The organism is Lelliottia sp. JS-SCA-14 (assembly GCF_035593345.1).
GTDB lineage: Bacteria > Pseudomonadota > Gammaproteobacteria > Enterobacterales > Enterobacteriaceae > Enterobacter > Enterobacter wanjuensis.
The window spans coordinates 2,812,231-3,273,603 of record NZ_CP141606.1; the positions used below are offsets into that span (position 1 = coordinate 2,812,231).

Below are 461,373 nucleotides of genomic sequence, written 5' to 3' on the forward strand. Positions count from 1 at the left end.
ATCTTTAAAGGCTTTGCGATACCCCGGCATATCCATCAGGTTCAGGAGCGGCTCAGGCAGTTGGTCTTCCGGCAGCTCTTGCGCTTTGGCGACCAGCGCCAGCAGGGTTTTGCCGTGGAAGCGGATCTCACTCCCGGACAAACCAATACTGTCCAGCTCGCCCATGCTGCCCGGCATGTAGCGCGCCACGGCCCACAGGTGCTCTTCACGCACTACAAAGTTCACCGCCAGATCGCGCTCGCGCGCTTTGCGCAGACGCCAGTCGGCCAGCAGCTGCAGGCAGGCAAGCTGACGGGTGCGCAGCTGCCAGGCGTTGGTGATATCGCGCCAGGCGTCTTTCGGGTCGAGCACTTCCTGACGACGCTGCTGAGTCATGCGACATTCATTCAGCGCCGCGTCCAGCCAGCCGGCCTCTTCGCACGCTTTCATCAGCTGGCCGCAGATTGGCAGGAGATAAAACACGTCGGCGGCGGCGTAGTCGAGCTGGCGTTCGGTCAACGGACGGGCCAGCCAGTCGGTGCGCGATTCGCTCTTATCCAGCGCAATCCCGGTGTACTCTTCCACCATCGCGGCAAAGCCCCAGGAGAGCGGACGACCGGAGAAAGCAGCCAGGATTTGCGTATCAATCAGCGGCTCTGGCATCACGCCAAAGGTGTTCATGAACACTTCCAGATCTTCACTGCCCGCGTGCAGATATTTGGTGACCGCCGTGTCGAGCAGCAGATCGCGCATCGGCGTCCAGTCCGTGATGCCCAGAGGGTCAATCAGCGAGACCTTTTTGCCGTCGTACATCTGGATCAAACCCAACTGAGGATAGTAGGTTCGCGTACGAACAAACTCGGTATCCAGAGCAATGGCGGGAAAGTCGCGGGTGACGTCGCACAGCGTTGCCAGCTCGTCGTTGGTGGTGATCATCTGGTAATTCAAAACGGTTTCTCTCTGGTTTGCGCCCATAAAAAACGCCGGCTAACCGGCGTGTGATGGCGACTCACTCGAAGCTTAGGCTTTATTGTCCACTTTGGCGCGGGCTTCGTCACGTAATTCTCGTCGTAATATCTTCCCGACGTTCGATTTCGGCAGCTCGGTGCGGAACTCCACCAGCTTCGGCACTTTGTAGCCGGTGAGCTGACGGCGGCAGAAGGCGATCAGTTCGTCTTCGCTCAGCGAGGCGTCTTTTTTGACCACAAAGATCTTCACCGCTTCGCCGCTGCTACCGGACGGCACGCCGACGGCGGCCACTTCCTGCACCCCTTCGTGCTGCATCACCACGTCTTCGATTTCGTTTGGATAGACGTTAAAACCGGAGACCAGAATCATGTCTTTCTTGCGATCGACAATGCGCAGGAAACCCTCATCGTCCATCACCGCGATGTCGCCCGTATAGAGCCAGCCATCTTTGATGATTTCATCCGTCGCATCCGGGCGCTGCCAGTAGCCGAGCATCACCTGCGGCCCTTTCACGCACAATTCACCCGGCTCGCCGTGCGGCACTTCGTTGCCTTCGTCGTCGACCAGTTTGGCTTCCGTCGACGGCACCGGCAGACCAATGCTGCCGCTGTGATAATCAATGTCGTGCGGGTTAACGCTGACCAGCGGCGCGCACTCCGTCAGGCCGTAGCCTTCCAGCAGATACTGCCCGGTAAGCTTCACCCAGCGGTCGGCCACCGCCTGCTGAACCGGCATCCCGCCGCCCGCAGAGAGGTGCAGCGTGGAGAAGTCGAGCTGCTGGAACTCTTTGTTATTCAGCAGCGCGTTGAACAGCGTGTTGACGCCGGTCATCGCGGTGAACGGATATTTCGCCAGCTCTTTCACCAGCCCCGGAATATCGCGCGGGTTGGTGATGAGTAAATTCTGTCCGCCCAGCTCAATAAACAGCAGGCAGTTCATGGTCAGGGCAAAGATGTGATAAAGCGGGAGTGCTGTGACGACCAGCTCTTTGCCGCGATGCAGCAGCGGGCCATAGGTCGCATTCACCTGTTCAAGGTTCGCCAGCATGTTGCGGTGGGTCAGCATCGCCCCTTTGGCGACGCCGGTGGTGCCGCCGGTGTACTGCAGGAAGGCCAGATCCTCTGACACCACTTCCGGTTTCACGTACTGCATGCGGTACCCGCTGTGCAGCGCCCGACGGAAGGAGATGGCATCCGGCAGATGATACTTCGGTACCAGACGCTTCACGTATTTGACGACAAAGTTAACCAGCGTGCCTTTGGCCGTCGAAAGCTGATCGCCCATACGGGTCAGGATCACGTGGCGAACCTGAGTCTTATCGACCACTTTTTCGAGGGTATGAGCAAAGTTGGAGACGATCACAATCGCCGCCGCACCGCTGTCGTTCAACTGGTGTTCCAGCTCGCGCGGGGTATAGAGCGGGTTGACGTTCACCACAATCATTCCCGCCCGCAGAATACCGAACAGCGCCACCGGATACTGAAGCAGGTTGGGCATCATCAGCGCGACGCGGTCGCCCTTCTTCAGCCCCAACCCTTCCTGCAAATAGGCCGCAAACGCCCGGCTGCGCTCTTCCAGTTTGCGGAAGGTCATCACTTCGCCCATGTTCACAAACGCAGGCTGATCCGCATAGCGCGAAACCGAGTGCTCAAATAATTCAACCAGGGATTGATAACGGTCAGGATTGATCTCCGCAGGCACATCTGCGGGATAACGGTTAAGCCAAACCTTTTTCAATGCATCACCTCTGAAATGAGTGTTCGTCGTCATCACAACCCCGATAATAAACAGTTCGTTAACATTATATTAACTCAGCGTACCAGTTTATTAATTGTTCGGATTTAAGGTTGCGAAGCGCGTCACTCTTTTTTTTGTGTTTCGTCCGTAAAAAACAGAGACAGCGGCTGAGCCGCTGTCTCTTGTCTAAATATAACAGTAACTTACTCGGTAACGATGGTCTGCACCTGCGCCGGGCCCGGGTTGTACCAGCCCCATCCACCGTAGCCGCCATAGCCGCCATAGCGGTATGGGTGTGGTCCCCACATCCACGGGTCCATTGGCTGCGGTGGCAGCATGACCTGCTGAGTGAGATGCCAGCGTTTGTAGCCGTTCGCCTGCATGGTCATGAATTTATACGGCGTGTTGCCGATTTTGCCCTGCACCGCACCGGTAATCGGCCCGACGACCGTCACCAGTTGACCGCGGAAATCGACCGGGTCGAGGAAACCGTTCACGTCGGCGTAAATGCGCCCACGGGACGGTTCGCCAAGAGTCGGTCGTGCGCCGCTGTCCAGCGGTACCGTCGCGATTTCGAGGCGAGTTTTACCCTGCTGGTTCTGGATATCGACCACTTTACCGCCGAAGCGCGCTTCCTGGCCGACATACAGTTCAGGGGCATTCATCACCCGCACCAGATCCTGCTGCGGCGTTGGACTGCTCCCTTTGATCGCGTCAGGAACGGTGACACATCCGCTTAATGCCACAGCGATAGCGCCCGCTATGAAGAGGCGTACAGCCTTAGTTTGAACCGCCATGATGCGACTCCCTTTTCTCAGTGCTTATTACTGAGATTCACGCCCTGCCCGGAAGTTTCTTCCAGGCCACTTCATTTCGTAAATAAACTGGCTCAGCGTGTTCAACGGCCACGGTTTTTCCCGCCGCCAGCAGCTGACAGGCGATCGGCAGCATGTCTTCGGCGTGCGGAAGTAACACCTGACCCTCAACTAACGTGAGACCGCTGTCTTTTGCCAGATCCGGCCACGCTGGCCAGCCTGTACCGACTGTAGCCCACTCGCCCGTAAGGTGTTTCAACCGTTCAGCAACGGCCTCAGGTTTGAGCACCGACTCGGTCTCTTCTCCGTGCCAGACGCCCTGCTCATCGCGGGTATATTCCGCCCAGTAAACTTCGCCCATGCGGGCGTCGATCGCGGCGAGGACGCGCGTGGCGCCGGTCATGCGCCATGCGCCCTGCGCCATGGTCGCCAGCGTCGAGACGCCGATCATCGGGAGCCCAGCTCCCAGCGCCAGGCCCTGAGCGATACCAATCCCAATGCGCACGCCGGTGAAGCTGCCTGGCCCACGGCCAAACGCCAGCGCGTCGAGTTCAGTTAAGGAGGTGTTGCCCTGGTGAAGGATCTCTTTCACCAGCGGCAGAATACGTTGGGTATGTTCCCGGGGGCACTCTTCAAAATGGGCAAAGAGGGAACCGTTATCCCACAGGGCTGCCGAGCAGGCCTCTGTAGCGGTATCAATAGCCAGAATTCGCATGGGTCTCGCGCTCTCGCAATAGTCAGTCACAAAATGGCGCGCATCTTAGCACACCCCGGCGGAAATTACTCCGCCGTTGGGTTCGCCAGGAAACGCACCGCGCGATTAATGTCCCGCGTACGCGGTGCGGGTGGCAGGCTGGCGAGGAATGTCGCGCCGTACGGGCGCATCACCAGGCGGTTATCGCAGATAACCAGTACGCCGCGGTCGTCCGTATCACGGATGAGACGCCCGACGCCCTGTTTCAGGGTGATGACCGCATCCGGCAACTGGACGTCATCGAAGGGATCGCCCCCGCGCAGACGGCAGTCTTCCATCCGCGCTTTCAGGAGCGGATCGTCAGGCGAGGTAAACGGCAGTTTGTCGATGATGACTAATGATAGCGCATCCCCGCGCACGTCCACCCCTTCCCAGAAGCTGCTGGTCGCTACCAGCAGCGCGTTTCCGGCGGTGACAAACTGCTGAAGCAGCTGGCCTTTGCTGGTTTCGCCCTGCAACAGCACGGGTAAGGTCATGGTGGCACGGAACTGCTCGGCGAGGTCGCGCATCATGGCGTGGGAGGTGCAGAGCATAAAGCAGCGGCCATTGTTGGCCTCGATCATCGGTTTGAGCATCGCCGCCAGCTGTTTCGCCGCGCCCGGCTGGTTCGGCAGGGGTAAATTACGCGGCACGCAGAGCAGCGCCTGGGTTTCGTAATCGAACGGGCTCGGCAGCAGGAGTGAATCCGACTCTTCAATTCCCAGACGTTCGGTGAAGTGGTGCAGATCGTCATTCACTGAAAGTGTGGCGGAAGTAAAGATCCAGCTCCCTGGTTTCTGCGCCATCACCTCTTTGAACTTATCGGCGACGGTCAACGGCGTCAGCGCGAGGGTGAACTGGCGCGCGGTGCATTCGTACCAGTAGCTAAAGCCGGGCTGGTTGATCTCTTTCAGACGTTTCAGGCGTGAGCGGTAGAGCGTGGCGCGCTCAAAGGCGGCGTCGAGCAGTGCGCTGCGTCCGAGCGACAGTTTGGCGACGTCGTAGCAGAGCTCCAGCGCATCATCGAGCAAGAGCAGCGCGCGCTGGATGTTGCTGTCGGCTAACAGCTCGCGCAGGTTTCCGCGATAGCCGGGCTCGCCTAGCTGCATGCGGAAATCCTGCGCGCTTTGCGCCAGGCGGTCGGCACATTTTTGCAGCTGCTGGGTGTCGCGCAGTTCGGTGCGATAGGCGATGGTGAAATCTTTGGCGAGATCCTGAAGCTGGCGACTGGAGAGCGACTGACCAAAATACTGGCTGGCAATGTCTGGTAGCTGATGGGCTTCATCGAAAATCATCACTTCGGCCTCCGGGATCAGTTCGCCGAAGCCGCCGTCTTTGACCACCATATCGGCCAGGAACAAATGGTGGTTTACCACCACCACATCGGCGTCCATCGCCGTTTTACGCGCTTTGACGACGAAACAATCTTTATACAGCGGGCAGTCGCTGCCGAGGCAGTTGTCGTTGGTGCTGGTCACGAGTGGCCACGCCGGGGAATCTTCGGCGACGCTGGCGCAGGTGCTGATATCTCCATCGGTGGTCTGGTTAGCCCAGGCGCGGAGGATAATCACATCGCTTAGGGTGTTGACCGGCAAATCGCCCCCGGCCAGCGCCTGCTGTTCGAGGCGCTCCAGGCAGAGATAGTTCGAGCGCCCTTTCAGGAGCGCCAGTCGGCCTTTGTATTTCAGGGCTTTCGCGACGGTCGGCAGATCGCGGCTGTAGAGCTGATCCTGCAAGGCTTTCGAGCCGGTCGAGATGATCACTTTCTTTTTCGCGCGCAGCGCAGGGGCGAGATAGGCGTAAGTTTTGCCCGTCCCGGTTCCCGCCTCGACCACCAGCGACTGGGTATTTTTGATGGCGCGGGTGACCGCTTCTGCCATGTGTCGTTGCGGCTCGCGCGGTTTAAAACCGGGAATCGCCTGCGCTAACTGACCGTCTGCTGAAAAATCGTCTGCCACGTTGCTCTCTCACTGTATTTTTGCACAGGGATTATGTCAGCCCGCCCTCTCCTGTGCCAGTCGAAATAGACGTTGACGGAACATTATGGCAGTCTTGCGGCCTGAAGCCATTTATGAGGAAAGGTTTATGACAATTGTGCGCATTGATGCCGAAGCCCGCTGGTCTGACGTGGTGATTCACAACCAGACGCTCTATTACACCGGTGTACCGGAAAACCTGGACGCCGATGCGTTCGAGCAAACGGCCAACACGCTGGCGCAAATTGACGCGATTCTGGAAAAACAGGGCAGCGATAAATCCCGCATTCTGGATGCGACCATTTTCCTGGCGAATAAAGACGATTTCGCAGCGATGAATAAAGCCTGGGATGCCTGGGTCGTCGCGGGTCACGCGCCTGTACGCTGTACGGTACAGGCCACGCTGATGAAGCCGCAGTATAAAGTTGAAATCAAGATAATCGCGGCGGTGTAAGACGATTACTCGTCTTCTTCGTCATCCTCGAAACGCGCCACGATCCGATCGCCGGTATGGGTGGCGCGAATTTCCTGGGCGACGGTGGTAATCGCTTCACCGCTGCTCATCCCATTGGACATCAGTTCCTGAATTCGCTCGACCGCTTTTTGCTGCTGTTCGTGACTGAGGGAAGGTAAACCTGCAAACATGATCAACTCCTGCTAAATTATCTGCGCTAATACATTCACGCAGCCCGGTAGTATGCCACACATGAACCCGTTACCCCCTACTGTCATTTCATTACCCTGGCGTCAAGACGCCGCCGAATTCTGGTTTTCGCGCTTAAGCCATCTCCCGTGGGCGATGCTGCTGCACTCGGGGCACGCGGATCATCCCTATAGCCGCTTTGATATTCTGGTCGCCGATCCGCTCACCACGCTTCTGACGCACGGCGACACCACGCGTATTTCCTCAGGCGCTGAACGCGTCTGCGGCGATGATCCGCTGTCACTGCTGGAACAGGAACTGAGCGCCCTGCCTTTCACCGCCACAGCGAGTGCGGATCTGCCCTTCCAGGGCGGCGCGCTGGGGCTGTTTGGCTACGATTTAGGCCGTCGATTCGAAGCTTTGCCCGACCATGCAGAAGAGGATATTTCCCTGCCAGATATGGCCGTGGGGCTATACGACTGGGCGGTGATTGTCGATCACCACAAGAAAACCGTTTCCCTGCTAAGCCACACCGACGCCCACGCGCGGCTGGCATGGTTAGAGGCGCAACAGCCCTTCTCATCCTCTAATTTTACCTTAACTTCCGCCTGGCGATCCAACATGAGCGCCGACGCGTACGCCGATAAATTCCGGCAGGTGCAGGCGTATCTGCACAGCGGGGATTGCTACCAGGTGAATCTCGCCCAGCGTTTTCAGGCGAGTTACACGGGTGACGAGTGGCAGGCGTTTACGCGTCTTAATGCCAGCAACCGTGCGCCGTTCAGCGCTTTTTTGCGTCTGGAACAAGGGGCAGTGCTGAGTTTGTCGCCGGAGCGCTTTATCCATCTTGCAGACGACACTATTCAGACGAGGCCGATCAAAGGCACCCTGCCGCGCCTGGCGGATCCTGAAGCCGATAAGCAGCAGGCGGAGAAACTCGCCGCGTCACCGAAAGATCGCGCCGAGAATCTGATGATTGTCGATCTGATGCGTAACGATATTGGCCGTGTGGCAGAGCCTGGCAGCGTGCGTGTGCCTGAGCTGTTTGTCGTGGAGCCCTTCCCGGCGGTGCATCATCTGGTCAGCACCATTACGGCACGTCTTCCGGCCAACCGTTCGGCCTGCGATCTGCTGCGCGCCGCGTTTCCTGGCGGGTCGATCACCGGCGCACCGAAAGTGCGCGCCATGCAGATTATCGATGAGCTTGAGCCGCATCGCCGTAACGCGTGGTGTGGCAGCATCGGCTATCTGAGCCTGTGCGGCACCATGGATACCAGCATTACCATCCGCACCCTGACGGCCTGCGACGGGCAGCTATACTGCTCGGCGGGCGGCGGGATTGTGGCCGACAGCCAGTGCGCCGCGGAATACCAGGAAACCTTTGATAAAGTGAATCGCATCCTGCATCAACTGGAGAGCTAACGTTTGGATACCCACGATCTGACCCTGGATGATTTTCTGTCGCGCTTTCAGCTGTTGCGCCCGCAGGTGAACCGCGACGCGCTGAACAGCCGCCAGGCGGCGGTGCTGATCCCGGTGGTGCGCCGCGAACAGCCTGGATTGTTACTCACCAAGCGCTCATCGCATCTGCGTAAACACGCCGGTCAGGTGGCGTTTCCCGGCGGCGCGGTGGATGCGTCTGACGCCTCATTGATTGCCGCCGCGCTGCGCGAAGCCCAGGAAGAGGTGGCGATCCCGCCAGAAGCCGTGGAAGTGATTGGCGTACTACCGCCGGTGGACAGCGTGACCGGTTTTCAGGTGACGCCGGTGGTGGGGATTATCCCGCCCAATCTGCACTATCACGCCAGCGAAGATGAAGTAGCGGCGGTGTTCGAAATGCCGCTGGCGGAAGCCCTGCGTCTCAGCCGTTATCATCCGCTGGATATTCAACGTCGTGGACACGATCACCGGGTGTGGTTGTCGTGGTATCAGCATTATTTTGTCTGGGGCATGACGGCGGGCATTATCCGTGAGCTGGCGCTGCAAATCGGCCTGAAACCTTGACTATACTTTACATTCCGATTTTTTCTGCGCCTTTGCGAGTGACGTCGCATCATTAGTAAATCAGGGGTTATTCATTAGTTTAATTCATGTGAATAGTTCAGCCGACCTGGAGGTTCCCTCTTACACTATGCGCAGTTATAACATCGTTACTGGAACCCCGGTAACCCTGTCAGGAGTGAGAAAGTGATTAGTATATTCGACATGTTCAAAGTGGGGATTGGCCCGTCTTCTTCCCACACTGTAGGCCCAATGAAGGCCGGTAAACAGTTCGTCGATGATCTGGTCGAAAAAGGATTACTGGAAAGCACTACCCGCGTGGCCGTTGATGTTTACGGTTCGCTCTCTTTAACGGGTAAGGGCCACCACACCGATATCGCCATTATTATGGGTCTGGCAGGTAACATGCCGGACACAGTGGATATTGACGCCATTCCGGCGTTTATCCGCGACACTGAAACACGCGGTCGTCTGCTACTGGCTAACGGCAAGCACGAAGTGGATTTCCCCCACGACGACGGCATGCGTTTCCGTAGCGACAACCTGTCGCTGCATGAAAACGGCATGCAGATCCACGCCTTCAACGGCGACAAAGTGATCTACAGCAAAACCTACTACTCCATCGGCGGTGGTTTTATCGTCGACGAAGAGCATTTTGGCAAAGATACGGCGGGTGACGTGAACGTCCCTTACCCGTTTAAATCCGCGCAAGAGATGCTGGATTACTGCAAACAGACCGGCCTGTCCCTCTCCGGCATGGTGATGCAGAACGAACTGGCGCTGCACAGCAAAAAAGAGATCGAAGACTATTTTGGCAACGTCTGGCAGACCATGCAGGCCTGTATCGATCGCGGGATCAACACCGAAGGCGTACTGCCTGGCCCGCTGCGCGTTCCGCGTCGTGCCTCTGCCCTGCGCCGTATGCTGGTCACCACCGATAAGTTCTCCAACGACCCGATGAACGTGGTTGACTGGGTGAATATGTTTGCGCTGGCCGTGAACGAAGAAAACGCCGCCGGTGGCCGCGTGGTCACCGCTCCGACCAACGGCGCATGCGGTATCGTTCCTGCGGTGCTGGCCTATTACGATCACTTTATCGAGCCGGTGACCCCGGATATCTACACCCGCTACTTCCTCGCATCCGGTGCGGTGGGCGCATTGTATAAAATGAATGCCTCTATCTCCGGTGCCGAAGTGGGCTGTCAGGGTGAAGTGGGCGTGGCCTGCTCCATGGCGGCAGCGGGTCTGTCTGAACTGCTGGGCGCGAGCCCTGAGCAGGTATGCGTGGCCGCGGAAATCGGCATGGAGCATAACCTCGGTCTGACCTGTGACCCGGTTGCGGGCCAGGTGCAGGTGCCGTGCATCGAGCGTAACGCGATCGCCTCGGTGAAAGCGATCAATGCCTCGCGCATGGCAATGCGCCGCACCAGCGAACCGCGTGTGTCGCTGGATAAGGTCATCGAAACCATGTACGAAACCGGTAAAGACATGAACGCCAAATACCGTGAAACCTCACGCGGCGGTCTGGCCATTAAGGTGCAGTGCGACTAAGCACGCCATTGATTATTCTCTCTCGCCCATCTGCAACGGATGGGCGATATTTATTCGCTTTCTCGTCACCGTAACATTTCCCCACTACACTTTCTGTGTTGCCCTGGCTCCTGTGCTGGCGGCTTATCGAGCCCCCTTTCATGCAGAATGCGCAAAGGATCATTAAAAGTTATCGCCGAAACCGCATTATGGTCTGTGTGCTGGTGGCTTTTATTACGCTCTTTCTGACTCTCGGCATTCGGTTTATTTCACAGCGCAATTTAAATCAGGAACGTATTCACACCTTTGTCAGCCACTCGGTGAATGCGCTGGATAAGATCCTGCTGCCGCTGCAGGCGGGCCGGGAAACCTTGCAAGCCCTGGTCGGCGCGCCCTGCCCTGACGCCCATCTGACGCTGCGTAAACGGGCCGCAACGCTGCAAACCGTGCGTTCTATCGCCCTGATCAAAGACGGTATTCTTTACTGCTCCAGCATATTTGGCGATCGCGATGTTCCCATTCGTCAGGTGCAGCCCGACCTGCCTTCCAGCCAGCCGCAGCTGGTACTGTCGACGGACAAATCGCTGCTCAAAGGCAGCCCGATTTTGATTCAGTGGTATCCGGTTTCCGACAGCGGGGAAGACGGCGTGATGCAGATTGTGAATATCGATCTGATCACCAAAATGATGCTCGAGCCGCAGCGCCCGCTGATCACCGACGTCAGCCTGAACGTCGGGAACAAATTCCTGCGCTACGGGCAGAATGTCACCGACTCGCTGGCGTTCACTCAGGACACCATGATCCTGAGCCAGACCTCAGGCCATTTCCCCTTTACCATCACCGTCAGCGGGCCGGGAGCCAGCGAACTGGCGCTGATGAATCTCCCCTCTCAGCTTCCGCTCGCCGTCTTGCTGAGCCTGCTGCTGGGCTATATCGCCTGGCTTGCCACCGCCAGCCGCATGAGTTTCACCTGGGAAATTAACCTCGGGTTAGCCGCGCGCGAGTTCGAGCTGTTCTGCCAGCCGTTGCTCAACGCCCGGACGCAGAAATGCGTCGGGGTGGAGATCCTGCTGCGCTGGAATAACCCTCGCCAGGGCTGGATTTCGCCGGACGTATTTATCCCCCTGGCGGAGGAACACAATCTGATTGTTCCCCTGACGCGCTACGTGATTATGGAAACCGTCCGCCAGATTGGCTATTTCCCGGCGAACAAGGGATTTCATATCGGGATTAACGTCGCGGCCAGCCACTTCCGCAACGGCGTGTTGCTCCAGGATCTGAACCGCTACTGGTTCAACGCCCGCCCGAAACAGCAGTTAATCATTGAACTCACCGAGCGGGACGCGCTACTGGATGTGGATTATCGCATCGTGCGCGAGCTGCATCGCAAAGAGGTCAAACTGGCGATTGACGATTTCGGCACCGGCAACAGTTCCCTGTCGTGGCTGGAAAAACTGCGTCCGGATGTGCTGAAAATTGATAAGTCTTTCACCACCGCGCTGGGTACCGATGCGGTGAATTCGACAGTGACGGATATCATTATTGCCCTGGGGCAGCGGCTGAATATTGAACTGGTGGCGGAAGGCGTGGAGACACAGGAGCAGGCGCGTTACTTACGCCATCATGGGGTCAATATTTTGCAGGGATTTTTGTATGCGCGGCCAATGCCGCTGAAAGATTTTCCGCAGTGGCTGGCGGAGAGTTCGCCTCCGCCAGCCCCGCGTAACGGGCACGTGATGCCCGCTATGCCGTTACATTAAGCCTGATTACTCTTCTTCGTCGTGGGCGGACTGCTCTTTAACAATACGCACCATGTCTACCCGGTAATCATTCGCCTGCATGATTGTGATCTGCAGCGGCGGGAGTTCAATGATATCGCCGACGCGCGGGATTTGACCGTTCACGGCAATCACTAAACCGGCCACGGTCGCGATATCTTCTTCGTCGTTGATGACGTTATCGAGACCCAGCGTATGCTGCAGGGCGTGCAGGTCGGTGGTGCCTTTGACCAGCCAGCCGTCGCCATCGGCCACGATCTCTGGCGTTTCATCGGCGTCAGGGAACTCACCGGCAATCGCTTCTAGCACGTCCAGCGGGGTCACCAGACCCTGCACCACGCCAAATTCGTTGGTGACGATAACGAAGCTACCGCGGGCACGACGCAGGACGCCAAGCAGGTTGATCGGGTCCAGGGTTTCCGGCACCACAATCGCCGGGGAGGCCGCGGCAATCGCTTCGACGTTCACGCCCTCTTCCAGCGCCACCAGCATCTCTTTGGCGCGCACCACACCGATGATCTCATCCAGCTCACCGCGACACACCGGGAACAGGCTGTGCGGTGAAGAGAGCAACTGCTGGCGAATTTCATCCACCGTCAGGTTGGCATCGACCCAGCTGATTTCACCGCGTGGTGTCATAATGCCGCGCAACGAGCGGGAAGCCAGGGAGAGGACGCCGTTAATCATGTAACGCTCTTCTTCCACAAACGCGCCTTCCGGCACCGGAACCGGGTTACGGTTCGCGGTTTCTGGCTGGACGTTGGTCTGACGACGACCGCCCATCAGACGCAGGATGGCGTCAGCGGTACGGGCGCGCAGCGGCTGATTGGACTGCTGTTTGATGAAGTTACGGCGCGCAATCTGGTTAAACAGCTCGATAATGATCGAGAAGCCAATCGCGGCGTACAGGTAGCCTTTTGGAATATGGAAGCCGAAACCTTCTGCAACGAGGCTCAGACCAATCATCAGCAGGAAGCTCAGACACAGCACCACGACCGTTGGATGTTCGTTCACAAAACGGGTCAGCGGTTTAGACGCCAGCAGCATCACGGCCATCGCAATCACGACAGCGGCCATCATCACCGGCAGGTGGTTCACCATGCCGACGGCAGTAATCACCGCGTCCAGGGAGAAGACGGCGTCGAGCACCACGATCTGCGCAACCACCACCCAGAAACTCGCATAGCCTTTACCGTGTCCATCGTCGTGCTGTCGGTTTTCCAGCCGTTCATGCAACTCGGTTGTCGCTTTGAACAGCAGGAATAGCCCCCCCACCAGCATGATCAAATCACGGCCGGAGAAGGTGAAATCCATCACGGTGAACAGCGGTTTGGTCAGGGTGACCATCCACGAAATAACGGACAGCAGCGCGAGACGCATGATCAGCGCCAGCGAAAGGCCGATTAAACGCGCTTTGTCGCGCTGTTTTGGCGGCAGCTTATCCGCAAGGATGGCGATAAACACCAGGTTGTCGATACCGAGAACAATCTCAAGAACAACCAGCGTGAGTAATCCCACCCAGATTGACGGGTCCATTAAGAATTCCATGACAAGCTCCTGCTAAAGGAATGACTAAACGGCGCCCCGAAAAGCATGGGCGAAATGACGGTAGACGTGTGTAATGAGTGGCGAGGTTCGCCGGCGTGCAAGGCGCAAAATGGCCTGGAAGATGACTGACGTCGGTGACGATCCATACAGTGGGCTGTAGCCCTATACTCCTGGTTATTAAACGGAGGCTAAACATATCAGAGACAATGGCTTTTTAGCAAAGATTTACTTTCCTTTGCAAAGATCTGTTACAGAGTCGATTTTCATTTGAGATAAATCTCGTCTGCGTAGCTAAATTACGGATCTTCATCACATAAATTATTTTTTCACTATCTAAAATAATTCCCGGAAGTCTTCGTTAATTTAACTCTAACCCTTTATCTGAATCGATTCGGTGCGCCGGGGAAGATTCTCAGTACAACTGCCTGTCAGTTGTATTCATGATAATAAAAGGAGGTAGCAAGTGACCATTGCTATTGTAATAGGCACACATGGTTGGGCTGCAGAGCAGTTACTCAAAACCGCAGAGATGCTGTTGGGTGAGCAGGAAAACGTTGGCTGGATCGATTTCGTCCCTGGCGAAAACGCTGAAACGCTGATCGAAAAATACACGGCTCAGCTGGAGAAACTGGATACCCGTAGTGGGGTGCTGTTTCTCGTTGATACATGGGGTGGCAGTCCGTTTAACGCCGCCAGCCGCATTGTCGTCGATAAAGAGCATTATGAAGTTGTCGCGGGCGTCAACATTCCTATGCTGGTCGAAACGCTGATGGCGCGTGACGACAACCCGAGCTTTGACGAACTGGTCGCTCTGGCTGTCGAAACCGGTCGCGAAGGCGTGAAAGCGCTGAAAGCGAAACCGGCAGAGAAACCTGCCCCGGTCGCCGCAGCGGTGAAAGCCGCGGTTCCCACTAAACCGATGGGCGCGAACGATTACATGGTGATCGGGCTGGCGCGTATTGATGACCGTTTAATCCACGGCCAGGTGGCAACACGCTGGACCAAAGAGACCAACGTGAAACGCATTATCGTCGTCAGCGACGAAGTGGCCGCCGATCACGTTCGTAAAACCCTTCTCACCCAGGTTGCTCCTCCGGGCGTTACCGCACATGTCGTGGACGTCGCCAAGATGATCCGCGTGTATAACAACCCGAAATATGCCGGTGAACGCGTCATGCTCCTGTTCACCAACCCGACAGACGTTGAACGCGTGGTGGAAGGCGGCGTGAAAATCACCTCCGTAAACATCGGTGGTATGGCTTTCCGTCAGGGCAAAACGCAGGTAAACAACGCGATTTCCGTCGATGAAAAAGATATCGAAGCCTTCAATAAGCTGAATGCACGCGGTATTGAACTGGAAGCCCGTAAGGTTTCCACGGATCAGAGACTGAAAATGATGGATTTGATCGGCAAGGTTGGGAAATAACCCAGGCGCTGATTTTTCACATAAAGCTTATGTTATAGGAGAAGTACAATGGAGATTACCACTCTTCAGATTGTGCTGGTGTTCATCGTCGCGTGTATTGCGGGTATGGAATCCGTACTTGATGAATTTCAGTTCCACCGCCCACTGGTGGCCTGTACGTTGATTGGCGCCGTTCTCGGCGATATGAAAACCGGTATTATCATCGGTGGTACGCTGGAAATGATCGCCCTGGGCTGGATGAACATCGGCGCGGCCGTTGCGCCTGATGCGGCGCTGGCGTCCATCATTTCTACGGTTCTGGTTATTGCCGGACATCAAAGCATCGGTGCCGGTATCGCACTGGCTATCCCACTGGCAGCAGCAGGCCAGGTTCTGACCATCATCGTTCGTACTATCACCGTGGCCTTCCAGCACGCGGCGGATAAGGCGGCAGATAATGGCAACCTGACGGCGCTCTCGTGGATCCACGTCTCGTCCCTGTTCCTGCAGGCCATGCGTATCGCTATCCCTGCGGTTATCGTTGCCATCTCTGTCGGTACCAGCGAAGTGCAGAGCATGCTGAACGCGATTCCAGAAGTCGTGACCGGCGGTCTGAACATCGCGGGTGGCATGATCGTGGTCGTCGGTTATGCGATGGTCATCAACATGATGCGCGCAGGCTACCTGATGCCGTTCTTCTACCTCGGCTTTGTTACCGCGGCGTTCACTAACTTCAACCTGGTTGCTCTGGGTGTGATTGGTGCGGTGATGGCGATTCTGTACATCCAGCTGAGCCCGAAATATAACCGCGTCGCGGGTGCACCAGCGCAGGCTGCTGGTAACAACGATCTCGATAACGAACTGGACTAGCAGGTGAGCGAAATGGTTGATATGACAAAAACTACCACCGAGAAAAAACTCACTCCGGGTGATATTCGTGGCGTATTCCTGCGTTCGAACCTGTTCCAGGGTTCATGGAACTTCGAACGTATGCAGGCGCTGGGCTTCTGCTTCTCCATGGTACCGGCGATTCGACGCCTGTATCCGGAAAACAACGAAGCACGTCGCCAGGCGATTAAACGTCACCTGGAATTCTTTAACACCCACCCTTACGTTGCGGCTCCGGTTCTCGGCGTAACTCTGGCGATGGAAGAGCAGCGTGCAAACGGCGCAGAGATTGACGATGGTGCCATCAACGGTATCAAAGTCGGTCTGATGGGTCCGCTGGCAGGCGTGGGCGACCCAATCTTCTGGGGTACCGTACGTCCGGTCTTCGCGGCACTCGGCGCGGGTATCGCGATGAGCGGCAGCCTGCTCGGCCCACTGCTGTTCTTCATTCTGTTCAACGCAGTCCGTCTGGCAACCCGTTACTACGGCGTGGCTTACGGCTACCGTAAAGGTGTCGATATCGTTTCTGATATGGGCGGCGGCTTCCTGCAGAAACTGACTGAGGGGGCGTCCATTCTCGGCCTCTTTGTCATGGGGGCTCTGGTGAACAAGTGGACGCACGTGAACATCCCGCTGGTGGTGTCGACCATCACCGGTCAGGATGGACAAACGCGTGTGACCACCGTGCAGACCATCCTCGACCAGCTGATGCCGGGCCTGGTGCCGCTGCTGCTGACCTTTGCCTGTATGTGGCTGCTGCGTAAGAAAGTGAACGCCCTGTGGATCATCGTTGGCTTCTTCGTCATCGGTATCGTGGGTTACGCTATCGGCCTGTTGGGTCTGTAAGTTTTCGCTTTATCTACCGGGGGCTTGCCCCCGGTTTTTTATTCTGGAGGACGAATGACGGTTACGGATATCGTACTGGTTCTGTTTATTGTTGCCCTTCTGGCGTACGCCATTTACGACGAATTCCTGATGCCCCGCCGCCACGGCGAGACACTGCTTTCCATCCCCCTCCTGCGTCGCGGTCGGGTTGATGCTTTTATCTTCGCGGGTCTGCTCGCCATTCTGATTTACAACAATGCCATGAGCCACGGTGCATTATTAACCACATGGTTATTATGTGCGCTGGCATTAATGGCGATTTATCTCTTCTGGATCAGAGCGCCGAAGATCCTCTTCAAACGTCATGGCTTTTTCTTCGCCAATGCGTGGATAGAATATAACCGTATTAAAGAGATGAATTTATCCGAGGACGGCGTGCTGGTCATGCAATTAGAGCAGCGCCGCCTGCTCATCCGGGTGAAGAATATTGATGACCTCGAGAAAATATACAAATTAATGGTTAAAACTCAATGAGTTAAATTTATAGCAACGGCTATATATTGTCTCTTTTCGCGGCGAGCAATATATAGCCACAGCTATATTCCCGCCTGAATTAACTTATATTTATTAACGTTATTCTCACCAATAAATCTAAATGAAAATCGTTATCAACAAGTTAATGGAATAATACCTTCCTGTTGTTGTTTTATATTCTCAAAATATGTTAAGGTTGCGCCCGTCGTTGGGGAGTAGCCGATTTCCCGTCCCAGGGAAATGTACGTGTCAACATACTCGTTGAAAAACGTGGTGCGTACGGATCGCTTTCTGCACAGATTCTGTGCATTGAGGTCAGGCGAGACCATAGATACATCAACTGCTGTTTACTGGGGGCAGTGATGTGTCATATGGATATCCCCGGTCTGGACGCTTTAAATGAATATCTCCGCTACGATCCTTCTCGCTTTCGGCATGTCCATGGACGCTTTCGCGGCCTCAATGGGTAAAGGTGCCACGCTCCACAAACCAAAATTCTCTGAAGCCCTGCGCACCGGTCTTATTTTCGGCGCTATCGAAACCCTCACCCCGCTTATCGGCTGGGGACTTGGCATGCTCGCCAGCCAGTTTGTGCTGGAGTGGAACCACTGGATTGCCTTTATCCTGCTGGCGTTCCTCGGCGGGCGAATGGTGATTGAAGGGTGTCGTGGAAGTACAGCTGAAGACGAAGCGCCGATTCACCGCCACGGTTTCTGGCTGCTGGTGACCACCGCGATTGCCACCAGCCTGGATGCAATGGCCGTCGGCGTCGGTCTGGCGTTCCTGCAGGTGAATATCATCGCCACCGCGCTGGCTATCGGCTGTGCCACGCTGATCATGTCGACGCTGGGAATAATGGTCGGTCGCTTTATCGGCCCGCTGTTAGGTAAGCGAGCCGAAATCCTGGGCGGTATCGTGTTAATCGGGATTGGCGGACAGATCCTCTGGTCGCACTTCTACGGTTAACCCTCGCGCTGCCAGCAGTGAAGACTGAAATCTGTCTGGCAGCGAAACACCTCTTGTTTCCCTAAAGTTTCCCATACTTCCGGTTTTGCCCGCCACGCGAACGGCGTCATCTGGAGCAGTGCCACCGCCTCCTCGCCTGTCAGTGTCATTTCGTAGCCCAATGACTGCTCATGCTTCAACGCAAAACCGGCCAGCTGTTCGGAATGCGGGGCATGCAGACGCACTTCGTCGTAAATCAGCCCTTTCATTTCCATCAGGTGTTTCGGCCCCGGCGTCACGGTGATCACCCACCCGCCCGGTTTGACCACCCGCGCCAGCTCTTCTGCTTTACAGGGGGCGTAAATACGGATAATCGCATCCTGGCTGGCCTCTTCAAACGGCAGACGATGGCTCGAGGCCACACAAAATGTCACCTGCGGATAGCGCTTCGCCGCGGCGCGAATGGCCGATTTAGAGACATCCAGCCCCACCGTTTCGGCGCCTTTGCTTTTCGCCACCTCCGCGAAGGCTGCTGTGTAGTAGCCTTCTCCGCAGCCGATATCCAGAATCGACGTGGCGTTCTCTTCCATCACCGTGGCGAGCCGTTCAGCCACGGCATCACGCAGCGGCTGATAATGACCGGCGTCGAGAAACGCGCGACGCGCCTGCATCATCTCAGCGGAATCTCCCGGATCCCGGGAGCGTTTGTGCTGAACGGGCAGCAAATTCACATAGCCTTCTTTCGCCTTGTCAAACCGGTGCCCCTGCGGACAGGTATAGCTATTGTGTTCGTGCGTCAGCAGCGCGTGGCATAAGGGACAACTGAATGACATGGTAACTCCAGGCAATATCAAAGGGCGAAAGTGTACCGCTATTCGCCCTGGTATAAAACGCCTGGCTTAGCGCATCACGATAAGATGGTTAGAATCAGGTGGCAGGCCGTCGGGTTCGACGTTTTCAATGCGCAAAACATCGCCCATAATCTGGCTGAACACGGGTGCCGACACCGCCCCGCCGTAATAGCTGCCGTTTTGCGGATCGTTGATGACTACCGCGAGGGCAAACATCGGATGGCTGGCCGGCGCCACGCCTGCCGTGTAGGCCACGTATTTATCGACATACTTGCCATCGTCGCCAATCTTTTTCGCGGTGCCGGTTTTGATCGCCACGCGATAATCGCGCACCGCCGCTTTGATGCCCCCGCCGCCCGGCAGCGCGACGCTCTCCATCATATGTTCGACCTGATGGACAATCTCCTCCGGCATCACCTGGTGGCCCATCACCGGCGGATCGATGCGTGTAATCGACAGCGGGCGTTCCAGGCCGTAGCTGCCGATGGTGGCGTAAACGTGCGCCAGCTGCAGCGGTGTAACCATCAAACCGTAGCCAAAGGCAAAGGTCGCGCGGTCGAGCTGACTCCAGAATTTACGCTGCGGCAGCAGGCCGCTGCTCTCCCCCGTCAGCCCAAGTCCGGTGCTTGAGCCAAAACCGAAGCCCTGATAGGTATCCAGCAGGTGCTGAATGGGCATCGCCAGCGACAGGCGCGACACGCCCGTATCGCTCGATTTTTGTAAAATGCCGGTCAGGGAGAGTTCAGGATAATAGCCGACGTCGCGGATCCGGTGACCATCCAGCGTGTACGGATGCGTATCAATGACGCTGTCCGGTTTCACCAGGCCCTGCTGAAGCGCCGTCATCAGTACCAGCGGTTTGACCGTGGAACCGGGCTCGAAGGTGTCGCTGATCGCCCGATTGCGGAAATCGTTTAGCGTCGCCCCTTCGCGGTTGTTCGGGTTGAAGTCCGGGAAACTCGCCATCGAGAGGATTTCCCCGGTCTGGACGTTAATCAACACCGCCGCACCGGATTCGGCTTTGTTCCACGCCACGGCGTTATCCAGCGCATCTTCGGTGATGGTTTGTAGCCGCTCGTCGATACTGAGCTGAATGTTATGCGCCGGAACCGGCGAGACTTCTGTCAGGTTCTCAATGACGTGGCCGTAGCGGTCTTCCCTTACCCGTCGAACGCCCGGTTTGCCGGTTAGCTGGGCGTTAAAGCTCTTTTCAACGCCCTCAATCCCCTGCCCGTCGATGTTGGTAAAGCCGAGCAGATTGGCGGCCACGTGTCCCGCAGGATAAAAGCGGCGCGATTCGTCGCGCAGGTTAATCCCCGGTAAGTTGAGTTTGTCGATCCACTGGGCCTGGGAGGGGTCCACCTGACGGGCCAGGTAGATAAAACGCCCCTGAGGACTGGCATTGATTCGCGCGGCCAGGCTGCTGAGGGAGATATGCAGGGCATTCGCCAGGGCCTGCCAGCGGTCGTCAAAGCCGACGCCCCCTTTGGCGAGGACCGTTTTCGGGTCGGCCCACACGGCCTGAACCGGGACACTCACCGCCAGCGGACGGCCCTCACGATCGGTAATCATCCCGCGCGGGGCATTGATCGCCACTTCGCGCAGAGAACGCATATCTTCCTGTTTAACCAGGTTGTCAGGCTTGATGATTTGTAACCAGGCGACGCGGCCCAGAAGGAACGTCAGGCTGCCTAAAATGGCGATGCAAAGCAGGACAAAACGCGCCGGGGTGAAATTTCCGGCAGGTGGAGTAGTTTTCTTTTTCACCCGAGCTCCAGGTCTGATAAACAACGCCCTGATTTAACGGGAAAAACGTGACTTTTGGTGCGAAAACAATGCTTCTAACCTCGTAGCTTTGCAACAAACTACTAACAGAAGCGAAAGAGGTAACATTTTGAAAGAAAAGGATTAAAAAAGCCCCGCAAAGGCGAGGCTTGATGTCTGAGAGCGAAACGCTTAAGCGTTTCTGAATCAGCAGGGATTCGATCAGATAGCGGTTACGTTAACAGCAGCCGGACCTTTCTGGCCGTCCTGAATTTCGAACTCAACGTTCTGGCCTTCAGCCAGAGTTTTGAAGCCGTTACCCTGGATTGCAGAGAAGTGTACGAACACATCTTTGCTGCCGTCAGCAGGAGTAATGAAGCCAAAACCTTTAGACTCGTTGAACCACTTAACTTGACCTTTAATCTTTGCCATTTGCAAAATTCCTTAGATTGTTTTCTTAGCCCGCAGGCATTGACATAGATAAAACTGAGACATTACTGCATGAGGCACTAATATAAGGTTCGGCAGAGAAGCGGTATTCAACGACAACGTGTTTACTCAGGACTTCTTTACTGAAAATGCCACACATAAACAGAACTGTACCTCGTTTGACCCAAAACGTGTTATTACATACAACGAAAATTATGGCAAGCCATTTTTAAACGTGTCTAGATCCGCCGCACAAACTCTGATGTGACCTTGCGACATTATGCACAACTGCGTGCACGCATGACCGCACGACAACCAGCGCCTACCGTCAGACAGGAGCCTGCAGAGCCCCTGTAATCTAAAGCAATTTTACCTTAGCTCAATCTTTGATATAGATCCAGCCAGCGCGGAATCTTTATTAGATGCAATGATTGAGTTAGAACAATTTGCGAAAAGTTATGCTGAAATCAACGTAAGGGTTTGAGTTTCACAATGAAATTTTCCGGTTATTTATTGTTCGCCTTCATCATATAAGTCTGAAACGCCAGTTTTCAGTTTTGCACCAAAATAATGAAAGTTTTATGACCTTGCTTCAAAAGAAAGCAAGAAAAACGTTTCGATGGAAATACACGGCAAGGGCCAGAATTGTAATAAAGAATATATTCAGCGCAGCGGCGAGAGATCACAGGGATAAATATTGACCAATTTTCAATATTCTAAAGTTGTCATTAATCGGGGCTACATTACTCAGCGCCTGAGTCAGCTCCAGCACCGGCTCATCGAGGGACTCATCGGCCAGCTCAAACACGCCCCAGTGGATCGGAAAGGCGCGCGGCATTCCCATCTGCTGCCAGAGTGCGATGGCGGATTGCGGATCCATATGATGGGCCGACATGAACCAGCGTGGTGCATACGCACCGGCAGGTAGCGCCGCGGCGGTGATCTCCCCCAGCCTTTCGGGGATGGCGAGCAGCTGTGGAGAATACCCCGTATCGCCGCTGAACCAGAAACGTTGCGTTGTCCCTTCGAACACCCACCCGCACCACAGCGAACGATTTCGGTTCCAGAACGTGCGCATACTCCAGTGTTGAGCGGGTACTGCGGTAATCGCGAGCCCCTGAAAGATAGCGCTCTGCCACCAGTCGAGTTCGATAATGCTTTTCGCCCCGCGACGGCGGAACCAGTCGCCGAGGCCCAGCGGTACAAACACCGTGAGATCGGGAAAACGGCGCAGCAGGCGGCGGACAGTGGCGGAATCGAGATGATCGTAATGATTGTGAGAGATGACTAACGCATCGAGCCGCGGGAGCGTCTCAACGGAGATAACCGGTGGGGTTTTGCGTTCCGGCCCCACAAAGGGTAACGGAGAGGCGCGTCGGGAGAAAACCGGATCGGTCAGCAGATATTGCCCGTCTAAGCGCAGCAGCACGCTGGCATGCCCCAGCCACCAGACGCCATCTTCTGAGAGGTCGTTCAGCTCGGCAGGCTGCCACCACTGGCGGACAAAATCGTGATAACCAAGTGAAGGCGGCTTCGGTAATCCGGCCGCTTTACGCTCCTTTCGCCAGCGCTCGACGTCACCCGGCTGATGACTGGTGAAGTCGATATTGCGAAATCCGTCGGGGGTATGATGTTTGAGGGAGGGGTTATACCACGGATTTTTCCAGACCACAGCCTCCTCCCCCTTTTAGCCGTTAGCGTTCAGCGACCAGACGAATGAAATCATCTTCGTCTTCGTTGACCACTTCTGCAGCCGCTTTTGGCGCTTCTTTCTCTTCCGGCTCGTTGGCTTCGCACAGACGGCGAAGCAACGCGTTCTGGCGTTTCTGCTGGTCAAGCAGGGCTTCAAGCAGCTCAATCTGCTCATCGGTGCGAGAGCTGGCGCGATTGACAAAGAACCACAGCGCCAGGCCGATAATCATCACGATCAGAGAGATCGCCAGTGAGGCTACGTTCAGCAGCCCCGAATTCAGTAACTCACCCATTTTACCACCTCAATAAAAACGCCATTTTAGCACTGACGCAGAGGAAGCGTACCATCTGTTATCAAAATGAATACTACCAGGGGATGAATTGATTGATTGCACAAATGCCACTAAAGAACTGTACATCCTGATCGCACATGACATTAATTGTCTGCGTCCATAAAATGACACAGGCAATCAGTACTACAATCAGAATTACCCAGCGAAATTTTTTCACTCCACACTCCGTCTTATGACCTGATTGAACCAGGTTATCACGGTTATCTTAAACAAGGACTAACTGTACCTTCATCAGAAAATTTTCGGAATCATGCACTTGTTTCATAGAGTAAAACTATTAGTCTTAACAGCATTATTAGCAAAAAAATGAGGCTTTCATGCGCATCATTATTCGGACAATTATTGTCCTCGCCATTTTGTGGATTGGTATTTTACTGACGGGATACGGCGTGCTGATGGGAAGCACAGAGAACGCTGCGGGACTGGGTATCCAGTGTAAATATCTCACCGCCCGCGGTATCAGCACCGCGCAATATCTGCACAGCGACAGCGGGATCATCGGAATGTCTAACTGCCCGATTCTGCGTAAAAGCCAGCAGGTCGTCGACAACGGATAACCGACAGAACAGAAAGACAAAAACGCCGCTTCTCAGCGGCGTTTTTTATTGTTGATTTCAGAACGGATAGTCGTTGTAGCCCATCTGTTCAGAAATCTTGCGCGCTGCGGTATGCAGCATAGCGACATACTCGTGCAGACGCTCTTCCGAGAAGCGCAGCGTCGGGAAGGAGATGCTCAGACCGGCGATGACAACGCCAAAACGGTCAAACACCGGTACCCCGATGCAGCGTAACCCTTCTTCCTGCTCCTGATTATCTTCCCCGTAGCCCTGCTCACGCACCTGATCGAGCACCGTCAGCAACTCATCAGTGCTGGTAATGGTCCGCTCGGTGCTGCGTTTATACTCCACGCCTTCGAGGATCTCTTTCACTTCCTCGCGATCGCGCCACGCCAGCAGCACTTTACCGATGGCGGTGCTGTACAGCGGGTTGCGACGACCAATGCGGGAGTACATGCGCAGGTTGTACATGGAGTCGATTTTATGGATGTAGACGATGCTGTCTTCATCCAGCGCGCCCAGGTGGACGGTCTCTTTCGTCAAACGCGACAGCTCGCGCATCTGAATATCGGCGCTGCGAATGAGATCCACGTTTTGCAGCGCGCGAGCCCCGAGTTCGAACAGCTTCAGGGTCAGAGAATATTTCTCAGATTCGCCTTCCTGTGCGACATAGCCCAGGGATTTCATGGTTTGCAGAAAGCGATAAACGGTGCTTTTTGACATCATCACACGCTGCGACAACTCTGTAATACCAATTTCGCGCTCTTCACCCAGCGCCTGTAAGATGCCAAACACCTTCAGCACGGAAGAAACAGAATCTGGCTGCTTATCCAAATCTGCGATTGCCATTTATCACCTCATTGCGAGTGTTTTATAAAAATCAGAACCGGTTTTTATTATAAATTCGTGACCGTCATGCTGCAATCGATCTGCGTTTACTTCGTTACAAATCTGCGACATAAAACCGAAATAACGATGCTAAACTAGCTAGTCTGATAATAATATCTCCCCGAGCGTTTCATTTCCCATGGAAAAACAATCCTCTGATGGCTTGCCATTGCCGCAGCGATACGGCGCAATCGCCACCATAATCATCGGTATTTCAATGGCGGTACTCGACGGCGCCATCGCCAACGTCGCCCTGCCGACTATCGCCAGCGACCTGCACGCCTCTCCGGCCAGCTCCATTTGGGTGGTCAATGCCTACCAGATTGCTATCGTCGTCTCTTTGCTTTCTTTCTCGTTTCTCGGCGATATGTTTGGCTATCGCCGCGTCTATCAGTGCGGGCTGGTTGTCTTTACGGTCACATCTCTTTTCTGTGCGCTGTCTGATTCGCTGCACACCCTGACGTTCGCGCGTATCGCTCAGGGGTTTGGGGGCGCGGCGCTGATGAGCGTGAATACGGCACTGATACGTCTGATCTACCCGCAGCGTCAACTTGGGCGCGGGATGGGGATTAACTCATTTATTGTCGCGGTGTCGTCTGCCGCAGGGCCGACCATCGCGGCGGCCATACTTTCCGTTGCCTCCTGGCAGTGGCTGTTCCTGATTAACGTCCCGCTGGGGATTATCTCCCTGCTGTTTGCCCTGCGCTATCTGCCTGAGAACAGTGCGAAAAGCTCTATGCCGCGCTTCGATTTACCGAGCGCGGTGATGAATGCCCTGACCTTTGGTTTGCTGATCACGGCGCTAAGCGGGTTTGCTCAGGGGCAATCGCTGACGCTGATTGGCGCGGAGATTGTCGCCATGCTGATCATCGGCTTCTTTTTCGTTCGCCGCCAGCTGGCACTCCCCACCCCGCTGTTGCCCGTCGATCTGCTGCGTATTCCACTCTTTTCCCTGTCGATTGGCACATCCATCTGTTCTTTCTGCGCCCAGATGCTGGCCCTGGTCTCCCTGCCCTTCTTCTTGCAGGGCGTGATTGGACGCACTGAAGTCGAAACCGGTTTACTGCTCACCCCGTGGCCGCTGGCTACCATGGTGATGGCGCCCCTTGCCGGGTATCTCATCGAGCGGGTTCACGCGGGATTACTGGGGGCGTTGGGTCTGGTGGTGATGGCGACCGGGCTGTTCGCGCTGGCCATGCTGCCGACAGCCCCGACGGATCTGGATATTATCTGGCGCATGATCCTGTGTGGGGCTGGTTTTGGCCTGTTCCAGTCGCCGAATAATCACACCATCATCACCGCCGCTCCGCGTCATCGCAGCGGTGGCGCCAGCGGAATGCTGGGCACCGCGCGTCTGTTAGGGCAAAGTTCAGGGGCTGCGCTGGTGGCGCTGATGTTTAACGTCGCCGGGCAAAACGGCACGCATGTCGCGCTGTTCACCGCCGGGACGCTTGCCACCCTCGCCGCCGTCATCAGCGGCCTGCGCGTCACGCAGCCTCGCGTCGAGGCATAAAAAAAGCCGGGCGGCATTTCTGCTCAACCCGGCTGCTTTTTCTTACTGCCTGATTACTTGATGTATTCCCCGCTGCGCAGCGCTTCGATACGTTTATCGAGCGGCGGGTGGGTCATAAACAGTTCACTCAGGGATTTTGATTTACCGTTGATGCAAAATGCCATCATGCTGGTTGCTTCCTGCGGCTCGTAGCTGGTTTTCAGACGCTGCAGTGCAGCAATCATCTTCTCGCGACCGACCAGTTTTGCTGAACCCGCATCCGCATGGAACTCACGGTGACGGGAGAACCACATGGTAATGATGCTTGCCAGAATACCAAACACCAGTTCCAGCACCGTGGCGACCGCGAAATAGATCAGCGGGTTGCCGTTGCTCTCTTCCCCGTCATCACGGTTACCGCCCATAAAGCCTGCGGCAATCTGCGCCAGAATACGCGAGATAAAGATAACGAAGGTGTTAACCACACCCTGAATCAGGGTCATGGTCACCATGTCGCCGTTGGCAATGTGGCTGATTTCATGCGCGATGACGGCTTCTGCTTCATCACGGCTCATGTTCTGCAACAGACCGGTACTGACCGCGACCAGCGAGGCATCACGACGCGCACCGGTCGCAAAGGCGTTAATGTCCGGCGCGTGATAAATCGCCACCTGCGGCATAGCGATACCCGCCTGGCGCGATTGTTGAGCCACGGTGTTCATCAGCCACTGTTCCATATCGTTACGTGGCTGCTCAATGACTTCGCCACCGACTGATTTCAACGCCATCCACTTCGACATCAGCAGCGAGATAAACGATCCACCAAAACCGAACAGCAGCGCCATAATCAGCAGGCCTTGAACGCTGCTTGATTGGATCCCTGTCAGGCTTAGCACAAGCCCGAATACCACCATGACCGCAAGGTTGGTGACCAGGAAAAGCGCGATTCGCATCATAATTTTCTTTTAACCTCTGTTTAACAAAACGCACTATGCGATTACCCACATCGTATGGGTATTGTGGCTATTTTCAAGGATTCGAGGGGCGTAAGTCACCAGAAAGACACAACTTTACATTGTTTATGAGCTTGCTGACGGGAGGATGCAGAACTAAAAAAAACAGGCACAATTTCTTGTGCCTGTCGGGGGTGTTATTTCACCGGAGCGGGTTGTGCAGCCGGTTTACTCTTTTCCTGGTTTGCCAGGTCGAGAGCGATATGTACCGTCTCGTCCAGATACGGATCTGGCTCCTGGTAATCCTTCGGCAGATCTTCCAGTTTCTTCAGCAGCGGTTTGCCTTCACGTTTGAAACGATCGTTGATGCGCGCCAGGCGGGTTGCATCGTCTTCTTCGTTCTCTTTCTCACGCTGAGCAAAGTTGAGAGAAACAATATTCCGCTTATCTTTCAGGGCATTAAAACGCGCAATGTCCTTCATGATGTACTGAAATTCCGGATCTTTAGCGATACGGTCGTTATGGGCTTTCAGCAATTCCGGACCGAACTGGGTCATGTCGCCGGATTTCACGAAGGTGGCAGCATTAATGCTGTCCCACGGCAACGCGTTATCCTCGAACTTCTCGCCTGTTTCCGTCTCTTCGGTGCCGGTCGGCATCATGATGTCCGGCGTCACGCCTTTACGCTGCGTACTGCCGCCGTTCACGCGATAGAACTTCTGAATGGTGTACTGGACAGAGCCCAGCGCAGGCCACTCAGGGCGCAGCATCTGATCGTAAATACGGTTCAGGGAGCGGTACTGTTGCACCGTGCCTTTACCGAAGGTCGGTTCACCGACGATCAGCGCACGACCATAGTCCTGCATCGCAGCCGCGAAGATTTCTGATGCGGAGGCGCTAAAGCGATCCACCAGCACCACCAGCGGACCTTTGTAGTAAACCACACCGTCCGTATCGGCATCTTCACGCACTTTGCCGTTGTTATCACGCACCTGAACCACCGGGCCAGACGGGATAAACAGACCCGAAAGCGAAACCGCTTCGGTCAGTGCCCCACCGCCGTTGGTACGCAGATCGATGATCACGCTGCTGACATTCTGCTTTTCAAGCTTCTGTAGCTGCACTTTCACATCGTCTGTCAGGCCGACATAGAAGCCAGGAATATCGAGCACGCCGACTTTTTCTTTGCCGACGGTTTTCACGGACATTTTCACCGCGCGATCTTCCAGACGAATACGCTCACGCGTCAGGGTCACGATACGGGTTTTCGTCCCTTTACCCGCAGGCAAAATCTCAAGGCGAACCTTGCTGCCTTTCGGGCCTTTGATCTGTGCGACGACATCGTCAAGACGCCAGCCGATCACGTCGACCATGCCCTGACCTGTCTGACCGACACCGACGATACGATCGCCGACGCTGATCGCTTTGCTTTTCGACGCAGGGCCGCCTGCCACCATGGAGTTGATGACCGTGTAGTCTTCATCCATTTGCAGCACCGCGCCAATCCCTTCCAGAGACAAGCTCATCTCGGTATTGAACTGTTCGGTGTTACGTGGGGAAAGGTAGTTAGTATGCGGGTCGATTTCGTGAGCAAAGGCGGTCATCGCCAGAGAGAACACGTCTTCACTGTTGGTCTGTGCCAGACGGCGAATCGCTGATTTGTAACGACGGGTCAGCGTTTCGCGAATCTCTTTCTCATCTTTACCGGTGAGTTTAAGGCTCAGCTCATCGAACTTCACTTTGCCGTCCCACAGCGCATTCAGCTCGGCTTCATCTTTCGGCCAGGGGGCTTTGCTGCGGTCGAGATTAAAGTTGTCGTTGCCGGTGAAGTCCATCGGACGTTCCAGCACTTTCAGCGCGTATTGATAGCGTTCAAAACGGCGCTTCTGGGAAAGGTTGTAGAGATCGTAGAACAGATCGAGTTTACCGCTGCGCAGCTCATCGCCGACTTCGGTTTTACGCTTCGCGAACTGTTCAATATCACTGGCCAACAGCACGTTGTGGCTGTAGTCCAGCAGGTTCAGATAGCGATCGAAAATTTTGGCCGAAAAGGCCTGATCGAGATCGAACTGACGATAATGTGAACGGGTGAAGCGCGAGGTGACGCGCTCACTGACCGTCGCGTGCTGAGTCTCTTCCTTTAACAGCGGAATTTGATCGGCACGCGTAATATCGTCCACTGCGAAAGCGTGGCCTGTTATTGCAAACAGGCCAGCCAGCGCGGTGATCCTAAAAAGAGTGTTCATGCCAGGCTTGGCCTCCGTTTCAGAACACCAGGTGTTCTGCGCGTACAATCATTGACATGCCAGACGTCAGCTGTACACGAACGCCATCTTTGGTGATTTCGAGTACGGTGGCATCCATCGCATTGTTACCCGCTTTCACCTTCAGAGCCTGACCGACGCTCAGCGCGTTGATGTCAGAAACCGGAGTGTGGCGTTGTTCTTCGCGAGGCGCACGCTGTGCTTTAGCGGCTGGTTTATCAGCACGCGGTTTGCGATCGCTGTTCTCACTACGACGTGGAGCAGGACGCGGTTTACGCTCACGGCGCGGCGCTTCTTCTTGACCATTTGCTGCAGCAGCTTCGCGTTTTTTCGCCTGCTGCTCAGCACGCTGTGCCTGAACACGCGCTTTGGCTTCTTCAAGCTGCTTACGTGCGTGCTCAACGTGCTGCTCGTCCAGCTCACCGCAAGGGTTGCCGTCGAGATCGACACGGGTCGCGCCCAGCTTGATACCGTAAAGGTAACGCCAGCTTGAAGTATAAAGACGTAAGGCAGAACGCAGTTGGGTTTTGCTGAGACTCATCTCACCCTCAACGCGCGCTACCAGATCCTGAAAAATACCAATTTTCAGGGGACGAGCTTCGCCTTCAGCAGTGAAACACTGTGGGAAACGCTCAGCCAGAAAAGCAATGACTTCTTTACTACTGTTCAACTTAGGTTGATTTTCCATGAAATTTCCTGATTACAACGGACGTTGCCAACTAGCCGCAGGCATGAACAGGCGACATTATAATGACGTCATCCGTAAATGCTACGTTATCCGTTGATTATCCTGCGACGCTCGCAAAGAATTTTTGATAATCGGTCGCGTTTAATACGTTTTCCAGATTAGCGACCAGTTCACGCAGCCCTTGTTCGTCCTCGGCGCTAAAGCGTCCGAAGACCGTGCTGTCGATATCCAGTACGCCAATAATCTGATTTTTTACGGTCAGCGGCAGGACGATTTCGGAGTTACTCGCCGAATCGCACGCAATGTGTCCGTCGAAGGCATGCACATCTTCAACGCGCTGAACCTGATTTTGCGCCACCGCAGTCCCGCACACGCCGCGTCCCACCGGGATCCGCACGCAGGCAAGCTTGCCCTGGAATGGCCCGAGAACCAGCGTATCCCCTTCCAGCAGGTAGAAACCAGCCCAGTTCACATCCGACAGACGCTCAAACAGCAGCGCGCTGGTATTTGCCAGCGTAGCTAAAAAACTGGTCTCACCTGTCATCAATGCCTGGAAATCGCGGTTCAAATCCGCGTAGAATTCTGTTTTGTTCATTAATCAATCACTTGGTTGTCGTACAAAAAATAGAGCATAGCCTATTAAAATAAACATTAAATGCGCTCATTCTCAAGATGAATCCCAAGATGAGTTAATATAACGTTAATTAATCCTTTAATGCGCGACTGATGGCACTCAATACTCCAAGAATTACGCCGGCAAAAAAGATCACTGTCCACTCGGTCAGCGATGCGCTACCTCGTGCACATTATCAGCGTTGTCCGCAGTGCGATACGCTTTTTATGTTGCCGAAGATGAAATCGCATCAGAGCGCGTATTGCCCGCGCTGTGACGCCAAAATTCGCGATGGACGCGACTGGTCATTGACCCGTCTGGCGGCGATGGCCGTCACCATGCTCCTGCTCATGCCCTTTGCCTGGGGCGAACCGCTGCTCAAGTTATATCTGCTGGGGGTGCGCATCGACGCCAACCTGCTGATGGGGATTTGGCAGATGACCCGACAGGGCGATCCGTTGACCGGCGCAATGGTGCTGTTTTGCACCGTCGGCGCGCCAATGGTACTGGTCGCCGCTATCGCCTATCTCTGGTTCGGCAATATTCTGGGCATGAACTTGCGCCCGGTTCTGCTGATGCTGGAGAAGCTCAAGGAGTGGGTGATGCTGGATATCTATCTGGTCGGCATCGGCGTGGCGTCGATTAAGGTGCAGGATTACGCGTTCTTACAGCCCGGCATCGGCCTGTTTGCCTTTGTCGCGCTGGTGTTACTCAGCATCATGACGCTGATCCATCTGAACGTGGAACAGCTCTGGGAGCGCTTTTACCCGCAGCGCCCGGCGACGCGGCCCGACCCGAATCTGCGCGCCTGCCTCGGCTGCCATTTTACCGGCCTGCCGGACGCGCGTGGTCGCTGTCCGCGCTGCCACATTCCGTTACGTTTGCGGCGTAAACAGAGCCTGCAAAAGTGCTGGGCCGCGCTGATTGCCTCGATCGTTTTCCTTCTGCCCGCCAACCTGTTACCGATTTCGATCATTTACGTTAACGGTGCGCGGCAGGAAGACACTATCATGTCAGGTATTGTGTCGCTGGCGAGCAGTAACTTCGCCGTGGCGGGGGTGGTGTTTATAGCCAGTATTCTGGTGCCCTTCACCAAAGTCATCGTCATGTTCACCCTGCTCATCAGCATTCAATTTAAATGTGAGCAAGGGTTACGCACCCGCATCCTGCTCCTGCGGTTTGTCACGTGGATTGGCCGCTGGTCGATGCTGGATCTGTTCGTTATTTCGTTAATGATGTCGCTGATCAATCGCGATCAGTTGCTCGCTTTTACTATGGGACCCGCGGCTTTTTATTTCGGCTCTGCGGTGATATTGACTATTCTTGCAGTGGAATGGCTGGATAGCCGCTTACTTTGGGATGCACATGAGTCAGGAAACGCCCGCTTCGACGACTGAAGCGAGAATTAAAACAAAACGCCGCATTTCGCCATTCTGGTTGCTGCCCGTCATCGCTTTGATGATTGCGGGCTGGCTTATCTGGACGAGCTATCAGGATCGCGGCAATACCATCACCATTGACTTCCAGACGGCGGACGGCATCGTCGCGGGGCGAACCCCCGTGCGCTTCCAGGGCGTCGAAGTGGGAACGGTCGAGGATATCCGGCTCGGCAAGGATCTGAACAAAATTCAGGTTCGCGCCAGTATTAAAGCCGATATGCAGGATGCCCTGCGCAGCGAAACCCAGTTCTGGCTGGTGACGCCGAAAGCCTCTCTGGCAGGCGTTTCCGGGCTGGACGCGCTGGTCGGCGGGAACTATATCGGCATGATGCCCGGGAAAGGCGAACCCCAGGACCATTTCACCGCCCTGGACACCCAGCCAAAATACCGGCTGAACAATGGCGATCTGATGATCCATCTGCATTCGCCGGACTTAGGTTCCCTGAGCAGCGGCTCGGTGGTCTATTTCCGCAAAATCCCGGTCGGTCGCGTCTATGACTACGCGATTAACCCCAACAAACAGGGCGTCACCATTGACGTGCTGATCGAACGCCGCTTCACCGGTCTGGTGAAAAAAGGCAGTCGCTTCTGGAATGTCTCGGGCGTGGATGCCGATGTCAGTTTCAGCGGTGCGAAAGTGAAGCTCGAAAGCCTCGCGGCGCTGGTCAATGGCGCGATCGCCTTCGACTCGCCGGAAAATTCGGACACCGCCGCCGCCGATGATAACTTCGGCCTGTATGCCGATTTGGCCCACAGCCAGCGCGGCGTGATCGTGAAGCTGGCCCTGGCGGATGCCAAAGGACTTAACGCCGGTTCGACGCCATTGATGTACCAGGGTTTGCAGGTCGGGCAGCTCACCAAACTGACGCTGAACCCGGGCGGCTCGGTGACCGGCGAAATGACCGTCGACCCGAGCGTCGTCGATCTTCTGCGTGAAAAAACGCGTATCGAACTGCGTAATCCGAAAATTTCACTGAGTGATGCCAGCATCAGCAGCCTGCTGACGGGCAGCACCTTTGAGCTGATCCCCGGCGAAGGCCAGCCCAGCAGCAACTTTGTTATCGCGCCCGCAGATAAAGCCTTACTGCAAAAACCCGGCGTGATGACCCTGACCCTGACCGCGCCAGAAAGTTACGGTATTGAAGCCGGACAGCCGCTGATTCTGCACGGCGTACAGGTCGGCCAGGTGCTGGAGCGCAAACTGACCGAAAAAGGCGTCACTTTCTCCGTCGCGGTCGATCCGCAATACCGTGACCTGGTGCATGGCGACAGCAAGTTTGTGGTCAACAGCCGGGTCGACGTCAAAGTCGGTCTCGACGGCGTCGAGTTCCTCGGAGCCAGCGCCAGCGAATGGATCAACGGCGGCATTCGTATTCTGCCGGGCCAGAAAGGCGAGATGCGCGACAGCTATCCGCTGTACGCCAACCTGGAAAAAGCGATTGAAAACAGCCTGAGCGATATGCCGACCACCACCCTGACGCTGCGCGCTGACACTCTGCCAGACGTGCAGGCCGGTTCGGTGGTGCTGTACCGCAAATTCGAAGTGGGCGAAGTGATCACCGTGCGTCCGCGCGCCGACGCCTTTGATATCGAACTGCATATCAAACCGGAGTATCGCAATTTACTCACCGCCAACAGCGTCTTCTGGGCCGAAGGCGGCGCGAAAGTGCAGCTTAACGGCAGCGGACTGACCGTGCAGGCCTCTCCCCTTTCCCGCGCGCTGCGTGGGGCGATCAGCTTTGATAACTTAAGCGGTGCAGGCGCGAACCAGCGCAAAGGCGATAAACGCGTGCTCTATCCGTCGGAAACCGCCGCACGCGCGGTCGGCGGCCAGATTACGCTCCACGCCTTCGACGCGGGCAAACTCGCAGAAGGGATGCCGATTCGCTACCTGGGCATTGATATCGGGCAGATCCAGAAGCTGACGCTGATTACTGCCCGCAATGAAGTCCAGGCCACGGCGGTGCTTTATCCGGAATACATGCAGAACTTTGCCCGCACCGGAACGCGCTTCTCGGTGGTAACGCCGCAGATTTCTGCCGCCGGCGTTGAGCATCTCGACACCATCCTGCAGCCGTACATCAACGTCGAACCGGGCAACGGCAACGCGCGCCGCGACTTTGAGCTGCAGGAAGCGACCATCACGGACTCCCGCTATCTCGATGGCCTGAGCATTGTGGTGGAAGTGCCGGAAGCGGGTTCCATGAGTATCGGCACGCCTGTGTTGTTCCGCGGCATTGAGGTCGGTACCGTGACCGGGCTGACGCTGGGTACGCTGTCGGATCGCGTGATGGTAGGGCTTCGGATCAGCGAGCGCTATCAGCATCTGGTGCGTAACAACTCCGTCTTCTGGCTGGCATCGGGGTATTCCCTTGATTTCGGCCTGACCGGCGGCGTGGTGAAAACCGGGACCTTTAACCAATTCATCCGCGGCGGCATCGCCTTTGCGACACCGCCAGGCACGCCGCTCGCCCCGAAAGCGCAGCCGGGCAAACACTTCCTGTTGCTCGAAAGCGAACCGAAAGAGTGGCGTGAATGGGGCACCGCCCTGCCACGTTAATCGAACGCTCCGGTGTCAACGCACCGGAGCCTTTATGCTACACTGCGCCCCTTATCTACTCCCTGTGGTACGCCCGTGGCTCAAAACTCCGTGTTTCTTCCTGACGAATTCCTGGCGCAGATGCGCGAGGCACTTCCCGCTCATCTCTCGATGGATGATTTTATCGCCGCCTGCCAGCGCCCGTTACGCCGCAGCATTCGCGTGAATACGCTCAAAATCAGCGTGGCCGATTTCCTGACGCTGGTGTCGCCCTACCGCTGGCAGCTGACGCCCGTCCCATGGTGTGCGGAAGGTTTCTGGATTGAGCGCGATGACGAAGATGCCCTGCCGCTGGGAAGCACCGCCGAGCACCTGAGCGGGCTGTTTTACATTCAGGAAGCGAGCTCGATGCTGCCCGTTGCCGCACTGTTTGCGGATGACAATCAGCCTGCGCGGGTGATGGACGTCGCCGCCGCGCCCGGCTCGAAAACCACGCAGATCGCCGCGCGGATGGGCAATCAGGGTGCCATTCTGGCCAATGAATTTTCCGCGAGCCGGGTGAAGGTCCTGCATGCCAATATCAGCCGCTGCGGGATCAGCAACGTTGCCCTGACTCACTTCGATGGCCGCGTTTTTGGCGCTGCGGTACCGGAATCCTTCGATGCGATCCTGCTGGATGCCCCGTGCTCGGGCGAAGGCGTGGTGCGTAAAGATCCCGATGCCCTTAAAAACTGGTCCGTAGCCAGCAACCTTGAGATTGCCGCCACCCAGCGTGAGCTCATCGACAGCGCGTTTCACGCCCTGCGTCCGGGCGGAACGCTGATTTACTCCACCTGCACCTTGAACCGCGATGAGAACGAATCCGTCTGTCTGTGGCTGAAAGAGCAATACCCGCAGGCCGTCGAGTTCGTGGCGCTGGACAGGCTGTTCGACGGCGCAAATGAGGCCCTGACGCCGGAGGGGTTCCTCCACGTCTTCCCGCAGATTTTTGACTGCGAAGGCTTCTTTGTCGCGCGCCTGCGTAAAACGGCCGCCATTGACGCTTTACCGACCCCGAAATTTAAAGTCGGCAACTTCCCGTTCGCCCCCCTGAAAGGACGCGAAACCGCGCAGGTCACCGAAGCCGCAAATAAAGTCGGCCTTCACTGGGACGACAATCTGCGCCTGTGGCAGCGCGACAAAGAGATCTGGCTCTTCCCGGTCGTGATCGAGCCTCTCATTGGCAAAGTCCGTTTCTCCCGCATCGGTATGCGCCTGGCGGAAGTGCACAACAAAGGCTATCGCTGGCAGCATGAATCGGTCATTGCCCTGGCGAGGGATGAGAACACCTTTGCCCTGACGCACAAAGAGGCGGAAGAGTGGTATCGCGGCCGCGATGTGTACCCGGAAGCCACACCACCGGCAGACGAAATGATTGTCACCTATCAGGGCTTCCCGCTGGGCCTGGCGAAGAAAGTCGGCTCACGTCTGAAGAACAGCTACCCGCGCGAACTGGTTCGCGATGGTCGCCTGTTTACCGGTAACGATCTCAGCGAATAAAAAACAGCACATTTTCACTGGCGCTTTTGCTCTCCTGCACTACGCTGAAAAATGGGCGATCACACTGGTCGTACCAGATTTTAAGCAAAACTGCGGAGAGCATTATGACGAAAACCAGCGTGCGTATTGGCGCTTTTGAGATCGACGATGCGGAGTTGCGCGGCGATAATCAGGGCGATCGAACGTTAACCATCCCCTGTAAATCCGATCCGGATTTATGTATGCAGCTCGATGCCTGGGACGCTGATACCAGCATTCCGGCGATCCTGGATGGCGAACATTCCGTGCTATACCGTGAACATTACGATCAGAAGTCCGATGCCTGGGTCATGCGCCTTGCCTGATTCCAAAAAGAACCCGCCCGAAGGCGGGTTATTTATGCCCTCAATTTCCCCTGCGATAAATCCTCCCCTACACTAATCATTCGGATCGCCAGATCAGAGGATGAGATGTTCGCACTGGTACTCTTTGTTTGTTATCTGGACGGCGGCTGCGATGACATCGTGATTGATGTCTATAACAGCGAAATGCAGTGTGTTGCCTCCAAAAAAGAGCAGCGCATTCGCCACGGCGGCTGCTACCCGGTTGAGGAGTTTATCGACAGCTTCTGGACCCCGGCTCAGGAATACAGTGACTTTTAGCTACTGGAGTTGCGCGAGGGTGAAGGTGCCTCCAAACACGGCGCCGGTGTCGATGTAATGTAAATTCCCGAAATCAAAACGCGTATTCAGCGGCGTATGCCCGAACCAGAAGTGGTCCGCCCCGGAAATCCCCTCGCCGCGACCGCTCATCAGATGGCTGAGTCTCCCCCGCTCCCACAGCACGCGGCTGCGGCTGACGGGCTTATCCCGTTCATAGCTTTCAGAGGGGTAATCGGCGTGAGCAATCACGTTGAGCCCGTTGGCACAGGTGATTTCAATAATATAGGGTAATTGCCGACAGGCTTCGAGCAGCGCCATCGCATCTAATTTCTGCGGGTTCGTCAGGCGAGAAAACCAAATTCCGCCGTTCATCGTCCAGAGTGCAAAATCATTATTACTGAGCGCATCCAGCGCCATTTGTTCATGATTCCCGCGCACGGCGCGAAACCAATTTTCCTGCATCAGCGCTAAACATTTCACGCTGTCCGGGCCGCGATCGATCAGGTCCCCCACGGAAATAAGCAAATCCTGATAGGGATTAAAATGAAGGCGTTTTAATTCATCCATCAGCCGTTGCCAGCAACCGTGAATGTCGCTCACAACCCAGACGTGACGCCATTGATGACCTTCAAGAATCTGGTACATAGCCCCTCCATGAAGAAGTATAGCTAATACACATTTATCAGGATCTGGCTCGATGATGTTGCTAACTTCAATCATCATTAAACGAAGCAGGAATAAAGGTTTAGCCGCTCTTAAATCGACGCATCCCGCCCCTTAGAATAGATTCAGAATTCTAATGAGGTCACCATCGTGTCGAATACCAGCCTGCAAATTGATGTGCCAGACGCACAGCCTGCCAATATTATCTCCGCTCTGACAAATGGTCAGCTTATCCCTGGGCCTATCTGGAGAAAGCGCGACTATCGAATTAAGTTCTTTCTGCGCTCTTTGCTGTTCTGGTCTTCGACAAATCGCATGCTGAGCGCGCTGGCCCATCGCGCTGATTTCGACCGCCTGCTGGCCGCTCAGGTCACGCTGCCGAGCAAAACCCATCGTCAGTATCTGACGCGCGGTATTAATTCCAACCAGCGCGCCGAGGCAGTTGTTCGCCACTATGAGTGGCTCGATGCCCTGCCGGATACCAGCCTGGCCAATGCCCTTACCCATCCCGTCGCACAGCCGATCGTCCATTTCCAGGCGAAGGATGACGCGCGTTACGCCGTCTATGCCTCGTCCGCCAGCAAAGCAGAGCGCGAAGGTGAAAGCACTCTGTGGCTGCGCGATGAAGAAGAGACACTGCTGGCGAGTGTGACCTTCAGCGTCGTGCCGGAAGGCGATCATTCGGCGCTAGTCATCGGCGGGCTGCAGGGTCCCCGTCGCGGTGTGACGCGCGAAACGATCAAGAAAGCGACCCGCGCCTGCCATGGCCTGTTCCCAAAACGCGTGCTGATGGAGGTGATTTTTAACCTTGCTGCCCACAGCGATATCAAAGCCATTTACGCCGTCAGCGATGAAGGCCACGTCTTCCGCGCCCTGCGCTATCGCCTGAGCAAAGGCCGCCATTTCCACGCCAGCTATGATGAATTCTGGGCCTCTATCGAAGGCCAGAAAATCTCCCGCTTCCGCTGGCAGCTGCCGTTACAGATGGAGCGCAAATCGCTTGAGGAAATCGCCAGTAAAAAACGCGCCGAATACCGCCGCCGTTTTGGCCTGCTGGATGAAATCGCCGAAGGGATTAACGCCCGCTTTTAACCGAGGTGGTGGCGTCCGCCACCACACAAAAATTTAACAAAACCGCCAAAAAGCGCTGGACTTTGGACTGCCAGATTAAGGTAGGATTTGTTTCTTTATCTGTGACTAAGAAGAATTATTGATATCAAGTTGCGTGGTACAACAAAGGTTTTACCCAAAGAGAAATACAGTGAACAAGGAACAACTCGAAATCATCATTCCCAAGTAGGCAGGACAATCAACAGCGACATGTCATGTCCTAACACATCCTCTCTGCTGTACTGCTCTGGAGATAGCCAGTAATAGACTTTCCTCTCGAATATGTCTACAAACTCGGAATCAGGTGGTATGACATGAACAGCTGCAACCCGCCAATATTCTGAGATGGCATCCTCTCTATCCCGTGATATTCCCCCATCTAATATGAAATTTCTCAATTTCGACTACTGCTTGCGAAAGCGCATTGTATGCCTCGGGAATGATAGTTCGGCGATTACTCACAAATCTCCACAAGGATGAAATTATAGGTGCTGAATTAATCAGCGTAAGTAGGATCCCTCTACATTACACACGATTAAACGTAGTTATGTGAAGTGTCATCCGGGATCTGAATCGGTAGTGGCATAAAGCGCTCCACGCCTGCAGGCATAAAAAACGCGCCAACACGGGCGGGAGTATGGAATAAAAAAAACCGACCGTCCAGGAGAGGAAAACGGGGAACAGGCACTAAAAAGACCTATCAGCGGCCTTAAATAGGTGCCCCGCGGGACACACAATGAGAGCACTATTTGGCGGGCCAGATACGAAAAAGCCCCGGCGGGATCAAAGCTTAAAATACAAATGAATCGACGTCATCGTAGTTGCCGATAAGAGCAGATTAATGTAATCAGCGCAGGTATTGCGGCAACAAACCAACCCGAGATCAGTAGCAGATCGAGCGTGTCCTCATCCCCTGATAATGAAAAAATATCCTTAATCACATAAATCCACGACAAAGGGACATTGTAAAACCACACCGCTGATATACCGGCAAACATGATAATGGCTATGAAAAGACTCAGTAGAAATATCAAAAATGTTCTCATGTTACGGTTATCGTTCCATGTGCTTTAAAGCTCGTACAGGGAACTGGCATCATCGTGGTGTTTAGCAATGCTTCCCGCAAATAGTCAAAATCTGACAAGCTGCAAAGCGTTATACACCCTTCACTCAACCCGCGCGGGCCAATCGGATGCAATCTAAAACTAGAGCGTTTAACACCCTCGACAAAAACTGCGTCGTCTATCTGCCAGTCCTCTTTATAAAGAGCGAACCATGTAGAACGGTCTGTGCCGTAGAAATTTTTCAGGCCGAAATCAGTTATTGCACCCAACCGACCACCGCTTTGCCTACTTAAAATAAAGTAGCGACCCGGGGGGATTGGGCCAATTTCCTTTCTGCCAGCCATTGTCACGTTATTGCGCCCAAATAGCTGACCTGAAAATGCGGGAAAGTTTCCCACTCCCGCTACGGTCAATATAGAGGTCGGCAAGCCATTCAGTGCAAACCTGGCAATTATCACGCTGTAACCCTCATGTTCCAGCCGTCTGTAAACTTGATGTTGCCGTCGCAATATTTCCAGGTGATTTTTTCATAACGCAGCTCGACTGATTCAAGATGATTATGTTTTTCCATAGCCTGGTTTTTTACGTTGTGCATGACTGGTGTTACACCAACCACCTTCACCCCTTCGAGGAACATGTTGAAATATTCAACCTCCTGCCCTGCATCGTTAATGCGATACCACTTTATTTCAGCAGACTTGAGCGTTTGGCCTGATGCCACCGCGCGATACAGATAAGGTGAGGAGGAGTCAAACTCCTTTTCTATTGTGAGAGGGGAATGAATACGGGTGCCAGTGAGTTTGCCTGTATTCCCATCAGTTGGAATATGAAGGCCATGGCCGAAGGATAAAACCTCAACACTACCCTCTCGATCCTTCACATCGACAGAACCCTTAATATCCGCGCCACCGTCATCTTTCAGCCACAAATAAGCTGGTATAGCCATGATTTATCTCCTTATAAAAAAAGGAGTATACTCATGCTAGTTTCGAGGCCCAGAACTTTTTGTGCGGAAAGATTTCTCATAATAAAACCCGCACAGAGGCGGGTTTTATTATTTCGGCAACATCCAAAATTAGCCTTAAAAATCAGTCATTCTATTGCATTTTGTAACCACACTTAGAATTTTTAATGTGGTTATCGTGCTTTATCACAGAAAAAGCCTCAACTGATTAATCAACGACATCTTTGCTGGCCACATGGCGGCAATTTGCTCCTCAAGGAGAACAAGTGTTTGTATCAGCGCCGTTTTATCCAGTGCGACTACCTCCTCTTTCATCAACTGCCAGTCTGGTGCGTACACGCGAAGCCAGGCGCCAATGTTAACACGTTGCAAAAAAACACTGGCTTCAGGCGTTGCCGAGGTCAGTGTATTTTAATTGTAACTGTGCCATCGGTTTATCGAATGTTGCGCGATGCCGAAGGCACTATGATCAGCGAGCTGCGCCACACCGTCAGGATCCGGCGAAACGTTCAGTAATACCCCGCCAACTTTTCACGAGATCCGCAGCCTTTCCGGGCGGCTGTATGAAGCAGCCTATGGCAAAGAATTTACCCAAAAACTTTTCGGTCACAAGTCCGAGAAGATGACCAAAAAGTACCTCGATAAGCGCCAGAAAGAGTACGTGATGATTTAAATTTTCCTTGTGAAAAAAATGTTAAGGCCGATTTTGTTGTGATATAAAAGGAAAAGACCGGATATCGAAATTCGAGGAAATTTCGAGGATTTTCGGGGCGGTCTCTGTAATTTACTGATGTGACTTACAAATAAAAAGAGACCGAATACGATTCCTGTATTCGGTCCAGGGAAATGGCTCTTGGGAGAGAGCCGTGCGCTAAAAGTTGGCATTAATGCAGGCTCAAGTCGCCTGACACTTTAAGAATAGATGACGACGCCAGGTTTTCCAGTCCGCAGCAAAAGTGGTCAGAAAATTTCGCGATTGAGCATCCCAAAACAAAAAAACCGCACTGCTTCCTGTCAGAAGCCTGCGGTTTTTTTATTGGAAACCTGAAATTAGCAGAGCTTGTCGGCGCGCTCGATAAACGGAGCGAGGCTCATCTTCTGGTTCGGGTTTGCCGGGTCGTCAATCTGGATAATGCCGATCGGCTGGCCGTTGCTTTTGCCGCTGGCGACCTGCTGCTCGGCAACATCGTTGAGCGGGTATTGCACCAGCGTGCTTGGGTTGATGGCATACAGCGCATGGCCCGGACGACAGGTCAGCATCACTTCTTCGCGGTTAAAGGCCCATTTGTCTTTACCCACTTCGAAACGACTCACGGTGATCACCTGTGGTGCCGCAAACGCGGAACCGGCGCACGCCAGCAAGACGAGAGAAAGAACTGTTTTTTTCATACTTTTTAAACCTTGTCAGAAAGGCTCCCAGGTCGCGAACAGACTGACGATTGCCAGCACCAGCGCCCCCAGAACCACCTCAGCCTGTGTCATCCAGATAAAGAATTGTTGTTCGCGCCCCGATTCAGGACGAAATCGTGGAACCAGAAGATACCGATTCAGCAGCGCAATGACCACCATCATCGCCACCAGCGCACATTTCAACAACAGCAACTGCCCATATTCCGTGCGCCACGGCCAGTTCAGGCCGAGGATCAGCAGCATATTGACCACACCGGTCAGGATCACGCCCGCCACCGCATAGTGCCCGATACGCGAAAAACGCATCATGGTATAGATAGCCGGAACGCGCCAGCGCCCTTTTGCCAGCCGCATGCAAAACACCAGCGGGAGCAACGCGCCGACCCAGGTCGCTGCGCTGAGCAAATGAATCGCGTGATTAACCCGCTGCAGAACGCCCGGAACGCCGTCGCGCATCGCCGCATGACCGACACCCGCGAGTAAAATAAACTGGCCGATGGCGAGCAACAGCAACAGGCGCGCGCTTTTCGCGGGTGCGATCCAGGCCGCACAGGCGGTGAGGAGCGCCAGGACGATTTGCCACAGCCACACGCCACCAAACCGCGTGCTGGCGACCGCCTGCCAGATCTCTGGCTGAACCACGTCACGCCAGCCGTCACCCATCTGCCCGCCCTGCACCGCCAGCATCAGCAGCGCCGTCAGCAGACTGACCAGCGCCGCGATTTTTTGCTGCCGCTGAAAACGGCGGGTCATCAGCCGTTGCAGGGAGAACGGAGCCAGCCACGCGCTGTAAAACGCATTGCCGAAAATCAGCATCAGCGCCGCAAAATGGACGAAGCGCAGGGCGACGTAACTGAACGCCAGCATCTTATTTCACGCTAAAGTGATAGCTGCCTTTGGTTTTGTGACCGTCGACGGAGACCACGTGCCAGTCAACGGCATACGTCCCCGGCGTCAGGGGTTGTTCGAGAGGAACGATGAGCTGGGTGTTGTCATTCTCCGCGCGTTTCACCGCACCAATTTTGACGATTTGCTGCTTATCACCGGTGACGGATACGCCGCTGAATTTCGGTTCGATACCTTCCGAGAAATTGAGCGTCAGCGCCTGCGGCGCAGCAGTGACGGCGGCGTCGGCAGCCGGGTACTGATGTTTAAGATGGGCATGAGCCAGCGCAGCCGGAGCTGTCGCCATAGAAAGCAGAAAGGTCAGTGCGCAGGCCGCGCGGGATGGGGTGAATACCATATCAATCATTCCTTTTTGTTATGTCTATATGACAGAGGATAACTCTGTATAATATCTGAGTCGAGGATGATCCTGCGCAGGCTTGTCAACGCAGGGCAACCGCGGTAAGGTCAGCGCCGCATAATCAGGAGAAGGCAATGAAGATTAATCTGGCGACCATCCCTCAGGATGAAATGGACAAAGTGAATGTCGATCTCGCGGCCGCAGGCGTGGCGTTCAAAGAGCGCTATAACATGCCGGTGATCGCCGAAGTCGTTGAGCGCGAACAGCCCCCTCACCTGCGAGACTGGTTTCGCGAGCGTTTAATTGCGCATCGCCTGAAGTCCGTCACGCTGTCGCGTCTCCCGTACGAACCTAAAGTTAAGTAAACGCGGCTTTTCGTTACACTTCCTTACAGGGTTTGTGGCAGGATAAGAAAACCCTGAAGTATTCAGGGGAATTATCGAATCCCTGAGACGAGTGTATAAGGAAGTCACGATGTCCCAATGGAATATTGCCGCCGCGCAGTATGCTCCCCGGCATAACTGCATTGATGCTCACGTTCAGCATCACCTTCGTTTTATCGACGCTGCTGCCCGCCAGCAGTGCAATCTGCTCGTTTTCCCTGAACTTTCGCTGACCGGCCCTGCCGTCGATGGCGTGACGTTGCCTGAGCCGCCTGACGAACAGACACTGGCTCCGATTGTTGACGCCGCACACACCCTTTCCATCACGGTGATCGCCGGAATGACCCTGGAGACGCACGGCGTGCGGCAGAAAGGACTGGCCCTTTTTTCCCCGAATCACACTCAGGCCATGCGCTACCCGCAGGGCAGCGGCGCATGTCTGATACCCGGCAAACCCCAGCTCACTATCGTGGAGGGGCAAACGGAACTGCCGAGTCTCGATCCTCTCGCCGCGCTATTCACCTGCAGCCAGGCCGTCGGTGAGAGCAGCTGGCGCGACGCCATCAGTCGTCTGCAGCGTTTTTCCCATAAATACGCTATTGCAGTGCTGATGGCGAACTCGCTCGGCCACAGCGCCCTGTGGGATGCGAGCGGGCAATTGATTGTTCGCGCCGACAGCGGCGAGCTGTTATTAACCGGAACATGGGGTAAGCAGGGTTGGCAAGGTGATATCATTCCATTACGCTAATGTTTTTAAGGCCAGGAGTGAGCCATGCTGCGTGTAATCGACACCGAAACCTGTGATCTTCAGGGCGGGATTGTAGAGGTCGCGTCCGTTGACGTGATTGACGGACAGATCGTCAACCCCATGAGCCATTTGGTTCGCCCCGACCGTCCTATCAGCGCGCAGGCGATGGCCATTCACCGCATCACGGAATCGATGGTGGCGGATAAACCCTGGATTGAGGAAGTGATCCCGAACTACTTCGGTAGCCCGTGGTACGTGGCGCATAACGCCAGCTTTGACCGCCGCGTATTGCCGGAGATGCCCGGCGAGTGGATCTGCACCATGAAGCTGGCGCGCCGCGCCTGGCCGGGGATTAAATACAGCAATATGGCGCTGTATAAATCCCGCAAGCTCAGCGTGAAAACGCCGGAAGGGTTACATCATCACCGCGCGTTGTACGATTGCTATATCACGGCGGCGTTACTCATTGATATCATGAATAACACCGGCTGGACGCCGGATGAGATGGCGACCATCACCGGACGCCCCGCCCTGTTAACCACCTTTACCTTTGGTAAATATCGCGGCAAACCGGTCTCCGAAGTGGCCGAGCGCGATCCGGGCTATCTGCGCTGGCTGTACAACAACCTCGACCGCATGAGCCCGGAGCTGCGTCTCACGCTCCGCCATTACCTCGACGACGCCTAATCCGCGGCAACATGGCCTGGCAGCGTCCCCTGCGCCAGGCCAATCAGGAAGGCATACTCCAGCGCCACCCCTTCGTAGGATTTAAAGCGTCCCGATTTCCCACCGTGACCGGAGTCCATATCCGTGCACAGCAGTAGCAGGTTGTCGTCGGTTTTCAGCTCCCGCAGTTTCGCCACCCATTTTGCCGGTTCCCAGTACTGCACCTGAGAATCGTGCAGACCGGTGGTCACCAGCATGTGCGGATAAGCCTTCGCTTCGACGTTATCGTACGGGCTGTATTCTTTCATGTAGCGATAGTAGGTCTCGTCCTGTGGATTGCCCCACTCTTCAAATTCACCGGTGGTTAACGGGATCGACTCGTCGAGCATAGTCGTGACCACATCAACGAACGGTACCTGGGCGACGATGCCTTTAAACAGCTCAGGACGCAGATTGATTACCGTCCCCATCAGCATACCGCCCGCGCTGCCGCCCATGCCAAAACACAGTTTCGGATCGCCGTAGCCCTGAGCAATCAGCTCGTCACACACGTCCAGATAGTCGTTAAAGGTATTTTTCTTTTTCAGGAATTTCCCTTCTTCGTACCAATGCTGGCCCAATTCCCCGCCGCCGCGCACGTGGGCGATGGCGAAGACAAATCCCCGGTCGAGCAGGCTTAGTCGGCTGCTGCTGAAATCGGCGTCCATGCTGGCGCCGTAAGAGCCGTAGCCGTACACCAGCAGCGGGTTTTTACGCTTCTGGAAATGGTCTTTGTGATACACCAGCGACACCGGGACCTCCACGCCATCGCGCGCGGTGATCCACAGGTGTTCGCTGCGGTAATGGCTGGCGTCAAACCCGGCCACTTCGGCCTGCTTGAGCACTTTCCGCTGGCCGGAATTCATATCGAGTTCAAACAGCGTGTCGGGCGTGGTCATCGACGAATATCCGTAGCGCAGCCGGGAGGATTCGGGCTCAGGATTGTAGCCAATCCAGGTCACGTACGCCGGATCGTCAAAGGCAATCCCCACCACTTCGCGCGTTTTACGGTTGATTTGCCGGATGCTGGTCAGCCCTCGCTGACGCTCTTCCACCACCAGCCAGTCGGTAAACAGGGTGAAGCCTTCGAGCATCACCTGTTCACGTGCCGGGATCAGCACTTCCCATTTACGCTCGTCGCGCACTTTGGTTTTATACAGGCCAAAGTTTTTGCCTTCGCGGTTGGAGCGCAGATAGAAGGTATGCTGGAAATGGTCGAGGCTGTACTCGTGGTCTTTACGGCGCGGGAGAAAACAGAGCGGCTGGGCGTCGGGCAGCTCCGCATCAAGCAGCAGCACTTCGGTGGTCGTGGCGCTGGCAAGCGAAATAATCACATAGTGGCGCGAGGTGGTTTTGTGCAGGCTGACGTAAAAGGTGTCGTCCTGTTCTTCGTACACCAGCTCATCGGTACCCGAAGAGGTGCCGACCGTATGTCGCCAGACCTGATAAGGCAGCAGCGTTGAGGCGTGCTTTTTGACGTAATAGACGGTTTCAGAGTCGTTCGCCCAGACAAAATCCGACGAAACGTTATCGAGCATTTCCGGATACCAGTTCCCGGTGTCCAGATTGCGAAAGCGCAGGCCGTACTGGCGGCGTGACAGGTAATCTTCCGCCAGCGCCATGATGGTGTTATCCGGCGAAATACCCATCCCGCCGAGGGTATAGAACTCGCTGTGCGCCGCGCGCTGGTTGGCATCGAGCAGGGTCTCCCAGTCGTCCCATTCGGCACAAAGCACAGACTGGCGCTGATAGATGGCGTATTCGCTGCCCGGCTCGTAGAGATGACGATAGCGGTAGCCGTTTTTGGTCCAGGGCGCCGAGATGTCGCGCTGCGGAACCCGCGCGACCATCTCTTCCAGCAGACGATCCTGGAGCGCCTGCTGCGAGGACATCACCTTGCGGCCGTAATCATTTTCCTGATGAAGGTAATCAAGCACTTCCGGCTGCGAGCGTTCGTCGTCCCGCAGCCAGTAGTAATTATCGATGCGCGTGTCACCGTGAGTGGTGAGCGCTTTGGGAATGCGTCGGGCTTTTGGCAGCATGTCAGTTTTTCTTTTTGGTTTTACACCCTATAAGGGTGGCAAAACGCGCGCACGATGCAAGCGAAACGTGACAGCCGTCAGATAAAATTACCCCTGTAATGCCTGTTTTTGCTGCTTAATATCCTGTTCGATCCCTTCCCGAACATCTTGCGGAATTTTCAGCGCGTCGCCGAGGGCGTTCAGATAGCTGCGCTCCATAAAGTGATCGATATCGATGGCTGCGGCACTCAGGAAATAGAGTTCCAGCGCCTCCTCCTCGTTTTTCACACTCTGCGCCAGACGGTTTGGATCGAGCGGCTGTTCAATCGCCTGCGCCACCAGCGCTCGGCCCTGCGCTTCCACGCCCGCTTCCCGCATCTGCTGCTCGATGGCGGATCGCTCTTTGTCATCGATGTGGCCGTCGCTTTTCGCGGCAAACACTAGGGCCAGGATCAGGCGTTCAGTACGCAGATCCATCGGTGAAATTTGCTCACCAAAGTGCGGTTCATCCTGATGGGCCGTCCGCACTTTCTCTTTGTACTTGTTCCAGAGCACCGTTCCGGCAATAGCCCCACCACCGGCCAGCAGCGCGCCGGTGCCGTATTTGGTCAGCAGTTTGCGCGAGGATTTATTGGCGACCAGCAGGCCCGCCAGCCCGCCGAGCGCACCGGGCACCAGCAGCTTGCTCAGCCCCTCGCCGCCCGATGACGACGCTTTCTGTCCTAACATGGATTGCAGTTGATTCAACCAGCCTGACATGATTTTCCCCACTTAACGGTTCGCAATGGGTACAGCCTATGCGAGGTGATGTCAGGAAATGTCTGTCCGCGCTAAAGAAGCGCAAATTTCCCCCGCCCATCATCACGCTGTCCGTTGAGGGAAGACAGACGCAAACGTTTTCGTTTATACTGCGCGCAACTTTTTCAGGGGGATTTTATGACTCTTTTAGGAACTGCTCTGCGTCCGGCCGCGACGCGCGTCATGCTGTTGGGTTCTGGCGAACTGGGAAAAGAGGTGGCTATCGAGTGCCAGCGCCTGGGGATTGAAGTGATCGCCGTCGATCGCTATGCCGACGCCCCGGCGATGCACGTCGCCCACCGCTCACATGTGATCAATATGCTGGATGGGAACGCCCTTCGCGCTCTGATTGCCGAGGAAAAACCGGACTTTGTGGTACCGGAAATCGAAGCCATCGCCACCGATACGCTGATTGCCCTCGAGCAGGAAGGCCAGCGCGTGGTGCCCTGCGCCCGCGCCGCTAAACTGACCATGAACCGGGAAGGCATTCGTCGTCTGGCCGCCGAGGAGTTAGCGATTCCGACGTCGAGCTACCGCTTTGCCGATGGGAAAGATGAGTTTCTGCAGGCCGTCGAACAGATTGGCTACCCGTGCATCATTAAGCCGGTAATGAGCTCCTCCGGGAAAGGTCAGAGTTTTATCCGTGACGCCTCCGCGCTCGATAAGGCGTGGGATTACGCCCAGCAGGGTGGCCGCGCGGGCGCCGGTCGCGTCATCGTCGAAGGTGTGGTGAAGTTTGATTTTGAAATCACCCTGCTGACAGTCAGCGCCGTGGACGGCGTGCATTTCTGCGATCCGATTGGTCATCGTCAGGAGGATGGCGATTATCGTGAATCCTGGCAGCCGCAGCAGATGAGTGCCCTGGCGCTGGAACGCGCGCAGGAGATGGCCCGCAAAGTGGTGCTGGCGCTCGGCGGTTACGGCCTGTTTGGCGTTGAACTGTTCGTCTGCGGCGATGAGGTGATTTTCAGCGAAGTCTCCCCGCGTCCGCACGACACCGGAATGGTGACGCTGATTTCCCAGGATCTCTCGGAGTTCGCCCTGCACGTGCGCGCGTTCCTCGGTCTGCCGGTTGGCGGCATCCGTCAGTACGGCCCGGCCGCGTCGGCGGTGATCCTGCCGCAGCTGACCAGCCAGAACGTCACCTTTGATAATGTTGAGGCCGCCGTCGGCGCGGGTCTGCAACTGCGTCTGTTTGGTAAACCGGAAATTGACGGCACCCGTCGTCTCGGCGTGGCGTTAGCCACCGGGGATAGCGTGGAAAGTGCGGTTGAGCGCGCGAAAAGTGCAGCGCAGGCCGTCAGTGTGAAGGGATAAAAAAACCGGGCAACAGATGTTTGCCCGGTTAGATTTTGTAGGGCGGGTAAGGCGAAGCCGCCACCCGCCACAGCAAAAAATTACTTCGCGCCTTCCACTGCTTCGCGCGCCAGCTTAGTGATGCGATCCCAGTCGCCCGCTTCCAGCGCATCCGCCGGAACCAGCCAGGAGCCACCGATACACAGGACGCTTTTCAGCGCCAGGTAGTCGCGGTAGTTCGCCGGAGAGATACCGCCCGTCGGGCAGAAACGCACCTGAGAGAACGGGCCCGCAATCGCCTGCAGCGCTTTGGTGCCGCCATTGGCTTCAGCCGGGAAGAATTTGAACTCTTTCAGGCCGTAATCCATACCCAGCATCAGTTCAGACACGGTGCTGATACCTGGGATTAACGGAATCGTGCCTTCGGTTGCGGCTTTCAGCAGCGGCTCGGTCAGGCCCGGGCTGATGGCGAACTGTGCGCCCGCTTCGGTCACTTCAGCCAGCTGCTGAGGGTTGAGCACGGTACCGGCACCGATAATTGCGTCCGGCACTTCTTTGGCGATAGCGCGGATCGCATCCATCGCGCATGCGGTACGCAGCGTCACTTCCAGAACACGAACACCACCTGCAACCAGCGCTTTCGCCATCGGGACGGCGTGCTCCAGTTTGTTCACCACGATAACCGGCACTACCGGGCCAGTTGTCAGGATTGCTTCTGCACTTGTTTTCCAGTTTTTCATCAGTGTTTTTCTCTCGCCAGATCGTTAATTCTTGTCGTCTTAAAACGTAATACAGGTTGCGCCCTGTTCAGCACCGGAGAGCTTCTCGCGCAGTGCACTGAACATTTCGCGCCCTGTTCCCACACGCGACGCGCTCAGGTCAGGAATATGCGGCTTACGGGCGGCCAGTTCGGCTTCATCCACCAGCAGGGTCAGTTCGCCTGTCTGGCCATTCACGCGGATCATATCGCCATCGCGGACTTTCGCCAGTAACCCACCGTCGTAAGCTTCGGGAGTGACGTGGATTGCTGATGGCACTTTACCTGATGCGCCGGAGAGTCGTCCATCGGTGACCAACGCAATTTTGAAACAGCGGTCCAATAATACACCAAGTGGTGGCATAAGTTTATGTAATTCTGGCATGCCGTTCGCTTTTGGTCCCTGGTGACGAACCACTACCACACAGTCTTTGTCCAGCAGGCCAGCTTCGAAGGCAGGCAGCACGTCGTGCTGGCTTTCGAAAATCACCGCTGGCGCTTCCACGATCTGGTTTTCAACCGGCACGGCGGAGGTTTTCATCACCGCGCGACCGAGGTTGCCGCTCAGCACTTTGGTGCCGCCGTGATGGGAGAATGGCTTCGCGAAGGTGGCGATCACCTGCTCGTCGAGGGAATCCTGCGCGCCTTCGCGCCAGTCGAGCTCGCCGTCATTCAGCCACGGCTCCATGGTGTAGCGTTGCAGACCGAAACCGGCCACCGTGTTGACGTCTTCATGCAGCAGGCCGCCTTTCAGCAGCTCGCGGATCAGTACCGGTACGCCGCCCGCCGCCTGGAAGTGGTTGATATCTGCCGGACCGTTCGGGTAGAGACGCGCCATCAGCGGCACGATTTCAGACAGGTCAGAGAAATCATCCCAGTTAATCTGGATCCCCGCCGCACGCGCCATCGCGACCAGGTGCATGGTGTGGTTGGTGGAACCGCCGGTCGCCAGCAGGGCGACGATCCCGTTGACGATCACTTTTTCGTCAACCATTTTACCGAGCGGCATCCACTCGTTGCCGTTGCCGGTCAGACGCGTCACCTGACGCGCAGCCGCTTCGGTCAGGGCCTGACGCAGCGGCGCATCTGGCTGAACAAACGACGAACCAGGGAGCTGCATACCCATGAACTCCACCACCATCTGATTGGTGTTGGCAGTCCCGTAGAACGTACAGGTGCCTGGCGCGTGATATGAGGCGGCTTCCGCTTCCAGCAGCGCGCTGCGATCCACTTTGCCTTCCGCATACAGCTGGCGGATACGCACTTTTTCTTTATTCGGCAGACCGCTCGCCATCGGGCCAGACGGAACAAAAATCGCGGGCAGATGACCGAACGACAGGGCCGCCATTGCCAGGCCCGGGACAATTTTGTCGCACACGCCGAGGTACAGTGCGCCGTCGAACATATTGTGGGACAGGCCCACCGCCGCAGACATAGCGATAATTTCGCGGCTTAGCAGGGAGAGCTCCATCCCGTCCTGGCCTTGGGTTACGCCGTCGCACATGGCTGGCACGCCACCGGCCACCTGCCCGACCGCATTGGCGCTGTGCAGCGCTTTGCGAATAATTTCCGGGTAGTGTTCGTACGGCTGGTGTGCGGAGAGCATGTCGTTGTAGGAGGTGATGATCGCAATATTGTTACGCAGCATGCTTTTCAGCGAGGCTTTATCGTCCGGCTGGCAGGCGGCGAAACCGTGGGCCAGATTCCCGCAGGCGAGCTGTGAACGATGGACCGTGTCGGTTTTTGCCTGCTGGATGCGGGCGAGGTAGGCAGAACGTGTCTCTTTCGAGCGCTCAACAATGCGCTGTGTTACGCGTAACAATACAGGATTCATAGAAGCTCCTCTAATTTATCTGTCCAGGCGCAGGAGTTAACAAGATGAATCGCTTGTCTTAACAAGGCTGAAACGCTTGCAGTCCGTAGCTCGGGGGCAAAATCGCTTCAGCCAGTGTAATAAAAAAAGCTCCACGGGTGAATCCACGCGGAGCTTAAATGATTAAAAATTGTGCCACAATCTGTGTTAGATCATGTTACCGGTAAAATAACCCGTTTGGATTAGCTTCCGTCTTACTCGAACTCGTTCCAGGAACGGCCATCGCGGGTGATCATCGCTACTGACGCGACCGGTCCCCAGGTGCCTGCCTGATACGGTTTTGGCGCATCCTGATCGGCTGCCCAGGCTTCGGTAATGGAGTCGACCCACTTCCACGCCTCTTCCACTTCATCGCGACGCACGAACAGCGCCTGGATCCCACGCATGGTTTCCAGCAGCAGACGCTCGTAAGCATCGGCCAGGTGCGTTTCGTTGAAGGTTTCGGAGTAGCTCAGATCCAGCTTGGTGGTTTGCAGGTTGTGCTTGTGATCCAGGCCCGGCACTTTGTTCAGCACCTGAATATCCACGCCCTCATCAGGCTGCAGACGGATTGTCAGTTTGTTCTGCGGCAGCTCCTGCCAGGACTCTTTGAACAGGTTCAGTTCCGGGTTCTTGAAATAGACCACGACTTCAGAGCATTTGGTCGGCAGACGTTTACCGGTGCGCAGATAGAACGGAACACCCGCCCAGCGCCAGTTGTCGATATCGACGCGGATCGCCACGAAAGTCTCGGTGTTGCTGGACTTGTTCGCGCCCTCTTCTTCCAGATAGCCAGGGACTTTTTTACCCTGCGCGAAACCGGAGGTGTACTGACCGCGGACGGTTTTCTCACGCACGTTCGAGCGATCGATGCGGCGCAGAGACTTCAGCACCTTCACTTTTTCGTCACGAATGTTATCCGCAGAGAGATCGGACGGCGGAGACATGGCGATCATGCAGAGGATTTGCAGCAGGTGGTTCTGGATCATGTCGCGCATCTGACCAGCCTGGTCAAAGTAACCCCAGCGCCCTTCGATGCCCACCTCTTCAGCCACGGTAATTTCCACGTGATCGATGGTGCGGTTGTCCCAGTTGTTCGCAAACAGGGAGTTCGCAAAACGCAGGGCCAGCAGGTTCAGCACCGTCTCTTTACCCAGATAGTGGTCGATACGGTAAACCTGGCACTCTTCGAAGTATTCCCCGACCTGGTCGTTGATTTCACGCGAAGTCGCAAGAGAAGTCCCCAGCGGTTTTTCCATGACTACACGCGCCGGTTTGGCGTTGAGTTTCGCTTCGCCCAGACCTTTGCAGATGGCGCCGAAGGTGCTTGGCGGCATCGCGAAGTAGTTGATGGTCACACGGTTTTGCTGGTCCAGCATCTTGCCCAGACGGCCAAACGACTTGGTATCGTTGACATCCAGGTTGCAGAAATCAAGACGACCGCTCAGCGCATCCCACAAACTTTCATCGATCTTCTCTTTCATGAACGTTTCGAGCGCTTCACGCACCACTTTGGTGTAGGCGTCTTTATCCCAGTCAGCGCGGCCCACGCCCAGGATGCGAGTGTCCGGGTGGATCTGGCCTGCTTTTTCCAGTTGATACAGGGAAGGCAGCAATTTACGGCGTGCAAGATCGCCTTTCGCGCCGAAAATGACCAGGTCACATGCCTGGGCTGTTTGCGTTACCGCCATGTCATTCTCCTCAGTTGGATATCCTGGTGCTTTTGCCAGAATATCGTTGTAATTTTATTACAATGCACTGTACTGCTTTTACGTCATTCCCGAAACCATTAGCGCTTAACCTCGCGTGCGATAACGCGATTTTTGATTGTTTACACGCTTCAGTTACGGGAATCACGACGAATCCGTTGGATCTTTGCGCGGCCGGGCCGTTGCGAAAACCCGACCGCGATCAAGTAATGAAAAAAAACAACAACTTTTCGTGTTGTTCATTACCCTTCGACCAGGTCAGAGGGGTATATTCTTCCTAATTCGAATCACGATTTCATCAATTAATGAAATCGTTTCCACCCATGAGCGTCTTGTCATCATGAACATGCTGGAAAAAATCCAGTTTCAACTGGAACACCTTAGCAAATCCGAGCGTAAAGTGGCGGAAGTTATTCTCGCCTCACCGACTCAGGCCATTCATTCCAGCATCGCCGCTCTGGCGCAGGAGTCGGGGGTCAGCGAGCCTACCGTCAACCGCTTTTGTCGCAGTCTTGAGACGCGCGGTTTTCCTGATTTTAAACTGCATCTGGCCCAAAGTCTGGCAAACGGCACGCCCTATGTAAATCGCAATGTCGATGAAGACGACAGCGTAGAGGCCTATACGGGCAAAATTTTTGAATCGGCGATGGCGACCCTCGACCATGTGCGCCAGTCGCTGGATAAAGCGTCGCTCAATCGCGCCGTGGATCTGCTCACCCAGGCGAAAAAAATCGCCTTCTTCGGGCTGGGCTCTTCCGCTGCCGTGGCCCACGACGCAATGAACAAATTTTTTCGCTTTAATGTCCCGGTGATTTACTCCGATGACATTGTGCTGCAACGCATGAGCTGTATGAATTGTAACGAAGATGACGTGGTGGTGCTGATCTCCCACACCGGGCGGACCAAAAGTCTGGTGGAGCTGGCGCAGCTGGCGCGTGAAAACGATGCCATGGTGATTGCCCTCACCACCGCCGGAACGCCGCTGGCGCGTGAAGCGACGCTGGCCATTACGCTGGATGTGCCGGAAGATACGGACATGTATATGCCGATGGTCTCCCGGCTGGCGCAGTTAACGGTCATCGACGTGCTGGCAACGGGATTTACCCTGCGTCGCGGCGCGAAATTCAGAGATAACTTGAAGCGGGTCAAAGAAGCGCTCAAGGAATCGCGTTTTGATAAAGAATTGCTCATTAAGGGCGATGTACCCTGAATGTTTTTATAAGGTTGTTACTTTTTTCGGTATTCGGTAGTTTCTACACAGCGCCGAATCTATGTTCACGCAACACCAAAGTTGTTTCAGTCAACGGAGTATTACATGTCCAGAAGGCTTCGCAGAACCAAGATCGTTACCACCTTAGGTCCGGCAACTGACCGCGATAATAACCTCGAGAAAATTATCGCCGCGGGCGCCAACGTGGTACGCATGAACTTCTCTCACGGTACGCCAGAAGACCACAAATTACGTGCAGACAAGGTCCGTGAGATCGCGGCAAAACTGGGACGTCACGTGGCTATCCTCGGCGACCTGCAGGGTCCGAAGATTCGCGTTTCGACGTTTAAAGAAGGCAAAGTTTTCCTTAACATCGGCGATAAATTCCTCCTCGACGCCAACCTGGGTAAAGGCGAAGGCGACAAGGAGCGAGTGGGCATCGACTATAAAGGTCTGCCTGCTGACGTGGTGCCGGGCGATATCCTGCTGCTCGACGATGGTCGCGTGCAGCTGAAAGTGATCGAAGTCCAGGGCATGAAAGTGTTCACCGAAGTGACCGTGGGCGGCCCGCTTTCCAACAACAAAGGCATCAACAAACTCGGCGGTGGTCTCTCCGCTGAAGCCCTGACCGAAAAAGACAAAGCCGACATCATCACGGCCGCGCAGATTGGCGTCGACTATTTGGCCGTCTCCTTCCCGCGCTGCGGCGAAGACCTGAACTACGCTCGCCGTCTGGCGCGTGATGCAGGCTGCGACGCCAGCATCGTGGCTAAAGTGGAACGTGCGGAAGCCGTCTGCAGCCAGGAAGCGATGGATGATGTGATCCTGGCGTCTGACGTGGTAATGGTTGCCCGTGGCGACCTGGGCGTTGAAATCGGCGACCCTGAGCTGGTCGGCATCCAGAAAGCGCTGATCCGTCGTGCGCGTCAGCTGAACCGCTCCGTGATCACCGCGACCCAGATGATGGAGTCGATGATCACTAACCCAATGCCAACCCGTGCGGAAGTGATGGACGTCGCCAACGCCGTGCTGGATGGTACCGATGCGGTGATGCTCTCTGCGGAAACGGCAGCGGGTCAGTATCCGGCTGAAACCGTGGCCGCGATGGCGCGCGTGTGCCTGGGCGCTGAGAAGATCCCAAGCATCAACGTCTCCAAACACCGTCTGGACATTCAGTTTGATAACGTGGAAGAAGCGATTTCCATGTCCGCCATGTACGCGGCGAACCACCTGAAAGGCGTGACTGCGATCATCACCATGACCGAATCCGGCCGCACCGCGCTGATGACTTCCCGTATCAGCTCCGGCCTGCCGATCTTCGCCATGTCCCGTCATGAACGCACCCTGAACCTGACGGCCCTGTATCGTGGCGTGACTCCGGTCTTCTTCGACAGCACCAACGACGGTGTTGCCGCAGCGAACGACGCGGTCAATCTGCTGCGCGATAAAGGCTATCTGGTCTCTGGTGATATCGTAATCGTCACCCAGGGCGATGTGATGAGCACCATTGGCTCGACCAACACCACTCGCGTGATGACTGTCGAGTAATACTGTTATATCCTGGACTGCCGGAGATTCTCTCCGTCAGTCCATCTTCCCCCTTTCTTAGTTGCAACCTCTTTCATACTGATATCCGGAAGTGGAAACCCACTCCTCTGGCAATTTTTTATTTTCTTATTCCAGGATATTGCCAATAACTCTCCGCCGATTAAATACATTACACTTCCAACTTGATTGGATAATCACTTCTGATTATTTAGCTGAACAATGAAAAGGACGTCATTGAATGAGCAACGTTATCTATTTAACGCTGACGGGAGAGCATCAGGGACAAATATCTTCTGGCTGTGGCACGGAAAAATCGATCGGCAACCGCTTTCAGTACCGACATGAAAACGAAATCCTTGTTTATCAGCTCTCATCCAGCAGCGTCAGCACCACAGGTGGTGCGCATCACCAGGGGCTGAGTTTCACCAAGCCGGTCGACAAAAGCTCACCGCTTCTGATGGCGGCGATTAATGAAAATGAAAAACTGCGGCTGAGTTTTGATTATTACCGTACCAATCGCTTTGGCCGTCAGGAAAAGTATTTTCATATTGAACTGCGCGGCGCGTCGATTCAGGCTATATCGAGCTCAGTGACGAAGGATATGTTGGATACTGAAAGTATCAGCGTGAGTTATGATTATATTCGCAGTAAACATCTTATTGCGAACACCGAATTTAGCGATCTGGTGTTGCCGGAAAAGTATAATGAAATATTCCCTCCGACTGAACAAAAGCAACCTGAAAAACGGGATATTACCCTGACGCTCGGGGTATTTTTTGACGGGACCGGTAATAACGCCGTCAACACGCAAAACATGCTTGCCGCCTGTACCGCCGCGCACTTTGACCTCTCCGACCCGGACGCCGAGAGCATTCTGGCGCGTACAGCGCAGGAACAGATGGGCGTCTCCGGCACGGGGGCCACCAGCTATACCGGCGGGTACACCAATATTCACTGGTTAAATACCTTGTACAAAACGGATCTGCCCATTGATTCAGGGCAAGCACAGGCAGCCATTTACGTTGAGGGGATCGGCACCGAGGCGGGAAAACCGGACAGCATGATTGGGCTTAGCTTAGGCGTGGCAGATACCGGGGTGATTGCGAAGACGGATCTGGCGGTGAAGCAGATAGCTGAGGCCATAAAAGACGCATTGCGTAAGTTACAGCAGAAAATGCACGGATGCGTTATTGCGGTCACATCTTTCCAGTTCGATATTTTCGGTTTCAGCCGCGGCGCGGCGGCGGCACGCCACTTCGCTAATCGAGTTCAGGCGGAGGACCGCCCTGTTATTAATGCCATTCGTCAGGGTATGAATGATTTTAAATACTCTGGTACTCCGGCAGGAAAAACCCGCTTTATTGGTATTTTTGATACGGTCGCTGCCATCGGCACACCGCAAAACGGTCTCAATCCTCACACGGCGAACACCGGTGACGTCAATATCGTACTGCGTCCCGGTGTGGCGGAGAACGTGTTCCATATCACGGCGCAGCACGAGTGCCGTTTTAACTTCGCCCTGAACAGCGTGCAGCCCGCCTGGCCGGAACTGGCTCTGCCCGGAGCGCACTCTGATATCGGCGGTGGTTATCTGCCCGTGATGCGGGAAAACCTCTATCTGACGCGCCCTGAAGTGGAAACCGTGCCGCTGGATACACCGCTTGCCAGCTCACGCGCTTATCAACATGCTCTGAATCAATTGAAAATACTGGAATCTTCAGCGGTTGCGGCCCCGCTCATCCGTACCAATGACATCACGGCTGATGCCTGGGAGGACACGAAGATGCCTGCTCATCCGAGAGAAGGGATGCAGAAGCGCGCGTTTGCCGCTCTGGCAATGAAAAAGCGCATCGTGAAGAACGACTGGTCGAAGGTGGTGCTGAGGGTAATGCTCGATGCGGCGCAGAATGCGGGGGCTGTGTTTAAACCGATTAAAAAAGAAGACAAAGAGCTAAGTATCACTTCCGATCTTTTACCGTTGTGCTCAAAGGTTATGGCTTTAGGGGCTGCAATACGTTGCGGTTTATCAGCGACTCACCTCGATCCTTCGGAAATTGACCTTTTGGCGAAGGACTATATCCACTGCTCAGCAAACTGGAACAGCATTGTTCTTGATAGCGCAAGAAAACCCTACGGCGGCGCGTCCGTGTCCGAGACCCTAAGTTTTGTTAACCGGCCAGATGAAAACTGGCGGCGCACAACGTACAACATGGACGGTAATAAAAAATGAGACATGGAAAAATATTCACCCTCGTTCTGATGCTGACGACAACAGCCTGTCATTCCAGCATCCCACCCTCTTCGGAAGAAGCAGGAGAAATGCCTTACGGAAAATGGGGTTTCGTTTTTTTCACACCTAAGGAACTGCCCGCTTTCGTCAATTATGTTGGCATTATCGACGAAAACAACATCCTCTATTCATTCAGAAATTTAGACAGTACAGATGAGGATGATGCAAGTGTTTCCTCGTGGGATAAAAGGTACATGCGTTTTGCAATGTTTAACAAAGCACTTCATCCCCCTGTAAACATGCTGTTTTGCTGGGATTCCATTATTGATAAACGCACCTATGAAACGAGAATTACTCTTCCTAAATCGGTGCGTACGCAAATGAGTGTGTCGACAGGGATAGATATATTCGGCGAAAAGGCATGGTACAGCACGATGTTATTTGGTCTGGCTCCTGAGGGTAAGGTCAGAATCTGGCTCCAAAATAGTGGTGGGGGTGACAATCTTCTCGTGCAACCAGAAAAAATAACTACATTGTCTGGAGATAAACTGGATGGCTGTAAAGGTATTAGCCGCCTTGAGATGTCTTATACCATCCCTGATGGATACGACCAAAGCATCAAAAATTTCATCAAAGGCAAAACCTATCCGTACGGAAAATGGTAAGGTGAGATACAGCAGATTAGCGCGTATAAAACCTCTTATACGCGCTTAGCATCTATCGCTTAGGGTACAACTCATTGCGCTTATACGGCTCTGTCTCACCGGGCTTGCGCGTCTTAAGCAGCTTCAGGATCCAGGTGTACTGCTCGAGATGCGGACCCACGAAAATTTCGACCTCTTCGTTCATCCGGCGCGCGATGGTGTTGTCGTCTGCTTCCAGCAGGTCGTCCATCGGCGGGCGCACTTCGATGGTCAGGCGATGGGTTTTGCCGTCGTAAACAGGGAAAAGTGGCACCACGCGTGCGCGACAGACTTTCATCAGACGGCCAATCGCGGGCAGTGTCGCTTTATAGGTGGCAAAGAAATCGACAAATTCGCTGTGCTCGGCCCCGTGATCCTGATCCGGCAGGTAATAGCCCCAGTAGCCTTCACGCACTGACTTGATGAACGGTTTGATCCCGTCGTTACGCGCATGCAGTCGGCCACCGAACCGGCGGCGGACGGTGTTCCAGACGTAGTCGAAGATTTTGTTGCCCTGGTTGTGGAACATGGCCGCCATCTTCTGCCCCTGCGAGGCCATCAGCATGGCCGGAATATCCACACCCCAGCCGTGCGGCACGAGGAAGATCACCTTTTCGTCGTTGCGACGCATCTCCTCAATAATCTCCAGCCCTTTCCAGTCCACGCGATCCTTAATCTTGTCCGGCCCGCGCAGCGCCAGCTCGCCCATCATCGCCATCGCCTGCGGCGCAGTGGTGAACATGGCGTCGATAATCGCTTCCCGCTCGGCGTCGCTTTTTTCCGGGAAACAGTAGAAGAGATTAATTTGCGCGCGACGGCGCGCGCTTTTGCCCACTCGGCCGGCGATCAGGCCGATTTTACCAAGGACCGGATCGCGCACGGAGGCAGGAAGCAGTGCGATGCCCGCAAACGCATAAACGCCCAGCCAGGCGCCCCAGTTGCGCGGATGGCGAAAAGATTTCTCAAACTCGGGAATGAATTCACTATTGTTTTTTTGGGTTTCCATGCGGGTTCCAGGGTCTGGTGAAGCTAAAAATAATCATCAGTTAGTGTAGCGAGGCAGGCTGCATCGCACAAAAGAAAAAGCCGGCGCATCTCTGCACCGGCTTTAAGATAACGAAAGGTTAGTCGAAGCGCAGTTGCGGCATAACCTCTTTGACCTGAGCCAGATAATCGGTGCGATCTTTACCGGTCAGGCCTTCGGTGCGCGGCAGTTTCGCCGTCAGCGGGTTCACGGCCTGCTGGTTGATCCACACTTCATAGTGCAGGTGCGGGCCCGTAGAGCGGCCGGTGTTGCCCGACAGCGCGATACGGTCGCCACGTTTCACTTTCTGACCCGGCTGGACCAGCAGTTTGCGAAGGTGCATGTAGCGGGTGGTGTAGGTGCGACCGTGACGAACGGCGACGTAGTACCCTGCCGCGCCGCTGCGTTTGGCGATAACCACTTCACCGTCACCGACAGAGAGCACTGGCGTGCCCTGCGGCATCGCGAAGTCAACGCCACGGTGCGGCGCCACGCGGCCGGTAACCGGGTTCAGACGACGCGGGTTAAAGTTGGATGAAACGCGGAACTGTTTCGCTGTCGGGAAGCGCAGGAAGCCTTTCGCCAGGCCCGTACCGTTGCGGTCGTAGAACTTACCGTCTTCAGCGCGGATGGCGTAATAGTCTTTTCCTTCGGAGCGCAGACGCACGCCCATCAGCTGGCTCTGCTCGCGCTTGCCGTCCAGCATTTCGCGGGACATCAGGATCGAGAATTCATCGCCCTTTTTCAGTTTGCGGAAGTCCATCTGCCACTGCATGGCCTTGATAACTGAGCTGATTTCACCGCTCGTTAACCCGGCTTCGCGCGCGCTGGCGACAAAGCTACCGCCCACGGTGCCTTTCAGTACATTGTTGACCCAGTCGCCCTGCTGCATTTCGCTGGTCATCTTGAAACCGTTTTCAGTACGATCGTAGGTACGGGTTTCGCGACGCGAGACTTCCCAGGTCAGACGCTGTAAATCGCCATCGCTGGTAAGTGTCCAGGAGAGTTGCTGACCAATTTTCAGGTTACGCAGATCTTTATCGGATGCGGCGAGCTGGCTGATATCACCCATCTCAATACCGTACTGATTGAGCACGCTGCTCAGGGTATCGCCCGTAGAGACTACATACTCGTGGATGCCCGCTTCGTTCGCGGTTTTGTCATCCAGCTCATCCTGAGGAATGGCTTCGTCTTCCTGAGCGGCCTGATCGATAGGCTCACTGGCATCGGGCAGCAAGGAGCGGATTTCGCTCTTTTCCAGTTCGATGGTTTTAATGATGGGGGCTGAATGTGGGTGGTACACATAGGGCCGCCAGACGGCGACCGCTAATGTAAGAACTGTAAGGGACCCCAGCATTACGCGGTGGGGTCGAGGCAGATTATTAAATGCCAGGGCGACAGAGCGGGCTATCTGTTGCACGTGTTCACTTCCTCGTTAATCTCCTTTCAGGCAGCTCGAATACTGGTTCGCCAATTGGCTGAGGAACTGCGAATAACTCGCCTTGCTCAGCTGAATATTGGTTCCAAGCGGGTCCAGGGTCCCCATGCGCACGGACGTTCCCCTGGCCACGGCTTCAACGACCGCTGGCCTGAACTGTGGCTCAGCAAAAACGCATGTCGCTTTTTGCTCAACCAACTGTGTTCTGATTTCATGTAAACGCTGCGCACCAGGCTGAATTTCCGGGTTGACGGTAAAGTGACCCAGCGGGGTCAGGCCGTAGTGTTTTTCGTAGTAGCCATAGGCATCATGAAAAACGAAATACCCTTTTCCTTTCAACGGTGCGAGCTCGTTACCCACCTGCTTATCGGTTGCGGCTAATTGTGCCTCAAAATCCTTCAGGTTGGCGTCTAGTTTGGCTCGACTTTGCGGCATAAGTTCCACTAATTTGTCATGGATTGCAACCGCTGAGAGCCGCGCTATCTCTGGGGAGAGCCAAAGATGCATGTTGTACTCGCCGTGATGGTGATGGTCGTCACCTTTTTCGCCATCGGCGTGATCATGGTCGTGATCGCCATCGTCGTCGTCAGCCCCTTTCATGAGCAGCGGTTTCACGCCGGAAAGCTCGGCGATGGTCACCTGTTTTTGCGGCGGAACTTTGCTTGCGGACTTTTGCATGAAGGCTTCCATCTCTGGACCAATCCAGACCACTAAGTCCGCGTTCTGTAAGCGTTTTACATCGGATGGGCGCAGAGAATAATCATGCTCGGAGGCACCGTCAGGCAGTAAAACCTGGGTTTTTGTCACGCCATCAGCGATGGCCGAAGCGATGAATCCCAGTGGTTTAAGCGAAGCGACAACGGCGGCGTTAACATCTTGTGCTGCTGAACCCCAAAGGCCAGCGGATAATGCTGCGAAAAGAAGCGTATTTTTATGTAACATAATGCAACTTATGATCGTAATGAATGCGTGGAATGTGATATTATAACATTCGTTGACTTCTGCAAGCTTAAATTGACATGACGAATTTAGTTTCTCTCGAAAATATCTCGGTTTCTTTTGGTCAGCGCCGCGTCCTCTCTGACGTATCGCTGGACCTCAAACCCGGCAAAATTTTAACTTTGCTCGGCCCAAACGGCGCGGGCAAATCGACGCTGGTGCGCGTGGTTCTCGGGCTGGTAGCACCTGATTCCGGCGTCATCAAGCGCGACGAAAAGCTGCGAATCGGCTACGTCCCACAAAAAATTCATCTCGACGCCACCCTGCCCTTAACGGTGGGTCGTTTTCTGCGACTGCGTCCTGGCACCCGCAAAGACGATATCCTTCCCGCGCTGAAGCGCGTTCAGGCCGGGCATCTGGTCGAAGCGCCGATGCAGAAACTCTCCGGCGGTGAAACCCAGCGCGTTCTGCTGGCGCGCGCCTTGCTGAGCAAGCCGCAGCTGCTGGTACTCGACGAGCCAACCCAGGGCGTTGACGTCAACGGCCAGGTCGCCCTGTACGACCTGATCGATCAGCTGCGCCGCGAGCTGGACTGCGCCGTTCTGATGGTATCGCACGACTTGCACCTGGTGATGGCGAAGACCGACGAAGTGCTGTGCCTGAATCACCACATCTGCTGCTCCGGCACGCCGGAAGTGGTGTCGATGCATCCTGAATTTATCTCCATGTTTGGCTCTCGCGGGGCTGAACAGTTGGGGATTTATCGCCACAACCATAATCATCGCCATGATTTACAGGGACGGATTGTCCTGCGTCGAGGAAATGGACACTCATGATTGAATTGTTATTACCCGGCTGGTTAGCCGGGGTGATGCTCGCCTGTGCCGCGGGTCCGCTGGGCTCTTTTGTCGTCTGGCGCCGGATGTCCTATTTTGGCGATACTCTGGCCCATGCCTCATTGCTGGGCGTGGCCTTTGGCCTGCTGCTGGATGTGAATCCGTTCTACGCGGTCATCGCCGTGACGCTGCTGCTTGCCGCCGGTCTGGTGTGGCTGGAGAAGCGCCCTCACCTCGCGGTGGATACATTGCTGGGCATTATGGCCCACAGTGCGCTGTCGCTCGGTCTGGTGGTGGTGAGCCTGATGTCGAACATTCGCGTCGATTTAATGGCGTATCTGTTTGGCGACCTGCTGGCGGTGACGCCAGAAGATCTGATCTCTATCGCCATTGGCGTGGCGATCGTGCTCGGGATTTTGCTGTGGCAATGGCGCAATCTGCTGGCGATGACCGTCAGTGCTGATTTGGCCTTTGTGGATGGCGTTAAACTGCAGCGCGTGAAGCTGCTGCTGATGCTGGTGACCGCATTGACGATTGGGGTGGCGATGAAGTTTGTCGGCGCGCTGATTATTACGTCGCTGCTGATTATCCCGGCCGCAACCGCGCGTCGTTTCGCCCGTACGCCGGAGCAGATGGCGGGTGTGGCGGTGATTGTCGGCATCATTGCCGTGACCGGTGGATTAACCTTCTCGGCGTTTTACGACACGCCAGCCGGCCCGTCAGTTGTCCTGTGCGCTGCGCTGATGTTTATCTTCAGTATGATGAAGAAACCCGCGAGCTAACTCTTTTCCCCGGTGGCGCTGCGCGTACCGGGCGACATGTTTCATTGTAGGCCGGATAAGGCGTCAGCCGCCATCCGGCTTTTTTTCGGCTGCGAACTACGGCATTTCCGGTGGCGTAATCCCGAAGTGATTCCACGCGCGAACCGTTGCCATACGCCCACGCGGTGTGCGTTGCAAAAAGCCCTGCTGGATTAGATACGGCTCCAGCACGTCCTCGATGGTTTCACGCTCTTCGCCAATCGCCGCCGCCAGGTTGTCCAGCCCGACCGGCCCGCCAAAGAATTTATCCAGAATCGCCAGCAGCAGCTTGCGGTCCATATAGTCAAACCCTTCGGCATCAACGTTCAGCATATCCAGCGCCTGGGAGGCGATATCCAGCGAGATGGTGCCATCGTGCTTCACTTCCGCGAAGTCACGCACACGGCGCAGCAGACGGTTGGCGATACGCGGTGTGCCGCGCGAGCGCTTAGCCACTTCAAATGCGCCCTCGTCGCTCAGCTCAAGCCCCATGAAGCGGGCGCTGCGACCGACGATGTACTGCAGATCCGCCACCTGATAAAACTCGAGGCGCTGCACGATGCCGAAGCGGTCGCGCAGTGGCGAGGTCAGAGAACCTGCACGGGTGGTGGCACCAATCAGGGTAAACGGCGGCAGATCGATTTTAATCGAGCGCGCCGCCGGGCCTTCACCAATCATGATATCCAGCTGATAATCTTCCATCGCCGGATAGAGCACCTCTTCCACCACCGGCGAAAGACGGTGGATCTCATCGATAAACAGCACGTCGTGCGGCTCGAGGTTGGTCAGCATCGCCGCCAGATCCCCGGCCTTCTCCAGCACCGGGCCCGAGGTGGTACGCAGGTTCACGCCCATCTCATTGGCGACGATGTTCGCCAGCGTGGTTTTACCGAGGCCGGGAGGACCAAAAATCAGCAGATGATCGAGGGCATCTCCGCGAAGTTTCGCCGCCTGGATAAAGATTTCCATCTGTGAGCGAACCTGCGGCTGGCCGATATACTCTTCCAGCAGCTTCGGGCGGATCGCGCGATCCACCACATCTTCTGGAACATTGCTGGCTGCCGAAATCAGGCGGTCTGCTTCAATCATCCTCTACTACCTCACAATGCCGCGCGGAGCGCTTCACGAATCAGGGTTTCACTGCTGGCATCCGGTTTAGCGATTTTGCTCACCATCCGGCTGGCTTCCTGTGGTTTATAGCCCAGCGCCACCAGCGCAGCCACCGCTTCTTGCTCTGCGTCGTCATCCGTCGGACCGTTCGGCGAGGTCAGCACCAGATCGGACGCCGGTGTGAACAGGTCGCCATGAAGACCTTTGAAGCGGTCTTTCATTTCGACAATCAGGCGCTCAGCGGTTTTTTTGCCGATGCCCGGGAGTTTGATAAGCGCAGCGGGATCTTCACGCTCAACGGCATTCACAAACTGCTGCGCCGACATGCCGGACAAAATTGCCAGCGCCAGCTTAGGCCCGACGCCGTTGGTTTTAATCAGCTCGCGGAACAGCATGCGTTCCTGCTTGTTATTGAAGCCATACAGAAGCTGGGCATCTTCACGCACCACGAACTGGGTGAAAACAATCGCCTCTTTACCCGACTCCGGAAGTTCATAGAAACAGGTCATCGGCATATGGACTTCATACCCCACGCCTCCCGCTTCCAGCAGAACTAACGGGGGTTGTTTTTCAATGATGATGCCTCTGAGTCTGCCAATCACATGATGCTCCTGCGTGAGATGCGAAATTAACTTCCGTCATCATAAAAAAAGGCTGGATGTTTATCCAGCCTGATTTGTGATTATCGTAACCGGCCTCGCGCCAGATTGAGCCTCGAATCGCTCATTTGCATGGCGTTTTGGCTCACATGGCAATGGGTTATCGCAATCGCCAGCGCATCGGCGGCATCCGCCTGCGGGTTGGCCGGGAGTTTAAGCAAGGTCCGCACCATGTGCTGGACCTGGACTTTGTCTGCCCCGCCGTTGCCCACCACCGTCTGCTTGACCTGACGCGCCGCGTATTCAAACACCGGCAAATCCTGGTTGACCGCCGCGACAATCGCCACGCCGCGCGCCTGGCCCAGCTTTAACGCCGAGTCGGCATTTTTCGCCATAAAGACCTGCTCAATGGCAAAAAAGTCGGGCTGAAACTGGGTGATGATTTCCGACACGCCTGCGTAAATGAGCTTCAGACGCGACGGTAAATCATCGACTTTGGTGCGAATACAGCCGCTGCCGAGGTAGGTCAGCTGGCGACCCACCTGGCGGATAACGCCGTAACCGGTAATGCGCGAGCCGGGGTCAATCCCGAGAATAATCGACATCACGCGTCTCCGGTTAGAGGTTCAATGACTCTCATTAGAGAGTCGCGGCGACCTCATCAGAGATCTCACCGTTATGATAAACTTCCTGCACGTCATCGCAGTCTTCGAGCATGTCGATCAGACGCAGCAGTTTTGGCGCGGTTTCCGCATCCATATCGGCTTTGGTCGATGGGATCATCGACACTTCAGCGTTGTCTGCTTTGAGACCTGCCGCTTCCAGCGCATCACGCACCGCGCCCATCTCTTCCCAGGCGGTGTAAACGTCAATCGCGCCGTCGTCGAAGGTCACCACGTCTTCAGCGCCCGCTTCCAGCGCCGCTTCCATGATCACATCTTCATCGCCTTTCTCGAAGGAGATCACGCCTTTTTTGCTGAACAGGTAAGCCACGGAACCGTCGGTGCCCAGGTTGCCACCGGTTTTGGTGAACGCATGGCGCACTTCGGCAACGGTACGGTTACGGTTGTCGGACAGACACTCAACCATGACCGCTGTACCGCCAGGACCGTAACCTTCATAAATGATGGTTTCCATGTTCGCGTCGTCATCGCCGCCCACGCCACGTGCAATCGCACGGTTCAGGGTGTCACGCGTCATGTTATTAGACAGTGCTTTATCAATCGCTGCGCGCAGACGTGGGTTAGAACCCGCATCGCCGCCGCCCAGACGGGCTGCCGTCACCAGCTCACGAATGATTTTGGTAAAGATCTTACCGCGTTTGGCATCCTGTGCTGCTTTGCGATGCTTCGTGTTGGCCCACTTACTATGACCTGCCATAAAAAGTTCTCCATTTCCCGTCGCCTTTCAGCCCTCAGGTGCGTTGGCTGCGCCCGCTCGCACCCATCACTTACTGAAGTAAGCTCAGGGTGACTCTCGGTCTTGCCGCCTTCCTGAGAACTGAAATTCTTGGGAAAACTAATTAACGTTAATTACAAATTCTTCAATCGCCTGCCGGTTGCTCCACGACTTGGTTAAGGTGGCCGCTTCGGCCGCCTCAACCCAGCGGTAGGTCAGATGTTCGGTGAACACGATCTGCCGTTCATGGGGAAGCGCAAGACAGAACCACGATTCTTTATTGCGCTTGATTCCCGGAGCATAGCGATGACGTAAATGGCTAAAAATTTCAAACTCCACCGTGCGCTGACAGTCCTTCAGGGTCAGTTGCTCCTGAGCAACATTAATGGTGACCTCTTCATTTACTTCACGCGCGGCGGCCTGCGACGCGGTTTCGCCCTCTTCCAGGCTGCCGGTAACCGACTGCCAGAAATCGGGATCGTCGCGCCGCTGCAACATCAGCACCCGCTTCGTATCTTCTGCATAGATGACCACCAGAACAGAAACGGGAAGCTTATATGACATGCTAGTCGTTCGCCTCTAACTCACCTTTATCTTTCGGCTTAACCTGAATGCCCAACTCAGCCAGAGAGGCCGGGTTAGCAAAGCTTGGCGCTTCGGTCATCAGACACGCAGCGGCGGTGGTTTTCGGGAAGGCAATCACATCACGAATGTTATCCGTGCCGGTCAGCAGCATGGTCAGACGATCCAGACCAAACGCCAGGCCCGCGTGCGGAGGCGTGCCGTATTTCAGGGCATCCAGCAGGAAGCCGAACTTCTCGCGCTGCTCTTGCTCGTTAATGCCCAGAATGCCGAACACGGTCTGCTGCATTTCGCCGCTGTGGATACGCACGGAACCGCCGCCTACTTCATAACCGTTAATCACCATATCGTAGGCGTTCGCAACCGCCTCTTCCGGTGCAGCTTTCAGTTCGCTCGCGGTCATGTCTTTCGGTGCGGTGAACGGGTGGTGCATCGCCGTCAGGCCGCCTTCACCGTCATCTTCAAACATTGGGAAGTCGATCACCCACAGCGGAGCCCATTTGGCTTCGTCAGTCAGGTTCAGGTCTTTACCCAGTTTGAGGCGCAGAGCGCCCAGCGCATCGGCAACCACTTTCTTGTTGTCTGCGCCGAAGAAGATCATGTCGCCGTCCTGTGCGCCGGTGCGCTCAAGGATCGCTTCCACGATGTCTGCGTTCAGGAATTTCGCCACCGGGCTGGTGATGCCTTCGATGCCTTTCGCACGTTCGGTGACTTTAATATAAGCCAGGCCTTTCGCGCCGTAGATTTTGACGAAATTGCCGTAGTCATCAATTTGTTTACGGCTCAGTTGCGCACCGCCTGGTACGCGCAGAGCAGCCACACGACCTTTCGCATCGTTAGCCGGGCCGGAGAAGACCGCAAACTCAACCGCTTTCAGCAGGTCAGCAACGTCCACCAGTTCCATCGGGTTACGCAGGTCTGGTTTGTCAGAGCCGTAACGACGTTCTGCTTCGGCGAAGGTCATGATCGGGAAATCGCCCAGATCCACACCCTTCACGTCCTGCCACAGGCCGCGCACCAGCGCTTCCATGATTTCGCGCACCTGAGGTGCGGTCATGAAGGAGGTCTCGACGTCGATTTGGGTGAATTCAGGCTGACGGTCAGCGCGCAGGTCTTCGTCACGGAAGCATTTCACGATCTGATAGTAGCGGTCGAAACCGGACATCATCAGCAGCTGTTTGAACAACTGAGGAGACTGCGGCAGCGCGTAGAACTTGCCTTTATGCACACGAGACGGGACCAGGTAATCGCGCGCGCCTTCCGGCGTGGCTTTGGTCAGCATCGGGGTTTCGATATCGAGGAAACCGTGGTCGTCCATGAAACGACGCACCAGGCTTGTGATCTTCGCGCGGGTTTTCAGGCGCTGAGCCATTTCCGGGCGACGCAGATCCAGATAGCGATATTTCAGACGCGCTTCTTCGGTGTTGACGTGGTTGGAGTCAAGCGGCAGCGATTCTGAACGGTTGATGATAGTCAGGTCGGACGCCAGCACTTCGATGGCACCCGTCGCCATGTCGGCGTTGATATTTTTTTCGTCACGCGCACGCACGGTGCCGGTGACCTGGATGCAGAACTCATTACGCAGTTCGGAGGCCAGTTTTAACGCGTCCGCACGATCCGGATCGAAGAACACCTGCACGATGCCTTCACGGTCACGCAAATCGATGAAGATAAGGCTACCGAGATCACGACGACGGTTGACCCAACCACACAGGGTCACCTGCTGTCCAACGTGGGACTGACGCAACTGCCCGCAATATTCTGTACGCATGAGATATCCCTTAATTTAGCCGCAGGCTAAATGTCGCCTGAGTTACAGGCTACTATGTCGCAGCTTTCTGTATGTCACAACTGGATGAAAAAAGGCGGCTATTATACTGGAAATTCCGCCGTACGATAAGAGAGAAGCTTGCCAGACGCGCGATTGCTGCGCTCTTATTGCGCATTCTCACAAAAATTAACAAAATTATCCGATCTTACTTACCCTGTATCATCGTAAGGTGTGACGGACGCTAATCTTTTGACTGGAGTAATGATGTTAACACTTGATGCCACCAAAACCGCACTTGTCGTGATCGATTTGCAGGAAGGCATTCTGCCGTTCGCCGGAGGCCCGCATACGGCTTCGGATGTGGTCAGCCGCAGCGCACGTCTTGCGGATAAATGCCGCGCCAGCGGATCGCCGGTGGTCATGGTGCGCGTGGGCTGGTCAGCGGATTTCGCCGAAGCGCTGAAACAGCCGGTGGATGCGCAAGCCCCTGCTGCCGCGCTGCCGGCAAACTGGTGGACCTATCCTGAAACGCTCGGCAAACAGGATAGCGATATCGAAGTCACCAAACGCCAGTGGGGCGCGTTTTACGGCACCGATCTGGAACTCCAGCTGCGCCGTCGTGGGATCGACACCATCATCCTGTGCGGGATTTCCACCAACATCGGCGTGGAATCCACCGCGCGTAACGCCTGGGAGCTGGGCTTTAACCTGGTGATTGCCGAAGACGCGTGCAGCGCCGCCTCGGCGGATCAGCATCAGGGCAGCATGACCCATATCTTCCCGCGTATCGGTCGCGTGCGCAGCACCGACGAGATCCTCAGCGCGCTATGATTTACCTGGGCCTGCCCCAATGGTCGCACCCGAAATGGGTGCGCCTTGGCATTACCAGCCTTGAAGAGTATGCCCGCCATTTTAACTGTGTGGAGGGCAATACCACGCTGTACGCCCTGCCGCGCGCGGAGATCGTCGCGCGCTGGCGTGAGCAGACCACCGATGATTTCCGCTTCTGCTTTAAATTTCCGGCGACCATTTCCCACCAGGCCGCGCTGCGCCAGTGCGGAGATTTAACCGAGGAGTTTTTCGAAAGGATGTCGCCCCTGGCGAACCGCATCGGCCAGTACTGGCTGCAACTCCCTGCAACCTTTGGCCCGCGCGATCTGCCCGCCCTTTGGGCATTTCTCGACGCCCTTCCCCGCGAATTCACCTACGGCGTGGAAGTGCGTCATCCGGAATTTTTCGCCAAAGGCGAAGCGGAACAAGCGCTTAACCGTGGGCTGCATGAACGCGGTGTGAATCGGGTCATTCTGGACAGCCGCCCGGTCCACAGCGCCGTGGCGCATAACGAAGCCATTATCGACGCCCAGCGCAAAAAACCGAAAGTGCCGGTTCACGCCGTGGTGACGGCCAACAATCCGATGGTACGGTTCATCGGCAGCGACAATATGCAGCAAAATCGCGAGATGTTCGCCGTCTGGCTGCAAACGCTGCCGAAGTGGGAGCAAACCACCACCCCTTACCTTTTCCTGCACACGCCGGATATCGCACAGGCACCTGAACTGGTCGATGCTCTGTGGCAAGCCTTGCAGGCTGCGGTTCCGTCCCTTGGCCCTGCCCCCTCCATCCCACAACAATCTTCTCTTTTCTGACGTCAGCCCCTATCATAGAAGTGCCATCTGCCAAAAACAGGGAGTTTGTATGGTCAGCGCACTGTACGCGGTGTTAGGTGCATTACTACTGATTAAGTTTTCGTTTGATGTTGTGCGCCTGAGAATGCAATACCGCGTCTCATACGGTGACGGTGGGTTTTCGGAGTTACAAAGCGCCATCCGTATTCATGGTAATGCGGTGGAATACATTCCCGTTGCGCTGATTTTGCTGCTGCTCATGGAGATGGACGGCGCGGAAACCTGGATGGTTCACGTCTGCGGTCTGCTGTTGATCGCCGGACGACTGATGCACTACTACGGCTTTCACCACCGCTTATTTCGCTGGCGTCGTTCCGGCATGAGCGCGACCTGGTGTTCGCTTTTGCTGATGGTGCTGGCTAACCTGTGGTATATGCCGTGGGAGTTGGTTTTCTCCTTCCATTAGCGCACAATACGCCACTTTATTTTTCCCGGATTTTTACGTTATGTCTGATCGCGACACGCTTTTTTCCGCGCCTATCGCCAGTCTGGGCGACTGGACCTTTGATGAACGGGTAGCCGAAGTCTTCCCGGATATGATCCAGCGCTCTGTTCCAGGTTATTCCAATATTATCTCTATGATCGGCATGCTGGCTGAACGCTTTGTTCAACCCGGCACGCAGGTTTATGACCTGGGTTGTTCACTGGGCGCCGCGACGCTGTCGATTCGCCGTAACGTGCATCACGAAGGCTGCAAGATCATTGCCGTCGATAACTCTCCGGCGATGGTCGAGCGCTGCCGCCGTCATCTGGATGCCTACAAAGCACCGACGCCCGTTGAGGTTATCGAAGGCGATATTCGCGATATCCACATCGAGAACGCCTCGATGGTGGTACTGAATTTTACCCTGCAGTTCCTGGTGCCCGAAGATCGCCAGTTGTTGCTGGACAAAATTTACAAGGGGCTGAACCCCGGCGGCGCGCTGGTGCTGTCAGAGAAATTCAGCTTTGAAGATGCGAAAGTCGGCGAACTGCTGTTCAACATGCATCACGATTTCAAACGTGCCAACGGTTACAGCGAGCTGGAGATCAGCCAGAAGCGCAGCATGCTGGAAAATGTGATGCTCACCGACTCCGTCGAAGCGCATAAAGCGCGCCTGCATAAAGCCGGTTTTGAGCACAGCGAACTCTGGTTCCAGTGTTTTAACTTTGGTTCCCTGGTGGCTCTGAAAGGGGACAACGCATGATCGACTTCAGCAATTTCTATCAGCTTATCGCCAAAAACCACCTCTCCCACTGGCTGGAGACCCTGCCTGCGCAGGTTGCTGCCTGGCAGCGCGACTCCCTGCACGGCCAGTTTAAGCAGTGGAGCAACGCGGTCGAGTTTTTGCCGGAAATGACGCCTTACAAACTGGACCTGCTGCACAGCGTGACGGCGGAAAGTGCCGAGCCACTGAGCGAAGGCCAGCTGCTGCGTCTTGAAAAGCTGATGCGCAACCTGATGCCGTGGCGCAAAGGGCCGTTCTCCCTGTACGGTCTGAACATCAATACCGAATGGCGTTCCGACTGGAAGTGGGATCGCGTTCTGCCGCATCTGTCGGATTTAACCGGTCGCACGATTCTGGACGTCGGCTGCGGGAGCGGGTATCACCTGTGGCGCATGATTGGTGCAGGCGCGCATCTGGCGGTCGGGATCGACCCGATGCAGCTGTTCCTGTGCCAGTTCGAAGCGGTGCGTAAACTGCTGGGTAACGATCAGCGCGCGCACGTTCTGCCGCTGGGCATTGAACAACTCCCTGCCCTGAACGCCTTTGATACGGTCTTCTCGATGGGCGTGCTGTACCATCGCCGCTCCCCGCTGGAGCATCTGTGGCAGCTGAAAGATCAGCTGGTCAGTGGCGGCGAACTGGTGCTGGAAACTTTGGTGATCGAAGGCGACGAAAATGCGGTGCTGGTCCCAGGCGATCGCTACGCGCAGATGCGTAACGTCTATTTCATCCCGTCCGCGCTGGCGCTGAAAAACTGGCTGGCGAAGTGTGGTTTTGTCGATATCCGCATTGTGGATGTGTGCGTGACCTCGACGGAAGAACAGCGTCGCACCGAGTGGCTGACCACCGAGTCGCTGGCCGAATTCCTCGACCCGAACGACAGCAGCAAAACCATCGAAGGCTATCCCGCGCCGATGCGTGCGGTGTTGATTGCGACGAAGCCGTGATTTGCCCGGCGGCGCTTCGCTTGCACGGGCCTACGATTTTGTAGGCCGGGTAAGGCGAAGCCGCCACCCGGCAGTTAGCACGGTTTCTCCAAAATAGTTCAAGTTGCAGCAAGGCGGCAACGCAGCGAATCGCCGGGAGCTGACATGAGTCAGTGACCGGTGTGAGCGAGGCAGCCAACGCAGCTGCGGCTTGAAATATGAAGGAGAAAAAAAGGCCCCTGTTGAAATTGCAGGGGCCTGGTACAAGCAAGCATCATATTGGGCGACATGATGCGCGGTAAAAATCGCTGCTACACGTGAAACTGCTCAATCATTGATTTCATTACCGCAACCGACTCTCCATCTACCCCGTAGCGGGAGTACTCATCCGCTTCGGCATCTGTCGACATTGACAATCCTGTGTTGCGATAGCGCATAGGCGAAGGCGTCCACTTGCCTGCCGAACTGTGAAGCTCTTCTACCCCTGCGTTTAAAAACGTTTCCAGATTGCTGGCGCGGACTCCCGCACCTGCCATTATTATTGGAACACCAGAATGCGCTTTTAGTTCCATAATTAATTGCAGTCCTTTTTCAGCGCTCGACTGCTGGCCGGATGTCAGGATGCGCGCCACGCCCAGTTCTGCCAGATTTTCAAAGGCTTGAATCGGATCTTTACACATATCAAACGCACGATGAAAAGTCACCGCCATCCCTTTTGCCGCCGCCATAATCTGGCGCATACGCGGCATATCGACGTTACCCTCTTCATCGAGCAGGCCGATCACAAGACCCGGGAAGCCCAGTTCGCGAACACATGTCACATCTTCCAGCATGGCGTCAAATTCACCCGCCGAGTAACAAAAGTCTCCGCCGCGCGGGCGAATAATCGGGTGGACGGGAATGGTCACCGCCTCGCGGACAGATTTCAGCACGCCGTATGACGGCGTCAGACCGCCCTCTTTCGGCGCGGCGCACAGTTCAACGCGATCGGCCCCGTTTTGTTGCGCCGTGACAGCACATTCCATGCTGTAACAACAGATCTCCAGTAGCGCCACACTTCCTCCTTAAATCCACGGTAATAAACCATCATGCCACGCCGCTCGACGGCGGACTCAGCGTGAGTTCACACTCTTTTGCGGGTTATGCTTCACTGGCGACGATTTGCTCGATGGTCCAGGGGTGAAATTTCACCGTCACTTTTCCATCGGTCACCGCCAGCGTCGGGTTCGGCAGACGCTCGCGCTCCCCTTTTGGCGAACTGGTTTTCACAAAGATACCGGGTTGGCTAAGGCCGTCGTCCGACAGCAGCGCCAGCGCGCGGGCATTCAGGGTGTCGGGGTCGCCAGGCAGTACGATTTCGATATGCTCCCAACCCTCGATCGGATAGCGCTTTTCGCCCGGCCACGGCAATTCAACCACGTGAAATGTCCAGTGCGCCACGCAGACGGGCTCATGGAGTTTGAACAGGCAAATCGGGCGACCGTTGATGACATTTTCCGACAGCAGTTCGCCGCACTGTTCAAACCCGCGACGCCAGCGCTCCGCCGTTGCGTCCTGATGACAGCGCAGGGAAATGTGATCGGCGTCGAGCGGAGCGATATCCAGCCCCAGCCGGGTGGCAAGTTCTGTGAACGCCTGGGTGAAACGCGGTAAATCTGCGGAAATATCATGCAGTTCGTCAATGGATTGCCAGTTCGTCATCAGCGGTTCTCTTATCCTGTCGCAAAGCCGCTAATTTACTCTGTTGCATGGCTGCAACCAACCGCAGATTTCACGATTTTCCCACTGCATGCTTATGCACTATTTCATCGCCTGTTTTCTGAGCGCTCTTCAGCCTGTGCAATGCTGACGCCAGAGGGCATTTGCAGTATACTCCGGCCCTAAATTCTCAAACTGGTGTGGGTTCAACTCGCCCGCAGCAAAAAAGTAAGGTATCCAGGTGAATATTCAGGCTCTTCTCTCCGAAAAAGTCAGTCAGGCACTGATTGCCGCAGGTGCTCCTGCGGATTGCGAACCGCAGGTTCGTCAGTCAGCAAAAGTACAGTTTGGCGACTATCAGGCTAATGGCGTGATGGCAGTGGCTAAAAAACTGGGCATGCCGCCGCGACAACTCGCTGAGCTGGTGCTGACTCATCTGGATCTCAACGGCATTGCCAGTAAAGTTGAGATTGCAGGCCCGGGCTTTATCAACATTTTCCTCGACCCGGCCTTCCTCGCCGGTCACATCGACGCGGCACTGAAATCTGACCGTCTGGGCGTGTCCCAGCCGCAAGCGCAAACCGTCGTTATCGATTACTCTGCGCCAAACGTGGCGAAAGAGATGCACGTCGGTCACCTGCGCTCCACCATCATCGGTGATGCCGCGGTGCGCACCCTGGAATTCCTCGGCCATAAAGTGATTCGTGCCAACCACGTCGGCGACTGGGGTACACAGTTCGGCATGCTGATTGCGTATCTTGAAAAGCAGCAGCAGGAAAACGCGGGCGAAATGGCGCTGGCCGACCTCGAAGGTTTCTACCGTGAAGCCAAAAAACATTACGACGAAGATGAAGTCTTCGCCGAGCGCGCGCGCAGCTACGTCGTAAAACTGCAGGGTGGCGACGCCTACTTCCGCGAAATGTGGCGCAAGCTGGTCGACATCACCATGTCTCAGAACCAGTTAACCTATGACCGTCTGAACGTTACCCTGACCCGCGACGACGTGATGGGCGAGAGTCTCTACAACCCAATGCTGCCGGGCATCGTGGCCGATCTGAAAGCCAAAAAACTGGCGGTGGAGAGCGAAGGCGCAACGGTGGTGTTCCTTGATGAGTACAAAAACAAGGAAGGCGAACCGATGGGCGTGATCATCCAGAAAAAGGATGGCGGCTATCTCTACACCACCACCGATATCGCCTGCGCGAAATATCGCTACGAAACCCTGCATGCGGACCGCGTGCTGTACTACATCGACTCCCGTCAGCATCAGCACCTGATGCAGGCGTGGACCATCGTACGTAAAGCCGGTTACGTGCCTGATTCCGTGCCGCTGGAACACCACATGTTCGGCATGATGCTGGGTAAAGACGGTAAGCCGTTCAAAACCCGCGCCGGTGGCACCGTGAAACTTTCCGACCTGCTGGATGAAGCGCTGGAACGTGCGCGTCGTCTGGTCGCTGAGAAGAACCCGGATATGCCAGCCGACGAGCTGGAAAAACTGGCGACAGCGGTGGGTATCGGTGCGGTGAAATACGCGGATCTCTCCAAGAACCGTACCACCGACTACATCTTCGACTGGGACAACATGTTGGCCTTCGAAGGCAATACCGCGCCGTACATGCAATATGCCTACACCCGCGTGCTGTCCGTGTTCCGTAAAGCCGACATCGACGAAAGCGCGCTGGCGAATGCGACCGTAGTGATCAACGAAGATCGCGAAGCGCAGCTGGCCGCCCGTCTGCTGCAGTTCGAAGAGACGCTGGCGGTGGTCGCGCGCGAAGGCACGCCGCACGTGATGTGTGCGTACCTGTACGATCTGGCCGGTCTGTTCTCTGGTTTCTACGAGCATTGCCCGATTCTCTCCGCCGAAAGCGAAGAAATTCGCAACAGCCGCCTGAAACTGGCACAGCTGACCGCGAAGACGCTGAAGCTGGGGCTGGATACCCTCGGGATCGAAACCGTAGAACGTATGTAAAAACAAACCCGGCGATGGCTTAATGCCAGTCAGTTAAGCAAAATAATGAGTTTAAATTCATTATTTTGCTTGCCCCAGGACCTTTATGGCATCAGTGGAATTGTTCCGTTCACTTTCGTTCCTCTGCTTCCGGTCCATCTCTCTGCGGTGAACGTGCCAGGGTGGCTCAATCGCCACCACCCTGGCAACCCCGGCTCCCGGCAAAGAAAATCGCCGCTTCGCGGTGCCCTCAGCTTATTCCTTGCGGCTATCGGGTCGGGCGCGATCCTGCATCCATGCAGGTCGCACCCTCTCGGCGCTTCCCTGCGCCTCGACCCGGCCTCCAGGAAACGCTTCGGCGATTTTCAGCCGGACTCACGTTCCCTCAACCTTTTCAGCCGTCTGAATGTGGCACCGGTGTGGGTCCCCGCTGAAATCGGCGAACCGAAGGCCGGATGACAAGGGCTGGACGCCAGGGATGGCGGCCAGAGGCGAAACGAGACAGGAAGTCGAGTCGAGCCGACCGCAGGCAGATGGCCGGGAGGTGAGCGCAGTGCGAAGCACCGATTTCATGGCGGGGCGCGGGGATTGCAAAGGGGGCCGCGTAGCCCCCTTTGCACGTTCACAGGTTGTGACGCGATTATATTCTGCTGAACATAAGGTGAACGGAACAACCTCAGATGCTTCACTGACCAGCATTAGGCGATGGCCGGTTTTTTTGTAAGCGCAGCGCCACCGGGGAAAATGCCTGATGGCGCTTCGCTTATCAGGCCTACAGGTCTCTGCAACTTTCCCGCAAAATGCGCAGTACCGTCTCAGCCCCACTGCGATTCGGGTTGATGCGGATCATGCGCTGGGAAAGCGTGGGGTCGGACTGGCGAAACGTCCCGGAAAGCCGGTAAAACAGCGGCGGAATTTCATATTTCGATTCAGCTCCAACCGGGTAAGGCAGCGCCCCCAGCTGATGGGCACGGGCCAGCACTTTCTCCGCAATCGGCTGATGAAACTCCACCAGCAGCACTTTGGACTGCGCGTTCGCTATCATCGCCTGCTTCACCTGCGGGATCGCCCCGCTTTGCAGTGCCGCCACCACACGATCATTTACCAGCGCTTGCACCGCGTGCATCACGGGCGCGAAAACTAACCCGCGCAGGACCTCCATCGCCTGAACGCCCTGAACCTGGCTGCCACCGGAGTACATGCTTTGGCGCACGCGGCTCACGGCATTTTCGTCACCCACAACCACCCCCACTCCCGCCGGGCCAAAGAGCTTGAAGCTCGAGAAGGTGGACAGGCCAGAGCCGCACTCGCAGCCGATCTTCTCAACCTTCATCACCGCGTAGTTATCGTCCGTCAGCGAGGGAATGCCGTAATGATTCAGGCAGGCGATGACGTCCTCCAGGGAGTAGGCATCGTCCATTTTCTGGCGCGTATGCTGGATCAGCGCCGCCTGCGGGCGGTGTGCCTCAATCGCTTTCGCCACCTCATCAAGCTGATTGAAATCGGCACGAATCAGGCGAAGGCCCATCTGTTCAACAATCACCGCCGTGGTCGGGTAAACCGGCGCATCGTGGATCAACAGCGTCTCCCCCGCTTTGAGCAAAGCCGCGAGGCCGCTTCGAATCGCGCCCGTCCCCGCCCCCTGCACCAGCGCCGCTTTAGGCGCATTAAAAAAATCAGCGATGACGGCTTCGATCCGCTGGGTCATCTGCGGCTGGTTAAGCCCCGGAACCAGACCCAAATCTCCGCCGCTGAGGAAATCGCTTCCCGGAAAATGACGGCAGATAATATCCACCAGCTGAAACTGTTTTTGCTGCGCCTGTTCCATGGTCAGGCTCTGCAAAGGCCAGGTATTCATAGGTTCACTCCATGAAGACCTGCCGCCGAAGCAGCAGGTTTCGCAAGGGATCAGGCCGGAACGAACAGCCCGCACCAGAAGAGAATGTTGAGCACAATCCCGGTGATTAATACCGCCACCACCGGAGACGCCATCTTCTGAACCGGACGACCCAGAGATTCGTTCAGGAAGTAAAGCGCCGCCGCGATGGTAAAGCCGGTGTAACCGGCCATTTTGATGGCTGCAAAGATAGACCCGACCAGCAGCGCCATCTCCATCAGCATGTTCATCGCATTACGGATATTGTCCGACGCGTTACGCACCGACGGGTAACGGCCCAGCCATTTGCCAATCGAGCGCAGGAGCAGCACTTCGGCAGAGATGATCAGCGCCCCCACCACAAAGGCAATCAGCGGATTGGCGATCAAATAACCTGCCGCAAACACAAAGGTAAAGCCCGCAACAGCATAAACGCCGGTCGCCAGCGCCGTAGTGGCAATCATCGGCACGAAGCCCAGACCGCGCATGAATTCTGCCAGCGCCGCCTGATTGATCAGGGTCTGAGATTGCGCCGGATCGAGTCCTGCATGGTAGGCTTTTTCAAGGGTGAAAATGGAGACTTCGGAACCGGCGAAGATCTTCATGCTGGCCACGGCAGCAATCAGCCCGCCGACGATGGCAATATACGGCAGGTTCTTAATGATCCGCGAGGTTCGTTCTTCAAACACTGACAGCCCGGCGTCGTCATGTTCACGCTCCCCGCGGGTACGGTGATCCTGAGTAATCGCGATGCCTAACAGCATCACCATCCCCACGAAAATCTCTATGGATTCCGGGTTCAGGTGCGGGAAGTAGCGCACGATAATCACGCGAGTCATCAGCACCACAAACGCGGCGAAGAGGCTGTTTTTCCAGCCGAACTGATAGAAAATCGCCACCAGCGGGAACAGCGCAAAGGCCGACACCACCGGCGAGCTCAGTTCGCCCAGCGAGCCCAGCACGTCAACCGGAAGCGCCGTCAGCAGATGGTTCACCGGCAGCAGACAGGTGAGGATCAGCACGCCCCAGACTGCGCCGAGCCCAAAAGCCAGCGCGCCGTTAAAGGCCAGCACGCCAATAATGTCCGTCGGCAAGAACAGCAGCCAGGTGTTCAGCAGCCCGGTTTTCAGGGTGAATGAGATGCCCACGGACGCCACAAAACCGATGCTCAGACCGAACGCGATACTCCCCGCTTCGCGGCGGTTCATATTGCCTTCGATGAGCTGCGGCAGGATCGGGCGGATACCGTCGTGGAAGACCGCCGCAGATTTGTGCGCCAGCAGCGCCGTCATCCCGGTGAGGCAAGCCACGACTAAAATTTGAATATAGAAATCCATAGCGCGGCCTCTATTTTAAATGCGCAATCAGCATCGGGATGGCGTGTTCGATATGCTCTACCGACAGGCCAAAGGCGACTTTGCCGTCCGCCACCATTTTGGCGACCTGATCTTCCTTCGCCTTAATGCCGGGTTTGGCGATAGTGCCGCTTTTGTTGTAGCCAATCACCGCAATCGCAATGGATAACGCCGCGCCAGCACCGGTATTACAGGCACCGATGTAGTAGTCGAGCTGGCCGGATTTCACCTTCATCGCGGCTTCCATATCGTTATAAATAAACACCTCAAAGCAGCCAGGCGCGGCGGATTCGATGGTCTTTTTCATCAGTTCGCGCTGTAAGCCAGCAACACCGATCTTTTTCATGGGAGATCCTTATTTAAAGAAGACAGAGGGGTTATCACGTAACATCAAATCAATGTCGGCCTGGGTAAAACCGGCCTCGCGCAACAGAGGCACAAAGGTGGTCAGCAGATAGCCAAAGCCGGGGCCGCCGTTCGCTTTCAGATGCGAGCGTCGGGTGATATCCATGGAGAGCATCACATGCCCGAGCAGGCCGCGGCGAGCAATCTCGACCAGCATCGCCACGCGCTTTTCGTCCGGGTAGTAGTTGTTTTTGCCGATGGTATCGAACTGAACAAAAGCCCCCTGATCGATCATCCGCAGGATGTTGTCGAGGTTGTCTTTCAGGTCGCAGTGCCCGATGACCACGCGGGAGAGATCCACGCCGTGGCTTTTCAGCAGCGCCAGTTGCTCAAGGCCCATGGTGCTGAATGAGGTGTGTGTGGAGATGGGGCGGCCCGTTTCCCGGTGCGCGATTGCCGCGGCGGCAAACACTTTGGCCTCAATCGGGGTGATGACATCCACGCTCGAGCCAATTTCCGCAATGATCCCGGCTTTCAGTTCGGTGCCGTCAATACCGAGGGTGATCTCGTTGATCATCTCTTGTGCCAGGGCCTCTACCGGCGTGGTCGCAACGTGGGCCGGGAAAAAATCATGCTGGTAATAACCGGTGCAGGCGACCACGTTCATCCCCGTATCGCCCATAATATCCAGCATAAACTGCGGGTTACGCCCCATGTAGCGATTGGTCATCTCAATGATGTTGCGCACGCCCTGAGTGTAGAGCGTCTTCATCTCCGCACAAATCAACGCATACTGATCCAGGCGGCAGTCGATGTTGTTTTTGAACGAGGACAAATCGATATGCAGATGTTCGTGGGCATAGGTATAGCCCGACGCATCAAAACGAATCTGTTCAGCCATGATGGCCTCCGTTGTCAGTCATATGTAGCGAAGCGAGGAATGACGTGCCGTTTTGCGGCGCGGCGGCGTGGAAAAAGTCACAGACCGTGGCCCCTACGTCAGAGAGGGTTTTCCTCGCCCCCAGTTGCGCAGGCGCTATGCCCGGCTGCCAGACCAGCAGAGGGACCTTTTCACGCGTGTGTTTGCTGTGGCCGATCGTCGGGTCATTGCCGTGATCGGCCATCACCACCAGACAGTCCCCGAGTTGCATGGCCTCCATCAGGCGCTCAAGATTGCTGTCCACCAGCTGCAAGCGGTCGGCGTAGCGCGCCACGTCCTGGGCGTGTCCGGCGAGATCGGTTTCCTGAATATTGGTGCAGATAAAGGCATCACCCGGCTGGCACACTTCATCGAGCGTGATGTCCAGAATGCGCTGGCTGTCGACCAGATTCTGGTAACTCACGCCGTGCGGGTTGATGGCGATATCCGCCACTTTGCCGACCAGCACGGTTTTGATGCCTGCCTCGTGCAGCTTTTGTGGAACCTGAACGCTGGCATTCACGCCGTAGCCCATGTGCACGACCTGAAAACCGTTGTTATATACACCCGAACGCGGGGCGTTAATCCCGATATAAACGCCCTGTTTTTCTTCCACGGCGTCCAGGATCTGCTGGCTGCTTTCCAGCAGGCCGCCAAAGGCGATCACGCGCCCCACTTGCACCTGGCGGCGAACGATCTCGCCGATGGTGCGGACTTCCTCAAAGGAGATATCCGTGAGATTGGCGCTGATGTTAAACACCTGCCCCAGATCCGCCTCGAGGTTGTCACCAATCGCCACCGCCTGGTTCACCCACAGAAATTGCAGCCCCTCTCCCCGGCGTTCGACCTGCCAGCAATCGGCGATCAGCGCCTGTTCAACCTCATCAATTACCGTGGAAAAAGGCATTCGCAGCGGCGATTTGGGAAGCGTACCGAGGATCTCCTGATGACCCATGAAAGTGTCGCCCCCTTCGTGCTGCAACGCCGCGGTGCCATAAACCGCACTCGCTGATGGCTTCATCACGCCCACGTCCTGCCCAAGCGCATTCATCAGGCCAAGCTTCTCCAGCACGGGTAAACGAAGCCGGGGGAAATGCTGCAAAATGTGCCCGCAGGTGTTGGCCCCGATATCCTGCGGCCTGACCTGCGGCACATCGTCCATTGCCCCGACGCCAAAACTGTCTATCACCACCACCACAAACTTACTCATTGCCACCTCCTGACACCGGGTTGCCGAGACTGTCATACACGGCTTCCAGCACCGGCGCGCCGCGGGAGATCCCGGACACCAGCGCTACATCGCTGCGTGTGACGAAAATTTGCGTGCGAAAACACATCACCACCGGACTGCCGACCGGGAACTCACCGGCCAGCGGAATGTGATAATCAATGCTGCTCTCATCCATGGGCAGCAGGCTGGCGGGAATGCCGGTGTGGCCCTGAAGCGGATAAACCAGCGCGTTCTGCGCATGCCCGCGCCGATAGTACCCGCCGCCGAAGCAGTAGCTGTTGCCCTGAAAATGGTGAGAAACTTCCGTGAGATAGAGCATGGCGATGCGCTCGGGCTGATCGCCGTGCTGGTTCGCCGGAATGGTGCCCGTCAGGGCGTGGCCTGGCTCCGCATGCGTCACGCCAAAACTGGCCAGCAGCGCAAGGGTGCTACAGCTCGAGGCCGATGGCGCATTCAGTTGCTCAAGTTCAACACCCTGGGCGAGCAGACGATCGCGGGCCTTCAGCAGAGTGTGTAAGTTGGGCGTAGGCAGGGTTTGCTGCTGCTCGTCATCCCACAGCAGGCAGGGAAAATGCGTCAGCCCCGCCAGTTTCACCCCGGCAAGCGAGCGGATCACTGGTACCACTTCATCCAGCACCGCGAGCGAAAAACCGGCTTCCTGACCCGGATAAAGCCTGTCCTGTGGGTCGAACACTTTTAGCATGATGGGCTGAACGCGTCCGTTCTCCAGCGCCGCAGCCGAAATCTCCCGCGCCTTTTCCAGTGAGAACACGGTGATCATCTCGACCGGCGCGAGGACGTTTTCCGTTATCTGGCTTTTCGGGATCTGCACCAGATGGCCCACGTGCGAGACTGGCACGTCAGCCTTACGCAGGGTGCGAGCCTCTTTAAAATCCACCGCTACGGTGCCGTGGAAACCGAGTTCAATCAGCTTTTGTGCCAGCCACGGGTTGCGCCCGAGCTGCTTGGTCATCAGATAGAGCGTGATGCCGTGCCGGGCTGCGGTCTCGAGCAGGAGACGGCCATTCTCCATCACCCGATCGACGTCGATAACCCAGGTATCCGGCAGGATGGCTCCCTGCCGCCATAATTCACACGCGGCCTCTATCAGCGCCGGGTTCTGTGCCTTAAGTGCTCCAGTAAACATGCCCTTGCCTCTCGACTCCATGCAGATGATAACAACTTAAATCATCATTTTTTTGAATATTTAATGCGTAGACGCTGGTTCCTGACGCACCGTTTAGCCTTTGCTGGCCATCCACAAACTAAAGAGATTCGCCAGCAGGTAGCCTTCCTCGTTGGGATGGAGCCGGACATCGAACGGCGCGAGCACCGCCTGGTGTACAGACTCGACCTGCGGCCAGATGTCACAGCTTTGCATTTCGTCCAGAATACCCGCGTCCAGCGGACCAATCTCCTCGCCACGGCGGCTGCGCATCAGCGCATTCGCCATATGGGTGATCGCCATCTCGCCCTGCTCGTTGTGCACGGAAATGGCCCATACCGTTTCGAGCTGCGTGACGACACCTGACATGCCGTCACAGATATCCTTATCAATGATCCCCGCCTGACACAGCAGGTTGAGCCTCTCTTCCATCGCCTTACCTCATTTAATCAACACTCAATAACTGGGTTCTTGTTCGCCCACCAGAACGCGCTGCTGATGAGCCAGTAATGCAGATTTGTTCACCACCGTGCGCAGTAGCTGCTGGATGGGGATGTCGTCCACCCGCGTCAACACCACCGCTTCCGAGGCATCTTCAAAACGCGGGTCGCCTTTCAGAGGCTGCGCCACCAGCCCGTGGGTATCGAGTTCGATCTCGTTCGCGACGTTCCAGATCACCGCGTCGATATCTCCTTTGACGATCCGGGCGAGACACTCGTGATACGGCACATCGAGCAGCTCGACGGATTGCCCGGCGAAATACACATCCGTCATGATGCGCTGGTCGGCAGAGCGCGGGTCGAGACCCACCCGTTTGATCTGTTGCGCACCCGCGCGGCAAATCAGCTTGTGCTCGCCCACATAGGTATGGAGGCCGAGTTCCAGGGCCATGTGCACATCCCCTCTGTCGACATAGCTTTGCGCCGCCAGGCGAGAGACCACCGCCAGATCGTAAACGCCGTTGAGCAGGCACTCCACGCGGACATCTGAACCCCGCATGTGGGCGTAGTAAAACGGGATGCCGTCGAACTGCGCTTTCAGCCCGCTGGCCAGCCCTTCATACAGTCGGGTATAGGGCAGCGGCATCGCACAGACGACGTTGCCGATATCGGCGAAATCCAGTAACAGTTTGTGGTCCATGTTGACCAGAAAGCTGCCGTTACGCCCACGGCGTTCCACCGCTACTGCTCCGGCGCTTTCAAGGGTTTTTAACGCCGCCTGGATCAGGCCGACGGAAAACCCGCACTCGCCGGCCAGTTCGTCAATGGTCTTCAGACGGTTCCCGGTTTTTTCGCCGAGTAAATAGCGCGCCAGGCTGTTCTGCGCGACGCCCTCTTTCTTGATAAAGTTACGGCTCATTATTTATCTTCATTTTATTGAATGGTTATATCTTCATTAAAATGAACATAAATGGCAAATGCGGAAGATGGAAAGGGAGAAGATCATCACAAAATGATGTGAGGGCCAGGTTTTGTAGCCCCGGTAAGCGCAGCGCCACCGGGGAAAATGCCTGATGGCGCTTCGCTTATCAGGCCTATAAAAGCACAAAATATAATTAGAAATACTTCCGCAGATATTCCGTCAGGCACAAAATCGCCATCGCCTGGCCGTACGGCATGGAGGTCAGCGGGATCTGGCGATAAAACTCCAGATCGCTGCCCATCCCGGTGCCGAACGAGGTTTGCAGTAACTCCCCTTCCGGCGAGATGTTTTTCACGATGCCGCGAATCGCCTTCTCTGCCACTTCCGCGTATTCCGCGCTGACGTAACGCTTACGCACAGCTTTCAGAATTCCGTAGGCAAAACCGGCCGTTGCCGACGCTTCCAGATACGAATCTGGATCGTCGAGCAGCGTATGCCACAGGCCGCTTTCGTCCTGACAGGTTGCCAGCGCGGCAATCTGCGCGTTCAGCACCTGCACCAGATAGCGGCGCACGGCGTTGTTTTCCGGCAGATCCACCAGCTCGAGGAAATCCGGGATAACGATCGTCAGCCAGCTGTTGCCGCGCGCCCAACGGGCTTTCGCAAAGTTGTGCTGCCCGTCGTAGTTCCAGCCGTGGAACCACAGGCCGGTTTCCCGATCCATCAGATTCTGCACGTGCAGCAGGAACTGATAGACAGCCTCTTCCACGTACTCCGGGCGGTTGAGCAGCTTGCCGATTTTTGCCAGCGGCAGAACCGTCATCATCAGCGTGTCATCCCACATCTGCTGATGATTCTCTTCGGCCAGCGTAATGTGCTGCATCCCACCGTGCGTCGTGCGCGGCATGTCGTTCATCGCCCACTCCGCCCAGCTCTCCAGCCACGGCAGCCAGGTGGCGTTTTTCGTCTCTTCATAGCGACAGGCCAGCGTCAGGAACGGGGCCATGGTGTTGACGTTTTTGGTAGTCGCGCCTTCGGCAAAGCGGTCGGCAAACCAGCCGTCGATGATGTCACGCATCTCGCTCGCGCCGGTCTGGCAGTAATACTGCCAGATACCGTACAACCCGACGCCGTGCGTCCACTCCCATCCCGCCCAGCCTTTGGTGTCGATCACCCGCCCGTCGTCCAGTCGCAGCAAAAATTCGCCGGTTTTATCGTGAATGTTCACCAGATTGTGCGTCACCTTTTCAATCAGTGATTTCAGTTCATCCCTGGCAATAAAGTGCTCAGGCTGACGCAGTAGCGGGCTATGTTTGACAGGCCAAACCTTCATAATCTTAACCTCTGTGATATGTCGAATTCAGTACCGCGCGATCCTTCAGGGAAGGTGCCGCCGGTTTGTTGCGATTCAGGTAACCAATGTTGTTGTTGCCCCACAGGGATTCGTACGGCATCCCGGCCAGCAGTTCGACGGTGGCGCGGGCCTGCGGCGTCGCGGTTTCCGGCATCGCACGGCCAGACTCGCGCATTTTGGCGGTCTCTTCCCGCAGGGTGCTGTGGGTGTGTAAGTTCAGTTTGAAGCGCAGGGAGACCAGGAAGCCGCAGATCAGCACCAGAATGGTGCCCACGCTCAGGATCATCAGAATGGTGTGGCTCACTTCCGCAGGCTGGACTTTCTGCCCGCTGACAAAGCCGGACATCTGCATCACAATCCCGACCAGCATGATGGCACCCGCCTGCGAGGCTTTACGCGTCAGGGTCATGATCCCGGCGAAAATCCCTTCGCGACGTTGACCGGTGATGACTTCATCCACGTCGGCAATGTAGGTGTAGATGTTCCACGGCACATAGTTGATACCGCCGCGCCCCAGGCCGGCAACCGCAGAGATCAGCAGCAACAGAGAGTAAACGTCGCTCAGCCCGGCATAGTAGAGCATCGCGTAGGAGAGCGAGGCCAGCCCAAACAGCACGACGACCATGCGATAAGACGGAGCCGGTCCGAAGCGGATGCAGAGCGGGATCATGGCGATAACGGCGATGAACTGGAAGATCGCCATCGTGCCCAGCAGATTCGAAGCCATCGACGCTTCCTGCATCAGGACGAACACCACGTAGTAGGTAAACACGGCGTTGAACACGTCCTGCGCAATGTAGCCCCCGAGGTACATCCCCAGATGCTGGCGGAAAATCTTCACCCGCAGGGTGGAGCTTAATTCAACGAACAGACGGTTCAGACTCTGACTGAGGTTGAGTTTTTTCTTCTCCTCTTCGGCACGCAGCGCCGCTTCCGACCACTCTTCCCGTGGACGTTCCCAGGTGAAGATCCACACAAACGTGAGCATCATCGCGCACAGCACCGAGAAGACCAGGCTCGCGTAGAAGAACGAGATAGCGTTGTCTTTCCCGAAGTGGGTCAGCAGAATGCCCGGCAGGAAGGAGGCCAGAATCGCTGACATCTGCGCCATGGAGATGCGCGCCCCGGAGAATTTGGTTTTCTGTTTGAAATCGTCGGTCATTTCCGGGACTAAGGTTTCGTACGGCACCAGAATCATGGTGTAGACGATGTCGAAGATCAGATAGGTGACCAGGTAATACCAGAAGCCCATGTCTCCGACCCACATCATCGAGTAGCTAAAGACGCAGGGAATACCGAGCAGGATAAAGAACTTACGGCGGCCAAAGCGTTTGCCGAGCCAGGTGGTGCCGAAGTTATCGGTCAGGAAGCCCATCAGCGGGCTGACGACCGCGTCCAGCACCCTGGCGGCGGCGAAGATAAAGGTCGCCTCAATCGGCGAGAGTCCACAGAAGGTGGTATAAAAATATAACAGCCAGGCCGCCGTCAGCGCGGTGGTCCCTGCCCCAAGGAAATCGCCCGACCCGTAGGCCAGGTAATTTGCGAGTCCAATTTTACGTGTTTTCATTGCCGTCAACCCTTTCAGTGTTGGGAGACTCCCCCTCATCCGGGAGTTTTTACACGGCTACAGTAAAAGCATCGTCATATTGATACCTTTCTGTTTCTGCCACCGCGCAAGGGCAAATGGCAATAATGCAAAGAGATTCCATACGCGTGTCACTGATTTATAAAACAGCGTTTCTTTTGCATCAAAAGGCGGGGTCATTTTTTGCGAGCCAGCCGTCAGTTTCGTCTGACGGCTGGTGAAAAGGCAGGCAATTAGCGGTAGTTGACGATCACTTCGTTACTTTGAACTTTCAGGGCCGGGATCAGACGTCCTCCCCCCGGCACTTCCCAGACAAAGCGCAGCGGCTCTATGGCAGGCACGCCGTTGAAGGCATGCGTGGTGCCGTTTTCGCCATCCAGCTCGGTGCAGCGCGTCTGCGAACAAAGTCGCACAAGCAGCCCGGCAGGCGTCGGGCCGATCAGCTGATAGCGCCAGACCACCAGCGTCATCAAACCGGAGACCGGCTCTGAGGCGGACAGCGGTCGCGACGAGGCCGATACGCCGCGATTACTCAGCGTGATGCCGATACTGCTCGCCTGCCAGGTCCCCTCCCCTGCGGCCTGGGCCATCAGCGGGAAGAGTAAGATCCACAACCAGTGGCGCATCATTTGCCTCCGATGGTCGCCGTCATACGAATATGGCGGTTATCCGACAGTTCCAGATTCGACAGCACCACCAGCTGCGTCAGGCTGCGGCGCAGGAAGCGCGACAGCAGCGGACGCAACGCATGGTTCACCAGCAGCACCGGCGGTGCGCCGAGCATCTCCTGACGGGCCAGCGCCTCTTGCGTCTGGGCCAGCAGACGGTCTGCCAGACCCGGCTCCAGCCCGCCGCCGCCCTGCAACGCCTGCAACAGCAGACGCTCAAGCGGCGTGTCGAGACCAATCACCTGCACTTCGCCGGTACCCGGGAACCACTGCTGGGTGATCGCCCGGCCTAAGGCCACGCGCACCACAGCGGTCAGTTCGTGCGGATCGCTTTGCAGCGGCGCATGTTCCGCCAGGGTTTCCAGAATGGTGCGCATATCGCGGATCGGCACTTTTTCGTCGAGCAGATTTTGCAGCACTTTGTGCAGCGTGGTCAGCGTCACCACGCCCGGCACCAGATCTTCCGTCAGCTTCGGCATCTCCTGGGTGACACGGTCGAGAAGCTGCTGGGCTTCCTGGCGGCCAAACAGCTCCGCCGAGAACTGGCCGATCAGGTGATTGAGGTGCGTCGCAACCACGGTACTGGCTTCCACCACCGTGTAGCCCTGGATCTGCGCCTGCTCTTTCAGGGCGCTCTCAATCCAGATTGCCGCCAGGCCAAAGGCCGGGTCAATCGTCTGTTCGCCCGGCAGCGTGCCCGCCGCGGTGCCAGGGTTAATCGCCAGCCAGCGGCCAGGATAGGCGTCGCCGCTGCCGATCTCCACGCCTTTCATTAATATGCGATAGCGCGCAGGCGGCAGATCCATGTTGTCGCGGATGTGCACCACCGGCGGCAGGAAGCCCATGTCCTGAGCGAATTTTTTACGGATACTGCGGATACGACCCAGCAGCTCGCCGTCCTGCTGGAAATCGACCATCGGGATCAGGCGGTAACCCACTTCCATCCCGAGAGAATCTTCCAGCTGAACGTCATTCCAGGTCGCTTCCACCGCCTGATTGTTTTCCGGCATTTTGACCGGCATCGGTTCTGCCGCCGGTTTGATGTCGCGCCCGCGCAGCCACCAGGCCAGACCCAGTAAGGCTGCGGTAAACAGCAGGAAGACGAAGTTAGGCATGCCCGGCACCATCCCCAGCAGGCCAAGCACTGCCGCGGAGAGCATCAGCACGTTCGGGTTGGTGAACAGCTGGCTGACCATCTGCTGACCGACGTCTTCGTCGGTGCTGACGCGGGTCACGATAACACCCGCCGCGGTCGAGATAACCAGCGCCGGGATCTGGGCGACCAGGCCGTCACCGATGGTCAGCAGCGTATAGCTTTCCGCCGCGTGGCCCATGTCCATCCCGTGCTGGAGAACACCCACCAGCAGGCCGCCGACGATGTTGATCACCATGATCAGGATCCCGGCGATGGCATCCCCGCGAACGAACTTACTCGCACCGTCCATCGAACCGTAGAAGTCCGCTTCCTGGGTCACGTCGGAGCGGCGTTTTTTCGCTTCGTCTTCACCAATCAGACCGGCGTTCAGATCGGCGTCAATCGCCATCTGTTTGCCCGGCATCCCGTCGAGCACGAAACGCGCGCCCACTTCGGCGATACGGCCCGCACCTTTGGTGATAACCATAAAGTTGATGATCACGAGGATGACGAACACCACGATACCGATGGCAAAGTTGCCGCCGACGAGGAAGTGACCGAAGGCCTCAACCACTTTACCCGCCGCCGCGCCGCCCGTATGCCCTTCCATCAGGATGATACGCGTCGAGGCCACGTTCAGCGCCAGACGCAGCAAGGTGGTGAACAGCAGGATGGTCGGGAACGCCGCAAACTCCAGCGTACGCTGGGTGAACATCGCCACCAGCAGCACCATAATCGAGAGCGCAATGTTGAAGGTGAAAAGCAGATCGAGGATAAATGCTGGCAACGGCAGCACCATCATCGACAAAATTAGCAGGATGAGAATCGGCCCGGCAAGGATCTGCCATTGCGTCGATTTAATGTTGCTCGGCAGGCGCAACATTGCCACCAGATTAGCCATCAGTGTCCTTCTTGTTCATAAAATCCAGTGCTTCAGGCACCGGAAGATTTTTAGGTTTACCAGGTCGTTGACCGCCTGCCAAACGCCAGCGTTTCAGCTGCCATACCCATGCCAGCACTTCCGCCACGGCGGCGTAAAGCTGACCTGGAATTTGCTGTCCAATTTCTGCATGACGATACAGGGCACGCGCCAGCGGTGGCGCCTCGAGTACCGGCACGCGGTGTTCTGCACCAATTTCACGGATGCGCAGCGCGATAAGTCCCGCCCCTTTCGCCACCACTTTTGGCGCAGACATTTTGTTTTCGTCGTATTTCAGCGCCACGGAGTAGTGCGTCGGGTTGGTCACGATCACGTCCGCTTTCGGCACATCTTCCATCATGCGACGACGCGCCGCCTGGCGCTGCATCTGGCGAATACGCCCTTTGACGTGCGGGTCGCCTTCGTTCTGTTTGTATTCGTCGCGCAGGTCCTGACGGGACATACGCAGCTTTTTGATGTGGCTGTAGATCTGGAAGAACACGTCAAATCCCACCATCGGGATAATGCTGAGCACCACCAGCACCGCGCACATTCCCACCAGGTCCATGGCGTTGATCATGGCCGTCAGCGGCGATTCACTGATTAGCCGCATCATGTCTGGCCAGTGGAACCAAAGATAAAATCCGGCGGTGCTGCCCATCAGCGTCGATTTGAGGATCGCCTTCAGCAGTTCCGCGCCCGTTTGCGCCGAGAACATCTTCTTAATGCCCGGGAGCGGATTGAGTTTAGAGAATTTGGGCTGCAGCGATTTGCCGCTGAATATCAATCCGCCCAGCATCACAGGCGAGACCAGCGCGACAATCACCACGCCGGAGATCAGCGGCAACAGCGCGATCATGGCGTCTTTGAGCAGCAGAATGATTTGGCTGAGGATCAGATTCTGGTCGTTGACCATACTGTGATCGAAACGCAGGCCAGCCGAGAGCATGCCCGCCAGCCTGCGGGCAAACGACTCCCCTCCCATCCAGATAATGCAAACCCCAATGATTAAAATCAGCAGGGATGTCAGTTCTCGGGATCGGGGGACTTGCCCGTCCTCACGCGCCTTTTCTAGTCGGTGGGGTGAGGGGGCTTCTGTTTTGTCGTCGCTGTCTTCTGACACAGTTCGTACTCTTTGCCCATTTCGTCACGCGTATCATGTCAGAGCCGGGTGGATTCAATGGACGGAAAAGCCTGTAAAACTGGTCGTTTTTATCCTCTTTAAAGTGAAATAACTCGATTCAGATAAACTTTTCGATCTAATTTTAGACCCCAGAGGATCAAATTTGAATTTGCCGAAACAGGAAAAAGCATCCTGATCTTTTATTTTAAAACACTACAAACACCATTTCTCGCCAATCTCAACAAATCAAATGCAACATAAAAAATACAATTTACATCTTAACAATAATATTTAACAGTACATTTAACATCACTAAGATAATGATTATAGAATTGACTCATAATTGTTGGTTTCACTATTTTCGAGAAACCCATTATCATGCAAACAATATCAATTAAGCCACACTTCCGCCTGAGGCAAATATCTTTGTATACTCTCCGAGGAATAATTTTATTTATTGGGATTATTCTCTAAAACAGTGTCTATATGGATTATATTGCTAAGGAACGTCATACCATGAACATCAGGAACAATATCATTTCGGGATCCTTGCTGGCATTAGCCTCAATGAGTGGATTCGCCGCTGAAATGAATGCAGGTACGATTCACTTTACAGGTGAGATAATCGAACCGAGCTGTGTTATCGAAGGCGATGATGGTACAGACAGTACCGTTCCTTTGGGAACCTATCCGACGTCGTTATTTACTGACGTTGGCGTGGAATCTACACTGGTGCCTTTCTCCATTTCACTGAAAGATTGCCCATTAAAAAGCGACGGTCTGCCCTCAGTTCAATTAACGTTCACTGGCACCACTACATTGACGGGGGTAAATAATCTGCTTGATGTAAGCAAAAAAACCACCGCAGGAACGACGGCGGCTTTAGGCGTGGGTGTTGCGGTCAGCCTTGACGGAAAAGATACGAATCTTATCACTATGGACGGTGCTGAAGGTCAGGTTAAAGTGCCACTCACAAATAAGGTGGATGACATTCTTACCACCAATTTCAACGCTCGGTATAGGTCATTCACTAAAACAGTCGAAGCAGGCCCTGCAGATGCTGATATGACCGTAAATATTATTTACCGTTAATATTTATACTTTATCCATTCTTGATATCAATTATTTCCCAGAAAATATTGATGTAAATGGGTGTATGTAAGGAAATCCCAACCTTATAGTGAGCTTGGGATTTCCTTTATTTTAAAAACCGGAACAGGTATTGCCATGCGTATTTCCCCGCTAGCTGTATTGTTAACCCCCGTTATTTTCATCTCACTAAGCCATGCAGCAGGCATTCAGGTTGGGCGCACGCGAATCATCTATGATGCCGGCAAGAAAGAGATCTCACTACCGCTTATCAATAAAGAAAATGCCCTACCCTGGTTGATACAATCCTGGACCGATACGGGCGATGGAAAAACCCGTGGTCCCTTTATTGTCACCCCTCCACTATTTCGCCTTGAGCCACAGAAAGAACAAAGCCTGAGAATAGCGTGGAATGGCACGGCATTGCCCGAAAACAAAGAATCGTTGTTTTACATGAACGTTCGTACCATTCCCGCCACCGCGGCGGAAGACGACGATAAGAACGTTTTACGACTGATCTACAAAACCCGAATCAAGCTCTTCTGGCGCCCTAAGGGGCTGAAAGGCTCGCCGGAGGAGACGTGCCAAAATCTGCGTTTTTCCCGCAGCGGCAATCAATTGACGATCACCAATGACGGCGCCTTCCACAGCACCTTCGACAGTCTGCTGCTGGGCAGCACAAAAATCGTTAAAGCTGACATGGTCAATCCTCAGTCCAGCGTTCAGATCCCGTTACCGGACACGGCTTCCGGTTCGCAGGTGAGCTGGCGATGCATCACGGATTACGGCAATGCTTCCGACAAATACGTTTCCACGCTGGTTCAGGAATAGAACAAAATGGCAAAAGGACTGCATGATGTGTCCCGCCAGCGTTTCTGGCGTCTTAACCCGCTGGTACGTTGTCTGAGTGGTGTTTTACTCGTGACGTCAGTCGGCGCTGAGGCCCGGGAGTACCATTTCGCCGCCTCGTCACTGGAAGGCGATATGCTCTCGCAGCAGGACATCGACCTGTCGCTGTTTTCACACGCCAATACCCAGCTGCCGGGCGTCTATCCCTCCCGAATCATGTTCAACGATCGGCGGGCAGGCGATGCCAGTATCACCTATCTGGGGACCAAAAACGGCGAACTGGCACCACAGCTGACGCCGGATATGCTGCGCAACTGGGGTGTGGATATCGATAAATATCCAAAGCTTGCCGCGCTGGATGCGGTGGTTCCGCTCCCTCACCCGTTAGGGGATTACATCCCGCAGGCTTCGGCCACGCTCGACTTCTCGACCATGACGCTGCATCTCAGCATCCCGCAGGCCGCCGTAGCCGGGAATGGCAGAGACTATATCGCCCCTTCACGCTGGGATGACGGTGTCCCTGTCGCGTTCGCTGATTATTCGTTTTCCGGCTCACAGAACCAGGACAGTGGCCAAAATACAACAACGAATCAGTATCTTAATATGCGAAGCGGCGCCAATCTCGGCGGCTGGCGCGTGCGCAACTACTCCACGTGGAGTAAAACGGACGACGCCAACAGCTGGGACACGGTCAATACCTACGTACAACATGATATCGATGCGATAAAAGCGCAGTTCACGGGCGGCGAGAGCAGCACTCAGGGTGAAGTGTTCGACAGCCTGCAGTATCGCGGCATCAACGTGGCCTCCGATGAAGAGATGCTACCTTACAGCCAGCGCGGTTTCGCGCCGGTGATTCGTGGTATCGCCAGCTCGAATGCCGAAGTGTCGGTGCGCCAGAATGGGTATCTGATCTATCAGCAGAACGTCGCGCCGGGCGCGTTCGAGATTAACGATCTCTACTCCACCACCAACAGCGGCGACCTGGAAGTGACCGTCAAAGAGGCCGACGGGACCGAGCACCACTTCACCCAGCCCTACTCCAGCATCGCGGTGATGCAGCGGCCTGGACACATGAAATATGAGATCACGGCGGCCCGCTATCGCGCGGACAGCGGCAGCGATCAAAACGAACCGCTCTTTGCTCAGGGAAGTCTAATCTATGGTCTGAACAACAGCATGACGCTGTTTGGCGGTCTGACCGCGTCGGATGACTATCAGGCGGTGAACAGCGGCGCGGGTATCGCCCTGGGATCGCTCGGTACCCTGTCAGCGGATGTGACCGCCGCGAAAACGCAGCTCGACAATGGTACCCAGAGCACCGGGCAGTCTTATCGCCTGCTCTACTCTGGTAAAATTGATACCACTGACACTAACTTTACCCTTGCCAGCTATCGCTACTCCACCAGCGGCTACTACAGCTTTGCCGATGCCAATCAGAAATACGATGAGCACGAAGAGGATCTGCTGTTCAATTACAACAAGCGTAACCGCATCCAGGCCAGCGTCAGCCAGAACATCTCCGGCGTCAGTTTTTATCTCAATGGCTATCAGCAGGACTATTGGCATACCTCGCAAAAAGAACGAAGTGTCTCTGCGGGCCTGAACACTGTCGTTGAAGGCATCAGCCTTCATGTGGCGTACACCTACAGCAAAACAGACGAGGATCAGAGTGACCAGATGGTCTCTTTCGGCTTTAGTATGCCGCTAAGCCGCTTCCTGCCGCGCGCCTGGAGCAGCTATAACCTGAGCAACAGCAAACACGGCTATACCCGCCAAAGCCTGGGGCTCAACGGAACACTGCTGGATGACGAGCGCCTGAGCTACTCGCTGCAGCAAAGCCATTCGAATCACGATGGCGACGACACCAGCAGTCTGTACGGCAGCTATCGCTCGCAGTACGCCAATATGAATGCCGGGTATTACTACTCCTCCGATAATTCCCGGCAGTTGAGCTACGGTTTGAGCGGTGCCGTTGTCGCGCACCCGCATGGGGTCACCCTCGCCCAACCGCTGGGCAGCCAGTTCGCTATCGTCAACGCGAACCACGCGTCAGGCGTGCGTTTCCAGAACCAGCGCGGCATTCAGACCGACTGGCAGGGCAATGCGGTGATTCCGTCCCTGAGTCCGTATCAGGAAAACAGCATCCGTGTTGATACCACCAGTCTGCCGGAAGATGTCGATACGACCGAAACGGCGGTCACGGTTATCCCTTCCCGCAATGCCGCGGTCGTCGCGAATTTCGATGCCCATGTCGGCTATCGCGTCCTGATCACGCTCATGCGCCCGGATGGCAAAACGGTACCTTTCGGCGCCATCGTTACCGCTCTCTCGCCGGTCATCAGCGGTATCGTTGATGATAAGGGCACTGTTTATCTGGCAGGGGTTTCTGACACCGTTCAGTTAAGCGTGAAATGGGGAAGTGCAGCGGATCAGCAATGCACCGCCCATGTCTCTCTCGGTGCGGCAGTACAGGCTTCAAATCCGGCGGGAATTCGCTCCGTCAATGCCCTTTGTCAGCAGGAACCACAACATGTTAATTAATTCAATTTCACGTTTTTTTTCAGGAGTGTTGTTCCTGTGCCTCTGCATTCCAGTTTCGGCGCAAGCCGTGACGATTTTGCACAACTGTTTTGTCCCTGTGGATTACCACATCGCATACGACCGTGATCTCACGACGAATGAAAATCTGGCTGGTCACGACGTTGATGTTCCGGGACATCTGGTTGCAGAGAGTACGGTCATGGAGGCTAATTGTACTTGCCCTTCTTCAATGGATGAGACAATTGCGGTCAAGGAATTAACATTGGCAGGAAGCCCGCTTCCGCCTGGAAGCGACGACTATGGTTATCTCACCGATAAGTTTGATATTGACGTTGGGGGGTATGACGATGCGATCAATTCTCCTGACGGATCGGGGTTACACCCGTTAAGCATAAATCAATATCCAACCCCCATCGCTTCGATGTCAAAATTTGCGGACAATAGAATTGTCCCAGAAAACACAAACAGCGTATGCAGCGAAAGCACTCGTCCGGAGAAGTCTCCCCCTGCAAAACGCCAGTTCCGCTGGAACGTCATGAATGCCACGTTTCACATTAAAAAACCGATTCTCGGCAAAGAGATTATTCCCCCTACCCTGGTGGTTCAGAACTATGCCTGCCTCTATTACGATACTGGGAGCTGTGATGCTGCAAGCGCACAACTGGTATCCAACATCTGGCTCAGCGGATCCCTTTCCGCTCCCCTCAGTTGCACAATCAACGAAGGCAGCACCATCGAGGTCGATTTTGGCAATATCGTCAGCAAGCAGTTCAAAGTCAAAGGGGTTATGCCGCAGGGCTATACGCTGAAAAACGTGGACATCTCCTACCACTGCGACGACAACGCCGTCGGGAATGATAACCGCATAAAACTCACGCTCAGCGCCGATCAGGGCGTCGAGGACAGTAGCAATCCGCTGATTGCAAAAATGCTCAACCGGGACGATGTTGGGGTCAGGGTCTTTACGCAAGACGATAAGAACGTACAACTCGACGGCAGCTACGAGTTTCCGGTCACCATGGACGAGCAGGGAAATGGTTCAGTGAAGATCAAAGCGGCGCCCGTGAGCACAACCCGTGCCACGCCGGAACCGGGTAAATTTGAAGGGAACGTGACGGTAAAAATGGACTTGCGATAAAGGCTCCTCAGGCTGCGCACGCAGCCTGAGAAAACCTCGCCGGGATTAGAAGCCGAGACTGTCCAGCAGATCGTCCACCTGATCCTGGCTGGCCACCACGCCCGCCTTGGTGGTGTCGAGCTGCGGGCCATTGAGCAGGCTTTCGTTCTCGCGTTTCGGACGCGCCGCAGGCTCTGGCATATTCTCCAGCAGCACCATCAGCAGCTGACGTTCGATCTCCTGAATCACATCCATCATGCGCTTGATCACCTGACCCGTCAGGTCCTGGAAATCCTGCGCCATCATGATGTCCAGCAGCTGCGCGTTGGTGAAGCTGGTGTGTCCCGGGACATCGCCCAGATATTGACGGGTATCCGTCACTAGCTCACGGGCATCCGCGAGTTCGATTGGATTTTCGAACCACTCGTCCCAGCGTTTGCTCAGGGCTTTCGCCCCCTTTTCCATCTCATCCTGGTGCGGTTGAGAGGCTTCAACGCTGTTCAGCGCGCGCTCTGCCGCCTGAGCGGTCATCTGCACAACATAGTCGAGACGGTCGCGCGCATCGGGGATGGCTTCTGCCGCTTCGGCAATCGCCTGATCTAAGCCCAGCTCGCGCAGGCTGTCGCGCAACATACGCGTCAGGCTGCCGATACGGACAATAATCTCATTGGCCGAATGTTCCTCGACCGGTTTCATAGCAGGTTTTATCATCACCAGCACCTCACATGCCGAGTTTCTCGAAGATTTTGCCGAGTTTCTCTTCCAGAATCGCCGCCGTAAATGGTTTCACCACATACCCGCTTGCGCCCGCCTGCGCTGCCGCAATAATGTTCTCTTTCTTCGCTTCTGCTGTCACCATCAGAACCGGAAGAGCGGACATTTTGCCGTCAGCGCGAATCGTTTTGAGCAGATCCAGACCGTCCATATTTGGCATGTTCCAGTCAGAGATCACAAAATCAAAGCCACCGGCCTGTAATTTGTTGAGGGCGTCAACGCCATCTTCTGCTTCTTCAACGTTATTAAAACCTAGCTCTTTCAGCAGGTTGCGCACGATACGACGCATGGTGGAAAAGTCATCCACAACCAAAAATCTGAGCTCTTTGTCCGCCATAAAAACCTTCTCCTCGTTAAATACGTATTGCCTGTCCGGCACTGATTTTCGCCAGCATCTGCTGGCTTACCTGGCTAAGATCGACCACTTCGCTCACGCCACCCATATTGATGGCCTCGCGCGGCATGCCGAACACCACACAACTTGCTTCATTCTGCGCAATCGTCCAGGCGCCAGCCTGGTGCATCGCGAGCATTCCGGCGGCGCCATCGTTGCCCATCCCCGTCAGGATCACCCCAACGGCGTTGCGCCCCGCATGTTTCGCCACCGAATGAAACAGCACATCCACAGACGGACGGTGCCGGTTAACCGGCGGACCGTCATGAATTTTGATTTGATAGTTAGCGCCACTGCGCGCCAGCTCCATATGCTTGTCGCCCGGTGCGATATAGGCGTGACCCGGCAGAACACGTTCACCGTCTTCCGCCTCTTTCACGCTAATCTGGCATAGCTTATTCAGGCGCTCAGCGAACGAACGGGTAAAGCCTGGCGGCATATGCTGGGTAATAAGAATACCCGGGCTTGAAAGCGGCAATGGCTGGAGTACATGGCGAATTGCCTCTGTTCCTCCGGTTGACGCGCCGATCACCAGCAGTTTTTCCGAACTCAGCAGCGGACCGGCCTTCAGCGTCGCAGGGACGGCCGCAGGGGTGTGCGCCGTCAGTTTGGCGCGCGACGCGGTGCGGATCTTCTCGGCGATCATCTCGCTGTAGGCAAGCATCCCTTCGCGAATGCCCAGCTGCGGTTTGGTGACAAAATCCACCGCTCCCAGCTCCAGCGCGCGCAGGGTAATTTCTGAACCTTTCCCGGTCAGCGAGGAGACCATCACCACCGGCATGGGACGCAGACGCATCAATTTCTCAAGGAAATCAATCCCGTCCATGCGCGGCATTTCGACGTCCAGCGTCAGCACATCGGGGTTAAATTTCTTAATTAAATCCCGCGCGACGAGCGGATCGGGCGCAGTCGCCACCATCTCCATGTCGCTATGGCTATTGATAATTTCAGTCATGATCTGGCGCATCAACGCGGAATCATCGACAGACAACACCCTGATCTTACTCATGCTTTTTCCTTACTCAGCGCATATACCGTCTGGCCGCGCAGAACAAATTCGCGGGCGAGGTTGCTGAAGTTCTCCGAATGCCCGGCAAACAGCAAGCCATCGGGCTTGAGCAGCGGAGCAAAACGGCGCAGGATCTCCTGCTGCGTCGTTTTATCAAAATAAATCATTACGTTACGGCAAAATATCGCGTCGAAAGGACCCGGTACGTTGTACTGTTTATCGAGCAAATTGACCGGAGCGAACTCCACGCAATTCGCCAGCTCCTGACGCACGCGAACCAGCCCTTCATGCGGGCCTGTGCCGCGCATGAAGTAACGCTGCAGCTGCTGCGGCGACAGGGTTTTCAGCTCGTCCTGGCGATAGACGCCGTTGCGCGCTTTCTCCAGCACTTCGGTGTCGATATCGCTGGCGTACACCTTCCAGCGGCCGGGCGCCATGCCCAGCGTATCGGCAAGGGTAATCGCCAGCGAGTAAGGCTCTTCGCCCGTCGACGCCGCCGCGCTCCAGACACGATATTCCCCGCTACGACGGCGGGCATGTTCCGCCAGTACCGGGAAGTGGTGACCTTCGCGGAAAAATGCCGTCAGGTTCGTGGTCAGCGAGTTGATAAAGGCCTGCCACTCGGCGCTGTTAGGGTTAGCCTCCAGCATGCCCAGATAACGACCAAAATCATCAAGCTCCAGGGTGCGTAAGCGCCGGACCAGTCGGTTGTAGACCATGTCTCGCTTATGGTCGGCAAGCACAATCCCTGCACGCTGGTAAATCAACTGACATATCCGACGAAAATGCGCGTCGGACAGCGCGAGGCGCTGGGTCATTTGCTGCAATAATGACGATTGCCCCGAGGGGTTTGGTGAGGTCATAGCGCCTTCTTTATCACTTTCAGGTTACAACTGGCACGGCCTGTGACCGCCCGACTTCTGCTACTTTTTCGACTTGCTCTTTTACGTTAAAAACGGCGACCAGACCCGTCAGATGATCGGCCTGGTTTGCGAGCTGGTCGGTAGCGGCAGCCGCTTCTTCAACAAGAGAAGCGTTCTGTTGCGTTACCTGATCCATCTGCGTCACGGCCAGTGCGACCTGTTCGATGCCGCGACGCTGTTCGTCTGAGGCGGAAGCAATTTCGCCCATAATGTCGTTTACACGCGTCACCGAGGTGACAATTTCCGTCATCGTGTGGGCAGCGGTATCCACCAGCTGAGAACCCTGTTGCACCCGAGAGACGGACTCTTCAATCAATACCTTGATCTCTTTCGCCGCGTTCGCGCTGCGGCTGGCGAGATTGCGCACTTCGCCTGCCACCACCGCAAAACCACGGCCCTGTTCACCGGCACGCGCCGCTTCAACGGCGGCGTTCAATGCCAGAATGTTCGTCTGAAACGCGATACCGTCGATCACGCTAATAATGTCGCCAATTTTCTGCGAGCTGGTGGCGATCTGCTGCATGGTGCTGGCCACATGCGACGCCTGATCCCCGCCCTTTTTCGCTGTTAAAGCCGCCTGTTTCGCCAGGTCCGATGCCTGCCGGGCGTTGTCGGCGTTCTGGCTGACGGTGGCCGTCAGCTCTTCCATACTGGCCGCTGTTTGCGCCAGAGACGCAGCCTGCTGCTCAGTACGGGACGACAAATCGTTGTTCCCCGCCGCGATTTCGGAAATACCGGTGTGCATCGCATAACTGCCCTGTCGCACATCGGTCACCGTTTCGCGAAGCGATCCCTGCATTGCTTTCAGGCTGGCAAAAATGGCTGAAATTTCGTTCTTACCAAATACCGCGACCGGACGCGCCAGATTGCCTTTGGCGATGCTGTCAAAATGGCTGCTGATAATCGCCAGCGGCAGGACGATCATCTTGCGCGACCAGAGCAGCGCCCCGCCGGTGAGAAGCAGCGCCAGGATCACCACGGTGGCGAAAATCACCCCCGACATGTGATAGCTGGTGCGGCTGTCGCTGCTCGCCTCTTCAACGAACTGGTTCATGTCCTGCTGCCAGGCGTTAAAGCTTTTATCGAACGCGGCCTGGGAGTCCTGTACCGGCGCCGTCAGAAAATCTGACAGCTGGTTGTTCTCAAGCCAGGTGGCCTGATGCTCCAGATCGCTATGCCACTGGCTATAGCCCTTTTGCATCTCGGCTTTCAGCGCTTTGGCTTTGTCGCTGAGCGCCTCCTGCGCGCCGAAGGCGTTAAACTGCGCTTCGGCCTGTTTCAGGCTGTCACGCGCGGTGGTCATCAGCGCCTTGATGTCATCAGGCGGATAACTTAATGCCGTTAATGTGCCCGCTTTATTCAGCGCGGTGCTGGCCTGCAAAAGCACCGCGCGGGTTTGCGCGAGCGAGGAGCGCTGCTGATTACTCGTCTCAACTTCCTGTAAGTTCTGATAGCCATCGCGAAAAGCCCAGAAAGACAATCCATTACTGCCAACTTGCAACACACCGCAAAGGATCAGAATCAAAAACAGTGTGGTCGAGATACGAATACGATTTAACATCCACGCTCCCATCAAGCGGTCATTAGCCGCGGTTAAATGTCAGTCAAAATGTTTCCCAGTTTTCTTCTTGTCCGGCGGCCTGCGCGCGGGTGTTGTTCATCCTTGCGGCAGGCGCGGCCCCGGCAGAGATTGCCCGGGACGCCACCGTATTTTGTGGTCCAGAGGTAAGGCGAAACGCCGAGACGGCCATCTTCAGACGGCTCGCCTGGTCTTCCAGCGCAGCGGCCGCGGCCGCGGACTCCTGCACCAGCGCGGCGTTTTGTTGTGTGACACGATCCATTTCTGACACCGCCAGCGCCACCTGGTCGATCCCGCGACTCTGCTCATCGGACGCAGAGGCGATTTCGCCCATGATGTCGGTCACGCGCGTCACCGCGTTGACGATGTCGTTCATGGTTTCACCCGCGCTTTCAACCAGCACGGAGCCGGTATCGACGCGAGCGACAGAATCTTCTATCAGGGATTTGATCTCTTTTGCCGCGTTGGCGCTGCGGCTCGCCAGGTTGCGCACTTCCCCGGCGACGACGGCAAAGCCACGCCCCTGCTCGCCCGCACGCGCCGCTTCAACGGCGGCGTTCAGGGCGAGGATGTTGGTCTGGAAGGCAATCCCGTCGATCACGCTGATGATATCGGCGATTTTTTTCGAGCTTCCGGCGATCTCGTGCATGGTTTTCACCACGCCATCCACCACCTTGCCGCCGCGCTGTGCGGTTTCGGAGGCGCTTTCTGCCAGATGTGCCGCCTGACGGGCGTTATCGGCGTTTTGCTTCACGGTCGCGGTGAGTTCTTCCATGCTGGCGGCTGTCTCTTCCAGGGCAGAGGCCTGCTCTTCGGTACGCGAGGAGAGATCGTTGTTGCCCATGGCGATTTCACTGGTGCCGGTGTAGATCGCATCCGATCCCTGACGCACGTTGGTGACGGTGTCGGTCAGAGAGCGCTGCATGTGATCGACGCTGCCCGCCAGCTCGGTGATTTCGTTACGACCAGAAATCACCAGCGTTTTGGTCAGGTCGCCACTGGCGATTTCACGAATGTGACCGATCACTCGCGCCAGCGGGTTGAGCAGAATGGCGCGAATGCCGTACCACACGGCCACCAGCACAATCACCAGCGCGAGGGCCAGGATCGCCATTTGCCATTTGGCAAAGTGGTAGTCGCTTTTGCTTTCGTTGAAGGCCGCGAGGTACTGCTCGCTGCTGGCGGTAGCGTATTCGCTCAGCGCTTTGCCAAGGGCGTTTTGCATCCCCTGCGTCGGCTGGGCGAAATAGGCGTCCATATTGCCGTTTTCGAGGAACTGGGTCAGTTCAGCCAGTCCGGCAGCATAGGCCGTGTATTTTTCGTCAATGTTTTCGCTCGCCTGCACCATGGAAGGCAGCGGCGTAATCTTTTTGAAGGCGTCGTAGTGTTTCGCGGCGTCGGCCAGGGTCGCGCGCGCATTTTTCAGCAGATCGGTTTTCGCGCTGCTCTGCTGATTGTTCGGGTCCATCATCATGCGGGCGGAAGAGCGGCTCAGGTTGATACGCGTTTGCAGCATCAGATCCCAGGTCGACGTCAGCTCACTCTGCTGGAGACGTAAATCATTGGAAACAGCAAAACTCTGCTGGTTATTTTTTAAGGATGAGAAAAACAGCCCACCGGAAATAAGCTGAAGAAGTGCGAAAATGACCAGCACCATCATCAGCATTGTGACAACGCGGATACGGTTCAACATACAACACCTTCTCTAAGAATTATTAGTGGTGTTATCGGCACAGGCTGCGGGAACTTTACATTTGCGAAAGGGAAAAACGTCGGCTCAGAATGCGACGTCGACGATCAGGGTGTCGGAGTAGGTTCCGGCGGGGGGAGTTGTCTGGCCGGTGAGCACTTTGGCGGTGTAATTATAGGTGCGCAGAAGCCCGTCAGTACTGACCTGTGATGAGGTGGCGCTCGTCCAGCGCTCGGTTCCGCTGCCGCCCCAGCGGTTGCTGGTCGCCTCTTTATAAATGTCATAATTAATATAATTACCGTTGCTTATCATTCGGCGCACGCCATTCGAGGCGTTGGCGCCATTGTTGATGCCGATGGTGTAGGTGCTGCCCTTGGTGCAGGTAACGGAAATGGCCTGCGAGACGGTGGGAAAATTTTGCACCAGCGGCGCGCTGTTAAAGTTGACGTTTGGTGTGGTCATTGCGCTGCAATCGTTGGTGACGTTCATGTTGAGCGTAATGCTGGTGGTGGCGGTGCCGGTTTGCGGCGTGAGGCAAAGTCCGACGGCCCCGACGGAACAGACGTTGTAGTTAATGCTAAAGGTCAACACCACCTGATACGGCCCCGCCGTCACGTTTTGCCCCGCTACCGTGCGGAAATAAAGAGGGATGTTGTACTGCTTGGCCCCCAGCAGGTTGAGCAGCGTGGCGCCGCTCCAGGTATAGGCTTTGGCGATTTGCACTTCGCTGCTGCCGGAACAGCCCGACAGCCCGCACAGCCGGGTGGGAATGACATCGGTGATGGTCGCATTGTCCGTGCGTTTCATGGTCGCGCGGCTGTTAGCTGAGACGGTCGCGGCGGTGTAGTTCAGGGTTACGGAGTCATTGGTGATGAGGTTCAGGATCGCATCGCAGCTCACCACCAGCGTGCCGGTGGTTTCAACTTCGCCCGTGCCGCTCAAGGCAAACGACGTCACGCTGCCGAAATTCGCATTGACGGTGCTGATGTTACACACCGCCCAGCTGCCGCCCGAGAACAACAGCAGCATCAGGGCGATCAGCAGGCGTTTCACGGGGCCTCCCGGCAGGTCAGCGGCCCGAAGGTTTGCAGCTTGTGATCCGGATTCGCGCCGATGGTCAGGGTGGCATAGCAGCGTTTCCCCTCCGGCAGAATCACTTCCAGCGGGTTCACGTCGTTGAGATTCTCCAGCCACGCGATGCCGTCATACCCGACCACCGCCGTGCTGCGCGCCGCGCGTTTCACCTGGCTGCCGACGGGGATCGCCTCCCCTTGCGGATCGTGCAGAATCACGCTCGCCACTCGCTCCTGCTCCATCGGGAAATCCACCAGATAACCGCTGTGACGGCGAATGGCGACGCGGCGTTCCGTCTCTTTGAGCCGCGTATCGGCGGGCAGATTGAGCGTGTTGATGCTGTAGCTCGCCGGGTAGTAGGCCGATACGCCGCTGACCAGCAGATAGCCGTTGTGATTGGTTTTGCCGACCGGCTGGTTTTCGTAGTTGACCGGCACGTCCGGGTGGCCGTCGGTGCTGATCACCACGAAGGCGTCGTTGATTTTATTGGCAGCAAACACTTCGTTGTCCATCAGGACGATCGAGCCCATCGCCTCGCCCCACCAGGTCATCATGTCCTGCTCGCCGTATCCCCCGCCCTGCACTTCGATATTGTTGTTGCGCCAGCCCAGCGTCGCCTGCTGATAGTTTTGCGATCTCGACTGATTCGCCCACGCCATATTCCAGCTCAGTCCGCCGTCGGACGGCATCGAGTGGTTGTAGTTGATGCGCTGGGTGCTGCCGGAATCCGGCGTGTTTTCAAAGGTGACGGCGGCGCTGTCCCGCTCGCCTATCGGAATTTGCAGGGACATCGCCACCGTCCAGTCGCCGCGCTGCTGGTCGCGACTGGCGGCGAGATAAATACTGCTGCTTCCCCACAGATTGCGGCTCCAGGAGAGGTTCAGCAGCTCGGTTTTCTGGCTGTCAAAACTCTCCACGCCAATCCACGCCGCGCCGATATTGCCGTAGTTACCGAGATTAAAAGTGAGCGAATACTGGTCGGTATTGCGGCTCAGGCTGGCGATGGGCTGATCGTGCTCATCATAGATAGTCGGCTGATCGTAGAGCGCCAGGTTGCCGTATCCGCGATCGCGCCGGGAGTGCTGCGTCGCGAGGCTAAAGGCGCTGGTGCTGTACTGATAGCCCCAGTTGATCTGCCCGCCGTCGTCGCCTCTCATTCGGCTGTGGGTGTAAGAGCCGTTGACCACGCCGAGCTGCCCCAGTTTGACCACCGTTCCCGCCCCGCCGAGGGCCAGCTCTTCTGCCGCTTCGCCGTGCCCTTCCAGGCTCAGCCAGTCGGTTAAGCCGTAACGATACGAGCCGCTGCCCGCCGCCGGGCCGTAGTCAAAATTCTTGATGCCGTAGCTGCGACGCAGACTCCCCAGCGTCACCGCCCCATCGCTCAGCCCCTGCTTGAGGAGATCGCTGGTGACATAGAACGGCATGGTGGTGCTGACCTGGCGCCCGAGCGCATCGGTGGTGATCAGTACCGCGTCCCCTGCACCGTTGATGTAGGGCAGATTGGTGAGGGTGAACGGGCCGGGCTGGAGCTGCGTCGAGCCGGAACGATAGCCGTTGATGAACAGATCCACCGACGTCGGCACCGCCGCTTCGCCGGAAAACTCCGGCAGCGGCCAGGTGACCAGGTCCGGACGCAGGGAGAAGTCGCGCCCGTAGCTGATCCCGCCCATGCGTACGCTACTGCTCCAGCTTAACGCATCGCTGATCACATCCCCGGCGGTCCAGGTGGTCGCGTCGTCTTCATTGGTGATCATCACCGTGGTGTCGTAACGGACGTACCCTTCCTGCTGGCCCGAGTCACCGGCAAAGCTTTTGCGCGTATACCCGGTTGAAGAGAGCGACCCGTTTTCATTGAAATAGCGGAACTCGTGCCAGAGCGAGGCCTGGCCGCCGATGTGTTCCGTGTGGTTGGTGTAGAGATCGTAATTGAGCAGCGCGCCCCTGCCATACTGGGGCTTGCTCTGGGCGGTCTGTCCGCCGAAGGGCGTGACCCGGGTCGATACCCAGTCGCGCGGGACGCTCAGCAGCAGGCGCTGGGCGGCACTGTCATACTCCACGCCCACATGCGCCAGCCGGGAGAGATCGACTTCGCCGTTCGGCACCTGTTCCGGCGGCAGACCGGCGCGCAGCAGATCGGCGCTGGAGATAAAAAAAGTCCCGTTGCGCTGCGTGACGGGGACCACCAGGCCGGTGTCGTAGTGGTTGATCACCACCGAGAGCTGGAACACGGCCTCGCTGTTGAGCGCCTGCGCATCCGGCGGGGGCGGTAAACTGTCATCACCGTTTTCGGCCCAGGCGCTGGTCGTCACGCAAAGCAGGATGATCATCGCCGGTTTCAGTGGGCGGGCGCCGACTGCCATTGCGCGTTCCCGGCGTTAATTTGCGCACTCATCTGGCTGGCCTGATGCACGCCTGCCGGCAACGGCCAGCTGCGGGTACTGTCCGGGAGGACATAGCCCAGCAGACCGTCGGCGATGGTCCGCTTGTCGAGCAACACCTGGCTCAGACGGACGTGGACATCGCCCCGATTGCGTACCTGCAGTGCGGGTTTACCGTCCTCCTGCACAATCTTCCAGCTCAGGTTTTGCGGCTCCACCAGGGCGTGATGCGCCCCCTCTTTGATCGTCGGGATGCCCTGGCCGTAGACGAACAGCGGAATGGAGTAGCGCATCTGGATTTTTAGGCCGATTTCGGGACGGGATTTGTCGCCGGGCTGAGGAATTTCGTCGACGATAATGCGGTAGGCTTGCTCGACGCCCATCGGAACGTCGTTCTGCTTGATAAGACGAATCAGCTGCTTGCCGTCTTTGCCAATGGTGACAATCGGCGGGCTGGCGACCACATCCTGCTGAGCGGTGTAGCGCTCGAAACCGTTCTCCTGCTTCCAGCGCATTATGCGCACCTGCATGGTGGTGGCGCTGTTACCCTGATTCTGGATCCACAGCTCGGTGGCTTTGGTATCCGCGGAAAGCCAGGGGTCGATCGGCCACAGCAGAATGGTCGCCGCCGCGTTGGCCCTCCCCGTCATCACGGCCAGGACGGCCCACATCCCCAGTACGCCATAGCGAATAGATGATGCCTTCATTGACCTTCTCCCTTAGATCACCATGACAAGGTCACAGTGAGTTGATCTGAATAGGTGCCGGCCGGGCTAAACCCCGTCAGCAGCGCCACACCAAACAGCGGCAGCGCAATATTGTTGCTATTGGTATAGGTCACCGGCACCGCCTGATTGACCCCGATCTCACTGTTAGCCGCCAGCGAACTGCTGCTGTACAGGCGGTAGGCCACCATTTCCGTGCCGCTGGCCCGCTGCATCCTGCGCACCGAAGAGTAGTGCTGCCCGCCGTCGATACTCATACTCAGGGCGACGTTGGGCGTGCAGGCGATCGACAAGGATCCGTTCGGCACAAAGCTGGTGCTGACCTGCCCGGTCGCAACGCCGGATCGCGTACCGAAGTTAAGCGTCCCGAGCACGCCGCCGGTGCCTGTCGTCACCGAACAGCCCGGCACGATCGTCGCCGACACCTGAAACGACTGCGAGGTGACCGCGCGCGCCGTTCCCACTGCCGCTACCCCGGCGATGAGCACAAATACAAGGCGCAGTTTTCCCTCTGCGATTTTTCGCAGACGTGAGATGACATCGGTCATTTCCGGCGCTGGAACTAGTAGGTCACGCTGACGTTAATGGTGTCCGTATAGGTTCCCGGTACCACGGTGACGCTGTTCCCGCCCCCGGTAATTCGGCCATACAGGGTGTAGCTGTCGACGCCGCCTGCGGTGGAGGCCACCGGGAGCGGTGCGTTGTTGGCGATCACGTTGTTAAATCCGCTGTCGCTAAACAGGCTGTAGGCCACGCCCTGCGCGGTGTTGGCGGTATTCACCAGGTAGCGCGCAGGCGTGCCCGGCGTGCCGACAACGGTACCCGGCGCGGTGGAGTTGGTGTTTCCGGTGATCGCCACCGTATAGCTGGCGGTCGTACACTGGATGGTGAAGGTGTTCCCTCCGCTGGCACCCGCTAACTGGGTGGTGAGGGTGGAGAAAGTGGCGGGATGGGTCCCGAAATCAAGGCTACCGAAATTGATGCCGTTTTGGGTCGGAGAGCCGTTGATCAGACAGCCGTTGGTTAATGTCAACGTGGCACCGATGGTCCCGCTGCTGGTCACCGCCATCGCCTGCTGCGCCGCGAAAACCAGCATGCCGCCCGTACAGATCAGAAGGAGTTTACTTTTCATTTACAGCCCTCCAGAAAGTGTTGCCCTTCGTATTTTATTTATACCACTCAATCTGTTAGCACCACTTAACATTCCCAATCAGCGCTTATTGAGAATTTAGTTTATGGATCGCGGTTCAACCACCAGGGCAATTGGACCTCATACCTTTGCCCTATTGATGTTTTATTCCAATTTAAAACAATAAGTTACATGTTTTGCGATAGGTTTAAACGCCGCTTTGTTGAGGATATATTCACAATAATGTGATTAGCGTCACAATATATCACTCGCCCGTTAGCAACAAAATTAATAAAACTTAAAAATTTGTTGTATCTGCATTCGCTTTACTTCAATTTATGCGATGAATGTATTTGTGCGCTGAAATAAAAAAAAACATATGACTCAGCGCACTGATGACAACTTAGGCGCATAAACAGAGGGTCTTTTTTCGTGGCAAGTGCAAACAAACTCACGCTCTTCATCGTGATTTTCATGCTGGCGGGTATTCTTTCAGGGGCAGTCATTCACGAGTACGCGTCTGCCGACGCTATCGCGACCTGGGCAGACAACATCACACTCCTCACCGATATTTTCCTCCGACTGATCAAAATGGTGATCGCTCCGCTGGTGTTCAGCACACTGACGGTGGGCATTATGAAGCTCGGTGAAACCTCCACCATTGGCCGCGTCGGCGGGAAAGCGATGGTGTGGTTTATCAGCTCGTCGGTGCTATCCATATTGGTCGGTCTGTTTATTGTCACCCTGGAGCAGCCCGGCACGGGCCTGAACCTGACGATCCCGGCGGGCTCTGTCGACACCGGGCTGGCAGTCAGCGGGATGTCGCTGAAGGGGTTCCTGTCGCACACGATTCCGACCAGTATTGTCGGCGCGATGGCGAATAATGAAATTCTGCAGATCGTGGTCTTCTCGATGTTCTTCGGCATCGGCGGCGCGTCGCTGGGCGAGAAGTTCAACGCCCCGCTGGTCGCCGCGCTGGACGTGGTCTCGCATATCATGCTGAAAGTAACCGGCTACGTGATGTACGTTGCGCCGCTGGCGATTTTCGCCGCCATTTCTTCGGTCATCGCCACCCAGGGGCTGGGCATTTTGCTCAACTACGCCTCGTTTATCGGTGGATATTACGTCGCCATTCTGCTGACCTGCCTGGTGCTGCTGGCGGTGGGCTATATGGTGCTGAAAAAAGAGGTCTTCCGCCTGGTCAGCATGCTGAAAGATCCGGTACTGGTGGCCTTTACCACCAGTAGCTCAGAGGCCGCTTACCCGAAAACGCTGGAGCAGCTCACCCGCTTTGGCTGCTCGCGCAATATCGTCTCCTTTGTCCTGCCGATTGGTTACTCCTTCAACCTGGTCGGCTCGATGGTCTATTGCTCCTTTGCGTCGATGTTTATCGCCCAGGCTTACAATATTCATCTGAGCTTTGCCGAGGTGACCGTCCTGATGCTCACCCTCATGCTGGCGTCAAAAGGGATCGCCGGTGTCCCGCGTTCCGCGCTGGTGGTGCTCGCCGCGACTATCCCGAGTTTCAACATTCCGGTTGCGGGGATTTTGCTGCTGATGGGAATCGATCACTTCCTCGATATGGGCCGCTCGGCGATTAACGTGCTGGGCAACGGGATCGCCACCGCGATGCTGGCGCAGAATGAGGGCTTGCTGGAAGAAGAGCCAGAGCTGGTGGAGCAGGAAGCGTAAGGTGTAAAAAAAGCCGGGTGGCGGCTTGCGCTTACCCGGCCTACTCTTTAGTGCCATTGTTGATGCCGGGAAACCCGGCTCAACATCACGCCACGTGGCTTGCCGCGATATCCAGCAGGGCCATCTCGTCGCTGTTCAGCAGTTTTTCGATATTCACCAGAATCAGCATACGGTCACCCAGCGCGCCGAGGCCGGTCAGATATTCGGTCGACAGGGTCACGGCGAATTCCGGAGCCGGACGGATCTGGTCGGAAGCCAGGGACAGCACGTCAGACACGCCATCCACCACGATACCGACGACGCGCTGGCCGAGGTTCAGGACAATCACCACGGTGTTGTCGTTATACTCCACGTCACCCTGGCTGAACTTCACGCGTAGATCGACGATAGGGACGATTACCCCACGCAGGTTGGTCACACCTTTGATAAAGGAAGGTGTGTTGGCAATGCGAGTCACCTGATCGTAGCCGCGAATCTCCTGCACTTTAAGAATATCGATGCCGTACTCTTCATCGCCTAAAGTGAAAACCAGGAATTCCTGCCCTGATGGCTCGCCGGCCAGTTTCGTTACATTACTCATACCGGTCATGTTTTTACCTTCTTAACTAATCAGGCGGCTGTGTACGCCACACGTTGTTCACGATTTAAACCCTGAAGCGCCGACACATCGACGATCAGTGCGACGCTGCCATCGCCAAGGATGGTGGCAGCTGAAATTCCCGGCACTTTGCGGTAGTTGCTTTCGAGGTTTTTCACCACCACCTGGTGCTGACCAATCAGCTGATCGACCAGCAGCGCATAGCGGCGGCCCGCGCTTTGCAGAATAACCACGATGCCCTGAGTCGCTTCGGTTTTGGCTCCGTCGACTTCAAAGACTTTCCACAGTTCCACCAGCGGCAGATACTCGCCACGCACTTCCAGCACGCGCTCACCGCCCGCCAGCGGATGCAGATCTTCATCACGCGGCTGCAGGGATTCCATCACCGCACCCAGTGGCAGGATGAAGACTTCGCCTGCGACCTTCACCGACATCCCGTCAAGGATCGCCAGGGTCAGCGGGAGCAGGATACGGATAGTGGTGCCGGAACCTTGCTTGGACTTGATCTCAACGTGGCCGCCCATCTCCTGGATGTTACGTTTCACCACGTCCATGCCCACGCCACGCCCGGAGACGTCAGTCACCTGCTCTGCCGTCGAGAAGCCAGGCGCGAAGATCAGCATCCCCACTTCTTCATCGGTCATGTTTTCGCTGACGGACATGCCCTGAGACATCGCTTTCGCCAGAATACGCTCGCGGTTCAGACCGGCGCCGTCATCGGTCACTTCGATGCAGATGTTGCCGCCCTGATGTTCTGCAGAGAGCGTCAGGTTGCCGACCGGGGATTTCCCGGCCGCGATGCGGTTTTCCGGAGATTCGATACCGTGGTCGAGGCTGTTACGCACCAGGTGCGTTAACGGGTCGATAATGCGCTCGATCAGGCTCTTATCCAGCTCGGTGGAGCTCCCCACCTGAGTCAGTTCAATCTGTTTGTTCAGCTTGCTCGCCAGATCGCGCACCAGACGCGGGAAGCGGCTGAAGACGTATTCCATCGGCATCATACGGATGGACATCACTGATTCCTGCAGATCGCGGGCGTTACGTTGTAACTGACCCATGCTGGTAATCAGATCGCCGTGGGTGACCGGGTCGAGTTCGTTTGAACGCTGCGCCAGCATTGACTGGGTGATCACCAGTTCACCGACGAGGTTAATCAGCTGATCGACCTTCTCAACCGCCACGCGGATGCTGGTCGATTCGCTGCTGCGGGCCGCCGGTTTTTCACGTTCCGCACGATTTGGCGCAGCCGCGTCATTCGGTACCGCTTTCAGCGCAGGCGTCGGAGCCACCACCGCAGGCATCGCCACTTCTGGCGCGGCCATCACTTCAGCCACTTCGGCAGGCGCTTCAACAGCGGCGGCTTCGGTTTCAAAGCTAATCTGGTCCGCTTCAATCACGAAGCACAGCACCGCGACGATATCATCCTGGCTGATACCACCGTCGATGGTGGCGGCCAGGCTGTCCGGGCCTTTCACGACATTGCTCAGCGTCGCCAGGTTACCCAGCTCGTCTTCCAGCAGATTCACTTCGCTCCCTTTCAGACGAGAGAGCACCACGCGCAGCTTCGCTTCGGCTGCAGGCGGAGTCACCTCGTCGGAGGCCAGGGCATCAACCACGCTCAGTTTTGCCGCGCTGACCGCAGGTGCCGCGACTTCGCCCTTCGCTTCCAGAGCTAACTGGCGCAGAGCGTTGCAGATGTATTCAAAGCTTGCAGCATCTGGCTCTTGCGAGCTTTTATAGGCGTCGAGCTGTTCCTGCATAATATCTTTGGTTTCCAAAAACAGGTTAATAATGTCGGTGTTGAGCTGCATCTCACCGCGACGGGCTTCATCCAGCAGGTTTTCCATTAAATGGGTCGTTTCCTGCAGGATGGTAAATCCAAATGTTCCGGCGCCACCTTTAATGGAATGTGCGGCACGGAAAATGGCATTGAGCTGCTCTGAATCCGGTGCCTCAGGCACTAAATCCAGCAGATGCTGCTCCATGTCTGCCAACAACTCGTCGGCTTCGTCAAAAAACGTCTGGTAAAAATCGCTAATATCCATGCTCACGCTATCACCTCGGATTGGCTGGTGGCGATGTTGGAACGGCAGCCGAAGGCACTGCCCCTGGCTGTTTTAAATCATCCAGTGACTCATTCTGGCTTTCGGCGTTTTCGTGCAGAATGGTCTGCTCCGCCTGCTGATTGAGCACTAAAAGACTGATACGACGGTTGATGGCATCGTCCGGGCCGCGGTCGGTGACGCGCATGGTGGCGGCCATACCGACGACGCGAAGGACTTTGCCCTCATCCAGCCCACCGGCCACCAGCTCGCGACGCGAGGCGTTGGCACGATCGGCAGATAGCTCCCAGTTGCTGTATCCCTTCTCCCCGCTGGCATACGGGAAATCATCCGTGTGACCCGAGAGGCTGATACGGTTTGGGATCCCGTTCAGCACCGGGGCAATACCGCGCAAAATATCGCGCATGTAAGGCTCTACTTCTGCGCTGCCGGTTTTAAACATCGGGCGGTTCTGGCTATCAATAATCTGGATACGTAATCCTTCCTGCACCAGATCGATCTTCAAATGCGGGCGCAGGGCGCGCAGTTTCGGGTCTGCCTCGATGAGCTGATCCAGGTCGCCACGCAGTTTTTTCAACCGCGCCTGCTCCATACGCTTTTTCAACTCGTCGATATTCGGTTCTTTCTTCACTTCACCCTTTTGCTGGGTGACATCGTCACCGCCGCCAGGGATTGGGCTGTCGCTGTTAGCAATACGGTGTCCGCCCGTGACCGCCGTCGCCAGCGGGGTTCTGAAATACTCCGCAATCTGAATCAGCTCTTTCGGACTGGAGATGGAAATCAGCCACATCACCAGGAAAAAGGCCATCATCGCGGTCATGAAGTCGGCGTAAGCGATTTTCCACGAGCCATGGGAACCGTGCCCATGACCTTTGTGCTTGCGCTTTTTGACTATGACGATGGGATGGGACTGGTTTTTCATGCGTCCTCAGTCGTCGTCTGTTGGTTCGGGTTCTTCACGGCACGAACGTGTTCATCAAGCTCGACAAACGATGGACGCTCGCTGGAGTACAGGGTTTTACGCCCAAACTCTACCGCGATTGGCGGTGCGTAGCCGTTCAGGTTTGACAGCAGCGTGATCTTCACGCACTGCATCATCTTGGTGGTTTCCGCGCTCTTCTGACGCAATACCGTTCCCAGCGGCGAGATAAAACCGTAGGCAAGCAGGATCCCGAGGAAGGTCCCCACCATGGCGTGAGCAATCAGCGCGCCGAGCTCTGCAGCCGGACGATCCGCTGAGGCCAGAGCGTGAACCACCCCCATCACCGCCGCCACGATACCGAAGGCGGGCAGTGAATCACCCATGGTCGCCAGCGCGCTCGCCGGGACTTCGGACTCGCTTTCATGCGTTTCGATCTCTTCGTCCATCAGCGCTTCGATTTCGAAGGTGTTCATGTTGCCGCTGATGATCAGTCGCAGATAATCGACGATGAAATCCAGCATGGTCGCGTCGGCGAGAATGCGCGGATAACTCGCAAAAATTTCACTCTCTTTCGGGTTCTCAATATCACGCTCCAGCGAGAACATGCCTTGTTGACGCGACTTCGCCATCAGACGATAGAGCAGCGCCAGCAAATCCATATACATGCTTTTGGTGTATTTCGAACGACGAAACAGTAACGGGAGCGCTTTCAGCGTCCCTTTAATCGATTTACCGTTGTTACCAACGATAAACGCACCTATCCCGGCGCCGCCGATGATAATAAATTCAGCCGGTTGATAGAGTGCTCCCAGTTCCCCACCGGTAATCATATATCCACCGAAAACGGTACCGAGTACGACCAGGTAACCTAATAAGATAAGCACGACATCATCCTTCTGCTAGTGACTATGGCAGGATGTTCAGGTTGAAGACTTAACCGGATCGCAGGGTAAAAAAAAGCAGCGGTAATTGCTTACCGCTGCTGGAATCTTTCCCACACGTTCGGGTTAAACAGCTTGTTCGATCTGTTCATCCAGCAGTTGTGGATTAATATCGGCAGCTTCCGGGGAAAGTTTACGTCTTTTTACCGCACGGGAAGGCGGCTGACACAAACTGCAGGCGAAGCTACCTACGGGCTGGTGAGCGTGGGTGATAAAGTTGCCGTCGCAGCAATTACAGCGCGACAATTGCAGCAATCCACTCTCGACAAAGCGCACCAGAGTCCATGCACGGGTTAGCGCCAGAAGTGGCCCCTCTTCCGGCTGGGGACATTGTTCAAGGTAGAGTTTGTACGCTTTAATAACGGCGTCCACGCCGGTGCACAAACCCGTTTTCAAAAGAAATTGCCAGGCGTTACAAAACATCGATGCGTGGATGTTTTGCTCCCAGGTCATAAACCAATCCGTAGAGAACGGCAGCATGCCTTTCGGCGGCGGGCTACCGCGTAATTCTTTGTACAATTTGATAAGACGACCGCGGCTCAGCTGAGTCTCGCTTTCCAGCATTTGTAAGCGAGCACCCAACGTGATCAGTTCCATAGCTAACTGAATGTCGCGAGCTTCCTGAACAATGCTTTTTTCGCTCATCTTCAAGCCCTTTTCTTACGGGCCACGTCGTCAGGCTGGCTGATTTCGGTGAGAAGGCGGGTTGAAAGCAAAATTCCGGTATGGATCTGTTGCAGATCGTCTACGCGTGAATCCTGAGTCAGACGGGTAATCGTCTGATGACTGTCGAAGCGGAACTGACACACCAGCTGATTGGTTTCCGCCAGTTTGACCATCTGAGGGAGGGTTAATCCGCCAAGCGTTGTTGCCATCTCTTCGCTGATACCCAGACGGAACATGGCGGACGGTTTGTCCTGACTAATCAAACGCTGCGCAAGTAATAAGTATGACAAATTTATGTCATAGACATGTTTAAGCATCTCGGATGTATGCATTTTTCCCATCCAGAATAACCAACTATAATTTTTTATGCGGTAAGACCGCACCCCGTGATGTCGCCGAGAAAACCCCGGTAAAAAAAAAGAAAAGGCGAAAATGCATAGTCGAATTAAGGTTAAACTGGATAAAACGCGCGGTGTTTAAAATGGTGATCCTTGACCATTGCGTCTTATCATTACTTACAAATAACTAAGATTTTTCCTAATTCGAGGCAACTCTACTCGTCCGTTTTCCGACATACAATGCAGCCCCTCCCGAAATTTAAAAAAAATGTGATCCAGATCACAAAAACCACGGTATAAAAACGGAATGAACCATCAGTTTGATTTGTAATTTGAACAAATATTGACCACTTGAACGCCTTTTATATTCTTACCATGCGAATACTCATGCACAGTGACCATCGTTGCGAGAGGACCCTCAACTGTTGTTACACCAGATGCGATCAAGGCATTAACATTTCATCTCAATATTGTATACATTGATTTATTTACTTATAAAAACAATGAATTACAGCTTTAATCAAATAAAATAGTTTCGTCTGGTGATGGTAACTGACTTATTGACGGGGCGTTAAAATGATTCATCCACTCATTATTAAAATGTAGACATTTAACTTAAGGCGTTCTTTTCGGTGGTTAAGCTGCGTTATGCCACTATTCGTTTTATAAGAATAATTAATGAATAATTATGATAAGCGTCACACCATTGTCGTATTGCCCTCTTGCGAAGCGTTGCGAATCGCGCTAATGGTGAAGAATCCTCTGTCTCAGGACATCAAAGGAGTGAGCTATGAGTTACTCGCATATTCTTGTGTGTGTTGCGGTGACACCAGAAAGCCATCAGCTACTGGCGCGTGCCGTCTCTATCGCCCGCCCGCTTAACGCGCGGGTCAGTCTTGTTACCCTTGCTGCCGAGCCCGAAATGTACAACCAGCTGGCCGCGCCAATGCTGGAAGATATTCGTGGTCTGCTGCAGGAAGAGACCCAGCAGTTTTTGCAGGAGCTGGAAGACAAAGCTCAGTACCCTATCGCGCGAACCTTTATCGCGACGGGTGAACTGAGCGAGCACATTCTCGATATCTGTCGCAAGGAGCAGGTCGATCTGGTGATTTGCGGGAACCATAACCAAAGCTTCTTCTCGCGCGCGGCGTGCTCCGCCAAGGCGATTGTCAGCTCAAGTCAGGTGGACGTGCTGCTGGTTCCCCTCGGCAGCTGATGCCACCGAGGGGCGCTACTCAGGCGAGTTTAGGGAAGGTGGCGACCTTTTTTTGCAGGTTGCTCTCCTTACTGCGGGGCGTGAGCCGCTCAAGATCGCGGATAAAATGCTCCTGCCAGTGGTTAATATCGTTTTCCCGGATGACCTTCATCATCTCCGCGTGACGTGAAATGCGTTCCGTCAGCGGCATGGTGAGCGCCCTGTCCAGCGCATTCGCCACGTCATCGCTGTCATAAGGATTGACGATGAGCGCCGACGTCAGTTCGTTGGCCGCTCCCGCGAACTGCGACAACACCAGCACGCCGGGATCTTTCGGGTCCTGCGCGGCAACATACTCTTTTGCCACCAGATTCATCCCGTCACGCAGCGGCGTCACCAGCCCCACTTCCGCATAGCGGAAAACCTTCATCAGAATTTTGCGCTCAAAATGTTGATTCAGATAATAGAGCGGCGTCCAGCCCAGCTGGCCGTAGCGGCCATTAATCCGCCCCGCTTCGGTTTCCAGCTGATGGCGAATGTCCTGATAGGCCTGCACTTCCCCACGGGAGGTCGGTGCAATCTGCGTATAGCGGATTTTCCCGTGGTGCTGCGGGAACTTATCCAGCAGTCGCTCATAGGCCTGGAAGCGCTCCGGCAAGCCTTTGGAGTAATCCAGACGCTCGACGGAGAAGATGTTTTTGACGTTTTTCAGCTCGCTTTTGAGCTGCGCCAGTTTCGGCGGCAGCGGGCCAGAGGCATCGGCGGCGATCTCATCCGGTTCGATGCCGATAGGATAGACCTCGGTTTCGAAGGTTTTCCCCCACGCGGTGTGAGACTTGCTGCGCGTGGTCAGGCGCGTTTTACCGGAGACGCTATCGAGGAACGCCAGACGGTCGTTTTCGGTCTGGAAGCCGAGCAGATCGTAATCGCACAGCCCTTCCAGCAGCTCTTCGTGCGGCGGTAAGGCGTTGAAAATTTCCGGTGTCGGGAACGGGATATGCAGGAAGAAGCCGATCCGGTTGTTCACGCCACGTTTTCTCAGCTCGCTGGCAAACGGCAGCAGGTGATAATCGTGGATCCATAAAATATCGTCTTCCTCGATTAAGGGCAGCAGTTTATCCGCCAGCAGCGCGTTGACGCGCATGTATCCTTCGAAGGATTCGCGCTGGAATTTTACCAGGTCCAGGCGATAGTGAAACGCAGGCCATAGCACCGCGTTGGAAAACTGCGAGTAGTACTCTTCGTAATCCTTCTCGCCAAGATTAAAGGATGCCCACGTGATGTTGCCCCGTGTCACCTTTTTTAGCGGCTGATCCTCATTACCGACATCCCCGCTCCAGCCAAACCAGAGCCCGCCGGCTGCTTTTAAGGCACCCAAAATCCCCACCGCCAGACCACCTGCGCTGGATTTTTTATCGTCCGGTGGCGCAATTCGGTTAGAGACTACGACTAAGCGACCCATCATGTTTTCTCCTGTTGTTATGCGCTATTTTTTCTTCTTGTTGCTGGTTAGCGACTTCAGTGACCCACTGCCAGACGCTGGCGACGTTAGGCAGTCGCCATCCGGCACAGGTTTCCCCCTGTCCGACTTTAATAGAAATCCCTCCAGCCTGATTCACGACGCGAAAACCGCTCTCGTCCGTCAGGTCGTCGCCGATAAACACCGGCGTCCTGCCCGCGAACGGCGCTTCGGCCATAAAGGCACTAATCGCCTCGCCTTTGTTAATGCCCTTAGGTTTGATTTCAACCACACATTTCCCCGGCTGCAGCGCGAGCTGCGGATGCGCGGCCACGACTGAGGTTGCCAGCGCGGTTATCGCCGCCTCGTGCTCTGGCGCCTGTCGATAGTGCAGCGCAAAGGCCATCCCTTTGGCTTCCAGCTCCGTACCCGGCAGATGTTCAAGCGCAGCCGTCAGCTGCGCCGTGAGCGTCTGAATCAGCGAGTCGGGGAGTGAGACGATATGCGCGTTGCCATGGATGTCGCGGCGCTCCGCTCCGTGCACACCGGCAAGCGGAAAGCGGTAAGGCCTGGCGAGCTCATCAAGCTCGGCCATTGAGCGCCCTGATATCAATGCCAGTGCTCCCTGATTGTCTTGCGAGAGCTGGTCCAGCACCCGGAGAATGTCGGCGGGCAACACCACCTGATCAGGGTGTGGTTTGATCTCGGCGAGGGTCCCGTCAAGATCGAAAAAGAGTGCAAATTCTCCGGTCAGTGCAGGCGGTACGGTTAACGAGTCTGCCACCCTTGTCCTCCTTACGGTTTTCGAGATGTCAGACATTTAACATCTCAGTAGCCATGTAAGTATAGACAGTGTGACGCTGCTCGCCATTTAGAACACCGCCTGCAAGCGAAGCTGGCAGGCGGTGGGAAGGTGGGACTAGACTTAAAAGTTGAGCCTGATTTTACCTAAAGGGTACGTTTCGCTTTTTGCTTGTAACGGTCGAAGATCACCGCTGCCAGCAGGATCAGGCCACGTACCACGTACTGCGAGAACGGGGAGATATTCAGCAGGTTCATGGCGTTCTCCACGGTGCCGAGGATCAGGATACCGGCCACCACATATGAGATTTTTCCGATGCCGCCTTTCAGTGAAACCCCACCTAAAACGCAGGCAGAAATCACAATCAGCTCATAGCCAATGGACGTCATCGGCTGGCCGCTGGTCATACGCGAGGCCAGAATAATCCCCGCCGCCGCCGACACCAGCCCGGAGAGCACGAAGATAATAATCTTGGTACGCACCACCGGGACACCGGCCAGACGCGCCGCCTCTTCATTCCCGCCAATCGCCAGCGTGTTGCGGCCAAAGGTGGTTCTGTTGAGCAGGAAGCCGAAAATAATCAGGCAGCCCACCGTCAGCCAGATTGGCGCCGGCAAACCCAGCCAGTTCGCGTAGCCGAGAGTAAAGAAGCGCTCGTCTTCGATACCCACCGCTTTACCGTCAGAGATAATATAGGCCAGACCGCGCACAATCTGCATAGTCGCCAGCGTGGTGATCAGGGCGTTAATTTTCAGACGCGCGATAACAAAGCCGTTCACCAGACCGCTGAGCACGCCGAGCATCAGACCGGCGAACACGCCAATCCACAGGCTTTCGGTCATGTTGATGACCACCGCCGTCGTCACCCCGGCACAGGCGATAACCGACGCGACGGAGAGGTCGAAATCCCCGGACGCCAGACAGAACAGCATTCCGCAGGCGACCATGCCCGACATGGAAATCGCCAGACCCAGCCCTTTCATATTGATAAAACTGGCGAAATTCGGCACGAAAATCGCGCAGCCGATAAACAGGACCGCGAAGACCACCAGCATCCCGTATTGATCCCAGATGCGCCCCAGGTTAAAAGCCGACTTCGGCGCGCGGGAGGTAGTAACAGAAGACATCATTCACTCCTTGCTCAGGCGACAGCCTGGCTGACTTTAGGCATGGCGAGGCTCAACGCCTGTTGTTCATTCGCCTGTTCATGTAACAGCTCACCGGCGATATCCCCTTCGCGCATCACGATGATGCGGTCGGCGACGCCCAGCACTTCGGGCAGATCGCTTGAGGCGAAAAGTACCGCCACGCCGCGTTTTGCCAGCTCATAGATGACGTTATAGATTTCGTGCTTCGCCCCGACATCGATGCCGCGCGTCGGCTCGTCCAGCAAAATGACTTTCATCTCTTCCGACAGCCAGCGGCCAAGAATCGCTTTTTGCTGGTTGCCACCGGAGAGATTCATAATCAGCTGCTCAGGGCCGGGAGTTTTAATATTCAGGGAGCGAATATGGTTATCGGCGTTAATGTTTTCCCAGCGATCGTTAATTAAACACCCGGCACGAAGGAATTTTCGCCGCGCTGAGATGTTGATATTGTCGCGAACGGAATGGACAGGAATAATCCCGTCGGCTTTACGATCTTCCGGGCAGAGCATCATACCAGCGCGAATGGCGTGGGCCGGTTTCTGGATATCCACCGGCTGGCCGTCGATGTACACCTGGCCTGCGGTGATCCGCGTGCCGCCAAACAGCCCTTTCATCAGTTCGCTGCGCCCGGCGCCTACCAGCCCGAACAGGCCGACGATTTCACCGCTGCGCACCGAGAGCGAAATCGGTGTGCGCACGCCCGGCGCTTTCACGCTCTCCAGACGCAGACGTTCGGTGCCGTACTCGCGCTGTTGCCAGTGATAAATATCCCCCAGCTCGCGGCCGACCATCGCCTGCACCAGCTGGTCATGATTTACCTGCTGCATGTCGGTGAAGGTGCGCACGTAGCGCCCGTCTTTGAAGACGGTGATCGCATCGCTCAGGGCGAAAATCTCTTCCATGCGATGAGAGACATACAGAATGATGCGCCCCTCTTTACGCAGCTCGCGGATCACGCGGAACAGGTTGTCGATCTCGCGCGCCGAGAGGGAACTGGTCGGTTCGTCAAAGGCGATAATTTTGGCGTTACGCGCCAGCGCCTTGGCGATTTCCACCATCTGCCACTGGCCGATGGAGAGGTATTTCAGCGGGGTTTGCGGATCGATATCCAGCCCGAGATGCTGGAGCTGCAGCCCGGCTTCGTAGTTGAGCAGCGAACGGTTAACGATCCCGCTTTTGTGAGGCAGTTGCCCCAGATAGATGTTTTCCGCCACCGTCATTTCAGGCACCAGGTGCAGCTCCTGATAAATGATCGCGACCCCGGCATTCAGCGCCGCCGTCGTATCGGCAAACGCCATCTCTTCCCCGCGAATGGCCAGCGTGCCGGTCGTCGGGGCGTAGTTTCCGCTGAGGATTTTTAACAGCGTGGATTTCCCCGCGCCGTTCTCCCCCATCAGGGCGTGGACCTGACCGGGATAGCAGTCAAAACTGATATCGGTCAGCGCGTTCACACCGGGAAAGGTTTTCCCGATGCCGCGAAAAGAGAGAGTCAGGTCAGACTGTTGCATAACGTCTCCGTGATTCCAGTAGTGTACGTCTGGCCCCTCAGCATCGAGGGGCGCAATCACAACAAATTACTTACCGCCCAGCCCTTTTTTCGCCAGTTCCTCTTTAAAGTTGTCGCGGGTGATCAGCACCACGTCGGTGACTTCGGTAAATTTCGGCGGTTCGGCATCTTTGGTGACCCAGTTGTAGAGCATTTCACTGGATTTATAGCCGTGCACGTCCGGGCTTGGCAGAAGCGAGCCGTAGAAACCGGTGGCCTGCGCTTTGGAGAGTTCGCTCACCGCATCCACGCCGTTAATGCCGATCCCGATGACATCCGGGGCTTTAAAGCCCTGACCTTCCGTCGCGCGCACGCCGCCCAGCACGGTGTTGTCGTTCATGCCGACCACCAGCCAGTGTTTCACTTCCGGATGCTGAACCAGCATCGAGTTTGCGGCGTCAAACGCACCTGGGATATCGTTGGATTTGGTTGGGACTTTATAGATCTGTTTTTCCGGGAATCCGGCCGCTTTCAGGGCTTCCATCGAACCCGAGGTGCGACGACGGGCGGTATCCAGCTCGTCCGCGGTGATCGCCATCACGGCGCTCTCTTTCACGTCCCAGCCGCGTTTTTGCATCTCTTTATAGAGTTCCTGGCCCTGACGCTCGCCGATTTTAGTCGCCGCCATCATCACCAGCGGCACGGTGTCCATCGGTTTGCCTTTGGCGTTGACGAACTGATCGTCCACCGCAATCACCTTCATGCCGTAGCCGCGCGCTTTTGCCACGATGGCTGAGCCGAGTTTCGGATCCGGCGTACAAATCACAAAGCCTTTCGCCCCGCTCGCCGCCAGGCTGTCGATGGCGTTTAAGGTTTTCTCGCCGTCGGGCACGGCAATTTTGATGACATCAAACCCGAGATCTTTCCCGGCTTTATCCGCAAATTTCCATTCGGTCTGGAACCAGGGTTCTTCTGGCTGTTTGACCAGGAAACCGAGCTTTAAATTCTCCGCCATAGCGGATTGTGACATAACGGCAGCCAGGCCGATGGCCGCCAGCGTTTTAGTAAATTTGTGCATGGTTAACTCCAGCATGAGCATTCTTTTATGTAGGGTATATTGTCGTGCTTTTTATTTAATCGGACATAAAACAAGGTATTAGCGCTCACCCATGAATAAGTGATAGTGCTGGAGATAGTTTTAGCGGGAAATTAATCATCCATAAGAGAGCCCCATCACACCGCAGAATTACAGTAATTGCGTACATAGATTCAGCGATAAATGACATAAAAAAGGCGGCTATTGTCGGACAAATAGGAGGGGATTAAGCAGAATTATCCATAGAGTCAGCTAACGCGTCCCTGTAACCCAGGCGCCGTAGCGCCCGGTTAAGAATTTACCAGGCGTAGTAAATATGATCCGCGTGATCGCGAACCGCCGTTTCATCATTCAACAAACGCGCTGCCAGGGTCAGGGCAAAATCAAAGGCGTGGCCGAGACCTTTTCCGCTGAGCAGATTCTGGTCCTCTACCACCGGGGCATCGACATACTCGCCGTCTTTTACCGTCTCCCACAGATCGCCGGAGCAGACGTAGCGACGCCCCTTCAGCAGACCGTTTCCGCCCAGTACCCGCGCGGCGGCGGAGCAGATCGGGCAGATTAGTTTTCCGGCCTCGTCGTGGGCTTTTACAAAAGCGATAACGTCCTGACTGGCAGCCAGATTCACGCTCCCCTGCGGCCCGCCCGGCAGCACGATGGCATCGTACAGGGTGGCGGCGCGCTCGGTCAGGGTGCAGTCGGCCACCATCGGAATGTTGTGATAGCTCACCACCGCGCGCGACTCCGCACAGGCCAGGGTTTCCACTTCAATCTGCATGCGGCGCAGGATATCAATGGTGATAATTGCTTCCGCTTCTTCAAATCCTGGTGCCAGTAACACCGCCACTTTTGCCATTTTGATCCTCACAAATAAAATAGATAAAACATTGTTTCATTTTATAGAAAGTCATTGGGCAAACTCGCGGGTGGATCACAGTTCGGTCTTTTTAAGAAATAGCATTGAAATCAAAGGAAATGAAAAGCCGGTCACATTAAGACAATACTGAACGGCTTTATTCTGGTGTTAATCATCCCTCCCCGAAATAAGGACATTATAATGACGACTTCAGGAATGATTCAGAAACTCAACACCCAGATGAACCTCGAGTTCAACGCCTCCAACCTCTATTTGCAGCTGAGCGACTGGTGTTCCGAGCACAGCCTCAACGGTACCGCCACCTTCCTGCGCACCCAGGCGCAAAGCAATATCACCCAGATGATGCGGGTCTTCGAATATATGAAACAAGCCGGGGCCAACCCGATTGTTAAAGCTCGCGTGGTTTCCGAAGAGTCCTGCTCATCGCTGGAAGAGCTGTTCCAGAAAACCCTCGAAGAGTATGAGCAGCGCTGTACCATGCTGAAAACCCTCGCCGGAGAAGCTAAAGCGCTGCACGACGACGACACTCTCGACTTCCTGCGGGATATAGGGAAAGAGCAGCAGCAGGATGGCCTGCTGCTGAAAACCATTCTCGACGAGGTACGCAGTGCCCGACGCGCCGGTCTGTGCATGACCCAGACGGACCAACATCTGCTGAATCTGGTGAACTTTCAGCAGCACTAAAATCGTTTCGTATTACGGGAATTGTTAATTAATAGTTATCAAGTCATTGCTTTAATTGAATTTTAACAAATCAGATCTGGCTCCCAACCCATAACCTTACAAAGTGAAATGATTTAATTCATTTCACTTTGACTGACGAGGGAGCTTCATGATCACCATCGAGTTTATTGTCATTATTCTCTGCCTGCTGGTGGGAACGCGGTTTGGCGGGATGGGCCTTGGGCTGATAAGCGGTATCGGCCTTTTCATTTTAAGCTTTGTGTTTGGATTACAGCCCGGCAAACCGCCGGTGGACGTGATGCTGACGATCCTCGCGGTCATCGGCTGCGCCGCGACGCTGCAAACCGCCGGTGGTCTGAATGTGATGATGCAGTTTGCGGAGCGCTTGCTCAGGAAACACCCGCAGCACATCACCCTCCTCGCGCCGTTCACCACCTGGATGCTGACCTTTCTGTGCGGCACCGGCCACGTGGTTTACACCATGTTTCCGATCATCGCGGATATCGCGCTGAAAAAGGGAATTCGCCCGGAGCGCCCGATGGCGGTGGCCTCCATCGCTTCGCAAATGGCGATTACCGCCTCGCCCGTCTCCGTTGCCGTGGTGTCGCTGGTGTCGATCATTGGCGCTCAGCATGGGGTGGGTCAGGCGTGGGGGATCCTGGAGATTTTGGCCGTCTCGGTTCCCGCCTCACTGTTTGGCGTGATGATTGCCGCCCTCTGGAGTCTGCGCCGCGGGAAAGATCTGGCGGATGACGCCGAGTTTCAGGAAAAACTCACCGACCCGAAACAGCGTGAATTTATCTATGGCAGCACCGAAACCCTGATGAACCAGCGCTTCCCGAAACAGGCCTACTGGTCAACGTGGATTTTCTTCGCCGGGATCGCCGTGGTGGTTCTGCTGGGCGCCCTGCCCGATTTGCGCCCTGCGTTTGAAATCAAAGGCAAAATGACGGCGCTGTCGATGAACCTCGTGATCCAGATGATGATGCTGATCGCCGGTGCGGTGATGCTGATTGCCTGTAAGGTCAACGCCTCCGCCATTTCGAACGGCGCGGTGTTTAAAGCCGGGATGGTGGCTATTTTCTCGGTGTTCGGCGTCGCATGGATGAGCGATACCTTTTTCCAGGCGCACCTCGACGAGCTGAAAATGGCGCTGGAAGGCGTGGTGAAGAGCCATCCGTGGACCTACGCTATCGTGCTGTTCCTGGTCTCCAAACTGGTGAACAGCCAGGCCGCGGCCCTCACCGCTGTGGCACCGATGGGATTGATGCTGGGCATCGAACCGAAAATGCTGATCGCGTTCTTCCCGGCCTCTTACGGTTACTTCGTGCTGCCGACGTATCCCAGCGATCTCGCCTGTATCGGCTTTGACCGCTCGGGTACCACCAAAATCGGCAAATTCATTATCAACCACAGCTTCATTCTGCCAGGCCTTATCGGCGTGAGCTGCGCCTGTGCCGCCAGCTATCTGCTGGTGCAGACCTTCTTTTAATTGCTGACAAAGACGCCCGGCGGCACTACGTTTGCACGGGCCTACGGGGTTTTGTAGGCCGGGTAAGCGAAGCGCCACCCGGCAAAAAACCTGTTTCAAAATTCAAAACATCGGTTTATTTTAATGTGACTCACCCTGCGGTGTGAACTTGAGTTCGATAAGCGCAATGGCTTTTTGAATGGCGCGAAGCGTAACGGGATCCGCTGCAGCAGGATGGCTGGTGAAATCGATGTTTTTCAGTTGGGTGGACATTTTTTCCCGCACTTCGGTCGGGGTGATAACGTCTAACACATCCAGGATTTGTTTGATGACCAACTGGCACGCGACGACGTCAGACACCAGTTCCTGATCGGCGCTCAGATTTTGAGACATAGGAAGCTCCTTCAATAAAGAGCGCTATAGTAGCAAAACCACGGCCCTTTCATCTTCCCTCTCGTCGAACGCAGGCATAAAAAAACCTGCCGAAGCAGGTTTTTTTCATCAGAACATTGCGCCTGGCGGTACGTCTTTGAACGTATTGCAGTAGTTAGCCCACATGCTTTTCAGGATTTTGCGCAGTTTCATTTGATGCTCCGGTAATGTGTTATGCAGGTGTTATTGTCTATCCGCATATAATATGACCAGCGTCACAAAAATCAACGGTTATGTGATACACATCACGGTTACAAAACCAGCAATGCTGCGAGATTGTTATAAAAACACAAGACAAATCCGCAGGTTAGGAACTTATAAGTTCCAGTAAATTTTTATAAAATTTTTTGATATGGCAGGGTAAAAATGAGTGAAAACATCACCGGAAAAGAGAGCCGCGGTTTGTCTCCTGCGGCGCTGCTGGTTGCCGGGGCGTTCTTTATGGAGTTTCTCGACGGCACGGTGATTGCCACCGCGCTGCCCGATATGGCGAAAAGCTTTGGCGTGCAGGCCGTGGATCTGAATATCGGTATCAGCGCGTACCTGATTACCCTGGCTGTGCTGATCCCCGCCAGCGGCTGGATTGCCGACCGCTTTGGTGCGCGCAAAGTCTTCGCCGTGGCGCTGGCGATCTTCACCCTCGCCTCCGTGCTGTGCGGCCTGTCTACCACGGTCGATCAGTTTGTCGCCATGCGCGTGTTGCAGGGAATGGGCGGCGCGCTGATGGTTCCGGTCGGTCGTCTTGCCGTGCTGCGCACGACGCCCAAACATCAGCTGATCACCGCCATCGCCACCCTCACCTGGCCCGCGCTGGTGGCTCCGATCATCGGTCCACCGCTCGGCGGGTTTATCACCAGCTACGCCGACTGGCGCTGGATCTTCTTTATTAATGTGCCGCTCGGGATGCTGGCGATTATTCTGGCGCTGCGCATCATTCCCGACCTGCACGACGATGCGCGCCGTCCCTTTGATACACCCGGTTTTATCGCCACCACCATTGCGATGGTGAGCCTGGTGTATGCCATGGAGTCGATGGGAGCGCAGCATCCGGACGGGCTTCTCACCGTCGGGCTGCTGGCGGTCGGCGTGGTGACGCTCATCTACGCCCTGCGCCATTTTCAGCGCGCCGAATGTCCGATGATTCGCCTCGACGCTCTGCAGGTTCCGACGTTTCGCGTGACGATGTACGGCGGGTCGCTGTTCCGCGCCTCTATCAGCGCCGTGCCTTTCCTGCTGCCGCTGATGTTTCAGGTCGGGTTTGGCATGGACGCGTTCCACTCCGGTCTGCTGGTGTTGGCGGTGTTTGTCGGCAACCTGACGATCAAACCCGCGACCACGCCGCTGATTCGCCGCCTTGGTTTTCGAAAGCTGCTGCTGATCAACGGGGCATTAAACGTCCTGTCGCTGCTGGCCTGCGCAATTATCTCACCGCAAACGCCGGTCTGGCTGATCATGCTGATTCTCTATCTGGGCGGCGTGTTCCGCTCGATTCAGTTTACGGCGGTGAGTACCCTGGCTTTCGCAGACGTGCCGTCGGCACAGATGAGCTACGCCAACACGCTGTTTTCCACGGCCACACAGCTGGCGGTGGGGCTTGGGATCACGCTCGGGGCGATTGGGATTCGTATCGGGGAAAAGCTCGGGAGTGTACTGGGTATCACCGATGTGCCGGGGATCAGCTTCCGCCTGGCCTTTGTCGCCATTGCGCTGATTTGTCTGGCGGGGATGGTGGATACGTTGCGGCTAACGAAGGATGCGGGAAGCGCGGTGTCGAATAAGCGTTAAAAAAGCCAGCTAAGCTGGCTCAGGTGTTGTAGGCCGGGTAAGCGCAGCGCCACCCGTCGGCAATCAGACCACAGATTACCCAACGATACCGCGAACAAAGGCTTCGATCTCTTTGTCCTGACAGTTTTCGAAGAAACACTGCTGGAAGCGCTGGCCAGAAACCGCGGTTTTCACCAGTTCAGGATCGATGGCGCGCAGGGTATCCAGATAGTTCTCTTTGACCACGGCGGCTTTCACCTGGTTCAGGATACCGGCGTTACGCACCTGCGGCTCTTTACGCTCTGGCGGATAACCTTCGCCTTTGCGGCCCGTAAAGGCTTTTTCGAAGATGAAGCGCACGTTCAGCTCTGCGCCCCAGCCGAAGCCTTTGGCGAATGGCAGGGAGAGCGCGTTACCGTTGTTGATCTGCGCAAACAGGAAGGCATCTGCCGGGTCGATACAGTAGCCGCAAATCACGCCCGGATGGATGTTAAGAGACATCAGCGCGCCCTGCCCGGTACCGCAGCCGGTCACCACGAAGTCAACGGCCTTCGCATTCAGCAGGATGCTGGCCATAATACCCAGATGGATATAGGTCAGGTGGTGATCGTTCTCATCACTCATCCCGACGTTATAGACCGGGAACCCCTTCTCATCGACAACGGATTTAAGTTCGTTGAGGATAGTGGCGTTTTTACCGGCCTGGCTGTTTTCCATCATCAGTGCAATTTTCATTCTTCATCTCCTGAATGCGTTGCGGGTTTTGCCGCCAAAGATAGCGAATCCCCCCAACCTTACTATCTAACAAACGCACTTTCAAATTAACTGAAAAAATGTTTTAAAAAACGAAAGGCGCTTCACAATTTCGACTCTTCACGCGGAAATAGCGTGCTTATGCACAAACTTAAGAAATCTCTACTCACGAATCTGGCTGTTAGCTAGACTGCTTTTTAAAAGACTATAAAAATCCTTTGGGGAACAATGGTGAATATGCGCCGCCGGACGCCTCGCATCACATCGCTTTTCTGGATACTTATCCTCGCAGCCCTGGTCTGGGCCCGAGCCGCTTTTGCCCAGTCCGCTGCCGAAACCCACGCCATTCCCGTCTGGATTTATGACGCCGACAGCTTTGAATTCTGGCGCTCGCCTCAAGGCGAGTTACAGGGTTTTTATCCAGAACTGGTGCGCGCCATTAATGAAAAATATGGCACCCTTCTGGAACTCACGCCGGTCAGCGGCCCCGAGATCGGCCAGCGTTTTAACCGCGACATCTACGGCGTGTATGCGGGCGTGCTCAGAACCGAGGCCCGCGCGCGCACTAAAATTCTCTCCTCGCAGCTGTTCAATAATGAAGTGGTGGCCGCCAGCCCGAGCATGTCCGTGAATACGATCGAAGAGCTGGCGAATGCCCGCGTGCTGTTTCGCCAGAACGACGCCACTCTGGAAAGCGTGCAGAAGCGTTATCCGGAGCTGAAATTCCGCTCGCTGCATCTGGTCGCCAGCAGCGAAGAGGCGTTCCGTTTGCTGAGCGAGCACAAGGCGGATTTCTACATCAATGACGCCAGCGAGATGGAAAACACCCAGCGCTATTATCTGATCTCCCGCCCCTTTCCCGAACTGCGTATTCCGGTGGTGCTGGCCTTCAGCCCGGAGCTGAAAGATCTGCGTGAAAAGGTGAATGTGTTTCTCGGCGAGTGGTATCGCAGTGGGAAGATGCACAGGACGCTGGAAGAGAGCAAGCGCCACTACCTCCTCAGCCGGATTTCGATCTCAAAAGAGGAGCGCGCGTGGCTTACGAACAACCGCCTGCAAATCTGGCTGCCGAAAAATGAGAACTTTGCGCCGGTGGTCTGGAAGGACGAGCGCGGCTATCAGGGCACCGCCATCAACATGATCAAGGACATGCGCGACCTGCTGGGCATGGAAGTGGATGTCCATTTTATCGATCACTATGCCGACGCGCTGAGGCAGCAGCGCTGGCCGGTCCGCCTGGTGAATGTCGCGGAAACCACCGATCCCGAGCACGCCGCTGGCCGCATCGGGCCGGATGTGGCGTGGCATAACGTTTACTATAACCGTATCAAGCAGCCTTTCCTGTGGGATGAAGAGAGTATCCGCAGCCAGCGCGTGGGCGTGCTGGAGGGTTCATTCGCGGCCCGCTATCTGCAAAATCGCTTTGGCAGCGACGTGGTGATCGTCACCCGTCACAGCGTAAACGGGCTTATCGACGCGATGGAGAACAATAAAGTCGACTTCATTCTGGGGGATCTGAGCTCGCTGGAATCGACCCTGCGCGGCAACGAACTGTTTCGCGGCGTTCTGAAAGTCGCGGGCGTCACCCGCAGCGAATTCATCGTCGGCCCCTGGGTTCAGCCCGATCATCCGCTGTATCACTTGCTGACTCAGGTTAACCGCCTGTCGAGCTTCCGCACTCAGCTGGAACGTCATGAGGTGCACGAGTTCTTCCCGGCGCTCACCAAAAACACCTTAAAAATTATCAGCGTGATCCTGTTCGTCACCGTGCTTTTTAGCATTGGGATGCTGTTCATGATGCGTCGGCATATAAAAGAGAGCCGCCTGGTGAACCGCAATATTGTGCAGGCCCTGGAGAAGGTGAACCGCGCCCACGACGATGAAACCGGAAGCCATATTCAGCGCGTGGCGAAATATTGCGGAATGATGGCGCGGGAACTGAATCTGTCGCGCAAAATGATGACAGAGATCGAACATTTTGCGTCGCTGCACGACGTCGGCAAAATTGCGGTGCCGGACAGGATCTTGCGCAAGCAAGGCCCGCTGACGGAACATGAGTTCAGCGAGATGAAACTGCACACCACCAAGGGCTATATGATTATTCAGGGCCTGGGGCTCGGCCCGGTGGCGGAAAACATCATTCACTTCCATCATGAGAAATGGGACGGCAGCGGCTATCCCGAAGGGCTGCGCGGAGAAAATATTCCGCTCGAAGCGCGCATTCTGGCGCTGGCAGATGTGTACGACGCCCTGCGGCAAAAGCGCGTCTATAAACCCGGATTCAGCCATGAGCAGGCGTGCGAAGTGATTTTTGAGGGTGCCGGAAAACATTTCGATCCGCAGCTGATCGCCCTGTTCCGCCAGCACCATCTGAAATTCCGCATGATCTTCGACAGTCTCGCCGATTAAATCATGCCGTTGTGAAGAGAAAGGGAAATTCGTCCGGCTATTCCAGGCATTGTCTGGCTTATCAGACAGTAAGATAACCTGTTTACATCAGATCAGGGCGAGATATGAAGAGAGTATTCGTTGCAGGATTAGTACTGCTCCTCGCGGGCTGCACGGTCACCCGCCAGGCGCAGGTGAGCAATGCCGATGCGACTGGCGGCGTGGTCCGGCTGGATTACGGTCAGCCGATTTTCCAGAATGCCCGTTACGATGACTACGTCACCAACGGGACCGCCACGCGCGAGTGTCAGAGCATGGGCTTCGCGACCGCCTCTTTCTACGGCCAGCCGATTAAAACCTGTAGCCTGTTCAGCGGGTCGGTTTGCCTCAACCAGACCGTCACCATTCAGTACAAATGCATGGGCTATGCGATAAATCCTGGCCCTACCCAAACCTACTATTAATAATAGTGCTGCCAGTATTGTTCTGGCAGCTTATTTAATACGAAGCGAAACCATTCTCATTAAAATATAAATAAGCGCCAATGCGTTTTATTCCCATTCGTATTTTTAATAAATAATATACTTATTTTACCTTTTGCAAATAATTAAATAACAAATTATAGTGACGCCCTGACTGACTAATAATAATTTCCCGGAGCTGCGCTATGCTGAAAACTGAAATGATCGATAAGCTCAACGAACAAATGAACCTTGAGCTTTTTTCATCCCTGCTTTATCAACAGATGAGTGCCTGGTGCAGCTACCACAGCTTTGAAGGCGCGGCTGCGTTTCTGCGTCGCCACGCTCAGGAAGAGATGACGCACATGCAGCGTCTGTTCGATTATCTCTCTGACACCGGCAGCCTGCCGCGCATCAACCCGGTTGCGTCTCCGTTTGCCGAGTACGCCTCTCTGGACGAACTGTTCCGCGCCACTTACGAACACGAACAGCTGATCACCCAGAAAATTAACGAACTGACTCACGCGGCGATGGTGGCTCAGGATTATCCGACCTTTAATTTCCTGCAATGGTATGTTGCAGAGCAGCACGAAGAAGAGAAACTGTTTAAATCCGTACTCGATAAATTATCGCTGGCGGGTAAATCAGGCGAAGGTCTGTACTTTATTGATAAAGAGTTGTCGACTCTCGACACACAGAAATAAAGTTTCGGGGAGCCATCTGGCTCCCTTTTTTTATTGGCGACAGATTTTACTTTCGCGCGTTGAAAACCCCCTCTTCCCCCCTTGATAAAATTCCCTCTCGCCGCCTGCTTCAACCCTGTAAAAATTCCATTACACCCCTTGTAACGGGGATTTGACGAGGTTGCGCTTTTGTCTTACTCTGCGCCGCAGATTAGGTTGCGATTAGCGGTTGTGGTAGAGGAAAGCGTGAAGAACAGAACACTGGGAAGTATTTTTATCGTCGCAGGCACGACGATTGGCGCAGGAATGCTGGCGATGCCACTGGCCGCCGCGGGCGTCGGATTTGGCGTGACGCTGGTGCTATTGGGTTGCCTGTGGGCGTTGATGTGTTACACCGCCCTGCTGTTGCTGGAAGTGTATCAGCACGTTCCGGCGGATACGGGCCTCGGCTCGCTGGCCGCGCGCTATCTTGGCCGCTACGGTCAGTGGATCACCGGTTTTAGCATGATGTTCCTGATGTATGCCCTGACGGCGGCGTACATGAGCGGTGCGGGCGAGCTGATTGCGTCGAGCGTCAACGACTGGTTTGGCACGGATATCTCTCCGGCCACCGGCGTTGTCTTCTTTACCCTGATTGGCGGCGGCGTGGTGTGCGTCGGTACATCGCTAGTCGATCTCTTTAACCGTTTTCTGTTTACCGCCAAGATTATTTTCCTGGTGGTGATGCTGGCCCTGCTGGCTCCGCACGTTCACAAAGTGAATCTGCTGACGCTGCCTCTGCAACAGGGTCTGGCGCTTTCCGCAATCCCCGTGATTTTCACCTCCTTCGGCTTTCACGGCAGCGTGCCGAGCATCGTCAGCTATATGAATGGCGATATTCGTAAGCTGCGTCGCGTGTTTATTATCGGCAGTGCGATCCCGCTGATTGCCTATATTTTCTGGCAGCTGGTGACGCTCGGCAGCATTGGCTCTTCGACCTTTATGGGCTTAATGGCCGATCACTCGGGTCTGAACGGATTCCTGCAGGCGTTACGTGAAGTAGTGGCCTCGCCGCACGTAGAGCTGGCGGTGCATCTGTTTGCCGATCTGGCGCTGGCCACCTCCTTCCTCGGCGTGGCGCTGGGGTTGTTCGATTATCTGGCGGATCTGTTCCAGCGTAATCGCTCCGTCGGCGGACGCATTCAGACGGGACTGATCACCTTCCTGCCACCGCTAGCCTTCGCGCTGTTCTATCCGCGCGGATTTGTGATGGCGCTGGGTTACGCGGGCGTGGCGCTGGCGGTGCTGGCGCTGCTGCTCCCTTCTCTGCTGGCATGGAAAAGCCGCCAGCAGCATCCGGATTCGGGTTATCGGGTGTGGGGCGGGAAGCCGTTGTTAGGCCTGGTGTTTGTGTGTGGGATTGGGGTGATTTTGGTGCAGTTTTTGATTGTGGCGGGGGTGTTGCCCGAGGTCGGGTGATCCTGTTTTTGAAGCATTTGAGGTTGTTCCGTTCACTTTATGTTCGACAGAATATAATGGCTGCATAACCTGTGAACGTGAAAAGGGGGCTGCGCGGCCCCCTTTTCAATCCCCGCGCCCCGCCATGAAATCGGTGCTTCGCACTGCGCTCATCTCCCGGCCTGCTGCCCGCGGCCGGCTCGACTCGTGATTACTCGTCCCATCCATGGGACTCGCCCCTACGGGGCCAGCGCAAGCGCTGTTCAAAATTGCTCCCGGCAATTTTGTCCTGTCTCGTTTCGCCTCTGGTCGCCATCCCTGGCGCCCAGACCTTGTCATCCGGCCTCCGGTTCGCCGATTTCTGCGGGGACCCACACCGGTGCCCAATGTAACGTTTCATTCTGACTTTAATTCTGTCGGAAGCGGCTTCGCATTTTGCGAATTTGCTCTGATTTTGGGGCACTGTTTTTTTATACAGAGGAGTATTATTAGGCTTACGCGATGGAGGGGTTCTTCAGAGCGGAAAAATATGAAGCGCGGCGTAAAGGTGCTGGAACACCGTTACACCGCTAACCACAAAAAACTGAAAAGGAGTTATTTATGGCTGCGAATGAGTTTATGCCAGATCCCACTATTGCCCAAACAGATCCTGAGAGATCAGAGGGTAATGATCGTTTTCACGAGGTGACTCGCAAAAAAGACGCCCGTCGTCTGCACGGTAAAACCCTGAATGTCGCCATGGTGCATGCGCGAGCTGACACGCCTCAGTCCAGCACCGCCTGCTGCGAACTTTATTCGCGCATGGGACACAGCTATCTACCTCTTACCGGAGAGTGGCTTTCGAAAGCCGGTTTTATCGACGGGATGCCGGTGAAAATTCGTGTGATGCCGGACTGCATCATCATCACCCCGCAAAACACCCGCGAGTTGTGGGGCTGTCTGGAAGGCATGAGCGTGGTGAGTATAAACAAACAGCGCGTATCGGAGTGGTTAAAAACCTTTCCTGGTGCGCTAAATGATACGGGGAATATTCCGGTGGTGCAGCGGTGAGATAAACCGCCCGGCGGCGCTTCGCTTGCACGGGCCTACAGGGTTTTGTAGGCCGGGTAAGCGCAGCGCCACCCGGCTGGGTTTTAATGCAGGCAGCAGCTCTTAAACTTCTTCCCGCTCCCGCATGGGCACGGATCGTTACGTCCCACTTTGGTCCCGTTGACGATCGGTTTTTGTGACAGCGGCTGCTGCGGATTCGCCAGCCAGTAGTTGTACAAACGAATCGCCGCCGGGCGGATACTGTCCACGCTCGCCTGGTACTCGTCTTCTGTCATCTCTTCGACGAGGTCGACGTTCTCTTCCGTACCGTGCAGGGCAATCACCGCCAGATCCGGCTTCAGCTCTTCCGGTAACGTGGACCAGTCGGTCAGCGCCATGCCGCGCATGTAGCCGTAGCACCACTCTTCCACCACGGTGTAGGTTTTACCGTCGACTTCGTTCTCGCCAAACACCGGCTCAAACTGGTCAGGGTAATCGCTCAGGCGCTCGGCGATATCGTTCATGTGCTTAAAGCAAAGATCGATAAAGCGGTGCATTTCGCGGTCGTTTTTCCAGCGTGGAATGTACTTTTGCCCGCCCCACGCGGCCACCAGCCAGGTGTCGGGTTCGACGACGATCGGACCGGACAACACCGCGGTCAACATGCCGTCGAGTTCGGAAACGTCAATCACCGACGCTTCTTCGTGACCGTAGGACATCAACGTCTCTTCCAGCCACTCCAGTTCGTTTTCAGATAATGGGCCTTCAGTCATTGCTGATACTCCTGAAAAAAAGAAAAGGAGCTTACCACACTTCAGGCTAGTACTCTTTAAATGCCAGTTCCAGGCGGGCAATGAGCGGTTTAAACAGATAGCTCATCAGGGTGCGCTCGCCGGTTTTGATGGTCACGCTGGCGGGCATCCCGGCTTTGATTTTGTAGTCGCCAAGCAAATGCACGCCCTGCGGGCTGACCTGCACTTCTGCCAGATAATAGGGCTGCTGGGTGACTTTATCGATCAGCCTGTCCGCCGAAACCGTTAAAACACGCGCGGGAACCGAAGGCAGCAGCGCATGGTTCAGCGCCGGGAACAGCACATCCACCGTCAGCCCCGGCACCATTTTATCGATAGCATGCACCGGGATTTTGGCGTCGATCTGCAGCGGCTGATTGGCCGAGACAATATCCATCAGATGTTCGCCAGGCTGGATAATGCCCCCGACGGTGCTGACTTTCACGTCCAGCACAATCCCGTCAATCGGCGAGCGAATCTCGGTGTTTTCCAGCTCATGGCGGGTGGAGGCCAGCTCATCCTCCAGCGTCGCGACATCTTTCTGATTCACCGTCAGCTCAGATTCCACCTCGCGGATAAACTGATGCTGCACCTGATACGCTTTGATTTTTAACTCATTCTGCTGGGATTTCAGTTTGGCGATGTTGAGAATATCTTCCGACACGCTGCTGGAAATCTCCGCCGCCTCCCGCTCCAGCACCAGTAGCTGCGCTTTCGGGTAGTAATTTTTTGCGCTCAGCGATCTGAGTGTGCCTAACTCGCGGTTGATCAGGGTGAACTGATGCTCACGGTAGCCTTTAATTTTGTTGAGATTTTCCGTCTGCCCGGCCAGACCGTCGAGCGTCTCCTGGATCATCGACAACTCATCCTGAATGGTTTTCTTGCGCGTCTCGAAGAGCTTTTCCTGCAGGCGACGGACTTCCGTCAGGCGTTTGTTGCCCGCAAAATGCTGCGTCAGCGCGTCGCTAAAAGCGATCGATTCCAGCCCGTCGCGCTCGGCCAGCAGCCGATCTTCGACGGTTTTCGCCGCAATATACTGGGCACTGAGCGCGCTGTAGCGCATATCGAGCTGGATTTTATCCAGCCGCACCAGAACCTGATCCTTTTTAACCGTCTCGCCCTCTTTGATAAAAATATCCGTTACCCGCCCGCCGCTTAAATGCTGGATGGTTTTGCGATTGCTCGACACCGTCACCGTCCCGTCAGCCACCACACCCGCATCCAGCGGGGCCTGAACCGCCCAGAGCAAAAAGCCGCCGACGCCGAGCACAATGACCACAATCCCCCGCAGCAGCGGCGGCCAGATATTGGTATCAACGGTATTATCCTGATTCTTTTTCATCACAATGCCTCGCGTTGCGGTTCACTTTGCGGTGCGGAAGCGGTGGCCACCGGTTTGAGAATGTTGGCCTGGCGCAGATTGGCGATCACCTGTTCGCGGGTACCGAACTCCTGAATGGTCCCTTCGTTGAGCAGCAGGATTTTATTCACCACCCCCAGCAGCGTCGGGCGATGGGAGATGATCACCACCGTCTGGCCCTGGGTTCTGAGGGTGTTGATCGCCTGGATAAGGGCATATTCCCCGGCGTCGTCGAGGCTGGCGTTGGGTTCATCCAGCACCAGAAAAGCCGGATTGTTAAAGACCGCGCGCGCCAGGCCGATGCGCTGGCGCTGGCCGCCGGAGAGCTGATATCCGTGCGCCCCCAGCGGCGTGTCGTACCCTTCCGGCAGGCGTAAAATCATCTCGTGTACTCCGGCAAGCGTGGCCGCAGCGACGATCGGCTGGCTGTCACTCTGCGTAAAGCGGGCAATGTTCTGCGCGATAGTCCCGTCGAACAATTCGACATCCTGTGGCAGGTAGCCGATGGCCGGGCCGAGCAGGGCTTTGTCCCACTGACAAATATCGGCCCCGTCAATGCGCACTTTCCCCGACAGCGGCGCCCAGACGCCCACCAGCAGTTTTGCCAGCGAGGTTTTCCCCGACGCCGACGGGCCGATAATCCCCAGCACTTCCCCCTGCTCCAGCTGGAAGGAGATATTGCGCAGAACCGGCGTCTTTTGGCCCGGAGGCGCGGCAAACACCGCTTCGACGCTGATATTTCCTTTCGGACGGGGCAGCGTCAAAATATCTTTCGGCGTCGGGTAGTCGCTCAGAAGGTGGGACAGCTGACGCCAGGCGTGGCGGAACTGCACAAACTGCTTCCAGTTACCGATCACCTGTTCGACCGGATTCAGCACCCGCCCGAGAATAATCGAGGCGGCGATCATCAGTCCTGGGGTGATCTCCCCGGCGATCACCAGCAGCGCCCCCGCGCCTAGCGCCACGGATTGCAGCAGGATACGCACGAAGCGGCTCAGACTGCTCAGCCCCGCCGTTTTGTCAGCAATTTGGGTCTGGATCACCAGGGATTTGCTGTGCTGTTCCAGCCAGTGATTTTTCAGAGTCGAGAGCATCCCCATCGCTTCAATAGTGTCGGAGTTTTGCAGCTGTTTATTCAGCTTGCTGGTGTTATTGATGGTTAAGGCGTGCGCCTGCTGAATCGGCTTTTTGGTGGTTAATTCGGTCATCAGCGTTAGGGCAAATAAAATCACAATCCCGCCGACGGACAAATATCCCAGCAGCGGATGCACCAGAAAGGCGATGAATAAATAAAAAGGGGTCCAGGGAATATCCAGCAGCGCAAAGATACCGCTCCCGGAAAGAAACTGGCGAACCTGGGCTAAATCCGCAATGGCCTGCGCGGGATTATTATCTCCGGTGGCTATTCGCCGTTTAAAGGTGGCATTAAAAATAAGCTGATTGAGTTTCACATCCAGCCGGTTGCCGAGGCGTGTCATGACGCTGGAGCGGGCGAATTCAATCATCGAAATAACCGTGTACAGACCGACGATTAATAAGGTGAGCATGAGCAAGGTGGTGGTATTTTTGCTGACCAGCACCCTGTCGTAAACCTGCAACATATAGATGGCCGGAGCCAGCATCAGGATATTGATCGTGCTACTAAAAAATAGCAGCATAAGAAATACCGGACGCGTGCCTTTTAAAGCCGTATTCATTTCCGTAGACGGATGCGGGCGCGGCATAAGCTTCTCCTTATTTGAGCGGTGAGCGACGGCCATTCTCATGGCCGTCGCAGCAGGAGGTTATAAAATGAAGTCGGTCACATTGACGGTGCTGGCGGTAACGCCTGCTAACGTAATGACGTTATTATCAATGGTGATGACCGCATCGCCGCCGCTGGCCGCAATCGCCACGCGACTGCCGAAGTTCCCTGCGGTGATACCCAGCAGACTGATATCAATAAGATCCTGACCGCCGCGCGAGTCGCTGTCGAAGCCGGTCACGCGGTCCCGACCGAAACCGGCCGCAAACGCGAACCGGTCGTCGCCCGTCCCGCCGTCGAGGGCATCGTTCCCCGCGCCGCCGGAGAGGATATCGTCGCCAATCCCGCCGGAGAGCACGTCGTCATTCGCGCCCCCGCTCAGGTTGTCATTCCCGTTAGCGCCCACGAGGTTATCGTTCCCGTCGCCGCCGTCGAGAATGTCGTTGCCGATCCCGCCCTGCAACAGGTCATTCCCGCCCAGGCCCGAGAGCCTGTCGTTCCCCGACCCGCCGGTGATGGTGTTAGCCAGCGCATTCCCCGTGCCGGTGAAATTGCCCTGCCCGGTGAAGACCAGCACTTCGACGTTTTCGGCCATCACGTAGCTGGCCAGCGCGGTGCGGACGGTGTCCGTTCCGGCGTTGAGCCCCTCCGTCACCACGTCCCCGGCGTTATCAACGATATAGAGATCGTCGCCAGCGCCACCGGCCATGATGTCCGCGCCCGTCCCACCATCGAGCTCGTCGTTTCCGGCATCGCCGTTGAGGATATCCTGACCGGCACCACCATCCAGGTCGTCATTGCCCGCCCCGCCGTTCAGCAGATCGTCCCCCGCCTGACCGAGTAAGGTGTCATTCCCCCCTTCGCCGTTGATGATGTCGCTCCACGCCGTGCCCACCAGCGTGTTCGCCGCGTTATTCCCCGTCACCATATCGCCGATAGGCTGAGTCGCAGCGGACGTCAGCACCACCGGCGGGTTGCCCTCGTCATCGACGACGGTGACCACCACCTGCAGTGCGCGGCCAATCATCGCCTGACCGGGGGTGTAAGTCGCGGCGGTAGCCCCGGCGATATTTACAAACCCGTTGCCCTGGCTCATTCTCCACTGGTAGCTGAAATTCCCGCCCGTCAGACCGTCGCTGTCGGCAATCCCCGAGACGATCGCCGTCAGCGTGACGCTTTCCGTTGGCGTCGAATCGCTGATCGCCGGTGCGCCGGTGGTGGGCTGATCGCGCACCTGGACGGCACCGGTTTGCGCGGAGACCAGCCGTTCGGCATCGCCCATCCGGTCGGTGAAGCTGGCAATCACCCGCAGCGGCGCGCCCAGAATGCCGCCCGGCACGCGGAAGGTTTCACCACTGGCCTGATCGCGCCATTGCCCGCCCACCAGCGCCTGCCAGGTCAGAACAATCGGAGCATTCGCCGCGATGCCATTCCCGTCCTGCAGATCCGTCAGACTGACGCGCAGCAGATCGCCTACCTCCGGCGTGGAATCGGTGATCGAGAGGTTGCCGGTAGCGGCCTGCGCCGTCACCCACAGCTGCTCGCCGTTGCCGAACTCCAGTTTTTCGATATGCAGCAGGCGGTCTACACCGTCGTTAAACGCCAGCCCGGCCGCAGGCGTGGCGTGATTCACCGTCAGGCTGCCGTCGGCGTTGCGGTTGAAGAGGTAATTACTGCTGAGATCGCGATAGACCGCCACGTCCGTCGCGGTGCCTGCCCCCTCCTGCAAAATTTCACGCACGATAGAGAGCTGATTCGGCTTCAGAGTTCCGGCCAGCATCAGGGATTTCAGCTCGTTCATGCTGTCGGCGCTGGTCAGCCCTGGCATGCCGGAGACCGCAATGCGCACATTCAGCCAGGCGTCGCCGTCGATAATGTCATTCCCGGATTTGCCCGTGATGCGGTCGCTGCCGCCCCCGCCAAGGAGAATGTCGCCGCCGGTATCGGGGTTAAAGACCACCGCATTCGGATCCGCGAGGCGCTGTCCGCCGACAATGCTCTGCAAACCAGCGATCCTGTCGACGCCTTCCTGCGTGAGGTTATTGGACAGCGGTACGCCCTGAACCGGCGCGGTCCCGACCGGCTGTTCCGTGCCGGTTAAGACATCGTCAAACTTCCAGCCTGACAGCCCTTCCACCAGGTCAAAGCGATCGCGCAGGATGAACTCCTGTTGGTTAACGAAGATCGGAATGCCCAGATCCGAGTTGGCAGCGTTGGGGTCGCCTTTATGGATCGCCCAGTCGAAACCGGCCATGCCGTTGTTACGCTGGATACCAGCGCCCTGCACCATGATGTCGTCGCCTGCTTCGCCGTCGTAGTCCGTGTCGTTCCCCTGACCATTCAGGACGTCGTGCCCGACTATGGTGCTGTTGAAGAACAGCTCGGAGTTTTCACCGGTCAGGGAGTCAAACCCGTCGCCGCCCTCCAGCCAGTCGTCGCCTTCGTTACCTAGCAGCGCGTCACCGCCGGAGCCGCCGAGGACGAAGTCATTGTCGCGCCCGGCAAAGACCTCCTGCGCATCTTCGCCCACGACGATAAAATCACTCCCGCTGCCGCCGAAGATCAGATCGTTGCCGTTGCCCGAGAAGATAACGTCGTGGCCTGCATCGCCGTGGAGGAAATCGGCCCCGCCAATCGGCGTGCCGGTGTCGGTGATAATGTCGTTCCCGTCACCGCCGTGAACCACGTCCGCCTCGTCGCCGCCGTCCAGACGGTCATCGCCCGCATCGCCCCACAGGCTGTCGATCCCTTTCCCGCCGATGAGCGTGTCATTCCCCGCCGAGCCACCGAGCACCACGTGCCCGTCACCGGTGTATTTCAGATACGCGCCGTCGGCTGCGCCATCCCCGTCTACATCCGGCCCGGCCGCACGTCGCACCACCAGCGGGAAGAGCAGATCTTTCAGCGCATTCCCCCACTTCGGATCGGCATGGGTTTGCAGGGCTTTATCGACCTCGAAGGTGTAATCCGGGGTCTGGAACAGGTGGGCGGGCAGATGGGAAGATCCCGCATCGCCCAGATCGCTGTTACGCATCACCAGCGCCGAGAAGGAGTTGCCCTCCAGCTCGTTGAGCAGGTTCAGCCCCTGCACGCGGCTCAGGTAGTAGAAGCGGTCGCCGTCCTGCAGCATCTCCATCTGGGTTTCAAACACGAAGTTGAAGGTGGAGCCGAGCATGCCGCCAAACTCATTTTTGCGCTCTGCCAGCCCGCCAATCCAGAAGTCGACCAGGTTCAGCCCGGTCTCTTTGGTGGCCCACGCCCCGGTCCCCATAAAGAAATCCAGCGCATCGGCGCGGGCGGGATCGTCAGCATCGCCAAACAGCAGGAAGTTCACCGCATCGCGCTTGCCTTCGATGGTGGTGGCGTTGCGAATCAGATCGTGCTGACCGTAGGCGGCCATAAAGTTGATGATCGACGCCGGGTTTTTCAGGAACGAGGCGAAGTCGCCCCAGCTGGTGTAGGGCCTGAGTTCGCTGTTGCCGGTTAATTCAAAGAACTGTTCACGGGCCTGATTCAGGGTCGGCATGAGCGTATCGCGCCCACGCGCCAGGTTGAGCGCGCCGAGATCCAGCGGCAGCCCGACCAGATTATTGCGCAGCGCATCGGTGATAAATTCATCGATTTCGTTGCCGACCTGACGGGTCATCCCGCGCACAATCGCCCCTACCGCCTGCTCGGTGGAGATGGTCTGATCGTTGAGCTCGTGGAATGCGACCGGGTTCAGGAAGGCTTCGATAAGCCCGATATCGTCACTCTGCATGTCCTCATCGGTACGCGCGACGGTTTCGGTGAGCATCGAGTGGCCGAAGCGGTACACCACGTGGGCGAACTCGGCGAAAATCGCCGGGTTGATATCCGCGCTGTTAGAGAAGACGAACGGATCGACCGCCGGTTGCACGGCGCGGGCGAACTCTTCAAACACCAGATGCTGGTACTCCATCTCCGTCGCAAAACGCCCCGCCTGGAAGAGATATTCTCCGTTCCATTGCAGGGTGCTGGTGTCGGCCGGGATTTCGGTGATCTGGTGATTCGGCAGCAGCCACTGGTTGATAAGCGTAATGTCATTGCTTTCAAGAATGGTGGTTTTGTACTGCTCGACCAGGCGGTTGTGTTCGCTGTGGAACACGGAATGCACGGCGGTCAGGCCGATATTCTCGTTCCCGCGTCCGTCCCCGGTAATGAAGTGGCGGTCGAGGAGTTCGTCATCGTAGGTTCCGGCGGTTTGCGCGTTGCCGGTTTCCGTATCGTCATCCGCCACCAGGCCCGCTTTTGGCACCGCGGTGTGAGCGATATCGTCGAGGAAGGCGTGGCCGGTGCGGATGGTGTCTGCTGGCAGGACATCCCCGTTGGCTTCCACCAGGCCGTGCGCGGTGACGATCTGCACTTTACCGTTGTCGCTGAGAATCAGGTTGCCGTAGCGGTCCGTCGCCAGCAGCGGAACGTTGAACACATCCTGATCCGTCAGCTTAATCCCCAGCAGGGTTTCAGCCTGATGTTTCACGTCTGCCCAGGTGGCCAGCCCGCCGCCCGCGCCTTCCAGCAGATTTCCGGTTGGCTCCGGTTTACCGTCAACCATCGCATATTCGCGGATAAAAATTTGATGGGAAGGATGGGAGGTATAGGTCTGGTTCTGATCGATAAACGGCGTGGTGATGTTGGTGGTGTTGTGGTTGGCGTCGACCTGAGCGCGGGTGAGCAGCATGAAGTTGGTCGGCGAGCCCTCGACGAATAACGGGTCGTCCGGCATGAGCGGGATAAAGACAATCCCGTTCCCGGCTTTGGGGATCAAATCCAGACCGTGGTCAAAGAACTGGCCGAAGAAGGTCATCCAGCCGTTGAACGCCGGTGACAGGCCGATATCCGGCGATAAATTGGGGATAGATAAACTGCCATTGTCCGACACCGTGCCGCCGCCGGGGGCGTCCGCGAGTCCGTCATGGGCCTCCTGCGCGGCGGGGTTGGAGGCGGTCTGATCCGAGATCAGGTTACTGATGATGCGCGGGTCGGCGTCCACCACCATCTGATTCGGGTTGAGAATCAGATACTTTTGCAGCGCTTGCAGATCGTTTAAATCCAGCGTTACCAGCCTGGGCATCGTTTGATCGGCAGCCCCGTTAAGCTCCTGGCCCGGTAGCAGGTTGTTCCAGGAGCCATCCACCGTACGAAGCCCATAGGGCAACAGCGGGCTGGAGACCAGTTCGCGCAGCAGCTCGCCATTAACCGACCCGTCAGGATTGGTTGCCGCTTCCGATATTTTGATCTGCTGCAGAATAAACGCCAGATCGTGCAGCGTGACGGTAAAATCATATTGCGTAGCCATAATCATTACCTCTGTTTATTAAGCTATCATCATCCGTTTACGCCACGGCGCTGCCGCAACAGATAAAGAATGATCCTCATCAGATAGAATTAATCACCTTAAGGTCGTCGATCGCTGAAGTCCGTTTACGTTTTAAGCACAACAAGCCAGACCCTGAACCAGTAATGCGGGGAGGAATTATCCTGTCAGATTAATTTTCCCAATGGAAAATCGGGAATAAATACCGTGCTTTTATATTCGGCTAATGAATGATTAATAACTCAGTCAGATTGTATTTTCACAAAGGTAATATATTAGTGAGGCTTAACTGTCATTTCAGCTTTAATTTAAGATGACAGTTTTGTTATGGTCATAACTATGGAGGGTGCTTTGTTTCCTCACCTCATACTTTCTGCTGAAACCATTACCCCCCTCTCTAAGCTTTTTTCTGAACACTGACGCGTGCCATCGTTTTATTTATTCTTTCTTATGCCGGGCATTTCAGCTCATATTTTCGCCAGTTACTAAGAAGTAAAATAGCGTGAGATTAATAAGCGTTGAAATGAATAAATGAGGATGAGAAGAGTGGAAACGGGAGAGAGATAAAAACAAAAAAACCACCCGAGGGTGGTTTCACGACACTGCTTATTGCTTTGATTATTCTTGTTTTCCCATGGTACCCGGAACGAGACTTGAACTCGTACAGCCTATGGCCGAGGGATTTTAAATCCCTTGTGTCTACCGATTCCACCATCCGGGCTCGGGAAGAAATTGGAGGCGCGTTCCGGAGTCGAACCGGACTAGACGGATTTGCAATCCGCTACATAACCGCTTTGCTAACGCGCCTTAAATCTTCGTGGTCTTCCGACCTGCACCCGCAAACTGCCGATGCTTAAATTTGGAGCGGGAAACGAGACTCGAACTCGCGACCCCGACCTTGGCAAGGTCGTGCTCTACCAACTGAGCTATTCCCGCATGTCATCAAGTTATTTGTAATCACTTGATTTCATTATCGTCCGGCTGACTGTGCCGCCGTTCGATGCGTTGCATTCTACTTATATGACGATTTGAGTCAACGTTAATTTTGCTTCCCTGGATCGTTTGCTGAAAATTACGCCGAAACGATCACTGATCAAGCAGATCGCCGCGCGAGGCGTTGAGGTATTGCAGCATTGACCACAGGGTCAGCACCGCAGCGACCCACAGCAGGCCGATTCCCGCCCACTCGACCCAGGCGTTCGGACGCCACAGCATCCACACCAGAGACGCCATCTGCGCCGTGGTTTTGACTTTACCAATCCAGGAGACCGCCACGCTGCTGCGTTTACCCAGCTCCGCCATCCACTCGCGCAGGGCGGAGATAATAATTTCTCGGCCAATCATCGTCGCTGCCGGCAGCGTGACCCACCAGGTGTGGTAATGCTCTGCCACTAGCACCATCGCAATGGCGACCATCACTTTATCGGCAACAGGATCGAGGAAAGCACCGAAACGCGTGCTCTGATTCCAGCGACGCGCCAGATAGCCATCAAACCAGTCGGTCACCGCGGCCACAAGGAAGATCAGCGCACATACAAAAGGAGCCCAGGTGAATGGCATGTAAAAAGCCAGCACAAAGAACGGGATAAGTACGACGCGAAAAAGCGTGAGCAACGTAGGGATGTTAAATCGCATAGTGACGGTAACTGTCTGTTGTCAGTAAAATTTAGCTCTATGTTGCTACAGAGCCCTCAATGTTTCAACGAGTAGTAGATCTTTTCTGCCAGCCCTTGCGAAATACCCGGCACTTTTGCAATTTCCTCCACGCTGGCGTTGAGTAATCCTTGCAATCCGCCCATGTATTTCAACAACATTTGCCGACGTTTTGGCCCGACGCCCTCAATGGTCTCAAGGGTACTGGTGTTTTTGACCTTCGCCCGTTTTTTACGGTGCCCGCCAATCGCGTGGTCGTGGGACTCATCGCGAATATGCTGGATCACGTGCAGTGCGGGAGAATCCGGCGGCAAGTTGAACCCTTCCCCTTCCGGCTCAAAAAACAGCGTCTCCAGACCGGCTTTACGATCGGTCCCTTTCGCCACGCCGAGCAGAATCGGATGATGTTTGTCCCACGGCACATCGAGTTCAGCGAAAACCGTTTTCGCCTGACCGAGCTGCCCTTTCCCGCCGTCGATGAGGATCACGTCCGGGATTTTGCTCTCTTCGATGGCTTTACCGTAGCGACGACGCAGCACCTGGTTCATCGCCGCATAGTCATCGCCCGGCGTAATGCCGGTGATATTGTAGCGGCGATACTCCGCGCGCACGGGGCCGTTGGCGTCAAACACCACGCAGGAGGCAACGGTTTGCTCGCCCATGGTGTGGCTGATGTCGAAACACTCCATCCGCTTCACTTCCGGCAGTTTCAGCACCGCCGCCAGCGCCACCAGACGCTGATTAACCGTCGACTGTTGAGAGAGTTTGGTCGTCAGCGCCGTCGCCGCGTTGGTGCGCGCCAGCTTCAGATAACGTGCGCGATCGCCGCGCGGTTTGGTCTGAACGTTGACGCGTCGCCCCGCCAGCTCGGACAGCGAGTCCGCCAGCAGGGTTTTATCATGCAGATTAAAGTCGAGCAGGATCTCCGACGGCAAGGTGCGCATCTGGCTGCCCTGCAAATAGAACTGGCCTACGAAAGTTTCCACCACTTCGCCAAGCTCTGTACCGCCCGGCACTTTCGGGAAGTAGCTGCGGCTGCCCAGCACTTTGCCCTGGCGGATAAACAGCACGTGGACGCAGGCCATGCCGGAATCAAAGGAGACGCCAATCACGTCCAGATCGTCACCGGTATTTGAGACAAACTGTTTTTCCGTGACGCGACGTACCGCCTGAATTTGGTCGCGAATTCGCGCGGCCTCTTCAAACGCCAGCGCCTGGCTGGCTTTTTCCATACGCGCAATCAGCTGGGTTAACACCTGATCGTCTTTTCCGGCGAGGAACAGGCGCACGTAGTCGACCTGCTGGGCGTACTCTTCTTCACTCACCAGCCCCGCGACGCACGGGCCGAGGCAGCGGCCAATCTGATATTGCAGGCACGGACGCGAGCGGTTGCGATAAACGCTGTTCTCACACTGGCGTACCGGGAAGATTTTTTGCAGCAGCGCGAGGGTTTCACGCACGGCATAACCGTTCGGGAACGGGCCGAAGTACTCCCCTTTCGCGTGTTTCGCCCCGCGATGGGTGGCGAGGCGCGGGTGAGTGTCGCTACTGAGGAAAATGAACGGATACGATTTATCGTCGCGCAACAGCACGTTATAGCGCGGCTGATAGAGCTTGATGTAGTTGTGTTCCAGCAGCAGCGCTTCCGTTTCCGTGTGGGTCACGGTGACGTCGATTTGCTGGATCAGTGCCACCAGCGCTTCCGTCTTACGGGAGGCCAGATTGGCGCGGAAATAACTGGAAAGACGCTTTTTCAGGTCTTTGGCTTTGCCAACATAGATAACCGTACCGCCAGCGTCATACATCCGGTAGACGCCTGGCTGGCTGGTGACGGTTTTCAGGAAAGATTTTGAATCGAACACAGCACTCACTGACTGGTTAGGGTCTCTGCATTGCACAGACCATGTCGAATGGCCAGGTGAGTGAGTTCGACATCGCCATGAATGTTCAGTTTACTGAACATACGGTAGCGGTAGCTGTTCACCGTTTTCGGGCTGAGATTCAGCTGCTCAGAAATCTCATTCACCTTTTGGCCTTTGGTGATCATCAGCATAATCTGCAATTCACGCTCAGACAAACTGGCAAATGGCGATCCGGTTTTTTCCGGTTCAATCTGGCTTAACGCCATCTGTTGAGCAATATCCGAGGCGATATAGCGCTGACCGGCGAAAACGGAGCGAATCGCATTGACCACTTCCTGTGGCGCTGCGCCTTTGGTGAGATAACCGGCGGCTCCGGCCTGCATGACTTTTGCGGGCAGCGGGTTTTCCGTGTGGACGGTCAGCATGATGACTTTGGTATCAACGTAGGCGCGCGCAATTTTACGCGTGGCTTCGAGCCCACCAATGCCGGGCATGTTCATGTCCATCAGGACTACGTCGGCTGTGTGAGTACGACACCACTTCACGGCGTCTTCGCCGCAGCAAACTTCACCAGCGACTTTAATACCCTTTATATCTTCAAGTATGCGTCGTATCCCTGCGCGCACGAGTTCGTGGTCATCAACAAGAAGAACGTTGATCAAAGGAAATGTCTCCAGAAATAGGGATAACGCTACTGACTACTAATTTGGCTTATATTAACGGTTTTCATCCCAACTTTAAAACGCTAAAAAGTGCGCCATTCGATTTCCTTCTCGTTTTTGGAAATTAGCCTGTACAGCAAGTGGAAAGGGAATCCCATTTAAAAAGTCGGATCGTCGTTATTTTTAAGCTTCTGTATTCAAAAAGTTACGAAAGACAGCCCAAGTCCTGGCAGAGCGCCGCGCTTATATTTTTGTAACAATAATTAACAAGATACACACCAGCCATAAACAATTAAGGAATGTTAAAACATTATTGCGATTACACTTAATGATAGTTTACCCAAATAAACAAAGTCTAAAAATGTACAAAAAATAACCACTGCTTTTTTTCCTCCGGCTTGTGGTATACTCCGCCGCCATAACTTTCATCGTCGCGCTCAAGCGCCGTTTTGTCCTGAGGAATAACAATGAGCACACCTGAATTCGCCACCGCCGAAAATAACCAAGAACTGGCGCAGGAAGTATCCTGTCTGAAAGCGCTACTGACTCTGATGCTGCAGGCGATGGGCCAGGCCGACGCGGGTCGTGTGATCATTAAGATGGAAAAACAGATCGCCCAAATGGAAGATCAGAGCCAGGCAGATGTATTTGCCGGTACGGTTAAGCAAATTAAACAAGCTTACCGCCAGTAAAAAAAGAAACGGCTGGATGCGATTGCATTCAGCCGTTTTCGTGTCTGGCACGCAGAACAGTAAGAGTGTTGTCAGATGAATCCGGTTGCCGCCGCATAGCAGGCAATCTGCGTCTTATTCGGCGCATTAAATTTCTTCTGCATATTCTTCTGATGGAAGTTCACCGTATTCTCTGAGATCGACAATATAATCGCGATTTCAGCCGACGTTTTCCCCTCTGCCGTCCACTTCAGAATTTCCTTCTCGCGTTTGCTGAATTTCATCTCCGGCGGCATCACCATTTCATGTTCAAATCGCAGCAACGTGGTCAGCGCCATTTGCACTAACATCTGCAGACGCAGCTCTATTTCATCGCTGTCCATCATTTTGCCAAACTGGCTGGTGCGGGAAACGGAGAGAAATCCGAGCGCGTGATTCGGCAACATTAAACATTGCGAAATCCCCTTACGAATGCCGTGGTCGCGCGCGCCATCCCACAAAGGTTGCGCCTCAGCGAATAATGCATCCGTCCAGGGCAGATGACCCTGAATGAAATTCTCCCGCTTTAATACCGGATCAATCGCGAAATAATTCTCTGCCTGATATTGCGACATCCATTCAGCCGGATAGCTGGAATGAACCGTAATTTTTGGACGGGTAAACGGCACCGGATGACGCACACAGAGTGAGTAATAATCGAATTCGAGAGCCTGTGTTTGCTGCTGAAGTTCGTGATAAACCTCGTCGGCCGTTCCCATCTCCTGGAAACGGAGGAAGCAATTCCGCCTCCATGTAAAAAAGTCTGTATCCCTCATACTTACTGAATGAAGCCCCTGAAAAAGATAATCATTATTATGGTGAATATAACCTAACACATAAATCTTATTTATATGTATAAAATATCGCCCCAGGTGAGAATAGCTTTCATTTCCCGCCCTTTGAGTGTTGATATTTAGAATATAACCATCTAAAAAACCGCAGAACTGGAGAATGATTTGCTCCAGAACGTCTTTCTGGAGCAAATCAGCGCAGATAAGATTACTGCGTCAGGAATTTGTCGAGGAACTGACGCGTGCGCGGGTGTTGCGGATGGGTAAACAATTCTTTTGCCGGGCCCTGCTCCACGATGCGCCCCTGGTCCATGAAAATCGCCCGGTCGGCGACGTCACGGGCAAAGCTCATCTCGTGGGTGACGATCACCAGAGTGCGTTTCTCCTGCGCCAGCTGGCGGATGGTGTTCAACACTTCGCCCACCAGCTCCGGATCCAGCGCCGAGGTCGGCTCATCGAAGAGGATCACGTCCGGGCGCATCGCCAGCGCGCGGGCGATCGCCACACGCTGCTGTTGTCCGCCCGACAGACGGCGCGGATAGCTGGTCTCTTTCCCCGAAAGCCCTACCTTCGCCAGCAGCTCCCGCGCGCGGGCGGTCGCTTCCTCTTTCGGCTCACCTTTTACGATGACCGGCCCTTCAATAATGTTCTCCAGCACCGTGCGGTGCGGGAAGAGATTAAAGCTCTGGAAGACAAAACCCACGTGCTGGCGCAGACGGCGGATCAGCCCCTTCTGCTGCCCGATGGACTTCCCGGTATCAATGGTGATATCCCCGACGCGAATGGTTCCGCCCTCGGGCTGCTCGAGCAAATTAATGCTGCGCAGCAGCGTGGTTTTCCCGGAGCCGCTCGGCCCGATAATCGCCACCACTTCGCCCTCTTGCACTTCCAGATCGATGCCGTGCAGCACCGTCTGCCCGTGGAATTTTTTGACCAGGTTTTTGATGTCGATAGCACTCATTTCGGATCTCGCTCCTGGCGGTTAAGCTGATTTTCAAAATAGTTTTGAAGGGCGGAAAGCACCGTCGCCATCACCCAGTAAATCAGCGACGCCGCCAGATACATGGTGAACACTTCCAGCGTGCGCGAGGTGATAAGCTGCGCCTGACGGAACAGTTCCGGCACCTGGATCGTTGCCGCGAGCGACGTGTCTTTTACCAGGCTAATAAAGCTGTTGCTGAGCGGCGGGAGCGCCACCCGTGCCGCCTGCGGCAGAATGGCGCGGCGCAGGGTTTGCCACGGCGTCATGCCGATGCTGGCCGCCGCTTCCCACTGCCCCTTATCGATCGAGGAGATCGCCGCCCGCAGGGTCTCAGAGGTATACGCCGCGGTGTTGAGCGACAGACCAATCATCGCCGCCGGGATCGGATCCAGCTCGATGCCAAACTGCGGCAAACCGTAGTAGATCATAAACAGCTGAGCGATCAGCGGCGTACCACGAAATATCGAGATGTAAAACCGCGCCAGCCAGCGTACCGGCAGGATCGGCGACATGCGCATCAATGCGAGGATAAAGCCCAGCACCAGCCCAAAGAACATCCCGCCCAGGCTGAGCTGCAGCGTAAACACCGCCCCTTTCAGCAGGTACGGCAGGGAATCAATAACCAGTTGAATACTTTCTTGCATTATTATTTTCGACCCGTGATTCAGACGTGAGGATGATAGGCAAACAACGCAGGCGCTCCGCCGGTGTGAACGAACAGAATCGGCCCTTCATCCTTAAAGCGTTTCTGGGTAATGCCGTCGATCAGCCCCGCCATCGCTTTCCCGGTGTAAACCGGATCGAGCAGAATGCCTTCCAGACGCGCCAGCAGTTTGATCGCCTCCTGCCCTTCTTCGTTCGGCGTGCCGTAGCCCGGCGCGAAATAGTCATCCCACAGCAAAATGTCCGACTTCGCCTGCACTTCCAGCTGCTGCGCAACCGCCTGCTGCAAATTCACCACTTTCGGCTTCTGATCCGCGACGCTACGGGAGACGGTGACACCAATCAGCTCCACCTCCGGCATCAGCTGCTCCAGCCCGACCGCCAGCCCGGCGTGCGTTCCGGCGCTGCCGGATGCCACCACCACAGACGAGAGACTCACCGCCCCTTCACACTGCTGAGCGATCTCCAGCGCACTTTCGACGTAGCCCAGCGCACCCAGCGCGTTAGAGCCGCCGACCGGAATCACATACGGACGAAAACCCTGAGCTTCGACGCGCGTCGCCAGCTCTTCCAGCTGCGCCGCCGGATCGGTTAAGGCGTCGCACATTTCAATCTGTACGTTAAAGAGATCCAGCAGCAGGCGGTTGCCGTTGCTGAGATAGTTTTCCGCGCGCGTGCCGATCGGGTTCTCCAGCAGCGCCACGCAGTTCAGGCCGAGCTTCGCGGCCACCGCCGCCGTCTGGCGCACGTGGTTGGACTGGATCGCACCGGCGGTGATCAGCGTATCAGCGCCTTCACGCAGCGCGTCAGCGGCGAGGAACTCCAGCTTGCGCAGCTTGTTCCCGCCCATCGCCATTGGGGTCACGTCGTCACGCTTGATAAAGATATCGCGCCCTAAATAGTCAGAAAAACGCGGTAAATACTCCAGGGGCGTGGGCGCGCCGATAAACTCGAGGCGCGGAAAGCGGGTTAAATTTTGCAGTGACATGGATCCTCCGGTAACGCTGTTTTTGTTTATTATTTTTATTATGCACGCAGTCGCGACAGAAATGAAAAAGGCGCTTTTAAAAGCGCCTTTTTTTCAGGGAAAGACTTACTTGGTGACGTCTGCCCCGAACCACTTCTCGGAGAGCGCCTTGAGGCTGCCGTCTTTTTGCATCTCAGCAATCGCATCGTCGATCGCTTTGACCAGGTCCTGGTTATCCTTGCGGATAGCCACACCGGCTTCCTGACGGGAGAAGGCATCACCGGCCACGGCCAGGGTGTCTTTGGTTTTCTTCACCAGATCCAGCGCCGCCAGACGGTCAACCAGGATGGCATCGATACGGCCTACGCGCAGATCCTGATATTTGGTCGGGTCATCATCATAGGTACGAATATCCACGCCCTGCACGTTCTGGCGCAGCCACTCTTCATAGTTGGTGCCAAGACCCACACCCACTTTTTTGCCTTTCAGATCGGCGGCAGATTTAATCGTGCCTTCGTTGCCCTTCTTCACCAGCGCCTGAATACCGGAGACGGTGTACGGCGTCGAGAAATCATATTTCTTCTTACGCTCGTCAGAGATGGTCACCTGGTTGATGACCACGTCGATACGTTTGGAATCCAGCGAGGCCAGCATTCCGTCCCATTTGGTCGGTTTCAGCGAGGCTTTCACGCCCAGATGTTTTGCCAGCTCTTCAGCAAACTCGACCTCGAAACCGGTCAGCTTGCCGTCATCGCCCTGGAAACTGAATGGCGGATAAGTGCCTTCCAGTCCCACCAGCAGCGTGCCGCGTTCTTTCACTTTATTCAGCAGATTTTCAGCGGCGAAGGTTTTCGCGCTCATCCCTGCGACCAGCGCAACAGCCATGACGCCCATCAGCGCCTGACGACCCAGAAGTGCTAATTTCATAGTGACCCCGATATAGTGGTTTTTGAGTAGTGTAGGGCTTTCGTTTATAACGTCAAACACGAGTCCGCTACATCTTATTCAATTTTAATATATATCAGAAGTTGTTCCGGCGTAGACTTTCTGCTTCATCACACCCGGCATTTGCGCTTTATATTGCGCGTACTTACGCAGGGCGATGCGATAGTTGTTGGTGCTGGTTGCAGGCAACCACGGCTCCAGATTCTCATCCAGATAACCGGTGTCCAGCAGATCGCGGGAGATGTTTTGCTGTGTCAGATGCTGACCCAGGCGACGCAGGCGAACCACATATTCGCGCACGGTGCCATGGCTCATCTCAGTTTGCTCAAACAGGAATTGTTTAAAGCCGATGATGTCGAAGAAATCGCTTTGCTCTTTGCAATGCAGATCGCCACAGAATCGACAGAGTGCCACCCACTCCTGCTGCTCTGCCTGCCACGCGGATTCATCCATCAGGGTGTCGAGACGAGAGATCGCGATCTTATTCACGATTTCGCCGCGACGAACCAGCGTGATACGGTCGAGCAACTTATTGCAGTGGGCGCAATGCGTCTGGCTGTGTTTAAAGTCTTTTAGGTAGCGGCTTAAAGGCCGTCTTTTAGATTGCTGCACCGTCATGATAACTCCTGGTTGTCAATACGTTGTGCGGCACTTTTCGGGCGTTCATCGCCTATAACTTACCCAGTTTGGTCCGTAAGCGTTTGATGGCCTGACTATGCAATTGGCTCACCCGCGACTCCCCGACTTCCAGTACCGCGCCGATCTCCTTCAGATTCAGCTCTTCCTGGTAGTAGAGGGTTAACACCAGTTGCTCACGTTCCGGTAACGCTTCAATCGCTTCCATCACGCGCGAGCGCAAATTACCTTCCAGTAAATGGTGTAACGGGTTTTGTTGCTGATTTTCATCAGTCACCAGCTCGATGCTATCGCCATGCTCTTCACGCCACTCGTCATAAGAGAAGAGCTGGCTGTTATTGGTATCGAGCAACATCTGGCGATAATCTGCCACAGCAATGCCAAGACGTTCCGCCACTTCAGTTTCCGTCGCGTTACGTCCCAGTTCCTGTTCCAGCTGTCCTATTGCATGTGCCACTTCGCGGGCATTGCGGCGAACACTACGTGGCACCCAGTCACGGCTGCGCAGTTCGTCCAGCATCGCACCCCGAATACGCTGTACTGCGTAAGTCGTAAATGCCGTTCCTTGCAGAGCGTCGTACCGGTCCACTGCATTCAGTAACCCGATACCGCCCGCCTGTAGCAGGTCGTCCAGTTCCACACTCGCCGGCAATCGCACCTGGAGGCGCAACGCTTCATGACGCACCAGCGGGACATAACGCTGCCACAGCGAGTGTTTATCCATTACACCATCAGCGGTATAGAGTGAATTCACGATAAACAGCCCTGCGTTAATTGAGTTATCGGCATGATTATCCAATTCTGGAGGGGTTTTAATCGGATGAATAGTGGGTGAAATCGGGGGTTATTTGGGGGGTAATGCGAAAACGGGGGCCGCCCGACTAATAGTCAGGCGACAAAGTGATTGTCCGCGTTAATGTTTTTAGCAGATCATAGCCGTCCCAGTGCAGTGAAAACTCCATGGTTTCACCAAAAGAAACTATTCGATCAACGCCTTTAGGGGCATGGTTAACAATAAACGCCTCAATATTATTTCTTGATACGCCGAATGTCGCAACAGTCTGACATTTTTCCCCGCAGATAGACATAATTTCACTGATGTCATTCACCAGCCACTCATAAAAGAGTCCATTCCCATGATGAGTGTCCAGCATCTCCTGACTTACCGCTTCTGCCTCTACCCGGAAAATATGTCGCGTCCCGGACGGAATATATTTTAACGCCGGGTTTTGGGCTGCCCGCTGGCAATAATCGGCGAGGGTTTTCACCACCGAAACGGCTTCGGGATCAGGCCTGTCTTGCAGGTAAGATTCAAAATGCGCCCAAAACTGCGCGCGCGCCTCGGCTTTTCGTTCTCCCAGCCATACCACCACTTTTGGCGAGGTACACGCCAGCTGATCGGTTAACAGGGTATCGTTAAAAAAGTTTTGGGCGATGCGTTGTTTATTGTCGGCGGCGAGATATTCATCGGCGTGAATAATGGCAATGGAATAGCGATCCGCAAAGGCCACATCGACAGCGCGAGGGGAAAGCGGCGACTGGCGAATTAAGGCAATGGTTTTATCGCCGCCCCAAATTAAACGTGACTGAGATAGTGCTGACAGCGCGTTATTAATTTCGCGCTCATGCCCATATTGCACCAGACAGATCAATTCACGTATCGCAACATGTTGTTGCAGCGCCTGATTAAGGGCCTCGCAAATAATATCGACCTGCACGAACATTTTTGACGGCAGGCGCACAACATTGGCATTTCCGGTGAGTAATCCGGCAAACAGCGAGTAGGCAAAATTGACCGCCACATTCGACGGCGCAATATGAAACGCAACGCCCCGACCCAACAGTCGCTCTTTATACTGGAGTGTCTGTTTCATTTTCTCCAGCGCCGCTTTTCGACACCAGAATGCGAGTGAGATCACATCGCTGTGCGGACGCGCCTGCGGTAGTGCCAGTACTATTTTCGAGAAGCTGTGCAGGAATGCCATGACTTCAGAATCAAAGGGCATACGCGGCTTTGCCTCGGGCATCTGCGCCAGGACCTGCCCGTCACCCACCCGGAAGCGTAATGATTCAAAACTCTGCGGCATAGGTGTCACTGCATCCTCTTATTTCTGCATTTTTCAGTCGGCCAAGAATACGGAAGTACTTTCCTGCCCTGCCGCACGGACAATCATCTTCCCCGAGGATGATCCCCTCATCTTCGGTTAACAGCGAATGCCCTGGATAGGACTCCGGGATCGTCGACAGGACCTGGATAATACCGGGTTGACCCGGCGGGCACGGAGAAAGCGTGCGCGGATCGCGGACGATCACATCGGAGAAAATACTGGCATGGAGATGACCCTGCTCGCACTGCATATAAATGCAGCCGGTCTGTTCCACCATGCCGTAATAGTCAGAGATGTTTTTAATGCCACACACGCTGTGCAGCGCATCGGCAAACTCTGCGGCGGAAACCGCCTGCGACTGGAGTTTTTTCCAGCCGCCGCCGTGGATCAGGATCCCGTTCTCTAAGTTGAGAGACTTGCCGCTGGCCTTTAACGCCTGGTAAAAATGCTGCCAGACCATAAAGGTAAAACCAAACAGCAGAATGGGTTTCCCCTGATGACGCTCCAGGAACGCACTGATGCCTTCCACATCCAGATCCATGGATTCCGTTAACGCCCAGCAGCGCTCCGAGCCGAACATCGAAAATCCGAGGATGCCCGCGCCACGCGCGGAAAACATGTTGCGATCTTTCATCACCGCCGGGGTGTCGAGGATCAGCATCGGCAATCGCCCTGCGCCGGTAAAATGGCTCACGATGCGCACCAGCGTTTTCTGCTGGCGCGCGGCGGTCATTTTATCGAGGAAAATACGCGAAACCTGCTGCCCCGTGGTGCCAGAAGAGGTCATGGTTTTGACCACCTCTTCTTCCGGCACGCTTTGCAGGGACAGGGTTTTGAACAGCGAAACGGGCAGAAACGGCACATCTTCAAGCTGATTCAGCCGGGTCACGTCGCAGCCCAGCCCCTGCAACATATTGCGGTATGGCTCGCAATTCTGCTGATGATGTTCCGTCAGCCTGCGCATGCGCGCCAGCAGATGCTGGCGTTTTTCGTCGCGCTTTAAGGCGTAGGGCCCATGTTCGAGCCAGGCATCAAATTCAGTCACACAATGCCTCCAGCTGACGGTATAAGGTTTTCCCCGCCGGGTTTTTCGGGATCGCCTCGATGCCCGTCACCCTGAATGCGGAGTGGTGCAGTTGGCAGGTTTTCGCCAGATAGCTTTTGACCGCTTCTGCCTGATGCGCATCGGTAATAAACACCTGCACGTTGTCGTCGCGCCCGACCGCCACACACTCGGTGGAAGGGAATGCATTCACCACCAGATGCTCAAGTTCATCCAGCCCGACGCGGTTGCCGAAGACTTTCAGAAAGCGCGTTTTACGCCCGACGATGGTGTAAAGCCCGGCCTCATTACGGCTGGCCATATCCCCGGTCGCCAGACGCCCGCGGCGCTCGTCGCCTTTGGCCAAATCCGCACGACAGGTGGCATACCCGAGCGTGACGTTCTCACCGTAGTAAATCAGCTCCCCGCACTCACCGGCGGCAGTGATTTCCGCACCGGTTTCGTCCTCAAGGGCAAACCGGCCGCCCGGGATCGCCCTTCCCATCACGCCCGGATGATCTGCCGCCAGCTCGGGAGGCAAATAGCCCATCCGCGAGGTGGCTTCTGATGCGCCGTACATAACGAAAAAGCGTAACCCTTTATCAGCCGCCCACGCCGTCAGCTCGCTGTGCAGCTCCGGGCGCAGTTTGCCTCCGGCCTGGGTCAGGGTTTTCAGCGACGGAAGATCCATGCGGGTAAAGCGCAGTTTTTTCAGTATTTCCCAGCTGTAAGGCACGCCGGAGAGCGAGGTGGCGGCGTGCTGTTTCACAAAACGCCAGAACCCCGGCTGCACCGGGCCGCTGTTGGTCAGCAGCAGCGTGGCCCCTTGCGCCAGATGGGTGTTGATAATCGACAGTCCGTAGACGTAGTTCATCGGCAGCCAGGCGAGCGCCCGCTCGTGACGGTCGATGCCAAGATAATCAATAATGCTGCGGGTGTTCGAGAGCAGGTTTTGATAGCTCTGACGCACCAGTTTTGGGCTGCCGGTCGAGCCGGAGGTGGCAATTAGCAAGGCCAGGGAATCATCCATCTCCGGCGCTGGCTGCTGCAGATCCTCAAGCGCATAACCGTCCGCGCCCTGCTGCCAGATAAAGCCAGGACGATAGATCTCTCGCAGCTGTTGCAGGAGTTCAGGGGCGATAGTTTTATCCAGCATCAGCGGGACCGCGCGGGCGTTCAGGCAGGCCAGATAGCCCACCAGCGCGCCGGGGCTGTTATCGCATAAGCAAAAAACCAGCGCGCGGGCTGGCAATGTTTCGGCAAGGGCTGCAACGGACTGCGCCAGCTCGCGATAGGTGAGCGCGGTATCCTGGTCGTCGATCACGGCAACCGCATCGCTGTCGGCAGCAAGCTGCCAGAATGGCGTCATGACAGGTTCTCCAGGATCGTGCCCGCAATCTGCGCCCCGGTCAGGCCGTTTTGCTCAAGCATCCACTGATACTCACCCGCAGGGCCGTAGCCCTGCGGTATGCCAATGGTTAGCAGACGCGGCGCGTGCTGCTGCGTCACCAGAAACTCAGCAACGGCGCTGCCCAGTCCGCCAATGACGCTATGCTCTTCAAGACTCACCATCATTTTGCAGCCGAACTGATTTTTTAACGCTTCCGTATCCAGCGGCTTAATGGTGAACATATCGGTAACGCTGCAGCTGATCCCGCGCTCGGCGAGGATCTCCGCCGCTTTCAGCGAGGCTGAAACCATGCTGCCGGTCGCCACCAGCGCCACGTCAGAGCCTTCGCGGAGCAGGTTGGCTTTGCCAGGGGTGAATGTCTGCGCGTCGCGATAGACGATCGGCGTGCGCATTCCTCCCGTCAGGCGCAGATAGACCGGCCCGGTATGTTCTGCCGCGGCGAGCGTCAGCAGTGCCGTCGCCGTCGCATCCGCAGGCGACAGGATGGTGAGATTGGCTATCGAGCGCAGCGTGGCGATATCTTCAATCCCGTAATGGGTGGTGCCAAACATCCCCATCGCAAACCCGGACGCCAGCCCGACCACTTTAATATTGCCCTGCAGATAGCCCATGTAATGGCGCATCTGCTCGCAGGAACGCAGTGCTGCGAAGTTGGCGAAGGTGGTGGCAAACGGAATGCTGCCCTGGGAGGCAATGCCTGCCGCCACGCCAATCAGATTTTGCTCGGCAATGCCGACGTTGATATAGCGCTCGGGGAAGGTATGGCTGAAACGCTCCATGCCCGAGGTAATCCCCAGATCTGCGGTCAACCCCACGATATCGGGGTTCTGCTGGGCGAGATTCAGAAGCGTCACGCCAAAGGTGCCGCGCGTGCCCATCATCGACCAGGCCCGGACCTCTGCCGGAGAGACGGAGATATTCATACCAGCTCCTCCAGGGCGGCAAGGCGCTGCGCCGCAGAGAGTTTCGCGCGGTGAAACGCGTTGTTATGTTCCATAAAGGAGATCCCTTTCCCTTTCACGGTAGCGGCGATCACCGCTTTCGGTTTGCCGTGGGAAGGTGCAGCGAACGCCTGCTGGAGCGCTGCGATATCATGGCCGTCGCAAGTTTCGACATGCCAGCCGCAGGCCTGCCACAGGGCCGGGAAATTCATTTTGAGGGTTTGTTCGCAGGCGATATCCGACTGGAAGCCGTTCACATCGACAATCGCCGTCAGGTTATCTAACCCGTGGTGCGCGGCAAACATCGCGCTCTCCCAGATGGAGCCTTCATTGCATTCCCCATCACCCAGCACGACGTAGCTGTGCCACGGCTGCTGTTTCAGACGCTGATGCCAGGCGATCCCGCTGGCAAAGCCCACGCCAAGCCCCAGAGAGCCACCGGCGAAATCAATGCCCAGGGCCGGATTCATCGGCGTCAGCGCCGGGAAAAGCGAGCCGCTGTGATCGAAGGTCGCCAGCTGTTCCGCGCTCAACACGCCGTAGTGGTGCAGCGTGGTATAGAGCGCGAGGGCGGCATGCCCCTTGCTCAGTAAAAAGCGGTCGCGCTCCTGGCTCGCCATACTGTCCGCCGAATAACGCATCACTGAGCCATACAGGACGGTGGCGATCTCCACCATCGACAGCGCCGAGCCAAGATGCACGCCGTCCACGGGCGCATTGAACGCGACGTCGATCATCGAGCGGCGGATCTGACGGGCGGCTGCCTGCAGTTCAGCGACGCGACTCATCGTAAACCGCCGTCCACGCGCAGCGTCTGGCCGGTAATGTAGCTCGCCAGATCGGAGACTAAAAACACCGCCGCATCGGCGATGTTGGACGGATTGCCCAGACGGCGCAGATCGGTCTGATTGCGCGTCGCTTCGATAATGGCAGCCGGAAGGGTTTCCAGCATATCCGTATCGGTGATCCCCGGCGCGATGCAGTTCGCGCGGATCCCGGTTTCACCCAGCTCGGTGGCAATGGATTCCGTCAGGGCGATCACCGCCGCCTTGGATGCGCCATACGCCGATTTCCCGGCGTTGCCATCCTGCGCGGCCGTCGAGGCGATATTGACAATACTCCCCTGCTTCTGGCGCGCCATCAGCTTGGAGACGGATTGCGTGAAGTTGAACAGCGAGAAGAAATTGACTTCAAACTGCTGACGCAACGCCTGCTCGGTGGTCATCTGGAACAGGGCGTTGAGGGTAATCCCGGCGTTGTTCACCAGGCCGTGTAGCGGGCGTTTGTCGCTCATCAGCTGTTTGACCGCCAGCTTCATCGCCGCCGAATCGGTGAGATCAAAACAGAGCGGCCAGATTTGCACCCCGTGACGGGCGGCAGTCTGGGCCATATCCGTCAAAAAATCGTCGTCAGCGCTGCGGGCGTGGGCGTAAATATTGGCGCCATTAGACGCAAACGCCTCGACCATCGCCCGACCAATCCCGCGCTTGCAGCCGGTAATAATGACATTTTTATCTTTTAACAGCATAGTCAGCCCCTTAGTGCCCAATCCCGCCGTCGACGCGGATAACCTGACCGGTGACGTAAGCCGCCGCATCAGACGCTAACCAGCAGAGGGTATTTGCCACCTCTTCTGCCAGACCCAGGCGCGGAATAGCGGCCGCCGCCATTTTTTCATCCACCACCGCCTGCGGCAGGTTTTCCGTCATCGCGGTCTGGATCACGCCGGGCGCCACCGCGTTTACGCGGATGCCCTGCGGACCCAGCTCGGCAGACAATGTTTTGGTGGCCGCTATCATCGCCGCCTTGGAGGCGGAATAAGAGAGCTGGCCCACGTTGCCGTCAATACCGGAAATACTGGCGATGTTAATCACGCTGCCGCGCTTATTGCGCAGCATCAGACGGGTCATGTACTGGGTAAACACCATCTGCGAGAAGAAATTAATGGTGAAGGTTTTTTGCAGCTGATCGAGCGTGACCATCGGGAACAGCGCATCGAGCGTCACGCCCGCCACGTTCACCAGGATATCAATCGGCTGTTTCGCTTTTTGAATGGTCATCGCGGCTTGTTTGATCGACGCGTCGTCCAGCAAATCAAAGCTCACCGGCGTAATGGATACGCCGTGCTCTGCGCTCAGGTCACGAATAAAGGTTAAAAAATCCTCATCCTCCTGCTGAACGCAGGCAAACAGGTTCGCACCCTGGCGGGCAAAGGCGACCAGCGTCGCCTTCCCTATTCCCTGCAGGCATCCCGTCACAACGGCAGTTTTCCCGGCCAGTAACATGCTCACCCCTCCTTTATTCAGGCGACTTCAACATCATATTTTTTGAGGATCTCTTTCCCTTTTTCCCAGGAGGAGAAATCAATAATGTCTTCGGTGTCCAGCATGATGTCGAAGGTCTCTTCCAGCGCCGCAATCATGCTCATATGACCGACGGAGTCCCAGGAAGGGGTGTCCTGATATTTGTAGCCAGGCAGGATGTCTTCAGTGATCTCAAAGGTTTCGACAAAAATCGTGTTGTACTTTATTAAATTAGTCATTTCGAATAGCTCCAGACAAAACAATTACTTAAAAACTTTCTTTTGCTCATTTTTGCGCATCACGCGAGCAGGATTCCCGAGGGCCACGGACTCTTCAGCAATATCGCTGAACACCGCACTGCCCATCCCGACGATAACGTCAGCGCCGAGGGTGGTTTTTTCTTTCACCGCCACATTCATGCCGATAAACACGCGCTTGCCCACCAGACAGTGTCCGGCCAGGGTCACGTTGCTGGAGACCACAGAGTGCGGCCCCACGCGGGTATCGTGGCCGACGCTGGCGTGCGGCTGAATCAGGGTGTTTTCCCCAATGTCGACGTCGCAGGAGATAAAGGCGTGGTCGCAGATAATCGCCCCGGCACCAATATGCGTCCCCGGCGGAATAAAGACCGAAGGATGGATCAGCGTCGTCAGGCTGGTTCTGGCGAGCACTTTCTCGGCCAGTTTCTGCCGCGCGGCCGGTTCACCAATCGCAATCACTACTTCCGTGCACTGATGATCCAGCAGGGCAAAACGATGGACCGGCACGCCCGAGACCACGTTTTCGTCAGTGACGTCATCGATAAAAAAGATCTCTTCCCAGCGGGAAGATTGGTTGAGCTGCTGCGCCAGGACTAACACTTCGCGCCCCAGGCCGCCTGCGCCGTAAATACCGAGTTTCATGCCACTTCTCCGTCAACCTGCGCCACCAGCGGCTGATTCGCCGACGCGGCGCTGTACTGGCGAATCATCGCCACCACGCGATCCTGATCGCTTTCGCTCAGATCCGGGAAAATCGGCAGGCAGAGAATTTTCTGCGAGATACCTTCCGCGACAGGCAGGTTTTGCGGGCTGGCGGAAGGCAGATGCCGGTACATGGAAAACGAGCTGATCAGCGGGTAGAAGTAGCGACGCGAGTAGATATTCTCTTCTTTCAGCACGTCATAGAGCTGGTCGCGGCTAAGGGGATAGCTCTCGTTCACCAGAACCGGGTAGTAAGCGTGATTCCACTCCACATTGTCCGGCGCGCTGAAGGACTCAATCCCGTCGATGTCACTCAGCAGTTCACAGTAGCGCTCATAGATGGCGCGACGGGCCGCCAGTGCGCCGTCAATATGCTGGAGCTGCACCAGGCCAAACGCGGCCTGCACTTCGTTCATCTTGGCGTTGATGCCTGGAGCCACCACGGTGGTCTCCCCGGCGAACCCGAAGTTTTTCAGGTAGTCGATGCGCTGCTTCATGCGCGCATCCGGGCAGATAATCGCCCCGCCTTCAAAGGTGTTAAACACCTTGGTGGCGTGGAAGCTCAGAATCGACAGATCGCCGCAGTTCAGCACGCTCTGGCCATCTTTTTTGACGCCGAAGGCGTGGGCCGCATCGTAAATCACCTTTAAGCCCCAGGCATCGGCGATCTTCTGGATGCCGTCCACGTCGCACGGAATGCCGTAGCAGTGAACCGGCAGGATGGCGGACGTAGCCGGGGTAATCAGCTGTTCGATCTTCGCCGGATCGATATTGCAGGTCACCGGATCGATATCTGCAAACACCGGCGTCAGGCCGTTCCACAGCAGCGAGTGGGAGGTGGCGACAAACGAGTACGGCGTAGTGATCACTTCCCCGGTGATGCGCAGCGCCTGCAGTGCCGTCAGCAGTGCGAGCGTGCCGTTGGAGAACAGACACAGGTGCTCCACGCCGAGATATTCCGCCAGCGCTTTTTCCAGCTGCTGGTGAAACTGACCGCCGTTAGTTAAAAACTTGTTTTCCCAGATTTGCTCCAGGTAAGGAATAAACTCCTCGAGCGGCGGAAGCAGCGGGCTCGTGACGTAGACATTGTTTTTCATAACGCACCTTCAAAATAAACCTGTGTTTGCCCTCGCGGACGGCTTACGCCGCCACGAACCGCCCTACTCTTCTACCGTAAAACTCTGTGCCGGTTGCCCGGAGCAGTAAATCTCCCACGCCTTGCGCAGCGCTTTTTCCAGCGGTGCGGCCACGTCAAAGCCATCCTGCTTCAGCGGCATGTTTTTGCGCATGCTCTGGCGCCAGTCGTTCAGCTCCTGAAGACGGTTTTGCCAGCCAACGGCGCGCTCGACGTAATCTTGCGGGGTGGTGGCGACGAACGGCTGCAGACCGTAGATGTGCATGATCTCCACCCCCTGGCGCGACGCGGTGGTCGCCCCGGCAATACTCAGCGTCGGAACGCCCATCCAGACGCCGTGGCTGGTTGTCGTGCCACCGGTATACGGGAAGGAGTCCAGCATCAGATCCACTTCGTGATGCATGCGCAGGTAGGTTTCGAGATCGGTTGTTTTGCGGAAAATCAGCTGCGACTCCAGCACGCCCAGCGCGCAGAGCTTCTTGCGATAACGGGCAATCATCTCGTCATCGTCCATAAAGCCAATCAGCAGCTTCGCGGTCGGGTTACGCGACATGATCTGCGCCCACAAGGCGAAGACCTCATTGTTCAGTTTCTTCGGACGGTTGAAGCTGCCGTAGGTGAAGTAGCCATTGCTGAGCGCCGGCAGCGGGTTAACCTCCGGGCTGAGTTCGCTCGGGGCAAAGAAGCTGCGCAGCGGCATATAGAGCAGTTTTTCAGTGTACTGATCGTCCATTTCGCCAGGCTTACCCAGCCCCGGCGTGGTGATGCGATAGTCCATCTGATCCAGCCCTGACGTTCCCGGATAACCAATCCAGGTCATCTGCACCGGCGCAGGTTTAAAGCCAAAGACCGGCAGACGGGTTCCCGTGGTGTGGCCCGACAGGTCGACCAGAATATCAATCTGATCTTCGGCAATCTGCTTCGCCAGCTCCGCGTCGCTGTACTCCGTCGCCATGCGCCAGATAGCCGATGTGCGGGCATAGTGCTCACTCACCTCATCGGTTTTATCAATGGTGCTGTAGCCGATAAGATCGAAGTGCTCGCGGTTCAGGTTGTCCCAGAACGGCAGGAAGAAATTGCTGACCGGATGGTTACGGAGATCGCCCGAGACAAAGCCAACGCGCAGCTTGCGCTGGGGATCTTTGCTGCCCGCATGGTGAATCGTCACCTGCTGGGACTGGCACATCTCGTTCACCTGGCGGCCATATTTCTGATGGACAGAAAACAGGTCGGCGGGCGACAAACTGACATCATGGCTCAGGACAAACAGCAGGCTGGTGAAGGTGTTTAAATCATCGCCTTTCAGCGACAGAGATTTCTCAAGGAAATAGCGCGCATCGGGTATTTTTTGGTTATCGCTGAGGATAATCCCCATGATGCTCAGGAAATACGGCACGTCCGCCGCCAGACGGATCGCCTGCCGCGCGCATTTCTCGGCAACCGCCATCTCGCGTCGGGAATGGAACAGGCACGCCAGCAGGTTCCAGCAGTTCGCGTTTTGATCGTCAATGCGCAACAAGGCCCGCAGCAGCTTGCGCGCTTCGAGCAGTTCGTCGATTTTAAACAGCGCCGTCGCCAGATCGTAATAGCTATCCCAGTGCATGGAATAGTGTCCCAGCAGGCGGCTACTGATGAGCAGTGACGGTTGCCACTGCTCCATCAGCAGGCTGGAGCGGGCCTGACAGCGCAGCAAATGCACGTTGTCCGGATCGTCTTTGAGTAAATCCGCCACCCGGTCGCGGGCTTGTTTATGCCGCCCCTGCTGGATCAAGGCGTTGACCTCATCGTACAGGCTGTCGTACTGCTCATCGCTGCCGACGGGGGTCTGTTTCAGATCCGGCGTGAGGGAAAATCCGCCGTATTTACGCTCGCAGCTGAACATCAGCAGGCCGATATAGACCTGTTTGATCACCGCCAGATCGTCAGATTTCATGAATTCTTGCAGGGCGTTGCGCCAGGCGGCGATGGAGCCGGTCAACAGCCCTTTATCCCGCAGCGCGCAAAAGCGCGGCCAGTTGGCTGCGCCCTGCCACTGCTGTGCATCCGTCGCAAAACGCCACTCATCAAGGCTGAGCGTGACGGGCTGGCCCCAGTAGTTTTGCAGCGTGATATCGCCCTTACCGGCAAAAGCGGCCTCGGTGACAGGGACGATGGGACGCAAAACGTCGTCGGTCGCCAGGTTATAGGCGCAAGGCACGGCGGAGATCATCAGCCCGCTGATGGCGTTTGACAGCAGATCCTGCAGGGATGAAACCAGCTCAGCGCGATGATCGCGGGTGGTCTCTTCCGGGAAACGGCAGTGGAAAAGCAGCTGCTCGAAGCTCAGGCTTAACGGCCAGACTTCGGACAGCACATCGAGGATCTGCAGCGTGGTTTTATTGTCCGTTCTGAGCGGCGTGCCGTCCTGGCCGATATGCCCGTTGGCCATCACCCCGCTGCCGTTGGTCTGACGCTTGAAGCAGCCCGCCCAGTGCAGATGCTCGATGGATTCGAGGTCTGGCTCCTCGGCAAAAGAGACCGTCGTCGGGTGGATCAGCAGGCTGAAACGCTCGCTCCGGCCGGTGGCAAAATCGAGATACTGCTGGCTGTTGGCGCGCGTGCTGCCGCGGCTGATCAGGCCATGCATCTGCGCCACTTTGGTGCCGTAGAAGCTCGCCGTCTCGCTCTGCGGAACGGCGTCGCCGAGATAGCTCAATCCGGTATCAGCAATAACCTGCTGAAAATCGACAAAGTAGTCGCCCTGATGGCTGTGACTGAGATAGCGCAACGCCAGCGTCAGATCGTTGCTTTTTTCTGCGCGGGTGACCTGATCTTTTAAGCTGCCTTCCGGCAGGGTCATCGCCAGATAGCTGAGCATCCCGCGCGCGGAATCAATTTGCGCGTCGATATCCGCTGCGCTTCCGGCGTGAAAACAGAGCGCATCCTGTAAGGTTTTGCTCTCCTGCGCGCCAGGTAACACCGGCCAGTGAAGGGCAATCACCCCCTGGGATGAAAGGTGTGACTGGCACCAGGAGAGCAGCGCGATTCGCTCGTCGCCGCCCATCAGCGAGAAGAGTCCTCGCAGCACGATGTAGTCGAACTCCCCTAAATCGGAAGCGAGCAGATCCGCGAGCCCGGCATGATGAAGCTCAAGGTTGCCCAGCGAAAATTGCGCAATCTTAGCCTTCCCGAGGGCGATCTCTTCTTCATGGACGTCAACACCGATCGCCACACTCTCTGGCCAGGCCAGCGCGTTCGCCACCAGCCCTTCCCCATCACCACAGCCCAGCTCCAGAATTCGCGCCTGGTCGGGGGTGACGCTCGAAGCATGATAGAGCGAGGCCGCCGCATGAAGAGCGACGGGAGTCTGGCTGATAGCAGAGTAAACGCGTGTCACGATAAGCTTATCCAAATGAGAAAATTAAAACGTTCCTTGCCGGAGCATCACGCGTCAGGCAGATATTTGCTGCACAGCTGTTTTTTGTAATCCTGATAGCGCCCCGCCGCATTTTTACTGGTGGTCACCACCCAGCTAAAAGCGTTATCGGAGTGCTTAATGTCGATCAGTTCCGCCGTCGGCTCGCGGCCAATGTTCATTTGCTCAACGGGCGTTAAGGCATCGACGGAGAATGAGAGCGCAATTTGATCGAGGAACCACTCGGCCTTCTCGCTTGCCAGGTTGACGTCGATAAAGTGGCCGACAGCGGCGAAGTATTTTTTCGAGATCGCGCCGCCGCGGGTATAGACGAATCCGGCCGGGATCTGCTCCCACAGGGGCAGACCGTCGTGGTGCGAGACGATCAGTTCGTTATCCTGGTAGCGCGCTTTCACCTCAGCCCAGGATTTTCTCACCAGGCAGTCGGCATCCAGGACCATGATCGGCCCGTTAATTTTCTCAAGCGCGTGGCTCAGGAAGATAAAGCGGCGGCAGGCGTAGTGCACATTCACGGCCTGGACCGCGGCAAAGTATTCGCTGCTGAGCGACAGATTCAGCCCCGGCAGCGTCTTACCCAGCCCCTGCAGATGCGAAATCATCTCCGCATCGCAGTTATAGATATGGAAATGGACGTTCAGATCGCTGCCGTTAGTCTCATAAATCGAGAGCAGCAGCGCGACGGCGTGCTGATAGTAGTAACCCTTGTCACAGGCCACCATCACCGTGGTTTTACCGTTATCTTCTGGGGCGATAAGCCATTCGTAGCGCGACGCATCGAGCTTCGGCGCGGGTAAACTCAGCGGGCGGAAGTCGATAAATGAATCCGGGAAACCGCCGAGCTTATAGATGCTGCACACCACCATGATCAGCGTCATGCGATCTTCGCCAATCAGGTCGGCATTCGCCGTGAGCTGCTGAACAATCACCAGCGCCTGGTTGTAATCCTCTTCCATCAGACAGATGAGCAGCAGGATTTTCAGCACGCTCGGGATTTCGCTGAGTGTTGAAAGGTTGTTGGTGATCAGGAACAGCACCGAGTCAATTTCGTTGACGCGGAACAGGATCTGAATGGAGGCGACCAGGAAATGGACACTGTTTGAAAGCTGCATCGCCTCAACGACCTGGCTTGTGATCAGCGCGATGGTTTCGGCTGACAGTGGCACTTGCTGCCCGTCCGAGCGGCTATCAAAGGCGCCGTTCGCCAGCGCGACCGCGCTCATCATCAGCTTGATAGCGCGATCCTGATCGGGATCTAACTCGGTTTCCGCCGCGTTCAGCATGCCTTCCAGCGAACGAAGATCGGCGTTGGCGTAGTTGAGGATCTCCACCACGATATGGGCTGGCAGGGCATCGGCTTCAGGCAGATAGATTTCACGGGTGAATACATCCCGATAATATTGGTGCATGGCTCTGGTGCGAGCGTAAGTTGTCATAGTGATGTATTAACCTGTGATAATGCGTTTTTTAACCGATTCTGCAGAGGTTGAAAGGTTATCACTGCGGGGGCAACCATAATGGCGGGAACAAAACCTAAATCAGCGCCTTATTTTCGAGTTTAGAAATGCGCGTCGCTGACGTTATTCATCTTTCAGGGGCAAAAAAAAAGGCTGCTGTTTCCAGCAACCCTTTCTTAAGAATTTTGCGAAATTAACGCAGCAGGGACAGCATCGCCTGAGGAACCTGGTTCGCCTGAGACAGCACAGAAGTACCAGCCTGCTGCAGGATCTGCGAGCGGGACATGTTGGAAACTTCGGTCGCGTAGTCAGCATCCTGGATACGGGACTGTGCCGCAGACAGGTTGTTGATGGAGTTGTTCAGGTTGTTGATGGTAGATTCGAAACGGTTCTGAATCGCACCCATGTTAGAACGTGCGGTATCGATTTTCGCGATAGCGGCGTCAGCAGCAGAGATCACGGTCTGCGCAGAGGAGTTGCCTGCGATAGAGGTGCTCAGGGTGCTGCTCAGGGTACCGGAAGTGGCGTTGATCAGCGCAGAGCTGTCAATTGCGATGGTGTCGTTAGAAGAAACACCTGCGCCAACCTGGATTTTCAGAGCGGTAGAAACAGAGCCGTTCAGCAGGTTTTTGCCGTTGAAGTTCGCGCCGCCAGCGATACGGTCAATTTCAGACAGACGCTGGGTGATTTCCGTGTTGATGGAGTCCAGGTCAGTCGTGCCGTTGGTGTCGTTCGCTGCCTGTACGGCCAGTTCACGGATACGCTGTAAGTTGGTGTTGATCTCGTTCAGGTTACCTTCCGCGGTCTGCACCAGGGAGATACCGTCGTTGGCGTTACGCGCCGCCTGAGTCATGCCTTTAACCTGAGAGGTCATACGGTTAGCAATCGCCTGACCAGCAGCATCGTCTTTAGAGCTGTTGATACGCAGACCAGAAGAAAGACGCTCGATGGCGGTGCCCAGAGAAGACTGAGATTTGTTCAGGTTGTTCTGAGTCGTCAGGGACAACAGGTTGGTATTGATAACTGCCATGATTAAATTCCTTAGTTAGGTTTGCAGGGTCGGTGCCTGTCACTTACGGCGTCTCACACCGTTATTACAGTTATCGACGGCATGAACTAAGACTTTAGATATTTTGTAAAAAAAAGATCGAAGTCCCGCAGACCTAAAAAAGGGCTGCTGTTTCCAGCAACCCCTTTGTTCTTTCTGCGAAATTAACGCAGCAGAGACAGCATCGCCTGAGGAACCTGGTTCGCCTGAGACAGCACTGAAGTACCGGCCTGCTGCAGGATCTGCGAGCGGGACATGTTGGACACTTCGGTCGCGTAGTCAGCATCCTGTACGCGGGACTGTGCTGCAGACAGGTTGTTGATGGAGTTATTCAGGTTATTGATGGTTGATTCGAAACGGTTCTGAATCGCACCCATGTTAGAACGTGCGGTATCGATTTTCGCGATAGCGGCGTCAGCGGCAGAGATGACGGTCTGTGCTGAGGCGTTGTTGCTGATCGCCGTGCTCAGGGTGGAGCTCAGGGTACCGGAAGTGGCGTTGATCAGCGCCGTGCTGTCAATCGCGATGGTGTCGTTAGAAGAAACACCCGCACCTACCTGAATTTTCAGGGAAGTAGACACAGAACCGTTCAGCAGGTTTTTGCCGTTGAAGTTCGCGCCGCCAGCGATACGGTCAATTTCAGACAGACGCTGGGTGATTTCCGTGTTGATGGAGTCCAGGTCGGTTGAGCCGTTGGTGTCGTTCGCGGCCTGTACGGCCAGTTCACGGATACGCTGTAAGTTGGTGTTGATCTCGTTCAGGTTACCTTCCGCGGTCTGCACCAGGGAGATACCGTCGTTGGCGTTACGCGCCGCCTGAGTCATACCTTTAACCTGGGAGGTCATACGGTTAGCAATCGCCTGACCCGCTGCATCGTCTTTAGAGCTGTTGATGCGCAGACCAGAAGACAGACGCTCGATAGCGGTACCCAGAGAAGACTGAGATTTGTTCAGGTTGTTCTGAGTGGTCAGGGACAACAGGTTTGTATTGATAACTGCCATGATTAAATTCCTTCAATTTAGTTTTATAAGTCAGTGCCAGGCACTCGCGGCGTCTCTCACCGTTATTAAGATTATCGACGTATTAAGGGAAGACTTTAGATATTTCGCTAAAAATAATTCGCCCTCTTTGGTTTATTTACTTAATAAAAATTAGATTCACCAAATTTATTAATAAATAATATGCAAAAAAAAGGGCTGCTGTTTCCAGCAACCCTTTTGGATATTTCTGCGAAATTAACGCAGCAGAGAGAGCATCGCCTGAGGAACCTGGTTCGCCTGGGACAGAACAGACGTACCGGCCTGCTGCAGGATCTGCGAGCGGGACATGTTGGAGACTTCGGTCGCGTAGTCAGCGTCCTGTACGCGGGACTGTGCCGCAGACAGGTTGTTGATGGAGTTATTCAGGTTGTTGATGGTTGATTCGAAACGGTTCTGAATCGCACCCATGTTAGAACGTGCGGTATCGATTTTCGCGATAGCGGCGTCAGCTGCGGAAATAACGGTCTGAGCCGTGGAGTTGCCCGCGATAGTGGTGCTCAGGGTGGTGCTCAGAGAACCGGAAGTGGCGTTGATCAGCGCAGTGCTGTCAATCGCGATGGTGTCGTTAGAAGACACACCTGCGCCTACCTGGATTTTCAGGGAAGTAGACACAGAGCCGTTCAGCAGGTTTTTGCCGTTGAAGTTTGCGCCGCCAGCGATACGGTCGATTTCAGACAGACGCTGGGTGATTTCCGTGTTGATGGAGTCCAGGTCAGTTGTGCCGTTGGTGTCGTTCGCGGCCTGTACGGCCAGCTCACGGATACGCTGTAAGTTGGTGTTGATCTCATTCAGGTTACCTTCCGCGGTCTGCACCAGGGAGATACCGTCGTTGGCGTTACGTGCCGCCTGAGTCATACCTTTAACCTGAGAGGTCATACGGTTAGCAATCGCCTGACCCGCTGCATCGTCTTTAGAGCTGTTGATACGCAGACCAGAAGACAGACGCTCAATAGCAGTGCCCAGAGAAGACTGTGATTTGTTCAGGTTGTTCTGAGTGGTCAGGGACAACAGGTTGGTATTAATAACTGCCATGATTGAATTCCTTCAAATAAGTTTTAAAAGTCAGTGCCAGGCACCTGCGGTATCTCTCACCGTTATTAAGGTTATCGACGAATAAGGGAAAGACTTTAGCTATTTCACTAAAAATAGATCCCCCCCATCTTTTTATTTCCCTAATAAAAATTAATTTCACCTAAATTAATAAAAAACCGCAGGCAAAAAAAAAGGGCCGCTGTTTCCAGCAACCCTTTTCGATATTTTTGCGAAATTAACGCAGCAGGGACAGCATCGCCTGAGGAACCTGGTTCGCCTGAGACAGCACAGAAGTACCCGCCTGCTGCAGGATCTGCGAGCGGGACATGTTAGAGACTTCGGTCGCGTAGTCAGCATCCTGGATACGGGACTGAGCCGCAGACAGGTTGTTGATGGAGTTGTTCAGGTTGTTGATGGTGGACTCGAAACGGTTCTGAATCGCACCCATGTTAGAACGTGCGGTATCGATTTTCGCGATAGCGGCGTCAGCAGCAGAGATCACGGTCTGCGCTGAGGAGTTGCCCGCGATAGTGGTGCTCAGGGTGCTGCTCAGGGTACCGGAAGTGGCGTTGATCAGCGCAGAGCTGTCAATTGCGATGGTGTCGTTAGAAGAAACACCTGCGCCAACCTGGATTTTCAGAGCGGTAGATACAGAACCGTTCAGCAGGTTTTTGCCGTTGAAGTTCGCGCCGCCAGCGATACGGTCGATTTCAGACAGACGCTGTGTGATTTCCGTGTTGATGGAGTCCAGGTCAGTCGTGCCGTTGGTGTCGTTCGCGGCCTGTACGGCCAGCTCACGGATACGCTGTAAGTTGGTGTTGATCTCGTTCAGGTTACCTTCCGCGGTCTGCACCAGGGAGATACCGTCGTTGGCGTTACGCGCCGCCTGAGTCATGCCTTTAACCTGAGAGGTCATACGGTTAGCAATCGCCTGACCCGCTGCATCGTCTTTAGAGCTGTTGATACGCAGACCAGAAGACAGACGCTCAATAGCAGTGCCCAGAGAAGACTGTGATTTGTTCAGGTTGTTCTGAGTGGTCAGGGACAGCAGGTTGGTGTTAATAACGGCCATGGTTCGATTCCTTTAATGTAGTGTTATGAGTCGGTACCGGTCACTCACGGCAGCTCTCAGCGTTATTAAGGTTATCGACGAACTGGAGAAAGACTTTAGACCTTTCGCTAAAAATAGATCGCTATCAGGGGCGGACTTCTCTGACAAAAATGAGCGGCAGTGGGGCTGGTGAAAAACGATAAAAAAAGGGCCGCTGTTTCCAGCAACCCTTTGTTAAAGATTCTGCGAAATTAACGCAGCAGGGACAGCATCGCCTGAGGAACCTGGTTCGCCTGAGACAGCACTGAAGTACCCGCCTGCTGCAGGATCTGCGAGCGGGACATGTTGGACACTTCGGTCGCGTAGTCAGCATCCTGGATACGGGACTGGGCCGCAGACAGGTTGTTGATGGAGTTGTTCAGGTTGTTGATGGTGGATTCGAAACGGTTCTGAATCGCACCCATGTTAGAACGTGCGGTATCGATTTTCGCGATAGCGGCGTCAGCAGCAGAGATGACGGTCTGTGCAGAGGAGTTGCCCGCGATGGTGGTGCTCAGGGTGGTGCTCAGAGAACCGGAGGTGGCGTTGATCAGCGCAGAGCTGTCAATTGCGATGGTGTCGTTAGAAGAAACACCTGCGCCAACCTGAATTTTCAGCGCGGTAGATACAGAACCGTTCAGCAGGTTTTTGCCGTTGAAGTTCGCGCCGCCGGCGATACGGTCGATTTCAGACAGACGCTGGGTGATTTCCGTGTTGATGGAGTCCAGGTCAGTCGTGCCGTTGGTGTCGTTCGCAGCCTGCACGGCCAGCTCACGGATACGCTGTAAGTTGGTGTTGATCTCGTTCAGGTTACCTTCCGCGGTCTGCACCAGGGAGATACCGTCGTTGGCGTTACGCGCTGCCTGAGTCATGCCTTTAACCTGAGAGGTCATACGGTTTGCAATCGCCTGACCAGCAGCATCGTCTTTAGAGCTGTTTATGCGCAGACCAGAGGACAGACGCTCGATAGCGGTGCCCAGAGAAGACTGAGATTTGTTCAGGTTGTTCTGAGTGGTCAGGGACAGCAGGTTGGTATTAATAACGGCCATGGTTCGATTCCTTCAATATAGTGTTATGAGTAAGTGCCGGTGACTCACGGCGTCTCTCAGCGTTATGAAGGTTATCGACGGGTCTGAATAAGACTTTAGAACTTAAGTCAGAAAAATTATAACTATTTGTATTTAATGCGTTTTAAATCCTGTAAATGCCTCATCATTCTCTTCAGATGTTAATTCAACAGGTGTACTAAGCTAAATTATTAATCCACGCTTAACTCTCTTGCCCTTCCCTTCTTTATACCTCCAGACCGCAATAGAGGCATATGACCGCATCGTTGCGCGTTATTCCGTCGATAATTTTTTTAACTAAAACGTAAACTATCTCCAGAAGTCGCCGATAAGTATCTGAAACTACCATTGGCTAAAGGAAATGAATTAATGGCAAGTACAATCACTACCTCAGGGGCGACGATAACCAGCATGGGGGTCGGCTCTGGACTGGACCTGAGTTCGCTGTACACGAACCTTGAGACAGCGGAAAAAACGAAGCTCAATACCATTACCACGCAGCAGTCTTCCTTTAATGCGCAGCTGAGTGCCTTTAGTAAACTGCAAAGCGCGATGCAGAACCTGAACACCGCGACTGCGGCTCTGGCCAAGAACGATACCTGGAACGCTGCCACCATTGGTTCGACCAATACCGCGTTCAGCGCCACCACCACGGCAGGTGCGGCAGTGGGTTCGTATTCGGTTCAGGTTAAAGCGCTGGCTAAAGCACAGGTATTGACCACTGACAGCCAGACCAGCTCAACCGCACTGCTGGGCAGCACCACAGGTACCACGCGTACTCTGACAATTTCTCAGCCAGGCATTGATAAGCCGATCAGCGTAACGCTGGAAGACGGTGACACCAGCCTGAGCGGCATCGCTAACGCGATCAACAAAGCGAATGGCGGCGTCAACGCAACGGTCGTTAAAGCCAAAGACGGTGCGTTTACGCTGATGCTGGCATCAAAAACCACCGGCACCGCGAACGACATGACGGTCTCCGTGACCGGCGATGATGCGCTTCAGAACATCATTGGTTTTGATTCATCCACCCACACCGGTGCCATGAATCAGCAAACGGCTTCGCAAAACGCCAAAGTGGTGGTGAACGACATCGAAATCGAGCGTTCAACCAACACCATCAGCGATGCGCTGCCGGGCGTGACCTTAAGCCTGAAGGCAGAAAGCACCAAGAGTGAAAATCTGGATGTTACCCGCTCTACCGATGCCACCAAAAAAGCGGTAAACGACTGGGTCACCTCCTATAACGCCCTGCAGTCCACCATCGCCACGGTCACCAAGTACGTGAAAGTGGATGCCGGCGCCGATCAGTCCACCAGCAATGGTGCGCTGCTGGGTGATAACACCGTGCGTTCCGTACAGTCTCAGCTGCGCAGCCTGCTGACTAACGTACAGGACGGGGCGTTCTCGATTATGGCTCAGCTGGGCGTGACGCAGGATCCAACCGTGGGTGCCGATGGCTCCATGGGCAACCTGAAAGTCGACGACGCCAAACTGACCAAAGTGCTGAGTGAAAGCCCGGATGCCGTACAGGCCTACTTCGTGGGCGACGGTAAAAAGACCGGTCTGGCGACGCAGATGTCCACGGTACTCACCGGGATGCTCAGCACCACAACCGGTAAAGAAGGGATCATCAAGAACGCCACCGACGGGATCAACAGTACGCTGAAGTCTCTGGATCAGCGCTACACCGCGATGGAAGCCAGTATTGATGCCACCATGGCGCGTTATAAAAGTCAGTTCACTAACCTGGACACCATGATGAGCAAGCTGAATAACACCGCCGCTTACCTCACCAAGCAATTTAGTTCTTAGCGGTTAAGGAACGTATATGTATGCACAAAACGGCGCCCGAGCCTATCAGCAGGTCGGGCTGGAGAGCGCGGTTCTGAGCGCAACTCCACATCAGCTTGTGGTCATGCTTTTCGACGGGGCACTTAGTGCCCTGGTTCGCGCCCGGCTTTTCCTCGAAGAGGGGAAAATTGCCGAGAAAGGTGAAGCCTTATCGAAAGCGATCAACATTATCGATAATGGCTTAAAAGCGGGACTGAACATGGAGGTTGATAGCGAGTTGCCTGGCAACCTCGCTGCACTGTACGACTACATGGTTCGACGTCTGTTACACGCTAACCTGCGTAATGACGTCGAGGCCATTGTCGAGATCGAGGGTATATTAAATAACATTGCGGATGCGTGGAAACAGATAGGCCCGACCGTTTCCTCTCTCCAGGATAAATTTTGATGACGAATCCCAGCACCGCTCTTAACGACTGGCAGGCCCTGCACAGCCTTAGCCTGGCGATGTTAAAACTTGCTCATTCCGGCCAGTGGGATGAGCTCATCGCCCACGAAATCTCCTATGTGCAGTTGGTTGAACGCATCTCGCAGAATTCTATACCATCTGCTCATGCGGCCCAGATTGAACAGGCGCGATACCTGTTAGAGATGGTGCTGAAAAATGAGAAAGAGCTAAAAGAGCTGCTGGCTATCCGCATGGATGAGCTGCGTAATCTCATCGACCAAACGACGAAACAACAGTCCATAACTTCGGCCTATGGCAAGCTTTCCGGAAATATTCTTTATCCAGAAAGTCTGACTCGCGATAACCAACTATGATTTCATCATCCATACTCCAGAAGTCAGCCTAACGGCTTCTGGAGCACGGAAGATGAAAAACCCCACTCTGTTACAATGTTTTCACTGGTATTACCCCACTGGCGGCGAGCTGTGGCGGGAAGTGACGGCGCTGGCCCCCAATCTCAACGAAATCGGCATCAACATGATCTGGCTGCCCCCGGCTTACAAAGGGGCATCGGGCGGGTATTCCGTCGGATATGACTCTTACGATCTGTTCGATCTCGGTGAGTTTGATCAAAAAGGGTCTGTCGCCACCAAATACGGCGATAAAGCGCAGCTGCTGGAGGCCATCGACGCCTTAAAAAGCAATGAGATCGCCGTACTGCTCGACGTGGTAGTGAACCACAAAATGGGCGCGGATGAGAAAGAGTCGATTCGCGTGCAGCGAGTGAATGAGCAGGACCGGACGCAGATTGATGATGAGATCATCGAATGCGAAGCCTGGACCCGCTACACCTTCCCCGTCCGGGGCGGGAAATACTCCGAGTTTATCTGGGATTTCAAATGCTTTAGCGGCATCGACCATATTGAAAACCCCAACGAAGTCAGCATTTTCAAAATCGTCAATGATTACAGCGGCGACGGCTGGAACGATCAGGTCGACGACGAGATGGGCAATTTCGATTACCTGATGGGCGAAAACATCGATTTTCGCAATCACGCGGTAACGGAGGAGCTGAAATACTGGGCGCGCTGGGTGATGGAGCAAACCCATTGCGACGGTTTTCGTCTCGATGCGGTGAAGCATATTCCGGCCTGGTTCTATAAAGAGTGGATTGAACACGTGCAGGAAGTGGCACCCAAACCCCTGTTTATTGTGGCGGAATACTGGTCCCACGAAGTTGATAAACTCCAGCAATACATCGAGCAGGTCGAGGGCAAAACCATGCTCTTCGATGCCCCGCTGCAGATGAAATTCCACGAAGCCTCCCGTCAGGGGCGCGACTACGATATGAGTCAGATCTTCACCGGTACGTTGGTGGAGGCGGATCCGTTCCATGCCGTGACGCTGGTCGCCAACCACGACACCCAGCCCTTGCAGGCGCTGGAGGCACCGGTGGAAGCCTGGTTTAAACCGCTGGCCTATGCCCTGATTTTGCTGCGCGAAAACGGCGTGCCGAGCGTGTTCTATCCGGATCTGTTTGGCGCGAGCTATGAAGATACCGGCGGCGACGGGGAAACTTATCCTATCGTGATGCCGGTTATCGAGCAGCTCCACGAGCTGATCCTCGCCCGCCAGCGTTTCGCCCACGGCGTGCAGACGCTGTGGTTCAATCATCCCAACTGTATTGCCTTCAGCCGCAGCGGTACCGATGAAGATCCGGGCTGCGTGGTGGTGATGTCCAACGGGGACGACGGTGAAAAAGTGCTGTGTCTCGGGGAGAATTACGGCAACAAGAGCTGGCGTGATTTTCTCGGCAACCGGGAAGAGAGTGTCACCACCGCCGCCGACGGCGAAGGGACATTCACCTGCAAAGGCGGGAGCGTGAGTATCTGGGTGATGGAGGAAGTGTTGTAGTTTGGGGGAGTGTGCCGGGTGGCGGCTACGCCTTACCCGGCCTACGTTTCGATTTTGTAGGCCGGGTAAGCGCCAGCGCCACCCGGCAAAAAAACCTTACTTCACCGCACTCTCAAGCGGGTTCTTGCTCAGGTAATCCGCGCACTCCACCGTCGGACGGTCGACGCGCTGCAGTTCCATGCCGTCATATTCCAGCGTGTTGCCATCAAGTTCGAGCGGATAGATATCCAGCTTGCGGGTCACGTTGTAATAACTGTCAGACCGCAGCATGATTTTACCCGGCACCGCCACCACGCGCTGCCACTGACGACAATCCAGGGTATCCCCCTGCTCTGTCACCACCAGCGTCGCAATCGCTTCCGGGCTGACCATTTTGCTTTGCGGTCCTTTAGACTGCCAGTAACCCGCCAGATGAGCAGGGACTGGATGCTTGATGACATCCTGATAATTATCGACCTGCACACAACCGGTTAACGCCAGCAGCGCGCCAACCACAATACTTTTTTTCATCATCTTTCCCGCCTGCGAAGAAAAAAATATTGTGGCATTAAAGCGTTAAAGCTTCCAGCGTAAGATAACAATCGTGCAGGGACTACACCTGCATGTTCATCACTTCCTGATAAGCCGTCACCAGCTTATTACGCACCTGAATCCCCATCTGCAGAGAAACCGATGATTTTTGCAAATCGGTCATCACATCGTTCAGCGCCACACCGGGTTCGCCGAGGGTAAACTTCTCTGCCTCCGCGCGCGCAGCGTTTTGCGTGTCGCTGATGCGATCGAGCGCGGCGTGCAGTTGTCCTGCAAAGCTGACCGTCGATTGCGTGTCCGCCGAAACGTCCTGATTACGGGCCGTCATCGCCGTTGCCTGCAGCTGGCTGATCACCCCTTCAATGCCTTGTATTGCCATGACTCTCCCCTGGATGGTTTTTTACGAGGACAAGACTAGCACCTTGTCAATGGGATAATGGCGGTAAATAGCGACAAAAAACCAGGTTATTTGACGAATCGAAAATCCGGATTCATCAAATAATAGCTCGGCCATATATATGGAACTTTTGTCGTGTTTGCCGACCCGGGAGTTAGTTTTGTTTCACTACACGAATAACATCATCCACCACGAGCCACGAGGTGCGCTATGACTGCGACAGCATCTGCAGCACCGCAAAACAAATCGCTTGAGTGGATGAACCGCCTGCGTGCGAACCCTAAAATTCCGTTGATCGTAGCCGGCGCTGCCGCTATTGCGATTCTCGTGGCGATGGTCCTGTGGGCGAAAAGCCCGGACTATCGCACCCTTTATAGCAACCTGTCCGATCAGGACGGCGGGGCTATCGTCACCCAGCTGACCCAGATGAACATCCCTTACCGCTTTGCGGATAACGGTGTGCTGGAAGTGCCTGCGGATAAAGTCCACGAACTGCGCCTGCGCCTCGCCCAGCAAGGTCTGCCGAAAGGCGGCGCGGTTGGGTTTGAGCTACTGGATCAGGAAAAGTTCGGTATCAGCCAGTTTAGCGAGCAGATCAACTACCAGCGTGCGCTGGAAGGCGAACTGGCCCGCACTATCGAAACGCTTGGCCCGGTGAAAACCGCCCGCGTGCATCTGGCGATGCCAAAACCGTCCCTGTTCGTGCGCGAACAAAAATCGCCGACAGCGTCGGTGACCGTGAATCTGGAACCTGGCCGTGCGCTGGACGAAGGCCAGATCAGCGCGATCACCCACCTGGTCTCCAGCGCCGTTGCTGGCCTGCCGCCGGGTAACGTCACCGTGGTGGATCAGAGCGGTCACCTGCTGACTCAGTCCAACACCAGCAGCCGCGATCTGAATGATGCGCAGCTGAAATATGCCACCGACGTGGAAAGCCGCGTCCAGCGTCGTATCGAAGCGATCCTCGGTCCTATCGTGGGTAACGGCAACGTCCACGCTCAGGTCACCGCGCAGATCGACTTTGCGAATAAAGAACAAACCGAAGAGCAGTACAGCCCGAACGGCGATGCGTCTCAGGCAGTTATGCGTTCGCGTCAGCTGAACACCACCGATCAGATCGGCGGCCAGAATCCTGGCGGCGTTCCGGGTGCGCTGTCGAACACCCCTGCCCCGGCTAACACTGCGCCGATTTCCACGCCTCCGGCGAATCAGCAGAACGGCCAGCAGAATGCGGCGCAGACCACCTCGACGGCGGCGGCAAACACCGGTCCACGCAACTCAAGCCGTAACGAGACCACGAACTACGAAGTGGATCGCACCATCCGTCACACCAAGATGAACGTGGGCGACGTGCAGCGTCTCTCCGTTGCCGTGGTGGTGAACTACAAAACGCTGCCGGACGGAAAACCGCTGCCGCTGACCACCGATCAGATGAAGCAGATCGAAGACCTGACCCGTGAAGCGATGGGCTACTCCGAAAAACGCGGTGACACCCTGAACGTGGTCAACTCTCCGTTCACCGTCACTGACGAATCCGGTGGTGAGCTGCCATTCTGGCAACAGCAGTCGTTCATCGACCAGCTGATGTCCGCAGGCCGCTGGTTACTGGTCCTGATTGTTGCCTGGATTATCTGGCGTAAAGCCATCCGTCCACAGCTCAACCGCCGTGCGGAAGTGCTGAAAGCTGAACAAGAAAACATGAGCGTTCGTCAGGAAACTCAGGAAGCCGTTGAAGTTCGCCTGAGCCGTGACGAACAGCTGCAGCAACGCCGCGCCAACCAGCGCATGGGCGCTGAGGTCATGAGCCAGCGTATTCGCGAAATGTCTGATAACGATCCACGCGTCGTCGCGCTGGTGATCCGCCAGTGGATGGGTAACGAAGATGAGTAACCTTAGCGGTAAAGATAAAAGCGTCATCCTGCTGATGACCATCGGTGAAGATCGTGCGGCGGAGGTGTTCAAACACCTCTCCCAGCGCGAAGTTCAGATCCTCAGTGCGGCGATGGCGAACGTGCGTCAGATCTCCAACCAGCAGCTGACGGAAGTGCTGGCCGAGTTTGAGCAGGAAGCGGAACAGTTCGCGGCGCTCAACGTCAACGCCAACGACTACCTGCGTTCGGTCCTGGTCAAAGCCCTGGGCGAAGAGCGTGCTGCCAGCCTGCTGGAAGATATTCTGGAAACACGCGATACCGCCAGCGGCATCGAAACGCTCAACTTTATGGAGCCGCAGAGTGCCGCCGACCTTATTCGCGACGAGCACCCACAGATCATCGCCACCATCCTGGTGCACCTCAAACGCAGCCAGGCGGCAGATATTCTGGCGCTGTTCGACGAACGTCTGCGTCACGATGTGATGCTGCGTATCGCCACCTTCGGCGGCGTCCAGCCGGCGGCGCTGGCGGAGCTGACCGAAGTGCTGAACGGCCTGCTCGACGGCCAGAACCTCAAGCGCAGCAAAATGGGCGGCGTGAGAACCGCAGCCGAAATTATCAACCTGATGAAATCGCAGCAGGAAGAGGCCGTTATGTCGGCGGTGCGCGAATTCGACGGCGAGCTGGCACAGAAAATTATCGACGAGATGTTCCTGTTCGAAAACCTGGTCGAAGTCGACGATCGCAGCGTCCAGCGCCTGCTCCAGGAAGTGGATTCCGAATCCCTGCTTATCGCCCTCAAAGGGGCCGAGCAGCCGCTACGCGAGAAATTCCTGCGCAACATGTCTCAGCGTGCGGCGGATATCCTGCGCGACGACCTTGCCAACCGTGGCCCGGTTCGTCTGTCTCAGGTGGAAAACGAACAGAAAGCGATCCTGCTTATCGTACGTCGTCTGGCCGAAACCGGCGAGATGGTGATTGGCGGCGGAGACGATGCGTATGTCTAAGGAGTTGCCGTGGAAGCGCTGGACTCCTGACGATCTGGCCCCGCCGATGGCGGAGTTTATGCCTGCCCTGCTGCCCTCCTCTTCCAGCGAAGAGAGCGCAGACGAAGATGTCCCGGAGCTGAGCGAAGAAGAGCAGCGCGCGCAGATGCTGGCGCATCTGCAAATGCAGGCGCATGAGCAAGGCTATAACGCGGGCATGAATGAAGGTCGCCAGCTTGGCCACCAGCAGGGTTACGAAGAAGGCAAAGCCCAGGGCCTTGAGAAAGGTCTTGAGGAGTCACGCCAGCAGCAGGCCCCGGTCCATGCGCGGATGCAGCAGCTGGTGAGCGAGTTCCAGAACACGCTCGATGCGCTCGACAGCGTCATCGCCTCACGCCTGATGCAGATGGCGCTCGAAGCGGCACGCCAGGTGATTGGTCATACGCCGGTGGTCGATAACTCGGCGCTAATTAAACAGATTCAGGGCTTGCTGCAACAAGAACCTTTGTTCAGCGGCAAACCGCAGCTGCGCGTCCATCCGGACGATCTGCAGCGCGTCGAAGAGATGCTGGGCGCCACGCTGAGCCTGCACGGCTGGCGTCTGCGCGGCGATCCGTCGCTGCATCACGGCGGGTGTAAAGTCTCCGCTGATGAAGGCGATCTGGACGCCAGCGTCGCCACGCGCTGGCAGGAACTGTGCCGCCTGGCCGCACCGGGAGTTGTCTGATGACCGCCCGTCTGACGCGCTGGCTGAACACGCTCGACAACTTTGAAACGAAGATGGCGCAACTGCCATCTGTTCGTCGTTATGGTCGTCTGACCCGTGCCACCGGGCTGGTGCTGGAAGCCACCGGCTTACAGCTGCCGCTCGGCGCAACCTGCGTGATTGAACGCCAGGACCAGAACGAAACGCGCGAAGTCGAAAGCGAAGTCGTCGGCTTCAACGGCCAGCGCCTGTTTTTGATGCCCCTCGAAGAGGTGGAAGGCATTCTGCCCGGCGCGCGCGTGTACGCGAAAAACAACTCCGGCGACGGGCTGCACAGCGGTAAGCAATTACCGCTCGGTCCGGCGCTGTTAGGCCGTGTCCTCGACGGCGCAGGGAAACCGCTCGACGGACTGCCCGCGCCGGACACCACCGAAACCGGGGCGCTGATCACTCAGCCGTTTAACCCGCTGCAACGTACCGCCATCGAACACGTGCTGGATACGGGCGTACGCCCAATCAACGCCCTGCTGACCGTCGGTCGCGGACAGCGTATGGGTCTGTTCGCCGGTTCCGGTGTCGGTAAATCGGTACTGCTCGGGATGATGGCGCGTTACACCGAGGCCGACGTGATTGTCGTGGGGCTGATCGGGGAACGTGGCCGCGAAGTTAAAGATTTTATCGAGAACATTCTCGGGGCCGATGGCCGCGCGCGTTCGGTGGTAATCGCCGCTCCGGCGGATGTCTCCCCGCTGCTGCGTATGCAGGGTGCCGCCTACGCCACCCGTATTGCTGAAGATTTTCGCGATCGCGGCCAGCACGTGCTGCTGATCATGGACTCCCTGACCCGCTACGCGATGGCTCAGCGTGAAATCGCGCTGGCAATCGGCGAACCCCCGGCGACCAAAGGCTATCCGCCGTCGGTGTTTGCCAAACTGCCTGCGCTGGTTGAACGCGCAGGGAACGGAGTGAGCGGCGGCGGTTCGGTCACCGCGTTTTACACGGTCCTGACCGAAGGCGATGACCAGCAGGACCCGATTGCCGACTCGGCGCGTGCGATCCTCGACGGTCACATCGTGCTTTCCCGTCATCTGGCGGAAGCGGGCCACTATCCGGCGATCGACATTGAAGCCTCAATCAGCCGTGCGATGACCGCGCTGATTAGCGAAAAACATTACGCCCGCGTGCGTAACTTTAAACAACTGCTTTCCAGCTTCCAGCGTAACCGCGATCTGGTGAGCGTCGGGGCCTATGCCAAAGGCAGCGACCCGATGCTTGACAAGGCGATTGCGCTTTGGCCACAGCTGGAGGCGTTCTTGCAACAAGGTATTTTTGAACGTGCCGACTGGGAAGATTCTCTCCAGGCTTTGGATCTGATATTCCCGCAGGTGTAACACAGGTGGAGGGCGAAGATCATGGCGCAACATGGCGCATTAGCGACGCTAAAAGATCTGGCTGAAAAAGAAGTTGATGATGCCGCACTGCAGCTTGGCGCAATGCGACGCGGATATCAGCAGGCTGAAGAACAGTTGACGATGTTAATCGACTATCAGCACGAATATCGCACCAACCTCAATACCGATATGTCACAGGGCATTGGCAGCCAGCGCTGGATTAACTATCAGCAGTTTATTCAGACGCTGGAAAAGGCGATCGAACAGCATCGCCAGCAGCTGACCCAGTGGGACCAGAAAGTCGATAAGGCACTCAATTTCTGGCGAGAAAAGAAGCAGCGACTTCAGGCCTGGACTACGCTTCAGGATCGACAGACCGCCGCGACCCTGCTTGCCGAAAACCGCCTCGATCAGAAGAAAATGGATGAGTTTGCCCAGCGCGCATCAATGAGGAAAACGGAATGATCACACTGCAACAACTGCTGATGACCGACCCTGACCTGTCCGGCGGCACGCAGACGGGTAAAGGCGCCGAGGGCGCACAAGATTTTCTCTCCCTGCTGGCGGGTGCCTTAACGGACACCGCAGGCCAGGGCCAGGGCAAAGACGCCCCGCTGACGCTGGCGTCCCTGAAAGCCGCCACCAGCAAGCTGTCGAAAGAGGCGATCCTGAAGGACGGCGATAGCACCCTTCAGACCAAACTCGCCTCTCTGCTGGCGCGTCAGGATCAGATCGCCGCCGACGGTGCCGCAAAAACGGCACCGCTGGAAGGTCTGGTGGCGGGCATGCTGCCTGCCACCCACGGCGATGCGCTGAAAGCCCTGACCGGCCAGGCGCAAAAAGAAGAAGAGACTAAAACCGACCTGAACGATGAAGAGCTCGCCGGGCTGAGCGCCCTGATGGCGATGCTGCCGCACCAGCAGACGGCGACGGCGGCCATCGCGCCATCAACCACGGCAGGTGAGATCGCAACACAGCCTGCGGGCGTCGCCTCCTCTTCATCACGCAATGCGATGTTGAATGCCGATGTTGCCATCAACAGCAAAGTGCAGGCCAATACCGGGGATGCCGAACGCACTACTTTGTCGGCCAGCGTCCAGCCGTTAACGCCAGTGGCGGAAGCGGTCGCCGCGAAGCATGAAGCGATCAGCGCCGCCTCTTCGACGACATCGAGCGCAACCTTGTCCCCGATTCTGGCGAACAGTATTAGCGCACCGCCCCCTGCCGTTGCGGCACCCGCAGCGGTGATCAGCCAGCCGCTGGGGACGCACGAGTGGCAGCAGGCGATCAGCCAGCACGTCACTTTGTATACCAAACAGGGCCAGCAGAGCGCGGAACTGCATTTACACCCGGAAGAACTGGGACAAGTGCAAATTTCGCTTAAACTTGATGATAACCAGGCCCAGCTGCAGATGGTTTCCGCCCACGGCAGCGTACGTGCTGCGCTGGAAGCGGCGCTGCCGATGCTGCGCACCTCGCTTGCCGAGAACGGCATTCAGCTGGCGCAAAGCACCATCAGCAGTGAAAGCTTCGCAGGCCAACAGCAGCAGTCCTCTCAGCAGCAACAGCAGGCCTCGCGTTCCGGCCAGCAGGGTGGATTTAACGACGAAAGTGAAGAACTGCTGGCAACGCCTGCGGCACTGCAGTCCGCCGCGCGTGGCAACAGCGCCGTAGACATCTTTGCCTAAACGCCAGAGGTAGCGTGATTATCTCCGTCTTTTCCACGCTTTGACCAAAGCAGGACGCGGGATAATCACTGTATTAGCTGTACCGAAACAGGAAGCTCGTATCAGATGACTGACTCCGCTATCACCAAAAAAAGCAAGCGCTCCATTTGGGTGCCGCTGCTGGTGTTAATTACACTCGCCGCATGTGCGACCGCTGGCTATAGTTACTGGCGTTCACAACAAGCGCCGTCAGCCGCTGCCCATGCAGAACCCCCGCCGCCTCCGGCACCGGTCTTTTTCGCACTGGATACCTTCACCGTTAACCTCGGTGATGCGGATCGTGTGCTGTATGTCGGCATTACCCTGCGCCTGAAAGATGACGCAACTCGCACCCGTCTGAGCGAATACCTGCCAGAAGTGCGTAGCCGCCTGTTACTGCTTTTCTCTCGTCAGGACGCCTCCGGGCTTGCCACCGATGACGGGAAGCAAAAGCTGGTCGAGGCCATCAAACAAACGCTGGCAGCGCCACTGGTAGCAGGTCAACCTAAGCAGGAAGTCACTGACGTTCTGTACACAGCTTTCATCCTGCGGTAGAGACATGGGCGATAGTATTCTTTCTCAAGCGGAAATCGATGCGCTGCTCAACGGCGACAGCGAGAAGAGCGATGATCCCGTACCGGGACAGGGTGGCGAATCTGATATTCGCCCCTATGACCCGAATACCCAGCGTCGCGTGGTGCGCGAGCGCCTGCAGGCGCTGGAGATCATCAACGAACGTTTTGCACGTCAGTTCCGTATGGGGCTGTTTAACCTGCTGCGTCGTAGCCCGGACATTACCGTCGGGGCAATCCGCATTCAGCCTTATCATGAGTTTGCCCGCAACCTGCCGGTGCCGACTAACCTTAACCTGATCCACCTGAAACCGCTGCGTGGCACCGGGCTGTTCGTGTTTTCTCCGAGCCTGGTCTTTATCGCCGTGGATAACCTGTTTGGCGGTGACGGTCGCTTCCCGACGAAAGTCGAAGGACGCGAATTTACTCATACTGAACAGCGTGTGATCAACCGCATGCTGAAGCTGGCACTGGAATCTTACAGCGACGCGTGGAAAGCGATTAACCCGCTGGAAGTGGAGTACGTGCGTTCGGAGATGCAGGTGAAATTCACCAACATCACCACCTCGCCAAACGACATCGTCGTCAATACCCCGTTCCACGTGGAAATCGGCAACCTGACCGGCGAGTTTAATATCTGCCTGCCGTTCAGCATGATTGAGCCGCTGCGCGAAGTGCTGGTGAACCCACCGCTGGAAAACTCACGCCATGAGGATCAGAACTGGCGCGAGAATCTGGTGCGTCAGGTGCAGCATTCACAGCTTGAACTGGTGGCGAGTTTTGCGGATATCCCGCTGCGTTTGTCCCAGATCCTGAAATTACAACCCGGCGATGTGCTGCCGATAGAAAAACCGGACCGCATTATTGCCCATGTGGATGGCGTCCCGGTATTGACCAGCCAGTACGGCACCGTTAACGGTCAATACGCGCTACGCGTTGAGCACTTGATCAATCCGATATTGAATTCGCTGAATGAGGAACAGCCCAAATGAGTGACATGAACAATCCGTCCGATGAAAACAGCGGAGCACTGGACGATCTGTGGGCTGATGCGTTAAACGAGCAACAGGCAACCCCGAGCAAAAGCGCGGCGGAAGCGGTGTTTCAGCAGTTAGGCGGCGGTGACGTCAGCGGTACGCTGCAGGATATCGACCTGATTATGGATATCCCGGTAAAACTGACCGTTGAGCTGGGTCGTACCCGGATGACCATCAAAGAGCTGCTGCGCCTGACGCAGGGTTCCGTGGTGGCCCTTGAAGGTCTGGCCGGTGAGCCGCTGGATATCCTGATCAACGGCTATCTGATTGCCCAGGGTGAAGTGGTGGTCGTGGCCGATAAATACGGCGTGCGTATTACCGACATCATTACCCCGTCTGAACGTATGCGTCGTCTGAGCCGCTAAGTATGAAAACCCAGGCAACAGTATCTCAACCCTCTGCGGTGCCCGGCTCGCCGCTGCTCCAGGTGAGCGGTGCGCTGTTCGGTATTATTGCCTTTATTCTGATTGCCGCGTGGCTGGTCAAACGTTTTGGCCTGGCGGGTAAAACCGCCCTCACGCGCGGTCTGAAAGTGAGCGCCAGTACGTCGCTCGGCCCGCGGGAACGCGTGGTGATTGTTGAAGTAGAAGATGCGCGCCTGGTGTTGGGCGTGACTGCAACGCAAATTAATGTGCTGCATAAACTGCCTCCTGCGCCGGAAACCGCGCCAGAGAGTGCAGAGAGTTCAGCGGATTTTCAGTCCGTTATGAAGAGTTTGCTTAAGCGTTCCGGGAGATCCTGATGCGCCGTGTGTTATCCCTTACGCTGGCAGGCCTCTGCCTGTTTGCTCCTGCCGTGCATGCCCAGTTACCCGGTCTGATTTCAACCCCGATGGCGGGCGGCGGCCAGAGCTGGTCTCTGCCGGTTCAGACGCTGGTGTTTATCACCGCCCTGACCTTTATTCCGGCGGTGTTGCTGATGATGACCAGCTTCACCCGCATCATCATCGTCTTTGGTTTGCTGCGAAATGCGCTCGGTACGCCGTCTGCGCCGCCGAACCAGGTGATGCTTGGCTTAGCCCTGTTTCTGACCTTCTTTATTATGTCGCCGGTGATCGACAAGATTTACGCCGACGCCTATCAGCCGTTCAGTGAAGACAAAATCTCGATGCAGGTGGCGCTCGAAAAAGGCGCTCAGCCGCTGCGTGAATTTATGCTGCGTCAGACCCGTGAAGCGGATCTCGCCCTGTTTGCCCGTCTGGCGAATGCCGGCCCGATGCAAGGCCCGGAAGCGGTGCCGATGCGCATTCTGCTGCCTGCGTACGTGACCAGCGAGCTGAAAACCGCGTTCCAGATTGGTTTCACCATTTTTATTCCGTTCCTGATTATCGACCTGGTGATCGCCAGCGTCCTGATGGCGCTCGGGATGATGATGGTGCCCCCCGCCTCCATTGCCCTGCCCTTTAAGATCATGCTCTTTGTGCTGGTCGACGGCTGGCAACTGCTGGTCGGGTCGCTGGCGCAGAGTTTCTACAGTTGAGGCGCGCCCAATGACTCCTGAATCGGTCATGATGATGGGCACGGAGGCGATGAAAATCGCCATCTCCGTCGCCTCTCCTCTTCTGCTGGTGGCTCTGATCACCGGTCTTGTTATCAGTATTTTGCAGGCGGCGACGCAGATTAACGAAATGACCCTGTCGTTCATTCCGAAAATCATCGCTGTGTTTGTCACCATTATCGTTGCCGGGCCGTGGATGCTGAACCTGTTGCTGGACTACATGCGCAACCTGTTTACCAACCTGCCCTACATCATCGGCTGACGGGCTGAATGCTACATTTCACCAGCGATCAGTTCATGGGCTGGCTCGGCCTCTACTTCTGGCCGCTGCTGCGCATCATGGCGCTGATCATGAGCGCGCCCATCTTCAGTGAAAAATCGATCCCCAAACGCGTGAAAATCGGTCTGGGGATGGCGATTACTTTTGTGGTTGCCCCGACGCTCCCGCCCGTTGACGTGCCGATTTTCTCTCCCCAGGCGGTCTGGATGGCGCTGCAGCAGATCCTGATCGGCGTGGCGATTGGCTTTACCATGCAGCTGGCGTTTGCGGCGGTGCGTACCGCCGGTGAACTTATCGGCCTGCAGATGGGGCTCTCTTTCGCCACCTTCATCGATCCGGCGAGCCACCTCAACATGCCGGTGCTGGCGCGTATCATCGATATGCTGGCGATGCTGCTGTTCCTGAGCTTCAACGGTCACCTGTGGCTGATCTCAATGCTGGTGGATACTTTCCACACGCTGCCGATTGGCGGTAACCCGGTCAACAGCAACGCCTTCCTCGCGCTGGTGCGCGCCGCCGGGCTGATTTTCCTCAATGGTCTGATGTTGGCCCTGCCGGTCATCACCCTGCTCCTCACGGTGAACCTGGCGCTGGGACTCCTGAACCGTATGGCGCCGCAGCTGTCGGTATTTGTCATCGGCTTCCCGGTCACCCTGACCGTCGGCCTGATATTGATGGCCCTGTTAATGCCTCTGATCGCCCCCTTCTGCGAACATTTATTTGGCGAATTGTTTACTTTATTGACGGATATTGTTCACGAGCTACCCAGAAATATTAATCCCTGATGTTTATATTGTCTCTGTGAGGATATTCCTAAAATAAAACATGAAAAACATCTACCAGGATATATCTGGTGCGGTTTATTTGTTTTTATGCCCCTCACAATACTCAACATTTACTTTACTTTAAGATGATTCCTGGCAAATTATACGTAACTTTACGGGATAGTGAGTCCGCCTGAAAGTCTTTGTTTTGCTCACAGGTTAATAACCGTTTCCATCCCGTATGGCTGTTTATGAGCTCTCAGGCAGATGGTGAATTATCGTTACGCATTGAGTGAGGGTATGCCATGTCAACGATCATTATGGATTTATGCAGTTACACCCGGCTAGGGCTAACCGGGTACCTGGCAAGCAGAGGGGTTAAAAAGCGAGACATCAACGATGTGCATGATGTTGGTGAACTTGAAGCCGCTTGTGATACTTACAAGCCCGGCGTGGTGTTTATTAATGAGGACTGTTTCATTCACGATCCAGCCAACAGTCAGCACATCAAGCAGATCATTAATCAACATCCTAAAACCCTGTTTATTGTTTTTATGGCGATCGCAAATATCCATTTCGATGAATATCTGTTAGTCCGTAAAAACCTATTAATCAGTTCTAAATCAATTAAGCCCGAGTCGCTGGATGACATTTTGGGTGATTATTTGAATAAAGAGACAAAGAGTGTAGCGGAGTTTAACATACCCACGCTATCATTAAGCCGCACTGAATCAAGTATGCTGCGAATGTGGATGGCCGGACAGGGCACAATTCAAATTTCCGACCAGATGAACATCAAAGCAAAAACGGTTTCGTCACATAAGGGTAATATTAAAAGGAAAATAAAAACGCATAATAAACAGGTCATCTATCATGTTGTTCGTCTGACGGATAATGTGACCAACGGTATTTTTGTCAATATGCGCTAATTCTTAAACTCTTCACACAATATCAATCTCTGGCCTGGCCAGAGATTTTTCGTTTTAACGGCCGGGTAAGTTCGCCCTCACCCGACGCGCCATTATTCAGATTCCGCTTTTTCCACAAAGATCCCGTCAGAATGGCCAATCTCGTTAAAGAACCAGATGCCGAGCGGGTAATCTTCCAGCGACACCAGATACATGATGCCTTCGTTAAACTGTTCCACTGCCAGTACTACGCCTGGGCGGCGCGGTCCGCCGTCCGTCTTGACGGTGACCCGATCGTTGACCTTCATAAAATCCTCCTGTGGTTTTGAGCCAGTGTAGAACAAAACGCAGCAACTGGCAGCGGGTGCACGCGTGAGTGACGCTTTTGTGGGCAGTCTATACTTAACCCTGAAGACGGCGAAATGAGGTACGAGGAATGAAGACCGCGAAAGAGTACAGCGACACCGCGAAACGCGAAGTCAGCGTCGATGTCGATGCCCTGCTGGCCGCGATTAATGAAATCAGCGAAGGCGAAGTGCGCCGCTCGGAGGAAGACCCCACGCGCGTGAGCATCGACGGGCGTGACTATCACACCTACCGCGAGCTGGCCGAGGCGTTTGAGCTGGATATTCATGATTTCAGCATCAGCGAAGTGAACCGTTGAGGCGAAAAAAATCCCGGTCATGGGGATGACCGGGATGAAACTTGCTTATGCAAGAAGCACTTGTAAATTCGTTACACCAGGAAATCTGATGTGGGATTTACCTTATCCCCAATAAAATTGCATGACAAGGATATATTCCTGTCGAAAATGATTTCCATCACAACCTTCAGTTTTAGTTATGAATCGCGGCCCTTGCCGCATGCGGGTCAGCGGGATCGGTTCCGAAAACGGGAGAGCTTATGCTTACCCGGTTTTAGGATTAATCTCAGGCACACAGGCTTCAGGAGACGCTATGTCCTTACTTAAGGAGACACTGCTGATATTTACCGATCTGGACGGTACGCTGCTGGATATCCACACCTACGACTGGCGGCCTGCCGCGCCCTGGCTGGATAAACTGCAGGACCATCAGATCCCGGTCATTTTATGCAGCAGTAAAACGGCGGCGGAGACCCTCGAAATCCAGCAGGATCTGGGGCTGGAAGGGTTGCCCTTTATTGCCGAAAACGGGGCGGTGATCCAGCTGGATGTGCGCTGGGACGATCACCCCAACGCCCCGCGGCTGATCAACGGCACGCCGCACAGTGAAATTCGCAGCCTCATCGATCCCATTCGCGAACGCAGCGGGTATAAATTCACCACTTTTGATGACGTCGACGAACGGGTGATCGGCGAATGGACCGGGCTGAACCGCGAGCGTTCGGCGCTGGCCCGTCTGCACGAAGCCTCAATCACCCTCATCTGGCGCGACAGCGACGAGCGGATGACGCAGTTTGAATCTGAGCTGGAGCAGCTCGGGTTGAAGTTCGTGCAGGGCGCGCGCTTCTGGCACATTCTGGATGCGCGGGGCGGGAAGGATCAGGCGGTTAACTGGCTGATTGATGAGTACCGCAAACGCGAGGGTTTTGTGCCGACGACGATCGGGCTGGGCGACGGCCCCAACGACGCCCCCCTGCTCGATAACGTCGATTACGCCGTGGTGGTGAAAGGCATTAACCGCCACGGCATTCAGCTCCAGGAAGATATACCTGAGCGGGTCTATCACACCACCCAACCGGGACCGGAAGGCTGGCGTGAAGGACTCGATCACTTCTTATCGGCGTCGCGCCACACCACCTGATTTCTCCCCTGCTGTTTCGCCAGGTACAGGCGCGCATCGGCAATGGACTGCAGCTGCTCGAAGTCGGAATTCTCGTTCTCCTCCGTGCTGCTCACGCCCAGCGAGGCGCTGATCCGCGTGGTGGTGCTTTTCCTCACCAGAATCTCTTTGCGGTTGATACAGGCGCGAATGCGCTCCGCCACTTCGGCGGCCTGCCGGGTGGTCGCTCCCGGCAGCACCACGCAGAACTCTTCGCCGCCGACGCGCCCGGCGACATCGCTGCTGCGCAGAGCGCTGGCGATCAGCCCGGCGGTGTGACACAGCACTTTGTCTCCGGCCTGGTGGCCGAAGCGGTCGTTAATGCTTTTGAAATGGTCCAGATCGAGCTGAATCACCGAGAAAGGAATGTTCTGCTCGCGGCACTCTTGCGCCAGGGTTTTGGCCCGATCAAACAGGGCGCCACGGTTGTTGAGCCGCGTCAGCGGGTCGTGCCACGCCTGCCACTGGAGAGAGTTTTGCATGCTGGACATGTTGCTGACCATCCGGCGGATCACCAGCCAGGAGATCAGCAGCATCGCCGTAAAGAGCGCCCACAGCAGCGCCAGCGCGATACTGATACTGCCGAAATCCCCGTTTACCCCTTCCTGCAAGGTATGCACACGCAGCACTACGCCGTCAAAATGGTCGAGTCGCTCCCAGCTGATATAGCGCGAGTTCAGGCGAAGGCCGCCCTGGGTATCGCTTTCGATGGCATGGGCAATCTGCGCCCGCTCGAGTTCGTCAAACTGATTGACCAGCCCGTCTGGCGGCTCGGAAGTGGTGATCAGATTCAGGCGGCTGTCATACAGCTGATACTCTCCGTCCGTGCGGCGATCGACGGCTTCCGTCAGCAACTGCTTCATGGTCGGGAGGGTGAAATCCATCGCCAGCACGCCGTACCAGTAGTGATCCTGATAGACCGGCAGGCTGGCGGTGATCACCCTCTCCTCGCGGTCGTCGGACAGGGGCGCCATAAACCAGCGCACGCCGCGCGAGCGGTTTTGCCGCTCGTTCTGCTGGGTAAACCACGGGCGCGTCACCAGGTCGTAGTAACGGGAGACAATCGTGTAATCAAGAGGCGAAGGATCGGTTGAGAGAAAAAATCCGGCGCGCGAGACATAAGAGACACGCCTCTCCTTGCCGGTGGTCGAGGTGGCAAGACGCAGCAGATAACCCACCTCCAGCGCGGCAGAGAGCTCGTTGCCGATGCGCTGACCGTCGCGCGCCAGCAGCGTGGTGCGCTCCACCGTCGCGTCTGAGACGCCGCTTATCGGCAGCGTGCGCTGCTGATCGACATCCAGCTGCCAGAATGGCTGATTGCGCAGACGGTTAAATTTGGTGACGGCATCCTGCAGCACGCGAAAGCCGAGCGGCGTTTGCAGCGCATCGCCCATGCTGTGGCGAAAAAAGAGCAGTTTATCGATGCTGAACTGGAGCTGCCGGTCGAGAGAGCTGGCCACATTTTTCAGGTGATTTTGCTGGCTGGAGATGTAGGCATCTTCCAGCACTACCACTTCGCGCCAGGTGAGGATCGTTGAAAAGATAAGGACAATCACAAAACAGAGATTAACGATTTTCCCGGGCTGGTGACGTAACCGTTCAAGAAAATGCGTTTTGGCTTTATAGACATCGCGCTGCACAGACACTCCCTGCTGAAAACTTGCATCACCCGCACAAAAGCCACGCCCGGCGGTTCCGATATCTTAAGACAAGCACCGCGCTTGAGGATAGTCAACAAAAACGCCCGGACATGCCGGGCGTTGCGTGATTAAGCCGTTTCTCGCCGTTGTCGTCCGTCACCGGGCAGAAGCTCGTCTTCACGAAACGCTTCCCGCTTGATGCCGTACCCGTCGTACCACCGGCACTCCACCATACCGCTGGAATAGCCGGTGACAATCATCGATGGACCACCGTTTTTCGGCTTAACTTCATCACTGACCACAAAGACCATATCCGCCTCCAGTATCAGGGTGAAACTGTTTCAATCTAGACGAGGAATGGCGTTTTTGCGTAGTCGCCGATGAGGCAATTAGTGCGAAACTCCACGCACTTTTTCGATGCCCTTTACCGCCGCAATGACGATGGCCCCGATGATAAAGCCAATCACCAGGTTAGCGACCATCGGCAGAACCGCCGCGACAATGGCGCCGAATTCCGCGCTGAAATGTTCAATGGCGTGATGCAGAACCGGGATGCCGTGTACCACGATCCCACCGCCGACCAGGAACATCGCCAGGGTGCCGATAATCGAGAGGGATTTCATCAGCCACGGGGCCAGGACCAGCAGACCTTTGCCGACCGCCTGCGCCAGGGCGTTGGATTTTTTCTCCAGCCAGTAGCCCATGTCGTCAAGCTTCACGATCACGCCCACCAGGCCATACACGCCGACGGTGACCAGAATCGCGATCCCCGAGAGCACCAGCACCTGGTTGAGCAGCGGTGATTCCGACACGATCCCAAGCGTAATCGCCACGATTTCCGCCGAGAGGATAAAGTCCGTGCGGATCGCCCCTTTCACCTTATCGCGCTCGAAGGCCATCGGATCTTTGGCGGCCAGCGCTTCTAAGCGTTGCTGCCGCGCCTGCGGGGTCTCTTCGTCCTTGTGCGAGCCGAAGGAGTGCAGCACTTTTTCAACGCCTTCGTAGCAGAGGAACGCGCCGCCAATCATCAGCAGCGGGGTGATCGCCCACGGGATAAAGGCGCTGATCAGCAGCGCCAGCGGCACCAGGATCACTTTGTTGATAAAGGACCCTTTCGCCACGCTCCACACCACCGGCAGCTCGCGGTTGGCGCGAACGCCCGTCACCTGCTGCGCGTTGAGCGACAAGTCATCTCCCAGCACACCGGCCGTCTTCTTGGCGGCTAGTTTTCCCATCACCGAAATGTCATCCAGCAAGGTGGCAATATCGTCGAGCAATGTTAATAAGCTACTTCCTGCCAAAATCTGATCCTTCTTATTTTGATAATTAAGTGAATAGTATGGAGCAAAAAGCGAAACCCTGAAACAGGCACCGCAAGTCAACAAATAATTCACACCATTGGCACAATTAAAGGACTCGCCAGCCCGATAGTTTTCACGTTTACTATGAGCGACCTTTTTAAATCGCTGTGAGGGATTATGCGTTTCCGGCAATTATTACCCCTTATTGGAGCGCTATTTTCGCTCTACATCATCTGGGGTTCGACCTACTTTGTGATTCGTATCGGCGTGGAGAGTTGGCCACCGCTGATGATGGCGGGCGTGCGTTTCTTCTCTGCCGGTGTACTGCTTTTAGCGTTTCTGCTGATGCGCGGGCATAAACTCCCGCCGCTGCGCCCGATGATGAACGCGGCGCTGATCGGCCTGCTGCTGTTGGCCGTCGGTAACGGCGGCGTGACGGTGGCGGAGCATCAGAACGTGCCGTCCGGTATTGCGGCGGTGGTGGTCGCCACTGTGCCGCTGTTTACCCTCTGCTTTAGCCGACTGTTCGGCATCCGCACCCGCAAGCTGGAGTGGATGGGGATCGGCATTGGTCTGGCGGGGATTATTCTACTTAACAGCGGCGGCAACCTGAGCGGTAATCCGTGGGGCGCGGTGCTGATCCTGATTGGCTCCATGAGCTGGGCCTTTGGCTCGGTGTTGGGTTCAAGAGTGGAGTTACCCTCCGGGATGATGGCTGGTGCCATTGAGATGCTGGCGGCGGGCATTGTATTGCTCATCGTCTCGATCCTCACCGGTGAAAAACTCACGACGATGCCGACGCTCTCCGGTTTCCTGGCTGTCGGTTATCTGGCAATTTTTGGCTCGATTATCGCTATCAACTCGTACATGTTCCTGATCCGCAACGTCAGCCCTGCCGTTGCCACCAGCTACGCCTACGTTAACCCGGTGGTGGCCGTGTTGCTGGGCACCACCTTTGCGGGCGAGGTTTTATCGTCGGTTGAATGGTTGGCGCTGGGAGTGATTATTATGGCGGTGGTGCTGGTGACGCTCGGGAAGTATCTGTTCCCGGCAAAACCGGTGGTTACGGCGTGTGAGGTGGAGAAGCGGTAAACGGGTATATTTTTGGTTTTTCTCCAGCCCTTTCCAGGGGCTGGAGAATAGTCCTTTCACTTCAGATTTTCTTCTCTGTCTCTCTGCTTTGAGTGTGTTTCCGGCTCGTCTCATGAAAAACCTGAGCCATAAAATGATATCGACACGCTTCCATATTGAGATGACACATATCCAGATTCCTTTATGTAACAAAGTATTTTTTATTGTGGAATGCCGTTTTAATTATAGGCGTGAGTGAGTATTCTTTTTGTAAAAACAAATAGTAATTAAAAGGAATTTAATTATGGAAGGACGATCCGAAACAGTTCAGCAGCAGGATACTCTAAACCGATATTTGTTATATTTTCCCCGTAGTAAAGGCGTTATCCCCGATGTTCACTCGTTTACGGGGGAAGAGGCATTAAGTAAACCCTACCGTTATACCATCCGCTTCACCAGCCCGGATCAGAACATTGGCATCAATGCCGTTCTTAACCAGATGGCCGAATTTATTCTGCGCGCCCCGAATCCGAAAGCCACCTGGCACGGGCAGACCCACTGGCTGCCGGTGCGCCAGATTAATGGCACGATCACCAAATTCTCTCGCCTGAAGTCGTCAGGTGACGAAGCGCTGTATGAGTGCGAGCTGGAGCATGAGCTGGCGCTGCTGGACAGAAATTATCGCTCAGCTGTGTACATGAATATGACGATTCCGGAGCTCGTCACGAAGCTGATGAAGGACAGCGGTCATTTTGACGGGTACAACATCGATTTTGACCGGTTGAGTCACAGCTACCCGAGTCGGGAAATGATTATTCAGTGGAAAGAAACCGATCTGCAGTTTATCCGCCGGTTGCTGGCGGAAGTGGGGATCTGGTTCCGCTTTGAAAATCACGACAAGGTTCAGGGCGAAACCGTCGTCATTTTTGGGGATTCTGGTAGCCGCTACATTTTCAGCGACAAACAGATACCGTATGTTCGAAATTCCGGTATGACCAGCTATGACGAATACATTACCGATCTGGAAGAACAGCATGGTCTGATCCCTCAAAACGTACTGGTCCGCACGTACAACTACCGTGATCCACAATCGCCACAAACTGATAAAACCATTGAAACGAGTGATATTCCGGAAGGCGTAACGACAGGCCAGGAATACCACTATGCCGATCACTACCTGGCCGACGGCGATTTTTACGGCGAAGAGGCGGAAACAGCCACGTTTTACGCCCGCCTGCGCTATGAGCGCCTGCTGAACGGGCAAACTGTGCTCGGGGCGACAACCAGCGATCCGGCGCTTCAGCCCGGCATTATGTTTAACCCAACCGGCACTATTCCTGACGGGTTTAAGCCCGGATTTTTGATAACGACGATGGCCATTCGCAGCAGCCGTGCGGAACACTACCGCGCTGTGTTGACGGGGATCCCCTACATCAACGGTTACAGCTTCCGCCCTGAACATCTGCCCCGACCGGTGATTGCCGGGACGGTGCCCGCAAGAGTGGCGGCCATCGGTGGAGATAAGGTTTATGCCGGACTCGATGCGAAAGGCCGCTACCGGGTGAAGTTTGATTTTGACCTTGAAGAAAAAAAAGACGGATTTGAAAGCGCATTGATACGTCTCGGCAGACCGTATGCCGGTGACACCTTTGGTTTTCACTTCCCGCTTCTGGATGGGACTGAGGTGGCCGTTGATTTTGAAGGTGGCGATCCTGACCGCCCGTTTATCGCCCACGTCCTGCATGACGGCCGCCGTACGGATTTGGTCACGAACCGTAACGATACCCGCAACGTTATTCGCACGGCTGCTTTTAACAAAATTCGCCTGGAGGACAAGCGCGGAGAGGAGCATATCAAGATCGCCACGGAGTACGGCAAGAGCCAGGTTAGCGCTGGCCACCTTGTTGACTCGGAGGGAAAACAGCGCGGTGAAGGTGTGGAAGCCAGAACCGACAACCATATGGCGCTACGTGCGGCTAAAGGGATACTGCTTACCACGGAAGCACAGCCACGCGCAGCGGGCAAACAGCTGGATATGACGGCCGCCATTGCGCAGCTGGAAAAAGCGCTGTCGCTGGCGATGACCCTGCAACAAAGCGCGCTAACGGCTGGAGCCAGTAATGTGGAAACCGATCAGCAGAATGCCCTCATCCAGACACTAACTAACCTGACCGGTCCGGGCCTGTTGACCTATGCCGATAAAGGGCAGGCACACGTTACGCCGGACAACCTGCAGCTGTCAGCGGGCAAAGATTTGATCGCCACGGCGGGCAGCGATGCCAGCGTGAACATCGTGAAAAAATTCTCGCTGGCCGTAGGGGAAAAACTCTCACTGTTTGCCCGCAAACTCGGCATTCAGATGATTGCCGGTGCGGGGGATATTACAACGCAGGCGCAGCGCGGCGAAATGCACATGCTGTCTCAGCAGGATTTCACGCTGACGAGTACCGCCGGAAAGATGAACGGCAGCGCTAAAGAGGGGATGCAGTTTGTCTGCGGCGGCGGCGGGATACGTATCAGTCCGAACGGGTTGGTCACGATTTTCTCGCCGACGGGCATCGAGCTGAAAGCACCGAACCTGAAATACGACGGACCGGAGAGTGCGTCGGTACAGTCACCGTCCTTTGAGAAGGGGGCATTTAAACTCCGTTACAAGCTGCACGCAGGTGATGATCCGGAGCAAATTCTGGCAAACAAAAAATTCAGGCTGACCAGTTCGTCCGGACAGGTGGTGGAAGGTGTGACCGACAGCAGCGGTCATTCACCGTTGCTCGATGCTGATGATCTCGACAGTTACAAAATGGAGTTGATGGAATGACGGATACGAAGACAAAACCGTATGCCCCTCGCGTGGTATCTGAAGGGGATATTCCGGTACATAAAAGCCTAGGTGAAACTGCCCAGACCTGCAGCGTGGGAGTGCCGCGCCCTATGCCGGGTATCGTGATTCTGGTACATGGTGTGAACGACGTGGGTGAAGCCTATCAGAATCAAGAAAAGGGCATTCTTCAGGGGCTGGGTAAACGGCTTAATCGGCAGGATTTTTACCCCCACGAATGGAAGGACTACAGAGTTACCGATCCTGGTCGCTCACCCATTATCCCTTTTTTCTGGGGATATAAACCCGTTACGCATGACGACTATCGGGCAGATCAGAAGCGTTATCGGGAAGAAGTAGAAAAGATGAAAGATGCGGCTCACCTGCCGTTTGATACGTATCAGGAAGATAACGCCGATAAAAAAGCCGACCTCGGGAATGACGGATTCAGCACGCTGAAGTACCAGAACGATAACTTCGGTAATGCTCTGGAAGCGAATTTTGCCAAAGGCGGTGGCACATTCGCAAACGCGACAACCAACATCCCCGATATGCTTGGGCCGGGCGCTGGCGGCGCAGCTCTGGGAGCTGCGGGGTTTCTATCATTGCACGCTAACGGCGGCGACTTTACACACCCTATTTTTAATAATCCGCACCGGATCTATCAGTTTTTTGCGGCTCAGCGCCTTGCCGATTTGATTATTCAGATTAGGCAGCCACTGGAAACGAAGGATGATGTTATCAATATTGTGGCGCACAGTCAGGGAACGATCATCACCATGCTTGCAAATATGCTTGTGGTGAAAGCCGGTTTGAAGCCGGTGAACTGCACGATCCTGAATCATTCTCCGTATTCACTGGAATCCCGCAGCGCTGAAAATATTCAGCCCGGCCATCACCAGACAGATAAAGCCCGTCAGGATACATTTAAAAATTTCTGCAGTCTGATGGCCGCACAGTACAAAGGTGGTGTGCTGGATGAAGCCGCTCTGAAGGAAATGGAAGGGGCCTGTACGCTGCGTAAACCGTCTGATAATCCGTTGCGAAAAGACGCCAAATTTTGCCGCGATAATAACGGAAAGGTCTATAACTACTTTTGCCCTAATGATGGTGTCGTGTCTTTGACAAACGTTCAGGGTTTTGGCTGGCGAGGCATCCCCAAAACCATCGCTGCCGGTATCTCAAACTTATATCAGCGAGTTTTTTACCAGCATGGTGAGGTCGGGCTGGCACCGACAGGAACAGAGTTTACGCTGCCGCCTCGTATGACGGGGGATGCGGATTACAGCAGTCTCGCGAATACCAATTATCCCACGTCTGCCTCGGGTGTGATCGTGAACGGTGAAGAACTACCGGAGACGTTTATCTTTGAACTCCAGGGACAGAATAATCACCCCGATAATGATCCGAAAACCAGCGATAAGCCTTACACAGCTAACATCGACCCGGACAGCCCGGATGCCTACATTTCGTATTCTGCAAAAGCCCACACAATCAAACTTACCCAGTCGGCAACTTATGCGGTGAACAGTTACCAACGTATCAGCTGGCGGCCCGGCCACGTTCTTACGCCTGAAGAACTAAAAATAGAAAGCATCGACCGGAAAGTGACGGTGATTCGCGGTGTAGTCACAGGATCAAATGCTTTTCCAAACGTCACGCTGACCTGGCTTCGTTCTCGCGAGGAACTGGAAAAAGAGTGGCGGAAAGCTGATCCGGTTGGGTATAGCCAGCACTCTTCTATCGTCGCCAGTGAATTCGCGCCGTCTCATGCGATGGCGTATGACCTGGCAATCGGTCAATGCCGATCGTTTGACTTTAAAGCGGGTAAATTCTGGGAAGACCTGTTGCACCGAGCGGACTGGCGTGATCCGTTGAATAAAAACCCTGATGCCAAGGAATATTACCGATCAGGAAAACTACCTTTAGATGAAACAAAGCGTTATATGAATAAACCCGACGAGGTATTACCAGAAAATGTGGTTAATCAGTATAACCATGCCACTGAATTCAAACCGTCCCGTGATTTGTCTGTAGGGAACCAGGCCATTACTAACCTCCAATGGGATATGCCTAAAGCTAAAAGCGATGCTGCCTTAGCGAAGAGGGATTAAAGATGAAGGGACTTTATTTAGCGCTTGCAGCACTGTTGGTGGCCGTGAATTGTGAGGCAAAGGAGCCGCCAACGCAGGTGGTTTACCGATTTGATGACCATCGCTCTTTGGAACTGAAGGGCTGGGACTGCGACGGTGAACTCTGGTATACGGACACGCAAAAAGGTATCCATAGTCAGGTATGGAGCCAGTTTTATCGGATATTTACCAAGAAATTCATTCATCCTTCCGAACGCTATATGGCAATTTCGTCGTGGGGGGGAGGATTTACAGTTTCAAAAGATTACGGGAAAACCTGGAGCGGGGCTCACTATTCGCCGGGAGAAAATGAGCCAAATGGTGACAACCGACCACCTTACGATGACATCCTCTCTTTTACTGTCGTTGGCGATCAGGGTTTTTTGCAGACCAAACACCGGCTGTATATGTCGTCAAAGCCGTTTGATGACCCGCGTATTCTCCCCGGTGGTCCGGGGATCCATTACGAACTTGAAGATGGGGTAAAGGGAGATATTCAGTCTGGTTCCGCCGGATGGGCCTGGGGATTGATTTATATGACTAGGCAAGGGTTGAAGGGCACTATTCAGGAGCTTCAAACCAGCTGGAAAGATCTCCCAGACAAAACTCCAGAAGTGAAGGGTTACACCGGCTGGGATCATATGCGCTGTGACATGGACTTAGGGAAATAGGCCATGAGAGGACTATGTATAGGTCTGGCAGCCACCAGTATTTTGCTGGTGGCCGGATGCCAGGCGAAGGCGCCACTAACGCAGGTAGTTTATCGGTTTGATGACCATCGATATCTTGAGCTGAAAGGCTGGGACTGTGAAGGTGAACTCTGGTATACGGACACGCAAAAAGGTATCCACTCTCAGCCATTTTTCCAGTTTTACCGGATATTTCCCAAAAAGTTCGAACATCCATCTCAGCGTTATATCGCTATCCCAAACTGGGAGGTGGATGGGTTTATGGTTTCTAAAGACTATGGGCAAACATGGGAAGGAGTTGGTTTTTCTCCTGGCGAAAATGAGCCAAATGGCGATAACAGGCCACCAAGAGAAGATGCAGTGTCTTTCACAGTCGTTAACGATCAAGCTTTTTTGCAGACCAAACACCGGCTGTATATGTCGTCAAAGCCGTTTGATGACCCGCGTATTCTCCCAGGCGGTCCGGGTATTAAATATCGTTTAGATAGTGGTGAGCCTGATGAAATAACTCCAGAGTATCCTGGGTGGGCCTGGGGGCTGATTTATTTTACCAAAGAAGGTCTGGAGGGGAAGGTAGTTCGTCATGAATCAAACTATCAGGATCTCCCAGACAAAACTCCAGAAGTGAAGGGCTACACCGGCTGGGATCACATGCGTTGTGATATGGATGCAGGACGATAAGGAGATAAAAACGATGAAAGGCGTAATTCGACTGAACGATCCACTGGTGAGCGGTGGAAAAGTGATTAAAGCGTCAGGTGCGGACTTTATGGGTAAACCCGTAGCCCTGAAAAACGATCAGGTGACGTGCCCGGAACATAAAGGGACGTTCCCGATCAATGAATGCCATCCGACCTGGACCATGAACGGCCGGGGGGTTGTGGTGGATGGGTGTCACGCTGCGTGCGGTTGCGAAATCAAAAGCACCCTGCCTGTTGCGGGAGCTGCGTGATGAGAGAGTGGTGGTTACAGGGTTATCCCGTACCGAGAAGTATCCGTTAATGCAGGCTCTGGACCAAAAAGGGCTGGCAGCGGACAGGCTGGATGTGGATGCGTCGCTGGGTGAAAAAAGTGCCGGATATCGGTGGCTTACGTTGGCGTTGGCTGCGGATGCGGTGAAATACGCTCAGGGTGAGCAGTTGGTTGCGACCTCAGAAAAAAACAAATTTGGCATAACAGCGCTCTCTTCCCAGAGAACCACTATTCCGAGCAATCTTACCTGGGGAAACTGGCAGAATCCTGTTTTACCTGCATTCATGGCTGGATTGTTTTTTATATTCTCTATACTGTTTTATTATATAACCTTCTCAGAAGGTAATAGCCATCCATCTATCTGGACACTTCTTGCATATGTTATAGTCCCATTAATTGTTTTTATTTCTATCGGTGTTTCTATTCTTATATTAAAAAGCAACGCAGCCTATAGAGATATGAGGTGTTGATATGAATGAAGCAATTGGAGTCATCGTAAGTCACATATCTTATTATGTTACTTGTCGGTTATTCCCCGAACAGACAGGAAATAGCTTCCAATGTGAATACCGCCATGCCATTGGCGGTTTGCGCCAAGCAGCCACCATCCATGTCCATTTTTTCGCAAATCGGTGATCAGCTCATCATAATTCCGATATTCCTGCCCGTTAGCCTTGTGCACGGAATTTAACAAAAACTTCCTTAGTATCACAATGTTATTGGGAATATCGCCTGCGCGCTGGAAGAGAAATACGTCCACATTAAACGGGCCGAATCCCCGTGGTGTCGATCTGCGCGGTTTGACCACCGCCGCAGATCCACTCTTCCAGCCGCTCAATCAGCGCAGCGTCATCAAGCTTTAACCTGCCCCGCAGCGCACACTCCCAGACAATCAGCACCCGCCAACCCTGCGCCATCAGCGTGGTGATATCCCGCTGGTCGCGCGTCACGTTCTTACCGATTTTTTCCAGCCAGAACTCGGTGCGCGTCGCCGGGACTTTAAACAGATAACAGTCGTGATGGTGCCAGAAACAGCCGTGGGTGAAGATGATGCAGCGATAATCGTCGAGGATAAAATCGGGGCGGCCGGCCAGCGCCGCATCCTGCGCGCGAAACGCAAAACCGCTCTGGGTTAGCAGCCCCGCCAGCCGTTTTTCAATCGCGGTGTCACGCGTGCCGATGGCACGCATGTTTTTACTGCGCGTCGCCTTACTGTGCACATCCGTCATTGACGGCCTCGCCCAGACGCAGTTTGACGGCCTGTTTGATCCGCGATTCGAGCAGTTTTGCCACCGCCGCAAAGGCCGGCACCACCACGGAGTTGCCAAACTGGCGATAGGCCTGGGTATCCGACACCGGAATGCGGAAGCGATAGCCCTGCGGCGATTCGAAGCCCATCAGACGCGCGCACTCGCGCGGCGTTAAGCGGCGCGGGCGATGTTGCTGATTGTTCGGGTCGTCGAAATTCACTTCGCCCAGCGCTTTATCCCAGCCTCTGTCGATCAGGATTTCGGCACCGTCTTTGTAATAGCGGGCCGACAGCGTGCGAGTGACGCTGTGCGGATTAGTCGGGTCGACCATGCCAAACCCGAAGCCGTTGCCCTTCGCCTGATGTTTTTTGGCATAGCGGTAAAGGTATTTCCACAGCACCGGCGTGAGGATAAATTTGGCGTCCACCACCGGTTCGAGCAGCTCGGCAATGGAAGGTCGATGCGCGGGATAGAGCGACGGAATACCGCGCAGCGTGAAGTTGCCCTTCAGGTTCAGATCGCGGCGGAAGCCCACCAGCACAATGCGTTCCCGGTGCTGCGGCAGGAAGTGTTTGCCGTCGATAATCTTGGGATCGTCCGCGCCCATGTCCTGCGAATCGGACACGTCATAGCCCAGTTCATCCAGCGTTTGCATGATGATGCGGAAGGTTTTGCCGCCATCGTGGCTTTTGAGGTTTTTGACGTTTTCCAGCACAAAAATTGGCGGTCGACGGGCGTCGATGATCCGCACCACGTCAAAAAACAGCGTGCCCTGCGTATCGCAGGCGAAACCGTGAGCGCGGCCGAGGGCGTTCTTTTTCGACACGCCCGCCAGCGAGAACGGCTGGCACGGGAAGCCCGCGAGCAACACATCATGCTGAGGAATATTTTGTCGGATGTGCTCCGCCGCCTCGTCGTCGCTGACGCCAGGTTTGTGGCTTAGGGTGACGTCGCGGATATCTTCGTTGAAATGATGCGTGTGCGGATCGCAGTACCAGTTGGCTTTGTAGGTGCGCACCGCGTGTTTGTTCCATTCGCTGGTAAACACGCACTGGCCGCCGATGGCCTCAAAACCGTTGCGGATCCCGCCGATACCGGCAAACAGATCGACAAAGCGGAAAGCATAATTGGGATGAATGGCCGGTGGGCGCGGAAGCAGGTTTTGCAGGTAAGTAAATTCCCGCTCGCTCAGGCGGTGCCCTGCCCTGTCGCTGGTAACCAGTCGTTTGAGGATCGCCGGGCTCCAGTGGCTTTCACCTTGCGCATTCAGCTCATTGACCAGGGTTTTCGCATCATAGATGGTCAGCAGTTTGCTCAATAACGCCTGCACCGTGGCCGTGGATTTCTCTGCCAGCAGAAGTGCGGGCGCTATCACTGATCGTTTTTCCTGCATACCTTTAACCGGGCAAAAGAGACTGAGGACAGATTACCATAGTTCCGCTTTACACATCGCGCTGGAATCGGCGCAGCGCCTGCGTATCTATCCCGAGACAATCGCCCTGCAGCTCGGCGCTCAATTTCGCCATAAACTGCACTAAAAAGCTGGCGTTGTGACGGGCCAGCTCGCGGCCCATCCCGGTCTGCATGGTCTCCGGAAGGCGCAGCAGTTTGGTCTGGAAATGGTCGAGGGCAAACTGTTTGTCGTTTAAGTCGCGCGCATCGGCAAAGGGATCGTTGGCATCGAACAGCGCCACACCCAGTGAACCCGATACGGCGAAGACGCGCGCCAGACCGATCGCGCCGAGGGCCTCCAGCCGGTCCGCGTCCTGAACAATTTTGGCCTCAAGAGTCTGCGGCGCGATTCCCGCGCTGAAGCTGTGCGCTTCGATGGCGTGTTCAACCGCAGGAATGCTTGCTTTGGGGAAATCCGGGAAATCGTCCGTGAGGATCTGCCGGGTTTTGCGCGCCGCAAGCTTTGAAGAGTGGCTGCGTTGGGGATGATTTTTAGGCAGGCTGACGATGTCATGGAAATAACAGGCCGTGAGGACCACCAGCGCGTCGACGGCTTGCCCCACCATCATCCGCTGCGCGGTCATCCACACGCGGCGGAAATGTGAAATGTCATGCGCCGCGTCATCGGTTTCGTGATGTTCCGTTAGCCAGGCTTCGAAGCGTTGCGGCCAGTGAGCAAGTTCCATGATCTCTCCTTTACGAAACGCTCACCTTAACAACTTTCCGCAAGCCAATCACTCGTTGTTGTCGCGCGGGCGCGTGTACCAGGCGATAGCGCCCAGAATGCCGCCCACCGAGCCCAGCACCAGGAACCCGAGAAACGCCCCGAGCCACTTCCCGCTGGTCGATCCTAAATCGCCCTCGACGACCATATTCGGCGCGGAGGGAATTTTGCTGACCACCCACAGATAGCGGAGCATCGCCCAGACAAAGTATCCGCAAAATGTGTAAAACGCCCACAGGGCGAGTTTGCCTCCCAGGCCACGCGAGTTGTTCTGTTCCATGTTTAACCTTTACTGCCGCGGTAATGGCGTTACCGCTCTCACATTGCGAGCTCAAAAGTGTGAATAAAGTCACATTTTGGCACTCTTTGCGTCGTCATGCGACGGTAAAGGTCGAGGGATTTATCTTAAGTTGATCGGACGCAAGTAAAAATCAGAATCTCGAAAACACCAAAGGCCGCATCTGCGGCCTTTTTGTTCACAAGCTCAAGGGTTACGGCGCTTCCTGCAACGCCACGCGAATAAACCCGTTATTCTGCTCCAGTAATTCACGCGCCTGCCAGGCGTCCAGACCGGTCATCACCGTTAGCACGGCGGTTTTGCAGTGGTGGTTGCAGCTTTCCAGCGCCGCTTTGGCAACCGTGCGCGTGCAGCCGCCCGCCTCCATCACAATCGCGATCTGCCGTTCGGCCCACTTGATGCTTTTCGCTTCCAGGTCCACGCGCATATTGCTGTAAACCCGACCGGTGCGGACGGCGAGTCCCGTCGCAATCATATTGAGGATCAGTTTTTGCGCCATGCCCGCTTTGGCGTTGTTAAAGCCCGCCACCACATCTGGTCCAGTTTGTGGCGCGATAATCATGCTCGCCAGCTGCGCGGCTTCGCTCTGTTCATCGCTGGTAATGATGGCAACCGGTGAACTCAGGGACCAGGCGTGGCGCATCGCCCCCCAGACCCACGGCGTTTTGCCGCTGACGGAGAGCGCGAGCATCATGTCGTGCTCGCCAAAATTCATGGCCTGCAGATCGGCCACCCCGCGATCGTAATTTCCCGCGCCGTCTCCGGCATCAAGCCCAATGACCGGATGTTTGCCCGGGGCGTACTCCAGCGCCGCATGCAGCGCTGCGCGACCAGACGGCCCGGCGCCGACAATAAACAGCCGTCCGCCGTGGCTCAGAGTGGCCGCGGCGTTATCCACCACGCGGGCGATGACAGGTAAAAAGGGAGTGATGGAGTCGGTAATGCATTTATCATCCTGATGAATCACATTGAGCATGTCCAGGGTCGACAACCTGTCGATATCCGCCGTTTCCGCGTGGCGTCTCTCCGTGACCAAACCGTTCAGCTTAACGCTCATAAACTGCCTCCTTGTTATGAATTCCCCCACACTATAAAGTGTTTTATATGGATGACCTGCGAGGGGGGTCACGAAAAGAGCAGCATTCGTCAGCTTTTACATCGCTTTAAGAAAGCGCCATCATCAGCGATAATTACCCCTTTCTAATTATCCACGGGGTTTCGATGAGCGATTTGCAGCCTTTAGCCACGACGCGCAAGCGCCCGATGAAACTCAACACTCTGGTCACCCTGATGGTGTGCGGCGTGATGGGGTCGGTGTTACTGGTGATTTTTGCGCTCTATTTTGTGCAGGTCACCCGCGCCACGCGCGACGGCGTGAAAGATACCGCCCTGGCGATTGCCCGTACGCTTGCCGATAGCCCCGATGTCAAACGCGGCTTACAGCACTCACCTGAAAACAGCCCTATTCAGTCCGTCGCCGATGCCGTCACCCGCCGCAACGATCTGCTCTTCGCCGTCGTCACCAATATGCAGGGCGTGCGCTACTCTCACCCGAATAACACCCTGCTCGGCAAACGCTTTATCGGGGAAGACATCAGACCGGCGCTGGAAGGGAAGGAAAATGTGGCGGTCAACCACGGCGTACTGGCCGAAGCCTTACGTGTCTTCACTCCGGTTTATAACGATCAGCACCAGCAGATTGGCGTGGTCGCGATTGGGATTTCGCTTAACAAAGTGGATGAACAGATCAGTCGCAGCCGCTGGGGCGCCATCTGGGCGATACTCTTCAGCGCGCTGATGGGCACGCTGGGGACCTGGGGGCTGGTGCATCTTCTGAAGCGGATTTTGTTCGGGCTGGAGCCCTATGAAATCTCCACCCTGTTTGAACAGCGTCAGGCGATGCTGCAATCCCTGAAAGAAGGCGTCATTGCCGTCGACAGCGAGGGGCGCGTCACGATGATTAACCACGCCGCCCGCCAGATCCTCCTCCTGCCTGCGGGCAATACGGACGAGCCGCGGCACATGCCGATGCTCGCCTCTCTGCGCCGCGTCTCGCAGACCGGCAAAGCCTTGCAGGATCAGGAGATCGACTGCAACGGGCGTCTGCTGCTGTGCAACACCTTCCCGGTCAGAAGCCAGAGCGCGGTCATTGGTGCGATCAGCACCTTCCGTGACAAAACTGAAGTGCGGGAATTGATGCAGCGAATGGATGGCATGGTGAGCTATGTCGACGCCCTGCGCACTCACTCCCATGAATTTATGAATAAACTGCATGTGATCCTCGGCCTGCTGCACATGAAGCGCTATGACAAGCTCGAGGAGTATGTCATTCAGACCGCGCAGAATTATCAGACCGATATCGGCGCGATTCAGCATAAAATTAAATCACCGGTGATTGCCGGGTTCCTGCTCGGCAAAATCAACCGCGCCAAGGAAGCCGGTTTTACCCTGACGCTGGCGGAAGAGTGTCTGGTGCCGGACACGCCGAATACCGAGCAGGTGACGGTGCTGATTACCGTCCTCGGCAATCTGATCGAAAACGCGCTGGACGCCATGACCGGCCAGCCCGAGGGCGAAGTCGGCCTGCTGATGCATTATCAGAACGGCTGGCTAAGCTGTGAAATCAGCGACGACGGTCCGGGCATTGCGCCTGAACGACTGGAACATATTTTTACGAAGGGCTTTTCCACCAAAGGTGAAAACCGCGGCGTGGGGCTTTTCCTTGCTCGCCAGCAGCTCGAAAAACTGGGCGGTGAGATTGCCGTCGAATCCGAGCCTGGCGTATTTACTCAATTTTTTGTACAGATCCCCTGGGATAGCGAGAGGAAAATCGCGTGATAAATGTCTTAATTGTCGATGATGATGCCATGGTGGCCGACCTTAACCGTCTGTACGTGAACCGGGTTGAGGGATTTAGCTGCTGCGGCGTGGCCTCTACGCTGAATCAGGCCGAAGCGGTGATTAACAATCCCGCCCAGCCTGTCGACCTGGTGCTGCTCGATGTCTATATGCAGCAGGATAACGGGCTGGATCTGCTGCCTATTATCCGCGCATCCGGTCGCCCGATTGATGTGATCATGATTTCATCGGCGTCGGACGCGACCACCATTCAGACCTCGATGCACTACGGGGTGGTGGATTATTTGATCAAGCCTTTCCAGTTCCCGCGCTTTGAAGAGGCGCTGAACGGCTGGAAGGAGAAGAAGCAGCTGATGGGCGCACATCAATATTATGAGCAGGCGGATGTGGATCGTTTGCTCCACGGCGGCGCGCCGGAGCTGGCGGACAGCAAGCGTCTGCCGAAAGGCTTAACGCCGCAGACCCTGCGCACCATTTGCCAGTGGATTGATGCCCATCCTGACGCGGAGTTTTCGACCGATGACCTGGCGAACGCGGTCAGTATTTCCCGCGTCTCCTGCCGTAAATATCTGATTTGGCTGGCGCAGATCACTATCCTGTTCACCAGCATTCACTACGGGGCTACCGGACGCCCGGTGTATCGCTACCGTTTGCAGCCGGAACAGGTCGGGCTGCTCAGGCAGTATTGCCAGTAAGGCGGTAGCGGTTATCCAGAAGCGTAAAGCGGAAATGCTGCATTGAGGAGACCACCACCTCTTTGCTTTTGGTGACGAAGACCGCTTCGATATCAGGCCGCGCGCGCAGCGCGGCACAGCCCTTCTCCACGCCCATCCCGTAAATCAGCGTGGTCCAGATATCCCCGTCGATGGAGTTCGTCGAGATAATGGTCACACTGTCGAGTTCGTTATCCAGCGGATAGCCGCTGCGCGGGTTGAGAATGTGGTGGTACCGCTTGCCGTCGCGTTCAAAGAAGCGTTCGTAAGTGCCCGAGGTAACGACCGATTTATTCTCCACATTCAGCGTGCCGATCAGTTCGTCAGGCCCGCCGAACGGCGTTTTGATTCCTAAAGACCAGCCCCCTTCCGGCGCGCCCAGCGTCTGAATATTGCCCCCGAGGTTAATCAGCCCGAGAGTTTCGCCCTCTTTACGCAGGTAATCCCGCACCCGATCGGCGATATAGCCTTTGGCGATGGCACCGAGATCGATCTCCATGCCCGGTTGGGTCAGGAACACGCTGCTGGCGGCGTCGTTGAGCACAACTTCCGCCGGATCGGTGATCGCCAGTAGCGCCGCGATCTCATCGGCGGGCGGGACGCTGTCGCCCTGAAAACCAATCTTCCAGCGCTTCACCAGCGGGCCAATCGCCAGGTTGAAGGCGCTGTTCTCGAGCAGGCTCGCAGCTTTGGCGACGCGGATCAGTTCATACACCGGACGACTGACGCTGACCGGGTGTTTTCCGGCGGCGTAGTTGATGTCCATTACCTGCGAGGGCGCGCGGTTGACGGTGAGCAGATCTTCGTACTGTTTGATGAGGCGAAACACCCGCGAGGCGAGCACTTCGTTGTTCGAGAAGAGTTTCAGAAGAATGGGGGAGCCCATCAGGGTGGCGGTGTAGCTGTAGACGCGATGGTCGTCAGACATGGCAAAGCTCCTCGGTTAAATTGCCGGATGGCGCTGCGCTTATCCGGCCTACAAAACCGTGCCCGGCAAGCGCCGGGCATTGATACTACTGTTTTGCGCGCATCGCCGCCTGGTGTCCGGCAAGGGTACCAAAAATAATGATATCTGCCACGGCGTTACCGCCGATACGGTTCCCACCGTGGATGCCGCCGACCACTTCACCCGCCGCGAAGGCGCCTGGAATGATCTGTTTGTCGCTGTTCAGCACGCAGGTGTCGGTGTTGATGGTCACGCCGCCCATGGTGTGGTGTACCCCAGGGGCGATCCGAATTGCGTGGAACGGGCCTTCGTTGATCGGCGCACGCAGCGCGGTGGTGCGACCAAAATCATCGTCGTGCTGTTTTGCCACAAACCCGTTGTAGCGCTCCAGGGTGTCGAGGAAGGTCTGTTTATCCATCCCTAAGGTTTCGGCCAGCGCTTCTGGCGAGCTGGCGCTGGTCACCAGACCTTTGGCGATGTACTCATCCGCCGCTTTGTTTTTCGCGCGAATGTGCTCATCAAACACGATGTAGGCGTATTTCTCCGGCAGGGCGATGATCTGCGCTGAGACTTTGTCGCGGGTCTCCATTTCGTTGAAGAAACGGCTGCCCTTCTGGCTCACCAGGATTGCGCCGCCGCCACGGATGGACTCGGAAATCAGGTACGAAGTGTTCTGCTCCACGGTTGGGTGGATCTGAATTTCACCCATATCCACGGTCGCCGCACCGAGACGTTCCAGCAGCGCGATACCGCCGCCGGTGGCACCTTTGTGGTTAGTGGTCACAAAACCATCCAGATCCGGGCGATATTTGACGACCATGCTGCTGTTGGCGCTGAAACCGCCGGTCGCCATGATCACGCTGCGCGTTGAAACGATCACCGTTTCGTTCTCTTCGGTGGTCAGACGCACCCCGGTCACTTCGCCGTTTTCAAAAATAATGTCGCTGACGGAAGTATCGAGCATCACGTCGATGTTGCGTTTGGTGACGTTACGCACCAGGCCGCTGATGAGATATCCGCCCACCGCAGAGCCATCTTTTGGACGGTGCGTACGTTCGATGCTCATCCCACCGGTGGTGGTGATGCCGTTGAGCATGATCCCGCGAGTCGCCAGCCATTCAATCGCTTCTGGCGCGTTTTCGACAAAGCGACGCAGCAGTTCCGGGTTGTTCTTATTGTGGCCGCCTTTCAGGGATTCCTGGTAGAACAGCTCTTTGCTGTCCTGGATGCCTTGTACGCGCTGGAAGCGGGTTTCTGCCGCGTTCATCCCGGCAGAAGCTTTAATGGTGTTCCCGCCGATGGTTGGCATTTTCTCCACGATCAGGACGCTGGCCCCTTCGTCGTGCGCCTGAATCGCCGCCGCCAGACCTGCGCCTCCGGAACCGACAACCACCACGTCAAACTGTCTGGCAGCGTTCGGGTCCACGCCCTCTTCCGCCGCCAGTACTTTGCTGGATTTGACCATCGCTTTGGATACGGCTTTTTTCACCGCTTCGCTCTGGCTGGTCGCGCCGGTGATGGCGTCCACGTGCGGGGTGTTGGCGTCGAGAATGCGGCTGCGGATCTCTTCGAAGCTTGCGACAAACTCCACGTCCTGCGTCGGGCCGGACGCCAGTTCGATATCGGCGATACGATCGGTTTCAAGGCTGACGTTGATCACCAGCTCGTTGCTGTCGTCCTGGACGGTTTCAGCAAACACGCCCGCTTTGAATTTTGATTCGCCCATGCTCATGTCGCGGATCATCGCTTCCACCAGCGAGAAACGCCACAGCGGTTCAGGGATGTTCAGCGCTTCGCGCTGGGTGCTGTCCATGAACAGCTCCAGGGTTTCGCCGGAGCCGATGCGGTCGGTCCAGTCCGGATAAGCGATCGTCGCGCGGCCCACGGCAATCAGATCGTAACCGTGGTCCAGGGCTTCGTTAACGTCAGAAGCATTCACCACGCCACCCACGCCCATCACCGGAATTTGCGCGAGCGTTTCAGAACGCATGGCGCAATATTTCTCGATGAGTGGGGTTGGATCTTGCGTATCGACGATGGACGGGCGCAGCGTTGCGCCAACGGAGAAGTGCAGGTAGTCCAGACCGCGGGCGGCCAGTTTTTCCAGCAGGTACATGGTGTCGTCGAAACGGATGCCCGGGACTTCCATCTCTTCCGGTGAGAAGCGATAGCCGATAATGAAGGCGTCGTCCGCGTACTGGCGAACCATTTTGTGGGTGATTTCCAGTACTGCCAGCGGGAATTTAGCGCGGTTGTCGCGGCTCCCGCCCCACTCGTCGTCGCGCTGGTTGGAGTTCGGGGAGTAGAACTGCTGAATCAGATAGGTGTTTGCGCCGTGAATTTCGACGCCGTCGAAGCCGGCCTGAATCGCACGGCGAACCGCTTCACCGAACTTGCCGATCATGCCTTCGACTTCTTCAGTGGTTAACGCCACCGGCGTGGCGGCGCCGTCGCGCGGAGCGGCCACAGCGCTTGGGCCGACCGGAATACGACCGCCGATCAGTTTCGGGTCGACCATGCGGCCACCGTGGTAGATCTGCAGCAGCGCTTTTGAGCCTTTGGATTTGATGGCGTCGGCAATTTTTGCCAGCCCGGCAATTTTCTCGTCGTTGTCGATGCCGATGGCACCAGGGAATGCCAGGCCCAGATCGTCGACAAAGCAGCATTCAACGATGATGGTGCCGATGCTGCCGGAGCGGGCGCGGTAGTATTCCACCAGCTCGCTGGTCACCGTACCATCGTAATACCCGGTACAGGTGGTCATCGGTGCCATTAACAGACGGTTTTTGAGTTCGGTACCATTCGGTAATGTGAAAGGACTAAGAATTCGTTCGTTAGTGCTCATAATAGAAACTCCAAACTTTAAAATTGAAATCTGAGAATTCTTTATCGGATTATGTTTCTGGTTAATTTTTTTGCCGATGTCATGGTATTAATATAACGATATTTTTAGTTACGAAAGTTATTACGTTAGTTAAAAAACTATTTAATCCCTTCAATAACATTATTACTACATTGGTGTTATTGATATTAGGGTGTCGTGTTCACAATAATATAAACAACGTTAACTTTTTGATTACTTCCTCGGATAACCCACCCTCGACCTAAGTAGCTATTTTTATTGAATAATTAAATCACTAACCGTTTGCGTATAATATCTGTTAAGTGCAATTAACCAAACAAAATGGATAATATCCACATAACTCAATAGGGTTATTATAAATAGCTTAAAAACTCCTCTGCATTTCTATTTTATTGATCGCGATCAATTCCACTGGCATCGAAAGGCGCAGTATATAAACATCATTAATTTTTAATTTAGCGCTTCGCAAAATGCGTTAAATAGCCTTTTACGAAATAACCACAACGCACCTTTTAAAACTAAAGAAAGTAAATAAATTAAAAAAGTCGCGCTGTGTTTTTTATCACCCGAATTTTTGACAACTTAAGAAGCAATCCTATGAATGATAAAACTGCTGTAACGCCCCCAGTGGCGAGCAAGCCAAAAGACGGAAACAACAAACGTCTGCTGATGATGGCGCTGCCCATTATCGTTGCCGTCCTGCTCCTGTTTGTGCCGGTGCCTGAAGGGTTACCGCCGTATGCCTGGCACTATTTCGCGATCTTTGTCGGCGTGATCGTCGGTTTGATCTTCGAACCGCTGCCGGGTGCCGTCATTGGCCTGACCGGCGTCGTCGCCATCGCCCTGTGCAGCCAGTGGGTGCTGTTCAGCCCGGAACAGCTGGCTGACCCGAAATTCAAGCTGGCCGGTGCCTCCTTTAAATGGGCGGTGAGCGGCTTCGGTAACTCCACCGTGTGGCTGATTTTCGGCGCATTCATGTTCGCTGCGGGCTACGATAAAACCCGCTTTGGCCGCCGTCTGGCGCTGATTCTGGTGAAATATCTCGGCCGTCGCAGCCTGACGCTCGGTTACGCGATCACCTTCGCGGATCTGCTGCTGGCGCCGTTCACCCCATCCAACACGGCGCGCAGCGGCGGGACTATCTACCCGATCATCGCTAACCTGCCGCCGCTGTACGGTTCAAAACCAAACGACCCGAGCTCGCGCAAAATTGGCTCTTACCTGATGTGGGTGGCGATCACCGCGGCCTGTATTACCAGCTCCATGTTCCTCTCTGCGCTGGCCCCTAACCTGCTGGCCCTGGCGCTGGTGAAAAGCATCGTGGGTATCAACATCTCCTGGGGCACCTGGTTCATCGCCTTCCTGCCGGTGGGTGTACTGCTGATTCTGGTGATGCCGCTGCTGGCCTACTGGTTCTACCCGCCAGAAGTCAAAGTCAACGACGAAGTGCCGCTGTGGGCCTGTCGTGAGCTGGAGAAACTGGGCAAACTGTCGCGTAACGAAATCCTGCTGCTGGTCTTCGTCTGCTGTGCGCTGATGATGTGGATTTTCGCCGCCGCGTGGATTGAACCGGCCCTGGCTGCCCTGCTGATTGTTGGCCTGATGCTGTGGACCGGCGTGCTGGAGTGGAACGACATCACCGGCAACAAAGCCGCGTGGAACACCTTTGTCTGGTTCGCTACCTTAGTCGCCCTTGCGGACGGCCTCTCCTCCACCGGCTTCATCGCCTGGCTGGGTAAAGAAGGCGGCCTGCTGATGAGCGGTATCTCGCCGGGTGTGGCGACTATCGTCCTGCTGCTGGCGTTCTACCTGCTGCATTACCTGTTTGCCAGCACCACCGCGCACACCACCGCGCTGCTGCCAGCGATGCTGACCATCGCCGCTACCATCCCAGGTATCAACATGGAAGTGTTCGTCCTGCTGATGGTGACCTCACTGGGTATCATGGGGATCATCACCCCGTACGGCACCGGCCCAAGCCCGATTTACTACGGCAGCGGCTACCTGCCGACCAAAGATTACTGGCGTCTCGGGACTATCTTTGGCGCCATCTTCCTGGCGGCCCTGCTGCTGATTGGTTATCCGTGGATGTCCATGATGTTCTGATTCATAACCGCCGGGGCACACTCTCCGGCGGTTTAATTTTATGGAGTGATACGCAATGTCGAACAAAGCCTTTTACTATCAGAATCCGTTCCCTCTCGCCCATGACGACACCGAATACTACCTGCTGACCAAAGAGCACGTCTCTGTGTCGGAATTCAACGGCCAGGAAATTCTCCAGGTTGCGCCCGAAGCCCTGACGTTACTCGCTCAGCAGGCGTTCCACGACGCGGCCTTTATGCTGCGCCCTTCGCACCAGAAACAGGTTGCGGCGATCCTGAATGATCCGGAAGCCAGCGAGAACGATAAATACGTCGCCCTGCAGTTCCTGCGCAACTCTGAAATCTCGGCCAAAGGCGTGCTGCCGACCTGTCAGGACACTGGTACGGCGATCATCATGGGTAAAAAAGGCCAGCGCGTCTGGACCGGCGGCGGTGACGAAGCAGCCCTGAGCCAGGGCGTGTACAACACCTACATCGAAGATAACCTGCGCTACTCTCAGAACGCCGCGCTGGATATGTATAAAGAGGTGAACACCGGCACCAACCTGCCGGCGCAGATCGACCTCTACAGCGTGGACGGGGATGAGTACAAGTTCCTGTGCATGGCGAAAGGCGGCGGTTCCGCGAACAAAACCTATCTCTATCAGGAAACCAAAGCGCTGATCACCCCGGCCAAACTGAAAAATTACCTGGTCGAGAAGATGCGCTCTCTGGGGACAGCGGCCTGCCCTCCTTACCATATCGCCTTTGTGATTGGCGGGACTTCCGCGGAAAGCACGCTGAAAACCGTGAAACTGGCTTCGACTCGCTACTACGACGGCCTGCCGACGGAAGGTAACGAGCACGGTCAGGCGTTCCGCGATGTTCAGCTGGAACAGGAGCTGCTGCTGGAAGCGCAGAACTTAGGCTTAGGCGCGCAGTTCGGCGGGAAATACTTCGCCCACGATATCCGCGTGATCCGCCTCCCGCGCCACGGCGCCTCCTGCCCTGTCGGCATGGGCGTCTCCTGCTCGGCTGACCGTAACATCAAAGCGAAAATCAACCGCGACGGGATCTGGATTGAGAAACTGGAACACAATCCGGGCCAGTACATTCCTGAATCACTGCGTCAGCAGGGTGAAGGCGAAGTGGTCAGCATTAACCTGAACCAGCCGATGAGCGAGATCCTGGCGCAGCTCTCTGCCCATCCGGTTTCGACTCGTCTGTCCCTGAACGGCACCATTATCGTGGCGCGTGATATCGCTCATGCGAAGCTGAAAGAGCTGCTGGATAACGGCGAAGAACTGCCGCAGTACGTGAAAGATCACCCGATCTACTACGCGGGCCCGGCGAAGACCCCAGAAGGTTACGCCTCTGGTTCTTTGGGTCCAACCACCGCGGGTCGTATGGACTCGTATGTGGATTTACTGCAAGCAAACGGCGCAAGCATGGTGATGCTGGCGAAAGGCAACCGCAGCCAGCAGGTGACGGATGCCTGTCATAAGCACGGCGGTTTCTACCTCGGCAGCATCGGCGGCCCGGCAGCGGTGCTGGCGCAGAACAGCATCAAGAGTCTGGAGTGCGTGGCTTATCCTGAACTGGGTATGGAAGCGATCTGGAAAATCGAAGTCGAGAACTTCCCGGCGTTTATCCTGGTGGATGACAAAGGTAACGACTTCTTCCAGCAGATCCAGAACAAGCAGTGCGCGGGTTGTGCGCAGCGCTGATTGAAACACAAGAGTGAAAGGCCAGGCTGATGCCTGGCTTTTTTTGGTTTATCGACCGCCCTGAACAATCTCCACAATACCTTATGAATCCCGCAGAGTTATTTACATTTCTACAGGCTCGATTCCCTACAATCGGGCGCAGGAAATTCAAGCAGTTACTCTGTTAACGATGATAATGGTAAATGGAAAAAAAACTCCTGATCGGCGAGATTGAACACATCCAGTGGAATTCTGTTGTCCTCAGATGCGGCGAGCAAAGGGAAGTCTTTGAGATCCCGGCGAACGTGCTGAAGCAACTCAAAACCGGTCAACGCGTGCGTCTGTTACTGCGAAAACAGCGTCTGGTACGACTGTTCAACATTTCCACGCAAACCCTCCATGAAACCGACTTCTTTGCCAACAAACCCCTGCTGCGCAAATATCAGACGCTGCTGTTTATCATCGCGGCAGCAATCTGCAGCATTCCCGCCGTGGGCGTTGTCCTCAGTCTGATCTTCATCGCCGCGCTGATTGGCGTCTCCTTCAGGCGAAGCGAAAAAGTGGCCGTCAATGTGGCCCTGACCAGCGCCGTGAGCGGACTGATTTATATCTCGCTGGCGGGGTATCTGCTGATGAGCGGTTATTATTTAGCCGCCTTTCTCGCCTGCACGCTGCTGATCTTTATTGTGCTGAAATCCGCAGGCACAATTCAGAATAAAGAGGCCCGCGTGCTTGACCGGGAAGTCTCCGCTGGCCGCCTGGAGGGATCGTTGTCATGAATATTCTCCGCCGCGCCGCCGCGACGCTTCCCCTGCTGCTCCCGCTGAGCGTATCGGCGGAGCCTGTGGCCCCTGACTATCTCCGTCATATCAGCTTTCACTCGCCCAGCATGCCAGGATTTCGAACGGTGGATATGTTGAGCACGGGGTTTACCGGGGCTTATGTCACGATGAGCAGCACCCGTGAATCGCTCAATCTCAACGACGTCAAATTTAGCGTGAATCACGACTGGATGGTGATTAAAGCGCAGCCAGCGGAGGGACGCGTACAGCTGCAGATGGTCCGCCAGCCGCGCGCCGATGAAAGAGCCATGACGCTAACGCTGAAAAATCTCAAGACAGGCAATACGCAGAGCCACGACTTTTTCGTCGACACCTGGCTGACAGGGGATGGCATTCTGGATAAAAATTTCGCCAGCGCCCGCGAGCACTGCGCCCGTCTCGGCGGCAAGCTTCTGACCACGCAGGAATTACGCGCGGTTTCACGCCAGTGGTTTGGCCTGAGCAGCGGTCGGTTGCGCGCGCTGTATCCTGAGGCAACGATATTTAATGAGCAGATGCAGGCAGGTGACAGCTTTTGGGTGCATGAGGCCAAACCGCTCTACCTGCACACGGGCACTAAAAGTCACAAACGCAATGTCGGGACGCTGTGTCGGCACCAGTATGGCAAAAGGGCCGTCTGAAAAAGTGATAAAAGCGTTAAAAGCTAGATATCTCTCTCAAGTTACATAAAACATCAATGACTTGAAAAAGTAGTAAGGCTAGACTCCTGCGAACTTCCGGCGCATCCTGGTTCCGATCTCAGTCAGAATGAGGGCGGTGCGGGATGTCTGATGAAGGGTATGACGATAAAGCAAGGAAATGGCGGAGAGAGGGGGATTTGAACCCCCGGTAGAGTTGCCCCTACTCCGGTTTTCGAGACCGGTCCATTCAGCCGCTCTGGCATCTCTCCGTTTTAGTGGTTGCCATGATGCCAGGTAATTTGGCATTTTAAAAGTTCCTTATCCTGCATTTATGTTCAAGTGATGAGTTTGCGAGCGAAGCGATGATTAAGTGGCCCTGGAAATCGAACGAAACCGCACCGAACACGACTTTTCCGTGGGAAGAGGCGCTGGCTATTCCGGTACTCGCCAGTCTCGACCCCGATGAGCAAACCCGACTGGTTCAGTTAGCCGATCGTTTTTTACAGCAAAAACGCCTCGTCCCGCTTCAGGGTTTTGAGCTGGATGCGCTAAAAAGCGCGCGTATCGCCCTCCTCTTCTGTCTGCCTGTGCTTGAGCTGGGCTTTGAGTGGCTCGACGGCTTCCATGAAGTGCTGATCTATCCCGCGCCTTTCGTGGTCGATGACGAGTGGGAAGATGATATTGGGCTGGTGCACAATCAGCGCGTCGTCCAGTCCGGGCAGAGCTGGCAGCAGGGCCCGATTATCCTCAACTGGCTGGACATCCAGGACTCTTTCGACGCCTCCGGTTTTAACCTGATTATTCATGAAGTGGCCCATAAGCTCGATACCCGCAACGGCGATCGCGCCAGCGGCGTGCCCTTTATTCCTCTGCGGGAAGTGGCGGGCTGGGAGCATGATCTGCATGCAGCGATGAATAACATCCAGGATGAGATCGATCTTGTCGGTGAAAGCGCGGCCAGCATTGATGCTTACGCCGCGACCGATCCGGCGGAGTGCTTTGCCGTGTTGTCGGAATATTTCTTCAGCGCGCCCGAACTGTTTGCCCCACGCTTCCCCGCGCTGTGGCAGCGTTTTTGCCATTTTTACCAGCAGGACCCGCTGCAGCGCCTGCGTGAAAATGCAGGCCCTGACGGACAATCCCCCACTCAAGTACACTAAAACAGCAGGTTGAGTCTTAATTAATCATTTGAATCAGCGTGTTGAATTTAGTGTTGACACAAAATAGCGAGGCCATTAACATGCGCCTCGTTCACACGATTCCTCTGTAGTTCAGTCGGTAGAACGGCGGACTGTTAATCCGTATGTCACTGGTTCGAGTCCAGTCAGAGGAGCCATATTTAGAGAAGCCCGCTCAGGTAAACCTGAGCGGGCTTTTTGTTATGTTCGCCAGCGTTCTGAAAATTCGTTATCATCCGTTCCCCTTCTCTGCCCGGTCAGCCTGATGTCACCCATTATCGATACCTTTGTTGCCCCACCGTGCCATGACCAGATTGAAATTGTCTCTCAGGACGAACATCTGGTGCTGATCAACAAGCCCGCCGGGCTGCTGAGCCTCTCGGGGAAAAACCCGCAGAATCTCGATTCGGTGCATCACCGGCTGGTGAAGATCTTCCCCGGCTGCACGCTGGTTCACCGTCTGGATTTCGGTACGTCTGGTTTGATGGTGGTGGCCCGCAACAAAGCGATCAACGCCGCACTGTGCCAGCAGTTCAGCGAACGCACGGTGACGAAGGTGTACAGCGCCCTGCTCTGCGGGCATCTGGATAATGATGAAGGGGTGATAGACGCGGCGATAGCCAAAGATCCGGCCCTGTTCCCGCTGATGTCGATATGTTCTGTTAGCGGCAAACCCGCCCGCTCTCGCTACCGGGTGGTTGATCGTTTTTACCGTGAGTTACTGCCGTTGACGCGGGTAGAGCTAACCCCGGAGACCGGGCGGACCCACCAGCTGCGCATTCACTGCCAGCAGCTGGGCCACCCTATTCTGGGCTGCGATCTGTATGGCGGCCTTCTGCTCCCGGGTACAGAACAGACGCCGCGGCTGATGCTGCATGCCAGCGAGCTGGATTTCGTGCATCCCGTCAGCGGGGAGGGGGTCTGCGCCCGCCATACTCCACCGTTCTAACGGCGAAAATCCTTACCACATCAGATCGTCAGGGATTTTGAAATCTGCATACGGATCGTCTTCGTCCTGCTCTTCCTGACTCAACGCACTGTTCAGGACGATACTGTCCGCATCGCGCTGGGCGATTTTATCGGCCACGCTGGCAGGGATAATCGCATATTCGCTCTTGCCGCTGCTGTCCACCACCAGGCGGGCAATTGCCAGACGACCGTTGATCAGCTGCGCCTGCGTCTGCTTATCGACGGCGATTTTTTTGATCAGATTATTGTCGGTGAAGTTGAAGTCGATGTTGCCTCTTGAAACATCGATGCGGTTCATCTCAATCAGCTGCTTCACCTGCGCTTTAAACTCTTTCGCCAGCGTCGCCTGTTTCTGCTGCTCGCTCAGCTGTTTGTCACGCTCCATCTGCGCTTTTTTATTCTCTTCCACGGCTTCTCTGGCCTCACGGGCCTGAACGCGGGATTTTTTGGCGGTTCGCTGAACCTTGGCCACTTTTTTGCTGGAGACGAGTCCGGCTTTGAGCATCTGCTCTTGTAAGGTAAGTTTTGTCATCTTCGTATCTGAACCTGATCAATATTTGCAGGGATTATACCTGCAATTGGTCAGGCTGGCTAAGCGCGCCCCAAAACAAAAAGCCTGCACGCGGGCAGGCTTCTGGCTTTCGTCCGTTTAGCGATCAAATCTGGTAATCGATCGCCACCTCTTCTGTCTCCATGACCTGACGCTTGATTTCATCCACCGACAGCCCGGCGTTACAGAGTTCGATAAAGCGCCAGACGTAGTTGCGCTGCAGCTGTCCACGCTTGAGCCCCAGCCAGACGGTGTTGGCATCAAACAGATGACGCGTGTCCAGTCGCACCAAATCGCCCAGCTCACGTTCGCCGCCCGACTGTTCGGCCACCAGCCCGATACCCAGTCCGAGTTCAACGTAAGTTTTGATCACATCCGAATCCTGCGCGCTGAGCACGATATCCGGCGTTAACCCTTTGCGGTTAAAGGCTTCGTCGATGCGTGAACGCCCGGTGATGCCCTGCCGATAGGTGATCAGCGGCCATCTGGCGATATCTTCGAGGGTGAGAGGCGAAACCTGATGGAGAGGATGGTCGACGGGCAACAGCAGGCTGTGGTGCCAGCGGAACCAGGGGAACGCCACCAGCAGCGGGTCATTGCTCAGACGTTCACTGGCGATACCGATATCCGCCCCGCCGTTTTGCAGCAGGACTTCAATCTCCTGCGGGGTGCCCTGAATCAGCTCCAGGCGAACATCCGGGAACAGCTCGCGAAACGCCTTGATCACCGGCGGCAAACTGTAGCGCGCCTGGGTGTGGGTGGTGGCGATGGTCAGCACCCCGGACGCATCGTTGGTGAAGAGATCCGCCAGACGGCGGACGTTGCTGGCTTCGTTGAGGATCCGCTCCGCGATGGTCAGCAGCGCCTTGCCGGGCTCGGTCATCCCCAGCAGACGTTTCCCGCGACGGATGAAAATCTCGATGCCCAGCTCTTCTTCCAGCTCGCGGATGTGGCGGCTGACGCCTGACTGAGAGGTGTAAAGCATGTTGGCGACTTCGGTCAGGTTGTAGTCCCGCCTGGCCGCCTCACGGATAATTTTAAGTTGCTGGAAATTCACGATTCACTCCGGCGCATCTGACATAGCCCTATTGTTAGAGTCAGCAGACCTGCAGAACAAATAATAAAAACCAGCATCTTATTCCTTTATGGAATATCAGCTCACGAGCTGCAGTTCACGATTCTCCAGCGAAGGACGGCTGACCAGCGACATCAGGATCTCTTTCACCGCCTGTGCCTGCGGTGACAGGGAGCCGCGCGCGGACATATTCAGGGACAGCGGCAGGCTCATGGACGGCGTGGTGATCCGCGCCATCCAGCCGTTCGCGGCGCTGCACAGGGAGCGCGCGGCAGATTCCGGCAGCACCGTGACGCCCATTCCGCTGGCAATCGCGGCGGTCAGGGTGGAAATAGAGTCGATCTCGCCGATGATTTTGGCCGTCAGTCGGCGCAGGGAGAAGGCTTCGTCGACGCGCAGACGCACGGCGCTGTAGTCGCGCGGCAGGAACAGATTCATCTCGGCAACCGCCGTTAAATCGATGCTCTGACCCGGACAGTCGCGCGTCCCTACCAGATAGAGATCTTCTTTCAGCAGCGGCTGGCTGGTGATCCCTGCAATCGGCGAGCGATCGTAGAGCACGGCCATATCCAGCTGACCGTTAAGCAGTTTATCGTTCAGCACCGACCCACTGTTTTCATGCAGATAGACCAGCACTTCCGGCAGCTCGGCGCGAACGGCCTGCAGCAGCGGCATGGTAATGGACGAGGCGGCAGTGCCTGGCGCCAGGCCAATCGACACCTGCCCGCTCAGGGTGTGGCCGACGTTGCACACGGCCAGCTGCGCCTGTTCACACTGGCGCAGAATCGTGCGCGCATGGGTATAGAGGATCTTACCGGCTTCGGTTGGCGTGACGCCGCGCTTGGTGCGGATCAACAGCTGCTGGTCCAGTTCACCTTCCAGAGTGGCCACCTGCTGGCTCAGCGCAGGCTGCGCGATATGCAACACTTCCGCGGCCTGGGTCAGGCTACCGATATCGACGATTTTTACGAAGTATTTCAGTCGTCTTAAGTTCATTTTGCCCCCTGTTAAAATACAGTGCCGGTACTGGCGCTCATTGTTAAGAAGGTTTTTGCAATATGGGTGCCAGTTTTTGCAGGAGGACCGATGAGTGCGCTAAGCGGCTGAAAATAAGGAAATCTAATCACTGGAGGCGGTTTGATGACGGAAACAGTGGTTTGCGATCTGCCCCATTAGGGGTATGGCTGCACCAGAAGTGTGCATTTTGTCGGGAAAGAGAGCACTTTGCTGAAATTGTCAGCAAACGATCACAGGAGGTCGATCTCCCCTTTGACAAGCGTTATCGGGGTCGATAATATGCGCCCCGTTCACACGATTCCTCTGTAGTTCAGTCGGTAGAACGGCGGACTGTTAATCCGTATGTCACTGGTTCGAGTCCAGTCAGAGGAGCCAAATTTGAAAAGCCTGCTTTTAAAGCAGGCTTTTTGCTTTTCTGCGTTTGGTAAATTGCCGGGTGGCGGCTTTGCCTTACCCGGCCTACCGTTCTACCCCTTCGCTTCCACCCGCCATCTGCGCGTCAGCGGTTTTTCGATTTCGACAATTAAGAACATCACAAAACCGATAATAAAGGTGATCACCCAGTAGCGGAACGGCAGCGATTCTGTGCCGAACAGCATCTGCATAAACGGCGCGTAGATGATTAAAAGTTGCAGCACCAGCAGAACGCCGGTCACGATCCAGATACCCCGGTTCGCCAGCAGGCCTTTGCTTAATGAGAATCCGTCCGAGACGCGGCAGTTCAGCATGTAGAACCACTGGGCCGTCACCAGCGTCTGCAGCAGCACGGTGCGGATGAACTCCGGCGAATAGCCGCGCGGTTGCAGCCAGGCTTCCAGCACAAAGGCGCTGACGGCGATCATCGACCCGACGAAGATCACACGCCAGATGGCAAACCCGTCCATGACGTGCAGATTCGGGTTGCGCGGCGGGCGTTTCATGATGTTCTTCTCGCCCGCCTCAAACGCCAGGCCGAACGACAGGGTGGCGGAAGTCGCCATGTTCATCCACAGGATCAGCACCGGCGTCAGCGGAATCAGGTTGCCCGCCAGCAGGGCAATAATAATCAGCAGCCCCTGCGCCAGGTTAGTCGGCATGATGAACAGAATGGTTTTTTTCAGGTTATCGTAGACCCGACGGCCTTCGCGAACCGCGCTGGCGATGGTGGCGAAGTTGTCATCCGTGAGCACCATATCCGCCGCCTCTTTCGTCACCTCCGTGCCCTTGATACCCATGGCGATACCGACGTCAGCCTGTTTCAGGGCAGGCGCATCGTTAACGCCATCCCCGGTCATCCCGACCACCTCTTTCTTCGCTTGCAGGGCCTGCACCAGGCGGAATTTATCCTCCGGGCTGGTGCGGGCAAAGATATCAAATTTCTGCGCCGCGTCGCTCAGTTGCTGGTCATCCATCACCTCCAGCTCGCGCCCGGTGATCGCGTTCCCGGCGTTACCGATGCCCAGCATTTTGCCGATACTCATCGCCGTTTGCGGGTGGTCGCCGGTGATCATTTTCACGCGGATGCCCGCCTGCAGGCAGTCGCCGATGGCGGTAATGGCTTCCGGTCGCGGCGGGTCCATCATCCCGGCAATCCCGAGCAGGATCACGCCCTGCTGCAGATCCGGGTGATCGAGCGTGGTTTGATCCACACCGGCCGGTTTCCAGGCCGCCGCCACCATGCGCAACCCTTCACGCGCGTACTCTTCGATCTGCGCTTCCCAGTAGGGCTGGTTGAGCGGCTCAAGGCCATTTTCCGTCTGCTGGTGCTGGCAGAGCCTGAACAGCACGTCCGGCGCGCCGGTAATCAAAATCATCTCCTCATCGCCGATGCGATGCAGGGTCGACATGTATTTGTAGAGGGAATCAAACGGGATTTTGCTGCGCAGCTCCGTCTGCACAGGTGGGAGTGGCACTTTGGCGGCTAAAACTTTCAGCGCCCCTTCCGTCGGCCCGCCGGTAATTTTCCACAGCCCCTGATCGTCTTTCATCAGTTGACTGTCGTTACAGAGATCGATGGTGCGCAGGTAGCGCTCCAGCAGCGAGCCGTGGGCCACCGTCACCGGCGTAGGGTCATCGATGGGATGAATATTCCCGACCGGCTCGTAGCTGTCGCCCTCGACGCGGTAGATTTTATCCGCCGTGATCACCGCTTTGACGGTCATCTCGTTCATGGTCAGGGTGCCGGTTTTATCCGAGCAGATCACCGTCATCGCACCCAGAGTTTCGACCGTCGGCAGTTTGCGGATAATCGCCTTCTGCCGCGCCATCGTCTGCACGCCGAGGGAAAGGATAATCGAGATAATCGCCGGCAGACCTTCCGGGACCGAGGCCACCGCCAGGCTAATGAGCGACAGCATCAGTTCCGACACCGGCATATCGCGGAACAGCAGGCTGAAGACAAACAGCGCCGCCATCATCACCAGGATAATAATGAAGATGGCTTTGCCGAGCTTATCCATCTGCACCAGCAGCGGGGTGCGGTGTTTTTCGATATCGGCCATCATCTGGTTGATATGACCGAGCTCCGTATCGCCCCCCGTCGCCACGACGATCCCTTTCCCGCCGCCCGAGCTGACCGTGGTGCCGGAGAACAGCAGGTTGGTGCGATCCCCTAGCGGTAACTCCCCTTCCAGCCGCTCGGTGCTTTTTTCCACGACGGTCGATTCACCCGTCAGGATCGCCTCTTCCACCCGAAGGTTATGGGCTTCGAGCAGTCGCAGGTCGGCGGGAATGCGATCGCCCGCGCGGATCACCACGATATCGCCAGGCACCAGCGCGGTGGTCGGGATGGTTTCGTGATTCCCCTGACGCACCACGACGGCCTCGCTTGAGAGCATATTGCGGATACTCTGCAGGGATTTCTCAGCGTTGCTCTCCTGGATGTGACCGATCAGGGCGTTGATTACCGCCACGCCGAGGATCACCAGAGTATCGACCCAATGACCCATCACCGCCGTGAGCAACGCCGCGGCCAGCAGGACATAGATCAGCACATCATTGAAGTGCGCTAAAAACCGCAGCCACGCGGGTTTTCCCGGTTTTTGCGGCAGGGCATTTTCCCCGTACTGCGCGAGACGCGCCGTGGCGTCCGCGCCGGAAATGCCGTCGGCGGAGCTGTTGGTTTGTGCCAGGGTTTCTTCTACGGAGAGCCGGTAAAACGGCTGGCCCGGTTTTTCTGTATTCATTATTTCGTCCTCACGTCCTGCAACGAAAATCGCCCTTTGCCCTTAACGCACAACAAATACCGGCACGTGCGCGTAGCGAACAATATTGGCTGCATCCGAGCCGAGTAAATGGGTCTGAATATTGGGGTTGCGCGAGCCGATAATGATCACGTCCGCCGTCAGCTCGTCGCCGAGTTTTGTCACTTCATCGCGGACGTTGCCGCTGCGGACGTGAAAATGAATGCGATCCTGTGGAAAAGCGGTTTTTTGCGCCAGGGCGGTAAGTTTTTCTTTTGCGTTATTAATCATGTAGTCATCCATTTTCCGCGCGTCGGAGATAAACCCGCGGGTCAGTTCGGGCGAGAATTTGGGGATGACGTGCAGTAAATGGATATCCGCCGAGGAGGATTGCGCGAGGAACTGGGCATGGGCCAGCGCCTTATCGGCCAGGCCGATTTCATAGACATCGACCGGAACCAGAATATTTCTGTACATAGTGAGCATCCTTTTATTACCAATAAGAAAAGTAATGAATAACACTACAGGTCGTGGAACACAGAGGAATAAGCACCACCACCGGGTACGAAGAAATGAAAGGGATGTTATTAAACGTAGCACAGGACTCTCGTTATTTTACTGCCGCGCACTCATTATCTGAATAATCATGGATTAACACCTAAGTACTTTCTCATCTCTCATTCAAAGGCATGAATTCCGCGGGCCTGCCAATTTTAGGCTCGGCTTAACCTTTTCCCACTTCACAGGCTATGCTCATAAAAAGACATTCTGGCTTGCTTAACAATCCACTACCGACGCTGGATGAGCATGCCTGACTCGCTTGCAGGTATTCGAAAGGGAGGAAAGATGTTTGGATATAGCCTGATTCGCCTCGCGTTGTTTATTGCCCTGGCCATAGTGTCCAGCGCCGCCGTGGGATTATTGACTTATCTGGTGGTTTCGGCTCTCGCGGAATAAAACCGTGCAAGGTAAGTGTTCGTAATAAATAGCGTTTTTATTTATTAGGGGAATAGTGTGAATCGTTACGTTGCGCTGATGCCAGTTCTTATTCTTTTCATTGCTGCCTGCGATCAAAAAGCGCCAGAAGCCACACCCCAGCCGAGAATGGTGAAAGTCGCCACGGTGACGGACGCAGGCCAGGCGCAGCAGCGCGTCTTTCCCGCCAGAATAGAGTCCGGCGACGCCACCGACCTCTCATTTAAACGCGGCGGCCAGATTGAAACGCTCGATATTCGCCAGGGCACTCCCGTAAAACAGGGCCAACAGCTGGCGAGCCTCAACGCGCGGGAAGCCCAGCAGCGCGTGAGAGACCGACAAACTTCCGCCACTCTGGCCCAGCGCCAGTTCGATCGCTTCCAGACCCTGGCCGGACGCCAGGCCATCTCCAAAGCGGAGATGGACGTGCAGCGCGCCACCCGCGATTCCGCCAATGCGGCGCTGAAAATCGCCCAGGAGGAGCTGAGCCAGATGACGCTCACTGCCCCTTTCGCGGGCACGGCGGCCAGCGTGCAGGTGCGCAATCATCAGGTCGTTTCTGCCGGGCAGCCGATTGTGACCCTGACCCGCACCGATCTGCTCGACGTGGTGTTTAGCATTCCGGAAAATCTGTTCAAAACTCTGGATATCCGTAACGCTGACTATCGCCCGGTGGTGAAGATCAATTCGATTCCGGACCGCGAATTTAGCGCGGTGTACAAAGAGCACACCGGCAGCAGCGACAGCAATACCCTCACCTGGCAGGTGATTTTAACCATGCCGCGTCCGGATGATTTTCCGGCGGTGGGCGGCGTGAGCGGCACGGTGACCGTCAATCTGGCGAATCTCCCGGCGGGCGCGGGACGCAATGCGCTGGTGGTGCCGGTCGAAGCGGTATTCAATCCGGATAACAGCCCGCGCAACCAGCCGCACGTCTGGGTGGTAAAAGGCGATGGCGATAATCTGCAGCTGGAAGATCGCCAGGTGACGGTCGGGCAGGTCACCGCTCAGGGCGTGATCGTCACCGAGGGTCTGAAAGCCGGAGAGCGCGTCGTCGCGGCGGGCGTTGGCGAATTACACGCCAAACAGCCGGTACGTATCTGGACGCGTGAGCGAGGTCTGTAATGGATATCTCTCGCCAGTTTATCGACAACCCGATTCGCGTCTGGCTGACGGTGCTGCTCCTCGGCGTCGGCGGAATTTTTGCCCTGCTCAATATTGGTCGGCTGGAAGATCCGGCGTTTACCATTAAAACGGCGGTGGTGGTCACCCACTACCCGGGCGCGTCGGCTCAGCAGGTGGAAGAGGAGGTCACGCTGCCGCTGGAAAATGCCCTGCAGCAGTTGCCCTACCTCGATAACGTCAGCTCGATCTCTTCCAACGGGCTGTCGCAAATCACCGTGAATATCGCCTCGCGCTACCACTCCAACGAACTGCCGCAAATCTGGGACGAGCTGCGCCGCCGCGTGGGCGACGCGTCGCGCCAGTTTCCACCGGGGGTGGTGACGCCGTTCGTCAATGACGACTTCGGCGATGTGTTTGGTTTTTTCTTTGCCATCTCGGGCGATAATTTTACCAATCCTGAACTGTCTCAGTATGCCGACCAGTTGCGCCGTGAGCTGGTGCTGATCCCCGGCGTCGGGAAAGTGGCGATTGGCGGCGCGGTGCCGCAGCAGATTAATGTGGATATCAACCTCGCGAAAATGGCGGCGCGCGGGGTCACCCTCGGGCAGATTTCGACGCTACTGGGGCGAGTGAACAGCGTAGCCAACGCCGGGGAGATTGCCTCCGGGAGCGAATCTATTCGCCTACACCCGACGGGTGAGTTTGAAAATCTTGATGAACTCGGGGATTTGATTATCACCCCACCCGGCGTAGGTGCGGCGACGCGCTTGCGGGATATCGCCACCATTTCGCGCGGGCTGACGGTTTCCCCGTCGAGTATTTACCATGCCAACGGTCGTCAGGCCGTGACCATGGGCGTTTCGTTTATTCCGGGCGTGAACGTCATTGACGTGGGCCGCGCGCTGGAGGCCAAACTGCAGCAGATGTCGGCGGAAAAACCGGCGGGCATTAACATCGATCTGTTCTACGACCAGGCCGCCGAAGTGGGCCACTCGGTGAACGGATTTATCATTAACTTCCTGATGGCGCTGGCGATTGTCATCGGCGTGCTGCTGATTTTTATGGGCTTGCGCAGCGGGATTATCATCGCCCTGTCGCTGGCCCTGAACGTGCTGGGCACGCTGCTGATCATGTACCTGTGGGGCATTGAGCTACAGCGCATCTCGCTCGGGGCGTTGATTATCGCCCTGAGTATGCTGGTGGATAATGCGATCGTGATCGTGGAAGGCGTCCTGATCGCCCGGCAGCGCGGCTCCACGCTTATGACGGCGATTAACTACGTCATTCGCCGCTCTGCCCTGCCCCTGCTGGGCGCGACGGTGATCGCGATCCTCGCCTTTGCGCCGATTGGGCTGTCGCAGGATTCGACGGGCGAATACTGTAAATCCCTGTTCCAGGTGCTGCTGATCTCTCTGCTGCTGAGCTGGTTCTCGGCGCTGACCCTCACCCCGGTGATGATCAAATGGTGGTTGTTTAAGGGCCAGCAAACCGCCGACACACCGGCGGAGGTCGATCCCTACAACCGGCGCTTTTACCGTCTGTACCAGAACATGCTCAACGCGCTGCTGGTGCGCAAAACGATCACCCTGACGCTGATGGCGGTTCTGCTGGCTGGCGCTATCTGGGGCTTCGGAGCCGTCCGGCAAAACTTCTTCCCGTCGTCAAATACGCCGATTTTCTTTGTCGACCTGTGGCTGCCCTACGGGACGGATATCGCCCAGACCGAAAGGATCACCAGCGAGATTGAAAAATCGATCAACGGCCAGCCGGGCGTGGTTACTACCGTCTCGACCATTGGCCAGGGGAGCATGCGTTTTATCCTGACCTACAGCGGCCAGCGGCAGTACAGCAACTACGCGCAAATCATGGTGCGCATGGACGATCAGCGTAACATTGCCGCCCTGACCCGCCACGTCGACGAGGATATTGCCCGCCACTATCCGGAGATTAACGCCAGCACCAAACGGGTGATGTTCGGCCCGTCCGGCGACAGCGCCATTGAAGTGCGCATCAAAGGGCCGGACCCGGATCGGCTGCGGCTGATTGCCAGCCAGGTGGATGACATTCTGGCCCGCGATCCGGCGACGGACAGCGTCCGTAACGACTGGCAAAACCGCAGCAAAGTGATCCGCCCGCAGTACGTCGCCGCCTCCGGGCGCGAGCTGGGGGTGGATAAACAGGATATCGACAGTGCGCTGGAGATGAATTTCTCCGGCAGCCGCGTCGGGTTGTACCGGGAAGGTTCGGACCTGCTGCCCGTGGTGGTGCGCCCGCCGGAGAGCGAGCGCCAGGATGCCAATCATCTCAACAACGTGCTGGTGTGGAGTCAAAACCGCCAGCAGTACATTCCCCTGAGCAACGTGGTGAGCGGCTTTGCGCTGGAGTGGGAAGATCCGCTGATCCTGCGCCGGGACCGCAGCCGGGTGCTGACGGTGCAGACCGACCCCGACCCGCTCAGCAACGAAACCTCCGGCGATATTCTGGCCCGGGTGAAACCTGATATTGATGCCCTGCCGCTGCCGCACGGCTACAGCATTGAGTGGGGTGGCGATGCGGAAAACTCCAGCGAGGCGCAGCAGGGCATTTTCACCACCCTGCCGATCGGTTTCCTGGTGATGTTCATCATCACCATCCTGATGTTCAGCTCGGTGAAAAACGCGGTGGCGATCTGGCTGACGGTGCCGCTGGCGCTGATCGGCGTGACGCCGGGCTTTTTACTCACCGGCATTCCGTTTGGTTTTATGGCGCTGATTGGGCTGCTGAGTCTGAGCGGGATGCTCATTCGTAACGGCATCGTGCTGGTGGAAGAGATTGAGCAGCAGAAAGAGCACAAAGCCCAGCATCAGGCGATCGTCGATGCCGCCACCTCGCGCTTGCGCCCTATTCTGCTGACGGCCTTTACGACGGTGCTGGGGCTGGCCCCGCTGCTGCGCGATGTCTTCTTCCAGAGCATGGCGGTGGTGATCATGTTTGGCCTGGGCTTTGCCACTATCTTGACGCTGCTGGTACTTCCGGTTATTTATGCCTGTTTCCACCCCACGGAGAGGGCAGAACCCCAATGAACCCAACCGGGCTGAACATTATTAAAACGCTGGGATGCATGACGGCGGTGACCTTTTTCACTCTGTACCACACCTGGGATCGCTACGATTACGATTATCACTGGATCCTCGGTTTCCTGACCTTTATCTCCACTATCGCCACGCCGCTGTTTTTTGTGGTGGCGGGCTATCTGGACGCTCAGTCTCGGCACGGCTCGCGCTGGCAGCTCGGAAAGATCAAAGCGGTGGTGGTGGTGTTTTTGTTCTGGATGACGGTCTATTACCTGTGGGAGCCATATCAACGCGGGTATTTAATCCAGCCGTGGTTTGTCTTCACCTTTATCGTGATTTATACCTTCCACCCGCTGATTGAGTGGCTAAGCCAGCGGCGACGCCTGTTTTTCGGCGTGATTTTCACCCTGCTGGTGTTTGCCTATGGCTACGATTTGCTGTCGGCGCTTTATCCCGATAAGCATCTCCTGTCGCTGGCGCCGCAGTATCGGCTCTGGACCTGGCTGCTGTTTTATCTCACCGGTCAGATTTTTTTCGACCCGCTGGTTTCCGCCTGGATAAGTAAAGACAAAGTGGTGAAAGCGGCCATCGCGGCGATTCCGGTAATTTATCTGTTCACCTGGTTTTATGAGCGGCACTTCTTTTTCGCCCTGTTCAAGGCGGATCGCAACGCATTTATTCTGACCGGCTCGCAGATTTACATCCTGATCGTGGCGCTGGTGATTGCCGCCAACGGCGTGCGGTTTCGCAGAAATATCGAGTTCAAAGAGGCGATTTTAGCCGCGGTCAGTAAAACGATGACCGGGGTGTATATTCTTCACTATTCGGTGTTTCACCTGCTTACGTCGCTGATCCCTGTGACCTCACTCACCACTAAGCTGCTGCTGATTGGGCTGACGTTTGTGGCGTCGGTGCTGATTTCGATGCTGGCGCTGTCGCATTCGACGGTTAAGAAGATCATCACGCTTTGAGACCGTGCGCGCTTCGGGCTAGTGCGGTCTGATGCCCTCACCCCAACCCTCTCCCACAGGGAGAGGGAGAAAAACCGCTGCTCCTGTAGGTCGGGTAAGCGCAGCGCCACCCGACTTTAAAACCCATACCGCAGCCACGCAAACAGCACGTTGCCGTTGTTGTAGGTCCCCGGAATATAGGTGAACTGCACGTTCAGCCGTTTATACCCGGCGGAGAACAGCGGCAAAATGATCGGCAGCGGCACATAGTTCGCAAAATCCTGCCGCGCCGTGATCCCCGCCGTGACGCCAAGCCCGAGGCGGAAATCCTGCGCATTATCCAGATACCAGCCCTTCTCCCAGCCGTAGCCGACAATCGGCTGCCATTCGTTGTGGGAATCTTTAAACATCATCGCGTAGAGAGAACTCCAGTTCCCCTCTTCGTTATAACGAGAAACCCCAAACCCGCCGCCCCACGGCATTTCGTTGTAGTTATCGGTTTTCTCTTTGTCGTACATAAAGCGCGCATGCCAGCTCAGAAAGGGCAGATAGAGATCGTAGTTTTGCGGCTCATTCCACGTTTGAGAAACATCGTTGGTGAAGTTGTTCCACCAGCCGGTGATGCGCTGTTCCCCGTAAACACCCGGCTCAGCATATAAAGGGGCCACAAACCACATCAACATAATGAGTAAGGCAATCCGAAGCGCGTGCATAGTTAATCCCTCTGCAAATCGTTATGCGATAACTAATACTGTAATCCCTTTTCTGGAAACCCCGTCGTCGCGTTTCGGAAATTTTACCGTACAGGGCGGATAAAATCATTTTCACCTGCCGCCTGTCGGGGTAGTCTCATGGTTCCCGTCTCCACGGCGGGCACGATGTGAGTAACCTTTTCCCCATACTAATAATGAAAAATACGGTACAGACAGGACTAAAAATGGACTCCACCCTCATCTCCGAACGCCCCAACGAGGAGACACTATCGCTTAATCGCGCCCGACGCGCCGCCCTCGGCAGTTTCGCCGGAGCCGTCGTCGACTGGTATGACTTTCTGCTCTACGGCATCACCGCCGCTCTGGTATTTAACCGCGAATTCTTCCCTCAGGTCAGCCCGGCAATGGGCACCCTCGCCGCGTTTGCCACCTTTGGCGTCGGGTTCCTGTTTCGCCCGCTGGGCGGCGTGATCTTCGGTCATTTCGGCGACAAACTGGGCCGCAAGCGGATGCTGATGCTCACGGTCTGGATGATGGGCATCGCCACTGCGCTGATCGGTATTTTGCCGTCGTTCGACACCATCGGCTGGTGGGCGCCGGTCCTGCTGGTGACTCTGCGCGCCATTCAGGGCTTTGCCGTGGGCGGTGAATGGGGCGGCGCGGCGCTGCTCTCCGTTGAAAGCGCGCCGAAACACAAGAAAGCCTTCTACAGCAGCGGCGTGCAGGTGGGTTACGGCGTCGGCCTGTTGCTCTCCACCGGGCTGGTTTCTCTGATAAGCCTAATGACCACCGACGAGCAGTTCCTGAGCTGGGGCTGGCGCATTCCGTTCCTGTTCAGCATCGTGCTGGTGCTGGCCGCCCTGTGGATCCGCAACGGCATGGAAGAGTCCGCCGAATTTGAAAAGCAGCAGAACGAAACGCCGGTGGTGAAGAAACGCCTGCCGGTGATGGAAGCTTTGCTCCAGCATCCCGGCGCGTTCCTGAAGATCATCGCTCTGCGCCTGTGCGAGCTGCTGACGATGTATATCGTTACCGCCTTCGCCCTGAACTATTCGACGCAAAATCTCGGCCTGCCACGTGAGCTTTTTCTGAATATTGGCCTGCTGGTGGGTGGCATTAGTTGTCTCAGCATTCCCTGCTTTGCGTGGCTGGCGGACCGGTTTGGCCGTCGGCGCGTCTACATCACCGGGGCGCTGATCGGCAGCCTCAGCGCCTGGCCGTTCTTTATGGCGCTGGAAGCCCAGTCGATGTTCTGGATTGTGTTCTTCGCCATTATGCTCGCCAACATTGCCCATGACATGGTGGTGTGCGTGCAGCAGCCGATGTTTACGGAGATGTTTGGCGCGAGCTATCGCTACAGCGGCGCGGGCGTGGGCTATCAGGTGGCGAGCGTGGTCGGCGGCGGGTTTACGCCGTTTATCGCCGCGGCCTTAGTCACCTTCTCCGGCGGCAACTGGCAGAGCGTGGCGATTTACCTGCTGGCGGGCTGCCTGATCTCCGCCGCCACGGCGCTGCTGATGAAAGAGTCCCACTGATGATGTCCTGACTTTTTTTTCACATGTGAGTGACATACTATCGAGTGACGTCGCACATCTGTGGATCAAGGAGACAGACATGAATAATAAGGGCTTAAGCCTGACACCTGCTCAGGCGCTGGAAAAGCTGGAGGCGTTGTACGAGCAATCTGTCAACGCCCTGCGCACCGCCATTAGCGAGTACATTGAAAACGGAACGCTTCCTGATGAAAAGGCCCGACTCGACGGCCTTTTTGTTTATCCCTCGCTCTCGGTAACCTGGGACGGCGGCACCACCAACACACCAAAAACCCGTGCCTACGCCCGCTTTACCCATTCAGGATGCTACTCCACCACCGTTACCCGCCCTTCCCTGTTCCGCCCCTATCTAGAAGAGCAGCTGACGCTGCTGTATCAGGATTACGACGCGCATATCGCCGTTGAACCCTCGATGCACGAAATCCCGTACCCGTACGTGATTGACGGTTCGGCGCTGACGCTGGATCGTTCGATGAGCGCCGGGCTGACGCGCCACTTCCCGACCACCGAGCTGTCGCAGATTGGCGATGAGACCGCCGACGGCATTTACCATCCGGCGGAGTTTTCCCCGCTGTCGCACTTCGATGCGCGTCGCGTCGATTTCTCGCTGGCGCGCCTGCGCCACTACACCGGCACGCCGGTCGAACATTTCCAGCCGTTTGTGCTGTTCACCAACTACACCCGCTACGTGGATGAGTTTGTGCGCTGGGGCTGCAGCCAGATCCTCGATCCGGACAGCCCGTACGTGGCGCTCTCCTGCGCGGGCGGGATCTGGATCACCGCCGAGACCGAAGCGCCTGAGATGGCGATTTCCGATCTGGCGTGGAAAAAACATCAGATGCCAGCCTGGCACCTGATCACCGCCGACGGTCAGGGCATTACCCTGATTAACATCGGCGTCGGCCCGTCGAATGCCAAAACTATCTGCGACCATCTGGCGGTACTGCGCCCGGACGTGTGGCTGATGATCGGCCACTGCGGCGGCCTGCGCGAAAGCCAGCTGATCGGTGATTACGTCCTCGCCCACGCCTATCTGCGCGACGACCACGTGCTCGACGCGGTGCTGCCGCCGGATATCCCGATCCCGAGCATCGCCGAAGTCCAGCGCGCGCTGTACGACGCCACCAAGCAGGTGAGCGGCATGCCGGGCGAAGAGGTTAAACAGCGCCTGCGCACGGGGACGGTGGTCACCACCGACGACCGCAACTGGGAGCTGCGCTACTCGGCGTCGGCCCTGCGTTTTAACCTAAGCCGCGCGGTGGCCATCGATATGGAAAGCGCCACCATTGCCGCCCAGGGCTACCGTTTCCGCGTCCCGTACGGCACGCTGCTGTGCGTTTCGGACAAACCGCTGCACGGCGAGATTAAACTCCCCGGCCAGGCTAACCGCTTCTACGAGGGAGCGATTTCCGAGCATCTGCAGATTGGCATTCGGGCGATCGACTTACTGCGTGCAGAAGGCGACAAGCTGCATTCGCGCAAACTGCGCACCTTTAACGAGCCGCCGTTCCGCTAAAAACAACAAGGAAAAATCATGCACACCACCACACCGCTTACGGCGCTTCGCCAGTGGCTACAGGAAAATCATCTCGACGGGATGATCGTCCCGCGCACCGATGCGTGGCAGAGCGAATACTGCGCGCCCCATTTCGAAAAACTGGCGTGGCTGACCGGCTTTGACGGCTCGGCGGGGCTGGCGCTGGTTCTGAAAGATCGCGCCCTGCTGTTCGTCGACGGACGCTACCAGGTGCAGGCTCGCGTGCAGGTCAACATGGACGATTTTGCCATCCATCATCTGCACAACGAACCGCTGGCCCAGTGGCTTGACGCCAATGCCAGCGCGGGAACGCGTATCGCCTTTGACCCGCTGCTGATGACCCATAACGAGTATCAGCAGTTGGCCGCTACTGCCTGTGAATTTGTGGCCCTCGACGCGTCGCCGTTCGACACCCTCTGGACCAACCGTCCTGCCGCCCCGGCGGGGATGATCCGTGAGATGCCCGTTGCGGTCAGCGGCGAGAGCAGCGCCGATAAACGCCGTCGTGTGGCGCAACTGTTGCAAAGTAACGGCGCGGATTATCTGGCGCTGACCATGCCGGATAACATCGCCTGGCTGCTGAACGTGCGTGGGTCTGATATTCCGACCAGCCCGGTGCCGCTCTCCTTCGCGCTGCTGAGCCGCGAGGGCGACGTCGAATGGTTTGTCGACGGCGACAAGCTTCGCGAGCTGCCGGCCTCTGCCGTGGAAGGGATCGTGATTTCACCGCAGGATGATTTTGTGCCGCGCTGCAAACAGCTCGGCGAAGGCAAGCGCGTGTGGCTGGATGCGGATTCCGCACCGGTCGCGCTGCGTTTTGCGATTGAGCCGCAGGGAGAGATCCTCTGGCAGGCCGATCCGGTGACGCTCCTGAAAGCGCATAAAAATCCGGTTGAGCTGGAAGGCTATCGCGAATGCCACCAGCAGGACGGTGCCGCGTGGGTGAACTTTCTCGCGTGGCTGTCCCACGAAGTGCCGCAGCGCGAGGCTGCAGGCAAGCCGCTGACCGAGCTGGAAGCCCAGGCGCAGCAGCTTAAGTTCCGCGAGCAGCAAAGCGGATTCATCGAGCAGAGCTTCGAGACCATCTCCGCCTCTGCCAGTAACGCCGCGATGTGCCATTACCATTCGAGTGAAGCATCAAATAAGGCGATCGTCAGAGGGCATTTTTATTTGAACGATTCCGGCGGTCAGTATCATAACGGCACCACCGATGCGACCCGTACCCTCGCCTACAGCAAGCTGGATGCGCAGCAGCGCCTGCACTACACCGCGGTACTGAAAGGCTTCTTGTCCCTGATCTCGCTGCAATTCCCGTCGGGTACGCAGGGACATCAGCTCGATGCTTTTGCCCGCCGTCCACTGTGGGAGCTGGGGCTGGATTACGATCACGGGACCGGGCATGGCGTGGGGCATCAGCTGTTGATCCACGAGAATCCGCAGCGCATTGCGAAGAAAGTGAACCCGTGGCCGCTGACGGCGGGGAATATCATCACTATCGAGCCGGGCTACTATCAGGCCGACAGTCACGGTATTCGCATTGAGAATCAGGTAGAGATCGTGGAGAGCATGCCGGGCTTCTGCAAATTTGCCTCCCTGACGCTGATCCCGATTGATTTAAGCCAGGTGGAACTGCATCTGCTCAGCGAGCAGGAGAAGCAGTGGCTGGATGAGTATCACCAGCAGGTGCGGGACGTGTTGTCGCCGCTGGTCGAGAGCGATGCGCGTCCGTGGCTGTTTGCAGCCACCGCGCCGATTCGCGTGCAGGCGGGATAATCCGTACGCTCCTGTAGGCCGGGTAAGGCGAAGCCGCCACCCGGCAATTTACCAAACGCAGAAAAGCAAAAAGCCCGCTCAGTTTCCTGAGCAGGCTTCTTAAATTTGGCTCCTCTGACTGGACTCGAACCAGTGACATACGGATTAACAGTCCGCCGTTCTACCGACTGAACTACAGAGGAATCGTGTGAACGGGGCGCATATTATCGACGCCACCCGGCATTGTCAAAGACAGAATGCACAAAAATGTTCGTTTGCTGCTTTATTCCTCAGTTCGCACACTTGTCAACCGTTCAGGCGCGTCAGGAGCCTCATTTTGGGCTTTGATCCGCGGGTATTTCCACAGCCAGCGACCGCTAACCATACGCCAGTAGAACAGCGCGCCGCGCACCGCCCAGTCGAGGAACATCCCCAGCCAGACGCCCACCACGCCCATCCCGAGCATAATCCCGAGCCCATACCCCGCCACCACGCGACAGCCCCACATGCCGAGCATCGATACCCACATCGCAAAGCGCGCGTCACGCGCCCCTTTGAGCCCCGCAGGAAGCACCCACGACGCCGCCCAGATAGGCATAAACGCGGCGTTCATCCAGATAAGGATTTTGACTACCTCTTTGACGTCGTCCTCATGGGTGTAGAACGAGGCCATCAGCCCCGCGAACGGCGCGGTTCCCCACGCGATAATCGTCAGGCCAATCGTCGACAGCCAGAAAACGTGGCGCAGCTGCCGTTCCGCCTGGGCAATTTGCCCTTTGCCGAGCCGTTTACCGGTGATGATGGTCGACGCCGACCCGAGGGCGTTCCCCGGCAGGTTAATCAGCGAGGCAATAGAGAACGCAATAAAGTTACCGGCAATGACGTCGGTGCCCATTCCGGCGACAAACATCTGCGTGAGCAGTTTCCCGCCGTTGAACAGCACCGACTCAATGCTGGCAGGGATCCCGATCCCCATCACTTCCCAGATAATGGCGAAATTGAACGGGCGGAAGTAGCTCTTTAACGAGAGCTTAAGCGCAGGGTTTACGCCCATCATCAGCACCACGACAATGGCGATCGCGCCGATATAGCGGGAGATAGTCAGCCCAAGTCCAGCGCCAACAAAGCCCAGACCATCCCAGGAGAAGAGTCCGTAAATCAGAATGCTGCTGATGATGATGTTGAGGATGTTCATCCCGCCGTTGATCAGCAGAGGGATTTTGGTGTTGCCCGCACCGCGCAACGCGCCGCTGCCAATCAGGGCGATGGCCGCCGCCGGATAGCTCAGCACCGTCATTTCGAGGTAGGTCAGCGCCAGGTCTTTCACCTCATTGGTCGCCTCCCCCGCCACGATATCGATAATCTCTTTACCGAAATAGTGGATCACCGCCGCCAGAATGATGGAGAAGACGGTCATGATCATCAGGGATTGCCGCGCCGCCTCGCGTGCGCGTTTCGGGTCCAGTTTGCCCAGACTAAAGGCCACCACCACCGTTGTCCCGAGGTCGATAGCGGCAAAGAACGACATCACCACCATATTAAAGCTGTCCGCCAGCCCCACGCCCGCCATCGCCTCTTTGCCCAGCCAGCTCACCAGAAACGTGCTGAGCACGCCCATCAGCAGGACGCAGGTGTTTTCCAGAAAGATAGGCACAGCAAGGGGGGTGATTTCACGCCAGAACAGAACACGATAGCTTTTACGTTTGGCATACCAGGGCGTACGCTTAACGGCCTGGCGCAGAGCGGAAGTGACGTTCAAAATGGACCTTAACGAGAGAAAGTTGAAACTCCATTTCAAATGATGAGGGAGAAACGCTAATCCTGCAAAGTATTTTCCACAAAAAATTGTCGAGAATGACGACAAACTGACGACAGAATCAGCAGTTGAACAACCGAGTGTAAGATCAGGTTTGACAAAAGTTTTTTCGCCGCTAAGATAAGCCTCCTAACCGATTCCTCTGTAGTTCAGTCGGTAGAACGGCGGACTGTTAATCCGTATGTCACTGGTTCGAGTCCAGTCAGAGGAGCCAAATTTGAAAAGCCTGCTTTTGAAGCAGGCTTTTTGCTTTTCTGAGATGGCATTTTCATACCTCCGCCAGTCATCACATAGCATTGCGTGCCGGGTTTCGTACATGAGTGATAATCAACGGCTAAAAACGATAACTCACTTTAAACGCAATTAAATTTTAGCTTACATAAGGATACAAATAGGGTTTATTCGGCTCCGGTCACAAATAAAAATTTGTGATAAATGACTCAAAAAAAGCGTTCAAAACCTTCAAAATGGACAGGGCCAACTCTCTTCAGAGATAAGTTGAAATTTAGGGAAGAATTATGCCTTACATCCTCTTGATACTTGCAGCTATTTTTTGGGGTGGAAACTACGTTGCAGGTAGCATTCTCGTTTATTATATTAACCCTTACGCCCTCAGTATTTTTAGATGGGGATTGACCACTGTTTTGATGTTTACATTGTACTGGCGGACCATTGCAAAAGAGTGGTATTTGTTGATGAGCAATATAAAAATAAATGCCATCTACGCGCTCCTTGGTCAGATCACCTTCCCACTGACTCTCTATATCGGCCTGCAGTATACAAGCTCATTAAATGCATCTATTTATATCTCGAGTACGCCCTGCCTTGTCCTTTTGATCAATGCCCTGTTTTTTCATGAGAAAATCTCCTGGCGCAATATATTAGGTGTCATCGTAAGTACAGCGGGGGTTATCTATCTTGCTTTTTCGAATGCTCATAGTGGAGGTTTAGCTTCATTTGGTATTGGAGACTTGCTGACCATTATATCCGCGGTAAGTTGGGCTTGTTATTGCGCCTTGCTCAGACTCAAAGATAAGCGCGTCACTAATACAGCTTTTGTTGGCTTCACCTCATTAATAGGAACGATTATATTAGTCCCTGTGTATTTTATTTATTGTTACAGCGCAGGTTCACTGACTATGTTCAACCATACCCCTTCACTTTATCCTGTGCTGGGGGCAATTTATCTGGTCATATTCCCCTCCTGGCTTGCCTATGTTTTCTGGAATAAAGGCGTGCAATTGCTCGGGACAACACGAAGTGAGATTTTCACCCATATTATCCCTATCTCTGGCGGACTGCTGAGTATCGTATTACTTAACCAACAGTTCCATTTCTATCATTTTTTAACGTTATTGCTGATTATCTTAGGCATTGTTCTTTGTTCAGGAAGAACGAGCAATAAGGTTCAGAAGGTGTAGCCCTCCCGACTCGCACATCACAGCCCAAAAAAAAGCCCCTCTGCTTTCGCAGAGAGGCCTTATCAATTTTCGCGAAAGTTACTCGCTTTTGGCTTCACCGTTCTTGATTTCGCCAATTACTTTGAGTTTTTTGGAGATGTCGCGACGCTCTTTGGACAGCTCAGCATTTTTGATGATGTAGTCGTCTACGCGATCTTCGTAGTCGGTTTTCATGCTGGCGATGATGCCCTGGATAGCTTCAACGCTCATGCCCGGCTTGATGTAGTCGCTCAGGTTATCAAGCAGCAGAACACGTTTCTGGTTGTCACGGATCTTCTTCTCAACGTCCTGGATTTCACGCTGCAGTTTGTTTTTGCGGCGGAACAGGCGGACGAATTCCAGAACATCCTGGAACGAAGGCTTGGTAGTTTCCATTTTGATACCCCTGCTAATGTAAGATTCGGATTCGTTAAGCAACCGCTGTGCAGATAACCTTACTGACAGCCGCTGCGAATGACAATGACTATATCGTTTGATCCTATCATAACCCCAATCGCTGCTGAATCGAAGCAGCAGCCGTCACAACAGGCAATGGCTGCTTTTTATTTGCGCAGCGCCCGGCAGATAAGATGCGACAACAGCTCCAGTTGCCTCGCCATTTCCATGCTCAACCATACATAGCCGTGGATGGGCGTTTCCGCCACATTGTCACCCTGATGGTCATTGATCAGCTGCCGCAGTTCTGCCGTGATTTCGTTTAGACGTTCGCTGTTCGCCAGGATCGGCTGCGGGTTCCCCTCATACAGCGCGTGAGCGATGGTCAGCAGCGTTTGCTGCGTCATCTGCTGGGTTTCCTTGAGGGTGTGCGCATTCAGCAGCACGAAGTGGCTGGCGCGCGAGGCCCAATGGGCGTTGATTTGCAGTTCGAGCATACACACCAGATTACGGCTGACGGTCTGGATGGCTTCGAAGATGGATTTCTGAATGTGCGTCTCTTTGCTGGCGGGCGCGATAATGCCGCGCATCTTGACGACATCGTTGAGAATTTTTTGCATATGCTTTTCAAGGCGCGGACGTTCAACCAGATTCGGCGAAAAACCTGCCTGATAGACGCGATTCACGGCGGTGACGTAGTTCGCCATCTGAATGCGCCAGTGCAGGAATGCCCGCTGCGGCCAGATGCCGGTAAACAGCATTGCCAGCAGAGAACCCAGAATCACATCGCCGCTTCGCCACAGGGCTGTCGCCATGTCCCCTGCCGGGGCACCGACGACCACTGAGAGCGTGATCCCAATCAGCAGCGCCTGATACGGTTTTTTACCGAGTGCGAGCCAGCCGCACAGGAACATCGCCCCGGCGCACCACAGCAACATTACGGGAAGAGAAATCAGCTCCAGCTTGAGCGCAATCAGCCCCAGCGCCGAGCCAAAAATAGTGCCGCCTATGCGCTCAAAAGCGCGTGGGACCACGTTTCCCCAGAAAGAGATCGGCCCCATGATCACCACCAGCGTGATGAGCGGCCAGGTCCCCTCAGGGATGTGGAACAGCCTCACCAGCAGGAAAGTGAGAATAAACGCCAGCGCGATACGGCAACCATGCACGACGCGGTAATTCCGGTACAAACGGATTTCAAAGGGAGTTAATGATTTGTCGGGACGCACACCCGCTCTCCAGCTACACGGCAAACCACAATTGTACTGTGTTTTCTGCCGGACGCATCACGTCCGACAGAAAAACCCTACAAATAACAGGCCCGGACTTAAACGGCCTTATTTTGCACTGCAACGTACATTTCGATATCCCAGTAACCATCCACATTGCCATCATTCAGATAGCGCTCGAAGCAAGGCTTCGGCGCGATCCCGTAGCGGTTGTCCTCAAGAAGACTGTTGAAGAAGCTGTACCAGGGCGTGCCAAAATCATGATTTTCGACACGCGCTACGGCGACGGCGTAGTCCCCTGCCGCGATTTCGGTGAGGATCACCCCTTCGCTGTTCGCCGGGATTTGAAAATCTTCTGGCACGGTCACGGCTGTGTCGCAGCGCAGTTTTTCGGCGGGCACTTCATCGGGATTGTCATAATAAACCGCCACCCATTCGAGGGGCTCGATTTTGTTGCCATCGACCCACATCGCCAGTTGCTCAAAGCCTTGTTTAACGGTTTGCTCCCACGGGCCAACCAGATGAAAACCGGCAATTTTACGCTTAGGTTGCTGCTTGATGCTGTAGTCCATACTGCCTCCGTTTATTACTGTATATTTATACACTATAAAGCAGATTCGTTATGTCCGGCAAATACGAGATGTTTATTATGTGAGCAGACTCGCAGGAGTGCCAGTCTGCTCTTTTAGGCGTCAGGCTTTGTGGTGCAGATAGTCGCTCAGACGGGAGAACAGACCGCCCTTGCCAATCGGCTCCAGGGTCACTAACGGCCAGTGGGCAACGACTTTATCGCGATCATACAGTTCAATTTCCCCGACGCGCTGATGGGCGGCAATCGGCGCTTCAAGCTCTTTTTTATCGAGCACGTATTTGGCTTTGATATTGGCGACTTCCGCTTTCGGCAGTGCCAGCCAGAAATCCTGATCCGTTCCGAGAGAGATCTGCTCTTTGTCGCCGTACCAGATGCGCTCCGTCCCGACCTGTTTGCCGCTGCGCAGGATCTGCACGGTATCGAAGTTTTGCTGGCCCCAGTGCAGCAGCTTGCGGGCCTGCTCTTCGCGACCTTTCGGGCTGTCTGCCCCCATCACAACCGCGATCAGACGACGTTGACCATCCACCGCCGAGGCAATCAGGTTAAAGCCCGCTCCGGAGGTGTGACCGGTCTTGAGCCCGTCAACGTTCATGGTTTTATCCCACAGCAGACCGTTGCGGTTTTGCTGGGTGATACCGTTCCACGTCAGGCTCTTTTCGCTGTACATGTGATAGAAATCTGGCTCGCCGTGAATAATAGCGCGTGACAGCACCGCCAGATCGTAAGCCGAGCTGTGCTGGCCCGGCGCATCCAGGCCGTGGACGGTTTCAAAGTGCGTATCGCGCAGGTTTAGCTTTTCCACATAGTCGTTCATTATGCTGACGAACTGCGGCTGACCGCCCGCCACATGGTCCGCCAGGGCCACACAGGCGTCGTTCCCGGAGTCCACAATCAGGCCGCGGCTGAGGTCGCGAACGGTCACGCGATCGCCCGCTTTCAGGAACATCAGCGATGAACCGTCGAACACCGGATTGCCCTTCGCCCACGCATCGCGCCCGACGGTAACGACGTCATCCGGCGTAATACGATGGCTGTCGATCGCGCGATCGACCACATAGCCCGTCATCAGCTTGGTGAGACTGGCCGGATTGCGCTGTTGATGCTCGTTGCCTGCCGTTAAAATTTGACCCGTGGTGTAATCCATCAGCACCCAGGACCCGGCCTGAATGGCCGGCGGCTGCGGCGAAAAGTCCAGGGGATCGGCAGCCAGTGCGGAGGTGATACTCGAAGCGAGTAAAGAAACAGCAATAAACAGACGGCGTTTCAACGATATGTCCTCAGGTCATTTAAAATCGTTGCCCTTTTTACGGAAAATCTCAGTTCGTTACCTGTTTAAATTGCAAAAAAATGTGACGGCGCGCAGAGATTTAGCGGAAGGCGGCGCGCAAAACTGGCGCTGAAAAACGCTTTTTGTTCGGCGTGTCGCCGCCGATCGTTTACCATAGCCAGGTCACTTTTCAACAGGATGGTATTACTGGTGTCTGATTCCGCCGCGCTCCCCACATTTCTCTTCCACGATTACGAAACCTTTGGTACCAGCCCGTCGCTGGACCGACCTTCGCAGTTTGCGGCGATCCGCACCGATGCGGATTTCAATATCATCGGCGAGCCGGAGGTTTTTTACTGTAAGCCTGCCGACGACTATCTGCCCCAGCCCGGCGCAGTGATGGTCACCGGCATTACGCCGCAGGAAGCGCGCGAAAAGGGCGTGAATGAAGCCGAGTTTGCCCGTCGCATCCACGACCTGTTTACCGTGCCCAATACCTGCGTGGTGGGCTATAACAACATCCGCTTCGATGATGAAGTCACGCGCAATATCCTGTATCGCAATTTCTACGACCCCTACGCCTGGAGCTGGCAGAACCGCAACTCGCGCTGGGATCTGCTGGACGTCATGCGCGCCTGCTACGCCCTACGCCCTGAAGGGATCACCTGGCCCGAGAATGACGACGGTTTGCCGAGCTTCCGCCTTGAGCATCTGACGCGCGCCAACGGCATTGAGCACAGCAACGCCCACGATGCGATGGCGGACGTGTATGCCACTATCGCCATGGCGAAGCTGGTGAAGACCGCTCAGCCCAAACTCTTTGATTATCTGCTCAGCCACCGCAGCAAGCAGAAACTGATGACGCTGATTGACGTCCCGCAGATGAAACCGCTGGTGCATATCTCCGGGATGTTTGGTGCCTGGCGCGGGAATACCAGCTGGGTCGCCCCGCTGGCGTGGCATCCTGACAATCGCAACGCGGTAATTATGGTCGATCTGGCCGGTGATATTTCGCCGCTACTGGAACTGGACAGCGACACCCTGCGCGAGCGTTTGTACACGCCAAAAAACGAGCTGGGCGATAACGCCGCCGTGCCCGTCAAGCTGGTGCATATCAACAAATGCCCGGTGCTGGCGCAGGCGAATACATTGCGTCCGGAAGATGCCGACCGGCTGGGTGTGAATCGTCAGCTTTGCCTCGATAACCTGAAAGTGCTGCGCGAGAATCCGCAGGTGCGCGACAAAGTGGTGGCGATTTTCGCTGAAGCCGAGCCGTTTGTGCCCTCGGATAACGTCGACGCGCAGCTCTATAACGGGTTTTTCAGCGACGCCGACCGCGCCGCTATGAACATCGTGTTGCAGACCGATCCGCAAAATTTACCGGCGCTGGACATCACCTTCGCCGATAAACGGATTGAGAAGCTGATGTTTAACTATCGGGCGCGTAACTTCCCTGGCACCCTCGATGAAGCCGAGCAGGAGCGCTGGCTGCAGCACCGCCGTAACGTCTTTACGCCTGAGTTTTTGCAGCAGTACGCCCAGGAGCTGGAGATGTTGTACACGCAGTACGAAGGCAATGCGGAGAAACAGGCGCTGCTGAAAGCGCTGTATCAGTACGCGCAAGAGATTGTCTGAGGATTGCAGGCATAAAAAAACCGGAGCATGTGCTCCGGTTTTTTTTACGTCACTGCTGAGTGATTACGCGATATCTTCGTACTGTGGCACCGGGTTGCGGAAGCTTTTGGTCACGCAAGCCAGGTACACCAGACCGATAGCACCCCAGATCAGGCCCAGAATCATTGAGCTCTCTTCCAGGTTAATCCACAGCGCACCCACCGTCATCGCGCCACACAGTGGCAGGAACAGGTAGTTGAAGTGGTCTTTCAGCGTTTTGTTACGCTTCTCGCGGATCCAGAACTGAGAGATCACGGAGAGGTTAACAAAGGTAAAGGCCACCAGCGCACCGAAGTTAATCAGCGCCGTCGCTGTTACCAGGTCAAATTTGATCGCCAGCAGGGCAATCGCGCCGACCAGAAGCACGTTCCATGCCGGAGTACGCCATTTCGGATGAATGTAGCCGAAGAAGCGAGTCGGGAACACGCCGTCGCGACCCATCACGTACATCAGACGAGAAACGCCTGCGTGAGCAGCCATGCCGGATGCCAGTACGGTGACGCTGGAGAAAATCAGCACGCCCCACTGGAAGGTTTTGCCTGCCACGTACAGCATGATCTCAGGCTGAGACGCGTCCGGATCTTTAAAGCGAGAGATGTCCGGGAAGTACAGCTGCAGGAAGTAAGAGGCACCAATGAACACCAGGCCGCCCAGCAGCGCAGTCAGCAGAATCGCACGCGGAATCACGCGCTCTGCGTCTTTGGTTTCTTCAGACAAAGAAGAGATACCGTCAAAGCCGAGGAACGAGAAGCACAGGATGGTCGCGCCGGTAATCATCGGCACCACGTGCGCGCCTTCAGACCAGAACGGACGGGTGCTGGTCAGCGTACCTGCGCCTTCACCGTGCGCCACGCCATAGATGATCATCCCGACGATAACCGCCACGATGCCCATCTGCAGAATCACGATTAGGGTGTTGAAGTTGGCCACGGTCTTGATGCTGCGCAGGTTAGAGATGGTCATAAAGGCCACCAGCGCGACAACGAAGATCCACGACGGTACGGAAGGCACCAGCGCTTCGAAGTAAATTTTTGCCAGCAGAATGTTGATCATCGGCATGAACAGGTAGTCCAGCAGAGATGACCAGCCCACCATAAAGCCAACAGCCGGGCTAATGGATTTCTGAGCATAGGTGTACGCTGAGCCAGCGGACGGGAAACGGCGAACCAGTTTACCGTAGCTCAACGCAGTAAAGAGAATAGCGACCAGCGCAAAGGCATACGCCGTTGCAACGTGACCGTCAGTGAGGCCTGAAACGATACCAAACGTATCGAACAGCGTCATCGGCTGCATATAGGCGAGGCCCATCATGACAACCGGAATCAACGTAAGTGTTTTACGTAATTCCACGCGAGAGGTTTTTGGAGTAGCGTTATGCGACACAGGATTTCTCCTTAACGGTGAAAACCGCCGCGTAAGCAAAAGATTGCCCCATTTTCTGGATTCCTCAGCGACAACAACTGTCGGATTTTAGTAAGTATCTATCCGGTACGAAGCCCGGCCTCTTTGTTTTTAAATGGCGTTTGTTACATGCAAAAAAAATAACCGACGCCTTTTATATCGTCGGTTAATCTCATTTTTTTGCAGCGGCGCATTTTGCCCCATCTTTGGCATAAAAGGCAATAGATTCAGAAGCCGATCGCGCTTTTCTTTTTACTAAGCGTTTGATATTCCGCCCTCGGGCAAAGTGTAAACGGCAGCGATAGCACTATTTGCTAAAATCTCATCCCGCCACCACGCGCTGGCAAGCCCGGCGGTCTGTTCATTCCACCCAACCCACACCGATTCGCTGTTGGTTTGCGCCAGCACTTGTTTCTCCACCAGCGCGCCACTTTCGATAAATCGCTGGGCCAGATAACGCGGGAGATAACCGCAGCCGAGCCCGCTGATTTGCAGCTCCAGCTTAGTTTTAAAGTCAAAAACGGTTATCGCTTCCTGATCGTCGAGCAGTTGGGAAGAGACGGCGCACTCCGGCAGAGAGCTGTCGCCGACCACAATCGCGCGACAGCCTTTTATTACGCGACGCGGAATGGGTTCGGGCTCCTGGGCCAGGGGATGATGCGGGGCCACCACAAACACCTGCTCAAGGGTGCCGATACGCGAAAAGCCAAAATCGCTCGACTGGGGCGGGTCGCGTAATGCGCCGACGATAATATCCGCCCTGCCCTGCGTTAATGCCTCCCAGGAGCCGCCCAGCACACCGTTGATGAATTTGAGTCGGGTCACGCTGTGGCGCTGGTAAAAGGCTTCGATCAGCGGGGAGAGCAACGAGAAAGGAAAGGTATCATCCACGCCGATGACCAGCTCGTTTTCCCAGCCCTGATGGAGCTTCACCGCCTGCTTTTCCAGCTCGCGCACGGTGTGCAGCACTTCGCGCCCCTTTTCCAGCAGCATCTGGCCCGTTCGCGTGAAACGCGCGCGGTGCCCGCTGCGATCGAGCAGTTGAATATTGAGGTCACTTTCGAGTTTATGAACGGTGTAGCTTAGGGCCGAGGGGGTTTTGTAGAGCTTCGCCGACGCGGCGGCAAAGCTCCCCTCTTTTTCGAGTGCATCGAGGATAATGAGAACATCCAGCAGCGGTTTCATGTTCGCCCCCAAACGGTGTGCGATAGAACCCGCTGGCGGGGTTATTCCATTGGCATTACCAGCGGATCGGGATATTGATACTCAAATCCCAGTTCACGACAAATACGATTGCCATCAATCACTTTGCCTTGCCCTTCCCCGGATGCGTCGCGAAACTGCGGCGGCTCCAGCCCAAGCTGTCGGGCCATGACGGGGTAAAATGTGCTTCGCGCCGGATGAGAGGGCGCACATATATTATAGATGTGCCCGCCCTTCGGAGCCTGCAACAGGAGCGTAATCGCGCCGATAACGTCTTCAAGATGGACAAGATTGACGCCATGTTGCCCGTTCGGTGCCGTTTTTCCGGCAAAGAAGCGACCGGGATGACGTTCCGGCCCGACTAAACCGGCCAGGCGCAAAATGTCCACCTGGGTGCCCGGCAAATTATGCAGCCAGTCTTCCAGCTCTTTCAGCACCCGACCGCTGGCGGTAACGGGCGTGCGCTCGGTACTCTCTTTCACCGTCCCTTCGACGTCGCCATACACCGACGTCGAACTGGTAAAGATAATGCGCGGAATATGATGGGCCAGCGCGCTGTCGACAATCTCCTGCACCGCCTGGCGGTAAAACTCCTCGCCCGGCCCGCTGCGCCGCGCGGGAAGCGTAATCACCAGCGCGTCGACGTTCATCAGGCTGTCGAGATCGTCCGTGTCGCAGACCAGCTCCGGCTCCAGGCGTAATTCGACGCCCTCAATGCCGCACATCCGCGCGGCCTCGACGCCGTCCACCGTGGTTTTGCTGCCGGTCACCTGCCAGCCTCGCGCCGTTAACGACATCGCCAGCGGCATGCCTAACCATCCTAAACCGACAATTGCGACCTTCTTCATGCGTTTTCTCCTGGCTTTCACGCGTCTGACTTAAGGCTACGCCAGCAGTGCGGAACTGACAATTCATAGCATCAATATGAAATGAATTAATGATTAAAAAAAGCCCTTGCTTTACACCGTGAATGTGGTTTAGGTTAAAAGACATCAGATGCATAAGCATTCACAGAGAATTTATATGACACGCGTTCCTTTTAAAAACCACCATCATCACCATCATCCTGACTAGTCTTTCAGGCGATGTGTGCTGGAAGACATTCAGATCTTCCAGTGGTGCGAGAACGCAAGAGAGAGCCCCCGGAAGATCATCTTCCGGGGGCTTTTTTTTGGACCGTATCCAGACAGGGTAATAAGGACAACAGAATGTTAGATAACTCACGTTTACGCATAGCTATTCAAAAATCAGGCCGCCTGAGCGACGATTCACGCGAATTACTCTCCCGCTGTGGGATTAAAATTAACCTGCACACCCAGCGCCTGATTGCCCTCGCTGAGAATATGCCGATCGATATCCTGCGCGTTCGCGATGACGATATCCCGGGCCTGGTGATGGATGGCGTGGTTGACCTCGGCATCATCGGCGAAAACGTGCTGGAAGAAGAGCTGCTGACCCGCCGTGCGCAGGGCGAAGACCCGCGCTACTTCACCCTGCGTCGTCTGGATTTCGGTGGCTGCCGCCTGTCGCTCGCCACCGCCGTGGATGAAGCCTGGGACGGCCCGGCCGGTCTGAACGGCAAGCGCATTGCCACCTCTTACCCTCACCTGCTCAAGCGTTACCTCGATCAGAAAGGCGTGCAGTTTAAATCCTGTCTGCTGAACGGCTCTGTAGAAGTGGCCCCGCGTGCGGGTCTGGCCGACGCGATTTGCGATCTGGTCTCGACCGGCGCGACGCTCGAAGCCAACGGCCTGCGTGAAGTGGAAGTGATTTATCGCTCCAAAGCCTGCCTGATCCAGCGCGACGGCGACATGCCGGAGGCCAAACAGCAGCTGATCGACCGCCTGCTGACCCGTATTCAGGGGGTGATTCAGGCGCGCGAATCGAAATACATCATGATGCACGCCCCGACCGAACGTCTCGATGAAGTCATTGCCCTGCTGCCAGGCGCGGAACGTCCAACCATTCTGCCGCTGGCGGGCGACCAGCAGCGCGTGGCGATGCACATGGTCAGCAGCGAAACCCTGTTCTGGGAAACGATGGAAAAACTGAAAGCGCTGGGCGCCAGCTCCATTCTGGTGCTGCCGATTGAGAAGATGATGGAGTAATTCCACTCATAATGCCCGGTGGCGCTTTGCTTACCGGGCCTACAAGACCCGTAGGCCGGATTAGCGAAGCGCATCCGGCAAGAAAGGAAAACGATCATGAGCTTTAACACCATCATCGACTGGAACACCTGCAGCACTGAACAACAACGTGCACTGCTGATGCGCCCGGCTATTTCCGCCTCAGAGAGCATCACCCGCACCGTGGCGGAGATCCTGGATAACGTGAAAGCCCGGGGTGACGACGCCCTGCGCGAGTACAGCGCAAAGTTTGACAAGACCGACGTCGGCGCACTGAAAGTGACGGCGCAAGAAATTGATGACGCCTGCGAACGTCTTGGCGATGACATCAAACAGGCGATGGCCGTGGCGGTGAAAAACATCGACACCTTCCACACCGCGCAGCAACTGCAGGTGGTGGATGTCGAAACCCTGCCCGGCGTGCGCTGCCAGCAAGTGACGCGCCCGGTGGCCTCCGTCGGTCTCTATATTCCCGGCGGTTCTGCTCCGCTGTTTTCAACGGTTCTGATGCTGGCAACTCCGGCGCGTATCGCCGGTTGTCAGAAAGTGGTGCTCTGCTCCCCGCCGCCAATCGCCGATGAAATCCTCTATGCCGCAAAACTGTGCGGCGTGCAGGAAGTCTTCAAAGTCGGCGGCGCGCAGGCCATTTCCGCCCTCGCGTTTGGCACCGAATCCGTGCCGAAGGTCGATAAGATTTTTGGCCCGGGCAACGCGTATGTCACCGAAGCCAAACGCCAGGTCAGCCAGCGTCTGGACGGTGCGGCGATTGATATGCCAGCCGGTCCATCGGAAGTGCTGGTGATTGCCGACAGCGGCGCGACGCCGGACTTTGTGGCCTCCGACTTGCTCTCGCAGGCTGAGCACGGCCCCGATTCCCAGGTGATTCTCCTGACGCCAGACGCCGACATGGCAAAACGCGTGGGTGAAGCCGTCGAGCGCCAGCTGGCAGAACTCCCGCGTGCCGAGACGGCGCGCCAGGCCTTGTCTGCCAGTCGCCTGATTGTGGCGGAGTCGCTGGAGCAGTGCATCGCGATTTCCAACCAGTACGGCCCGGAGCACCTGATCATTCAGACCCGCGACGCGCGTTCTCTGGTGGACAGCATCACCAGCGCCGGTTCGGTGTTCCTCGGTGACTGGTCGCCGGAATCCGCGGGCGATTACGCCTCCGGCACCAACCACGTGCTGCCGACCTACGGCTACACCGCGACCTGTTCCAGCCTCGGGCTGGCGGATTTCCAGAAGCGCATGACCGTGCAGGAGCTGTCCCGCGAAGGTTTTGCCGCCCTCGCCTCCACCATTGAAACGCTGGCCGCCGCCGAGCGCCTGACCGCCCACAAAAACGCCGTGACGCTGCGCGTTGCCGCCCTGAAGGAGCAAGCATGAGCATTGAAGAATTAGCCCGCGAAAACGTTCGTCGACTGACGCCCTATCAATCTGCTCGCCGCCTGGGTGGTAACGGTGATGTGTGGCTGAATGCCAACGAATTCCCGACGGCGGTCGCCTTCGAGCTGTCGCAGCAGACCTTGAACCGTTACCCGGAGTGCCAGCCAGTCGCAGTGATTGAGAATTACGCCCAGTATGCCGGGGTGAAACCTGAGCAGGTTCTGGTCAGCCGCGGGGCCGACGAAGGCATCGAGCTGCTGATCCGCGCCTTCTGCGAGCCAGGCAAAGACGCCGTGCTCTACTGTCAGCCGACCTATGGCATGTACAGCGTCAGCGCCGAAACCTTTGGCGTGGAGTGTCGCAACATTTTGTCTCTGGATGACTGGCAGCTCGATCTCCCGACCATTGCCGAGAATCTTGACGGCGTAAAAGTGATTTTCGTCTGCAGCCCGAACAACCCGACCGGCCAAATCATCAATCCGCAGGATATCCGCACCCTGCTGGAGATGACGCGCGGCAAAGCGCTGGTTGTTGCCGATGAGGCCTATATTGAGTTTTGTCCGCAGGCGACGCTCGCGGGCTGGCTGGAAGAGTATCCGAACCTGGTGGTATTGCGCACGCTGTCGAAAGCCTTTGCGCTGGCCGGTCTGCGCTGCGGATTCACGCTGGCCAATAAAGAAGTGATCGATCTGCTGATGAAAGTCATCGCCCCATATCCGCTCTCAACGCCGGTCGCCGACATCGCCGCCCAGGCGCTGGCTCCGCAGGGTATCAATGCGATGCGCGAGCGTGTGGCGCAAATCCTGGTGGAACGTCAGTATCTGGTCACGGCTCTGAAAACGCTGCCGTGCGTCGAGCAGGTCTTTGACTCGGAAACTAATTACATCCTGGTGCGCTTCACCGCCTCCAGCGCCGTATTTAAATCTTTGTGGGATCAGGGCATTATCTTACGAGACCAAAACAAACAACCATCCCTGAGCGGCTGTTTACGCATTACCGTGGGCACCCGGGAAGAGAGTCAGCGCGTGATTGACGCCCTGAAAGCGGAGAAAGTATGAGCCAGAAGACCCTTTTTATCGATCGCGACGGCACCATTATTGCCGAGCCCCCGAGTGATTATCAGGTCGATCGATTCGACAAACTGGCTTTTGAAGCTGACGTGATCCCGGTTCTGCTCAAGCTGCAAAAAGCGGGCTACAAACTGGTGATGATCACCAACCAGGACGGACTGGGCACCGACAGCTTCCCGCAGGCCGATTTTGACGGCCCGCACAACCTGATGATGCAGATCCTCACCTCACAGGGCATCACCTTTGACGAGGTGCTGATCTGCCCGCACCTGCCGGCGGACAATTGCGACTGCCGCAAACCGAAAGTGAAGCTGGTCGAGGGGTATCTTGCCGAAGGGGTGCTGGATAAACCCAACAGCTATGTGATTGGCGATCGCGCCACCGATATTCAGCTCGCTGAAAACATGGGCATTCAGGGTCTGCGTTTTAACCGCAACGAACTGAACTGGGCGATGATTGGCGAGCAGCTGACGAAGCGCGACCGTTACTCCCACGTCGAGCGCAACACTAAAGAGACGCAGATTGATGTCAAAGTGTGGCTGGACCGCGAAGGCGGCAGCAAAATCCACACCGGCGTCGGCTTCTTCGATCACATGCTGGATCAGATTTCTACCCACGGCGGTTTCCGTATGGAGATTAACGTGAAAGGCGATCTGTACATCGACGATCACCACACCGTGGAAGACACCGGCCTGGCGCTGGGCGAAGCCCTGAAACTGGCTCTCGGCGATAAGCGCGGCATCAACCGTTTTGGCTTTGTGCTGCCGATGGACGAATGTCTGGCCCGCTGCGCGCTGGATATTTCCGGTCGCCCGCACCTGGAGTATAAAGCTGATTTTACCTATCAGCGCGTCGGCGACCTGAGCACCGAAATGGTCGAGCACTTCTTCCGCTCGCTCTCTTACACCATGGGCGTGACGCTGCACCTGAAAACCAAGGGCAAAAACGACCACCACCGCGTTGAAAGCCTGTTCAAAGTCTTTGGCCGCACGCTTCGCCAGGCGATCCGCGTGGAGGGCGATACCCTGCCTTCGTCAAAAGGAGTGCTGTGATGAACGTGGTGATTCTGGATACCGGATGCGCCAACCTCAACTCGGTGAAATCGGCCATCGCCCGGCACGGCTACGATCCCGTCGTCAGCCGTGACCCTGACGTGGTGCTGCGAGCCGATAAACTCTTTTTACCGGGCGTGGGCACCGCACAGGCGGCGATGGATCAGATCCACGAGCGTGAGCTGGTCGAGCTGATCAAAGCCTGCACCCAGCCGGTGCTGGGCATTTGCCTGGGGATGCAGATCCTCGGGCGTCGTAGCGAAGAGAGCAACGGCGTGGACCTGCTGGGCATTATTGAAGAAGACGTGCCGAAGATGACCGATTTTGGTCTGCCGCTGCCGCACATGGGCTGGAACCGCGTGTATCCGAAAGCGGGTGACCGCCTGTTCCGCGGCATCGAAGACGGGTCTTACTTCTACTTCGTACACAGCTACGCCATGCCGCTGAACCCTTACACCATCGCCCAGTGCAATTACGGCGAGCCGTTCACGGCTGCGGTCAATAAAGATAACTTCTTTGGCGTGCAGTTCCACCCAGAGCGCTCGGGTGCGGCGGGCGCACAGCTGCTGAAAAACTTCCTGGAGATGTGATGATCATTCCCGCATTAGATTTAATTGACGGCACCGTAGTCCGTCTCCATCAGGGCGATTACGGCCAGCAGCGCGATTACGGTAGCGATCCCCTCCCGCGTTTGCAGGATTATGCGGCCCAGGGCGCAGAAGTGTTGCACCTGGTCGATCTCACGGGGGCAAAAGACCCGGCGAAACGTCAAATATCCCTGCTAAAAACCCTGGTCGCGGGCGTGAACGTCCCGGTACAGGTGGGCGGCGGTGTGCGAACGGAAGAGGATGTTGCCGCCCTGCTGGAAGCGGGCGTGGCGCGCGTGGTGGTCGGCTCGACGGCGGTGAAAGACCCGGAACAGGTCAAAGGCTGGTTCCGCCGCTTTGGCGCCGACGCGCTGGTGCTGGCACTCGACGTGCGCATTGACGAGCAAGGCAACAAGCAGGTGGCGGTCAGCGGCTGGCAGGAAAATTCCGGCGTGACTCTGGAAGAGCTGGTCGAGATCTTCCTCCCCGTTGGGCTGAAACATGTGCTGTGTACGGATATCTCCCGCGATGGCACGCTGGCGGGCTCTAACGTCTCGCTGTATCAGGAAGTGTGCGCCCGTTATCCGCAGGTGGCGTTCCAGTCCTCGGGCGGCATTGGTGATTTGGCGGATATCGCCGCATTGCGCGGGACTGGCGTGCGCGGCGTGATCGTGGGACGTGCTTTACTGGAAGAGAAGTTTACTGTGACGGAGGCGATTCAATGCTGGCAAAACGGATAATCCCGTGTCTGGACGTGCGCGACGGTCAGGTGGTGAAAGGCGTGCAGTTCCGCAATCACGAAATCATCGGCGATATCGTGCCGCTGGCTAAACGCTACGCTGAGGAAGGCGCCGACGAACTGGTGTTTTACGATATCACCGCCTCCAGCGATGGTCGCGTGGTAGATAAGAGCTGGGTCGAGCGCGTGGCGGAAGTGATTGATATTCCTTTTTGCGTGGCGGGCGGGATTAAATCGGCGGAAGACGCCGCGCAAATCCTCTCCTTCGGCGCGGACAAGATCTCCATCAACTCCCCTGCCCTGGCGGACCCCGAGCTGATTACCCGCCTGGCGGATCGCTTTGGCGTGCAGTGTATCGTGGTCGGGATTGATACCTGGTATGACGCCACCACCGGCAAGTATCACGTCAATCAATATACCGGCGACGAAAACCGCACCCGCGTCACCCAATGGGAGACCCTGGACTGGGTGCAGGAAGTGCAAAAACGCGGTGCGGGTGAAATCGTACTGAACATGATGAACCAGGACGGCGTGCGTAACGGCTATGATCTGGAGCAGCTGAAAAAAGTGCGCGCCGTATGCCGCGTGCCGATGATTGCCTCCGGCGGCGCGGGAACCATGGAACACTTTCTGGAAGCCTTCCGCGACGCGGATGTCGACGGGGCGCTGGCCGCCTCCGTGTTCCACAAGCAGATTATTAATATTGGCGAGTTAAAAACGTTCCTGGTCAATCAGGGCGTGGAGATTAGGGTATGTTAACTGAACAACAACGGGCGCAGCTGGACTGGGAAAAAACGGACGGATTATTGCCGGTGGTTGTGCAACATGCGGTTTCCGGCGAAGTGCTGATGCTGGGGTATATGAACCAGGATGCGCTGAACACAACGCTTGAAAGCGGGAAAGTGACCTTTTTCTCGCGCACTAAACAGCGCCTGTGGACTAAGGGCGAATCGTCCGGCCATTTCCTCAATGTGGTGAGCATTACCCCTGACTGTGATAACGACACCCTGCTGGTGCTGGCAAACCCGATCGGGCCAACCTGTCACCTGGGTACCAGCAGCTGTTTTGGCGACGCGAGCCACCAGTGGCTGTTCCTGTATCAACTCGAACAACTGCTGGCAGAGCGCAAAACCGCCGACCCGGAGAGTTCATACACCGCGAAACTGTACGCAAGTGGGACCAAACGCATCGCGCAGAAAGTCGGGGAAGAAGGCGTTGAAACGGCGCTGGCCGCGACGGTGCACGATCGCGATGAGCTGACCAATGAGGCGTCGGATTTGATGTATCACCTGCTGGTGTTGCTCCAGGACCAGGAGCTGGATTTAACGGCGGTGATTGAGAATTTGCGTAAGCGGCACAAATAAAAAAGACCGGGGAGACCCGGTCTTTTTTTGTCTGACGATCAGGCTCTTGGCTTGTAGTTACGCAGCGCGTTACGCCCCAAGACCACACCGGAACCGATAATCCCGCCCAGAAGCACGGCCAGAATCAGCGTAATCGCTTTCTTCGGGCTGTCGCGACGGATAGGCAGATTGGGCTTCATCACATAGCGATAGGCATGGATGGTGGCCGGATCAACATTCAGATTCTGAATATCCAGCAAGTTCTGTTTGGTCTGATAATAGGCCCCTGAGAAGACCAGCGGACGCGTGGACTCATTTTGAATCATCGAGCTCAGCGCTTCGCTACCCAACAGGAACATGGTGTCCTGAGTAACATCCTGCGTTTGCTGAATCTGTGGAGCGGTGATTTTTGCCGCCTGGGCAAATTTCAGCGCTTCAGTGATTTGCTTGATACGCAGATCTTTTTGCTCCTGGGAGACTTTCTCCTGGTTTTCCAGGGAGTCATTCAGCGTGGTGATCTGCTGTTTGATATTGTCTTTAAGGTCAATATCCAGCTCTTTCGCCGTCTGCTCATCAATCTGTTGAATGTACTGCGCCAGCTGTTTTTGTGCGGCTTCTGCCGATTCGCCTACATAGGTGACATTTAAAGGTAAAGGTTGCCCTTTTACCGCGGCATCAATGGTCAGCTTTTCAGGTGCTTCCTGATTATCCAGGGATTGAGCCAACGCTGAGAATGCGGAGTTAAAGCGCCCGATGACGCGCAGCTGAGTATCGTTCATCGACGGCGCGGCAGAACCATAAAGAATATTCAGGGCGTTAGTATAGGTGGCAATTTGGGCGGCATCAGGCTGAGTGATGATCGCGGTAGAGGTCCATTTCTCTTTCGCAGTAGCAACATAAACACCAGCAAGCACAATCGCGACGGCAACAAATGCAGCAATCGTCCACTTCCCACGCCACAATTGCATTACTAAATCAATTAAATCAATCTGCTCCGGGTCATTTCGACTGCTGACCTCATTATTGCTGTACTGGGACATACAATCCTTAACGAAAGAATAGACAAAAATATTATTTAGCTAGTGTATCGCTTGTTGGCAATTTTTCTATAAGAATCCTGTGAGTTATCTGCTGACTGGCGAAGTTTTGCTTACACAACGCCGAGGGGTATGATAAAAACCTTACGATTGACGCTATACAGATAGCGGTTTTGACAATACAGAGGATGAATATGAAATTTCTGGTCACCGGTGCAGCAGGTTTTATCGGCTCGAACGTCAGCAAGCGACTTATGGACGCCGGGCACGTGGTTGTCGGGATTGACAATCTCAATGACTATTACGATGTGAACCTGAAGCAGGCGCGACTGGATCTGCTGACATCCGGGAATTTCACTTTCCACAAACTCGATCTGGCCGATCGCGAAGGGATGGCCGCGCTGTTTGCCGACGAGAAGTTTGACCGCGTGATCCACCTGGCCGCCCAGGCTGGCGTGCGCTACTCGCTGGAAAACCCACATGCCTACGCGGACGCGAACCTTGTCGGTCATCTGAACGTGCTCGAAGGCTGCCGCCATAACAAGGTTCAGCACCTGCTGTATGCCTCTTCCAGCTCCGTTTATGGCCTGAATCGCAAAATGCCCTTCTCCACCGACGATTCCGTAGATCACCCGGTGTCCCTGTACGCTGCGACCAAGAAAGCCAACGAGCTGATGTCGCACACCTACTCGCATCTCTATAATCTGCCAACGACTGGCCTGCGTTTCTTTACGGTTTATGGCCCGTGGGGCCGTCCGGATATGGCGTTGTTCAAGTTCACCAAAGCGATGCTCGAAGGCAAAAGCATTGACGTATACAACTACGGCAAGATGAAGCGCGATTTCACCTACATCGATGACATCGCTGAAGCCATTATCCGTCTGCAGGATGTTATCCCGCAGGCCGACACCAACTGGACCGTGGAAACAGGCTCACCAGCAACCAGCTCCGCTCCGTATCGCGTCTACAACATCGGCAACAGCTCGCCTGTAGAGCTGATGGATTACATTACGGCGCTGGAAGAAGCGTTAGGCATCGAAGCAGACAAAAACATGATGCCGATTCAGCCGGGTGATGTACTGGAAACCAGCGCAGATACCAAAGCGCTATATGAGGTGATTGGTTTTAAACCTCAGACTTCCGTTAAAGAAGGCGTGAAGAACTTCGTCGACTGGTATCGCGATTTCTACAAGGCCTAAAAACGACAATGCCCGGCGATGCCGGGCATTGTCTTAATGAGCTTAACAAGAAAGCTTAATCACTTCCGAACAGATCGCGGGTATAGACTTTGTCCGCCACATCCGCCAGCTCTTCCGCCATACGGTTTGAAATAATCACGTCGGCTTCTTGCTTAAAGGCATCAAGATCGCGAATCACGCGCGAGTGGAAGAACTCATCTTCTTTCATCGCCGGCTCAAAGATGATGACCTGAACACCCTTCGCCTTGATACGCTTCATAATCCCCTGGATAGAGGACGCGCGGAAGTTATCTGAACCGCTCTTCATGATAAGACGATACACACCGACGACTTTTGGCTGGCGCGCCAGAATGGAGTCAGAGATAAAGTCTTTACGCGTGCGGTTGGCTTCAACAATCGCGGAAATCAGGTTGTTCGGAACAGCCTGGTAGTTTGCCAGCAGCTGTTTGGTGTCTTTTGGCAGGCAGTAACCGCCGTAGCCGAAGGACGGGTTGTTGTAGTGATTCCCGATACGCGGATCCAGGCAAACACCTTCGATAATCTGTTTGGTGTTGAGTCCCAGACTTTCTGCGTAGCTGTCCAGTTCGTTGAAGAAGGCGACACGCATCGCCAGATAGGTATTGGCGAAAAGCTTGATGGCCTCAGCTTCAGTGGTATCGGTGAACAGCACATCAATATCTTTCTTAATCGCTCCCTCCTGCAACAGCGCCGCAAAGCGCTCCGCACGTTCGGAACGCTCACCAATAACAATACGCGATGGATACAGGTTGTCGTAAAGCGCCTTGCCCTCACGCAGGAATTCTGGAGAGAAGATCACGTTATCAATGCCCAGTTTTTCTTTAATCGACTGGGTGAAGCCGACCGGGATAGTTGATTTGATGATCATCACTGCGCTTGGGTTGAGAGCGACAACATCTCTGATGACGGCCTCGACGCTGGAGGTATTGAAGTAGTTCGTTTTAGGATCGTAATCCGTTGGGGTGGCGATAATCACATAATCTGCACCGCGATAAGCATCTTCTTTATCGGTTGTTGCGCGGAAGTTGAGCTGCTTAGTGGCCAGGTATTCCTCGATCTCTTTATCGGCAATCGGAGAGATCTTCTGATTAAGCATATCCACTTTGGCCTGCACGATGTCCAGCGCAACCACTTCGTGATTTTGTGCGATCAGAATACCGTTTGAGAGACCGACATAGCCTGTTCCGGAGATTGTAATTTTCATTCGTTCAACTTCTTCAAGTATGAGTGTCAGGAGGCGTTACAGCGCCACCGCAGTAAACAACTGTTGAGGTTTTTACCTCTTATGTTTATGCACTGTCAAGGCAAAGCCCTTGCTAGCGGAGCGGGATAATAGCGTGAATTATTCTGCAATTTCCGCAGGAGGCTGTACAAAGCGAGAAGACACGGGGAAAGAGGCCATAAAAAAAAGCCCGGTAACAATAACCGGGCCTTGCTATCAGACTGACTTAAATCAGATTAATCCAGCCATTCGGTGTGGAACACACCTTCTTTATCGGTACGCTTATAAGTGTGCGCGCCGAAGTAGTCACGCTGCGCCTGAATCAGGTTGGCAGGCAGCACCGCTGCACGGTAGCTATCGTAGTAGGCCACAGCGGCAGAGAAGGTTGGAACCGGAATACCATTCTGAACTGCGTAAGCCACAACATCACGCAGCGCCTGCTGGTAATCGTCAGCAATTTGCTTGAAGTACGGTGCCAGCAGCAGGTTCGCGATATCTGCATTCTGTGCATACGCATCAGTGATTTTCTGCAGGAACTGAGCACGGATGATGCAGCCCGCGCGGAAGATCTTCGCGATCTCGCCGTAGTTCAGATCCCAGTTGTTTTCGTCAGATGCGGCACGCAGCTGAGAGAAGCCCTGTGCGTAAGAGACGATTTTACCCAGGTACAGTGCGCGACGAACTTTCTCAATGAACTCCGCTTTGTCACCGGCAGGTTTAGCCTGCGGGCCAGACAGCACTTTCGATGCGGCAACGCGCTGCTCTTTCAGAGAAGAGATGTAGCGCGCAAACACGGACTCCGTGATCAGCGACAGCGGCTCACCGAGATCCAGAGAGCTCTGGCTGGTCCATTTCCCGGTACCTTTGTTGGCCGCTTCGTCCAGAATCACATCAACCAGGTATTTACCCTCTTCGTCTTTCTTGGTGAAGATGTCTTTGGTGATGTCGATCAGGTAGCTGTTAAGCTCGCCAGTGTTCCACTCGGTGAAGGTCTGTGCCAGCTCTTCGTTGGACAGGTTCAGGCCGCCTTTCAGCAGAGAATAGGCTTCAGCGATCAGCTGCATGTCGCCGTATTCAATGCCGTTGTGAACCATTTTCACGTAATGACCCGCACCATCTGGACCGATATAGGTCACGCACGGTTCGCCATCTTCAGCGACAGCAGCGATTTTAGTCAGGATTGGCGCAACCAGCTCGTACGCTTCTTTCTGACCGCCAGGCATGATAGATGGGCCTTTCAGGGCGCCTTCTTCACCGCCGGACACACCGGTACCGATGAAGTTAAAACCTTCAGCAGAGAGTTCACGGTTACGACGAATGGTGTCGTGGAAGAAGGTATTGCCGCCATCAATGATGATGTCGCCTTTATCCAGATACGGCTTCAGGGAATCGATGGCAGCATCAGTGCCAGCGCCTGCTTTCACCATTAACAGGATACGACGCGGCGTTTCCAGGGATTCAACAAACTCCTGCACCGTATAGAAGGGAACCAGCTTCTTGCCAGGGTTCTCGGCAATCACTTCTTCGGTTTTTTCACGGGAACGGTTGAAAACGGAGACGGTATAACCACGGCTTTCGATGTTGAGCGCCAGGTTGCGCCCCATCACTGCCATACCGACAACGCCGATCTGTTGTTTGGACATTACATACTCCTGTCAGGTGTGGTCACCGCGCAAGGCAGCGCGGCTTGAAATGTGGCTTAGATGTTAACTCAGGTTGTAGCAGAGTGTGTAGTGTAAGATGCCCTTATCTTCTGATAAGGGCATCTTATACGTGTATGCCGCAGAAGAATGAACCCACACGCGGATTGAAATGCTCTTATTTGAAAAAGCCAGGTTAGTTCAGCGTAATAATTTTGTGCAAAATTTGCTCAACATACTCTTTAGCTTTTATCTCTGCACTCGCTTCTGCATAGCAGCGCAATTCCGGGGCATTGCCTGATGGACGAAGATGGAAAATATCCGAACTATCAAGCGTTATTCTTACGCCATCAGTTTGATCAATATTGACACATTTCACAGAAGCTAATCCGAGCTTAGTTAACAGTTGCTCAGGCGAGACCAGCGCTTCGGAAATAATTTTTTTGCTCTTCTCTGAAGGGAAATCTTTTACTCTGTCGGACCAGGTAAATCGTTGAGGCAATTGGTCGACAAGCTCTGAAATTTTCTTGTTCCTGGAGGCAGCCAATAACATCAACGCAGGCAATACCGCGTCTCGCGTTGGCAAAGACCCAAGATGCTTACCATTAATCGTTAAGTCCGATGCTAGCAGGAAACCACCATTTGCCTCAAAGCCTGCAACGGTTGAATAGCGATTAGCCAGAGAATTAAACTCAGCAATAACATACGGCGAACCAATTTTTGTACGGGTTACGGATTTAAATTTACTAGATAATTCGACCGCGGTATTGCAACTCACTGGAATGGCAAGAGCATCAATACCTAGCTCGTCTGCCGTCAGCAAACCCAGAATATCCCCACGCAACCAATTACCGGTCTCATCAGAGACCAACGGCCTGTCGCCATCACCGTCCGTAGAAAAAATAGCATCAAGTTTAAACTGTTCTGCCCAGCCTTGTGCAAGCAGCCGATCTTCTTCACTGACGGCTTCAGTATCGATAGGAACAAACTCATCGCTTCTTCCTAAAGAAATAACTTCAGCACCAAGTTCCTGGAATAATGGCGCGTAAAGATCCCTCCCTGCACTCGAATGTTCGTAAATGCCAATACGCTTTCCGGCTAAAATCTTATCATCATAAAGTGATGTATACCGAGAAACATAAGATTCAGCCCCCTGAGGGTTGATTTGCAATTCCGGAAGTTGTTCAACCGGAGAAAACGCGAAAGAGCTGCCGATAATAGCCAGCTCATCTTCCTTAGAGATTTCCCCATCTGGACGATAAAACTTTAGGCCATTACGGTCAAATGGGATGTGGCTTCCAGTCACCATAATGCAGGGTATATCATTCTGCATGGCATAATACGCTAACGCAGGGGTCGGGATGACACCATGATATTCAATATCAAAGCCATGCTGTTTAATTGCAGCTGCGCAAGCCTGAGCTATTTGATAACTGCTTGGTCGATTATCAATTGCCAGTGCAACTTTTTTGAATTCAAAATTGTCGCTGGTAACCTGAAGAAAAGCATGTGCAAAAGCTGCACAAACATTATGCGTAAAATCGACTACAAGACCACGAGCACCACTGGTACCGAAAGCTATATTGCTGCTTTCAATAATGCTTCTGGCATTTAACTTTGCTTTACTCATTACCATATTCACCATCTGAAATTATACGGAGGATATCATCATCATTCAAATATGAACCAGATTGGATTTCGATTACTTCCAAAGGTATTTTGCCTGGGTTCTCTAGAGTATGTGGTGTACCAATAGGGATAAAAGTCGATTGGTTCTCCGCTAACACAAATGTAGTATTATCTTTGGTAACCTTTGCTGTCCCTGCAACAACAATCCAATGCTCAGCTCTGTGAAAATGTACCTGTTTAGAAATTTTCTCACCAGGTTTAACAACTACATGTTTTACATGAAAGCGAGCACCTGAAGCAATACTTTCATGTTGCCCCCAAGGTCTGAAACATTGCTGATGCTCAATATATTCTTTTCTTCCTAACGACTTAAGCTCATTAACTAATAATTTAACATCTTGAACATTATCTTTATCAGCAACGAGCACAGCATCTTTGGTTTCGACTATTATAATATTTTTCAATCCAACCGAAGTCACTAGACGGCTATTAGAGTAAATAAAGCTATCTGATGTTTTTACAAGTAATGCGTCGCCTTTGACACTATTACCGTTTGAGTCTTTATCGCTAATATCCCAAAGAGATGACCAAGAACCGACATCACTCCATTTGGCATCTAATGGCACCACTACTGCATTTTCTGTATGCTCCATCACTGCATAATCTACGGAGTCATCAGGACATTCAATAAAATCATCCTGTCTAATTCTCACAAATTCGAGATCACATTGAGCATTTTTGTAAGCATTTAAACAAGCAGAAGTTATGCGGGGACTATATTTTTCAAGTTCTGCAAGATATACTTCAGCTTTGAACATAAACATCCCACTATTCCAAAGATAATCTTTAGAATCGAGATATTTTTGGGCAAGTTCTAGATTAGGTTTCTCGACAAACTCATCAACATAAAATGCATCATCTGAATAAGATTCACCCTTCTTAATATAACCATATCCTGTTTCTGGGGCCAATGGGATTGTACCAAAGGTGACTAACTTTCCATCTAAAGCTTGTTGATGAGCTCTTATAATTGTACGAGAAAACTCTTCTATATCCTGTATTGAATGGTCTGCGGCCAAAACTAATATGACGGGATCTTTTGTTATGCTTATAGCCCTTTGAGCGCCAAGTGCTACTGCTGGAGCTGTGTTACGTCCTATCGGCTCCAAAATAATACCATTGTGTTTGATATTCTCCTGTCTTAATTGCTCCGCAACAATAAATCTATGCTCTTCGTTGCAGATAATAATAGGGTCTGCGTGCTCAATGTCTTTTAAACGTTTGAGAGTATCTTGAATCATAGTTGTATCATCAATCAGCGGTAAAAACTGTTTAGGATACAAGCTGCGTGAAAGCGGCCAAAGTCTACTACCACTACCGCCAGCGATAATAATAGGAAAAATCATAAATACACTCACTTAATAAATTTTTAAAGAGACTTATAAATATCAATAATTTGGGCCAGCATTACATCGCGATGAAAATACTCATCAAATCTTCTTTTCGCATCAACTGAATATCGTTGGTAAAGCAGAGGGTCAATAGTGATTTTTTTTACTGCGTCAGCGATTTGTTGTGAATCCATTATTTCGACGTTTAAACCGCTGGAATCATGCTTGTTCACCCAACTCGTTCCAGATCCCGTGATGTTTGTTGCAATAACAGGTTTAGCAAAACTCATAGCTTCAATCTGCACAACACCAAAGGCTTCAGATTTCATAATGGATGGAAGACAAAATACATCACATGCACTGAAGTAACTCCCTAACTCATCACGATCAATTTTACCTAATAGTTCAACTTTTGTTTGAAAATTGTTTTTAACAATTGAATCAGCCAATTCATTCGTCAATGGACCTTCACCGCCGATCAAAATGATGTATTCATCATTCAGGTACTGGGCTGACTCAATTAAATATTTGAAACCCTTATAATAGACATGTCGTCCTAATGAAAGTATTATTTTCTTGCCAAAATATCTTTCCTTTATTATTTTAATGATATTAGCATCTGCATTCAAACGATTAGGATCAATACCAATAGGAACGGCGATGCATTTATTTTGATATTCAGAGAGATCCTTTGAGTTTTGGATGTATTGTTCTGATGTGCCAATAATGGCATCTGCTTTTTTGAGAAGCCATGATTGCATCGGGCGATAAATTTTAAGCAAGTTCTTCTGCTTAATAATATCACTGTGCCAATGAATAACAATTTTCTTTCTTTTTACATTAGCACACATAATTGCAAGGTTTGCCAGAGGATTTGGCAAATGTACATGCAATACATCATACTCGTCAATTATGTCCCTCAAAATCTCAATATATTTAAATGAGATTTGCGTTGAAAATAAATCGCCTATAATGCCAGCGCGGAAGACTTTATAACCATTAACATTATCGTATACAGTTGTGCCATTAATATTAGTACATAAAATATCACAGACAATCCCTTTCTCATTGAGAATCTCTGCAATATCATATGCAACCGTTTCAACACCGCCCATGACAGGGTAATAAAATTTTGCGAGTTGTAATACTTTCATTTAATCATGCCAATTTTTTAATATATTCAATGGTTTTATTTGCACAACCTTCCCATGTATACTTTGCTAGGTTTTCTCCATAACCATGAACTGAGCACTGCAATTCGCCATTTAAGATACCTAGCATAGCTTTAGCAATCTCATCGAGATTTTCTGGGTCAAAATAAACTATGTAATCACTACCAACTTCTGGGATTGAAGCTCGTGATGATGCAGCAATAGGAAGATTGAAAGCCATAGCCTCAAGTACTGGCAATCCAAACCCTTCATACAGAGAAGGAAACAGTAACATTGATGCTTCAGAATAATATTTTCGCAGCTCCTCAAAAGTAACAAAACCGGTGAATCTAACTTTTGGATTACTTTTTAAAATACTATCGAATCCTTTTTCGGGAGAGTAAAAACCATCCGACTTCCCCACAATTACTAGCTCATAATCTGGGATTATAGGAGATATTCTATTAAATGCCTCGATTGCTTTTTTGATATTTTTATGAGGTTTTATATTTCCAACGCATAGGATGTATTTTTTATCAATTTTAATATCTTCAGCATTAAGATGAAATCCAGGATCAACCCCTAGTGGAACTGTACAAACTTTTGAATCATCTACATTCAGAAATTTTATTATTTCAGATTTAGAAAATTCAGAAACTGTGAATATTAAATCGCTTAATCGAGATGCACGCTTCATCAATAAATTGATGTAACTGAAACCTAGAAAGTTGAAATTATCTCTAAATGCGTATGGAAACATATCGTGAATCGTTACCACTCGTTTTTTGAATTTGTACCGCATTGGAAAAATGGGAGTGTTAAAATGTGGAGTCCAATATACATCAGCATGTGGTAATTTTATGAGATATTCTATTTGTTCGAACGGAGAGAAAAACTTCGATTTGAAAATGATGTAATCATTCACCCCAAGTTTACGTATTACGTCAACTTGATCTTTATTGACTATGCATTTAATTTGGAATGAATCTTTTTGTAAAATTTCACGTAATAAATTACGAATATAAGTACCAATGCCAGAAGCATTAACCATTCTCGCATCTACTATAACAAGCATTAGTATCCCTCATCAAATTAAGCCATATAGTTCACAACAATAAAATCGACTAGATAATTTTTTAGCCAAACCGAAATTTTGAATGGTTAAATTATTGAAATTTCTTCTATAAATCTCGCAGCTACTTTTTTTGAACTAAATTCATTGATGGTTTTTTCATATCCGTTTAAACCTAATTGTCGAGCTAACGATTGATTATCTAATAATTCGTTAATAGCAGATGATAATGCATTTACATTTGCCTCATCAATGAGAATACCATCTTTATAATTTTCTATAAGAAATTTAGGGCCTCCGCAGGAAAACGCAATAACAGGTTTTTTAAATGACCAGGCTTCAACAATCGTTCTACCAAATGTTTCTGGACCTCCATACAGGGAAATAGAGGAATTAACTACAAGTGAAGCTATTCGATAATACTTCTCCATTTCTGAAGTATATTCAATAAAAGTCACTGTAGTTCCATTCTTTATTTTATCAGCTTCACTTTTAAGAAAGTCGTAATAATCCCTATCTACAATTTTACCTAAAATGTATAGCTTGCATTTTACATTTACTTCCGATAAGGCCCTAATTAAATATTCTAATCCCTTCCACTTGGAAATCATCGCGGGGCAAACTATTACAGGATCAGTTTCAGATACATCATTATCAAGCATGTCCTCTTCCGGCAATTCAACTGGATTTGGAATAACTTTTGGTTTAATTTTATATGGGGCAAGGTAGTCAATAACAGCTGGGCTAGCAACATAAAAGCTTGCATTCTTTAATGCCCAGAAGATTAACCCTCGAAATTTCCATTGGAAATCACGAACAAAAACCATTTTCTTTTTCTTTTTAATTCTGTTTGTTATAAGTACAAGTATTGCAACATAAAACGCAGCTTTATTTGTATTTGTAATGATAACGTCAGCTTGTTTTGCTTCATTTCTTAAACGATGTAAATCATTAAACAAACGTTGAATTTTGTTCCCTGTATGAGATTTTATGATTTCGATATTTGAAACTTCTAAGTTTCCAATATGGATATCATTTTCAGCAAAAACTGTCACGCTTTGAGTCTGGGCCAACTGTTTAGCAATTACTTCAAGCGATCGTTCACTACCCCCATATCCAGAAGCATTAGAGATAAATAGAATTTTCATTTTTATTTTTTTTCTCCAATCAAATCGATCCATTGCTTCAGTATATTATCAGAGGCAAACCTTGCTCGAGACTGTAAACAATTATCCGATAACTCTTGCAATAGTTTTTCGTTAGACATCAAATCAATTAGTTTATCAGCGAAAATACTTAATTCGTCATCTTTAATAAGGAAACCGGTTTTACAATCTTCAATGACTTCCCCAGGTCCAGATGGAACATCGAATGATATGGAAGGAATGCGATAAATTAACCCTTCGATAAGAACCATTGACAACCCTTCATAAAATGAAGTTAGAACTTGCAATTTAGATTCTGCATATATTAGCCCGGGATTATTAACAAATGAATCAATTACGACGTGATCAATCCTTTCGTTTATAATTCTTTGCTCTAAATGTTCTTTGAAAGGTCCTTCACCTATAATTCTCAACATAAAAGGCTTATCGAATTTTTTATTTACAATCGACCAAATATCAAGCAACCTATCGAAGCCCTTAACTTCCACAAATCTTCCAAGAGCAACAATTTGATTTTTTTTATAGGTATTTAGTAACATTCTATCGGCATGAGAAAAATCAAAAGGTGCGGGGTTATAGATTACTGTAACTTTCTTATTATGCCACAATGCGGCATCTTTATGAGTTAACGTGACTATCTCATCTGCAAAAATTTTTGAAAGGGAACGCCCACGTTTTGCCCATGACTCTTTTCTCAAGTAACTTGTGTGATCCCAGCAAACATATTTACAACGATTGAATAATTGAGGTAAAACAGTCCAGACAATAGAAGCCATTCCAACACTTACAAAACAATCGAAGTCATGTTTTTTTAAATATTTATTAACTAGCCATATAGTTCTTACAATACGTAAATTTCTTGACAACGACTCAGACTTTTCTGGCTTGTCAATAAAAGTAACATTAATATCATCTCTTAATTTATAGGGAAACTCTTTTTCAACGGGATGTGAAAATGTGAGAATGTGCACATTGCAATAGTCGGCTAACTTATTAGCGATATCAATAGTAACCCTTTGTAGCCCTCCCTTATCGTATAAATCTATTGCAAAAAAACAAATTTTTTGTTTCATATCACACGGCCATTATATTTAGCATTTATAAGAAAAGATGCCATCAATAACAAGACAAAGATAATTGATGTACAATAATTAACAATAATAAATTCCCCTTTATATTGTAAGGCAAGTGATAAAAGAAAAAGAGCCAAAAGCAAAGTGTTCGATTTTTCCAAAATACATATTTTTTTTAGCCAATAGAACCAAACATAAACCATTGAGAGTATTAGAAAAATACCACCATAAAGTGTTGGCCTCATATAGCCAGCATCGGTAGCCATGTAATATGTTCCTTCTTCACTACCAGCATATAGCCCATCACCAAATATAAAGGTATGTTCTTGAAGCGCAAAATACATGCCTTTTAACTCATCTGTCGAAGCAGTAGATACTCCCCCAGTATCATTATATTTATAGATAATTTCAAATGCCCATGGGAGTACTTTTTCTTGTATAACAGCTAACTGATCAGGGAATGCCAAAAAAGAAAATAGCAGGGCAAGGCACCCAAACCCTATGAATATCATTAGTAATATGATGCTTCTTTTCTTAGAGAATCTGGAAAATGGATTAAAAATGAAGAGAAAAAATATGACCACACCTAAAATGGCTGTGCGGCTTATAAATATCGAAGACGCTGCTATGCATAGTAAAAGTATTGAAGTATAGAGAATTGATGTGTTTTTTTTCACAAAATCGTTTGCAAGCAAAATCAAAACAACACAAAAATAACAGGCTAATGCATAAAATTGCATACTTGATAATGCAACTCCGCGTAATCCCTCAGATACAAGTGATGAGTTATTCGCATCATTATTTTGTAGCGTTTTTATAACTTCCGAAAATGAAGGAATGAGAATGGCGGTGATGATGATTAGCGACTGAATTAATGTTATTCTATAAATATGTCGATTTATATCACTTAAGCTTTCAACTTTTTCTGAAATAAAAATGCAAACTGCGAATAAAGTTGCCACAATGCTAAATAGTAAAATCTTTGTCAGAGATACTAAGTAAGTTGTATCTATCCCCCCTTCAAAAAGGGTTCTGAAAGTAACTAGTGCCATAATTAATGAAAATGGCAAAATATATTTTAATGTGAAAGATGCGTATGCCTTGGATATTAAATTCCAATTTCCAGACAAGCGTTTAATGTTAAAGACAATGAAAAAGAGACTTAACAAAAATGCGCCGTAAAGTGCTGGTCCAACGCCAGGGATATAAAAATTAAAAACCCCCATAAATATAATCAAAGAAATGACACATGAATGTAAAGTCAGCCTGTTTCTTTTTATCATTTAGTTAATTTATCCCTTAGCCAATATGGTTTAAATAACAGTGCAACACGATATATTAATTTATTAATCATTGTTTTCTTCGTGCCTAGCACTAATGATAAACCTATACACAATGCATAAAATACTGCCTTTCTCAGATTTACAATTATGGTGCACTTTTCCTTAAATAAGTAAATATCTACTAATAGTCGTTGCTGCAAATGCCCAATATTGAAGAGTGAATGACCGGATTGTGAAATAGAATTTCCGACTCGATATTTTACAGTTATAACATCCATGAAAAAGAGTTTCTCTCCAGCTTCAAGGATCCGTAACCATAGCGGTGAATCCTCTAGCATTAAAAATCTTTCATCTGCAAAGCCAACCTTCTCCATCATTGCTCTATTAATGAAAGCTGATGGCGCGCAAGCAAAGCCGCCCGCACTCGCTAAAAATTCTAATTGTTTTTCTCTAGATTGCTTGAGCTTACTTCTCTGTAATTTTGAAGGATACTGGCTATTGTTCGAGTTGTCTTTTGAAAAAGATTGCATTAGAGAAAATACAACACTATTGATATTATTTTTGCTAACAAAATTGACATTATCTGTAATACAACTAGGCATCAATACGTCGTCACCTGCGATTGACTTAATCCATTGCCCTTGCGATAATTTCCACGCTTTATTTATATTCTTTGTTAGCCCAACATTATACTGTCCTACTATGACATGCGTGGAATTAAAAGCGAAACCATTAGATTCAAGCCAGTTATTAATCAAACACATCGTATCATCAAAAGAACAATCATCCGCAATAATCAACTCTATATTGCCCACTCCGTAATCTTGATTTTTTATGCTATCCAAGGTCTCAATAATAGTTGAACTTGAGTTATACGTAACCACACAAACTGTAATTAATTTTTTTTCAGCATTCACTGGCTAGCCCTTTCCGCACAATCAGGAGTTTTCTTTAATGCCTTTCTGTAAACAGATATAAACCAAAATAAAATATACAATATAGTTTAATAAATATGCAATATTTGCACCTTGAGCACCAAACTCTTTTATACAAAAATATGACATTGTCACAAAAGTCACCGCAGCTGTAATTTCACATAATACGAAGAGTCTTGTTGCTCCTCTTGAAATCAAAGCGTATGCATAAAGCCAAGAAAGAATCTTTACAACATCGCCGCATAATTGTATGGAAAAAAGCTCTCTTGCATTTCTAAATGACTCAGTAAATAGAATAGAAAGCGCCATATCTCTAAACAGGTAAATTATCAGTGCCATTAAAGCTACTGCAGGCATAACAATGTACGCTGTACTTTTTATCTCTTTTTTTAAACCTTCTGCCGATTTGATCGTCGACAACAAAGGGAGATAATAAATAGATAGTGACATAGTTATTACAGTTAAGTAGGTTTCAGAGATTTTCCATACGGCTTGCCAATATCCCGTAATCTCCCAACCTACTTCTGAAATAAGTAACTTACGAATTATGATCAATGCTGTCGGCATTGTGACCGCAGACACTACTGCCATAAGTACATAACCTAATACTATTTTAGAGTTTTCTTTATCAATGCTCCCAAATAGATATTTTAACCGACACCATGGTTTGTGGATAGCAAATAGTAACATACCCAAACCTATAAGAGCATTTTGTATTGTTACGGCTATCAATGCCCCTTGAATTCCGTATTTTACAACGAGACTCAACATAACAATTGACGATAGTACAACTGAAATCATGCCAAGTATTACGTATTGCTTATATAACTTCTGACCGTTTAGAACAGAGTTAATAAATGTTCCTATCGCAGTAAAAGGTAACGAAAAGGCACTGGCAACTATAATCCATGAGTAAGTTTCTGTCTCGAACAAAAAATGTGAAACAAAAGATGAAAACAATAGAAGTATTGGCGCGATTATGCTGTATAAAATTATCGTCCATCTTATACTTACTCGCCACCAACTAGAGCATGCTTCGTAACCCTCAAGATGCTTCTCAGCGGTGAATTTCACCACGGATGTATTCACCGGAGAATTAATAAGACCAGTTATACTATTGATTAAATTTTGCAACTGACCCAACATTGCAATACCTGTTGGGCCAGTGTAAATGGCGACTACTTTAGCAACTATAAATCCCGCAATCATACGGGATAATGTCAATAGCCCAGTAAAAAAGGTTACTGAAAGAAGCTTCCTCATCCCATAAAACCATTCACTGCATTTATCACCATCTCAATTTCACTATCGGACATTGTTGGATCTAATGGTATGGATAAAACTTCATTATGAATGGTTTCAGTTAAAGGAAGATGATAATGTTTTAGGTTATCGTATGCTTGTTGTTTATGGGGCGGGATTGGATAATGTATCATCGTAGCGATGTTTTCATTTTGTAGATAACTAACCAATGCCTCTCTCCTCTTTGTTTTTAAGACAAACAGGTGCCAGACATGCCCTTGCTGGCTTGTTAGCTTTGGTAATTCGATATGTTCATTTTTTATTTCTTCTAAATATCTAGATGCAATCCGTTGTCTAATTTTTGTTTCATCTTCAATATATTTTAACTTAACAGACAGCATTGCTGCTTGAATCTCATCCAGTCGGCTATTCGTACCAGTATAAATATTATGATATTTCTTATGAGAACCATAATTTCTCAAAGCAAATAATACCTCTGCTAACTTATCATCATTTGTTGTAATCGCGCCAGCATCACCCAATGCACCAAGGTTTTTACCAGGATAAAAACTAAATCCAGCAGCATCTCCCCAATTCCCAGCTTTTTTATTATTAATATTTGCACCGTGCGCTTGAGCACAATCTTCTAGAACTAGAAGTTTATATTCATGAGCAATTTTCTGTATATCGTTCATTGGAGAAATCTGTCCATAAAGATGAACAGGTAAAATTACTTTAGTTTTATCAGTAATAGCTTCAATAATACCTTTTGCATCTAAATTGAAAGTTTCTATATTTGGCTCAACTAATCTTGGGGTAAGATTATTTTCAGTTATTGCTAAGATAGACGCTATATACGTATTCGCAGGAACAATAACCTCATCATTGTCCTTCAAGAGCCCCATTTCTTTCCAGGCTCTTAGTACTAATGTCAATGCATCTAATCCGTTTGCAACACCAATTGCATGTTTTGTCCCGCACCAATCTGCAAAATCCTTTTCAAATTTTTTAAGCTCATCTCCCATGATATACCAGCCAGAATCGATTACTCGCGAACAAGCATCTTTAAGCTCTTCAGTATATCTAGAATTAATTCGTTTTAGATTCAAAAAATCAACCATTTTAATCTCCTTTTAAAATTAAATTAGCAGGATTACCCACAACTGTTGTATATGGTGCTACATTCTTTGTGACCACGGCCCCAGCGCCAACCATTGCCCCCTCACCAATAGTTATTCCTGGCAAAATTGTTGCATTTGCGCCAAGGGAAGCACCCTTTTTAATAATAGTTCTGAGAAATTGTTCAGGATATTGTTTGGAGCGAGGATGTTTATCATTGGTAAACGCAACACAGGGGCCAATAAACACATCGTCTTCAATGGAAATACCATCCCATAGAAATACTCCAGACTTCACTGTAACTCGATCACCTATTTTCACATCATTTTCTATAAATGTATGAGCGCAAATATTACAATCTTTTCCAATCACAGCCTGCGGTAATATAACCGCATATTGCCAGATAGTTGTCCCTGTACCTATCTGATCCGTCTGTACGTCACTCAAGTCATGGATTTTCATTTTAACCTCTCCACAAACTCTTCGTAATTTCGAATATAGTCACTCTCGTCATAAACATCACTTGCTAAAACTAATAGAATACAATCCTGTGAGTAATCATACATTTCATGCCACATGTGTGGTTCGATAAGTAAACCCAGCGCTGGATTGTCTAGGAGTATTTCAACCTTTTCTTGCCCATCATCAAGCATAAACCGACAAGAACCATTGACCGGAATAGCAAGCTGTCTCAACTCCTTATGTGCATGATATCCACGGCGAACATTATCCTGAGTGCCAAACATGTAATAAACACGTTTAATTTCAAATGGAACATTCTTTGCTTGTTCAAGAGCAACAAGCATGCCACGTTCATCTCCATGTTTTTGTAATGGGATCAATTCAACTTTCATGTTTGTTTACCAGATTAATGAGATATTTCCCGTAATGATTTTTTTCTATTTTTTTTCCAAGCTGATACAATTCGTCATCCTGTAACCAACCATTGCGCCAAGCGATCTCTTCAGGGCAAGCAACCATCATGCCCTGGCGTTTCTGAACTGTTTCAACAAAACTACCGGCCTCAATGAGGCTGTCATGAGTACCGGTATCTAGCCATGCAAATCCTCGCCCAAGGAGTTCAACATTTAAGGCATTACGCTTTAAATAAATTTCATTAACTGCCGTGATTTCTAATTCCCCTCGCGATGAGGGTTTTATATTCTTTGCTATTTCAATCACGCTATTGTCATAAAAATAAAGACCTGTTACTGCCCAATTTGATGTTGGTTTAACTGGCTTTTCCTCAATACTTATTGCTTGATAATTTTGGTCAAAAGACACTACGCCAAACCGCTCGGGATCCATAACTTGATAGCCAAATACTGTTGCGCCGGTATTTCTTTCTGCTGCTGCTTTTAATTTAGGTGTAAAACCTTGGCCAAAAAATATATTATCACCAAGCACTAGACAGACTGAATCATCACCAATAAATGCTTCACCAATAATAAATGCCTGAGCGAGGCCATCTGGACTAGGCTGAATGGCATACTCAATTTTGATACCAAGATGATTACCGTCTCCAAGAAGACGCTGGAATCCAGCCTGGTCTTCAAGCGTAGTAATGACTAGTATGTCTTTGATGCCTGCAAGCATCAAAACAGATAAAGGGTAATAAATCATTGGTTTGTCGTAAACAGGAAGGAGTTGTTTTGAAACCCCCATAGTAATGGGGTACAACCGCGTGCCTGAACCACCAGCTAAAATTATACCTTTCATTTTGTTAACCCCAGACGCTCACGTTGATAACTCCCATCCTGCACTCGCTCACACCATCTAAAATTAGCCAGATACCACTCAACGGTTTTGCGGATCCCGCTCTCAAACGTCTCTTGCGGTTCCCAACCCAGCTCTTCGCCAATTTTATGGGCATCGATCGCATAACGACGGTCATGTCCCGGACGGTCTGTGACGTAAGTAATCTGATCGCGATATGACCCTTCTTTAGGAACGATTTCATCCAGAAGGTCGCAGATGGTGTGAACAACATCGAGGTTTTGCTTCTCGTTATGACCACCGATGTTGTACGTTTCGCCGGGCTTACCCTGAGTGACTACGGTATAGAGCGCGCGGGCATGATCTTCCACATACAGCCAGTCGCGGATCTGGTCGCCCTTGCCATAAATAGGCAGTGCTTTACCGTCCAGGGCATTCAGGATAACCAGCGGGATCAGTTTTTCCGGGAAATGGTATGGACCGTAGTTGTTAGAGCAGTTGGTCACCATGGTTGGGAAACCATAGGTGCGAAGCCAGGCGCGGACCAAATGATCGCTCGAAGCCTTAGAAGCAGAATACGGGCTGCTCGGCGCATAAGCGGTTGTTTCAGTAAACAGTGGCAGTTCGCTTGACGCCGGATGCTCGTCAGGATGAGGCAGATCGCCATACACTTCGTCAGTCGAAATATGGTGGAAGCGGAATGCGGCTTTGGCTTCATCACTCAGTGTTGACCAGTAGGTGCGAGCGGCCTCCAGAAGGACATAAGTGCCGACGATATTCGTTTCGATAAACGCCGCCGGGCCAGTGATAGAACGATCCACATGACTTTCCGCTGCAAGATGCATCACCGCATCAGGCTTATGAGCAGCAAAAATACGTTCCATCGCCGCTTTGTCGCAGATGTCTGCCTGCTCAAACGCATAACGCTCGCTATCACTCACATCAGCAAGCGATTCCAGGTTACCGGCATAGGTCAATTTGTCGACATTGACCACTTCATCCTGGGTATTTTTAATAATATGCCGTACTACAGCTGAACCGATAAAACCGGCACCGCCAGTAACAAGAATTTTCACGTTAGCTATTCCGTAGATTGAATATATCGAGATATTGATGTTCTGAATTCAGGATAATAGGGACGAAAACAGAAAATTGACACGCTACCGCCCCAGGCTTAACAGCTACCAGTGCACTGAGCGATTGCTTAAAATGAGTGTTCTGCGGTCAGTTTCCGGACGTAAAAAAACCAGTGGATAACCACAGAAGAACGTTAATTGTCGTCCTTATCGCCCCCAGAAACAAGTAGAAATCCTTATCAAGTAGTCCAAAAAAACAACAGGTAACTCATTGTAATTCTGGGAATTTAAAAACAAAAAACGGCAACTATCAATCTTGAGGATTTACCTTCGCTCAGGATGACGGTTGCCGCTACTTTGCTCGTGGCGCTTAACAGGACTGAAGAATCACTCGCTCGTGAGCATCTTCTCAATGCTCTTACGGAACTTCGCGCCCTCTTTGAGGTTACGCAGCCCGTAGTTCACGAACGCCTGCATGTACCCCATTTTCTTACCGCAGTCGTAGCTGTCGCCGGTCATTAGCATCGCATCAACGGACTGTTTCTTCGCCAGCTCGGCGATTGCATCTGTCAGCTGAATACGTTCCCATGCGCCCGGTTCTGTTTTTTCCAGTTCGGCCCAGATATCAGCGTTCAGTACGTAGCGGCCCACCGCCATCAGATCGGAAGCCAGAGTCTGCGGCTGATCGGGTTTTTCGATGAACTCGACGATACGGCTCACCTGCCCTTCTGAATCCAGCGGCTCTTTAGTTTTAATCACAGAGTACTCGGACAGATCGCCTTTCATGCGTTTTGCCAGCACCTGGCTGCGGCCCGTTTCATTGAAACGCGCGACCATAGCGGCAAGGTTGTAACGCAGCGGATCGGCAGACGCATTGTCAAGAATGATATCTGGCAGCACGACGATGAATGGGTTGTCACCCACGATAGGGCGAGCACAAAGAATGGAGTGTCCCAGGCCCAGCGGCTGCGCCTGGCGAACGTTCATGATGGTCACCCCTGGCGGGCAGATAGACTGCACTTCGGCCAGAAGCTGACGCTTAACACGCTGCTCAAGCAGCGCTTCGAGTTCGTAAGAGGTGTCGAAGTGGTTCTCTACCGCATTCTTGGATGAATGGGTCACCAGAACGATTTCTTTGATCCCTGCAGCAACAATCTCGTCAACGATGTACTGAATCATCGGCTTGTCGACGATCGGTAGCATTTCTTTTGGAATCGCCTTCGTGGCTGGCAGCATATGCATGCCCAGACCCGCTACCGGAATGACTGCTTTCAAATTAATCATTATTTCTTCCACCTTAAAATGGTTGCCGAATTATAGCTGTTAAACCTGTTTTCGCCAGCATGTTTTGCGGTAATTCTGGACCTGATGGTACGCTTTCGACCCACAAAATACAGTAGTTGTTGTCCGAATACGTCACAGTTCTGCCCCAGAATAATCGCAAAATGGCTGGCGCAAAACCTATCTGTGGGGCAATTTGAAGTTCAACCTCTCCACATTCACCACCTGCTGATCCACCCGGTCGATATCCACCGAACTCTGCCCTTTCTCATTCACCGCATGGATGTTTGCCAGCGACAGCAACGTCTTGTCTTTCGCCATAAACTTGCCGCGCACGTCTTTGCGCAGGTCAAAATTCATCTTCAGCGCGGGCCCAACGGTCGCTTCCTGCATCACCTTAATGTTACGCAAAAACAGATGCTGCGGTTTGTTATGCAGTTCAAGCGTAGCACGCTGCATCTCGACGTTGGTGATGGCGACAAATGAAGTCGCATTGCCGGACGAAATCTGGATACCGCGCAGTTTATATGCCAGCTCACGATTATCCAGGTGGATGTTGTTGAGCCTGAAGTTCTGCGGGATCGACAGATAGTCGCCCTTAATCACCCCGTAACCGATCAGCATACCGGCGCTGTTGACCATCTCGACGTTGTCGATGACAAAATTATCGCAGCCGTAAATCGCCACCGTCGCGTTATCAATCCCCGCTTTCTTACTGAAATCCGGAGTGATGTTTTTCGCTTTGACGTTACGGATGATGAAGTGTTTACCGTTCTCGACGTGAACCAGCTGGCGGCAGTTACTCCCGGTGATGTTTGCCACCACAAAGTTCTTCACCGTCTGCTTTTCCGGGTAGTCGTTATCGTACGTACTCCCGGCCAGGCCGATGCCGATGCCCCAGTTAATCTTGCCGTTGGTGCAGTTGATGTTGTCGATGACGTGGTCGGAGATCAGGATATTGCGATCGTTGATGGCCACGTTCCACTCGATCGCATCGCCCTGCAGATGGCTGAAACGACTATTGGTGATCCGCGCCCCGTCGACCTGATTATGGAATCCCTGTCGCAGAATGGCGTAGTTGGCCTGCGACACGCTGATATTGTCGATCAGCAAATTACGCATGACCCGCGGCTTTTTGCCCCCGATGTATATCTGCGTCACCGGGCCAAAGCCGCTCATCGCCAGCCCCTGGATCACACAGTCAGAACCGCGCACATCCAGGGTGATATTTTCCGTGCGGCCCTGCCCTTCGCCGATCACTTTACTGCCTTCCTGCAGCACGAAGCGCCCGCGACCATTCCCGGTCAGCGCACCGCGGATAAGCAAGGTTTTGCCATCGGGAATAAAAATCCCGGTGTTGATGTTCTCGCAGGTGAGTCCCGCCGGGACCACCACCGTGTCGCCATCGACGAAGGCCTGCTTAAAGGCCGCGATCCAGTCCTTGCGATTGTACTGGCTGATGTCGACCGTCCCGCCCCCCGCCGCCCGCGCAAGGCGGGAGGTAAGCAGCGGCGTCGCGGCCAGCAAAGAGCAGGAGGTCACGAAAGTGCGTCGGGTTATTTTTTTCAGCATACCACCTCGGCTTATAGCGTTTGTAACAGGCTCGCTAACTGACGATTTATCACCTGCTGATTAAATTCGGTTTCGACTTTTTGCCGCGCGTTGTGCAGCACAGGGGCCAGCGCCTGCTGATCGATATCGCTAAACGCCGCCAGCTGGTCGGCCAGCGCCGAGGCGTTGTTTTCCGGCACCAGCCAGCCGGAATGGCCGGGCTCGATCAGCTCCGGAATACCGCTGTGCACGGTGGACACGACCGGAATACCGACCGCCATCGCCTCCATCAGCGCGACGGGGATCCCTTCCATATCGCCGTCTGCGCCGGTGACGGACGGCAGCAAAAACACATCTGCCTCGTCGAGCATGGCTTTGACTTCATGGCTGGGTTTAAAGCCCGGCATCTCGACAACGCCTTCGAGCTGATATTGTTCGATCAGCGTGCGCAGGCGGCGCTCCCACGGGCCAATCCCGAGGATGCGATAGTGGAAATCCACCCCGCGCGACTTGAGCTGACGGCAGGCTTCGATCGCCACATGCAGCCCTTTTTTCTCGGTGAGACGCGCCACGGAGATAATTTGCAACGGTTTGCCCGGCACTTTCACCGGGCGCTGGGTGAAGCGCTCCATGTTCACCCCCATCCGCGACACGGTGATTTTGTCGGACGGACAGCCCATGGTTTTCAGCCGTCCGGCCCACAGGTCGCTGATTGGCAGCATCATGTCGCCGCGACGAAAAAGCTGCTGATATTCACCGGTGTAATGGTTCAACACCTCATGGCTGGAGATGTCGATCCCGTGGAAAATGGTCGCGATTTTGCCGTCAATGACGCCCAGCTCGCGCAGCTTTGCCGCAGTCACGCCAGCCGGGCCAAAGTGGGCGATAAACACATCGGCACGAAACGGTCGCGCGGTTTGCCCGCTAATCGACGAGAGGATCAGGTTGCGCGACTCCGCGCCGTAGCGCGACACATTCAGCGCCCGCCACGTCGAGGGACGATGCAACCCGCACAGCGTCCGGGTTGCACGGTAGCGCAGCTTCGCCAGACGGCCCTGCGGCTCATCCTGCAGCCAGCGGGTTTTCGCCGCAAGATCGTACTGCGTCCAGGCCGCATGGGTATTCTGCGTATCGCCCTTTTGCAGGGCGACAATCTCCACGTCGTATCCCATATCGATAAACGCGGTGATTTGGTTGAGCACAAAAGTTTCAGACGAGAGCGGGAATTTCAGTAAGAAGAATCCAACCTTCATTTGCCCTCCCCGATGCGGTCGAGGACGGATTTGACCATGCTGATGCCGTTTTCGCGTTCCGCTTTCACCGCGCGCGCCAGGCGTTCGTTGACCTCCGGAAGCTGGCCCAGCGTGTCACCGACCATCGCGCCCAAAGAACCGTCGAGCAGATGGCGAATATCCACCGCCATCTCCGGCATGCCGAGCTGCTGCATGATGCCCGCCGATTTGTGTTCGTAGTTGATGGCAATCGCCGGCGTACCAAAGTTCATGGAGATAATCGCCGAGTGCAGGCGCGTGCCCACCGTCAGGTCGCAGGCGGAAAGCAGTTTGCCCATCTCCAGGTCGTTGAGCTCGTCCATCACCACGTGGTACCGCGACGGATCGTTAACCAGATTGCGCAGGTTCAGCGCCACCATGCGGTCATCTTTGTTGTAGCTGTCGATCCCGGTACAGGTCGAGAGCGCCAGCACCTGATACCCGCTGTCGAGCACGCGATTCACCACTTCGGCAAACGCCTGTTCGTAGGCGGCCTGGGTGGTTCCCAGACGTTTATCAAATGGCGCCAGTTCGCGCAGGGTGATGGCGACGGTTTTCTGCTTTGCCGCCACGTTCAGCCAGTGCTGAACCGCGTAGCTGGCCTCGAAGTTGTCGTTCTGATGGTCCACCAGCCAGGCCGTATCCACGCCGTGTTCCACTTTCGACGTATCAATCTCACTGCGTTTCATCAGATCGAGGCTCACGGATTCCCGCAGGATCAGCGCGTCGCAGTGGCCAAAAACATAGTTTGCCAGCTGGTTGAACTGCGGATCCTGGAACGGCCCGACGCTGTGACCAATCATAAACAGCGGTTTTTTCGCCATGAACGTACAGAGCGCATGCTCAAACTGCGGCACGCCGTACAGATCGACAAAGAAGGATCCGCCGACCTGGATAATGGCGTCGTAGCCCGACAGCAGGCGCACAAAATCGGTAAAGCCCTGCGCGATGGCGATATTGCGCAGCTTGCCGGTGTCGGTGACGCGCGACAGCAGCACCTGATGCTGATAGCGGCGACGCAGCACTTTCTTCACGCGCCCCACCACGCCCGTCGCGGTGTTGTGCTGTTTCATCTGGCTGTAGAGCGGATCGCCCATCACCGGGCGATTGAGTAACCACGACGAGCTCACCGGGTAGCGGCTCATCACATCCACTTCTGTCTCAGGCTCAAGGGTGTTAATGGCATCCAGCAGACCGCGCAGAATGGCGCTGTCGCCACGGTTGCCGCAGGTATGGTTGCCCAGAATCAATAATTTCATAATGACCTCTAAAAGGGGTTCTTCACATAACAGGTGCGGCCTGATGCCCTCACCCCGGCCCTCTCCCACAGGGAGAGGGTGAAAAGTTCCCTCTCCCCTTGGGAGAGGGTTAGGGTGAGGGGGAAATCACCCCGCCCTCAGCAACGTTTTCATCTTCTCGCTGCGACAAAACTGGCGTTTCATCTCCACCACCAGCGCATTGCGGGACAGCACAATCATCACCCCAAACGCCAGCGCACCGGCGGCGATCTGTACCGCCAGCAGTACGCCCAGCGGCAGATGGCCGTTGAGCACAATCCCTAATCCGTAACTCGCAACAAGCGTCGGCAGTGACAGGTAGAACGGCAGCCACAGGCTCAGGATGTACTGACGATAGCTGGAGCCGAGCACCGGCTTAATCATCACGAAGTAGCTCAGCACCGTGTTGACGATCTGCACCAGCAGGAAGCCCAGCGTCACGCCAATCGCGCCCGCCGTCTGGCCGCCGACGATAATCGCCGGAATAAACAGGAAGGTTTTAAACACGTTGAATTTGAAGCTGATATCGACCCGCGCTTTCGCCATCAGCAGCGACCCGATCGGATTGCCGACGGAGCGCAGCAGGCCCACCACGCACAGCAGCTGCAGGATCGGGATGATCCCGCTCCACTTCTCGCCAAACACCAGCGGAACAAAGTTGTTAGAAACCACCATCAGCCCGAGCAGCGCCGGGAAGTTGATAATCCCCACCACCGACAGCAGCTTGTAGAAGTTCACACGCAGCTTCTCGGTGTCGTCCTGAATCTTGGCGAACGCCGGGAACAGCACGCGGGTGATGATTGGGTTGAGCTTCATCGGTGGGACAACCGCCACGTTGTACGCCAGGTTATAGCCCCCCGCGACGCTCGCCCCGAGAATACGCGCCAGCACCAGGGTGGAGAGGTTGGTGTTCACATAGTTGATAATGCTGTCGGCGGTCAGCCAGGCACCAAAACGCAGATTGGATGAGACCGACGCCAGCGAGAAATGCAGGCCCGGACGGTAAATCTTGCGGCCAAAGAACCCAAACAGCAGCGTGCGCACGGCGGTGTTGACCAGATACCCGAGGATCGCCGTCATCGCCAGCGGCCAGAAATGAGCGCTGACGACGGTGAAGGTAAAACCGGCCAGCACCGAAGAGGTCTCGATCATGCCGATTTTGTTGAACTCCAGCTCCTTTTGCATCAGGGCGCGGAACTGCTGACCGTGGGGGATCAGCACAAAGGCAAACGACAGCGTGCGGATCAGCGGCGCGAGATCCGGGTTATTCAGCACATCGCCGATAACATCGCTCAGCAAAAACACGCCCACGCACACCACCATCCCCAGCCCGACGTTGAGCCAGTACAAAGTAGTGAGTTCAAGATGGCTAATCTCTTTGCGCTGAATGATCGAGTTGGCAATCCCGAAGTCCGACAGGGTATCGGCCAGGGCGATAATCACTAATGACACCGTCAGCAAACCAAACTGATGGTTATCAATAATGCGCGCCAGCACCGTCATCTGCACCAGCCCGAGGCCGATGATGATGATGGTCGCCATCGCCGACCACTTGGCCCCGCTGATGGTTTTTTCACGTAAGCTCATGTTAGTAGGCCGCTTTGTTGACAAAACCTTTGAACACCGTCAGAAACACGATCTTGATATCGAACCAGACGCTCCACTCGCGGATGTACTCCAGGTCGAACTCAACGCGTTTTTCCATTTTTTCCAGGGTATCGGTTTCCCCGCGCCAGCCGTTGATCTGCGCCCAGCCGGTAATGCCCGGCTTCACTTTGTGACGCAGCATGTAGCCTTCAATCAGCGCGCGGTACTGCTCGTTATGCGCCACCGCATGGGGACGCGGCCCGACAATCGACATCCCGCCGGTCAGCACGTTGATAAACTGCGGCAGTTCGTCCAGCGATGTGCGGCGCAGGAAGTTCCCCACGCGGGTCACGCGCGGATCGTTCTGCGTGGCCTGGGTCACGACGCTGTCGTTTTCCATCACCTTCATGGAGCGGAATTTCCACACCATGATCGGCTTGCCGTCCATCCCGTAGCGGGTCTGGCGGAAGATAATCGGGCCGGGCGAGGTCATTTTGACCGCCAGCGCAATCCCGCACAGCACCGGGGAGATCAGCAGCAGAATCAGAGAAGAAAGGACGATATCTTCCGCGCGTTTCAGCAGACGGTTAATCCCGGAGAGCGGCGTGTCGTACAGGGGCACCACCGGCACGCCATTCACCTCTTCAATCCGCGAGTGCAGAATGTTGAAGGTAAAGACGTCAGGGATCAGGATCACCGAGCAGGTGGTGTCGGCCAGCTCGCGCATCAGGTATTTGATGCAGGACTCTTCGCTCATCTTGAGGGCGAGATAGACGTTATGAATTTTGCCCGCGCGCGCGTCTTCGATCAGTTGCTCGTAGTTGCCCGCCCAGTCCGAGGTCACTCCGCCCGGTTTGGCGTCGTGATACACCCCCACCACGTCAAAGCCCAGCCACGGCTCTTTGCGAAAACTGTTCAGCAGCGCCTGACCTACGGGTAAATCCCCGGCCACCGCCACATAACGCTTGTTGTAGCCGCGATTGCGCAGCCACCCGGCGAAGAAGCGGATCAGGGAGCGGCAAACCACCATCCCGACGCTGGTTAACGCATACCAGCACAGATAGGTTTTGAGGCTGTTATCGAAGTCACTGCTGAATGCCACCAGCCCGGCGCTGAAGATCAGGCTCAAGGTCCAGTTTTGCAGGAGGAGCATCAGCTCGGTGGTCATTTTGACGCCGCGGTATGATCGGTAAAAATCCGTCATCCCGCCGATCATCTGAAAGACCACCAGCGCCAGCAGCGCCATCAACAGGTGCATGTATAAAAACGACAGGTTGCTTAGCTGACACACGACCCACAGCCCACCGAACATGATGGTGATGTCAGAAAAACGCTGCACCATAGAGATTAACGATGCATTCGTTTTGGCTCGCTCGCGCTTTTTTAGATTTGTCATCGTTGTTCCTGTTTGAGTTTCCCCTCGTCCCGGCCCTCTCCCCATAGGGCGAGGGTGAAAAGACCGCTCCGAGCGATCCCCTCTCCCCTATGGGGAGAGGGTTAGGGTGAGGGGCGACGAAATATCATTACGCCTTCAACAGCGCCAGAATGTCCTGCGTTCGTGCCTCCATCAGCGGGACGTCGGCACGCGACTCCACGTTCAGGCGCACCACCGGCTCCGTGTTCGACGAGCGCAGGTTGAAGCGCCACTGCGGGAACGACATGCTGATCCCATCCGTGCGGTCGATCTCCAGCGCGTGCAGGGCAAAGTGTTGCTCCACGCGGGCGATGGACTCGGCCGGCAGTTCCAGCTTGCTGTTGATCTCACCGCTCGCTGGGAACGCCGCCATGCGATCGCGGACCAGTTCGCCCAGGGTTTGCCCTTTCAGGCACAGCAGTTCCGTCACCAGCAGCCACGGGATCATCCCGCTGTCGCAGTAGGCAAAATCGCGGAAGTAGTGGTGGGCGCTCATTTCTCCGCCGTAGATGGCGTCTTCTTCGCGCATGCGCTCTTTGATGAACGCGTGACCGGTTTTCGACATCACCGGCGTGCCGCCCGCGGCGCTGACCACATCGACGGTGTTCCAGGAAAGGCGCGGGTCGTGGATGATCTTCGCCCCCGGATTTTTCTCGAGGAAGGCTTCCGCCAGCAGGCCGACGATGTAATACCCCTCGATAAACTGGCCGTTCTCATCGAACAGGAAGCAGCGGTCAAAGTCGCCGTCGAAGGCGATGCCCATATCCGCGCCGTGCTCAATCACCGCGTTGCGGGTATCGTCCCGGCACTCGGGCAGCAGCGGGTTAGGAATGCCGTTCGGGAAGTTGCCGTCCGGGGTGTTGTGAACTTTGATGAAGGTGACCGGGACATTCAGGGCTTTGAAGCGCGCTTCGAGGGCATCCACCACCGGGCCTGCCGCGCCGTTCCCGGAGTTGATCACCAGTTTGAGTGGGGTGATGTTCTTAACGTTGATGTAGCCGAGGAGATGGTCGATGTACGCTTTGCGCAGGTCGATCTGCTGGTAGCTGCCGCGCGCGGATTCGTTCACCGGCGAGAAATCGTTGGCTTCCGCCAGGCGCTGCACGTCGCGCAGGCCGGTGTCACCGCTGATCGGACGCGCCCCTTCGCGCACCAGCTTCATGCCGTTGTAATCCATCGGGTTATGGCTGGCAGTCACTTCGATGCCGCCGTCCACGCCCAGGTGGAAGGTGGCGAAGTAAATCTCTTCAGTACCGGACAGGCCGATATCCAGCACGTCCACGCCCGCGTCCTGCAGCCCTTTCGCCAGCGCCAGTTTTAGCGCTTCACTGGTCAGGCGCACATCGCCGCCCAGCACAATGGTTTTCGGTTTCAGGTATTCGCCGTACGCGCGGCCAATGCGCCACGCAATATCTTCGTTGAGCTCTTCGCCTAATTTGCCGCGAATATCGTAGGCTTTGAAACAGGTTAATTTATTCATGGTCTTACCCTTTTTCAGGCAACAGTCGGCCCTGACCCAAAATGGTCAAAATTGTCTTTGTCGTTGGTCTGTGGTCTTTTGTAGGCCGGATAAGCAACGCGCATCCGGCGAACAACGCGCTCGGGCTAAACCCGCCCGTACCGGTCCTGGAAGCGGACGATGTCATCCTCTTCCAGGTAGGAGCCGGAGCGCACTTCGATCAGATCGAGAGGAATTTTCCCCGGATTCTCCAGGCAATGGGTCGCGCCCAGCGGGATGTAGATAGATTCGTTTTCACCGAGCAGTTTGACCTCGTCATCAATGGTGACTTTCGCCGTGCCCGCGACCACCACCCAGTGTTCGGCGCGGTGATGGTGCATCTGCACCGACAGCCCCTCGCCCGGTTTCACGGTGATGCGCTTCACCTGATAGCGTTCACCCGCGTCGATGGAGTCATATTTTCCCCACGGACGGTAGACTTCGCGGTGAATGTGATGCTCATGACGGCCATCGGCTTTGATCTGCTCGACGACTTTTTTGACGTCCTGCACGGAATTGCGATCGGCAATCAGCACCGCGTCTTTGGTCTGCACCACCACCAGGTCTTTCACCCCGACGGTAGTCACGAGGCCGGATTCCGCATAGACATAGCTGTTTTCGGTTTTGTGGCTGATGACGTCCCCATGGTGGACGTTGCCTTCCGCCGTATGGGCGCTGATTTCCCACAGAGAAGACCAGGAGCCGACGTCGCTCCAGCCCGCATCCATCGGCACCACTACCGCATCCGCCGTGCGCTCCATCACCGCATAGTCCACGGACTCTTCCGGGCAGGCGAGGAACGCCGCTTCATCCACGCGGATAAAGTCGAGATCCGGGTCAACCACCGCCATCGCTTTTTCGCAGGCGCGGAGAATATCCGGGCGATATTTTTCCAGCTCTTCCAGATAACGCCCGGCGCGGAACAGGAACATGCCGCTGTTCCAGTAATACTCACCGCTGGCGACATAGGCCTGCGCGGTTTCCAGATTCGGTTTCTCGACAAACTGCGCCACGTTAAAGGCCACGCTGTCGCCCTCGCCGGTGGTCACGTCGCCGCGACGAATATAGCCGTAGCCGGTTTCCGGGAGATCCGGCACGATGCCGAAGGTCACCAGTTTGCCGCTTTCAGCGTAAGGAATGGCGGCGCGCACCGCGTCACGGAAGGCATCTTCCTGCTGAATGACGTGATCCGCCGCCAGCACCAGCATCAGCGGATCGCAATCCGGGCTGCTGCGCTGAGCGGCCAGTGCCGCCAGGGCGATCGCCGGCGCGGTATTCCGCCCCGCCGGTTCCAGAATGATGTTCTCGGTCAGCTTGTTGAGCTGACGCAGCTGTTCGGCAACGATAAAACGGTGCTGCTCATTGCAAATCACTACCGGGCTTTCGCACTCCACGCCGTTGAGGCGGGAAACCGTGGTTTGCAGCATGGTGAGCTCCCCTTTCAGGCAGAGGAACTGCTTGGGATAGAGCACGCGGGACAGCGGCCACAACCGACTACCAGAGCCACCCGCCATCACCACCGGGTACAATTTATTCTGACTCATGATTCATCCCCGTATATCTGCAATAAATTGGCTAAGCACGTTCTCTTTTTCGAGCGTGCGTTCGGCATATTCACGTGCCACCGTGTTCTCTTTCGGCATGGCGAGCGCCTGTTCGATCCCGGCCACCAGCGCAGTCACCGACTCCGGCTCCACGCAAACGGCGATCCCCGGGAAGCTGTCGCACAGCTGGCCTAATTCAGTTTCCGGCTCGGCGGTGATCACCGCGTTACCGCCGACGGCCAAAATGTTGGTCAGTTTGGACGGCAGAACCGCATCCGCCGCACCGCGCTTTTGCACGACCAGGTGGCAGTCGCCCATCTTCAGCAGGGCTGGCAGCGCCTCGTAAGACTGAAGCGGGAAAAATTTAACGTTGTTCAGGCTGCGTTCGCTGACCATTTTCTCCAGCCGGGCTTTACCGCCGCCCTGCCCGACAATCACAAACATCCACGGATGTTTATCCAGCTGCTGCGCGGCGTCGATAACGCTTTCCAGCCCCTGTTTTTCCCCGATGTTGCCTGAGTAAAGAATGATTTTTTGGCTCTCAGGCAGACCGAGCTGCGCACGTAACGCCAGCGCATCGCTGTCCGCGACGTCGCGAAAACGCGCCACTTCGGACCAGTTCGGGAAGAAGATCACTTTCTGCGCCGGAACGCCCTTCTCCTGCGCTTTGTTCATCATCGAGCGCGAAATCGTCGAGACGTAATCGACGTTGTGCAGGCCGCTGCGCTCAAAGGCGCTCGCCAGTTTCGCGACTTTTCCGCCCTTGCCTTTCCCGGCCATCCCGAGGCCGAGCATGGCGTCGACTTCGTAATCCTGAATGTGCAGCAAGGTGCGTGCGCCGGAGAGTTTGCCCAGCAGGCGCATGCCTGGCGTGCAAAATAGCGTTGGCACCACGCCGATAATGCGATCCGGCTTCCAGCGACGCTGCGCCATCAGCGGGAAGAAACTGCTCAGAGCAAAGCTTCCCAAATGCAGCAGGCGTTTCAGCGTCGAAGGTTGTTTTGGCACATACAGCGGGCAGCGCCAGACGGTTGCGTCTCCCTGCTCGCGGCGATAGCGCCAGCTGGAATAACGTTCGCCGACCTTCCATTCCGGGTAGTAAGGCGGGGCCGTAATGACCCGCACCTCATGGCCCTGACGGGTCATCCACTCCACCATCTCACCGGTGTACTTGCCGATACCGGTCAGCTCTGGCGAGTAGTTAATGCCGTAAACGAGGATTTTCATAGGCCTGGCACCTCAGCCTGACGTTCCGCCAGGAAATAGGCGCGGCTGTTGTCGTGAACCTTGTCACTCGCCAGCAGCGCGGCCTTCTCCAGCCAGCGGTAATCATCGTGCTGAGAATCAGGCAGACGCAGGTCTGCCTCACTCACTTTCAGGCGAAAACCCAGCACCACGTAGTGGGTGCTGAAACCGGTGCCGGAAAAGTTATCGTCATAGAAGTGCTGCCATACTCCGTAAAACTGGCCTGCCGCCATCGGCAGACGCAGCCCCAGCTCCGCGAGAGTGAGACGCTCGAAAGCATTTTCTAAGGTCTCATCTTTCTGCACGCGTCCTCCCGGCACGAACCAAAACCCTTGCGCCGGGCGATTGGTGCGTTTGCCGAGCAGGAACTCGCCGCGCTCGTTTTCCACGATGAAATCAATGGAAATCAGCGGAGTGGAACGTACTACCGTGGCAAAATCTTCCTGACTTAAAAACATGATTACCCCCGGAAGCGGTGCTGGTTTTCCAGGAACCACTGGTACGTACTTGCCAGTCCCTGTTCGAGCGACACTTCGTGATACCAGCCGAGCTGGTGCAGACGCGTCACGTCCAGCAATTTACGCGGTGTGCCGTCGGGCTTCGTGGCGTCGAACACCACGCGGCCTTTGTAGCCGACCACCTGAGCGATGGTCTGCGCCAGTTCGCGAATGGTGCAGTCCACGCCGGTGCCGACGTTGATATGCGACAGCATCGGCTCGGTGTTCTCGGCCCAGACCTCGCGGTCCAGCTCCATGACGTGAATGCTGGCGGCAGCCATATCATCCACGTGCAGGAATTCGCGCATCGGCGTCCCGCTGCCCCACACCACCACATCCGGGGTGTTGGCGGCGGTCGCTTCGTGGAAGCGGCGCAGCAGCGCCGGGATCACGTGCGAATTGCTCGGGTGGAAGTTATCGTGCGGACCGTACAAATTGGTCGGCATCACCGAGCGATAATCCCGGCCATACTGGCGGTTATAGGACTCGCACAGTTTGATCCCGGCAATCTTGGCGATGGCGTAGGGTTCGTTGGTCGCTTCCAGCGTCCCCTGCAGCAGTTCGCTCTCGGCGATCGGTTGCTTAGCCATCTTCGGGTAAATGCAGGATGAGCCGAGGAACAGCAGCTTATTCACGTTGTGCAGATGCGCGGCGTGAATGATGTTGCTCTCGATCATCATGTTCTCGTAGATGAAATCCGCCGGGTAGCTGTTGTTGGCGACAATGCCGCCCACTTTCGCCGCCGCCAGATACACCTGGTCGATGCGTTCGTTGGCAAAGAACTGCTGAACCGCCTGGCCATCGAGCAGGTTCAGCTCGTCGCGGGTGCGGACAATCAGCTCCGCGTCGCCGCGCTGTTCCAGCTGACGGACGATGGCGGAACCCACCATCCCCCGATGACCGGCGACAAAAATACGTTGTTTGGTCATGACTCAGGACTCCAGCGCGATGGCAACCTCGTAGCCATGGGACTTCAGCAGGGAGTGTTTTTTCGCTGCTTCGAGATCGTGGGCAACCATTTCAGAGACCATCTCCTGGAGAGTGATTTCCGGTTTCCAGCCCAGTTTTTCGTGCGCTTTGGTTGGGTCGCCGAGCAGGGTTTCCACTTCCGCAGGACGGAAGTAACGCGGGTCAACCTGAACGATCACATCGCCTGGCTTCACGCCCGGCGCATCATGACCGGTGACAGACACCACCACGCCGCGCTCTTCAACGCCGGTGCCTTCAAAGCGCAGTTTGATACCCAGCTGTGCCGCCGCCATTTCGACGAACTGACGCACGGAGTACTGCACGCCGGTGGCGATCACGAAGTCTTCCGGATTGTCCTGCTGCAGCATCATCCACTGCATTTTCACGTAGTCTTTCGCATGGCCCCAGTCACGCAGGGAGTCCATGTTGCCGAGGTGCAGGCAGGATTCCAGGCCCTGAGCGATGTTGGCGATCGCGCGGGTGATTTTGCGGGTCACGAAGGTTTCGCCACGACGTGGGGACTCGTGGTTGAAAAGAATGCCGTTACAGGCGTACATGCCGTAGGATTCGCGGTAGTTAACGGTGATCCAGTAGGCGTACAGTTTGGCGACTGCATACGGAGAGCGCGGGTAGAACGGCGTGGTCTCTTTCTGTGGGATTTCCTGCACCAGGCCGTACAGCTCAGAGGTGGATGCCTGGTAGAAGCGGGTTTTCTTTTCCAGACCGAGGAAGCGAATGGCTTCCAGCAGGCGCAGCGTGCCCATGCCATCGACGTCTGCGGTGTATTCCGGGGATTCGAAGGAGACTGCCACGTGGCTCATGGCGCCCAGGTTGTACACTTCATCCGGCTGCACTTCCTGCAGGATACGGGTCAGGTTGGAACTGTCGGTCAGGTCGCCGTAGTGCAGATGGAATTTCGGGTTTGCAGCATGCGGATCCTGATAGATATGGTCCACACGCTCGGTGTTGAACGAAGAGGCACGACGTTTGATGCCGTGAACTTCGTAACCTTTTTCCAGCAGAAACTCCGCCAGATAAGAACCATCCTGCCCGGTAACGCCGGTGATGAGAGCGACTTTTGACATGTTTATTTTCCTCTGTACTTATCTCAGAAATTATTCAGTTTCAACGCGTTCGCGTATCACCACTGCGGGGTTGCCACGGCAAATCTTATTTGCCGGTAGCGATTTAAATACGCTGCTGCGGGCACCAATAACCGTGCCATCACCAACAGAAACGCCAGGCGCAACAAAAACATCTGTTGCCAGCCAGCATTTTTCACCAATCACAATTGGCGTGGCGTTAATATCAAAATGCTGACTCATAAAATCGTGACTGCCGGTACACAAATAACACTTCTGCGACACCACAGAATGTGCACCGATGGTAATCTCGCCCAGGGTATATAACACCGCGTCATCGCCCACCCAGGCATAATCCCCGAGGGTTAATTTCCAGGGATAGGTAATTTTGACTGACGGGCGAATCACCACATTTTTGCCAATTTTTGCGCCAAATAAACGCAGTAAAAAGGCGCGCCAGCGATACAGCACCTGCGGAGACCAGGCGAATAATGTTGCCTGCACGGCCCACCACAGCTGCACCTTAATTCCATTTCCACCGCGAAAACCTTTCGGGACGGTAAAACCACTGAGATCCTGCATCACATGTCCTTATATTCAGGCTTTGTTATATAAGGCTTTCGTTTTGCCCGTCGTTCTCAGGCGTAATAAATAGGACAATTCCGCCCAAAAGCCCGGCACGCGTAATATATTGCGCTGCACTTTTTTGGCATCCTGGCATAATTCCAGATTATTCGAGGTTGACACGCCGCCCATCGAGAATTCCGACACCAGCCCTTTAATCCGGCGGAACGGATAGCCTGATTTATACAGACTGGCGGCCAGGGCATAATCGGATGACACTTTATATTGCAAATCGTAGGGGTGTTTTTTCAGCCCTGCCGTCGGGAAGAAAATCGCCTGATGGCTGGCCGGTAAACTGTGGTAGATATACCAGCCGCTTTTCGCGCTTCGACGAATTTTATTGCCATCACCGAAATCCAGCAGCGCATCGCCGATAAACATCGCGTCGTCTTTCTGACGAGACAGTTGACGGGCAAACAGCGCCACATCCTCATGAAACACATCGCCGGAATTCAGGAAGATTGCATAGCGCCCTTGCGCCATCTCGATGCCTTTATTCATCGCATCGTAAATGCCTTTATCTTTCTCGCTGATGTAACGTAAGTTGAACTCACCGTTGAGTTTTTCCAGAAACTCCGCCGTGCCGTCGTTGGAGCCGCCGTCCACCACAATCCATTCAAAAGTGAGGCTCGGATCGCGTGCCAGATTGCGCAGCGAGCGCCAGGTTTTTACCACCCCGTCGTGATTGCGAAAGGCGACAGTAATAACGCTAAGAAACATAAATCACCTCATTTCGTCATACGCGCGTAATATTCAGCGCCTTGCGCAAAATAAACGGACAGACAATTAAGAATGCATATTCCGGGCTAAATATTGACCCGGTAAAAAACAGCGACACCGGCGTAAAAAGATAAAGCTGAACACGATAATTCTGATTATCACCAAATGCGTTAATCATCATTTTGAACACTTTAAACAGGTACCAGGCTGTTAACAGCACCGCGAACCAGGAAAAGTAAATAATTAACAGATACAGACCATTGTCTATGGTTTTACCGACATCCGCACCGTTAAAGATTCCGAATGATGCAACATATTCGTAAAGTGAGCCAAATCTGACGACGCCATCAATATGGGTTAAAGAATACCCAACCATCACCAGCGGACCAATAATGCGATAATAAGATGACGACCCTTCCGTTCCTAAATCACCGAGACGGGTGGCGATGTAGGGGAAGGCAAAAACAATACCCACTAAAAATACGGTTAGCGAAATAATAGCTAAGGGTAGTTTTTTCTTAATCGCATCTTTATTCAGGTACTGAAAGGCCCATTCCAGCAGGTAAAACAAGATAAATGTCATTACCCCAGAGAAAGAACCTGACAGCACAATCCCTGCAAGAATCATAGCATCGGTCTTAGGCGTTTTGATACCAAACTGTTTGATGCTGAGCCAAATTGAGATTAGTGCCAGAGCAAAAAACGCCGGTTCAAAATAGAGCGCCGTGGTTCGTTTGCCGCCGAACTTAATGAAGTTCAGAACATAGCTATTACTGTAAATCAGATATTTCGAAATCATCTCCATCAGACTACTGCCGCCGGTCAAAATAATTTGCGCCATTTCCATCGCAGCCAGCATGACAATGAACGCAACGGCAATATAAAAGAACCTAAGGATTTTCCGATAATTGTGCGGAGAAATTGTTTTGAAGCGAATACTCCAGACCATGCCAATAATAATCACGATATAGACAAATAACATGGTGGAGGTGACGTACTTGCTGGCATCCAGCGACTGACCAAAAATGTAGTTAAATGCCGTTAAGCCAAATCCCAGCCCTAAGGCAATCATCAGCTTCTTAACGCTAATCTTCTCGACATACAACAGCAGCAACAGCGGCAAGAAGGTGACGATGGTAATCGGGAAGCTTTCGCCCAGTTGGGCAATTTTGACGTTAACCAGCAGATAGATCAGCGGCAGCAGCAGGTAACTACAGATTCTGATAGAACGAGACATACTCCTCCAGCATCTGTTCACCGCTGTAAGCCTTGCGGCTGCGGTTGCGGAACGATTCCAGGCTGGTGTTAAAAACAGCCTGCGCGATCTCGGCTTTTGGCCGTTGCACCAGCGGCAGCACCTCGTGCTCGCTGAAGGTTTTCCCGCCGGATTTTTCCAGCACTTCGCGTGCGGCGTCGCTGTGGGTGGCAATCACCGGCACGCCGATGGAGAGCGCCTCGCACAAAATCAGCGGATAGTTATCCACCCGCGAGCTGAACACCAGCCCGTCCATGCCGTTTAGAGCGCTCATCAGCTTGCGTTTGTCGGTTTCGAAACCGTGGTTAATCACGTTCGGCCCTTCAAACGGCGAGAACTTGCCGAAGGTGTGCAGCTCGATTTTGTCGCCCAGCGCCATCATGTCGCGCACCAGCTGCTGATTGGTTTTACCGTCGTAGCGCAGGTCGTGGGCGACCACCGCGATTTTCGGTTTGCCCGGCGTGACGGCGACCGGCGTCAGTTCCGCCAGGATCTCTTCCGTCGCCACATCGATACCGTTATTGATGATTTTGCAGCGGCCCGCCCCGTACAGACTGTTAAACGCGTCCGCCACGTGCTGGCTCGGGGAGATAAAGTGGCAGCCCAGCGCCAGCATGTCGCGGAACAGCTGACGTTTCCCCGCCACCAGCTGATGCGCGCGATCCACTTTCACCGGTGGATAGTTGGCCAGCGTCGGGCATTTCTGGCAGTTCGTTTTCCAGCCTTCACAGCCGTCGGTGAAGGCGCAGCGCCCGGTGACGCTCCAGTGATCGTGCAGGGTCCAGACAAACGTAGTGTCCGGCTTATGCGCCAGCACGTTTTCACAGAAGGCGACCACCTCTTCCAGTTTCAGCCAGTAGCTGTGCAGGACGTGGAAATGGAGCACCACCGGCCCTTCGCTCCGCGTCACGGTGCGGTACAGGTTATTGAGATTGCCAAACAGATCGCGGTTGAACAGACGGAACAGCGCGATGTTGGCAATCGAGGTCAGACGCGGTGTCTGCTTGAGAACGTGCGGGTAGTTATCGTGGCTGACACTTTTTTTGCCGCCTTTGCCGTAGCCATACACAAAGCGGGACTGTAGCCCTTTTTGCAGCGCGCGCTGATGCAGATCCAGCGCCACACCGGCCGCCCCGCCCTCTGCGAGACGAACGTTAAATTGCAGAATATTCATTTGATGACCTTCACACGGGCTTTTTCACCGACCACCAGGGCGTTATCCGGGATGCTGTCCAGCACCACGCTGCCCGCGCCGATAGTGACGTTATTGCCGACGGTAATATCGCCAATCATCACCACGTTCGCGCCCAGCTCGACGTTGTTGCCAATCACCGGGCAGGCCAAACTTTCCGGGCCGCGGTTGCCGATGGTGACGCCGTGGCGAATAGTGAAATCGTCACCCGCGACGACGAATTTATTGATAACGATGGCGTAGCCGTGGTGAATGGTGAAGCGGCGTCCGATGGTCGCCGCCGCCTGGATTTCGTAGCCAAACAGGCACTCGGTGATGATGCGGTACAGCACCAGAACCGGTGCCGCCCAGAGATTATTGAGCACATTTTTTTTGCGCCAGACGGAGCAGAAATGCGCGACCCGGTAGGCCAGAACCATGCAGCACGGGCGCAGGCTCCATCTGTTCGCGCGGCAATCTTCCAGAATCATTATTTCCCCCGAAGCCCGTCGGCCAGACGCTTGGTGTTGCGCACGGAAAAGAGCGTCAGCAGCGTGCGCCAGTTCATGCGCTTATTGCGGATCTGATACAGGGTAAACAGCTGATACTTCCGGCTGGCGCGGTCGAATTTGTCTTTGTGCTTGCGGTAAAAGTGGAAGTAGCCGGAGAATTTTTTCGGCGACGAGGTGATCTGCATTTCGCCGTGATTGATGTGCAGGATCTGCGTGGCGTCATCCACTTTCCACGGCTCGCCATACTCCATCACCATGCGCAAAAAAATGTCGTAGTCCTGCGCCGCTTTCAGCTCCGTATCGAACAGGCACTCTTTGAAGCGCCACGCCCAGGTAAAGACCTGGTTGCCGATGATGTTGCGCTTGAAAAACAGACGGCGCGAGTACGGCGATTTCGGGTACAGCGGCAGGCTGGCCGGTTGCGAATAGACCTCGCCCTGGCAGACGTAGTCGTTGGCGTACAGAAACGCGTGGGTCACCAGCTGCTGTTTGTGTGACAGGAAGATCGACAGACGGTTGGGCGTCCATTCATCATCGTCATCAATGCCGGTAAGAAACTCCCCTTTGGCCTGCAAAATCGCCTGATTGCGCACCGCACAGGCCCCGGAATTTATGGCGTTATGGGTGTACATCACGCGCGGGTCATTCAGCTCGGTAACGAATTTTTGCAGCTGCTCGTAAGAGGAGGAGCAGTCGTCGACGATGATCAATTCCCAGTGGTCGTAGTCCTGACGTAAAACCGATTTAATCGCGCGGATCGCCAGCTGCTGGCGATTCCAGGTCGGCATATAGATGGAGATCAAAGGGCGTGGTGTTGTCATTTTATTCCCCGGATGGCTTGTTGCCCTCACCCCTCACCCCGGCCCTCTCCCCAAAGGGGCGAGGGGGAAAAGACGGCTCCGTGCGGTCCCCTCTCCCCTGTGGGGAGAGGGTTAGGGTGAGGGGTCAGTGGTTTAAGGTTATTTACTGTCAGACTTATATTCGTACTCGTAATACCCGTAATCCTGGTATCCGGTCGCGCGGCGGAAGATGGAGTTCAGAATCACCCCTTTCACCTCGATGCCGTTCTGCTCGAAGCGGCTCAGGCTGGTTTCCACCTCTTTCAGGGTGTTCACCGCGTAGCGCGCCACCATCAGGGTGGTCCCGGCGTGGCGACCGACAATCGCGGCATCTGTCACAGCCAGAATTGGCGGGGTATCGATCAGCACCAGGTCGTAGTGTTCGCTCGCCCATTTCACCAGCTGAGTGAAACGCTCGCTCATCAGCAGTTCAGATGGGTTCGGCGGCACCTGACCGCGCGGGACGAGGTCGAAGTTGGTGATCGACGTCGGCTTGGCGCTCTGGCTGATCTCCCCTTTCCCGAGCAAGATTTCCGACAGGCCGTTGACGTTGTTGGTGCCAAGCAGCTCGTGGGTGTAGCCCTTACGCATATCGCAGTCGATCAGCAGCACGCGCTTGTTGGTCTGGCTGATCACCGCTGCGAGGTTGGCACAGACGAAGGTTTTCCCGATTGACGGGCTGACCCCGGTAAGCATCAGGACGTTGTTTTTCGCCTGCATCATGGCGAAGTGCAGGCTGGTACGCAGGCTGCGCACCGCTTCAATCGCCAGATCCGTTGGGTTACCCACCGCCAGTAGCTGGCTCTGTTTGTAGCGCTTAATTCCTTTGACCGTTTTGACGCTATCGCGCGATTTCTGCCATTCCGACAGCGGGATACTGGCGTACACGCTGATGCCGTTCTCTTCCAGCACCTGCGGGCTTTCGATACCGCGGTTGAACAGGGAGCGCAGCAGCACGCCAACGATGGAGAGCATCAGGCCGAGAATAATGCTGCCGAGAATAATCAGCGCTTTCTTCGGCTTCAGCACGCCGGGCTGAGTGATGGCCGGGTCAACGATACGCACGTCGCCGACGGTACTGGCTTCGGTGATTTTCAGCTCCTGCTGCTTGTTCAGCAGCTGCATATACACCTGCTGGCCGGACTCCACATCGCGCGTCAGACGCACAATTTCCTGCTGAGTTTTCGGCATCGCCGTCACGCGGTTGTTGAGTTTGGATTTCTCATCTTCCAGCGCCTGGCGTTTTTCCAGCAGCGTGCGGTACGCCGGGTGACGTTTGGTGTAGAGCTTGGAAATTTCCGCTTCTTTAAAGGTCAGTTCGTTCAGCTGCGCGTCGATGTTGACCATTGAGTCGAGCACCGATTTGGCCTCCAGCGGCAGATCGACGGAGTCTTTCTGCTGGCGATAGGCGTTAAGCTTGTTTTCCGCATCGTCCAGTCGGGTGCGCACTTCCGGCAGCTGTCTGGCGAGGAACGCGAGGCTTTTCGCCGCCTCTTCCGATTTACGCTCCACGTTCTGCTCAAGGTAGTTGCGGGTGATGCTGTTCAGAACGTTGCGGATCATCTCCTTATCTTCACCGGTAAAGCTCAGGCTCAGCACACCCGTGTCTTTGCCGTTCTCGGTGACAGTCAGGTTGTTTTGCAGGTTGTTGATCATCCCGAGCGTCGAGAATTTGCTGACGGTAAACTCCCCGCCGTCCGCCGCCTGAATGGCGCTGACCATCATGCTGACGCCGTTTTTGGAAAGCATCTGCCCCACTTCACCGCGGGCGCTAAAACCGGCATCGCTTTTCAGTTCGTACTGCTTAGGGTTAAGCACGGTCAGAGTGAAAACCTGATCCGCCGTGCCTTTTGGCAGGGTAAAGCTGGTGACTTTGACGGTGTCGTTTTGACGGCCCATCAGACGGTCCCAGCCCGCGCCAAACACCGGGAAGGTGTTTTTGGTGACGGCGATGTCGAGATCGAGATCGTCCACGGTTTTCCCGAGCACCATGCGCGACTGGATCAGCTGGATTTCCGCATCGGACGCCGGGGGCTTATTCGCCAGCGCCGAGCCGATGTCCTGCACCAGTGAATTGCCGGAGTTCTGCTCGATTTGCACCAGCGCATCGGCGCTATAGATAGGCGTGGCGAACAGGGTGTAGATCACCGCGGCGAGAGCAAAAACCGCCGTAATGCCCAGCACCCACCAGCGCGCCTCGACAATCGTCCCGACCAGACGACCAATATCAATTTCATCACTGCCCGAGATCGGGGCGGCAGAAGGTTTTGTTTTTTCTGTCATTGTTATCCCTGCTGAACTTTCAGTGCCTGCGCCCACTGTTGGGCAGACTGGTCTAGTAAGGTATAAACCGCCTCAAATGCCTCACGGCTCTTGCGATACGGATCGGGAATTTCACGTTCGCTGTCCCAGTGACCAAACAGCATCACTTTCCCGCGCATCTCCGGTGCGATTTCGCACAGCGCGTTGATGTGACGTTTTTCCATCGCCAGGATCAGGTCGTATTCCCGGCACATCCGGCCAGAGACCTGGCGGGCAAAATGCCCGGCCAGAGAGAGGTTGTGCTCCTTTGCCACGCTCGTTGCGCGCTCATCCGCCCCTTTACCCACCAGCGCTCCCAGCCCTGCGGAGTCAACGATAAGGTCGGGCTGATACGCTCTCAGCAACCGTTCAGCCGTGGGGGAACGGCAAATGTTCCCCACGCACACCACCAGAATTTTGTTAAACATCGCGGGTTACCAGGTATGAATGTCGCGCGCCGTGTCCGTCATGTAGCGAACGCCACTGATGGTTGGCAGCAACTGGTTGATCAGACGGTTCCAGCGTGTGACTGGGGCGGTAGTGACGTAGACCACATCGTATGGCTGGAGACGGAACTCGGTCGCCATGACCAGAGAGGTCGCATCGGACATATCCAGCTGGTAGATATTGGCGATCTTGCCTTTCGCGCTGCCCTCGCCTTTCAGCGGACGGATCACGAAGATGCCGCTGGCGTTCGACGCCGTCAGGTCCAGACCTTCCGCATTGCCCAGCGCTTCGGTCAGGGTCATGCCGCTGAAGTCCATCTTGAGCGTGCTCTGTTTTTTCACTTCGCCCATCACGAACACTTTCAGATCGTCATTGCGTGGGACAAACAGAATGTCGCCCGGATAGAGCAGACGGTTCTGGCTCAAATCACCGTTCTGCATCAGCGCCTGGAGCGAGATGCGTTCCTCTTTACCGTTGTGCGTCAGCACCACGTTGCGCCAGTCGGCCGCGTCCGTTAAGCCGCCCGCGGTGTTGATGGCGTCGAGAATGGTCAGCGGCACGTTGGTGATCGCCTGCTGGCCCGACTTATTCACCTGGCCGGAGACGTAGGCTTTCTGCGAGCGGAATGCGGCGATATTAACGTCCACCTGCGGATCAGCGATGTACTGCGCTAAGCGGCCGGTAATATCACTACGAATTTCTGCGAGGGTTTTGCCCACCACGTGGACTTTGCCGATGTAGGGATAGAACATGGTGCCATCGGGCTGCACCCAGTTACCGGTGTCGCTGGAGCTACGATATTGCCCGGCAGGCGTGGTGAGTTCCGGGTGATCCCAGACGGTGACGCTGACGACGTCGCCCGGCCCCACGCGGTATTCATAGGAGGCAATCTCCTGGTCCAGAGACATATTCGGCTGCGCCACATTCGGGCGCGGACGTAATTGCTCGACGATGCGCGGCGTTAATGGGTAAACATTCACCATTTTGTCGAGATCAAAATCAGCATCCTGTTGCTTGATCACATCCTTGCCCATTGTCGACATATTGCTGCCGGGAAAGACCGTACAACCACTCATCAAGGTCACAGACACCAATAATGGCATCAATTTCATTTTGGATTTCATCATTGATTATTTATCACTTTGGCAGAGTAATTATCCTGTGCAATTTAAATAAACGCGGATTGTTTGGACAATCAGAATGCAGTTAATAAAAAAGAAATATAACTGGCATCAGTCCTAAAAAACGCTTATTCATCCATTGGCTATTGACAGAATAATCGAGGCTGATTCACACGCTTTCAGGCACGCTACCGCCCTTGGCTTTCAGTTACCAATCCACTGACGAAACAATGTGTTATGGATAGACACCCTCTTAGATAAGTCTTATGGGATAAATATATCCGGCATTTTCAATGCCTGAGCGGTAATGAATGACCGCTCTTAAGACCGTCACATAAATAGCAGCAAGAAGATTTAACATTTGATGCCTGGAGAATTGTTGCAGCTAACCTAATAGCAGGCAAGGAGACAACCGTCCTAATATTGGTTTTTAAGAATAATATTAAGCGCAAAGTTTTATGGTTTTAGGAATTTCTTTATATTGACAAATTAGGGAGTCAAAACACCGCATGCGATATTTCCTAAATATACCAGTAAACAGATAATTTAACTTTCATATAGAAATAATAAGGTTATTCGCCAGCGATATTTCCCTGTCGCTCATTAAGAGAAATCTCAAGCGGCCATTGCAATTTTCGTCCGCTTTATCCATGATCGAAGTGTGACAAATGTCATATCTTCAGAGGTACTGCTATTACTATGGAATGGATTGCCGATCCATCAATCTGGGCCGGGCTGGTGACGCTGGTCGTCATCGAATTAGTCCTCGGCATTGATAACCTGGTCTTTATTGCCATCCTCGCCGAAAAACTGCCCCCGGCGCAGCGCGACCGCGCACGCGTAACCGGTTTGCTGCTGGCGATGGTGATGCGTCTTTTACTGCTGGCCTCGATCTCCTGGCTGGTGACGCTGACCGCTCCCCTCTTCTCTTTCCACGATCTGAGCTTTAGCGCGCGGGATGTGATCATGCTGTTCGGCGGGCTGTTCCTGCTGTTCAAAGCCACGGTGGAGCTGAACGAGCGGCTGGAGGGGAAAGACAGCGAGAACCCCACCCAGCGACGCGGCGCGAAGTTCTGGCCCGTCGTCGCGCAGATCGTGGTGCTGGACGCGGTCTTCTCGCTGGACTCGGTGATTACCGCCGTCGGGATGGTCGACCACCTGCCGGTGATGATGGCAGCGGTGATCATTGCGATCACGCTAATGGTGATGGCGAGCAAAGCCCTGACGCGCTTTGTGAACAGCCATCCGACGATTGTGATTTTGTGTCTGAGCTTCCTGCTGATGATCGGCTTTAGCCTGGTTGCGGACGGCTTTGGCTTCCATATTCCGAAAGGCTATCTGTATGCGGCAATTGGTTTCTCGGTGATTATTGAATCCCTGAACCAGCTGGCGATTTTCAACCGTCGCCGGTTCCTGTCTGCCAATCAGACTTTGCGCCAGCGCACAGCGGAAACCGTTCTGCGCCTGCTCAGCGGGAAAAAAGAGGACGCCGAGCTGGATGCGGAATCGGCATCACTGCTGGCCGACCACGACGACAGTCAGATCTTTAACCCGCAGGAGCGGCGGATGATTGAGCGGGTGCTGAATCTTAACCAGCGCTCGGTGAGCAGCATCATGACCTCGCGTCACGATATCGAACATATCGACCTGAACTCGCCAGAAGCGCAGATCCGCGCCCTGCTGGATAAAAACCAGCACACCCGCGTGGTGGTGACCGGCGGCGAAGAAGAGGAGGATTTGCTCGGCGTGGTGCACGTCATCGATCTGCTGCAGCAATCCCTGCGCGGTGAGCCGCTGGATTTACGCGCGCTGATCCGCCAGCCGCTGGTGTTCCCGGAAACCCTGCCGCTGCTCTCGGCGCTCGAACAGTTCCGCAATGCGCGCACCCACTTTGCGTTTGTGGTGGATGAGTTTGGTTCCGTGGAAGGGCTGGTGACGCTGAGTGACGTGATGGAGACCATCGCCGGTAACTTGCCGAACGAAGTGGACGAGATCGACGCCCGCCACGACATCCAGAAAAATGCCGATGGTTCCTGGACCGCCAACGGCCATATGCCGCTGGAAGATCTGGTGCAGTACGTTCCGCTGCCGCTGGATGAGAAGCGGGAATACCACACTATCGCCGGTTTGCTGATGGAATATTTACAGCGCATTCCACAGCCGGGCGAAGAGGTTCAGGTGGGGGATTATGTGCTGAAGACGTTGCAGGTGGAGAGTCATCGGGTGCAGAAGGTGCAGTTGATTCCGCTGCGCGGGGAGGATGATTTGGATTTTGAGGTTTGATCAATTGGTTCTCTGGTGAAATGGTGGAATCGTTCCGTTCACTAAGAGTCCTCTGCTTCCTGTCTGTTTCTCTGCGGTGAACGTGTTAAGGGGGCTGCCGCCGCCCCCTTAACAATCCCGGCTCCCGGCAAAGAAAATCGCCGCTTCGCGGTGCCCTCAGCTTATTCCTTGCGGCTTTCGGGTCGGGCGCGATCCTGCATCCATGCAGGTCGCACCCTCTCGGCGCATCCCTGCGCCTCGACCCGGCCTCCAGGAAACGCTTCGGCGATTTTCAGCCGGACTCACGTTCCCTCAACCTTCTTAGTCGTCTGAATGTGGCACCGGTGTTGGTCCCCGCAGAAATCGGCGAACCGGAGGCCAGATGACAAGGGCTGGACGCCAGGGATGGCGGCCAGAGGCGAAACGAGACAGGACAAAATTGCCGGGAGCAATTTTGAACAGCGCTTGCGCTGGCCCCGTAGGGGCAAGTCCCATGGATGGGACGAGTAATCACGAGTCGAGCCGACCGCAGGCAGATGGCCGGGAGGTGAGCGTAGTGCGAAGCACCGATTTCATGGCGGGGCGCGGGGATTGACAAGGGGGCCGCGCAGCCCCCTTGTCACGTTCACAGGTTAAGACGCCATTATATTCTGCTGAACATAAGGTGAACGGAACAACCTCAGATGCTCAAAATATCAAATCAAAGCTTATCCAACAGCTTCTTCACATCCTTACTGTTCTGCGAATCCTTATTCTTATCCGCCCACTCATTCAACCGGCGTTTCGCCTCATCCTGCAGATGCTTACGCAGAATCTGGTCAACCTGCAGGCTGTAGTTCAGCTCCTGCCATTTGCCATAGACGTTCAGCGGAATCGCGGTCTCTTTCAGGAGTTCAACCAGCGGACCTTCCCCTTCCCAGCCCGACACGACGCGGACGTTGAAGCGAGTATCGGTCGTCTCCTGGACCAGATCCATCGTCCCTTTGCCTGAGATGGCAAGCATCGAGGATTGCCCCTGCATATCGTCCAGCGTGAGCTGACCGTTATCCAGCGTCATATCGGTCGTGAAGCTGTCGAGGCGCGTCGCGCTGTCGTAGCTCTCTTTCGCTTTGATGTTGCTGCTTCGCTCCACGGCCTGCTGCACCAGCTGCTGGAAGTTGAGGCCTTCCATGCGGCTGTTGGCCAGGTCGACGTGCGCCTGGCCCTGCCAGCTGCGACGGAATGCGTCGGCATCAATCTTATCGCCGGAGAAATCGCCCGCCATGGTCAGGTTGCCGGTCAGGGCAATCGGGTAATTGAAGGCTTTCAGGATGGTGCCGATCTCGATGTTCTCAAGACGCGGCTGGAATTCGGCTTTCGCCATATCCTTGCGCACATCCAGCATGCCCGGCAGAGAAATATGCCCCGCGCCCATCTGGCCGCTCAGGTCGGAAATGACCAGCAGGCCGTTGTGGTTGAGCATCTGGCTGCTGACGTTGGTGAAATCGATTCCCCGCCAGCGCACCGTATTGGCTTTCAGCAGAACATCGGCGGTAAAGCTGCGCAGGCCGTTGTAGTCTGGCGCGTCGGCGCTGGTCGCGATAACCGGTCGCGTCTGTTTCGGCGGCGCGGACGGCTGGGACGTATCGCCCTCTTTCGCCGTGACCGGCTGCGGCAGCAGATTTTCCAGATTGAGTTTGTCGAACTGCAGATCAAACACCCACTTCGGCTGTTCGCTCAGAATGACGCTGGCGCGCCCTTTCAGGGTACTGTCATTGGCCTGCAGGTTGAGATTGTTCAGCTCCAGCTGCTTTTGCTCTTCATGCCACAGGGCCTGAAGCGTGCCCTGCCCGGTGATCCCCTGAGTCGGGAGATCGGCGCCGGAGAACTGCCAGTTGAGCTGTTGAATATCGGCGGTGAGCTGATGCGGGTAGTCAGACGCATTGACATTGCCATTCAGCGACAAGGTCAAATCGCGCTGATTGCGATTAATGCGGCCTGAGAAATCGACCGTCGCCAGATGGTTTTCGTCCTGCTCCATCTTCAGATTGATGTTGCGCACGGTGACCTGATCGTCGTCCTCATGCTGGAACACCAGCACGCTGTCCGCGACTTTCAGACTGGCGATATCAAACGACCAGCCAGCATCTTCCGGCACATCAGGAAGGGAGTTGGCGCGCGGCGCCACGGGTGCATCCGGCTTGCGAACGGCTTCGGTCTGCGGCGTCAGCTGAATCACCGCGCCTTTGAGCATCACCTGTCGCACCTGGAGCTGATGCGACAGCAGCGGCATCAAGGCCACGTCGAGGCGCATGTTGTCGGCGGCGACCACCGGAGCCGTCGCGCCCGGCGCGGTTAGCGACATCCGACCGGAAAGAATGCTGAGCTGCGGCCAGACGTGCCAGCGCAGGGGTCCATCCAGCTTCAGTTCATACCCGCTTCGCACTTCGACCTGCCGCACCATGTAGGCGCGGAAATCATTAGGGTTAACCAGCAGAACCAACGCTGAAAGGCCAGCAACCAGCACCACCAGCAAAATCATCAGCGTTGTCAGAACTCTTCTCATGGCATCCTCAGTGAAGCCTAAAATCAGTCTTTATCGATACGACTGGCAACCGCGCCCTGCTGGTCGCGATATTTCGCGTCCTGACGGCGGTTGTAAGGGCGATCCGCCGGGCCGGTGAGCGGCTCGAAGCTCAGCGCACCGATCATCATACCAGGGCGCAGGGCCAGCGGCAGTTTTCCGGCATTGAAGAACTCGAGCACGATACGGCCAGACCAGCCGGGATCGATACGGTGCGCGGTGACGTGCACCATCAGGCCCAGACGCGCCAGAGAAGAGCGGCCATCCAACCAGCCGACCAGATCGGCAGGCAGCGTGACGGACTCATAGGTCACCGCCAGCGCCAGCTCGCCCGGATGCAGGTAGAACGCATCACCTTCGGCCAGCACGATTTCATCGCTCATCACGCGATCGAGCGCCGCGCTGACTTCGTCTTTCGGCCCGCTCAAATCAATAAAGGGGGCGGTGTGGCCGCTAAAAGTACGGAATTTATTGCCCAGACGCACATCGACGGTGACGCCGTTAATGCGTTCCACTGGCGGACGCGGGGTGATAGACAGACGCCCTTCATCCAGCCAGGCTTCTATATCTCGGTCACAAAGACGCATGACACTTTCTCCTTTCGTGCATCAAACCCCAAAGCCGCAGCGGCTTCGGGGCAAACCCGGTTATCTCTGAACGGTACACAATTCGCGCGAATTATTCAAAAAACTGGCTGATTTTCGCTTTCAGGATATCGATAGCAATGCGGTTTTTACCCCCGCGCGGCACGATGATATCGGCGTACTGTTTAGACGGCTCGATAAACTGCAGGAACATCGGGCGCACCGTCTTCTGATATTGTGCCATCACCGAATCCATCGAACGCCCGCGCTCGTTGACGTCGCGCTTGATACGACGCATCAGGCAGATATCCAGCGGCGTGTCGACGAAAATCGAGAAGTTCATCGCTTCGCGCAAACGCGCGTCGGTCAGCAGCAGAATGCCTTCCAGAATGATGACCTTTTTCGGTTCAATGTGAATCGTCTCTGCCGTACGGGTGTGGTCGACATAGCTATAGACCGGCAGGTCGATAGGGGTGCCGCTTTTGATCATTTGCAAATGCTGGAACAGCAGGCTGTGATCCATGGCATTAGGATGGTCGTAATTCGTTTTTACGCGTTCTTCCATCGACAGATGGGATTGATCTTTATAGTAGCTGTCTTCGGGAATGACGCCGATGTGCTCATCACCAACTTGTTCACGCAGTTCGCGATAAAGCGTACTGGCAATAAGACTTTTACCTGAAGCTGATGCGCCGGCGATGCCTATGATGACGCACTGATGAGACTTATCAGTCATAAATTTAGCGACCTGATTAACCTGGATGTAAAGGAAGGACGACGCCGGAGCGTCAAACGCGGCAATTATAGGGATTTCGTGTGCCTGATACTAGTCGAAAGCGCAGGTAATGCGAGAGTCATTCCAAATACATCTTTTGGCCCTGACCCAAATTTAAACGGTCACTTTTACAGCGTTAAACATGAAATTTCTGCAGACTAAGTATTTAATAACTCTATGATGACAAATTATGAGCAGTCAGCATATGAATTGTAAATTGTTTGTACTAGCATAATCCAAATTAAAATTCTCACTCGTGCGGACCTGGTTCCTGGCAGCATGGCGTCTCTGGATAAAGCGGTAATGAATAAACAATACCAACGTGTTTTGGTGACTACCCCACATCCTTTACTACGGCTTGTCAGTCTTGGTCTGGTTACCTTCATCTTTACCCTTTTCTCGCTCGAACTGACGCGTTTCGGAACGTTACTGGCACCGCTGTGGTTCCCGACCTCCATCATGATGGTCGCGTTTTATCGCCACGCCGGGAAGATGTGGCCCGGCATCGCCCTCGCCTGCTCGTTCGGCAATGTTTTTGCGTCGTGGATGTTGTTCTCCTGGGAGACGCTCAGCTTCTGGTATACGGCGATCAACGTGATTGAAGCGTGCGTCGGCGCGCTGCTGCTGCGTAAATTACTGCCCTGGTATAATCCACTAAAAAATCTTGGCGACTGGATACGGCTGGCCATTGGCAGCGCGGTGATCCCGCCGATTCTGGGCGGTATTCTGGCCTGGCTGCTGGTCCCGAGCGCCGAACCGGTGCGTAACTTCCTGGTCTGGGTGTTATCCGAATCCATCGGCGCGCTGGCGCTGGTCCCGCTCGGTCTGCTGTTCAAACCTCACTATTTACTGCGTCATCGCAATCCCAAACTGTTACTCGAAACGCTGCTCACCATGGCCGTGACGCTGGTGCTGTGCTGGGTGGCGATCACCTTCCTGCCCTGGCCGTTTACCTGTGTGATTGTACTGCTGATGTGGAGCGCCGTGCGCCTGCCGCGCATGGAAGCCTTTCTCGTGTTCCTGGTGACGGTGATGATGGTGTCGCTGATGATTGCGACCCAACCGACGCTGATGACCGCTCAGAATACCGGCGTGATGCTCAACGCGCCGTGGCTGCCGTTCCTGATGATGCTCCTGCCCGCGAACGTAATGACCATGGTGATGTACGCGTTTCGCGCCGAGCGCAAACACATTACCGAGAGCGAAGAACGTTTTCGTAATGCGATGGAATATTCCGCCATCGGCATGGCGTTAGTGGGCATCGAAGGCCAGTGGCTACAGGCCAACAAAGCACTGTGTCAGTTCCTCGGCTATTCGCAGCCCGAACTGCAGGCCCTCACCTTCCAGCAGCTGACCTGGCCGGAAGATTTAAACAACGATCTTGAAAGCCTGGAAGAGCTGGTTCGCGGCGATATCAACAGCTACTCAATGGAGAAACGCTACTACACCCGCAGCGGCGAGGTGGTCTGGGCGCTGCTGACGGTTTCCGTGGTGCGCCATACGGACGGCTCCCCGCTCTATTTCATTGCCCAGATTGAAGACATCAACGACCTCAAGCACACCGAATGGGTGAATAAGCGTCTGATGGAGCGCATTACGCTGGCGAACGAAGCGGGCGGAATTGGCATCTGGGAGTGGGATTTGCAGCCGGATGTGATCAGCTGGGACAAACGGATGTTCGAGTTGTACGAGATCCCGGCGCACATCAAACCGACCTGGCAGCTCTGGCATGAGAGCATTATTCCGGAAGATCGCGAGCAGGCTGAACAGGTGATCCGTGACTCCCTGATGGCGCGCGTCCCCTTTAAGCTGGAGTTCCGCATTCGCGTCAAAGAGGGCGTGCGCCATATCCGCTCCCTGGCGAACCGGGTGCTCAACAAGCAGGGCGAAGTCGAGCGCCTGCTCGGCATTAATATGGACATGACCGAGGTTAAGGAACTTAACGAAGCCCTGTTCCAGGAAAAAGAGCGTCTGCATATCACCCTCGACTCCATCGGGGAAGCGGTGCTCTGCACCGATGTCGACATGCACGTCACCTTTATGAACCCGGTCGCCGAGAAGATGAGCGGCTGGACGCAGCAGGAGGCAATGGGCCAGCCGATCCTCAACGTGCTGCACATTACCTTCGGTGAGAACGGTCCGCCGATGGAAAATATTCACAGCGGAGATATGTCACGCTCCGACATCAATCAGGACGTGGTCCTGCACAGCCGTAACAGCGGCACCTTTGATATTCACTACAGCATCACGCCGCTCAGCACCCTCGACGGGCAGAATATCGGCTCGGTGCTGGTCATTCAGGACGTCACCGAATCGCGCAAAATGCTGCGCCAGCTGAGCTACAGCGCCTCTCACGACGCCCTCACCCACCTGGCGAACCGCGTCAGTTTCGAGAGCCACCTCAAGCGTCTGCTGCAAACCGTGCATGACACCCATCAGCGCCACGCGCTGGTGTTTATCGATCTCGACCGCTTCAAGGCGGTGAATGACACCGCAGGCCACGCGGCGGGCGACGCCCTGCTGCGTGAGCTGTCGTCCCTGATGCTGAGCATGCTGCGCTCCAGCGACGTGCTGGCCCGTCTGGGCGGCGATGAGTTTGGCCTGCTGCTGCCGGACTGTAACGTCGAGAGCGCGCGCTATATCGCGGGTCGAATTATTCACGCTATCAACGATTACCACTTTATGTGGGAAGGCCGTCTGCACCGCATCGGGGCCAGCGCCGGGATTACGCTGATTGATGACAGCAACAGCCAGGCCGCCGATGTGATGTCTCAGGCGGATATCGCCTGCTACGCCTCGAAGAATAATGGCCGCGGCGTGGTGACGGTGTACGAGCCGCAGCAGGAGAGAATTCACAGCGCGCGTAGCATGATGTCCCTTGATGAACAGTGGCATATGATCAAAGACAATCACCTGCTGATGATTGGCCGCAGCGTCGCCTCACCGCGCATTCCGGAAGCCAGCAATTTCTGGCTGGTCTCCCTGCGTCTGTGGACCAGTCAGGGCGAAGTGCTGGAAGAACACGCGTTCCGCTCAGGTCTGGCGGAGCCGGATCTGCTCCATGCCCTCGACCGTCGTATTTTCCAGGAGTTTTTCCGCGCCTTTGCGGGTCAGGTTGCCAGTAAAGGGATGGGCGTGGCGCTGCCGCTCTCACCGGAAGGGCTTTCCAGCGCGACGCTGGTGAATGAACTGCTCGATTTGCTGGAGAAAAGCCCGCTGCCGGGGCGTCTGCTGCATCTGGTGATCCCGGTCGAAACCCTGCAAAACCAAGACGCCAACATTCAGGACGGGCTACAAAAACTGCGTCAGGCGGGATGTCGGATTGTGTTAAGCCACGTCGGGCGTGATATGGATATCTTCAACCATCTCAGCGCGCACATGGCGGATTACCTGCTGCTTGACCCAGAGCTGGTGACCAACGTTCACGGCAATCTGATGGACGAAATGATGGTGACCATTATCCAGGGCCACGCCCAGCGGCTGGGGATGAAAACCATCGCCGGGCCGAGCAATCAGCCGCTGATGATGGACACCCTCTCCGGTATCGGGATCGACTTTATCTACGGGGATTCCATCGCCGAGCCGCAGCCGCTGGAGCTACTGCTGAATACCAGCTACTTCGCTATCAACTGACGGTGTCCAGTTTTCCGTATACCAGATATGGAGAAGCGCATAGGAGCGCCACGGCTGCCAGCGCTGAGCATAGTTGCGGATCTGCGCCGGTGTCATGCCGGCGAAGCGCTGTTTAATCAGATAATCGTCCGGCAGAAACACATCCTTCGCCTGCCATCCGCGCAGGGCTAAGTAGTTCGCCGTCCAGCGCCCGATCCCCGGTCGCGCCTGTAGCGCCTTCATTCCCCTTTCAATATCTTCCGGCGGCTGGAGCGGAAAGGTGCCGTCGACCACCGACTGCGCAAGATGAATCAGCGACTCTGCGCGTTTGACCGGCATCCCCAGCGCCTTGAGCGCCAGCGGATCGGCGGCGGCCAGCGCCGCAGGCGTCGGGAAACAGGTGTACTCCGGGAAATCTTTCAGCGGTTCACCGCACAAAGCCACCACCCGTGCCGCCAGTTTCGCGGCCATCGACACACTCACCAGTTGCCCGAGGATCGCCCTCACGCCCTGCTCGTAAGCATCCATCGCCCCCGGCAATCGCAAGCCCGGACGCGCCGCGCCCAGCTCACCGAGCGTCGTGGCAATCTGCTGAGGATCGCAGGTCAGATCGAACAGGCGTTCGATACGCGCCAGACAGATATCGGCCACCGGAATCAGCCCGTCGCTGAGCGTCACCTGCAGAGTACAAAGTGCCTCGACCGGCGTGACGCGAAACAGCCCCTGATGACCGTCGCAGGTGAAACTGCGCTCGTAATACTCATCAGTGACGGTTTCCACGCCCGTGACCGCACGCGCGCCGAGAAAGCCAAACATCCATTGCCAGTCGTAGGGGGGTTGCCAGTTCAGGGTGTACATCGTCGCTCCTTTTGTTGTCCTCACAGCATAACCCGACCAGGCCCCGCGTGCCTTGCTTTCATATTCCAGTTGTCGAGAGCGAGACATTTCGCTAAAGTCTCGCCCCTTCTCAACGGCATGGGGATTACGTCAGTGTTTATTGGTTTTGACTACGGTACCGCAAACTGCTCAGTGGCAGTGATGGATGACAATCAGCCCCGTCTGCTGAAAATGGAAAAAGAGAGTTCTCTGCTGCCGTCGATGCTGTGCGCCCCGACGCGTGAAGCCGTGAGCGAGTGGCTGTATCGCCATCATCAGGTTCCGGCCACTGCCGGGGAAACGCAGGCGCTGCTGCGTCGTGCCGTGAATTTCAACCGCGACGAAGATATCGACGTGACGCCATCCAGCGTGCAGTTCGGTCTCTCTTCGCTGGCGCAGTACATTGAAGATCCCGAAGAAGTTTACTTCGTTAAATCCCCCAAATCTTTCCTCGGTGCCAGCGGGCTGAAGCCGCAGCAGGTGGCCCTGTTTGAAGATCTGGTCTGCGCGATGATGCTGCATATTCGCAACCAGGCGCAGACTCAGGTGACTGAAACCATTACCCAGGCGGTGATCGGACGCCCGATTAACTTCCAGGGGCTGGGCGGCGATGAAGCCAACCAGCAGGCACAGGGTATTCTTGAGCGCGCGGCCCATCGCGCTGGTTTTCGCGACGTGGTGTTCCAGTATGAGCCAGTTGCCGCCGGGCTGGATTTTGAAGCCACGCTGCGCGAAGAAAAACGCGTGCTGGTGGTGGATATCGGCGGCGGTACAACGGACTGCTCCCTGCTGTTGATGGGGCCACAGTGGCACCAGCGCCGCGACCGCGAAAACAGCCTGTTAGGGCACAGCGGTTGCCGAGTCGGCGGTAACGACCTGGATATCGCCCTGGCGTTTAAGAGCCTGATGCCGCTGCTCGGCATGGGTGGCCAGACCGAAAAAGGCACCGCGCTGCCCATTCTGCCGTGGTGGAACGCCGTGGCGATTAACGATGTTCCGGCGCAGAGCGATTTCTACAGCACCGCCAACGGACGCTTCCTTAACGACCTGGTGCGCGACGCCCAGGACGGCGACAAAGTGGCCTTGCTGCATAAAGTCTGGCGTCAGCGCCTGAGCTATCGCGTGGTACGCAGCGCCGAAGAGAGCAAGATCGCGCTCTCCAATGCTGTCGAGCACGCTGTCACACTGCCGTTTATCAGCGATGAGCTGGCGACGGCGATTTCTCAGCAGGGGCTGGAAACGGCGCTGACGCAGCCGCTGCAGCGTATTCTGGAGCAGGTCCAGCTGGCGCTGGAGAACGGCAACGAGAAGCCGGACGTGATCTACCTGACCGGCGGTAGCGCCCGTTCACCGCTGATCAAAAAAGCGCTCGCAGAGCAGTTGCCGGGCATTCCGATTGCCGGTGGCGATGATTTTGGTTCCGTGACCGCAGGTTTGGCCCGTTGGGCGAAGGTGATGTTTAGCTGATGCTGTTGCCGGGTGGCGCTACCGCTTACCCGGCCTACGGTCCGCATATGATATTTAAATGTCGGGTGGCGCTATCGCTTACCCGACCTACGGTACGCATGTGGTGTGTAAATGCCGGGTGGCGCTGCCGCTTACCCGGCCTACGGTCCGCAGTTGTAGGCCGGATAAGGCGTAGCCGCCATCCGGCTTTCTCAGACAAATCCAGACAGTCTTTCATATTTCCTCCATTATTCCGCGGTGTTGCGTGACTAAACTAGTATCATTCCCCGAAGTGTTTCAGGAAGAGAACGTATAACGATGAAAGGCAGCAACAAATCCCGCTGGGCAATCGCCGTCGGTATCATTGTGGTGGCGCTTGCCGCCGCGTGGTACTGGCATAATCAATCGGCGCAGACCGCCGCTCCGGCAGGTGCTAACAGCCAGGCACAGCGCCCTGCGGGCGGTGGACGCCACGGTATGCGCGGCGGCGCGCTGGCGCCTGTTCAGGCCGCGACCGCCGTCAGCAAATCGGTTCCTCGTTATCTCACCGGGCTCGGCACCGTCACCGCCGCCAATACTGTGACCGTGCGCAGCCGCGTCGACGGACAGCTGATGGCGATCCACTTCCAGGAAGGCCAGCAGGTCAAAGCCGGCGATCTGCTGGCGGAAATCGATCCGAGCCAGTTCAAAGTGGCGCTCGCGCAGGCCCAGGGCCTGCTCGCCAAAGATAAAGCGACGCTTGCTAACGCCCAGCGCGATCTGGCGCGCTATCAGCAGCTGGTGAAAACTAATCTCGTCTCCCGCCAGGAGCTGGACACCCAGCAGTCGCTGGTGAGTGAAGCTCAGGGCACCATCAAAGCCGATGAAGCCGCCGTTGCCAGCGCGCAGCTCCAGCTCGACTGGAGCCGCATCACCGCGCCGATTGACGGGCGCGTCGGGCTGAAACAGGTCGATATCGGCAATCAGATCTCCAGCGGCGACACCACCGGCATTGTGGTCCTCACCCAGACGCACCCGATTGATCTGGTTTTCACTCTGCCAGAAAGCGAAATCGCCACCGTGGTTCAGGCGCAAAAAAACGGCCAGAAACTGGCAGTCGAAGCCTGGGATCGTGCCAACAAATCCAAACTGAGCGACGGCCAGCTTCTGAGCCTCGATAATCAGATTGACGCCACCACCGGCACCATCAAGCTGAAAGCGCGCTTTAACAATCAGGACGACGCCCTGTTCCCCAATCAGTTTGTCAACGCACGCATGCTGGTCGCCACCGAAGAGAACGCGGTGGTGATCCCAACCGCCGCGCTGCAGATGGGTAACGAAGGCAACTTCGTCTGGGTGCTGAACAGCGACAACAAAGTCAGCAAGCATCTGGTGAAACCGGGCATTCAGGACAGCCAGACGGTGGTCATCACCGCCGGTCTTTCCGCAGGCGATCGCGTGGTCACGGACGGGATTGACCGTCTGACCGAAGGGGCCAAAGTCGAAGTGGTCGAAGCCCACAGCGACACCGCCACCAGCGCTAAACCGGCGAAACGCGACCACGCGAAACAGGGAGCGACTTCCTGATGCAGGTGTTGCCCCCAAGCTCCACAGGTGGGCCATCACGCCTGTTCATCATGCGCCCCGTCGCCACCACCCTGTTGATGGTGGCGATCCTGCTGGCAGGGATTATCGGCTACCGTTTTCTGCCCGTGTCGGCGCTGCCGGAAGTGGATTATCCAACCATTCAGGTTGTCACTCTGTACCCCGGCGCGAGCCCGGATGTGGTGACGTCGGCGATCACCGCCCCGCTGGAGCGTCAGTTTGGCCAAATGTCGGGCCTGAAGCAGATGTCGTCCCAAAGCTCCGGCGGCGCATCGGTGGTGACGCTACAGTTCCAGCTCACGCTGCCTCTCGACGTGGCCGAGCAGGAAGTGCAGGCCGCGATTAACGCCGCCACTAACCTGCTGCCCTCTGATCTGCCTAACCCGCCGGTGTACAGCAAAGTGAACCCGGCAGATCCGCCGATCATGACCCTCGCCGTCACCTCCTCCGCCATGCCGATGACCCAGGTCGAAGACATGGTGGAAACGCGCGTGGCGCAGAAGATTTCGCAAGTCTCCGGCGTCGGGCTGGTGACGCTCTCCGGTGGCCAGCGTCCTGCCGTGCGCGTGAAGCTCAACGCCCAGGCGATTGCCGCCCTCGGCTTAACCAGCGAAACCATCCGCACCGCCATCAGCAATGCCAACGTCAACTCGGCGAAGGGCTCGCTGGACGGCCCGGCGCGCGCGGTCACGCTCTCGGCAAACGATCAGATGCAGTCCGCCGACGAATATCGCCAGCTGATTGTGGCGTATCAGAACGGTGCGCCGATTCGCCTTGGCGATGTCGCCACGGTCGAACAAGGCGCGGAAAACAGCTGGCTTGGCGCGTGGGCCAACAAACAGCAGGCGATCGTGATGAACGTCCAGCGCCAGCCGGGCGCGAACATTATCGACACCGCCGACAGCATCCGCACCATGCTCCCGCAGCTCATCGAGACCCTGCCGAAGTCGGTGAGCGTGAAAGTGCTGTCCGATCGCACCACCAATATTCGCGCCTCCGTCAGCGATACTCAGTTCGAGCTGATGCTGGCGATTGCGCTGGTGGTGATGATTATTTACGTCTTCCTGCGCAACGTCCCGGCGACCATTATCCCTGCCGTCGCCGTTCCGCTCTCGCTGGTCGGCACCTTCGCGGTGATGGTGTTCCTCGATTTCTCGATCAACAACCTGACACTAATGGCGCTCACCATCGCTACCGGGTTTGTGGTCGATGACGCCATCGTGGTGATCGAGAACATCTCGCGCTATATCGAAAAAGGCGAGAAGCCGCTGGCCGCCGCGCTGAAAGGCGCTGGCGAGATCGGCTTTACCATTATCTCCCTCACCTTCTCGCTGATTGCGGTGCTGATCCCGCTGCTGTTCATGGGCGATATCGTGGGCCGGTTGTTCCGTGAATTTGCCGTCACCCTGGCGGTGGCGATCCTGATCTCCGCCGTGGTCTCCCTGACGCTGACGCCGATGATGTGCGCCCGCATGCTGAGCGCGGAATCCCTGCGCAAGCAAAACCGTTTTTCTCGCGCCTCTGAGCGCCTGTTTGAACGGGTGATTGCCGCCTATGGTCGCCTGCTGGCGAAAGTGCTGAATCATCCGTGGGCGACGCTGAGCGTGGCGCTGGGCACCCTGGCATTGAGCGTCCTGCTGTGGGTGATGATCCCGAAAGGCTTCTTCCCGATTCAGGATAACGGCATTATCCAGGGGACGCTGCAGGCCCCGCAGTCCGTGTCCTTTGCCAGCATGGCCCAGCGCCAGCAGCAGGTGTCGGATGTGATCATGAAAGATCCGGCGGTCGAAAGTCTAACCTCGTTTGTTGGCGTGGACGGCACCAATCCGTCGCTCAACAGCGCCCGTCTGCAGATCAACCTTAAACCGCTGGACGACCGCGACGATCGCGTGAACGCAGTGATAGAACGTCTGCAAAACGCGGTGGCGAAAGTGCCGGGCGTCGAACTGTACCTCCAGCCGACGCAGGATCTCACCATCGATACCACCGTGAGCCGCACCCAGTACCAGTTTACGCTACAGGCCAACAGCCTCGAGGCGCTCAGCACCTGGGTTCCACAACTGGTCAGTAAACTCCAGGAACTGCCGCAACTGTCGGACGTGAGCAGCGACTGGCAGGATCAGGGGCTGGCGGCGTACGTGAACGTCAACCGCGACACCGCCAGCCGTCTCGGCATTACCATGGCCGATGTCGATAACGCCCTGTACAACGCCTTCGGCCAGCGCCTGATCTCCACCATTTACACCCAGGCCAACCAGTATCGCGTGGTGCTGGAGCACAACACCGAGCAGACGCCGGGCCTGGCGGCGCTGGATTCGATTCGCCTGACCAGCAAAGACGGTGGGATTGTGCCGCTCAGCGCCATTGCGACCGTCGAACAGCGCTTCACGCCGCTCTCCATCAACCACCTCGATCAGTTCCCGTCGACGACGATTTCGTTTAACGTGCCGGACGATTATTCCCTCGGCGAGGCGGTGGAATCGATTCTGAACGCTGAGAAAACCCTCAGCTTCCCGACCGATATCCAGACCCAGTTCCAGGGCAGCACTTTGGCGTTCCAGGCCGCACTCGGGAATACCATCTGGCTTATCGTCGCCGCCGTGGTGGCGATGTATATCGTGCTCGGCGTGCTGTACGAGAGCTTTATCCATCCGGTCACCATCCTTTCGACCCTGCCGACGGCGGGCGTGGGGGCGCTGCTGGCGCTGATGCTCTCGGGCAGCGAGCTGGATGTGATTGCGATTATCGGCATCATTTTGCTGATCGGTATCGTCAAGAAAAACGCCATCATGATGATCGACTTTGCCCTAGCCGCCGAGCGCGAACAGGGCATGGCTCCGCGCGACGCGATATTCCAGGCCTGTCTGCTGCGTTTTCGTCCGATCCTGATGACCACCATGGCCGCCCTGCTCGGCGCGCTGCCGCTAATGCTCAGTACCGGCGTCGGCGCGGAGCTGCGCCGTCCGCTGGGGATCGGCATGGTTGGCGGCCTGCTGGTGAGCCAGGTGTTAACCCTGTTTACCACGCCGGTGATTTATCTGCTGTTTGATAATCTGGCGCTGAAACTCAAGGCGCGCTTCCCGAAACGTGAAGAGGAGGCGTAAGTGAAGTTTTTCGCCCTCTTCATTTACCGCCCGGTGGCGACGATTCTGATTTCGCTCGCCATCACCCTGTGCGGCGTGCTCGGCTTCCGGCTGCTGCCGGTGGCCCCGCTGCCGCAGGTGGATTTCCCGGTGATCATGGTCAGCGCCTCGCTGCCCGGCGCGTCGCCAGAGACCATGGCGTCGTCGGTGGCGACGCCGCTGGAGCGCTCCCTGGGGCGCATTGCGGGCGTCAGCGAAATGACCTCCAGCAGTTCGCTCGGCAGCACGCGCATCATTCTTGAATTCAACTTTGACCGCGATATCAACGGCGCGGCCCGCGACGTGCAGGCGGCGATCAACGCCGCGCAAAGCCTGCTGCCAAGCGGGATGCCGAGCCGTCCGACCTATCGCAAAGCTAATCCGTCCGACGCGCCAATTATGATTCTGACGCTGACCTCGGACACCTATTCCCAGGGCGAGCTGTACGACTTTGCCTCGACGCAGCTGGCGCAGACTATCGCCCAGATCGACGGCGTCGGCGATGTGGATGTCGGCGGCAGCTCCCTGCCCGCCGTGCGCGTGGGGCTGAACCCCGAAGCGCTGTTTAATCAGGGCGTGTCGCTCGACGACGTGCGGACGGCCATCAGCAATGCCAACGTGCGCAGGCCGCAGGGGGCCATCGAAGACAGCAGCCGTCGCTGGCAGATCCAGACTAACGACGAGCTCAAAACCGCAGCCGAATATCAGCCGCTGATCATTCACTACAACAACGGCGCGGCGGTGCGTTTAAGCGATGTCGCCAGCGTCACCGACTCGGTGCAGGACGTGCGTAACGCCGGGATGACCAACGCCAAACCGGCCATTTTGCTGATGATCCGCAAGCTGCCGGAAGCCAATATCATCCAGACGGTGAACAGCATCCGCGAGCGTCTGCCGGAACTGCAGGAGACGATCCCGGCGACGATTGATCTGCAAATCGCCCAGGATCGCTCCCCGACCATTCGCGCCTCGCTGGAGGAGGTCGAGCAGACGCTGATTATCTCCGTCGGGCTGGTGATCCTCGTGGTGTTCCTGTTTCTGCGCTCCGGTCGCGCGACGCTGATCCCCGCCGTGGCGGTGCCCGTGTCGCTGATCGGCACCTTTGCCGCTATGTACCTTTGCGGGTTTAGCCTTAACAACCTGTCGCTGATGGCCCTGACCATAGCCACCGGCTTTGTGGTCGATGACGCCATCGTGGTGCTGGAAAATATTTCGCGCCATCTGGAAGCGGGAATGAAGCCGCTCCAGGCGGCCCTTCAGGGGACGCGCGAAGTCGGTTTTACGGTGCTTTCCATGAGCCTGTCGCTGGTGGCGGTGTTCCTGCCGCTGCTGCTGATGGGCGGATTGCCGGGGCGGCTATTGCGCGAGTTCGCCGTCACGCTCTCTGTCGCCATCGGCATTTCGCTGGTGATCTCCCTGACGCTGACGCCGATGATGTGCGGCTGGATGCTCAAGCGCAGCAAGCCCCACTCGCAGCCGCGCAAAAAAGGCTTTGGTCGCCTGCTGATAGCCCTGCAGGAGGGCTATGGCCGGTCGCTGAAATGGGTGCTGAACCACACGCGCATCGTCGGTCTGGTGCTGGTCGGCACCATTGCGCTGAACGTCTGGATGTATATCAGCATTCCGAAAACCTTTTTCCCGGAGCAGGATACGGGCGTGCTGATGGGCGGGATTCAGGCGGACCAGAGCATTTCGTTCCAGGCGATGCGCGTGAAGCTGCAGGATTTCATGAAGATCATCCGTGAAGACCCGGCGGTGGACAACGTCACCGGCTTTACCGGCGGGTCGCGCGTCAACAGCGGGATGATGTTTATCACCCTGAAAGCACGCGGCGAGCGCAACGAGACGGCGCAGCAGGTGATTGACCGCCTGCGCGTGAAGCTCGCCAAAGAGCCGGGGGCGAATCTGTTTTTGATGGCCGTTCAGGATATCCGCGTTGGCGGGCGTCAGGCCAACGCCAGCTATCAGTACACGCTGCTGTCGGACGATCTGGCGGCCCTGCGCGAGTGGGAGCCGAAAATCCGTAAAGCGCTGGCGGCACTGCCGGAGCTGGCCGACGTGAACTCGGACCAGCAGGACAACGGCGCGGAGATGAACCTGACCTACGATCGCGAAACCATGGCGCGGCTGGGGATTAACGTCGAAGCGGCCAACAGCCTGCTGAATAACGCCTTCGGACAGCGGCAGATCTCCACCATTTATCAGCCGATGAACCAGTACAAAGTGGTGATGGAGGTCGATCCGCGCTACACCCAGGACATCAGCGCGCTGGATAAGATGTACGTCATCAACAACGACGGCAAATCGATCCCCCTCTCCTACTTCGCCAGCTGGCAGCCCGCTAACGCGCCGCTGTCGGTGAACCATCAGGGGCTGTCGGCAGCATCGACGGTGTCGTTTAACCTGCCGACCGGGTCGTCACTCTCCGAGGCCAGCGACGCCATCAACCGCGCCATGACTCAGCTCGGCGTACCGTCCACCGTGCGCGGCAGCTTTGCCGGAACCGCGCAGGTGTTCCAGCAGACGATGAACTCGCAGGTAATTTTGATTCTGGCGGCGATTGCGACGGTCTATATCGTGCTGGGTATTCTGTACGAGAGCTACGTCCATCCGCTGACGATCCTCTCCACCCTGCCGTCGGCGGGCGTTGGCGCGCTGCTGGCGCTGGAGTTGTTTGGAGCGCCCTTTAGCCTAATTGCGCTCATTGGGATCATGCTATTAATAGGGATAGTGAAGAAAAACGCGATCATGATGGTCGACTTTGCGCTCGACGCGCAGCGTAACGGCAATATGTCGCCGCAGGACGCCATTTTCCAGGCCTGCCTGCTGCGCTTCCGCCCGATTATGATGACCACCCTGGCGGCGCTGTTTGGCGCGCTGCCGCTGGTGATTTCCGGCGGCGACGGCTCTGAACTCCGCCAGCCCCTGGGGATCACCATCGTCGGTGGGCTGGTGATGAGCCAGCTGTTGACGCTCTACACGACGCCGGTGGTGTATCTGTTCTTCGACCGTCTGAGGGTGCGTTTTTCACGTCAAAACAGAACGACAGTAAGCGAAACACATGACTGATCTCCCAAGTAACGTCCGCTGGCAGTTATGGATTGTCGCCTTCGGCTTCTTTATGCAGTCGCTGGATACGACCATCGTCAACACCGCCCTCCCCTCGATGGCGAAAAGTCTGGGCGAGAGCCCGCTGCATATGCACATGGTGATTGTCTCCTATGTGCTGACGGTGGCGGTGATGCTGCCCGCCAGCGGCTGGATGGCGGACAAAATTGGGGTGCGCAATATCTTCTTCACCGCTATCGTGCTGTTCACGCTCGGGTCGCTGTTTTGCGCGAAGGCCGACACGCTGAACGAGCTGGTGATGGCGCGCGTGCTGCAGGGCGTCGGCGGCGCGATGATGGTGCCCGTTGGCAGGCTGACGGTGATGAAGATTGTGCCGCGCGAGCAGTATATGGCGGCGATGACCTTCGTCACCTTGCCCGGCCAGGTGGGGCCGTTGCTCGGGCCTGCGCTGGGCGGGATTTTGGTGGAGTACGCCTCCTGGCACTGGATTTTCCTGATCAATCTCCCGGTCGGGATTATCGGTGCCATCGCCACGCTCTCCCTGATGCCGAACTACAAAATGCAGACCCGGCGCTTCGACATCTTCGGCTTTGTGCTGCTGGCGGCGGGGATGGCGACGCTGACGCTGGCCCTCGACGGGCAAAAAGGGCTGGGAATTTCGCCCCTGACGCTGGGGTTGCTCATTGCCATCGGCGTGCTGTCTATTCTCTGGTATCTGTGGCACGCCAGGGATAACGACCAGGCGCTGTTCAGCTTGTCCCTGTTTCGCAATCACACCTTCCGCCTCGGGCTGTTCGGCAGCTTCGCCGGGCGTCTCGGGAGCGGCATGCTGCCGTTTATGACGCCGGTGTTCCTGCAGATCGGGCTGGGCTTTTCGCCGTTCCACGCCGGGTTGATGATGATTCCGATGGTGCTCGGCAGCATGGGCATGAAACGCATTGTGGTGCAGGTGGTCAACCGCTTCGGCTATCGCCGCGTGCTGGTGGCCGCTACGCTCGGGCTGGCGCTGGTCAGCCTGCTGTTTATGGCCGTCGCGCTGATGGGCTGGTACTACGCCCTGCCGCTGGTGCTGTTCTTCCAGGGGGTGATTAACTCGACGCGCTTCTCGTCGATGAACACCCTGACGCTGAAAGATCTGCCCGATGAACTGGCGAGCAGCGGCAATAGTCTGCTGTCGATGATCATGCAGCTCTCCATGAGCGTGGGCGTTACCGTCGCGGGGCTGCTGCTCGGGATGTACGGCCAGCATCATTTGAGCGTCGATACCAGCGGCGCGCATCAGGTATTCCTCTACACCTATCTCAGCATGGCGGTGATTATCGCCCTGCCCGCCATTATCTTCGCCCGGGTCCCGGATGATACCAGCAAGAACGTCGTCATCAGCCGACGCAAAAGGAGTGAGTCATGAAATTCTGGCGTCCCGGCATCACAGGAAAGCTGTTTCTGGCGATTTTTGCCACCTGTATCGTGCTGCTCATCACCATGCACTGGGCGGTACGGGTCAGCTTTGAACGCGGGTTTATCGACTACATTAAGCGCGGGAACGAACAGCGATTGCAGGGCCTGAGCGATGCGCTGGCCGATCAGTATGCCCTGCACGGCAACTGGCGTTTCCTGCGCAACAACGACCGCTTTGTGTTCCAGATCCTCAAATCCCTAGAGCACGATAACGACGACGATCGTCCGGGGCCGGGCATGCCGCCGCACGGCTGGCGCACTCAGTTCTGGGTGGTCGATCAGGATAAATACGTGCTGGTCGGCCCACGCGCGCCGGTACCACCGGACGGGACACGGCGGGCCATCACGTTTAACGGTGCCACTGTCGGATGGGTCATCGCCTCGCCCGTTGAGCGCCTGACGCGCAACACGGATATCAACTTTGATCGCCAGCAGCGACAGACCAGCTGGATGATTGTCGCTCTGTCGACTCTTCTTGCCGCGCTGGCGACCTTCCCGCTGGCGCGCGGCCTGCTGGCTCCCGTCAAACGGCTGGTCGAAGGGACACACAAGCTGGCAGCAGGCGACTTTTCCACCCGCGTGGATACCCGCAGCCAGGACGAGCTGGGCAAACTGGCGCAGGACTTTAACCAGCTCGCCAGCACCCTTGAGAAAAACCAGCAGATGCGCCGGGACTTTATGGCCGATATTTCCCACGAGCTACGCACGCCGCTGGCGGTATTGCGCGGTGAGCTGGAGGCCATTCAGGACGGCGTGCGCCAGTTTACGCCGGAGTCCGTCACCTCGCTGCAGGCAGAAGTCGGGACGCTCACCAAGCTGGTGGACGATCTGCATCAGCTGTCGATGTCCGACGAAGGAGCGCTGGCATATCAAAAAGCCCCGGTCGATGTGATCAATATTCTGGAGGTGGTCAGCGGCGCATTCCGCGAACGCTTCGCCAGTCGAAATCTGAAAATTGAACTGTCCCTGCCGGACAGTGCCGTGGTCTTCGGCGATCCGGACCGTCTGATGCAGCTCTTCAACAATCTGCTGGAAAACAGCCTGCGTTATACGGACGGCGGCGGCGCGCTGCGCATTTCGGGCCGGGCGGAAGACGGGCGTTTCGCCCTGACCTTTGCCGATTCCGCACCGGGCGTGCAGGACGGCCAGCTGGAAAAACTGTTCGAGCGCTTTTACCGCACCGAAGGCTCACGCAACCGCGCCAGCGGCGGATCGGGATTAGGTTTGGCGATTTGCGTTAACATCGTCGAGGCGCACGGCGGCACCATCCGCGCCGCCCATTCGCCTTTTGGCGGGGTTAGCATTACAGTAGAGCTACCGCTGGAACGCGACTTATCGAGAGAAGTATGACTGAGTTACCCATTGACGAAAACACGCCACGCATTCTGATCGTGGAGGACGAGCCTAAGCTTGGGCAGTTATTGATCGACTATTTACGCGCGGCAAGCTATGCCCCTACGCTGATTAACCACGGCGACCAGGTGCTACCGTACGTGCGCCAGACGCCGCCGCATCTGATCCTGCTGGATCTGATGCTGCCCGGCACCGACGGTTTAACCCTGTGCCGCGAAATCCGCCGTTTTTCCGACGTACCGATCGTGATGGTAACGGCCAAAATCGAGGAGATCGACCGCCTGCTGGGGCTGGAGATCGGTGCCGATGACTACATCTGCAAACCTTACAGCCCGCGTGAAGTGGTCGCCCGCGTGAAAACCATTCTGCGCCGCTGCCGTCCGCAGCGAGAACTCCAGGTGCTGGATGCCGAAAGCCCGCTGATTGTCGATGAAAGCCGTTTCCAGGCGAGCTGGCGCAGCAAACTGCTGGACCTGACGCCAGCGGAATTCCGTCTGCTGAAAACCTTGTCTCACGAGCCGGGGAAAGTGTTCTCCCGCGAGCAGCTGCTGAATCATCTTTACGACGATTACCGCGTGGTGACGGACCGCACCATCGACAGCCATATCAAGAACCTGCGCCGTAAGCTGGAAGCGCTGGATGCCGATCAGTCGTTTATCCGCGCGGTGTATGGCGTGGGATATCGCTGGGAAGCGGACGCCTGCCGGATTGCATAACTATTGTTTTGTAGGCCGGGTAAGCGCAGCGCCACCCGGCTGACCTTCCTTAAGGCATGATACAGGCCACGCCTTCCGTCTTATCAGACGTATTCGACGTGATATGCCCCGTTGCGGTGTACATGTAGTAATAGGCATCCAGATCGGCAATCGCCTCTTCAGATGACCAGTACACCGTACCCGCGTGGGTGACATCATCCAGGCTGCTGCCCCACTCCTGCCACAGCGCCCCGCTCGGCACTTCGCGTTTGCCCTGCGCTGAAGACAAATCGTCATTGACGGGCAGGCGATAACCTTGATTCTCACACCAGGCTTTAGCGTCAGACCAGTTCATTTTGGTCTTTTCGCTAAAGACGAAGAATTTCTGCGGATTAAAAATAATGGAGGTCTTAATCTCATTATGACGAGCCGTGATTTTGAACGGCCCTTTCGCATGGATAGTAACAAGTCCCGTATCGCTCACCTCGGCAATCGCGGAATTACTGGTTGTCCATTCCAGCTGGTCCGCCTCGTTATCGGTTTCGAGCTGTATTTGCGCACCGGCAAAGGCGGTCTGCAGTTTTTTATCCGCAGTCACATAGTACGCGGCTTCATGATTTAATGGCGCAACAATATAGCTGATAATATTCATGGCATGCGGGTTAACCGGGCCGGTAGGAATATTATCTTCAACGTCGTAGTTGCTAATATCTTTTATCGAAAGGGTATTATTGGCGCGAGGAATACCCGTGGTGGTTGTGGGAGTAATATTGACGCCAATGGTGCAACCTTTATCGTCAGGAAGAATATCGTAATGATCGACTCCGCTGGCCAACACATGTTGTTTGTTATTTACATCAGTGCAAACCCATTCCACCGTGGGCAGCGTCGCCTCCTGGTCACCCTCTGCATCCATCACTTTCCATAATAAATCTATGGAATCGCTAATATCCAGTTCGTCATCATCATCCACAACAACGTTTTTTCGATGAAAACTCACTTTCCCCGGTTCGTTTTTATCATTGTAAATAACTGGGGGTGTTCCATTAATAATTCCGGCGCTCGCCGTCAGATCCGTTGCACTTGCCCGACCCAAATTGAGTAATACAATGAGCATCACCACCTGGCTGTGAATAAATTTTATTTTCATCATTTTACCACGCAATGAGTCTGTCATGATTCTGTTATGTCCTGAGCGCCGAAGCGCTCAGGACATGACTGTTGTCGATTATTTGCGTTTGGTCGATTTCAGAACCGCTTTGACTTTCGCCGTATAATCCACTTTCAGGCCATAGCCCTGGACACCGTCCGCTCCGGCAGATGCGAAGATAGATTTCGCGCTGGCGTTGGTTTCCGGGATCGACAGATCTTTGTTGTCCGTGCTGCTGACAGCATAACCGCCCGCGGTGCCTGTCGTCGCACTGGTGCCATCGAAGACCCACTTGTAGTTGTAGTTGCTGGATGCATCAAGCTCATCCGCATCCATGACGTTGTTATTGTTCGCGTCATACCAGATTTTGAACTGGTAGGTATGGCCGACGAGCAGCTGGCTGTTCGCTTTACCAATCAGGTTAACCGTTGGCGCTGCGGAATCGACAATCATGACGCCGATATTACCGCCGACAATTGGGCCGTCTGGAATATTATCGGTTGAATCATTCACACTAATATCATTGATGGTGATCGTCTGACCTTTGTTTGGCGTACCGGTAGAGGTTTGCTCGGTGATTTCTGCACCCAGATAACGCCCGGCATCTGTCGCCGCAATGGTATAGCTCTCCTTACCATCGTTTGCTAATGCAATCTTATTAGCACCATGTCCGTCCGTAGACGTAAACCATTTAATAGAGGTTTTACTGCTGTCGGTATCGCCCTCTTTATCCGTAAAGAGATAGCTCAGCGTAATTTTATCACCCGGCGACATCGCGGTAGTGGAGTTACTTTCGTGTCCGTTATTAAACGTGACGCTGTGATCGACAGCACCGGTACCCGTGCCTTTTAAAACGGGTAAGGTACCTATTAATTGCCCCGCCGAGTCTGTAACTTCCGCAGAGGCCATATGTGCACAGCCCGCAAACAGCACGCTGGCAATAAGTGTTTTGTTAAAGGTTTTCATTTTCATTAAAACTCACATAATTAAGATATATTTAATTCACACTGATATAACAAGATTATTTACTTAAAGTTAGCCTGGACAAACTGCATTCCTTCCGTTGTCAGCTTGTAATCCACTCTTAATTGATATCCCTGGACGCCATTAATACCGGCGGCAGGGAAAATAGCTTTTGCTTCTGCATTGGTGACCGGAATGGAAATATCCTGGTTATCGGTATTACTGGCAGCATATCCACCCGGCATCCCGTTGGTGCTTTTGCCATCAAATAACCATCGATAGTGAGTCACCTCCGTCAGCGGTCGAAGATCGGTGCTCGACACCGTTTGTAGATCAGAGGCATCCCATTGGCCGTTTTTATTGCTGTCCCAGGCCAGGATAAAACGGTACTGATGACCCAGGGCTAATTTGTTCGATTTGATACCGATTAAATTGGTTGTCGGATTCTGGGTATCGACAATCGCGGCAACGATATACTGCGAGCTGTCGCTAAAATCCACGAGCACGGGGTTGGTTTTCTGGCCATCTTCGTCTTGCTGCGTGGCGACGAAGGCATAGATCCCGCTCCGGGTGCTCGAAACAACGGCTTTCCCGTTACTGGATCCTGAAACAAAGAACAGGCATTTTTGCTCGTTATCACACTCTTTTTTCGATTTGTGGATAGGCACTTCATGGGCGTGATCCCGGTCCTTCACTTCATAGGCGTGGAACGTCATGTCCAGGTTTTCCGGGGCAACCGGCGTTGTTTCGCCGTGCACGCCAGCCGCTTTTGCGCCGTAGCTTTTCAGGTTGACCGGTGTAATTCCGTTTGCAGGAGTCTTGACCGCTTTTTTCTCCCCGTCTTCATCATCAATGACCAGTTGATAATTGGTCGGCGCCTCTGCCACCAGGATATTCACCGCGTTTGACTGGCGGGTGTGCCCCTTTTCATCCACCAGCGTCACCGCCAGGCGATACTTATTCGCGTTGCTGTCCGGGGAATCCACCCACGCCGGGAAGGTTAAGGTCCAGTGGTTATCCTTGCCGGTCGCGATATTTGTTGATGGCGATAAGGCTGGCAGCGCCAGCGCCTTTTCAGGGCTGAAGTTGCCCATCGGCACCCAGTGCGCACTTTGTATTTTAAGATGCGAAGTAATGTCCGCATTCACCGTCCAGTGGCAACCCTCGTAGGCCTGAGCGGTATCCGGCGCGTCGGTAAGAATGCAGGGAGCTGCGGTGTTGGTCGGAGCCAGGAAAATACCGACATCCAGATCGTTCTTCTCCCGATATTCAAGGACAATGTCGTTATTACGATCGACAAAATCCATCCGGCTACCGGCAAGTGTCCGCATCTGCGCTACTTCGTCACCATCAAGTTGCTTTGAGAGCGAAACGTTGATGCGGTAATCGATATCCAGATTGACCGTCACTTCGCTTTTTTCTGACTGATCCGTTTTGTAGCCAGCCTTGAGCGTAATCAAAGGCACGGGAGTGTAGTCGACACCCAGCGTGACGGCTGAGGGGTCTTCCTGCAGATCGTCAGTACCGAACAAGGCTACCTGATCGCCATAGTACTTTTCGTACACTATCGAGCCGCCAAGCTGCGGGTAAGCTGGGAGATAAGTTTGAACGCGCTCATCCCACCCGCGCGCCGGGCGCTCCTGGTAATCATCGAGGTCCGGAGAGTCTTTCCAGGAAGAGAGCGGTAAATAGTAGTTGCCGCTTAATTTGAGATAATTAGTCCACGCCTCGGTGCCAATACCCAGACGTTTATGCCCGCGGGTAATATCGTGATCATAAAAAGCATTGGTGCCCAGCATCCAGTCTTTACTGACATTATGGCGAACGCCCGTGCCTATATTAGCAATGGTACGCCCATCTTTATTATGAACTGAGAATTGACTGAATAGTAAATCACTTTCCCCGTTATACCAGGGAACTAAATAATCCAGTGAAGAACCATCGAGATTTCCTTTATCATCTATGGCTATATTTGTAGCAACATGGCCATAAGGTGATAACAAATTGTCTATTTGCGATTGAGCTGCGCCGGTAACGACACCTTTACCGTATTGATAAAACTCTGATTTCATCCCTTCAGGCGTCAGATTTTGAAACCTCTGCTGCGCTTCACTTACTGCAATATCGGATACTTTTTTTTCAATGTTTTTTTCATTGTTCCCGCTATCTCCATCTGATTTATCAGTATTATTTTTTTGCATAGCAGAATCACTCCCAAGATCAGGGAGATTTATATTCTCTGCCGCAGAAGAAATGCCAAATGACAGCATAAAGCAAAATAAAGCCAGAAGGATATATACAGGAAGCATAAATTAATGTTTCATAATATTATATAAGTAAAAGCTCAAACACGTTCATAAAGCGTACATTTATTATGCAATTCCAATCATTAATTATCAATATTAAACAAAGCCGAGAGTTATTATTTAATAATTAAGTTGTTTTAATATATCTAAATACGCGCCGGTTAATATGTAAACGATATGTTTTCAGCCACTGGCAACTCCCTGAGAATCACCCATACTTTCAACGGCATCCTCCGATGTGACTTCCTGTTTGATTAACACTTTTGATCAAGGAGTTCTTATGGCTGGTTGGTTCGAACTAAGCAAAAGCAGTGACGGGCAGTTCAGGTTTGTTCTGAAAGCGGGGAACGGTGAAATTATCCTCACCAGTGAGCTGTACACCACCAGGGCTTCAGCAGAAAACGGTATTGCCTCTGTGCGTACCAACAGCCCGCACGACGAGCGCTATGAGAAAAAAACCTCGGCTAACGGCAAATATCACTTCAACCTGAAAGCGGCAAACCATCAGGTGATTGGCTCAAGCCAGCTGTATGCGTCCGAGCAAACGCGGGAAACCGGCATCGCCTCGGTGAAAAATAACGGGTCAAGCCAGACGCTGAAAGACCTCACCTAATCCTATTACCTCCGCCGGGCTGGCCCCGCGGCCACCCGGCGCTTTACCTCCCTCCCCCGCAGCGCTACAATGCCCGCCCTTAAAGTACGGGATCTCCCCTTACCGCTGCACCTGGTGTACGCGGATCTGACCTGTCATCAGAACGAGAACAAACATGTTTAAACCAGAACTCCTTTCCCCGGCGGGAACGCTGCAGAATATGCGTTACGCTTTCGCTTATGGTGCCGATGCGGTGTATGCGGGCCAGCCGCGTTACTCGCTGCGCGTGCGTAATAATGAATTCAACCACGAGAATTTGCAGCTCGGCATCAACGAAGCGCATGCCCTGGGCAAAAAATTCTACGTGGTCGTGAACATCGCGCCGCACAACGCCAAGCTGAAAACGTTTATTCGCGATCTCAAGCCAGTGGTGGAAATGGGTCCTGATGCGCTGATCATGTCTGACCCGGGTTTGATCATGCTGGTGCGTGAGAACTTCCCGGAGATGGATATTCACCTTTCCGTGCAGGCGAACGCCGTTAACTGGGCGACGGTCAAATTCTGGAAACAGATGGGACTGACCCGCGTAATCCTGTCGCGCGAACTGTCGCTGGAAGAAATCGAAGAGATCCGCACGCAGGTGCCGGAAATGGAACTCGAAATCTTCGTTCACGGCGCTCTGTGCATGGCCTACTCTGGCCGCTGCCTGCTCTCTGGCTATATCAACAAACGCGACCCGAACCAGGGCACCTGCACCAACGCCTGCCGCTGGGAATATAACGTCCAGGAAGGCAAAGAGGATGATGTCGGTAACATCGTGCACAAGCACGAGCCGATCCCGGTGAAAACCGTGGAGCCGACGCTGGGCGTGGGCGCCCCGACCGACAGCGTGTTTATGATTGAAGAAGCGAAACGTCCGGGCGAATACATGACCGCCTTCGAAGACGAGCACGGCACTTACATCATGAACTCCAAAGACCTGCGCGCGATCGCACACGTCGAGCGTCTGACGCAGATGGGCGTGCACTCGCTGAAGATCGAAGGTCGCACCAAGTCTTACTATTACTGCGCCCGCACCGCACAGGTGTATCGCAAAGCGATTGATGACGCCGCGGCGGGTAAACCGTTCGACACCACCCTGCTGGAGACCCTTGAAGGTCTGGCGCATCGCGGTTACACCGAAGGCTTCCTGCGCCGTCACACCCATGACGATTACCAGAACTACGAGCACGGCTACTCCATCTCCGAGCGCCAGCAGTTTGTCGGTGATTTCACCGGCGCGCGCAAAGGGCCTCTGGCCGCCGTCGCCGTGAAAAACAAATTCACCAAAGGCGACAGCCTGGAGCTGATGACCCCGCAGGGCAATATCAACTTTACGCTGGAGCATCTGGAAAACGGCAAAGGCGAAGCGATCACCGTTGCCCCTGGCGACGGTCACACCGTGTGGCTGCCGGTGCCGGAAGAAGTGGAGCTGGAATACGCGCTGTTGATGCGCAATTTTGCCGGTGAAAGCACCCGCAACCCGCACAACAAGTAGTTGAGCAGGGGTATTTTTTCGTCATGGGATAATTCTTAGAAACGGATCACATACCGCTTCGTTCAATAAGGGTATTATCCCCAGCGCTGAAAAACATAACCCATAAATGCTAGCTGTACCAGGAACCACCTCCTTAGCCTGCGTAATCTCCCTTACGCAGGCTTATTTTTTGCCTTTCATCCTGTTCTTACGCGCTTTTTCCTTCCCTGAGATACACTCTTGATAGAGCTTAAAAGGGAGCAACCTTGGATGTCGACCTATCCGGATAGTTTACTGATCCTCAACGGCAAAAGTGCAGGCGATGACTTTCTGCGCCAGGCGATTGCCGATTTGCGTGAAAATGGCGCACAAATTCACGTCCGTGTGACCTGGGAAAAAGGGGATGCCGCACGGTATATCGACGAAGCCTGTCGGCTGGGCGTCGCCACTGTTATCGCCGGTGGCGGTGACGGGACCATCAATGAAGTGGCGAGCGCGCTGATTGAGCGTGACGCCGCACATCGCCCGGTGATGGGCATTTTACCCCTCGGCACCGCCAATGATTTCGCCACCAGCGCGGGCATTCCTGAGAGTCTGGACAAAGCGTTGCAGCTGGCCATCGTCGGGAAACCGACGGCGGTGGATATCGCCCAGGTCAATGAGAAAACCTGTTTTATCAATATGGCGACGGGGGGTTTTGGCACCCGTATTACCAGCGAAACGCCGGAGAAACTCAAAGCCGCGCTCGGCGGGGTGTCGTATCTGATTCACGGTCTGATGCGCATGGATATGCTCAAGCCCGACCGCTGCGAGATAAACGGCGAGAACTTCCACTGGCAGGGTGACGCCCTGGTGATTGGGATTGGTAACGGACGTCAGGCGGGCGGCGGGCAACAGCTGTGCCCCGATGCGCTGATTAATGATGGTCTGTTGCAGCTGCGGATTTTCACCAGCGACGGGATGTTACCCGCTCTGTTCACCACCCTGACCCGCCCGGAAGAGAGCCCGAACGTGCTCGACGGACAGTCCGCGTGGTTTGAAATTATCGCCCCACACGGCATGACTTTTAACCTCGACGGCGAGCCGTTGAGTGGGGAGCATTTCCGTATTTCGCTGCTGCCCGGCGCGCTGGAGTGCCGGTTGCCGCCGGATTGTGTGCTGTTGCGCTGACGTCTTTGCCCGGCGGCGCTACGCTTGCACGGGCCTACAAAACCGTAGGCCGGGTAAGGCGCAGCCGCCACCCGGCAACAAAAACCACCACTCAATACGCCGCCACCTCCCGCGCCATCTCGCGGGTGTACTGCTGGCTGGCGTTCACCAGCATTCGCGTGTAGTCGGTGCGGGCGTTTCCGGCGACCAGTTCATCCACGGTCAGGGTCTCCAGAATCTTGCCGTACTGCATCACCGCCACTTTCTGGCACAGATGGGCAATTACGCCCAGATCGTGCGTCACCATCAGATAGGTGAGATTCGACTCGCGCTGCAGCTCCGCCAGCAGATTTAAAATCTCCGCCTGCACAGACACGTCCAGCGCCGACGTCGGTTCATCCAGCAGCAGCACCTGCGGCTGCAGAATCAGCGCTCTGGCGATCGCCACGCGCTGGCGTTGGCCGCCGGAGAGCTGATGCGGATAGCGATCACGAAACGCCCGGTTCAGCCCTACTTTATCCAGCAAACTGTGGATGCGTCGATCGCGGTCGGAAATGCCGTGGATTTGCAGCGGCTCTTCCAGAATATCGCCGATGGTGTGGCGCGGATGCAGCGAGCCGTACGGGTCCTGAAACACCATCTGCACCCTTCGACAGCGTTCGGCGTTGATCTTTCGCCCAAGCCGGGTGCCGTCGATCGCCAGCTCACCGTCCCAGTGGGTAAACAGCCCGGCCAGACATTTCAGGACCGTGGTTTTGCCGGACCCCGACTCCCCCACCAGGCCGTAAATCTCGCCGGCTTCAACCCTGATGTTCACATCACTCAGCACCTGACTGCGCTTTTCACCCTCGCCAAAGGCCAGGTTGAGGTTTTTAATCTCGATCATCTCTGCTCCTTATTCATTGAGCCAGCTGGCCTGGCGCTGCAACACTGGCAGCACCGGACGGCGATGGTGAAGTTCCGGCAGGGCGCTGATTAAGCCCTGGGTATAGGGATGTTGGGCGTTATGCAGATCGCAGGCGGCGATGGACTCCACCACCCGCCCGGCGTACATCACCAGCACCCGGTCGCAGAAGCTGCGCACCAGGTTGATGTCGTGGCTGATAAAAATCAGCCCCAGCCCGCGGGATTTCACCAGGTCGTCCAGCAATCCCAGCACCTGCAAACGCACGGAAACGTCCAGCGCAGAGGTCGGTTCATCGGCAATCACCAGCTCGGGATCGGTGATCAGCATCATGGCAATCATGATGCGCTGCCCCTGCCCGCCGGAAATCTCGTGCGGATAGAGATGATAGACCCGCTCCGGCTGGCGGATGCGCACCACGTCGAGCATCTCCAGCACTTTGGCTTTCGCCTCGGCTTTGCGCCCCGGATGGTGCGTCAGCCAGGCTTCAGCGATCTGCGCCCCAACGCAGACCACCGGGTTCAGCGAGTATTTCGGGTCCTGCATGATCATCGAGATGCGCTTCCCGCGAATGCCACGCATTTGCGCCTCGCTCACCGAGCGCAGATCGACGTCGCCAAACTGCATCTGGGTGGCGCTGATCCGCGCTTTCGCCGGATGCAGGCGCAGCAACGCGCGCCCGACGGTGGATTTCCCGGAGCCGGACTCGCCGACAATCGCCAGCTTTTCGCGCCCGAGCTGGAAGGAGACGCCGCGCACGGCGTGGGTCACCGCGCCGCCGTTGATAAAATCGACGTGCAGGTCGCGCACGTCGAGCAGGGGAGCGTTATTCGCTGCGAGGATCGAGGATGTCACGTAGGCCATCTCCTAAGAAGTTGAACGCCAGGCTGTTGATCAGGATCGCCAGCCCCGGAATAGTCACGACCCACCAGCACTCCATCATGTAGGTGCGGCCGCTGGAGATCATCGCGCCCCACTCCGGCTCCGGCGGCTGTGCGCCGAGGCCGAGAAAGCCCAGACCGGCGGCGGTCAGGATGATCCCCGCCATATTCATGGTGATGCGGATAATCACCGACGGCAGGCACAGCGGCACGATATGTCGCCACAGCACGCGCACCGGGGACGCCCCCTGCAAACGCACCGCCGAGATAAAATCGGCCTGGCGCAGTGAGAGCGTTTCCGCCCGCGCCAGACGGGCAATCGGCGGCCAGGCGGTGATCGTAATGGCAATCACCACGTGCTCCAGCCCCGGACCGAGGGCGGCGACAAACGCCAGCGCCAGCACCAGGCTCGGGAACGAGATAAAGATATCCGTCACCCGCATCAGCACCGCATCCACTTTGCCGCCGAAATACCCGGCGGTAACGCCCAACAGCAGGCCGAGCGGCCCGACGGTAACCGACACCAGCAGCACGATATACAGCGTGATGCGCGAGCCATACACCAGGCGGCTGAAGATATCGCGGCCAAACTCATCGGTGCCAAACCAGTGCTGCGCGTTCGGCGCGACCAGCGCGTTGTTGAGGTCCTGCACCAGCGGGTTGTACGGCGCAATCAGCGGGGCAAAGGCGGCGACGATCAGCAGCAGCAGAACAATTCCGCCGCCGATCGCCGTCAGCGGGTTGCGCGCCATTTTGCCGACAAAACCCGCCCCACGGTTCAGGGTGCGTTTGATTCGCTGACGGCCTTCGCTGCTGCGCGCCCCCAGCGGCGTATCCAGAGAAACGGTCATGATTTCGTCCTCGGGTCAAAGAGTTGATACAGCATGTCGGAGAGCAGGTTGAGCATCACAAAGATAATCCCCACCAGCAGCACGCAGCCCATCACCGCATTCATGTCGCCGAGCAGCAGGCTGCCCGTGAGATACGAGCCAAAGCCTGGCCAGGAGAAGACGGTTTCAATCAGCACCGCCCCCTCCAGTAGCGAGCCGTAGGCCAGCGCCACTACCGTCAGGAGTTGCACCAGAATGTTGCGAAACGCGTGATTCCAGACAACCTGCCGCTCGGTTAAGCCCTTCACCCGCGCAGTGATGATGAACTCCTGCGAGAGTTGCGCCAGCATGAAGCTGCGCGTCATACGGCTGATGTAGGCCAGCGAGTGGAAGCCGAGCAACGACGCGGGCAACACCAGATGGTTAATGGCATTCCAGAACACGGCGCTGTTTCCCGCCAGCAGGGCATCGACGGTCATCAGCCCGGTCCGGCGCGGTACGATCCCGTCCAGCCCTAAATCGAGCCTTCCCGCCCCGCCCACCCAACCGAGCCAGGCGTAGAACAGCAGCAGCCCCATCATCCCGACCCAGAAGATCGGCGTGGAATACCCCGCCAGACTGATAATGCGCACCACGTAATCCGACAGGCTGTTGCGACGCGCCGCCGCCAGCACGCCCAGCGGAATGCCCAGGCCTGCGCCGACGATAATCGCCATCGTCGCCAGCTCCAGCGTCGCCGGGAAGACGCGCAGAATATCGTCCATGACCGGTTTGCCCGTCAGCAGCGCGTTACCGAGATCGCCGTGCAGGAGGTTGTTCAGGTAAATGCCGAACTGCGTCAGCAACGACTGATCGAAACCCAGCTGGTGATAGACCTGCTGATAGGTGCTGTGGTCGGCGTCCGGGCCGACAATCGCCAGCACCGGATCGACCGGCATCACGCGCCCGATGAAAAAGGTCAGCAGCAGCAGGCCAAACAGCGTCACCAGCACCTGGGTCAGCCGCTTCGAGAAACGGCGGGTGCGGGAGCCGGGAGAGAGGATCGCCACGCTCATTGTTCACCTCCAGTTTTATAGACTTCCCGCAGGAACGTGGTGGCCGACGGGTGCGACTGGAAGTTTTTGACTTCATTGCGCACCACGACGGAATCGACCATTTGCGACAGGGGAATCATCGCCGGGATCAGTTCGTCGTAGCGCACCTGGATCTGCTGATAATCCGCCACCTGCTTTTGCGGATCGCGTTCCAGCAGCGCTTTGTCGATCATCTCGTTGAGAGGCTTATCGTAGAAACTGGTGCGCCAGCCCTGGAAGTTGGTGAGCCGCGCCTCGTCGCTGTTGTCCGGGTTATAGACCAGAGCGCGCAGGCTGGAGTGCGGATGCGGCTCGACGCCGCTCCCGCCGCGGCCGACCAGCATGTCGAACTTACGCTCGCGCATCGCGCCGTAAATCTGGTTCCCGGTGCCAGTGATGATTTTGGCGTTGATCCCCGCCTGCATCAGCGTGGACTGCACGGCGATGGCGATATTAAGGAACGGCTGATCCGCCAGCACGCGCAGAGTGGTATCGAAACCTTCCGGATAACCGGCCTCTTTCAGCAGCTTTTTGGCGCGCGGAATATCCAGCCGATAGCCTGGGTCCGGCAGCGTCGACGGCATCCCGGCTTTGATCGGCCGCTGATGCAGTACACCGTAGCCCGGCATCAGCGCTTTGTTGATGCCCTGATAATCAATCAGATAGCGCACCGCTTCGCGCACCTTAGGGTTAGCGAAGTGCGCCTCTTTCATGCTCATCGCCACGTAATAAACGGTCCCCTTCTGCACGGCTTCGACCGTGAGCTGAGGGTCTTTGCGCAGGGCGTTGATGTCGGACACCGCCATGTTGCTGGCAATATCCAGGTCGCCTTTCTCAATCATCAGGCGCAGGGTTTGCGACTCCTGAAAATGGCGCAGCACGACGCGGCTCATTTTTGGCTCTTCCCGCCAGTAGTGCGGATTGCGCTGCATACGCAGCACATCTTTCGCCTGCCAGGTGTCGAGCATAAAGGGGCCAGAACCGGCTTCGTTGGTGGTCAGCCAGCGGTTGCCCCAGTCGTTGTTCACTTCATGAGATTGCACCGTTTTGCTGTCGAGCACGCCCAGATTGCCGAGCGCCCCGAGGGAGTAAATCACCAGCTGCGGATCGTTCGGTTTGGGCAGCACGATCTGCACGGTGTAGTCGTCGGACGCGCTGATTTGCTGGTCGATGTTTTTCTTCGAAAAGCCGTAGGATTTCCACACCGACGCCTGCGCCAGATTGAGATGCAGCAGGCGGCGCATCGACCAGACCACATCCTGCGCGGTGAGCGGATTACCGGAGTGGAATTTGACGTTATCGCGCAGATGGAAAGTCAGGGTTTTGCCGTCCGGCGCGATCTCCCAGGATTTCGCCAGCGCGGGCCGGACGTTGGTCAGTTCGTTCGGGTCGAGTTCCACCAGCGAATCGTAGAGATTCACCACGATGCCGACCACTTCGTTGCCGGTCATCGCCGCCGGGTCGAGGGTCAGCAGGTTGTTCATGTTCATACCGATGATGAGCTGGTCGGGCGGTGTTTTGGCGTACACCGCGCCGCTCCCCATCATCAGCGAGAGCGCGAGTAAACACGCTCTGCACAGAGGAGTTTGTTTCATGTATATATCGCCTGTAGGGTACGTTTTTATGTGTCAGTCGTGGCTGACTGTATTGGCTTCGATATACGCAAAATTGATGTCTTCGCCGAGCCCCGGGCGATTCGGCAGGCTGACCATGCCGTGTTCATCCATCGGGTCGACCAGGCTGTGGAGATACGCCGCCGGTTGGTCGTAATCGAGGAACGGGTGCAGCAGGCCGCGCTCATACCAGCGGCAGTTCTTAATCGCGCCGATCACCGCGAGGCTCGCCGCGCCGTTGCCGTGCACTTCGCAATCCATGCCGAAGGATTCCGCGAGGTTCGCCACTTTCAGCGTCGGCGAAATCCCGCCTACGCCGTTAGCCCCTGCACGCAGAATGTCGCACGCCCCGGCTTTTACCCAGTCGGCGCGGCTGTGATGTTTTCCGCCCAGACTTTCCGGGCCGATAATCGGGATCGACAGGTTTTCCGCAAGCCAGGCGTAGGAGGCCATGCTCTCCTCTTCCATTGGCTCTTCGAACCACGCGAAGTTGAGTTTTTCCAGCTCTTTGCCGATGTACAGCGCTTCGGTACGGCTGTACCAGTGATAGCCGTCGATCATCAGATCGATATCCGGCCCGACCGCTTCCCGCACGGCGGCGCAGGCTTTGACGTCCATTTTCGGGTTTGGCGCAAACGAGACGGGTGGCATCCAGGTGTGCAGTTTTATCGCTTTGTATCCGCGCGCCACCAGGGTTTCGGCAAAGCTCGCGTACTCGTCCGGCGTCGACAGGCCACCCGGCAGATCGTCCCCGCACATGGTGCTGCCGTAGGCCGGCACTTTATCGCGATAACCGCCGAGCAGTTTCCACACCGGCATATTCAGTTTTCGGCCAATCAGATCCCACAGCGCCTGCTCGATGAACCCGAGGGCGCGCTCCGTCAGCTGGTGCGCGCTGCCGCGCTGCCAGTGCGCCAGCTCCTGCCAGATTTTTTCGCGGTTGAACGCATCCTGGCCGACCAGCACTTTGCGAAAGAAGGTATTGACCACAAAGGGACGCACCACTTCCGGCGGCGCAAAGGCATACCCTTTGGTGCCGTCGTCTGCCGTGATCGAGAGCATCGCCATTTTGGCCAGGCTTTCGAGGCCAGGATGCGAATGCCCGGCGCTGTCGGAGACCCGTCGCGTCGGATACTGGAAGACGGTGACGTTTACAGATTCAATTTTCATTATCAGTCCTTAACACAACAGAGGTTCAGAGCGACTTCGTAATTTGAAAAGCTGTTTCGAAAGTAACTTTAAGCGCAAAATTCGTCCGCTGCCTTAGACAAATTCCGCTAAGCATCGGTCATTTATTGGGCATATGCACGGCGAGGAGTGACACTTTTCACAAAAGAGAGGGGAAGTGTGAAGTCGATCGGGATGGGTGTTTGAATGAAATGAAAAAGGGTTTCGGGTTTAAGTGAGGTGCGGTGCGATCTGGGCCCCTCACCCCGGCCCTCTCCCCAAAGGGGCGAGGGGGAAAAGACGGCTCCGTGCGGTCCCCTCTCCCCTATGGGGAGAGGGTTAGGGTGAGGGGTAAAGGCAAAAACTACGCGATTGTGACCTTAGTATCCAAATACACATTCTGCACCGCGTTAATCAGCTTAACCCCCTCGGACATCGATTTTTTAAACGCCTTACGACCAAGGATCAGCCCCATGCCGCCTGCGCGTTTGTTGATCACCGCCGTACGCACCGCGTCGGTCAGATCCGTTTCGCCGCCTGCCGCGCCGCCGGAGTTAATCAGCCCCGCGCGGCCCATGTAGCAGTTGGCGAGCTGGTAGCGCACCAGGTCGATCGGGTTATCGCTGGTCAGCTTGCTGTAGACGCGGTCATCGGTGTAACCGAAGTTCACCGCCTTGTAGCCGCCGTTATTCTCAGCCATTTTCTGCTTCACGATATCCGCGCCGATGGTCGCCGCCAGATGGTTCGCCTGGCCGGTGAGATCCGCCGAAACGTGGTAATCCACGCCATCTTTCTTGAACGCGTTGTTGCGAAGATAGGCCCACAGCACCGTCACCATACCCAGCTCGTGCGCACGTTCGAACGCCGCTGAAATCTCTTCAATCTGACGACGGGACTGCTCGGAGCCGAAGTAGATCGTCGCCCCCACCGCCACCGCGCCCAGATTGAACGCCTGCTCAACGCTGGCGTACAGCGTCTGATCGTATTCGGTCGGGTAGCTCAGGGTTTCGTTGTGGTTCAGCTTGACGAGGAACGGAATGCGGTGCGCGTAGCGGCGCGACACCGAGGCCAGCACGCCGTAAGTGGACGCCACGCAGTTACAGCCGGCTTCGATCGCCAGCTCCACGATATTCTTCGGATCAAAGTAGAGCGGGTTGGCGGCAAATGACGCCCCCGCGGAGTGCTCGACGCCCTGGTCAACGGGCAGAATGGACAGATAGCCCGTTCCGGCGAGGCGTCCGGTGTTGTACAGCGTCTGCATGTTTCGCAGCACCGCAGGCGGGCGATTGTTATCCATCATCACCCGATCAACATAGTCGTGGCCCGGCAGGTAGAGCTGATCGGCTGGAATAGTCATACAACGATGCTGTAAAAGGCTGTCGGCGTCTTTGCCAAGCAGCTGCGCAATATCAGTCATAGCGATGCTCCCGTAAGTTCCGACATCATGTCGGAGCGTGATATCCATACCCACAAATTTGTGAGCAGACTAAGCCTGGACCCGACTTAGCTTAATTTCCAGCCGGCGCCAGGTTTTTCAGCACAATCTGCTGGCTCGTTTCGTGTACAACAAAACTGTTACATCGATCAAACAATCGCGACAAAGGTATTTGAAAGGTATTATTGAGTGGTATGTTAAAGGCGTACCCTCTCTGACATGCAGGATTAAACAATGAAAACGAAAGTCCAACTGTCATTCATGATGTTTGTTGAATGGTTTATCTGGGGCGCGTGGTTCGTGCCGCTGTGGCTGTGGCTGAGTAAAAGCGGCTTTACCGCCGGGGAAATTGGCTGGTCTTACGCCTGTACGGCTATCGCTGCGATCCTCTCGCCGATCCTCGTCGGCTCCCTGACAGACCGTTTCTTTGCCGCGCAAAAAGTGCTGGCGGTGCTGATGTTTGCCGGAGCGATTCTGATGTACTTCGCCGCCCAGCAGACCGAGTTCAGCGCCTTCTTCCCGCTGCTACTCCTCTACTCCCTGACCTATATGCCGACGATTGCCCTGACCAACAGCATTGCTTTTGCTAACGTCGACGACGTCGAGGCCGATTTCCCGCGCATCCGCGTGATGGGCACCATCGGCTGGATTGCCTCCGGCCTGGCCTGCGGATTCCTGCCGCAAATGCTCGGCTACAGCGATATTTCTGACACCAATATTCCTCTGCTGATGACAGCGGGCAGCTCCCTGCTGCTGGGCGTCTTCGCTCTGTTCCTGCCGAACACCCCGCCGAAGAGTACCGGCAAGCTGGATATCAAAGTGATGCTGGGGCTGGATGCGCTGATTTTGCTGCGCGATAAAAACTTCCTCGTGTTCTTCTTCTGCTCGTTCCTGTTCGCGATGCCGCTGGCGTTCTACTACATCTTTGCCAACGGTTATCTGACGGAAGTCGGGATGAAAAACGCCACCGGCTGGATGACCCTCGGCCAGTTCTCTGAAATCTTCTTTATGCTGGCGCTGCCGTTCTTCACTAAGCGCTTTGGTATTAAAAAGGTCCTGCTGCTGGGCCTGATCACCGCCGCCATCCGCTACGGCTTCTTCGTCTTCGGCGGCGCGGACCAGTACTTCACTTACGCCCTGCTGTTCCTCGGCATTTTGCTCCACGGCGTGAGCTACGACTTCTACTACGTCACTGCCTATATCTACGTGGACAAAAAAGCGCCCGCGCACATGCGTACCGCAGCGCAGGGGCTGATTACGCTGTGCTGCCAGGGCTTCGGCAGTCTGCTGGGCTACCGCCTGGGCGGCGTGATGATGGAAAAAATGTTTGCCTATAAAGAGCCTGTGAACGGGTTGACCTTCAACTGGGCCGGAATGTGGGCGTTCGGCGGCATCATGATCGCCGTCATCGCCGTGCTGTTTATGCTGTTTTTCCGCGAATCGGATAAAGAGATCACCGCCATTGAGGTGGATGATGCCGATACCGCGCTGACACGAGGGGAAGTGAAATGAAAGCAGAACGTATTCTCGGCGCCCTGTACGGGCAGACGTTGGGGGATGCGATGGGCATGCCGTCTGAGCTGTGGCCCAGAAGCCGCGTGAAAGCCCACTTTGGCTGGATCGACCGCTTTTTACCGGGTCCGGCAGAGAATAACGCCGCCTGCTATTTTGGCCGCGCGGAGTTTACGGATGATACCTCCATGGCCCTGAGCCTGGCGGATGCGATTATCGAGTGCGACGGGCAGATTGATCCCGACGCCATCGGCAGGCATATCCTGCTGTGGGCCGAAGAGTTTGATGCCTTTAACAAAAACGTGCTCGGCCCGACGTCGAAGATTGCCCTGAACGCCATTCGCGCCGGGAAACCGGTGAGCGAGCTGGAAAACAACGGCGTCACCAACGGAGCAGCGATGCGCGCCTCGCCGCTGGGCTGCCTGCTCCCGGCCACCCGCCTTGAGCATTTTGTCGAGCAGGTGGCGCTCGCCTCCAGCCCGACGCACAAATCCGATCTGGCGATTGCCGGGGCGGTGGTGATCGCCTGGGCCATCTCCCGCGCCATCGACGGTGAAAGCTGGCAGAACATCGTCGACGCCCTGCCCGGCATCGCGCGTTATGCCCAGGAGTCTAAAACCACTACCTTCAGCGCCTCGCTCGCCGCGCGTCTGGAGCTGGCGCTCAAAACCGTGCGCGAGGCCAACGGCATTGATTCCGCCAGCGAGCAGATTTACCAGCTCGTCGGCGCGGGGACCAGCACCATTGAATCCGTTCCGGCGGCGATTGCGATGGTCGAACTGTCCGGGACCGACCCAAACCGCTGCGCGATTTTATGCGCCAACCTCGGCGGGGATACGGACACCATCGGCGCGATGGCGACCGCCATTTGCGGCGCGCTGCACGGCGTGCAGGCGATCGATCCGGCCCTGAAAGCGGAACTGGACGCAGTGAATCAGCTCGATTTCAACTACTACTGCGACCACCTGCTCAACTATCGGGAACAAAGAGAGGGCGCATGAGTACAGACCTTTCTCGCAAACTTGAGACGCTGACCGCCCGGCGTCCGGTGACGGTGCTGGGCGCGGCGGTGATCGACGTGATCGCCGATGCCTACGCCCTGCCGTGGCGCGGGTGTGACATCGAATTAAAACAGCAGGGGGTGAACATCGGCGGCTGCGCGCTGAATATCGCCATCGCCCTGAAACGCCTCGGCATCGCGGCGCAAAACGCGCTGCCGGTCGGCCACGGCGTGTGGGCGGATATTATTCGCAACGCGATGGCGAAACAGGATCTGCACAGCGCGGTCGAAGCCGAAAGCGGCGATAACGGCTGGTGCCTGGCGCTGGTCGAGCCGGACGGTGAACGCACCTTTATGTCGTTCAGCGGCGTGGAAAATCAGTGGCAGCAGAGCTGGCTGAACGGGCTGGAGGTACCGGCGCACAGTCTGGTCTCGCTCTCGGGCTACCAATTGACCTCTCCCTGCGGTGAACTGCTGACACGCTGGCTGGAAGGGCTGAATGACGTGACGGCGTTTATCGATTTCGGCCCGCGCATCGCGGATATCCCCGAAGCTCTGATGGCGCGGATCATGGGATGCAAACCGATTGTGTCACTCAATCGTCAGGAAGCGGTGATTGCGGCGGAGCGTCTGGGCGTTAACGTCGAAGCACTCGGCAAGGCGTGGCAAGCGCATTACGCCAGCCCGCTGATTGTGCGGCACGACAAAGACGGAGCCTGGTATTACGACGGCGACAACGCCGGGCATGTTCCGGCATTTGCCGCCACGGTGGTGGATACCATTGGCGCGGGCGACAGCCACGCCGGTGGCGCGCTGGCCGGGCTGGCGGCGGGATGGGCGCTGCCGGATGCGGTATTGCTGGGCAATGCGGTGGCGGCGTGGGTGGTCAGCCATCGCGGCGGCGACTGTGCGCCGACGCGCGAGGAATTACTCCTCGCACACAAAAACGTATAAATCGCTGCGACAGTAGCTAATGCTGTACTCAATCGGCCGGTGTTGCTGGTCAAGCGCAACTTGCTTGATCACCAGCACCGGTATTTTTTCGTCCATTTTGATGTGTAACTGGAATTCGCTGTCCGGCATCCGGGCGCTGACGCGCGAGCGGGTGCGCTGCGGAAAAATGTTCTGACTGCGGAAATAGTCATACAGAGAGATGCCGATGGCGTCGGGATCCTGAATCAGTCCGACCGGCACCCAGGACTCTTCAATCGACACGGCGTCGTCGTCCACGTAGCGAATGCGCTTGAGCATAAACACATCGCTTTGCGGCGCGATGGCAAGCTCCGCCGCCACCTCGTCGGGGCATGGCACAATCCGCTTATTCACCCACAGGGTATTGGGCTTTTTGCCGCGCAAAACCACCTGCTGGGAAAATCCTCGCGCTTCCTTGAGCGAATATTCAAAGATGTTGTTGATTTGCGTGCCGTAACCGCGCGCGCGCGTCACCACGCCCTCTTCCTCCAGCGCCTGCATCGCCTTACGCACGGTGATGCGTGACACCCCGGTCAACTGGCTCAGATCGCGCTCGCCCGGCAAAATATTGCCATGCTCCAGTATTCCGCTGCGCACGGCGTTTTTGACCGTCTCAGCAAACCTGAGGTACAGCGGGGTGTTATCCCCCGCCGCGATCCGTTCATTCAGTTGAGCAATTAACCGGGTATGCGCTTGTTCCATCTCTGTTTTCCTGGCCGAAAATCTCTAGCCAGTATACTCGCTCAGCCCGTTACCACCACGCATGAAAATGGTGAACCGGGCCAATACCGTGACCGACCTCCAGAGTATCGGCTTTGGCGAGTGCCAGCGAGAGCCAGGCTTTGGCCTCCTGCACCGTATCGGCCCAGTTTTCGTGGCGCGGGCGCAGCGCGGCCAGCGCCGCCGAGAGCGTACAGCCGGTGCCGTGGGTGTTTTTAGTGATCACACGCGGGGCGGTGAATCGCTGCGCGCCGTCGCGGGTAAAGAGCCAGTCCGGGCTTTCGGCGTCATCCAGATGACCGCCCTTCATCAGCACCGCTTCACAGCCGAGCGCCAGCAATGCGCGGCCCTGCTCTTTCATCTCCTGCTCCGTGCGGGCGTGCGGCGCATCCAGCAGCGCGGCGGCTTCCGGAAGATTCGGCGTGATAAGCGAGACTTGCGGCAGCAGTTTTTTGCGCAGGGTGTCGACGGCAGACTCAGAAAGTAGCGGATCGCCGCTTTTCGCCAGCATTACCGTGTCGAGCACCACGTTTTGCACCTGATAACGCGTCAGGCGTTCGGCGACGGCTTCGACAATATCCGTCTCGGCCAGCATGCCGATTTTGGTGGTATCAATGCGCACGTCGCTGAACACGGAATCCAGCTGGGCGGCGACAAAATCCGGCTCAATGCGATAGACCGACTGCACGCCGCGGGTGTTTTGCGCCACCAGCGCGGTAATGACCGAGCAGCCGTAGGCCCCGAGCGCCGAGAAGGTTTTAAGATCGGCCTGAATGCCCGCCCCGCCGCTTGGGTCGGTGCCTGCAATGGTGAGTGCGTTAATACGTTTCATGCCTGCGCCTCCAGGTTCCAGAGGGCGTCGATAAAGGCGCAGGCAAAACTGCCCGGCCCGGCGCTTTGCGACGCCGCGACGCTCCCTGCGCGCTTCATCCATCCGCAGGCGGCGGCAACATTATCCAGCCTGTCGCCCGGCAGCGAACAGCTGGCCGCCACCACCGCCGACAGCGCACAGCCGGTGCCGACTACGCGGGTCATCATCGGGTCGCCGCCAGCAATGGTTTTCGTTCGCTGACCGTCGGTGACGTAATCCACTTCGCCCGTAACGGCGACAATAGCGTTGGTCTGGCGCGCCAGCGCCTGTGCGGCGGGTAGCGCCCTGGCAGCGGTATCGGTGGTGTCCACCCCGCGACCGCCCGCGCTCATCCCGGCAAGAGCGAGAATTTCCGAGGCATTTCCGCGGATGGCGGCGGGTTTGAGCGTCAGAACTTGCTGACAAAAACGGGTGCGAAACGCGAGCGCGCCAACGCCGACAGGATCGAGCGTCCAGGGTTTTCCCGCGGCGACCGCACTTTCAATCGCCCGGCGCATCGACTGCGCGCGTGGCGAGGTGAGTGTGCCGACATTGATCAGCAGCGCATCCGCCATGGCCGCAAACTGCTCCGCCTCTTCGGCTTCAATGACCATCGCCGGGGAGGCGCCGAGGGTGAGCAAAATGTTAGCAGTAAAGGTTTGCACCACATCGTTGGTCATGCAGTGGGTGAGTGGCGAACGGGTTCGGAAGTGATGTAAAACGTGTAAATCGAGCAGGTCAGGCTGCATGGTTTCGCTCCTGCCTTGCGTCAAGAAGCGATAGCCGTGAAAGGCATCTGACTTCCCTACGCTGGCATTATCCAGATCAGGTGGTACGGGTATTTCTCAGCCTTCAACGAAGAAGGGCACCCCGAGTCAAATCATTTATAAAACAATCATTTACACATTGAAAATGTGTAGGTATTTAGTGTAACCGGGGCATAGTCGCAGGAGCAAGAATTTTCGATTTATCACAGTTGTTATCACACCGGAAATAGACAAATCACGTAATCAATCACCTCAATGTGTTCACCCGCTCGAATAGTCGATGAATGAATCAGGAGCATAGGAAAGTACGGATTTGACAAGCTAATCCTACACCCGGTATCGCTTCTTCACCACCAGGCAGGAGGTAACCAAAAGACTAACAACACCAATAAAAGAAAACCAAACACCTAAAATCAACATTAGAGGAAAAATAAAAGTAAACTATTATGCTCTTCCTTTATCGTTCCCTTATGCTTTTCTCTCTATTGTGGCCTCTAGCTTTCGACGAATCCGTTTCTTAGCTGGCGATATTTAGCAACACTAAATCTTGATGTTATTTCACTTAAATCCATTTAATTTTAGGAGCCTTCTCGGAAAAACCTTTTCCTTACTTGATCCTTTTGGTAGTACGATTAACGATCAATACCTACAAGGATCAGAGGGATATTGAATGCCAGTTGATGAAAGTATAAAACCCACATCAGGAACCCCCATTGTAGCTGGAGGAATCAGGCAACTTACGTTAGGTGAGATAGCTCTCGCTAAAACGCTTTTCGGTGGAAGCCTCATTTATAGCCGCATTTGGGTACATCGTGAAAGCTACCTCCCCTTCAACATGCAACCTGTAGATGTTGCTATGACTCCTAACGGCGAACTATGGTTTAGAGAAGGAACCTATTCACCTGATTTTTCATTAGAGCAAGACCTACAAAAGAAACATAGATTCATGCACGAAATGGTTCACGCATGGCAAGCACAAAAAGGTATGTTTGTTAGAACAAGAGGCTTATTTTCTCGCTTCGCTGATTACAGTTATACCTTAGATAAAGCTGATTTCCTCCATTATGGATTAGAACAACAAGCATCAATAGCTAGTGATTATTGGCTACTTGTCACATATGGCTTTAATAGAGATACATCTTATTTAGCAGAATACCAAGATTACAATCCTAGCTTATCTACTCATGAATTAATAAGAAGATACAAAGCCGTGTTAAAGGGTTTCCCTGGATGAAAGGATTACTAATACTACCTGTGATATTTCTTCTTTCAGGCTGCCCTGGTGGAGGTGTGCCAATTGCTGAACATCGTAGCATTTTTAGAGAAGGTGATACGATTTGTTTCACTGTAAATAAAACAGACGTGCTTGATCGTTATAGCGTTTACTATTGGCCTGACAGGAAATATACAGTTATCAAAGCTGATGATAGAGTTTCTTTATCATACCCTGACACCTGTTTTAAAGTTAAGTTACATAATGGCTATCAGTACAATATTGCATATAGCCTTAATGGTAAAAGTTATTCAGATTCATTTTTTATTGATAAAGACGGGAATTAAAATATGTCATTACCAGCTTATTTGTTTTTATATGATGAAAATGGGATGAAAATTCCAGGGGATTGTATGGCGTTAGGTCGTGAAGGTGCTATTGAGATAATGAATAGTAGCTATGGTGTACGCCAACCTGTAGATAGAGTTACAGGAAGCATGACAGGCTGTAGAATACATGACCCTATCACATTACATAAGCAACTTGATAAAGTAAGTCCTTACCTTGCTGTTGCCGTTTGTGAATCAAAACGATTGCAGAAAGCAGTGATAAAGTATTATGAAATTGTAGAAGCAGGGATAGAGGTAGAAATCTATAATATCACGCTTGAAAGTGTCGTTATCTCATCGGTAGATTTTACCCATGTGTACTATCCGGGTAGCTCTAACCCTAACATGCACGAGGTTGTAGGGCTTAAATTCCGTGGGATTGAATGGAATTATGTTAGAGGGAATATCAAATATGATGACGCATGGATGAAACCAGCACCAGAAAGTCAGAATGCTAAATAAGAAATCATGGGGCTTCAATAACAAATCCATTTGAAATTACAGATAATATAGGTACAGAAAATGTCTTTGATTCCTGTTCTAACTTCACCGATTTCTTATCAGAGATACTTGATACAGTAGCGTAACCTGTGCAGGGGTTTAAATGCCGCTCCGGTACATGAATAGGTGTCTAGGATGTTATTTTATTAATGCCGAAATATGAATTTCAATCTCTTTTTCAATGAGGAAGTGTAAAAAATGTGTGTTGCAGCTGTTATCGCTTAGATTGTTTGCTTGTTTGGATACGTAACGGCGTCGAGTGGCAGTATTGCTGGCTAGAGGATCGTCCTTAGAAGGTGGTACGGGTATTTCACAGCCTTAACGTGGAAGGGCACCCCGAGTCATTTGGTACAAAACAGCTTACTTTTTCCAGCTTAGGGGAAGCTGCTTGTTGGCGTAAGCCCCCCCTACCGTTTATCGCTTCTTCACGCTGTACCTTGACACGAAAAAGTAGCCACCTGGTAAGCCCGGATACGGACTATAAACGGCAAGTGAGAAAATTAATCTTATAGGCAACGATTCAAGGAGCTTTACCGCCCTCCCCTCAAACTTATTAAACATTATAAAAAGCGCCACCTCACCTTCATCTGTAAGTATACATTGATATAACGAAATTAAATTGTATCTATATTGTAGTTGCCTAATCATCATTATAAAACAGGGGTGTAAACCGCCTGTTTTATCACCTTAAACAGGTTCATATAAGAACATTCGCATGATGTAGATCAATAATTTCACCATCACATTCCGGGATATTTCACCGCTATTATCAATGTATAAAATTACGCATTGGTACATTTTCTCTTCTTTATCTGTGGTGGATAGCAAAATGAAATTAGTTAATTTTAGAAATTCTACAATTGCGGTAGTTGTATTTGGTGCTTTAGTTGCTTCTACTTGTGCAAACGCCGCGACTCATGCTTCTGATGTGCAACTTTCTACAGGTATGGATCTGGAAACTCACCTTAATAACGAATCAGGGCGAGTAGATGGACTGTCTAATGACATGTGGGACACTGAGCAAGCTGTAAAAACTAACGCTGATGATATCAAAACTAACAACAATCATATTGTTGCTGTTGAGCAAGATCTTAACAGCACTAAGAACGGCGTAGTAATTGTACAAAGTGAAGTCGTTCAAAATACTTCAGATATCCAGACTAACAAAGATTCTATTGCTGCTAACAAAACCGCTCAAGACACGGTAAACCACGGTCTTACTGACGTTAACATTCATCAAGATACGTTGATTAGTGGGAACACCACGCGCATTAATGCGTTAGAAAATGCGCCTAAACCTAAAGATGGGGCTAAAGGTGATAAAGGCGATAAAGGTGATCGCGGTTTAGCCGGTGCAACTACCACCGTCACTAAAGTCGATACGGCGACACAGGCGAAAGTCGCAAGCAATAGCGTAGCGATAGCTGAGACGGCGAAACAGTCTGCGAATGTTGCTAAAGATCTGCAGGACGCAAAACAGTTCCTAAACCAGCAGCAGAGCAGCAGCAATGCGCAATTTAAAAGTCTGAAAGACGAAATGGATGACAATAAAAAAGAGTCCCGCAGCGGCGCGGCGTCAGCCATTGCGATTGCGTCGATGCCACAGGTGGAAGCTGGCCAGTCGGTGATGTTCTCCGCAGGCGCGGGAACCTTTAAAGATGAACAAGCGCTGAGCGTGGGCGCCTCCTTCCATGCAGGTACATCGACGGTCATTAAAGCGGGTGTCAGCGACTCCACAAATAATGATTTTGCGATGGGCGCGGGAATCGGCATTGGTTTCTGATAAACCGGCTCATCGTAATTGAATAATTCACCTGTACCCTTTGATGATAGCCATCATGATAAAAATAATAGTTTGTTCTGCTGTTCTTTATATTTTACTGATGCTGACCGGTTTTTGGCTCGGCACCCTGTATAGCGATTATTTCTCCTGTCGTCAGCTGTCCCTGGCTTTAAATTATGTCCATTGTGATTGAGGTTAATAAATGAAGAAGTTACTGATGATTGCCCTGGCGGTTTCCGCGCTTTCTGCCTGCTCCTCCCCTGCTGAACGCATGGCGAAGTGTGAAGCGCAGGGCGTGAGCCGGGATACCTGTTATCTGGCGGAACAAAATCGCACCACGGCGATGAACGCCGTGGCTGAAAAACAGGCGCTGGAGAATGCCGCTAACGCCGTGCAGCATGCGCAAAGCGCCAAAGTGCAGGACCCGCTGCGCGAGGCGTCATTTACCGCCAACGGCATTAACGCTACGGTCAGCAACGGCTTTTTCACCGCGAAAATCAACGGTAAGAAAGCCGTGGTGAAGCGTTTTAATGCGAATAGTTATGAAATCAAAGGGGCGGGATACGTTCTCTCCATCACCCTTGATGACAACGGGATTACCGACGCGTCATGGAATAAAACCCACGGTCGCGATAACGGTTTACTGCAGTTTACGCAGAAGTAATGTTAAGGCGGCTAACGTGCCGCCTTTTTTGTCTCCTGCGCGGCGAGGGATTTGTACGACGAAGCGGCAGATTTTTGCTATCGAAAACATCGGGTTATTGACCACTTTTCACCCCCCTCTTTTGTAACAAAACAGTAAACAAATTAACCATTGAGCCACGCGCCAAAAGGCTCTATATTGGCCGCGTTTTTTACTCGCTACATCCTTAACTAACTATTTATTCAATCGAGGCGCATAAGACTGCCCCGGTTGTAGGAGTGATATGATGACGGATAAAGTCCGTATTGACACCGCAGATGCCCACAAAAGCAACGAAACCTATCTGGCCCGTCAGGCCGAGTTTGAATCAAACGTCAGGAGTTATCCTCGCAAACTGCCTTTAGCGATCACTAAAGCAGACGGCGTGTGGATTACCGATGCAGATAATAAAGAATACCTTGACTGTCTTGCAGGCGCGGGCACCCTCGCGCTTGGCCATAACCATCCTGATGTGCTGAAAAGCATCCAAAATGTCATTACCAGCGGCTTGCCGTTACATACGCTCGATCTGACGACTCCGTTGAAAGACGAGTTCTCGGAATACCTGCTCTCCCTGCTGCCAGGCCAGGGCAAAGAATATTGCCTGCAGTTCACCGGCCCGTCCGGCGCAGATGCGGTGGAAGCCGCGCTGAAGCTGGCGAAAAAGGTCACCGGTCGCAGCAGCATCATCAGCTTCTCTGGCGGTTATCACGGGATGACCCACGGCGCGCTGTCCGTGACAGGTAACCTGTCACCGAAAGAAGCGGTCGATAACATGATGCCAGAAGTGCAGTTCATGCCTTACCCGCACCAGTACCGTTGCCCGCTGGGTATCGGCGGTGACGCGGGCGTGAAAGCGCTGACCTACTACTTTGACAACCTGATCAACGACGTCGAAAGCGGCGTGCGTAAACCTGCAGCCGTGATTCTGGAAGCGGTTCAGGGCGAAGGCGGCGTGAACCCGGCTCCGGCTGAGTGGCTGCAGCGCATCCGTAAAGTGACTCAGGAACACGGCATTCTGCTGATCCTCGACGAAGTTCAGGCGGGCTTCTGCCGTACCGGCAAGCCGTTCGCCTTCGAACACGCGGGTATCGAGCCAGACATCATCGTCATGTCCAAAGCTGTCGGTGGCGGTCTGCCGCTGGCCGTGCTCGGCATCAAAAAGCAGTTCGATGCCTGGGCGCCGGGTCATCACACCGGCACCTTCCGTGGCAACCAGCTCGCGATGGCGACCGGCCTGACCACGCTGAAAATTCTGAAAGATCAGAACATCGCCGACAAAGTTGCCGCTCAGGGCGAATGGCTGAAAGGCCAGTTGGCTGAGTTGCAGCAGCGTTATCCGGTGATCGGCCACGTGCGTGGTCTGGGCCTGATGATCGGCATCGAAATCGTGAAACCGAACGAAGCGCCAGATCACATGGGCTGCTTCCCGGGCGATGGCGATCTCTCCGCCCTGATCCAGAAGAAATGCTTCGAAGCGGGCCTGATTCTGGAGCGCGGAGGTCGTAACGGCGTCGTTCTGCGTCTGCTGCCATCCCTGCTGATTAGCGATCAGGAGCTGAAAGTCTTCCTGGATAAATTCGAGCAGGCGCTGCTTGCTGCGGGCGTTCGCCCGGTCTAACGGAGTTAGAAAGATGTCTGAGTCAAACCCAATTCTGTCGTCGTCGGCGCAAAGCATCGAGGCCTATCAGCAGGCCATCGAGCAGAGCTCACAGGCGGTGATGCAGTGGCTGCAGCAGTCTGAGATGTATCAGGGGAAAACCGTCGCCGAACTGCGCGACAACATCTCCCTGAACTTCGGTCAGAAAGGCCTTGGCAACGAAGCGGCGATTGCCCGCGCGGTCGAGTACTTCCTGAAAGACAGCCTGTCGGTTCACCACCCGCAGTGCGTGGCGCACCTGCACTGCCCGAGCCTGGTCGTCAGCCAGGCGGCGGAAGTGCTGATCAACGCCACCAACCAGAGCATGGACTCCTGGGATCAGAGCCCGTCAGCGACCATCATTGAGATGAAGCTGATCGACTGGCTGCGTACCCGCGTGGGTTATCAGGCCGGTGATGCGGGCGTGTTCACCAGCGGTGGCACCCAGAGCAACCTGATGGGGCTGATGCTGGCGCGTGACGCCTTCTTCGCGCGTCAGGGCCACTCTATCCAGCAGGATGGTCTGGTCGGCGATCTGCGTAAGATCCGTGTGCTCTGTTCTGAAAATGCGCACTTCTCCGTGCAGAAGAACATGGCGTTGCTCGGTCTGGGCTACCAGTCGGTCACTCAGGTGAAAACCGATGAGTGCTCGCGCATGGATCTGAGCGATCTGGCGGCAAAAATTGCCCAGTGCAATGCCAGTGGCGAACAGATTCTGGCGATCGTGGCCACCGCCGGAACCACCGACGCGGGTGCTATCGATCCCCTGCGCGCTATCGCTGAGATGGCGGCTGAGCAGCAGATTTGGGTACACGTAGATGCGGCCTGGGGCGGCGCGCTGCTGATGTCCGATAAGTATCGCGACTACCTGGACGGCATCGAGCTGGTGGATTCCATCACTCTGGACTTCCACAAGCAGTTCTTCCAGACCATCAGCTGCGGCGCGTTCCTGCTGAAAGAAGAGCGTCATTACGAGCTGATGCGTTACCAGGCGGCCTACCTGAACTCCGAGTTTGACGAAGAGGCGGGTGTGCCGAATCTGGTCTCCAAATCACTGCAGACCACGCGCCGTTTCGACGCGCTGAAGCTGTGGATGAGCCTGGAAGCGCTGGGTCAGGAGCAATACGCGGCGATCATCGATCACGGCGTCACCCTGGCACAGGCCGTGGCGGCATACGTGCAAACTCAGGATAGCCTTGAGCTGGTGATGAAGCCTCAGCTGGCAAGCGTGCTGTTCCGCTTCCGTCCAGACTCTGCGCTGAACGACGCGGCCATCGCGCTGCTGAACCAGAAGATCGGTGATGCTCTGCTCGACTCCGGTCGCGCCAACGTCGGTGTTACCGAGCACAACGGCGTGACCTGTCTGAAGCTGACGCTGCTGAACCCAACGGTGACGCTGGGCGATGTGAAAGTCCTGCTGTCGCTGGTTGAACGTACGGCGCACGAGATTCTGGCGAAGTAAGTTCCTGTTCCCCGCACCGCCCGGTGCGGGGACTTTTGTATTAATGCGCGTTTTTCTCTGACGTGTAGCTGTAGTCGTAAGGGGTATACCCCGTACCGTAGTACAGGGCGGCGGTTCTCACCACGTCATTCAAGATGGCCCCCGTCATCATCACTCCGGCCAGATGCAGACGTTTTACACAGGACTGCACTTCTCTGACACTGGTCATGCCATACCGGGCAATCAGCAGCGTAATTCCCGCGTATCTTCCCACCAGCAAGGCATCCGTCACCGCCAGTATCGGCGGGGTATCGACAATAATCATGTCGTAATGAGCGTCAGCCCACGTCAGCAATTGCTGGAAGCGCTCCCCGATGAGCAGCTCCGAAGGATTATCCGGCGTCTGGCCGCAGGTCAGCACGTCTACCCCTCCCGGCTCATAGTGCTGAATGACCTCCTCATGGGCCGCTTCTCCCGTCAGCACCTCCGCGAGGCCACGATCATTGGTAAGACCGAAGATTTGGTGCACATACCCTTTACGCATATCGGCATCGATCAGCAGCACCTTCTGCCCGGCCTGCACCAGGATAGTCGCCAGCGACGTGCTGATCAGCGTCTTACCGCAGTTTTGTGTCGGCCCGACAAACATCACCACACGATTGCTGGCCTCCATCATGGTGAAATGAAGACTGGTCCGCAGACCGCGTATCGCCTCCACTAGCAGGTCGAGCGGCCTGTCGACAGGCAGAAACGGAATATTATGGGTCCTGTGATTCCAGCTCTCACCAAAGCTGAGCGTTCTGCGCAAACGGGTCTTCTTCCACAGCCAGACAGAACGCGGCAGCGTCGCCAGTACGGTCATCCCCAGCGCCTCAAGCTGTTCAGGGCTTTCAAGGCCTCGTCTGAGCGCGGCTCGCCCCAGAATGATTCCCGAGGAAAGGATGAAACCGAGCATAAAGCCCATGACGATCACCAGCGGTCGGGTGGGTTTTATCGGTTCAGGTTGCGTCACGGCAGGATCAATAATGCGCACGTTTCCGATAGCGCTGGAGCGGGAGATGCTCAGCTCCTGCTGGCGCGTCAGCAGCTGCTGGTAGATCTCACGCCCGGAGTCCACATCCCGGCTCAGACGCAAAATCTCCTGCTGCGTGGAAGGCATGGCGGAGACGCGCTGATTCAGGTGCGCTTTTTCGCTCTCCAGGGTCTGACGTTTTTCAATCAGGGCGCGGTAAGTCGGGTGATCTTTTTTGAACAGCTGAGAGATCTCCGCCTCGCGGAAGGTCAGTTCGTTAAGCTGGTTATCGGCGTTGACGATCTGCTCCAGCACCGATTTGGCCTCCAGCGTCAGATCCACCGAATCGCGCTGCTTACGATAGAGGTTAAGCCGCTCTTCGGCGATATCCAGATCGCCTCGGATCTGCGGTAGCTGGCGCTGCAAAAAGGCGAGACTTTTGGCATCCTGCTCGGCCTGCCGGTCGATGTTCTGACGCAAATAGTTTTCGGTAATGCTATTCAGCTCCACGGCAATCCGATCAGGGTCGGTGCCGGTCAGGGACAGATTCAGAATACCGCTCTGTTTTCCCGCTTCGGCGACGGTGAACTGCTGATTCAGGGCGTTAATCGCCTCCAGGGTTGTCCGCTCACAGAGAGTGAAACGCGTGCCGGGTTGGGCTTCCATGGATTTGACCAGAAGGACTACGCCGTCCTTTTCGAACCGCTTCCCCACCACGCCTTCCCCCTGGAAACCCTCCCCCTCAAGCTGGTAACGCCCCTGCTCCAGCGCTCTGAGCGTCAGGGTATGAGTCGCGTTCACCGTGGCAGGAATGTGCAGTCTGGCCAGCTCCAGGGTCGCCGGTCGCTGACCCAAAAGACGCACTATTGCGCGCCCGATAAGGGGAAAATAGCGCTGCTTTACCTCTTCATTCAGGTGTAGCGCCTCCACCGTCTGGCCGAGGATCATGCGCGATTTCAGCAGCTGAATTTCCGGGAGTGTGTCCGGGGAGAGCTCCGGGCCGAGCTGGCTCAGATTTTTGAGCAGGCTGTTGTCCTGTTTACTCTCGATCTGCACCATCGCATCGGCTCTGTACACCGGGGTCGCGGTGAACGCGTACAGGCCAGCGCAGAGGGTAAACAGGAGGGTCATGCAAACAATAAGTACGCGATGGTCGATCAACTCGCCCAGCAGGCGCGCCAGATCCAGTTCCTGATGCCCAATCGCTGCGGCATTGTGTTCTGAAATGTGTGAAGACATACAACTCTATTCCTTTAGTGACTCAATCGTTGAGCCCATTCCCGGCTTGCTCTGCCGAGCAGGTCAAAAACGTATTCATACGCTTCGTGGCTTTTACGGTAGGGATCGGGGATGACCCGCGTGTGCAGCCACTGGCCAAACAGCAGCGAACGCCCGCGGATTTCAGGGGCGATCGCGGAAATATGGTTCAGATGTTGCGGCTCCATCGCCAGGATCAGATCGTATTCGCGCATCAGCTGCGGGGTCAGTTTCTGCGCGACGTGCCCTTCCAGCGATACACCGTGCAGTGCCGCCACTTCCTGAGCACGCGTATCTGCCGCGTACCCCATCAGCCCGCAGACCCCTGCTGACGCCACAATAAAGGCGGGCAAGTGCTGGCGCAGCAGGCGTTCACCGATGGGCGAGCGACAGATATTTCCGGTACAGACGACCAGGATGGATTTCACCATTATTGCGGCCACGTTCGGATGTAGCGTACCGCTTCGGTCAGGTCATGAACGCCGGTGATGGTGGGCACGAGCTGAGAGATGACGCGATTCCAGCGCGAAACCGGCGCGGTCGTGACATAGACAATGTCGTAGGGCTGAAGCTGAAATTCGGTGCCGAGGACCATCGCCGAGGCATCTTTGGCGTCGAGCTGGTAGACGCTGGCGATTTTGTCCTGTTTGTCGGTTTTCGGTGCCGAACGAATGACGAAGATCCCCGTCGCGTCCGCCAGGTCCTGATTGAGCCCCCCGGCATTGCCGAGCGCTTCCGCCAGGGTCATCCCGCTGCGATCCATTTTGAGAGTGCTTTGTTTAGCGACTTCGCCCATCACGAAGACTTTCAGGCCGTCGTTGCGCGGCACAAAGAGAATGTCTCCCGGCCACAGCAGTTTGTTTTGCGTCAAATCGCCGTGCTGCATCAGGGCATACAGGGAGAGATGCGTGTCTTTTCCGTTGTGAGTCAGCACCACGTCGCGCCAGTCGGCATCGGCAGATAATCCCCCCGCGGCATTCACCGCATCCATGACGGTCAGCGGGATATTGGTGATCGCCTGCTGTCCGGATTTGACGACTTCTCCCGTGATGTAGGCTTTTTGCGAGCGGAAAGCGGCGACGCTCACGTCTACCTGCGGGCTTTCGATCACCTTGTCGAGCCGGGAGGCGATCTCCTCGCGCACCTCAGAGACGGTTTTCCCGGCGACGTTGAGCTTGCCGATATAGGGATAAAAAATCGTCCCGTCTGCAGCCACCCAGTTGCCCGTATCGCTCGCGCTGCGGTACTGCCCGGCAGGCGTGGTGAGCTCCGGGTGATCCCAGACGGTGATGGTCAGGATGTCGCCCACGTCGATGTGGTATTCCCAGCTTTTGAGCTGCACGTCGAGAGCAGGATTCGCCTGCGATTTAAGCGTCGTTGGGCGCAGTGTCTCAATCAAAGAAGAGGTGATCCGATAGACGTCCACTTTGTTATCCAGATCATCATGTTCATTTGTCGCAGCTATCTTATTTTTATTTGACACGTTGAGCGTCTGGCCAGGAATGAAAGTACAGCCCGTTAATTGATATATTATTAATATCAATGCAGAAAGGTATATTTTATTTTTCACTTGAATGATTGAATGGTTGTTTTCTTTCAAAGCCAGGAGGTTACACTTTAAAATAAACCAACACCACGACTAAAAAAAAATTTCAGTTAAATAATTATATTAAAAATTACAATTAATGCATAACTAACTGAAATAAAAGCAAGAACCTCAAAAATAAGTCTGTATTCATCAGTCATTAACCAACAAATACAAAGTCAACAACAAATAAATCACGAGAGAGGGAGCGCATTAAATAACCAGCTGGAATTATCTGGCGGAGGAATATTTTTTTCTCAGATTCATGGAAGGAAATAAGACGATGGGGTAATAATCTGGGCTTATAAAGACCCGCACCGCCTGGTGCGGGGCCTCTTTTTATCCCACGTTTTTCTCTTTCTCAGCGCTATAACTGTACTCGAAAGGGGCATACCCCTCGGCGTAATAGAGCGCTGCGGATTTAATGACGTCATTGAGAATCGCACCGTCAACGGCGACACCGGCCAGCTGCAGCCGTTTCGAACAGGCCTGAACCTCTTTCACGCTGGTCATGCCAAATCGGGCCACCAGCAGCGTGGTTCCCGCTTTTCTCCCCACCAGTGACGCATCCGTCACCGCCAGAATCGGCGGCGTATCAACGATCACCATCGTGTAGTGCTCGTTCGCCCATTTCAGAAGCTGCTGGAAAGGTTCGCCGATCAGCAGTTCCGAAGGATTACCCGGCGTCTGGCCACAGGTCATCACGTCGACCTCACCAGGCAGATAGCGCTGAATGGCAGACTGATAATCGATTTTGCCGGAAAGCACGTCAGAAAGACCGGTGCGGTTCGTCAGGCCAAAGATCTGATGAACGTACCCTTTACGCATATCGGCATCGATAAACAACACCTTCTGCCCGGCCTGCGCGACGATAGCGGCCAGCGAGGTACTGACGAGGGTCTTGCCACAGTTCTGCGTCGGGCCGGTAAACATCACCACGCGGTTGGTCGTCTCCAGCATGGTGAAATGAAGGCTGGTGCGCAGGCCGCGGATCGCTTCCACAAAAAGATCCACAGGCCTGTCGACGGGCAGGAACGGGATATTTCGGGTCCTGTGGGTCCAGCGATCGCCAAAGAAATACTTGCCGCGCAGGCGGGTCTTTTTCCACAGCCAGACAGAGCGTGGCAGCGTGGCGAGCACAGTAATCCCCTGGTTTTCGAGCTGATCCGGGCTTTCGATGCCGCGCTTAAGCGCCGCGCGCCCCAAAACCAGTCCTGCTGAAATGATCAACCCCAGCATAAAGCCCATCACGATAACCAGCGGTTTCGTGGGTTTGATCGACTCAGGCTGCGTCACGGCAGGATCAATAATGCGCACGTTACCGATAGCGCTCGAGCGGGAAATACTCAGCTCCTGCTGGCGGGTCAGCAGCTGCTGATAGATCTCACGCCCGGAATCCACGTCCCGGCTCAGACGCAAGATTTCCTGCTGCGTGGAAGGCATGGCGGAGACGCGCTGATTCAGGCGCGCTTTTTCGCTCTCCAGCGTCTGACGTTTTTCCATCAGGGCGCGGTAAGTCGGGTGATCTTTTTTGAACAGCTGCGAGATCTCCGCCTCGCGGAAGGTCAGTTCGTTGAGCTGGTTATCGGCGTTGACGATCTGCTCCAGCACCGATTTGGCCTCCAGCGTCAGATCCACCGAATCGCGCTGCTTACGATAGACGTTGAGCCGCTCTTCGGCGACATCCAGATCGCCTCGGATCTGCGGCAGCTGGCGCTGCAAAAAGGCCAGGCTTTTGGCATCCTGCGCGGCCTGTCTGTCGATATTCTGACGCAAATAGTTTTCGGCAATGCTGTTGAGCACTTTCGCAATCAGGTCCGGGTCCGTACCGGTCAGGGAGAGGTTCAGCACGCCGCTCTGTTTACCCGCTTCGGCGACGGTGAACTGCTGATTCAGCGCGTTGATGGTGTCGAGTTTTGTCCGCTCCGTCAGGGCGAACCGCGCGCCCGGCTGCGCCGTCATCGTTTTCACCCACAGGGAGACGCCCGCTTTTTCAAACGGCATTCCCGCGACGCCTTCGCCCTCGAAATCATCCCCCGTCACGCGGAAATGCGTTGGGTCCAGCACCGTCAGGGTCAGGGTACGCGGCGTGCCGTCTGTTGAGGGAATATGCATCATGAGCAGGTCCAGCGTCGCCGGTTTTTGGCCGAACAGCCTGGCAAGCGCGCGCCCTACCAGCGGGAAGTAGCGCTGTTTAACCTCTTCGTTAAGACGAAGGCCGTCCACCGTCTGGCCGAGGATCATCCGCGATTTCAGCAGCTGAATTTCCGGCATGGTATCCGGGGAGAGCTCCGGGCTGAGCTGGCTCAAATTTTTAAGCAGGCTGTTGTCCTGTTTACTCTCGATTTGCACCATCGCATCGGCCCGGAAAACCGGCGTCGCCGTGAAAGCGTAGAGGGCCGCGCAGGCGGTAAACAGAAAAGTGATGCACAAAATAAGCAGGCGATGGTCGATCATCTCGCCCAGCAGGCGCGCCAGATCCAGCTCGCGATTTTCATTCGCAGCCGCGTAGATGTCTGAAGTATATGAAGACATTGAAACTTTATTCCTTTAATGACTCAGTCGTTGAGCCCATTCCTGACTCGCCCTGCCCAGCAGATCGAACACGTATTCATACGCTTCGTGACTCTTACGATACGGGTCGGGGATTGCGCGCGTTTGCAACCACTGCCCAAACAGCAGCGACCGGCCCCGGATTTCAGGGGCCATCGCCGAAATATGGTTCAGGTGTTCCGGCTCCATCGCCAGAATCAAATCGTATTCGCGCATCAGCTGCGGGGTCAGTTTTTGCGCCACATGCCCTTCAAGGGAGACGCCGTGCAGCGCCGCGACTTCCTGCGCCCGCGCGTCGGCCGCGTGCCCGACCAGGCCGCTGACCCCGGCGGAGGCCACGGTGAAGCCGGGCATTTGCTGGCGCAACAGGCGCTCACCGATGGGCGAGCGGCAGATATTTCCGGTGCAGACCACGAGGATTGAATTCACCATTACTGCGGCCACGTGCGGATATAGCGCGCCGTTTCCGTCAGGTCATGAACGCCGCTGATGGTTGGCACGAGCTGAGAAATCACGCGATTCCAGCGCGAAATCGGCGCGGTTGTCACATAGACAATGTCGTAGGGCTGGAGCTGAAATTCGGTGCCGAGCACCATCGCCGACGCGTCTTTGGCGTCGAGCTGGTACACGCTGGCGATTTTGTCCTGTTTGTCAGTTTTCGGCGCCGAACGAATCACGAAGATCCCCGTCGCGTCCGCCAGATCCTGGTTGAGTCCCCCGGCATTGCCGAGCGCTTCCGCCAGGGTCATCCCGCTGCGGTCCATTTTGAGGGTGCTTTGCTTCGCCACTTCGCCCATCACGAAGACTTTCAGGCCGTCGTTGCGCGGCACGAAGAGAATATCGCCCGGCCACAGCAGTTTGTTCTGCGTCAAATCGCCGTGCTGCATCAGGGCATACAGAGAAAGGTGCGTGTCTTTTCCGTTGTGAGTCAGCACCACGTCGCGCCAGTCGGCCTCGGCGGAAAGACCGCCCGCCGCATTCACCGCATCCATCACCGTGAGAGGAATGTTGGTGATCGCCTGCTGCCCGGATTTGACGACTTCTCCCGTGATATAGGCTTTTTGCGAGCGGAAAGCGGCGACGCTCACGTCTACCTGCGGGCTTTCGATCACCTTATCCAGTCGGGAGGCGATCTCCTCGCGAACTTCTGACACGGTTTTCCCGGCGACGTTGAGCTTGCCGATGTAGGGATAAAAAATCGTCCCGTCGGCGGCCACCCAGTTGCCCGTGTCGCTCGCGCTGCGGTACTGCCCGGCAGGCGTGGTGAGCTCCGGGTGATCCCAGACGGTGATGGTCAGAATATCGCCTACGTCGATGTGGTATTCCCAGCTTTTGAGCTGCGCATCGAGATTAGGATTCGCCTGAGATTTGAGTGTCGTTGGGCGAAGCGTCTCAATCAACGACGGCGTGATCGGGTAAACATCGACGCGTTTATCGAGCTGATAATTAGCATCTGAGGCAGCAATGACATTTTTATCCGAAACACTCAGCTGCTGGCCAGGTACAAACGCACAGCCTGTCAATTGACTTATTATTAATGCTAACACCGAAAGAGATATTTTATTTTTCATTGGAATGGATAAAATCTTTGTTTTATCAGGAATAATTGGCGAGTACGTTGACACCCATGACCAGCCGAGTTAAAAAATAGCAAAATCAACAGTTTGAATTAGCACTCTATCCATGAGCCGTCAATTTAATCATTTCGAATAAATACTCTTCATTTGTTTCCCGACGGTGACAAATATTCATCGCAGGAAATACCGCAAAAGCTATTCATATCTAATTTAATAGTAAAAGGTATGTGTTTAAATTGCATTCGCCGTTGAGTCCAATTTTGCACCTTCTATTTTCACTCACCCTGAGGCTGAATAATAAAACTGGCAGCGTGTTTCTCGATTATTCATTTGTGAGATGAATGATTAAGTCATGGGCAAAGCTGTTCAGATTTGTTACATTTTTTTTCCAACAAGCGCGACCGTGATACTTAAAATGGGCTGCTTGCCGCGCTGTGCCGTCACAGCGGGCTGAAGGTTCAGCAAAAGGTTTAACTGGAGATAAAATGGCTAAGAGTAAATTGCTGCTTCTGGGTGTGTTGATGTCACTGGCGGGTGCTGTTTATGCCGCTCCGCAAGCCGTGACTGCACCTTCCGGGATCCAGGCTTATGAAGAACAAGAGTTCATCGCCGATTTCACAAAATTCAAAATTGGCGACACCGCCCCGGCGCTCTATCAAACGCCTGAGTACACCATTAAGCAGTTTCAGCTGCGTAACCTCCCGGCACCAGACGCGGGTACGCACTGGACTTACATGGGTGAGAACTACGTTCTGATTAATGACGCCGACGGTAAAATCCTTAAAGCCTACAACGGGGATATCTTCTATCACCGCTGATCCCCTCATCGTCAGACCCTGGCAGGAAAGCGATCGCCCTTTCCTGCGCACCCTCTTTTTACAGGCCCGTCGCGAGGCGTGGCCGTGGCTGGATGACACCGACTGGCAGCTTGAGGATTTCGACGCGGCCACCCTTGACGAGCAGATCTGGGTAGCGGTGCAAAACGGCCATCGCGTCGGGTTTGCTTCGGTCTGGAGCAACGATAATTTTCTGCACAATCTGTTTGTGGATCCGCAGTATCAGGGCGTGGGCGCAGGCAGCCTGCTGCTGGAACATGTACAACAGCAGTTCAGCAGTACAGGTTCGCTTAAGTGTCTGGTCAGAAATGAACGTGCGGTAGGGTTTTATCAGCAGCACGGCTGGCATATCGAGGCGACGGGGGATTCTCCGGAGGGAGAGTATTACCTGATGCATTACCGGTTGCGGTAATGATGCGGGTTCCGTGCGGTCTGGCGCCCGGCGGCGCTTCGCTTGCACGGGCCTACGGGGTTGCGGGGTTGCGGGGTTGCGGGTTTTGTAGGCCGGGTAAGGCGAAGCCGCTACCCGGCACAACAAGGCTACAAATTACACCGCTCGAAACGCGATCTCGCTCGGAATCACTTCACCCTGCCAGTACAGCTGCGCGGCCACGCGTCCGGCGAGCTGACGGTACATCCCGGCAAACTCACTCTCCGGACTGCGCACCACGGTCGGCTTACCGCTGTCGAGATCTTCACGCAGCGTAATGTGCAGCGGCATCTGCCCCAGCAGCTGGGTGTGATACTGCGCCGCCAGCCTCTCTGCGCCACCGGTGCCAAAGATCGGCTCGTGGTGCCCGCAGTTGCTGCAGATATGCACGCTCATGTTCTCGACCACGCCCAGCACCGGCACTTCCACCTTCTCGAACATCACGATGCCTTTTTTGGCGTCGATCAGCGCGATATCCTGCGGCGTCGTAACCACAACCGCGCCCGTCACCGGAATGTTTTGCGCCAGCGTCAGCTGAATATCACCGGTGCCCGGCGGCATATCCAGTACCAGATAATCGAGATCCGGCCACATGGTCTCCTGCAGCATCTGCAGCAGCGCCTTGCTGGCCATCGGGCCGCGCCAGACCATGGCGTTATCGTCTGTCACCAGATAACCGATGGAGTTGGTCGCCAGGCCGTAAGCCATGATCGGCGCCATATGGGTACCGTCCGGCGAGGTTGGACGCTGATTTTCCGCACCCAGCATGTTCGGGATCGACGGGCCGTAAATATCCGCATCGAGAATACCCACTTTGGCCCCTTCGGCGGCCAGCGCCAGCGCCAGGTTCACGGCGGTGGAGGATTTCCCCACCCCGCCCTTGCCGGAGCTGATGGCGATAATGTTCTTCACGCCGTTCACGCCCGGCTGATTCTTCACGCGCTTGAGCGTAGCGATGGTGTGCGTCAGCTTCCAGTCAATCGCCTTCGCCCCGGTGATGCGCAGCAGGTCAGAGCTGCACTGCTCTTTCAGGGTTTCGAAGGCGCTGGCCCAGACGAAAGGCATCTGCAGTTCGACGTGCAGCGTGTCATCCAGCCAGGCGACATGATGCAGCGCTTTCAGCGTGGTGAGATTGTGCTTCAGGGTTGGATGCTGAAAATTGGCCAGCGTCCCGGCAACCATTGCTCTTAAGGCTTCCGGTGATTTGGCCTGGGATTGAGAACTCATCCCGACTCCTTTGTTCTTGTGAATAAGACCTTAGTTGAACAAGTTTACCTGAAAGGCCGTGGTTTGTGCTTACTTAATAATGGCCCTTTTGTTACTATCAAAAACCCTTTTTACTGTTAAAGAAGTAATGCCCACTATGACTCAAGTCGCGAAAAAAATTCTGGTAACGTGCGCCCTGCCGTACGCAAACGGCTCAATCCACCTCGGCCACATGCTGGAGCATATCCAGGCTGATGTCTGGGTCCGTTACCAGCGAATGCGCGGCCACCAGGTAAACTTCATCTGCGCGGACGATGCTCACGGCACGCCAATCATGCTGAAAGCACAGCAGCTGGGGATCTCCCCGGAGCAGATGATTACCGAAATGAGTCAGGAGCATCAGACCGATTTTGCTGGCTTTGACATCAGCTACGACAACTACCACTCGACGCACAGCGACGAGAACCGCGAGCTGTCCGAGCTTATCTACACCCGACTGAAAGAGAACGGTTTTATTAAAAACCGCACCATCTCTCAGCTCTACGATCCGGAAAAAGGCATGTTCCTGCCGGACCGTTTTGTGAAGGGCACCTGTCCGAAGTGTAAATCCCCGGATCAGTATGGCGATAACTGCGAAGTGTGCGGCGCGACCTACAGCCCGACCGAGCTTATCGAGCCGAAATCCGTGGTTTCCGGCGCGACGCCGGTGATGCGTGACTCTGAGCACTTCTTCTTCGACCTGCCGTCGTTTAGCGAAATGCTGCAGGCGTGGACCCGCAGCGGTGCGCTGCAGGAGCAGGTGGCGAACAAAATGCAGGAGTGGTTCGAATCCGGCCTGCAGCAGTGGGATATCTCCCGCGATGCGCCGTACTTCGGCTTTGAAATCCCGAACGCACCGGGCAAATATTTTTACGTCTGGCTGGATGCGCCAATCGGCTACATGGGCTCCTTCAAGAACCTGTGCGACAAACGCGGCGACACCACGAGCTTCGAAGAGTACTGGAAAAAAGATTCCGACGCCGAGCTGTACCACTTCATCGGCAAAGACATCGTCTATTTCCACAGCCTGTTCTGGCCAGCGATGCTGGAAGGCAGCGGTTTCCGCAAGCCAACAAACCTGTTCGTGCACGGCTACGTGACGGTGAACGGCGCGAAGATGTCCAAATCTCGTGGGACCTTCATCAAAGCCAGCACCTGGCTGAACCACTTCGACGCCGACAGCCTGCGCTACTACTACACCGCGAAGCTCTCTTCGCGCATCGACGATATCGACCTGAACCTGGAAGATTTCGTGCAGCGCGTGAACGCCGACATCGTGAACAAGGTGGTGAACCTGGCGTCCCGTAACGCGGGCTTTATCGCCAAGCGTTTCGATGGCGTGATGGCGGCTGAACTGGCCGATCCTGAGCTGTACAAAACCTTCACCGACGCGGCAGCGACCATCGGCGAAGCCTGGGAAGCGCGTGAGTTCGGTAAAGCGGTACGCGAAATCATGGCCCTGGCCGACCTGGCGAACCGCTATGTCGACGAGCAGGCGCCGTGGGTGGTTGCGAAGCAGGAAGGCCGCGATGCGGATCTGCAGGCGATCTGCTCCATGGGCATCAACCTGTTCCGCGTGCTGATGACCTACCTGAAGCCGGTTCTACCGCAGCTGACAGAACGTGCTGAAGCGTTCCTGAACACGGAGCTGACCTGGGATGCAATCCAGCAGCCGCTGCTCGGCCACAAAGTGAATACCTTCAAAGCGCTGTATAACCGCATTGAGATGAAACAGGTTGAAGCCCTGGTTGAGGCGTCCAAAGAAGAGGTGAAAGCCGCCGCTGCGCCCGTCACTGGCCCGCTGGCAGACGATCCGATTCAGGAAACCATCACCTTTGATGATTTCGCCAAAGTCGATCTGCGCGTCGCGCTGATTGAAAACGCGGAATTCGTGGAAGGCTCCGACAAACTGCTGCGTCTGACGCTGGATCTGGGCGGTGAGAAGCGCAACGTCTTCTCCGGCATTCGCTCGGCGTATCCTGATCCGCAGGTGCTGATCGGTCGCCAGACGGTGATGGTCGCCAACCTTGCGCCGCGCAAAATGCGCTTCGGCATTTCGGAAGGGATGGTGATGGCCGCCGGTCCTGGCGGGAAGGATATCTTCCTGTTAAGCCCGGACGAAGGTGCGAAGCCGGGTCAGCAGGTGAAATAAACGAAAAAGCCGCTCAGATGAGCGGCTTTTTTTATGTCTTTTTTGCCGGGTTACGGTGTCGGGTGGCGGCTTCGCCTTACCCGACCTACAAAACCCTCGCCTTGTCACCCGGTGAGTCAGTTTGGTAGGCCGGGTAAGGCGTAGCCGCCACCCGGCAGTTCTTACGGCTTCGCGCTATGCACCCGGTGAGTCAACCCGCGCAGGAAATAACGCATAAACTGGTCACCGCACTCGCGGTAATTCTTATGATCCGGCGCGCGCATCATGGCGGTGATTTCTGGCATCGACACGCGGAATTTCTGCTCGGTCATGATGGCTAATACGTCGTCGGATTTCAGGGAAAAGGCGATACGCAGCTTCTTCAGCACGATGTTGTTATTCACGCGACGCTCTGGTGACAGCACAGGCGCAGACTCGTCTTTCCCGCGCTTATCGTAGATCAGCCCGTTCAGGAACGAAGAGAGGATGATGTCCGGGCAACGAACGAAGCCCTCTTCGTCCTCTTTGGTGATCCAGCTGGCAATATTCGCCGGAGTGGTCTCGACCTCGGCCAGCGCCAGAATACGAACCAAATCGTTATTGTTGGATTTCAGGATGTAGCGCACACTGCGCAGAATATCGTTACTTAACATAGAGCCTTCAACTGTCGGTGATGCGATGGGGCGCAGTGTACCAGTTTTACAACCCAATCGCCTCTTTCAGGCTTTTCAGATAGCGTCGACTCACCGGCACCGTCTGCCCCGCGCGCAGCACCAGCTCCGCCTGACCGTTCTCCTCCAGACGAATCTCTTTCAGATGCGCCATGTTCACCAGATACTGGCGATGGCAGCGGATCAGCGGCGTCCGGCTCTCCAGCGTGCGCAGGGTCAGCTCGGTAAAGCCCTCTTTGCCTTCGCCACTGGTGACAAACACCCCGCTCATGCGGCTGCTGACAAAGGCCACGTCGTCCATCTGCAGGAGATAGATTCGGCTGTGGCCGGTGCAGGGGATAAATTTCAGCGCCTGCTGGTTTTCCGGCAGCAGCGACACATCCTGCACGCTGCGCTCCTGGCGCAGACGGTTGAGGGTTTTCTCCAGCCGCTTCTCTTCGATCGGTTTCAGCAGATAATCGAACGCGTGCTCTTCAAAGGCTTTGACCGCATATTCATCAAAGGCGGTGAGAAACACGATGTACGGACGATGTTCCGGGTCGAGCATCCCGACCATCTCCAGGCCGCTGATGCGCGGCATCTGGATATCGAGAAACAGCACATCGGGGCGCAATTTATGCACCGCACCAATGGCTTCGATGGCGTTGGCGCACTCACCCGCGATTTCAATGTCGCTCTGTTCCTGTAACAGAACCCGCAGGTTTTCCCGCGCTAACGGCTCATCATCGACAATCAGCACTCTTAGCATGCGTTTTCCTCCAGGGGCAATCGTAGGGTAATACGGGTAAAACTGTCCGGCTCGCAGTCGACGGTAATGCCGCAGTCATCGCCAAAATGCGCGCGCAGACGTTTGTCGACCAGGCTCATTCCCAGCCCGCCCGACTCGGCGCCGGGCAAGTACAGCCCGGCGTTATCTTCAATATCCAGCACCAGGTGGTGATTAAACCGGCTGGCAGAGATACGGATTTCGCCAGTGCCCAGCAGCTGCGAGGTGCCGTGCTTAATGGCGTTTTCCACAATCGGCTGCAGGGTAAACGCCGGAAGATGCTGATGGGCCAGCTCAATCGGCACAAACAGCGAGACCTGCAACCGCGACTGAAAGCGCGCTTTCTCGATTTGCAGATAGGCATTCACGTGTTCAATCTCATCGGCCAGGGTCACAATCTCTGAAGGCCGCTTCAGGTTCTTGCGGAAAAAGGTCGACAGAAACTGCACCAGCTGCGTCGCCTGATCGCTGTCGTGGCGGATCACCGCCTTGAGCGTATTCAGGGCGTTAAACAGGAAATGCGGATTGACCTGGGCGTGCAGGAGCTTGATTTCCGACTGGGTCAGGAGCGCTTTTTGCCGCTCGTACTGCCCCGCCAGGATCTGCGCCGACAGCAGCTGGGCGATCCCCTCCCCCAGCGTACGGTTGATGGAGCTGAACAGCCGGTTCTTCGCTTCGTACAATTTGATAGTGCCCATCACCCGCTGATTCTCACCGCGCAGGGGGATCACCAGCGTCGAACCGAGTTTGCACTGTGGATGCAATGAGCAGCGGTACGGCACTTCATTCCCGTCGGCGTACACCACTTCGCCCGTTTCAATCGCACGCAGCGTATAAGCCGATGAAATCGGTTTGCCAGGCAGATGGTGATCGTCGCCGGTGCCGGTAAAGGCCAGCAGCCTTTCGCGGTCGGTGATCGCCACTGCGCCGATGTCCAGCTCCTGATACAGCACCTGCGCCACCTTCATGCTGTTCTCTTCGTTAAAGCCCTGGCGCAAAATCCCTTCCGTCGAGGCCGCCACTTTCAGCGCCGTGGCCGAGAACGCCGAGGTGTATTTCTCAAACATCGCGCGCTTATCCAAAAGGATGCGCATAAACAGCGCCGCGCCAACCGTATTGGTCACCATCATCGGGGCGGCGATGCTGCTCACCAGATGCAGGGCATCTTCGAACGGACGGGCGATCAGCAGAATAATCAGCATCTGCGCCAGCTCCGCCACCAGCGTAATCGCCCCGGCGGTCAGCGGGCTAAAGACTTTATCCGGACGACCACGCTTGATCATATAGCTGTGAACGAGGCCGCCGAGCAGCCCTTCGACAATCGTCGAGATCATACAGCTGAGCGCGGTCATGCCGCCCATCGAGTAGCGATGCAATCCGCCCGTCAGCCCGACCAGGCCGCCCACCACCGGGCCGCCGAGCAGCCCGCCCATCACCGCCCCGATGGCGCGCGTGTTGGCGATCGAGTCTTCAATGTGCAGACCAAAATAGGTGCCGAGAATGCAGAAAATCGAGAAGGTGACGTAGCAGAGAAGCTTGTGCGGCAGGCGAACGGTCACCTGCATCAGCGGAATAAACAGCCGCGTTTTGCTCATCAGCCAGGCGATGACCAGGAAAACGCACATCTGCTGAAGCAGCAGCAACACCAGATTAAATTCGTACATGACTGCAAACCGCACTGTCTAAAAACGCGTAACATACACTGATACACATTAACTTTCTTTGAAGCATTCCAAAAAAGCTGCAATTCGTGCCCGTCATCACATCCTTTAGCGGAACAATTTCCACCCTTCGCATTATTTGTTCAAAAAACGGTCGATTCTTCCTGGTTCGCGAATCAGCGTCTACAGTTATTCTGGGGATGCGCAAGCCAGGGGGCGAACATGGCGCTTTACACGATAGGTGAAGTGGCACTGCTTTGTGATATCAATCCTGTGACGCTGCGAGCATGGCAGCGGCGGTATGAGCTGCTAAAACCGCAGCGAACAGACGGAGGACATCGTCTGTTTAACGAGGCGGATATCGATCGGATCCGCGAGATCAAAAGCTGGATCGATAACGGTGTCCAGGTCAGCAAGGTCAAATCGCTGTTATGTGAACACGATGCCGATAGTCTGGCCGAATGGCGTGAACATCAGGAAACACTGCTCCGGCTGCTGCAGGCCGGTAACTTTCAGCGTCTGCGAACCTGGATCAAGGAGCAGGGTCGGGATTATCCCGCCCAGACGCTCATCACACATCTGTTTATCCCGCTTCGTCGCCGTCTCTCTCAGCAACCGGCGCTCCAGGCGCTGCTGAGTATGCTCGATGGCATGCTGATCAATTACATTTCCGTGTGCCTGTCGACGGCACGCAAGAAGAGCGGAAAGGACGCCCTGGTGGTCGGCTGGAATGTTCACGACACCACCCGCTTATGGCTCGAAGCCTGGATAGCCACGCAGCAAGGCTGGCGTGTAGACGTGCTGGCGCATTCATTAGCTCAGCTTCGCCCGGAGCTTTTCGAAGGGCAAACCCTGCTGGTCTGGTGCGGAGATATCCCCACTGCCGCCCAACAGCAGTCGCTGAATGAATGGCGCGAACACGGCTACCCCGTCATTACTCTCGGCCCGTAAATGTCTTCCCGGCATTTAATGGTTCATTAACAGGTGTGCTTCACCGTATAATTGGGCGGTTAACAAAAGGAGCACATTATGAAGGCAACCAAAGTGGCCGTAATTACCCTCTTCGCCTTAATGGCCATCAGCGGCATTGGCGGCGTGATGCTGGCCGGCTACTCATTTATCGTGCGTGGCGGTGTCGGCTGAGATACTGCGCCAGCCGTTCAAACCCGCGATCGACCACAATCGCTGCCAGCGCCACCAGCACCGCACCCTGCACAATATAGGCTGAGTTAAATCCGCTCAGTCCGATGATAATCGGCGTGCCCAGGGTATTCGCCCCGACCGTTGACGCAATGGTCGCGGTCCCGATATTGATAATCACCGACGTCCGTACTCCCGCCAGAATCACCGGCGCTGCCAGCGGCAGCTCGACTTTACGCAGTCGCTGCCCCGCGCTCATCCCCATCCCTTCCGCCACGCTGGTCACCGCCGCAGGCACGGCTGTTAATCCGGCCAGCGTCGCCTGCAAGATCGGCAGCACGCCGTATAAAATCAGGGCAATGATCGCCGGTTGCTGACCAAAGCCGATCACCGGCACCGCAATCGCCAGCACCGCCACCGGCGGGAAGGTCTGCCCGATCGCGGCGATGGTCTCCACCAGCGGGCGAAACTCTTTACCCAAAGGCCGCGTCACCGCAATTCCGGCCCCGACGCCGATCACAATCGCGATGGCGCTCGACACGCCCACCAGCCAGAAATGGGCCAGCGTCAGGCTGATAAAACTCTCCTGCAGATAGACCGGGCGCGGCAGGCCAGGGAACAGCGCGCCAAACAGCCCGCCGCTGTAGGGCATTAGCCACAGCAGCGCGACGAACAGCAGCACCAGCCACAGGAGCGGATCACGTAGCCATTTCACGTTCCACCTCCCCTGCCAGCAGATCGCGAAAATGCAGCGTCCCGCACGGCGCGCCCTGCTCATCCACCACCGGCAACACTTCGCACTGACGGGCGACAAAGGCCGAGAGCGCATCGCGCAGGCTCATCTGCGCCTGAAGGGGTTCGCCGGTCACCGCCCGATCCTGCGGACGTAAATACTCTGCGACCGTGCGCAGGGAGAGCAGTCGCACGCCCAGTTCGCTTCGGCCAAAGAATTCGCGCACGAAATCCGTCGCCGGGCGGGTTAACAGCTCCAGCGGCGTGCCCTGCTGCACCACTTCCCCGTTGTCCATTAATACCAGACGATCGGCGAGGCGCAGGGCTTCGTCGATATCGTGCGTCACCAGAATAATCGTGCGCCCAAGAATGCGGTGGATGCGGGTCATCTCCGTTTGCAGCGCGCTGCGGGTCACCGGGTCCAGCGCGCCGAAAGGTTCATCCATCAGCAACACTTCAGGATTGGCGGCTAACGCGCGCGCCACCCCGACGCGCTGCTGCTGCCCGCCGGACAGCTGATGCGGGTAGCGCTCGCGAAGCGCAGGCTCCAGCCCCAGGAGCGCCATCAGCTCATCGACGCGATCCGCCACTTTCTGCCGCGACCATTTTTGCAATTGCGGCACGGTGGCGATGTTCTGCGCCACCGTCCAGTGCGGGAACAGGCCAATCGACTGAATGGCGTAGCCCATCCGGCGGCGCAGCTCCAGCACCGGCAGGCTGCGGATCTCCTCCCCGGCAAAACGAATCAGCCCGCTGTCGTGTTCCACCAGCCGGTTGATCATTTTAAGCGTGGTCGATTTCCCCGACCCGGAGGTACCGATCAGCACCGAAAATGCCCCTTCCTCAAAGCGCAGGTTCAGGTTTTTTACCGCCGTCTGCCCGGCAAATTCTTTGCTCACATCGTGAAATTCAATCATTATTTTTTCCCTTCAGCAGGGCCAGCCACAGGGCAAAGAGCGCGTCCACCACCACCGCCAGGGCGATGGTCGGAATCACACCGAGTAACACCAGATCCAGCGCGCTGCTGAGCAGGCCCTGGAATACCAGCGCCCCAAAACCTCCCGCGCCAATCAGCGCGGCAATCACCGCCATGCCGACGGTTTGCACCGCGACCACCCGCAGACTGCGCAGCAGAAGCGGCAGCGCGAGCGGCAGCTGGATCTTCCAGAACCGCTGGCTGGTGCTCATCCCCATCGCGCTGGCGCTCTCCAGCACCTCCGGGGAAACCTGGCTCAATCCCGCCAGCACGCCGCGCGCTAATGGCAGCAGCGCGTACAGCACCAGCGCAATGAGCGCGGGCGTCAGCCCGGTTCCGGCGATGCCGATGGCGGCCAGCGCCGGAAAGGATTTCACCAGCCCGGCGAGCGGCGCAATCAGCAAGCCAAACAACGCCACGGAAGGGATGGTCTGAATCACGTTCAGCACGGTAAATACCGGTCCCTGACGCGTGGGATGGCGGTAGCACCACAGGCCGATCGGCACGCCGATGAGCAGCGCCGGAACCAGGGTGCCAAACAGGATCGTCAAGTGCTGAGCCAGCGCATCGTTAAACACCTCCTGACGATTGGCGTACTCTTTCAGCAGCGAAAGCGTGTTCAGCTCGCCGCTGAACAGCACCGCCAGGGGCAAAATCCAGATCTGCGCATTCAGCAGCCAGCGCCACACCGGGCGGGTGGTCAGGCGGCGGATCGCATCGCTACAGGCGAGCAGGCACAGGGCCATCCACAGCCACAGACCGCTGCCTGTCGAGGTACGCGCCAGCGGGGTTTCCGCGGTGGCGAGATGCGTTGCCGCAAGCCCGGCACTCCAGGCCAGCAGCACAAAAAGCAGTTCACAAACCATCAGCGTGAGAATGAGCGGCACCCGCCCCGCGCAAAACGACAGCACGGTGACGCCTACCAGAGAGAGCGCCAGCGGGAGGGGCGAGATCGCCCACACCTGCCAGACCGACAGCCCCTCGCCGGACATCAGCCGGTTCGGGGCGAAATTGACGAACGGAAGCGCGCACGCCGCCAACCCGACAAACGCGAGCAGAAGCAGTACGCGGTTATGACATGTCTTTGGCAAAGCGTTGTCCTGTTACTTCACGAGTCCTTTTTGCTTCAGGAAATCTGCCGCCACTTTTTTGGCATCCAGCCCTTCCACCGCAATGCTCGCGTTGAGCTGTTGCAGGGTTTTCTCATCGAGTTTTTCAAACACCGGTTTCAGCCAGTCGCCGATCTGCGGATAGGCTTTCAGCACCGCCTCGCGAACCACCGGCGTTGGGGCATAGATCGGCTGAACGCCTTTCGGATCGCTCAGGGTTTGCAGACCCAGCGCCGCCACCGGACCGTCGGTGCCGTAGGCCATCGCCGCGTTCACGCCCGACGTTTGCTGGGCGGCAGCTTTGATGGTCACCGCCGTATCACCGCCCGCCAGCGACAGCAGCTGGCTCTGGTCGAGTTTGAAATCGTAAGCTTTTTCAAAGGCCGGGAGCGCATCCGGGCGCTCGATAAATTCCGCCGAGGCCGCCAGTTTGAAGTCGCCTTTATCTTTCAGATAGCGGCTCAGATCGTCGAGGGAGGTGAGTTTGCCTTTCTCAGCGATATCCTTGCGCACCGCGATGGTCCAGGTGTTGTTGGCGGGCGCAGGCGTCAGCCAGATCAGCTTGTTCTGTTCGGCGTCGAGTTTTTTCACTTTCTCGTAGCCCGCGCTGGCATTTTTCCACGCGGCGTCGTTTTCATCTTTGAAGAAGAACGCCCCGTTGCCGGTGTATTCCGGATAGATATCCAGCTCGCCGGAGGTGATCGCCCCGCGCACCACCGGCGTGGTGCCGAGCTGCACTTTATTCACGGTTTTCACGCCGTGGCTCTCCAGCACCTGCAGGATAATATTGCCCAGCAGCGCCCCTTCCGTATCAATTTTAGACCCAACCTTCACCGGCTCTGCCGCCTGTAAAGGCAGGCTCAGCGCCGCCAGTAACGCCGCTGAACCCCATATCCCCTTTGCGATTGTCATTCCACTTTCCTCATTAATTTGCCGCCTTTATCAGGGGCTTGAGAGAAAAGCGTAGACTAAAAATTGGGTATTATCCCAATGTTGATCAGTTAAACACTGGAGGTGGTTCCGTTCACCTTATGTTCGGCAGAATATAATTGCTTCATATCTTGTGAACGTGACAAAGGGGCCAACACCAGTGCCACATTCAGACGGCTGTAAAGCTGGAGGGATCGAGAGTCCGGCTGAAAATCGCCGAAGCGTTTCCTGGAGGCCGGGTCGAGGCGCAGGGAAGCGCCGAGAGGGTGCGACCTGCATGGATGCAGGATCGCGCCCGACCCGAAAGCCGCAAGGAATAAGCTGAGGGCACCGCGAAGCGGCGATTTTCCTGGCCGGGAGCCGGGATTGTTAAGGGGGCGGCGGCCCCCTTAACACGTTCACCGCAGAGAAATTATCAAGAAGCAGAGGAATGAAAGTGAACGGAACGATTCCACTGATCCCTCAAAGAGCTTAGCCTTAATGACCAGTAGCTTCCGGCAACCTCAACGGAACCGTCAACAGGCTCGCCGCAAAATAAAGCAGCGCTATCACCCACAGCGTCCCTTCCACACCGAAAGGTGACACGCACAGCGTCACAATCAGCGGACCAACGAAATTACTCAGCCCCGACCCCAGATTCAGACAGGAGATGGCCGCGCCTTTGTTCTCTGGCAGCAGCGACGGGATCAGCGCGCTCAGTGGGCCAAAGGCCCCCAGCCCGATGGCGTACAGCGCCAGGGCCAGAAACAGCGCCGTTTCGCTGTCGCCGAACAGCACCGGGGCGTAACACACCGCCAGCATCGCCAGGCCGCACAGGGTGCCGGAGAACCAGACTACCGTGTTGCGCCAGCCGATGGTGTCGCCCAGCCAACCGAAAAAGTAGTTGGCAAAGATGTTAACCACGTTTACCAGCCCCCAGATGGTGAGCCATTCGGCGATGCTAAATCCGAAGCGCGGGAGATAGACCGGCATCAGGATCACCAGCGAAAACTTGCCGATATCGTTGATGGTTTTGACGATCACCGCCAGACGCATTTTCGGCTCGCGCACCAGCACCAGAATCCCCTCTGCAAAGGCCGCACCGAGATGGCCGCCGCGCCGCCACTGGGGACGGTCGCGATTGAGTACCAGGGCGCAGAAGGCTCCGAGCGCGACAAAGGCGAACCCGCTCAGCAGCGTGGACTTTTCGCCGATGCGCGGCAACATCAGGCTGGAGTACCACGGCCCGACGATGGTCATCCCCACGCCGAACGCAATCCAGAACCACGATACCGCGCGCCCGAGGATCCCCGGCTCACAGCGCTGGTTAATCCACACCAAAAACGAATAGGAGAACAGCGGATAGGCCACGCCGCGCAGGGCATAGCTCGCCACCATCAGAGGGTAATTTCCCTGCGGCAGGGCGTAGCCGATAAACGGAACCGAACCGATGAAGTAGAGAAGCGTCGCGGCCCACATCAGGCGGCGCAGGCCGAGCACGCCAGCCCCAATCCCGGAGAACCATGACACCGCCGCGACGCACAGGCCAAACACCGACGACAGCAGGCTGATATGGACCGCGTCAAAACCCCGGTGCTGAAGCATCGACGCCAGCCAGCTCTGCTCGATAGTGGCCCCGGTGATAAACAGGAAAATCCCGACAAAGCCCCAGCACAGCTCCTTCGGTAATCCCAGCCGGGCCCACAGGCCCTGCTGGATAAAGACGCTCTGATCCGTCATGCCATTTTGTCCCGCAGTGCGCGCGCATTCAGGCGTTTACGGTTCTGATAGCCAACGCTGTTTTCCCCCCAGCAGTGGTCGTACGGCATGCCGGTCAGGCTTTCGATCACCGCTTTGTTCTCCGCGCTGACCGTCGCCTTGCTGCCGCCCTGTTTCAGGCGCGCCACCTCTTCGTTGAGGATCGCGTGGGTGCGGCTGTTGACCTTAAACTGGAAGGCAGACCAGATGCCCCATAGCGTCAAAATGACCGGGAGCACAATCATGATCACCAGAATCATATTGATAGCCGACTGCGGCTGGGCGCTTTGCCCGGAGACAAACCCGGACATCTGCAGCGCCACGCCGACGAGGAAAATCGACAGCGCCTGCGAGGCCTTACGCAGCAGGCTCATAAAGCCCGCGAAGATCCCTTCCCGGCGACGGCAGGTGAGAATTTCATCCACGTCCGCGACGAAGGTGTAGTTGTTCCACGGAATGGCGTAGATCCCGCCGCGCGCCAGCCCGGCCACCGCCGCGCCGACGTACAGCAGCGTCATCCCGCTGGTGCCGCTGAAATACGCCGAGACAAACAGGGCAAAGGCCACCAGCGCCATCGTCGCCTGTGTCGCAAAGGCGCGCGACGGGGAGAAACGCAGGGTCAGCCAGGTCGCGATGCCGACGCCGAAGAACTGCAGACCGTTCACCACGCCCAGCAGGTTGGAGGCCATCACCGACGAGGTCATCAGGGCAAAGACCACAAAGTAGGTAAAGACCGAGTTGAAAATGTCCTGCGCCACCGAACCGCCGAGATACATCCCCAGGTGCGAGCGGAAGGTTTTGATTTTTAATGTCGACACAAAATCGTAATAGATATGGTACGCCCGGGTGGCGAACGGCTCTTTCTCTTCGTCCTCGTCCTCGTCCTGGTGCTCGTTTTGCTGGATCTCCTCCAGCGAGCGCTCCCAGGTACCGAAGTAGACAAAGAACAGCACAATCATAAAGGAGACGGTGAAAATCGCCCCGGTGTAGAAGAACGAATCGGAAGAGTCAGGCCCAAAGTACGCCACCAGACGCCCCGGCAGAAACGCTGCCGCAAAGCCCGCGAGCTGGGCGATGTACATGCGCGCGCTGGTCAGTTTTGAGCGCTTTTTGAAATCCGACGTCATCTCCGCCGACAGGGTGTCGTACGGGATGATGATCATGGTGTAGACGATCTCAAACAGGATGTAGAACAGCAGATACATCCAGTAGTTGAAGCCCTCGACCCAAAGCAAGCTGTAGACCGACACCAGTGGAATACTGGCTAACAGGAAGAAGCGGCGGCGACCAAACCGGCGACCGAGACGCGTTTTGTGGAAGTTATCGGAAACGTAGCCGATCACCGGGCACATGATCACATCGACAATTCTCGCCACCGCGAACAGCGACCCTGCCTGGATTGGCGTCAGGCCGCAAAAGGTGGTTAAGAAGAACAGCAGCCAGGCGCTGACCAGGGTAAAGGCCCCCGAGCCGATCACATCCGCCAGACCGTAGCAGACGTAGTTCCGCAGTTTGATTTCTCGCACTTTTTTGATCATTTTGAACTCCGGATATTCTCAGGATCCCAGCCCGCAGGCAGCGGCGATGGGCGCGTCAGAGTGACGGCGTGCAGGTGCAACCCGTCGACGCCATGGGCATAAATGGCGGGCAGGCCGTGCGGATAAGGTTCCACGCCGTGGGCGCGCCCGGTTTCGGCGTTCACCTTATAGGCGTTATCCAGCCCCATTCCGGTCGGCCGCTCCGGGTTGCACGGCGGACGCACGTCGTAGCAGCCCTGATCATCGGATTCAGCGAGTTGCTGATTGAAGGTCAGGCCGTTAAAGGTGATGTCGCGGATAGCGCCCGGCGTTTCGCTGTGCAGATTGATTGCCCCCTCCCCCGTGCCGTTCAGGCCTGAGAAGGTGACCTGGCGGATATCGCCTGGCGTCACGTCCGGCGCGCGATGGCGAACCGAGATAAACACCGGATCAGCTTTCCCCCAGTGGCACGGATGGCCGTGGCGACAGTCGAAGAGAATGTTGCTGAAACTCATCATGCTGAAATGGCCGCCGTCGCGGGAGACCAGGCCAATCCCGCGATTGGATTCAAAAATCACGCAGTTGCTGACGGCCAGATGGGTGATGTCGGCGAAGGTTTCGGTCCCGACTTTAATCGCGCAGCTTTTGGAGCGGATGATGCAGTTGTTGATCGTAACGTTGTCGATCGGCTGCTGCAGTTCGGGCGCTTTGGCGGTGGTTTTCAGGCAGATGCCGTCGTCGGCGGCGCTGAAATAGCTGTCGCTGATATGCACGTGCTGGCAGCTGTCGATGTCCAGCGCGTCGGTGTTCGCCAGCGTCAGATCGTTATCGATGGTGATGTTGCGGATAAACACGTGATTGCAGCTCACCAGATGGGCGGTCCACATCGGCGAGTCGTACAGGGTGATGTCGGTGATGCGCACCTGCTCGCACCCTTCCAGCACCAGCAGACGCGGACGCTGGGGTTTGGGCTGACGATAGCCCTGATCATCCGCCTGTGAGGCAAACCAGGCCGTGGCGTTGCCGTCGATACAGCCCGCTCCGCTCAGCGTCACATTGCGCGCGTCGCGGGCGTAGATCAGCGCCATGCGTGAGAGCTCGGCCATGCTTTGGGTTTCTGCCGCGTGGTAATCCGCGACGTTCTGGCTGGCGAGCAGCCGCGCGCCCGCGTCCAGATGCAGGGTGAAATTCGACGGCAGCACCAGCGTGCCAGTGAGGTAAATTCCCGGCGTGACCACCAGCGTGCCGCCTCCGGCTGCGGCAAGTTGATCGATTAGGCTTTGGAGGGTGGACGTCACCGGCGTCTGGCCGCTGCGATCGAGGGAGACATTTTCTAATGAGAGTTTCATGTGAATACCTGTCTGCTGTGATGTGACAGGGATTAAACGGGTTTTCTGCATCGGGTGAGCGGCGTGTTTAGCGGGGTTTTGTGGGAAGAGTGAAGAGAGTCACGCCTGTTGGGTGCGGGGGGTAGCGCTTTTGATCCTGTTCACGTTTTCGCCGGTGAGGGAAAAATGAAGTGTGAATGGGGTCACGTTTTGTGGCGGGATTAGGGGTGAAAAGGCGTGTGGTGGAGAGGTTTGATGATGAGAGGGAGGAATGTTGCGGGATGGGTCACAGATTGGGTGGGGAGTGAGGGGTTGGGGGTTGTGCGGTCTGTTGCCCTCACCCCGGCCCTCTCCCACAGGGAGAGGGAGGATTTAGTCCCCTCTCCCTCGAGCGAGAAAACCAGCGCCGTGCGATCCCCTCTCCCTTTGGGAGAGGGTTAGGGTGAGGGGGAAAATCGCCACTACAGAAGCTCAAACTCCCCTTTATTCACCCGCGCCGAATCCACGCCGATAAACACGTTGAACTTGCCCGCTTCCGCGTCGTATTTCATCTGCTGATTCCAGAACTTCAGCGCATCCACGTCAATCGGGAAGCTGACGGTTTTGGTTTCACCCGGTTTCAGGTCAACTTTCTCGAAGCCGCGCAGCTGTTTTACCGGACGGCTCATGGACGCCGTCACATCCTGGACGTACATCTGAATCACCGTTGCGCCTTCGCGTTTACCGGTGTTGGTCACGTCGACGCTGGCCGTCACTTTTCCGTCACGTTTCATCGTTGGGGCAGACATTTTCACATCCGACACCTTGAAGGTGGTGTAGCTCAGACCATAACCGAACGGATACAGCGGGCCGTTAGCTTCGTCGAAGTAGCGCGAGGTGTATTTGTTCGGCTTATCGGCGTTATACGGGCGACCGGTGTTCAGGTGGCTGTAGTAAACCGGGATCTGGCCGACGGAGCGCGGGAAGGACATCGGCAGTTTGCCCGACGGGTTGTAATCGCCAAACAGCACGTCGGCGATGGCGTTCCCGCCTTCGGTCCCGGCGAACCAGGTTTCCAGCAGCGCGTCGGCCTGCTGATCCTCTTTCACCAGCGTCAGCGGACGACCATTCATCAGCACCAGCACCAGCGGTTTGCCGGTCGCTTTCAGGGCGCTAATCAGGTCGCGCTGGCTCTGCGGAATGTTGATATCGGTACGGCTGGACGCTTCGTGGGCCATGCCCTGCGCTTCACCGACGACGGCAACCACCACGTCAGACTGCTTCGCCGCCTTGACCGCTTCGTCGATCATCTCTTTCGCCGAGCGCGGATCGACTTTCACCGCCTCTTCGTACTGGTTCAGGAAGGTGACGATGTCTTTATCGTCAGTGACGTTCGCCCCTTTGGCGTAAACGACTTTGCCGTTTTCACCCAGCGCGTTCTTGATGCCGGTGAGTACGGTAACGGACTGATCGGCTACGCCCGCGGCGGACCAGCTGCCCATCACGTCGCGTTTGCTGTCAGCCAGCGGGCCGACCACCGCAATCGTGCCAGATTTTTTCAGCGGCAAGGTTTCGAGACGGTTTTTCAGCAGCACCAGGCTTTCGCGTGCCACTTCACGGGCTTCTTTGCGATGCAGGCGGCTTTCGGCGTTGGTGTCGACCGGGTCAGAATCTTTCGGCCCTAAGTGGCTGTACGGATCGTTAAACAGCCCCATGTCATATTTCACGTTCAGCACGTGACGGGTGGCGTCGTCCAGCTCGGCCATGGTGACTTTGCCGGTTTTCACCAGGTCAGGAAGGTATTTGCTGTAGTACTCGTCGCTCATGCTCATGTTGATCCCGGCTTTGAGCGCCACGCGGACCGCGTCTTCCGGATCGGAAGCGGTGCCGTGTTTAATCAGCTCTTTGATCGCGCCGTGATCGGAAACGGTAATGCCTTTAAAGCCCCACTGGTCGCGCAGGACGTCTTTCAGCAGCCAGGCATCGGAGGTCGCCGGCGTGCCGTTGAGGGAGTTCAGGGCCACCATCACCGCGCCGCTGCCGGCGTCAAGTCCGGCTTTGTACGGCGGCATGTAGTCGTTGAACAGGCGCTGCGGGCTCATGTCGACGGTGTTGTACTCTTTCCCGCCCTCCACTGCGCCATAGGCGGCGAAGTGTTTGACGCTGGTCATCACCGAATAGCGATCCGCCGGGCTTTTGCCCTGCATCGCTTCGACCATGGTTTTGCCGAGGGTGGCGGTTAAATACGTGTCTTCCCCGAAGCCTTCCGAAGCGCGGCCCCAGCGCGGATCGCGCGAGACGTCGACCATCGGCGCCCAGGTCATGTTCAGGCCGTCGTCGGCCGCTTCATAGGCGGAAATGCGCCCCACGGTTCTGACCGCATCGAGGTTAAAGGACGAGGCTAAACCGAGGCTGATCGGGAAGACGGTACGCTGCCCGTGGACCACGTCGTAGGCGAAGAAGAGAGGAATTTTCAGGCGGCTGAGCTGCATCACCTGGTCCTGCATTTTGCGGATATCTTCCCGGGTCACGGTGTTGAAAATCGCCCCGACCTGGCTCTCCTTGATCATCTCGCGGATCGCCTCTTTCGGGTTATCCGGACCGACGCTTATCAGACGCAGCTGGCCGATTTTTTCATCGACCGTCATTTTGGTGAGCAAGTCCGTGACGAAGGCGTCGCGGGCTTCCGGGGTTAATGGGTGGTTGCCAAACAGATCGTCAGCCAGCGCGGGTTGCAGCGCCAGGCTTACTGCGACAGCTACAGAACAAAGCCATTTCATGTTGTTGTACTCTCTCATCATCAACCGCCGGGAAACTCGGCCAGACCGTGCGAAAAGCGCAGTGTGCCACAAACCCTCAGAACGTTGCAGGGTTATTCTCTGATTTTTCTCATGAATACTTGTTCGCTTAACAGTTAATCGCGCTATGCTTTACAGCGAGAAATTTGCCCCACCACAAGGAGTGGAAGATGACTTCTGTTCGCACACAAAATAACAACACATTGATTAACGAACTGTCTCGCCTGGTCGGTCATTCACACCTGCTGACGGACCCGGAAAAAACCGCCCGCTATCGCAAGGGCTTCCGTTCTGGTCAGGGTGAAGCGCTGGCCGTGGTCTTCCCCGGCACGCTGCTGGAACTCTGGCGCGTCCTGAGCGCCTGCGTCGCCGCCGACAAAATTATTCTGATGCAGGCGGCGAATACCGGCCTGACGGAAGGCTCCACGCCGAACGGCAATGATTACGACCGGGATATCGTCATTATCAGCACCCTGCGCCTCGACAAACTGCATCTGCTGGATAAAGGCGAACAGGTGCTGGCCTATCCTGGCACCACGCTCTATTCCCTGGAAAAAGCGCTCAAGCCGCTGGGCCGCGAGCCGCACTCGGTGATTGGCTCCTCGTGCATTGGCGCGTCCGTGGTCGGCGGGATCTGCAATAACTCCGGCGGTTCGCTGGTGCAGCGCGGTCCGGCGTACACGGAGATGTCTCTGTTTGCGCGCATTGATGAAAACGGCAAATTGCAGCTGGTGAACCATCTGGGGATTAACCTGGGCGTGACGCCGGAGCAGATCCTCAGCAAGCTCGACGACGAGCGCGTGAGCGACGCCGACGTGCAGCACGATGGCCGTCACGCCCACGATCACGATTACGTTGAACGCGTGCGCGATATCGAGGCCGATACCCCGGCGCGCTATAACGCTGACCCCGATCGTCTGTTTGAATCCTCCGGCTGCGCGGGCAAGCTGGCGGTGTTCGCCGTGCGCCTTGATACCTTCCCCGCGGAGAAAAATCAGCAGGTCTTTTATATCGGCACCAACCAGCCGGACGTGCTGACCGAGATCCGTCGCCATATTCTGGGTGAATTCCGGAATCTGCCGGTCGCGGGCGAGTATATGCATCGCGATATTTACGATATCGCCGAGCGCTACGGGAAAGACACCTTCCTGATGATCGACAAGCTCGGCACCGACAAAATGCCGTTCTTCTTTACGATGAAGGGCCGCGCCGACGCGATGCTCGGTAAAGTGTCCTTATTTAAACCGCACTTCACCGACCGCTTTATGCAGAAGCTCGGCACCGCCTTCCCGGCGCACCTTCCGCCGCGCATGAAAAGCTGGCGCGATAAGTACGAACATCACCTGTTGCTGAAGATGTCGGGTGACGGGATTGCCGAGGCGCAAAGCTGGCTGGCGGAGTTCTTTAAAACCGCAGAAGGCGATTTCTTTGCCTGTACGCCGGAAGAAGGCAGCAAGGCATTCTTACACCGCTTTGCCGCGGCGGGTGCGGCGATTCGCTATCAGGCAGTTCACGCGGATGAAGTTGAAGATATTCTGGCGCTGGATATCGCCCTGCGCCGCAACGATACGGAGTGGTTTGAACATCTGCCGCCGGAAATCGACAGCAAACTGGTGCATAAACTCTATTACGGTCACTTTATGTGTCACGTTTTCCACCAGGATTACATCGTCAAAAAAGGCGTCGACGCACACGAACTGAAAGAGCAGATGCTGGAGCTGCTGCGTGCGCGCGGGGCGCAATACCCGGCGGAACACAACGTCGGCCATCTGTATGAAGCGCCTGAGACGCTTAAACGTTTTTATCGTGAGAATGACCCGACAAACAGCATGAATCCGGGCATTGGTAAGACGACGAAGCATAAATACTGGAAAGAAGCGGCTGACGCAGAGCGCGACGCGACGCAAGCCGCTGATCAAACAGTAAAGCCACACTGAAATTATTGTTAAGCACGTGATTCTCGTACTAGAGTAGTTTCACGCCGCCGGAGAAACGTTTCTCCGGCTTTTTTCTCTGAGGAGCCTGCCCACCATGTCGGCCGTTGATATCTTACCCGCATCCGAAGTTGAGGTGCGCGACGCCCAACCTGACGACGTTCATGCCATCGCCGCGATCTACGCCTGGCATGTGCTTAACGGGCGCGCATCGTTTGAAGAAGTCCCTCCCACCATTGAAGAGATGCGCCAGCGCATGAGCAAGATCGCCGCCGACGGTTTGCCGTGGCTGGTGGCGCTCTATCGCGGTGTGGTGGTCGGGTATTGCTATGCGGGGCTGTATCGCGCGCGCCCGGCTTATCGCTATACCCTTGAAGAGTCGATTTACGTCGATGCCAGCGCGACGGGCCGCGGCTTTGGCAGTGCGCTGATGGATGCGCTGATCGCTCGCTGCGAGCAGGGTCCGTGGCGGCAGATGATCGCCGTGGTCGGCGACGGGCATAATAATGCCGGATCTCTGCGGTTACATAAAAAGCATGGATTCGAAGTGGCCGGACAGCTGAGAAGCGTGGGCTATAAGAAAGGGAACTGGCGGGATACGCTGATTATGCAGCGTCCGCTGAACGACGGGGACTGGACGCTGCCGGAATAGCTTTTGTGCGGTCTGGTGCCCTCACCCCGGCCCTCTCCCACGGGGAGAGGGGGAAAACCGAGGTGCCGCTTTGACCTTGTAGGCCCGGTAAGCGCAGCGCCACCGGGCGCTATTGCCGGACCGATAGAATACGCGCGATCAATCGTTTTGCGCCGTTTCCATCTGCGCCGCTTTTTGCTTTTTGTAGCTCATCGCGGCTGCCGGAACGGGTGTCACTTTCCCGGTTTCAATCCAGGTGCGTAAACGACTCGCATCGGCGAAGTGGGTGTATTTCCCGAACGCATCCATCACCACCAGCCCAACCGGTTTACCGTTAAACACGGTACGCATCACCAGACAGTGACCCGCCGCATTGGTAAAGCCGGTTTTGGTTAACTGAATGTTCCAGTTATCGCGATAGACCAGATGGTTAGTATTGCGGAACGGCAGGGTGTACGCCGGATTCGCGAAAGTCGCCATCTCTTCACGCGTGGTGCTGAGCTGACCGATCAGCGGATACTGTTTGCTGGCAATCAGCAGGTGGGTCAGGTCGCGCGCGGTCGAGACGTTATGAATCGACAGTCCGGTCGGCTCGACAAAACGGGTGTTCGTCATGCCTAAGGATTTAGCTTTGGCATTCATCGCGCGGATAAACGCGTTATACCCGCCCGGATAGTGGTGCGCGAGGCTCGCGGCCGCACGGTTTTCCGAGGACATCAGCGCCAGCAGCAGCATGTTTTTACGACTGATTTCGCTGTTCAGACGCACGCGGGAGTATATCCCCTTCATCTCTGGCGTCTGGCTGATATCGACTTTCAGTTTCTCATCCAGCGGCAGTCGTGCATCAAGCACCACCATCGCGGTCATTAATTTGGTGATTGAGGCGATCGGACGTACCAGATCCGGGTGACTGGAGTAGATCACCTTGTTGGTATTCAGATCGACAATCATGGCGCTACCGGAGGCAATTTCCGGCTGGGCGGCAGTGGTCACTGCGGTTGTTTTGGCGATAGCTGGCGCAGCAACGGGCACAGCCAGAATCAGCGCAAGGCTAAGCAAAGAAACTCGGAATTTCAGCATGGTGAGACTTCTGATAATTATTCATGCACGTGATGACGTACGCCTCCTGTTACATCGGGCGAAACAGGCTGGCAAAGGCATCATAGCTGCCCTGGTGAGTTGTCGCCACTAGAGAATCATGAACAGATGCTGCATTGCTGGCATTTACACCAGCAATGCATTTTGGTCAGAAGAGACGGTACCCGTAACCCCAGAGGATCACCGTGAGCGCCAGCAGCGCCTCCAGCACCAGCACGCCGATGGCGAGGGTGGAACTGGAGAAACTCAACCCCTCTTCTTTGTTGATATTGAGGAAGGTCGGGATCCCCACGTACAGCAGATAGCCGGTGTAAAACAGCGCGATGGTTCCTATCAGCGCACACAGCCAGACCAGCGGATAGAGCGCCACAATGCCGCTCATAAACAGCGGCGTCGCCACGTATCCGGCGAAGACCATGCACAGGGTAAGCGACGGACGCTGCGGATAGTTTCGCGCCATCCAGTAGATCACCCGCCCCATAATCGCGACGCCTGCCAGCATCAGACCGTAAAAGACCACCGCCAGCGCCAGCCCGGTCATCCAGGAGAGCTTCACGACGTTGCCATCGCCAAAGTTCCAGCCGATTTGTGTTGTGCCTATAAACGCGCAGATCACCGGTACCGCCGCCATGAGCAGGACATGGTGCGTGTAGTGATGCGCGACCGTTTCGTTCTCGCTTCTGATGACATGCATCTCACGATCGGGATGGGAAAAAAGCCCCCAGACATGGTTCATACAGCCCCCTCATTGTCGGCCCGCAAGGCGATACTCTCAGTATAATGCAGCTTTAGATTATTTTATGACCAGCCGCGAAAATGCCGCGACGGGAAAATGTCGTGGTTGCCGCGCCATTGATTCACAGGGTGTATGCTTAAAGGAGGTTCACAGAGGGAGACAACGCTGACCTTATGGATATCAATAGTCTGATTGAACAGTACGGATATGCGGCGCTGGTGATTGGCAGCGTGGCGGAAGGTGAAACCATTACGCTTCTCGGGGGAGTGGTTGCGCATCAGGGGCTGCTCCGTTTCCCACTGGTGGTCGCCTCCGTGGCGCTCGGCGGGATGATTGGCGATCAGCTGCTCTACTTGCTGGGATTGCGCTTCGGTCCCACCCTGCTCAAACGTTTCTCAAAGCATCAGAAAAAAATCAACCGCGCCCAGCGGCTGATCCAGCGGCATCCCTATCTGTTTGTTATCGGCACCCGGTTTATGTACGGCTTTCGCATTATCGGCCCGCTGCTGATTGGTGCCAGCCGCCTGCCACCGAAAATCTTCCTGCCGCTGAACATTATTGGGGCCATCGCCTGGGCGCTGATTTTTACCACCCTCGGATACGTCGGCGGGGAAGTGATTGGCCCGTGGCTGCATAATTTCGATAAGCATCTGAAGCACTGGATCTGGCTGATTCTGGTGGTCGTGGTAGTGGTTGCCTGGCGGCTGTGGCTGAAACATCGGGAAAACGCGCGGGATTAACGCCTCATCCCGCCGGTTTAAACTGCGGATTCGCCAGCATAAATCCGCCATCGACAATCAGTGATTGCCCGGTAGTGTAGCTGGCATCCGTGTCGCAGAGCCACGCGACCAGGCTTGCGATCTCGTGCGTTTTCCCCGGTCGTCCGAGGGGGATCTCTGGCATCGATCCCTCTTCAACTTCGCTGTCGTCCATGCCGTTCATCGGCGTGGCGATGGCTCCGGGTGCGACAGCGTTGACTAAGATTTTATGTTGTACCAGTTCGAGCGCCATCGATTTGGTCAGGCCGCCCAGGGCGTGTTTTGCCGCCGTGTAGGCGCTGGCATCGGGAAGCGGCGTATGTTCATGCACCGAAGTGACATTGACGATTCGTCCACCCAGCCCCTGCTTCACCATCTGCCGGGCGGCGATTTGCGAGCAGAGAAAGGCCCCATCCACATCCACGGTGAAAATCGCGCGCCAGTCATCAAACGACATATCGAGAAACGGCGCTTTGGCCATCGCCCCGGCGTTGTTGATCAGCGCATCCAGACGACCAAAGCGGGCAATCAGCGTCTCAATCGCTTTCGCCCCTTGCGGCAACTGGCTTAAATCCAGCTGAATGGCCTCGGCGCGGCGCCCCAGCGCTTCAATTTCCCGACAGGTTTTCTGCGCCCCCTCTTCATCCGAATGCCAAGTCACGCCGATATCAAAGCCCCGCTCTGCCAGCAGCAGAGCGGTGGTTTTACCAATTCCTGAATCCGATGCGGTGACAATTGCCACGCGTTGAGTCGCTGCCATACCTACCTCCGCACAATCGCAAAGAGGTAAGTATAGATAACCAGGGGTTTAGCTGTGGTGATACCCGCCGCCGAGCGCGGAGGTGAGCTGCAGCGTGGCGTCAACATACTGCCCCTGCAGCGTCAGACCGGCGATTTGCTCCTGCAGGGCCGGAATTTTCACTTCGCTGACGCGCGAACCGGCAATGATCCCGGCGTTGAAACGCGCCTGCGCCTGGGCCACCACGCGGGCGGTATCGGCTTCGATCTTCTGCTGTTGCTGGGTTTTATTGATGAGGGTATCCACTTCACTGGCGGTGCGCGCCACCTGATTCACCGCATCCACCACCGCTTTGTTGTAATTCGCGACGGATAAATTGCTCTGCGCCTGGGCGATATCCAGATTCGCGTTCAGTCGTCCGCTGTCGAAGATCGGCAGCGTGAGCCCTGCGGTGACACCCATCTGCTGCGCCGACGAGCGGAACAGATCGCTTAAGTGCAGCGCGTCCTGTTGCAGGAATGCCATCAGGTTAACGTCTGGATAAAAGGCCGCTTTCGCCGCATCCACGTCGTTCATGGACGCTTCGATATACCAGTGCGCTTCCTGCAGATCCGGGCGGCGCGCCAGGAGTTCGTAGCCAAGCGTTGGCGGCAGCGAAGCCTCGGTTTTCGGCAGTGCGTGCGGGGTCAGTTTCATCGTCGAGGTATTGGTCAGCGCCTGCAGACGCGCCTCGATGGCTTTCATTTTCCCGTGAACTTCAGCCATCTGCTCTTCGGTTTTACTGGCGTTGATGTCGGTCGCGACACCCTGGATGGATGAATTAATGCCCTGCTGGTAGAGCTCGCGATCGACGGCGATGATCGACTGTTGCTCCTGCTTAATGTTAGTGAGCACGTTGCCTATCGCAGCCTGGGTTTGCCACTCCCAGTACAGGCGCGCGACGCTGCTGGCGAGCAGCTGGCGGGTCTGTTCCATCTCAGCTTTCTGCGCGTTGACCTTGCCGATCCTGGCCTCGACCATTGAGCGGTTTTTACCCCACAGATCCAGATCCCAGCCAGCGGTCAAGCCAAAGGTGCCATTGGTGTACCACGGCCCGGTGGTGCCCGCCGCCGGGTCGGTGAAGGCAAACGGGCCCATCAGCCCTTCTGCCGACATTTTTTGCCGCTCGGCATCGGCGGAGAAATCAATCTGCGGCCCGTCGGCGGCCATCGCCATTTTGGCCTGGGCTTCTGCCAGAGCGATGCGCTGATGGGCAATCTGCATATCCGGGGCATCCGCCTGCGCTTTCGCGATCAGGGCATTGAGCTCCGGGTCATTGAAATCTTTCCACCACTCATTTTTGGGCCACTGGGTATGGGCGAGCTGAGTGTTGATTTGGGTTGCGGGCGCCTGCTGTTTCAGCGAGGCCGCCGTGTCGTGGCCTGGCGCGCATGACACCAGTAATAAAGAGAGAGGTAGGCTAAAAAATACAAGAGTTGAACGTTTCATCACGCATTCACTTAAAAAAGAAAGACGCAAATTACGCCTGCTGCTTTTCTTTTTTTTAGTAACCCGTGGCAACCAGTATTTAGAAACACACTCACACAGGTGGAAATTTATTCACCATATGAATCAGTTAATTATATTCATTCTTATGGCTTATTGTTTGCCGCTGCCGTCTGGCTGCTACACTTTACGTGATTGAAGCTCAATGGCGAGGGAGAAGGGAATGAAGATACTACTGTGGATTATCCTGATTATTTTCTTGATTGGCTTACTGGTGGTAACCGGCGTGTTTAAAATGATTTTCTGATGGTTTGCCCGACCGGCGCGCGCCTGTCGGGCCACACTTATTTGGACTGGATCACCCTGGCAATCTCTGCCGAGGTTTGCAGTGTACGAATCTCCTGAAACAACCCCAGCGCCTCAGAATATTCTTTGCGTAAGTAACTCAGCCACTGCTTAATGCGCGCCACGTGATACAACCCGGTGTCGCCCTGCTTTTCCAGACGCGAGTATTTTTGCAGCAGTGTGACCACATCCGGCCACGGCATACGCGGTTCGTTGTACTTCACCACCCGGCTAAGGTTGGGGATATTCAGCGCGCCGCGACCGATCATCACCGAATCACAGCCCGTCTCTTTCATACAGGCCTGCGCGCTTTCATAGTCCCAGATTTCACCGTTGGCGATCACCGGTATCGACAGACGCTTGCGGATTTCCCCGATCGCCTGCCAGTTAATTCGCTCTGCTTTGTAGCCGTCATCTTTGGTTCGGCCATGAACGACAAGCTCCGTCGCCCCGGCCTGCTGCACCGCATCGGCAATTTCAAACTGTCTGTCGCCGTTGTCCCAGCCCAGACGGACTTTCACCGTCACTGGCAGATGAGCGGGCACCGCTTCGCGCATCGCTTTGGCACCGCGATAAATCAGCTCAGGATCTTTTAGTAAGGTCGCACCGCCGCCGCTGCCATTGACCATTTTCGACGGGCAGCCGCAGTTGAGATCGACGCCGTAGGAACCGAGCTCCACGGCGCGGGCCGCGTTCTCCGCCAGCCATTCCGGGTATTGCCCCAGCAGTTGCAGACGCACCAGGGTGCCGGAGGTGGTCCGGCTCTGGCGATGCAGCTCCGGGCAGAGTCGATAGAACGACTTTACTGGCAACAGCATATCGACCACCCGCAAAAACTCGGTGACGCAGAGATCGTAATCGTTCACTTCCGTCAGCAGCTCGCGCACTAAGGAGTCGAGCACACCTTCCATCGGTGCCAGTAAAACACGCATTCGTAGACCCTGTGAAAAAAGAGGCGCTATAGTAGCCGCTCTCTGGTGGCCTGCAAAGATCTTAACGCAGGTCTATCTCATCACCAGGTAGCCCACTGCTGCGGCAACGACCACAATCAGTACCGTAAAAATCGGGCCCGTCGCGAAAGCGTATAAATTCAGCTCTTCTTCTTTTTTAATGTCGTGGTAACGCGCCAGCGCGCTTGAGGCATCCGCCGCTTCGATCTCTTCAAACTCCTGCTCATAGCCCTGCTGTTTCAGGTGCGATGCGGCATTCGTATCGCCTGTCCTGACTGTCGAAATCTGTGTACCTTTCCTGAAAAAGATGAAATTTGACATACAAAGCCCCTGTCCAAGAGAGTGGATTTATCATATCACTGCTTCAAAAATAGTCACCGCAACTACACTGTTTTGACAGGCTTTTACAATGAATCCTATGGAAACGCCCGACGTTCCAAAAGGGAATGTCTGGTATGCTCAAAATTCATGTTGTGATCCGTAGCACGTTTCTATGTTTAATTGTATGATGAATGCGTTCCCCCAAGGACTATCACATGAGCAAAACTCTCAATATCATCTGGCAGTACCTGCGCGCGTTCGTGCTGATTTATGCCTGCCTGTACGCAGGGATTTTTATTTCATCTCTGCTGCCTATCACTATTCCCGGCAGCATTATCGGCATGCTGATTCTGTTTTTACTGCTGGCGCTGCAAATTCTGCCCGCCAAATGGGTCAATCCTGGCTGCTTCGTGCTAATCCGCTATATGGCGCTGCTGTTTGTGCCGATCGGCGTCGGGGTGATGCAGTATTACGATCTGCTTAAAGCCCAGTACGGTCCGATCCTGGTTTCCTGTGCCGTGAGTACGCTGGTGGTGTTCCTGGTGGTGAGCTGGAGTTCGCATCTGGTGCATGGCGAACGTAAAGTGGTTGGGCAGAAAGGAAGTCAAAAATGATGGCCAATATCTGGTGGTCGCTGCCGCTGACATTAGTGGTATTTTTTGCCGCACGAAAACTTGCCGCGCGTTTCAAGATGCCGCTGCTCAACCCGCTGCTGGTGGCGATGGTGGTGATTATTCCGTTCCTGCTGCTGACGGGGATTCCGTACGAGCGCTATTTCGCGGGCAGCAAAATTCTCAACGATTTGCTGCAGCCCGCCGTGGTGGCGCTGGCCTTCCCGCTGTATGAACAGCTGCACCAAATCCGCGCGCGCTGGAAGTCGATCATCACCATCTGCCTGATCGGCAGCGTCGTCGCGATGGTAACGGGCACCTCGGTTGCCCTGCTGATGGGCGCATCGCCACAAATCGCCGCCTCTATTCTGCCGAAATCCGTGACCACGCCGATTGCGATGGCCGTGGGCGGCAGCATCGGCGGGATCCCGGCGATCAGCGCGATGTGCGTTATTTTTGTCGGTATTTTGGGCGCGGTATTCGGTCATACCCTGCTAAATTTAATGCGTATCCACACCAAAGCCGCCCGCGGGCTGGCGATGGGGACGGCCTCGCACGCCCTGGGCACTGCGCGCTGCGCCGAGCTGGACTATCAGGAAGGCGCGTTCAGCTCGCTGGCGCTGGTGATTTGCGGGATCATGACCTCGCTGATTGCCCCGTTCCTGTTCCCGATAATTCTGGCGGTGGTGGGCTAAAATTTGCGATGCGTCGCGCAAATTTCATTTTGTTTTCATAAGTTGCATACATAATGAGAAGTGGATCACATATAAAGCGCTATCGGCTCCGTACACTACCGATCCATTAACCTTTATGAGGCATTGCCATGCACCCACGTTTTCAAACTGCTTTTGCCCAGCTCGCAGAGAATTTGCAATCAGCCCTGGCTCCGGTTCTGGCGGATACGCACTTCCCCGCCCTGCTGACTGCGGAGCAGGTCACGACGCTTAAACAGGCAACGGGACTGGACGAAGACGCGCTGGCTTTCGCACTGCTGCCGCTGGCTGCCGCCTGCGCCAGAGCCGATCTCTCCCATTTCAACGTTGGCGCTATTGCGCGCGGCGTGAGCGGGACCTGGTATTTCGGCGGGAACATGGAGTTCCTGGGTGCGACCATGCAACAGACCGTCCACGCGGAGCAAAGCGCCATCAGCCATGCCTGGCTGCGCGGTGAAAAAGCGCTGCAGGCCATCACCGTGAACTACACCCCTTGCGGCCACTGCCGTCAGTTCATGAATGAGCTGAACAGCGGGCTGCAGCTGCGTATCAACCTGCCGGGTCGCGAGCCGCACACGCTGGGCGACTACCTGCCGGACGCCTTCGGTCCGAAAGATCTGGATATTAAAACCCTGCTGATGGACGAACAGGATCACGGCTACGCCCTGACCGGCGATGCGCTGGCACAAGCGGCGATCAAGGCGGCGAACAAAAGCCACACCCCGTACAGCAAATCGCCAAGCGGCGTGGCGCTGGAACTGCGTGATGGCAACATCTTCTCCGGGAGCTATGCGGAAAACGCCGCCTTCAACCCGACGCTGCCTCCGCTGCAAGGCGCGCTGAACCTGCTGAGCCTGAACGGGTACGACTATCCGGATATCCAGCGCGCGATTCTGGCTGAAATTGCCGATGCGCCGCTGATCCAGTGGGACGCCACCGCCGCCACGCTGAAAGCGCTGGGCTGCACCAGTATCGACCGTCAGCTTCTGGCCTGATTCTCCTGTGCGGGCAGAAATGCCCGCCCTGCTGATGAAAATCCCCCCAATCAAACCGCTGTTTCTTGCGCTTACCAGGCGGGTAAAGTAGCCTGAGTAAAATTTCCCTCCACGGAACGAGCCATCTTCATGTTAAAGCGCGTGTTTTACAGCCTGTTTGTCCTGGTCGGCATTCTGCTGTTGACGGTGCTCGGCCTCGACCGCTGGATGAGCTGGAAAACCGCCCCCTATATCTTTGACGATCTGCAGGATTTGCCTTATCGGCAGGTCGGCGTGGTGCTGGGCACCGCCAAATATTATCGTACCGGCGTGATTAACCAGTATTACCGCTACCGCATTCAGGGCGCGCTGAACGCCTACAACAGCGGCAAGGTTAATTACCTGCTGCTGAGCGGGGATAACGCCCTGCAGAGCTATAACGAGCCGATGACCATGCGCAAAGATTTGATTGCCGCAGGCGTCGATCCGGCAGATATCGTGCTCGACTATGCCGGGTTCCGCACCCTGGATTCCATCGTCCGTACACGTAAGGTCTTCGATACTAACGATTTTATCATCATCACTCAGCGCTTCCATTGCGAGCGCGCGCTGTTTATCGCGCTGCATATGGGCATTCAGGCCCAGTGCTATGCGGTGCCTTCTCCGAAAGACATGTGGAGCGTTCGCGTGCGTGAGTTTGGTGCACGCTTCGGGGCGCTGGCGGATCTTTATCTGTTCAAGCGTGAACCGCGGTTTTTAGGGCCGCTGGTACCGATTCCGGCAATGCATCAGGTGCCAGAGGATGCGCAGGATTATCCGGCGGTGACGCCGGAGCAGTTGCTGGAATTGCAGAAGAAAGAGAAGAAATAATTGAATTGGTTTTGAGTGTTATGCCGATCAATTAAGCATCAGAGGTTGTTCCGTTCACCTTATGTTCAGCAGAATATAATCGCTTAATCACCTGTGAACGTGACAAGGGGCCTGCGCGGGCCCCTTGTCAATCCCCGCGCCCCGCCATGAAATCGGTGCTTCGCACTGCGCTCACCTCCCGGCCTGCTGCCCGCGGTCGGCTCGACTCGACATCCTGTCTCGTTTCGCCTCTGGCCGCCATCCCTGGCGTCCAGCCCTTGTCATCTGGCCTCCGGTTCGCCGATTTCTGCGGGGGCCCAACACCGGTGCCACATTCAGACGGTTGTGAAGCTGGAGGGAACGTGAGTCCGGCTGAAAATCGCCGAAGCGTTTCCTGGAGGCCGGGTCGAGGCGCAGGGATGCGCCGAGAGGGTGCGACCTGCATGGATGCAGGATCGCGCCCGACCCGAAAGCCGCAAGGAATAAGCTGAGGGCACCGCGAAGCGGCGATTTTCTTTGCCGGGAGCCGGGATTGTTAAGGGGGCGGCGGTAGCCCCCTTAACACGTTCACCGCAGAGAAATTAGCAGGAAGCAGAGAACCGGAAGTGAACGGAACAATTCCACTGCTCCAACATAGGACTTTGGGAAAGCATTCCATTCATACCTGAAAAAATTACTTCTTACGCGCGTACTTCAGTGAATCCAGCGCTACCGCGAAGATAATAATCGCGCCCTTAATGATGTACTGCCAGTACGGGTTCACGCCGATGTAAGTCAAACCGTAGTTGATAACGGTGAAAATAATCACACCCGTCACCACGCCCACTACCGTACCCACACCGCCGCTGAAGGACACACCGCCCACCACGCAGGCTGCGATCGCATCCAGCTCGTACATAAAGCCGAGGTTGTTGGTGGCCGAGCCGATACGACCCGCTTCCAGCAAGCCACCGAAGGCATAGAACACGCCAGACAGGGCATAAATCATCAGCAGGTTCAGGGCCACGTTCACGCCAGACACTTTCGCTGCTTCCGGGTTACCGCCGATAGCGAAGATGTTTTTACCGAAGCGCGTTTTGTTCCACAGCACCCAGACGAAGGCTACGGCAATCAGCGCGTAGAAGGTGATGTATGAAAGTCGGAAACTGCCCAGCGCCACAAAGCCTTGCGCGAAGGTCGAGAAGCCGCTGTCGAAACCGGAAATCGGGGATGCACCCACGAAGTCGTAGTACAGGGAGTTGATACCGTAAACGATAATCATCGTGCCCAGGGTGGTGATAAACGGCGTCACGTTCAGGTAGGCGATAATAATCCCGTTGATCAGACCGATAATGGCACCGACCACGCAGACGATCAGCACGACCACGATAATCGGCATGGTCGCCATTTCCGGGAACACCTTGTTGGCGTTTTCCATCGACTGCAAAAGCGTTGCCGCGACAACCGCCGCCAGGCCAACCTGACGCCCGGCTGACAGGTCCGTACCCTGAGTCACAATCAGCCCTGCCACGCCGAGTGCGATGATGATACGCACCGAGGACTGGGTCAGAATGTTACTCAAGTTAAGCAAACTTAAGAACGTAGGGTCCTGGAAAATAATAATGGCCAGCAATACTAAAAGAACGACGTAAATACCGCCCTCTTTCAGATAAGTGAGAAAACTTTTTTTATTTAACGCACTCATGAGGAGCCCCTGATCTTAAAGGTGCAAAGACGCAAGACGGAGAATTTCGTTTTGCGTTGTCGTTTTGGTGTCAACAATTCCGGCAACGAGACCATTGCTCATGACCAGAATACGATCTGTGATCCCTAACAATTCCGGCATTTCGGAAGAAATAATAATGATCCCTTTATTCTTTTTAGCCAGTTCAGCAATCAGCTGATAGATTTCAAATTTTGCACCTACGTCGATACCGCGCGTCGGTTCATCAAGCATTAAAATTTCTGGTTGGGTTAATAACCAGCGACCAATAATAACCTTCTGCTGGTTACCGCCGGAAAGTGAACCGATTTGTGTCTGATGTCCTGGCGTTTTTACACGCATGGAGTCGATAACCCACTGGGTATCGCTTTTCATGCGGGAGGTATCCAGCAGACCCATCTTATTTTTGTAATTACGAATGTTGGAGATTAACGAGTTAAAGTTAATATCCAGATAAGCATAAATCCCCGTTGAGCGACGCTCTTCTGTCACCAGGGCAAAACCGTGGTTAATCGCTTCGTTGGCGTTATGGTTATTAATGCGTTTACCGTGCAGCGTAATAGTGCCGTCCGATTTTTCGCGGATACCAAATAAGGTTTCCACGATATCGGTACGTTTCGCCCCGACCAGACCGGCGATGCCCAAAATTTCGCCCTTGTGCAGGTCGAAGGAGACATCACGAATGGAAGGCTGGCGCAGAGACGTCAGATTACGCACTTCGAGGATCACTTCACCCGGCTTGTTCTCTTTGTCCGGGAAGCGCTGGTTCAGGGAGCGACCAACCATCATGGCGATGATCTTGTCCATATCCAGCCCTTCGAGCGGTTGAGTGGTGATCCACTGACCGTCACGCAGGATGGTGATCTCATCGCACAGCTGGAAGATCTCTTCCATTTTATGCGAGATATAGACAATGCCACAGCCACGCTCTTTCAGCTTACGGATAATAGTGAAAAGGTGATTCACCTCTTTTTCCGTCAGTGATGACGTCGGCTCATCCATAATCACGATTTTCGCGTTATAAGAGAAGGCCTTGGCAATTTCAATCATCTGCATTTGTGAAACGGATAAAGTGCCTACGCGTGCGCGCGGGTCAATATCAATATCCAGTTCATCAAAAATCGCTTTGGTATCACGATACATTTTGTCCTGATCGACAAATACGCCTTTGGTCGGATAACGACCCAGCCACATATTGTCCATAACAGAACGCTGAAGCACCAGGTTTAATTCCTGGTGTACCATCGAAATCCCATTCTCCAGTGCTTCTTTGGCGGAATGGAAGTCGATCTCTTTCCCCTGAAAAAGAATGCTACCAGAATCTTTTTGGTAGATCCCAAAAAGGCATTTTAATAATGTCGATTTACCCGCACCGTTCTCCCCCATCAACGCATGAATAGAGTGAGGACGCACTTTTAAATTAACATTATCGAGAGCCTTAACGCCGGGGAAGGACTTGTTAATACTGCTCATTTCTAACAAGAATTCGCCTGACGACTGAGTATTTGTGCTGACCATAATTATACCTTGACGGCCTCGCATATCGCGTTATAAAAGGGCGCAACGAATTGCGCCCTGTGAGAACAGGCAATAAACTTATTTACCGATAAACTCAGCCAGGTTTGACTGGTCTACGCCCACGTAAGGTACGCGAACAATTTTGTTCTCGATTTTCCAGGTAGTGCCATCAGCCGCACCTTTGCCGTCGGCCAGGTTTTTCGCCAGATCGAAGGTGGCTTTCGCCTGGTTGTTGGCATCGTTCAGCACGGTACCGGCCATTGCGCCAGATTTCACCAGGGCCAGCGCTTCTGGCAGTGCATCCACGCCGAAGACCGGAATAGAAGATTTGTTGTGTGCTTTCAGCGCTTCAACCGCACCCATTGCCATCGCATCGTTGTTGGCAATAACCACTTCGATTTTGTTAGCGTTCGGGCCAGACAGCCACGCGTCCATCTTATCTTTTGCCTGAGCGGTATCCCACATTGCGGTGTCTAACGCCAGCTGCTGAGTTTTCAGACCTTTGTCGTTCAGCTCTTTGATAACGTAGGTAGTACGTGCTTCAGCATCCGGATGGCCCGGCTCGCCTTTCAGCAGCACGAACTGAATTTGACCGTCTTTGTTCAGGTCCCAGTTCGGGTTCGCTGCCCAGTGTTTCGCGATCAGATCGCCCTGAATAATACCGGACTCTTTAGAGTCAGTACCGACGTAGAAGGCTTTGTCATAGCTGTCCAACGCTTTGCGGGAAGGCTCTTTGTTGAAGAAGACGATTGGCACATTCTGGCCGCGCGCTTTCTCAATCACGGTACCTGCTGCCGCTGGGTCAACCAGGTTGATAGCCAGGGCTTTCACGCCTTTCGCCAGCAGAACGTCGATCTGGTCGTTCTGTTTTGACTGGTCGTTCTGGGAGTCATTCATCAGCAGCTGAACGTCTGGCGCTGCTTTAGCATCTTTCTCGATCGCTTTACGCACAACAGACATAAAGTTGTCGTCGTATTTATAGATTGTCACACCAATACGGGTATCCGCAGCGTGCGCAGCCGCACCAAAAAGCATGCTTGCCATAACAGCAGACAGAGTCAACACCTTCTTATTCATGGTATCTCCGGTTTTTTTTATGCAGGGTAGTTCTTGTGAATAACGGTCGGCGGGCAGGTGTTAACAAAACGTTACTGACAGCCGAAGTTCACTTATAAAATTTCTATCTTCCGTGTTCGGTAACGCTCCAGTAATGCGTTTTATTTGTCGTTTGGGGCACTTTAGCTATAGTGAAAGTGATTAATCACCGTTACATAGCGTTTCAGCTCCTAAAACGCTGACATCATAGTCAGCGGCTTGTTAAGATACTGTGAATTTACTCACAGATTGAAAACGGTTACATCGCCCGATGTAATCAGTTAGTGATCGGAGCCACAATTTGCTTAACAGCCACTGAATGACGACGCACTAAAGTCGGCATGAAACAGTGTGTTGCGCTCACATCCTGCTGCCCTGCGGCCCCCTGTAACGCCAGCTCCGTCGCCAGTCGGGCCATTGACGCAATCGGGTAACGCACGGTGGTAAGCTGCGGATCCGTGTAACGGGCTATCGGAATATCATCAAAACCAATCAATGACAGATGCTGCGGCACCGCAATGCCGTTGTCTTTCAGCGCGGTCAGCGCCCCGGCGGCCATGCTGTCGTTGTAGGCAAAGACGGCGGTCAGCTGCAGGTTACGCCCGAGTAGCTCGACCATTGCGGCCTCCCCTCCCGGCATGTCCGGCGATCCGGTGCCAATCCAGCTGTCGGACGGCACAATCCCGGCCTCTTTCAGGGCGTTTTGCCACCCTTCCCGACGCATATCGTCATCTTCAATATGGTGACTGGAGGCGAGATAGCCGATGCGCTGATGGCCGTTATTGAGCAGCATGCGCGTCGCCATCATCGCCCCGCTGACGTTATCCAGCGTCACGCAGCGATGGGCGTAGCCCGGCACCACGCGGTTAATCAGAACCATACCGGGGATCTGATCCATAAACCCGGCCAGCTCTTCATCGCTGAGAGCTTTTGAGTGGACAATCAGGGCGTTACATCGCTGGCGAATCAGCACCTCAATGGCATGACGCTCTTTTTCAGCCTCGTGATAGCTGTTACCGATCAGCACATATTTGTGGTGCTGCTGGGCGACAACGTCCACGGCTTTCACCAGCGCGCCAAAGAAGGCATCCGACACATCCATCACCACCACGCCGATGGTGTCGCTCACCTGGGTGGCGAGCGCCTGCGCATTGGCGTTGGGCCGATAGCCAAGCTGCGTCACCGCTTTCATCACGGTTTCACGCGTTTCAGGGCTGACCAGCGCGCTGTTGTTCAGCACGCGTGAGACGGTAGCAACAGAAACACCCGCGATGCGGGCTACGTCACGAATGGTGATCATATTCACCATCCTTAAATGGATTGCAGCAACTCACAGACACCCCCTGTGTTTAGCAAGGAGGCTATTCTGGCAGTGACGAAGAGGGGACTACGTGAAGAAGGTCACACAGATGAAAACGTTTACATCCGTTTTGTTAATGATTGTGATCCAGATCGTTATCTGGATGTATTACTCAATGATACACCTGCAGCACGTGCGGTTAATTGACGCCACAGCCATTCCAGCGGTCCCTGACGGAAAAAGCGCAGCCAGATGACGGAAAACACCATGTTCACTGCCCAGACCGGAATAACAAACGCCAGCAGCTGGAGTCGGTCGAATTTCATAAACAGGCCGAACCGATAGAAAAGCGTGGTGCAGATCAGGGTTTGCAGCAGGTAATTGCTCAGCGCCATGCGCCCAACGCAGGCCACGGCAGCCACCAGCCTGAAGCGCGCGAGCTGCGGCCAGAAGCCATAAATCAGCGCTGCGTAGCCGATGGTCTGGAACGGTGCGCCCAGCTCACGCGGGGCCTGTAACAGGAACGCACACCAGCGGTAGTCCCAGTCCAGCACCCACTGCGCGACGACGGCGGGAAGATTAATGATCACCCCCACCAGCACCAGAATCACGCCCGTGCGGCGGTAATGGGCGAGACTAAACTCCCCTTTCAGCCAGCCGGTGCGCATCAGGGCCGCGCCCATCAGCATCATTCCTGCCAGCTGCCAGCCGTACTGCGCGCCGAGCGCAATCAGGTTATCGCCGAGCATATCGGCGCGATTGCTGATGGCTTCAACGCCGCCTTTGAGCTTCCAGAACTGCTCATACTGCAGGTTCGCCGCATCCGGTATCCACGAACGGTTGGTTGCCCCGCCGGAGATCATCCCCAGCAGCACCAGCACACCGATACCAATGAGATACAGAATGACGCCGGTGTTAAACAGGTTTTTCACGTCGTGCGCGTCGCGGATCATGCGCCAGCAAATCAGGCCGACTAATCCATAAGCCAGCAGAATATCGCCGTCCCAGAAAAAGAGACCGTGGATAAAACCGAGCAGCACCAGCAGCGTCAGGCGCGACTGGATCCAGCGCTTGCCGCGTTTGAGCAGCAGCTGTAGCCCTGCGCCGAAGAGGAGTGCAAAGAGGGTGAGGAATTTAACCTGTGCGAAAAGGTCGAGGATCGCCCAGGTCCAGGCGTCGCTGCGGGTGATCTCGCCATACCAGGCAGGATTGAGATACGCCGCCTTGGGCAGACCAAAGGCGGCGATATTCAGCAGCAGGATACCGAGAATGGCCACGCCACGTACAAAATCCAGCGTGACATTACGCTCCATTTATCCTGCCCTGTGATTAGTTGTGGTGACGCACGGCGCGCAGAAACTCCTGGCGAGTGTTCTGGCTGGACTTGAACAGTCCACCCAGCGAGGTGGTGGTGGTCGCGCTGGTCGCATCGCGAACGCCACGCGCTTTCACGCAATAATGGACGGCATCAATAGATACAGCCACATTGTTGGTGCCCAGCAGCGTTTGCAGCGCCGTCAGGATCTGCTGGGTCAGACGTTCCTGCACCTGCGGACGCTGGGCGAAGAACTGCACGATGCGGTTGATCTTCGACAGACCAATCACCGTATCTTTCGGGATATAGGCCACGGTGGCTTTCCCGTCGATGGTCACGAAGTGGTGTTCGCAGGTGCTGGTCAGGGTGATATCGCGCACGGTCACCATTTCATCCACCTTCATCTTGTTTTCGATGACGGTGATTTTTGGGAAGTTGGCGTAATCCAGGCCGGAGAAAATCTCATCGACATACATTTTTGCAATGCGATTCGGCGTTTCCATCAGGCTGTCATCGCTCAGATCGAGATTCAGCAACTGCATGATCTCGGTCATGTGCCCGGAAATAAGACGTTTGCGTGTTTCTTTGTCCAGTTCATTAACGGGCGGGCGCAGCGGGGTTTCGAGACCACGCGCAACCAGCGCTTCGTGAACGAGAGCGGCTTCTTTACTGAGTGATGGCATTATTTTTCTCCTGCAGGTGTGGCTGCCTTTTGCCCTCTTTGAAGCAAAAGTGTGCGCTCATTGTGCGTGAGGTGACGCACATAATCCAGTATTCACGGCGATAATTATTGCAATTGTTGCAGCCTTTCGGCCTGACGATCCCAGACCAGCCACCCGCCGACGAACAGCGCCACGCCCGCCAGGCCCAGCGCCGGTTCAAGCTGATGGGTCAGCCACGTCGATAACGCTGACGTCACCGGACCCACTAATTGGCCCAGCGCATACCCGGTGGTCAGTAATCCGGCCATGTAGCGCGTGTGATTCGGCGCCAGTTCACGCCCGCACAGCAGCGACAGCTGAACGGCGCACAGGAACCCGCCGCCGACCAGCAGCGCGCCGGTCACCAGGCCACCGATTCCCGGCATCAGCCAGGCGGCAAACACACCCAGCCCCTGCAACCACAGGACCATCGACAGGCGACGGTTCGAGGTCGAGACGTGACGCAATGCGATACTCAGCGCAATCCCGGCGACGGACGCCGCACCAAACACCGGCCAGACAAACTGCGCAAACAGGCTGCCGGGAAAGCGTACCGCGGCCATTTGCGATAAAAAGGTCGCCGGCAAAATGTAGCCAAAACCGGCGAGGCTGTAGCTCCAGACCAGACGACGTAGATCGGTGGTCAGCACCAGCGGCTCCGGCGCGGTCCCGGGGCGATGCAACTGCCCGCCGCGCGGGAGATAGCGCGCCACCAGCACAATCAAAATCAACGCCAGCACGCCGTAAATCTGCCACGCCGCACCGGCGGAGAGCGAGCGCGCCTGAATATAGACCGCCAGCAGGCCGCTTAAGGCAATCCCCGCCCCCGGCCCGGCGAACACCGCGGCGCTCAGCCCCGGCTTACCGAAATGAGCCAGACGTTCGTTGGTCCACGCCGCGATCAGCACCATCGACCAGCCGCTCATGCAGCCAATGACGAAGCGGATCAGGCCGTGAACAACGGCGTTATCCGCGACAGCTGACAGCAGCGTCAGCGCCACCCCGCCGAAAATCCCGAGGTACAAACGCCCTTCAACAAACCGGTGCGCGCGCATGGCATCCCACGCGCCGACTAAATAGCCCAGATAGTTCATGGCGGCCACCAGTCCGGCGCTGGTCAGCGTCAGTTGCCCGGCCGCAATCATCAGCGGAACCTGAGGGGTAAAAGCAAAGCGCCCTATCCCCATCGCCACCACTAAAACCACAAATCCGCTGAGCGCGATACGCAGCGCCATGATCGCCCCGATTGTTAAAATTTAGTTAATTCATGATGCAACATCTCGACTTAATGCGGAAGTGAAAGTTGCTCACAGGTGAATGAATAATCTGTATTATGGATTGAGTGAATATCAATACTTATCAGGAGCCTTGCATGGAACTGCTCGAAGAGCACCGTTGTTTTGAAGGTCGGCAGCAGCGCTGGCGCCACGACTCCAACACTCTGAACTGCACTATGACCTTCAGCATTTTTCTGCCGCCGACGGCAGATAACGTTAAACCGCCGGTGCTGTACTGGCTTTCCGGCCTGACCTGCAACGACGAAAACTTCACCACCAAAGCGGGCGCACAGCGCGTTGCCGCTGAGTTAGGCATTGCGCTGGTGATGCCTGACACCAGCCCGCGCGGCGATGATGTCGCGGACGATGCCGGATACGATCTCGGTAAAGGTGCGGGTTTCTACCTGAATGCCACCCAGGAGCCATGGGCCAGCCACTACCGGATGTACGATTATATCCGCGAAGAACTGCCCACTCTTATCAAAGCGCAGTTTGCCGTGAGCGATCGCGCGGCGATCAGCGGACACTCCATGGGCGGCCACGGGGCGTTGATTCTGGCGCTGAAAAATCCTGGGACGTTCACCAGCGTCTCCGCGTTTGCGCCTATCGTAAACCCGACGCAGGTGCCGTGGGGGCAGAAAGCGTTTTCGAACTATCTGGGCAACGATGAATCCACCTGGCAGGAGTGGGACAGCTGTGCGCTGATGCAGGCCAGCCAGTCGCAAGACGCCATCCCGACCCTAATCGATCAGGGTGATGCGGATCAGTTCCTGGCGAATCAGCTGCAGCCCGCCGTACTGGCGGAAGTGGCGCGGCTAAAAAGCTGGCCGCTGACCCTGCGCATTCAGGAAGGTCATGACCACAGTTACTATTTCATTGCGTCCTGGATAGAGGACCATCTCCGCTTCCACGCGGAGCATTTGTTCGCTAAATGAAACAGGAGGGCGAAAGCCCTCCATCTTTACATCTCTTTATCCCACTGAAATTTCGGCACTTTACCCTTCAAGACCATAAACACAAATGAGTTCAATTATCATTTGTGTTTACAAATAAACATTCTTTTGTACAATTCCTCACTCTTCTCCATCACAAAGAGTTCTTAAAAGACAAATACATACAGTTCTCAGGGTTATCCCGATGGAGTTTTATTCATTTTAAACGGAATGTACAAATGACAATACCCCGCCTTAAGGTTCTTGCTGTCGCAGTTTGCGCAGCGACCTTACCACAGCTCGTTCACGCCGCCGATCAAGATACCGTTGTCGTCACCGCCACGGGTTTTGAGCAGAAAATTCAGAACGCACCGGCCTCGATCTCTGTCATTTCTAAACAGCAGATCGAAGATAAGGCCTATCGCGATGTTACCGATGCACTGAAAGATGTCCCGGGCGTTGTCGTGACCGGCGGTGGCAGCAGCAGCGATATCAGTATTCGCGGAATGTCCTCTCAGTACACGCTTTTCCTGGTCAACGGCAAGCGCATCAGCACCCGCAGCACCCGTCCAAACAGCGATAACGCAGGGATCGAACAGGGCTGGCTGCCGCCGCTCGAATCCATTGAGCGAATCGAAGTCATCCGTGGGCCGATGTCCTCGCTGTATGGCTCAGACGCTATGGGCGGCGTTATCAACGTCATCACCAAGAAAGTCTCGAACACCAAGGGCTGGACGGGCTCCCTGCACGGTGATGCCACTTTCCAGGAAAACAATGACTCCGGCGATCTGTTCCAGACTAACGCCTACGCGTCTGGTCCGCTGATCGACGGATTACTCGGTGCAAAAGTCACAGGGCTTCTCTCCCGCCGCGCCGAAGATAAAATCGAGAACGGTTTCAACGAGCAGAAAATGCGCAACGGCGGCGTAACCCTCAACTTCACGCCAGACGAGAAAAACGATTTCGATCTCGACTATGCGCGTGAACTTCAGGACCGAAACAGTACGCCGGGGATGTCTAAAGCTACCGAGACCTGCCGCGGAAATACCTGTACGCCGAATACCAAAAGCGAAACGCGCTACGAGCACACCACCTACTCGTTAACGCACAGCGGTTATTACGACAGTTTCAACTCCACCAGCTACATCCAGCAGGAAGAGACCAATAACCCCGATCGTGAAATGCGCTCTTACAACACGACCTTTAACAACCAGAATCAGGTCTTCCTGGGCGACCATACCCTGACGCTGGGCGGTCAGTATCACTATGAAAAATTGCGTGACAACGGTAACCAGCTGGAAGCGGCAGATGGCCTGAGTAAACTGACGCGCTGGAACTGGGCGCTGTTTGCGGAAGACGAGTGGTCCATGACCGAGAGCTTTACGCTCACCGGCGGCCTGCGTATGGATAAAGACCAGAACTACGGGACTAACTGGACACCGCGCGGCTACGGTGTGTGGCATCTTGCCGAGCAGTGGACCCTGAAAGGTGGCGTGTCTGCCGGTTATCGTGCGCCGGATCTGCGTCAGTCTTCCGCCAACTGGGGCCAGGTCACCGGGGGCGGACGCCTCGATGGCATCATCGTCGGCAACCCGGACCTGAAACCTGAGAAGAGCCTGAGCGAAGAGATCGGCCTGCTGTGGGACAACAACGACAATCTCAACGCCGGTGTGACCCTCTTCAATACCGATTTTAAAGACAAAATCACCGAAGTTCGTCGCTGTAACAGCAGCTCCGATCCTGCCTGCACCATTGGCGACCATAGCTACGATTTCGTCAGCGATCGCGTCAACGTCGATAAAGCGAACATGCGCGGTGTGGAATCGACCTTCGGCTGGGAAATCACGAAGGACGTGAACTGGACCGCCAACTACACCTATACCGAATCTGAGCAGAAGAGCGGTCAGTTCTCCGGTAAGCCACTGAACAAAATGCCTAAGCATATGTTCAATACCACCCTGGACTGGCAGGCCACTCAAGATGTTGGCTTCTGGAGCCGTCTGAATCTTCGCGGCAAAACCTCTGAGTATCTGAGCCGTACCTCCATGTCTCAGGGTACGCCATCTTATACTCAGGTCGATGTTGGTCTGCGCTATAACGCAAACAAAAACCTGCTGGTTTCCGCCGGGGTGTATAACGTTCTCGATAAGCAGATTGATTACGATACCTACGACACGGTACTCGATGGACGTCGCTACACTGTGGGCATGACTTACAGTTTCTAAGCGCCCAATAAAAAGCCCCCGGCAGCGATGCCGGGGGCTTTTTTGTATCTTTCAAGAAACTTACTGCTTAAAGCGTCCCGGGAAATCCATTTCGCTGTAGCGGACGAAGCGGGTTCCTTTCGTCAGTTTGTAACCAAACCAGATGATCAGGAACAGAGGAATACCAATATAGGTCGCCATGACGCCGCCCCAGTCGATGGTGTCAGACAGGAAGGCTTCGTAGTTCTGGCCGAGGGTGATGATCAGGCACAGAACAAAGGCGAAGATCGGCCCCAGCGGGAAGAAACCAGAGCGGTACGGCAGATCGTTAATGTCGTGCCCCTGCATGACGTAGCCGCGACGGAAACGATAGTGGCTGATGGCAATCCCGAGCCAGGCGATAAAGCCGGTCATCCCGGAGGTGTTCAGCAGCCACAGGTAAACCGTCTGGTTACCAAACATCGACGTCAGGAAGCACAGGCCCGCCACCACGGTGGTCGCATACAGCGCGTTACGCGGCACCCCGCCACGAGACAGTTTAGAGAAGATGCGCGGCGCTTTACCGTCGCAGGCCAGGGTGTAGAGCATACGCGTTGAAGCATACATCCCGGAGTTACCCGCCGACAGCACAGCCGTCAGGATCACCGCGTTCATCACCGCCGCCGCAGACAGCAGACCCGCATGCTGGAAGACCAGCGTGAACGGGCTGACGCTGATGTCTTTCACATCGTTACGCAGCAGGCTTGGGTCGGTGTAAGGAATAATCAGGCTGATAATCAGGATCGCGAACACATAGAACAGCAGAATACGCCAGAACACCTGACGCACCGCGCGCGGGATGTTCTTCTCCGGATCTTCAGATTCACCGGCCGCGATACCAATCAGCTCGGTACCCTGGAAGGAGAAGCCGACAATCATCGCCACGCCAATCATCGCCGCAAAACCACCGGCGAAAGGCGCTTCGCCTATCTGCCAGTTGCTCCAGCCCGCAGGTTGCGCACCTTTGAAAATGCCGACGATCATCGCCACACCGACGACGATAAAGATGATGACGGTCGCGACTTTAATCAGCGAGAACCAGTACTCCGCTTCACCGAAACCGCGTACAGAGATGTAGTTCAGCAGGAAGATCACGGCGAGGAAGACGGCGCTCCAGATCCAGCCTGGCGTGTCCGGGAACCACCAGTTCATCACCAGCTGCGCGGCCACGAGGTCAACGGCGATGGTTACCGCCCAGTTGTACCAGTAGTTCCAGCCCAGCGCGAAGCCGAAGCCTTCTTCAACGTATTTTTGGCCGTAGGTAGAGAAAGAGCCAGAGACCGGCATGTAAGCGGCCAGTTCGCCCAGACTGGTCATCAGGAAGTACACCATCAGGCCAATCAGCATATAAGAAAACAGCGCGCCACCCGGGCCTGCCGCTGAAATAGTTGCACCAGAGGCAACAAAAAGACCTGTACCGATGGATCCGCCAATAGCGATCATCGTCAGGTGACGCGCCTTGAGTTCGCGACGTAGCGCGGGCGCTTCTGTGGTTTTAGTTTCGGAAACCATATGAAAATGCTGTCCATTCAAAAAATGAGGCGAGATTGTAGCAGACGATCCGCGAACCTTCTGGCAGAAATACTCTGTTATAAGAGAGCTTCATGACTGCCCCGAAATTATAAGTAAAGCAGAGCCTCAGCTACATTTCGCAATAGCGCAAAAAGCGCTGCAGGGAATTCGACAGGTGTTTCTGGCGATGATGGATGCACCACAGGGTACGCACCAGCTTCGGCAGCGGAACCGGAATTTCAATCAGCGACCCGCTTTCAAGCTGCTCGGCGATGACCCGTCGGGATAAGCAGCTGATCCCCAGACCGTGTCGCACGGCGTGCTTGATGGCCTCGGAATTCCCCAGCTCCATACCGAGCTGAAACTGCGGCAGATGCGACAGCAGCAGGTAATCGACGATTTCACGCGTGCCGGAACCGTGCTCGCGCAAAATCCACGGGGCCTGCGCCAGGCGCTCCAGCGTCACTTCGCCCTGCAGCAGAGACGATGCGGGAGAGGCAAACACCACCAGCTCATCTTCCAGCCAGGGTTCCGCAATGATATCCACGTTATGGCACGGGCCTTCGATCAGCCCGATGTCGACGCGGAAATCGATAATCGCGTTAATCACATCCTGACTGTTACCCACGCTCATCTCCAGCGGCAGCGACGGGAAATCGCGGCGATAGCGGGCAATCACTTCCGGGAGAATGTAGTTCCCGATGGTGCTGCTGGCATACACGCGGATAGCACCGTTGTCTTCCCGGAACAGTTGCTCGATTTCGACGGCCTGCTCCAGAAGAGCCAGCGCGCGCGGGTAAAGCAGACGCCCGTGCTCGTTCACCACCAGCCGCTTCCCTACCCTGTCGAAAAGCTGAACGCCGAGCTGCCCTTCCAGATCCGTCAGCGCCGCGCTGACCGCCGACTGAGACAGGGCCAGACGCTGCGAAGCCTGGGTGGTCGACCCGCTTTTCAGCACTTCGGCAAAAACTTCCAGTTGACGCAATGTAATGTGCATAGTGGCCTTCCGCGCGGGTAAGCGCCTTGCTTACCACTTATAAAGATTAATTATAAATATATAATCAATTTTATTTTTAAGCCAGAGCACCGTAACCTTTTAGCCAGACAAAGGAGAAGGTTATGACTGAAATCACTCTGCACCCTCATCGTACAGTGTGGCACTACGTTCCAGGACTTGCGCTGAGCGCACTCATCACCGGCGCAGCATTATGGGGCGGCAGTATTCCGGCCGTGGCCGGGGCAGGATTCAGCGCATTAACGCTGGCCATTCTGATCGGCATGGTCGTCGGGAATACGGTTTACCCTAAAATCTGGAGCACCTGCGACGGCGGCGTGCTGTTTGCCAAACAGCACCTGCTGCGCCTCGGGATTATTCTTTATGGTTTTCGCCTCACCTTCGCGCAGATTGCCGATGTGGGCGTGAGCGGCATCGCCATCGACGTGCTGACGCTCACCAGCACCTTTTTGCTGGCCTGCTTTATCGGGCAAAAAGTGTTTGGCCTCGACAAGCAAACCAGCTGGCTGATTGGTGCGGGGAGCAGCATCTGCGGGGCCGCGGCGGTCCTGGCGACGGAGCCGGTGGTGAAAGCGGAATCCAGCAAAGTAACCGTTGCGGTGGCGACGGTGGTGATCTTCGGTACCCTGGCGATTTTCCTCTATCCGGCCATGTACCCGCTGGTCGCCCACTGGTTCACACCGGAAACTTACGGCATCTATATTGGTTCGACCATGCATGAAGTGGCGCAGGTGGTTGCGGCAGGCCATGCCATCAGCCCGGACGCCGAAAATGCGGCGGTGATCTCCAAAATGCTGCGCGTGATGATGCTGGCTCCGTTCCTGATTATTCTGGCCGCGCGCGTGAAACAGCTGACTCCGGCAGGCAAAGGCGAGAAAAGCAAAATCACCATTCCGTGGTTCGCGATTCTGTTTATCGTGGTGGCGGTGTTTAACTCCTTCCACCTGCTGCCTAAAGCGGTCGTGGATATGCTGGTCACGCTGGACACCGTTCTGCTGGCAATGGCAATGGCCGCGCTGGGTGTGACCACGCACGTCAGCGCCCTGAAAAAAGCCGGTGCCAAACCGCTGCTGATGGCACTGATGTTGTTTGTCTGGCTGATTGTGGGCGGCGGCGCGATTAACCTGGCGGTTCATAGCCTGATGGCATAAACCACTACATCCTTCTCCTGTTAACCCGCTATCATAAGCGTTTCGGGTTAACAGGAGTCCCCTATGAAATACGTTGGAGCGCACGTGAGCGCAGCAGGTGGTCTTGCGAATGCCGCCATTCGCGCCGCCGAAATCGAGGCGACTGCGTTCGCCCTGTTCACCAAAAATCAGCGCCAGTGGCGCGCGGCACCGCTCACCACTGAAGTGATTGATGATTTCAAAGCCGCCTGCGAAAAGTATGGTTTCGGGCCGGGTCAGATCCTTCCCCACGACAGCTACCTCATCAACCTCGGCCATCCGGTCGAGGAAGCGCTGGAGAAGTCGCGTGATGCGTTTCTCTATGAGTTGCAGCGTTGCGAGCAGCTTGGCCTGACGCTGCTGAACTTCCATCCGGGCAGCCACCTGATGCAAATCGATGAAGATGCCTGTCTGGCGCGTATCGCCGAATCTATTAACATCGCGCTGGCGCAGACGCAGGGCGTAACGGCAGTCATTGAAAACACCGCCGGTCAGGGCAGCAATCTTGGGTTTAAGTTTGAACATCTGGCGGCAATTATCGACGGCGTGGAGGATAAATCCCGCGTCGGCGTGTGTATCGATACCTGCCACGCGTTTGCCGCAGGCTATGACCTGCGCTCCCGCGAAGAGTGTGAAAAAACCTTCGCAGAGTTCGAACGTATCGTGGGCTTTAAGTATTTGCGCGGGATGCACCTGAACGACGCCAAGAGCGCGTTCGGCAGCCGCGTTGACCGCCATCACAGCCTCGGCGAAGGGAACATCGGTCACGACGCGTTCCGCTTTATCATGCAGGACGACCGCTTTGACGGCATCCCGATGGTGCTCGAAACGGTGAATCCGGATATCTGGGCGGAAGAGATCGCCTGGCTGAAAGCACAGCAAACGGCTGAACAAGCCGCATAAAAAAAGCCGGGTCGCGTAAGCACCCGGCTTTTTTGTCGGTCGGGTAAGCGAAGCGCCACCCGACAATAGGTTTAGGCGACTTTAGCCACCGCTTCCACTTCAGGGCGCTTCAGCACCGCGTAAGACAGACCCGCCACCAGCGTACCCGCGATAATCGCGAACAGATAACCCAGAACCGGGGTAATCGCACCAGGGATCAGCAGAACAAAGAGACCGCCGTGCGGCGCCATCAGTTTCGCGCCAATTGCCATGGAGATGGCACCGGTCACCGCGCCGCCCACGATACAGCAAGGCAGAACGCGCATCGGGTCACGGGCTGCGAACGGAATCGCACCTTCGGTGATGAAGCACAGACCCAGAACCAGAGCCGCTTTACCACCCTCTTGCTGCGCCTTATCAAACTTACGACGTGCAATGATAGTCGCCAGACCCAGCGCCAGCGGTGGCACCATACCGGCCGCCATGATTGCCGCCATCGGGGCATAAGTCTGAGTACTCAGCAGGCCGACACCAAATGCGTATGCCGCTTTGTTGACCGGGCCACCCATGTCGGTACACATCATGCCACCCAGGATCGCGCCCAGCAGTACCGCGTTCGCCGTACCCATGGTTTGCAGCCAGTGGGTCAGACCTTCGAGGATGCCCGCAACTGGTTTACCAATCAGGTAGATCATACCCAGGCCAACCACCAGGCTGGAAATCAGCGGGATGATCAGGATCGGTTTCAGCGCTTCCATACTCTGCGGTAATTTCAGCTTAGAGCTGATGGCTTTCGCCACGTAACCGGCCAGGAAACCGGCAATAATACCGCCGATAAAGCCAGAGCCGGTGCTCACGGCCAGCATACCGCCGATAAGGCCCGGCGTCAGACCCGGACGGTCAGCGATGGAGAAGGCAATGTAACCCGCGAGAACCGGCACCATCAGCGCAAACGCTGAACCGCCACCGATCTGCATCAATGCCGCCGCCAGCGTGCCCGGCTCTTTGAACGCTTCGATACCAAATGCGAAAGAGAGCGCGATACACAGACCGCCCGCCACGACCATCGGCAGCATGTAAGACACGCCGGTCAGCAGGTGACGATAGGCGCCCGCGGACTCTTTTTTGCCTTCGGTTGCTGAGGACTCAGATTTGCCCGTCGCCTGATAAGGCTTCGCTTCCGCGAGGGCTTTATCAAACTCCTGCGCGGTTTTCTTCAGCGCCAGACCGGTGGAGGTGCGATACATCGGCTTACCGGCGAATTTCGCCAGGTCCACTTCGATGTCCGCCGCCACGATCACCAGATCCGCTTCCGCCACTTCTTCCGGGGTAATGGCATTGCCAGCGCCCACGGAACCGCGGGTTTCAACCTTCACCCACCAGCCGCGTTTTTTCGCTTCGGTTTCAATGGCTTCCGCCGCCATAAAGGTGTGCGCCACGCCCGTTGGGCAGGCGGTGATCGCCACGACGCGTTTCGGGCCGCTTGCAGTGGCAACCGCAGCGGTCGCAACCGGTGCGCTGTAGACTGCCGCGTGGCCTTTGGCTTCGCTCAGGAACAATTCAGGGTGTGCCACCGCGCGATTGATATCGCCCAGCCACACTTTTTTGCCGTTCAGCGCGCTGTCAGCAGGAACTTTGTCGCCCAGAACAATCGCCAGTTCGGCGTCATTTGGGTTATCGACCATTTCAACATGCGCTTTGTGTGCCGCCGCGCCCAGCAAGGTCTTCGCCATATAGGCGCGAGCTTGTCCGAGACCGGAATCAATGATCAGCAGCGTTTTCATTATGCCTCTCCTGCTGTTAGTTAAAAGGTTGTAAGTCAACGCGCGCCATCATCGCGGCCAACTGGGTACGTTCGGTAATTCCAACATTGCTCTGACTCACGGCCAGGGCGGCAACAGCGGTCGCAAGACGTAAGGTATGCTCGCTGGATTCACGCATCAGCAGGCCGTAAATCAGGCCGCCGACCATTGAATCCCCGGCACCTACGGTGCTGACCACTTCCACCGACGGTGGCTTGGCGATCCATTCGCCAGACGCGTTAACCCACAGCGCGCCTTCTGCACCCAGTGAAATCACCACGTGAGCAATACCCTGTTCACGCAGCGCATGGGCGGCTTCAATCACATCTTTTAATTCTGGCAGCTTACGGCCCGCCCAGATCTCCAGTTCACGGCGATTTGGTTTGACCAGCCACGGAGAGGCTTTCAGACCCGCCACCAGCGCTTCGCGGCTGCTGTCGAAAATAATGCACGGGCACTGGCTACGCAGGCGCAGCATCCAGTCGGTGAAGGCTTCCGGGCTGACGCCTGACGGCAGACTGCCGCTGACGCAGACCATGTCGAACTGACCCAGCCAGCTCAGGGAGTCATTCACGAAACGCTCCCAGTCTGCGCCGGTCACTTCAAAGCCGGAGAAGTTCAGGTCGGTCACTTCACCGTCTTTTTCCGTCAGCTTAACGTTAATACGCGTACGGCCCTGAACCACCTGGAAACGGTTGGCAATGCCCAGCTCGCTGAACAGCTGCTGGAAACCATCCTGGTTGTCTTTCCCGAGGAAACCGCCCACGGTCACATCGATACCTAAGTCTTTTAAAACTTTAGCAACGTTGATGCCTTTACCGGCAGCGTGCAGGCCGGTGGTACGGACGAGGTTCACTTCGCCGCGTTCAATTTCAGGGCAAAAGCCGACGAGATCGTAAGCCGGGTTCAGCGTAATAGTGGCAACACGTCTGCTCATTATGCGCCCTCCCCCAGACCAGCCGCGATGGCTTCGCCAATCGCTTTCAGCGCCAGTTCAGCATCCGCCCCCTGAGCGGTGAAGCGCAGGCGATGGCCTTTCTTCACACCCAGTGCGACGACTTTCATCAGGCTGCGGCCATTAGCCGGTTTGCCCGAACCATCCAGGTTGGTCACGGTAATCTCACTTTCGAACTGTTTAATGGTGTTGACCAGCATGGTGCCAGGACGCGCGTGCAAACCGTGCTCGTTGCGCACTACAAATTCCGCGGTCAGCAGGTCATCGGTCGGGGCATCGTCACTGGTCAGCAGTGCCAGCAGAGTCGCAGCATCCGCTTTCAGCAGATGTTCAGCTTTGTTGTTCAGCAGCAGATCGCTCAGGCGCTTCAGCACGGAAACCGGCTGTTCATCGGCCATGGCGACAGTCACCAGCAGAGCGGCGTGTTCGCCATCGGCTTCAAACGCGCTAGCGGCACGGCTCACGGCGATGGCGCTGCGCACGTTGCCTTCTGCGCTGTCGTTCAGCCAGACGCCCTGACCCAGATTCAGCGGCTTGTCATTAATCACGCGGGCGACGAAAGCGGTATCAACCGCACCGGCCTCTTTCAGACGACCGGCGTTCAGCGCCTGCAACGTCACCAGATCGGAGGCCGCCACGTCGAGCGTCAGCGTCTCGTTATCCAGCTTCAGCGCTTCGCTCTGTTTTTCACCCATCAGCAGGGCACGCAGCTCTTCAGCCGTGGTCGCAGATTGCAGCTGTTCAGCCACGGAGTCATCGCTCAGGACGTGCGTCAGCTGACGCAGCAGGCCGAGGTGTTCGTCGCTGCTGGCGGCAATACCGATTGCCACGTAAGCCACCTGCCCTTCGCCCCACAAAATCCCCTGCGGGAACTGATAAACCTGCACACCGGTTTTCAGCACCTGGTCGCGGGTATCGGTGGTGCCATGCGGAATGGCGATACCGTTGCCGAGGAAAGTGGAGGTCTGCTGCTCGCGGGCCAGCATGCCGTCTACGTAGCCGTCCGCGACGTTACCCGCCTGCACCAGGGCAGCGGCAATCTTGCGAATGGCCTCTTCTTTATTACCGGCCTGTTCGCCCGGATGGATGTCTTGCACTGATAACTGGAACATGGTTCTCCTCTCTCGCTGAATTGAATCGTTTCAGCCTTAATGAGAAAAAATGCGCTAACCTGCTCCGTCAGTTAAAACAAGATAGCGCTGAAACGTTTCAAGAAGTCTTGCGCGTAATGTAATGGCTTGCAAGGAAAGTTACATTTCACGTTTCAGAATTTAGAAGTGCAGCACATTTCTCCCACATTTGCTGAAATGACAAGGACGTTTACCGGTTCGCTTCAGCACACTTCAGCCAGAAAAGTTTTTGAAATGCTATTTTGATTTTTCGTGGGTAATTTGACCGCACCATCTGTTTATTTTCTGACAAGCGGCGTAAACTCCGCGACTCTTCACATCACCGATATCGAAACATGCACAACTCCCCCGCTGCCGCCTCACCAAAGCCATTTGATTTGACGTCATCGGCGTTTCTGATTGTTGCCTTTCTCACCGGGATTGCCGGTGCGTTACAGACACCAACGCTGAGCCTGTTCCTGACCAACGAAGTCCACGCCCGTCCGGCGATGGTTGGCTTCTTCTTTACCGGCAGTGCCATCATCGGCATTCTCGTCAGCCAGTTTCTCGCCGGGCGATCGGATCGCAAAGGCGATCGCAAAAGCCTGATTGTCTTCTGCTGCCTGCTCGGCGTGTTTGCCTGCGTGCTGTTTGCCTGGAACCGCAACTATTTCGTGCTGCTGTTTGTCGGCGTGTTTCTGAGCAGCTTTGGCTCGACCGCCAACCCGCAGATGTTCGCCCTTGCGCGAGAACATGCAGATCACACGGGCCGCGAAGCGGTGATGTTCAGCTCGATTCTGCGCGCCCAGGTCTCGCTGGCGTGGGTGATCGGCCCGCCGCTGGCCTACGCCCTGGCGATGGGCTTTGGTTTTACGGTGATGTATCTGAGCGCGGCCGTGGCCTTTGTGGTGTGCGGGGCAATGGTGTGGTTTTTCCTGCCGTCGATGCGCAAAGAGCCAAAACTCTCGACCGGCACTCTGGAAGCTCCGCGCCGCAACCGTCGCGACGCCCTACTGCTGTTTGTCGTCTGCACGCTGATGTGGGGCACCAACAGCCTCTACATCATTAATATGCCGCTGTTTATTATTGATGAACTGCATCTGCCGGAAAAACTGGCGGGCATCATGATGGGTACGGCGGCGGGGCTGGAAATCCCGACCATGCTGATCGCCGGTTATTACGCGAAGCGCTTCGGAAAGCGCTTTTTGATGCGGATTGCGGTCGTCGCAGGCTTACTGTTTTACATCGGCATGCTGACGGTTCACACCCCGGCGCTGCTGCTGGCGCTACAGCTGCTGAACGCCATTTACATTGGCATTCTGGCGGGTATCGGCATGCTCTACTTCCAGGATTTAATGCCCGGCCAGGCAGGGGCAGCGACCACCCTTTATACTAATACGACGCGTGTCGGCTGGATTATCGCCGGATCGCTGGCGGGCGTTGTGGCGGAGATCTGGAGCTATCACACGGTGTTCTGGATTGCGCTGGTGATGTGCATTATTACCACCGGCTGTCTGACGCGCATTAAAGACGTTTAGGGCGCGGTGAGCGCTTCCAGCTCAATCAAATAGACCATCGCCTGCTCGCGCGTGCTGCCGCACATCTCTTTTAACGGCTGAAGTGCCCCACAGACTTTCGGGCGCAGTGGCGAGCCGAAGATTTTGCACAGATTGCTGTCAGAAAGCTGAACGCAGCGGGTGTTGGCAGGTTTGCCTTTTGGCATCCCTGGGATCGGGCTTGATATGGACGGTGCGGTGCAGCACGCGCCACAGTCTGGACGACAATCCATAAACCCTCTCAATGAGTGACAGATGCCCGTAGGGTCGGGCGTGGCGCGCACAGTAACACCTTTTGTGTATTGATAGCAAAACCCACTAATTCCGCTTGCCTGAAAGGCTGCGCGCGAGTAATTTGGCGCGATATTTTTTACCTCCCAGTAAACAGGATTACTGCAATGCCAAGAGCGAACGAAATTAAGAAAGGTATGGTACTGAACTACAACAGCAAACTGCTGATTGTGAAAGATATCGATGTTCAGTCCCCCAGCGCCCGTGGCGCAGCAACGCTGTACAAAATGCGTTTTGCTGATGTACGTACCGGCCTGAAAGTGGAAGAGCGCTTCAAAGGCGACGATATCGTGGATACCGTGACCCTGACCCGCCGTTTCGTTGACTTCTCCTACATCGACGGCAACGAGTACGTGTTCATGGATAAAGAAGACTACACGCCGTATATCTTCACCAAAGATCAGATTGAAGACGAGCTGCAGTTCATTCCTGAAGGCGGTATGCCGGATATGCAGGTTCTGACCTGGGACGGCCAGCTGCTTGCGCTGGAACTGCCGCAGACGGTCGATCTGGAAATCGTCGAAACTTCTCCTGGCATCAAAGGCGCTTCTGCCAGTGCACGTAACAAACCAGCGACGCTGACCACCGGTCTGGTGGTGCAGGTTCCTGAATATCTGTCTGCTGGCGAGAAGATCCGCATCCATATCGAAGAAAAACGTTATATGGGTCGCGCGGACTGATTGCGTTTTTTGCCGGATGGCGGCTTCGCCTTATCCGGCCTACGAAAAAACCGGCTTCGAGGCCGGTTTTTTTATGGTTTTGTAGGTCGGGTAAGGCGACGCCGCCACCCGACGATACCGGTTAAAGCAACTCTGGATATTTGGTCATCTTCAGCGCCAGTTCAACCCCGCGCACTTCCGCCATCCCTTTGAGACGGCCAATCGCCGAGTAGCCTGGGTTGGTTTTCTTGCGCAGATCGTCCAGCATCTGATGCCCGTGGTCCGGACGGAACGGAATCGGACGCAAATCCCCCGCTTTCTTGCGGCGCTGCTCTTCGCTCAGAATCGCATCCACCACTGCCACCATATTCACATCACCATTGAGATGCGCCGCTTCGTGGAAGGTTTTCGGATTGCCTTCGCGACAGGTCGCACGTAAGTGGGTGAAGTGAATGCGATCACCGAAGGTTTCAATCATCCGCACCAGATCGTTATCCGCACGCACGCCGTATGAACCGGTGCACATGGTGAAACCGTTGTTGATGCTGTCGACGGTCTCTTTCAGCCACTGCATATCTTCAATGGTGGAAACGATGCGCGGCAGGCCGAGGATTGGACGCGGTGGATCGTCCGGGTGAACCGCCAGACGTAAACCGCACGCCTCTGCCACCGGCACAATCGCGCGCAGGAAGTACGCCATGTTTTCACGCAGCTGATTTTTGTCGATATCACCGTATTCCGCCAGACGCGCGCGGAACTGATCCAGGGTATATCCCTCTTCCGCCCCCGGCAGGCCGGCGATGATATTGCGGGTCAGCTTCTCGATGTCCGCTTCAGTCGCATCGTTAAACCACTGCTGCGCCTGCTGTTTCTCTTCAGCGGAATAATCTGCTTCAGCGCCTGGACGCTTGAGGATGTGCAGCTCGAAGGCAGCAAAAGCGATCTGGTCAAAACGCAGCGCTTTAGAGCCGTCCGGCAGTTGGTATTCCAGATCCGTACGCGTCCAGTCCAGAATCGGCATGAAGTTGTAGCACACGGTGTCAATGCCGCAGGTCGCCAGATTGCGGATGCTCTGCTGATAGTTGGCAATCCAGGTGTCGAACTCACCGGAGTGGGTTTTGATATCTTCGTGCACCGGGATACTTTCAACGACTGACCAGGTCAGCCCTTTTTCCGCCAGCACTGCCTGACGCTTTTTGATCTCATCCACCGGCCAGACCTGACCGTTGGGAATGTGGTGCAGTGCGGTGACAACACCCGTTGCGCCAGCCTGACGCACATCATCAAGAGAAACCGGATCATTCGGCCCATACCAACGCCAGGTTTGTTCCATTGCCTCACCCTCTTAAGTTGTTATACCAATACTATTGTTACAATGACGACTACCATACATGTTTGTTTCTGACGGTCAATACAGGCCGCAGGATTGATTGATCGATCTCACAGAATCTGGATATTTACGGCTTACCAATTCAATTTGCTGTCATATAACTTTACACTGGCATTGTTAATTAATGGTTAATCAGGTGTGTATTTCATGAAGACAATTGCCTCCACCGCGCTCCCTTCTCACGTCCAGCTGCCGCAGTTCGATCGCCAGCAGTTGCGCTCCCGCATCGTCCACTTCGGTTTTGGTGCCTTTCATCGGGCGCATCAGGCGTTGTTAACAAACCGCGTGCTCAACGCCAAAGGGGGCGACTGGGGCATCTGTGAGATTAGCCTGTTCAGCGGCGATGTGCTGATGAGCCAGCTGCGTGCCCAGGGCCATCTTTTCACCGTGCTGGAAAAAGGTGCCGGGGGCAATCAGCCGATTATCGTCGGGGCCGTGCATGAGTGTCTGAATGCCAAACTCGATTCGCTGGCGGCCATTATTGAGAAGTTTTGCGAGCCGCAGGTGGCGATTGTCTCCCTGACCATCACTGAAAAAGGCTATTGCATCGATCCGGCGACAGGGAAACTCGATACGCAAAATGCGCGGATCGTCCACGATCTGGAAAATCCGTCCGAACCGCACTCGGCACCGGGCATTCTGGTGGAAGCGCTGCATCGTCGCCACGAGCGCGGACTGGCACCGTTTAGCGTGCTCTCCTGCGATAACATTCCTGACAACGGCCACGTCGTGAAAAACGCGGTGCTGGGGATGGCAGAAAAACGCTCGCCGGAGCTGGCCGCGTGGATTGCGGCAAACGTGAGTTTCCCTGGCACCATGGTCGACCGAATTGTCCCTGCCGCCACCGAAGAATCGCTGGCGGAAATCACCTGTGAACTGGGCGTGGAAGATCCCTGCGCCATCAGCTGCGAGCCGTTCATCCAGTGGGTGGTGGAAGATAACTTCGTCGCCGGGCGTCCGGAATGGGAGCTGGCTGGCGTACAGATGGTGCAGGACGTGTTGCCCTGGGAACAGATGAAGCTGCGCATGCTGAACGGCAGCCACTCGTTCCTCGCCTACCTCGGCTATCTCGCCGGATATGCGCATATCAATGAGTGTATGGAGGACGACGCGTTCCGCGAAGCCGCGCGTCGCCTGATGCTCGACGAACAGGCCCCGACGCTGCGTATTACCGGCGTCGACCTGACGGGTTATGCCGACAGCCTGATTGCCCGCTTTGCGAACCCGGCACTGCAACACCGGACCTGGCAGATCGCAATGGACGGCAGCCAGAAGTTGCCACAGCGGATGCTGGAAGGCGTGCGCGTCCATTTATCACGCGAAAGCACCTGGCCGCTGCTGGCGCTGGGTGTTGCGGGCTGGATGCGTTACGTCAGCGGCGTCGATGACAACGGCAACAGGATTGATATTCGCGATCCTCTCAGCGATAAAATTCGGGCGATGGTGGACACCAGTAGCGAAGAGGAGCGCGTTAGCGCCCTGCTGGCGCTGAGCGAAGTGTTTGGTACGGATTTGCCGCAGCATCCGCAATTTGTCGAAGCCATTCATCAGGCGTATCAACGCATTGCCCAACACGGCGCGCGTCAGGCGGTGGTTGAGACCCTCGCCATTTAACCCATCGTGCGTTTAAGGCGAACAGAAGCCCCTCTGTTCGCCTCCCCTCTTCCCAGCGCTGTTATTTTTCGCCAGGATTACTGATAATTGTTACAGCATTACAATTATTCCTGGAGCGCATGTGACCAAAACTAACCTCGTAACCGGTTTTCTCGGTAGCGGTAAAACCACCTCTATCCTTCATCTGCTGGCCAACAAAGATCCGGCGGAGAAATGGGCCATCCTGGTAAACGAATTCGGTGAGATTGGCATTGATGGCGCGCTGCTGGCGGACAGTGGTGCGATGGTCAAAGAGATCCCCGGCGGCTGCATGTGCTGCGTTAACGGTCTGCCGATGCAGGTGGGCCTGAACACCCTGCTGCGCCAGGGTAAACCGGACCGTTTAATCATTGAGCCGACCGGTTTAGGTCATCCTAAGCAAATTCTTGATCTCCTCACCGCCCCGGTATATGAGCCGTGGATCGATCTCCGTGCGACGCTGTGTATTCTCGATCCGCGCCAGCTGCTGGATGAGAAAGCCGTGAAAAATGAGAACTTCCGCGACCAGCTGGCCTCCGCCGATATCATTGTGGCGAATAAAGAGGACCGTGCATCACAGGAAAGTCGCGATGCCTTTGATTTCTGGTGGCAGAATTTTGGCGGCGATCGCCAGTTCGTCATGGCGACGCAGGGAAAAATCGATAATGCGCTGCTCGACCAGCCGCGGAGGAATGTAGCCGAACTGCCAGCCAGCGCCGCTCACTCCCACAGTCACGCCCCGCAAAAAGGGCTGGCGGCGCTAAGCCTGCCAGAACATCAGCGCTGGCGTCGCAGCCTGAACAGCGGGCAGGGTCATCAGGCCTGCGGCTGGATTTTTGACGCCGATACCTGCTTTGATACCATTGGCATTCTGGAGTGGGCGAGGCTCGCGCCAGTGGATCGCGTGAAGGGCGTCATGCGCACCCAGGACGGCCTGGTCCGCATTAATCGTCAGGGTGCTGACTTCTTCATTGAAACGCAAAACGTGGCGCCACCTGACAGCCGAATAGAGTTAATTAGTGCGGTTAACACCGACTGGAACGCACTTCAGGCGAGCTTGTTGAAGCTTCGTTTAAGTTGAAGCCACTAACGTTGCCCCCGACTAAACTGCAATGCATATGACGATGATTAAAAAACTTCCCCTGATATTACTGTTCAACGCCGCCGGTGTGGCGCTCTTTTTATCCTGGTATCTGCCGGTGAATCACGGTTTCTGGTTCCCGATTGATTCCGGTATTTTCCATTTCTTCAATGAACAGCTGGTCAAGAGCCAGGCGATTCTGTGGCTTGTCGCCATCACCAACAATCGCGCCTTCGATGGCTGTTCCCTGCTGGCGATGGGCTGCTTAATGCTCTCGTTCTGGCGGAAAGAAGATGCCGCAGGACGCCGCCGCATCATTATGATTGGCCTGGTGATGCTGCTGACCGCCGTGGTGATTAACCAGCTGGCGCAAGGGCTGATGCCGGTTAAGCGCTCAAGCCCGACGCTGTTCTTCCCGGATATTCATCGGGTGAGTGAATTACTGCATATCTCCACCAAGGATGCGTCGAAAGACAGTTTCCCTGGCGATCACGGGATGATGCTGCTTATTTTCGCTTCATTCATGCTGCGCTATTTCGGCAAAAAAGCCTTCGCGGTTGCCCTGATTATTGTTGTGGTTTTCGCCTTCCCGCGCGTAATGATCGGCGCACACTGGCTGACCGATATTGCCGTCGGTTCACTTTCTGCGGTGCTGATTGGTGTGCCGTGGTGCTTAATGACCCCGTTAAGCGATCGTCTGATTAGGGTATTTGATCGCTATCTTCCGGGTAAAATGCAACAAGTCGAAAACAAATAACCAACCTAAATTAACATCATCCATCAGGGATCATTTTCGATCCCTGATGCTTTTCCCGCCATTCATCCGCTATTTTGTCATCTTCTCGTAATATCATTCACCAAACAAATGAATGCGTTGCGTAAGATTTAACCTAAATTGCCGCTATTTTAGGCAATCCCGGTAAATCACTTTCTCTATCACATTTTCTTATAAAAAAGACCCTATTTTTGCTTTCAATGCCTAAGGGGATCGGTTAATCTCGAACTCGTTTTGCCTCACAGAGATAATTATTCTCAGGGTGAATAAGTTTGTGCGTTAGAGCACAGATTTGACCATAAAGAATTGTCTCATTGTGCGCAGGTATTTAGTCTCGTCACGTTTGGCATTTTTATAACGATATTTATCGTTAAGGACTTCAAGGGAAAATAATCAACATGGTCAAATCTCAACCGATTTTGAGATATATCTTGCGGGGAATCCCGGCAATAGCAGTTGCGGTACTGCTGTCTGCATGTAGTACGTCTAACACCGCGAAGAATATGCATCCTGAGACGCGTGTTGTGGGCACTGAAGATGCCTCGTCACTGCAAGCCTCTCAGGATGAATTTGAGAATATGGTACGTAATCTGGACGTAAAGTCCCGCATTATGGACCAGTATGCTGACTGGAAAGGCGTGCGCTATCGTCTTGGCGGCAGCACCAAAAAAGGTATCGATTGTTCCGGTTTTGTACAGCGTACATTCCGCGAGCAATTTGGCATGGATCTGCCGCGTTCGACTTACGAACAGCAGGAAATGGGTAAGTCCATCTCGCGTACCAAACTGCGTACCGGTGATTTGGTTCTGTTCCGTGCCGGTTCAACGGGTCGCCACGTCGGTATCTACATTGGTAACGACCAGTTTGTTCATGCTTCCACCAGCAGCGGTGTGACGATTTCCAGCATGAATGAACCCTACTGGAAGAAGCGCTATAACGAAGCGCGCCGTGTACTGAGTCGCAGTTAATCTGTCGTGTTGTTGGTTATCCCTTGGCTGGCAACACGATAAAAAATAAGCACTGCTTCGGCAGTGTTTTTTTTTGCCCGTTTAACCCCGCGCGCTCTGCCTTCATATATGACTGGTTGCATAAAACCAGGCTATAGTCTTGTAAATACGTAAGATTAGTCGTCCTGCCGGAACCACGACGATCCAGGAACAATGACGTTTATGCTCACTCGTTTCTTTTCCACCAGCCGCAAAGTTCTGACAGGCAGCATCCTCGCGGGCATTATTGTTGCCCTGCTCTGCGGAATGCTGCAGTTTTTTCTGAGCTACCATAAGCGGGAAGCGAAGTTCGATACCCTGATCGTTGATCTTCGGGTCTATATGGAGAGTTATTTCTCCGATCTTAAAACCTCAATTGATACCTTGCAGCCCTTCACCCTGAGCACCTGCCAGGACGTGAGCGCAGAGCTAACCTCCCGCGCCGCCTTTAGCGTCAACGTTCGCGCCTTTTTACTGGTCCGGGATAACGCCGCGTTTTGCTCCTCGGCCACCGGGCCGATGAGTGTTCCCATGAAGGAGCTGATACCGGATCTGGATACCACCAAATCCGTCGATATGGCGCTGCTGCCCGGCACCCCCATGTTGCCGGACAAACCCGCGATCGTCGTCTGGTATCAGAATCCGCTGGTTAAAGGCGGGGGCGTATTTACCTCCATCAATATTAATTTGACGCCTTATCTGCTCTATACCTCGCGCCAGGACGAGTTTGCCGGTATCGCGGTGATTATTGGCAATATGGCCTTATCCACCGCGTCAGGCCATCTGATCAACGTCAACGACTTGCATGGCACCCCTATCCGCAGCGCGACCCTGAAAGACGTTCCGCTCACCATCAACCTGTATGCCCAGGAGTGGACCACCTACGAAATCCTCTTCGCGCTACTCTTTGGCCTGATATGCGGTATTGCGGCGGGCACCCTCTCTTTTTATATCCTCAACATCCGTCTGAACCCGGGCAAAGAGATCCTCACCGCCATTAAACGCGGTCAGTTCTACGTGGTGTATCAGCCGGTGGTGGATGCGAAAGAGCTGAAGATGCAGGGCTGCGAAGTGCTGATGCGCTGGAAACACCCGACGATGGGCGAAATCCCACCGGATGCCTTTATCAATTTTGCCGAAGCGCAAAAACTGATTGTCCCGCTGACGCTGCATCTGTTTGAGCTGATCATCCGCGATGCGCCGCTGCTGCAAACCGTGCTGCCGCCGGGAGCGAAGCTGGGCATTAACATTGCGCCAGGCCATCTGCATTCGGAAAACTTCAAAGATGACATGCGCGAATTCGCCGCGTCGCTGCCACCCGATCACTTCCAGGTGGTGCTGGAAATTACCGAACGCGACATGATTAATCAGCTCGAAGCGGCGCCTCTGTTCGAATGGTTGCATCACGAAGGCTTTGAAATTGCGATTGATGATTTCGGTACCGGTCACAGCGCGCTGATCTATCTGGAGCGTTTCACCATGGATTACCTGAAAATCGATCGCGGATTCGTGAACGCCATAGGTACGGAAACGGTCACTTCGCCGGTGCTGGATGCCGTTCTCACGCTGGCGCGACGCCTTAACATGGTGACTGTGGCGGAAGGTGTGGAAACGCCCGAGCAGGCGGCATGGCTGCGTCAGCATGGGGTGAATTATTTGCAGGGCTACTGGATCAGCCGCCCGATGCCGCTGGCACAGTTCCTGAAATGGGAATCTGACGTCGCCATAGAGAGCGAATGATTTCCCAATGACGGTTTCGTCACTTATTATCAGCTAAACCATAAGTCTCACCGCGGGTGAGCCAGAACAGATGAGGGATACGCTGCGAATGACTATGCGCTTTGTTTTGCTGTTAATGGCGTTATTCAGCGTGACCTGCCAGGCGCAGAGTATTAAAGAGAGCTACGCGTTCGCGGTGCTTGGCGAGCCGAAGTATGAAGCGAACTTTACCCACTTCGATTACGTTAATCCCGCGGCCCCTAAAGGCGGAAACATCACCCTCTCCGCCCTCGGCACCTTTGATAACTTCAACCGCTTTGCCCTGCGCGGTGTCCCCGCCGAAAGAACTGACGCCCTGTACGACACGCTGTTTGTCACTTCCGATGATGAACCGGGCAGTTACTACCCGCTGGTCGCCGACTCCGCGCGCTATGCGGATGACTTCTCCTGGGCAGAAGTGACGATCAACCCGCGCGCCCGTTTTCATGACGGCTCCCCGGTGAAAGCCAGCGATGTGGCCTTTACCTTCCATAAGTTTATGACCGAAGGGGTGCCGCAGTTCCGGCTGGTGTTCAAAGGTGCGACCGTGAAAGCCATCGCCCCGCTGACCGTGCGCATTGAGCTCGCCGAGCCGGGCAAAGAGAACATGCTGAGTCTTTTCTCGCTCCCGGTGATGCCCGAGTCGTTCTGGAAAGACCATAAGCTCAGCGATCCTATCTCTAAACCTCCGCTGGCGGGCGGGCCATACCGCATCACCAGCTGGAAGATGGGGCAATACGTGGTCTATTCACGGGTCAAAGATTACTGGGCGGCGAATTTACCGGTCAACCGGGGTCGCTGGAATTTCGATACCATCCGATACGACTACTATCTGGATGATAACGTCGCCTTCGAAGCCTTCAAAGCCGGGGCATTCGATATGCGCCAGGAAGTCAGCGCCAAAAACTGGGCGACTCGCTACGTGGGCAAAAACTTTGCCAACCACTTCATTGTGAAGGACGAGCAAAAGAACGAATCCGCCCAGGACACGCGCTGGCTGGCGTTTAATATTCAGCGCCCGGTGTTTGCCGACCGACGCGTCCGCCAGGCCATTACCCTCGCCTTTGACTTTGAGTGGATGAACAAAGCCCTGTTTTACGGGGCCTACAGCCGCACCAACAGCTATTTCCAGAATACCGAGTACGCAGCGCGGGGTTATCCTGACGCCGCCGAGCTGACCCTGCTGGCTCCTCTTAAAGCCGAAGTCCCGCCGGAAGTCTTTACCAGCATCTTTGAGCCCCCGACGTCGAAAGGCGATGGCTACGACCGTGAAAACTTACTCAAAGCCAGTAAGCTGCTCGACGACGCGGGCTGGGTGCTGAAAAACCAGAAACGGGTGAATGCGCAAACCGGAAAACCCCTCAGCTTCGAACTGCTGCTCTCTTCGGCGGGCAACAATCAGTGGGTGCTCCCGTTCCAGCACAATCTGGAACGTTTAGGCGTCACCGTGGAGATCCGCCAGGTCGATAACGCGCAGATCACCAACCGCATGCGTAACCGCGATTACGACATGATGCCGCGCCTGTGGCAGGCCCAGCCGTGGCCAAACAGTAATTTGCGCATCTCCTGGGCCTCGGAGTACATCAACTCGTCCTACAACGCCCCCGGCGTCAAGAGCCCGGTCATCGATAATCTTATTGCGCAAATAACCGCCGCGCAGGGCGACAAAGAGAAGCTCCTGCCGCTGGGCCGTGCGCTCGATCGCGTCCTGACCTGGAACTACTACATGCTGCCGATGTGGTTTATGGGTGAGGATCGCATTGCCTGGTGGGATAAATTCTCTCAGCCATCCATTCGCCCAATCTATTCTCTGGGGCTGGATAACTGGTGGTATGACGTCAACAAAGCCGCCAAACTGCCCGCTGAACGGCGTTAAGGAATAAAAATGGGTGCGTACCTGATTCGCCGTTTATTGCTGATAATCCCGACGCTGTGGGCGATTATCACCATCAACTTTTTCATTGTGCAGATTGCGCCGGGCGGCCCGGTCGACCAGGCCATTGCGGCCGTTGAGTTTGGTCATAGCGGCGGATTACCGGGCAGCGGCGGTGAAGGTCTGCGCGCCAGCCACGCCCAAACCGGCACCGGGAATATCAGCGAGAGCCACTATCGCGGCGGGCGCGGGTTAGATCCTGAGGTGATCGCCGAGATCACCCATCGCTACGGCTTCGACAAACCTATTCATGAGCGCTATTTCAAGATGCTCTGGGATTACATCCGCTTTGACTTTGGCGACAGCCTGTTCCGCAGCGCGTCGGTGATCCAGCTCATCAAAGACAGCCTGCCGGTGTCGATCACCCTCGGATTGTGGGGCACGCTGATTATCTATCTGGTGTCGATTCCGCTCGGTATCCGCAAAGCGGTGCACAACGGCAGCCGCTTCGACATCTGGAGCAGCACTTTCATCATCATTGGTTACGCAATCCCGGCGTTTCTGTTCGCGGTTCTGCTGATTGTCTTTTTCGCCGGTGGCAGCTATTTCGACCTCTTCCCGCTGCGCGGACTGGTGTCAGCCGATTTCAGCTCCCTGCCGTGGTATCAGAAGATCACCGATTATCTGTGGCATATCACCCTGCCGGTGCTGGCGACGGTAATTGGCGGGTTCGCGGCCCTGACGATGCTGACCAAAAACGCGTTTCTCGATGAGATCCGCAAACAGTACGTGGTGACCGCGCGGGCCAAAGGAGTGAGCGAGAAACAGATCATGTGGAAGCACGTGTTCCGCAACGCTATGCTGCTGGTGATCGCCGGTTTCCCGGCCACTTTTATCAGCATGTTTTTCACCGGCTCGCTGCTGATCGAGGTGATGTTCTCCCTCAATGGCCTTGGCCTGCTCGGTTACGAAGCCACCGTCTCGCGCGACTATCCCGTGATGTTCGGTACGCTCTACATCTTTACCCTGATTGGCCTGCTGCTGAATATTGTCAGCGACATCAGCTACACGCTGGTCGATCCCCGCATTGATTTTGAGGGCCGCTGATGCCGCACTTAAGCCCCGTCAACCAGGCCCGCTGGGCGCGTTTTCGCCACAACCGTCGCGGCTACTGGTCCCTGTGGATTTTTGCCGTTCTGTTTATTCTGAGCCTGTGCTCTGAGCTGATTGCCAACGACAAACCGCTGCTGGTGCATTTCAACGATCGCTGGTACACGCCGGTACTCACCAACTACAGTGAGAGCGATTTTGGTGGGCCCTTTGCCACACCGGCAGATTATCAGGACCCGTGGCTGCGCGATCGTCTCGACAGCGACGGCTGGGTGCTCTGGGCCCCGATTCGCTTTGGCGCGAACAGCATTAACTTCTCCACCTCGACGCCCTTCCCTTCTGCGCCTTCTGCACAAAACTGGCTGGGCACCGACGCCAACGGCGGCGACGTGCTGGCTCGTATTCTCTACGGCACGCGGATATCTATCCTGTTCGGCCTGATGCTGACGCTATTTTCCAGCGTAATGGGCGTGGTGGCGGGCGCGGTGCAGGGTTATTACGGTGGGAAAATTGATCTCTGGGGCCAGCGATTTATTGAGGTCTGGTCCGGCATGCCGACGCTGTTTTTAATTATTTTGCTCTCTAGCGTGTTGCAGCCCAACTTCTGGTGGCTGCTCGGCATTACAGTATTATTCGGCTGGATGGCGCTGGTGGGCGTGGTGCGCGCTGAATTCTTGCGTACCCGTAACTTCGATTACATCCGCGCGGCGCAGGCGCTTGGCGTCAGCGATCGCAGCATTATCTTCCGCCATATGCTGCCTAACGCGGTGGTGGCGACCCTGACCTTCCTGCCGTTTATTCTGTGCAGTTCCATCACCACCCTCACCTCGCTCGATTTTCTCGGCTTCGGTTTGCCTCTCGGCTCGCCGTCGCTGGGTGAACTGCTGCTGCAGGGAAAAAACAATCTGCAGGCTCCGTGGCTGGGGATAACGGCGTTTCTGTCGGTGGCCGTGCTGCTGTCGTTACTGATTTTTATTGGCGAAGCAGTCCGCGATGCCTTCGATCCCAACAAGGCGGTATAAGATGACGCAGCCTCTCCTCAGCATCGAACATCTCTCCATCGCCTTTACTCAGCAGGGTGAAACGCGTGAAGTGGTGAGCGATCTCTCCCTGCAGATCCAGGCCGGTGAAACCCTGGCGCTGGTCGGGGAATCCGGCTCTGGCAAAAGCGTCTCGGCGCTGTCGGTGCTGCGTCTGCTTCCCTCCCCGCCGGTGGTTTATCCGCAGGGCAATATTCTGTTCCACGGGCAGTCGTTACTCCACGCGGATGAACACACCCTGCGCGGCGTGCGCGGGAACAAAATCGCGATGATTTTCCAGGAGCCGATGGTCTCCCTCAACCCGCTGCACACCCTGGAAAAACAGCTGTATGAAGTGTTGTCCCTGCACCGGGGAATGCGCAAAGAGGCCGCCCGGGGCGAGATTCTGGATTGTCTGGAGCGCACCGGCATTCGTCATGCCGCTAAACGTTTGACGGACTTTCCGCATCAGCTGTCGGGCGGTGAGCGCCAGCGCGTGATGATCGCCATGGCGCTGCTGACGCGCCCGGAGCTGCTGATTGCCGACGAGCCAACCACCGCGCTGGATGTCACGGTGCAGGCGCAAATCCTGCAGTTGCTGCGCGAGTTACGCGATGAGCTCAACATGAGCCTGCTGTTTATCACCCACAATCTCAGCATTGTGAGGAAACTCGCCGACAAGGTGGCGGTGATGCAAAACGGCCGCTGCGTCGAACAGAACACGGCGACGGCTCTGTTCCATGCCCCGCAACATCCTTACACCCAGCGTCTGCTCGACAGCGAACCGTCGGGCGACCCCGTCCCGCTGACCGAGGGGAGTCAACCGCTGCTGAACGTCGAAAATCTCGGCGTATCTTTCCCGGTGCGCAAGGGAATTTTCCGTCGCGTGGTGGCAGAAAACGCAGTGCTGAAAGACGTCAGCTTTTCCCTGCGTCCGGGTGAAACCCTGGGGCTGGTCGGGGAATCAGGCTCTGGCAAAAGCACTACCGGTCTGGCGTTGCTGCGCCTGATCAACTCTCAGGGGACGATTCTGTTTGATGGCAAACCGCTGCACAGCTGGAACCGTCGGCAGATGTTGCCCGTCCGCCCGCGGATGCAGGTGGTGTTTCAGGACCCGAACTCGTCGCTGAATCCGCGGCTGAACGTGCTGCAAATCATTGAAGAAGGTCTGCGCGTCCATCAGCCAGCGCTGAGCGCTCGTCAGCGTGAAGATGAAGTGATTCGGGTGATGCAGGAGGTGGGGCTGGATCCGGCCACGCGCCATCGCTATCCGGCGGCCTTTTCTGGCGGCCAGCGCCAGCGTATCGCCATTTCACGGGCGCTGATCCTGAAACCGGAGCTGATCATCCTGGATGAGCCGACGTCGTCCCTCGACCGCACCGTGCAGGCGCAGATTCTGGCGTTACTGAAGGACTTACAGGAAAAGCACCGACTGGCCTATATCTTTATCAGCCACGACCTGCAGGTGGTGCGCGCGTTGTGTCATCAGGTGATTGTGCTGCGACAGGGAGAGGTGGTCGAGCAAGGGGATTGCCAGCGCGTGTTTGCCGCGCCGACGCATGAGTATACGCGTCAGCTGTTAGCGCTGCGCTGACGCTCAGAAAGGATGCTGGCCGGAAAACGGCTCGGCGATCGCCACGCCAAAGTTTTTCAGACGGCAGGTCGCCGCAAATTCGTCCTGGCTGTTGACAAACAGGCAGGGCTCGCCTTCGCACTCCAGTACGGAGCTGACGACTTCGATATCGGTCAGCGCCTGGCTCAGACGCTCCATCACCGGCCATGCGTTTTCATCGTCCGGGCTGAGCAATTTCAGCGCCACCAGACTGTTCTCGCCCTCTTTTCCACTTTGCGGAATCGGTTCAACTTTCGAACCTGCAAAACCCGCCGACCAGCGATAGCTCTGGGGCAAGCGATGGACAATGGAGAGTTGTAATGTATTCACGTTCTTTCCCCGGAAGCCAAAAAAGCCTTCACAATTTATTTACATTTATAGTAACACATCGTTGCTAACCTGCCGTTATTTTCCTCAGAAACCGCTTGCCGCCTGATGTTACGGGCTTTGGCGTCTCTGGTTTGCTGGCATTATTTTGTGAGTTACAGGCTCGCTTTGGCGCTATATGTACCCGTTTCTGCGATCTAACTCAACCTTTTTAACTACAACGATGTGACTTTTTACATAAATAGATTTTACATAAAAGAAACAAACATGGGGTAAACAAACGCGAGTTTGGTTGACGAGTATCAATAAAAGGGGGGTCGCATTGGCTAATGCTGGTCAGTTAAGCAAAATAATGAATTTAAATTCATTATTTTGCTTGCCCCAGGACCTTTATGGCTTCAGTGGAATTGTTCCGTTCACTTTTGTTCCTCTGCTTCCGGTCCATCTCTCTGCGGTGAACGTGCCAGGGTGGCTCAATCGCCACCACCCTGGCAACCCCGGCTCCCGGCAAAGAAAATCGCCGCTTCGCGGTGCCTTCGTCTTATTCCTTCCGGCTGACGGGGACGGGCGCAGGTAACATCCCTGTAAGTCGCGCCCTCGACGCACATCCCTGTGCGTCGCCCCTGCCTCCAGTCAACGCCTCAGCGATTTTCAGCCGGACTCCCGCTCCCTCAGCCTTCACAGCTGTCTGAATGTGGCACCGGTGTGGGTCCCCGCTGAAATCGGCGAACCGGAGGCCAGATGACAAGGGCTGGACGCCAGGGATGGCGGCCAGAGGCGAAACGAGACAGGAAGTCGAGTCGAGCCGACCGCAGGCAGATGGCCGGGAGGTGAGCGCAGTGCGAAGCACCGATTTCCTGACGGGGCGCGGGGATTGCAAAGGGGGCCGCGTAGCCCCCTTTGCACGTTCACAGGTTGTGACGCGATTATATTCTGCTGAACATGAGGTGAACGGAACAACCTCAGATGCTTAACTGACCAGCATTAGCCGCATTGGCCCCTTTTCTTCCTCAACTTGCCGATTTTCTCGGCCGACTGGCGTAGAGATAGAAGAGAATCGAACAGGTGGCGCAGAACGCGATCGACCAAATCATCGGCCAGGCGGTATTAAACGTCGCCATCGAGAGCAGCGCCCCGACAATCGCGCCAATTCCGAAGCGGAAAGTTCCGGCCAGCGACGACGCGGTGCCCGCCATATGCGGGAATTCATCGAGGATGACCGCCATCGCGTTAGAAGAGACCATCGACACGCAGCCGACAAACGCCGCCACACCCACCACCAGCGCCCAGAAACCGACGCCGAAGAAGGCAGTCAGCATCATCCAGATTGCCATCACAAACTGGATCCACAGCCCGGCGCGGAACATGTTCAGCGCCCCTGCCCTGCGGACAAAGCGGCTGTTAATGATGGTCATCACAAACAGGAACACGATGTTGAGCGCGAAGTAGTAGCCAAAATGCTGCGGCGAGACGTGGTTAATTTCGATGTACACGAACGGACCAGCGCTCAGGAAGGAGAACATCCCTGCGAAGCTAAAACCGCTCGCCAGCATATAGCTCAGAACACGCTTATGACGGAACAGCGAGGCGAAGTTGCCGATGGTGGTACGAATATGAAACTTCTGCCGACGTTCCACCGGCAAGGTTTCATCGATAAAGAAGAAGATCATCGCCGACGCCAGCAGCGCCGCAATCGCCAGGATCCAGAAGATGGCGTGCCAGCTAAACCACACCAGCACCGCACCGCCAATCATTGGTGCCAGCAGCGGCGCGATGGTGGTGACCAGCATGACGAAGGACATCATGCGCGAGAACTCTTCCTTCGGATAGATATCGCGCATCAGGGCGTTAATCACCACGCTCGCCGCCGCAGCCGCCAGGCCGTGGAAGAAACGCATGATGATCAGATGATCGATCGTCTGCGCCAGCGCACAGGCCACCGCCGCACCCGCAAACACCAGCGTTCCCCCGAGGATCACCGGCTTGCGGCCAATGCTGTCCGCCATTGGGCCGTACAGCAATTGCCCGACGGCAAAACCGAGGATATAGGTGCTGAGCGTCATTTGCGCGCTGCCGGCCGGTACGCCAAACTGCGCGGAAATCACCGGCAGTGCAGGCAGATACATGTCGATAGACAGCGGCATCAACATGGCCAGCAGGCCAAGGATAAACACGATGCTGATTGATGAGTGTGGCCTGGTGGTCACAGTGTGCTCCTGAAATTAGCGTGAAGGCATGCCAACGCTGGCAATCTCTTCTTCCGTCAACGGGCGGTATTCACCGGGTTCAAGCTCTGGATCGAGAGCGATCTCACCGATGCGCTCGCGGTGCAGCCCGACAACGCGGTTGCCGACCGCGGCAAACATACGTTTCACCTGATGGTAGCGCCCTTCACTGATGGTCAGACGCACTTCGGTCGGGGTGATCACTTCCAGCACCGCCGGTTTGGTCAGATCTTTCTCGTTATGCAGCTGCACGCCTTTGGTAAACTGCCCGGCGGTATCGTCAGACACCGGCGATTCGAGCGTGACCAGATAGGTTTTTTCGCAGTGATGGCGCGGAGACGTAATACGGTGCGACCACTGGCCGTCGTCGGTCATCAGCACCAGCCCGGTGGTGTCGATATCCAGACGCCCTGCCGCATGCAGCTTGTGCGCGACCGGTTCGTCGAGGAAATAGAGCACCGTCGGGTGATCCGGGTCGTCCGTCGAGCAGACGTACCCTATCGGCTTGTTGAGCATGAAGTAGCGCGGGCCGTTCTGCTGGGCCAAAGTGTTGCCGTCGAACTCAACGTCATGTTCAGGCAGGAGTTTGAAAGAACTGTCTTTCACAATTTCGCCATCCACGGTAACGCGGCTGGCGCGAATTTCGCGCCCGGCAATAGCGCGGCTTACGCCGAGTTGCTGAGCGATAAACTTATCAAGTCGCATGAAATCTTATAGCCTTTATGGTGCTGGAAGTCGGACAACATGTCCGAAAAAGAAGCAGTCAAGAACGGTCCAGTATAGCGGTCTGTTCGCGCCACTCAAGGGAAAAAGTTTCGTGGCATACTATGTGCGAGATAACCAAATAGAGAGCCCATGACTTTTACACTTCGCCCCTATCAGCAGGAGGCCGTCGACGCCACCCTCGCCTGGTTTCGCAAACATAAAGAACCTGCTGCCATCGTCCTGCCCACAGGCGCAGGCAAAAGCCTGGTGATTGCCGAACTGGCGCGCCTCGCGCGTGGCCGCGTGCTGGTGCTGGCGCACGTCAAAGAGCTGGTGGCGCAGAACCACGCTAAATACTGCGCCCTGGGCCTGGAGGCGGATATTTTCGCTGCGGGGCTGAAACGCAAAGAGAGCCACGGCAAAGTGGTGTTCGGTAGCGTGCAGTCGGTGGCGCGAAACCTGGCGCATTTTCGCAGCGAATTCTCTCTGCTGATTGTCGATGAGTGCCATCGCATCAGCGATGACGACGAAAGCCAGTATCAGCAAATCCTGAATCATCTGAAAGAGGTGAACCCGCAGGTTCGCCTGCTGGGCCTGACCGCGACGCCGTTCCGCCTCGGCAAAGGCTGGATCTATCAGTTTCACTATCACGGAATGGTGCGCGGCGACGAAAAAGCCCTGTTCCGCGACTGCATCTATGAGCTCCCTCTGCGCTACATGATCAAGCACGGCTACCTGACGCCGCCCGAGCGGCTGGATATGCCGGTAGTGCAGTATGATTTCAGCCGCCTGCAGGCCCAGAGCAACGGCCTGTTCAGCGAAGCGGATATGAACCAGGAGCTGAAAAAACAGCAGCGCATCACGCCGCACATCATCAGCCAGATCGAAGAGTTCGCCCAGACGCGCAAAGGGGTGATGATCTTCGCGGCCACCGTCGAGCATGCCAGAGAGATAACCGGCCTGCTCCCGGCTGACGATGCAGCGCTGATCACCGGCGAAACGCCAGGCCCTGAGCGCGACAAGCTGATCGACGCCTTTAAGGCGCAGCAGTTCCGCTATCTGGTGAACGTCTCGGTGTTGACCACCGGCTTTGACGCACCGCATGTCGATTTGATTGCGATCCTGCGCCCGACCGAGTCCGTCAGCCTGTATCAGCAAATTGTCGGGCGCGGACTGCGCCTGGCGCCCGGCAAGACCGACTGCCTGATTCTGGACTACGCCGGAAACCCGTACGATCTCTATTCGCCCGAAGTGGGGACACCGAAAGGTAAAAGCGGCAATGTCCCGGTGCAGGTATTCTGCCCCGGCTGCGGGTTCGCCAATACTTTCTGGGGGAAAACTACTGCCGACGGCACGCTGATTGAACATTTTGGCCGCCGCTGTCAGGGCTGGTTTGAGGACGATGACGGCCATCGCGAGCAGTGCGACTATCGCTTCCGCTTCAAAAACTGCCCGCAGTGTAACGCTGAAAATGACATCGCCGCCCGGCGCTGTCGCGAGTGCGACACGGTGCTGGTCGATCCCGATGACATGCTGAAAGCCGCGCTGAAACTGAAAGATGCGCTGGTGCTGCGCTGCTCCGGCATGGCGCTGCAACCCGGAGCCGACGAGAAAGGCGAATGGCTGAAAATCACCTATTACGATGAAGACGGCGCAGACGTTAGCGAGCGCTTCCGTCTGCATACCCCCGCTCAGCGCACGGCCTTCGAACAGCTGTTTATCCGCCCGCACACCCGCACGCCGGGCGTGCCTTTACGCTGGATCACCGTCGCCGATATCGTTCATCAGGAAGCGCTGTTGCGCCACCCGGATTTTGTCGTCGCGCGTAAAAAAGGCCAGTTCTGGCAGGTGCGCGAGAAGCTCTTCGACTATGAAGGACGTTTCCGTCGGGCTAATGAATTGCGCGGTTAACGGGACTTTTGATTGATGTGAATGGCGTTTGAGTATAAAATGCCGCCCGCTTCACATCCGTGAGGCAGAACACTCACCTGCTGCTGGGTCGCCTGTAGCAGGACTTATTTACAGAGAGAAATCAATGTTCACTATCAATGCAGAAGTACGTTCTGTGCAGGGTAAGGGTGCGAGCCGCCGCCTGCGCGCAGCTAACAAGTTCCCGGCTATCATCTATGGTGGCGATGCTGCTCCAGTCGCAATCGAACTGGACCAGGACAAAGTCTGGAACCAGCAGACTAAAGAAGGGTTCTACACTGAAGTTCTGACTATCGTTTTCGATGGTAAAGAAGAAAAAGTGAAAGTTCAGGCTGTTCAGCGTCACCCGTTCAAGCCAAAACTGTCTCACGTCGACTTCGTTCGCGCTTAATCGCCAACAAGTTGAGAAAAACCCCGCATTGCGGGGTTTTTTTATGGCTGTTATTTACCGCCAGAAGTGCGACGCTGCAGCTGATCGCGCAGGTTCGGCGGGGTGCCTTTGATGGTCAGGGTGTCCGTCGCCGGGTCCCAGAAAATGCGCTCGCCCAGCAGCATAGCATCGAAGTTCACCGTCAATCCGCCGCCACTGCCGGCAAATTTGGTCAGCTGACGCAGGGTGCTGCGATCCGCCGGGAAGCTCTCTTCCAGTTCGTAGCCTTTATCTGCCGTAAACTCGTGGAAACTAACCTCGCTGACGCCTGATAACTCTTTCGACAGGGATTCCAGTTCGATCTCTTCGCCCGCCTGCAGCTGTTCGTTGCAGTAGCTGTACACCTGCTGACGCACATTCTGACGCTCGGCTTTATCGAGCTGCGCCTCTGCGGTGAAATCGTCGACCGCCTGCAGCAGCCCTTTGTTCTGCGCTTTCGCGTTCAGACCTTCGCTGGCACCAAGGAAATCCATGAAGAAATCGGCCACTTTGCGGCCCACGCGCCCTTTCAGGAACGTCAGGTAGCGCGTTGATTCCGGATTGGTTTCCCATTCGGTCAGATCGATACGCGCCACGATATCGGCGTGGTTGATATCCAGATAGTGGGTAGAGCTAATATCCATCTGCTCGTTGACGCGCATGCTGCTCAGATTACTCAGCACCGTGACCAGCAGATACTCCACGGCGAGATAGCGATACTGGCAAAACAGCACGATACCGCCGTCAGCGAACGGATATTTCGCCAGCTCGTCGCGCAGACGGCCGGTGGCCGCGCGGCTAAATGCCAGAAAATCTTCTTCGCCCTGGCGTTGCAGACGCAGGCTTTCCGCCAGCTCACTCTCTTCGGTGAACATGCCATAGGCTTTATTCTTCGCACTGTAGACGCGGTGCAGCTCCGCCATCATTTCCGTAACGGTAGGCGTTGATTCCAGTAACGAATCGCGAAGCACCAGCTCCAGGGTTTGCTCATCACGCTTGATAAGCTGGTGCAAGGCAATCTGGTTGATATCCAGACTCATGATAAACTCTCCTTAAAGACCGGGCGGTATTCAACCATCACCCACGCATGTGTGCAACAGAAGATAAAAAAGGGGAAAAAAAGCTGTTGCTACGGTAATATGTTGCCCTTTCATCAACAAACTGATTTCGATTTATGCCACAACATTCCCGCTATAGTGATGAACACGTTGAACAACTGCTCAGTGAGCTGGTCAACGTACTTGAGAAACACAAAACGCCGACCGATCTCTCCCTGATGGTTTTGGGAAATATGGTCACCAACCTTATCAATACCAGCGTTGCTCCGGCTCAACGTCAGGCGATCGCAAAATCATTCGCCCAGGCCTTGCAGTCTTCAGTCAGCAACGACCAGGCGCATTAAGGGAAACGAACGACAGTCTATGGTGACGAATCGTCAGCGCTACCGCGAAAAAGTGTCCCAGATGGTAAGCTGGGGGCACTGGTTTGCCTTGTTCAACATTCTGTTGGCCATAGTCCTCGGCAGCCGTTATCTTTTAGTGGCCGACTGGCCGACGACGTTAACCGGGCGTGTTTACTCCTGGATAAGCGTTGTCGGGCACTTTAGTTTTCTGGTTTTCGCCACCTATCTGCTGATTCTGTTCCCCCTGACGTTTATAGTGATGTCGCAGCGGCTGATGCGGTTTTTATCCGCTATCCTCGCCACTGTCGGCATGACCCTGCTGCTGATCGACAGCGAAGTTTTCACCCGTTTTCACCTCCATCTCAATCCCATCGTCTGGGAACTGGTGATCAATCCCGACCAGAACGAAACCGCGCGTGACTGGCAGCTGATGTTTATCAGCGTGCCGATTATCCTGCTGATTGAGATGCTGTTTGCCACCTGGAGCTGGCAAAAACTGCGTAGCCTGACCCGACGCCGTCACTACGCGCAGCCGATTGCCGCCCTGTTTTTCGTGGCATTTATCAGCTCACACATTATGTACATCTGGGCGGATGCGAACTTCTATCGCCCGATTACCATGCAGCGCGCCAACCTGCCGCTCTCCTATCCAATGACGGCCCGTCGCTTCCTTGAGAAACACGGTCTGCTGGATGCGCAGGAGTACCAGCGTCGTCTGGTGGAGCAAGGCAATCCGGAAGCGGTGTCGGTTCAGTATCCGCTGAGTGAATTGCGCTATCGCGATATGGGCCAGGGGCAGAACGTTCTGCTCATTACCGTCGACGGCCTGAACTATTCCCGCTACGAGAAGCAGATGCCTGCGCTGGCGCAGTTCGCCGAGCAGAACATCAATTTCACCCAACACATGAGTTCGGGGAATAACACCGACGCCGGTATCTTTGGCCTGTTTTATGGTATTTCCGCGGGCTACATGGACGGCGTGCTCTCTTCCCGTACACCGGCGGCGCTGATTACCTCTCTGAATCAACAGGGCTACCAGTTGGGGCTGTTCTCCTCGGACGGTTTCAGCAGCCCGCTGTATCGCCAGGCGCTGCTCTCTGATTTCTCTCTGCCTGCGGCGCAAAACCAGTCCGACGAACAGACCGCCGGTCAGTGGGTGAACTGGCTTAACCGCTACGCGCAGGAAGATAACCGCTGGTTCTCGTGGGTCGCGTTCAACGGCACAACCATGGATGACAGCAACCAGAAAGGCTTTATGCGTCGCTACAGCCGTGCGGTGGGTAACGTCGACGACCAGATTGCGCGCGTGCTGAACGCCCTGCGCGAATCCGGCAAGCTGGATAACACGGTGGTGATCATTACCGCCGGCCACGGTATTCCGCTCGGTGATGAAGCAAAAGAGATGAGCTGGACGCGCCCTAACCTGCACGTTCCACTTGTGGTTCACTGGCCGGGCACGCCTGCACAGCGCATCAACATGCTGACTGACCATAAAGACGTGATGACCACGCTGATGCAGCGCCTGCTGCACGTCAGCACCCCGGCGAATGAGTACTCGCAGGGACAGGATCTGTTTAGCGCAACGCGTCGCCACAACTGGGTGACCGCGGCAAGCGGAAACACCCTGGCCGTCACCACGCCGGAGCAGACGCTGGTGCTGAACAGCAACGGCAATTACCAGACTTACGACCTGCAGGGCGAGAAGATCCACGACCAGAAACCGCAGCTCAGTCTGCTGTTGCAGGTGCTGACCGACGAGAAACGGTTCATCGCTAACTGATTAATTTTGAATCAGTTAGCGTGGCCTGATCTTGCAATCGGAAAGCAAACAGGTAGTATCTTTTTACAGCATCGGCACGTAGCGCAGCCTGGTAGCGCATCGTCATGGGGTGGCGAGGGTCGAGAGTTCAAATCTCTCCGTGCCGACCAAAACATTTAAAAAAAACCAACCTTTTAGGGTTGGTTTTTTTATGCCTGAACGCCCGGACGGCTTGACTTTCCCCCGCTTCGTCGCGAAAATACTGTACATAAAAACAGTTATCATGAGGCAGTTATGTTTGTTGAACTCGTTTATGACAAGCGCAACGTTGCAGGGTTGCCAGGCGCCAGCGACATTATTCTCACTGAGTTAACCAAACGCGTGCACCGGATTTTCCCGGATGCCGTGGTGAAAGTTAAACCGATGCAGGCTAACGGCTTAAACAGCGACGCCAGTAAAAGCGATCGTGAGAAACTCAACCGCATGCTGGAAGAGATGTTCGAAGAAGCGGATATGTGGATGGTTTCAGAGTAACCGTTCAATATACGACGCTCTCAGCATGAATGCCCCAATCCCTGGTCAATGCACCGGGGATTTTTTTAGCAAGGTTCAGTCTGCGCGCGATGATTTAAGCTATTGAGTCAGCAGGTGATTGCGCGTTTCATGACTTCTGCGATAATTATTAAAAAACGATGGGCAACATCATGAACCCCAAAGCTGTTATGCCGATTCATACTCTGACTCGTTTTAAGCCTTTTACGCAGATAGAGCGTCTGACTCGCCACTTTCTTCCGCTGGCCGACATTAAACATTTTTCTGCGCACCGTATCCTTCATCTCGAAAATACGAGCGGGCGACTCTGCCTCATTCTGCTTGAAGGGTTGATCGATATTTCTCGCATTGATGATGGAATACTGAAAGGGACGATCAAAGCCCCTTTTGTCGCGGGTATCTCACACCCGGATTACATGGCGAATACGTTCCGCTTAATGACCGCGACGAAGGTGAAAGTCGCCATTCTGCCCTACAAAGAGGCGATGGCAATTATCAGAGGAAAATCATTGTGGGAAGACTACAGTAACTATCTTCTGTATATCATGGGGTTACAGGCCACACTGAGCAATCACAGTATCGGATTGCGCGCGCAGGATATTATTCGCGACTGTTTGATTGATTTAATGAACGAGAGTGAACAGTACCGTCTAAAAACGAATGCCTGTAAATACATTATGGAAAAGACGGCGTTATCGCGTAGCGGGGTGATGGGTATTCTGGCCAAAATGAAAAAAGAAAAATCCATCGGCATTGAACGCGGTGTGCTTATTTTTATTAATGATGCGGTGGCGTCATCTGACTGAGACGTTTAATGAGGTCATCAGCTGATAACCTCATTGATGCACATAACCAATTAGCGCTTATCCGGGCCGCCCAGGAAAAAGATCCCCAGCGGAATCGCCAGAAGGATCGTGAAGACCATGCTGTAAACAAAAATCATCGCCGATTGCAGCACGTACATACTGGTCGTCCACTCGGACAGCGGAATATTGTACTGCTCAATCACACCGACGATTGTCGCTCGTCCGACGCCTGCTGCGGCAATCAGAAACACCACAAACAGCGCCAGTAAAAACTTCCTGCCTTCGGGAGTGTTAAGCTTTGCGCGGACCATGTCTCTCTTTCCTTTACAGATGAATAACAATATATTCCGCTAACCCTAACACGATCTTCCCTTTCATTCCATCTCAGCATTAACAACTACCCTGACGCCTCCAAAGTAGTGCAATCAACCGTATGAAATCAAAATATAGGTAAATCAAACCAAACAGTTCTCTGAGCTGTGCTAATCTTGCATCGATTGTTTGACATAAAAGGAATGACTGTGAAAAACACCCCTAAATTTGCCATTGCCCTGCTGGCCGCAGCCTGCATGAGCACCAGCGCTTTCGCCAGCGACACGCAGAAGCCGCAGCCTCTGGAAAAAATCGCGCCCTACCCGCAGGCGGAAAAAGGCATGAAGCGTCAGGTCATTCAGCTCCCGGCTCAGGAAGATGAATCGGCGTTTAAAGTGGAGCTGCTGATTGGTCAGAACCTGGAAGTGGACTGTAACCGTCATCGCCTGGGCGGCAAACTGGAGAGCAAAACCCTCGAAGGCTGGGGCTATGACTACTACGTCTTTGATAAAGTGACGTCTCCGGTTTCGACCATGATGGCCTGCCCGGATGGCAAGAAAACCCAGCAGTTCGTGACCGCCTATCTGGGCGAAAACAGCCTTCTGCGCTATAACAGCAAATTACCGATCGTGGTGTACACACCGGATAATGTCGACGTGAAATTCCGCATCTGGAAAGCGGACGAAAAAGTCGAAAACGCCGTCGTGCGTTAAAAAAAAGGCCGAGTAGCGATACCCGGCCTTTTTTATTCAGCTCACTCAGAGCGCGATATCCGCGACCGGTTTAGATTCCGGCTGAGGTTTTGCCTGCGGTTGCGCCTGTGGTGCCGCGTCCGCCGCCTGCGGTTTCTCGTATTTGAGCTGCAGAACGCCGCTGGTGTATTCCAGCTCTTGTTCCGTCGCCGCCACGTTACCGTTCAGCTTAGTGCCGTAGGAAGGAATAATGGTTTTCAGCTTCGCCTGCCATTCCGGGCTGGCGACTTTATCTTTAAACACTTTTTCCATCAGATGCAGCATGATCGGTGCCGCGGTGGATGCGCCAGGAGACGCGCCCAGCAGCGCCGCGATGGTGCCATCTTTGTCGCTCACCACTTCCGTCCCCAGACGCAGCACACCACCCTCTTTCGGATCGCGTTTAATGATCTGCACGCGCTGACCCGCCTGCCACAGACGCCAGTCGGCTTTCTTCGCCTGCGGATAATATTCCTGCAGGGCAGCAAAGCGATCGTCATCGGAGAGCATCACCTGGCTAATCAGGTATTTCACCAGATCGAAGTTATCCAGGCCCACATCCACCATCGGCATAAAGTTCGAGGTGGTGGTGGAACTCAGCAGATCCCACAGAGAGCCGTTTTTAAGGAATTTGGTGGAGAAGGTCGCGAACGGCCCAAACAGCACCACACGTTTACCGTCCAGAATACGGGTATCGATGTGCGGAACCGACATCGGTGGTGCGCCGACAGAAGCCTGACCATACACTTTCGCCAGATGGCGATTCACCACTTCCGGGTTATCGGATACCAGGAACTGACCGCCGACCGGGAAGCCCGCATAGTCGTCCGCTTCAGGAATACCGGACTCCTGCAGCAGTTTCAGCGCCGCGCCACCGGCACCGATAAAGACGAACTTCGCCTTGATCACATGCTCGGCTTCGTTGTTTTTCAGATCGGCAACGGTCACGCTCCAGCTGTTATCCGCGTTGCGCTTAAAGCCGCGCACTTCGGTGCTGACCTGCAGGTTGAAGTTATCCTTCTTCTGCAATGCGCCCACCAGCTGACGGGTGATTTCGCCGTAGTTCACGTCGGTGCCGATCTCAGTGCGCGTGGCGGCCACTTTCTGATTCGGGTCGCGCCCTTCCATCACCAGCGGTGCCCACTCTTTGATCTGGGCATGATCTTCAGAATATTTCATGCCGCGGAACAGGCTGCTCTGCTGGAGTGCCGCATAGCGCGCACGCAGGAAATTGACGTTGTCGTCGCCCCACACGAAGCTCATGTGCGGAACGGTGTTAATGAAGGAGTGCGGATCGTGCATCACGCCGCTGTTGACCTGATGTGACCAGAACTGACGGGAGATCTGGAACGCTTCGTTGATCTCTACCGCTTTCTCGATACTAATGGAACCGTCCTTTTTCTGCGGAGTGTAGTTCAGTTCCATAAGTGCCGAGTGGCCCGTACCGGCGTTGTTCCAGCCGTTCGAACTCTCCTGCGCTACGCCATCCAGGCGCTCAACCATGGTCATCGACCAGTCTGGCTGTAATTCCTGTAAGTAGGTGCCCAGAGTGGCGCTCATAATGCCGCCGCCAATTAAAAGGACGTCCGTTTCCTGCTCTTTCGGGGTGTCAGCCTTCGCCGCCATCGAGATGGCGCTCAGCCCTACGGCCATAGAAAAGAGCATGGCAGTCATTTTTTTCATCATTTATGCCTTACTTGTAGTCGTGCTTTTTACGTGGAAATTGCAGGTGAAATAAGCTGCGGGGCAACGTTAACAATTTTTAAACATTGTTTAAAGATTAAGAAATTATTGTAATTGTGAAATTAAATGTTGGAATTTTTGTAGGGTTAAGCGAACTGCTGGCTGGCACAGCGGGGTATTTGTGGCTACTATGCTGCACTTTGTGATCGCGCGCACGGAAGCCTGCCCTAACCAGCGAATGTCTATGTCATTACCCCACTCTTCTGCCCTGACGCCTGACGATGGCCGCGTGGCGAGCGTACTCCGCTCCCCCAAACTGTTGATGCGCGAAACCTTAGCCGGTGTGATTACCGCCCTGGCGCTGATCCCCGAAGTGATTTCGTTTTCCGTGGTCGCGGGCGTTGACCCGAAGGTGAGCCTGATCGCCTCGGTGGTGCTGTGTCTGGCGATGTCCGTTCTCGGCGGTCGTCCGGCGATGGTCACCGCCGCTGCGGGTTCTGTCGCACTGGTGATTGGCCCGATGGTGCATCTCCACGGCGTGCAGTACATTCTGCCTGCGGTGATCCTCGCCGGGCTGATTCAAATCCTGTTTGGCGCGCTGGGCATGGCGCGACTGATGCGCTTTATCCCCCAGTCGGTGATGACCGGGTTTGTGAACGCCCTCGGTATTTTGATTTTCTTTGCTCAGGTTCCGCATTTCTGGACCAAAAGCCCGCTGATCGTCGGCCTGTTTGTCCTCACTCTGCTGATCGTTCTTTGGGCGCCGCGCTTTATTAAGAGCGTTCCCTCACCGCTGATCGCGATTGTCGTGTTGACCATCTTTACCGTCACCAGCGGGCAACTCCTGCCCACCGTCGGGGATGAAGGCTCCATGAGCGGTGGCCTGCCGGGGCTGACGCAGCTGCTGGTGCCGCTGAATTTGCAGACGCTCAGCATCATCTGGCCCTGCGCCCTGAGCATCGCCTTTGTCGGGCTGATGGAGTCGTTGCTGACGGCAAAACTGGTGGATGAACTGACCCTGACGCCGTCCAGCAAGCGCCGGGAGAGCATCGGGTTGGGCGTGGCGAATATCCTGTCCGGCTTTTACGGCGGCATCGCCGGATGCGCGATGATCGGGCAAACCATCGTCAACGTGGAGATGGGGAAAGGACGCAGCCGCATTTCTACGCTCGCCGCAGGCGTGGTCCTGCTGATTCTGGTGACTGCGCTCAGTGAAGTGATGGCGCACATTCCGATGGCAGTGCTGGCGGGAATTATGGCGATTGTCGCCTTCAAAACCTTTAACTGGCACAGCATCCAGCCGGGCACTGTGAAAAACGCCCCAATCGCCGAAACGCTGGTAATGCTGGTGACCGTGGCGGCCACCGTTTCCACCGGCAATCTGGCGATTGGCGTGCTGGGCGGTATTATCGTGATGGCGATAATCCCCGCCCGTCTGAAGCGCAAGCAGGCGCTTAAAGCAGGAAAATCGTCGCCAGACCAAGGAAAATAAAGAAGCCGCCGGTATCGGTAATGGCGGTGATCATGACGCTCGACCCCACCGCGGGGTCGCGCCCAAATCGGGTCATGGTCAGGGGGATAATCACCCCCATCATCGAGGCTACCAGCAGGTTCAGCACCATTGCCAGCATCATCACGCCACCCAGCGCCATATCGTCGTACAGCCACCAGGTGATGCCGCCCATGATCCCGCCCCAGACCAGGCCGTTGATCAGCGCCACACCCATCTCTCTGAAGATCAGAAACGTAAAGTTGCCGGGCTGAATTTTCTCCAGCGCCAGAGCGCGCACAATCATGGTGATAGTCTGATTGCCGGTGTTCCCGCCAATCCCCGCCACGATCGGCATCAGGGAAGCCAGGGCGACCAGCTGTGAGATGGTGTGTTCGAAACCATCAATCACGCGGGAGGCAATGAACGCCGTACATAAGTTTATCGCCAGCCACGCCCAGCGCGTTTTAACCGCTTTGCCGACAGAGGCATGCACGTCATCTTCGGCGCTCAAACCGCCTAATGCGCGCAGATCGTTATCGGTCTCTTCATACACCACGTCAACGATCTCATCGATCGTCACGCGGCCCATCAGTTTGCCAACGGAATCGACTACCGCGGCGCTGATCAGGTTGTCACGTTCGAAGGTACGCGCCGCTTTTTCGGCGTCATCTTCCGGGGAGAAGACCATCGGCTCGGTGTTCATCACCTCGCTCACCCGGCGCTGCGCGCCGTTCAGCAGGATGGATTGCAGCTTGAGTTCACCGAGCAAAGTTTTGTCGCGCGCCGTGACGAACAGTTTGTCGGTGTTCTCCGGCATTTTGCCCTTGCGGCGCAGATAGCGCTGCACAGTTGCCAGCGTGACGTCCGGGCGCACCATGATCACTTCGAACTCCATGATCGCGCCGACGCTGTCCTTGTCGAAATCCATCACCTGGCGCACGCGAGCGCGCTCTGCCGCCGGGAGCGACGCCAGCAGGCGGCCCGTCAGGTTACGCGGCAGGTGCTGAACCAGATAGATCTGCTCGTCAATATCCAGCGTCTGCACGGCATCGAGAAGCTCGCGGTCGCTCATCTCATCGATGAGATCGTCCCAGACGTTTTCGGACGCCTCCAGCAGGACCTGGCCGCGTTCGTGATCCTGCACCAGCCGCCATAAGGCGTGACGCTCTTCCGAAGGGAGAGATTCGAGGGTATCCGCCAGATCCGGCGGCGGTAAATGAGCAACCAGCGCCCCTACCTCAGCAATATCGTCGGTCAAAGTACCGACGTCATATTGCTCAGCCAGGGTTAATTTGCCTAATAACGCCGACGTGACTGCTTTATCTGTGGTGAGGAGCCAGATGAGTCGGGCGCGCTCCTGATCGCGCAGCCTTGCGCTGTTTTTGGTTATCAAAGACATCAATCATAAATCCATGAAATAAGGTGATATCAAGCATAGCCTGAGGGAATGTAAATGATAATAAACAAATGGCCGGAAGGGTGAAAAAAGCGGCGGGTGGTGCATGTTTTGACGTTGAGTAGGCCGGGTAAGGCGAAGCCGCCACCCGGCATTTTTGGGGATTACGCCGTACGCGCCACCGCATCCCGCGACGCGGCATCGCGCTCGTCGCCGGTCAGCTCGCTGAGCTTGCCGTCACGCATCTCGAGCAAGCGGTCGGCATGAATGAAGTAGTGGTCGTCGTGGCTGATGGCAAAAATGGTTTTGCCCATATCCTGCATCAGCGGCAGCAGCACCTGATAAAACTCGCGACGGAAGTGCGGGTCCTGATCGGCCGCCCATTCATCCAGCAGGATAATATCGCGCTCTTCTGCCAGCGCCAGCAGCAGCGCCACGCGCTTTTTCTGCCCTTTCGACAGCTTGAGATTGAGGATTTTGCCGTCCTGAAGCTCCAGCTTATGCGACATTTTCAGCTGCTCCAGCCACTTCGCCACCAGCGCAGGATTAGCCGGTTTGCCTTCCGGCCCTAACAGCTGGTCAAACAGCCAGACGTCGGTAAAGACCGCGGAGAAGAGCTTGCGATAATCTTCCGGTTTCTCGACGGACACCGCCTGACCATCCAGCAAAATCTCACCCGACTGCGGCTGATACAGCCCGGTCAGGAGCATCGCCAGAGTCGATTTCCCGCTGCCGTTGCCACCAATCAGGAACAGCAGCTCACCACGGTGGATGGTCAGGTTGACCGGGCCGACGGCAAAGTTATTGTCCTGATAGTGGAAAGTGACGTTACGCAGCTCCAGCGTTTTCCAGTTCGGGAAGGCTTTAGGTCGCGGGAATTCCGCGCGGAACGGTGCCAGCGCAAACTGGTTCAGCTTTCTGAACGCCACCTGAGCGCTGAGCAGCGTCGGCAGCGCGCCCACCGCGGAGAGCAGCGGCGTGCGCAGAAACAGCAGCGTCAGGGAGTAAGTCGCCGCTACGTTGGTATCCGCCCAGCCGAGACTGTTCGCCATCCAGAACACCAGGCCAATCGCGCCCAGCATCATAATGTTCGACCAGTTCACCGCGCTCAGGTGGAAGGTATCGGCGCGGATAATGTGATGCCGATACTCGCGCGCATCCGGGATATAGAGATTATTGAAGATATGCTCGGCGCGCTCGCGGTTCAGGGTCAGCTCTTTGCGCCCTTCCAGCACCGTCTGGTAGTCGTTATAGAGCTTATCCTCCGTTTCGCGCAGCACCGCCATGTGCTTGTACACGCGCGACACCAGCAGATAGCCGCCCCAGATGGTGACGACAATCCAGATTGCGGTCACGGCCAGCATTTTGGTCGACAGCCAGGCGAGATAAGCGGCCGAGCCGAAGGTCAGGATAATCCCCTGCACCAGCTCCGGCAGACGGACAAAGGCAATGGTAATCGCCCTCACATCGCTGGTCAGCCCCGCCAGCAGGGACGCGCTGCCCAGTTGCTCAATGCGTTCAACCTGAGTGTCGAGAATACGTTTGATAAATTCGCCGCGCAGGCGATAGACGAAATGGTGCCCCAGCGCCGTCAGCGCCAGCTGCGAGGCCAGCGTCACTGCCATCAACAGCAGCAGCAGGCCAAGAAACTCGGGCAAGACCGACAGTTGCGTATCGACCATTTCAATCAGACGCACGTTAATAAAGGCGATAAGCCCAATGCCCAGCGCGGCGCTGGCAAGGCTGAGCGCCATGACCGCGACAAACGGCCAGCGGTACTGACGCCAGACAAGGAGAAGTAGTTGCATGCAAAGCAATCCGGACAAGAAAAAACAGCCAGCAGTGTAAACTGCCCGACGGTTACATCAAGAATAATTCTTATTTTTATTCGCTATCAGAGGCCTGACGGAAGGTCAGATTATAGCGATACTCCCCCGCCAGCGGATGCACGCCGGGTTTAAGGGGTTGAATCCCGTGATAAAAGAGCCGCGATCCCCCGCCCCACACCACCACATCGCCGTGCTCGAGCATCAGGCGTTTGAGGGGATCGTTGCGACGTAAACCGCCAAACTGGAAAATGGCTGGCAGGCCCAGCGACACCGAAACAATCGGCGCGCCTAAGTCAGGCTCGTCTTTATCCTGATGCAGCGACAGTTTCGCCCCCGGCGCGTAGCGGTTGACCAGGCAGGCGTCGGGCTGAAAATGCGGATATCCCGCGGCGACAGCGGCCTCATGACAGAGCGCGCTGAACGCGGCGGGTATGGCGGGCCAGGGGTGTTGCGTCAGGGGATCGACGGGAGAATAGAGATACCCCCGCTCGTTGGTCGTCCAGCCGAGCGCGCCGCAGTTGGTCATCGCCACCGACATGGTGTAGCCGCCCGGCGTGACCATGTGGCGAAACGGCGAGATCTCCGCGACCGCGTCGATGGCCTGAAACAGCGCCTCTGCACGGGCCAGCGCGAAGCGGCGCAGAATGACCGCGCCGGGGGCTAACGGCTCTTCCCAGGGATCGCTATCCGCAAAGAGATCCAGCATCACTCCTCCTGATGATTCGCTTCTCGCTGCAACAGCTGCGCTTTGCGCGCCGTTCCCCAGCGATAGCCTGATAAAGCCCCGTCGTTTCGCACCACACGGTGACAAGGGATGATAATCGCCAGTTTGTTGGCCGCGCAGGCGCTCGCCACCGCCCGAACCGCTTTAGGTTTGCCGATGGCGCTGGCGACCTGCTGGTAGCTGGCGGTTTCGCCGCAAGGGATCGCGCGCAGCGCCTGCCAGACCTGCTGCTGGAACGCGGTCCCGCGAATATCCAGCGGCAGGGCCAGTGCGGTGCCGCTGTGGTCGAGACTGTGGATCACCTGCTGCAGTCTGGCCGCAAAATCCCCCTCGGGAGATTCCGCCTGCGCATGGGGGAAGAGTGTTTGGATCTCTTCTATCAGCGCACCGTCGTTATCTCCCAGCAGGATCGCGCAGATCCCGCGTTCGCTTTCTGCCACCAGACAACGGCCCAGTTTGCAGTCGCTGATCGCGTAGCGCACAGCCACGTCACTTCCGCCGCGGCGATACTGTTTCGCTGTCATCCCCAGCGCGTCATCGGCTTTGCGATAGTAGCTGCTGCTGTCGGGGAATCCGGCGGCAAGGACGGTATCAGTAATGTTGTCGCCCTGCTGCAGCGCACTGCGTAAACGCCGCGCGCGCGCCGCCTGCTGCCAGGCTTTGGGCGTCAAGCCGGTGACGGACTTGAACAGGCGATGAAAATGGAACGGGCTCATGGCGACCTGCTCCGCGAGCGCGTTGAGCGTCAGGGTCGAATCCTTTTCCAGCAGGCGGCAGGCTTTTTCGATTTGGGCCATCTTCAGCGCCTGCGGATCGGCTTTGTCCGGCGCGCAGCGTTTGCAGGGGCGAAATCCTGCCTGCTCAGCATGAGCGGAATCGGGATAGAAACTCACATTTTTGCGCAGGGCGTGACGCGCCCGGCAGGAGGGACGGCAATAGATGCCGGTCGTCTGGACGGCAAAAACAAACTGGTTATCGGCGTGAGCATCGCGGGCCAGCACGGCCAGCCAGCGTTGCTCATCGGTATTCAGGGTCAGGTTTTTCATCATCGGCTCCTCTTACATGCATACTCATACAATGCCCGAGTGCCACTGAACAAAAACCCGCAACCTTGCTTTTTAATTTTGTTCGCTGACGACGAAGCTCTGGAACTGCGGTGACATCCAGGTTTTAAACGTGTCACCCTCTTTGGTGATCATGTACACCGCCAGCCCTTCCTGACGCACAACCTCTTTGGCTTTTTCCGGCCCGAGAACCATCAGCCCGGTGTCCCAGGTATCGGCTTCCAGCGCAGTCGGCGCAATCACAGTGACGGAAACCAGGTTATGTTCGATCGGGCGGCCAGTTTGCGGATCGATGACGTGCGAAAGACGCTTCCCGTCCAGTTCGTAATAGTTCCTGTAACTGCCAGAGGTGCTGATCCCGTGGCCGTTGATGTCCACTACCGCCTGCACCGCATTCTGGGTGTCGGTCGGTTTTTGGATCGCCACACGCCAGGGCTTGTCGCTGGCATTCAGACCCCGGCTCACCAGTGCGCCGCCCACGGAAACAAGGTATCGCGGGATCCCCTCCTGGGTCATCAGCGCGGCGAGATGATCTGCCGCATAGCCCTCGCCGACCGTCGACAGGTCAACAAACAGATCGGGAATGTCTTTTTGCAGGTACTGCTGCCCGTACTGATTGATCACCGTCAGGTGTTGCAAACCGGTACGCGCACGGGCGTCGTCGATTTGCGCCTGATCGGGAATATGCTCTGGCTGTTTCGTCGGGCCGAAGCCCCACAGATTCACCAGTGGCCCGACGGTGATATCCATCGAGCCGTTCGTTTTGTAGCCAATATGCAGCGCCTCGGTGACGATATCGGCCATCGCTTCGCTGACCGGCCACAGGGAGGTGCTGTTCGACAGATTGAAACGCATCAGCGCGGAGTCGTTTTTATAGGTGGAGAGCAGCTGATCGTCAGCGTCGAGCTGAGACTGAATTTTATCGCGCAGTTCGTCCGCACGTTTGGCGTCCACATTCATCATGCTGACGCGCCAGAAGGTCCCCATGGTCTTCCCTTCCAGCACCGTCGCAGCGGGGGCCGCAGGTTTTACCGCAGAGGTGGAGGGGTCGCATGCCGCCAGTAAGAAAAAGCTCGCCAGAAGGCCGGCGCGCCAAAAAGTCATGTCCATTCGTTATTATCCTCATGCCTGGGCGGCAAGAGTATACCAAAACAGGTCACTGGTAAGACGTTATTAATAGAACAGAAAAAGGGGCCAGTTGGCCCCTTTTGTGTTACTGAGCGTGTCTTAGAACTGGTAAACCAGACCCAGAGCGACGATGTCATCAGTACCGATACCAGCCTGACGGGTGAAGTTGTTTTCATCCAGCAGGTTGATTTTGTAATCCACGTAGGTGGACATGTTTTTGTTGAAGTAGTAAGTCGCGCCAACATCAACATATTTCAGCAGATCCTGATCGCCGAAGTTGGTGGTATTGTTGCTTACGTCCTTACCTTTGGACTGCAGGTAAGCCACGGATGGACGCAGACCGAAGTCGAACTGGTACTGTGCAACCACTTCGAAGTTCTGCGCTTTGTTGGCGAAACCGTAGATGTCGCTGCTGCTCTGGGAGTCACCGAAACGGGTTGCGTTGTAGGTCTGAGAGTACTGCGCTGCCAGGTAGATGTTGTTAGCATCATATTTCAGGCCGCCGCTGTACACTTCTGCGTGATCGCCTTCGCCGTACACGCCTGCAGCATTCTGGTCAGCAGTACGTTTAGAGGAGGACATCGCACCACCTACGCTGAAGCCTTCGCCCAGGTTGTAGGTCAGGGACGCGCCGTAGCCGTCGCCGTTCTGTTTCAGCGTGCTGCGACCGGTGGTGTTTTCACCGCTGACGCTGCCGTTTTTACCCTGATACTGCAGAGCAAAGTTCAGGCCATCAACCAGACCGAAGAAGTCCTGGTTACGGTAAGTTGCTACACCGTTAGCACGAGACTGCAGGAAGTTGTCCGCACCGTAGGTGTCGCCGCCGAATTCTGGCAGTACGTCAGTCCATGAAGTCACGTCATAGATAACGCCGTAGTTACGACCGTAATCGAAAGAACCCGCGTCAGCAAATTTCAGACCCGCGAACGCCACACGCGTCCAGGACTGGTTGTCGCTTTCAGTGGTGTTGCCCTGAACCTGGTATTCCCACTGGCCGTAACCGGTCAGCTGATCGTTGACCTGAGTTTCGCCTTTGAAGCCGATACGCATGTAGGTCTGATCGCCATCAGCACCTTTGTCGTCGGAGAAATAGTGCAGACCGTCGACTTTACCGAACAGATCTAATTTGTTGCCGTCTTTGTTATAAATTTCAGCCGCATTTGCTGCGCCTGCTACCAGCAGAGCTGGTACCAGGAGGGACAGTACTTTAACTTTCATTTTATTAACCCTCTGTTATATGCCTTATTATGCCACTGCTTACCGGTTAACCCTCTTAACCGATCGGCAACTTCATTCTCCGCAAAATTACAGAATAATCCAATAAGAATATGATACGAAAACTTTGAAGATGTTTCATATGTCTACAAACATGTTTCATTTTGTAAATAAGAGGGAACTTTTCAATAGCACGAAGAGCTAAAAAATAAAGCACTAATAATCAAAGAAGGGATGCAGTTCATAAATATCAGTCACTTAGATCAATATATCTTTACCGCACTGATTGTCAAAACAAAACCTGTCTACATCACTAAAATAACTCTCGCTATCATCATTAACTTTATTTATTACCGTCATTCAGTTTTGAATGTCTGTTTATCCCTAATTGAGCCGAGTGCACATGCATTCGGTTTTTTTTTACTCTTCTTTACGTAACCTGAATTATTATGTGCTACCGCACTGAAATCATAACAACTATTAATTAATTCGATTACGCCCTAAAATCCCCTTCTTCGCATTTTAACAATTTTTAATTTCTTGTTAATTAGTGCTATTTTTCGTTTATCTTGCCCGCTATTTGTACAGCCAGGTTCCGTTTGTACACTTTCAGAGCCGTTTTACTGACTGATATTTAACGCAGAAAAAGTCCCGCTGGTCAGGCCAGGATGCTGGAAATTCAGGTATTACCCTTTATACTGCCCTCTCCCCCTTACGTGCGGCCATATCGGGTTAAACATTGCAATGAGTCAGTCTGAAACCACAGCAACAGGTAAGTTCTCCCTTCTTCCCGGGAGCATCACCCGCTTCTTCCTTCTATTGATCATCGTGCTGCTGGTGACGATGGGGGTGATGGTACAGAGCGCGGTTAACACCTGGCTGAAGGACAGAAGCTATCAGATTGTCGATATCACCCACGCGGTGCATAAGCGCATTGACACCTGGCGTTACGCGACCTGGCAGATCTACGACAACATTGCCGCCGCACCGGGAAGCGCATCTGGCGAAAATTTGCAGGAGACGCGTCTAAAGCAGGACGTCTATTACCTTGAGAAAACGCGCCGTAAAACCGAGGCGCTGATTTTTGGCTCGCACGACAGCGCGACCCTTGAGATGACGCAGCGGATGTCCACTTATCTCGACACCCTGTGGGGCGCGGAAACCGTGCCGTGGTCGATGTACTATCTGAACGGTCAGGACAACAGCATGATCCTGATCTCGACTCTGCCGCTGAAAGATCTCTCTTCCGGATTTAAAGAGTCCACCATCGGGTCGATCGTTGATTCCCGCCGGGCAGAGATGCTCCAGCAGGCGAACGCCCTCGATGAGCGCGAAAGCTTCTCTTCTCTGCGCCGTCTGGCGTGGCAGAACGGTCACTACTTTACCCTGCGCACCACCTTTAACCAGCCGGGGCATCTGGCCACTGTTGTCGCCTTCGATTTACCGATTAACGATCTGATCCCGCCGGATATGCCGCTGGACAGCTTCCGCCTGGAGCCCGATAACTCGGCGCAGAACATGCGCACCCCAGCGGATAAAAAAGAGAGCCCCGAGAGCGCGTCCATCACCTTTAACGGTTCGAAGATAGAGATTGCCTCGCCGCTGAACTCGACCGGTATGCGCCTGGTCTGGCAGGTACCCTTTGGCACCTTGCTGCTGGATACCCTGCAAAATATCCTTCTGCCGCTGCTGCTGAACATCGGCCTGCTGGCGCTGGCGCTGTTTGGTTATAGCACCTTCCGCTTCCAGCCGGGCCGTCAGAGCGAAAGCCTGTCGTCATCTGGTTCCAGCAACGAACTGCGCGTGCTGCGGGCGCTGAACGAAGAGATCGTCTCTATTCTTCCGCTCGGGCTGCTGGTGCATGATCAGGAAGCCAATCGCACGATCATGAGCAACAAGATTGCCGACCACCTGCTGCCGCACCTGAATTTGCAGAACATCACCGCGATGGCCGACCAGCACCAGGGGGTGATTCAGGCCACCATTAATAATGAACTGTACGAGATCCGTCAGTTCCGCAGCCAGGTCGCCTCTCGCACCCAGATCTTTATCATCCGCGATCAGGACCGCGAAGTGCTGGTGAACAAGAAGCTGAAACAGGCCCAACGCCTGTACGAGAAAAACCAGCAGGGCCGCGCGGTGTTTATGCAAAATATCAGCGATGCCTTTAAACGACCGCTGAAAGAGCTGGCCAGCCAGGCGGCGAGTATTAGCGCGCCGGAAAGCCAGCAGATCGCCAGTCAGGCGGATAACCTGGTACGCATGGTGGACGAGATCCAGCTCGCCAATATGCTGGAGAACGATACCTGGAAAGGTAACGCCACCCTGTTCTCCATTCAGGATCTGATTAACGAAGTGGTGCCGGAAGTTCTGCCGGTGATCAAGCGCAAAGGGCTGCAGCTGCTGATTAACAACCACCTCCCGGCCAATGATAAACGCCACGGCGACCGCGACGCCCTGCGCCGCATTGTGCTGATGTTGATTCAGTACTCCGTCACGACGACGCAAATCGGCAAAATCACGCTGGAAGTGAGCAGCGACGAATCCGCCGAAGATCGCCTGACGTTCCGCATTCTCGATACCGGCGAAGGCGTGACGCTAAGCGAAGTCGACAATCTGCACTTCCCGTTCCTCAACGATACCCAGAGCGACCGCTACGGCAAAGCCAACGCCCTCACCTTCTGGCTGTGCGATCAGCTGGCACGCAAACTCGGCGGTCATCTGAACATTAAAGCCCGCGAGTCGCTCGGCACGCGCTATTCCCTGCATGTGAAAATGGCCGCGACGCCGCAGGAAGAGGATGAAGAAGGTCTGCTGGATGACGTGGTGATCATGGTGGATGTGACCTCGAGCGAGATCCGCAACATCGTGGTTCGTCAGCTGGAAAACTGGGGCGCGTCCTGCATCACTCCGGACGAAAGGCTTACGAGTCAAGAATATGATCTGTTTTTAACTGATAATCCGTCTAATCTTACTGCCTCGGGCTTGCTTTTAAGCGATGATGAGTCAGGCGTGCGAAAAATCGGCCCTGGCCAGATGCGCGTCAACTTTAATATGAGCAATGCGATGCAGGAAGCTGTACTACAACTAATAGAGGAGCAGCTGGCGCAAGAAGAGATCCTGGAGTCCCCGTTGGGTGGCGATGAAAATGCCGAACTCCATGCCAGCGGATATTATTCGCTCTTCGTAGATACAGTACCAGATGATGTTAAGCGGTTGTATACTGAGTCCGCAGCGAAGGATTTCGCCGCGCTGGCACAGACAGCACACCGGCTTAAAGGGGTGTTTGCCATGCTCAATCTGGTTCCGGGCAAGCAGTTATGTGAAACGCTGGAACATCTCATTCGCGAGAAAGATGCTTCTGGCACAGAAAAATACATCAGCGACATTGACGCCTACGTCAAAAGCTTGCTGTAGCAAGGTAGCCTTATACATGAACAATATGAACGTAATTATTGCCGATGACCACCCGATTGTACTGTTCGGTATTCGCAAATCACTTGAACAGATCGAGTGGGTGAATGTTGTCGGTGAATTTGAAGACTCTACAGCACTTATCAATAACCTCCCGAAACTTGATGCCCATGTCCTCATTACCGATCTCTCCATGCCTGGAGACAAATACGGTGATGGGATTACGCTGATCAAATACATTAAGCGCCACTTCCCGAGCATTTCGATCATCGTTCTGACGATGAACAACAACCCGGCGATTTTAAGCGCCGTGCTGGAACTCGATATTGAAGGGATTGTGCTCAAGCAAGGCGCACCAACCGATCTGCCGAAAGCGCTGGCTGCGCTGCAGAAAGGTAAGAAATTTACCCCGGAAAGCGTCTCTCGTCTGCTCGAGAAAATCAGCGCCGGTGGTTACGGTGACAAACGTCTGTCGCCGAAAGAGAGCGAAGTGCTGCGCCTGTTCGCCGAAGGTTTCCTGGTCACGGAGATTGCCAAGAAGCTGAACCGCAGTATCAAAACCATCAGTAGCCAGAAGAAATCCGCGATGATGAAGCTGGGTGTCGAAAACGACATCGCCCTGCTGAACTATCTCTCTTCGGTAACACTGAGCGCGGTCGACAAAGACTGATTCCGCTCTGCCATTAAAAAACCCGGTCGCGCTCGCGCTGACCGGGTTTTTTTACGTCCTGGATTTCCGGACCCGCTCGGCGTAGACCGACAGCGTCTGCTTGATCACATCCAGCGTCACCGGTTTCGACAGACAGCTGTCCATGCCCGACTCGAGACAACGCTGCTTCTCTTCCGCCAGCGCATTCGCCGTCACGCCGACAACCGGCAGCGTCAGGCCGAGCTGACGGATACGCTGCGTCAGGCGATAGCCGTCCATATTCGGCATGTTGACGTCGCTGAGCACGATATCGATATGATTTTTGCTGAGCACGTTCAGGGCATCGACGCCGTCATTGGCCGTCAGGCACTGATAGCCCAGCGATCCGAGCTGATCCGCCAGCAAGCGGCGGTTGATCGGATGATCATCGACCACCAGAATCATCATGTCATCGTTCATCGCAACGGTTGAGTCCGGTGACGGCAATACTCTCACGCCGTCATTTTCGTCCACTTCCACACGATAAATGTGCGCCAGGAGATGCATCAGTTCATGCGGCGTGGCGACGCTGTGCGTCCATTCACCCGGCACCCGCTCCTGCGGAATGCCAATATGACGACGGCAGAAGATAATCGCCGCTCTGCCCTTCCACGACGGATCGACTTCAGCGTCCGTGATCAGCGTATCGTCATCGCCCGTGGCCTGGCCTTCGTAACGCACAATATTCAGACCCCGGCTCGTCAGCATTGACTCCAGGAAGGCATACAGCGAGGCGTTATGCACCGCCAGCCAGCAGGTTTTCCCGCTCAGACCTTCCGCAGGGGCTTTGACCGGATACCTGGCGGAGTAAAGCGGGATGCGGATCGTGAACTGACTGCCCATGCCCGGCTCGGTATCGACCGAAATATCGCCGTCCATCATGCTGATCAACTGCTCACAGATCGCCAGACCCAGCCCGGTTCCCTGGAAGTTACGCTGCACGCCGGTCCCGACCTGGAAGAACGGATCGAACAGTTTGACCACCTCTTTGGCTGGAATACCGACACCCGTATCACGCACACGAATGCTGAGGTAATCCCCGGCGCGGGAGACGTGCAGCACAATGCAGCCCACATCGGTGAATTTGATGGCGTTGCTGAGCAGGTTTGAAATCACCTGCTGCAGGCGCATCGGGTCTCCGTGCAGCGTCAGCGGCACATCAGGCTCGATAAAGCAGTACAGCCCCAGCTGTTTGCGCACCACCAGCGGCATATAGTTGGCGCTGATGTGGTTCATGACCTCGCGCGGGGAAAACTCGCTCGGTTCGATTTTCAGCTGCTCGGACTCAATTTTGGAGAAGTCGAGAATGTCGCTGATGATTTTCAGCAGCAGGCTCGAAGAGTTGTTCATCGCCGTCACCAGACGGTCGACCCCCTTCGGCAGCTCTTTGGTTTGCAGCAGATCGAGGTTCCCGATAATCCCGTACAGCGGCGTGCGCAGCTCGTGGCTGACGGTCGCGAGGAACATGGATTTCGACTGGCTGGCCTGTTCCGCCGCCTGCGCCATCTCCTGCAGCGACTCTTCCATCTTCACGCGCGAGGAGACATCCACCAGCACGCAGATCGCCACGTTCTCGTTGCGATAGCGCGAGTGAACAAAGCTGATTTGCAGGTTGGTATTGTTGCTGGTTAACACGTCGACGAAATTGACCTGCTGACCGCAGATGATTTGCGTCAGCCGCTGCCGGTCCTCATGCGTCAGCATGTTCAGATAGTTATGCGCCAGCTCATTACTGAGGATATTAGTCCCGTCCTGAGTGCGCAGAATACAGATCCCGACCGGCGCCGAGGCCACAATTTTGCGGTTGAACTGCTCGTGCTCTTCCAGCCGCTGGGCGTCGCTCTCCGCCGGGATGAAAATCTTGCGTTCGTACATTCGCGCGAGGGTAAAGAGCGCGATCCCGACCAGCACATTCAGCAGAATGGCGTTAAGGATCAGCATCCGAATGCGTTCCAGCACCATATCCACCGGCACGGAATAGACAATGCTCAGGGAAGACGGCGGCAGGCTTTTCTTCAGCACCAGGTCGCGGAAGCCCGAGGTATAACCGAACCAGGAGCGCTCCTGCATCCAGCGCGGATCGACTTTCAGGCGATCTTCCGGCCCGGTCAGCGAAATCAGCTTATGGCCGTTCTCATCGAGAATGGTCACGCCCATCGGCAAACTGCCTGGCGTGAAGAAGTTCTCCATGCGAATAGTCTGCTCGGTGCCCAGCAGAGCCTGGAGACGATTAGCCAGATAGACCGGCGTCAGGGCATAGAAATAGCCGACGCCCGGACGCGGACCCTGGCTAATCCAGAAGATATTGTTGCCGCGCTCTTCCTGCGGGGCGTTACGGTATTTGATGATGCGTTCGTGCAGGCTTTTCAGGGCATCTTCGCGTTCGACAGGCACATCGCGCAGACCGAAATCGGCCATACAGAGGTTTTCGCTGCCGATGAGGAACACGCGGTTGAGATCGTAGGCTGCCGAGAAGTTATCGCGCCAGTAGCGCATGAACCAGGCCAGCGACTCAAGGGAGCCGCGCCAGGTGTTGCCCATCGCCGAACAGTCGGAATCGGGGAAGAGCGGCTCGAAGTCCGGGACTTCCGTTTTATCCTCTCGCCCGCGGGTGGCGAGAATGCCGTTCTCCGCCGTCAGCCGGTTTTCAGCAATGTACTTCAGCTCTTTCATCACGTCAGACGTGCGCTGAATGTAGCGCTGGGCCTGATCGGAGCTTAGGTTGAACTCCTGACGGATCTCGGACTCCTTCTGATGCAGCGCGTTGACGATGTAAAACACCGAGAACAGCGCCACGAGTAACCAGAGCAATAACGCCAGCGCCCGGAAAAGATAGCGAGAGACTTTAAGC

At 55.4% G+C, this 461,373-nt stretch carries 405 protein-coding genes, 9 tRNA genes, 5 pseudogenes, 1 riboswitch and 1 other annotated feature (2 of these 421 cut by a window edge); of the genes and pseudogenes, 166 read left to right on the forward strand and 253 right to left on the reverse strand.

The genetic code is table 11. The features are described from left to right. The 5 genes from rnd to U9O48_RS13225 all read right to left on the reverse strand — a co-directional run. Window positions 1-927: the 5' portion of a ribonuclease D gene (rnd, locus tag U9O48_RS13205; protein WP_285149580.1), read on the reverse strand. Its footprint begins 201 nt before the window's first position; only the first 927 of its 1,128 coding nucleotides appear in the window; its start codon is at window positions 925-927; the stop codon falls past the left edge of the window. Window positions 928-999: 72 nt separating this feature from the next. Then, on the reverse strand, window positions 1,000-2,685 hold the full coding sequence (gene fadD, locus U9O48_RS13210; RefSeq protein ID WP_282494605.1) for a long-chain-fatty-acid--CoA ligase FadD: 1,686 nt from the start codon (window positions 2,683-2,685) through the stop codon (window positions 1,000-1,002). 203 nt (window positions 2,686-2,888) lie between these two features. Next, window positions 2,889-3,482: a Slp family lipoprotein gene (locus U9O48_RS13215; protein WP_324722642.1), complete on the reverse strand. Its 594-nt coding sequence runs from the start codon at window positions 3,480-3,482 to the stop codon at window positions 2,889-2,891. Window positions 3,483-3,519: 37 nt separating this feature from the next. Beyond that, window positions 3,520-4,215 carry a tRNA (adenosine(37)-N6)-threonylcarbamoyltransferase complex dimerization subunit type 1 TsaB gene (gene tsaB, locus U9O48_RS13220; RefSeq protein ID WP_324722643.1) on the reverse strand — a complete coding sequence of 232 codons (696 nt, stop codon included), beginning with the start codon at window positions 4,213-4,215 and terminating at the stop codon, window positions 3,520-3,522. A gap of 65 nt (window positions 4,216-4,280) precedes the next feature. Beyond that, a complete protein-coding gene (locus U9O48_RS13225) occupies window positions 4,281-6,191 on the reverse strand; it encodes an ATP-dependent DNA helicase (RefSeq protein WP_282494608.1) in 1,911 nt (636 codons plus the stop codon). 127 nt (window positions 6,192-6,318) lie between these two features. Between U9O48_RS13225 and U9O48_RS13230 the strand changes: the two genes are divergently transcribed. Further along, window positions 6,319-6,663: a RidA family protein gene (locus tag U9O48_RS13230; protein WP_095282339.1), complete on the forward strand. Its 345-nt coding sequence runs from the start codon at window positions 6,319-6,321 to the stop codon at window positions 6,661-6,663. Window positions 6,664-6,668: 5 nt separating this feature from the next. On the opposite strand, the gene U9O48_RS13235 is transcribed toward U9O48_RS13230, so the two are convergent. Beyond that, complete coding sequence (locus tag U9O48_RS13235) at window positions 6,669-6,854, reverse strand: YoaH family protein (RefSeq protein WP_282494609.1); 186 nt, start codon at window positions 6,852-6,854, stop codon at window positions 6,669-6,671. A gap of 61 nt (window positions 6,855-6,915) precedes the next feature. Here U9O48_RS13235 and pabB point away from each other — a divergent pair, with 61 nt between their 5' ends. The 4 genes from pabB (at window position 6,916) to U9O48_RS13255 (ending at window position 12,143) form a co-directional block, all read left to right on the forward strand. Beyond that, window positions 6,916-8,274, forward strand: coding sequence for an aminodeoxychorismate synthase component 1 (pabB, locus tag U9O48_RS13240; RefSeq protein WP_324722644.1), 1,359 nt, complete (start codon window positions 6,916-6,918; stop codon window positions 8,272-8,274). A 3-nt stretch (window positions 8,275-8,277) separates the two neighbouring features. Beyond that, window positions 8,278-8,856: a CoA pyrophosphatase gene (locus U9O48_RS13245; RefSeq protein ID WP_282494611.1), complete on the forward strand. Its 579-nt coding sequence runs from the start codon at window positions 8,278-8,280 to the stop codon at window positions 8,854-8,856. Between the two features lie 183 nt (window positions 8,857-9,039). Next, the gene (gene sdaA / locus U9O48_RS13250; RefSeq protein ID WP_285149560.1) at window positions 9,040-10,404 is read left to right on the forward strand and encodes an L-serine ammonia-lyase; all 1,365 of its coding nucleotides are present in this window, start codon (window positions 9,040-9,042) and stop codon (window positions 10,402-10,404) included. A gap of 140 nt (window positions 10,405-10,544) precedes the next feature. Continuing rightward, window positions 10,545-12,143, forward strand: coding sequence for an EAL domain-containing protein (locus tag U9O48_RS13255; protein WP_282494613.1), 1,599 nt, complete (start codon window positions 10,545-10,547; stop codon window positions 12,141-12,143). 6 nt (window positions 12,144-12,149) lie between these two features. Here the strand turns inward: U9O48_RS13255 and yoaE are convergent, their stop codons facing one another. Together yoaE and U9O48_RS23365 are read right to left on the reverse strand one after the other, a co-directional pair. Continuing rightward, complete coding sequence (gene yoaE, locus U9O48_RS13260; protein WP_282494614.1) at window positions 12,150-13,709, reverse strand: CNNM family cation transport protein YoaE; 1,560 nt, start codon at window positions 13,707-13,709, stop codon at window positions 12,150-12,152. Continuing rightward, window positions 13,697-13,855: a protein YoaL gene (locus tag U9O48_RS23365; protein ID WP_416382088.1), complete on the reverse strand. Its 159-nt coding sequence runs from the start codon at window positions 13,853-13,855 to the stop codon at window positions 13,697-13,699. Before U9O48_RS23365 ends, yoaE begins: the two co-directional genes overlap by 13 nt. 317 nt (window positions 13,856-14,172) lie before the next feature. Here U9O48_RS23365 and manX point away from each other — a divergent pair, with 317 nt between their 5' ends. From manX to mntP, 5 genes are all read left to right on the forward strand, one after another. Beyond that, window positions 14,173-15,135 carry a PTS mannose transporter subunit IIAB gene (gene manX / locus U9O48_RS13265; RefSeq protein WP_282494615.1) on the forward strand — a complete coding sequence of 321 codons (963 nt, stop codon included), beginning with the start codon at window positions 14,173-14,175 and terminating at the stop codon, window positions 15,133-15,135. Window positions 15,136-15,183: 48 nt separating this feature from the next. After that, on the forward strand, window positions 15,184-15,984 hold the full coding sequence (gene manY / locus U9O48_RS13270) for a PTS mannose transporter subunit IIC (protein WP_022648448.1): 801 nt from the start codon (window positions 15,184-15,186) through the stop codon (window positions 15,982-15,984). Window positions 15,985-15,996: 12 nt separating this feature from the next. After that, on the forward strand, window positions 15,997-16,848 hold the full coding sequence (locus tag U9O48_RS13275; protein WP_095282347.1) for a PTS mannose transporter subunit IID: 852 nt from the start codon (window positions 15,997-15,999) through the stop codon (window positions 16,846-16,848). A 54-nt stretch (window positions 16,849-16,902) separates the two neighbouring features. Beyond that, window positions 16,903-17,361 (forward strand): DUF986 family protein, encoded by a 459-nt coding sequence (locus U9O48_RS13280; protein WP_285144276.1) that lies wholly within the window; start codon window positions 16,903-16,905, stop codon window positions 17,359-17,361. A gap of 399 nt (window positions 17,362-17,760) precedes the next feature. Then, complete coding sequence (gene mntP / locus U9O48_RS13285; protein WP_282494618.1) at window positions 17,761-18,327, forward strand: manganese efflux pump MntP; 567 nt, start codon at window positions 17,761-17,763, stop codon at window positions 18,325-18,327. On the opposite strand, the gene rlmA is transcribed toward mntP, so the two are convergent. The 7 genes and pseudogenes from rlmA to mgrB form a co-directional block, all read right to left on the reverse strand. Next, on the reverse strand, window positions 18,324-19,139 hold the full coding sequence (rlmA, locus tag U9O48_RS13290) for a 23S rRNA (guanine(745)-N(1))-methyltransferase (protein WP_285149559.1): 816 nt from the start codon (window positions 19,137-19,139) through the stop codon (window positions 18,324-18,326). The two genes, mntP and rlmA, sit on opposite strands and share 4 nt — an antisense overlap. A 66-nt stretch (window positions 19,140-19,205) precedes the next feature. Continuing rightward, window positions 19,206-20,924 carry a peptidoglycan glycosyltransferase FtsI gene (gene ftsI / locus U9O48_RS13295; RefSeq protein ID WP_285158013.1) on the reverse strand — a complete coding sequence of 573 codons (1,719 nt, stop codon included), beginning with the start codon at window positions 20,922-20,924 and terminating at the stop codon, window positions 19,206-19,208. Between the two features lie 219 nt (window positions 20,925-21,143). Continuing rightward, window positions 21,144-21,353, reverse strand: coding sequence for a transcription antiterminator/RNA stability regulator CspE (gene cspE, locus U9O48_RS13300; protein WP_001062678.1), 210 nt, complete (start codon window positions 21,351-21,353; stop codon window positions 21,144-21,146). A gap of 12 nt (window positions 21,354-21,365) precedes the next feature. Continuing rightward, window positions 21,366-21,510 (reverse strand): annotated as a pseudogene (locus U9O48_RS13305) (DUF2627 domain-containing protein). Between the two features lie 522 nt (window positions 21,511-22,032). Continuing rightward, complete coding sequence (locus U9O48_RS13310; protein WP_285149557.1) at window positions 22,033-23,022, reverse strand: MBL fold metallo-hydrolase; 990 nt, start codon at window positions 23,020-23,022, stop codon at window positions 22,033-22,035. Between the two features lie 22 nt (window positions 23,023-23,044). Next, window positions 23,045-23,335, reverse strand: a complete 291-nt coding sequence (locus tag U9O48_RS13315) for a YebO family protein (protein ID WP_282494622.1) — start codon at window positions 23,333-23,335, stop codon at window positions 23,045-23,047. Window positions 23,336-23,408: 73 nt separating this feature from the next. Continuing rightward, a complete protein-coding gene (mgrB, locus tag U9O48_RS13320; protein WP_095282354.1) occupies window positions 23,409-23,552 on the reverse strand; it encodes a PhoP/PhoQ regulator MgrB in 144 nt (47 codons plus the stop codon). A gap of 160 nt (window positions 23,553-23,712) precedes the next feature. On the opposite strand from mgrB, the gene U9O48_RS13325 reads away from it, so the two are divergent. After that, on the forward strand, window positions 23,713-23,952 hold the full coding sequence (locus tag U9O48_RS13325) for a YobH family protein (protein WP_282494623.1): 240 nt from the start codon (window positions 23,713-23,715) through the stop codon (window positions 23,950-23,952). Window positions 23,953-24,009: 57 nt separating this feature from the next. On the opposite strand, the gene kdgR is transcribed toward U9O48_RS13325, so the two are convergent. Beyond that, window positions 24,010-24,801 (reverse strand): DNA-binding transcriptional regulator KdgR, encoded by a 792-nt coding sequence (gene kdgR, locus U9O48_RS13330; RefSeq protein WP_285144273.1) that lies wholly within the window; start codon window positions 24,799-24,801, stop codon window positions 24,010-24,012. Between the two features lie 178 nt (window positions 24,802-24,979). Here kdgR and U9O48_RS13335 point away from each other — a divergent pair, with 178 nt between their 5' ends. Continuing rightward, a complete protein-coding gene (locus tag U9O48_RS13335; RefSeq protein WP_285149556.1) occupies window positions 24,980-26,353 on the forward strand; it encodes an MFS transporter in 1,374 nt (457 codons plus the stop codon). A gap of 53 nt (window positions 26,354-26,406) precedes the next feature. On the opposite strand, the gene htpX is transcribed toward U9O48_RS13335, so the two are convergent. From htpX to U9O48_RS13355, 4 genes are all read right to left on the reverse strand, one after another. Then, entirely contained in the window at window positions 26,407-27,288 is an 882-nt protein-coding gene (htpX, locus tag U9O48_RS13340) for a protease HtpX (RefSeq protein WP_095282358.1), read from the reverse strand. A gap of 194 nt (window positions 27,289-27,482) precedes the next feature. After that, a complete protein-coding gene (gene prc / locus U9O48_RS13345; protein ID WP_282494626.1) occupies window positions 27,483-29,531 on the reverse strand; it encodes a carboxy terminal-processing peptidase in 2,049 nt (682 codons plus the stop codon). Window positions 29,532-29,550: 19 nt separating this feature from the next. Beyond that, entirely contained in the window at window positions 29,551-30,237 is a 687-nt protein-coding gene (proQ, locus tag U9O48_RS13350; protein ID WP_282494627.1) for an RNA chaperone ProQ, read from the reverse strand. Window positions 30,238-30,334: 97 nt separating this feature from the next. Continuing rightward, window positions 30,335-30,832 (reverse strand): GAF domain-containing protein, encoded by a 498-nt coding sequence (locus U9O48_RS13355; protein WP_282494628.1) that lies wholly within the window; start codon window positions 30,830-30,832, stop codon window positions 30,335-30,337. A gap of 131 nt (window positions 30,833-30,963) precedes the next feature. Between U9O48_RS13355 and yebS the strand changes: the two genes are divergently transcribed. The 5 genes from yebS (at window position 30,964) to U9O48_RS13380 (ending at window position 37,008) form a co-directional block, all read left to right on the forward strand. Then, window positions 30,964-32,247, forward strand: coding sequence for a membrane integrity lipid transport subunit YebS (gene yebS / locus U9O48_RS13360; RefSeq protein WP_285144270.1), 1,284 nt, complete (start codon window positions 30,964-30,966; stop codon window positions 32,245-32,247). Beyond that, window positions 32,216-34,849: a PqiB family protein gene (locus U9O48_RS13365; RefSeq protein ID WP_285144269.1), complete on the forward strand. Its 2,634-nt coding sequence runs from the start codon at window positions 32,216-32,218 to the stop codon at window positions 34,847-34,849. Before yebS ends, U9O48_RS13365 begins: the two co-directional genes overlap by 32 nt. Before the next feature lie 75 nt (window positions 34,850-34,924). After that, window positions 34,925-36,367 (forward strand): 16S rRNA (cytosine(1407)-C(5))-methyltransferase RsmF, encoded by a 1,443-nt coding sequence (rsmF, locus tag U9O48_RS13370; RefSeq protein WP_324722645.1) that lies wholly within the window; start codon window positions 34,925-34,927, stop codon window positions 36,365-36,367. Between the two features lie 104 nt (window positions 36,368-36,471). Next, window positions 36,472-36,711, forward strand: a complete 240-nt coding sequence (locus U9O48_RS13375; RefSeq protein WP_095282365.1) for a YebV family protein — start codon at window positions 36,472-36,474, stop codon at window positions 36,709-36,711. A gap of 105 nt (window positions 36,712-36,816) precedes the next feature. Next, window positions 36,817-37,008, forward strand: coding sequence for a YebW family protein (locus tag U9O48_RS13380; protein WP_282494632.1), 192 nt, complete (start codon window positions 36,817-36,819; stop codon window positions 37,006-37,008). Here the strand turns inward: U9O48_RS13380 and pphA are convergent, their stop codons facing one another. Next, complete coding sequence (gene pphA, locus U9O48_RS13385) at window positions 37,009-37,653, reverse strand: protein-serine/threonine phosphatase (RefSeq protein WP_285149579.1); 645 nt, start codon at window positions 37,651-37,653, stop codon at window positions 37,009-37,011. It abuts the gene before it with no gap. A gap of 168 nt (window positions 37,654-37,821) precedes the next feature. Between pphA and U9O48_RS13390 the strand changes: the two genes are divergently transcribed. Then, entirely contained in the window at window positions 37,822-38,763 is a 942-nt protein-coding gene (locus tag U9O48_RS13390) for a VirK/YbjX family protein (protein ID WP_282494633.1), read from the forward strand. 1,060 nt (window positions 38,764-39,823) lie between these two features. On the opposite strand, the gene U9O48_RS13395 is transcribed toward U9O48_RS13390, so the two are convergent. Together U9O48_RS13395 and U9O48_RS13400 are read right to left on the reverse strand one after the other, a co-directional pair. Then, a complete protein-coding gene (locus U9O48_RS13395; RefSeq protein ID WP_324722646.1) occupies window positions 39,824-40,303 on the reverse strand; it encodes a DUF2778 domain-containing protein in 480 nt (159 codons plus the stop codon). After that, on the reverse strand, window positions 40,300-40,791 hold the full coding sequence (locus tag U9O48_RS13400; protein WP_324722647.1) for an Hcp family type VI secretion system effector: 492 nt from the start codon (window positions 40,789-40,791) through the stop codon (window positions 40,300-40,302). The genes U9O48_RS13395 and U9O48_RS13400 overlap by 4 nt, the downstream gene beginning before the upstream one ends. 547 nt (window positions 40,792-41,338) lie before the next feature. Between U9O48_RS13400 and U9O48_RS13405 the strand changes: the two are divergent. Further along, window positions 41,339-41,482 (forward strand): annotated as a pseudogene (locus U9O48_RS13405) (tyrosine-type recombinase/integrase); the annotation flags it as partial. 377 nt (window positions 41,483-41,859) lie between these two features. On the opposite strand, the gene U9O48_RS13410 reads toward U9O48_RS13405, so the two are convergent. Genes U9O48_RS13410 through yobA form a run of 3 tightly spaced genes read right to left on the reverse strand, consistent with a single transcriptional unit; the run spans window position 41,860 to window position 43,462 of the window. Further along, window positions 41,860-42,198: a YebY family protein gene (locus U9O48_RS13410; RefSeq protein WP_324722648.1), complete on the reverse strand. Its 339-nt coding sequence runs from the start codon at window positions 42,196-42,198 to the stop codon at window positions 41,860-41,862. 15 nt (window positions 42,199-42,213) lie between these two features. Continuing rightward, on the reverse strand, window positions 42,214-43,086 hold the full coding sequence (copD, locus tag U9O48_RS13415) for a copper homeostasis membrane protein CopD (RefSeq protein WP_324722649.1): 873 nt from the start codon (window positions 43,084-43,086) through the stop codon (window positions 42,214-42,216). Between the two features lies 1 nt (window position 43,087). Further along, window positions 43,088-43,462, reverse strand: coding sequence for a CopC domain-containing protein YobA (yobA, locus tag U9O48_RS13420; protein WP_282494642.1), 375 nt, complete (start codon window positions 43,460-43,462; stop codon window positions 43,088-43,090). 137 nt (window positions 43,463-43,599) lie between these two features. Here yobA and U9O48_RS13425 point away from each other — a divergent pair, with 137 nt between their 5' ends. The 3 genes from U9O48_RS13425 to exoX all read left to right on the forward strand — a co-directional run bounded on the left by U9O48_RS13425 (window position 43,600) and on the right by exoX (window position 45,283). Further along, complete coding sequence (locus U9O48_RS13425) at window positions 43,600-43,830, forward strand: DNA polymerase III subunit theta (RefSeq protein WP_282494643.1); 231 nt, start codon at window positions 43,600-43,602, stop codon at window positions 43,828-43,830. A gap of 109 nt (window positions 43,831-43,939) precedes the next feature. Then, complete coding sequence (locus U9O48_RS13430; RefSeq protein WP_285149484.1) at window positions 43,940-44,596, forward strand: carbon-nitrogen hydrolase family protein; 657 nt, start codon at window positions 43,940-43,942, stop codon at window positions 44,594-44,596. A gap of 24 nt (window positions 44,597-44,620) precedes the next feature. Continuing rightward, a complete protein-coding gene (gene exoX, locus U9O48_RS13435; protein ID WP_285149483.1) occupies window positions 44,621-45,283 on the forward strand; it encodes an exodeoxyribonuclease X in 663 nt (220 codons plus the stop codon). Here the strand turns inward: exoX and ptrB are convergent. Both ptrB and U9O48_RS13445 read right to left on the reverse strand, forming a co-directional pair. Beyond that, window positions 45,280-47,343: an oligopeptidase B gene (gene ptrB / locus U9O48_RS13440; protein WP_324722650.1), complete on the reverse strand. Its 2,064-nt coding sequence runs from the start codon at window positions 47,341-47,343 to the stop codon at window positions 45,280-45,282. The two genes, exoX and ptrB, sit on opposite strands and share 4 nt — an antisense overlap. 87 nt (window positions 47,344-47,430) lie before the next feature. After that, complete coding sequence (locus U9O48_RS13445) at window positions 47,431-48,081, reverse strand: tellurite resistance TerB family protein (protein ID WP_282494647.1); 651 nt, start codon at window positions 48,079-48,081, stop codon at window positions 47,431-47,433. A 177-nt stretch (window positions 48,082-48,258) separates the two neighbouring features. Here U9O48_RS13445 and purT point away from each other — a divergent pair, with 177 nt between their 5' ends. Then, window positions 48,259-49,437 (forward strand): formate-dependent phosphoribosylglycinamide formyltransferase, encoded by a 1,179-nt coding sequence (gene purT / locus U9O48_RS13450; RefSeq protein ID WP_285149480.1) that lies wholly within the window; start codon window positions 48,259-48,261, stop codon window positions 49,435-49,437. Between the two features lie 80 nt (window positions 49,438-49,517). On the opposite strand, the gene kdgA is transcribed toward purT, so the two are convergent. From kdgA to zwf, 3 genes are all read right to left on the reverse strand, one after another. Beyond that, entirely contained in the window at window positions 49,518-50,156 is a 639-nt protein-coding gene (gene kdgA / locus U9O48_RS13455) for a bifunctional 4-hydroxy-2-oxoglutarate aldolase/2-dehydro-3-deoxy-phosphogluconate aldolase (protein WP_095282378.1), read from the reverse strand. Between the two features lie 39 nt (window positions 50,157-50,195). Further along, window positions 50,196-52,007 (reverse strand): phosphogluconate dehydratase, encoded by a 1,812-nt coding sequence (gene edd, locus U9O48_RS13460; RefSeq protein ID WP_285149479.1) that lies wholly within the window; start codon window positions 52,005-52,007, stop codon window positions 50,196-50,198. A gap of 233 nt (window positions 52,008-52,240) precedes the next feature. Further along, the gene (gene zwf / locus U9O48_RS13465) at window positions 52,241-53,716 is read right to left on the reverse strand and encodes a glucose-6-phosphate dehydrogenase (protein ID WP_282494650.1); all 1,476 of its coding nucleotides are present in this window, start codon (window positions 53,714-53,716) and stop codon (window positions 52,241-52,243) included. A 358-nt stretch (window positions 53,717-54,074) separates the two neighbouring features. Here zwf and U9O48_RS13470 point away from each other — a divergent pair, with 358 nt between their 5' ends. The 4 genes from U9O48_RS13470 (at window position 54,075) to U9O48_RS13485 (ending at window position 59,387) form a co-directional block, all read left to right on the forward strand. Next, window positions 54,075-54,944, forward strand: a complete 870-nt coding sequence (locus U9O48_RS13470; RefSeq protein WP_095282381.1) for a MurR/RpiR family transcriptional regulator — start codon at window positions 54,075-54,077, stop codon at window positions 54,942-54,944. Between the two features lie 105 nt (window positions 54,945-55,049). After that, on the forward strand, window positions 55,050-56,492 hold the full coding sequence (pyk, locus tag U9O48_RS13475; RefSeq protein WP_282494651.1) for a pyruvate kinase: 1,443 nt from the start codon (window positions 55,050-55,052) through the stop codon (window positions 56,490-56,492). 238 nt (window positions 56,493-56,730) lie between these two features. Further along, complete coding sequence (gene tssD, locus U9O48_RS13480; RefSeq protein ID WP_285144256.1) at window positions 56,731-58,722, forward strand: type VI secretion system tube protein TssD; 1,992 nt, start codon at window positions 56,731-56,733, stop codon at window positions 58,720-58,722. After that, window positions 58,719-59,387, forward strand: coding sequence for a DUF2931 family protein (locus U9O48_RS13485; RefSeq protein ID WP_285149478.1), 669 nt, complete (start codon window positions 58,719-58,721; stop codon window positions 59,385-59,387). Before tssD ends, U9O48_RS13485 begins: the two co-directional genes overlap by 4 nt. Window positions 59,388-59,439: 52 nt before the next feature. On the opposite strand, the gene lpxM is transcribed toward U9O48_RS13485, so the two are convergent. The 3 genes from lpxM to znuA form a co-directional block, all read right to left on the reverse strand. After that, window positions 59,440-60,411, reverse strand: a complete 972-nt coding sequence (lpxM, locus tag U9O48_RS13490) for a lauroyl-Kdo(2)-lipid IV(A) myristoyltransferase (protein WP_285144254.1) — start codon at window positions 60,409-60,411, stop codon at window positions 59,440-59,442. A gap of 118 nt (window positions 60,412-60,529) precedes the next feature. Beyond that, window positions 60,530-61,849, reverse strand: a complete 1,320-nt coding sequence (mepM, locus tag U9O48_RS13495; RefSeq protein WP_282494653.1) for a murein DD-endopeptidase MepM — start codon at window positions 61,847-61,849, stop codon at window positions 60,530-60,532. A gap of 15 nt (window positions 61,850-61,864) precedes the next feature. Then, window positions 61,865-62,809, reverse strand: coding sequence for a zinc ABC transporter substrate-binding protein ZnuA (znuA, locus tag U9O48_RS13500; protein WP_285144253.1), 945 nt, complete (start codon window positions 62,807-62,809; stop codon window positions 61,865-61,867). Between the two features lie 77 nt (window positions 62,810-62,886). Here znuA and znuC point away from each other — a divergent pair, with 77 nt between their 5' ends. Further along, the gene (gene znuC, locus U9O48_RS13505; RefSeq protein WP_285144252.1) at window positions 62,887-63,642 is read left to right on the forward strand and encodes a zinc ABC transporter ATP-binding protein ZnuC; all 756 of its coding nucleotides are present in this window, start codon (window positions 62,887-62,889) and stop codon (window positions 63,640-63,642) included. Then, window positions 63,639-64,424 (forward strand): zinc ABC transporter permease subunit ZnuB, encoded by a 786-nt coding sequence (znuB, locus tag U9O48_RS13510; RefSeq protein WP_282494656.1) that lies wholly within the window; start codon window positions 63,639-63,641, stop codon window positions 64,422-64,424. The genes znuC and znuB overlap by 4 nt, the downstream gene beginning before the upstream one ends. Window positions 64,425-64,520: 96 nt before the next feature. Here znuB and ruvB read toward each other — a convergent pair whose 3' ends face one another. The 6 genes from ruvB to aspS form a co-directional block, all read right to left on the reverse strand. Beyond that, window positions 64,521-65,531 carry a Holliday junction branch migration DNA helicase RuvB gene (gene ruvB, locus U9O48_RS13515; RefSeq protein WP_100779779.1) on the reverse strand — a complete coding sequence of 337 codons (1,011 nt, stop codon included), beginning with the start codon at window positions 65,529-65,531 and terminating at the stop codon, window positions 64,521-64,523. 11 nt (window positions 65,532-65,542) lie between these two features. Beyond that, entirely contained in the window at window positions 65,543-66,154 is a 612-nt protein-coding gene (ruvA, locus tag U9O48_RS13520) for a Holliday junction branch migration protein RuvA (RefSeq protein ID WP_282494657.1), read from the reverse strand. A gap of 80 nt (window positions 66,155-66,234) precedes the next feature. Beyond that, window positions 66,235-66,756, reverse strand: coding sequence for a crossover junction endodeoxyribonuclease RuvC (ruvC, locus tag U9O48_RS13525; protein WP_285144251.1), 522 nt, complete (start codon window positions 66,754-66,756; stop codon window positions 66,235-66,237). A gap of 34 nt (window positions 66,757-66,790) precedes the next feature. Continuing rightward, the gene (locus U9O48_RS13530; RefSeq protein ID WP_014070693.1) at window positions 66,791-67,531 is read right to left on the reverse strand and encodes a YebC/PmpR family DNA-binding transcriptional regulator; all 741 of its coding nucleotides are present in this window, start codon (window positions 67,529-67,531) and stop codon (window positions 66,791-66,793) included. 138 nt (window positions 67,532-67,669) lie between these two features. Continuing rightward, complete coding sequence (gene nudB, locus U9O48_RS13535; RefSeq protein WP_285144250.1) at window positions 67,670-68,113, reverse strand: dihydroneopterin triphosphate diphosphatase; 444 nt, start codon at window positions 68,111-68,113, stop codon at window positions 67,670-67,672. Between the two features lies 1 nt (window position 68,114). Continuing rightward, complete coding sequence (aspS, locus tag U9O48_RS13540) at window positions 68,115-69,902, reverse strand: aspartate--tRNA ligase (RefSeq protein WP_285144248.1); 1,788 nt, start codon at window positions 69,900-69,902, stop codon at window positions 68,115-68,117. A gap of 264 nt (window positions 69,903-70,166) precedes the next feature. Here aspS and U9O48_RS13545 point away from each other — a divergent pair, with 264 nt between their 5' ends. From U9O48_RS13545 to cmoB, 5 genes are read left to right on the forward strand one after another with little or no spacing between them, the layout of a single operon-like run. Beyond that, window positions 70,167-70,733, forward strand: a complete 567-nt coding sequence (locus tag U9O48_RS13545; RefSeq protein ID WP_285144247.1) for a hydrolase — start codon at window positions 70,167-70,169, stop codon at window positions 70,731-70,733. After that, the gene (locus U9O48_RS13550) at window positions 70,730-71,548 is read left to right on the forward strand and encodes a DUF72 domain-containing protein (RefSeq protein ID WP_285144246.1); all 819 of its coding nucleotides are present in this window, start codon (window positions 70,730-70,732) and stop codon (window positions 71,546-71,548) included. The genes U9O48_RS13545 and U9O48_RS13550 overlap by 4 nt, the downstream gene beginning before the upstream one ends. Window positions 71,549-71,597: 49 nt before the next feature. Further along, window positions 71,598-71,993 (forward strand): MAPEG family protein, encoded by a 396-nt coding sequence (locus U9O48_RS13555; protein ID WP_095282395.1) that lies wholly within the window; start codon window positions 71,598-71,600, stop codon window positions 71,991-71,993. A gap of 40 nt (window positions 71,994-72,033) precedes the next feature. Beyond that, complete coding sequence (gene cmoA / locus U9O48_RS13560; protein ID WP_282494662.1) at window positions 72,034-72,774, forward strand: carboxy-S-adenosyl-L-methionine synthase CmoA; 741 nt, start codon at window positions 72,034-72,036, stop codon at window positions 72,772-72,774. Beyond that, a complete protein-coding gene (gene cmoB / locus U9O48_RS13565) occupies window positions 72,771-73,742 on the forward strand; it encodes a tRNA 5-methoxyuridine(34)/uridine 5-oxyacetic acid(34) synthase CmoB (protein WP_095282397.1) in 972 nt (323 codons plus the stop codon). The genes cmoA and cmoB overlap by 4 nt, the downstream gene beginning before the upstream one ends. A 290-nt stretch (window positions 73,743-74,032) precedes the next feature. Here the strand turns inward: cmoB and cutC are convergent, their stop codons facing one another. Further along, window positions 74,033-74,776 carry a copper homeostasis protein CutC gene (cutC, locus tag U9O48_RS13570; RefSeq protein ID WP_324722651.1) on the reverse strand — a complete coding sequence of 248 codons (744 nt, stop codon included), beginning with the start codon at window positions 74,774-74,776 and terminating at the stop codon, window positions 74,033-74,035. 85 nt (window positions 74,777-74,861) lie between these two features. Next, on the reverse strand, window positions 74,862-75,422 hold the full coding sequence (locus tag U9O48_RS13575) for a VOC family protein (protein ID WP_285144244.1): 561 nt from the start codon (window positions 75,420-75,422) through the stop codon (window positions 74,862-74,864). Window positions 75,423-75,660: 238 nt separating this feature from the next. On the opposite strand from U9O48_RS13575, the gene argS reads away from it, so the two are divergent. After that, complete coding sequence (gene argS, locus U9O48_RS13580) at window positions 75,661-77,394, forward strand: arginine--tRNA ligase (protein WP_282494665.1); 1,734 nt, start codon at window positions 75,661-75,663, stop codon at window positions 77,392-77,394. A 751-nt stretch (window positions 77,395-78,145) separates the two neighbouring features. Here the strand turns inward: argS and U9O48_RS13585 are convergent. The 13 genes from U9O48_RS13585 to flhB form a co-directional block, all read right to left on the reverse strand. Next, a complete protein-coding gene (locus tag U9O48_RS13585) occupies window positions 78,146-79,231 on the reverse strand; it encodes an aminotransferase class V-fold PLP-dependent enzyme (protein ID WP_324722652.1) in 1,086 nt (361 codons plus the stop codon). Between the two features lie 50 nt (window positions 79,232-79,281). Then, complete coding sequence (locus U9O48_RS13590; protein WP_324722653.1) at window positions 79,282-80,586, reverse strand: YhfT family protein; 1,305 nt, start codon at window positions 80,584-80,586, stop codon at window positions 79,282-79,284. Window positions 80,587-80,596: 10 nt separating this feature from the next. Further along, complete coding sequence (locus U9O48_RS13595; RefSeq protein ID WP_282494669.1) at window positions 80,597-80,950, reverse strand: DUF2620 domain-containing protein; 354 nt, start codon at window positions 80,948-80,950, stop codon at window positions 80,597-80,599. A gap of 9 nt (window positions 80,951-80,959) precedes the next feature. Further along, window positions 80,960-81,838: a phosphotriesterase-related protein gene (locus U9O48_RS13600; protein WP_324724403.1), complete on the reverse strand. Its 879-nt coding sequence runs from the start codon at window positions 81,836-81,838 to the stop codon at window positions 80,960-80,962. A gap of 4 nt (window positions 81,839-81,842) precedes the next feature. Continuing rightward, window positions 81,843-83,078, reverse strand: a complete 1,236-nt coding sequence (locus tag U9O48_RS13605) for a phosphopentomutase (RefSeq protein WP_324722654.1) — start codon at window positions 83,076-83,078, stop codon at window positions 81,843-81,845. Continuing rightward, the gene (locus U9O48_RS13610; protein WP_285144239.1) at window positions 83,071-84,246 is read right to left on the reverse strand and encodes a YhfX family PLP-dependent enzyme; all 1,176 of its coding nucleotides are present in this window, start codon (window positions 84,244-84,246) and stop codon (window positions 83,071-83,073) included. The genes U9O48_RS13605 and U9O48_RS13610 overlap by 8 nt, the downstream gene beginning before the upstream one ends. Window positions 84,247-84,339: 93 nt before the next feature. Then, on the reverse strand, window positions 84,340-84,696 hold the full coding sequence (locus U9O48_RS13615) for a PRD domain-containing protein (protein ID WP_282494672.1): 357 nt from the start codon (window positions 84,694-84,696) through the stop codon (window positions 84,340-84,342). A 24-nt stretch (window positions 84,697-84,720) separates the two neighbouring features. Further along, window positions 84,721-85,623, reverse strand: a complete 903-nt coding sequence (yhfZ, locus tag U9O48_RS13620) for a GntR family transcriptional regulator YhfZ (protein WP_324722655.1) — start codon at window positions 85,621-85,623, stop codon at window positions 84,721-84,723. A 196-nt stretch (window positions 85,624-85,819) separates the two neighbouring features. After that, entirely contained in the window at window positions 85,820-86,959 is a 1,140-nt protein-coding gene (locus U9O48_RS13625) for a glycoside hydrolase family 105 protein (protein WP_324722656.1), read from the reverse strand. Between the two features lie 4 nt (window positions 86,960-86,963). Further along, window positions 86,964-88,547 (reverse strand): MFS transporter, encoded by a 1,584-nt coding sequence (locus U9O48_RS13630; protein ID WP_285144234.1) that lies wholly within the window; start codon window positions 88,545-88,547, stop codon window positions 86,964-86,966. Window positions 88,548-88,798: 251 nt separating this feature from the next. After that, window positions 88,799-89,191, reverse strand: a complete 393-nt coding sequence (gene flhE, locus U9O48_RS13635) for a flagellar protein FlhE (RefSeq protein WP_285144372.1) — start codon at window positions 89,189-89,191, stop codon at window positions 88,799-88,801. Further along, the gene (gene flhA, locus U9O48_RS13640) at window positions 89,191-91,269 is read right to left on the reverse strand and encodes a flagellar biosynthesis protein FlhA (protein WP_282494677.1); all 2,079 of its coding nucleotides are present in this window, start codon (window positions 91,267-91,269) and stop codon (window positions 89,191-89,193) included. The genes flhE and flhA overlap by 1 nt, the downstream gene beginning before the upstream one ends. After that, a complete protein-coding gene (gene flhB / locus U9O48_RS13645; RefSeq protein WP_324722657.1) occupies window positions 91,262-92,410 on the reverse strand; it encodes a flagellar biosynthesis protein FlhB in 1,149 nt (382 codons plus the stop codon). Before flhB ends, flhA begins: the two co-directional genes overlap by 8 nt. A 516-nt stretch (window positions 92,411-92,926) precedes the next feature. Here flhB and U9O48_RS13650 point away from each other — a divergent pair. From U9O48_RS13650 to U9O48_RS13665, 4 genes are all read left to right on the forward strand, one after another. After that, window positions 92,927-93,502, forward strand: a complete 576-nt coding sequence (locus U9O48_RS13650) for a fimbrial protein (protein ID WP_285149575.1) — start codon at window positions 92,927-92,929, stop codon at window positions 93,500-93,502. 135 nt (window positions 93,503-93,637) lie between these two features. After that, window positions 93,638-94,330, forward strand: a complete 693-nt coding sequence (locus U9O48_RS13655) for a molecular chaperone (RefSeq protein ID WP_324722658.1) — start codon at window positions 93,638-93,640, stop codon at window positions 94,328-94,330. 6 nt (window positions 94,331-94,336) lie between these two features. Continuing rightward, the gene (locus U9O48_RS13660; protein ID WP_285149457.1) at window positions 94,337-96,892 is read left to right on the forward strand and encodes a fimbria/pilus outer membrane usher protein; all 2,556 of its coding nucleotides are present in this window, start codon (window positions 94,337-94,339) and stop codon (window positions 96,890-96,892) included. Next, a complete protein-coding gene (locus U9O48_RS13665; RefSeq protein WP_324722659.1) occupies window positions 96,882-98,030 on the forward strand; it encodes a fimbrial protein in 1,149 nt (382 codons plus the stop codon). Before U9O48_RS13660 ends, U9O48_RS13665 begins: the two co-directional genes overlap by 11 nt. Before the next feature lie 45 nt (window positions 98,031-98,075). On the opposite strand, the gene cheZ is transcribed toward U9O48_RS13665, so the two are convergent. The 11 genes from cheZ to U9O48_RS13720 form a co-directional block, all read right to left on the reverse strand. Further along, window positions 98,076-98,720 (reverse strand): protein phosphatase CheZ, encoded by a 645-nt coding sequence (cheZ, locus tag U9O48_RS13670; protein ID WP_282494683.1) that lies wholly within the window; start codon window positions 98,718-98,720, stop codon window positions 98,076-98,078. A 10-nt stretch (window positions 98,721-98,730) separates the two neighbouring features. Further along, window positions 98,731-99,120, reverse strand: coding sequence for a chemotaxis response regulator CheY (gene cheY, locus U9O48_RS13675; RefSeq protein ID WP_282494684.1), 390 nt, complete (start codon window positions 99,118-99,120; stop codon window positions 98,731-98,733). Window positions 99,121-99,136: 16 nt separating this feature from the next. Continuing rightward, complete coding sequence (locus tag U9O48_RS13680; protein WP_282494685.1) at window positions 99,137-100,186, reverse strand: protein-glutamate methylesterase/protein-glutamine glutaminase; 1,050 nt, start codon at window positions 100,184-100,186, stop codon at window positions 99,137-99,139. Continuing rightward, a complete protein-coding gene (gene cheR / locus U9O48_RS13685) occupies window positions 100,183-101,049 on the reverse strand; it encodes a protein-glutamate O-methyltransferase CheR (RefSeq protein WP_100779756.1) in 867 nt (288 codons plus the stop codon). The genes U9O48_RS13680 and cheR overlap by 4 nt, the downstream gene beginning before the upstream one ends. Before the next feature lie 19 nt (window positions 101,050-101,068). Further along, on the reverse strand, window positions 101,069-102,670 hold the full coding sequence (tap, locus tag U9O48_RS13690) for a methyl-accepting chemotaxis protein IV (RefSeq protein ID WP_285144229.1): 1,602 nt from the start codon (window positions 102,668-102,670) through the stop codon (window positions 101,069-101,071). A gap of 43 nt (window positions 102,671-102,713) precedes the next feature. Next, the gene (tar, locus tag U9O48_RS13695; RefSeq protein ID WP_324722660.1) at window positions 102,714-104,381 is read right to left on the reverse strand and encodes a methyl-accepting chemotaxis protein II; all 1,668 of its coding nucleotides are present in this window, start codon (window positions 104,379-104,381) and stop codon (window positions 102,714-102,716) included. Window positions 104,382-104,465: 84 nt separating this feature from the next. Beyond that, window positions 104,466-105,431, reverse strand: a complete 966-nt coding sequence (locus tag U9O48_RS13700) for a spore coat U domain-containing protein (RefSeq protein ID WP_324722661.1) — start codon at window positions 105,429-105,431, stop codon at window positions 104,466-104,468. Beyond that, on the reverse strand, window positions 105,428-107,812 hold the full coding sequence (locus U9O48_RS13705) for a fimbria/pilus outer membrane usher protein (RefSeq protein WP_324722662.1): 2,385 nt from the start codon (window positions 107,810-107,812) through the stop codon (window positions 105,428-105,430). Before U9O48_RS13705 ends, U9O48_RS13700 begins: the two co-directional genes overlap by 4 nt. After that, complete coding sequence (locus tag U9O48_RS13710; RefSeq protein WP_416382089.1) at window positions 107,788-108,537, reverse strand: molecular chaperone; 750 nt, start codon at window positions 108,535-108,537, stop codon at window positions 107,788-107,790. Before U9O48_RS13710 ends, U9O48_RS13705 begins: the two co-directional genes overlap by 25 nt. 17 nt (window positions 108,538-108,554) lie before the next feature. Next, complete coding sequence (locus U9O48_RS13715; protein WP_324722663.1) at window positions 108,555-109,103, reverse strand: spore coat U domain-containing protein; 549 nt, start codon at window positions 109,101-109,103, stop codon at window positions 108,555-108,557. 14 nt (window positions 109,104-109,117) lie between these two features. Next, window positions 109,118-109,687, reverse strand: coding sequence for a spore coat U domain-containing protein (locus U9O48_RS13720; protein WP_285144224.1), 570 nt, complete (start codon window positions 109,685-109,687; stop codon window positions 109,118-109,120). 429 nt (window positions 109,688-110,116) lie between these two features. On the opposite strand from U9O48_RS13720, the gene U9O48_RS13725 reads away from it, so the two are divergent. Then, window positions 110,117-111,376 carry a dicarboxylate/amino acid:cation symporter gene (locus U9O48_RS13725; RefSeq protein ID WP_282494692.1) on the forward strand — a complete coding sequence of 420 codons (1,260 nt, stop codon included), beginning with the start codon at window positions 110,117-110,119 and terminating at the stop codon, window positions 111,374-111,376. 85 nt (window positions 111,377-111,461) lie between these two features. Here U9O48_RS13725 and cheW read toward each other — a convergent pair whose 3' ends face one another. The 6 genes from cheW to flhD form a co-directional block, all read right to left on the reverse strand. Beyond that, entirely contained in the window at window positions 111,462-111,965 is a 504-nt protein-coding gene (cheW, locus tag U9O48_RS13730) for a chemotaxis protein CheW (RefSeq protein WP_282495451.1), read from the reverse strand. A gap of 20 nt (window positions 111,966-111,985) precedes the next feature. Beyond that, a complete protein-coding gene (gene cheA / locus U9O48_RS13735) occupies window positions 111,986-114,025 on the reverse strand; it encodes a chemotaxis protein CheA (RefSeq protein ID WP_324722664.1) in 2,040 nt (679 codons plus the stop codon). A gap of 4 nt (window positions 114,026-114,029) precedes the next feature. Then, entirely contained in the window at window positions 114,030-114,959 is a 930-nt protein-coding gene (motB, locus tag U9O48_RS13740; RefSeq protein WP_282495449.1) for a flagellar motor protein MotB, read from the reverse strand. Continuing rightward, window positions 114,956-115,843 (reverse strand): flagellar motor stator protein MotA, encoded by an 888-nt coding sequence (gene motA, locus U9O48_RS13745; RefSeq protein ID WP_282495448.1) that lies wholly within the window; start codon window positions 115,841-115,843, stop codon window positions 114,956-114,958. Before motA ends, motB begins: the two co-directional genes overlap by 4 nt. 123 nt (window positions 115,844-115,966) lie before the next feature. Further along, complete coding sequence (gene flhC, locus U9O48_RS13750; RefSeq protein WP_107704251.1) at window positions 115,967-116,545, reverse strand: flagellar transcriptional regulator FlhC; 579 nt, start codon at window positions 116,543-116,545, stop codon at window positions 115,967-115,969. Window positions 116,546-116,547: 2 nt separating this feature from the next. Further along, complete coding sequence (gene flhD / locus U9O48_RS13755) at window positions 116,548-116,898, reverse strand: flagellar transcriptional regulator FlhD (protein WP_181826511.1); 351 nt, start codon at window positions 116,896-116,898, stop codon at window positions 116,548-116,550. 796 nt (window positions 116,899-117,694) lie between these two features. Between flhD and uspC the strand changes: the two genes are divergently transcribed. Next, window positions 117,695-118,120: a universal stress protein UspC gene (uspC, locus tag U9O48_RS13760; protein WP_282495447.1), complete on the forward strand. Its 426-nt coding sequence runs from the start codon at window positions 117,695-117,697 to the stop codon at window positions 118,118-118,120. Window positions 118,121-118,139: 19 nt separating this feature from the next. Here the strand turns inward: uspC and otsA are convergent, their stop codons facing one another. The 6 genes from otsA to U9O48_RS13790 form a co-directional block, all read right to left on the reverse strand. Then, window positions 118,140-119,561: an alpha,alpha-trehalose-phosphate synthase gene (gene otsA, locus U9O48_RS13765; protein ID WP_285149574.1), complete on the reverse strand. Its 1,422-nt coding sequence runs from the start codon at window positions 119,559-119,561 to the stop codon at window positions 118,140-118,142. Continuing rightward, window positions 119,536-120,342, reverse strand: a complete 807-nt coding sequence (otsB, locus tag U9O48_RS13770; RefSeq protein WP_324722665.1) for a trehalose-phosphatase — start codon at window positions 120,340-120,342, stop codon at window positions 119,536-119,538. The genes otsA and otsB overlap by 26 nt, the downstream gene beginning before the upstream one ends. Before the next feature lie 164 nt (window positions 120,343-120,506). Further along, window positions 120,507-121,487 carry an L-arabinose ABC transporter permease AraH gene (gene araH, locus U9O48_RS13775; protein WP_282495445.1) on the reverse strand — a complete coding sequence of 327 codons (981 nt, stop codon included), beginning with the start codon at window positions 121,485-121,487 and terminating at the stop codon, window positions 120,507-120,509. Between the two features lie 14 nt (window positions 121,488-121,501). Next, the gene (gene araG / locus U9O48_RS13780; RefSeq protein WP_282495444.1) at window positions 121,502-123,016 is read right to left on the reverse strand and encodes an L-arabinose ABC transporter ATP-binding protein AraG; all 1,515 of its coding nucleotides are present in this window, start codon (window positions 123,014-123,016) and stop codon (window positions 121,502-121,504) included. Between the two features lie 66 nt (window positions 123,017-123,082). Next, window positions 123,083-124,072 (reverse strand): arabinose ABC transporter substrate-binding protein AraF, encoded by a 990-nt coding sequence (gene araF / locus U9O48_RS13785; RefSeq protein ID WP_095282430.1) that lies wholly within the window; start codon window positions 124,070-124,072, stop codon window positions 123,083-123,085. A gap of 316 nt (window positions 124,073-124,388) precedes the next feature. After that, window positions 124,389-124,946, reverse strand: coding sequence for a DJ-1 family glyoxalase III (locus tag U9O48_RS13790; protein WP_324722666.1), 558 nt, complete (start codon window positions 124,944-124,946; stop codon window positions 124,389-124,391). Window positions 124,947-125,147: 201 nt separating this feature from the next. Here U9O48_RS13790 and U9O48_RS13795 point away from each other — a divergent pair, with 201 nt between their 5' ends. Together U9O48_RS13795 and U9O48_RS13800 are read left to right on the forward strand one after the other, a co-directional pair. Then, window positions 125,148-125,651 carry a non-heme ferritin-like protein gene (locus U9O48_RS13795; protein ID WP_285144209.1) on the forward strand — a complete coding sequence of 168 codons (504 nt, stop codon included), beginning with the start codon at window positions 125,148-125,150 and terminating at the stop codon, window positions 125,649-125,651. Between the two features lie 148 nt (window positions 125,652-125,799). Beyond that, complete coding sequence (locus U9O48_RS13800) at window positions 125,800-127,143, forward strand: anaerobic C4-dicarboxylate transporter (protein ID WP_095282432.1); 1,344 nt, start codon at window positions 125,800-125,802, stop codon at window positions 127,141-127,143. Between the two features lie 120 nt (window positions 127,144-127,263). On the opposite strand, the gene U9O48_RS13805 is transcribed toward U9O48_RS13800, so the two are convergent. Both U9O48_RS13805 and azuC read right to left on the reverse strand, forming a co-directional pair. Continuing rightward, window positions 127,264-127,515, reverse strand: a complete 252-nt coding sequence (locus tag U9O48_RS13805; RefSeq protein WP_095282433.1) for a DUF2766 family protein — start codon at window positions 127,513-127,515, stop codon at window positions 127,264-127,266. Window positions 127,516-127,623: 108 nt separating this feature from the next. Beyond that, on the reverse strand, window positions 127,624-127,707 hold the full coding sequence (gene azuC / locus U9O48_RS13810) for a stress response protein AzuC (RefSeq protein ID WP_014832437.1): 84 nt from the start codon (window positions 127,705-127,707) through the stop codon (window positions 127,624-127,626). Window positions 127,708-127,920: 213 nt separating this feature from the next. On the opposite strand from azuC, the gene U9O48_RS13815 reads away from it, so the two are divergent. Beyond that, window positions 127,921-129,339 (forward strand): MFS transporter, encoded by a 1,419-nt coding sequence (locus tag U9O48_RS13815; RefSeq protein ID WP_324722667.1) that lies wholly within the window; start codon window positions 127,921-127,923, stop codon window positions 129,337-129,339. A gap of 75 nt (window positions 129,340-129,414) precedes the next feature. On the opposite strand, the gene U9O48_RS13820 is transcribed toward U9O48_RS13815, so the two are convergent. Then, window positions 129,415-130,053: an RpiB/LacA/LacB family sugar-phosphate isomerase gene (locus U9O48_RS13820; RefSeq protein ID WP_282495439.1), complete on the reverse strand. Its 639-nt coding sequence runs from the start codon at window positions 130,051-130,053 to the stop codon at window positions 129,415-129,417. A gap of 246 nt (window positions 130,054-130,299) precedes the next feature. Between U9O48_RS13820 and U9O48_RS13825 the strand changes: the two genes are divergently transcribed. From U9O48_RS13825 to U9O48_RS13845, 5 genes are all read left to right on the forward strand, one after another. Then, complete coding sequence (locus U9O48_RS13825; RefSeq protein WP_324722668.1) at window positions 130,300-132,480, forward strand: HD domain-containing phosphohydrolase; 2,181 nt, start codon at window positions 130,300-130,302, stop codon at window positions 132,478-132,480. A gap of 104 nt (window positions 132,481-132,584) precedes the next feature. Further along, a complete protein-coding gene (gene yecR, locus U9O48_RS13830; protein WP_282495437.1) occupies window positions 132,585-132,923 on the forward strand; it encodes a YecR family lipoprotein in 339 nt (112 codons plus the stop codon). Between the two features lie 203 nt (window positions 132,924-133,126). Continuing rightward, window positions 133,127-133,624, forward strand: coding sequence for a non-heme ferritin (ftnA, locus tag U9O48_RS13835; RefSeq protein WP_282495436.1), 498 nt, complete (start codon window positions 133,127-133,129; stop codon window positions 133,622-133,624). A 225-nt stretch (window positions 133,625-133,849) separates the two neighbouring features. Further along, window positions 133,850-135,061, forward strand: coding sequence for a tyrosine transporter TyrP (tyrP, locus tag U9O48_RS13840; protein ID WP_285149435.1), 1,212 nt, complete (start codon window positions 133,850-133,852; stop codon window positions 135,059-135,061). Window positions 135,062-135,640: 579 nt separating this feature from the next. Beyond that, window positions 135,641-136,090 (forward strand): SymE family type I addiction module toxin, encoded by a 450-nt coding sequence (locus tag U9O48_RS13845; protein WP_324722669.1) that lies wholly within the window; start codon window positions 135,641-135,643, stop codon window positions 136,088-136,090. Between the two features lie 83 nt (window positions 136,091-136,173). On the opposite strand, the gene U9O48_RS13850 is transcribed toward U9O48_RS13845, so the two are convergent. The 10 genes from U9O48_RS13850 to uvrY form a co-directional block, all read right to left on the reverse strand. Then, window positions 136,174-136,842 (reverse strand): YecA family protein, encoded by a 669-nt coding sequence (locus U9O48_RS13850; RefSeq protein ID WP_285149432.1) that lies wholly within the window; start codon window positions 136,840-136,842, stop codon window positions 136,174-136,176. A 46-nt stretch (window positions 136,843-136,888) separates the two neighbouring features. Next, the gene (locus tag U9O48_RS13855) at window positions 136,889-138,202 is read right to left on the reverse strand and encodes an HlyD family type I secretion periplasmic adaptor subunit (RefSeq protein ID WP_324722670.1); all 1,314 of its coding nucleotides are present in this window, start codon (window positions 138,200-138,202) and stop codon (window positions 136,889-136,891) included. Beyond that, on the reverse strand, window positions 138,202-139,944 hold the full coding sequence (locus U9O48_RS13860; protein ID WP_416382090.1) for a type I secretion system permease/ATPase: 1,743 nt from the start codon (window positions 139,942-139,944) through the stop codon (window positions 138,202-138,204). The genes U9O48_RS13855 and U9O48_RS13860 overlap by 1 nt, the downstream gene beginning before the upstream one ends. A gap of 60 nt (window positions 139,945-140,004) precedes the next feature. Then, on the reverse strand, window positions 140,005-145,284 hold the full coding sequence (locus U9O48_RS13865) for a peroxidase family protein (RefSeq protein ID WP_324722672.1): 5,280 nt from the start codon (window positions 145,282-145,284) through the stop codon (window positions 140,005-140,007). A 653-nt stretch (window positions 145,285-145,937) separates the two neighbouring features. Beyond that, a tRNA-Leu gene (locus U9O48_RS13870) sits at window positions 145,938-146,023 on the reverse strand. A 12-nt stretch (window positions 146,024-146,035) separates the two neighbouring features. Next, window positions 146,036-146,109 (reverse strand) — tRNA-Cys (locus U9O48_RS13875). Between the two features lie 53 nt (window positions 146,110-146,162). Next, window positions 146,163-146,238, reverse strand: a tRNA-Gly gene (locus U9O48_RS13880). Window positions 146,239-146,388: 150 nt separating this feature from the next. After that, window positions 146,389-146,937 carry a CDP-diacylglycerol--glycerol-3-phosphate 3-phosphatidyltransferase gene (gene pgsA, locus U9O48_RS13885; protein ID WP_095282446.1) on the reverse strand — a complete coding sequence of 183 codons (549 nt, stop codon included), beginning with the start codon at window positions 146,935-146,937 and terminating at the stop codon, window positions 146,389-146,391. Window positions 146,938-146,993: 56 nt separating this feature from the next. Next, the gene (gene uvrC / locus U9O48_RS13890; protein WP_282495431.1) at window positions 146,994-148,826 is read right to left on the reverse strand and encodes an excinuclease ABC subunit UvrC; all 1,833 of its coding nucleotides are present in this window, start codon (window positions 148,824-148,826) and stop codon (window positions 146,994-146,996) included. After that, window positions 148,823-149,479, reverse strand: coding sequence for a UvrY/SirA/GacA family response regulator transcription factor (gene uvrY / locus U9O48_RS13895; protein WP_282495430.1), 657 nt, complete (start codon window positions 149,477-149,479; stop codon window positions 148,823-148,825). The genes uvrC and uvrY overlap by 4 nt, the downstream gene beginning before the upstream one ends. A 467-nt stretch (window positions 149,480-149,946) precedes the next feature. Here uvrY and U9O48_RS13900 point away from each other — a divergent pair, with 467 nt between their 5' ends. Further along, window positions 149,947-150,171 carry a DUF2594 family protein gene (locus U9O48_RS13900; protein WP_282495429.1) on the forward strand — a complete coding sequence of 75 codons (225 nt, stop codon included), beginning with the start codon at window positions 149,947-149,949 and terminating at the stop codon, window positions 150,169-150,171. A gap of 71 nt (window positions 150,172-150,242) precedes the next feature. On the opposite strand, the gene sdiA is transcribed toward U9O48_RS13900, so the two are convergent. The 24 genes from sdiA to U9O48_RS14020 all read right to left on the reverse strand — a co-directional run bounded on the left by sdiA (window position 150,243) and on the right by U9O48_RS14020 (window position 175,203). After that, the gene (sdiA, locus tag U9O48_RS13905) at window positions 150,243-150,965 is read right to left on the reverse strand and encodes a transcriptional regulator SdiA (protein ID WP_285149572.1); all 723 of its coding nucleotides are present in this window, start codon (window positions 150,963-150,965) and stop codon (window positions 150,243-150,245) included. A gap of 223 nt (window positions 150,966-151,188) precedes the next feature. Further along, on the reverse strand, window positions 151,189-151,941 hold the full coding sequence (gene tcyN / locus U9O48_RS13910) for an L-cystine ABC transporter ATP-binding protein TcyN (RefSeq protein WP_324722673.1): 753 nt from the start codon (window positions 151,939-151,941) through the stop codon (window positions 151,189-151,191). Continuing rightward, the gene (tcyL, locus tag U9O48_RS13915; RefSeq protein WP_095282452.1) at window positions 151,938-152,606 is read right to left on the reverse strand and encodes a cystine ABC transporter permease; all 669 of its coding nucleotides are present in this window, start codon (window positions 152,604-152,606) and stop codon (window positions 151,938-151,940) included. The genes tcyN and tcyL overlap by 4 nt, the downstream gene beginning before the upstream one ends. A gap of 20 nt (window positions 152,607-152,626) precedes the next feature. Continuing rightward, window positions 152,627-153,613, reverse strand: a complete 987-nt coding sequence (gene dcyD / locus U9O48_RS13920) for a D-cysteine desulfhydrase (RefSeq protein ID WP_324722674.1) — start codon at window positions 153,611-153,613, stop codon at window positions 152,627-152,629. A gap of 105 nt (window positions 153,614-153,718) precedes the next feature. Beyond that, a complete protein-coding gene (gene tcyJ / locus U9O48_RS13925; protein WP_282495426.1) occupies window positions 153,719-154,519 on the reverse strand; it encodes a cystine ABC transporter substrate-binding protein in 801 nt (266 codons plus the stop codon). An 84-nt stretch (window positions 154,520-154,603) separates the two neighbouring features. Beyond that, window positions 154,604-155,155: a flagella biosynthesis regulatory protein FliZ gene (fliZ, locus tag U9O48_RS13930; RefSeq protein WP_282495425.1), complete on the reverse strand. Its 552-nt coding sequence runs from the start codon at window positions 155,153-155,155 to the stop codon at window positions 154,604-154,606. 52 nt (window positions 155,156-155,207) lie between these two features. Beyond that, on the reverse strand, window positions 155,208-155,927 hold the full coding sequence (locus U9O48_RS13935) for an RNA polymerase sigma factor FliA (RefSeq protein ID WP_282495424.1): 720 nt from the start codon (window positions 155,925-155,927) through the stop codon (window positions 155,208-155,210). Window positions 155,928-156,054: 127 nt separating this feature from the next. After that, entirely contained in the window at window positions 156,055-157,260 is a 1,206-nt protein-coding gene (locus tag U9O48_RS13940; protein ID WP_285149428.1) for an acyl-CoA reductase, read from the reverse strand. Continuing rightward, entirely contained in the window at window positions 157,244-158,326 is a 1,083-nt protein-coding gene (locus U9O48_RS13945) for an acyl-protein synthetase (RefSeq protein ID WP_285149427.1), read from the reverse strand. Before U9O48_RS13945 ends, U9O48_RS13940 begins: the two co-directional genes overlap by 17 nt. Next, entirely contained in the window at window positions 158,319-159,692 is a 1,374-nt protein-coding gene (locus tag U9O48_RS13950; RefSeq protein WP_285149426.1) for an AMP-binding protein, read from the reverse strand. Before U9O48_RS13950 ends, U9O48_RS13945 begins: the two co-directional genes overlap by 8 nt. Beyond that, window positions 159,689-160,657 carry a transketolase family protein gene (locus U9O48_RS13955; RefSeq protein WP_285149425.1) on the reverse strand — a complete coding sequence of 323 codons (969 nt, stop codon included), beginning with the start codon at window positions 160,655-160,657 and terminating at the stop codon, window positions 159,689-159,691. Before U9O48_RS13955 ends, U9O48_RS13950 begins: the two co-directional genes overlap by 4 nt. Then, on the reverse strand, window positions 160,654-161,463 hold the full coding sequence (locus U9O48_RS13960; protein WP_285154900.1) for a transketolase: 810 nt from the start codon (window positions 161,461-161,463) through the stop codon (window positions 160,654-160,656). The genes U9O48_RS13955 and U9O48_RS13960 overlap by 4 nt, the downstream gene beginning before the upstream one ends. Next, a complete protein-coding gene (locus U9O48_RS13965; protein WP_282495418.1) occupies window positions 161,460-162,203 on the reverse strand; it encodes an SDR family NAD(P)-dependent oxidoreductase in 744 nt (247 codons plus the stop codon). Before U9O48_RS13965 ends, U9O48_RS13960 begins: the two co-directional genes overlap by 4 nt. Window positions 162,204-162,213: 10 nt before the next feature. Continuing rightward, window positions 162,214-162,960: an SDR family NAD(P)-dependent oxidoreductase gene (locus U9O48_RS13970; protein WP_285149571.1), complete on the reverse strand. Its 747-nt coding sequence runs from the start codon at window positions 162,958-162,960 to the stop codon at window positions 162,214-162,216. A 17-nt stretch (window positions 162,961-162,977) separates the two neighbouring features. Continuing rightward, window positions 162,978-163,217, reverse strand: a complete 240-nt coding sequence (locus U9O48_RS13975) for an acyl carrier protein (RefSeq protein ID WP_285144190.1) — start codon at window positions 163,215-163,217, stop codon at window positions 162,978-162,980. 24 nt (window positions 163,218-163,241) lie between these two features. Next, window positions 163,242-163,880: an acetyltransferase gene (locus tag U9O48_RS13980; RefSeq protein WP_282495416.1), complete on the reverse strand. Its 639-nt coding sequence runs from the start codon at window positions 163,878-163,880 to the stop codon at window positions 163,242-163,244. Then, entirely contained in the window at window positions 163,877-165,037 is a 1,161-nt protein-coding gene (locus U9O48_RS13985; protein ID WP_282495415.1) for a DegT/DnrJ/EryC1/StrS family aminotransferase, read from the reverse strand. The genes U9O48_RS13980 and U9O48_RS13985 overlap by 4 nt, the downstream gene beginning before the upstream one ends. A 63-nt stretch (window positions 165,038-165,100) precedes the next feature. Beyond that, window positions 165,101-168,451 (reverse strand): methyltransferase domain-containing protein, encoded by a 3,351-nt coding sequence (locus U9O48_RS13990; RefSeq protein ID WP_324722675.1) that lies wholly within the window; start codon window positions 168,449-168,451, stop codon window positions 165,101-165,103. Window positions 168,452-168,498: 47 nt separating this feature from the next. Further along, window positions 168,499-169,923: a hypothetical protein gene (locus tag U9O48_RS13995; RefSeq protein ID WP_324722676.1), complete on the reverse strand. Its 1,425-nt coding sequence runs from the start codon at window positions 169,921-169,923 to the stop codon at window positions 168,499-168,501. Window positions 169,924-170,137: 214 nt separating this feature from the next. Further along, complete coding sequence (locus U9O48_RS14000) at window positions 170,138-170,974, reverse strand: flagellin (RefSeq protein WP_282495412.1); 837 nt, start codon at window positions 170,972-170,974, stop codon at window positions 170,138-170,140. A 182-nt stretch (window positions 170,975-171,156) separates the two neighbouring features. Beyond that, window positions 171,157-171,993 (reverse strand): flagellin, encoded by an 837-nt coding sequence (locus U9O48_RS14005; protein ID WP_282495411.1) that lies wholly within the window; start codon window positions 171,991-171,993, stop codon window positions 171,157-171,159. A 234-nt stretch (window positions 171,994-172,227) separates the two neighbouring features. Next, on the reverse strand, window positions 172,228-173,064 hold the full coding sequence (locus U9O48_RS14010; protein ID WP_282495410.1) for a flagellin: 837 nt from the start codon (window positions 173,062-173,064) through the stop codon (window positions 172,228-172,230). Between the two features lie 235 nt (window positions 173,065-173,299). Beyond that, window positions 173,300-174,136, reverse strand: coding sequence for a flagellin (locus U9O48_RS14015; protein WP_324722677.1), 837 nt, complete (start codon window positions 174,134-174,136; stop codon window positions 173,300-173,302). 230 nt (window positions 174,137-174,366) lie between these two features. Further along, window positions 174,367-175,203, reverse strand: coding sequence for a flagellin (locus U9O48_RS14020; RefSeq protein ID WP_282495408.1), 837 nt, complete (start codon window positions 175,201-175,203; stop codon window positions 174,367-174,369). Between the two features lie 387 nt (window positions 175,204-175,590). Here U9O48_RS14020 and fliD point away from each other — a divergent pair, with 387 nt between their 5' ends. Genes fliD through amyA form a run of 4 tightly spaced genes read left to right on the forward strand, consistent with a single transcriptional unit; the run spans window position 175,591 to window position 179,377 of the window. Then, window positions 175,591-177,036 carry a flagellar filament capping protein FliD gene (gene fliD / locus U9O48_RS14025; RefSeq protein WP_324722678.1) on the forward strand — a complete coding sequence of 482 codons (1,446 nt, stop codon included), beginning with the start codon at window positions 175,591-175,593 and terminating at the stop codon, window positions 177,034-177,036. 16 nt (window positions 177,037-177,052) lie between these two features. Beyond that, a complete protein-coding gene (fliS, locus tag U9O48_RS14030; protein WP_282495406.1) occupies window positions 177,053-177,463 on the forward strand; it encodes a flagellar export chaperone FliS in 411 nt (136 codons plus the stop codon). Continuing rightward, window positions 177,463-177,837, forward strand: coding sequence for a flagella biosynthesis regulatory protein FliT (gene fliT, locus U9O48_RS14035; protein WP_282495405.1), 375 nt, complete (start codon window positions 177,463-177,465; stop codon window positions 177,835-177,837). Before fliS ends, fliT begins: the two co-directional genes overlap by 1 nt. 52 nt (window positions 177,838-177,889) lie before the next feature. Continuing rightward, window positions 177,890-179,377: an alpha-amylase gene (gene amyA / locus U9O48_RS14040; protein ID WP_324722679.1), complete on the forward strand. Its 1,488-nt coding sequence runs from the start codon at window positions 177,890-177,892 to the stop codon at window positions 179,375-179,377. Between the two features lie 96 nt (window positions 179,378-179,473). Here amyA and yedD read toward each other — a convergent pair whose 3' ends face one another. Continuing rightward, on the reverse strand, window positions 179,474-179,887 hold the full coding sequence (gene yedD / locus U9O48_RS14045) for a lipoprotein YedD (RefSeq protein WP_324724406.1): 414 nt from the start codon (window positions 179,885-179,887) through the stop codon (window positions 179,474-179,476). 82 nt (window positions 179,888-179,969) lie between these two features. Beyond that, on the reverse strand, window positions 179,970-180,287 hold the full coding sequence (gene fliE / locus U9O48_RS14050) for a flagellar hook-basal body complex protein FliE (protein ID WP_282495403.1): 318 nt from the start codon (window positions 180,285-180,287) through the stop codon (window positions 179,970-179,972). A 228-nt stretch (window positions 180,288-180,515) separates the two neighbouring features. On the opposite strand from fliE, the gene fliF reads away from it, so the two are divergent. The 14 genes from fliF (at window position 180,516) to rcsA (ending at window position 192,044) form a co-directional block, all read left to right on the forward strand. After that, complete coding sequence (gene fliF / locus U9O48_RS14055) at window positions 180,516-182,195, forward strand: flagellar basal-body MS-ring/collar protein FliF (RefSeq protein ID WP_282495402.1); 1,680 nt, start codon at window positions 180,516-180,518, stop codon at window positions 182,193-182,195. Further along, the gene (fliG, locus tag U9O48_RS14060; RefSeq protein ID WP_282495401.1) at window positions 182,188-183,183 is read left to right on the forward strand and encodes a flagellar motor switch protein FliG; all 996 of its coding nucleotides are present in this window, start codon (window positions 182,188-182,190) and stop codon (window positions 183,181-183,183) included. Before fliF ends, fliG begins: the two co-directional genes overlap by 8 nt. Then, on the forward strand, window positions 183,176-183,889 hold the full coding sequence (gene fliH, locus U9O48_RS14065; RefSeq protein WP_282495400.1) for a flagellar assembly protein FliH: 714 nt from the start codon (window positions 183,176-183,178) through the stop codon (window positions 183,887-183,889). Before fliG ends, fliH begins: the two co-directional genes overlap by 8 nt. Further along, window positions 183,889-185,259, forward strand: a complete 1,371-nt coding sequence (gene fliI / locus U9O48_RS14070; protein WP_282495399.1) for a flagellar protein export ATPase FliI — start codon at window positions 183,889-183,891, stop codon at window positions 185,257-185,259. Before fliH ends, fliI begins: the two co-directional genes overlap by 1 nt. 21 nt (window positions 185,260-185,280) lie before the next feature. Continuing rightward, window positions 185,281-185,724: a flagellar export protein FliJ gene (fliJ, locus tag U9O48_RS14075; protein WP_282495398.1), complete on the forward strand. Its 444-nt coding sequence runs from the start codon at window positions 185,281-185,283 to the stop codon at window positions 185,722-185,724. Next, window positions 185,721-186,947, forward strand: coding sequence for a flagellar hook length control protein FliK (fliK, locus tag U9O48_RS14080; protein ID WP_324722680.1), 1,227 nt, complete (start codon window positions 185,721-185,723; stop codon window positions 186,945-186,947). Before fliJ ends, fliK begins: the two co-directional genes overlap by 4 nt. A gap of 105 nt (window positions 186,948-187,052) precedes the next feature. Then, window positions 187,053-187,520, forward strand: a complete 468-nt coding sequence (fliL, locus tag U9O48_RS14085) for a flagellar basal body-associated protein FliL (RefSeq protein ID WP_282495396.1) — start codon at window positions 187,053-187,055, stop codon at window positions 187,518-187,520. Between the two features lie 4 nt (window positions 187,521-187,524). Then, window positions 187,525-188,529, forward strand: coding sequence for a flagellar motor switch protein FliM (gene fliM / locus U9O48_RS14090; RefSeq protein ID WP_282495395.1), 1,005 nt, complete (start codon window positions 187,525-187,527; stop codon window positions 188,527-188,529). Then, a complete protein-coding gene (gene fliN / locus U9O48_RS14095) occupies window positions 188,526-188,939 on the forward strand; it encodes a flagellar motor switch protein FliN (protein WP_282495394.1) in 414 nt (137 codons plus the stop codon). The genes fliM and fliN overlap by 4 nt, the downstream gene beginning before the upstream one ends. Before the next feature lie 2 nt (window positions 188,940-188,941). Next, window positions 188,942-189,316: a flagellar biosynthetic protein FliO gene (fliO, locus tag U9O48_RS14100; RefSeq protein WP_285144178.1), complete on the forward strand. Its 375-nt coding sequence runs from the start codon at window positions 188,942-188,944 to the stop codon at window positions 189,314-189,316. Then, a complete protein-coding gene (gene fliP, locus U9O48_RS14105) occupies window positions 189,316-190,053 on the forward strand; it encodes a flagellar type III secretion system pore protein FliP (RefSeq protein WP_282495392.1) in 738 nt (245 codons plus the stop codon). Before fliO ends, fliP begins: the two co-directional genes overlap by 1 nt. A 10-nt stretch (window positions 190,054-190,063) precedes the next feature. Beyond that, window positions 190,064-190,333 carry a flagellar biosynthesis protein FliQ gene (fliQ, locus tag U9O48_RS14110; protein ID WP_282495391.1) on the forward strand — a complete coding sequence of 90 codons (270 nt, stop codon included), beginning with the start codon at window positions 190,064-190,066 and terminating at the stop codon, window positions 190,331-190,333. An 8-nt stretch (window positions 190,334-190,341) separates the two neighbouring features. Continuing rightward, complete coding sequence (gene fliR, locus U9O48_RS14115) at window positions 190,342-191,136, forward strand: flagellar biosynthetic protein FliR (protein WP_282495390.1); 795 nt, start codon at window positions 190,342-190,344, stop codon at window positions 191,134-191,136. 284 nt (window positions 191,137-191,420) lie between these two features. Continuing rightward, on the forward strand, window positions 191,421-192,044 hold the full coding sequence (gene rcsA, locus U9O48_RS14120) for a transcriptional regulator RcsA (protein WP_282495389.1): 624 nt from the start codon (window positions 191,421-191,423) through the stop codon (window positions 192,042-192,044). Between the two features lie 92 nt (window positions 192,045-192,136). On the opposite strand, the gene dsrB is transcribed toward rcsA, so the two are convergent. Continuing rightward, window positions 192,137-192,331 carry a protein DsrB gene (gene dsrB / locus U9O48_RS14125; protein WP_181826524.1) on the reverse strand — a complete coding sequence of 65 codons (195 nt, stop codon included), beginning with the start codon at window positions 192,329-192,331 and terminating at the stop codon, window positions 192,137-192,139. Between the two features lie 128 nt (window positions 192,332-192,459). Between dsrB and yodD the strand changes: the two genes are divergently transcribed. Continuing rightward, on the forward strand, window positions 192,460-192,687 hold the full coding sequence (gene yodD / locus U9O48_RS14130) for a YodD family peroxide/acid resistance protein (protein WP_282495388.1): 228 nt from the start codon (window positions 192,460-192,462) through the stop codon (window positions 192,685-192,687). Window positions 192,688-192,979: 292 nt separating this feature from the next. Continuing rightward, window positions 192,980-193,807 carry a mannosyl-3-phosphoglycerate phosphatase-related protein gene (locus U9O48_RS14135; protein WP_282495387.1) on the forward strand — a complete coding sequence of 276 codons (828 nt, stop codon included), beginning with the start codon at window positions 192,980-192,982 and terminating at the stop codon, window positions 193,805-193,807. Here U9O48_RS14135 and dgcQ read toward each other — a convergent pair. The 3 genes from dgcQ to U9O48_RS14150 form a co-directional block, all read right to left on the reverse strand. Then, window positions 193,774-195,465, reverse strand: coding sequence for a cellulose biosynthesis regulator diguanylate cyclase DgcQ (gene dgcQ, locus U9O48_RS14140; RefSeq protein WP_324722681.1), 1,692 nt, complete (start codon window positions 195,463-195,465; stop codon window positions 193,774-193,776). The genes U9O48_RS14135 and dgcQ overlap by 34 nt on opposite strands. Window positions 195,466-195,593: 128 nt before the next feature. Continuing rightward, the gene (locus U9O48_RS14145) at window positions 195,594-195,776 is read right to left on the reverse strand and encodes a YodC family protein (RefSeq protein WP_282495385.1); all 183 of its coding nucleotides are present in this window, start codon (window positions 195,774-195,776) and stop codon (window positions 195,594-195,596) included. 78 nt (window positions 195,777-195,854) lie between these two features. Next, window positions 195,855-196,766, reverse strand: coding sequence for a DUF808 domain-containing protein (locus tag U9O48_RS14150; RefSeq protein WP_285149415.1), 912 nt, complete (start codon window positions 196,764-196,766; stop codon window positions 195,855-195,857). A gap of 177 nt (window positions 196,767-196,943) precedes the next feature. On the opposite strand from U9O48_RS14150, the gene yedA reads away from it, so the two are divergent. The 7 genes from yedA (at window position 196,944) to U9O48_RS14185 (ending at window position 204,918) form a co-directional block, all read left to right on the forward strand. Beyond that, window positions 196,944-197,858 (forward strand): drug/metabolite exporter YedA, encoded by a 915-nt coding sequence (gene yedA, locus U9O48_RS14155; RefSeq protein WP_285149414.1) that lies wholly within the window; start codon window positions 196,944-196,946, stop codon window positions 197,856-197,858. A gap of 283 nt (window positions 197,859-198,141) precedes the next feature. Continuing rightward, a complete protein-coding gene (locus U9O48_RS14160) occupies window positions 198,142-200,655 on the forward strand; it encodes a type VI secretion system Vgr family protein (RefSeq protein WP_285149412.1) in 2,514 nt (837 codons plus the stop codon). Then, on the forward strand, window positions 200,652-202,769 hold the full coding sequence (locus tag U9O48_RS14165; RefSeq protein ID WP_285149410.1) for an effector protein Tle3 domain-containing protein: 2,118 nt from the start codon (window positions 200,652-200,654) through the stop codon (window positions 202,767-202,769). The genes U9O48_RS14160 and U9O48_RS14165 overlap by 4 nt, the downstream gene beginning before the upstream one ends. A 2-nt stretch (window positions 202,770-202,771) precedes the next feature. Continuing rightward, window positions 202,772-203,458, forward strand: a complete 687-nt coding sequence (locus tag U9O48_RS14170) for a hypothetical protein (RefSeq protein ID WP_285149408.1) — start codon at window positions 202,772-202,774, stop codon at window positions 203,456-203,458. A gap of 3 nt (window positions 203,459-203,461) precedes the next feature. Further along, on the forward strand, window positions 203,462-204,157 hold the full coding sequence (locus tag U9O48_RS14175; protein ID WP_285149407.1) for a hypothetical protein: 696 nt from the start codon (window positions 203,462-203,464) through the stop codon (window positions 204,155-204,157). Between the two features lie 13 nt (window positions 204,158-204,170). Then, on the forward strand, window positions 204,171-204,428 hold the full coding sequence (locus U9O48_RS14180) for a PAAR domain-containing protein (RefSeq protein ID WP_285144168.1): 258 nt from the start codon (window positions 204,171-204,173) through the stop codon (window positions 204,426-204,428). Continuing rightward, window positions 204,364-204,918 (forward strand): hypothetical protein, encoded by a 555-nt coding sequence (locus tag U9O48_RS14185; protein ID WP_324722682.1) that lies wholly within the window; start codon window positions 204,364-204,366, stop codon window positions 204,916-204,918. Before U9O48_RS14180 ends, U9O48_RS14185 begins: the two co-directional genes overlap by 65 nt. A gap of 291 nt (window positions 204,919-205,209) precedes the next feature. On the opposite strand, the gene U9O48_RS14190 is transcribed toward U9O48_RS14185, so the two are convergent. The 5 genes from U9O48_RS14190 to U9O48_RS14210 form a co-directional block, all read right to left on the reverse strand. Then, window positions 205,210-205,677: a very short patch repair endonuclease gene (locus U9O48_RS14190; RefSeq protein WP_324722683.1), complete on the reverse strand. Its 468-nt coding sequence runs from the start codon at window positions 205,675-205,677 to the stop codon at window positions 205,210-205,212. Further along, window positions 205,658-207,091 carry a DNA cytosine methyltransferase gene (locus tag U9O48_RS14195; protein WP_324722684.1) on the reverse strand — a complete coding sequence of 478 codons (1,434 nt, stop codon included), beginning with the start codon at window positions 207,089-207,091 and terminating at the stop codon, window positions 205,658-205,660. Before U9O48_RS14195 ends, U9O48_RS14190 begins: the two co-directional genes overlap by 20 nt. Window positions 207,092-207,140: 49 nt before the next feature. Next, window positions 207,141-207,836: a phosphohydrolase gene (locus U9O48_RS14200; RefSeq protein ID WP_324722685.1), complete on the reverse strand. Its 696-nt coding sequence runs from the start codon at window positions 207,834-207,836 to the stop codon at window positions 207,141-207,143. A gap of 48 nt (window positions 207,837-207,884) precedes the next feature. Next, a complete protein-coding gene (gene drpB / locus U9O48_RS14205) occupies window positions 207,885-208,154 on the reverse strand; it encodes a cell division protein DrpB (protein ID WP_282495379.1) in 270 nt (89 codons plus the stop codon). A gap of 211 nt (window positions 208,155-208,365) precedes the next feature. Next, window positions 208,366-209,229 (reverse strand): N-acetylmuramic acid 6-phosphate etherase, encoded by an 864-nt coding sequence (locus U9O48_RS14210; protein ID WP_324722686.1) that lies wholly within the window; start codon window positions 209,227-209,229, stop codon window positions 208,366-208,368. Between the two features lie 164 nt (window positions 209,230-209,393). On the opposite strand from U9O48_RS14210, the gene U9O48_RS14215 reads away from it, so the two are divergent. Together U9O48_RS14215 and dcuR are read left to right on the forward strand one after the other, a co-directional pair. Beyond that, window positions 209,394-211,010 (forward strand): sensor histidine kinase, encoded by a 1,617-nt coding sequence (locus tag U9O48_RS14215; protein WP_285144161.1) that lies wholly within the window; start codon window positions 209,394-209,396, stop codon window positions 211,008-211,010. Further along, entirely contained in the window at window positions 211,007-211,726 is a 720-nt protein-coding gene (dcuR, locus tag U9O48_RS14220; protein WP_282495376.1) for a two-component system response regulator DcuR, read from the forward strand. The genes U9O48_RS14215 and dcuR overlap by 4 nt, the downstream gene beginning before the upstream one ends. On the opposite strand, the gene U9O48_RS14225 is transcribed toward dcuR, so the two are convergent. Beyond that, window positions 211,707-212,672, reverse strand: coding sequence for an FAD:protein FMN transferase (locus tag U9O48_RS14225; RefSeq protein ID WP_324722687.1), 966 nt, complete (start codon window positions 212,670-212,672; stop codon window positions 211,707-211,709). The two genes, dcuR and U9O48_RS14225, sit on opposite strands and share 20 nt — an antisense overlap. Before the next feature lie 85 nt (window positions 212,673-212,757). Next, window positions 212,758-215,535 carry a flavocytochrome c gene (locus tag U9O48_RS14230; protein WP_324722688.1) on the reverse strand — a complete coding sequence of 926 codons (2,778 nt, stop codon included), beginning with the start codon at window positions 215,533-215,535 and terminating at the stop codon, window positions 212,758-212,760. A gap of 615 nt (window positions 215,536-216,150) precedes the next feature. On the opposite strand from U9O48_RS14230, the gene U9O48_RS14235 reads away from it, so the two are divergent. The 4 genes from U9O48_RS14235 (at window position 216,151) to U9O48_RS14250 (ending at window position 220,805) form a co-directional block, all read left to right on the forward strand. Beyond that, the gene (locus U9O48_RS14235) at window positions 216,151-217,659 is read left to right on the forward strand and encodes an anion permease (RefSeq protein WP_282495373.1); all 1,509 of its coding nucleotides are present in this window, start codon (window positions 216,151-216,153) and stop codon (window positions 217,657-217,659) included. Window positions 217,660-217,714: 55 nt separating this feature from the next. Further along, the gene (fumA, locus tag U9O48_RS14240) at window positions 217,715-219,364 is read left to right on the forward strand and encodes a class I fumarate hydratase FumA (RefSeq protein WP_324722689.1); all 1,650 of its coding nucleotides are present in this window, start codon (window positions 217,715-217,717) and stop codon (window positions 219,362-219,364) included. A gap of 182 nt (window positions 219,365-219,546) precedes the next feature. Next, window positions 219,547-220,122: a hypothetical protein gene (locus tag U9O48_RS14245; RefSeq protein WP_324722690.1), complete on the forward strand. Its 576-nt coding sequence runs from the start codon at window positions 219,547-219,549 to the stop codon at window positions 220,120-220,122. Next, window positions 220,119-220,805 (forward strand): hypothetical protein, encoded by a 687-nt coding sequence (locus U9O48_RS14250; protein ID WP_324722691.1) that lies wholly within the window; start codon window positions 220,119-220,121, stop codon window positions 220,803-220,805. The genes U9O48_RS14245 and U9O48_RS14250 overlap by 4 nt, the downstream gene beginning before the upstream one ends. A gap of 179 nt (window positions 220,806-220,984) precedes the next feature. Here the strand turns inward: U9O48_RS14250 and U9O48_RS14255 are convergent. Then, window positions 220,985-221,074, reverse strand: a tRNA-Ser gene (locus tag U9O48_RS14255). Window positions 221,075-221,167: 93 nt separating this feature from the next. Between U9O48_RS14255 and mtfA the strand changes: the two genes are divergently transcribed. From mtfA to U9O48_RS14270, 3 genes are all read left to right on the forward strand, one after another. Further along, window positions 221,168-221,965 carry a DgsA anti-repressor MtfA gene (gene mtfA, locus U9O48_RS14260; protein WP_285144154.1) on the forward strand — a complete coding sequence of 266 codons (798 nt, stop codon included), beginning with the start codon at window positions 221,168-221,170 and terminating at the stop codon, window positions 221,963-221,965. Between the two features lie 100 nt (window positions 221,966-222,065). Continuing rightward, a tRNA-Asn gene (locus U9O48_RS14265) sits at window positions 222,066-222,141 on the forward strand. A gap of 107 nt (window positions 222,142-222,248) precedes the next feature. Continuing rightward, the gene (locus tag U9O48_RS14270; RefSeq protein ID WP_285149394.1) at window positions 222,249-222,932 is read left to right on the forward strand and encodes an RluA family pseudouridine synthase; all 684 of its coding nucleotides are present in this window, start codon (window positions 222,249-222,251) and stop codon (window positions 222,930-222,932) included. Between the two features lie 12 nt (window positions 222,933-222,944). Here U9O48_RS14270 and U9O48_RS14275 read toward each other — a convergent pair whose 3' ends face one another. The 3 genes from U9O48_RS14275 to nac form a co-directional block, all read right to left on the reverse strand. Next, window positions 222,945-223,484: a DUF2058 domain-containing protein gene (locus U9O48_RS14275; RefSeq protein ID WP_282494027.1), complete on the reverse strand. Its 540-nt coding sequence runs from the start codon at window positions 223,482-223,484 to the stop codon at window positions 222,945-222,947. Between the two features lie 124 nt (window positions 223,485-223,608). Beyond that, complete coding sequence (gene cbl, locus U9O48_RS14280) at window positions 223,609-224,559, reverse strand: HTH-type transcriptional regulator Cbl (protein WP_282494026.1); 951 nt, start codon at window positions 224,557-224,559, stop codon at window positions 223,609-223,611. Window positions 224,560-224,655: 96 nt separating this feature from the next. Further along, the gene (gene nac / locus U9O48_RS14285; RefSeq protein ID WP_095282537.1) at window positions 224,656-225,573 is read right to left on the reverse strand and encodes a nitrogen assimilation transcriptional regulator NAC; all 918 of its coding nucleotides are present in this window, start codon (window positions 225,571-225,573) and stop codon (window positions 224,656-224,658) included. Window positions 225,574-225,893: 320 nt separating this feature from the next. Between nac and U9O48_RS14290 the strand changes: the two genes are divergently transcribed. Next, window positions 225,894-225,969 (forward strand) — tRNA-Asn (locus tag U9O48_RS14290). A 92-nt stretch (window positions 225,970-226,061) separates the two neighbouring features. Here the strand turns inward: U9O48_RS14290 and U9O48_RS14295 are convergent. Together U9O48_RS14295 and U9O48_RS14300 are read right to left on the reverse strand one after the other, a co-directional pair. Beyond that, window positions 226,062-228,758, reverse strand: coding sequence for a cation-transporting P-type ATPase (locus tag U9O48_RS14295; RefSeq protein WP_324722692.1), 2,697 nt, complete (start codon window positions 228,756-228,758; stop codon window positions 226,062-226,064). Between the two features lie 42 nt (window positions 228,759-228,800). Continuing rightward, window positions 228,801-229,232, reverse strand: a complete 432-nt coding sequence (locus tag U9O48_RS14300; RefSeq protein ID WP_282494024.1) for a universal stress protein — start codon at window positions 229,230-229,232, stop codon at window positions 228,801-228,803. Window positions 229,233-229,769: 537 nt separating this feature from the next. Here U9O48_RS14300 and U9O48_RS14305 point away from each other — a divergent pair. The 3 genes from U9O48_RS14305 to U9O48_RS14315 are packed head-to-tail and all read left to right on the forward strand — an operon-like array spanning window position 229,770 to window position 234,879. After that, the gene (locus U9O48_RS14305) at window positions 229,770-230,855 is read left to right on the forward strand and encodes an efflux RND transporter periplasmic adaptor subunit (protein ID WP_324722693.1); all 1,086 of its coding nucleotides are present in this window, start codon (window positions 229,770-229,772) and stop codon (window positions 230,853-230,855) included. After that, on the forward strand, window positions 230,855-233,917 hold the full coding sequence (locus U9O48_RS14310; protein WP_324722694.1) for an efflux RND transporter permease subunit: 3,063 nt from the start codon (window positions 230,855-230,857) through the stop codon (window positions 233,915-233,917). Before U9O48_RS14305 ends, U9O48_RS14310 begins: the two co-directional genes overlap by 1 nt. Window positions 233,918-233,955: 38 nt before the next feature. Continuing rightward, window positions 233,956-234,879, forward strand: coding sequence for an acyltransferase (locus U9O48_RS14315; protein WP_285144363.1), 924 nt, complete (start codon window positions 233,956-233,958; stop codon window positions 234,877-234,879). 116 nt (window positions 234,880-234,995) lie between these two features. Here U9O48_RS14315 and pagP read toward each other — a convergent pair whose 3' ends face one another. Further along, window positions 234,996-235,571, reverse strand: coding sequence for a lipid IV(A) palmitoyltransferase PagP (gene pagP, locus U9O48_RS14320; RefSeq protein WP_282494021.1), 576 nt, complete (start codon window positions 235,569-235,571; stop codon window positions 234,996-234,998). A 224-nt stretch (window positions 235,572-235,795) separates the two neighbouring features. Between pagP and shiA the strand changes: the two genes are divergently transcribed. From shiA to U9O48_RS14335, 3 genes are all read left to right on the forward strand, one after another. Further along, window positions 235,796-237,106 carry a shikimate transporter gene (gene shiA / locus U9O48_RS14325; protein ID WP_285144148.1) on the forward strand — a complete coding sequence of 437 codons (1,311 nt, stop codon included), beginning with the start codon at window positions 235,796-235,798 and terminating at the stop codon, window positions 237,104-237,106. A 79-nt stretch (window positions 237,107-237,185) separates the two neighbouring features. Beyond that, window positions 237,186-238,640, forward strand: a complete 1,455-nt coding sequence (locus U9O48_RS14330; protein WP_282494019.1) for an AMP nucleosidase — start codon at window positions 237,186-237,188, stop codon at window positions 238,638-238,640. A gap of 18 nt (window positions 238,641-238,658) precedes the next feature. Beyond that, the gene (locus U9O48_RS14335) at window positions 238,659-240,434 is read left to right on the forward strand and encodes an aminopeptidase P family protein (protein WP_324722695.1); all 1,776 of its coding nucleotides are present in this window, start codon (window positions 238,659-238,661) and stop codon (window positions 240,432-240,434) included. A 106-nt stretch (window positions 240,435-240,540) separates the two neighbouring features. On the opposite strand, the gene U9O48_RS14340 is transcribed toward U9O48_RS14335, so the two are convergent. From U9O48_RS14340 to U9O48_RS23370, 3 genes and pseudogenes are all read right to left on the reverse strand, one after another. After that, a tRNA-Asn gene (locus tag U9O48_RS14340) sits at window positions 240,541-240,616 on the reverse strand. A gap of 80 nt (window positions 240,617-240,696) precedes the next feature. Beyond that, a complete protein-coding gene (locus U9O48_RS14345) occupies window positions 240,697-242,211 on the reverse strand; it encodes an EmmdR/YeeO family multidrug/toxin efflux MATE transporter (RefSeq protein WP_324722696.1) in 1,515 nt (504 codons plus the stop codon). A gap of 54 nt (window positions 242,212-242,265) precedes the next feature. Then, window positions 242,266-242,346: pseudogene (locus U9O48_RS23370) on the reverse strand (hypothetical protein); the annotation flags it as partial. A 21-nt stretch (window positions 242,347-242,367) separates the two neighbouring features. On the opposite strand from U9O48_RS23370, the gene U9O48_RS14350 reads away from it, so the two are divergent. Both U9O48_RS14350 and U9O48_RS14355 read left to right on the forward strand, forming a co-directional pair. Continuing rightward, window positions 242,368-242,443, forward strand: a tRNA-Asn gene (locus U9O48_RS14350). Between the two features lie 304 nt (window positions 242,444-242,747). Then, window positions 242,748-243,650, forward strand: coding sequence for a DMT family transporter (locus tag U9O48_RS14355; RefSeq protein ID WP_324722697.1), 903 nt, complete (start codon window positions 242,748-242,750; stop codon window positions 243,648-243,650). Window positions 243,651-243,728: 78 nt separating this feature from the next. Here U9O48_RS14355 and U9O48_RS14360 read toward each other — a convergent pair whose 3' ends face one another. The 4 genes from U9O48_RS14360 to dacD form a co-directional block, all read right to left on the reverse strand. Continuing rightward, on the reverse strand, window positions 243,729-244,064 hold the full coding sequence (locus U9O48_RS14360; RefSeq protein ID WP_095282548.1) for a DUF496 family protein: 336 nt from the start codon (window positions 244,062-244,064) through the stop codon (window positions 243,729-243,731). Between the two features lie 167 nt (window positions 244,065-244,231). Then, window positions 244,232-245,290: an FUSC family protein gene (locus tag U9O48_RS14365; RefSeq protein WP_282494014.1), complete on the reverse strand. Its 1,059-nt coding sequence runs from the start codon at window positions 245,288-245,290 to the stop codon at window positions 244,232-244,234. 98 nt (window positions 245,291-245,388) lie between these two features. Then, window positions 245,389-245,862 (reverse strand): DNA gyrase inhibitor SbmC, encoded by a 474-nt coding sequence (gene sbmC, locus U9O48_RS14370; protein WP_285144143.1) that lies wholly within the window; start codon window positions 245,860-245,862, stop codon window positions 245,389-245,391. A 120-nt stretch (window positions 245,863-245,982) separates the two neighbouring features. Beyond that, window positions 245,983-247,149, reverse strand: coding sequence for a serine-type D-Ala-D-Ala carboxypeptidase DacD (dacD, locus tag U9O48_RS14375; RefSeq protein ID WP_324722698.1), 1,167 nt, complete (start codon window positions 247,147-247,149; stop codon window positions 245,983-245,985). Window positions 247,150-247,347: 198 nt separating this feature from the next. Here dacD and sbcB point away from each other — a divergent pair, with 198 nt between their 5' ends. After that, entirely contained in the window at window positions 247,348-248,784 is a 1,437-nt protein-coding gene (gene sbcB / locus U9O48_RS14380) for an exodeoxyribonuclease I (protein ID WP_324722699.1), read from the forward strand. 63 nt (window positions 248,785-248,847) lie between these two features. On the opposite strand, the gene U9O48_RS14385 is transcribed toward sbcB, so the two are convergent. From U9O48_RS14385 to U9O48_RS14395, 4 genes are all read right to left on the reverse strand, one after another. Continuing rightward, a complete protein-coding gene (locus U9O48_RS14385; protein ID WP_282494007.1) occupies window positions 248,848-250,206 on the reverse strand; it encodes an APC family permease in 1,359 nt (452 codons plus the stop codon). Then, the gene (gene yoeI, locus U9O48_RS23375; RefSeq protein WP_350315468.1) at window positions 250,196-250,258 is read right to left on the reverse strand and encodes a membrane protein YoeI; all 63 of its coding nucleotides are present in this window, start codon (window positions 250,256-250,258) and stop codon (window positions 250,196-250,198) included. The genes U9O48_RS14385 and yoeI overlap by 11 nt, the downstream gene beginning before the upstream one ends. 221 nt (window positions 250,259-250,479) lie before the next feature. After that, window positions 250,480-251,409, reverse strand: coding sequence for a LysR substrate-binding domain-containing protein (locus U9O48_RS14390; RefSeq protein ID WP_324722700.1), 930 nt, complete (start codon window positions 251,407-251,409; stop codon window positions 250,480-250,482). A gap of 41 nt (window positions 251,410-251,450) precedes the next feature. Continuing rightward, on the reverse strand, window positions 251,451-252,275 hold the full coding sequence (locus U9O48_RS14395; RefSeq protein WP_285144140.1) for an SDR family oxidoreductase: 825 nt from the start codon (window positions 252,273-252,275) through the stop codon (window positions 251,451-251,453). 175 nt (window positions 252,276-252,450) lie between these two features. Here U9O48_RS14395 and hisL point away from each other — a divergent pair, with 175 nt between their 5' ends. From hisL to hisIE, 9 genes are all read left to right on the forward strand, one after another. Continuing rightward, the gene (hisL, locus tag U9O48_RS14400) at window positions 252,451-252,501 is read left to right on the forward strand and encodes a his operon leader peptide (protein WP_099516347.1); all 51 of its coding nucleotides are present in this window, start codon (window positions 252,451-252,453) and stop codon (window positions 252,499-252,501) included. Continuing rightward, window positions 252,477-252,600: a sequence feature (His leader region), on the forward strand. It overlaps the preceding gene by 25 nt. A 35-nt stretch (window positions 252,601-252,635) precedes the next feature. Next, a complete protein-coding gene (gene hisG / locus U9O48_RS14405; RefSeq protein ID WP_282494001.1) occupies window positions 252,636-253,535 on the forward strand; it encodes an ATP phosphoribosyltransferase in 900 nt (299 codons plus the stop codon). Window positions 253,536-253,631: 96 nt separating this feature from the next. Then, entirely contained in the window at window positions 253,632-254,936 is a 1,305-nt protein-coding gene (hisD, locus tag U9O48_RS14410) for a histidinol dehydrogenase (protein ID WP_324722701.1), read from the forward strand. Further along, on the forward strand, window positions 254,933-255,994 hold the full coding sequence (hisC, locus tag U9O48_RS14415) for a histidinol-phosphate transaminase (protein ID WP_324722702.1): 1,062 nt from the start codon (window positions 254,933-254,935) through the stop codon (window positions 255,992-255,994). The genes hisD and hisC overlap by 4 nt, the downstream gene beginning before the upstream one ends. After that, window positions 255,991-257,058, forward strand: a complete 1,068-nt coding sequence (hisB, locus tag U9O48_RS14420; protein WP_324722703.1) for a bifunctional histidinol-phosphatase/imidazoleglycerol-phosphate dehydratase HisB — start codon at window positions 255,991-255,993, stop codon at window positions 257,056-257,058. The genes hisC and hisB overlap by 4 nt, the downstream gene beginning before the upstream one ends. Further along, window positions 257,058-257,648, forward strand: a complete 591-nt coding sequence (hisH, locus tag U9O48_RS14425; protein WP_282493993.1) for an imidazole glycerol phosphate synthase subunit HisH — start codon at window positions 257,058-257,060, stop codon at window positions 257,646-257,648. Before hisB ends, hisH begins: the two co-directional genes overlap by 1 nt. Next, the gene (gene hisA, locus U9O48_RS14430; RefSeq protein WP_324722704.1) at window positions 257,648-258,385 is read left to right on the forward strand and encodes a 1-(5-phosphoribosyl)-5-[(5-phosphoribosylamino)methylideneamino]imidazole-4-carboxamide isomerase; all 738 of its coding nucleotides are present in this window, start codon (window positions 257,648-257,650) and stop codon (window positions 258,383-258,385) included. Before hisH ends, hisA begins: the two co-directional genes overlap by 1 nt. Continuing rightward, complete coding sequence (hisF, locus tag U9O48_RS14435) at window positions 258,367-259,143, forward strand: imidazole glycerol phosphate synthase subunit HisF (protein WP_324722705.1); 777 nt, start codon at window positions 258,367-258,369, stop codon at window positions 259,141-259,143. Before hisA ends, hisF begins: the two co-directional genes overlap by 19 nt. Then, on the forward strand, window positions 259,137-259,748 hold the full coding sequence (hisIE, locus tag U9O48_RS14440) for a bifunctional phosphoribosyl-AMP cyclohydrolase/phosphoribosyl-ATP diphosphatase HisIE (protein WP_282493988.1): 612 nt from the start codon (window positions 259,137-259,139) through the stop codon (window positions 259,746-259,748). Before hisF ends, hisIE begins: the two co-directional genes overlap by 7 nt. 38 nt (window positions 259,749-259,786) lie before the next feature. Here the strand turns inward: hisIE and wzzB are convergent, their stop codons facing one another. Next, on the reverse strand, window positions 259,787-260,767 hold the full coding sequence (wzzB, locus tag U9O48_RS14445; RefSeq protein WP_285144133.1) for an LPS O-antigen chain length determinant protein WzzB: 981 nt from the start codon (window positions 260,765-260,767) through the stop codon (window positions 259,787-259,789). A gap of 191 nt (window positions 260,768-260,958) precedes the next feature. Between wzzB and U9O48_RS14450 the strand changes: the two genes are divergently transcribed. Continuing rightward, window positions 260,959-261,963 (forward strand): NAD-dependent epimerase, encoded by a 1,005-nt coding sequence (locus U9O48_RS14450; protein WP_324722706.1) that lies wholly within the window; start codon window positions 260,959-260,961, stop codon window positions 261,961-261,963. A 55-nt stretch (window positions 261,964-262,018) separates the two neighbouring features. On the opposite strand, the gene ugd is transcribed toward U9O48_RS14450, so the two are convergent. The 38 genes and pseudogenes from ugd to U9O48_RS14635 all read right to left on the reverse strand — a co-directional run bounded on the left by ugd (window position 262,019) and on the right by U9O48_RS14635 (window position 303,908). Beyond that, window positions 262,019-263,185: a UDP-glucose 6-dehydrogenase gene (ugd, locus tag U9O48_RS14455; RefSeq protein WP_285155133.1), complete on the reverse strand. Its 1,167-nt coding sequence runs from the start codon at window positions 263,183-263,185 to the stop codon at window positions 262,019-262,021. A gap of 254 nt (window positions 263,186-263,439) precedes the next feature. Next, entirely contained in the window at window positions 263,440-264,846 is a 1,407-nt protein-coding gene (gene gndA, locus U9O48_RS14460) for an NADP-dependent phosphogluconate dehydrogenase (protein WP_282493983.1), read from the reverse strand. A 193-nt stretch (window positions 264,847-265,039) separates the two neighbouring features. After that, on the reverse strand, window positions 265,040-266,473 hold the full coding sequence (locus U9O48_RS14465; protein WP_324722707.1) for a phosphomannomutase: 1,434 nt from the start codon (window positions 266,471-266,473) through the stop codon (window positions 265,040-265,042). Next, window positions 266,466-267,878, reverse strand: a complete 1,413-nt coding sequence (locus tag U9O48_RS14470; RefSeq protein ID WP_324722708.1) for a mannose-1-phosphate guanylyltransferase/mannose-6-phosphate isomerase — start codon at window positions 267,876-267,878, stop codon at window positions 266,466-266,468. The genes U9O48_RS14465 and U9O48_RS14470 overlap by 8 nt, the downstream gene beginning before the upstream one ends. 23 nt (window positions 267,879-267,901) lie before the next feature. Next, entirely contained in the window at window positions 267,902-269,017 is a 1,116-nt protein-coding gene (locus U9O48_RS14475; protein WP_324722709.1) for a glycosyltransferase, read from the reverse strand. A 4-nt stretch (window positions 269,018-269,021) separates the two neighbouring features. Beyond that, on the reverse strand, window positions 269,022-270,089 hold the full coding sequence (locus U9O48_RS14480) for a glycosyltransferase family 1 protein (RefSeq protein ID WP_324722710.1): 1,068 nt from the start codon (window positions 270,087-270,089) through the stop codon (window positions 269,022-269,024). A gap of 86 nt (window positions 270,090-270,175) precedes the next feature. After that, window positions 270,176-271,267 (reverse strand): glycosyltransferase family 4 protein, encoded by a 1,092-nt coding sequence (locus tag U9O48_RS14485; RefSeq protein ID WP_324722711.1) that lies wholly within the window; start codon window positions 271,265-271,267, stop codon window positions 270,176-270,178. Continuing rightward, window positions 271,237-272,325, reverse strand: a complete 1,089-nt coding sequence (locus U9O48_RS14490; protein WP_324722712.1) for a glycosyltransferase — start codon at window positions 272,323-272,325, stop codon at window positions 271,237-271,239. The genes U9O48_RS14485 and U9O48_RS14490 overlap by 31 nt, the downstream gene beginning before the upstream one ends. Then, a complete protein-coding gene (locus U9O48_RS14495; RefSeq protein ID WP_324722713.1) occupies window positions 272,322-273,608 on the reverse strand; it encodes a hypothetical protein in 1,287 nt (428 codons plus the stop codon). The genes U9O48_RS14490 and U9O48_RS14495 overlap by 4 nt, the downstream gene beginning before the upstream one ends. Beyond that, window positions 273,605-274,525 (reverse strand): glycosyltransferase, encoded by a 921-nt coding sequence (locus U9O48_RS14500; protein ID WP_324722714.1) that lies wholly within the window; start codon window positions 274,523-274,525, stop codon window positions 273,605-273,607. The genes U9O48_RS14495 and U9O48_RS14500 overlap by 4 nt, the downstream gene beginning before the upstream one ends. Window positions 274,526-274,546: 21 nt before the next feature. Beyond that, window positions 274,547-275,806 carry an O-antigen translocase gene (locus U9O48_RS14505; protein WP_324722715.1) on the reverse strand — a complete coding sequence of 420 codons (1,260 nt, stop codon included), beginning with the start codon at window positions 275,804-275,806 and terminating at the stop codon, window positions 274,547-274,549. Continuing rightward, the gene (locus U9O48_RS14510) at window positions 275,803-276,906 is read right to left on the reverse strand and encodes a DegT/DnrJ/EryC1/StrS family aminotransferase (protein WP_324722716.1); all 1,104 of its coding nucleotides are present in this window, start codon (window positions 276,904-276,906) and stop codon (window positions 275,803-275,805) included. Before U9O48_RS14510 ends, U9O48_RS14505 begins: the two co-directional genes overlap by 4 nt. Before the next feature lie 16 nt (window positions 276,907-276,922). Then, window positions 276,923-277,201, reverse strand: a pseudogene (locus tag U9O48_RS23380) (acyltransferase); the annotation flags it as partial. Further along, a pseudogene (locus tag U9O48_RS23385) lies at window positions 277,193-277,366 on the reverse strand (N-acetyltransferase); the annotation flags it as partial. The pseudogenes U9O48_RS23385 and U9O48_RS23380, both read right to left, overlap by 9 nt. Then, complete coding sequence (locus U9O48_RS14520; protein WP_324722718.1) at window positions 277,363-277,758, reverse strand: FdtA/QdtA family cupin domain-containing protein; 396 nt, start codon at window positions 277,756-277,758, stop codon at window positions 277,363-277,365. The gene U9O48_RS14520 and the pseudogene U9O48_RS23385, both read right to left, overlap by 4 nt. Then, window positions 277,748-278,623, reverse strand: coding sequence for a glucose-1-phosphate thymidylyltransferase RfbA (gene rfbA, locus U9O48_RS14525; RefSeq protein ID WP_324722719.1), 876 nt, complete (start codon window positions 278,621-278,623; stop codon window positions 277,748-277,750). The genes U9O48_RS14520 and rfbA overlap by 11 nt, the downstream gene beginning before the upstream one ends. Beyond that, window positions 278,620-279,696 (reverse strand): dTDP-glucose 4,6-dehydratase, encoded by a 1,077-nt coding sequence (gene rfbB / locus U9O48_RS14530; RefSeq protein WP_324722720.1) that lies wholly within the window; start codon window positions 279,694-279,696, stop codon window positions 278,620-278,622. The genes rfbA and rfbB overlap by 4 nt, the downstream gene beginning before the upstream one ends. Before the next feature lie 387 nt (window positions 279,697-280,083). Further along, window positions 280,084-280,980 carry a GalU regulator GalF gene (gene galF, locus U9O48_RS14535; protein WP_282493973.1) on the reverse strand — a complete coding sequence of 299 codons (897 nt, stop codon included), beginning with the start codon at window positions 280,978-280,980 and terminating at the stop codon, window positions 280,084-280,086. 177 nt (window positions 280,981-281,157) lie between these two features. Beyond that, window positions 281,158-282,549, reverse strand: coding sequence for a colanic acid biosynthesis protein WcaM (gene wcaM, locus U9O48_RS14540; protein ID WP_324722721.1), 1,392 nt, complete (start codon window positions 282,547-282,549; stop codon window positions 281,158-281,160). A gap of 11 nt (window positions 282,550-282,560) precedes the next feature. Continuing rightward, window positions 282,561-283,781, reverse strand: coding sequence for a colanic acid biosynthesis glycosyltransferase WcaL (wcaL, locus tag U9O48_RS14545; protein ID WP_324722722.1), 1,221 nt, complete (start codon window positions 283,779-283,781; stop codon window positions 282,561-282,563). Beyond that, window positions 283,778-285,058 (reverse strand): colanic acid biosynthesis pyruvyl transferase WcaK, encoded by a 1,281-nt coding sequence (gene wcaK / locus U9O48_RS14550; RefSeq protein ID WP_324722723.1) that lies wholly within the window; start codon window positions 285,056-285,058, stop codon window positions 283,778-283,780. The genes wcaL and wcaK overlap by 4 nt, the downstream gene beginning before the upstream one ends. 126 nt (window positions 285,059-285,184) lie before the next feature. Then, entirely contained in the window at window positions 285,185-286,663 is a 1,479-nt protein-coding gene (wzxC, locus tag U9O48_RS14555; RefSeq protein WP_285149352.1) for a colanic acid undecaprenyl disphosphate flippase WzxC, read from the reverse strand. A 1-nt stretch (window position 286,664) separates the two neighbouring features. Beyond that, entirely contained in the window at window positions 286,665-288,059 is a 1,395-nt protein-coding gene (gene wcaJ / locus U9O48_RS14560; RefSeq protein ID WP_285144112.1) for an undecaprenyl-phosphate glucose phosphotransferase, read from the reverse strand. 127 nt (window positions 288,060-288,186) lie between these two features. Continuing rightward, complete coding sequence (cpsG, locus tag U9O48_RS14565) at window positions 288,187-289,557, reverse strand: colanic acid biosynthesis phosphomannomutase CpsG (protein ID WP_324722724.1); 1,371 nt, start codon at window positions 289,555-289,557, stop codon at window positions 288,187-288,189. A 125-nt stretch (window positions 289,558-289,682) separates the two neighbouring features. Further along, the gene (gene cpsB, locus U9O48_RS14570) at window positions 289,683-291,119 is read right to left on the reverse strand and encodes a mannose-1-phosphate guanyltransferase (protein WP_282493966.1); all 1,437 of its coding nucleotides are present in this window, start codon (window positions 291,117-291,119) and stop codon (window positions 289,683-289,685) included. A 3-nt stretch (window positions 291,120-291,122) separates the two neighbouring features. Next, window positions 291,123-292,346: a colanic acid biosynthesis fucosyltransferase WcaI gene (wcaI, locus tag U9O48_RS14575; RefSeq protein WP_324722725.1), complete on the reverse strand. Its 1,224-nt coding sequence runs from the start codon at window positions 292,344-292,346 to the stop codon at window positions 291,123-291,125. Beyond that, window positions 292,343-292,822, reverse strand: coding sequence for a GDP-mannose mannosyl hydrolase (locus U9O48_RS14580; RefSeq protein ID WP_324722726.1), 480 nt, complete (start codon window positions 292,820-292,822; stop codon window positions 292,343-292,345). The genes wcaI and U9O48_RS14580 overlap by 4 nt, the downstream gene beginning before the upstream one ends. A 2-nt stretch (window positions 292,823-292,824) precedes the next feature. Continuing rightward, entirely contained in the window at window positions 292,825-293,790 is a 966-nt protein-coding gene (fcl, locus tag U9O48_RS14585) for a GDP-L-fucose synthase (protein ID WP_282493963.1), read from the reverse strand. Window positions 293,791-293,793: 3 nt separating this feature from the next. After that, window positions 293,794-294,915, reverse strand: a complete 1,122-nt coding sequence (gene gmd, locus U9O48_RS14590) for a GDP-mannose 4,6-dehydratase (RefSeq protein ID WP_282493962.1) — start codon at window positions 294,913-294,915, stop codon at window positions 293,794-293,796. A gap of 30 nt (window positions 294,916-294,945) precedes the next feature. Beyond that, complete coding sequence (gene wcaF, locus U9O48_RS14595) at window positions 294,946-295,494, reverse strand: colanic acid biosynthesis acetyltransferase WcaF (protein ID WP_285144105.1); 549 nt, start codon at window positions 295,492-295,494, stop codon at window positions 294,946-294,948. A 15-nt stretch (window positions 295,495-295,509) separates the two neighbouring features. Beyond that, the gene (wcaE, locus tag U9O48_RS14600; protein WP_285149347.1) at window positions 295,510-296,256 is read right to left on the reverse strand and encodes a colanic acid biosynthesis glycosyltransferase WcaE; all 747 of its coding nucleotides are present in this window, start codon (window positions 296,254-296,256) and stop codon (window positions 295,510-295,512) included. Window positions 296,257-296,272: 16 nt separating this feature from the next. After that, complete coding sequence (wcaD, locus tag U9O48_RS14605; protein WP_282493959.1) at window positions 296,273-297,493, reverse strand: colanic acid polymerase WcaD; 1,221 nt, start codon at window positions 297,491-297,493, stop codon at window positions 296,273-296,275. Beyond that, a complete protein-coding gene (gene wcaC / locus U9O48_RS14610) occupies window positions 297,468-298,685 on the reverse strand; it encodes a colanic acid biosynthesis glycosyltransferase WcaC (RefSeq protein WP_282493958.1) in 1,218 nt (405 codons plus the stop codon). The genes wcaD and wcaC overlap by 26 nt, the downstream gene beginning before the upstream one ends. Beyond that, window positions 298,682-299,170, reverse strand: coding sequence for a colanic acid biosynthesis acetyltransferase WcaB (wcaB, locus tag U9O48_RS14615; RefSeq protein WP_324724408.1), 489 nt, complete (start codon window positions 299,168-299,170; stop codon window positions 298,682-298,684). Before wcaB ends, wcaC begins: the two co-directional genes overlap by 4 nt. Window positions 299,171-299,172: 2 nt before the next feature. Next, complete coding sequence (gene wcaA / locus U9O48_RS14620; protein ID WP_285144103.1) at window positions 299,173-300,015, reverse strand: colanic acid biosynthesis glycosyltransferase WcaA; 843 nt, start codon at window positions 300,013-300,015, stop codon at window positions 299,173-299,175. Between the two features lie 138 nt (window positions 300,016-300,153). After that, complete coding sequence (gene wzc / locus U9O48_RS14625) at window positions 300,154-302,316, reverse strand: tyrosine-protein kinase Wzc (RefSeq protein ID WP_285144102.1); 2,163 nt, start codon at window positions 302,314-302,316, stop codon at window positions 300,154-300,156. Window positions 302,317-302,318: 2 nt separating this feature from the next. After that, the gene (wzb, locus tag U9O48_RS14630; RefSeq protein ID WP_285144101.1) at window positions 302,319-302,762 is read right to left on the reverse strand and encodes a low molecular weight protein-tyrosine-phosphatase Wzb; all 444 of its coding nucleotides are present in this window, start codon (window positions 302,760-302,762) and stop codon (window positions 302,319-302,321) included. 6 nt (window positions 302,763-302,768) lie between these two features. Then, window positions 302,769-303,908 carry a polysaccharide export protein gene (locus U9O48_RS14635; protein ID WP_282493954.1) on the reverse strand — a complete coding sequence of 380 codons (1,140 nt, stop codon included), beginning with the start codon at window positions 303,906-303,908 and terminating at the stop codon, window positions 302,769-302,771. Window positions 303,909-304,601: 693 nt separating this feature from the next. On the opposite strand from U9O48_RS14635, the gene U9O48_RS14640 reads away from it, so the two are divergent. Then, window positions 304,602-306,185: a TerC family protein gene (locus tag U9O48_RS14640; RefSeq protein WP_282493953.1), complete on the forward strand. Its 1,584-nt coding sequence runs from the start codon at window positions 304,602-304,604 to the stop codon at window positions 306,183-306,185. 679 nt (window positions 306,186-306,864) lie between these two features. On the opposite strand, the gene asmA is transcribed toward U9O48_RS14640, so the two are convergent. The 3 genes from asmA to udk form a co-directional block, all read right to left on the reverse strand. Continuing rightward, complete coding sequence (asmA, locus tag U9O48_RS14645) at window positions 306,865-308,709, reverse strand: outer membrane assembly protein AsmA (protein WP_285149342.1); 1,845 nt, start codon at window positions 308,707-308,709, stop codon at window positions 306,865-306,867. A gap of 23 nt (window positions 308,710-308,732) precedes the next feature. Beyond that, window positions 308,733-309,314 (reverse strand): dCTP deaminase, encoded by a 582-nt coding sequence (gene dcd / locus U9O48_RS14650; RefSeq protein WP_282495023.1) that lies wholly within the window; start codon window positions 309,312-309,314, stop codon window positions 308,733-308,735. A gap of 91 nt (window positions 309,315-309,405) precedes the next feature. After that, the gene (gene udk, locus U9O48_RS14655) at window positions 309,406-310,047 is read right to left on the reverse strand and encodes a uridine kinase (RefSeq protein ID WP_282495024.1); all 642 of its coding nucleotides are present in this window, start codon (window positions 310,045-310,047) and stop codon (window positions 309,406-309,408) included. 342 nt (window positions 310,048-310,389) lie between these two features. On the opposite strand from udk, the gene U9O48_RS14660 reads away from it, so the two are divergent. Next, a complete protein-coding gene (locus tag U9O48_RS14660; RefSeq protein WP_285149341.1) occupies window positions 310,390-313,719 on the forward strand; it encodes a diguanylate cyclase in 3,330 nt (1,109 codons plus the stop codon). Here the strand turns inward: U9O48_RS14660 and alkA are convergent. Further along, complete coding sequence (gene alkA, locus U9O48_RS14665) at window positions 313,684-314,556, reverse strand: DNA-3-methyladenine glycosylase 2 (protein ID WP_285149340.1); 873 nt, start codon at window positions 314,554-314,556, stop codon at window positions 313,684-313,686. The genes U9O48_RS14660 and alkA overlap by 36 nt on opposite strands. 132 nt (window positions 314,557-314,688) lie before the next feature. On the opposite strand from alkA, the gene yegD reads away from it, so the two are divergent. The 7 genes from yegD to baeR all read left to right on the forward strand — a co-directional run bounded on the left by yegD (window position 314,689) and on the right by baeR (window position 327,322). Beyond that, complete coding sequence (gene yegD / locus U9O48_RS14670; RefSeq protein ID WP_282495027.1) at window positions 314,689-316,041, forward strand: molecular chaperone; 1,353 nt, start codon at window positions 314,689-314,691, stop codon at window positions 316,039-316,041. Window positions 316,042-316,338: 297 nt separating this feature from the next. Next, a complete protein-coding gene (locus U9O48_RS14675) occupies window positions 316,339-317,586 on the forward strand; it encodes an MdtA/MuxA family multidrug efflux RND transporter periplasmic adaptor subunit (RefSeq protein WP_324722727.1) in 1,248 nt (415 codons plus the stop codon). Next, window positions 317,586-320,708 (forward strand): MdtB/MuxB family multidrug efflux RND transporter permease subunit, encoded by a 3,123-nt coding sequence (locus tag U9O48_RS14680; RefSeq protein WP_285144097.1) that lies wholly within the window; start codon window positions 317,586-317,588, stop codon window positions 320,706-320,708. The genes U9O48_RS14675 and U9O48_RS14680 overlap by 1 nt, the downstream gene beginning before the upstream one ends. After that, window positions 320,709-323,795 (forward strand): multidrug efflux RND transporter permease subunit MdtC, encoded by a 3,087-nt coding sequence (gene mdtC, locus U9O48_RS14685; protein WP_324722728.1) that lies wholly within the window; start codon window positions 320,709-320,711, stop codon window positions 323,793-323,795. Beyond that, a complete protein-coding gene (locus tag U9O48_RS14690) occupies window positions 323,788-325,203 on the forward strand; it encodes an MFS transporter (RefSeq protein ID WP_282495031.1) in 1,416 nt (471 codons plus the stop codon). Before mdtC ends, U9O48_RS14690 begins: the two co-directional genes overlap by 8 nt. Beyond that, window positions 325,200-326,603 carry a two-component system sensor histidine kinase BaeS gene (baeS, locus tag U9O48_RS14695; protein ID WP_285158728.1) on the forward strand — a complete coding sequence of 468 codons (1,404 nt, stop codon included), beginning with the start codon at window positions 325,200-325,202 and terminating at the stop codon, window positions 326,601-326,603. Before U9O48_RS14690 ends, baeS begins: the two co-directional genes overlap by 4 nt. After that, window positions 326,600-327,322: a two-component system response regulator BaeR gene (baeR, locus tag U9O48_RS14700; RefSeq protein WP_100779592.1), complete on the forward strand. Its 723-nt coding sequence runs from the start codon at window positions 326,600-326,602 to the stop codon at window positions 327,320-327,322. The genes baeS and baeR overlap by 4 nt, the downstream gene beginning before the upstream one ends. 49 nt (window positions 327,323-327,371) lie before the next feature. Here baeR and U9O48_RS14705 read toward each other — a convergent pair whose 3' ends face one another. Genes U9O48_RS14705 through U9O48_RS14715 form a run of 3 tightly spaced genes read right to left on the reverse strand, consistent with a single transcriptional unit; the run spans window position 327,372 to window position 331,723 of the window. Then, entirely contained in the window at window positions 327,372-328,478 is a 1,107-nt protein-coding gene (locus tag U9O48_RS14705) for an Ig-like domain-containing protein (protein ID WP_324722729.1), read from the reverse strand. Window positions 328,479-328,529: 51 nt separating this feature from the next. Beyond that, a complete protein-coding gene (locus U9O48_RS14710) occupies window positions 328,530-329,423 on the reverse strand; it encodes a SinI family autotransporter-associated protein (protein ID WP_324722730.1) in 894 nt (297 codons plus the stop codon). A 53-nt stretch (window positions 329,424-329,476) separates the two neighbouring features. Continuing rightward, a complete protein-coding gene (locus U9O48_RS14715; RefSeq protein ID WP_324722731.1) occupies window positions 329,477-331,723 on the reverse strand; it encodes an inverse autotransporter beta domain-containing protein in 2,247 nt (748 codons plus the stop codon). 277 nt (window positions 331,724-332,000) lie between these two features. Between U9O48_RS14715 and U9O48_RS14720 the strand changes: the two genes are divergently transcribed. The 3 genes from U9O48_RS14720 (at window position 332,001) to yegS (ending at window position 334,998) form a co-directional block, all read left to right on the forward strand. Then, entirely contained in the window at window positions 332,001-332,333 is a 333-nt protein-coding gene (locus U9O48_RS14720) for a YegP family protein (RefSeq protein WP_282495036.1), read from the forward strand. A gap of 154 nt (window positions 332,334-332,487) precedes the next feature. After that, entirely contained in the window at window positions 332,488-333,849 is a 1,362-nt protein-coding gene (gene yegQ, locus U9O48_RS14725) for a tRNA 5-hydroxyuridine modification protein YegQ (protein ID WP_285144088.1), read from the forward strand. A 249-nt stretch (window positions 333,850-334,098) separates the two neighbouring features. Then, a complete protein-coding gene (gene yegS / locus U9O48_RS14730; protein ID WP_285144087.1) occupies window positions 334,099-334,998 on the forward strand; it encodes a lipid kinase YegS in 900 nt (299 codons plus the stop codon). Window positions 334,999-335,089: 91 nt separating this feature from the next. Here the strand turns inward: yegS and U9O48_RS14735 are convergent, their stop codons facing one another. The 7 genes from U9O48_RS14735 to fbaB all read right to left on the reverse strand — a co-directional run bounded on the left by U9O48_RS14735 (window position 335,090) and on the right by fbaB (window position 342,862). Further along, window positions 335,090-335,863: an ABC transporter ATP-binding protein gene (locus U9O48_RS14735; protein ID WP_285158725.1), complete on the reverse strand. Its 774-nt coding sequence runs from the start codon at window positions 335,861-335,863 to the stop codon at window positions 335,090-335,092. Between the two features lie 9 nt (window positions 335,864-335,872). Beyond that, window positions 335,873-336,736, reverse strand: a complete 864-nt coding sequence (locus U9O48_RS14740; protein WP_285144359.1) for an ABC transporter ATP-binding protein — start codon at window positions 336,734-336,736, stop codon at window positions 335,873-335,875. Next, entirely contained in the window at window positions 336,708-337,613 is a 906-nt protein-coding gene (locus tag U9O48_RS14745) for an ABC transporter permease (RefSeq protein WP_285144085.1), read from the reverse strand. The genes U9O48_RS14740 and U9O48_RS14745 overlap by 29 nt, the downstream gene beginning before the upstream one ends. Next, a complete protein-coding gene (locus U9O48_RS14750) occupies window positions 337,610-338,647 on the reverse strand; it encodes an ABC transporter permease (RefSeq protein ID WP_282495041.1) in 1,038 nt (345 codons plus the stop codon). The genes U9O48_RS14745 and U9O48_RS14750 overlap by 4 nt, the downstream gene beginning before the upstream one ends. Further along, window positions 338,644-340,260, reverse strand: a complete 1,617-nt coding sequence (locus U9O48_RS14755) for an ABC transporter substrate-binding protein (protein ID WP_285149328.1) — start codon at window positions 340,258-340,260, stop codon at window positions 338,644-338,646. The genes U9O48_RS14750 and U9O48_RS14755 overlap by 4 nt, the downstream gene beginning before the upstream one ends. A gap of 33 nt (window positions 340,261-340,293) precedes the next feature. Next, complete coding sequence (locus U9O48_RS14760; protein WP_285149327.1) at window positions 340,294-341,448, reverse strand: mandelate racemase family protein; 1,155 nt, start codon at window positions 341,446-341,448, stop codon at window positions 340,294-340,296. 361 nt (window positions 341,449-341,809) lie between these two features. Beyond that, window positions 341,810-342,862 (reverse strand): class I fructose-bisphosphate aldolase, encoded by a 1,053-nt coding sequence (fbaB, locus tag U9O48_RS14765; RefSeq protein ID WP_285149326.1) that lies wholly within the window; start codon window positions 342,860-342,862, stop codon window positions 341,810-341,812. Window positions 342,863-343,114: 252 nt separating this feature from the next. Here fbaB and U9O48_RS14770 point away from each other — a divergent pair, with 252 nt between their 5' ends. From U9O48_RS14770 to U9O48_RS14780, 3 genes are read left to right on the forward strand one after another with little or no spacing between them, the layout of a single operon-like run. Continuing rightward, entirely contained in the window at window positions 343,115-344,392 is a 1,278-nt protein-coding gene (locus U9O48_RS14770; RefSeq protein ID WP_282495045.1) for a nucleoside permease, read from the forward strand. Further along, a complete protein-coding gene (locus tag U9O48_RS14775) occupies window positions 344,389-345,393 on the forward strand; it encodes an ADP-ribosylglycohydrolase family protein (protein ID WP_285149325.1) in 1,005 nt (334 codons plus the stop codon). The genes U9O48_RS14770 and U9O48_RS14775 overlap by 4 nt, the downstream gene beginning before the upstream one ends. Beyond that, complete coding sequence (locus U9O48_RS14780; RefSeq protein WP_285149324.1) at window positions 345,390-346,346, forward strand: PfkB family carbohydrate kinase; 957 nt, start codon at window positions 345,390-345,392, stop codon at window positions 346,344-346,346. Before U9O48_RS14775 ends, U9O48_RS14780 begins: the two co-directional genes overlap by 4 nt. Here U9O48_RS14780 and U9O48_RS14785 read toward each other — a convergent pair. From U9O48_RS14785 to thiM, 3 genes are read right to left on the reverse strand one after another with little or no spacing between them, the layout of a single operon-like run. Beyond that, window positions 346,320-347,066 (reverse strand): GntR family transcriptional regulator, encoded by a 747-nt coding sequence (locus U9O48_RS14785; RefSeq protein WP_285144078.1) that lies wholly within the window; start codon window positions 347,064-347,066, stop codon window positions 346,320-346,322. The two genes, U9O48_RS14780 and U9O48_RS14785, sit on opposite strands and share 27 nt — an antisense overlap. 49 nt (window positions 347,067-347,115) lie before the next feature. Beyond that, complete coding sequence (gene thiD, locus U9O48_RS14790; protein ID WP_285149323.1) at window positions 347,116-347,916, reverse strand: bifunctional hydroxymethylpyrimidine kinase/phosphomethylpyrimidine kinase; 801 nt, start codon at window positions 347,914-347,916, stop codon at window positions 347,116-347,118. Beyond that, window positions 347,913-348,683: a hydroxyethylthiazole kinase gene (gene thiM, locus U9O48_RS14795; RefSeq protein WP_285149322.1), complete on the reverse strand. Its 771-nt coding sequence runs from the start codon at window positions 348,681-348,683 to the stop codon at window positions 347,913-347,915. Before thiM ends, thiD begins: the two co-directional genes overlap by 4 nt. 36 nt (window positions 348,684-348,719) lie before the next feature. Then, window positions 348,720-348,817, reverse strand: a riboswitch (TPP riboswitch). A gap of 554 nt (window positions 348,818-349,371) precedes the next feature. Between thiM and U9O48_RS14800 the strand changes: the two genes are divergently transcribed. The 7 genes from U9O48_RS14800 to U9O48_RS14830 all read left to right on the forward strand — a co-directional run bounded on the left by U9O48_RS14800 (window position 349,372) and on the right by U9O48_RS14830 (window position 356,370). Then, a complete protein-coding gene (locus tag U9O48_RS14800) occupies window positions 349,372-349,935 on the forward strand; it encodes a type IV secretion protein Rhs (protein ID WP_285144075.1) in 564 nt (187 codons plus the stop codon). After that, a complete protein-coding gene (locus U9O48_RS14805) occupies window positions 349,932-350,261 on the forward strand; it encodes a putative T6SS immunity periplasmic lipoprotein (RefSeq protein WP_285149321.1) in 330 nt (109 codons plus the stop codon). The genes U9O48_RS14800 and U9O48_RS14805 overlap by 4 nt, the downstream gene beginning before the upstream one ends. Window positions 350,262-350,264: 3 nt before the next feature. Next, complete coding sequence (locus U9O48_RS14810; RefSeq protein ID WP_285149320.1) at window positions 350,265-350,765, forward strand: Hcp family type VI secretion system effector; 501 nt, start codon at window positions 350,265-350,267, stop codon at window positions 350,763-350,765. An 868-nt stretch (window positions 350,766-351,633) separates the two neighbouring features. Next, window positions 351,634-352,587 carry a YadA C-terminal domain-containing protein gene (locus U9O48_RS14815; RefSeq protein ID WP_324722732.1) on the forward strand — a complete coding sequence of 318 codons (954 nt, stop codon included), beginning with the start codon at window positions 351,634-351,636 and terminating at the stop codon, window positions 352,585-352,587. A gap of 202 nt (window positions 352,588-352,789) precedes the next feature. Beyond that, entirely contained in the window at window positions 352,790-353,251 is a 462-nt protein-coding gene (locus tag U9O48_RS14820) for a hypothetical protein (RefSeq protein ID WP_285144070.1), read from the forward strand. A gap of 262 nt (window positions 353,252-353,513) precedes the next feature. Further along, window positions 353,514-354,890: a diaminobutyrate--2-oxoglutarate transaminase gene (locus U9O48_RS14825; RefSeq protein WP_282495054.1), complete on the forward strand. Its 1,377-nt coding sequence runs from the start codon at window positions 353,514-353,516 to the stop codon at window positions 354,888-354,890. A 13-nt stretch (window positions 354,891-354,903) separates the two neighbouring features. Then, a complete protein-coding gene (locus U9O48_RS14830; protein WP_324722733.1) occupies window positions 354,904-356,370 on the forward strand; it encodes an aspartate aminotransferase family protein in 1,467 nt (488 codons plus the stop codon). Window positions 356,371-356,410: 40 nt separating this feature from the next. Here the strand turns inward: U9O48_RS14830 and U9O48_RS14835 are convergent, their stop codons facing one another. The 6 genes from U9O48_RS14835 to U9O48_RS14860 form a co-directional block, all read right to left on the reverse strand. Then, window positions 356,411-358,600: a polysaccharide biosynthesis tyrosine autokinase gene (locus tag U9O48_RS14835; RefSeq protein WP_324722734.1), complete on the reverse strand. Its 2,190-nt coding sequence runs from the start codon at window positions 358,598-358,600 to the stop codon at window positions 356,411-356,413. Between the two features lie 14 nt (window positions 358,601-358,614). Then, window positions 358,615-359,049: a protein tyrosine phosphatase gene (locus U9O48_RS14840; protein ID WP_324722735.1), complete on the reverse strand. Its 435-nt coding sequence runs from the start codon at window positions 359,047-359,049 to the stop codon at window positions 358,615-358,617. Further along, on the reverse strand, window positions 359,049-360,188 hold the full coding sequence (locus tag U9O48_RS14845; protein WP_324722736.1) for a polysaccharide export protein: 1,140 nt from the start codon (window positions 360,186-360,188) through the stop codon (window positions 359,049-359,051). Before U9O48_RS14845 ends, U9O48_RS14840 begins: the two co-directional genes overlap by 1 nt. A gap of 354 nt (window positions 360,189-360,542) precedes the next feature. Next, on the reverse strand, window positions 360,543-362,738 hold the full coding sequence (locus U9O48_RS14850) for a polysaccharide biosynthesis tyrosine autokinase (RefSeq protein ID WP_324722737.1): 2,196 nt from the start codon (window positions 362,736-362,738) through the stop codon (window positions 360,543-360,545). A 15-nt stretch (window positions 362,739-362,753) separates the two neighbouring features. Beyond that, window positions 362,754-363,188, reverse strand: coding sequence for a protein tyrosine phosphatase (locus tag U9O48_RS14855; protein ID WP_282495154.1), 435 nt, complete (start codon window positions 363,186-363,188; stop codon window positions 362,754-362,756). Next, the gene (locus tag U9O48_RS14860; RefSeq protein WP_324722738.1) at window positions 363,188-364,327 is read right to left on the reverse strand and encodes a polysaccharide export protein; all 1,140 of its coding nucleotides are present in this window, start codon (window positions 364,325-364,327) and stop codon (window positions 363,188-363,190) included. Before U9O48_RS14860 ends, U9O48_RS14855 begins: the two co-directional genes overlap by 1 nt. 491 nt (window positions 364,328-364,818) lie before the next feature. Between U9O48_RS14860 and U9O48_RS14865 the strand changes: the two genes are divergently transcribed. Then, window positions 364,819-365,151 carry an RcnB family protein gene (locus U9O48_RS14865; protein WP_282495061.1) on the forward strand — a complete coding sequence of 111 codons (333 nt, stop codon included), beginning with the start codon at window positions 364,819-364,821 and terminating at the stop codon, window positions 365,149-365,151. Then, window positions 365,093-365,581: a GNAT family N-acetyltransferase gene (locus U9O48_RS14870; protein WP_324722739.1), complete on the forward strand. Its 489-nt coding sequence runs from the start codon at window positions 365,093-365,095 to the stop codon at window positions 365,579-365,581. Before U9O48_RS14865 ends, U9O48_RS14870 begins: the two co-directional genes overlap by 59 nt. Window positions 365,582-365,716: 135 nt before the next feature. Here U9O48_RS14870 and apbC read toward each other — a convergent pair whose 3' ends face one another. Beyond that, on the reverse strand, window positions 365,717-366,826 hold the full coding sequence (gene apbC, locus U9O48_RS14875; protein WP_282495063.1) for an iron-sulfur cluster carrier protein ApbC: 1,110 nt from the start codon (window positions 366,824-366,826) through the stop codon (window positions 365,717-365,719). A gap of 136 nt (window positions 366,827-366,962) precedes the next feature. Between apbC and metG the strand changes: the two genes are divergently transcribed. After that, a complete protein-coding gene (metG, locus tag U9O48_RS14880) occupies window positions 366,963-368,996 on the forward strand; it encodes a methionine--tRNA ligase (RefSeq protein WP_285144060.1) in 2,034 nt (677 codons plus the stop codon). 161 nt (window positions 368,997-369,157) lie between these two features. On the opposite strand, the gene U9O48_RS14885 is transcribed toward metG, so the two are convergent. From U9O48_RS14885 to U9O48_RS14895, 3 genes are read right to left on the reverse strand one after another with little or no spacing between them, the layout of a single operon-like run. Continuing rightward, a complete protein-coding gene (locus U9O48_RS14885; protein ID WP_282495065.1) occupies window positions 369,158-369,628 on the reverse strand; it encodes a DUF1456 family protein in 471 nt (156 codons plus the stop codon). A gap of 46 nt (window positions 369,629-369,674) precedes the next feature. After that, entirely contained in the window at window positions 369,675-370,394 is a 720-nt protein-coding gene (gene btsR / locus U9O48_RS14890) for a two-component system response regulator BtsR (RefSeq protein ID WP_282495066.1), read from the reverse strand. After that, window positions 370,388-372,076, reverse strand: coding sequence for a sensor histidine kinase (locus tag U9O48_RS14895; RefSeq protein ID WP_282495067.1), 1,689 nt, complete (start codon window positions 372,074-372,076; stop codon window positions 370,388-370,390). The genes btsR and U9O48_RS14895 overlap by 7 nt, the downstream gene beginning before the upstream one ends. A gap of 219 nt (window positions 372,077-372,295) precedes the next feature. Between U9O48_RS14895 and mlrA the strand changes: the two genes are divergently transcribed. Further along, window positions 372,296-373,024 (forward strand): HTH-type transcriptional regulator MlrA, encoded by a 729-nt coding sequence (gene mlrA / locus U9O48_RS14900; protein ID WP_282495068.1) that lies wholly within the window; start codon window positions 372,296-372,298, stop codon window positions 373,022-373,024. 78 nt (window positions 373,025-373,102) lie between these two features. Then, window positions 373,103-373,216 carry a protein YohO gene (locus U9O48_RS14905; protein WP_100779551.1) on the forward strand — a complete coding sequence of 38 codons (114 nt, stop codon included), beginning with the start codon at window positions 373,103-373,105 and terminating at the stop codon, window positions 373,214-373,216. On the opposite strand, the gene U9O48_RS14910 is transcribed toward U9O48_RS14905, so the two are convergent. The 8 genes from U9O48_RS14910 to bglX all read right to left on the reverse strand — a co-directional run bounded on the left by U9O48_RS14910 (window position 373,191) and on the right by bglX (window position 384,301). Then, window positions 373,191-373,928 (reverse strand): ABC transporter permease, encoded by a 738-nt coding sequence (locus U9O48_RS14910; protein WP_282495069.1) that lies wholly within the window; start codon window positions 373,926-373,928, stop codon window positions 373,191-373,193. The genes U9O48_RS14905 and U9O48_RS14910 overlap by 26 nt on opposite strands. Continuing rightward, window positions 373,912-374,862, reverse strand: a complete 951-nt coding sequence (locus tag U9O48_RS14915) for an ABC transporter ATP-binding protein (RefSeq protein ID WP_324722740.1) — start codon at window positions 374,860-374,862, stop codon at window positions 373,912-373,914. The genes U9O48_RS14910 and U9O48_RS14915 overlap by 17 nt, the downstream gene beginning before the upstream one ends. Then, a complete protein-coding gene (locus U9O48_RS14920) occupies window positions 374,855-376,012 on the reverse strand; it encodes an ABC transporter permease (protein ID WP_324722741.1) in 1,158 nt (385 codons plus the stop codon). Before U9O48_RS14920 ends, U9O48_RS14915 begins: the two co-directional genes overlap by 8 nt. 12 nt (window positions 376,013-376,024) lie before the next feature. After that, on the reverse strand, window positions 376,025-376,942 hold the full coding sequence (locus tag U9O48_RS14925) for an ABC transporter substrate-binding protein (protein ID WP_282495072.1): 918 nt from the start codon (window positions 376,940-376,942) through the stop codon (window positions 376,025-376,027). Window positions 376,943-377,437: 495 nt separating this feature from the next. Then, window positions 377,438-378,679, reverse strand: coding sequence for an MFS transporter (locus tag U9O48_RS14930; protein ID WP_324722742.1), 1,242 nt, complete (start codon window positions 378,677-378,679; stop codon window positions 377,438-377,440). Further along, window positions 378,676-380,235: an MFS transporter gene (locus U9O48_RS14935; protein WP_285144052.1), complete on the reverse strand. Its 1,560-nt coding sequence runs from the start codon at window positions 380,233-380,235 to the stop codon at window positions 378,676-378,678. Before U9O48_RS14935 ends, U9O48_RS14930 begins: the two co-directional genes overlap by 4 nt. Continuing rightward, complete coding sequence (locus U9O48_RS14940; protein ID WP_324722743.1) at window positions 380,232-381,563, reverse strand: glycoside hydrolase family 28 protein; 1,332 nt, start codon at window positions 381,561-381,563, stop codon at window positions 380,232-380,234. The genes U9O48_RS14935 and U9O48_RS14940 overlap by 4 nt, the downstream gene beginning before the upstream one ends. Window positions 381,564-382,003: 440 nt before the next feature. Beyond that, on the reverse strand, window positions 382,004-384,301 hold the full coding sequence (gene bglX / locus U9O48_RS14945; protein ID WP_324722744.1) for a beta-glucosidase BglX: 2,298 nt from the start codon (window positions 384,299-384,301) through the stop codon (window positions 382,004-382,006). A 188-nt stretch (window positions 384,302-384,489) separates the two neighbouring features. On the opposite strand from bglX, the gene dld reads away from it, so the two are divergent. Together dld and U9O48_RS14955 are read left to right on the forward strand one after the other, a co-directional pair. Beyond that, window positions 384,490-386,256, forward strand: a complete 1,767-nt coding sequence (dld, locus tag U9O48_RS14950; RefSeq protein WP_324722745.1) for a D-lactate dehydrogenase — start codon at window positions 384,490-384,492, stop codon at window positions 386,254-386,256. Between the two features lie 94 nt (window positions 386,257-386,350). Further along, the gene (locus U9O48_RS14955) at window positions 386,351-386,905 is read left to right on the forward strand and encodes a GNAT family N-acetyltransferase (RefSeq protein WP_282495078.1); all 555 of its coding nucleotides are present in this window, start codon (window positions 386,351-386,353) and stop codon (window positions 386,903-386,905) included. Window positions 386,906-387,043: 138 nt separating this feature from the next. Here the strand turns inward: U9O48_RS14955 and pbpG are convergent, their stop codons facing one another. After that, entirely contained in the window at window positions 387,044-387,964 is a 921-nt protein-coding gene (gene pbpG, locus U9O48_RS14960) for a D-alanyl-D-alanine endopeptidase (protein ID WP_285144047.1), read from the reverse strand. A 166-nt stretch (window positions 387,965-388,130) separates the two neighbouring features. Continuing rightward, window positions 388,131-388,718 (reverse strand): Yip1 family protein, encoded by a 588-nt coding sequence (locus U9O48_RS14965; RefSeq protein WP_282495080.1) that lies wholly within the window; start codon window positions 388,716-388,718, stop codon window positions 388,131-388,133. Window positions 388,719-388,891: 173 nt separating this feature from the next. Here U9O48_RS14965 and U9O48_RS14970 point away from each other — a divergent pair, with 173 nt between their 5' ends. Beyond that, window positions 388,892-389,458, forward strand: coding sequence for a DedA family protein (locus tag U9O48_RS14970; RefSeq protein WP_285144046.1), 567 nt, complete (start codon window positions 388,892-388,894; stop codon window positions 389,456-389,458). Window positions 389,459-389,462: 4 nt separating this feature from the next. On the opposite strand, the gene U9O48_RS14975 is transcribed toward U9O48_RS14970, so the two are convergent. The 4 genes from U9O48_RS14975 to U9O48_RS14990 all read right to left on the reverse strand — a co-directional run bounded on the left by U9O48_RS14975 (window position 389,463) and on the right by U9O48_RS14990 (window position 393,316). Beyond that, window positions 389,463-390,236 carry an SDR family oxidoreductase gene (locus U9O48_RS14975; protein WP_285158704.1) on the reverse strand — a complete coding sequence of 258 codons (774 nt, stop codon included), beginning with the start codon at window positions 390,234-390,236 and terminating at the stop codon, window positions 389,463-389,465. A 48-nt stretch (window positions 390,237-390,284) separates the two neighbouring features. Further along, a complete protein-coding gene (gene mdtQ, locus U9O48_RS14980; protein ID WP_285144044.1) occupies window positions 390,285-391,703 on the reverse strand; it encodes a multidrug resistance outer membrane protein MdtQ in 1,419 nt (472 codons plus the stop codon). A 341-nt stretch (window positions 391,704-392,044) separates the two neighbouring features. Beyond that, window positions 392,045-392,977: a tRNA dihydrouridine(16) synthase DusC gene (dusC, locus tag U9O48_RS14985; protein WP_282495084.1), complete on the reverse strand. Its 933-nt coding sequence runs from the start codon at window positions 392,975-392,977 to the stop codon at window positions 392,045-392,047. A 72-nt stretch (window positions 392,978-393,049) separates the two neighbouring features. After that, entirely contained in the window at window positions 393,050-393,316 is a 267-nt protein-coding gene (locus U9O48_RS14990; RefSeq protein ID WP_285158703.1) for a hypothetical protein, read from the reverse strand. Between the two features lie 215 nt (window positions 393,317-393,531). Here U9O48_RS14990 and U9O48_RS14995 point away from each other — a divergent pair, with 215 nt between their 5' ends. The 4 genes from U9O48_RS14995 (at window position 393,532) to sanA (ending at window position 396,484) form a co-directional block, all read left to right on the forward strand. Continuing rightward, window positions 393,532-393,930, forward strand: a complete 399-nt coding sequence (locus U9O48_RS14995; RefSeq protein WP_282495086.1) for a CidA/LrgA family protein — start codon at window positions 393,532-393,534, stop codon at window positions 393,928-393,930. Beyond that, entirely contained in the window at window positions 393,927-394,622 is a 696-nt protein-coding gene (locus tag U9O48_RS15000) for a CidB/LrgB family autolysis modulator (RefSeq protein WP_285158702.1), read from the forward strand. The genes U9O48_RS14995 and U9O48_RS15000 overlap by 4 nt, the downstream gene beginning before the upstream one ends. 128 nt (window positions 394,623-394,750) lie before the next feature. After that, window positions 394,751-395,635, forward strand: a complete 885-nt coding sequence (gene cdd / locus U9O48_RS15005; RefSeq protein ID WP_285158701.1) for a cytidine deaminase — start codon at window positions 394,751-394,753, stop codon at window positions 395,633-395,635. 129 nt (window positions 395,636-395,764) lie between these two features. Further along, the gene (sanA, locus tag U9O48_RS15010; RefSeq protein ID WP_282495088.1) at window positions 395,765-396,484 is read left to right on the forward strand and encodes an outer membrane permeability protein SanA; all 720 of its coding nucleotides are present in this window, start codon (window positions 395,765-395,767) and stop codon (window positions 396,482-396,484) included. A 652-nt stretch (window positions 396,485-397,136) separates the two neighbouring features. Here the strand turns inward: sanA and mglC are convergent. The 7 genes from mglC to U9O48_RS15045 form a co-directional block, all read right to left on the reverse strand. Next, window positions 397,137-398,147, reverse strand: coding sequence for a galactose/methyl galactoside ABC transporter permease MglC (mglC, locus tag U9O48_RS15015; protein ID WP_100779526.1), 1,011 nt, complete (start codon window positions 398,145-398,147; stop codon window positions 397,137-397,139). A gap of 15 nt (window positions 398,148-398,162) precedes the next feature. Beyond that, a complete protein-coding gene (gene mglA, locus U9O48_RS15020) occupies window positions 398,163-399,683 on the reverse strand; it encodes a galactose/methyl galactoside ABC transporter ATP-binding protein MglA (RefSeq protein ID WP_282495089.1) in 1,521 nt (506 codons plus the stop codon). Between the two features lie 78 nt (window positions 399,684-399,761). After that, window positions 399,762-400,760, reverse strand: coding sequence for a galactose/glucose ABC transporter substrate-binding protein MglB (mglB, locus tag U9O48_RS15025; RefSeq protein WP_010433541.1), 999 nt, complete (start codon window positions 400,758-400,760; stop codon window positions 399,762-399,764). Window positions 400,761-401,055: 295 nt separating this feature from the next. Next, window positions 401,056-402,078, reverse strand: coding sequence for an HTH-type transcriptional regulator GalS (galS, locus tag U9O48_RS15030; RefSeq protein WP_282495091.1), 1,023 nt, complete (start codon window positions 402,076-402,078; stop codon window positions 401,056-401,058). 155 nt (window positions 402,079-402,233) lie between these two features. Then, complete coding sequence (yeiB, locus tag U9O48_RS15035) at window positions 402,234-403,391, reverse strand: DUF418 domain-containing protein YeiB (protein WP_285149295.1); 1,158 nt, start codon at window positions 403,389-403,391, stop codon at window positions 402,234-402,236. Between the two features lie 16 nt (window positions 403,392-403,407). After that, window positions 403,408-404,076, reverse strand: a complete 669-nt coding sequence (gene folE, locus U9O48_RS15040) for a GTP cyclohydrolase I FolE (RefSeq protein ID WP_095282673.1) — start codon at window positions 404,074-404,076, stop codon at window positions 403,408-403,410. A 104-nt stretch (window positions 404,077-404,180) separates the two neighbouring features. Further along, window positions 404,181-405,329 (reverse strand): YbfB/YjiJ family MFS transporter, encoded by a 1,149-nt coding sequence (locus U9O48_RS15045; RefSeq protein WP_285149294.1) that lies wholly within the window; start codon window positions 405,327-405,329, stop codon window positions 404,181-404,183. A gap of 137 nt (window positions 405,330-405,466) precedes the next feature. Here U9O48_RS15045 and fghA point away from each other — a divergent pair, with 137 nt between their 5' ends. Together fghA and U9O48_RS15055 are read left to right on the forward strand one after the other, a co-directional pair. After that, window positions 405,467-406,306: an S-formylglutathione hydrolase gene (gene fghA / locus U9O48_RS15050; protein WP_285158699.1), complete on the forward strand. Its 840-nt coding sequence runs from the start codon at window positions 405,467-405,469 to the stop codon at window positions 406,304-406,306. Between the two features lie 236 nt (window positions 406,307-406,542). Further along, window positions 406,543-408,528, forward strand: a complete 1,986-nt coding sequence (locus tag U9O48_RS15055) for a ligand-gated channel protein (protein WP_285149292.1) — start codon at window positions 406,543-406,545, stop codon at window positions 408,526-408,528. A 60-nt stretch (window positions 408,529-408,588) separates the two neighbouring features. On the opposite strand, the gene lysP is transcribed toward U9O48_RS15055, so the two are convergent. After that, window positions 408,589-410,058, reverse strand: a complete 1,470-nt coding sequence (gene lysP / locus U9O48_RS15060; RefSeq protein ID WP_285149291.1) for a lysine-specific permease — start codon at window positions 410,056-410,058, stop codon at window positions 408,589-408,591. Between the two features lie 130 nt (window positions 410,059-410,188). After that, window positions 410,189-411,055 carry a DNA-binding transcriptional regulator YeiE gene (gene yieE, locus U9O48_RS15065; protein ID WP_324722746.1) on the reverse strand — a complete coding sequence of 289 codons (867 nt, stop codon included), beginning with the start codon at window positions 411,053-411,055 and terminating at the stop codon, window positions 410,189-410,191. Between the two features lie 122 nt (window positions 411,056-411,177). Here yieE and U9O48_RS15070 point away from each other — a divergent pair, with 122 nt between their 5' ends. Both U9O48_RS15070 and nfo read left to right on the forward strand, forming a co-directional pair. Continuing rightward, window positions 411,178-412,224, forward strand: a complete 1,047-nt coding sequence (locus U9O48_RS15070; RefSeq protein ID WP_324722747.1) for a YeiH family protein — start codon at window positions 411,178-411,180, stop codon at window positions 412,222-412,224. A 63-nt stretch (window positions 412,225-412,287) separates the two neighbouring features. Continuing rightward, a complete protein-coding gene (nfo, locus tag U9O48_RS15075; protein WP_324722748.1) occupies window positions 412,288-413,145 on the forward strand; it encodes a deoxyribonuclease IV in 858 nt (285 codons plus the stop codon). Window positions 413,146-413,216: 71 nt separating this feature from the next. On the opposite strand, the gene fruA is transcribed toward nfo, so the two are convergent. From fruA to fruB, 3 genes are read right to left on the reverse strand one after another with little or no spacing between them, the layout of a single operon-like run. Then, entirely contained in the window at window positions 413,217-414,908 is a 1,692-nt protein-coding gene (gene fruA, locus U9O48_RS15080) for a PTS fructose transporter subunit IIBC (protein WP_285144031.1), read from the reverse strand. A gap of 16 nt (window positions 414,909-414,924) precedes the next feature. Beyond that, window positions 414,925-415,863 carry a 1-phosphofructokinase gene (fruK, locus tag U9O48_RS15085; RefSeq protein ID WP_095282683.1) on the reverse strand — a complete coding sequence of 313 codons (939 nt, stop codon included), beginning with the start codon at window positions 415,861-415,863 and terminating at the stop codon, window positions 414,925-414,927. Next, on the reverse strand, window positions 415,863-416,993 hold the full coding sequence (gene fruB, locus U9O48_RS15090) for a fused PTS fructose transporter subunit IIA/HPr protein (RefSeq protein ID WP_285158695.1): 1,131 nt from the start codon (window positions 416,991-416,993) through the stop codon (window positions 415,863-415,865). Before fruB ends, fruK begins: the two co-directional genes overlap by 1 nt. Before the next feature lie 353 nt (window positions 416,994-417,346). Here fruB and setB point away from each other — a divergent pair, with 353 nt between their 5' ends. Beyond that, window positions 417,347-418,528 carry a sugar efflux transporter SetB gene (gene setB / locus U9O48_RS15095; RefSeq protein ID WP_282495109.1) on the forward strand — a complete coding sequence of 394 codons (1,182 nt, stop codon included), beginning with the start codon at window positions 417,347-417,349 and terminating at the stop codon, window positions 418,526-418,528. On the opposite strand, the gene U9O48_RS15100 is transcribed toward setB, so the two are convergent. Then, window positions 418,525-418,779: a YkgJ family cysteine cluster protein gene (locus U9O48_RS15100; protein ID WP_282495110.1), complete on the reverse strand. Its 255-nt coding sequence runs from the start codon at window positions 418,777-418,779 to the stop codon at window positions 418,525-418,527. The two genes, setB and U9O48_RS15100, sit on opposite strands and share 4 nt — an antisense overlap. Before the next feature lie 165 nt (window positions 418,780-418,944). Between U9O48_RS15100 and yeiP the strand changes: the two genes are divergently transcribed. Then, window positions 418,945-419,517 (forward strand): elongation factor P-like protein YeiP, encoded by a 573-nt coding sequence (gene yeiP, locus U9O48_RS15105; protein WP_095282688.1) that lies wholly within the window; start codon window positions 418,945-418,947, stop codon window positions 419,515-419,517. Window positions 419,518-419,638: 121 nt separating this feature from the next. On the opposite strand, the gene uxuA is transcribed toward yeiP, so the two are convergent. Further along, a complete protein-coding gene (gene uxuA / locus U9O48_RS15110) occupies window positions 419,639-420,829 on the reverse strand; it encodes a mannonate dehydratase (protein ID WP_285158694.1) in 1,191 nt (396 codons plus the stop codon). 204 nt (window positions 420,830-421,033) lie between these two features. On the opposite strand from uxuA, the gene U9O48_RS15115 reads away from it, so the two are divergent. From U9O48_RS15115 to yejF, 9 genes are all read left to right on the forward strand, one after another. Further along, entirely contained in the window at window positions 421,034-422,500 is a 1,467-nt protein-coding gene (locus tag U9O48_RS15115; RefSeq protein WP_324722749.1) for a fructuronate reductase, read from the forward strand. Window positions 422,501-422,621: 121 nt separating this feature from the next. Beyond that, window positions 422,622-423,599, forward strand: a complete 978-nt coding sequence (locus U9O48_RS15120) for a GTP-binding protein (RefSeq protein WP_324722750.1) — start codon at window positions 422,622-422,624, stop codon at window positions 423,597-423,599. A 43-nt stretch (window positions 423,600-423,642) separates the two neighbouring features. Beyond that, window positions 423,643-424,356, forward strand: a complete 714-nt coding sequence (locus tag U9O48_RS15125) for a phosphatase PAP2 family protein (RefSeq protein ID WP_285144358.1) — start codon at window positions 423,643-423,645, stop codon at window positions 424,354-424,356. 416 nt (window positions 424,357-424,772) lie between these two features. Further along, entirely contained in the window at window positions 424,773-425,342 is a 570-nt protein-coding gene (gene mepS, locus U9O48_RS15130; protein ID WP_282495117.1) for a bifunctional murein DD-endopeptidase/murein LD-carboxypeptidase, read from the forward strand. A gap of 201 nt (window positions 425,343-425,543) precedes the next feature. Continuing rightward, the gene (locus U9O48_RS15135) at window positions 425,544-427,100 is read left to right on the forward strand and encodes a cyclic di-GMP phosphodiesterase (protein WP_285144026.1); all 1,557 of its coding nucleotides are present in this window, start codon (window positions 425,544-425,546) and stop codon (window positions 427,098-427,100) included. An 88-nt stretch (window positions 427,101-427,188) separates the two neighbouring features. Continuing rightward, window positions 427,189-428,994, forward strand: a complete 1,806-nt coding sequence (locus U9O48_RS15140) for an extracellular solute-binding protein (protein ID WP_285149281.1) — start codon at window positions 427,189-427,191, stop codon at window positions 428,992-428,994. Window positions 428,995-429,003: 9 nt separating this feature from the next. Further along, entirely contained in the window at window positions 429,004-430,098 is a 1,095-nt protein-coding gene (locus tag U9O48_RS15145; protein ID WP_282495121.1) for a microcin C ABC transporter permease YejB, read from the forward strand. Beyond that, the gene (locus U9O48_RS15150; protein ID WP_285144023.1) at window positions 430,098-431,123 is read left to right on the forward strand and encodes an ABC transporter permease; all 1,026 of its coding nucleotides are present in this window, start codon (window positions 430,098-430,100) and stop codon (window positions 431,121-431,123) included. Before U9O48_RS15145 ends, U9O48_RS15150 begins: the two co-directional genes overlap by 1 nt. Window position 431,124: 1 nt before the next feature. Next, entirely contained in the window at window positions 431,125-432,714 is a 1,590-nt protein-coding gene (gene yejF, locus U9O48_RS15155; protein ID WP_285158690.1) for a microcin C ABC transporter ATP-binding protein YejF, read from the forward strand. Window positions 432,715-432,717: 3 nt separating this feature from the next. Here yejF and U9O48_RS15160 read toward each other — a convergent pair whose 3' ends face one another. From U9O48_RS15160 to rsuA, 3 genes are all read right to left on the reverse strand, one after another. Continuing rightward, window positions 432,718-433,062, reverse strand: a complete 345-nt coding sequence (locus U9O48_RS15160) for a YejG family protein (protein WP_282495124.1) — start codon at window positions 433,060-433,062, stop codon at window positions 432,718-432,720. Window positions 433,063-434,069: 1,007 nt separating this feature from the next. After that, window positions 434,070-435,266 (reverse strand): Bcr/CflA family multidrug efflux MFS transporter, encoded by a 1,197-nt coding sequence (locus tag U9O48_RS15165; RefSeq protein ID WP_282495125.1) that lies wholly within the window; start codon window positions 435,264-435,266, stop codon window positions 434,070-434,072. A gap of 15 nt (window positions 435,267-435,281) precedes the next feature. Further along, entirely contained in the window at window positions 435,282-435,989 is a 708-nt protein-coding gene (gene rsuA, locus U9O48_RS15170) for a 16S rRNA pseudouridine(516) synthase RsuA (protein ID WP_285149278.1), read from the reverse strand. A 150-nt stretch (window positions 435,990-436,139) separates the two neighbouring features. Here rsuA and U9O48_RS15175 point away from each other — a divergent pair, with 150 nt between their 5' ends. Both U9O48_RS15175 and rplY read left to right on the forward strand, forming a co-directional pair. Then, window positions 436,140-437,900 carry a DEAD/DEAH box helicase gene (locus tag U9O48_RS15175; protein WP_285158689.1) on the forward strand — a complete coding sequence of 587 codons (1,761 nt, stop codon included), beginning with the start codon at window positions 436,140-436,142 and terminating at the stop codon, window positions 437,898-437,900. 124 nt (window positions 437,901-438,024) lie between these two features. Continuing rightward, complete coding sequence (gene rplY / locus U9O48_RS15180) at window positions 438,025-438,309, forward strand: 50S ribosomal protein L25 (RefSeq protein ID WP_095282702.1); 285 nt, start codon at window positions 438,025-438,027, stop codon at window positions 438,307-438,309. Window positions 438,310-438,359: 50 nt separating this feature from the next. Here rplY and yejK read toward each other — a convergent pair whose 3' ends face one another. Continuing rightward, window positions 438,360-439,367: a nucleoid-associated protein YejK gene (gene yejK, locus U9O48_RS15185; RefSeq protein WP_285158688.1), complete on the reverse strand. Its 1,008-nt coding sequence runs from the start codon at window positions 439,365-439,367 to the stop codon at window positions 438,360-438,362. 134 nt (window positions 439,368-439,501) lie between these two features. On the opposite strand from yejK, the gene U9O48_RS15190 reads away from it, so the two are divergent. The 5 genes from U9O48_RS15190 to U9O48_RS15210 all read left to right on the forward strand — a co-directional run bounded on the left by U9O48_RS15190 (window position 439,502) and on the right by U9O48_RS15210 (window position 442,846). Next, window positions 439,502-439,729, forward strand: a complete 228-nt coding sequence (locus U9O48_RS15190) for a YejL family protein (RefSeq protein ID WP_014884596.1) — start codon at window positions 439,502-439,504, stop codon at window positions 439,727-439,729. 19 nt (window positions 439,730-439,748) lie between these two features. After that, window positions 439,749-441,509: an LPS biosynthesis-modulating metalloenzyme YejM gene (gene yejM / locus U9O48_RS15195; protein WP_324722751.1), complete on the forward strand. Its 1,761-nt coding sequence runs from the start codon at window positions 439,749-439,751 to the stop codon at window positions 441,507-441,509. A 72-nt stretch (window positions 441,510-441,581) separates the two neighbouring features. Then, a tRNA-Pro gene (locus tag U9O48_RS15200) sits at window positions 441,582-441,658 on the forward strand. A gap of 124 nt (window positions 441,659-441,782) precedes the next feature. Beyond that, the gene (locus U9O48_RS15205; RefSeq protein WP_282495130.1) at window positions 441,783-442,022 is read left to right on the forward strand and encodes a DinI family protein; all 240 of its coding nucleotides are present in this window, start codon (window positions 441,783-441,785) and stop codon (window positions 442,020-442,022) included. A 170-nt stretch (window positions 442,023-442,192) separates the two neighbouring features. Then, the gene (locus U9O48_RS15210; protein WP_285154328.1) at window positions 442,193-442,846 is read left to right on the forward strand and encodes a helix-turn-helix domain-containing protein; all 654 of its coding nucleotides are present in this window, start codon (window positions 442,193-442,195) and stop codon (window positions 442,844-442,846) included. A gap of 50 nt (window positions 442,847-442,896) precedes the next feature. Here the strand turns inward: U9O48_RS15210 and U9O48_RS15215 are convergent, their stop codons facing one another. Beyond that, entirely contained in the window at window positions 442,897-443,157 is a 261-nt protein-coding gene (locus U9O48_RS15215; RefSeq protein ID WP_282495132.1) for a DUF2534 family protein, read from the reverse strand. A gap of 204 nt (window positions 443,158-443,361) precedes the next feature. On the opposite strand from U9O48_RS15215, the gene eco reads away from it, so the two are divergent. Then, window positions 443,362-443,871, forward strand: coding sequence for a serine protease inhibitor ecotin (gene eco / locus U9O48_RS15220; protein WP_285144016.1), 510 nt, complete (start codon window positions 443,362-443,364; stop codon window positions 443,869-443,871). 45 nt (window positions 443,872-443,916) lie between these two features. Here eco and mqo read toward each other — a convergent pair whose 3' ends face one another. Continuing rightward, window positions 443,917-445,572, reverse strand: coding sequence for a malate dehydrogenase (quinone) (gene mqo, locus U9O48_RS15225; protein ID WP_282495134.1), 1,656 nt, complete (start codon window positions 445,570-445,572; stop codon window positions 443,917-443,919). A gap of 190 nt (window positions 445,573-445,762) precedes the next feature. On the opposite strand from mqo, the gene U9O48_RS15230 reads away from it, so the two are divergent. Continuing rightward, window positions 445,763-447,064, forward strand: a complete 1,302-nt coding sequence (locus U9O48_RS15230; RefSeq protein ID WP_324724409.1) for a SulP family inorganic anion transporter — start codon at window positions 445,763-445,765, stop codon at window positions 447,062-447,064. Here the strand turns inward: U9O48_RS15230 and mgtE are convergent. The 6 genes from mgtE to U9O48_RS15260 form a co-directional block, all read right to left on the reverse strand. Further along, entirely contained in the window at window positions 447,027-448,463 is a 1,437-nt protein-coding gene (gene mgtE / locus U9O48_RS15235) for a magnesium transporter (protein WP_324722752.1), read from the reverse strand. The two genes, U9O48_RS15230 and mgtE, sit on opposite strands and share 38 nt — an antisense overlap. Window positions 448,464-448,624: 161 nt before the next feature. Then, window positions 448,625-450,268 (reverse strand): multidrug ABC transporter permease/ATP-binding protein, encoded by a 1,644-nt coding sequence (locus U9O48_RS15240; protein ID WP_285149273.1) that lies wholly within the window; start codon window positions 450,266-450,268, stop codon window positions 448,625-448,627. Between the two features lie 76 nt (window positions 450,269-450,344). Then, a complete protein-coding gene (gene alkB / locus U9O48_RS15245; RefSeq protein WP_324722753.1) occupies window positions 450,345-450,995 on the reverse strand; it encodes a DNA oxidative demethylase AlkB in 651 nt (216 codons plus the stop codon). Beyond that, complete coding sequence (gene ada, locus U9O48_RS15250; protein ID WP_324722754.1) at window positions 450,995-452,059, reverse strand: bifunctional DNA-binding transcriptional regulator/O6-methylguanine-DNA methyltransferase Ada; 1,065 nt, start codon at window positions 452,057-452,059, stop codon at window positions 450,995-450,997. Before ada ends, alkB begins: the two co-directional genes overlap by 1 nt. A gap of 72 nt (window positions 452,060-452,131) precedes the next feature. Further along, the gene (apbE, locus tag U9O48_RS15255; protein WP_324722755.1) at window positions 452,132-453,187 is read right to left on the reverse strand and encodes an FAD:protein FMN transferase ApbE; all 1,056 of its coding nucleotides are present in this window, start codon (window positions 453,185-453,187) and stop codon (window positions 452,132-452,134) included. 117 nt (window positions 453,188-453,304) lie between these two features. After that, a complete protein-coding gene (locus tag U9O48_RS15260; protein ID WP_282495140.1) occupies window positions 453,305-454,423 on the reverse strand; it encodes a porin OmpC in 1,119 nt (372 codons plus the stop codon). Window positions 454,424-455,164: 741 nt separating this feature from the next. Between U9O48_RS15260 and rcsD the strand changes: the two genes are divergently transcribed. Continuing rightward, on the forward strand, window positions 455,165-457,837 hold the full coding sequence (gene rcsD / locus U9O48_RS15265) for a phosphotransferase RcsD (protein ID WP_324722756.1): 2,673 nt from the start codon (window positions 455,165-455,167) through the stop codon (window positions 457,835-457,837). A 16-nt stretch (window positions 457,838-457,853) separates the two neighbouring features. Further along, on the forward strand, window positions 457,854-458,504 hold the full coding sequence (gene rcsB, locus U9O48_RS15270; protein ID WP_015959795.1) for a response regulator transcription factor RcsB: 651 nt from the start codon (window positions 457,854-457,856) through the stop codon (window positions 458,502-458,504). 51 nt (window positions 458,505-458,555) lie between these two features. Here rcsB and rcsC read toward each other — a convergent pair whose 3' ends face one another. Then, window positions 458,556-461,373, reverse strand: the 3' portion of a protein-coding gene (rcsC, locus tag U9O48_RS15275; RefSeq protein ID WP_285149268.1) for a two-component system sensor histidine kinase RcsC. The gene runs 29 nt beyond the window's last position; 2,818 of the gene's 2,847 nt are visible here — the last part of the coding sequence; its start codon lies beyond the right edge, outside the window — the gene reads right to left on this strand; its stop codon occupies window positions 458,556-458,558.

Bases quoted from the DNA above. Each gene is read 5' to 3' on its own strand.
- U9O48_RS13215 (WP_324722642.1), bottom strand. From the start codon at position 3,482: ATGGCGGTTCAAACTAAGGCTGTACGCCTCTTCATAGCGGGCGCTATC.
- tsaB (WP_324722643.1), bottom strand. From the start codon at position 4,215: ATGCGAATTCTGGCTATTGATACCGCTACAGAGGCCTGCTCGGCAGCC.
- U9O48_RS13230 (WP_095282339.1), top strand. From the start codon at position 6,319: ATGACAATTGTGCGCATTGATGCCGAAGCCCGCTGGTCTGACGTGGTG.
- U9O48_RS13235 (WP_282494609.1), bottom strand. From the start codon at position 6,854: ATGTTTGCAGGTTTACCTTCCCTCAGTCACGAACAGCAGCAAAAAGCG.
- pabB (WP_324722644.1), top strand. From the start codon at position 6,916: ATGAACCCGTTACCCCCTACTGTCATTTCATTACCCTGGCGTCAAGAC.
- U9O48_RS13255 (WP_282494613.1), top strand. From the start codon at position 10,545: ATGCAGAATGCGCAAAGGATCATTAAAAGTTATCGCCGAAACCGCATT.
- yoaE (WP_282494614.1), bottom strand. From the start codon at position 13,709: ATGGAATTCTTAATGGACCCGTCAATCTGGGTGGGATTACTCACGCTG.
- U9O48_RS23365 (WP_416382088.1), bottom strand. From the start codon at position 13,855: ATGGATCGTCACCGACGTCAGTCATCTTCCAGGCCATTTTGCGCCTTG.
- manY (WP_022648448.1), top strand. From the start codon at position 15,184: ATGGAGATTACCACTCTTCAGATTGTGCTGGTGTTCATCGTCGCGTGT.
- U9O48_RS13275 (WP_095282347.1), top strand. From the start codon at position 15,997: ATGGTTGATATGACAAAAACTACCACCGAGAAAAAACTCACTCCGGGT.
- U9O48_RS13280 (WP_285144276.1), top strand. From the start codon at position 16,903: ATGACGGTTACGGATATCGTACTGGTTCTGTTTATTGTTGCCCTTCTG.
- mntP (WP_282494618.1), top strand. From the start codon at position 17,761: ATGAATATCTCCGCTACGATCCTTCTCGCTTTCGGCATGTCCATGGAC.
- rlmA (WP_285149559.1), bottom strand. From the start codon at position 19,139: ATGTCATTCAGTTGTCCCTTATGCCACGCGCTGCTGACGCACGAACAC.
- cspE (WP_001062678.1), bottom strand. From the start codon at position 21,353: ATGGCAAAGATTAAAGGTCAAGTTAAGTGGTTCAACGAGTCTAAAGGT.
- U9O48_RS13315 (WP_282494622.1), bottom strand. From the start codon at position 23,335: ATGGGTGAGTTACTGAATTCGGGGCTGCTGAACGTAGCCTCACTGGCG.
- U9O48_RS13325 (WP_282494623.1), top strand. From the start codon at position 23,713: ATGCGCATCATTATTCGGACAATTATTGTCCTCGCCATTTTGTGGATT.
- kdgR (WP_285144273.1), bottom strand. From the start codon at position 24,801: ATGGCAATCGCAGATTTGGATAAGCAGCCAGATTCTGTTTCTTCCGTG.
- U9O48_RS13335 (WP_285149556.1), top strand. From the start codon at position 24,980: ATGGAAAAACAATCCTCTGATGGCTTGCCATTGCCGCAGCGATACGGC.
- htpX (WP_095282358.1), bottom strand. From the start codon at position 27,288: ATGATGCGAATCGCGCTTTTCCTGGTCACCAACCTTGCGGTCATGGTG.
- prc (WP_282494626.1), bottom strand. From the start codon at position 29,531: ATGAACACTCTTTTTAGGATCACCGCGCTGGCTGGCCTGTTTGCAATA.
- proQ (WP_282494627.1), bottom strand. From the start codon at position 30,237: ATGGAAAATCAACCTAAGTTGAACAGTAGTAAAGAAGTCATTGCTTTT.
- U9O48_RS13355 (WP_282494628.1), bottom strand. From the start codon at position 30,832: ATGAACAAAACAGAATTCTACGCGGATTTGAACCGCGATTTCCAGGCA.
- yebS (WP_285144270.1), top strand. From the start codon at position 30,964: ATGGCACTCAATACTCCAAGAATTACGCCGGCAAAAAAGATCACTGTC.
- U9O48_RS13365 (WP_285144269.1), top strand. From the start codon at position 32,216: ATGAGTCAGGAAACGCCCGCTTCGACGACTGAAGCGAGAATTAAAACA.
- U9O48_RS13375 (WP_095282365.1), top strand. From the start codon at position 36,472: ATGACGAAAACCAGCGTGCGTATTGGCGCTTTTGAGATCGACGATGCG.
- U9O48_RS13380 (WP_282494632.1), top strand. From the start codon at position 36,817: ATGTTCGCACTGGTACTCTTTGTTTGTTATCTGGACGGCGGCTGCGAT.
- pphA (WP_285149579.1), bottom strand. From the start codon at position 37,653: ATGTACCAGATTCTTGAAGGTCATCAATGGCGTCACGTCTGGGTTGTG.
- U9O48_RS13400 (WP_324722647.1), bottom strand. From the start codon at position 40,791: ATGGCTATACCAGCTTATTTGTGGCTGAAAGATGACGGTGGCGCGGAT.
- U9O48_RS13410 (WP_324722648.1), bottom strand. From the start codon at position 42,198: ATGAAAAAAACAGTTCTTTCTCTCGTCTTGCTGGCGTGCGCCGGTTCC.
- copD (WP_324722649.1), bottom strand. From the start codon at position 43,086: ATGCTGGCGTTCAGTTACGTCGCCCTGCGCTTCGTCCATTTTGCGGCG.
- yobA (WP_282494642.1), bottom strand. From the start codon at position 43,462: ATGGTATTCACCCCATCCCGCGCGGCCTGCGCACTGACCTTTCTGCTT.
- U9O48_RS13425 (WP_282494643.1), top strand. From the start codon at position 43,600: ATGAAGATTAATCTGGCGACCATCCCTCAGGATGAAATGGACAAAGTG.
- U9O48_RS13430 (WP_285149484.1), top strand. From the start codon at position 43,940: ATGTCCCAATGGAATATTGCCGCCGCGCAGTATGCTCCCCGGCATAAC.
- exoX (WP_285149483.1), top strand. From the start codon at position 44,621: ATGCTGCGTGTAATCGACACCGAAACCTGTGATCTTCAGGGCGGGATT.
- ptrB (WP_324722650.1), bottom strand. From the start codon at position 47,343: ATGCTGCCAAAAGCCCGACGCATTCCCAAAGCGCTCACCACTCACGGT.
- U9O48_RS13445 (WP_282494647.1), bottom strand. From the start codon at position 48,081: ATGTCAGGCTGGTTGAATCAACTGCAATCCATGTTAGGACAGAAAGCG.
- purT (WP_285149480.1), top strand. From the start codon at position 48,259: ATGACTCTTTTAGGAACTGCTCTGCGTCCGGCCGCGACGCGCGTCATG.
- kdgA (WP_095282378.1), bottom strand. From the start codon at position 50,156: ATGAAAAACTGGAAAACAAGTGCAGAAGCAATCCTGACAACTGGCCCG.
- edd (WP_285149479.1), bottom strand. From the start codon at position 52,007: ATGAATCCTGTATTGTTACGCGTAACACAGCGCATTGTTGAGCGCTCG.
- zwf (WP_282494650.1), bottom strand. From the start codon at position 53,716: ATGGCGGTAACGCAAACAGCCCAGGCATGTGACCTGGTCATTTTCGGC.
- U9O48_RS13470 (WP_095282381.1), top strand. From the start codon at position 54,075: ATGAACATGCTGGAAAAAATCCAGTTTCAACTGGAACACCTTAGCAAA.
- pyk (WP_282494651.1), top strand. From the start codon at position 55,050: ATGTCCAGAAGGCTTCGCAGAACCAAGATCGTTACCACCTTAGGTCCG.
- tssD (WP_285144256.1), top strand. From the start codon at position 56,731: ATGAGCAACGTTATCTATTTAACGCTGACGGGAGAGCATCAGGGACAA.
- U9O48_RS13485 (WP_285149478.1), top strand. From the start codon at position 58,719: ATGAGACATGGAAAAATATTCACCCTCGTTCTGATGCTGACGACAACA.
- lpxM (WP_285144254.1), bottom strand. From the start codon at position 60,411: ATGGAAACCCAAAAAAACAATAGTGAATTCATTCCCGAGTTTGAGAAA.
- znuA (WP_285144253.1), bottom strand. From the start codon at position 62,809: ATGTTACATAAAAATACGCTTCTTTTCGCAGCATTATCCGCTGGCCTT.
- znuC (WP_285144252.1), top strand. From the start codon at position 62,887: ATGACGAATTTAGTTTCTCTCGAAAATATCTCGGTTTCTTTTGGTCAG.
- znuB (WP_282494656.1), top strand. From the start codon at position 63,639: ATGATTGAATTGTTATTACCCGGCTGGTTAGCCGGGGTGATGCTCGCC.
- ruvB (WP_100779779.1), bottom strand. From the start codon at position 65,531: ATGATTGAAGCAGACCGCCTGATTTCGGCAGCCAGCAATGTTCCAGAA.
- ruvC (WP_285144251.1), bottom strand. From the start codon at position 66,756: ATGTCGATTATTCTCGGGATTGACCCCGGCTCGCGCATTACCGGTTAC.
- U9O48_RS13530 (WP_014070693.1), bottom strand. From the start codon at position 67,531: ATGGCAGGTCATAGTAAGTGGGCCAACACGAAGCATCGCAAAGCAGCA.
- nudB (WP_285144250.1), bottom strand. From the start codon at position 68,113: ATGTCATATAAGCTTCCCGTTTCTGTTCTGGTGGTCATCTATGCAGAA.
- aspS (WP_285144248.1), bottom strand. From the start codon at position 69,902: ATGCGTACAGAATATTGCGGGCAGTTGCGTCAGTCCCACGTTGGACAG.
- U9O48_RS13545 (WP_285144247.1), top strand. From the start codon at position 70,167: ATGTTAACACTTGATGCCACCAAAACCGCACTTGTCGTGATCGATTTG.
- U9O48_RS13550 (WP_285144246.1), top strand. From the start codon at position 70,730: ATGATTTACCTGGGCCTGCCCCAATGGTCGCACCCGAAATGGGTGCGC.
- U9O48_RS13555 (WP_095282395.1), top strand. From the start codon at position 71,598: ATGGTCAGCGCACTGTACGCGGTGTTAGGTGCATTACTACTGATTAAG.
- cmoA (WP_282494662.1), top strand. From the start codon at position 72,034: ATGTCTGATCGCGACACGCTTTTTTCCGCGCCTATCGCCAGTCTGGGC.
- cmoB (WP_095282397.1), top strand. From the start codon at position 72,771: ATGATCGACTTCAGCAATTTCTATCAGCTTATCGCCAAAAACCACCTC.
- U9O48_RS13575 (WP_285144244.1), bottom strand. From the start codon at position 75,422: ATGACGAACTGGCAATCCATTGACGAACTGCATGATATTTCCGCAGAT.
- U9O48_RS13585 (WP_324722652.1), bottom strand. From the start codon at position 79,231: ATGAATACCTGGCCTTTGCAGAGCCTGACCATGGAACAGGCGCAGCAA.
- U9O48_RS13590 (WP_324722653.1), bottom strand. From the start codon at position 80,586: ATGGATTTCTATATTCAAATTTTAGTCGTGGCTTGCCTCACCGGGATG.
- U9O48_RS13595 (WP_282494669.1), bottom strand. From the start codon at position 80,950: ATGAAAAAGATCGGTGTTGCTGGCTTACAGCGCGAACTGATGAAAAAG.
- U9O48_RS13605 (WP_324722654.1), bottom strand. From the start codon at position 83,078: ATGAGTAAGTTTGTGGTGGTGGTGATAGACAGTTTTGGCGTCGGGGCA.
- U9O48_RS13610 (WP_285144239.1), bottom strand. From the start codon at position 84,246: ATGTTTACTGGAGCACTTAAGGCACAGAACCCGGCGCTGATAGAGGCC.
- U9O48_RS13615 (WP_282494672.1), bottom strand. From the start codon at position 84,696: ATGGAAGAGAGGCTCAACCTGCTGTGTCAGGCGGGGATCATTGATAAG.
- yhfZ (WP_324722655.1), bottom strand. From the start codon at position 85,623: ATGAGCCGTAACTTTATCAAGAAAGAGGGCGTCGCGCAGAACAGCCTG.
- U9O48_RS13625 (WP_324722656.1), bottom strand. From the start codon at position 86,959: ATGAAGGTTTGGCCTGTCAAACATAGCCCGCTACTGCGTCAGCCTGAG.
- U9O48_RS13630 (WP_285144234.1), bottom strand. From the start codon at position 88,547: ATGAAAACACGTAAAATTGGACTCGCAAATTACCTGGCCTACGGGTCG.
- flhE (WP_285144372.1), bottom strand. From the start codon at position 89,191: ATGCGCCACTGGTTGTGGATCTTACTCTTCCCGCTGATGGCCCAGGCC.
- flhA (WP_282494677.1), bottom strand. From the start codon at position 91,269: ATGGCTAATCTGGTGGCAATGTTGCGCCTGCCGAGCAACATTAAATCG.
- U9O48_RS13650 (WP_285149575.1), top strand. From the start codon at position 92,927: ATGAACATCAGGAACAATATCATTTCGGGATCCTTGCTGGCATTAGCC.
- U9O48_RS13655 (WP_324722658.1), top strand. From the start codon at position 93,638: ATGCGTATTTCCCCGCTAGCTGTATTGTTAACCCCCGTTATTTTCATC.
- U9O48_RS13660 (WP_285149457.1), top strand. From the start codon at position 94,337: ATGGCAAAAGGACTGCATGATGTGTCCCGCCAGCGTTTCTGGCGTCTT.
- U9O48_RS13665 (WP_324722659.1), top strand. From the start codon at position 96,882: ATGTTAATTAATTCAATTTCACGTTTTTTTTCAGGAGTGTTGTTCCTG.
- cheZ (WP_282494683.1), bottom strand. From the start codon at position 98,720: ATGATAAAACCTGCTATGAAACCGGTCGAGGAACATTCGGCCAATGAG.
- cheY (WP_282494684.1), bottom strand. From the start codon at position 99,120: ATGGCGGACAAAGAGCTCAGATTTTTGGTTGTGGATGACTTTTCCACC.
- U9O48_RS13680 (WP_282494685.1), bottom strand. From the start codon at position 100,186: ATGAGTAAGATCAGGGTGTTGTCTGTCGATGATTCCGCGTTGATGCGC.
- cheR (WP_100779756.1), bottom strand. From the start codon at position 101,049: ATGACCTCACCAAACCCCTCGGGGCAATCGTCATTATTGCAGCAAATG.
- tap (WP_285144229.1), bottom strand. From the start codon at position 102,670: ATGTTAAATCGTATTCGTATCTCGACCACACTGTTTTTGATTCTGATC.
- tar (WP_324722660.1), bottom strand. From the start codon at position 104,381: ATGTTGAACCGTATCCGCGTTGTCACAATGCTGATGATGGTGCTGGTC.
- U9O48_RS13705 (WP_324722662.1), bottom strand. From the start codon at position 107,812: ATGGCAGTCGGCGCCCGCCCACTGAAACCGGCGATGATCATCCTGCTT.
- U9O48_RS13710 (WP_416382089.1), bottom strand. From the start codon at position 108,537: ATGAAGGCATCATCTATTCGCTATGGCGTACTGGGGATGTGGGCCGTC.
- U9O48_RS13715 (WP_324722663.1), bottom strand. From the start codon at position 109,103: ATGACCGATGTCATCTCACGTCTGCGAAAAATCGCAGAGGGAAAACTG.
- U9O48_RS13720 (WP_285144224.1), bottom strand. From the start codon at position 109,687: ATGAAAAGTAAACTCCTTCTGATCTGTACGGGCGGCATGCTGGTTTTC.
- cheW (WP_282495451.1), bottom strand. From the start codon at position 111,965: ATGACCGGTATGAGTAATGTAACGAAACTGGCCGGCGAGCCATCAGGG.
- motB (WP_282495449.1), bottom strand. From the start codon at position 114,959: ATGAAAAACCAGTCCCATCCCATCGTCATAGTCAAAAAGCGCAAGCAC.
- flhC (WP_107704251.1), bottom strand. From the start codon at position 116,545: ATGAGCGAAAAAAGCATTGTTCAGGAAGCTCGCGACATTCAGTTAGCT.
- flhD (WP_181826511.1), bottom strand. From the start codon at position 116,898: ATGCATACATCCGAGATGCTTAAACATGTCTATGACATAAATTTGTCA.
- uspC (WP_282495447.1), top strand. From the start codon at position 117,695: ATGAGTTACTCGCATATTCTTGTGTGTGTTGCGGTGACACCAGAAAGC.
- otsA (WP_285149574.1), bottom strand. From the start codon at position 119,561: ATGGGTCGCTTAGTCGTAGTCTCTAACCGAATTGCGCCACCGGACGAT.
- araH (WP_282495445.1), bottom strand. From the start codon at position 121,487: ATGTCTTCTGTTACTACCTCCCGCGCGCCGAAGTCGGCTTTTAACCTG.
- araG (WP_282495444.1), bottom strand. From the start codon at position 123,016: ATGCAACAGTCTGACCTGACTCTCTCTTTTCGCGGCATCGGGAAAACC.
- araF (WP_095282430.1), bottom strand. From the start codon at position 124,072: ATGCACAAATTTACTAAAACGCTGGCGGCCATCGGCCTGGCTGCCGTT.
- U9O48_RS13790 (WP_324722666.1), bottom strand. From the start codon at position 124,946: ATGGCAAAAGTGGCGGTGTTACTGGCACCAGGATTTGAAGAAGCGGAA.
- U9O48_RS13795 (WP_285144209.1), top strand. From the start codon at position 125,148: ATGACGACTTCAGGAATGATTCAGAAACTCAACACCCAGATGAACCTC.
- U9O48_RS13800 (WP_095282432.1), top strand. From the start codon at position 125,800: ATGATCACCATCGAGTTTATTGTCATTATTCTCTGCCTGCTGGTGGGA.
- U9O48_RS13805 (WP_095282433.1), bottom strand. From the start codon at position 127,515: ATGTCTCAAAATCTGAGCGCCGATCAGGAACTGGTGTCTGACGTCGTC.
- azuC (WP_014832437.1), bottom strand. From the start codon at position 127,707: ATGAAACTGCGCAAAATCCTGAAAAGCATGTGGGCTAACTACTGCAAT.
- U9O48_RS13815 (WP_324722667.1), top strand. From the start codon at position 127,921: ATGAGTGAAAACATCACCGGAAAAGAGAGCCGCGGTTTGTCTCCTGCG.
- U9O48_RS13820 (WP_282495439.1), bottom strand. From the start codon at position 130,053: ATGAAAATTGCACTGATGATGGAAAACAGCCAGGCCGGTAAAAACGCC.
- U9O48_RS13825 (WP_324722668.1), top strand. From the start codon at position 130,300: ATGGTGAATATGCGCCGCCGGACGCCTCGCATCACATCGCTTTTCTGG.
- yecR (WP_282495437.1), top strand. From the start codon at position 132,585: ATGAAGAGAGTATTCGTTGCAGGATTAGTACTGCTCCTCGCGGGCTGC.
- ftnA (WP_282495436.1), top strand. From the start codon at position 133,127: ATGCTGAAAACTGAAATGATCGATAAGCTCAACGAACAAATGAACCTT.
- U9O48_RS13845 (WP_324722669.1), top strand. From the start codon at position 135,641: ATGGCTGCGAATGAGTTTATGCCAGATCCCACTATTGCCCAAACAGAT.
- U9O48_RS13850 (WP_285149432.1), bottom strand. From the start codon at position 136,842: ATGACTGAAGGCCCATTATCTGAAAACGAACTGGAGTGGCTGGAAGAG.
- U9O48_RS13855 (WP_324722670.1), bottom strand. From the start codon at position 138,202: ATGAAAAAGAATCAGGATAATACCGTTGATACCAATATCTGGCCGCCG.
- U9O48_RS13860 (WP_416382090.1), bottom strand. From the start codon at position 139,944: ATGCCGCGCCCGCATCCGTCTACGGAAATGAATACGGCTTTAAAAGGC.
- U9O48_RS13865 (WP_324722672.1), bottom strand. From the start codon at position 145,284: ATGGCTACGCAATATGATTTTACCGTCACGCTGCACGATCTGGCGTTT.
- pgsA (WP_095282446.1), bottom strand. From the start codon at position 146,937: ATGCGATTTAACATCCCTACGTTGCTCACGCTTTTTCGCGTCGTACTT.
- U9O48_RS13900 (WP_282495429.1), top strand. From the start codon at position 149,947: ATGAGCACACCTGAATTCGCCACCGCCGAAAATAACCAAGAACTGGCG.
- sdiA (WP_285149572.1), bottom strand. From the start codon at position 150,965: ATGAGGGATACAGACTTTTTTACATGGAGGCGGAATTGCTTCCTCCGT.
- tcyN (WP_324722673.1), bottom strand. From the start codon at position 151,941: ATGAGTGCTATCGACATCAAAAACCTGGTCAAAAAATTCCACGGGCAG.
- tcyL (WP_095282452.1), bottom strand. From the start codon at position 152,606: ATGCAAGAAAGTATTCAACTGGTTATTGATTCCCTGCCGTACCTGCTG.
- dcyD (WP_324722674.1), bottom strand. From the start codon at position 153,613: ATGTCACTGCAAAATTTAACCCGCTTTCCGCGCCTCGAGTTTATCGGC.
- tcyJ (WP_282495426.1), bottom strand. From the start codon at position 154,519: ATGAAATTAGCACTTCTGGGTCGTCAGGCGCTGATGGGCGTCATGGCT.
- fliZ (WP_282495425.1), bottom strand. From the start codon at position 155,155: ATGACGGTGCAGCAATCTAAAAGACGGCCTTTAAGCCGCTACCTAAAA.
- U9O48_RS13940 (WP_285149428.1), bottom strand. From the start codon at position 157,260: ATGCCGCAGAGTTTTGAATCATTACGCTTCCGGGTGGGTGACGGGCAG.
- U9O48_RS13950 (WP_285149426.1), bottom strand. From the start codon at position 159,692: ATGACGCCATTCTGGCAGCTTGCTGCCGACAGCGATGCGGTTGCCGTG.
- U9O48_RS13955 (WP_285149425.1), bottom strand. From the start codon at position 160,657: ATGAATATCTCCGTCTCTCCGGCAGAGGTCCGGGCCTGGTCGATGATG.
- U9O48_RS13960 (WP_285154900.1), bottom strand. From the start codon at position 161,463: ATGAGTCGCGTCGCTGAACTGCAGGCAGCCGCCCGTCAGATCCGCCGC.
- U9O48_RS13965 (WP_282495418.1), bottom strand. From the start codon at position 162,203: ATGCTGTTAAAAGATAAAAATGTCATTATTACCGGCTGCAAGCGCGGG.
- U9O48_RS13970 (WP_285149571.1), bottom strand. From the start codon at position 162,960: ATGTTACTGGCCGGGAAAACTGCCGTTGTGACGGGATGCCTGCAGGGA.
- U9O48_RS13975 (WP_285144190.1), bottom strand. From the start codon at position 163,217: ATGACTAATTTAATAAAGTACAACACGATTTTTGTCGAAACCTTTGAG.
- U9O48_RS13980 (WP_282495416.1), bottom strand. From the start codon at position 163,880: ATGAAACTCGGTATTTACGGCGCAGGCGGCCTGGGGCGCGAAGTGTTA.
- U9O48_RS13985 (WP_282495415.1), bottom strand. From the start codon at position 165,037: ATGAAAAACAATGTCTACGTCACGAGCCCGCTGCTTCCGCCGCTCGAG.
- U9O48_RS13995 (WP_324722676.1), bottom strand. From the start codon at position 169,923: ATGACAACTTACGCTCGCACCAGAGCCATGCACCAATATTATCGGGAT.
- U9O48_RS14000 (WP_282495412.1), bottom strand. From the start codon at position 170,974: ATGGCAGTTATCAATACCAACCTGTTGTCCCTGACGACTCAGAACAAC.
- U9O48_RS14005 (WP_282495411.1), bottom strand. From the start codon at position 171,993: ATGGCAGTTATCAATACAAACCTGTTGTCCCTGACCACTCAGAACAAC.
- U9O48_RS14010 (WP_282495410.1), bottom strand. From the start codon at position 173,064: ATGGCAGTTATTAATACCAACCTGTTGTCCCTGACCACTCAGAACAAC.
- U9O48_RS14015 (WP_324722677.1), bottom strand. From the start codon at position 174,136: ATGGCCGTTATTAACACCAACCTGCTGTCCCTGACCACTCAGAACAAC.
- U9O48_RS14020 (WP_282495408.1), bottom strand. From the start codon at position 175,203: ATGGCCGTTATTAATACCAACCTGCTGTCCCTGACCACTCAGAACAAC.
- fliD (WP_324722678.1), top strand. From the start codon at position 175,591: ATGGCAAGTACAATCACTACCTCAGGGGCGACGATAACCAGCATGGGG.
- fliS (WP_282495406.1), top strand. From the start codon at position 177,053: ATGTATGCACAAAACGGCGCCCGAGCCTATCAGCAGGTCGGGCTGGAG.
- fliT (WP_282495405.1), top strand. From the start codon at position 177,463: ATGACGAATCCCAGCACCGCTCTTAACGACTGGCAGGCCCTGCACAGC.
- amyA (WP_324722679.1), top strand. From the start codon at position 177,890: ATGAAAAACCCCACTCTGTTACAATGTTTTCACTGGTATTACCCCACT.
- yedD (WP_324724406.1), bottom strand. From the start codon at position 179,887: ATGAAAAAAAGTATTGTGGTTGGCGCGCTGCTGGCGTTAACCGGTTGT.
- fliE (WP_282495403.1), bottom strand. From the start codon at position 180,287: ATGGCAATACAAGGCATTGAAGGGGTGATCAGCCAGCTGCAGGCAACG.
- fliF (WP_282495402.1), top strand. From the start codon at position 180,516: ATGACTGCGACAGCATCTGCAGCACCGCAAAACAAATCGCTTGAGTGG.
- fliG (WP_282495401.1), top strand. From the start codon at position 182,188: ATGAGTAACCTTAGCGGTAAAGATAAAAGCGTCATCCTGCTGATGACC.
- fliH (WP_282495400.1), top strand. From the start codon at position 183,176: ATGTCTAAGGAGTTGCCGTGGAAGCGCTGGACTCCTGACGATCTGGCC.
- fliI (WP_282495399.1), top strand. From the start codon at position 183,889: ATGACCGCCCGTCTGACGCGCTGGCTGAACACGCTCGACAACTTTGAA.
- fliJ (WP_282495398.1), top strand. From the start codon at position 185,281: ATGGCGCAACATGGCGCATTAGCGACGCTAAAAGATCTGGCTGAAAAA.
- fliK (WP_324722680.1), top strand. From the start codon at position 185,721: ATGATCACACTGCAACAACTGCTGATGACCGACCCTGACCTGTCCGGC.
- fliL (WP_282495396.1), top strand. From the start codon at position 187,053: ATGACTGACTCCGCTATCACCAAAAAAAGCAAGCGCTCCATTTGGGTG.
- fliM (WP_282495395.1), top strand. From the start codon at position 187,525: ATGGGCGATAGTATTCTTTCTCAAGCGGAAATCGATGCGCTGCTCAAC.
- fliN (WP_282495394.1), top strand. From the start codon at position 188,526: ATGAGTGACATGAACAATCCGTCCGATGAAAACAGCGGAGCACTGGAC.
- fliO (WP_285144178.1), top strand. From the start codon at position 188,942: ATGAAAACCCAGGCAACAGTATCTCAACCCTCTGCGGTGCCCGGCTCG.
- fliP (WP_282495392.1), top strand. From the start codon at position 189,316: ATGCGCCGTGTGTTATCCCTTACGCTGGCAGGCCTCTGCCTGTTTGCT.
- fliQ (WP_282495391.1), top strand. From the start codon at position 190,064: ATGACTCCTGAATCGGTCATGATGATGGGCACGGAGGCGATGAAAATC.
- fliR (WP_282495390.1), top strand. From the start codon at position 190,342: ATGCTACATTTCACCAGCGATCAGTTCATGGGCTGGCTCGGCCTCTAC.
- rcsA (WP_282495389.1), top strand. From the start codon at position 191,421: ATGTCAACGATCATTATGGATTTATGCAGTTACACCCGGCTAGGGCTA.
- dsrB (WP_181826524.1), bottom strand. From the start codon at position 192,331: ATGAAGGTCAACGATCGGGTCACCGTCAAGACGGACGGCGGACCGCGC.
- yodD (WP_282495388.1), top strand. From the start codon at position 192,460: ATGAAGACCGCGAAAGAGTACAGCGACACCGCGAAACGCGAAGTCAGC.
- U9O48_RS14135 (WP_282495387.1), top strand. From the start codon at position 192,980: ATGTCCTTACTTAAGGAGACACTGCTGATATTTACCGATCTGGACGGT.
- U9O48_RS14145 (WP_282495385.1), bottom strand. From the start codon at position 195,776: ATGGTCTTTGTGGTCAGTGATGAAGTTAAGCCGAAAAACGGTGGTCCA.
- yedA (WP_285149414.1), top strand. From the start codon at position 196,944: ATGCGTTTCCGGCAATTATTACCCCTTATTGGAGCGCTATTTTCGCTC.
- U9O48_RS14160 (WP_285149412.1), top strand. From the start codon at position 198,142: ATGGAAGGACGATCCGAAACAGTTCAGCAGCAGGATACTCTAAACCGA.
- U9O48_RS14165 (WP_285149410.1), top strand. From the start codon at position 200,652: ATGACGGATACGAAGACAAAACCGTATGCCCCTCGCGTGGTATCTGAA.
- U9O48_RS14170 (WP_285149408.1), top strand. From the start codon at position 202,772: ATGAAGGGACTTTATTTAGCGCTTGCAGCACTGTTGGTGGCCGTGAAT.
- U9O48_RS14175 (WP_285149407.1), top strand. From the start codon at position 203,462: ATGAGAGGACTATGTATAGGTCTGGCAGCCACCAGTATTTTGCTGGTG.
- U9O48_RS14180 (WP_285144168.1), top strand. From the start codon at position 204,171: ATGAAAGGCGTAATTCGACTGAACGATCCACTGGTGAGCGGTGGAAAA.
- U9O48_RS14185 (WP_324722682.1), top strand. From the start codon at position 204,364: ATGGGTGTCACGCTGCGTGCGGTTGCGAAATCAAAAGCACCCTGCCTG.
- U9O48_RS14190 (WP_324722683.1), bottom strand. From the start codon at position 205,677: ATGACGGATGTGCACAGTAAGGCGACGCGCAGTAAAAACATGCGTGCC.
- U9O48_RS14195 (WP_324722684.1), bottom strand. From the start codon at position 207,091: ATGCAGGAAAAACGATCAGTGATAGCGCCCGCACTTCTGCTGGCAGAG.
- U9O48_RS14200 (WP_324722685.1), bottom strand. From the start codon at position 207,836: ATGGAACTTGCTCACTGGCCGCAACGCTTCGAAGCCTGGCTAACGGAA.
- drpB (WP_282495379.1), bottom strand. From the start codon at position 208,154: ATGGAACAGAACAACTCGCGTGGCCTGGGAGGCAAACTCGCCCTGTGG.
- U9O48_RS14210 (WP_324722686.1), bottom strand. From the start codon at position 209,229: ATGAGCGTTAAGCTGAACGGTTTGGTCACGGAGAGACGCCACGCGGAA.
- U9O48_RS14215 (WP_285144161.1), top strand. From the start codon at position 209,394: ATGAGCGATTTGCAGCCTTTAGCCACGACGCGCAAGCGCCCGATGAAA.
- U9O48_RS14225 (WP_324722687.1), bottom strand. From the start codon at position 212,672: ATGTCTGACGACCATCGCGTCTACAGCTACACCGCCACCCTGATGGGC.
- U9O48_RS14230 (WP_324722688.1), bottom strand. From the start codon at position 215,535: ATGAGCACTAACGAACGAATTCTTAGTCCTTTCACATTACCGAATGGT.
- U9O48_RS14235 (WP_282495373.1), top strand. From the start codon at position 216,151: ATGAATGATAAAACTGCTGTAACGCCCCCAGTGGCGAGCAAGCCAAAA.
- fumA (WP_324722689.1), top strand. From the start codon at position 217,715: ATGTCGAACAAAGCCTTTTACTATCAGAATCCGTTCCCTCTCGCCCAT.
- U9O48_RS14245 (WP_324722690.1), top strand. From the start codon at position 219,547: ATGGAAAAAAAACTCCTGATCGGCGAGATTGAACACATCCAGTGGAAT.
- U9O48_RS14250 (WP_324722691.1), top strand. From the start codon at position 220,119: ATGAATATTCTCCGCCGCGCCGCCGCGACGCTTCCCCTGCTGCTCCCG.
- mtfA (WP_285144154.1), top strand. From the start codon at position 221,168: ATGATTAAGTGGCCCTGGAAATCGAACGAAACCGCACCGAACACGACT.
- U9O48_RS14270 (WP_285149394.1), top strand. From the start codon at position 222,249: ATGTCACCCATTATCGATACCTTTGTTGCCCCACCGTGCCATGACCAG.
- U9O48_RS14275 (WP_282494027.1), bottom strand. From the start codon at position 223,484: ATGACAAAACTTACCTTACAAGAGCAGATGCTCAAAGCCGGACTCGTC.
- nac (WP_095282537.1), bottom strand. From the start codon at position 225,573: ATGAACTTAAGACGACTGAAATACTTCGTAAAAATCGTCGATATCGGT.
- U9O48_RS14295 (WP_324722692.1), bottom strand. From the start codon at position 228,758: ATGAATACAGAAAAACCGGGCCAGCCGTTTTACCGGCTCTCCGTAGAA.
- U9O48_RS14300 (WP_282494024.1), bottom strand. From the start codon at position 229,232: ATGTACAGAAATATTCTGGTTCCGGTCGATGTCTATGAAATCGGCCTG.
- U9O48_RS14310 (WP_324722694.1), top strand. From the start codon at position 230,855: ATGGATATCTCTCGCCAGTTTATCGACAACCCGATTCGCGTCTGGCTG.
- U9O48_RS14315 (WP_285144363.1), top strand. From the start codon at position 233,956: ATGACGGCGGTGACCTTTTTCACTCTGTACCACACCTGGGATCGCTAC.
- pagP (WP_282494021.1), bottom strand. From the start codon at position 235,571: ATGCACGCGCTTCGGATTGCCTTACTCATTATGTTGATGTGGTTTGTG.
- shiA (WP_285144148.1), top strand. From the start codon at position 235,796: ATGGACTCCACCCTCATCTCCGAACGCCCCAACGAGGAGACACTATCG.
- U9O48_RS14330 (WP_282494019.1), top strand. From the start codon at position 237,186: ATGAATAATAAGGGCTTAAGCCTGACACCTGCTCAGGCGCTGGAAAAG.
- U9O48_RS14335 (WP_324722695.1), top strand. From the start codon at position 238,659: ATGCACACCACCACACCGCTTACGGCGCTTCGCCAGTGGCTACAGGAA.
- U9O48_RS14355 (WP_324722697.1), top strand. From the start codon at position 242,748: ATGCCTTACATCCTCTTGATACTTGCAGCTATTTTTTGGGGTGGAAAC.
- U9O48_RS14360 (WP_095282548.1), bottom strand. From the start codon at position 244,064: ATGGAAACTACCAAGCCTTCGTTCCAGGATGTTCTGGAATTCGTCCGC.
- sbmC (WP_285144143.1), bottom strand. From the start codon at position 245,862: ATGGACTACAGCATCAAGCAGCAACCTAAGCGTAAAATTGCCGGTTTT.
- sbcB (WP_324722699.1), top strand. From the start codon at position 247,348: ATGGTATTACTGGTGTCTGATTCCGCCGCGCTCCCCACATTTCTCTTC.
- U9O48_RS14390 (WP_324722700.1), bottom strand. From the start codon at position 251,409: ATGAAACCGCTGCTGGATGTTCTCATTATCCTCGATGCACTCGAAAAA.
- U9O48_RS14395 (WP_285144140.1), bottom strand. From the start codon at position 252,275: ATGAAGAAGGTCGCAATTGTCGGTTTAGGATGGTTAGGCATGCCGCTG.
- hisG (WP_282494001.1), top strand. From the start codon at position 252,636: ATGTTAGATAACTCACGTTTACGCATAGCTATTCAAAAATCAGGCCGC.
- hisD (WP_324722701.1), top strand. From the start codon at position 253,632: ATGAGCTTTAACACCATCATCGACTGGAACACCTGCAGCACTGAACAA.
- hisC (WP_324722702.1), top strand. From the start codon at position 254,933: ATGAGCATTGAAGAATTAGCCCGCGAAAACGTTCGTCGACTGACGCCC.
- hisB (WP_324722703.1), top strand. From the start codon at position 255,991: ATGAGCCAGAAGACCCTTTTTATCGATCGCGACGGCACCATTATTGCC.
- hisH (WP_282493993.1), top strand. From the start codon at position 257,058: ATGAACGTGGTGATTCTGGATACCGGATGCGCCAACCTCAACTCGGTG.
- hisA (WP_324722704.1), top strand. From the start codon at position 257,648: ATGATCATTCCCGCATTAGATTTAATTGACGGCACCGTAGTCCGTCTC.
- hisF (WP_324722705.1), top strand. From the start codon at position 258,367: ATGCTGGCAAAACGGATAATCCCGTGTCTGGACGTGCGCGACGGTCAG.
- hisIE (WP_282493988.1), top strand. From the start codon at position 259,137: ATGTTAACTGAACAACAACGGGCGCAGCTGGACTGGGAAAAAACGGAC.
- wzzB (WP_285144133.1), bottom strand. From the start codon at position 260,767: ATGTCCCAGTACAGCAATAATGAGGTCAGCAGTCGAAATGACCCGGAG.
- U9O48_RS14450 (WP_324722706.1), top strand. From the start codon at position 260,959: ATGAAATTTCTGGTCACCGGTGCAGCAGGTTTTATCGGCTCGAACGTC.
- ugd (WP_285155133.1), bottom strand. From the start codon at position 263,185: ATGAAAATTACAATCTCCGGAACAGGCTATGTCGGTCTCTCAAACGGT.
- gndA (WP_282493983.1), bottom strand. From the start codon at position 264,846: ATGTCCAAACAACAGATCGGCGTTGTCGGTATGGCAGTGATGGGGCGC.
- U9O48_RS14465 (WP_324722707.1), bottom strand. From the start codon at position 266,473: ATGAGTAAAGCAAAGTTAAATGCCAGAAGCATTATTGAAAGCAGCAAT.
- U9O48_RS14470 (WP_324722708.1), bottom strand. From the start codon at position 267,878: ATGATTTTTCCTATTATTATCGCTGGCGGTAGTGGTAGTAGACTTTGG.
- U9O48_RS14475 (WP_324722709.1), bottom strand. From the start codon at position 269,017: ATGAAAGTATTACAACTCGCAAAATTTTATTACCCTGTCATGGGCGGT.
- U9O48_RS14480 (WP_324722710.1), bottom strand. From the start codon at position 270,089: ATGCTTGTTATAGTAGATGCGAGAATGGTTAATGCTTCTGGCATTGGT.
- U9O48_RS14485 (WP_324722711.1), bottom strand. From the start codon at position 271,267: ATGGATCGATTTGATTGGAGAAAAAAAATAAAAATGAAAATTCTATTT.
- U9O48_RS14490 (WP_324722712.1), bottom strand. From the start codon at position 272,325: ATGAAACAAAAAATTTGTTTTTTTGCAATAGATTTATACGATAAGGGA.
- U9O48_RS14495 (WP_324722713.1), bottom strand. From the start codon at position 273,608: ATGATAAAAAGAAACAGGCTGACTTTACATTCATGTGTCATTTCTTTG.
- U9O48_RS14505 (WP_324722715.1), bottom strand. From the start codon at position 275,806: ATGAGGAAGCTTCTTTCAGTAACCTTTTTTACTGGGCTATTGACATTA.
- U9O48_RS14510 (WP_324722716.1), bottom strand. From the start codon at position 276,906: ATGGTTGATTTTTTGAATCTAAAACGAATTAATTCTAGATATACTGAA.
- U9O48_RS14520 (WP_324722718.1), bottom strand. From the start codon at position 277,758: ATGAAAGTTGAATTGATCCCATTACAAAAACATGGAGATGAACGTGGC.
- rfbA (WP_324722719.1), bottom strand. From the start codon at position 278,623: ATGAAAGGTATAATTTTAGCTGGTGGTTCAGGCACGCGGTTGTACCCC.
- galF (WP_282493973.1), bottom strand. From the start codon at position 280,980: ATGATTAATTTGAAAGCAGTCATTCCGGTAGCGGGTCTGGGCATGCAT.
- wcaM (WP_324722721.1), bottom strand. From the start codon at position 282,549: ATGCTGAAAAAAATAACCCGACGCACTTTCGTGACCTCCTGCTCTTTG.
- wcaL (WP_324722722.1), bottom strand. From the start codon at position 283,781: ATGAAGGTTGGATTCTTCTTACTGAAATTCCCGCTCTCGTCTGAAACT.
- wcaK (WP_324722723.1), bottom strand. From the start codon at position 285,058: ATGAAATTATTGATTCTGGGCAACCATACCTGCGGCAACCGTGGCGAC.
- wzxC (WP_285149352.1), bottom strand. From the start codon at position 286,663: ATGAGCTTACGTGAAAAAACCATCAGCGGGGCCAAGTGGTCGGCGATG.
- wcaJ (WP_285144112.1), bottom strand. From the start codon at position 288,059: ATGACAAATCTAAAAAAGCGCGAGCGAGCCAAAACGAATGCATCGTTA.
- cpsG (WP_324722724.1), bottom strand. From the start codon at position 289,557: ATGAATAAATTAACCTGTTTCAAAGCCTACGATATTCGCGGCAAATTA.
- cpsB (WP_282493966.1), bottom strand. From the start codon at position 291,119: ATGAGTCAGAATAAATTGTACCCGGTGGTGATGGCGGGTGGCTCTGGT.
- wcaI (WP_324722725.1), bottom strand. From the start codon at position 292,346: ATGAAAATCCTCGTTTACGGCATTAACTACTCGCCAGAGCTGACCGGT.
- U9O48_RS14580 (WP_324722726.1), bottom strand. From the start codon at position 292,822: ATGTTTTTAAGTCAGGAAGATTTTGCCACGGTAGTACGTTCCACTCCG.
- fcl (WP_282493963.1), bottom strand. From the start codon at position 293,790: ATGACCAAACAACGTATTTTTGTCGCCGGTCATCGGGGGATGGTGGGT.
- gmd (WP_282493962.1), bottom strand. From the start codon at position 294,915: ATGTCAAAAGTCGCTCTCATCACCGGCGTTACCGGGCAGGATGGTTCT.
- wcaF (WP_285144105.1), bottom strand. From the start codon at position 295,494: ATGCAGGATCTCAGTGGTTTTACCGTCCCGAAAGGTTTTCGCGGTGGA.
- wcaE (WP_285149347.1), bottom strand. From the start codon at position 296,256: ATGTTTCTTAGCGTTATTACTGTCGCCTTTCGCAATCACGACGGGGTG.
- wcaD (WP_282493959.1), bottom strand. From the start codon at position 297,493: ATGTCTCGTTCTATCAGAATCTGTAGTTACCTGCTGCTGCCGCTGATC.
- wcaC (WP_282493958.1), bottom strand. From the start codon at position 298,685: ATGAATATTCTGCAATTTAACGTTCGTCTCGCAGAGGGCGGGGCGGCC.
- wcaA (WP_285144103.1), bottom strand. From the start codon at position 300,015: ATGACAACACCACGCCCTTTGATCTCCATCTATATGCCGACCTGGAAT.
- wzc (WP_285144102.1), bottom strand. From the start codon at position 302,316: ATGACAGAAAAAACAAAACCTTCTGCCGCCCCGATCTCGGGCAGTGAT.
- wzb (WP_285144101.1), bottom strand. From the start codon at position 302,762: ATGTTTAACAAAATTCTGGTGGTGTGCGTGGGGAACATTTGCCGTTCC.
- U9O48_RS14635 (WP_282493954.1), bottom strand. From the start codon at position 303,908: ATGATGAAATCCAAAATGAAATTGATGCCATTATTGGTGTCTGTGACC.
- U9O48_RS14640 (WP_282493953.1), top strand. From the start codon at position 304,602: ATGGAATGGATTGCCGATCCATCAATCTGGGCCGGGCTGGTGACGCTG.
- asmA (WP_285149342.1), bottom strand. From the start codon at position 308,709: ATGAGAAGAGTTCTGACAACGCTGATGATTTTGCTGGTGGTGCTGGTT.
- dcd (WP_282495023.1), bottom strand. From the start codon at position 309,314: ATGCGTCTTTGTGACCGAGATATAGAAGCCTGGCTGGATGAAGGGCGT.
- udk (WP_282495024.1), bottom strand. From the start codon at position 310,047: ATGACTGATAAGTCTCATCAGTGCGTCATCATAGGCATCGCCGGCGCA.
- U9O48_RS14660 (WP_285149341.1), top strand. From the start codon at position 310,390: ATGAATAAACAATACCAACGTGTTTTGGTGACTACCCCACATCCTTTA.
- alkA (WP_285149340.1), bottom strand. From the start codon at position 314,556: ATGTACACCCTGAACTGGCAACCCCCCTACGACTGGCAATGGATGTTT.
- U9O48_RS14675 (WP_324722727.1), top strand. From the start codon at position 316,339: ATGAAAGGCAGCAACAAATCCCGCTGGGCAATCGCCGTCGGTATCATT.
- U9O48_RS14680 (WP_285144097.1), top strand. From the start codon at position 317,586: ATGCAGGTGTTGCCCCCAAGCTCCACAGGTGGGCCATCACGCCTGTTC.
- U9O48_RS14690 (WP_282495031.1), top strand. From the start codon at position 323,788: ATGACTGATCTCCCAAGTAACGTCCGCTGGCAGTTATGGATTGTCGCC.
- baeS (WP_285158728.1), top strand. From the start codon at position 325,200: ATGAAATTCTGGCGTCCCGGCATCACAGGAAAGCTGTTTCTGGCGATT.
- baeR (WP_100779592.1), top strand. From the start codon at position 326,600: ATGACTGAGTTACCCATTGACGAAAACACGCCACGCATTCTGATCGTG.
- U9O48_RS14705 (WP_324722729.1), bottom strand. From the start codon at position 328,478: ATGACAGACTCATTGCGTGGTAAAATGATGAAAATAAAATTTATTCAC.
- U9O48_RS14710 (WP_324722730.1), bottom strand. From the start codon at position 329,423: ATGAAAATGAAAACCTTTAACAAAACACTTATTGCCAGCGTGCTGTTT.
- U9O48_RS14715 (WP_324722731.1), bottom strand. From the start codon at position 331,723: ATGCTTCCTGTATATATCCTTCTGGCTTTATTTTGCTTTATGCTGTCA.
- U9O48_RS14720 (WP_282495036.1), top strand. From the start codon at position 332,001: ATGGCTGGTTGGTTCGAACTAAGCAAAAGCAGTGACGGGCAGTTCAGG.
- yegQ (WP_285144088.1), top strand. From the start codon at position 332,488: ATGTTTAAACCAGAACTCCTTTCCCCGGCGGGAACGCTGCAGAATATG.
- yegS (WP_285144087.1), top strand. From the start codon at position 334,099: ATGTCGACCTATCCGGATAGTTTACTGATCCTCAACGGCAAAAGTGCA.
- U9O48_RS14735 (WP_285158725.1), bottom strand. From the start codon at position 335,863: ATGATCGAGATTAAAAACCTCAACCTGGCCTTTGGCGAGGGTGAAAAG.
- U9O48_RS14745 (WP_285144085.1), bottom strand. From the start codon at position 337,613: ATGACCGTTTCTCTGGATACGCCGCTGGGGGCGCGCAGCAGCGAAGGC.
- U9O48_RS14750 (WP_282495041.1), bottom strand. From the start codon at position 338,647: ATGAGCGTGGCGATCCTCTCTCCCGGCTCCCGCACCCGCCGTTTCTCG.
- U9O48_RS14755 (WP_285149328.1), bottom strand. From the start codon at position 340,260: ATGAAACAAACTCCTCTGTGCAGAGCGTGTTTACTCGCGCTCTCGCTG.
- U9O48_RS14760 (WP_285149327.1), bottom strand. From the start codon at position 341,448: ATGAAAATTGAATCTGTAAACGTCACCGTCTTCCAGTATCCGACGCGA.
- fbaB (WP_285149326.1), bottom strand. From the start codon at position 342,862: ATGACTGATATTGCGCAGCTGCTTGGCAAAGACGCCGACAGCCTTTTA.
- U9O48_RS14770 (WP_282495045.1), top strand. From the start codon at position 343,115: ATGAAAACGAAAGTCCAACTGTCATTCATGATGTTTGTTGAATGGTTT.
- U9O48_RS14775 (WP_285149325.1), top strand. From the start codon at position 344,389: ATGAAAGCAGAACGTATTCTCGGCGCCCTGTACGGGCAGACGTTGGGG.
- U9O48_RS14780 (WP_285149324.1), top strand. From the start codon at position 345,390: ATGAGTACAGACCTTTCTCGCAAACTTGAGACGCTGACCGCCCGGCGT.
- U9O48_RS14785 (WP_285144078.1), bottom strand. From the start codon at position 347,066: ATGGAACAAGCGCATACCCGGTTAATTGCTCAACTGAATGAACGGATC.
- thiD (WP_285149323.1), bottom strand. From the start codon at position 347,916: ATGAAACGTATTAACGCACTCACCATTGCAGGCACCGACCCAAGCGGC.
- thiM (WP_285149322.1), bottom strand. From the start codon at position 348,683: ATGCAGCCTGACCTGCTCGATTTACACGTTTTACATCACTTCCGAACC.
- U9O48_RS14800 (WP_285144075.1), top strand. From the start codon at position 349,372: ATGCCAGTTGATGAAAGTATAAAACCCACATCAGGAACCCCCATTGTA.
- U9O48_RS14805 (WP_285149321.1), top strand. From the start codon at position 349,932: ATGAAAGGATTACTAATACTACCTGTGATATTTCTTCTTTCAGGCTGC.
- U9O48_RS14810 (WP_285149320.1), top strand. From the start codon at position 350,265: ATGTCATTACCAGCTTATTTGTTTTTATATGATGAAAATGGGATGAAA.
- U9O48_RS14815 (WP_324722732.1), top strand. From the start codon at position 351,634: ATGAAATTAGTTAATTTTAGAAATTCTACAATTGCGGTAGTTGTATTT.
- U9O48_RS14820 (WP_285144070.1), top strand. From the start codon at position 352,790: ATGAAGAAGTTACTGATGATTGCCCTGGCGGTTTCCGCGCTTTCTGCC.
- U9O48_RS14825 (WP_282495054.1), top strand. From the start codon at position 353,514: ATGATGACGGATAAAGTCCGTATTGACACCGCAGATGCCCACAAAAGC.
- U9O48_RS14830 (WP_324722733.1), top strand. From the start codon at position 354,904: ATGTCTGAGTCAAACCCAATTCTGTCGTCGTCGGCGCAAAGCATCGAG.
- U9O48_RS14835 (WP_324722734.1), bottom strand. From the start codon at position 358,600: ATGTCTTCACACATTTCAGAACACAATGCCGCAGCGATTGGGCATCAG.
- U9O48_RS14840 (WP_324722735.1), bottom strand. From the start codon at position 359,049: ATGGTGAAATCCATCCTGGTCGTCTGTACCGGAAATATCTGTCGCTCG.
- U9O48_RS14850 (WP_324722737.1), bottom strand. From the start codon at position 362,738: ATGTCTTCATATACTTCAGACATCTACGCGGCTGCGAATGAAAATCGC.
- U9O48_RS14855 (WP_282495154.1), bottom strand. From the start codon at position 363,188: ATGGTGAATTCAATCCTCGTGGTCTGCACCGGAAATATCTGCCGCTCG.
- U9O48_RS14860 (WP_324722738.1), bottom strand. From the start codon at position 364,327: ATGAAAAATAAAATATCTCTTTCGGTGTTAGCATTAATAATAAGTCAA.
- U9O48_RS14865 (WP_282495061.1), top strand. From the start codon at position 364,819: ATGGCTAAGAGTAAATTGCTGCTTCTGGGTGTGTTGATGTCACTGGCG.
- U9O48_RS14870 (WP_324722739.1), top strand. From the start codon at position 365,093: ATGACGCCGACGGTAAAATCCTTAAAGCCTACAACGGGGATATCTTCT.
- apbC (WP_282495063.1), bottom strand. From the start codon at position 366,826: ATGAGTTCTCAATCCCAGGCCAAATCACCGGAAGCCTTAAGAGCAATG.
- metG (WP_285144060.1), top strand. From the start codon at position 366,963: ATGACTCAAGTCGCGAAAAAAATTCTGGTAACGTGCGCCCTGCCGTAC.
- U9O48_RS14885 (WP_282495065.1), bottom strand. From the start codon at position 369,628: ATGTTAAGTAACGATATTCTGCGCAGTGTGCGCTACATCCTGAAATCC.
- btsR (WP_282495066.1), bottom strand. From the start codon at position 370,394: ATGCTAAGAGTGCTGATTGTCGATGATGAGCCGTTAGCGCGGGAAAAC.
- U9O48_RS14895 (WP_282495067.1), bottom strand. From the start codon at position 372,076: ATGTACGAATTTAATCTGGTGTTGCTGCTGCTTCAGCAGATGTGCGTT.
- mlrA (WP_282495068.1), top strand. From the start codon at position 372,296: ATGGCGCTTTACACGATAGGTGAAGTGGCACTGCTTTGTGATATCAAT.
- U9O48_RS14905 (WP_100779551.1), top strand. From the start codon at position 373,103: ATGAAGGCAACCAAAGTGGCCGTAATTACCCTCTTCGCCTTAATGGCC.
- U9O48_RS14915 (WP_324722740.1), bottom strand. From the start codon at position 374,862: ATGATTGAATTTCACGATGTGAGCAAAGAATTTGCCGGGCAGACGGCG.
- U9O48_RS14925 (WP_282495072.1), bottom strand. From the start codon at position 376,942: ATGACAATCGCAAAGGGGATATGGGGTTCAGCGGCGTTACTGGCGGCG.
- U9O48_RS14930 (WP_324722742.1), bottom strand. From the start codon at position 378,679: ATGACGGATCAGAGCGTCTTTATCCAGCAGGGCCTGTGGGCCCGGCTG.
- U9O48_RS14935 (WP_285144052.1), bottom strand. From the start codon at position 380,235: ATGATCAAAAAAGTGCGAGAAATCAAACTGCGGAACTACGTCTGCTAC.
- U9O48_RS14940 (WP_324722743.1), bottom strand. From the start codon at position 381,563: ATGAAACTCTCATTAGAAAATGTCTCCCTCGATCGCAGCGGCCAGACG.
- bglX (WP_324722744.1), bottom strand. From the start codon at position 384,301: ATGAAATGGCTTTGTTCTGTAGCTGTCGCAGTAAGCCTGGCGCTGCAA.
- dld (WP_324722745.1), top strand. From the start codon at position 384,490: ATGACTTCTGTTCGCACACAAAATAACAACACATTGATTAACGAACTG.
- U9O48_RS14955 (WP_282495078.1), top strand. From the start codon at position 386,351: ATGTCGGCCGTTGATATCTTACCCGCATCCGAAGTTGAGGTGCGCGAC.
- pbpG (WP_285144047.1), bottom strand. From the start codon at position 387,964: ATGCTGAAATTCCGAGTTTCTTTGCTTAGCCTTGCGCTGATTCTGGCT.
- U9O48_RS14965 (WP_282495080.1), bottom strand. From the start codon at position 388,718: ATGAACCATGTCTGGGGGCTTTTTTCCCATCCCGATCGTGAGATGCAT.
- U9O48_RS14970 (WP_285144046.1), top strand. From the start codon at position 388,892: ATGGATATCAATAGTCTGATTGAACAGTACGGATATGCGGCGCTGGTG.
- U9O48_RS14975 (WP_285158704.1), bottom strand. From the start codon at position 390,236: ATGGCAGCGACTCAACGCGTGGCAATTGTCACCGCATCGGATTCAGGA.
- mdtQ (WP_285144044.1), bottom strand. From the start codon at position 391,703: ATGAAACGTTCAACTCTTGTATTTTTTAGCCTACCTCTCTCTTTATTA.
- dusC (WP_282495084.1), bottom strand. From the start codon at position 392,977: ATGCGTGTTTTACTGGCACCGATGGAAGGTGTGCTCGACTCCTTAGTG.
- U9O48_RS14990 (WP_285158703.1), bottom strand. From the start codon at position 393,316: ATGTCAAATTTCATCTTTTTCAGGAAAGGTACACAGATTTCGACAGTC.
- U9O48_RS14995 (WP_282495086.1), top strand. From the start codon at position 393,532: ATGAGCAAAACTCTCAATATCATCTGGCAGTACCTGCGCGCGTTCGTG.
- U9O48_RS15000 (WP_285158702.1), top strand. From the start codon at position 393,927: ATGATGGCCAATATCTGGTGGTCGCTGCCGCTGACATTAGTGGTATTT.
- cdd (WP_285158701.1), top strand. From the start codon at position 394,751: ATGCACCCACGTTTTCAAACTGCTTTTGCCCAGCTCGCAGAGAATTTG.
- sanA (WP_282495088.1), top strand. From the start codon at position 395,765: ATGTTAAAGCGCGTGTTTTACAGCCTGTTTGTCCTGGTCGGCATTCTG.
- mglC (WP_100779526.1), bottom strand. From the start codon at position 398,147: ATGAGTGCGTTAAATAAAAAAAGTTTTCTCACTTATCTGAAAGAGGGC.
- mglA (WP_282495089.1), bottom strand. From the start codon at position 399,683: ATGGTCAGCACAAATACTCAGTCGTCAGGCGAATTCTTGTTAGAAATG.
- mglB (WP_010433541.1), bottom strand. From the start codon at position 400,760: ATGAATAAGAAGGTGTTGACTCTGTCTGCTGTTATGGCAAGCATGCTT.
- galS (WP_282495091.1), bottom strand. From the start codon at position 402,078: ATGATCACCATTCGTGACGTAGCCCGCATCGCGGGTGTTTCTGTTGCT.
- yeiB (WP_285149295.1), bottom strand. From the start codon at position 403,391: ATGGAGCGTAATGTCACGCTGGATTTTGTACGTGGCGTGGCCATTCTC.
- folE (WP_095282673.1), bottom strand. From the start codon at position 404,076: ATGCCATCACTCAGTAAAGAAGCCGCTCTCGTTCACGAAGCGCTGGTT.
- U9O48_RS15045 (WP_285149294.1), bottom strand. From the start codon at position 405,329: ATGGCGCTGCGTATCGCGCTCAGCGGATTTGTGGTTTTAGTGGTGGCG.
- fghA (WP_285158699.1), top strand. From the start codon at position 405,467: ATGGAACTGCTCGAAGAGCACCGTTGTTTTGAAGGTCGGCAGCAGCGC.
- U9O48_RS15055 (WP_285149292.1), top strand. From the start codon at position 406,543: ATGACAATACCCCGCCTTAAGGTTCTTGCTGTCGCAGTTTGCGCAGCG.
- lysP (WP_285149291.1), bottom strand. From the start codon at position 410,058: ATGGTTTCCGAAACTAAAACCACAGAAGCGCCCGCGCTACGTCGCGAA.
- yieE (WP_324722746.1), bottom strand. From the start codon at position 411,055: ATGCACATTACATTGCGTCAACTGGAAGTTTTTGCCGAAGTGCTGAAA.
- U9O48_RS15070 (WP_324722747.1), top strand. From the start codon at position 411,178: ATGACTGAAATCACTCTGCACCCTCATCGTACAGTGTGGCACTACGTT.
- nfo (WP_324722748.1), top strand. From the start codon at position 412,288: ATGAAATACGTTGGAGCGCACGTGAGCGCAGCAGGTGGTCTTGCGAAT.
- fruA (WP_285144031.1), bottom strand. From the start codon at position 414,908: ATGAAAACGCTGCTGATCATTGATTCCGGTCTCGGACAAGCTCGCGCC.
- fruK (WP_095282683.1), bottom strand. From the start codon at position 415,863: ATGAGCAGACGTGTTGCCACTATTACGCTGAACCCGGCTTACGATCTC.
- fruB (WP_285158695.1), bottom strand. From the start codon at position 416,993: ATGTTCCAGTTATCAGTGCAAGACATCCATCCGGGCGAACAGGCCGGT.
- setB (WP_282495109.1), top strand. From the start codon at position 417,347: ATGCACAACTCCCCCGCTGCCGCCTCACCAAAGCCATTTGATTTGACG.
- U9O48_RS15100 (WP_282495110.1), bottom strand. From the start codon at position 418,779: ATGGATTGTCGTCCAGACTGTGGCGCGTGCTGCACCGCACCGTCCATA.
- yeiP (WP_095282688.1), top strand. From the start codon at position 418,945: ATGCCAAGAGCGAACGAAATTAAGAAAGGTATGGTACTGAACTACAAC.
- uxuA (WP_285158694.1), bottom strand. From the start codon at position 420,829: ATGGAACAAACCTGGCGTTGGTATGGGCCGAATGATCCGGTTTCTCTT.
- U9O48_RS15115 (WP_324722749.1), top strand. From the start codon at position 421,034: ATGAAGACAATTGCCTCCACCGCGCTCCCTTCTCACGTCCAGCTGCCG.
- U9O48_RS15125 (WP_285144358.1), top strand. From the start codon at position 423,643: ATGATTAAAAAACTTCCCCTGATATTACTGTTCAACGCCGCCGGTGTG.
- mepS (WP_282495117.1), top strand. From the start codon at position 424,773: ATGGTCAAATCTCAACCGATTTTGAGATATATCTTGCGGGGAATCCCG.
- U9O48_RS15135 (WP_285144026.1), top strand. From the start codon at position 425,544: ATGCTCACTCGTTTCTTTTCCACCAGCCGCAAAGTTCTGACAGGCAGC.
- U9O48_RS15140 (WP_285149281.1), top strand. From the start codon at position 427,189: ATGACTATGCGCTTTGTTTTGCTGTTAATGGCGTTATTCAGCGTGACC.
- U9O48_RS15145 (WP_282495121.1), top strand. From the start codon at position 429,004: ATGGGTGCGTACCTGATTCGCCGTTTATTGCTGATAATCCCGACGCTG.
- U9O48_RS15150 (WP_285144023.1), top strand. From the start codon at position 430,098: ATGCCGCACTTAAGCCCCGTCAACCAGGCCCGCTGGGCGCGTTTTCGC.
- yejF (WP_285158690.1), top strand. From the start codon at position 431,125: ATGACGCAGCCTCTCCTCAGCATCGAACATCTCTCCATCGCCTTTACT.
- rsuA (WP_285149278.1), bottom strand. From the start codon at position 435,989: ATGCGACTTGATAAGTTTATCGCTCAGCAACTCGGCGTAAGCCGCGCT.
- U9O48_RS15175 (WP_285158689.1), top strand. From the start codon at position 436,140: ATGACTTTTACACTTCGCCCCTATCAGCAGGAGGCCGTCGACGCCACC.
- rplY (WP_095282702.1), top strand. From the start codon at position 438,025: ATGTTCACTATCAATGCAGAAGTACGTTCTGTGCAGGGTAAGGGTGCG.
- yejK (WP_285158688.1), bottom strand. From the start codon at position 439,367: ATGAGTCTGGATATCAACCAGATTGCCTTGCACCAGCTTATCAAGCGT.
- U9O48_RS15190 (WP_014884596.1), top strand. From the start codon at position 439,502: ATGCCACAACATTCCCGCTATAGTGATGAACACGTTGAACAACTGCTC.
- yejM (WP_324722751.1), top strand. From the start codon at position 439,749: ATGGTGACGAATCGTCAGCGCTACCGCGAAAAAGTGTCCCAGATGGTA.
- U9O48_RS15205 (WP_282495130.1), top strand. From the start codon at position 441,783: ATGTTTGTTGAACTCGTTTATGACAAGCGCAACGTTGCAGGGTTGCCA.
- U9O48_RS15210 (WP_285154328.1), top strand. From the start codon at position 442,193: ATGAACCCCAAAGCTGTTATGCCGATTCATACTCTGACTCGTTTTAAG.
- U9O48_RS15215 (WP_282495132.1), bottom strand. From the start codon at position 443,157: ATGGTCCGCGCAAAGCTTAACACTCCCGAAGGCAGGAAGTTTTTACTG.
- eco (WP_285144016.1), top strand. From the start codon at position 443,362: ATGACTGTGAAAAACACCCCTAAATTTGCCATTGCCCTGCTGGCCGCA.
- mqo (WP_282495134.1), bottom strand. From the start codon at position 445,572: ATGAAAAAAATGACTGCCATGCTCTTTTCTATGGCCGTAGGGCTGAGC.
- U9O48_RS15230 (WP_324724409.1), top strand. From the start codon at position 445,763: ATGCTGCACTTTGTGATCGCGCGCACGGAAGCCTGCCCTAACCAGCGA.
- mgtE (WP_324722752.1), bottom strand. From the start codon at position 448,463: ATGTCTTTGATAACCAAAAACAGCGCAAGGCTGCGCGATCAGGAGCGC.
- U9O48_RS15240 (WP_285149273.1), bottom strand. From the start codon at position 450,268: ATGCAACTACTTCTCCTTGTCTGGCGTCAGTACCGCTGGCCGTTTGTC.
- alkB (WP_324722753.1), bottom strand. From the start codon at position 450,995: ATGCTGGATCTCTTTGCGGATAGCGATCCCTGGGAAGAGCCGTTAGCC.
- ada (WP_324722754.1), bottom strand. From the start codon at position 452,059: ATGAAAAACCTGACCCTGAATACCGATGAGCAACGCTGGCTGGCCGTG.
- apbE (WP_324722755.1), bottom strand. From the start codon at position 453,187: ATGGACATGACTTTTTGGCGCGCCGGCCTTCTGGCGAGCTTTTTCTTA.
- U9O48_RS15260 (WP_282495140.1), bottom strand. From the start codon at position 454,423: ATGAAAGTTAAAGTACTGTCCCTCCTGGTACCAGCTCTGCTGGTAGCA.
- rcsD (WP_324722756.1), top strand. From the start codon at position 455,165: ATGAGTCAGTCTGAAACCACAGCAACAGGTAAGTTCTCCCTTCTTCCC.
- rcsB (WP_015959795.1), top strand. From the start codon at position 457,854: ATGAACAATATGAACGTAATTATTGCCGATGACCACCCGATTGTACTG.